Origin of the sequence: Streptomyces sp. NBC_00289, from assembly GCF_041435115.1 — a bacterium.
In the GTDB taxonomy this organism is placed as follows: Bacteria; Actinomycetota; Actinomycetes; order Streptomycetales; family Streptomycetaceae; genus Streptomyces.
The window spans coordinates 4713833-5175205 of record NZ_CP108046.1 but is presented as its reverse complement, the minus strand read 5'-3'; the positions used below and the strand labels follow the sequence as shown (position 1 = coordinate 5175205).

At 70.6% G+C, this 461373-nt stretch carries 418 protein-coding genes, 6 tRNA genes, 11 pseudogenes and 1 riboswitch (2 of these 436 only partly in view); of the genes and pseudogenes, 230 read left to right on the top strand and 205 right to left on the bottom strand.

Translation table 11 applies throughout. From position 1 onward, the window contains the following. From OG985_RS23455 to trxA, 5 genes are all read left to right on the top strand, one after another. Positions 1 to 772, top strand: partial view of a serine/threonine protein kinase gene (locus OG985_RS23455; RefSeq protein WP_371670299.1) — the 3' end only. The gene continues 947 nt to the left of window position 1, outside the view; the window shows 772 of its 1719 coding nt (coding positions 948–1719); its start codon lies off the left edge, out of view; the stop codon is at positions 770 to 772. A gap of 31 nt (positions 773 to 803) precedes the next feature. Next, positions 804 to 1529, top strand: a complete 726-nt coding sequence (gene sigM, locus OG985_RS23450) for an RNA polymerase sigma factor SigM (RefSeq protein WP_371670298.1) — start codon at positions 804 to 806, stop codon at positions 1527 to 1529. Beyond that, positions 1526 to 2446, top strand: coding sequence for an anti-sigma factor (locus OG985_RS23445; RefSeq protein WP_371670297.1), 921 nt, complete (start codon positions 1526 to 1528; stop codon positions 2444 to 2446). The genes sigM and OG985_RS23445 overlap by 4 nt, the downstream gene beginning before the upstream one ends. 168 nt (positions 2447 to 2614) lie before the next feature. Next, positions 2615 to 3583 (top strand): thioredoxin-disulfide reductase, encoded by a 969-nt coding sequence (trxB, locus tag OG985_RS23440; protein WP_371670296.1) that lies wholly within the window; start codon positions 2615 to 2617, stop codon positions 3581 to 3583. Positions 3584 to 3625: 42 nt separating this feature from the next. After that, entirely contained in the window at positions 3626 to 3958 is a 333-nt protein-coding gene (gene trxA, locus OG985_RS23435; RefSeq protein ID WP_007383275.1) for a thioredoxin, read from the top strand. A gap of 119 nt (positions 3959 to 4077) precedes the next feature. On the opposite strand, the gene OG985_RS23430 is transcribed toward trxA, so the two are convergent. From OG985_RS23430 to rpmH, 9 genes are all read right to left on the bottom strand, one after another. Then, positions 4078 to 4695, bottom strand: coding sequence for a GNAT family N-acetyltransferase (locus OG985_RS23430; RefSeq protein WP_371670295.1), 618 nt, complete (start codon positions 4693 to 4695; stop codon positions 4078 to 4080). A 312-nt stretch (positions 4696 to 5007) separates the two neighbouring features. Further along, positions 5008 to 6111, bottom strand: coding sequence for a ParB/RepB/Spo0J family partition protein (locus tag OG985_RS23425; protein ID WP_371670294.1), 1104 nt, complete (start codon positions 6109 to 6111; stop codon positions 5008 to 5010). Next, on the bottom strand, positions 6108 to 7184 hold the full coding sequence (locus tag OG985_RS23420) for an AAA family ATPase (protein WP_371674472.1): 1077 nt from the start codon (positions 7182 to 7184) through the stop codon (positions 6108 to 6110). Before OG985_RS23420 ends, OG985_RS23425 begins: the two co-directional genes overlap by 4 nt. Positions 7185 to 7526: 342 nt before the next feature. Further along, positions 7527 to 8249 carry a 16S rRNA (guanine(527)-N(7))-methyltransferase RsmG gene (gene rsmG / locus OG985_RS23415; RefSeq protein ID WP_371670293.1) on the bottom strand — a complete coding sequence of 241 codons (723 nt, stop codon included), beginning with the start codon at positions 8247 to 8249 and terminating at the stop codon, positions 7527 to 7529. A gap of 125 nt (positions 8250 to 8374) precedes the next feature. Next, entirely contained in the window at positions 8375 to 8890 is a 516-nt protein-coding gene (locus OG985_RS23410; protein WP_371670292.1) for a protein jag, read from the bottom strand. A 15-nt stretch (positions 8891 to 8905) separates the two neighbouring features. Beyond that, positions 8906 to 10180, bottom strand: a complete 1275-nt coding sequence (gene yidC / locus OG985_RS23405) for a membrane protein insertase YidC (RefSeq protein WP_371670291.1) — start codon at positions 10178 to 10180, stop codon at positions 8906 to 8908. 3 nt (positions 10181 to 10183) lie between these two features. Then, positions 10184 to 10537 (bottom strand): membrane protein insertion efficiency factor YidD, encoded by a 354-nt coding sequence (yidD, locus tag OG985_RS23400; RefSeq protein ID WP_371670290.1) that lies wholly within the window; start codon positions 10535 to 10537, stop codon positions 10184 to 10186. Continuing rightward, the gene (gene rnpA, locus OG985_RS23395; RefSeq protein WP_371670289.1) at positions 10534 to 10905 is read right to left on the bottom strand and encodes a ribonuclease P protein component; all 372 of its coding nucleotides are present in this window, start codon (positions 10903 to 10905) and stop codon (positions 10534 to 10536) included. Before rnpA ends, yidD begins: the two co-directional genes overlap by 4 nt. 21 nt (positions 10906 to 10926) lie before the next feature. Further along, positions 10927 to 11064 (bottom strand): 50S ribosomal protein L34, encoded by a 138-nt coding sequence (gene rpmH, locus OG985_RS23390; RefSeq protein ID WP_338897196.1) that lies wholly within the window; start codon positions 11062 to 11064, stop codon positions 10927 to 10929. A gap of 374 nt (positions 11065 to 11438) precedes the next feature. On the opposite strand from rpmH, the gene dnaA reads away from it, so the two are divergent. The 10 genes from dnaA (at position 11439) to OG985_RS23340 (ending at position 25292) form a co-directional block, all read left to right on the top strand. Further along, positions 11439 to 13436, top strand: a complete 1998-nt coding sequence (gene dnaA / locus OG985_RS23385) for a chromosomal replication initiator protein DnaA (protein ID WP_371670288.1) — start codon at positions 11439 to 11441, stop codon at positions 13434 to 13436. 856 nt (positions 13437 to 14292) lie between these two features. After that, on the top strand, positions 14293 to 15423 hold the full coding sequence (gene dnaN, locus OG985_RS23380; RefSeq protein ID WP_371674471.1) for a DNA polymerase III subunit beta: 1131 nt from the start codon (positions 14293 to 14295) through the stop codon (positions 15421 to 15423). A 140-nt stretch (positions 15424 to 15563) separates the two neighbouring features. Beyond that, positions 15564 to 16439: a phosphogluconate dehydrogenase (NAD(+)-dependent, decarboxylating) gene (gnd, locus tag OG985_RS23375; protein WP_371670287.1), complete on the top strand. Its 876-nt coding sequence runs from the start codon at positions 15564 to 15566 to the stop codon at positions 16437 to 16439. A 52-nt stretch (positions 16440 to 16491) separates the two neighbouring features. Continuing rightward, on the top strand, positions 16492 to 17613 hold the full coding sequence (gene recF / locus OG985_RS23370) for a DNA replication/repair protein RecF (protein ID WP_371670286.1): 1122 nt from the start codon (positions 16492 to 16494) through the stop codon (positions 17611 to 17613). After that, positions 17610 to 18143: a DUF721 domain-containing protein gene (locus OG985_RS23365; RefSeq protein ID WP_371670285.1), complete on the top strand. Its 534-nt coding sequence runs from the start codon at positions 17610 to 17612 to the stop codon at positions 18141 to 18143. The genes recF and OG985_RS23365 overlap by 4 nt, the downstream gene beginning before the upstream one ends. 363 nt (positions 18144 to 18506) lie before the next feature. Beyond that, positions 18507 to 20591 carry a DNA topoisomerase (ATP-hydrolyzing) subunit B gene (gyrB, locus tag OG985_RS23360; RefSeq protein WP_371670284.1) on the top strand — a complete coding sequence of 695 codons (2085 nt, stop codon included), beginning with the start codon at positions 18507 to 18509 and terminating at the stop codon, positions 20589 to 20591. Positions 20592 to 20633: 42 nt separating this feature from the next. Beyond that, positions 20634 to 23225, top strand: a complete 2592-nt coding sequence (gene gyrA, locus OG985_RS23355) for a DNA gyrase subunit A (protein ID WP_371670283.1) — start codon at positions 20634 to 20636, stop codon at positions 23223 to 23225. Positions 23226 to 23243: 18 nt separating this feature from the next. Beyond that, positions 23244 to 24023: a DUF3566 domain-containing protein gene (locus tag OG985_RS23350; protein ID WP_371670282.1), complete on the top strand. Its 780-nt coding sequence runs from the start codon at positions 23244 to 23246 to the stop codon at positions 24021 to 24023. 124 nt (positions 24024 to 24147) lie between these two features. Continuing rightward, positions 24148 to 24224, top strand: a tRNA-Ile gene (locus OG985_RS23345). Between the two features lie 270 nt (positions 24225 to 24494). After that, positions 24495 to 25292: a maleylpyruvate isomerase N-terminal domain-containing protein gene (locus OG985_RS23340; protein ID WP_371670281.1), complete on the top strand. Its 798-nt coding sequence runs from the start codon at positions 24495 to 24497 to the stop codon at positions 25290 to 25292. A 560-nt stretch (positions 25293 to 25852) separates the two neighbouring features. Here OG985_RS23340 and OG985_RS23335 read toward each other — a convergent pair. After that, positions 25853 to 26221 (bottom strand): DUF6344 domain-containing protein, encoded by a 369-nt coding sequence (locus OG985_RS23335; RefSeq protein ID WP_371670280.1) that lies wholly within the window; start codon positions 26219 to 26221, stop codon positions 25853 to 25855. Between the two features lie 337 nt (positions 26222 to 26558). Here OG985_RS23335 and OG985_RS23330 point away from each other — a divergent pair, with 337 nt between their 5' ends. Together OG985_RS23330 and OG985_RS23325 are read left to right on the top strand one after the other, a co-directional pair. Continuing rightward, entirely contained in the window at positions 26559 to 26687 is a 129-nt protein-coding gene (locus OG985_RS23330; RefSeq protein ID WP_003999697.1) for a DLW-39 family protein, read from the top strand. Between the two features lie 301 nt (positions 26688 to 26988). After that, positions 26989 to 28278, top strand: a complete 1290-nt coding sequence (locus OG985_RS23325; protein ID WP_371670279.1) for a hypothetical protein — start codon at positions 26989 to 26991, stop codon at positions 28276 to 28278. Between the two features lie 143 nt (positions 28279 to 28421). Here the strand turns inward: OG985_RS23325 and OG985_RS23320 are convergent, their stop codons facing one another. Next, positions 28422 to 30095: a serine/threonine-protein kinase gene (locus tag OG985_RS23320; RefSeq protein WP_371670278.1), complete on the bottom strand. Its 1674-nt coding sequence runs from the start codon at positions 30093 to 30095 to the stop codon at positions 28422 to 28424. A gap of 188 nt (positions 30096 to 30283) precedes the next feature. Then, positions 30284 to 30832, bottom strand: coding sequence for a helix-turn-helix domain-containing protein (locus tag OG985_RS23315; RefSeq protein WP_371670277.1), 549 nt, complete (start codon positions 30830 to 30832; stop codon positions 30284 to 30286). Positions 30833 to 31013: 181 nt separating this feature from the next. Between OG985_RS23315 and OG985_RS23310 the strand changes: the two genes are divergently transcribed. Then, a tRNA-Ala gene (locus OG985_RS23310) sits at positions 31014 to 31086 on the top strand. Positions 31087 to 31524: 438 nt separating this feature from the next. On the opposite strand, the gene OG985_RS23305 is transcribed toward OG985_RS23310, so the two are convergent. Continuing rightward, on the bottom strand, positions 31525 to 32226 hold the full coding sequence (locus tag OG985_RS23305; protein WP_371670276.1) for a DUF5324 family protein: 702 nt from the start codon (positions 32224 to 32226) through the stop codon (positions 31525 to 31527). Between the two features lie 358 nt (positions 32227 to 32584). Between OG985_RS23305 and OG985_RS23300 the strand changes: the two genes are divergently transcribed. Both OG985_RS23300 and OG985_RS23295 read left to right on the top strand, forming a co-directional pair. Then, positions 32585 to 33118, top strand: coding sequence for a peptidylprolyl isomerase (locus OG985_RS23300; RefSeq protein ID WP_371670275.1), 534 nt, complete (start codon positions 32585 to 32587; stop codon positions 33116 to 33118). A 118-nt stretch (positions 33119 to 33236) separates the two neighbouring features. Beyond that, entirely contained in the window at positions 33237 to 34142 is a 906-nt protein-coding gene (locus OG985_RS23295; RefSeq protein ID WP_371670274.1) for a rhomboid family intramembrane serine protease, read from the top strand. Positions 34143 to 34400: 258 nt separating this feature from the next. Here the strand turns inward: OG985_RS23295 and crgA are convergent, their stop codons facing one another. Then, complete coding sequence (gene crgA / locus OG985_RS23290) at positions 34401 to 34655, bottom strand: cell division protein CrgA (protein ID WP_356031708.1); 255 nt, start codon at positions 34653 to 34655, stop codon at positions 34401 to 34403. Positions 34656 to 34797: 142 nt separating this feature from the next. Between crgA and OG985_RS23285 the strand changes: the two genes are divergently transcribed. Genes OG985_RS23285 through OG985_RS23260 form a run of 6 tightly spaced genes read left to right on the top strand, consistent with a single transcriptional unit; the run spans position 34798 to position 38958 of the window. Further along, a complete protein-coding gene (locus OG985_RS23285; RefSeq protein ID WP_371670273.1) occupies positions 34798 to 35577 on the top strand; it encodes a DUF881 domain-containing protein in 780 nt (259 codons plus the stop codon). A gap of 28 nt (positions 35578 to 35605) precedes the next feature. Next, on the top strand, positions 35606 to 36319 hold the full coding sequence (locus tag OG985_RS23280; protein WP_371670272.1) for a class E sortase: 714 nt from the start codon (positions 35606 to 35608) through the stop codon (positions 36317 to 36319). Positions 36320 to 36335: 16 nt separating this feature from the next. Next, entirely contained in the window at positions 36336 to 36533 is a 198-nt protein-coding gene (locus OG985_RS23275) for a hypothetical protein (RefSeq protein ID WP_371674722.1), read from the top strand. Continuing rightward, complete coding sequence (locus OG985_RS23270) at positions 36530 to 37168, top strand: aminodeoxychorismate/anthranilate synthase component II (protein WP_371670271.1); 639 nt, start codon at positions 36530 to 36532, stop codon at positions 37166 to 37168. The genes OG985_RS23275 and OG985_RS23270 overlap by 4 nt, the downstream gene beginning before the upstream one ends. Next, positions 37165 to 38202 (top strand): class E sortase, encoded by a 1038-nt coding sequence (locus OG985_RS23265; RefSeq protein ID WP_371670270.1) that lies wholly within the window; start codon positions 37165 to 37167, stop codon positions 38200 to 38202. Before OG985_RS23270 ends, OG985_RS23265 begins: the two co-directional genes overlap by 4 nt. 6 nt (positions 38203 to 38208) lie before the next feature. After that, on the top strand, positions 38209 to 38958 hold the full coding sequence (locus OG985_RS23260; RefSeq protein WP_371670269.1) for a class E sortase: 750 nt from the start codon (positions 38209 to 38211) through the stop codon (positions 38956 to 38958). Positions 38959 to 39045: 87 nt separating this feature from the next. On the opposite strand, the gene OG985_RS23255 is transcribed toward OG985_RS23260, so the two are convergent. The 7 genes from OG985_RS23255 to OG985_RS23225 all read right to left on the bottom strand — a co-directional run bounded on the left by OG985_RS23255 (position 39046) and on the right by OG985_RS23225 (position 48350). Then, entirely contained in the window at positions 39046 to 40068 is a 1023-nt protein-coding gene (locus tag OG985_RS23255) for a restriction endonuclease (protein WP_371670268.1), read from the bottom strand. A 128-nt stretch (positions 40069 to 40196) separates the two neighbouring features. Then, positions 40197 to 42212, bottom strand: coding sequence for a Stk1 family PASTA domain-containing Ser/Thr kinase (gene pknB / locus OG985_RS23250; RefSeq protein ID WP_371670267.1), 2016 nt, complete (start codon positions 42210 to 42212; stop codon positions 40197 to 40199). 169 nt (positions 42213 to 42381) lie between these two features. Beyond that, entirely contained in the window at positions 42382 to 43848 is a 1467-nt protein-coding gene (locus OG985_RS23245) for a peptidoglycan D,D-transpeptidase FtsI family protein (protein ID WP_371670266.1), read from the bottom strand. Continuing rightward, entirely contained in the window at positions 43845 to 45290 is a 1446-nt protein-coding gene (locus OG985_RS23240; RefSeq protein ID WP_371670265.1) for an FtsW/RodA/SpoVE family cell cycle protein, read from the bottom strand. The genes OG985_RS23245 and OG985_RS23240 overlap by 4 nt, the downstream gene beginning before the upstream one ends. Before the next feature lie 27 nt (positions 45291 to 45317). Further along, the gene (locus OG985_RS23235) at positions 45318 to 46847 is read right to left on the bottom strand and encodes a Stp1/IreP family PP2C-type Ser/Thr phosphatase (RefSeq protein ID WP_371670264.1); all 1530 of its coding nucleotides are present in this window, start codon (positions 46845 to 46847) and stop codon (positions 45318 to 45320) included. A gap of 128 nt (positions 46848 to 46975) precedes the next feature. Next, a complete protein-coding gene (locus OG985_RS23230; RefSeq protein WP_371670263.1) occupies positions 46976 to 47494 on the bottom strand; it encodes an FHA domain-containing protein in 519 nt (172 codons plus the stop codon). A 10-nt stretch (positions 47495 to 47504) separates the two neighbouring features. Next, positions 47505 to 48350 (bottom strand): FhaA domain-containing protein, encoded by an 846-nt coding sequence (locus tag OG985_RS23225; RefSeq protein ID WP_371670262.1) that lies wholly within the window; start codon positions 48348 to 48350, stop codon positions 47505 to 47507. A gap of 494 nt (positions 48351 to 48844) precedes the next feature. Between OG985_RS23225 and OG985_RS23220 the strand changes: the two genes are divergently transcribed. From OG985_RS23220 to OG985_RS23205, 4 genes are all read left to right on the top strand, one after another. Continuing rightward, positions 48845 to 48928 (top strand) — tRNA-Leu (locus OG985_RS23220). Between the two features lie 222 nt (positions 48929 to 49150). Then, positions 49151 to 50608: a DUF2252 domain-containing protein gene (locus tag OG985_RS23215; RefSeq protein WP_371670261.1), complete on the top strand. Its 1458-nt coding sequence runs from the start codon at positions 49151 to 49153 to the stop codon at positions 50606 to 50608. Between the two features lie 271 nt (positions 50609 to 50879). Next, on the top strand, positions 50880 to 51722 hold the full coding sequence (locus tag OG985_RS23210; RefSeq protein ID WP_371670260.1) for a J domain-containing protein: 843 nt from the start codon (positions 50880 to 50882) through the stop codon (positions 51720 to 51722). A gap of 140 nt (positions 51723 to 51862) precedes the next feature. Further along, positions 51863 to 52192, top strand: coding sequence for a rhodanese-like domain-containing protein (locus tag OG985_RS23205; RefSeq protein ID WP_371674470.1), 330 nt, complete (start codon positions 51863 to 51865; stop codon positions 52190 to 52192). Between the two features lie 86 nt (positions 52193 to 52278). On the opposite strand, the gene OG985_RS23200 is transcribed toward OG985_RS23205, so the two are convergent. The 6 genes from OG985_RS23200 to paaA form a co-directional block, all read right to left on the bottom strand. Beyond that, positions 52279 to 53502, bottom strand: a complete 1224-nt coding sequence (locus OG985_RS23200; protein ID WP_371670259.1) for an acyl-CoA dehydrogenase family protein — start codon at positions 53500 to 53502, stop codon at positions 52279 to 52281. A 293-nt stretch (positions 53503 to 53795) separates the two neighbouring features. After that, positions 53796 to 54860, bottom strand: coding sequence for a 2Fe-2S iron-sulfur cluster-binding protein (locus OG985_RS23195; RefSeq protein WP_371670258.1), 1065 nt, complete (start codon positions 54858 to 54860; stop codon positions 53796 to 53798). Then, a complete protein-coding gene (gene paaD / locus OG985_RS23190) occupies positions 54860 to 55387 on the bottom strand; it encodes a 1,2-phenylacetyl-CoA epoxidase subunit PaaD (RefSeq protein ID WP_371670257.1) in 528 nt (175 codons plus the stop codon). Before paaD ends, OG985_RS23195 begins: the two co-directional genes overlap by 1 nt. Further along, positions 55381 to 56109 carry a 1,2-phenylacetyl-CoA epoxidase subunit PaaC gene (gene paaC, locus OG985_RS23185; protein ID WP_371670256.1) on the bottom strand — a complete coding sequence of 243 codons (729 nt, stop codon included), beginning with the start codon at positions 56107 to 56109 and terminating at the stop codon, positions 55381 to 55383. Before paaC ends, paaD begins: the two co-directional genes overlap by 7 nt. Continuing rightward, a complete protein-coding gene (gene paaB / locus OG985_RS23180; RefSeq protein WP_319337667.1) occupies positions 56106 to 56393 on the bottom strand; it encodes a 1,2-phenylacetyl-CoA epoxidase subunit PaaB in 288 nt (95 codons plus the stop codon). The genes paaC and paaB overlap by 4 nt, the downstream gene beginning before the upstream one ends. Beyond that, on the bottom strand, positions 56390 to 57415 hold the full coding sequence (paaA, locus tag OG985_RS23175) for a 1,2-phenylacetyl-CoA epoxidase subunit PaaA (RefSeq protein WP_371670255.1): 1026 nt from the start codon (positions 57413 to 57415) through the stop codon (positions 56390 to 56392). The genes paaB and paaA overlap by 4 nt, the downstream gene beginning before the upstream one ends. 316 nt (positions 57416 to 57731) lie before the next feature. Between paaA and OG985_RS23170 the strand changes: the two genes are divergently transcribed. The 3 genes from OG985_RS23170 to OG985_RS23160 are packed head-to-tail and all read left to right on the top strand — an operon-like array spanning position 57732 to position 60681. After that, positions 57732 to 58619: a DUF5819 family protein gene (locus OG985_RS23170; RefSeq protein ID WP_371670254.1), complete on the top strand. Its 888-nt coding sequence runs from the start codon at positions 57732 to 57734 to the stop codon at positions 58617 to 58619. Beyond that, positions 58616 to 59833, top strand: coding sequence for an HTTM domain-containing protein (locus tag OG985_RS23165; protein ID WP_371670253.1), 1218 nt, complete (start codon positions 58616 to 58618; stop codon positions 59831 to 59833). Before OG985_RS23170 ends, OG985_RS23165 begins: the two co-directional genes overlap by 4 nt. Beyond that, positions 59830 to 60681, top strand: coding sequence for a TrmH family RNA methyltransferase (locus tag OG985_RS23160; protein ID WP_371670252.1), 852 nt, complete (start codon positions 59830 to 59832; stop codon positions 60679 to 60681). The genes OG985_RS23165 and OG985_RS23160 overlap by 4 nt, the downstream gene beginning before the upstream one ends. 15 nt (positions 60682 to 60696) lie before the next feature. On the opposite strand, the gene paaN is transcribed toward OG985_RS23160, so the two are convergent. Continuing rightward, positions 60697 to 62388, bottom strand: coding sequence for a phenylacetic acid degradation protein PaaN (gene paaN / locus OG985_RS23155; RefSeq protein ID WP_371670251.1), 1692 nt, complete (start codon positions 62386 to 62388; stop codon positions 60697 to 60699). A 148-nt stretch (positions 62389 to 62536) separates the two neighbouring features. Here paaN and OG985_RS23150 point away from each other — a divergent pair, with 148 nt between their 5' ends. Beyond that, positions 62537 to 64054: a 3-hydroxyacyl-CoA dehydrogenase gene (locus tag OG985_RS23150; protein WP_371670250.1), complete on the top strand. Its 1518-nt coding sequence runs from the start codon at positions 62537 to 62539 to the stop codon at positions 64052 to 64054. Next, positions 64051 to 64641, top strand: a complete 591-nt coding sequence (locus OG985_RS23145; protein WP_371670249.1) for a TetR/AcrR family transcriptional regulator — start codon at positions 64051 to 64053, stop codon at positions 64639 to 64641. The genes OG985_RS23150 and OG985_RS23145 overlap by 4 nt, the downstream gene beginning before the upstream one ends. Positions 64642 to 64655: 14 nt before the next feature. Here the strand turns inward: OG985_RS23145 and OG985_RS23140 are convergent, their stop codons facing one another. Continuing rightward, on the bottom strand, positions 64656 to 65156 hold the full coding sequence (locus OG985_RS23140; RefSeq protein WP_371670248.1) for an Lrp/AsnC family transcriptional regulator: 501 nt from the start codon (positions 65154 to 65156) through the stop codon (positions 64656 to 64658). Between the two features lie 174 nt (positions 65157 to 65330). On the opposite strand from OG985_RS23140, the gene pdhA (OG985_RS23135) reads away from it, so the two are divergent. From pdhA (OG985_RS23135) to OG985_RS23110, 6 genes are all read left to right on the top strand, one after another. Continuing rightward, positions 65331 to 66464, top strand: coding sequence for a pyruvate dehydrogenase (acetyl-transferring) E1 component subunit alpha (gene pdhA, locus OG985_RS23135; protein ID WP_371670247.1), 1134 nt, complete (start codon positions 65331 to 65333; stop codon positions 66462 to 66464). After that, positions 66464 to 67468 carry an alpha-ketoacid dehydrogenase subunit beta gene (locus OG985_RS23130; RefSeq protein WP_371670246.1) on the top strand — a complete coding sequence of 335 codons (1005 nt, stop codon included), beginning with the start codon at positions 66464 to 66466 and terminating at the stop codon, positions 67466 to 67468. Before pdhA (OG985_RS23135) ends, OG985_RS23130 begins: the two co-directional genes overlap by 1 nt. Further along, the gene (locus OG985_RS23125; protein WP_371670245.1) at positions 67468 to 68988 is read left to right on the top strand and encodes a dihydrolipoamide acetyltransferase family protein; all 1521 of its coding nucleotides are present in this window, start codon (positions 67468 to 67470) and stop codon (positions 68986 to 68988) included. Before OG985_RS23130 ends, OG985_RS23125 begins: the two co-directional genes overlap by 1 nt. Before the next feature lie 177 nt (positions 68989 to 69165). Then, on the top strand, positions 69166 to 70092 hold the full coding sequence (locus tag OG985_RS23120) for an NTP transferase domain-containing protein (protein ID WP_371674469.1): 927 nt from the start codon (positions 69166 to 69168) through the stop codon (positions 70090 to 70092). Further along, the gene (locus tag OG985_RS23115; RefSeq protein ID WP_371670244.1) at positions 70089 to 71549 is read left to right on the top strand and encodes a molybdopterin molybdotransferase MoeA; all 1461 of its coding nucleotides are present in this window, start codon (positions 70089 to 70091) and stop codon (positions 71547 to 71549) included. The genes OG985_RS23120 and OG985_RS23115 overlap by 4 nt, the downstream gene beginning before the upstream one ends. Further along, complete coding sequence (locus tag OG985_RS23110; RefSeq protein WP_371670243.1) at positions 71546 to 72643, top strand: TrkA family potassium uptake protein; 1098 nt, start codon at positions 71546 to 71548, stop codon at positions 72641 to 72643. The genes OG985_RS23115 and OG985_RS23110 overlap by 4 nt, the downstream gene beginning before the upstream one ends. A 15-nt stretch (positions 72644 to 72658) precedes the next feature. Here the strand turns inward: OG985_RS23110 and OG985_RS23105 are convergent, their stop codons facing one another. Next, positions 72659 to 73507 carry an ABC transporter permease gene (locus tag OG985_RS23105; protein WP_371670242.1) on the bottom strand — a complete coding sequence of 283 codons (849 nt, stop codon included), beginning with the start codon at positions 73505 to 73507 and terminating at the stop codon, positions 72659 to 72661. Then, a complete protein-coding gene (locus OG985_RS23100) occupies positions 73504 to 74580 on the bottom strand; it encodes an ATP-binding cassette domain-containing protein (protein ID WP_371670241.1) in 1077 nt (358 codons plus the stop codon). The genes OG985_RS23105 and OG985_RS23100 overlap by 4 nt, the downstream gene beginning before the upstream one ends. Before the next feature lie 194 nt (positions 74581 to 74774). Here OG985_RS23100 and OG985_RS23095 point away from each other — a divergent pair, with 194 nt between their 5' ends. Together OG985_RS23095 and OG985_RS23090 are read left to right on the top strand one after the other, a co-directional pair. After that, positions 74775 to 75755, top strand: a complete 981-nt coding sequence (locus OG985_RS23095; RefSeq protein WP_371670240.1) for an NAD(P)H-quinone oxidoreductase — start codon at positions 74775 to 74777, stop codon at positions 75753 to 75755. A 22-nt stretch (positions 75756 to 75777) separates the two neighbouring features. Then, positions 75778 to 75990, top strand: coding sequence for a DUF1720 domain-containing protein (locus OG985_RS23090; protein ID WP_371674468.1), 213 nt, complete (start codon positions 75778 to 75780; stop codon positions 75988 to 75990). A gap of 109 nt (positions 75991 to 76099) precedes the next feature. Here the strand turns inward: OG985_RS23090 and OG985_RS23085 are convergent, their stop codons facing one another. Then, positions 76100 to 76852, bottom strand: coding sequence for a hypothetical protein (locus tag OG985_RS23085; protein WP_371670239.1), 753 nt, complete (start codon positions 76850 to 76852; stop codon positions 76100 to 76102). Positions 76853 to 76987: 135 nt separating this feature from the next. Between OG985_RS23085 and OG985_RS23080 the strand changes: the two genes are divergently transcribed. After that, positions 76988 to 77527, top strand: a complete 540-nt coding sequence (locus tag OG985_RS23080) for a bacterial proteasome activator family protein (RefSeq protein WP_371670238.1) — start codon at positions 76988 to 76990, stop codon at positions 77525 to 77527. Between the two features lie 173 nt (positions 77528 to 77700). Here OG985_RS23080 and OG985_RS23075 read toward each other — a convergent pair whose 3' ends face one another. Beyond that, entirely contained in the window at positions 77701 to 79350 is a 1650-nt protein-coding gene (locus tag OG985_RS23075; protein ID WP_371670237.1) for a protein kinase, read from the bottom strand. A gap of 333 nt (positions 79351 to 79683) precedes the next feature. Here OG985_RS23075 and OG985_RS23070 point away from each other — a divergent pair, with 333 nt between their 5' ends. Next, the gene (locus OG985_RS23070; RefSeq protein ID WP_371670236.1) at positions 79684 to 81264 is read left to right on the top strand and encodes a protein kinase; all 1581 of its coding nucleotides are present in this window, start codon (positions 79684 to 79686) and stop codon (positions 81262 to 81264) included. 117 nt (positions 81265 to 81381) lie between these two features. Here the strand turns inward: OG985_RS23070 and OG985_RS23065 are convergent, their stop codons facing one another. Beyond that, positions 81382 to 82413 carry a phosphotransferase gene (locus tag OG985_RS23065; protein WP_371670235.1) on the bottom strand — a complete coding sequence of 344 codons (1032 nt, stop codon included), beginning with the start codon at positions 82411 to 82413 and terminating at the stop codon, positions 81382 to 81384. Between the two features lie 522 nt (positions 82414 to 82935). On the opposite strand from OG985_RS23065, the gene pdhA (OG985_RS23060) reads away from it, so the two are divergent. From pdhA (OG985_RS23060) to OG985_RS23050, 3 genes are read left to right on the top strand one after another with little or no spacing between them, the layout of a single operon-like run. Continuing rightward, positions 82936 to 84117, top strand: a complete 1182-nt coding sequence (gene pdhA / locus OG985_RS23060; protein ID WP_371670234.1) for a pyruvate dehydrogenase (acetyl-transferring) E1 component subunit alpha — start codon at positions 82936 to 82938, stop codon at positions 84115 to 84117. Between the two features lies 1 nt (position 84118). Then, positions 84119 to 85108: an alpha-ketoacid dehydrogenase subunit beta gene (locus OG985_RS23055; RefSeq protein ID WP_371670233.1), complete on the top strand. Its 990-nt coding sequence runs from the start codon at positions 84119 to 84121 to the stop codon at positions 85106 to 85108. A gap of 10 nt (positions 85109 to 85118) precedes the next feature. Beyond that, entirely contained in the window at positions 85119 to 86501 is a 1383-nt protein-coding gene (locus OG985_RS23050; RefSeq protein ID WP_371670232.1) for a dihydrolipoamide acetyltransferase family protein, read from the top strand. 96 nt (positions 86502 to 86597) lie between these two features. Here the strand turns inward: OG985_RS23050 and OG985_RS23045 are convergent, their stop codons facing one another. Next, positions 86598 to 87617: a Bro-N domain-containing protein gene (locus OG985_RS23045; RefSeq protein ID WP_371670231.1), complete on the bottom strand. Its 1020-nt coding sequence runs from the start codon at positions 87615 to 87617 to the stop codon at positions 86598 to 86600. A 177-nt stretch (positions 87618 to 87794) separates the two neighbouring features. After that, complete coding sequence (locus tag OG985_RS23040) at positions 87795 to 88697, bottom strand: D-alanyl-D-alanine carboxypeptidase family protein (RefSeq protein ID WP_371670230.1); 903 nt, start codon at positions 88695 to 88697, stop codon at positions 87795 to 87797. A gap of 210 nt (positions 88698 to 88907) precedes the next feature. On the opposite strand from OG985_RS23040, the gene OG985_RS23035 reads away from it, so the two are divergent. Both OG985_RS23035 and OG985_RS23030 read left to right on the top strand, forming a co-directional pair. Continuing rightward, entirely contained in the window at positions 88908 to 89573 is a 666-nt protein-coding gene (locus OG985_RS23035; RefSeq protein ID WP_371670229.1) for a GntR family transcriptional regulator, read from the top strand. Next, a complete protein-coding gene (locus tag OG985_RS23030; RefSeq protein WP_371670228.1) occupies positions 89570 to 90886 on the top strand; it encodes a nitrate/nitrite transporter in 1317 nt (438 codons plus the stop codon). The genes OG985_RS23035 and OG985_RS23030 overlap by 4 nt, the downstream gene beginning before the upstream one ends. Before the next feature lie 151 nt (positions 90887 to 91037). Here the strand turns inward: OG985_RS23030 and OG985_RS23025 are convergent, their stop codons facing one another. Further along, entirely contained in the window at positions 91038 to 91862 is an 825-nt protein-coding gene (locus OG985_RS23025) for a maleylpyruvate isomerase family mycothiol-dependent enzyme (protein WP_371670227.1), read from the bottom strand. A 181-nt stretch (positions 91863 to 92043) separates the two neighbouring features. Here OG985_RS23025 and OG985_RS23020 point away from each other — a divergent pair, with 181 nt between their 5' ends. After that, complete coding sequence (locus tag OG985_RS23020; RefSeq protein ID WP_371670226.1) at positions 92044 to 92901, top strand: carbon-nitrogen family hydrolase; 858 nt, start codon at positions 92044 to 92046, stop codon at positions 92899 to 92901. A 40-nt stretch (positions 92902 to 92941) separates the two neighbouring features. Here OG985_RS23020 and OG985_RS23015 read toward each other — a convergent pair whose 3' ends face one another. Further along, on the bottom strand, positions 92942 to 93439 hold the full coding sequence (locus OG985_RS23015; protein WP_371670225.1) for an LURP-one-related/scramblase family protein: 498 nt from the start codon (positions 93437 to 93439) through the stop codon (positions 92942 to 92944). A 164-nt stretch (positions 93440 to 93603) separates the two neighbouring features. Between OG985_RS23015 and OG985_RS23010 the strand changes: the two genes are divergently transcribed. Further along, complete coding sequence (locus tag OG985_RS23010; protein ID WP_371670224.1) at positions 93604 to 95439, top strand: NHL domain-containing thioredoxin family protein; 1836 nt, start codon at positions 93604 to 93606, stop codon at positions 95437 to 95439. A 12-nt stretch (positions 95440 to 95451) separates the two neighbouring features. On the opposite strand, the gene OG985_RS23005 is transcribed toward OG985_RS23010, so the two are convergent. From OG985_RS23005 to OG985_RS22995, 3 genes are all read right to left on the bottom strand, one after another. Next, entirely contained in the window at positions 95452 to 95703 is a 252-nt protein-coding gene (locus OG985_RS23005) for a DUF6458 family protein (RefSeq protein WP_371670223.1), read from the bottom strand. An 87-nt stretch (positions 95704 to 95790) separates the two neighbouring features. Beyond that, positions 95791 to 97086 (bottom strand): M18 family aminopeptidase, encoded by a 1296-nt coding sequence (locus OG985_RS23000; RefSeq protein ID WP_371670222.1) that lies wholly within the window; start codon positions 97084 to 97086, stop codon positions 95791 to 95793. 109 nt (positions 97087 to 97195) lie between these two features. Beyond that, positions 97196 to 99022, bottom strand: a complete 1827-nt coding sequence (locus OG985_RS22995) for an acyl-CoA dehydrogenase (RefSeq protein ID WP_371670221.1) — start codon at positions 99020 to 99022, stop codon at positions 97196 to 97198. 165 nt (positions 99023 to 99187) lie between these two features. Here OG985_RS22995 and OG985_RS22990 point away from each other — a divergent pair, with 165 nt between their 5' ends. Both OG985_RS22990 and OG985_RS22985 read left to right on the top strand, forming a co-directional pair. After that, positions 99188 to 99661 carry an SseB family protein gene (locus OG985_RS22990; RefSeq protein WP_371670220.1) on the top strand — a complete coding sequence of 158 codons (474 nt, stop codon included), beginning with the start codon at positions 99188 to 99190 and terminating at the stop codon, positions 99659 to 99661. 355 nt (positions 99662 to 100016) lie between these two features. Beyond that, positions 100017 to 100988 carry a pirin family protein gene (locus tag OG985_RS22985; RefSeq protein ID WP_371670219.1) on the top strand — a complete coding sequence of 324 codons (972 nt, stop codon included), beginning with the start codon at positions 100017 to 100019 and terminating at the stop codon, positions 100986 to 100988. 184 nt (positions 100989 to 101172) lie between these two features. Here OG985_RS22985 and OG985_RS22980 read toward each other — a convergent pair whose 3' ends face one another. Continuing rightward, the gene (locus OG985_RS22980; RefSeq protein ID WP_371670218.1) at positions 101173 to 103338 is read right to left on the bottom strand and encodes a SpoIIE family protein phosphatase; all 2166 of its coding nucleotides are present in this window, start codon (positions 103336 to 103338) and stop codon (positions 101173 to 101175) included. A gap of 173 nt (positions 103339 to 103511) precedes the next feature. On the opposite strand from OG985_RS22980, the gene aspS reads away from it, so the two are divergent. The 3 genes from aspS to OG985_RS22965 all read left to right on the top strand — a co-directional run bounded on the left by aspS (position 103512) and on the right by OG985_RS22965 (position 106995). Continuing rightward, the gene (gene aspS / locus OG985_RS22975) at positions 103512 to 105275 is read left to right on the top strand and encodes an aspartate--tRNA ligase (protein ID WP_371670217.1); all 1764 of its coding nucleotides are present in this window, start codon (positions 103512 to 103514) and stop codon (positions 105273 to 105275) included. A 155-nt stretch (positions 105276 to 105430) separates the two neighbouring features. Next, a complete protein-coding gene (locus OG985_RS22970) occupies positions 105431 to 106387 on the top strand; it encodes an intradiol ring-cleavage dioxygenase (RefSeq protein WP_371670216.1) in 957 nt (318 codons plus the stop codon). 209 nt (positions 106388 to 106596) lie between these two features. Next, on the top strand, positions 106597 to 106995 hold the full coding sequence (locus OG985_RS22965) for a hypothetical protein (protein WP_371670215.1): 399 nt from the start codon (positions 106597 to 106599) through the stop codon (positions 106993 to 106995). A gap of 49 nt (positions 106996 to 107044) precedes the next feature. Here OG985_RS22965 and OG985_RS22960 read toward each other — a convergent pair whose 3' ends face one another. Beyond that, entirely contained in the window at positions 107045 to 108547 is a 1503-nt protein-coding gene (locus OG985_RS22960) for a polysaccharide pyruvyl transferase family protein (protein WP_371670214.1), read from the bottom strand. A gap of 319 nt (positions 108548 to 108866) precedes the next feature. Between OG985_RS22960 and OG985_RS22955 the strand changes: the two genes are divergently transcribed. From OG985_RS22955 to OG985_RS22940, 4 genes and pseudogenes are all read left to right on the top strand, one after another. Then, positions 108867 to 110216 carry a polysaccharide lyase family 1 protein gene (locus tag OG985_RS22955; protein ID WP_371670213.1) on the top strand — a complete coding sequence of 450 codons (1350 nt, stop codon included), beginning with the start codon at positions 108867 to 108869 and terminating at the stop codon, positions 110214 to 110216. A gap of 140 nt (positions 110217 to 110356) precedes the next feature. Then, positions 110357 to 111625, top strand: coding sequence for an IS256 family transposase (locus OG985_RS22950; protein WP_331718661.1), 1269 nt, complete (start codon positions 110357 to 110359; stop codon positions 111623 to 111625). Between the two features lie 644 nt (positions 111626 to 112269). Further along, positions 112270 to 112446: pseudogene (locus OG985_RS22945) on the top strand (transcriptional regulator); the annotation flags it as partial. Further along, on the top strand, positions 112443 to 112652 hold the full coding sequence (locus tag OG985_RS22940) for a DUF397 domain-containing protein (protein WP_371670212.1): 210 nt from the start codon (positions 112443 to 112445) through the stop codon (positions 112650 to 112652). The pseudogene OG985_RS22945 and the gene OG985_RS22940, both read left to right, overlap by 4 nt. A gap of 76 nt (positions 112653 to 112728) precedes the next feature. On the opposite strand, the gene metG is transcribed toward OG985_RS22940, so the two are convergent. From metG to OG985_RS22920, 4 genes are all read right to left on the bottom strand, one after another. Further along, positions 112729 to 114345 (bottom strand): methionine--tRNA ligase, encoded by a 1617-nt coding sequence (metG, locus tag OG985_RS22935; protein WP_371670211.1) that lies wholly within the window; start codon positions 114343 to 114345, stop codon positions 112729 to 112731. Positions 114346 to 114444: 99 nt separating this feature from the next. Next, entirely contained in the window at positions 114445 to 116160 is a 1716-nt protein-coding gene (locus OG985_RS22930; protein WP_371670210.1) for a VWA domain-containing protein, read from the bottom strand. Between the two features lie 244 nt (positions 116161 to 116404). After that, a complete protein-coding gene (locus OG985_RS22925) occupies positions 116405 to 117403 on the bottom strand; it encodes an endonuclease/exonuclease/phosphatase family protein (protein ID WP_371670209.1) in 999 nt (332 codons plus the stop codon). A gap of 42 nt (positions 117404 to 117445) precedes the next feature. Continuing rightward, positions 117446 to 118405: a hypothetical protein gene (locus OG985_RS22920; RefSeq protein ID WP_371670208.1), complete on the bottom strand. Its 960-nt coding sequence runs from the start codon at positions 118403 to 118405 to the stop codon at positions 117446 to 117448. A 179-nt stretch (positions 118406 to 118584) separates the two neighbouring features. Here OG985_RS22920 and OG985_RS22915 point away from each other — a divergent pair, with 179 nt between their 5' ends. Further along, positions 118585 to 119139, top strand: coding sequence for an SH3 domain-containing protein (locus OG985_RS22915; protein ID WP_371670207.1), 555 nt, complete (start codon positions 118585 to 118587; stop codon positions 119137 to 119139). A gap of 191 nt (positions 119140 to 119330) precedes the next feature. Here OG985_RS22915 and OG985_RS22910 read toward each other — a convergent pair whose 3' ends face one another. Beyond that, complete coding sequence (locus OG985_RS22910; RefSeq protein WP_371670206.1) at positions 119331 to 119780, bottom strand: hypothetical protein; 450 nt, start codon at positions 119778 to 119780, stop codon at positions 119331 to 119333. A 322-nt stretch (positions 119781 to 120102) separates the two neighbouring features. On the opposite strand from OG985_RS22910, the gene OG985_RS22905 reads away from it, so the two are divergent. After that, positions 120103 to 121494 (top strand): hypothetical protein, encoded by a 1392-nt coding sequence (locus OG985_RS22905; protein WP_371670205.1) that lies wholly within the window; start codon positions 120103 to 120105, stop codon positions 121492 to 121494. A gap of 100 nt (positions 121495 to 121594) precedes the next feature. On the opposite strand, the gene OG985_RS22900 is transcribed toward OG985_RS22905, so the two are convergent. Beyond that, positions 121595 to 121807 carry a hypothetical protein gene (locus OG985_RS22900; RefSeq protein WP_371670204.1) on the bottom strand — a complete coding sequence of 71 codons (213 nt, stop codon included), beginning with the start codon at positions 121805 to 121807 and terminating at the stop codon, positions 121595 to 121597. A gap of 156 nt (positions 121808 to 121963) precedes the next feature. On the opposite strand from OG985_RS22900, the gene OG985_RS22895 reads away from it, so the two are divergent. From OG985_RS22895 to OG985_RS22885, 3 genes are all read left to right on the top strand, one after another. After that, the gene (locus tag OG985_RS22895; protein ID WP_371670203.1) at positions 121964 to 123307 is read left to right on the top strand and encodes a tetratricopeptide repeat protein; all 1344 of its coding nucleotides are present in this window, start codon (positions 121964 to 121966) and stop codon (positions 123305 to 123307) included. A gap of 388 nt (positions 123308 to 123695) precedes the next feature. Then, a complete protein-coding gene (locus OG985_RS22890; RefSeq protein ID WP_371670202.1) occupies positions 123696 to 124526 on the top strand; it encodes a GAF and ANTAR domain-containing protein in 831 nt (276 codons plus the stop codon). Positions 124527 to 124613: 87 nt separating this feature from the next. Next, positions 124614 to 125351 carry a GAF and ANTAR domain-containing protein gene (locus OG985_RS22885; RefSeq protein WP_371670201.1) on the top strand — a complete coding sequence of 246 codons (738 nt, stop codon included), beginning with the start codon at positions 124614 to 124616 and terminating at the stop codon, positions 125349 to 125351. A gap of 68 nt (positions 125352 to 125419) precedes the next feature. Here OG985_RS22885 and OG985_RS22880 read toward each other — a convergent pair whose 3' ends face one another. After that, the gene (locus OG985_RS22880; RefSeq protein WP_371670200.1) at positions 125420 to 126202 is read right to left on the bottom strand and encodes a hypothetical protein; all 783 of its coding nucleotides are present in this window, start codon (positions 126200 to 126202) and stop codon (positions 125420 to 125422) included. A gap of 354 nt (positions 126203 to 126556) precedes the next feature. Between OG985_RS22880 and OG985_RS22875 the strand changes: the two genes are divergently transcribed. Further along, entirely contained in the window at positions 126557 to 127519 is a 963-nt protein-coding gene (locus OG985_RS22875) for a nucleoside hydrolase (RefSeq protein ID WP_371670199.1), read from the top strand. A 75-nt stretch (positions 127520 to 127594) separates the two neighbouring features. Here the strand turns inward: OG985_RS22875 and OG985_RS22870 are convergent, their stop codons facing one another. Continuing rightward, entirely contained in the window at positions 127595 to 128689 is a 1095-nt protein-coding gene (locus OG985_RS22870) for a HoxN/HupN/NixA family nickel/cobalt transporter (protein ID WP_371670198.1), read from the bottom strand. A gap of 27 nt (positions 128690 to 128716) precedes the next feature. After that, a riboswitch (cobalamin riboswitch) is annotated at positions 128717 to 128923 on the bottom strand. A gap of 79 nt (positions 128924 to 129002) precedes the next feature. On the opposite strand from OG985_RS22870, the gene OG985_RS22865 reads away from it, so the two are divergent. Beyond that, on the top strand, positions 129003 to 129362 hold the full coding sequence (locus OG985_RS22865) for an ArsR/SmtB family transcription factor (RefSeq protein WP_371670197.1): 360 nt from the start codon (positions 129003 to 129005) through the stop codon (positions 129360 to 129362). A gap of 52 nt (positions 129363 to 129414) precedes the next feature. Here OG985_RS22865 and OG985_RS22860 read toward each other — a convergent pair whose 3' ends face one another. After that, a complete protein-coding gene (locus tag OG985_RS22860; protein ID WP_371670196.1) occupies positions 129415 to 130335 on the bottom strand; it encodes an LAETG motif-containing sortase-dependent surface protein in 921 nt (306 codons plus the stop codon). A 365-nt stretch (positions 130336 to 130700) separates the two neighbouring features. Between OG985_RS22860 and OG985_RS22855 the strand changes: the two genes are divergently transcribed. Next, a complete protein-coding gene (locus OG985_RS22855; RefSeq protein WP_371670195.1) occupies positions 130701 to 132362 on the top strand; it encodes a glycoside hydrolase family 13 protein in 1662 nt (553 codons plus the stop codon). Between the two features lie 32 nt (positions 132363 to 132394). Here the strand turns inward: OG985_RS22855 and OG985_RS22850 are convergent, their stop codons facing one another. Beyond that, positions 132395 to 133087, bottom strand: coding sequence for a DUF4142 domain-containing protein (locus OG985_RS22850; RefSeq protein WP_371674467.1), 693 nt, complete (start codon positions 133085 to 133087; stop codon positions 132395 to 132397). 292 nt (positions 133088 to 133379) lie between these two features. Here OG985_RS22850 and OG985_RS22845 point away from each other — a divergent pair, with 292 nt between their 5' ends. Further along, positions 133380 to 134072, top strand: a complete 693-nt coding sequence (locus OG985_RS22845) for a DUF6445 family protein (RefSeq protein ID WP_371670194.1) — start codon at positions 133380 to 133382, stop codon at positions 134070 to 134072. A gap of 15 nt (positions 134073 to 134087) precedes the next feature. Here OG985_RS22845 and OG985_RS22840 read toward each other — a convergent pair whose 3' ends face one another. After that, entirely contained in the window at positions 134088 to 135212 is a 1125-nt protein-coding gene (locus OG985_RS22840) for a M24 family metallopeptidase (RefSeq protein ID WP_371670193.1), read from the bottom strand. 175 nt (positions 135213 to 135387) lie between these two features. Then, positions 135388 to 135924, bottom strand: coding sequence for an FxLYD domain-containing protein (locus OG985_RS22835; protein ID WP_371670192.1), 537 nt, complete (start codon positions 135922 to 135924; stop codon positions 135388 to 135390). Between the two features lie 254 nt (positions 135925 to 136178). Between OG985_RS22835 and OG985_RS22830 the strand changes: the two genes are divergently transcribed. Next, positions 136179 to 136685 (top strand): hypothetical protein, encoded by a 507-nt coding sequence (locus OG985_RS22830; protein WP_371670191.1) that lies wholly within the window; start codon positions 136179 to 136181, stop codon positions 136683 to 136685. A 71-nt stretch (positions 136686 to 136756) separates the two neighbouring features. Here OG985_RS22830 and OG985_RS22825 read toward each other — a convergent pair whose 3' ends face one another. After that, a complete protein-coding gene (locus OG985_RS22825) occupies positions 136757 to 137128 on the bottom strand; it encodes a DUF6479 family protein (RefSeq protein ID WP_371670190.1) in 372 nt (123 codons plus the stop codon). A 398-nt stretch (positions 137129 to 137526) separates the two neighbouring features. Here OG985_RS22825 and OG985_RS22820 point away from each other — a divergent pair, with 398 nt between their 5' ends. Both OG985_RS22820 and OG985_RS22815 read left to right on the top strand, forming a co-directional pair. Beyond that, a complete protein-coding gene (locus tag OG985_RS22820; protein WP_046247661.1) occupies positions 137527 to 137730 on the top strand; it encodes a cold-shock protein in 204 nt (67 codons plus the stop codon). A gap of 173 nt (positions 137731 to 137903) precedes the next feature. Beyond that, positions 137904 to 138191: an SCO5918 family protein gene (locus OG985_RS22815; RefSeq protein WP_371670189.1), complete on the top strand. Its 288-nt coding sequence runs from the start codon at positions 137904 to 137906 to the stop codon at positions 138189 to 138191. A 25-nt stretch (positions 138192 to 138216) separates the two neighbouring features. Here OG985_RS22815 and OG985_RS22810 read toward each other — a convergent pair whose 3' ends face one another. The 3 genes from OG985_RS22810 to OG985_RS22800 form a co-directional block, all read right to left on the bottom strand. Continuing rightward, on the bottom strand, positions 138217 to 140154 hold the full coding sequence (locus OG985_RS22810) for a YncE family protein (protein WP_371670188.1): 1938 nt from the start codon (positions 140152 to 140154) through the stop codon (positions 138217 to 138219). Between the two features lie 234 nt (positions 140155 to 140388). Further along, on the bottom strand, positions 140389 to 141048 hold the full coding sequence (locus tag OG985_RS22805) for a response regulator (protein ID WP_371670187.1): 660 nt from the start codon (positions 141046 to 141048) through the stop codon (positions 140389 to 140391). Continuing rightward, complete coding sequence (locus tag OG985_RS22800) at positions 141036 to 142427, bottom strand: sensor histidine kinase (RefSeq protein WP_371670186.1); 1392 nt, start codon at positions 142425 to 142427, stop codon at positions 141036 to 141038. The genes OG985_RS22805 and OG985_RS22800 overlap by 13 nt, the downstream gene beginning before the upstream one ends. A 226-nt stretch (positions 142428 to 142653) precedes the next feature. Between OG985_RS22800 and OG985_RS22795 the strand changes: the two genes are divergently transcribed. From OG985_RS22795 to OG985_RS22785, 3 genes are read left to right on the top strand one after another with little or no spacing between them, the layout of a single operon-like run. Further along, complete coding sequence (locus tag OG985_RS22795; protein ID WP_371670185.1) at positions 142654 to 142824, top strand: hypothetical protein; 171 nt, start codon at positions 142654 to 142656, stop codon at positions 142822 to 142824. Continuing rightward, the gene (locus OG985_RS22790) at positions 142821 to 143576 is read left to right on the top strand and encodes an ABC transporter ATP-binding protein (RefSeq protein WP_371670184.1); all 756 of its coding nucleotides are present in this window, start codon (positions 142821 to 142823) and stop codon (positions 143574 to 143576) included. Before OG985_RS22795 ends, OG985_RS22790 begins: the two co-directional genes overlap by 4 nt. Positions 143577 to 143582: 6 nt before the next feature. Continuing rightward, the gene (locus OG985_RS22785; RefSeq protein WP_371670183.1) at positions 143583 to 146123 is read left to right on the top strand and encodes an FtsX-like permease family protein; all 2541 of its coding nucleotides are present in this window, start codon (positions 143583 to 143585) and stop codon (positions 146121 to 146123) included. Positions 146124 to 146685: 562 nt separating this feature from the next. On the opposite strand, the gene OG985_RS22780 is transcribed toward OG985_RS22785, so the two are convergent. From OG985_RS22780 to OG985_RS22720, 13 genes are all read right to left on the bottom strand, one after another. Beyond that, positions 146686 to 148170: an MFS transporter gene (locus OG985_RS22780; RefSeq protein ID WP_371670182.1), complete on the bottom strand. Its 1485-nt coding sequence runs from the start codon at positions 148168 to 148170 to the stop codon at positions 146686 to 146688. Between the two features lie 114 nt (positions 148171 to 148284). Continuing rightward, positions 148285 to 148473: a hypothetical protein gene (locus tag OG985_RS22775; RefSeq protein WP_371670181.1), complete on the bottom strand. Its 189-nt coding sequence runs from the start codon at positions 148471 to 148473 to the stop codon at positions 148285 to 148287. A gap of 190 nt (positions 148474 to 148663) precedes the next feature. Continuing rightward, on the bottom strand, positions 148664 to 149059 hold the full coding sequence (locus OG985_RS22770; protein ID WP_371670180.1) for a luciferase family protein: 396 nt from the start codon (positions 149057 to 149059) through the stop codon (positions 148664 to 148666). A gap of 173 nt (positions 149060 to 149232) precedes the next feature. Then, positions 149233 to 149622 (bottom strand): hypothetical protein, encoded by a 390-nt coding sequence (locus tag OG985_RS22765; RefSeq protein ID WP_371670179.1) that lies wholly within the window; start codon positions 149620 to 149622, stop codon positions 149233 to 149235. A gap of 94 nt (positions 149623 to 149716) precedes the next feature. Further along, positions 149717 to 151237 (bottom strand): DEAD/DEAH box helicase, encoded by a 1521-nt coding sequence (locus OG985_RS22760; RefSeq protein ID WP_371670178.1) that lies wholly within the window; start codon positions 151235 to 151237, stop codon positions 149717 to 149719. A 323-nt stretch (positions 151238 to 151560) separates the two neighbouring features. After that, a complete protein-coding gene (locus tag OG985_RS22755) occupies positions 151561 to 151764 on the bottom strand; it encodes a cold-shock protein (RefSeq protein ID WP_010985872.1) in 204 nt (67 codons plus the stop codon). 319 nt (positions 151765 to 152083) lie between these two features. Next, complete coding sequence (locus OG985_RS22750) at positions 152084 to 152410, bottom strand: MerR family transcriptional regulator (protein ID WP_371670177.1); 327 nt, start codon at positions 152408 to 152410, stop codon at positions 152084 to 152086. A 484-nt stretch (positions 152411 to 152894) separates the two neighbouring features. Next, positions 152895 to 153368, bottom strand: coding sequence for a DUF5990 family protein (locus OG985_RS22745; protein ID WP_371670176.1), 474 nt, complete (start codon positions 153366 to 153368; stop codon positions 152895 to 152897). A gap of 86 nt (positions 153369 to 153454) precedes the next feature. Continuing rightward, positions 153455 to 153805 (bottom strand): MerR family transcriptional regulator, encoded by a 351-nt coding sequence (locus tag OG985_RS22740; RefSeq protein ID WP_371670175.1) that lies wholly within the window; start codon positions 153803 to 153805, stop codon positions 153455 to 153457. A gap of 194 nt (positions 153806 to 153999) precedes the next feature. Continuing rightward, positions 154000 to 154317 (bottom strand): SCO5918 family protein, encoded by a 318-nt coding sequence (locus tag OG985_RS22735; protein WP_371670174.1) that lies wholly within the window; start codon positions 154315 to 154317, stop codon positions 154000 to 154002. Between the two features lie 48 nt (positions 154318 to 154365). Further along, positions 154366 to 154713, bottom strand: coding sequence for a hypothetical protein (locus tag OG985_RS22730; RefSeq protein ID WP_371670173.1), 348 nt, complete (start codon positions 154711 to 154713; stop codon positions 154366 to 154368). Positions 154714 to 154756: 43 nt separating this feature from the next. Beyond that, entirely contained in the window at positions 154757 to 156328 is a 1572-nt protein-coding gene (locus OG985_RS22725) for a DEAD/DEAH box helicase (protein WP_371670172.1), read from the bottom strand. A 253-nt stretch (positions 156329 to 156581) separates the two neighbouring features. Further along, a complete protein-coding gene (locus OG985_RS22720; protein ID WP_045556499.1) occupies positions 156582 to 156785 on the bottom strand; it encodes a cold-shock protein in 204 nt (67 codons plus the stop codon). A 619-nt stretch (positions 156786 to 157404) separates the two neighbouring features. Here OG985_RS22720 and OG985_RS22715 point away from each other — a divergent pair. Further along, positions 157405 to 159900 (top strand): SpoIIE family protein phosphatase, encoded by a 2496-nt coding sequence (locus OG985_RS22715; protein WP_371670171.1) that lies wholly within the window; start codon positions 157405 to 157407, stop codon positions 159898 to 159900. Between the two features lie 36 nt (positions 159901 to 159936). Here the strand turns inward: OG985_RS22715 and OG985_RS22710 are convergent, their stop codons facing one another. Further along, complete coding sequence (locus tag OG985_RS22710) at positions 159937 to 160602, bottom strand: TetR/AcrR family transcriptional regulator (protein ID WP_371670170.1); 666 nt, start codon at positions 160600 to 160602, stop codon at positions 159937 to 159939. Between the two features lie 146 nt (positions 160603 to 160748). Between OG985_RS22710 and OG985_RS22705 the strand changes: the two genes are divergently transcribed. After that, the gene (locus tag OG985_RS22705) at positions 160749 to 161780 is read left to right on the top strand and encodes a medium chain dehydrogenase/reductase family protein (protein WP_371670169.1); all 1032 of its coding nucleotides are present in this window, start codon (positions 160749 to 160751) and stop codon (positions 161778 to 161780) included. A gap of 100 nt (positions 161781 to 161880) precedes the next feature. On the opposite strand, the gene OG985_RS22700 is transcribed toward OG985_RS22705, so the two are convergent. Both OG985_RS22700 and OG985_RS22695 read right to left on the bottom strand, forming a co-directional pair. Next, positions 161881 to 162318 carry an SRPBCC domain-containing protein gene (locus OG985_RS22700; protein ID WP_371670168.1) on the bottom strand — a complete coding sequence of 146 codons (438 nt, stop codon included), beginning with the start codon at positions 162316 to 162318 and terminating at the stop codon, positions 161881 to 161883. Then, complete coding sequence (locus OG985_RS22695) at positions 162315 to 162647, bottom strand: ArsR/SmtB family transcription factor (RefSeq protein WP_371670167.1); 333 nt, start codon at positions 162645 to 162647, stop codon at positions 162315 to 162317. Before OG985_RS22695 ends, OG985_RS22700 begins: the two co-directional genes overlap by 4 nt. A gap of 173 nt (positions 162648 to 162820) precedes the next feature. Between OG985_RS22695 and OG985_RS22690 the strand changes: the two genes are divergently transcribed. The 3 genes from OG985_RS22690 (at position 162821) to OG985_RS22680 (ending at position 167377) form a co-directional block, all read left to right on the top strand. Further along, the gene (locus tag OG985_RS22690) at positions 162821 to 163243 is read left to right on the top strand and encodes an SRPBCC domain-containing protein (protein WP_371670166.1); all 423 of its coding nucleotides are present in this window, start codon (positions 162821 to 162823) and stop codon (positions 163241 to 163243) included. Between the two features lie 496 nt (positions 163244 to 163739). Then, positions 163740 to 164357: a TIGR03086 family metal-binding protein gene (locus tag OG985_RS22685; protein ID WP_371670165.1), complete on the top strand. Its 618-nt coding sequence runs from the start codon at positions 163740 to 163742 to the stop codon at positions 164355 to 164357. Between the two features lie 470 nt (positions 164358 to 164827). Beyond that, positions 164828 to 167377: a PQQ-binding-like beta-propeller repeat protein gene (locus tag OG985_RS22680; protein WP_371670164.1), complete on the top strand. Its 2550-nt coding sequence runs from the start codon at positions 164828 to 164830 to the stop codon at positions 167375 to 167377. Positions 167378 to 167507: 130 nt separating this feature from the next. On the opposite strand, the gene OG985_RS22675 is transcribed toward OG985_RS22680, so the two are convergent. Further along, positions 167508 to 167726, bottom strand: coding sequence for an FG-GAP repeat domain-containing protein (locus tag OG985_RS22675; RefSeq protein WP_371670163.1), 219 nt, complete (start codon positions 167724 to 167726; stop codon positions 167508 to 167510). A gap of 354 nt (positions 167727 to 168080) precedes the next feature. Between OG985_RS22675 and OG985_RS22670 the strand changes: the two genes are divergently transcribed. Continuing rightward, positions 168081 to 169415 (top strand): phosphatase PAP2 family protein, encoded by a 1335-nt coding sequence (locus tag OG985_RS22670; RefSeq protein ID WP_371674466.1) that lies wholly within the window; start codon positions 168081 to 168083, stop codon positions 169413 to 169415. Between the two features lie 107 nt (positions 169416 to 169522). Here OG985_RS22670 and OG985_RS22665 read toward each other — a convergent pair whose 3' ends face one another. Further along, entirely contained in the window at positions 169523 to 170908 is a 1386-nt protein-coding gene (locus OG985_RS22665; protein WP_371674465.1) for a hypothetical protein, read from the bottom strand. A gap of 473 nt (positions 170909 to 171381) precedes the next feature. Between OG985_RS22665 and OG985_RS22660 the strand changes: the two genes are divergently transcribed. Then, positions 171382 to 172608 carry a hypothetical protein gene (locus OG985_RS22660; RefSeq protein ID WP_371670162.1) on the top strand — a complete coding sequence of 409 codons (1227 nt, stop codon included), beginning with the start codon at positions 171382 to 171384 and terminating at the stop codon, positions 172606 to 172608. 66 nt (positions 172609 to 172674) lie between these two features. Then, positions 172675 to 173463, top strand: coding sequence for a calcium-binding protein (locus tag OG985_RS22655; protein ID WP_371670161.1), 789 nt, complete (start codon positions 172675 to 172677; stop codon positions 173461 to 173463). 151 nt (positions 173464 to 173614) lie between these two features. Here OG985_RS22655 and OG985_RS22650 read toward each other — a convergent pair whose 3' ends face one another. Beyond that, a complete protein-coding gene (locus OG985_RS22650) occupies positions 173615 to 173971 on the bottom strand; it encodes a carboxymuconolactone decarboxylase (protein WP_371670160.1) in 357 nt (118 codons plus the stop codon). 129 nt (positions 173972 to 174100) lie between these two features. Here OG985_RS22650 and OG985_RS22645 point away from each other — a divergent pair. After that, a pseudogene (locus OG985_RS22645) lies at positions 174101 to 174304 on the top strand (DDE-type integrase/transposase/recombinase); the annotation flags it as partial. A 154-nt stretch (positions 174305 to 174458) separates the two neighbouring features. Here the strand turns inward: OG985_RS22645 and OG985_RS22640 are convergent. The 4 genes and pseudogenes from OG985_RS22640 to OG985_RS22625 all read right to left on the bottom strand — a co-directional run. Next, positions 174459 to 174740, bottom strand: a complete 282-nt coding sequence (locus OG985_RS22640; RefSeq protein ID WP_371670159.1) for a hypothetical protein — start codon at positions 174738 to 174740, stop codon at positions 174459 to 174461. 583 nt (positions 174741 to 175323) lie between these two features. Then, complete coding sequence (locus tag OG985_RS22635) at positions 175324 to 176727, bottom strand: VanZ family protein (protein ID WP_371670158.1); 1404 nt, start codon at positions 176725 to 176727, stop codon at positions 175324 to 175326. A gap of 86 nt (positions 176728 to 176813) precedes the next feature. Further along, positions 176814 to 177164 carry a hypothetical protein gene (locus OG985_RS22630; RefSeq protein ID WP_371670157.1) on the bottom strand — a complete coding sequence of 117 codons (351 nt, stop codon included), beginning with the start codon at positions 177162 to 177164 and terminating at the stop codon, positions 176814 to 176816. A gap of 964 nt (positions 177165 to 178128) precedes the next feature. Next, a pseudogene (locus tag OG985_RS22625) lies at positions 178129 to 178470 on the bottom strand (hypothetical protein); the annotation flags it as partial. A 57-nt stretch (positions 178471 to 178527) separates the two neighbouring features. Between OG985_RS22625 and OG985_RS22620 the strand changes: the two are divergent. Beyond that, positions 178528 to 178653, top strand: coding sequence for a hypothetical protein (locus OG985_RS22620; RefSeq protein WP_371670156.1), 126 nt, complete (start codon positions 178528 to 178530; stop codon positions 178651 to 178653). Between the two features lie 90 nt (positions 178654 to 178743). Here the strand turns inward: OG985_RS22620 and OG985_RS22615 are convergent. Further along, positions 178744 to 178817: transfer RNA gene (locus tag OG985_RS22615), tRNA-Gly, on the bottom strand. A gap of 540 nt (positions 178818 to 179357) precedes the next feature. Here OG985_RS22615 and dcd point away from each other — a divergent pair. The 3 genes from dcd (at position 179358) to OG985_RS22600 (ending at position 181066) form a co-directional block, all read left to right on the top strand. Then, the gene (dcd, locus tag OG985_RS22610; protein ID WP_371670155.1) at positions 179358 to 179933 is read left to right on the top strand and encodes a dCTP deaminase; all 576 of its coding nucleotides are present in this window, start codon (positions 179358 to 179360) and stop codon (positions 179931 to 179933) included. Between the two features lie 2 nt (positions 179934 to 179935). After that, positions 179936 to 180445, top strand: coding sequence for a phosphoribosyltransferase (locus OG985_RS22605; RefSeq protein ID WP_371670154.1), 510 nt, complete (start codon positions 179936 to 179938; stop codon positions 180443 to 180445). A gap of 132 nt (positions 180446 to 180577) precedes the next feature. After that, entirely contained in the window at positions 180578 to 181066 is a 489-nt protein-coding gene (locus OG985_RS22600; protein WP_371670153.1) for a hypothetical protein, read from the top strand. A 104-nt stretch (positions 181067 to 181170) separates the two neighbouring features. On the opposite strand, the gene OG985_RS22595 is transcribed toward OG985_RS22600, so the two are convergent. From OG985_RS22595 to OG985_RS22565, 7 genes are all read right to left on the bottom strand, one after another. Beyond that, positions 181171 to 182208, bottom strand: a complete 1038-nt coding sequence (locus OG985_RS22595) for a Yip1 family protein (protein WP_371670152.1) — start codon at positions 182206 to 182208, stop codon at positions 181171 to 181173. A gap of 237 nt (positions 182209 to 182445) precedes the next feature. Next, positions 182446 to 183624 (bottom strand): IS4 family transposase, encoded by a 1179-nt coding sequence (locus tag OG985_RS22590; protein ID WP_371669879.1) that lies wholly within the window; start codon positions 183622 to 183624, stop codon positions 182446 to 182448. Positions 183625 to 183776: 152 nt separating this feature from the next. After that, positions 183777 to 185228 carry an FG-GAP-like repeat-containing protein gene (locus OG985_RS22585; RefSeq protein ID WP_371670151.1) on the bottom strand — a complete coding sequence of 484 codons (1452 nt, stop codon included), beginning with the start codon at positions 185226 to 185228 and terminating at the stop codon, positions 183777 to 183779. Between the two features lie 75 nt (positions 185229 to 185303). Continuing rightward, positions 185304 to 186809: a VCBS repeat-containing protein gene (locus OG985_RS22580; protein ID WP_371670150.1), complete on the bottom strand. Its 1506-nt coding sequence runs from the start codon at positions 186807 to 186809 to the stop codon at positions 185304 to 185306. Positions 186810 to 187024: 215 nt separating this feature from the next. Further along, positions 187025 to 188470 carry a hypothetical protein gene (locus tag OG985_RS22575; protein ID WP_371670149.1) on the bottom strand — a complete coding sequence of 482 codons (1446 nt, stop codon included), beginning with the start codon at positions 188468 to 188470 and terminating at the stop codon, positions 187025 to 187027. Next, positions 188467 to 189903, bottom strand: a complete 1437-nt coding sequence (locus OG985_RS22570) for an FG-GAP-like repeat-containing protein (RefSeq protein ID WP_371670148.1) — start codon at positions 189901 to 189903, stop codon at positions 188467 to 188469. Before OG985_RS22570 ends, OG985_RS22575 begins: the two co-directional genes overlap by 4 nt. A 299-nt stretch (positions 189904 to 190202) precedes the next feature. Beyond that, positions 190203 to 192494 (bottom strand): heterodisulfide reductase-related iron-sulfur binding cluster, encoded by a 2292-nt coding sequence (locus OG985_RS22565; RefSeq protein ID WP_371670147.1) that lies wholly within the window; start codon positions 192492 to 192494, stop codon positions 190203 to 190205. Between the two features lie 217 nt (positions 192495 to 192711). On the opposite strand from OG985_RS22565, the gene OG985_RS22560 reads away from it, so the two are divergent. The 6 genes from OG985_RS22560 (at position 192712) to OG985_RS22535 (ending at position 199451) form a co-directional block, all read left to right on the top strand. Continuing rightward, positions 192712 to 193761, top strand: coding sequence for an MraY family glycosyltransferase (locus tag OG985_RS22560; protein WP_371670146.1), 1050 nt, complete (start codon positions 192712 to 192714; stop codon positions 193759 to 193761). Between the two features lie 96 nt (positions 193762 to 193857). After that, positions 193858 to 195708: a molecular chaperone DnaK gene (gene dnaK, locus OG985_RS22555; RefSeq protein WP_371670145.1), complete on the top strand. Its 1851-nt coding sequence runs from the start codon at positions 193858 to 193860 to the stop codon at positions 195706 to 195708. Continuing rightward, positions 195705 to 196358, top strand: coding sequence for a nucleotide exchange factor GrpE (grpE, locus tag OG985_RS22550; RefSeq protein ID WP_371670144.1), 654 nt, complete (start codon positions 195705 to 195707; stop codon positions 196356 to 196358). Before dnaK ends, grpE begins: the two co-directional genes overlap by 4 nt. Before the next feature lie 33 nt (positions 196359 to 196391). Then, the gene (gene dnaJ / locus OG985_RS22545; RefSeq protein ID WP_371670143.1) at positions 196392 to 197579 is read left to right on the top strand and encodes a molecular chaperone DnaJ; all 1188 of its coding nucleotides are present in this window, start codon (positions 196392 to 196394) and stop codon (positions 197577 to 197579) included. A gap of 6 nt (positions 197580 to 197585) precedes the next feature. Further along, positions 197586 to 198038 (top strand): heat shock protein transcriptional repressor HspR, encoded by a 453-nt coding sequence (locus OG985_RS22540; protein WP_356037588.1) that lies wholly within the window; start codon positions 197586 to 197588, stop codon positions 198036 to 198038. A 306-nt stretch (positions 198039 to 198344) separates the two neighbouring features. After that, positions 198345 to 199451: a sugar ABC transporter substrate-binding protein gene (locus tag OG985_RS22535; RefSeq protein ID WP_371674464.1), complete on the top strand. Its 1107-nt coding sequence runs from the start codon at positions 198345 to 198347 to the stop codon at positions 199449 to 199451. A gap of 129 nt (positions 199452 to 199580) precedes the next feature. On the opposite strand, the gene OG985_RS22530 is transcribed toward OG985_RS22535, so the two are convergent. From OG985_RS22530 to OG985_RS22520, 3 genes are read right to left on the bottom strand one after another with little or no spacing between them, the layout of a single operon-like run. Next, positions 199581 to 200447 (bottom strand): transglutaminase domain-containing protein, encoded by an 867-nt coding sequence (locus OG985_RS22530; RefSeq protein WP_371670142.1) that lies wholly within the window; start codon positions 200445 to 200447, stop codon positions 199581 to 199583. Between the two features lie 2 nt (positions 200448 to 200449). Next, positions 200450 to 201382, bottom strand: a complete 933-nt coding sequence (locus OG985_RS22525) for an alpha-E domain-containing protein (protein ID WP_371670141.1) — start codon at positions 201380 to 201382, stop codon at positions 200450 to 200452. Continuing rightward, a complete protein-coding gene (locus OG985_RS22520; RefSeq protein WP_371670140.1) occupies positions 201379 to 202923 on the bottom strand; it encodes a circularly permuted type 2 ATP-grasp protein in 1545 nt (514 codons plus the stop codon). Before OG985_RS22520 ends, OG985_RS22525 begins: the two co-directional genes overlap by 4 nt. Before the next feature lie 368 nt (positions 202924 to 203291). Here OG985_RS22520 and OG985_RS22515 point away from each other — a divergent pair, with 368 nt between their 5' ends. Next, a complete protein-coding gene (locus OG985_RS22515; protein WP_371670139.1) occupies positions 203292 to 204329 on the top strand; it encodes a LuxR C-terminal-related transcriptional regulator in 1038 nt (345 codons plus the stop codon). On the opposite strand, the gene OG985_RS22510 is transcribed toward OG985_RS22515, so the two are convergent. After that, positions 204292 to 205278, bottom strand: coding sequence for a LuxR C-terminal-related transcriptional regulator (locus tag OG985_RS22510; protein ID WP_371670138.1), 987 nt, complete (start codon positions 205276 to 205278; stop codon positions 204292 to 204294). The two genes, OG985_RS22515 and OG985_RS22510, sit on opposite strands and share 38 nt — an antisense overlap. Before the next feature lie 48 nt (positions 205279 to 205326). Next, complete coding sequence (locus OG985_RS22505) at positions 205327 to 206310, bottom strand: helix-turn-helix transcriptional regulator (protein WP_371670137.1); 984 nt, start codon at positions 206308 to 206310, stop codon at positions 205327 to 205329. A gap of 344 nt (positions 206311 to 206654) precedes the next feature. Between OG985_RS22505 and OG985_RS22500 the strand changes: the two genes are divergently transcribed. Continuing rightward, on the top strand, positions 206655 to 206990 hold the full coding sequence (locus tag OG985_RS22500; RefSeq protein ID WP_356037578.1) for a hypothetical protein: 336 nt from the start codon (positions 206655 to 206657) through the stop codon (positions 206988 to 206990). A 174-nt stretch (positions 206991 to 207164) separates the two neighbouring features. On the opposite strand, the gene OG985_RS22495 is transcribed toward OG985_RS22500, so the two are convergent. Next, the gene (locus tag OG985_RS22495; protein ID WP_371670136.1) at positions 207165 to 207578 is read right to left on the bottom strand and encodes a pyridoxamine 5'-phosphate oxidase family protein; all 414 of its coding nucleotides are present in this window, start codon (positions 207576 to 207578) and stop codon (positions 207165 to 207167) included. 141 nt (positions 207579 to 207719) lie between these two features. Between OG985_RS22495 and clpB the strand changes: the two genes are divergently transcribed. Next, entirely contained in the window at positions 207720 to 210317 is a 2598-nt protein-coding gene (gene clpB, locus OG985_RS22490) for an ATP-dependent chaperone ClpB (RefSeq protein ID WP_371670135.1), read from the top strand. A gap of 169 nt (positions 210318 to 210486) precedes the next feature. Beyond that, positions 210487 to 211017, top strand: coding sequence for a YbjN domain-containing protein (locus OG985_RS22485; protein WP_371670134.1), 531 nt, complete (start codon positions 210487 to 210489; stop codon positions 211015 to 211017). Between the two features lie 35 nt (positions 211018 to 211052). Here the strand turns inward: OG985_RS22485 and OG985_RS22480 are convergent, their stop codons facing one another. Beyond that, entirely contained in the window at positions 211053 to 212243 is a 1191-nt protein-coding gene (locus OG985_RS22480) for a hypothetical protein (RefSeq protein ID WP_371670133.1), read from the bottom strand. A 136-nt stretch (positions 212244 to 212379) separates the two neighbouring features. Then, positions 212380 to 212925 (bottom strand): ATP-binding protein, encoded by a 546-nt coding sequence (locus OG985_RS22475; protein WP_371670132.1) that lies wholly within the window; start codon positions 212923 to 212925, stop codon positions 212380 to 212382. Between the two features lie 176 nt (positions 212926 to 213101). Here OG985_RS22475 and OG985_RS22470 point away from each other — a divergent pair, with 176 nt between their 5' ends. Both OG985_RS22470 and OG985_RS22465 read left to right on the top strand, forming a co-directional pair. Continuing rightward, positions 213102 to 214019 (top strand): Scr1 family TA system antitoxin-like transcriptional regulator, encoded by a 918-nt coding sequence (locus OG985_RS22470; RefSeq protein WP_371674463.1) that lies wholly within the window; start codon positions 213102 to 213104, stop codon positions 214017 to 214019. Next, on the top strand, positions 213973 to 214113 hold the full coding sequence (locus OG985_RS22465; RefSeq protein ID WP_371670131.1) for a DUF397 domain-containing protein: 141 nt from the start codon (positions 213973 to 213975) through the stop codon (positions 214111 to 214113). The genes OG985_RS22470 and OG985_RS22465 overlap by 47 nt, the downstream gene beginning before the upstream one ends. Before the next feature lie 216 nt (positions 214114 to 214329). Here OG985_RS22465 and OG985_RS22460 read toward each other — a convergent pair whose 3' ends face one another. Continuing rightward, positions 214330 to 215523 carry a pyridoxal phosphate-dependent aminotransferase gene (locus tag OG985_RS22460; protein ID WP_371670130.1) on the bottom strand — a complete coding sequence of 398 codons (1194 nt, stop codon included), beginning with the start codon at positions 215521 to 215523 and terminating at the stop codon, positions 214330 to 214332. Between the two features lie 129 nt (positions 215524 to 215652). On the opposite strand from OG985_RS22460, the gene OG985_RS22455 reads away from it, so the two are divergent. The 19 genes from OG985_RS22455 (at position 215653) to OG985_RS22365 (ending at position 236059) form a co-directional block, all read left to right on the top strand. Further along, the gene (locus OG985_RS22455; protein ID WP_371670129.1) at positions 215653 to 215958 is read left to right on the top strand and encodes a hypothetical protein; all 306 of its coding nucleotides are present in this window, start codon (positions 215653 to 215655) and stop codon (positions 215956 to 215958) included. Between the two features lie 406 nt (positions 215959 to 216364). Continuing rightward, positions 216365 to 216919, top strand: a complete 555-nt coding sequence (locus OG985_RS22450) for a DUF2617 family protein (protein ID WP_371670128.1) — start codon at positions 216365 to 216367, stop codon at positions 216917 to 216919. Positions 216920 to 217018: 99 nt separating this feature from the next. Further along, positions 217019 to 218656, top strand: a complete 1638-nt coding sequence (locus OG985_RS22445) for a polyamine aminopropyltransferase (protein WP_371670127.1) — start codon at positions 217019 to 217021, stop codon at positions 218654 to 218656. Between the two features lie 126 nt (positions 218657 to 218782). Continuing rightward, on the top strand, positions 218783 to 219586 hold the full coding sequence (locus tag OG985_RS22440; protein WP_371670126.1) for an SRPBCC domain-containing protein: 804 nt from the start codon (positions 218783 to 218785) through the stop codon (positions 219584 to 219586). Positions 219587 to 219770: 184 nt separating this feature from the next. Further along, on the top strand, positions 219771 to 220568 hold the full coding sequence (locus tag OG985_RS22435; protein ID WP_371670125.1) for an aldose 1-epimerase: 798 nt from the start codon (positions 219771 to 219773) through the stop codon (positions 220566 to 220568). Between the two features lie 10 nt (positions 220569 to 220578). Then, positions 220579 to 221127 (top strand): orotate phosphoribosyltransferase, encoded by a 549-nt coding sequence (pyrE, locus tag OG985_RS22430; RefSeq protein ID WP_371670124.1) that lies wholly within the window; start codon positions 220579 to 220581, stop codon positions 221125 to 221127. A gap of 149 nt (positions 221128 to 221276) precedes the next feature. Next, positions 221277 to 222308, top strand: a complete 1032-nt coding sequence (fbaA, locus tag OG985_RS22425) for a class II fructose-bisphosphate aldolase (RefSeq protein ID WP_371670123.1) — start codon at positions 221277 to 221279, stop codon at positions 222306 to 222308. A 159-nt stretch (positions 222309 to 222467) separates the two neighbouring features. Beyond that, entirely contained in the window at positions 222468 to 223934 is a 1467-nt protein-coding gene (locus OG985_RS22420) for an MFS transporter (RefSeq protein ID WP_371670122.1), read from the top strand. A gap of 69 nt (positions 223935 to 224003) precedes the next feature. Next, positions 224004 to 224417, top strand: coding sequence for a DUF3151 domain-containing protein (locus OG985_RS22415; RefSeq protein WP_371670121.1), 414 nt, complete (start codon positions 224004 to 224006; stop codon positions 224415 to 224417). Positions 224418 to 224577: 160 nt separating this feature from the next. Next, on the top strand, positions 224578 to 225423 hold the full coding sequence (locus OG985_RS22410; protein ID WP_371670120.1) for a tryptophan 2,3-dioxygenase family protein: 846 nt from the start codon (positions 224578 to 224580) through the stop codon (positions 225421 to 225423). After that, entirely contained in the window at positions 225416 to 226648 is a 1233-nt protein-coding gene (gene kynU, locus OG985_RS22405) for a kynureninase (protein ID WP_371670119.1), read from the top strand. The genes OG985_RS22410 and kynU overlap by 8 nt, the downstream gene beginning before the upstream one ends. Before the next feature lie 157 nt (positions 226649 to 226805). Next, the gene (locus OG985_RS22400; RefSeq protein WP_371670118.1) at positions 226806 to 227687 is read left to right on the top strand and encodes an alpha/beta hydrolase; all 882 of its coding nucleotides are present in this window, start codon (positions 226806 to 226808) and stop codon (positions 227685 to 227687) included. A 422-nt stretch (positions 227688 to 228109) separates the two neighbouring features. Beyond that, complete coding sequence (locus tag OG985_RS22395; protein ID WP_371674462.1) at positions 228110 to 229138, top strand: alpha/beta hydrolase; 1029 nt, start codon at positions 228110 to 228112, stop codon at positions 229136 to 229138. Between the two features lie 145 nt (positions 229139 to 229283). Next, complete coding sequence (locus OG985_RS22390) at positions 229284 to 230465, top strand: acyltransferase (protein ID WP_371674461.1); 1182 nt, start codon at positions 229284 to 229286, stop codon at positions 230463 to 230465. 43 nt (positions 230466 to 230508) lie between these two features. Further along, positions 230509 to 231936, top strand: a complete 1428-nt coding sequence (locus OG985_RS22385) for a sensor histidine kinase (protein WP_371674460.1) — start codon at positions 230509 to 230511, stop codon at positions 231934 to 231936. Continuing rightward, positions 231933 to 232607, top strand: a complete 675-nt coding sequence (locus OG985_RS22380; RefSeq protein ID WP_371670117.1) for a response regulator — start codon at positions 231933 to 231935, stop codon at positions 232605 to 232607. The genes OG985_RS22385 and OG985_RS22380 overlap by 4 nt, the downstream gene beginning before the upstream one ends. Positions 232608 to 232781: 174 nt before the next feature. Next, positions 232782 to 234131, top strand: coding sequence for a sensor histidine kinase (locus OG985_RS22375; RefSeq protein WP_371670116.1), 1350 nt, complete (start codon positions 232782 to 232784; stop codon positions 234129 to 234131). Then, positions 234128 to 234793, top strand: a complete 666-nt coding sequence (locus OG985_RS22370) for a response regulator (protein WP_371670115.1) — start codon at positions 234128 to 234130, stop codon at positions 234791 to 234793. Before OG985_RS22375 ends, OG985_RS22370 begins: the two co-directional genes overlap by 4 nt. A 48-nt stretch (positions 234794 to 234841) precedes the next feature. Next, complete coding sequence (locus OG985_RS22365) at positions 234842 to 236059, top strand: cytochrome P450 (protein ID WP_371670114.1); 1218 nt, start codon at positions 234842 to 234844, stop codon at positions 236057 to 236059. Here the strand turns inward: OG985_RS22365 and OG985_RS22360 are convergent. Together OG985_RS22360 and OG985_RS22355 are read right to left on the bottom strand one after the other, a co-directional pair. After that, complete coding sequence (locus OG985_RS22360; RefSeq protein WP_371670113.1) at positions 236043 to 236267, bottom strand: hypothetical protein; 225 nt, start codon at positions 236265 to 236267, stop codon at positions 236043 to 236045. The genes OG985_RS22365 and OG985_RS22360 overlap by 17 nt on opposite strands. A gap of 223 nt (positions 236268 to 236490) precedes the next feature. After that, positions 236491 to 238000, bottom strand: a pseudogene (locus OG985_RS22355) (APC family permease). Positions 238001 to 238205: 205 nt separating this feature from the next. On the opposite strand from OG985_RS22355, the gene OG985_RS22350 reads away from it, so the two are divergent. Both OG985_RS22350 and eutC read left to right on the top strand, forming a co-directional pair. Continuing rightward, complete coding sequence (locus OG985_RS22350) at positions 238206 to 239600, top strand: ethanolamine ammonia-lyase subunit EutB (RefSeq protein WP_371670112.1); 1395 nt, start codon at positions 238206 to 238208, stop codon at positions 239598 to 239600. Next, complete coding sequence (eutC, locus tag OG985_RS22345; protein WP_371670111.1) at positions 239597 to 240373, top strand: ethanolamine ammonia-lyase subunit EutC; 777 nt, start codon at positions 239597 to 239599, stop codon at positions 240371 to 240373. The genes OG985_RS22350 and eutC overlap by 4 nt, the downstream gene beginning before the upstream one ends. A gap of 230 nt (positions 240374 to 240603) precedes the next feature. On the opposite strand, the gene OG985_RS22340 is transcribed toward eutC, so the two are convergent. Next, complete coding sequence (locus OG985_RS22340) at positions 240604 to 241479, bottom strand: diacylglycerol kinase (protein WP_371670110.1); 876 nt, start codon at positions 241477 to 241479, stop codon at positions 240604 to 240606. Between the two features lie 187 nt (positions 241480 to 241666). Here OG985_RS22340 and OG985_RS22335 point away from each other — a divergent pair, with 187 nt between their 5' ends. Continuing rightward, positions 241667 to 242950 carry an adenylosuccinate synthase gene (locus OG985_RS22335; protein ID WP_371670109.1) on the top strand — a complete coding sequence of 428 codons (1284 nt, stop codon included), beginning with the start codon at positions 241667 to 241669 and terminating at the stop codon, positions 242948 to 242950. Between the two features lie 61 nt (positions 242951 to 243011). Here the strand turns inward: OG985_RS22335 and OG985_RS22330 are convergent, their stop codons facing one another. Genes OG985_RS22330 through OG985_RS22310 form a run of 5 tightly spaced genes read right to left on the bottom strand, consistent with a single transcriptional unit; the run spans position 243012 to position 249805 of the window. Next, entirely contained in the window at positions 243012 to 244751 is a 1740-nt protein-coding gene (locus OG985_RS22330) for an RICIN domain-containing protein (RefSeq protein ID WP_371670108.1), read from the bottom strand. A 41-nt stretch (positions 244752 to 244792) separates the two neighbouring features. Continuing rightward, a complete protein-coding gene (locus OG985_RS22325) occupies positions 244793 to 245554 on the bottom strand; it encodes a carbohydrate ABC transporter permease (RefSeq protein WP_371674459.1) in 762 nt (253 codons plus the stop codon). 56 nt (positions 245555 to 245610) lie between these two features. Next, entirely contained in the window at positions 245611 to 246579 is a 969-nt protein-coding gene (locus tag OG985_RS22320; RefSeq protein WP_371670107.1) for a carbohydrate ABC transporter permease, read from the bottom strand. A 10-nt stretch (positions 246580 to 246589) separates the two neighbouring features. After that, entirely contained in the window at positions 246590 to 247837 is a 1248-nt protein-coding gene (locus OG985_RS22315; protein WP_371670106.1) for an extracellular solute-binding protein, read from the bottom strand. A gap of 42 nt (positions 247838 to 247879) precedes the next feature. Then, positions 247880 to 249805: a glycoside hydrolase family 127 protein gene (locus OG985_RS22310; protein WP_371670105.1), complete on the bottom strand. Its 1926-nt coding sequence runs from the start codon at positions 249803 to 249805 to the stop codon at positions 247880 to 247882. A gap of 183 nt (positions 249806 to 249988) precedes the next feature. Between OG985_RS22310 and OG985_RS22305 the strand changes: the two genes are divergently transcribed. The 4 genes and pseudogenes from OG985_RS22305 (at position 249989) to OG985_RS22290 (ending at position 253170) form a co-directional block, all read left to right on the top strand. Beyond that, positions 249989 to 251026: a LacI family DNA-binding transcriptional regulator gene (locus tag OG985_RS22305; protein WP_371670104.1), complete on the top strand. Its 1038-nt coding sequence runs from the start codon at positions 249989 to 249991 to the stop codon at positions 251024 to 251026. 92 nt (positions 251027 to 251118) lie between these two features. Then, a pseudogene (locus tag OG985_RS22300) lies at positions 251119 to 251407 on the top strand (5'-nucleotidase C-terminal domain-containing protein); the annotation flags it as partial. A gap of 100 nt (positions 251408 to 251507) precedes the next feature. Next, positions 251508 to 252356: pseudogene (locus tag OG985_RS22295) on the top strand (sigma-70 family RNA polymerase sigma factor); the annotation flags it as partial. A 523-nt stretch (positions 252357 to 252879) separates the two neighbouring features. Beyond that, on the top strand, positions 252880 to 253170 hold the full coding sequence (locus OG985_RS22290) for a hypothetical protein (RefSeq protein WP_371670103.1): 291 nt from the start codon (positions 252880 to 252882) through the stop codon (positions 253168 to 253170). Between the two features lie 3 nt (positions 253171 to 253173). Here the strand turns inward: OG985_RS22290 and OG985_RS22285 are convergent, their stop codons facing one another. The 3 genes from OG985_RS22285 to OG985_RS22275 all read right to left on the bottom strand — a co-directional run bounded on the left by OG985_RS22285 (position 253174) and on the right by OG985_RS22275 (position 256129). Continuing rightward, a complete protein-coding gene (locus OG985_RS22285; protein WP_371670102.1) occupies positions 253174 to 253824 on the bottom strand; it encodes a hypothetical protein in 651 nt (216 codons plus the stop codon). Between the two features lie 144 nt (positions 253825 to 253968). After that, a complete protein-coding gene (locus tag OG985_RS22280) occupies positions 253969 to 254670 on the bottom strand; it encodes a GntR family transcriptional regulator (RefSeq protein ID WP_371670101.1) in 702 nt (233 codons plus the stop codon). 103 nt (positions 254671 to 254773) lie between these two features. Next, positions 254774 to 256129 (bottom strand): aspartate aminotransferase family protein, encoded by a 1356-nt coding sequence (locus OG985_RS22275; RefSeq protein WP_371670100.1) that lies wholly within the window; start codon positions 256127 to 256129, stop codon positions 254774 to 254776. Between the two features lie 218 nt (positions 256130 to 256347). Between OG985_RS22275 and OG985_RS22270 the strand changes: the two genes are divergently transcribed. The 3 genes from OG985_RS22270 (at position 256348) to OG985_RS22260 (ending at position 259484) form a co-directional block, all read left to right on the top strand. Beyond that, positions 256348 to 256971 carry a DJ-1/PfpI family protein gene (locus tag OG985_RS22270; RefSeq protein ID WP_371670099.1) on the top strand — a complete coding sequence of 208 codons (624 nt, stop codon included), beginning with the start codon at positions 256348 to 256350 and terminating at the stop codon, positions 256969 to 256971. Further along, the gene (locus OG985_RS22265) at positions 256968 to 257447 is read left to right on the top strand and encodes a MarR family winged helix-turn-helix transcriptional regulator (protein WP_371670098.1); all 480 of its coding nucleotides are present in this window, start codon (positions 256968 to 256970) and stop codon (positions 257445 to 257447) included. Before OG985_RS22270 ends, OG985_RS22265 begins: the two co-directional genes overlap by 4 nt. A gap of 78 nt (positions 257448 to 257525) precedes the next feature. Beyond that, positions 257526 to 259484, top strand: a complete 1959-nt coding sequence (locus tag OG985_RS22260; protein ID WP_371670097.1) for a serine/threonine-protein kinase — start codon at positions 257526 to 257528, stop codon at positions 259482 to 259484. 140 nt (positions 259485 to 259624) lie between these two features. On the opposite strand, the gene OG985_RS22255 is transcribed toward OG985_RS22260, so the two are convergent. Further along, positions 259625 to 260374 (bottom strand): SLATT domain-containing protein, encoded by a 750-nt coding sequence (locus OG985_RS22255; protein WP_371670096.1) that lies wholly within the window; start codon positions 260372 to 260374, stop codon positions 259625 to 259627. A gap of 306 nt (positions 260375 to 260680) precedes the next feature. Here OG985_RS22255 and OG985_RS22250 point away from each other — a divergent pair, with 306 nt between their 5' ends. From OG985_RS22250 to OG985_RS22235, 4 genes are all read left to right on the top strand, one after another. Then, on the top strand, positions 260681 to 261022 hold the full coding sequence (locus OG985_RS22250; protein WP_371670095.1) for a YbaB/EbfC family nucleoid-associated protein: 342 nt from the start codon (positions 260681 to 260683) through the stop codon (positions 261020 to 261022). 60 nt (positions 261023 to 261082) lie between these two features. After that, the gene (gene recR, locus OG985_RS22245) at positions 261083 to 261682 is read left to right on the top strand and encodes a recombination mediator RecR (protein WP_371670094.1); all 600 of its coding nucleotides are present in this window, start codon (positions 261083 to 261085) and stop codon (positions 261680 to 261682) included. After that, a complete protein-coding gene (locus OG985_RS22240) occupies positions 261675 to 262334 on the top strand; it encodes a DUF5063 domain-containing protein (protein WP_371670093.1) in 660 nt (219 codons plus the stop codon). The genes recR and OG985_RS22240 overlap by 8 nt, the downstream gene beginning before the upstream one ends. A gap of 238 nt (positions 262335 to 262572) precedes the next feature. Further along, on the top strand, positions 262573 to 263085 hold the full coding sequence (locus OG985_RS22235; RefSeq protein ID WP_371670092.1) for an SgcJ/EcaC family oxidoreductase: 513 nt from the start codon (positions 262573 to 262575) through the stop codon (positions 263083 to 263085). A 22-nt stretch (positions 263086 to 263107) separates the two neighbouring features. On the opposite strand, the gene OG985_RS22230 is transcribed toward OG985_RS22235, so the two are convergent. Together OG985_RS22230 and OG985_RS22225 are read right to left on the bottom strand one after the other, a co-directional pair. Next, positions 263108 to 264409, bottom strand: a complete 1302-nt coding sequence (locus tag OG985_RS22230) for an ATP-binding protein (RefSeq protein ID WP_371670091.1) — start codon at positions 264407 to 264409, stop codon at positions 263108 to 263110. After that, a complete protein-coding gene (locus OG985_RS22225; protein ID WP_371670090.1) occupies positions 264406 to 265107 on the bottom strand; it encodes a response regulator transcription factor in 702 nt (233 codons plus the stop codon). The genes OG985_RS22230 and OG985_RS22225 overlap by 4 nt, the downstream gene beginning before the upstream one ends. A gap of 269 nt (positions 265108 to 265376) precedes the next feature. On the opposite strand from OG985_RS22225, the gene OG985_RS22220 reads away from it, so the two are divergent. The 4 genes from OG985_RS22220 (at position 265377) to OG985_RS22205 (ending at position 270048) form a co-directional block, all read left to right on the top strand. Further along, a complete protein-coding gene (locus OG985_RS22220) occupies positions 265377 to 266651 on the top strand; it encodes an aspartate kinase (RefSeq protein ID WP_371670089.1) in 1275 nt (424 codons plus the stop codon). Next, positions 266651 to 267721 (top strand): aspartate-semialdehyde dehydrogenase, encoded by a 1071-nt coding sequence (locus tag OG985_RS22215; protein ID WP_371670088.1) that lies wholly within the window; start codon positions 266651 to 266653, stop codon positions 267719 to 267721. Before OG985_RS22220 ends, OG985_RS22215 begins: the two co-directional genes overlap by 1 nt. A 573-nt stretch (positions 267722 to 268294) precedes the next feature. Then, on the top strand, positions 268295 to 268891 hold the full coding sequence (locus OG985_RS22210) for a SigE family RNA polymerase sigma factor (RefSeq protein ID WP_371670087.1): 597 nt from the start codon (positions 268295 to 268297) through the stop codon (positions 268889 to 268891). Then, a complete protein-coding gene (locus OG985_RS22205) occupies positions 268888 to 270048 on the top strand; it encodes a hypothetical protein (RefSeq protein ID WP_371670086.1) in 1161 nt (386 codons plus the stop codon). The genes OG985_RS22210 and OG985_RS22205 overlap by 4 nt, the downstream gene beginning before the upstream one ends. Positions 270049 to 270233: 185 nt before the next feature. Here OG985_RS22205 and OG985_RS22200 read toward each other — a convergent pair whose 3' ends face one another. Then, positions 270234 to 271037: an SURF1 family protein gene (locus OG985_RS22200; protein WP_371670085.1), complete on the bottom strand. Its 804-nt coding sequence runs from the start codon at positions 271035 to 271037 to the stop codon at positions 270234 to 270236. Positions 271038 to 271191: 154 nt separating this feature from the next. On the opposite strand from OG985_RS22200, the gene OG985_RS22195 reads away from it, so the two are divergent. Further along, entirely contained in the window at positions 271192 to 273045 is a 1854-nt protein-coding gene (locus OG985_RS22195) for a prolyl oligopeptidase family serine peptidase (protein ID WP_371670084.1), read from the top strand. Positions 273046 to 273332: 287 nt separating this feature from the next. Here OG985_RS22195 and OG985_RS22190 read toward each other — a convergent pair whose 3' ends face one another. Further along, on the bottom strand, positions 273333 to 275444 hold the full coding sequence (locus OG985_RS22190) for an NAD-binding protein (protein ID WP_371670083.1): 2112 nt from the start codon (positions 275442 to 275444) through the stop codon (positions 273333 to 273335). 216 nt (positions 275445 to 275660) lie between these two features. Here OG985_RS22190 and OG985_RS22185 point away from each other — a divergent pair, with 216 nt between their 5' ends. Next, the gene (locus tag OG985_RS22185; protein WP_371670082.1) at positions 275661 to 276752 is read left to right on the top strand and encodes a permease; all 1092 of its coding nucleotides are present in this window, start codon (positions 275661 to 275663) and stop codon (positions 276750 to 276752) included. Beyond that, complete coding sequence (locus OG985_RS22180) at positions 276749 to 277507, top strand: TIGR03943 family protein (protein ID WP_371670081.1); 759 nt, start codon at positions 276749 to 276751, stop codon at positions 277505 to 277507. Before OG985_RS22185 ends, OG985_RS22180 begins: the two co-directional genes overlap by 4 nt. A 1818-nt stretch (positions 277508 to 279325) precedes the next feature. Here the strand turns inward: OG985_RS22180 and OG985_RS22175 are convergent. Together OG985_RS22175 and OG985_RS22170 are read right to left on the bottom strand one after the other, a co-directional pair. Further along, entirely contained in the window at positions 279326 to 280747 is a 1422-nt protein-coding gene (locus tag OG985_RS22175) for a hypothetical protein (protein ID WP_371670080.1), read from the bottom strand. A 9-nt stretch (positions 280748 to 280756) separates the two neighbouring features. Further along, on the bottom strand, positions 280757 to 281581 hold the full coding sequence (locus OG985_RS22170; protein WP_371670079.1) for a serine/threonine-protein kinase: 825 nt from the start codon (positions 281579 to 281581) through the stop codon (positions 280757 to 280759). 435 nt (positions 281582 to 282016) lie between these two features. On the opposite strand from OG985_RS22170, the pseudogene OG985_RS22165 reads away from it, so the two are divergent. Next, a pseudogene (locus OG985_RS22165) lies at positions 282017 to 282142 on the top strand (tyrosine-type recombinase/integrase); the annotation flags it as partial. A gap of 168 nt (positions 282143 to 282310) precedes the next feature. Here OG985_RS22165 and OG985_RS22160 read toward each other — a convergent pair. From OG985_RS22160 to OG985_RS22150, 3 genes are all read right to left on the bottom strand, one after another. Beyond that, positions 282311 to 282664, bottom strand: coding sequence for a signal peptidase I (locus OG985_RS22160; protein WP_371670078.1), 354 nt, complete (start codon positions 282662 to 282664; stop codon positions 282311 to 282313). Positions 282665 to 282667: 3 nt separating this feature from the next. Next, complete coding sequence (locus tag OG985_RS22155) at positions 282668 to 284242, bottom strand: hypothetical protein (protein WP_371670077.1); 1575 nt, start codon at positions 284240 to 284242, stop codon at positions 282668 to 282670. A 127-nt stretch (positions 284243 to 284369) separates the two neighbouring features. Beyond that, on the bottom strand, positions 284370 to 284735 hold the full coding sequence (locus tag OG985_RS22150; protein ID WP_371670076.1) for a GntR family transcriptional regulator: 366 nt from the start codon (positions 284733 to 284735) through the stop codon (positions 284370 to 284372). Positions 284736 to 285404: 669 nt separating this feature from the next. Between OG985_RS22150 and OG985_RS22145 the strand changes: the two genes are divergently transcribed. The 13 genes from OG985_RS22145 to OG985_RS22085 all read left to right on the top strand — a co-directional run bounded on the left by OG985_RS22145 (position 285405) and on the right by OG985_RS22085 (position 297393). Continuing rightward, on the top strand, positions 285405 to 285716 hold the full coding sequence (locus OG985_RS22145; protein ID WP_371670075.1) for a hypothetical protein: 312 nt from the start codon (positions 285405 to 285407) through the stop codon (positions 285714 to 285716). Continuing rightward, positions 285713 to 286042 carry a hypothetical protein gene (locus OG985_RS22140; RefSeq protein WP_371670074.1) on the top strand — a complete coding sequence of 110 codons (330 nt, stop codon included), beginning with the start codon at positions 285713 to 285715 and terminating at the stop codon, positions 286040 to 286042. Before OG985_RS22145 ends, OG985_RS22140 begins: the two co-directional genes overlap by 4 nt. Then, positions 286039 to 286962 (top strand): DUF2637 domain-containing protein, encoded by a 924-nt coding sequence (locus OG985_RS22135; protein WP_371670073.1) that lies wholly within the window; start codon positions 286039 to 286041, stop codon positions 286960 to 286962. The genes OG985_RS22140 and OG985_RS22135 overlap by 4 nt, the downstream gene beginning before the upstream one ends. Next, positions 286962 to 287345, top strand: coding sequence for an RRQRL motif-containing zinc-binding protein (locus OG985_RS22130; RefSeq protein ID WP_371670072.1), 384 nt, complete (start codon positions 286962 to 286964; stop codon positions 287343 to 287345). Before OG985_RS22135 ends, OG985_RS22130 begins: the two co-directional genes overlap by 1 nt. A gap of 26 nt (positions 287346 to 287371) precedes the next feature. Continuing rightward, positions 287372 to 287614 (top strand): hypothetical protein, encoded by a 243-nt coding sequence (locus tag OG985_RS22125; protein ID WP_371670071.1) that lies wholly within the window; start codon positions 287372 to 287374, stop codon positions 287612 to 287614. A gap of 90 nt (positions 287615 to 287704) precedes the next feature. Then, positions 287705 to 289297: a hypothetical protein gene (locus OG985_RS22120; RefSeq protein WP_371670070.1), complete on the top strand. Its 1593-nt coding sequence runs from the start codon at positions 287705 to 287707 to the stop codon at positions 289295 to 289297. A 1-nt stretch (position 289298) separates the two neighbouring features. Beyond that, positions 289299 to 291407: a hypothetical protein gene (locus OG985_RS22115; RefSeq protein ID WP_371670069.1), complete on the top strand. Its 2109-nt coding sequence runs from the start codon at positions 289299 to 289301 to the stop codon at positions 291405 to 291407. A gap of 231 nt (positions 291408 to 291638) precedes the next feature. Beyond that, entirely contained in the window at positions 291639 to 291950 is a 312-nt protein-coding gene (locus OG985_RS22110) for a hypothetical protein (RefSeq protein WP_371670068.1), read from the top strand. 89 nt (positions 291951 to 292039) lie between these two features. Next, positions 292040 to 292768, top strand: coding sequence for a DNA methylase (locus tag OG985_RS22105; RefSeq protein ID WP_371670067.1), 729 nt, complete (start codon positions 292040 to 292042; stop codon positions 292766 to 292768). Beyond that, positions 292765 to 293688: a bifunctional DNA primase/polymerase gene (locus tag OG985_RS22100; protein ID WP_371670066.1), complete on the top strand. Its 924-nt coding sequence runs from the start codon at positions 292765 to 292767 to the stop codon at positions 293686 to 293688. The genes OG985_RS22105 and OG985_RS22100 overlap by 4 nt, the downstream gene beginning before the upstream one ends. Beyond that, positions 293685 to 294107, top strand: coding sequence for a hypothetical protein (locus OG985_RS22095; protein WP_371670065.1), 423 nt, complete (start codon positions 293685 to 293687; stop codon positions 294105 to 294107). The genes OG985_RS22100 and OG985_RS22095 overlap by 4 nt, the downstream gene beginning before the upstream one ends. After that, positions 294104 to 295351 (top strand): DUF3631 domain-containing protein, encoded by a 1248-nt coding sequence (locus OG985_RS22090; protein WP_371670064.1) that lies wholly within the window; start codon positions 294104 to 294106, stop codon positions 295349 to 295351. Before OG985_RS22095 ends, OG985_RS22090 begins: the two co-directional genes overlap by 4 nt. A gap of 530 nt (positions 295352 to 295881) precedes the next feature. Further along, positions 295882 to 297393, top strand: coding sequence for a LacI family DNA-binding transcriptional regulator (locus OG985_RS22085; RefSeq protein WP_371670063.1), 1512 nt, complete (start codon positions 295882 to 295884; stop codon positions 297391 to 297393). Between the two features lie 115 nt (positions 297394 to 297508). Here OG985_RS22085 and OG985_RS22080 read toward each other — a convergent pair. The 3 genes from OG985_RS22080 to OG985_RS22070 form a co-directional block, all read right to left on the bottom strand. Beyond that, positions 297509 to 297582: transfer RNA gene (locus OG985_RS22080), tRNA-Pro, on the bottom strand. A 34-nt stretch (positions 297583 to 297616) separates the two neighbouring features. Then, positions 297617 to 298402 (bottom strand): Pr6Pr family membrane protein, encoded by a 786-nt coding sequence (locus OG985_RS22075; protein WP_371670062.1) that lies wholly within the window; start codon positions 298400 to 298402, stop codon positions 297617 to 297619. A gap of 278 nt (positions 298403 to 298680) precedes the next feature. Then, the gene (locus OG985_RS22070; RefSeq protein ID WP_371670061.1) at positions 298681 to 299610 is read right to left on the bottom strand and encodes a metallophosphoesterase; all 930 of its coding nucleotides are present in this window, start codon (positions 299608 to 299610) and stop codon (positions 298681 to 298683) included. Positions 299611 to 299703: 93 nt separating this feature from the next. Here OG985_RS22070 and OG985_RS22065 point away from each other — a divergent pair, with 93 nt between their 5' ends. Then, positions 299704 to 300168 (top strand): GatB/YqeY domain-containing protein, encoded by a 465-nt coding sequence (locus tag OG985_RS22065; protein ID WP_371670060.1) that lies wholly within the window; start codon positions 299704 to 299706, stop codon positions 300166 to 300168. Positions 300169 to 300366: 198 nt separating this feature from the next. Here OG985_RS22065 and OG985_RS22060 read toward each other — a convergent pair whose 3' ends face one another. Beyond that, positions 300367 to 302631, bottom strand: coding sequence for a transglycosylase domain-containing protein (locus OG985_RS22060; RefSeq protein WP_371670059.1), 2265 nt, complete (start codon positions 302629 to 302631; stop codon positions 300367 to 300369). A 408-nt stretch (positions 302632 to 303039) separates the two neighbouring features. On the opposite strand from OG985_RS22060, the gene wblA reads away from it, so the two are divergent. Then, positions 303040 to 303378 (top strand): transcriptional regulator WblA, encoded by a 339-nt coding sequence (gene wblA, locus OG985_RS22055; protein ID WP_067033339.1) that lies wholly within the window; start codon positions 303040 to 303042, stop codon positions 303376 to 303378. A gap of 21 nt (positions 303379 to 303399) precedes the next feature. Here the strand turns inward: wblA and OG985_RS22050 are convergent, their stop codons facing one another. After that, positions 303400 to 304782: an ArsA-related P-loop ATPase gene (locus OG985_RS22050; RefSeq protein ID WP_371670058.1), complete on the bottom strand. Its 1383-nt coding sequence runs from the start codon at positions 304780 to 304782 to the stop codon at positions 303400 to 303402. Between the two features lie 226 nt (positions 304783 to 305008). Then, a complete protein-coding gene (locus OG985_RS22045; RefSeq protein WP_371670057.1) occupies positions 305009 to 305986 on the bottom strand; it encodes an ArsA-related P-loop ATPase in 978 nt (325 codons plus the stop codon). Between the two features lie 106 nt (positions 305987 to 306092). On the opposite strand from OG985_RS22045, the gene OG985_RS22040 reads away from it, so the two are divergent. The 4 genes from OG985_RS22040 to OG985_RS22025 all read left to right on the top strand — a co-directional run bounded on the left by OG985_RS22040 (position 306093) and on the right by OG985_RS22025 (position 308479). Further along, positions 306093 to 306251 carry a DUF4177 domain-containing protein gene (locus OG985_RS22040; protein ID WP_003967454.1) on the top strand — a complete coding sequence of 53 codons (159 nt, stop codon included), beginning with the start codon at positions 306093 to 306095 and terminating at the stop codon, positions 306249 to 306251. Further along, positions 306248 to 306715, top strand: a complete 468-nt coding sequence (locus tag OG985_RS22035; RefSeq protein ID WP_371670056.1) for a RidA family protein — start codon at positions 306248 to 306250, stop codon at positions 306713 to 306715. The genes OG985_RS22040 and OG985_RS22035 overlap by 4 nt, the downstream gene beginning before the upstream one ends. Before the next feature lie 67 nt (positions 306716 to 306782). After that, on the top strand, positions 306783 to 307652 hold the full coding sequence (locus tag OG985_RS22030; RefSeq protein WP_371670055.1) for an NUDIX hydrolase: 870 nt from the start codon (positions 306783 to 306785) through the stop codon (positions 307650 to 307652). After that, complete coding sequence (locus OG985_RS22025) at positions 307649 to 308479, top strand: MBL fold metallo-hydrolase (protein ID WP_371670054.1); 831 nt, start codon at positions 307649 to 307651, stop codon at positions 308477 to 308479. The genes OG985_RS22030 and OG985_RS22025 overlap by 4 nt, the downstream gene beginning before the upstream one ends. Positions 308480 to 308498: 19 nt before the next feature. Here the strand turns inward: OG985_RS22025 and OG985_RS22020 are convergent, their stop codons facing one another. Further along, positions 308499 to 309329 (bottom strand): nucleotidyltransferase, encoded by an 831-nt coding sequence (locus OG985_RS22020; RefSeq protein ID WP_371670053.1) that lies wholly within the window; start codon positions 309327 to 309329, stop codon positions 308499 to 308501. Between the two features lie 226 nt (positions 309330 to 309555). Then, positions 309556 to 310230, bottom strand: a complete 675-nt coding sequence (locus OG985_RS22015) for a Crp/Fnr family transcriptional regulator (protein WP_356037411.1) — start codon at positions 310228 to 310230, stop codon at positions 309556 to 309558. 334 nt (positions 310231 to 310564) lie between these two features. Between OG985_RS22015 and nth the strand changes: the two genes are divergently transcribed. The 3 genes from nth (at position 310565) to OG985_RS22000 (ending at position 313622) form a co-directional block, all read left to right on the top strand. Then, the gene (nth, locus tag OG985_RS22010; protein ID WP_371670052.1) at positions 310565 to 311554 is read left to right on the top strand and encodes an endonuclease III; all 990 of its coding nucleotides are present in this window, start codon (positions 310565 to 310567) and stop codon (positions 311552 to 311554) included. Positions 311555 to 311606: 52 nt separating this feature from the next. After that, positions 311607 to 312302, top strand: a complete 696-nt coding sequence (locus OG985_RS22005) for a CoA pyrophosphatase (RefSeq protein ID WP_371674458.1) — start codon at positions 311607 to 311609, stop codon at positions 312300 to 312302. A 120-nt stretch (positions 312303 to 312422) separates the two neighbouring features. Next, positions 312423 to 313622: a MarP family serine protease gene (locus OG985_RS22000; protein WP_371670051.1), complete on the top strand. Its 1200-nt coding sequence runs from the start codon at positions 312423 to 312425 to the stop codon at positions 313620 to 313622. Positions 313623 to 313633: 11 nt separating this feature from the next. Here OG985_RS22000 and OG985_RS21995 read toward each other — a convergent pair whose 3' ends face one another. The 6 genes from OG985_RS21995 to OG985_RS21970 all read right to left on the bottom strand — a co-directional run bounded on the left by OG985_RS21995 (position 313634) and on the right by OG985_RS21970 (position 321961). Further along, positions 313634 to 313816, bottom strand: coding sequence for a hypothetical protein (locus OG985_RS21995; protein WP_371670050.1), 183 nt, complete (start codon positions 313814 to 313816; stop codon positions 313634 to 313636). Positions 313817 to 313945: 129 nt separating this feature from the next. Continuing rightward, entirely contained in the window at positions 313946 to 314896 is a 951-nt protein-coding gene (locus OG985_RS21990; RefSeq protein WP_371670049.1) for an alpha/beta fold hydrolase, read from the bottom strand. Then, positions 314893 to 315381, bottom strand: coding sequence for a phage holin family protein (locus OG985_RS21985; RefSeq protein ID WP_371670048.1), 489 nt, complete (start codon positions 315379 to 315381; stop codon positions 314893 to 314895). The genes OG985_RS21990 and OG985_RS21985 overlap by 4 nt, the downstream gene beginning before the upstream one ends. Positions 315382 to 315459: 78 nt before the next feature. Next, complete coding sequence (gene nhaA, locus OG985_RS21980; RefSeq protein ID WP_371670047.1) at positions 315460 to 316935, bottom strand: Na+/H+ antiporter NhaA; 1476 nt, start codon at positions 316933 to 316935, stop codon at positions 315460 to 315462. A gap of 204 nt (positions 316936 to 317139) precedes the next feature. Then, entirely contained in the window at positions 317140 to 319098 is a 1959-nt protein-coding gene (gene acs / locus OG985_RS21975) for an acetate--CoA ligase (protein ID WP_371670046.1), read from the bottom strand. Positions 319099 to 319411: 313 nt separating this feature from the next. Further along, a complete protein-coding gene (locus tag OG985_RS21970) occupies positions 319412 to 321961 on the bottom strand; it encodes a bifunctional SulP family inorganic anion transporter/carbonic anhydrase (RefSeq protein WP_371670045.1) in 2550 nt (849 codons plus the stop codon). A 340-nt stretch (positions 321962 to 322301) separates the two neighbouring features. On the opposite strand from OG985_RS21970, the gene OG985_RS21965 reads away from it, so the two are divergent. Beyond that, entirely contained in the window at positions 322302 to 323573 is a 1272-nt protein-coding gene (locus OG985_RS21965) for a hypothetical protein (RefSeq protein WP_371670044.1), read from the top strand. 76 nt (positions 323574 to 323649) lie between these two features. On the opposite strand, the gene OG985_RS21960 is transcribed toward OG985_RS21965, so the two are convergent. Next, complete coding sequence (locus OG985_RS21960; RefSeq protein ID WP_371670043.1) at positions 323650 to 324630, bottom strand: ATP-binding protein; 981 nt, start codon at positions 324628 to 324630, stop codon at positions 323650 to 323652. A 107-nt stretch (positions 324631 to 324737) separates the two neighbouring features. Here OG985_RS21960 and OG985_RS21955 point away from each other — a divergent pair, with 107 nt between their 5' ends. Then, on the top strand, positions 324738 to 325562 hold the full coding sequence (locus tag OG985_RS21955) for an oxidoreductase (protein WP_371670042.1): 825 nt from the start codon (positions 324738 to 324740) through the stop codon (positions 325560 to 325562). 468 nt (positions 325563 to 326030) lie between these two features. Here the strand turns inward: OG985_RS21955 and OG985_RS21950 are convergent, their stop codons facing one another. Beyond that, positions 326031 to 326876 carry an HAD family hydrolase gene (locus tag OG985_RS21950; RefSeq protein ID WP_371670041.1) on the bottom strand — a complete coding sequence of 282 codons (846 nt, stop codon included), beginning with the start codon at positions 326874 to 326876 and terminating at the stop codon, positions 326031 to 326033. Between the two features lie 569 nt (positions 326877 to 327445). Here OG985_RS21950 and ssd point away from each other — a divergent pair. Together ssd and OG985_RS21940 are read left to right on the top strand one after the other, a co-directional pair. Continuing rightward, a complete protein-coding gene (gene ssd, locus OG985_RS21945; RefSeq protein WP_371670040.1) occupies positions 327446 to 328549 on the top strand; it encodes a septum site-determining protein Ssd in 1104 nt (367 codons plus the stop codon). Continuing rightward, positions 328546 to 329223: pseudogene (locus OG985_RS21940) on the top strand (ATPase, T2SS/T4P/T4SS family); the annotation flags it as partial. The gene ssd and the pseudogene OG985_RS21940, both read left to right, overlap by 4 nt. A 364-nt stretch (positions 329224 to 329587) precedes the next feature. Here OG985_RS21940 and OG985_RS21935 read toward each other — a convergent pair. Further along, entirely contained in the window at positions 329588 to 329785 is a 198-nt protein-coding gene (locus OG985_RS21935) for a hypothetical protein (RefSeq protein ID WP_371670039.1), read from the bottom strand. Between the two features lie 158 nt (positions 329786 to 329943). Here OG985_RS21935 and OG985_RS21930 point away from each other — a divergent pair, with 158 nt between their 5' ends. Next, positions 329944 to 330177, top strand: a complete 234-nt coding sequence (locus OG985_RS21930) for a GntR family transcriptional regulator (RefSeq protein ID WP_371670038.1) — start codon at positions 329944 to 329946, stop codon at positions 330175 to 330177. 46 nt (positions 330178 to 330223) lie between these two features. Here the strand turns inward: OG985_RS21930 and OG985_RS21925 are convergent, their stop codons facing one another. From OG985_RS21925 to OG985_RS21895, 7 genes are all read right to left on the bottom strand, one after another. After that, complete coding sequence (locus OG985_RS21925) at positions 330224 to 331183, bottom strand: hypothetical protein (RefSeq protein WP_371670037.1); 960 nt, start codon at positions 331181 to 331183, stop codon at positions 330224 to 330226. A gap of 9 nt (positions 331184 to 331192) precedes the next feature. Beyond that, entirely contained in the window at positions 331193 to 331561 is a 369-nt protein-coding gene (locus tag OG985_RS21920; RefSeq protein WP_371670036.1) for a hypothetical protein, read from the bottom strand. Further along, positions 331551 to 332018: a hypothetical protein gene (locus tag OG985_RS21915; RefSeq protein ID WP_371670035.1), complete on the bottom strand. Its 468-nt coding sequence runs from the start codon at positions 332016 to 332018 to the stop codon at positions 331551 to 331553. The genes OG985_RS21920 and OG985_RS21915 overlap by 11 nt, the downstream gene beginning before the upstream one ends. Beyond that, entirely contained in the window at positions 331982 to 332209 is a 228-nt protein-coding gene (locus tag OG985_RS21910) for a holin (RefSeq protein WP_371670034.1), read from the bottom strand. The genes OG985_RS21915 and OG985_RS21910 overlap by 37 nt, the downstream gene beginning before the upstream one ends. 20 nt (positions 332210 to 332229) lie before the next feature. Then, a complete protein-coding gene (locus OG985_RS21905; protein ID WP_371670033.1) occupies positions 332230 to 333111 on the bottom strand; it encodes an endolysin in 882 nt (293 codons plus the stop codon). Between the two features lie 62 nt (positions 333112 to 333173). Further along, positions 333174 to 333671, bottom strand: a complete 498-nt coding sequence (locus OG985_RS21900; protein ID WP_371670032.1) for a hypothetical protein — start codon at positions 333669 to 333671, stop codon at positions 333174 to 333176. Further along, positions 333668 to 334102, bottom strand: coding sequence for a hypothetical protein (locus OG985_RS21895; protein WP_371670031.1), 435 nt, complete (start codon positions 334100 to 334102; stop codon positions 333668 to 333670). The genes OG985_RS21900 and OG985_RS21895 overlap by 4 nt, the downstream gene beginning before the upstream one ends. 61 nt (positions 334103 to 334163) lie before the next feature. Between OG985_RS21895 and OG985_RS21890 the strand changes: the two are divergent. After that, positions 334164 to 334406, top strand: a pseudogene (locus OG985_RS21890) (HNH endonuclease); the annotation flags it as partial. A gap of 18 nt (positions 334407 to 334424) precedes the next feature. On the opposite strand, the gene OG985_RS21885 reads toward OG985_RS21890, so the two are convergent. Next, entirely contained in the window at positions 334425 to 337160 is a 2736-nt protein-coding gene (locus tag OG985_RS21885; RefSeq protein ID WP_371670030.1) for a LamG-like jellyroll fold domain-containing protein, read from the bottom strand. 2985 nt (positions 337161 to 340145) lie between these two features. On the opposite strand from OG985_RS21885, the gene OG985_RS21880 reads away from it, so the two are divergent. Next, entirely contained in the window at positions 340146 to 340463 is a 318-nt protein-coding gene (locus tag OG985_RS21880) for a hypothetical protein (RefSeq protein WP_371674457.1), read from the top strand. A gap of 22 nt (positions 340464 to 340485) precedes the next feature. On the opposite strand, the gene OG985_RS21875 is transcribed toward OG985_RS21880, so the two are convergent. The 35 genes from OG985_RS21875 to OG985_RS21705 form a co-directional block, all read right to left on the bottom strand. Then, positions 340486 to 340935: a hypothetical protein gene (locus tag OG985_RS21875; protein WP_371670029.1), complete on the bottom strand. Its 450-nt coding sequence runs from the start codon at positions 340933 to 340935 to the stop codon at positions 340486 to 340488. A 10-nt stretch (positions 340936 to 340945) separates the two neighbouring features. Continuing rightward, positions 340946 to 341452 (bottom strand): hypothetical protein, encoded by a 507-nt coding sequence (locus OG985_RS21870; protein WP_371670028.1) that lies wholly within the window; start codon positions 341450 to 341452, stop codon positions 340946 to 340948. An 8-nt stretch (positions 341453 to 341460) separates the two neighbouring features. Beyond that, entirely contained in the window at positions 341461 to 342447 is a 987-nt protein-coding gene (locus tag OG985_RS21865) for a phage tail tube protein (protein WP_371670027.1), read from the bottom strand. 3 nt (positions 342448 to 342450) lie between these two features. Further along, complete coding sequence (locus OG985_RS21860; RefSeq protein ID WP_371670026.1) at positions 342451 to 342654, bottom strand: hypothetical protein; 204 nt, start codon at positions 342652 to 342654, stop codon at positions 342451 to 342453. 24 nt (positions 342655 to 342678) lie between these two features. Further along, a complete protein-coding gene (locus tag OG985_RS21855) occupies positions 342679 to 343143 on the bottom strand; it encodes a hypothetical protein (protein WP_371670025.1) in 465 nt (154 codons plus the stop codon). Next, on the bottom strand, positions 343143 to 343700 hold the full coding sequence (locus OG985_RS21850; protein ID WP_371670024.1) for a head-tail connector protein: 558 nt from the start codon (positions 343698 to 343700) through the stop codon (positions 343143 to 343145). Before OG985_RS21850 ends, OG985_RS21855 begins: the two co-directional genes overlap by 1 nt. Positions 343701 to 343707: 7 nt before the next feature. Continuing rightward, positions 343708 to 343965 carry a hypothetical protein gene (locus OG985_RS21845; protein WP_371670023.1) on the bottom strand — a complete coding sequence of 86 codons (258 nt, stop codon included), beginning with the start codon at positions 343963 to 343965 and terminating at the stop codon, positions 343708 to 343710. A gap of 58 nt (positions 343966 to 344023) precedes the next feature. Then, positions 344024 to 345445 (bottom strand): phage major capsid protein, encoded by a 1422-nt coding sequence (locus OG985_RS21840; RefSeq protein ID WP_371670022.1) that lies wholly within the window; start codon positions 345443 to 345445, stop codon positions 344024 to 344026. Positions 345446 to 345589: 144 nt separating this feature from the next. Then, positions 345590 to 346261: an HK97 family phage prohead protease gene (locus OG985_RS21835; protein WP_371670021.1), complete on the bottom strand. Its 672-nt coding sequence runs from the start codon at positions 346259 to 346261 to the stop codon at positions 345590 to 345592. A 13-nt stretch (positions 346262 to 346274) separates the two neighbouring features. Next, entirely contained in the window at positions 346275 to 347309 is a 1035-nt protein-coding gene (locus OG985_RS21830) for a phage portal protein (protein WP_371674456.1), read from the bottom strand. Positions 347310 to 347449: 140 nt separating this feature from the next. Beyond that, a complete protein-coding gene (locus tag OG985_RS21825; RefSeq protein WP_371670020.1) occupies positions 347450 to 347875 on the bottom strand; it encodes a hypothetical protein in 426 nt (141 codons plus the stop codon). A gap of 23 nt (positions 347876 to 347898) precedes the next feature. Beyond that, the gene (locus OG985_RS21820) at positions 347899 to 348156 is read right to left on the bottom strand and encodes a hypothetical protein (RefSeq protein ID WP_371670019.1); all 258 of its coding nucleotides are present in this window, start codon (positions 348154 to 348156) and stop codon (positions 347899 to 347901) included. 2 nt (positions 348157 to 348158) lie between these two features. Then, entirely contained in the window at positions 348159 to 348377 is a 219-nt protein-coding gene (locus OG985_RS21815; protein ID WP_371674455.1) for an HNH endonuclease, read from the bottom strand. A 262-nt stretch (positions 348378 to 348639) separates the two neighbouring features. Beyond that, positions 348640 to 348840 (bottom strand): hypothetical protein, encoded by a 201-nt coding sequence (locus OG985_RS21810; RefSeq protein ID WP_371670018.1) that lies wholly within the window; start codon positions 348838 to 348840, stop codon positions 348640 to 348642. A gap of 188 nt (positions 348841 to 349028) precedes the next feature. Next, complete coding sequence (locus OG985_RS21805; protein ID WP_371670017.1) at positions 349029 to 351119, bottom strand: cell division protein FtsK; 2091 nt, start codon at positions 351117 to 351119, stop codon at positions 349029 to 349031. Between the two features lie 86 nt (positions 351120 to 351205). Next, the gene (locus OG985_RS21800) at positions 351206 to 351376 is read right to left on the bottom strand and encodes a DUF6257 family protein (protein WP_371670016.1); all 171 of its coding nucleotides are present in this window, start codon (positions 351374 to 351376) and stop codon (positions 351206 to 351208) included. After that, positions 351369 to 351584 (bottom strand): hypothetical protein, encoded by a 216-nt coding sequence (locus OG985_RS21795; RefSeq protein ID WP_371670015.1) that lies wholly within the window; start codon positions 351582 to 351584, stop codon positions 351369 to 351371. Before OG985_RS21795 ends, OG985_RS21800 begins: the two co-directional genes overlap by 8 nt. A gap of 13 nt (positions 351585 to 351597) precedes the next feature. After that, positions 351598 to 351780, bottom strand: coding sequence for a hypothetical protein (locus OG985_RS21790; protein WP_371670014.1), 183 nt, complete (start codon positions 351778 to 351780; stop codon positions 351598 to 351600). 198 nt (positions 351781 to 351978) lie between these two features. Next, a complete protein-coding gene (locus tag OG985_RS21785) occupies positions 351979 to 352149 on the bottom strand; it encodes a pRL2-8 (RefSeq protein ID WP_371670013.1) in 171 nt (56 codons plus the stop codon). A gap of 2 nt (positions 352150 to 352151) precedes the next feature. Beyond that, the gene (locus tag OG985_RS21780; RefSeq protein WP_371670012.1) at positions 352152 to 352640 is read right to left on the bottom strand and encodes a hypothetical protein; all 489 of its coding nucleotides are present in this window, start codon (positions 352638 to 352640) and stop codon (positions 352152 to 352154) included. Next, entirely contained in the window at positions 352637 to 353497 is an 861-nt protein-coding gene (locus OG985_RS21775; RefSeq protein ID WP_371670011.1) for a hypothetical protein, read from the bottom strand. The genes OG985_RS21780 and OG985_RS21775 overlap by 4 nt, the downstream gene beginning before the upstream one ends. Next, positions 353494 to 353856: a hypothetical protein gene (locus OG985_RS21770; RefSeq protein ID WP_371670010.1), complete on the bottom strand. Its 363-nt coding sequence runs from the start codon at positions 353854 to 353856 to the stop codon at positions 353494 to 353496. Before OG985_RS21770 ends, OG985_RS21775 begins: the two co-directional genes overlap by 4 nt. Beyond that, complete coding sequence (locus OG985_RS21765) at positions 353853 to 354071, bottom strand: hypothetical protein (RefSeq protein ID WP_371670009.1); 219 nt, start codon at positions 354069 to 354071, stop codon at positions 353853 to 353855. Before OG985_RS21765 ends, OG985_RS21770 begins: the two co-directional genes overlap by 4 nt. Further along, positions 354068 to 354334, bottom strand: a complete 267-nt coding sequence (locus OG985_RS21760; protein ID WP_371670008.1) for a hypothetical protein — start codon at positions 354332 to 354334, stop codon at positions 354068 to 354070. The genes OG985_RS21765 and OG985_RS21760 overlap by 4 nt, the downstream gene beginning before the upstream one ends. After that, entirely contained in the window at positions 354331 to 354483 is a 153-nt protein-coding gene (locus OG985_RS21755; RefSeq protein WP_371670007.1) for a hypothetical protein, read from the bottom strand. Before OG985_RS21755 ends, OG985_RS21760 begins: the two co-directional genes overlap by 4 nt. Before the next feature lie 103 nt (positions 354484 to 354586). Further along, complete coding sequence (locus tag OG985_RS21750; RefSeq protein ID WP_371670006.1) at positions 354587 to 354826, bottom strand: hypothetical protein; 240 nt, start codon at positions 354824 to 354826, stop codon at positions 354587 to 354589. 41 nt (positions 354827 to 354867) lie between these two features. After that, positions 354868 to 355497 carry a hypothetical protein gene (locus tag OG985_RS21745; protein WP_371670005.1) on the bottom strand — a complete coding sequence of 210 codons (630 nt, stop codon included), beginning with the start codon at positions 355495 to 355497 and terminating at the stop codon, positions 354868 to 354870. Then, complete coding sequence (locus OG985_RS21740) at positions 355494 to 355694, bottom strand: hypothetical protein (protein ID WP_371670004.1); 201 nt, start codon at positions 355692 to 355694, stop codon at positions 355494 to 355496. Before OG985_RS21740 ends, OG985_RS21745 begins: the two co-directional genes overlap by 4 nt. Before the next feature lie 73 nt (positions 355695 to 355767). Continuing rightward, positions 355768 to 357405, bottom strand: a complete 1638-nt coding sequence (locus tag OG985_RS21735; protein WP_371670003.1) for a DEAD/DEAH box helicase — start codon at positions 357403 to 357405, stop codon at positions 355768 to 355770. Between the two features lie 369 nt (positions 357406 to 357774). Further along, a complete protein-coding gene (locus tag OG985_RS21730) occupies positions 357775 to 360441 on the bottom strand; it encodes a bifunctional DNA primase/polymerase (protein ID WP_371670002.1) in 2667 nt (888 codons plus the stop codon). Further along, positions 360438 to 360614 carry a hypothetical protein gene (locus OG985_RS21725; RefSeq protein ID WP_371670001.1) on the bottom strand — a complete coding sequence of 59 codons (177 nt, stop codon included), beginning with the start codon at positions 360612 to 360614 and terminating at the stop codon, positions 360438 to 360440. The genes OG985_RS21730 and OG985_RS21725 overlap by 4 nt, the downstream gene beginning before the upstream one ends. Continuing rightward, complete coding sequence (locus OG985_RS21720; protein ID WP_371670000.1) at positions 360611 to 360922, bottom strand: hypothetical protein; 312 nt, start codon at positions 360920 to 360922, stop codon at positions 360611 to 360613. Before OG985_RS21720 ends, OG985_RS21725 begins: the two co-directional genes overlap by 4 nt. Further along, entirely contained in the window at positions 360919 to 361149 is a 231-nt protein-coding gene (locus OG985_RS21715) for a hypothetical protein (RefSeq protein WP_371669999.1), read from the bottom strand. Before OG985_RS21715 ends, OG985_RS21720 begins: the two co-directional genes overlap by 4 nt. Further along, positions 361146 to 361784, bottom strand: coding sequence for a hypothetical protein (locus OG985_RS21710; protein WP_371669998.1), 639 nt, complete (start codon positions 361782 to 361784; stop codon positions 361146 to 361148). Before OG985_RS21710 ends, OG985_RS21715 begins: the two co-directional genes overlap by 4 nt. A gap of 68 nt (positions 361785 to 361852) precedes the next feature. Then, positions 361853 to 362113, bottom strand: coding sequence for an integrase (locus OG985_RS21705; protein WP_371669997.1), 261 nt, complete (start codon positions 362111 to 362113; stop codon positions 361853 to 361855). 238 nt (positions 362114 to 362351) lie between these two features. On the opposite strand from OG985_RS21705, the gene OG985_RS21700 reads away from it, so the two are divergent. Further along, positions 362352 to 363101, top strand: coding sequence for a helix-turn-helix domain-containing protein (locus tag OG985_RS21700; RefSeq protein WP_371669996.1), 750 nt, complete (start codon positions 362352 to 362354; stop codon positions 363099 to 363101). Positions 363102 to 363128: 27 nt separating this feature from the next. On the opposite strand, the gene OG985_RS21695 is transcribed toward OG985_RS21700, so the two are convergent. Further along, the gene (locus tag OG985_RS21695) at positions 363129 to 364637 is read right to left on the bottom strand and encodes a recombinase family protein (RefSeq protein ID WP_371669995.1); all 1509 of its coding nucleotides are present in this window, start codon (positions 364635 to 364637) and stop codon (positions 363129 to 363131) included. Between OG985_RS21695 and OG985_RS21690 the strand changes: the two are divergent. The 6 genes and pseudogenes from OG985_RS21690 to OG985_RS21665 form a co-directional block, all read left to right on the top strand. After that, a pseudogene (locus tag OG985_RS21690) lies at positions 364576 to 365307 on the top strand (ATPase, T2SS/T4P/T4SS family); the annotation flags it as partial. The gene OG985_RS21695 and the pseudogene OG985_RS21690 sit on opposite strands and share 62 nt — an antisense overlap. 51 nt (positions 365308 to 365358) lie before the next feature. Then, the gene (locus tag OG985_RS21685; RefSeq protein ID WP_371669994.1) at positions 365359 to 366249 is read left to right on the top strand and encodes a type II secretion system F family protein; all 891 of its coding nucleotides are present in this window, start codon (positions 365359 to 365361) and stop codon (positions 366247 to 366249) included. After that, complete coding sequence (locus OG985_RS21680; RefSeq protein WP_371669993.1) at positions 366246 to 367034, top strand: type II secretion system F family protein; 789 nt, start codon at positions 366246 to 366248, stop codon at positions 367032 to 367034. Before OG985_RS21685 ends, OG985_RS21680 begins: the two co-directional genes overlap by 4 nt. 115 nt (positions 367035 to 367149) lie before the next feature. Continuing rightward, entirely contained in the window at positions 367150 to 367359 is a 210-nt protein-coding gene (locus OG985_RS21675; RefSeq protein WP_371669992.1) for a DUF4244 domain-containing protein, read from the top strand. Continuing rightward, a complete protein-coding gene (locus tag OG985_RS21670; protein ID WP_371669991.1) occupies positions 367346 to 367717 on the top strand; it encodes a TadE family type IV pilus minor pilin in 372 nt (123 codons plus the stop codon). The genes OG985_RS21675 and OG985_RS21670 overlap by 14 nt, the downstream gene beginning before the upstream one ends. Positions 367718 to 368031: 314 nt before the next feature. Beyond that, positions 368032 to 368373 (top strand): annotated as a pseudogene (locus tag OG985_RS21665) (Rv3654c family TadE-like protein); the annotation flags it as partial. 244 nt (positions 368374 to 368617) lie between these two features. On the opposite strand, the gene OG985_RS21660 reads toward OG985_RS21665, so the two are convergent. Continuing rightward, positions 368618 to 371041, bottom strand: a complete 2424-nt coding sequence (locus tag OG985_RS21660) for a DEAD/DEAH box helicase (protein ID WP_371669990.1) — start codon at positions 371039 to 371041, stop codon at positions 368618 to 368620. Positions 371042 to 371201: 160 nt separating this feature from the next. Between OG985_RS21660 and bldG the strand changes: the two genes are divergently transcribed. From bldG to OG985_RS21630, 6 genes are all read left to right on the top strand, one after another. Further along, positions 371202 to 371543 (top strand): anti-sigma factor antagonist BldG, encoded by a 342-nt coding sequence (bldG, locus tag OG985_RS21655; protein WP_356037354.1) that lies wholly within the window; start codon positions 371202 to 371204, stop codon positions 371541 to 371543. A 114-nt stretch (positions 371544 to 371657) separates the two neighbouring features. Continuing rightward, entirely contained in the window at positions 371658 to 372095 is a 438-nt protein-coding gene (locus OG985_RS21650) for an ATP-binding protein (protein WP_371669989.1), read from the top strand. 304 nt (positions 372096 to 372399) lie between these two features. Continuing rightward, entirely contained in the window at positions 372400 to 374805 is a 2406-nt protein-coding gene (locus OG985_RS21645; protein ID WP_371669988.1) for a sodium-translocating pyrophosphatase, read from the top strand. Between the two features lie 194 nt (positions 374806 to 374999). Next, positions 375000 to 375593 (top strand): small secreted protein, encoded by a 594-nt coding sequence (locus tag OG985_RS21640; RefSeq protein ID WP_371669987.1) that lies wholly within the window; start codon positions 375000 to 375002, stop codon positions 375591 to 375593. A 72-nt stretch (positions 375594 to 375665) separates the two neighbouring features. Further along, positions 375666 to 377201: a methyltransferase gene (locus OG985_RS21635; RefSeq protein WP_371669986.1), complete on the top strand. Its 1536-nt coding sequence runs from the start codon at positions 375666 to 375668 to the stop codon at positions 377199 to 377201. A 303-nt stretch (positions 377202 to 377504) separates the two neighbouring features. After that, on the top strand, positions 377505 to 377708 hold the full coding sequence (locus tag OG985_RS21630; protein ID WP_371669985.1) for a hypothetical protein: 204 nt from the start codon (positions 377505 to 377507) through the stop codon (positions 377706 to 377708). Here the strand turns inward: OG985_RS21630 and OG985_RS21625 are convergent. Then, positions 377699 to 379906, bottom strand: a complete 2208-nt coding sequence (locus OG985_RS21625) for a putative transposase (RefSeq protein WP_371669984.1) — start codon at positions 379904 to 379906, stop codon at positions 377699 to 377701. The genes OG985_RS21630 and OG985_RS21625 overlap by 10 nt on opposite strands. A 413-nt stretch (positions 379907 to 380319) precedes the next feature. On the opposite strand from OG985_RS21625, the gene topA reads away from it, so the two are divergent. From topA to OG985_RS21570, 11 genes are all read left to right on the top strand, one after another. Beyond that, entirely contained in the window at positions 380320 to 383148 is a 2829-nt protein-coding gene (topA, locus tag OG985_RS21620) for a type I DNA topoisomerase (RefSeq protein WP_371669983.1), read from the top strand. A gap of 275 nt (positions 383149 to 383423) precedes the next feature. Then, positions 383424 to 386705: a dTMP kinase gene (gene tmk / locus OG985_RS21615; protein ID WP_371669982.1), complete on the top strand. Its 3282-nt coding sequence runs from the start codon at positions 383424 to 383426 to the stop codon at positions 386703 to 386705. 315 nt (positions 386706 to 387020) lie between these two features. Continuing rightward, complete coding sequence (locus OG985_RS21610; RefSeq protein ID WP_371669981.1) at positions 387021 to 388226, top strand: DNA polymerase III subunit delta'; 1206 nt, start codon at positions 387021 to 387023, stop codon at positions 388224 to 388226. A 159-nt stretch (positions 388227 to 388385) separates the two neighbouring features. After that, the gene (locus OG985_RS21605) at positions 388386 to 389996 is read left to right on the top strand and encodes an alpha/beta hydrolase (protein WP_371669980.1); all 1611 of its coding nucleotides are present in this window, start codon (positions 388386 to 388388) and stop codon (positions 389994 to 389996) included. Positions 389997 to 390229: 233 nt separating this feature from the next. Beyond that, positions 390230 to 390303, top strand: a tRNA-Thr gene (locus OG985_RS21600). 349 nt (positions 390304 to 390652) lie between these two features. After that, a complete protein-coding gene (locus OG985_RS21595) occupies positions 390653 to 391063 on the top strand; it encodes a hypothetical protein (RefSeq protein WP_371669979.1) in 411 nt (136 codons plus the stop codon). 75 nt (positions 391064 to 391138) lie between these two features. Then, a complete protein-coding gene (locus OG985_RS21590; RefSeq protein WP_371669978.1) occupies positions 391139 to 391813 on the top strand; it encodes an ABC transporter ATP-binding protein in 675 nt (224 codons plus the stop codon). Next, positions 391810 to 394104, top strand: coding sequence for an ABC transporter permease (locus OG985_RS21585; RefSeq protein ID WP_371669977.1), 2295 nt, complete (start codon positions 391810 to 391812; stop codon positions 394102 to 394104). The genes OG985_RS21590 and OG985_RS21585 overlap by 4 nt, the downstream gene beginning before the upstream one ends. Before the next feature lie 688 nt (positions 394105 to 394792). Continuing rightward, on the top strand, positions 394793 to 396382 hold the full coding sequence (locus OG985_RS21580; RefSeq protein ID WP_371669976.1) for a serine/threonine-protein kinase: 1590 nt from the start codon (positions 394793 to 394795) through the stop codon (positions 396380 to 396382). Positions 396383 to 396579: 197 nt separating this feature from the next. Further along, complete coding sequence (locus OG985_RS21575) at positions 396580 to 397848, top strand: hypothetical protein (protein WP_371669975.1); 1269 nt, start codon at positions 396580 to 396582, stop codon at positions 397846 to 397848. 499 nt (positions 397849 to 398347) lie between these two features. Beyond that, complete coding sequence (locus OG985_RS21570) at positions 398348 to 401773, top strand: BTAD domain-containing putative transcriptional regulator (protein WP_371669974.1); 3426 nt, start codon at positions 398348 to 398350, stop codon at positions 401771 to 401773. Positions 401774 to 401945: 172 nt separating this feature from the next. Here OG985_RS21570 and OG985_RS21565 read toward each other — a convergent pair whose 3' ends face one another. Further along, positions 401946 to 403682 carry a bifunctional 3'-5' exonuclease/DNA polymerase gene (locus OG985_RS21565; protein WP_371669973.1) on the bottom strand — a complete coding sequence of 579 codons (1737 nt, stop codon included), beginning with the start codon at positions 403680 to 403682 and terminating at the stop codon, positions 401946 to 401948. A gap of 131 nt (positions 403683 to 403813) precedes the next feature. Further along, positions 403814 to 404560 (bottom strand): Clp protease N-terminal domain-containing protein, encoded by a 747-nt coding sequence (locus OG985_RS21560; protein WP_371669972.1) that lies wholly within the window; start codon positions 404558 to 404560, stop codon positions 403814 to 403816. 100 nt (positions 404561 to 404660) lie between these two features. Here OG985_RS21560 and OG985_RS21555 point away from each other — a divergent pair, with 100 nt between their 5' ends. Then, positions 404661 to 405884 carry a DUF2786 domain-containing protein gene (locus tag OG985_RS21555; RefSeq protein WP_371669971.1) on the top strand — a complete coding sequence of 408 codons (1224 nt, stop codon included), beginning with the start codon at positions 404661 to 404663 and terminating at the stop codon, positions 405882 to 405884. Between the two features lie 59 nt (positions 405885 to 405943). On the opposite strand, the gene OG985_RS21550 is transcribed toward OG985_RS21555, so the two are convergent. Together OG985_RS21550 and OG985_RS21545 are read right to left on the bottom strand one after the other, a co-directional pair. Beyond that, entirely contained in the window at positions 405944 to 406489 is a 546-nt protein-coding gene (locus OG985_RS21550) for a DUF4232 domain-containing protein (RefSeq protein WP_371669970.1), read from the bottom strand. Positions 406490 to 406745: 256 nt separating this feature from the next. Continuing rightward, positions 406746 to 407291 (bottom strand): hypothetical protein, encoded by a 546-nt coding sequence (locus tag OG985_RS21545; protein ID WP_371669969.1) that lies wholly within the window; start codon positions 407289 to 407291, stop codon positions 406746 to 406748. Between the two features lie 533 nt (positions 407292 to 407824). Here OG985_RS21545 and OG985_RS21540 point away from each other — a divergent pair. Next, entirely contained in the window at positions 407825 to 408103 is a 279-nt protein-coding gene (locus OG985_RS21540) for a DUF397 domain-containing protein (RefSeq protein ID WP_371669968.1), read from the top strand. 92 nt (positions 408104 to 408195) lie between these two features. Here OG985_RS21540 and OG985_RS21535 read toward each other — a convergent pair whose 3' ends face one another. Next, a complete protein-coding gene (locus tag OG985_RS21535) occupies positions 408196 to 408681 on the bottom strand; it encodes an ATP-binding protein (RefSeq protein WP_371669967.1) in 486 nt (161 codons plus the stop codon). A gap of 363 nt (positions 408682 to 409044) precedes the next feature. Between OG985_RS21535 and OG985_RS21530 the strand changes: the two genes are divergently transcribed. The 6 genes from OG985_RS21530 to OG985_RS21505 all read left to right on the top strand — a co-directional run bounded on the left by OG985_RS21530 (position 409045) and on the right by OG985_RS21505 (position 414796). Further along, positions 409045 to 409869, top strand: a complete 825-nt coding sequence (locus OG985_RS21530) for a helix-turn-helix domain-containing protein (RefSeq protein ID WP_371674454.1) — start codon at positions 409045 to 409047, stop codon at positions 409867 to 409869. A 119-nt stretch (positions 409870 to 409988) separates the two neighbouring features. Next, complete coding sequence (locus OG985_RS21525; RefSeq protein ID WP_371669966.1) at positions 409989 to 411452, top strand: aldehyde dehydrogenase family protein; 1464 nt, start codon at positions 409989 to 409991, stop codon at positions 411450 to 411452. A 118-nt stretch (positions 411453 to 411570) separates the two neighbouring features. Further along, a complete protein-coding gene (locus OG985_RS21520) occupies positions 411571 to 412110 on the top strand; it encodes a DinB family protein (RefSeq protein ID WP_371669965.1) in 540 nt (179 codons plus the stop codon). Between the two features lie 87 nt (positions 412111 to 412197). After that, a complete protein-coding gene (locus OG985_RS21515) occupies positions 412198 to 412839 on the top strand; it encodes a PadR family transcriptional regulator (protein WP_371669964.1) in 642 nt (213 codons plus the stop codon). A 137-nt stretch (positions 412840 to 412976) separates the two neighbouring features. Continuing rightward, positions 412977 to 414038 carry an ATP-binding cassette domain-containing protein gene (locus tag OG985_RS21510; RefSeq protein WP_371669963.1) on the top strand — a complete coding sequence of 354 codons (1062 nt, stop codon included), beginning with the start codon at positions 412977 to 412979 and terminating at the stop codon, positions 414036 to 414038. Further along, positions 414035 to 414796: an ABC transporter permease gene (locus OG985_RS21505; protein ID WP_371669962.1), complete on the top strand. Its 762-nt coding sequence runs from the start codon at positions 414035 to 414037 to the stop codon at positions 414794 to 414796. Before OG985_RS21510 ends, OG985_RS21505 begins: the two co-directional genes overlap by 4 nt. Before the next feature lie 223 nt (positions 414797 to 415019). Here OG985_RS21505 and OG985_RS21500 read toward each other — a convergent pair whose 3' ends face one another. Both OG985_RS21500 and OG985_RS21495 read right to left on the bottom strand, forming a co-directional pair. Beyond that, the gene (locus OG985_RS21500; protein WP_371669961.1) at positions 415020 to 416432 is read right to left on the bottom strand and encodes a glutamate decarboxylase; all 1413 of its coding nucleotides are present in this window, start codon (positions 416430 to 416432) and stop codon (positions 415020 to 415022) included. Between the two features lie 200 nt (positions 416433 to 416632). Further along, entirely contained in the window at positions 416633 to 417916 is a 1284-nt protein-coding gene (locus OG985_RS21495; RefSeq protein ID WP_371669960.1) for an ion channel protein, read from the bottom strand. Between the two features lie 108 nt (positions 417917 to 418024). Between OG985_RS21495 and OG985_RS21490 the strand changes: the two genes are divergently transcribed. Further along, on the top strand, positions 418025 to 418789 hold the full coding sequence (locus OG985_RS21490; protein ID WP_371669959.1) for a MerR family transcriptional regulator: 765 nt from the start codon (positions 418025 to 418027) through the stop codon (positions 418787 to 418789). 19 nt (positions 418790 to 418808) lie between these two features. Here the strand turns inward: OG985_RS21490 and OG985_RS21485 are convergent, their stop codons facing one another. Continuing rightward, the gene (locus tag OG985_RS21485) at positions 418809 to 419174 is read right to left on the bottom strand and encodes a YbjQ family protein (protein WP_371669958.1); all 366 of its coding nucleotides are present in this window, start codon (positions 419172 to 419174) and stop codon (positions 418809 to 418811) included. 141 nt (positions 419175 to 419315) lie between these two features. Here OG985_RS21485 and OG985_RS21480 point away from each other — a divergent pair, with 141 nt between their 5' ends. After that, positions 419316 to 420332 (top strand): VTT domain-containing protein, encoded by a 1017-nt coding sequence (locus OG985_RS21480; protein WP_371669957.1) that lies wholly within the window; start codon positions 419316 to 419318, stop codon positions 420330 to 420332. Between the two features lie 118 nt (positions 420333 to 420450). On the opposite strand, the gene OG985_RS21475 is transcribed toward OG985_RS21480, so the two are convergent. Together OG985_RS21475 and OG985_RS21470 are read right to left on the bottom strand one after the other, a co-directional pair. Further along, complete coding sequence (locus OG985_RS21475; RefSeq protein WP_371669956.1) at positions 420451 to 422139, bottom strand: threonine/serine exporter ThrE family protein; 1689 nt, start codon at positions 422137 to 422139, stop codon at positions 420451 to 420453. 102 nt (positions 422140 to 422241) lie between these two features. After that, positions 422242 to 422733, bottom strand: coding sequence for an inorganic diphosphatase (locus OG985_RS21470; protein ID WP_006375593.1), 492 nt, complete (start codon positions 422731 to 422733; stop codon positions 422242 to 422244). A 124-nt stretch (positions 422734 to 422857) separates the two neighbouring features. Here OG985_RS21470 and dacB point away from each other — a divergent pair, with 124 nt between their 5' ends. The 6 genes from dacB (at position 422858) to folE (ending at position 430528) form a co-directional block, all read left to right on the top strand. Beyond that, on the top strand, positions 422858 to 424435 hold the full coding sequence (gene dacB / locus OG985_RS21465; RefSeq protein WP_371674453.1) for a D-alanyl-D-alanine carboxypeptidase/D-alanyl-D-alanine-endopeptidase: 1578 nt from the start codon (positions 422858 to 422860) through the stop codon (positions 424433 to 424435). A gap of 87 nt (positions 424436 to 424522) precedes the next feature. Further along, on the top strand, positions 424523 to 425656 hold the full coding sequence (locus OG985_RS21460; protein WP_371669955.1) for a zinc-dependent metalloprotease: 1134 nt from the start codon (positions 424523 to 424525) through the stop codon (positions 425654 to 425656). Positions 425657 to 425847: 191 nt separating this feature from the next. Next, positions 425848 to 426870, top strand: coding sequence for a tRNA lysidine(34) synthetase TilS (tilS, locus tag OG985_RS21455; RefSeq protein ID WP_371669954.1), 1023 nt, complete (start codon positions 425848 to 425850; stop codon positions 426868 to 426870). Positions 426871 to 427006: 136 nt separating this feature from the next. Further along, entirely contained in the window at positions 427007 to 427567 is a 561-nt protein-coding gene (gene hpt, locus OG985_RS21450; RefSeq protein WP_371674452.1) for a hypoxanthine phosphoribosyltransferase, read from the top strand. A gap of 195 nt (positions 427568 to 427762) precedes the next feature. Continuing rightward, the gene (gene ftsH, locus OG985_RS21445) at positions 427763 to 429802 is read left to right on the top strand and encodes an ATP-dependent zinc metalloprotease FtsH (protein WP_371669953.1); all 2040 of its coding nucleotides are present in this window, start codon (positions 427763 to 427765) and stop codon (positions 429800 to 429802) included. A 120-nt stretch (positions 429803 to 429922) separates the two neighbouring features. After that, positions 429923 to 430528 carry a GTP cyclohydrolase I FolE gene (folE, locus tag OG985_RS21440; protein ID WP_371669952.1) on the top strand — a complete coding sequence of 202 codons (606 nt, stop codon included), beginning with the start codon at positions 429923 to 429925 and terminating at the stop codon, positions 430526 to 430528. Between the two features lie 12 nt (positions 430529 to 430540). On the opposite strand, the gene OG985_RS21435 is transcribed toward folE, so the two are convergent. The 6 genes from OG985_RS21435 to OG985_RS21410 all read right to left on the bottom strand — a co-directional run bounded on the left by OG985_RS21435 (position 430541) and on the right by OG985_RS21410 (position 435832). After that, the gene (locus tag OG985_RS21435) at positions 430541 to 431029 is read right to left on the bottom strand and encodes a DUF3180 domain-containing protein (protein ID WP_371669951.1); all 489 of its coding nucleotides are present in this window, start codon (positions 431027 to 431029) and stop codon (positions 430541 to 430543) included. 103 nt (positions 431030 to 431132) lie between these two features. Beyond that, positions 431133 to 431741 carry a 2-amino-4-hydroxy-6-hydroxymethyldihydropteridine diphosphokinase gene (gene folK, locus OG985_RS21430; RefSeq protein WP_371669950.1) on the bottom strand — a complete coding sequence of 203 codons (609 nt, stop codon included), beginning with the start codon at positions 431739 to 431741 and terminating at the stop codon, positions 431133 to 431135. Then, positions 431738 to 432097, bottom strand: a complete 360-nt coding sequence (gene folB / locus OG985_RS21425) for a dihydroneopterin aldolase (protein WP_371669949.1) — start codon at positions 432095 to 432097, stop codon at positions 431738 to 431740. Before folB ends, folK begins: the two co-directional genes overlap by 4 nt. Before the next feature lie 275 nt (positions 432098 to 432372). Further along, the gene (locus tag OG985_RS21420; RefSeq protein ID WP_371669948.1) at positions 432373 to 432879 is read right to left on the bottom strand and encodes a nuclear transport factor 2 family protein; all 507 of its coding nucleotides are present in this window, start codon (positions 432877 to 432879) and stop codon (positions 432373 to 432375) included. Then, the gene (gene folP, locus OG985_RS21415; RefSeq protein WP_371669947.1) at positions 432876 to 433781 is read right to left on the bottom strand and encodes a dihydropteroate synthase; all 906 of its coding nucleotides are present in this window, start codon (positions 433779 to 433781) and stop codon (positions 432876 to 432878) included. The genes OG985_RS21420 and folP overlap by 4 nt, the downstream gene beginning before the upstream one ends. Before the next feature lie 239 nt (positions 433782 to 434020). Then, complete coding sequence (locus OG985_RS21410) at positions 434021 to 435832, bottom strand: phosphatidylglycerol lysyltransferase domain-containing protein (RefSeq protein ID WP_371669946.1); 1812 nt, start codon at positions 435830 to 435832, stop codon at positions 434021 to 434023. A gap of 103 nt (positions 435833 to 435935) precedes the next feature. On the opposite strand from OG985_RS21410, the gene OG985_RS21405 reads away from it, so the two are divergent. From OG985_RS21405 to OG985_RS21390, 4 genes are all read left to right on the top strand, one after another. Next, on the top strand, positions 435936 to 436478 hold the full coding sequence (locus tag OG985_RS21405; RefSeq protein ID WP_371666607.1) for a winged helix-turn-helix domain-containing protein: 543 nt from the start codon (positions 435936 to 435938) through the stop codon (positions 436476 to 436478). Further along, entirely contained in the window at positions 436403 to 437005 is a 603-nt protein-coding gene (locus OG985_RS21400) for a transposase (RefSeq protein ID WP_371666606.1), read from the top strand. Before OG985_RS21405 ends, OG985_RS21400 begins: the two co-directional genes overlap by 76 nt. A gap of 206 nt (positions 437006 to 437211) precedes the next feature. After that, positions 437212 to 438339 carry an alpha/beta hydrolase gene (locus tag OG985_RS21395; protein ID WP_371669945.1) on the top strand — a complete coding sequence of 376 codons (1128 nt, stop codon included), beginning with the start codon at positions 437212 to 437214 and terminating at the stop codon, positions 438337 to 438339. Between the two features lie 121 nt (positions 438340 to 438460). Continuing rightward, a complete protein-coding gene (locus tag OG985_RS21390; protein ID WP_371669944.1) occupies positions 438461 to 439945 on the top strand; it encodes a hypothetical protein in 1485 nt (494 codons plus the stop codon). A gap of 178 nt (positions 439946 to 440123) precedes the next feature. Here OG985_RS21390 and OG985_RS21385 read toward each other — a convergent pair whose 3' ends face one another. Together OG985_RS21385 and OG985_RS21380 are read right to left on the bottom strand one after the other, a co-directional pair. Next, positions 440124 to 441458, bottom strand: coding sequence for a PH domain-containing protein (locus OG985_RS21385; protein ID WP_371669943.1), 1335 nt, complete (start codon positions 441456 to 441458; stop codon positions 440124 to 440126). Then, complete coding sequence (locus tag OG985_RS21380; protein ID WP_371669942.1) at positions 441455 to 441976, bottom strand: PH domain-containing protein; 522 nt, start codon at positions 441974 to 441976, stop codon at positions 441455 to 441457. The genes OG985_RS21385 and OG985_RS21380 overlap by 4 nt, the downstream gene beginning before the upstream one ends. Positions 441977 to 442007: 31 nt before the next feature. Here OG985_RS21380 and OG985_RS21375 point away from each other — a divergent pair, with 31 nt between their 5' ends. Then, positions 442008 to 443159: an NADH-quinone oxidoreductase subunit D gene (locus tag OG985_RS21375; protein WP_371669941.1), complete on the top strand. Its 1152-nt coding sequence runs from the start codon at positions 442008 to 442010 to the stop codon at positions 443157 to 443159. A gap of 53 nt (positions 443160 to 443212) precedes the next feature. Here the strand turns inward: OG985_RS21375 and OG985_RS21370 are convergent, their stop codons facing one another. Then, a complete protein-coding gene (locus OG985_RS21370) occupies positions 443213 to 444229 on the bottom strand; it encodes an SAM-dependent methyltransferase (RefSeq protein ID WP_371669940.1) in 1017 nt (338 codons plus the stop codon). Positions 444230 to 444347: 118 nt separating this feature from the next. Between OG985_RS21370 and OG985_RS21365 the strand changes: the two genes are divergently transcribed. From OG985_RS21365 to OG985_RS21355, 3 genes are all read left to right on the top strand, one after another. Further along, entirely contained in the window at positions 444348 to 445550 is a 1203-nt protein-coding gene (locus OG985_RS21365; RefSeq protein ID WP_371669939.1) for a sensor histidine kinase, read from the top strand. Between the two features lie 115 nt (positions 445551 to 445665). Further along, complete coding sequence (locus OG985_RS21360; RefSeq protein ID WP_371669938.1) at positions 445666 to 446337, top strand: response regulator; 672 nt, start codon at positions 445666 to 445668, stop codon at positions 446335 to 446337. 49 nt (positions 446338 to 446386) lie between these two features. Continuing rightward, positions 446387 to 447019 carry an AAA family ATPase gene (locus OG985_RS21355; RefSeq protein WP_371669937.1) on the top strand — a complete coding sequence of 211 codons (633 nt, stop codon included), beginning with the start codon at positions 446387 to 446389 and terminating at the stop codon, positions 447017 to 447019. A gap of 47 nt (positions 447020 to 447066) precedes the next feature. Here the strand turns inward: OG985_RS21355 and OG985_RS21350 are convergent, their stop codons facing one another. Beyond that, the gene (locus OG985_RS21350; protein ID WP_371669936.1) at positions 447067 to 448173 is read right to left on the bottom strand and encodes a DUF5937 family protein; all 1107 of its coding nucleotides are present in this window, start codon (positions 448171 to 448173) and stop codon (positions 447067 to 447069) included. Between the two features lie 273 nt (positions 448174 to 448446). Further along, on the bottom strand, positions 448447 to 449676 hold the full coding sequence (locus OG985_RS21345) for a low specificity L-threonine aldolase (protein ID WP_371669935.1): 1230 nt from the start codon (positions 449674 to 449676) through the stop codon (positions 448447 to 448449). Positions 449677 to 449860: 184 nt separating this feature from the next. On the opposite strand from OG985_RS21345, the gene OG985_RS21340 reads away from it, so the two are divergent. From OG985_RS21340 to OG985_RS21295, 10 genes are all read left to right on the top strand, one after another. Then, on the top strand, positions 449861 to 450805 hold the full coding sequence (locus tag OG985_RS21340) for a Rossmann-like and DUF2520 domain-containing protein (RefSeq protein WP_371669934.1): 945 nt from the start codon (positions 449861 to 449863) through the stop codon (positions 450803 to 450805). After that, positions 450802 to 451794 (top strand): pantoate--beta-alanine ligase, encoded by a 993-nt coding sequence (gene panC, locus OG985_RS21335; RefSeq protein ID WP_371669933.1) that lies wholly within the window; start codon positions 450802 to 450804, stop codon positions 451792 to 451794. The genes OG985_RS21340 and panC overlap by 4 nt, the downstream gene beginning before the upstream one ends. Beyond that, the gene (locus OG985_RS21330; protein WP_371669932.1) at positions 451791 to 453515 is read left to right on the top strand and encodes an L-aspartate oxidase; all 1725 of its coding nucleotides are present in this window, start codon (positions 451791 to 451793) and stop codon (positions 453513 to 453515) included. The genes panC and OG985_RS21330 overlap by 4 nt, the downstream gene beginning before the upstream one ends. Before the next feature lie 5 nt (positions 453516 to 453520). Next, entirely contained in the window at positions 453521 to 454498 is a 978-nt protein-coding gene (gene nadC, locus OG985_RS21325) for a carboxylating nicotinate-nucleotide diphosphorylase (RefSeq protein ID WP_371669931.1), read from the top strand. A 4-nt stretch (positions 454499 to 454502) separates the two neighbouring features. Next, complete coding sequence (locus OG985_RS21320; RefSeq protein ID WP_371669930.1) at positions 454503 to 455300, top strand: type III pantothenate kinase; 798 nt, start codon at positions 454503 to 454505, stop codon at positions 455298 to 455300. Between the two features lie 136 nt (positions 455301 to 455436). Further along, a complete protein-coding gene (locus OG985_RS21315; protein WP_371674451.1) occupies positions 455437 to 456096 on the top strand; it encodes a hypothetical protein in 660 nt (219 codons plus the stop codon). 76 nt (positions 456097 to 456172) lie between these two features. Next, on the top strand, positions 456173 to 456352 hold the full coding sequence (locus OG985_RS21310) for a hypothetical protein (protein WP_356045328.1): 180 nt from the start codon (positions 456173 to 456175) through the stop codon (positions 456350 to 456352). A 149-nt stretch (positions 456353 to 456501) separates the two neighbouring features. Then, a complete protein-coding gene (locus tag OG985_RS21305; RefSeq protein ID WP_371669929.1) occupies positions 456502 to 456945 on the top strand; it encodes a BlaI/MecI/CopY family transcriptional regulator in 444 nt (147 codons plus the stop codon). A 9-nt stretch (positions 456946 to 456954) separates the two neighbouring features. Further along, entirely contained in the window at positions 456955 to 457488 is a 534-nt protein-coding gene (locus OG985_RS21300; RefSeq protein ID WP_371669928.1) for an amino-acid N-acetyltransferase, read from the top strand. A 267-nt stretch (positions 457489 to 457755) separates the two neighbouring features. After that, the gene (locus OG985_RS21295; protein WP_371669927.1) at positions 457756 to 458091 is read left to right on the top strand and encodes an Lsr2 family protein; all 336 of its coding nucleotides are present in this window, start codon (positions 457756 to 457758) and stop codon (positions 458089 to 458091) included. Here the strand turns inward: OG985_RS21295 and OG985_RS21290 are convergent. Next, positions 458070 to 458705 carry an SCO3374 family protein gene (locus tag OG985_RS21290; protein ID WP_371669926.1) on the bottom strand — a complete coding sequence of 212 codons (636 nt, stop codon included), beginning with the start codon at positions 458703 to 458705 and terminating at the stop codon, positions 458070 to 458072. The genes OG985_RS21295 and OG985_RS21290 overlap by 22 nt on opposite strands. A 430-nt stretch (positions 458706 to 459135) precedes the next feature. Here OG985_RS21290 and OG985_RS21285 point away from each other — a divergent pair, with 430 nt between their 5' ends. Then, on the top strand, positions 459136 to 461373 hold the 5' portion of the coding sequence (locus tag OG985_RS21285; RefSeq protein WP_371669925.1) for an ATP-dependent Clp protease ATP-binding subunit. Its footprint extends 291 nt past the window's final position; 2238 of the gene's 2529 nt are visible here — the first part of the coding sequence; its start codon is at positions 459136 to 459138; the stop codon falls past the right edge of the window.

The window sequence follows — 461373 nt, the reverse complement described above, 5'->3', positions numbered from 1 at the left end:
GCCGGAGCCGGCGTTCACCGCCCCGCCGGAGTACCAGCGCACGACGTACCAGCAGGGCACGTACGGCCGTCCCGCCCCGCATCCACGCGTCACACAGCCGGTACCGACGCCGCCGGCCCCGCTGCAGAGCCGTACCGGAAAGGCCCTCAAGTGGGCCGTGTCCGCCTTGCTCATCGCCGCACTGGGCCTCGGCAGCTGGCAGTTGGCGGACGCTCTCATGGACCGGGGCAACCAGTCCGAGGACACGAACGAGACGCAGACCGACGACGGCAACGACAAGAACAGCGACAAGGCCAAGCCGGTCCACACGCTCGGCATCAAGGGAGCACAGGAGTACGTCGCGAGCGGCTCTGCCCAGGCGGCCGGCGACGTCGACAAGACGTACGACGACGACAGTTCGACGTACTGGCGCACCAAGCGCTTCATCCAGGGCCCGGAGCTGGCCCCCTACAAGCCGGGCGTGGGCATCGTCTACGACCTCGGCTCGGCCCAGAAGATCTCAGCCGCGTCGATAGGGCTTCGATACGGCGGCGACCACACGACGATCGTCCTGTACGCCACGGACTCGCTGTCCCCCTCCACAGGGGTCGACGGGATGAAGAAGATCGGAACCGCCACCGGCACCGGCACCTCTTTGAACGTGAAGGCGTCGAAGTCGCTCAAGACTCAGTACGTGTTGTTGTGGGTCACCGCTGTGCCGAACGCCCCCAGCGACGGTTACAGCAGTGCCGGTTACAAGCAGGCGATCACCGATCTGAAGTTCACCGGCTGAGGGCTCACCGCACACCAGGGGAGGGGGTTCGATGGCAGATGGCACCGCATACGGCGACGCAAGCGATCAGGACCTCCTGGCCCGCCATGTAGGAGGCGACCCCGACGCCTTCGGGGAGCTGGTCAGGCGTCATCGCGACCGGCTCTGGGCCGTGGCCCTGCGCACTCTCGGGGACCGCGAGGAGGCCGCTGACGCGGTGCAGGACGCCCTGGTCTCCGCCTACCGGGCCGCCCACACCTTCCGCGGCCAGTCGGCCGTCACGACCTGGCTGCACCGCATCACGGTGAACGCCTGCCTCGACCGCGCCCGTAAGGCCGCCTCCCGCAAGACGTCTCCGGTCGACGACACCGAGCGACTGGAACAGCTGCTGGAACCGCACGAGGCGGCGTCTGTGCCGGCCGAGCGGAACGATCTTCACCGGCAGCTCATTGAGGCGCTCGGCACCCTTCCGCCGGACCAGCGAGCCGCCCTCGTTCTCGTGGACATGCAGGGCTACCCGGTAGCCGAGGCCGCACGCATCCTCGATGTGCCCACGGGGACGGTGAAGAGCCGGTGTGCACGCGGCAGAGCCAGACTCCTTCCCCTGCTCACCCATCTGCGGCCGGAAAATCCGGGTGAAGGCAAGGAACCGTCCGCAGGACGGAACCGGGCGCAGGGGACATCCGTCCCACCCGCAGCGGGACCGCGTCGAGCGGGACCGCCGGACGCAGGGCCAAGCGATTCGACTGCTGTGAAGGGCGGAGGTGGGCGAGCGTGACATCCACGACGGATACGGCCGGGCACCCGGACGTCGCGGAGATCTCCGACCTCACCGAAGGCCTGCTCCCACCGTCCCGAACCGCGGATGTACGGCAGCACGTGGACGAGTGTGAACTCTGCGCCGACGTTCTCGCGTCGCTGGAGGAGATCCGGGGACTGCTCGGGACACTGCCGGGTCCGCCCCGTATGCCGGCCGAAGTCGCAGGGCGGATCGACGCCGCCCTCGCCGCGGAGGCCCTGCTGCACGCAACAGCGCCCGAGGCGGTGGACACACCGGCGGCCGTCACACCTTCCCGTTCCGTGTCCGACGCAGATGACAGCCCGCCTGTTTCACGTGAAACATCGCCGCCGGCCGACCGACCCACAGGCCACGCTCGCACCTCGACATCTGGTCCAGGCCGCAAGCGGACGCGGGGCGGGCGCCGTAGGGCAGTCGTCCTGGGCGCTGTCTTCACGGCGGCCGCTCTGGGACTCGGCTCCCTTCTTCTGTCGTCACTGAACGACGGCGAACCGTCGACTCCTGAGGCGCGCGGACAGCAATCCGCCCTGGACACCTTCTCCCAGGGGAAGCTGGAGAGTCAGGTCGCCGGCCTCCTCGCCAAGAGCGTCGGCACATCGAGCGGCTCCCGTGCTCCGCAGAGCCTGGGCATGGAAGGCAATGACGTCACCGACTCCCCCAGGGTTCTCAAACAGCCCGCGGTTCCCGGGTGCGTCCAGAAGGGCATCGGGCGGAACGACACGGCCCTCGCGACCGAGGACGGGACCTACCAGGGCAAGCACGCAGTCCTCGTGGTGCTGCCCGACCCCTCCGACGCCACCCGGGTCACGGCCTACATCGTGGATGCGACGTGCGTGGATCATCCCTCGTCCGCCACCGCCAAGGTTCTCCTGAAGCAGTCCTACACGCGCACCTGAGCGCGAACGCTTCGTCTCCGCCCTTCGTGGTATCCCGTACGGTGGCGGGTCTCCGTGTGCCCCGACACAGCGGGAATGCACGCCCCTTAGGATCCGTTGGGTCGGATGAGAGTTCCGAAGGGGCTCCCACCGGATCTACGACGTAGTCCAGAGACGAGGAATCAGGCCGTGAGCGACGTCCGTAACGTGATCATCATCGGCTCCGGGCCCGCCGGCTACACGGCGGCGCTCTACACCGCGCGCGCGTCGCTGAAGCCGCTGGTGTTCGAGGGCGCCGTGACCGCGGGTGGTGCACTGATGAACACCACCGAGGTGGAGAACTTCCCCGGCTTCCAGGACGGCATCATGGGCCCCGAGCTCATGGACAACATGCGCGCTCAGGCCGAGCGTTTCGGCGCCGAGCTCATCCCTGACGATGTCGTCGACGTCGACCTGACCGGTGAGATCAAGACCGTCACCGACACCGCGGGCACGGTCCACAAGGCCAAAGCCGTCATCGTCACGACCGGTTCCCAGCACCGCAAGCTCGGTCTCCCGAACGAGGACGCCCTCTCCGGCCGTGGCGTCTCGTGGTGCGCCACCTGTGATGGCTTCTTCTTCAGGGAGCAGGACATCGCTGTGATCGGCGGCGGTGACACCGCGATGGAGGAGGCGACCTTCCTCTCGCGCTTCGCCAAGTCCGTGACGATCGTCCACCGCCGGGACACCCTGCGCGCCTCCAAGGCGATGCAGGACCGTGCCTTCGCCGACCCGAAGATCAAGTTCGTCTGGGACAGCGAGGTCGCCGCGGTCCAGGGCGAGCAGAAGCTTGCGGGCCTGACGCTACGCAACCTCAAGACCGGCGAGCTCTCGGAGCTTCCGGTGACCGGCCTGTTCATCGCGATCGGCCACGACCCGCGCACCGAGCTCTTCAAGGGCCAGCTGGAGCTGGACGAGGAGGGCTACCTCAAGGTGGAGGCGCCCTCGACGCGGACGAATCTCACCGGTGTCTTCGGCGCAGGTGACGTCGTCGACCACACCTACCGGCAGGCGATCACCGCTGCCGGCACCGGCTGCTCCGCCGCCCTCGACGCAGAGCGTTTCCTCGCCGCCCTCGCGGACGAGGAGAAGGCCGAGCCCGAGAAGACCGCAGTCTGACCCCCATCCGCCCCACCGCACGAACAAGTTAAGGAGCCCGCCGTGGCCGGCACCCTGAAGAATGTGACTGACGACTCCTTCGAGCAGGACGTCCTGAAGAGCGACAAGCCCGTCCTGGTGGACTTCTGGGCCGCCTGGTGTGGTCCGTGCCGTCAGATCGCTCCGTCTCTCGAGGCGATCGCCGCCGAGTACGGCGACAAGATCGAGATCGTCAAGCTCAACATTGACGAAAACCCGGGTACGGCCGCCAAGTACGGCGTCATGTCCATCCCGACCCTGAACGTCTACCAGGGTGGCGAGGTCGCCAAGACCATCGTCGGTGCGAAGCCGAAGGCCGCGATCGTTCGCGACCTCGAGGACTTCATCGCTGAGTGACGTTTCACGTGAAACGCGAATGGGCCGACCCTTGGGGGGTCGGCCCATTCGCTTTGGAGTGAACAGAGGCGTTGACGGCCAGGGGGACACGAGGCCGGTCTGAGAGGGCTGCGTGCCGATCAGAGGGGACGGAGGGCCGGTTCCTTCTGCACGGCTCCCAGAAGCCGGTCCAGCGCCATCTCCACGTCTTCCTTCCAGGAGAGCGTGGAGCGGAGTTCCAGCCTCAGTCGCGGGTACGTCGGATGGGTCCGGACCGTCTTGAAGCCCACCGCCAGGAGATGATCGGCGGGCAGAACACAGGCCGGCTCTTTCCAGCGCGCATCACCGAAGGCTTCGATCGCCTTGAAGTCCCGTCGCAGGAGATCCTTCGCGACCGTCTGGACCATTACCCGGCCCAGTCCCTGTCCCTGGTAGCCCGGCATGATGAACGAGGTCATCAGCTGCACCGCGTCGGGTGAGACGGGACTCGTGGGGAACGCCGTCGACCTGGGGACGTACGCGGGCGGGGCGTACAGGACGTAGCCCACCGGTACGTCGTCGACGTACACGACCCGGCCGCACGAGCCCCAGTCCAACAGGACGGCGGAGATCCAGGACTCCTTCTCCAGAGCGGATGTGCCCGCCTTTACCGCGGCCTCACCGCTGACGGGATCCAGCTCCCAGAAGACACATGCGCGACAGCGCTTGGGAAGGTCCGGAAGGTTGTCCAGCGTGAGCGGTACGAGTCGGCGCCCCATGAAGGCTGTTCCTCGCTTCCTTCGCCCGCCGCGCCGCGGGCGGCCGTCAGAGCGTTGCGTTCCCTGAGCAGGCTGCCGACGAATCCGCCGACCGCGCCCAGCCCCAGTCCCGCGCTCACCAGTCCGGTGCGACTCACCGTTCGCATGGCCCCTGTCTCCCCTCAGAGGTGCTGCCGAGTGGATGTGCCCTACCCAAACGCATCGTATCCACGATGCGATTGCCTCGATACCGCCTCAACGCAAAGAACGGGCCGTGTTCCGGTGCACACCGGACACGACCCGCTCTGTCGTCCACCGAACGGTGACCGGGGCTCAGTCCTCGGCCTCCTCAGAGTCGCCGTCCAACAGGCTCCTCTGCAGCACCGGTCCCTCGCCGGGGGCGAGGGAACTCAGGATCCGTTCGAGGTCCTCCATGGAGGCGAACTCGACGGTGATCTTGCCCTTTCTCTGCCCCAGATCGACCTTCACCCTCGTCTCGAAACGATCCGACAGACGGGTGGCCAGGTCGGTCAGTGCCGGCGAGACCAGGGCCCCGGCCCGCGGCCCCTTGGAACGCTGAGCCGACTGCGGCCGCGACCCCATGAGGGTCACGATCTCCTCCACGGCACGCACCGAGAGCCCCTCGGCCACGATCCGGTGCGCCAGCCTGTCCTGCTCCTCCGAGTCGTCGACGGACAGCAAGGCCCGCGCATGGCCGGCGGAGAGGACACCCGCGGCCACCCTCCGCTGAACCGACAGCGAGAGCTTCAACAGACGCAGGGTGTTGGAGACCTGCGGGCGGGAACGGCCGATGCGGTCCGCCAGCTGGTCGTGCGTGCAGTTGAAGTCCTTCAGCAGCTGGTCGTAGGCCGCGGCCTCTTCCAGCGGGTTCAGCTGAGCGCGGTGCAGGTTCTCCAGCAGCGCGTCCAGAAGCAGCTTCTCGTCCTCCGTGGCGCGGACGATCGCCGGAATCGCGTCGAGTCCCGCTTCGCGGCAGGCCCGCCAACGCCGCTCGCCCATGATGAGCTCGTACCGGGCGGGACCGATCTGCCGTACGACGACGGGCTGGAGGAGACCGACCTCCTGGATGGAGGTGACGAGTTCCTGCAGCGCGTCCTCGTCGAACACCTCACGAGGCTGCCGCGGGTTCGGCGTGATGGAGTCGAGGGGAAGCTCCGCAAAGTGTGCCCCGACGGGGGGAGGGGGCGTCTCCGCGGCATCGCCCGCCGACGGCTCCTCGATCTCATGGGAAACAGGTGGCAGGGTGGCCACCTTTGCCGCGGCCACTCCTCGCTCGGCCGTCAACACCGGGACAGCCGACGGGGACGCGGATACGGAGCCCCCTACAGCCGTGGCCGGAGCCAGCGTCTTCTCCGTCGGGGCAGCAGGGATCAGTGCACCGAGGCCACGGCCCAAACCCCTCCGTCGCTCACTCACTGGATGCCCTCCACCATGCTCGGGTCGTTCTGTGCGCCAATGTGGGCGTGCGTCGCTTCGTAGCCGACGCCGACCCCCCTCAGCGCGATTTCTCGTGCCGCCTCAAGGTACGACAGGGCGCCGCTCGATCCGGGATCGTAGGTCAGCACCGTCTGGCCATAGCTCGGCGCCTCGGAGATACGGACGGAGCGGGGAATGCTCGTCCGTAGCACCTCTTCACCGAAGTGGGTGCGCACCTCGTCCGCGACCTGAGACGCAAGGCGCGTTCGGCCGTCGTACATGGTGAGCAGGATCGTCGACACATGCAGGGCGGGGTTGAGGTGTCCCCGCACCAGGTCGACGTTGCGCAGCAGCTGCCCGAGGCCCTCCAGCGCGTAGTACTCGCACTGGATCGGGATGAGGACTTCCTGTCCGGCCACCAGCGCGTTGACGGTCAGCAGACCGAGCGAAGGCGGGCAGTCGATGAGGATGTAGTCCAGCGGCTGCTCGTAGGCCTGGATGGCCCGCTCCAGCCGGCTCTCCCTAGCCACCAGAGACACCAGCTCGATCTCCGCACCGGCGAGATCGATGGTGGCGGGGGCGCAGAAGAGCCCTTCGACATCGGGGACCGGCTGCACGACTTCAGCGAGCGGCCTGCTGTCGACCAGGACGTCGTAGATGGACGGGACTTCGGCGTGGTGGTCGATGCCCAGCGCAGTGGACGCGTTGCCCTGCGGGTCGAGGTCAATCACCAGGACACGGCTGCCGTGCAGAGCCAGCGAAGCGGCAAGGTTGACGGTCGTCGTCGTCTTGCCGACTCCGCCCTTCTGGTTGGCAACCACCATGACCCGGGTCTGGTCGGGCCGCGGCAGCCCTTCACCGGCGCGGCCTAGTGCCTCGACCGCCAGTTGGGCAGCACGACCGATCGGAGTGTCGTCCATCGGGGGCGGCGTTTCACGTGAAACATCGTCCCCCAACGTCGACTCGGTACGGGGACCGGGGACCGGATCGGTCATCGGTCCCGCGATGTTGGCGTCGGACCGCAAGGATTCACTCTCCTCGACTTCAGGCTCGCAATGAACAGAGCCTCCCATGCCTTCGGGGTCGTGAACCAGTGAGGCCTGTTGTTCTGTGGAGAAATCCACCTCTGTGGACAACTCCGTGCCCCCTGAGGGGGACGAAGGATCGTCGGAAACCGGGCCCTTTCCAAGAGAACCAAGAGGCTTGCGGTCGCGGGGTTCGGCCGCGCGACCCCGGCTGATGATGCCGTGCAGCAGTGAGCGACGTTTCACGTGAAACACGATGCACAGCAGCAGTCGCCGAACTGCCGCGACACTCCGGCATGCGTAGGTTTGACAGCTTGTGTGGAGTACGTCTCGTCGTCAGGACGGATCAGTGACGTCGACGCAAGTGTCCTTCATCACTGACCACGACCATCACTGACCACGACGCCGACGTGCCCGACCGGTACGAGCGGCCTTGGCCCGCTTGGCGGCAAAGCGCACACCTCCGGGGCTCTCGCCGACCTCGACCCGCACCACGGTGGACAGGGGATCCACCACACCCTCACCTACATGGAGCACAGAGGTCGTCACGGCGCCGAGCTTGCTGAGAGCGGTGGCCGAGCTCTTCAGCTCCTCCTCCGCGGTGCCGCCCTTGAGGGCGAGCATCTCGCCGTAGGGACGCAACAGGGGAATCCCCCAGGCTGCCAGCCGGTCCAGTGGAGCCACGGCTCGCGCCGTCACCACATGGACAGGGTTCAGCTTGCCCATGACCTCCTCGGCACGTCCGCGAATGACCGTCACGTGGTGCAGGCCCAGCAGCTCCACGACCTCGGTGAGGAAGGTCGTACGCCGCAGCAGGGGCTCCAGCAACGTGATCTTCAGGTCCTCGCGGACGAGGGCCAACGGAATGCCGGGCAGGCCGGCGCCCGACCCGACATCGCACACCGTCACGCCCTCCGGAACGACCTCCGAGAGCACAGCGCAGTTCAGCAGGTGCCGCTCCCACAGACGGGGAACTTCACGCGGGCCGATCAGACCACGCTGCACTCCCGCCTCAGCGAGCAGCTCCGCGTATCGCACCGCATCCGCGAAGCGATCACCGAACACCTCACGCGCCTGCTCGGGCGCGGGGGGAAGCTCCGCTGCCTCCGTCACGGGGACCGTCCTTCCGTACTGCGTCGGCGCACCAGGCGCCCACGCCAGAACCACCAGAACTATCAGGCTGACAAAGTTCGGCCCCGCCTGCGCAACAGACGGGGCCGGGGAAGCGTACGGACCGATCAGGCGGGAAGCACAACGACGAAGCGCTGCGGCTCCTCGCCCTCGGACTCGCTGCGCAGACCAGCGGCCTTGACCGCGTCGTGCACGACCTTGCGCTCGAACGGCGTCATCGGATTCAGCTTCACGGACTCACCGGTGTTCCTGACCTCGGCCGCCGCCTTGGCGCCCAGTTCGGAGAGCTCCGCTCGCTTCTTCGCCCGGTAGCCGGCGATGTCCAGCATCAGCCGGCTGCGGTCCCCGGTCTCCCGGTGCACGGCCAGGCGCGTGAGCTCCTGGAGCGCTTCCAGCACCTCGCCGTCACGTCCGACCAGCTTCTGCAGGTCTCGGCCGTTCGCGTCGCTGATGATCGAGACAGCGGCACGGTCGGCTTCGACGTCCATGTCGATGTCGCCGTCGAGGTCGGCGATGTCCAGCAGACCCTCGAGGTAGTCCGCCGCGATCTCACCCTCCTGCTCCAGGCGGGAAAGGGTGTCTACACCCTCGACAGCGGCGGAGGTGGTGGTGCCTTCCGTCACGGGATGGACTCCTTCTTACTTCTTGGACGGGGACTTGGGCCGCTGCGGGCCCTTGCGCTGTCCGGACTGGGCCTTGCTGCGGGTTCCGGCGCCGGGCTTCGACTCAGCCTTCTTGGCCACACCGGCCGGCTTGGCGTCCTCCGGCTCGGACTTGGTCAGCGACGTCTTCGGCTCGGAGTCGTCGGCCGCCTTCGAGCTGCCGCCCTGGCGCTGGGACTTGCTCTGCCGCTTCGGCTGCTGGCGCCTGGGGGTGGCGACGGTGGTCGGCGTACCGTCCTCGTTCTGCGTGAGGACCGTGCTCTCGCCCTTCACCACGGTGCCGTCGGGCTGGGCCGCGAGGCCCGCCTTGCTGAGGCCGTTGATGAACTTGCGCTCGTGCTCGTTGCGGTCGCGACCCTTGACGACGATGGCCTTGACGATGGCGCGTTCACGACGGTTACGCGTCTTGCCGTGGTTCGTCACGTGCTTGTACAGGCGCTCCAGGTTCGCGGCCTGCGCCTTGGAACCGGGGGTCGGGTTGTTGTGGATCACGTACATCTGCTGGCCCATGGTCCACACGTTGGTGGTCATCCAGTAGACGAGGACACCGACCGGGAAGTTGATGCCGAAGACGGCGAACATGACGGGGAAGACGTACATCAGCATCTTCTGCTGCTGCATGAACGGCGTCTTCACCGTGGTGTCGACGTTCTTCGTCATCAGCTGGCGCTGCGTGTAGAACTGCGACGCCGACATCAGGACGATCATGATCGCGGTGACGACCCGGACGTCCGTGATCGTGGCGCCGAGCGCCTCGACCTTGGCGGAACTGTCGGTGAACTTGGCGGCCAGCGGAGCGCCGAAGATGTGCGCCTTCTGCGCACTCGTCAGCAGACTCTGGTTGATCACGCCGATGGTGTCACCGGACGCGATGCCGTTGAGCACGTGGTACAGAGCGAAGAAGAACGGAGACTGCGCCAGGATGGGAAGGCACGAGGAGAGCGGGTTGGTGCCCGTCTCCTTGTACAGCTTCATCATCTCTTCGGACTGGCGCTGCTTGTCGTTCTTGTAGCGCTCCTGGATCTTCTTCATCTCGGGCTGCAGCGTCTGCATCGCCCGAGTCGCCTTGATCTGCTTCACGAACAGCGGGATCAGGCAGATACGGATCAGAATCACCAGGGACACGATCGACAGGCCCCAGGCCCAACCGGTGTCAGGGCCGAAGATCGACCCGTACACCGTGTGGAACTGGACGATGACCCAGGAGACAGGTGTCGTGATGAAGCTGAAAAGACTGGCAATCGTGTCCACTAATCATGCTCCTTGGGCATGGGACGGAGTCTCTGCGGCCGGGCTCGAGGGGTTCAGCCCCTCGGTGGCCGGTTCGGCGGCGGAGGACCCGCCCTTGCGTGCGCGCCACGCGTCACGCAGCATTTCGTGCCACCGCGGGCGCTTGCGCGGCGGAACATGGTCCACACCGCCCGGCGACCACGGATTGCACCGCAGGATGCGCCAGGCGGTGAGTGCCGTTCCCTTGATCGCACCATGCCGGTCAATGGCCTGGAAGCCGTAGTGGGAACACGACGGGTAGTACTTGCACACCGGCCCGAGCAACGGGCTGATGGTCCACTGGTACAGCTTGATCAGCGCCAGCAGCGGGTACTTCATCGCGCGCCCCCTCCCAGCAGCCGCTCCAGGGCGGCATCCAGGTCTTGGGCCAGTTGTGCATGATCGGCGTCGCCCGCACCGGGCAGCGCTCGTACGACTACCAGGCTACCGGGGGGCAGCAGGGCGACCCGGTCGCGCATCAGATGACGAAGCCTGCGCTTCACCTTGTTGCGCACGACCGCACCGCCCACGGCCTTGCTGACGACGAAACCCGCACGCGTCGGGGGAGCGCTCTCCCCAGGCGCGTGCGGGTCCGTGGCACCGCTACGAAGATGGACGACGAGAGACGGGCGTCCAGCCCGACGACCCCGTCGTACCGCGGTCGCGAATTCTTCGCGCCGCCTCAGCCGATGCTCGGTAGGCAGCACGACGTCATGACCTGATCGAGATCAGGCGGACAGGCTGGCGCGACCCTTGGTGCGGCGGTTCGCCAGAATCGCGCGACCGGCACGGGTGCGCATCCGCAGGCGGAAGCCGTGGGTCTTGGCGCGACGACGGTTGTTCGGCTGGAAGGTGCGCTTGCTCACTCGGGGGCTCCAGAAATCAATCGGTGGTGGCGGGGTGCCGTCCTGGCTGTCACCGTGCGCCCACGAGTAGCTCGTATCACGCCCGAGTGCACCGCTTCCCGATCACCTGAAGCGATCTGTGCCCATCGGAGGCAGGCGGCAGCAGCCATCGACAACTCGACCTGGTTACGGTACGCGGGGCTACGCCATCCGGTCAAACCAACGGTCACCGGGAGACACTATCCACAGCCTGGGGACAACAACTTGAACCGTACCCGTCGCCCTGACTACCGTGACTGGACTCCGATTCGTTCCTTAGTCCCTCACCCACCCGATTTACATCCCGACTCGTCCCCGAATCACACCTTCGAGGGACCCGTGAGAGAGCGTGCCCTGTGGCTGACGTGCCTGCCGATCTTGCCGCAGTGTGGCCACGAGTACTGGAACAGCTCCTCGGTGAGAGCCGCGGACTGGGGGTCGAAGGCAAGGACGAACACTGGATCCGGCGCTGCCAGCCGCTCGCCCTGGTCGCGGACACCGCCCTGCTCGCCGTACCGAACGAGTTCGCGAAGGGCGTGCTCGAAGGCCGGCTGGCCCCGATCGTCAGCGAGACCCTGAGCCGCGAGTGCGGCCGCCCGATCCGCATCGCCATCACCGTCGACGACTCCGCGGGCGAGCTCCCGTCCCCGCCGACACCGCCGGCCCGCTCCAGGTACGAGGAGCCGGAACTCCCGTCCGCCCAGGGCCGCGACACGTACGAGGGCTACGGCCGCCACCGCGCAGACGACCGCGCGCCGGGCCGCAACGAACAGCACCCCGGCACCCCGAGCGACCAGTTGCCCCACACACGCCAGGACCAGCTCCCCACCGCCCGCCCCGCCTACCCCTCGGAGTACCAGCGCCCCGAGCCCGGTTCCTGGCCGCGCCCGGCCCAGGACGAGTACAGCTGGCAGCAGCAGCGCCTGGGCTTCCCCGACCGGGACCCGTACGCCTCCCCGTCCCAGGACACCTACGGGGGCTCCGGACAGGACGCGTACGGAGCCCCCGGCCCGGACTCGTACAACTCGCCGTCGCCGGACTACCGGCCGCAGCCGATGGAACGCCCGCCGTACGACAACCAGCGCCCCGACTACGACCAGCAGCGTTCCGACTACGAACAGCAGCGGCCGGAGTACGACCAGCAACGCCCCGACTACGGCCAGCGCTCCGACTACGACCAGCGCGCTCCCCGGAGGGACCGGCCCGATTCGTCCGGCTCCGGGCACGTCCACCGCGGCGGCCCGGTCGGTTCCTCGGCCTCCAGCGGCGCGCCCGGTCCGTTGGCCGCGAAGCCCGCACCAGCCACCGGCCCGGGCGAGCCGACCGCGCGCCTGAACCCCAAGTACCTCTTCGACACGTTCGTCATCGGCGCCTCCAACCGCTTCGCCCACGCGGCCGCGGTCGCCGTCGCCGAGGCGCCGGCCAAGGCGTACAACCCCCTCTTCATTTACGGGGAGTCGGGGCTCGGCAAGACGCACCTGCTGCACGCGATCGGGCACTACGCGCGCAGCCTCTACCCCGGCACCCGCGTGCGGTACGTGAGCTCGGAGGAGTTCACCAACGAGTTCATCAACTCCATCCGCGACGGCAAGGGCGACAGCTTCCGCAAGCGCTACCGCGAGATGGACATCCTGCTCGTCGACGACATCCAGTTCCTCGCGGACAAGGAGTCGACGCAGGAGGAGTTCTTCCACACCTTCAACACGCTGCACAACGCCAACAAGCAGATCGTGCTGTCCTCCGACCGGCCGCCCAAACAGCTGGTCACCCTCGAGGACAGGCTGCGGAACCGTTTCGAGTGGGGCCTGATCACCGACGTCCAGCCGCCCGAGCTGGAGACGCGCATCGCGATCCTGCGCAAGAAGGCGGTGCAGGAGCAGCTCAACGCCCCGCCGGAGGTCCTGGAGTTCATCGCGTCCCGGATCTCGCGCAACATCCGCGAACTGGAGGGGGCGCTGATCCGGGTGACGGCGTTCGCGTCGCTCAACCGGCAGCCGGTGGACCTGGGTCTGACGGAGATCGTTCTCAAGGACCTCATCCCCGGCGGCGAGGACTCGGCCCCGGAGATCACCTCGACGGCCATCATGGGCGCCACCGCCGACTACTTCGGGCTGACCGTCGAGGACCTGTGCGGCACCTCACGCGGCCGCGCCCTGGTGACGGCCCGCCAGATCGCCATGTACCTGTGCCGTGAGCTGACGGACCTCTCCCTGCCGAAGATCGGCGCGCTGTTCGGTGGCCGGGACCACACCACGGTCATGCACGCCGACCGCAAGATCCGCAATCTGATGGCCGAACGACGCTCCATCTACAACCAGGTCACCGAGCTCACGAACCGCATCAAGAACGGCTGAGGGCCGCCGAACACGTCGCCGAGGGCGCTGCCGGGAGGAGATCCCGGCGGCGCCCTCCGTCGTGTGCGGCCGTCCGGTGTTCGAATACGGGCGGGGTTACGGCCTTCCTCCACAGATTCGGCGACTTTCTCCCGTCCACATCCTGGGGACCGCGAAGTTGTCCAGAACGTGTCCACAGGGCCGCCGGCCGAGAACCCGTCGCGCCAGGTCAGGTGGCTGTGGATTCGTGGACGAAGGATCTCCACAGACTGTGGACAACGTGGTGATCCACAACCTGTGCATCCAGTTGTCCACGGGAAACCCACAGGCTGAGGGCGGTTGTCCCCAGCGATCTCGGGCTTCTCCACAGCGTTGTCCACTGTTCGGCAACCCGAAGCGCCTCCTCACCGTGTCGAGTGAAAGGCGTCACACGAAGGTGCCGGGTTGCCCTGTGGGAAAGACGGGAAAAGCTGGGGACGACGCTGGGGAGAACTCGCCCCGCTCTGTGCACGGAGTGTGCAGAACTTTTCGTTCTCCACAGAGACCCATGGTTGTCCACCGCCTCCGCCCACAGGACCAGTGGACAAAATTTGCCGCCTGACCTGCGCAAACGAGGTTATCCACGGTATCCACAGCCCCTACTACTACTCCCAACTAGAGAGAGTGAGAAAGTCGCTTCGAAGGGGGTCCTGTGCACAACTCGCTGTCCGGCTCCCGGCTGCCCCTCGTCACGACTTGACCCCGAGAGGCACCTACTGTCAGTGCGGTGCGTCAGACTGTTCCCGGTGTCCTTCCCACCGCAGGGACCGACGACACCGAGACAGACGACGAAGCCAGGCAGGGCGAGAAGCGCCGGCAACAGCAGGAGGCGGCAACAGTGAAGATCCGGGTGGAACGCGACGTACTCGCGGAGGCAGTGGCCTGGGCGGCCCGCAGCCTCCCGGCCCGTCCGCCGGCGCCTGTCCTCGCCGGCCTTCTGCTGAAGGCCGAGGGCGGCCAGCTGAGCCTGTCCAGCTTCGACTACGAGGTCTCGGCACGCGTGTCGGTGGAGACGGAGGTCGACGAGGAGGGCACCGTGCTCGTCTCCGGCCGTCTGCTCGCGGACATCTGCCGTGCCCTTCCCAACCGCCCGGTGGAGATTTCCACAGACGGTGTACGGGCGACGGTGGTCTGTGGCTCCTCGCGGTTCACACTCCACACCCTGCCTGTGGAGGAGTACCCGGCCCTGCCGCAGATGCCGACCGCCACGGGCACCGTGCCCGGCGAGGTCTTCGCGTCCGCGGCCGCCCAGGTGGCCATCGCCGCCGGCCGTGACGACACGCTGCCCGTGCTCACCGGCGTGCGCATCGAGATCGAGGGCGACACCGTCACGCTCGCCTCCACCGACCGCTACCGCTTCGCCGTCCGCGAGTTCCTGTGGAAGCCGGAGGACCCCGACGCGTCCGCGGTGGCCCTGGTGCCCGCCAAGACGCTCCTGGACACCGCCAAGGCCCTCACGAGCGGCGACAGCGTGATCCTGGCCCTGTCCGGCTCGGGCGCGGGCGAGGGCCTGATCGGCTTCGAGGGTGCGGGCCGCCGTACCACCACGCGCCTGCTCGAAGGCGATCTCCCGAAGTACCGCTCGCTGTTCCCGACGGAGTTCAACTCCATCGCCGTCATCGAGACCGCCCCCTTCGTGGAGGCCGTCAAGCGCGTGGCCCTGGTCGCCGAGCGCAACACCCCGGTGCGGCTGAGCTTCGAGCAGGGCGTGCTGATCCTGGAAGCCGGTTCCAGCGACGACGCACAGGCTGTGGAAAGGGTCGACGCGCAGCTGGAGGGTGACGACGTCTCGATCGCGTTCAATCCGACGTTCCTGCTGGACGGCCTGAGCGCCATCGACTCCCCGGTGGCCCAGCTGTCGTTCACGACGTCCACGAAGCCCGCCCTGCTGAGTGGCAAGCCTGCGCTGGACGCCGAGGCGGACGAGGCCTACAAGTACCTGATCATGCCGGTCCGCCTCAGCGGCTGACCGGCTTCCGTCAGAGAACCCGCAGGTCGGGGCGTGCGTATGAGCGCGTATGCCCACAGATGTGCGCGAGCGTCCGGGTTTAGGCTCGGACGTAGGTACGAAAGTGCCGTCACGCCACGTCGCAAACCTAAGGAACACTGATGGAGCTCGGTCTCGTCGGCCTCGGCAAGATGGGCGGCAACATGCGCGAGCGGATTCGCCGCGCAGGTCACACCGTCATCGGATACGACCGCAACCCGGACCTCGCCGACGTCCACAGCCTGGAAGAGCTTGTGGGCAAGCTGCCCGGCCCGCGCGTCGTGTGGGTCATGGTGCCTGCCGGTGCCGCGACCCAGTCGACCATCGACGAGCTCGCGGAGCTGCTGGAGCCCGGAGACGTCGTCGTGGACGGCGGGAACTCCCGCTGGACGGACGACGAGAAGCACGCCGAGGAGCTGGCCGCCAAGGGCATCGGCTTCGTCGACTGCGGGGTCTCCGGCGGCGTCTGGGGCCTGCAGAACGGCTATGCGCTCATGTACGGCGGTGACGCGGAGAACGTCGCCAAGGTGCAGCCCGTCTTCGACGCGCTCAAGCCGGAGGGCGACTCCGGCGCGGTGCACGCGGGCCGGGTCGGCGCCGGCCACTTCGCGAAGATGGTCCACAACGGCATCGAGTACGCGATGATGCAGGCCTACGCCGAGGGCTGGGAGCTCCTGGAGAAGGTCGACTCCGTGACCGACGTCCGGGAGGTGTTCCGCTCCTGGCAGGAGGGCACCGTCATCCGGTCCTGGCTGCTGGACCTCGCGGTCAACGCCCTGGACGGGGACGAGCACCTGGAGGGGCTCCGGGGCTACGCCCAGGACTCCGGCGAGGGACGCTGGACCGTGGAGGCCGCGATAGACAACGCGGTGCCGCTGCCGGCGATCACCGCCTCGCTGTTCGCGCGGTTCTCCTCCCGGCAGGAGGACTCGCCCCAGATGAAGATGATCGCCGCGCTGCGCAACCAGTTCGGCGGCCACGCGGTCGAGAAGAAGTAGTCCACAGGGCCGCCCGGCGGTCCACAACCCTGGGGGAGGTCGGCGAACGACCATGCACGTCACGCATCTGTCGCTGGCCGACTTCCGCTCCTACGCCCGGGTCGAGGTCCCGCTCGACCCGGGCGTCACCGCCTTCGTCGGCCCGAACGGGCAGGGCAAGACGAACCTGGTCGAGGCCGTCGGTTATCTCGCCACCCTCGGCAGCCACCGGGTCTCCTCCGACGCCCCACTGGTCCGCATGGGCGCCGACCGCGCGGTCGTCCGGGCCCAGGTCCGGCAGGGCGAACGGCAGCAGCTGGTCGAGCTGGAGCTCAACCCGGGCAAGGCCAACCGGGCCCGCATCAACAGATCCTCGCAGGTCAGACCGCGGGACGTGCTGGGGATCGTACGGACTGTCCTGTTCGCGCCGGAGGACCTCGCGCTGGTCAAGGGTGACCCCGGTGAGCGGCGTCGTTTCCTCGACGAGCTGATCACCGCGCGTTCGCCGCGCATGGCCGGTGTCCGGTCCGACTACGACCGGGTTCTCAGGCAGCGCAACACGCTGCTCAAGACGGCGGCGCTGGCCCGTCGGCACGGCGGCCGTTCCATGGACCTTTCCACGCTCGACGTGTGGGACCAGCATCTCGCGCGCGTGGGCGCCGAACTGCTCGCCCAGCGTCTCGACCTGATCGCCGCTGTCCAGCCGTTGGCCGACAAGGCGTACGAGCAGCTGGCGCCGGGCGGGGGCCCGGTCGCTCTGGAGTACAAGCCGTCCGCGCCGGGCGAGGCGCACACGCGCGACGACCTCTACGGGCAGCTGATGGCCGCGCTCGCGGACGCCCGCAAGCAGGAGATCGAGCGGGGCGTCACCCTGGTGGGCCCGCACCGGGACGAACTGTTGCTCAAGCTGGGTCAGTTGCCCGCGAAGGGGTACGCGTCGCACGGCGAGTCCTGGTCCTACGCGCTGGCGCTGCGGCTGGCGTCGTACGACCTGTTGCGGGCGGAGGGCAATGAGCCGGTGCTCGTTCTCGACGACGTGTTCGCCGAACTGGACACCCGTCGCCGGGAGCGTCTGGCGGAGCTGGTCGCCCCTGGTGAGCAGGTCCTGGTGACGGCCGCGGTCGACGACGACGTACCGCATGTGCTGGCCGGGGCGCGGTTCGCCGTGTCCGGCGGAACGGTGGAGCGCGTATGAGCGAGGACGAGGCGGCCCCGAAGAAGAGCCCGGAGCCCTCCGGTGTGGATCTCGCGCGCGTGGCGCTGCGGGCGGCGAAGGAGCAGGCACGCGCGCGTGGGGACGCGGCGCAGCAGAAGAGGCAGGCGCGGCGCGGGGGCCTGCGTTCCGGCGCGCGCGCTGACGGGCGCGATCCGATGGCGCTGGGCTCCGCGATCAACCGTCTGATCACGGAGCGCGGCTGGGAGGCGCCGGCCGCGGTGGGCGGTGTGATGGGGCGCTGGCCGCAGATCGTCGGCGAGGACCTGGCCAAGCACTGCGAGCCGGAGAAGTACGACGAGGAGGAGCGCGTCCTGATCGTGCGCTGCGACTCCACCGCGTGGGCGACGAACCTGCGCCTGCTCGCCCCGCAGCTTGTCGCGCGGCTGAACGAGGACCTCGGGCACGGTGCGGTGAAGCTGATCAAGGTGCTCGGTCCGGTCGGCCCCACCCGCCGCTACGGCCCTCTGCGTGCCCCCGGCAGCACCGGTCCCGGCGACACCTACGGGTGAGGTACGTCACGTCCGGACGCTGACCGTGGCGCTGCCGGCGGCCCCGGAGCGCAACCGCACGCGGTTGCGAATCCCGACGTGACTCCCAAGTAGCCAAGGGTTGACGCCCGGAAGCGCTGAGTGGCTCCGTGAGCCTCTTTGAGCCCCGCTCCGTATATGGGGACCCGGCGGAGACCGGTTAAGGGCGGCACATGGGGACTCAGGTACCGGCAAACCCCCATCACTGTCGGCGCTACCGGTAGACTGGAAGCCAATCCCGCCCCGAACGTGGGGACCGCCCGGGAAAAGCTGAGCAACGCTGATCAAGGCTTACCAACGCAACATGCCGCAGCCGCTCCGGCAACCCGCCGACGAGCCTGGCTGGTGCTGTGCCAGAAAGGGCGCTTCGTGGCCGATTCCGGCAACCCCAACGAGAACATCCCGTCCACCGACGCCGGCGTGAACACCGAGGCCAACACCTCGAACGGCGAGGTCACCGCCTCGTACGACGCCAGCGCCATCACCGTCCTCGAGGGTCTGGACGCGGTCCGCAAGCGACCCGGTATGTACATCGGCTCGACCGGTGAGCGCGGGCTTCACCACCTTGTGTACGAGGTGGTCGACAACTCCGTCGACGAGGCGCTGGCCGGCCACGCGGACACCATCGACGTGACGATCCTCGCCGACGGCGGCGTGCGCGTGATCGACAACGGCCGCGGTATCCCGGTGGGCATCGTCCCCTCCGAGGGCAAGCCGGCCGTCGAGGTCGTACTGACCGTGCTGCACGCGGGCGGCAAGTTCGGCGGTGGCGGGTACGCCGTCTCCGGCGGTCTGCACGGCGTGGGTGTCTCCGTCGTGAACGCGCTGTCCACCAAGGTGGCCGTCGAGGTCAGGACGGACGGCCACCGCTGGACGCAGGACTACAAGCTGGGCGTTCCCACGGCCCCGCTCGTCCAGAACGAGGCCACCGAGGAGACCGGCACCTCGGTCACCTTTTGGGCCGACGGCGACATCTTCGAGACCACCGACTACTCCTTCGAGACGCTCTCGCGGCGCTTCCAGGAGATGGCGTTCCTCAACAAGGGTTTGACGATCAAACTCACTGACGAGCGCGAGTCGGCGAAGGCCACGGCGGGGGCCGACGAGGCGGGTGCGGACGAGAAGGCCGAGGTCAAGACCGTCACGTACCACTACGAGGGCGGCATCGTCGACTTCGTGAAGTACCTCAACTCCCGCAAGGGAGACGTCGTCCACGAGACCGTGATCGACATCGAGGCCGAGGACCGGGAGCGCATGCTCTCCCTCGAGGTCGCGATGCAGTGGAACAGCGGCTACACCGAGGGCGTGTACTCCTTCGCCAACACCATCCACACCCACGAGGGCGGCACCCACGAAGAGGGCTTCCGCGCGGCGCTCACCGGTCTCATCAACCGCTACGCGCGCGACAAGAAGCTGCTGCGCGAGAAGGACGACAACCTCACGGGTGACGACATCCGCGAGGGTCTGACGGCGATCATCTCGATCAAGCTGGGCGAGCCGCAGTTCGAGGGCCAGACGAAGACCAAGCTGGGCAACACCGAGGCGAAGACCTTCGTCCAGAAGGTCGTCCACGAGCACATCAGCGACTGGCTGGACCGCAACCCGAACGAGGCCGCGGACATCATCCGCAAGTCGATCCAGGCGGCCACCGCGCGCGTGGCGGCCCGCAAGGCGCGTGACCTCACCCGCCGCAAGGGCCTGCTGGAGTCGGCGTCGCTGCCGGGCAAGCTCTCCGACTGCCAGTCCAACGACCCCACCAAGTGCGAGATCTTCATCGTCGAGGGTGACTCCGCCGGCGGTTCGGCCAAGTCCGGCCGCAACCCGCAGTACCAGGCGATCCTCCCGATCCGAGGGAAGATCCTCAACGTCGAGAAGTCGCGGATCGACAAGATCCTGCAGAACCAGGAGATCCAGGCGCTGATCTCGGCGTTCGGCACCGGGGTCCACGAGGACTTCGACATCGAGAAGCTCCGCTATCACAAGATCATCCTGATGGCGGACGCCGACGTCGACGGCCAGCACATCAACACCCTGCTGCTGACCTTCCTGTTCCGCTTCATGCGGCCGCTGGTCGAGGCCGGACACGTGTTCCTGTCGCGTCCGCCGCTGTACAAGATCAAGTGGGGCCGGGACGACTTCGAGTACGCGTACTCGGACCGTGAGCGCGACGCCCTGACCGAGCTCGGTCGCCAGGCGGGCAAGCGCGTTCGCGAGGACTCGATCCAGCGCTTCAAGGGTCTCGGTGAGATGAACGCCGAGGAACTGCGCATCACGACCATGGACCAGGAGCACCGCGTGCTCGGCCAGGTCACCCTCGACGACGCCGCCCAGGCCGACGACCTGTTCTCGGTCCTCATGGGCGAGGACGTCGAGGCGCGCCGCGCGTTCATCCAGCGCAACGCCAAGGACGTCCGGTTCCTCGACATCTGAGTCGGTCTCAGCTGACCGCACCAGAAAGGATCTTCACCAGCAATGGCCGACGAGAACACTCCCAGCACGCCTGAAGAAGGCGAGATCACTCTGCGCATCGAGCCCGTCGGGCTCGAGACGGAGATGCAGCGCTCGTACCTCGACTACGCGATGTCCGTCATCGTGTCGCGCGCGCTGCCCGACGTGCGGGACGGTCTCAAGCCCGTCCACCGCCGCGTCCTGTACGCCATGTACGACGGCGGCTACCGGCCCGAGAAGGGCTTCTACAAGTGCGCCCGCGTCGTCGGCGACGTCATGGGCAACTACCACCCGCACGGCGACTCCTCGATCTACGACGCGCTGGTACGTCTCGCGCAGCCGTGGTCGATGCGGATGCCGCTGGTGGACTCCAACGGCAACTTCGGCTCTCCCGGCAACGACCCGGCCGCCGCCATGCGGTACACCGAGTGCAAGCTGATGCCGCAGTCCATGGAGATGGTCCGCGACATCGACGAGGAGACCGTCGACTTCACGGACAACTACGACGGCCGCTCCCAGGAGCCGACCGTCCTGCCGGCCCGCTTCCCGAACCTGCTGATCAACGGCTCGGCGGGCATCGCGGTCGGCATGGCCACCAACATCCCGCCGCACAACCTGCGCGAGGTCGCGGCCGGCGCCCAGTGGTGCCTCGAGAACCCCGAAGCCTCCCACGAGGAGTTGCTCGACGCCCTGATCGAGCGCATCAAGGGCCCCGACTTCCCGAGCGGTGCCCTGGTGGTGGGCCGTAAGGGCATCGAGGAGGCGTACCGCACGGGCCGTGGCTCCATCACGATGCGCGCGGTCGTCGAGGTCGAGGAGATCCAGAACCGCCAGTGCCTGGTGGTCACCGAACTCCCCTACCAGGTCAACCCCGACAACCTGGCGCAGAAGATCGCCGACCTGGTGAAGGACGGCAAGGTCGGCGGCATCGCCGACGTCCGCGACGAGACGTCGTCCCGTACCGGCCAGCGCCTGGTCATCGTCCTGAAGCGGGACGCGGTCGCCAAGGTCGTCCTGAACAACCTCTACAAGCACACCGACCTGCAGACGAACTTCGGCGCCAACATGCTGGCGCTCGTCGACGGCGTGCCGCGCACCCTCTCCCTGGACGCGTTCATCCGCCACTGGGTGACGCACCAGATCGAGGTCATCGTCCGCCGTACGAAGTTCCGGCTGCGCAAGGCCGAGGAGCGCGCGCACATCCTGCGCGGCCTCCTGAAGGCCCTGGACGCCATCGACGAGGTCATCGCGCTGATCCGGCGCAGTGACACCGTCGAGATCGCGCGCGAGGGCCTGATGGGCCTCCTGGAGATCGACGAGATCCAGGCCAACGCCATCCTCGAGATGCAGCTGCGCCGACTGGCCGCCCTGGAGCGCCAGAAGATCATCCAGGAGCACGACGAGCTCCAAGCCAAGATCCGCGAGTACAACGCGATCCTGGCGTCGCCGGTGCGTCAGCGCGGCATCATCAGCGAGGAACTCGCCGCGATCGTCGAGAAGTTCGGCGACGACCGCCGCTCCAAGCTGGTGCCCTTCGACGGCGACATGTCCATGGAGGACCTGATCGCCGAAGAGGACATCGTCGTCACCATCACGCGCGGTGGCTACATCAAGCGCACCAAGACGGAGGACTACCGCTCGCAGAAGCGGGGCGGCAAGGGTGTACGCGGTACGAAGCTGAAGCAGGACGACATCGTCGACCACTTCTTCGTGACGACGACGCACAACTGGCTGCTGTTCTTCACCAACAAGGGCCGCGTCTACCGTGCCAAGGCGTACGAGCTGCCGGACGCCGGCCGGGACGCGCGCGGCCAGCACGTCGCGAACCTGCTGGCCTTCCAGCCGGACGAGGCGATCGCCGAGATCCTCGCGATCCGCGACTACGAGGCCGTGCCGTACCTGGTTCTGGCCACCAAGGGCGGTCTGGTCAAGAAAACGCCTCTGAAGGATTACGATTCGCCGCGTTCCGGTGGCGTCATCGCGATCAATCTCCGCGAGACGGAGGACGGTTCCGACGACGAACTGATCGGAGCCGAACTCGTTTCGGCAGATGACGATCTGCTGCTGATCAGCAAGAAGGCCCAGTCGATCAGGTTCACCGCCACGGACGAAACTCTGCGCCCCATGGGCCGTGCCACCTCGGGCGTCAAGGGCATGAGTTTCCGTGAGGGCGACGAGCTCCTCTCGATGAATGTTGTTCGACCCGGTACGTTCGTGTTCACTGCCACAGACGGTGGGTACGCGAAGCGGACCGCCGTCGACGAGTACCGCGTCCAGGGTCGCGGCGGCCTCGGCATCAAGGCCGCCAAGATCGTCGAGGATCGTGGGTCTCTCGTCGGCGCGCTGGTGGTCGAGGAGACCGACGAGATCCTCGCCATCACGCTGTCGGGCGGTGTGATTCGTACGCGAGTCAACGAGATCAGGGAGACGGGCCGTGACACCATGGGCGTCCAACTGATCCACCTGGGCAAGCGCGATGCCGTGGTCGGTATCGCTCGTAACGCCGAGGCGGGGCGCGAGGCGGAGGAGGTCGAGGGCGACGACGCCGTCGACGAGACCGCCGAGGGTGCCACGACCATCGGCACGGACGAGGGCGAGGAGCCCTCGACCGAGTAGCACGAGGAGAGAGTCAGCGTGAGCGGAGCCACGGGCGCCGGATCGACCGGTACGAACACGGACGGCGGCGGCCGTGGCTCCGCCGCGAACGCGACAGATCCGCACACGACCAACCTGCAGGCGATCAAGCCACCGGCGACCGACTCGCGCTCGCCCGACACGCGTGATTCCCAGGGGGGAACTGTGACGGACACCCGAGGTCCGCAGGCCCAGCAGTACACCGCCGGCGCGGGCCAGACCGCGGCCCAGGCCGCTCCGGGCGTCCAGCCCCAGCCGCCGGCCTCGGCCCCGAAGGCTCCCTCCCCGCTGCCGGGTGAACGCCAGCCGCAGCAGCCCACAGGGCCCTACCACCCGCCGCAGGCCTACCAGGGCGAGGGCCCGGCAGGCGCCGTACGCCGTCCGCGAACCGGCGCGCGGACCGTGCCCCGCACCCGCAAAGCCCGCCTGCGGGTGGCCAAGGCCGACCCCTGGTCGGTGATGAAGGTCAGCTTCCTGCTCTCCATCGCACTGGGCATCTGCACGATCGTCGCGGCCGCCGTGCTGTGGATGGTCATGGACGCCATGGGTGTCTTCTCGACCGTCGGCGGCACGATCTCCGAGGCGACCGGCTCCAACGAGTCGAACGGCTTCGACCTGCAGTCCTTCCTGTCGCTGCCCAACGTCCTGATCTTCACGACGATCATCGCGGTCATCGACGTCGTCCTGGCGACGGCGCTGGCGACGCTCGGCGCGTTCATCTACAACCTGTCCGCGGGCTTCGTCGGCGGCGTCGAGCTCACCCTCGCCGAGGACGAGTGACATTGACTTCGGCGGTCGTTCCAAACCTCCGCCGAAGGCCCTGTCACAACCGATTTTGGGACTGCCCATGTCGTGCGCTAATCTTCAGGAGTCAGCGCGCGGGACACACACCGCAGAGCGCGGCGGGGCTATAGCTCAGTTGGTTAGAGCGCATCCCTGATAAGGATGAGGCCACAGGTTCAAATCCTGTTAGCCCCACCAGCGAGAAGACCCCCAGGCGATCATGCCCGGGGGTCTTTTGACATCTCCGGCTGACATCAGCCGATGATGTGATCTTCCAGCAGTTCGGTGACCATCTCGGTCGCATCGCGTTGGTCGGAGCCGACCAGGTGCGTGTAGGCGTCCATGGTCATGCTGATCTGGCTGTGCCGGAGGATCGTCTGAGCGGGCGCCCGGCCCGTGCCGCGCGCTCGCCGCCGCGGCTGTGAAAATCACTGTCCGGTTGTCGGAACACGGTGATAGAGAGTCCCTGTGACAACGACACTCGCGTTCCCCGTTCTGTTGCGACTGATCGACGAACGGTCGACCGCCTTCCGCGCCGCGGTCGCCTCCGCGCCCAGCCTCGACGTACAGGTGCCGACCTGCCCCGAGTGGACGCTGCTCGATCTGGCGCAGCACATCGGTGAGGGGCGCCGCGACTGGGCCGCCACCGTCGCCGCGGGGCCTGCTCCGGCCAAGTCCGCAGCGGAGGGCGCCCCGGCTGCGCCTCGCGAGCGCGAGGCCCTGCCGGCCTGGTTGGCGGAGTCCACGGAGCAACTGCTGGACGCACTGCGGAAGGCCGGCCCGGATCGCGGTTGCTGGACGTGGTGGGGTGCGTCCCAGTCGCCGCAGACCTGTGGCGCCGTCGCCCGGCACCAGCTCCAGCAGATGGCGGTGCACACCTACGACGCCCAGGTCACTGTGGGTGCCCCGGAGCCGCTGCCGGATGAGGTGGCGCTCGACGGTGTCGAGGAGTTCCTGTTCACCTGCGTCGCAACGACGAGTGCCTGGCCGCACAAGCCCACTGCCTTCGACTTCCACGCCACCGAGGGCCACTCCTGGCGCCTCACGGTCGACGGCGACGGCGCACGCTCCACCCGTATCCCCGCGCCCGGCGCGACGCCTGTCGTCGCTGCCGAGGAGGGCCCGAACGCGGCTGGCGTCTCCGTTCGCGGCACGGCCAGTGAGCTGGTTCTCTTCGTGTACGACCGTATCCCGGCGGACTCCCTGCAGGTCGAGGGAGACGCAGGTTTGTTCGACCTGCTCCGCGCGTGGGAGCCGGAGGAGTAGGGCGGGTGCTGTAGGGCGGCGAAGTAAGCCTGGATGAGGCCACAGGTTCAAATCCTGTTGGCCCCACCAGCGAAAGACCTCCGGTCCTTGAGGACCGGGGTCTTTGTCATGTGCGACCGCCTTGTGGCAACGGCCGGGGCCGTGCAGGGCGGGGCGTCTGCGGGGAATCAGCCCACAGGGCACCGGGACCGGCCGGCTTGAGGTGGCTCGTTGCGGTGCGTCCGAACCTCGGGAGTGAGCGTCCCCGGACCGGTGCGGCGGTCACAGCACAAGACCCCCGGCCGATGTGGCCGGGGGTCTTCGTCGTTTCCTTCTCAGGTCTTCATCGAGAGCGTTGTACGCAAGTTCGCCGTTCCGTCATGGACGTGAGAGAAGGGGCCTGTGGTGGGTGGGAGGCGCGGTGTGGATGCCGCGGCCGTATCCCGCTCGGTGCGTGCCTTCTTGGAGCAGCCTTCTGGCAGGGCCTACTGGGTGGTGACTGCTCAGCGGTCGCTCAGGACGGTGCAGGAGCGGTGCAGCGGCAGTACCGAGGCGGTGCGGAGGGGCGGTGCGGAGGCTGTTCAGCGTTGGAGAGGTGCGGTGGGCTCGTCCGGTGCGTCGGGGGAGGCGCAGAGGGTGCCGGGTGTGGCGGCGGTTTCCGCGTCCGCGTCCGCCGACGGGCGGTGGCGGCAGCTGGGGGACTTGCCGTGCGCCTCGGCATGGATGCGCTGTTTCATCGTGGGGGGCAGGGACCTGGCGAAGGACCAGGCCCATGGGGCCGTCGCCGGTGTCGTCGCCTGGGCGGTCGCGGCGCGTTCCGTGTTGCGCGCGGCCTCGGGCTGCGGTACAGCCGCTGCGGCGGTCGTCGTGACGAGTCCGAGCGCCGTGAACAGCGCGAGGAAGGCGGTGACGATGGCGGTCCACAGCTTCATGACCTTGTTCTGGGCCATGGTCCCTCACTTTCGGGTCGGGCGATTTGCGTACTTTCCTCATGATGTGTATGAGGGCCGCGAAGTGGTGGACCGACGGCCGTGGCGCGTCGATCTTCGGATGAACACCACCCGTATGGCCCCAAAGGGTGCTGAAAGGGAAAAAACGGGATGAGATCGCACGTAATCACCGCCCGTGGGGATGTGATCACCCTCTGATCGGAGGGGCGCGATCCGCTTCTATCGCGGTGCCGGGGGCGGCAGTTGGGGGGCCCAGGCAGGTCACCGATCGGTATCGGTCGGTGTGTATAGTCGGGCGCCAGAGGTCCCCTACGTCAAGGAAAGACGAGGTCGCACGGTGAAGAAGCTTCTCCTGGTCGCACTGGCCGCCATCGGCGGGCTCCTCGTGTACCGCCAGATCCAGGCGGATCGCGCCGAGCAGGATCTGTGGACGGAGGCGACTGACTCCGTGCCCACGGGTTCGTGAGCATCGACAACCGAATCTGAACAGACCCCGGCCGTCTTAACGGTCGGGGTTTTGCGTTGCCGGAGCCCGCCTGTGCGGGGATGGAGACGCGGCCAGGATGTCAGGCGGTCGAGGCATGGGGCCTTCGGGCCGGGTGTTTCGGACGCTCGTGCGGATTGCGCGGATGACGCCCGGCCCGGCGGGGCAGGATGGGTCACGGTCGCGCGGTCCGGGCGACGACGAGGGGTGGCGCATGATGGGGCGGCGTACGACGTGGTGGCGCGCGAGGCCGGCGTGCGGGCGTCTGCCGGCGTACGCCCGCATGACCGCCCACGCGCGCGTGACCGTCGTAGCCGTCACACTGTGCGCGGCAGTGGCGATGCTGCCCGGGGCGCCCGCGGCAGCGGCCGACACTCCCAGCCCCGGCTCCGCCCCCTACGCCTTCGCCGACGACGGCCAGTCCGTCGACGGCAGCGCGAGCACCACGGACGCCGAACGCCTGAAGCCCGGAACGTCGTACAAGAGCACCGTCCCGAGCACCGGCAAGGTCTACTACCGCCTCGAACTCGACGCCAGGTCGAACGCCTACGTCTCCGCCACCGCCGTCCCCGGAACGGACACGACGGTCACCGCGGGCGACGGCATCCGCGTGTCGGTCCAGGACGCCAACGGCAACTCCTGCTCCTTCGACAGCGCCACCATCGGCGCGAGTCGCAGCCCGCACCCCGTCACCGCCGTCGGCACGCGCGAGGCCAAGCCGACGCGGGTCCTGTGCCAGGCCGGCGGCACGTACTACCTGGTCGTCGAGCGCATCGTCGGCACGAGCTCCTCGCCGGACACCTGGGACCTCGAACTCTCCCCCGTGCTGGAGCCACGCCTGCGGCAGACCGGTGCGACAAGCGCTCCCGAGGCCTGGAACTCGGCTTCGGCGGAGCCGATCCAGGGTGAGGCGGAGCGATGCCGGGGCGGCTTGGGCTTCGCCTCGGCCACGCCGCTGAAGCAGGGGGTGTGGCGTGACGACATCCGCCCCGGACAGACCCTCTTCTACAAGGTGCCGCTCGGCTGGGGGCGGCAGCTGTACGCCGCCGCCGAGCTGGGCAACTCCAGCGGTGGCAGCGGCTTCGTGCCCGGCGCCCTCAACCTGTCGCTCCACAACCCTGTGCGCAGCGAGATCGAGTACACCGGCGTCACCTACGACGGCAGCCAGAAGTCGGCCACCCTCGAGCCGCTCCCGCCGGTCGCGTACCCCAATCGCTATGCCGTGGCCAAACGCGTGAGCACCACGCGGTTCGCCGGCTCGTACTACCTCGTCGTGAACCTGGCCGCGCAGGTCGCCGACCGGTTCGGCGACGGACCCGTCGGGCTGACCCTGCGCCTGCGGGTGAAAGGCGAAGCGGGGAGCGGTCCCGACTACGCGGAGCCGTCCGAACCGGAAGGGATCTTCGGCGGCTCGGGACCGGACGGGCAGGCGGCTTCCCCGGGCGGAGCCGCCGCGGACGGGAACGCCACGATGAGACTTGTCGCCGCCGGTGGCATCGGGGCGGGCACCGTGCTGCTCGTGGCGCTCGGCGCGTGGACGGCGCTGGCACGACGGAGAGCCGACGGGCGGTAGAGGGCCGGAGCGGTCAAGACGGCGCACGGTAGGCGCCGACGAGCGCGCCGCCCGGCTCGGAGGACCGCAGCGGTCACGCGGACCCAGGGCGAGGCTTCGCCGTTGCCGGACAGGGTGAGCCGTGGCGCTGCCCGGACCCTGCCTCAGACGCGGGCCAGGGCCCAGAAACCCACGGCGTAGCAGGCCAGCGCGAGCAGCAGCAGGGGGACCGCGATCTTGGCGGGCGGTCCGGGACGGGGCGCTACGCGGCGGGCCCGGCGGCCGGCGCGGTGGCGCGGCTGCGCATGTCCTTGCGTGAAAGGCGGAACCTTCGGGACCTGAGCGGTGTACGAAGCAGTAGAGGCGTCACCGCGTCGGTCGGGTGCCGGTGCCGGCACCAGAGGACGTGGAGCGTGAGGCGGAGGGGAGGGCAGCACATGCGTGGGGTCGTCGGGGGAGACGTAGCCGAAGTGGTGCTCAGCGCCCTCGTGCTGTGCGGGGGTCTGCGGCTGTGCCTGGGCCTGTGCCTGTGGGATTGCGTGAGGCGTCTGTGCGGCGGACCCAAGAGGAGAGGAGACGGTCGCCTGAGGAGGCGGCAGATGAAAACTGCCGGTGTCCGACATGGTGACCGGCTGAGCGGGAGTGGCCGACTCCGCGTGGGCGTCCCCCGCCGGGGGCACGGCAGGGGCATGGGCGGGCGGTGTAGGCGTCGGGGTCTCGTCCGGCGCGGACTGCGGACCGGCATTCCGACGAGGATCCTGCGATACGACACCTGCGCCCGAGCCGGACGATACGGAACCCGTGCCCGAGCCGGACCGGGCGGAACCGGTGCGCGCGTCGGGCGGTGCGAAGCCGGTGCCGGGCCCGGGCATCGCCGTGCCGGTGTTCTCATCTGTACCGTGCCCGGCACCATCGGCACCACCCGCACCCGGCCCCACCCTCACCCCGCTCGCAGGCCTGAGCGGCCCGTTCGAGCCGAACCCTGCGGGAAGCGGGCCGAGTTGGTCGAAGATCTCGATCAGCTCGTCGTCCGGGCCGGTCTCGGGCAGGAGCTCGACCGCCGAGGCGAGCGCTTTGCGCGCTCCTGTGGCGGTGCGGAACCGCGCCTGGGGATCCGGCTGCAGCAGCGACGCCACAACCTGCCACAGCGGCTCGGGAATGCCCTTGGGCGCGCTCGGAGTCCCGTGCGTCGCGAAGTACTGGATGATCGCCTTGGCGTCGGGCTTGGCCCCCTCCAGCAGATACAGGGCCACCAGTCCCACCGCGAACAGGTCGGCAGGGAAGTCCGGTTCCGCGCCCATCATCTGCTCGGGCGCCAGGTATCCCGGCGTGCCCACCACGAGGTTGGTCTCCGTCAGGCGGGGCTCGCCCAGCCGCATCGCGATGCCGAAGTCGGACAGCCGCAGCCGCGGCCGGCCCGTACCGGTGGCTTCCAGCAACACGTTGGCGGGCTTGATGTCACGGTGCACGACACCTTCCGCGTGCACCGCGCCTAGCCCCGCAAGGAGTTGGTCGAGCAGCGTGCACACGAAGGCCGGGGGGAGGGGACCGTAGTCCCCGATCAGGTGGACCAGCGAACCGCCACCGACCAGATCCATGGTGAACAGGACCTTGTCGTCGTCGGCGGCCCAGCTGGCGGGCGCGAGAACATGGGGGTGATCGATCCGCAGCGCCTGCTCACGAACGAAACGCAACAGCGAGTGGGCGTCGCTCTGTTGGAGAACCTTGGCCGCCACATAGCGGCGGCGCCGGTGGTCCCAGGCGCGCCATACGGCGCCGACTCCGCCACGTCCGATCGGGTCGGCCAGTTCGTACCGGCCGGCAAAGACCTCACCCATGAATGTGCGCCGCCCCTCCCCCTTCGGTTACCCCCCTTGCTTCCCCCCGGACGAGCGATACGACCCTCCACGCGCCACATCTCGTGTGAGACACACCCCCGCGTGTCCCGCACGACGACGGACATCCCGCGTGCCGCCGTTGACGTCGGCCCGGCCGCCGAACCCCCTTCGGCGACCGGGCCGCCGGCTCAGTTCTGGTGGGACTGGTAGTGCGCGACCGCGTCGGAGGTGCGACCCGCTCCGTACACCCGGAGGAACTCTGCCAGTTCCGGGTGGGCCGGGGCGAGGGTGTCCGCCGCCTCGATGATGTCTCCCGCCGCCGCCACCGACCGCAGCAGCGACTGGATCTCACGGACCACCCGCTTGACCGTGGGAGCTCCCGAACTGCTCGTCGTCTGCGTCGTGTTGCTCAGCACCGAGCCCCCCTGGGACTTCTTGATCTCCTCCATGCGTTCGGTCGCCTCGGCCGCGCTCACGCTGCCGTCCGCGACCTGCCCCGCGAGGTCCTGAAGCAACTGCACCCGCTGCACCACGGCGGGATTGCCGATCTTCGCCCGCTGACCGCTCATCAGCTGCGAGAGCATCGGTGCGGACAGTCCCAGCACCCCCGCGAGACGAGCCTGGTTGAGCCCAAGATCGTCTATGAGCTTACGGAAGAGCGCCCCCAGTGGCTCCCCATACCAGTTCCGCTGCAGTTCCCGCGCTCTTGCGGTCGCTTCCTGCTGTGCGGCGTCCATTGCGTCTCCCCATCGCTTCCCCAAGTACTGTGGTTCGCTGTAGCGAACCACGCCGAGCATCTTACGGAGAGTGGTCGTTCACCGGGACCCCCAATCTTTTTGCGAGATACCCGGGGTGACCCGGTACTCTGGACTGCGGCGCCCGACGGTAAGCGGTTCTCCGGTCGGACGCTCCACTTACGGGGCCTTAGCTCAGTTGGTAGAGCGCTGTCTTTGCATGGCAGATGTCAGGGGTTCGACTCCCCTAGGCTCCACACCTCGGACCGGCCGGACGCTCACACGGGCTTCCGGCCGGTTTTGCGTTCCCGTCCTCCGCGAGTGACGTGCGTCACGCGGCGTGCGGGAGGAGCGGCCGGATTCGTTGCAACAATTTGCGCAAACATCCGGCGAAAGCAGACGTGGCGGACCGGCGGCGCGGGCGGTCTCCGAGGAAACCGCGGAATCGACGCGGCGAACAGACCCCACGTGAGCTGGACCGAATTAAGCCGGGTGATCGGAAAGTCGCACAGCGTCACGAAGACTCCTGTGCGACCGACACGATCACGGCGTTGCAAACGTCACCGCGGAGAACAGCCGTAAACGCGGGCTCCCGCACCGCCCGATCACCCAGCGCCGGTTCCACGTGAAACATCGCTGTGGGGCAGGAGATGTGAAATCTCCTGCCCCACAGCGATGTTGACGAAGCCCCGGTGTCAGGGGCGGTCGTCGCGGTCCGCCGACTCCTCCTCCGCCTGCTTCGCCTGCACCTCGGGATCAAGGACGGACTGACCACTGCCGTCCACCGAAGCCAGTCGGTTCCCCTCGGGCACCTCCGTCGCGGCAGGCGGCTCCACCAGCCAGTCGGGGTTGGCCTGCTTGTCCCACCACTTCCAGGCGGCGAAAGCACCGCCCGCGACAATGCCCAGAACCGCGAGGCGCTTCGCGAGACGGCCGGTCCTGGCCCGCCGCTCGTGCTTACGGACCAGCTTCTGGATCTCCTTGGGCGAGACCTGGCCGCGCAAGGCGACCAGCGCGGCGGCGGATCGCGCGGTGGCCTCGTCCTTCACAGGCCCGGCCGCGGCCACCGCCTGCTCGATCCTCGGCCGGGAGTAGTCGGCGGCCTGCCGGGCGGCCCTACGGGTTCGGACGGCGGCTTCGTGGGCGGCCTGGTCGACCTTCGGCGGCACATGCGTACGAGCCTGCTCCAGACGTGGCACGACATGAGCGTCGAGCTGGACGCGGGCCTGCTCGGCGGCCTGCGACACCCTCGGCGCAAGCCGTACACGAGCCTCGTTCGCGTAGTGCGAGGCCCTGTCCTTGGCCGTGTCGGCGTAGGGCGCCACCACTTCCGCGGCGTGCAGCACGCTCTCCTTCGCCGAGCCGGTCGCGGCGCGCACGCTGTCGATGCGGGTCACGGGTTCCTCCTCCTCGGTGGCGTATGGTATTTCGACTTTCCACGCTTCTACGGATCATGCCTGTCGATGAACTCTTGGGCATGTGAGGGCGGGCATCCGGGTCACTCGGGATGACACCGGACCATCCCCGATCAAGAACTGCCCAAGAGTCGATCATGTGAAATAGCGGATGAATACGGGGCAACGGGAGCTTGTCGTCGACAATGCCACGGATCCCCGCCCCGCGCGCCCGGCCCGGCGCTACTCGGCCGGTTTTCTGACAGACAACTCCCCTCATGCCACGGATCCGGCGCGGGGGCCTCCCCACCCGAACCGTGCAAGGATCGGTCGGGCACAGGAAGACAACGGAAGGCAGATCGTGGCAGAGCAGCTTTACGCCACCCTGAAGACGAACCACGGCGACATCGAAGTCCGGCTCCTGCCGAACCACGCCCCCAAGACGGTCCGGAACTTCGTAGAACTCGCCCAGGGTGAGCGCGAGTGGACCCACCCGGCCACCGGTACGAAGTCCACCGACAGGCTCTACGACGGCACGGTCTTCCACCGGGTCATCAGCGGCTTCATGATCCAGGGCGGAGACCCGCTGGGCACCGGCATCGGCGGACCCGGCTACGAGTTCGAGGACGAGTTCCACCCCGACCTCTCCTTCAACAAGCCCTACCTGCTCGCCATGGCCAACGCCGGCCCGGGCACCAACGGCTCGCAGTTCTTCATCACCGTCTCCCCCACGGCATGGCTGAACCGCAAGCACACCATCTTCGGCGAGGTCACCGGCCCCGCCGGCCAGAAGGTCGTGGACGCCATCGCCGCCCTCCCCACCAGCCGCCCCAACGACCGGCCCGTCAAGGACGTCGTCCTCGAGTCGGTGCTCATCGAGACCCGCCAGACCTGACACCACGGTTCCCGAGGCCGAATCCCCGCCGACCCACGTCCGAAGGGAACCATTCGCCCCGCTCGTCCGTAAGGATGGGCGGGGCGAGGCACGTGTGTACGACGACTTAGGGGATCTCATGGACCAGGCGCCAGGCAGCCCACAGGGCCCCGAGGACCACAGCGCCCAGCCCGCCCGGTCACCCGGCTGCTACCGCCACCCCGACCGCGAGACCGGCATCCGCTGCACCCGCTGCGAGCGCCCCATCTGCCCCGAGTGCATGGTCAACGCCTCGGTCGGCTTCCAGTGCCCCGACTGCGTCCGCGGCGCCTCCGGCGGCGGGCCCGCTCCCACCGCGGCCCGGCCCCGAACCATCGCCGGCGGCACCGTCACCGCGGACCCCCGCCTCGTCACCAAGATCCTCCTCGGAATCAACGTCGCGGTCTTCATCGCGTTGAAGGCCAGCCCCTCACTCCGGGACCACCTGGTCCTCGTCGGCACCTGGCCACCGGCGCCCTTCACTCCCACACAGGGAGTCGCCGAGGGCGAGTGGTACCGCCTGGTGACCTCGATGTTCAGCCACGAGGCCTACTGGCACCTCGCCTTCAACATGCTCAGCCTCTGGTGGCTCGGCGGCCCCCTCGAAGCGGCCCTCGGCCGCGCCCGCTATCTCACGCTGTACCTCGTCTCGGGCCTGGCCGGCAGCGCCCTGACCTACCTCCTGGCCTCCCCGATCCAGGCCTCGCTCGGCGCCTCCGGGGCGATCTTCGGGCTGTTCGGCGCCACGGCCGTCCTGGTACGCCGGCTCAACTACGACATGCGGCCGATCATCGCCCTGCTGGTGATCAACCTGGTCATCACCTTCGGCTGGAGCAGCATCGCGTGGGAGGCCCACATCGGTGGTCTCGTCGCGGGCGTCGTGACCGGCTACGCCATGGTCCACGCCCCGCGCGAACGACGGACGCTGACTCAGTACGGCACCTGCGCCCTCGTCCTTGTCGTGGTCGTGGGCATGACCGTTCTGAGGACCGCACAGCTGACCTGAGCAGGCGTTTTCCACAGCGGGTGGCGGATCTTGTGCATAGTGTGCGGGAACAGGTGTGCCCCCTGCCGCGGACCCGCGTTTCCGCAGGTCAGGCAGGGGGCGAACAAGCTTTCGGTTGCCGGTCAGTCAGTCACACCGGCGTCAACACCCGAGAGGTTATCCACAGATCGTCGTTCTTTTTCCCCACCGTGTGGACAGCGGCTGTGGATAACTCCGTGGATAGCCGTGGGCAGAGGTATGTTCACCGCCCCGTGGCCCTTACTTCCACTGGGTCGAGACGCCGAATCCGGCGGCGATGAAGCCGAAGCCCACCACAATGTTCCAGTTGTCCAGCTTGTCGATGGGCAGCGAACCGTCGGTGACATAGAAGACGACGATCCAGGCCAGTCCGAGAAGGAACATGGCCAGCATCACGGGCGCCACCCATGCGCGGCTGTTCAGCTTGATGGCGGTCGCCTGCTTGGCAGGCGGCGGCGTGTAGTCGGCCTTCTTGCGGATACGTGACTTCGGCACGAGGGTCTCTCCTGTCGATGCGCTGCGTGGCCGCGCAGGGAACTGGCGTGGGCTCCGGGGCAGCGTACAAGGGGACACTGAGTGCTCCCCCGGGCGTCCGTTAGCGTAGTGCTTCCGCGCCGCCGAAGGAGATAAGGGTACGTTGAGCAATTCTGCCGACTCTCCCGGGACGGAGGCCAGCCCTGCCCGTGTGCGCCGATTCCGGCCGGTTCGGGTGCTCACAGTGGGCGTCTTCGCTCTCGCGGGACTCATTTTCTTCACCAGTTTCAACACGGCCAAGGGCACCAATATCCGCACGGACGCGTCCTTGCTCAAGCTTTCCGACCTCATCCAGGAGCGCAGTCGCAAGAACGGTGAGCTCGGCGACTCCAACGCGTCGGTCCGCAACGACATCGAATCCCTTGCCGAGCGGGACGACGGCAGTACGAAGGCCGAGGACGCCAAACTCGCGGCCCTGGAGAAGAACACGGGCACGCAGAAGCTCAAGGGCGAGGCCATCACGGTCACGCTCAACGACGCTCCGCCGGACGCCACCGCCAAGCTCCCCGGCTATCCCGAACCGCAGCCCGACTACCTGGTCATCCACCAGCAGGATCTGCAGGCGGTGGTGAACGCCCTGTGGCAGGGGGGCGCCGAGGGCATCAAGGTGATGGACCAGCGGCTCATCTCCACGAGTGCCGTGCGCTGTGTGGGCAACACGCTGATCCTCCAGGGCCGCGTCTACTCGCCGCCGTACAAGATCACGGCGGTCGGTGATCCGGAGAAGCTGCAGAAGGCGCTCGCGGAGGCGCCGGCGATCCAGAACTACATGGTGTACGTCAACGTCTACGGGCTCGGCTGGAAAGTCGACGAGGACGGGGCGGTGACTCTGCCCGGCTACTCGGGCACAGTGGATCTGCAGTACGCCAAACCCGTCGAGTAGGTCGTGCGAGCCCGCTGGGGAGCTGCCGGTGCGCGTTGTGGTCAGGACCGTCAGTGAACTGTGCATCACCGTCGGCACCCTGATCGTGCTGTTCGTGGTGTACGTGCTGTTCTGGACCGGTGTACGGGCCGACGGGGCCATGGACCACCAGATCGACGTCCTGCAGGACCAGTGGGCCAGGAACAGCGTGCAGCCGACGGCGTCCGCGTCCGGCGGGAGTGCAGGCTCTGGTTCCGGCGCGGCGGCCGCTCCGGCGAAGCCCGTGCCCTACTCGTACGGCAAGCCTTTCGCGATCATGTACATACCGCGGCTTGGTTTCACGTGGAACAAGCCCGTGCTCGAGGGCACCGGTACGGGGGTCCTGAAGAAGGGGCTCGGCCACTACGCGCGTACCGCGCGACTGGGCCAGGAGGGCAACTTCGCGGTGGCCGGTCACCGGCGTACGTACGGGGATCCGTTCAAGGACTTTCCGAGGCTGCGGCGGGGGGACGCGGTGGTGCTGACGGACGGGTCGACGTGGTTCACCTACCGTATCGACGAGGGGCCTTACAAAACCGTGCCCACGGACGTCGAGGTGATCGACGCTGTGCCACGTAAGTCGGGGTATACGCGTCCGGGCCGGTATCTGACGCTGACCACGTGCGATCCGGAGTGGGGGCACAGTCACCGGCTGATCGTGTGGGCGCATCTGGACTCCACGCAGCCTGTGGAGGCCGGGAAACCACGGGCTCTGCGCCGTTAGTCTGGTGCGGTACGGCGTGAGTCTGGTGCCGTGGTACGACGGAAGGGACGGCATGTACGGCTGGATCTGGCGGCATCTGCCGGGGAACGCGTGGGCGAAGGCGTTCCTCTCCCTGGTGTTGGTGCTGGCCGTGGTCTACGCCTTGTTCCAGTACGTCTTTCCGTGGGCTGAACCGCTGCTTCCCTTCAACGATGTGACGGTGGACAACCAGTGAGTGCGCGGATTCTCGTCGTCGACAACTACGACAGCTTCGTCTTCAACCTGGTCCAGTACCTGTACCAGCTGGGCGCCGAGTGCGAGGTGCTGCGCAACGACGAGGTGTCGACGGCGCATGCTCAGGACGGTTTCGACGGTGTGCTGCTGTCGCCGGGGCCGGGTACGCCGGAGGAGGCCGGGGTCTGCGTCGAGATGGTGCGGCACTGTGCGGCGACCGGGGTGCCGGTGTTCGGCGTGTGCCTGGGGATGCAGTCGATGCAGGTGGCGTACGGGGGTGTGGTGGACCGGGCGCCCGAGCTGCTGCACGGGAAGACCTCGCCGGTCGAGCACGAGGGCCGGGGCGTCTTCGCGGGTCTGCCCTCGCCGTTCACGGCGACGCGCTACCACTCGCTCGCCGCGGAGCCGGCGACGGTTCCGGCCGAGCTGGAGGTCACGGCCCGGACGCACGACGGCATCATCATGGGCTTGCGGCACCGTGAACTGCTCGTCGAGGGCGTGCAGTTCCATCCCGAGTCGGTGCTGACCGAGCACGGGCACCGGATGCTGGCCAACTGGCTGGTGGAGTGCGGTGACCAGGGTGCCGTGGCGAGGTCGGCGGGGCTTGCCCCGGTGGTGGGCAGGGCCACGGCGTGACCGCGTTGCGCCCCGAGCGCGAGGACTCGTACGGCGGTGCGTCGTACGAGTCGTACGGCGGTGAGGCGTACGGCGGGGCGCCGTACCAAGCACCGATCGACGAGGAGACGGTGGCGCTGCGGTTGCCGGAGCCGCCGGCGCGCATGGCCGGCGGCCACAGGGCCGCTTCTGGCGCCTCGCCCGCCTCTCCTGCCACAGGAACCCTGGCTGGTGGCCGTGCGGCCCGCAGAAAGGCCGCCAGGCGCCGCGGTGGGCGTCATGGGGGTGTGCCGGAGAACCTGTCAGCGGACGCGGGGGAGGAAGGGCGCTCCGGGTCGCCGATGTCGCGGGTGGAGGCGCGGCGGCAGGCGCGGGCGCGGAAGCCCGGTGCGGCGGTGGTCGCGAGCCGGGCGATCGGTGAGGTGTTCATCACCACCGGTGTGCTGATGCTGTTGTTCGTCACCTACCAGCTGTGGTGGACGAACGTGCGGGCGCACGCGCAGGCGGACAAGGAGACGAGCAGTCTCCAGAACGACTGGGCGAGCGGCAAGGGGGCCCCGGGGGTCTTCCAGCCGGGCCAGGGCTTCGCCATCCTGCACATTCCGAAGCTGGATGTGGTGGTGCCGATCGCCGAGGGTGTCAGCAACAAGAAGGTGCTGGACCGGGGGATGGTCGGCCATTACGGCGAGGGTGCGCTGAAGACGGCGATGCCGGATGCGAAGACGGGGAATTTCTCCCTCGCGGGTCACCGCAACACGCATGGTGAGCCGTTCAGGTACATCAACAAGCTCAAGGCGGGCGACGCGATCGTCGTGGAGACGCAGGACGAGTACTTCGTCTACAAGATGGCGTCGATGCTGCCGGTGACGGCTCCGAGCAACACGAGCGTCATCGAGCCCGTCCCCAAGGGGTCCGGCTTCACCGTGCCCGGTCGCTACATCACGCTCACGACGTGTACGCCGGAGTTCACGAGCAAGTACCGGTTGATCGTCTGGGGCAAGATGGTCGAGGAACGGCCGCGCAGCAAGGGCAAGCCGGACGAGCTCGTCGAGTAGGGGCGGATGAACGTGGCAGCGACCACCGGCGACACCGAGCAGCACGAAGACCGGGCCGAGGTGCGGGCACCGCGCCCTCGTGGCGCCGGCCGGGTCGCCCTGGCGGTCAGTGTCTTCGGTGAACTCCTCATCACGGCGGGCCTGGTGCTGGGTCTGTTCGTCGTCTACTCGCTGTGGTGGACGAACGTCGTCGCGGACCGCAAGGCGGACCGGCAGGGCGACAAGGTCCGCGACACCTGGGCCCAGGTCCGCGGGCCCGGTGCGTTGAACACCAGGAACGGCATCGGTTTCCTGCACGTGCCGACGATGGGGAGCGGCGAGGTGCTGGTCGAGAAGGGCACGTCGACGAAGATCCTCAACAACGGTGTCGCCGGCTACTACACCGATCCCGTCAAGGCCGTGCTGCCGACCACCGGAAAGAAGGGCAACTTCAGCCTCGCCGCCCACCGTGACGGCCACGGCGCGAAGTTCCACAACATCGACAAGGTGCGCGAGGGCGACCCGATCGTCTTCGAGACGAAGGACGAGTGGTACGTCTACAAGGTCTACGAGGTCCTTCCCGAGACGTCGAAGTACAACGTCAAGGTTCTCGGTGCGGTCCCCCGGGAGTCCGGCAGGAAGAAGGCCGGCCACTACATCACGCTGACGACGTGCACGCCGGTGTTCACCTCCCGGTACCGGTACGTGGTGTGGGGGGAGCTGGTGCGGGTGGAGAAGGTGGACGATCATCGGACGCCACCGAAGGAACTGGGCTGACCGACCTCCTTGGGGGTGGCCGGTCGCTAGCATGGTGGAGGCCCGAAGCCGCAACGTCCTTTTGCGGCTTCGGGCCTCTTCTGTGGGTTACCGGAGGGCTTTGAGATGTACCCCGGCGCTCCATGCCTCCGACTCGTCGCGGTTCACGGTGACGACCCCGCTCAGATCGGCGATCGCCTGTGCTTCGTGGCTGAAGGTGCAGGTGGCGACGAACAGGGCGATGTCCACGCGGTGGACGGCGCGGGCGGCGCCGGCGAACTTCTGCATGTCGGCGCTGGGGACGGACGAGCGGCCGGTGCGGTTCTTGCACTGGACGCCGACGGTACGTCCGTCGGCCGTGCGGGCCGTGACGTCGATGCCCCGGTCGGTGCGGGCCTGCCGTACGACGACGTTCGTGCAGCCGTCGCGGCGTAGCAGTTCGGCGACGTGGTGCTCGAAGGCCTGCCAGGTCATGGCGCTGATGGTGGCCCTGAGCTGGTCCCTGGGGGCCTCTTCTTCCAGGCTTCTGACGCGCTGGTGGTGCCAGCAGAGCTTGCGTTCGACGTTCTCGATGTCCTGGCGGAGTTCGATGAGCTCGCGGCGTTGTTCGCCGGAGGAGGCGATGAGGGTGTTGAACAGGGGGACGACGGTTTTGCCGAGGATGTTGGTGATGCGTTCGTCGATATGGTCGTCGAGGGCGACAGGGGCCTTGCGGGCGGGGTTTTCCACAGGCTGTGTGCGGGCCGCGTACTCCGCGTTCAGGAGGTAGACACGCACCTGACGTGCGACTTCGCTGTCCCGGAGCAGCATGGCGACGTTGAGGACGGCACGGCGGGGGAAGAGTGCGAGGGATGCTGTGTGCGACTGCATCCCACTGAGCTCCTTGAAGGAGCTCAGTTGTGTACCTGCCAAGACCCGGTAGCCGCTGGCTTCCAGTTCGGCGCGGTGGTCAAGGACGAGGGAGCGGATGGTCTTGACGCCCACCTGGAAGTAGGTGGCCACCATTGCCGTCGTCACATGCAGCCCGTCCGGTAGCAGTGACAGTGTCTTGACTCGGTCGAGGACGTCCGTACGGTCCAGGACGCCGCAGCGCAGGGTCTTCGATTCCAGCAGAGCCGTTTCGGTTGTCATGGCCTGTTCAACGAGTCATCCCATATGAAGACACGAACAGGAGCGCGAGAGGCGAACACGGCTGAGCCCCGGTTCCTGCGAACAGGGACCGGGGCTCTCGGCGTGTGGCGTCGTGCCGTCGGGGGAGGTCAGTCCTCCGTGCGGAACGCTGTGCCGGTGACGCCTCCGAAGAAGTTGGTGCCGCCGTCGTTTCCGCCGTTGTTGCCGTTGTTCTGGCCGCCCACCGTCACGAGGTCGACGGAGCTGCCCTGGTCGACCTGGGTGCCCTGGGCCGGGTTGGACGTGAAGACGACGGAGTTGTCGTCCTGGGAGCCCGTGATGTTGCCGACCTTGAGGCCCGCCTGCTGGATGAGGTTCTTGGCGTCCTTGAGGGTCTGGCCCTGGATGTTGGGGACCGCGACCTGCTGTTGCTGTTTCGCCTTGCCGATCTGGATGGTGACCGTGGAGTTCTTGTCGGCCTGGGTGCCGGCCTGCGGTGAGGTCGCGATGACCTTGCCGACCTGGTTCTGGTCGTCGGTCTCGACCTCGGTGCAGGTGCCGGCGAGGTCGTTGTCCGACATCTGTGCCTTGGCGTCGTCACAGGACTGGCCGATGACGTCCGGGACGGTTGCCTTCTCCGCGGCCTTGGCGATGGTGAGGGTGATCGTGGATCCCTTCTCCACCTCCTTGCCCTTGATCGGGTCCTGGTCGAGCACGGTGTCCGGGTCGTCCGTGGACTCCCGCGCCACCGTCTTGATCTTGAACTGGTAGTCGTCACCCTCGAGTTGCGAGGTGGCGTCGTCCACGTCCAGACCGATCACGCTCGGCACGGTGACCTTGGGTGCCCCGGTCGACACGACCAGGTTCACGGTCGTGTTCTTCTTGACCTTGGTGCCCTCGGTCGGGTCCGACGAGCAGATCTTGCCCTTGCTCTGGTTCTCACAGGGCTTCTGGGAGACCGTCCCGACCTCGAGATCGCTGTTGGTCAGCAACTTCGTGGCGGCGGACTTGCTCTGGCCGACGATGGGAGGCACGGCCACCGTGTCGTTGCTCACTCCCTCGGCGCCGAAGATCCACTTGCCGATGAGGATCGCGCCGACGAGCACTAGGACGCCGGCCACGACCAGCAGGATGGTCGAGGTGTTCGACTTCTTCTGGCGGCGCCGGTCGGGGCGGTCGTCGTAGCCGTAGCCGCCGTCGTCCGGGTTCATCGGCGGCAGCATTGACGTGGCGCCGGCGTCCGTGGAGCGCAGGGCCGTCGTGGGCTGGTCGTCCGGGTAGCCGCCGTAGCCCACGGAGCCCATCGCCGCCGTGGCCGCGACCGGCTGACCGTCGAGGCAGGCCTCGATGTCGATGCGCATCTCGTCGGCCGACTGGTAGCGGTAGTTGGGGTCCTTGGTGAGGGCCTTGAGGACGATCGCGTCCATCTCGGGCGTGATCTCGGCGTCGAAGACGCTCGGCGGCTGCGGCTCCTCGCGCACGTGCTGGTACGCGACCGCGACCGGGGAGTCGCCGACGAACGGCGGCCGCACCGTCAGCAGCTCGTAGAGCAGACAGCCGGTGGAGTACAGGTCGGACCGGGCGTCGACCTGTTCGCCCTTCGCCTGCTCCGGCGAGAGGTACTGGGCGGTGCCGATCACCGCGGACGTCTGCGTCATCGTCATGCCGGAGTCGCCCATGGCGCGGGCGATGCCGAAGTCCATGACCTTGACCTGGCCGTTGCGCGTCAGCATGACGTTCGCCGGCTTGATGTCGCGGTGGACGATGCCCGCTCTGTGGGAGTACTCCAGGGCCTGGAGGATGCCGATGGTCATCTCCAGGGTCCGCTCCGGCAGCAGCTTGCGGCCGCTGTGGAGGAGTTCCCGGAGCGTGGAGCCGTCGACGTACTCCATGACGATGTACGGGATCGAGACCCCGTCGATGTAGTCCTCGCCCGTGTCGTAGACCGCGACGATCGCGGGATGGTTGAGCGAGGCGGCCGACTGGGCCTCCCGGCGGAACCGGGCCTGGAAGGACGGGTCGCGCGCGAGGTCCGCGCGCAGCGTCTTCACCGCCACGGTACGGCCGAGGCGGGTGTCATGAGCGAGGTAGACCTCAGCCATGCCACCGCGGCCGAGCACATGGCCCAGTTCGTACCGGCCGCCGAGGCGACGCGGCTCTTCCATAGTTCCCTACCAGCCCTCTCCGTCGGTCCCGGCCAGCACGTGTGTGCGGCCGGAGGCTGCCGTCCGGGCATACCGTACCCGGATCGGTCTGTGTGACCTGGCCAAGCCCGTCACCCGATACAGGACCGGTATCGCAACGTGCACCGATGTGAGGGGGACGTGATCGGGGTCACTGCTTGCTGTTGATGACCGCCTCCATCACGCTCTTCGCGATCGGCGCCGCGAGGCCACCGCCGGAGATGTCGTCGCGGTTGGCGTTGTCGTCCTCGACGACCACGGCCACGGCGACCGGCGAGCTGTTGTCGCTGAGCTTGGCGTAGGAGAGGAACCAGGCGTACGGCTTCTCGCTGTTGTCGACGCCGTGCTGGGCGGTACCGGTCTTGCCGCCCACGGTGACGCCGTCGATCTGCGCCGCGGTTCCGGTGCCTTCCTTGACGACCGTCTCCATCATCGACTGCAGGATCTGGGCGTTCTTGGACGACAGGGGCCTGCTGAGCTCCTGCGGGTCGGTCTGCTCGAGGGTGTCGAGGTTGGGCGCCTGGAGCTTGTCGACCATGTAGGGCTTCATCAGCTTGCCGTCGTTGGCGACGGCGGAGGCGACCATGGCCATCTGCAGCGGGGTCGCGGCGGTGTTGTACTGGCCGATCGAGGACAGCGCGGTCTGCGACGGGTTCATGTCGTCGGAGAAGACCGAGGCGTTGGTGCGGACCGGCGTGAACTGCTCGGAGGTGAAGCCGAACTTCTTGGCTTCGTCCAGCATCTTCTCGTTGCCGAGGTCGGCGCCGACCTTGCCGAAGACGGTGTTGCAGGAGTACCGCAGCGCGACCCGCAGGGTGGCGTTCTTGCAGGGGATGCTGCCCTCGTTCTTCAGCTCGGTGGTGGTGCCGGTCATGACCCAGGGCAGCGGCGAGTCCGTCTTCTGGTCGGCGGAGGTGTAGAGGCCGTCCTCCAGGGCCGCGGCCGCGGTGACCACCTTGAAGGTGGAGCCGGGCGGGTAGGTCTCGCGCAGCGCCCGGTTGAGCATCGGGTCGTCGGGGTTGTTCTTCTTCAGGAGCTTGTTCCAGGCCTCCCCGTCGTTGGACCCGGCGATTGTCGAGGGGTCGTACGACGGGTAGGAGGCCAGGGCCAGGATCGCGCCGGTGGAGGGGTCGATGGCGGCGACGGCGCCCTTGCCGCGCTTGGAGAGGCCCTCGTAGGCGGCTTTCTGGGCGGCCGTGTTGAGGGTGGTGACGACGTTGCCGCCCTCCTTCGGCTTGCCCGTGATCATGTCGAGGGTGTTGCGGAAGAACAGCCGGTCGTCGGTGCCGGTGAGGATGCCGTCCTCGATGTTCTCGATCTGGTTGGTGCCGTAGGCCTGCGAGGCGAATCCGGTGACGGGCGCCCACATGGCGCCGTCCTTGTAGGTGCGCTTGTACTCGAAGTCGCCGCTGGAGGACTTCGTGGAGCCGGTGATGGACTTGCCGTCGACGATGATGTCGCCGCGTGGGGTGGCGTACTGCTCGATGGCCACCCGTCGGTTGTTGGTGTCCGTGCGCAGTTCGTCGGCCTTGACGTACTGGAGCCAGTTGTCGCGCAGCAGCAGCGTGAGGACGAGGAGGGCGCAGAAGATCGCGATCCGGCGCAGGGGCTTGTTCATGACGGGCGGACCACCTGGGTCATCTCGGCGTCGGGGCTGGGGGCGGGGGCCGGTGCCGGGCGGCGCGCGGTGTCGCTGATGCGCAGCAGGATGCCGATGAGGGCCCAGTTGGCGATGACGGAGGAGCCTCCGTACGCCAGGAACGGCATCGTCATACCGGTCAGCGGGATCAGGCCCATGACGCCGCCGGCGACCACGAAGACCTGGAGGGCGAAGGCGCCGGACAGGCCGATGGCGAGCAGTTTGCCGAAGGGGTCGCGGGCGGCGAGGGCGGTGCGTACGCCGCGTTCCACGATCAGGGCGTAGATCAGCAGCAGTGCCATGACGCCGGCCAGGCCGAGTTCCTCGCCGAAGGTGGCGAGGATGAAGTCGGAGTTGGCGGCGAAGCGGATGAGCTCGGAGTGTCCCTGGCCCCAGCCGGTGCCGAGGGTGCCGCCGGAGCCGAAGGCCCACAGGGCCTGCATGGCCTGCTCGGAGTGGAGGCCGGTGGCGCCCGGAGTACGGCTCAAGGTGTACTCGCGCATGGGGTCGAGCCAGGCTTGAACACGCTGCTGGACGTGCGACTCGAAGGACGCCACGCCGACCGCGCCCGCCGCGGACATCAGCAGACCGAAGACGATCCAGCTGGTCCGCTCGGTGGCGACGTACAGCATGATGATGAACATTCCGAAGAACAGCAGCGAGGTGCCGAGGTCGGTCTCGAAGACCAGGATCAGGATCGAGATGAACCAGACGACCAGGATCGGTCCGAGGTCGCGGCCGCGCGGCAGGTACAGGCCCATGAAGCGGCGGCTGGCGAGCGCGAGGGCGTCGCGTTTCACCATGAGGTAGCCGGCGAAGAAGATCGCGAGGACGATCTTCGCGAACTCTCCGGGCTGGATGGTGAAGCTGCCGACCTTGATCCAGATCTTGGCGCCGAAGACGTTCAGGCCGAGACCGGGGACCAGGGGCAGCAGGAGCAGGATGATGGCGCCGACCATGGAGATGTAGGTGTAGCGCTGCAGGACGCGGTGGTCCTTGAGGAAGACCAGCACGACGACGAACAGCGCGATGCCCATGGCGGTGTAGAGCAGCTGGTTGGTCGCCTTGCCGCCGGACACGTTGATCTGCTGGAGCAGCTTGGACTGGTCGAGCCGCCAGATGGCGACGAGTCCGAGTCCGTTCAGCAGGGTGGCGAGCGGCAGCAGCAGCGGATCCGCGTAGGGCGCGAACTTCCGTACGACGAGGTGGCCGACGCCGGCCAGGAGGCCGAGGCCGAGGCCGTAGCTGAGCAGGCCGGCCGGTACCTCGTCGTTGATGGCCAGTCCCACGTTGGCGTACGCGAAGACCGGGATGACGACCGCGAACACCAGGAGCGCGAGCTCGGTGTTGCGTCGGCTCGGGGTGCCGATCGAGCCGATGGTCGACGTGTGGTGCGTCGGTGTGTTGGTAGTACTGCTCATCGTGTGACAGGGCCTCTCACGGCTTGGCTACTGCTTGTCGCACAGCGAGACGACCTTCTGCTCCTGGTCGGAGAGGCTGGGGCCGGGGCTGGGAGTGGGCGCGGTCGTGGTCGGGGACGGTGAGGCCGTTCCCGACGCGTTCGGGCTCGGCGACGCCTTGGACGTGAGGGAGGTGCTGGTGGTTCCCGTGGTGTGACCGGTCTTGCCCGTGCTGGTCTTCGAGCTGTTCGCGGCGTCGGCGCGTTCGGCCTGCTTCTGGCATGCCGAGGCCTGCACGGCCAGTTCGGAGATCTTCGAGCGGGCGTCCGGCAGACCGCCCTCGGCGATCGTCGCCTTGACCTGCTTCTGCTGGTAGGGCGGCAGGTACTTGAGTTCGATCTCGGGGTGGTCCTTCTCCACCTTCGACAACGACACCCAGGCGAGGTCCTGGCTGATGCCCCGGTACAGCGCGACGTGCTCGCCGTTGACGCCGACGTAGTACTGCGTCTGTGTCCAGCGGTAGCCGCCGTAGAGCCCGCCGCCGACGAGGGCGAGGGCGAGCACCGTGTAGAAGGATCTCTTCAGCCACCTGCGGCCCTTGCGGGGCTTGACGAAGTCGTCGTCGGTGTAGTCGTCGAAGCCGCCGGTCTGGATGTAGCCGGTGGTGTCGCCGGAGCCGGGCGGGCCGAACTCGCCTCCCCCGCCCTGTCCGGGAACCTGGCGGCCGAGGCCGGAGGCGCGGCCGGCGGGGGTCTGCATGATGCCGTTGTCGTGCTGCTGGGCGGCCTGGTTCTCGGCGACCGCGCCGACGACGACCGGGGTGTCGGAGAGCTGCCCGGCGAGGGTGTCTCCGGTGTCGAGGTCGAGGACGTCGGCGACGATGACCGTGATGTTGTCGGGGCCGCCGCCGCGCAGGGCGAGCTGGATCAGCTCCTGCACGGTCTCCTGTGGGCCCTGGTAGCTGGCGAGGGTGTCCTCGAGGGTCTGGTGGGACACGACGCCGGACAGGCCGTCGGAGCAGATGAGGTAGCGGTCGCCGGCGCGGACCTCGCGGATGGAGAGGTCGGGTTCGACGTGCTCGCCGCTGCCCAGCGCGCGCATCAGCAGGGAGCGCTGCGGGTGGGTGGTGGCTTCCTCTTCGGTGATCCGGCCCTCGTCGACCAGGCGCTGTACCCAGGTGTGGTCCTGGGTGATCTGGGTGAGGACGCCGTCGCGCAGCAGGTAGGCGCGCGAGTCGCCGACGTGCACGAGGCCGAGGCGCTGGCCGGTCCACAGCAGGGCGGTGAGCGTGGTGCCCATGCCTTCGAGCTGCGGGTCGTCCTCGACCATCGAGCGCAGTTGGTCGTTGGCGCGCTGGACGGCGGTGCCGAGCGAGGTGAGGAGGTCGGAGCCGGGGACGTCGTCGTCGAGGGCGACGATGGTCGAGATGGCCTCGGAGGAGGCGACCTCGCCGGCTGCGGCGCCGCCCATGCCGTCGGCGATGGCGAGCAGGCGGGGACCGGCGTATCCGGAGTCCTCGTTGCCCTCTCGGATCATGCCTTTGTGCGATCCGGCGGCGAAGCGCAGTGACAGACTCATGCGCACCTCGCCCGTCGGCTCCGGGTACATCCGCACGGTGCCCACCCTCCGGTCGGGAGCGCGCCGGGGTCCGGGGTGCCGGCCTCCGCGGCGTGCTCGCTCCGCTCGCACTCATTCATGACGTAGTACTACTTCCGCAGCTCGATGACGGTCTTGCCGATGCGGATCGGCGCGCCCGGCGCGATCGGCGTGGGGGTCGTCAGCCGCGTTCGGTCGAGGTACGTGCCGTTGGTGGAGCCCAGGTCCTCGACGATCCACTGGCCGTCGCGGTCCGGGTAGATCCTGGCATGGCGGCTGGACGCGTAGTCGTCGTCCAGCACGATGGTGCTGTCGTGCGCCCGGCCCAGGCTGATGGTCTGGCCCTGGAGCGCGACGGTGGTACCGGTGAGGGTGCCTTCCGTCACGACCAGTTTGGTGGGCGCGTTGCGGCGCTGGCGGCCGCCGGCGGCCTGCTGGCGCTGCTGCGGAGGTGCCGCTTGTTGTCGGGCGGCCTGTTGCTGCGGCCGGCCGGCTTCCCGTCGCGACCCGCGCTGAGTGACGCGCGTTCCGAACAGGTCGCTGCGGATGACCTGCACGGCCACGATCACGAACAGCCACAGAACGGCCAGGAAACCCAGCCGCATGACCGTGAGGGTCAGCTCTGACATTGCCCCCGCTTCACCCTTCGGCTTGCCGGTAAATGATGGTGGTACTGCCCACGACGATCCGCGAGCCGTCGCGGAGCGTAGCGCGGGTGGTGTGCTGCCCGTCCACCACGATGCCGTTGGTGGACCCGAGATCCTGGATCGTCGAGGGCGTTCCGGTCCGGATCTCACAGTGCCGGCGTGAGACGCCGGGGTCGTCGATCCGCACGTCTGCTTCGGTGCTGCGGCCCAGCACCAGCGTTGCGCGGGAGATCTGATGGCGGTTGCCGTTGATCTCGACCCAGTGGCGGGTGCGTCCGCCTGCCGGGGACGCGGCCGCCGGCCGCTGGCTGTGGGGGGCGGCGCCGGGGCGGCCGCCTGGGGGTGGCGCGGCCGGCATGGGCGGAGCGCCGGCGGGAGCGGCGGCCGGCGGGTAGCCGTAGCCGCCGGGCCGGCCGGGGGCCGGGCTCGCCGGGGCGGGCCCGGGGGCGCCCTGCTGGTTGCTGGAGGAGGCGAGTGTACGGCTGCGGACCCGGTACAGGCCGGTGTCGAGGTCGTCGGCCTTCTCCAGGTGGACCTTGATGGGTCCCATGAAGGTGTAGCGCTGCTGCTTGGCGTAGTCGCGCACCATGCCGGCGAGCTCGTCGCCGAGCTGGCCGGAGTAGGGGCTGAGCCGCTCGAAGTCGGGCGTGCTCAGCTCGACGATGAAGTCGTTGGGTACGACGGTCCGGTCGCGGTTCCAGATGGTCGCGTTGTTGTCGCACTCCCGCTGGAGCGCTCCCGCGATCTCCACCGGCTGCACCTCGGACTTGAACACTTTGGCGAAGGTGCCGTTGACCAGACCTTCGAGACGCTGCTCGAACTTCTTCAGGACTCCCATGGGGCACCTCCTCCGTAGCTGCTGACGTCCTGCATCCCGCTGAGCGGGCCCTGCCCTGCCTTGTACTGCCGATACTGCTTACTGATCGTATCCACGCGCCGGTAAATCGGCTGGTTCCCCCTGTCGGCGCGGTCGACAGGTGTCGACGCCTGACGACGTTCCCGCCGGAGCCCACCTTCGAACTCCTCCGGGCCTCGGTCCTGCCAAGGATCGTAGAGGCGGCCGCAGACCAGTGTCCCGCACCTGACTGTGGACCCTGCCCTGCTCCTGGGGAGACGAGCGGTACCGGTACGAGGTTGATACGTGAACCGGTCGACGTTGATACGTGGCCGGAGGTTCGGCGGGTCGGTGGTGCGGGGGCGGTCGGTGACGAAGGCGCTGGTGGGCGGCTGCCCCGCGGTAAGTGATGTGAACCCACCCCTGCCAGCGTGCTAATGTTCTGGCTGTCGGAAGGCGCCGCGCCGAGCAGGCCGGAGCCGGAAAACACACCCAATGCGCGGGTGGCGGAATAGGCAGACGCGCTGGATTCAGGTTCCAGTGCCCGAAAGGGCGTGGGGGTTCAACTCCCCCCTCGCGCACAGCTGAAAGCCCCGCAGGTCTCGGACCTGCGGGGCTTTCGCATTGCCCTGTGTTCGTGCTTTCGGGGCCCCGTGAACCGCCGGTCCACTGCTCTGGGCGTCCCGGGACGGCCCGGGATGGTGACCGGGATTACCTGGTGAGGACAATCACATGGGCTTTCGTGGAGTTGTCCACAGGGTCTGACGCGTTTCGGTCACCGGCTGTACGGTCGGCACGAGTTGATGTTCGTGCGTGCGGGGGAGGCGGTCGGCGTGACCCAGGTCGGTGCGGGAGTGGCTGCGCAGGAGTCGGCGCCCCCTCGGCTTCCCCGGGTGCGGGGCTTCGCCGAGTGGCCCGCGGGCGGGTCGCCCAAGGACGAGGGCAAGGCGCTGCGTCAGCAGGTCCCGCGCGGTGCGCACGCCACGTTCGAGCCGGACGGCTCCCGGCCCGACGCGGTGAGCGCGGTCGAGGAGTCCAGCCGCGGCCGGCTCCCCGAACTCACACCGCTCCGGATCGGGCGGATGGCGGCCACGCCCTTCGCCTTCCTGCGCGGCGCGGCGGGCCTGATGGCCTACGACCTCGCGCGCACCCCCGTGACGAGGATCCGCGCGCAGATCTGCGGTGACGCGCACGCGGCGAACTTCGGCCTGTACGGCGATGCGCGCGGTGGCCTGGTCATCGACCTCAACGACTTCGACGAGACGGTCCACGGCCCCTGGGAGTGGGATCTCAAGCGGCTCGCCGCCTCGCTCGTGCTCGCGGGGCGTGCGGCGGGCGCGGACGAGGACACCTGCCGCAAGGCGGCGCACGACGCGGCGGGTGCCTACCGCCGCACCATGCGACTGCTCGCCAAGCTCCCGGTCCTCGACGCGTGGAACGCCATCGCGGACGAGGAACTCGTCTCCCACACCGACGCCCACGACCTGCTCGGCACGCTGGAACGGGTGTCGGAGAAGGCCCGGGCCAACACCAGCGGGCGCTTCGCGGCGAAGTCGACGGAACCGGCCGAGGACGGCGGACGCCGCTTCGTCGACGCCCAGCCGGTCCTGCGGCGCGTTCCGGACGCGGAGGCCGCGGCGGTCGCCTCGTCCCTGGCGGAGTACCTGACGACGCTCTCCGAGGACCGCCTGCCCCTGCTGGCCCGGCACGCGGTGCACGACGTCGCGTTCCGGGTCGTCGGCACGGGCAGCGTCGGCACCCGGTCGTACGTCGTGCTCCTCCTGGACCACCGGGACGAGCCCCTCGTCCTTCAGGTCAAGGAGGCCCGCCCCTCCGCGCTGCTGCCGCATCTGGCGAGCGCGGGGTTCGAGACGCCCCAGGTGGCGCACGAGGGCCGCCGGGTCGTCCTCGGGCAGAAACGCATGCAGGTCGTGAGCGACATCCTGCTGGGCTGGACGACGGTCGACCAACGCCCCTTCCAGGTACGGCAGTTCCGCAACCGCAAGGGCAGCGTCGACCCCGCCGCCCTGGCCGCCGACCAGCTGGACGACTACGGCCGGATGACCGGCGCCCTGCTGGCCCGCGCCCACTCCCACAGCGCCGACCCGCGCCGGATCGCGGGCTACTGCGGCAAGAGCGAGGAGCTCGACGAGGCGATCGCCGCCTTCGCCGTCTCCTACGCCGACCGCACCGAGGCCGACCACGCGGACCTCGTGGCCGCGGTGCGCGCGGGGCGGATCGCGGCGGAGACGGGCGTGTGAGGGGCGTGTGAGGGGCGGACACGGGGGACTGAGGGGCGAGCCTGCCGGAGTGGGAGACGGGCGGCAGGAGGCATCCGCCGGTGGCAGACGGGTGCGGGCCGGTGGCTGCCGGAGTGGGCCGGGGATTGAGTCGGCTCGAGGGCGGGCCTGAGTTCCACCGCCCGCCGGGCACCTCCCACCCGGGGGCAGTGGAGGGGCACGGTCTGCAGCGTCGGGCGCGGTCGCGGGCCTGACCGGTCGTGCCGGGCCGGGCGTGGCCTACGCTGGGCGGGTGACGAGCCCGGAAACTGAGCAGGGTGGTGCCGCCGGTGAGACGCCGGTGAAGCCACAGGACGGTGCGCCCCGGCCCGAGGAGCGGCTGGAGCGTGCCGTGCGGGCCGCCGAGCAGGCGCTGATCGAGTACGAGATCGCGGTGGAGACGTTCCGTATCGAGGTCGAGAACTTCTCGCGCCTGCACCACCAGCGGCTCGGCCCCATGTACTCCCGTCTCGACGAGCTGGACGCGCAGCTCGCCGAGGCCCGGGCCGCCCGCACCGGCGACCCCGAGGACCTGCGCAAGGCCGACGAGGCGCGTGCCCGGGTGATGCCGATGCCCGGCGTCGAGGAACTGTTCCACGGCTGGATGGACGGGGACGGGCTGTTCCCGGAGGCGGCCGCGATGCTCACGGACCAGCCGGTCCGTCCCCCGCAGCGGGTGCGCCCCAGCGACGAGGCCCGCAAGCTCTACCGTGAGCTGGCCCGCAAGGCCCACCCCGACCTGGCGCAGGACGAGTCCGAGCAGGCCCGGCGCGAGGAGTTCATCACCCGGGTCAACGCCGCCTACGCCCGTGGCGACGAGGCGCTGCTCAAGGAGCTGGCCGAGGAGTGGGCGGCGGGCCCCGTGCCCGTGGAGCCGCCACCGACCCCCGCCGAGGAGCTCTACGCCCGCCTCGAGTGGCTCGCCCAGCGCAAGGAACTGCTTTCCGTGGTCGCGCGGGAGCTGGAGGAGAGCGCGATCGGCGGGATGCTGCGGCTGGCACCGGACGACCCCGACCGCCTGCTGGAGGAGATCGCCGAGCAGCTGCTCGCCCAGGTCTCCGAGCGTGAGGCGGAACTGGCGTCGATGTCCGAGTAGGCGGGGCGCCGCGCGTAGGCGGCCTCCGGGTGCCAGGCGGTGGCTGGGGGCAGGGGTCCAGGTTCATGGGGTTGCCCGGGTGGCCCGGTCGGGGCGTGGGTGCGTCCGGTAGCGTCGGGGACATGAGTTTCGGAGCTGGTGTGCCCACGGTCGAGGTCCCGGACCTCAAGGACGGCGACTTCCTGCTGGACGTCCGCGAGGGCGACGAGTGGCGGGCGGGTCATGCCGAGGGAGCCCTGCACATCCCCATCAGCGAGTTCGTCGCCAGGTACGGCGAGCTGACCGAGGCGGCCCCGCAGGACGGGACGGTCCACGTGATCTGCCGTTCCGGCGGTCGTTCGGCTCAGGTCGCGATGTACCTGGTCCAGCAGGGTGTGAATGCCGTGAACGTCGACGGTGGCATGCAGGTGTGGGCGGCCGCGGGCCGCCCCGTCGTGACGGACGAGGGGCAGCCGGGGTTCGTCCTCTAGGCCCGGGCCCTTCCGCCACGGCTCCGGGAAGCGGTCGGTCCGGCGATTCCGTCCCGCGGGTCGGGCTCGCGGTCCGTGGTCGCCGCTCAGGCCAGGGGGTGCGCCGCCAGCAGGTCCCCCAGGGCCTCCTCGTGGGCCGCCGCCGGGCCGAGTGACAGCTCCAGGTGCTTGGCCCAGGCGTGGTACCGGTGCAGGGAGTAGTCGACGTCGGCGCCGAAGCCGCCGTGCAGATGCTGAGCGGTCTGCACGATCCGCCGGACGCCCTCCGAGGCCCATATCTTGGCGACCGCGACGTCCCCCGAGGCCGGGAGTGCGCCCTGCGCCCCCGAACCGATCCGCCACGCGGCCTGCCACAGCGTGGCCTCCATCGCGCGCAGGTCGATGTAGCGGTCGGCGGCCTGCACGGCCACGGCCTGGAAGGTGGCCACCGGGAACCCGAACTGTTCGCGCTTGCTGGTGTAGTCGCCGGTCATCCGCAGTACCTGCCGGCCGAGGCCGAGCGCCAGCGCGCACGTGCCGGTGGTCAGCAGCTCGCGCAGCCACTCCCAGGCGCCCTCGGCGTCGATGACGTCACGCGCCGCGATCCGCACCGACTCCAGGCGCAGTTCACCGAGCCGCTCGCCGGTGGTGGAGATCTGTTCGGCGACCGTGACCCCCTCGTGGAGGCGCGGTACCAGGGCGAGCACGGTCCGGTAGGCGTCCGTGCGGGCGGGTACGACGACGAAGTCGGCGTTGTGCGCCCACGGCACCGCCGTCTGTACACCGTCCAGGATCCATCCGGCGGCCTCGCCGGACCGGTGGCCCGCCCCGTCCCCGTCGCGCCTTTCCCCGTCCCGCCGGTCCACGTCTTGTCGGTCCACGTCCTGCCGGTCGCCGTCTGGCCGTGCGGTGACGGCGAGTTCGGCCGGATCGTGGCCGGTGCGGCCGCTCGAGGCGACGGTCAGCACCACCTCTCCGCGGCCCGCCCGGGCCAGTAGATCGGATTTCAACTCGGCGCCTCCGTAGGTCTGGACGGCCGCCGCGGCCGCGCTGCTCTCCAGCAGCGGGACCCGCGCCAGCACCTTCGCGGACTCGCGCAGCACCAGGCACAGCGCCACGGCGTCCAGGCCCGCACCGCCGTACTCGGCGTCCAGCAGCAGGCTCAGCAGGTCCGCCTCGGCGAGCCTGGCCCACAGGGCGAGGTCGAAGTCGTCCGCGACGGCGCCCGGGGTGAGGGCGGGGCTGGGCACCGCGTCCGGTGCGACCCCCGCGAACACCCCCCGGGCCGCCTCGGCCGCCGCCTGCTGCTCCTCGCTGAAGGTGAAATCCACGATCCCTGCCCTCCCACGCGCACACCGGCCGTAGGCCTACGACCTACGGCCGCCCACGGCCACCGGCGACCGGCCAGGCCGTCGCGACCCGACGCCGGTCTCTCCTCATCTGACGGGGCGTCAAGATAGAACAGGTTCTAGAAGAAGGGAACGGGCGGAACAGGCCGAGGCGCCTCGCCCTTGCTGGGCAGGGCGTGCGGGCTGGGGTGTCCGTGCGGGCAGGGCGTGTGCGCTGGGGTGTCCGCAGGGGTTGGGGCGTCCGACCGGGCCCGGGTTCCGGTGGGCGAGGGCCCTCAGCGGTCGAAGTCCAGCTCCACCTTCTCCGTCACCGGATGCGACTGGCACGCCAGGACGTATCCCGCTTCCGTCTCCTCCGTCTCCAGGGCGAAGTTGCGGTCCATGCGCACCTCGCCGGTGACCAGGAAGGCCCGGCAGGTTCCGCACACGCCGCCCTTGCAGGCGTAGGGCGCGTCGGGGCGGTTGCGCAGCACCGTCTCCAGGAGGGACTCGCCGTCCTGGACAGGCCAGCTCCCGCCGCGTCCGTCGAGCCTGGCGGTCACCGTGCTGTGCGCGGGGGCCGGCCGGGCCGGTGCGGTGGCGGTGCCCGCGTCCACGTGGAAGATCTCCTCGTGGATGCGCGACCGTGGCACCCGCAGTCCGCGCAGGGCCTGTTCGGCCCCCTGCACGAGTCCGTACGGTCCGCACAAAAACCATCCCGCCACGTGCTCGACCGGAAGCAGCGCCGGCAGCAGTTCGATCAGCCGCTCGCGGTCCAGGCGCCCGGACGGGAGCCCCGCCTGCTGTTCCTCCCGGGAGAGCACGGTCACCAGCTGCAGCCGCTGCGGGTACCGGTCCTTGAGGTCGGCCACCTCTTCCAGGAACATCGTCGAGGCGGACGTCCGGTCGCCGCGTATCAGGCAGAACCGGGCCGCCGGCTCACGCGCCAGCAGTGTCGAGACGATCGACAGCACCGGCGTGATGCCGCTGCCGCCGACCACCGCGGCGTACAGGCCGGGCGCCGGCTCCAGCGTGAAGCGGCCGGCCGGAGTCATCACCTCCAGCTCGTCGCCGATGTTGATCTCCTTGAGCGCGTACGTCGAGAAGGCGCCGCCCTCGACCAGCCGCACCCCGACCCGCAGGGTGCGCGGACCTTCGCCGTCCGGTGCCGGGGCCTGGGAGCAGATCGAGTACGTGCGCCTCGTCTCGGTGCCGTCGACGGTGCGCCGCAGGGCCAGGTGCTGGCCGGGCGCGTGCCGGAACTCCTCGCGCAGTTCCGGTGGCACCGTGAGGGTGAGGGCCACGGAGTCGTCGGTGAGCCGGTCGACCGCGACCACGGGGAGCGGGTGGAAGCGGGCCATCACAACTCCTTGAAGTGGTCGAACGGCTCCCGGCACGACAGGCACCGGCGCAGCGCCTTGCATGCGGTGGAGGAGAAGCGGCTGAGCAGCTCGGTGTCGGCGGATCCGCAGTGCGGGCAGCAGACCGGCTCCGGCTCGGCGGCGGCCGTGCGGGTCGGTCCCAGCCGCAGGGCGACCGGTTCGGACGCCTGGTGCCGGCGCGGCGGTGCGATGCCGAACTCGCGGAGTTTGCGCCGCCCTTCGGGCGAGATGTCGTCGGTCGACCAGGCGGGTGCGAGCACTGTGCGCACGGTGACCTCGCGCACGCCGTGGTCGTGCAGCACCCGCTCGATGTCCAGGGACATGGCCTCCACGGCCGGGCAGCCGGTGTACGTGGGGGTCAGCTCGACCTCGACCGAGTCCGCGCCCCGGACGTGCACGGCACGCACCACACCCAGCTCGTGGAGGGTGAGCACCGGCAGTTCGGGGTCGGGCACCGAACCGGCGATCTCCAGGAGTTCCGCCTCGAGCGGAGTGAGCGTCACCATGACGCCCCCGGGTGGCTGCGGTGCAGGTGCTGCATCTCGGCGAGCATCCGCCCGAAGGACTCGGTGTGCAGGCCCTCGCGGCCGGCGCCGGCCGCCCAGGCCCCGGACCGCGGCCCGTCGGGAACGGTCAGGGTGGCCTGCCGCAGCACGTCCCCGACGGAGGTGAGCCAGGCCGCTTCCAGCCGCTCCCTGTCGATGTCGAGCCCGTCGACGGGCCGGAACAGCTCGCCGGTGAACCGCCACAGTGCCGTGCAGGCCCGCTGCATCCGCTCGTGGCTGGCCTCGGTGCCGTCGCCGAGTCGCAGGGTCCACTGCTCGGCGTGGTCGCGGTGGTAGGCGACCTCCTTGACGGCCTTCGCGGCGAGCGGGGCCAAGGGGCCGTCCGCTGCCGCCAGTTCGGCGTACAGGAGGTGCTGGTAGGTGGAGAAGTAGAGCTGGCGGGCGATGGTGTGGGCGAAGTCGCCGTTCGGCTGCTCGACCAGCTGGAGGTTGCGGAAGGAGCGTTCCTCGCGCAGATAGGCCAGTTCGTCCTCGTCGCCGGCCATCGACAGCAGCAGTCTGGCCTGTCCCAGCAGGTCCAGCGCGATGTTGGCGAGGGCGACTTCCTCCTCGAGGACGGGTGCGTGGCCCGCCCACTCTCCCAGGCGGTGCGACAGCACCAGCGCGTCGTCGCCCAGGGCGAGGGCGGCCGCGGTGGGAACGGCGGGAACCGTGGTGGTCACAGGTGCTTCACGCCTTCCGGGATCTCGTAGAACGTCGGGTGCCGGTAGGGCTTGTCGGCGGCCGGTTCGAAGAACGGGTCCTTCTCGTCCGGGGAGGACGCCGTGACCGCCGACGACGGAACGACCCAGATCGAGACGCCCTCGCCGCGCCGGGTGTACAGATCACGGGCGTTGCGCAGGGCGAACTCCGCGTCCGGCGCGTGCAGGCTGCCGGCGTGGGTGTGGGAGAGGCCGCGGCGCGACCGCACGAAGACCTCCCACAGGGGCCAGTCGGTGTTCGTCATGCTCGCGTTGCTCCCGTCTCGGCGGTGTGCTTGGCCGCGTAGGCGGCGGCCGCCTCCCGTACCCAGGCGCCCTCGTCGTGGGCGCGCCTGCGCTGGCTGATCCGCTCGTCGTTGCACGGGCCGTTGCCCTTGAGGACGTCCCAGAACTCCGTCCAGTCGATCGGGCCGAAGTCGTGGTGCCCCCGCTCCTCGTTCCACTTCAGCTCGGGGTCCGGCAGGGCGAGGCCCAGTGACTCGGCCTGGGGGACACAGATGTCGACGAAGCGCTGGCGCAGCTCGTCGTTGGAGTGCCGCTTGATCTTCCAGGCCATCGACTGCTCAGAGTGTCCGGACTCCTCGTCGGGCGGGCCGAACATCATCAGGGACGGCCACCACCAGCGGTCCACCGCGTCCTGTGCCATCGCGTGCTGCTCGGGGGTGCCGCGGCTGAGGGCCAGCAGGAGTTCGTATCCCTGGCGCTGGTGGAAGGACTCCTCCTTGCAGATGCGGACCATCGCGCGTGCGTACGGGCCGTAGGAGCAGCGGCACAGGGGGACCTGGTTGGTGATCGCGGCGCCGTCCACCAGCCAGCCGATCGCTCCGACGTCCGCCCAGGTCAGGGTCGGGTAGTTGAAGATCGAGGAGTACTTCTGGCGGCCGGTGTGGAGTTTGTCGAGGAGTTCGTCGCGGCCGGTGCCGAGGGTCTCGGCCGCGCTGTACAGGTACAGGCCGTGGCCTGCCTCGTCCTGGACCTTGGCCATCAGGATCGCCTTGCGGCGCAGTGAGGGCGCGCGGGTGATCCAGTTGGCCTCCGGCTGCATGCCGATGATCTCGGAGTGGGCGTGCTGCGCCATCTGGCGAACCAGCGTCGCCCGGTAGGCGTCGGGCATCCAGTCGCGCGGCTCGATGCGCTCGTCGGCGGCCACCGCGGCGTCGAAGGCGCGCGCGAACGCTTCGCTGTCGGCCGCGTCGCCCCGCGGGCCGTACGCCTGTGGGTCGGCCGCCGGTGTGCGGGCCGTCTGGTGCGCGGCTGCTGTCGCCATGGGGTCCCCTCGACCTGGTCTCCGCCGGAATACGCTCCCGACCGATCGTTCGGTTCGTGCGATTCCATGGTGTGACGGCCGCCGTAAGGTGTCAACCGCTGTGGATAACCTGCGGGCGGCACCTGTGGACAACCGAGTGGCGACGCAGGGTGGCGATGGTCACGGCGGGACGGTCACTGCCGGCAGGGGCTGTGCCCGGCGGGCGGGCCTGAGTACCGTTCCGTCCGAGCGCCGTGGGAGCGGTGGGACCTGTGTGGGCGGCGGTGCGGTGCGGCCGGGCGGCCGGATATCGGACCGGAATCGGAAACGGGGCGGAATGGACGCGTACGACGGAGTTTCGAACGCCCCGCACGAGCCGACGGAGCCGCAGGTGCCGAGGGAGTCGCACACGTCGGCGGAGCCGCACACGGCGGCGGAACCGCACATGCCGCCGGAACCGCACATGCCGCCGGAACCGCGCGCGGCGGCGGGAGCGGACGCGCCAACGGCTCCGGCCGCACCGACGGAGCCCGCCGCACCGGCCGACCCCCCGCCCCCGGGCCCGTACGACGAGGCCCGTACCGGTGTCGCGGCGCTGTCCCTCCGCTACCAGATCGCCGCGGCGCTGACCCTCGCGGTCGTCGCGGTCACCGTCTGTGCGCACGTCGGCATGGTCTTCCTGCACATCGCGCCGTCGAACACGCTCACGAAGCAGCACGGCAAGGCGGTCTACGACTGGATCAACCCGGAGTTCGAGCAGAACTGGATGCTGTTCGCCCCGAACCCCCTTCAGCAGAACATCGCGGTCCAGGTCCGCGCCCAGGTCCGTACCGCGGAGGGCGGGACGCGGACGACCGGCTGGTACGACCTGTCCGCCCAGGACGGCCGGGACATCGACGGCAACCTGCTGCCGAGCCACACCCAGCAGAACGAGTTGCGCCGGGCCTGGGACTTCTTCGTCGCCACGCACGACAGCCAGAACCGTGCCACGAGCGTGCGCGGCTCATTGTCGGAGACGTATCTGCGCCGCATCCTGGTGCTGCGCCTGGGCCGCCAGGAGGCGGCCGGGCCGGGTGGTGCCGTCGAGCGCGTCCAGGCCCGCTCCCGCACCACCAACGTGCGTCCGCCGAAGTGGAGCCGGGAGCAGGTCCCGGGCAACTCGGTGTACCGCGAGCTGTCCTGGTGGTCGGTCCCGGCCGGCGAGGCCACCGGAGGCGTCCGGTGAACCGGCTCGCCCTGTCGGTCTCCCGTGGCATCGCCCGGGTCACCGAGTCGGCCCTCGGCCCGTACCAGACGGCCGTGATCCGTATCGGCTTCAGCACGACCTGGCTGCTGTTCCTGCTGCGCGAGTTCCCCCACCGCGAGGAGCTGTACGGCCCCGACGGCCCGTGGAGCTGGGGCCTGGCCGAGCAGCTGATCGCGAACAACGGCGCTTTCACGGTGCTGATCTGGTCGGACTCGCGGGTCTGGTTCGAGCTGGTCTACGCACTCGCCGTCCTGTCGGGCGTCCTGCTGCTGCTGGGCTGGCGCACGCGCGCGACGAGCGTGCTCTTCATGACCGGCGTCCTCTCGCTGCAGAACCGCAGCGTCTTCATGGGGGACGGCGGCGACAACGTCCTGCACCTGATGTGCATCTATCTGGTGTTCACGCGTTGCGCCCAGGTCTGGTCGCTGGACGCGCGGCGGGCACGGCGCGCGTCGCAGGCACGCGCGCGTGGCGAGTGGGTCGGGGACCGGGTCGGTCCGGCTCTGTGGGGTCTGCTCGGGTCGGCACTGGTCACGGCGACCGTCGCGGGATGGCTCTTCGACGGCGACGTGTTCGTCCCGGTGCTGCTGTGGACCGTGTGGCTCGCGGCGGCCGTGTGGTGGGTGGTCGGGCGCCGGGCGCGGACCGCGCAGCCCAGGATCCTGCTGGACGTGGTCGCCAACATCGTCCACAACGGCGCCCTGCTCGTGATCATGGCCGAGGCCTGTCTGATCTACGCGACGGCGGGCTGGTACAAGATCCAGGGATCGCGCTGGCAGGACGGCACCGCCGTCTACTACCCGCTGCACCTCGACTACTTCTCACCCTGGCCCGCCCTCGCCGACCTGCTGTCGTCCAGCGGCACGATGGTCATGCTCGTGACCTACGGGACCGTCCTCGTGCAGGTCGCCTTCCCGTTCACGCTGTTCAACCGGCGGGTCAAGAACGTCCTGCTGGCCGCCATGATCACGGAGCACGCCGTGATCGCCGTGGTCCTCGGGCTGCCGTTCTTCTCGCTGGCGATGATCGCGGCCGACGCGGTCTTCCTGCCGACGCCTTTCCTGCGCCGACTGGGCGACCGGGCCGCCCGCGCGCGTGCGCGGCTTGCGGCGCGCGGAAGCCGTACGACGCTGCCCGGGCCGCGCCGCGCCCAGGAGAGCGCCGAGGACGCGCACGTAGGCTTCACGGCATGACCGAACCCGCCTCCGAACCCGCCTCCGGCCCCGGCTCCGCCCCCGGTCCCGGCCCCGGCCCCGGCCCCGTGAGTGTCTGGCACCGGCTCGCCGGCGACTGTGTGCTGCTCGACGGCTTCCACGCCCTCAAGCACGCGGTGCGTTTCGGTGCCGAGGTCCCGGTGGGGGTCACCAGTGACCGGGCGGCCGCGCTCGCCCTCGCCGACGAGCTGGCTCCGGACGTGCGGGACACGCTGGACAGGCTGCTGACCGAGGTGCCCGAGGCGACGTACGCCTCCCTCGTGCCGCGGCCGCACCCCACCGCGGTGGCCGCCCTGGCCGTGCGCCCCGCGCGCGAGGCCAACCTGGAGAGGCTGGCGCACCTCCCTCGCGAGGCGCCCGTCGTGGTCCTCGACCAGCCGCGCAACCTGGGCAACGCGGGGGCGGTGATCCGGCTGGCGGCCGGCTTCGGGGCGACCGGTGTCGTCACCACCGGCACGCTCGATCCCTGGCACCCCACCGTGGTGCGCGGCGGTGCCGGGCTGCACTTCGCGACCGCTGTGGAGCGCCTGACCGTCGGCGAACTGCCGCCCGGGCCGGTGTTCGCCCTCGACCCGGAGGGCGAGGACATCCGCGGGCTGAAGCTGCCGGACGACGCGCTGCTCGCCTTCGGCTCGGAGCGCAGTGGACTCTCCGCCGGCCTGCGCGCGCGTGCCGACCATCTGGTGTCGCTGCCGATGCGCCCCCAGGTCTCCAGTTACAACCTCGCGACCAGTGTGGCCATGACGCTGTACCACTGGAGCGCCACCGGGGGCGCATCCAGGGTCCAGAACCTGTCGTTCGGATCAAGCCCCGCGAGCCCGGCCTGATCCGAACCACAGACCCTAGGCCTCCTGGCGCACCTCGACCACGCGGAAGCGGTTGGCCACGAAGGCGCCGTCGCACAGGGCCGCGTTGGCGGCCGGGTTGCCGCCCGAGCCGTGGAAGTCGGAGAAGGCGGCCGTCTGGTTGACGTACACCCCGCCGGTGAGGTTCAGCGAGAGCTGGGCGGCCTCCTCCAGGCAGACCTCCCGCACCTCCTGCTCGACCTCCTCGTCGGTGGTGTAGGCGCCGACGGTCATCGCGCCCTTCTCGCGGACGGTCCGCCGCAGCAGTGCGACCGCGTCCGCCGCCGAGTCGACCGCGACGGCGAAGGACACCGGCCCGAAGCACTCGCTCATGTAGGCGGCCTCGTCGTCCGGCTTGGCTCCGTCGAGCTTGACGATCACGGGCGTACGGACCACCGCGTCCGGGAAGTCCGGGTTGCTGATCTCCCGGGAGGCGAGGGCGACTTCACCGAGGCCGGCCGCCGCGTCCAGGCGGGCCTTGACGTCCGGGTTGACGATGGCGCCGAGCAGGGCGTTGGCGCGCGCGTCGTCGCCGAGGAGGCCGTCGACCGAGCGGGCGAGGTCGGCGACGACCTCGTCGAACGACTTGGGGCCCTCGTCGGTGCGGATGCCGTCCCGGGGGATGAGCAGGTTCTGCGGCGTGGTGCACATCTGACCGCTGTACAGCGAGAGCGAGAAGGCCAGGTTGGAGAGCATCCCCTTGTAGTCGCCGGCCGACTGCACGAGGACCGTGTTGACGCCGGCCTTCTCCGTGTAGACCTGCGCCTGACGGGCGTTGGCCTCCAGCCAGTCGCCGAACGCCGTCGAGCCGGTGTAGTCGATGACCTTGATCTCGGGGCGGGTGGCCAGCGTCTTGGCGATGCCCTCACCGGCCCGTTCGGTGGCCAGGGCCACCAGGTTGGGGTCGAAGCCGGCCTCACCGAGCACCTGGCGCGCGACCTGCACGGTGAGCGCGAGCGGCAGCACCGCGCGCGGGTGGGGCTTGACCAGGACCGCGTTGCCGGTCGCCAGGGAGGCGAACAGTCCCGGGTAGCCGTTCCACGTCGGGAAGGTGTTGCAGCCGATGACCAGCGCGATCCCGCGCGGGACCGGCGTGAACTGCTTGCTGAGGGCGAGCGGGTCGCGCTTGCCCTGGGGCTTGGTCCACTCCGCCGTGTCGGGTGTGCGGACCTGCTCCACGTACGCGTACGCCACCGCCTCCAGGCCGCGGTCCTGCGCGTGCGGGCCGCCTGCCTGGAAGGCCATCATGAAGGCCTGTCCGCTGGTGTGCATGACCGCGTGCGCGAACTCGTGCGTCCGGTCGCTGATCCGCTTCAGGATCTCCAGACACACCACCGCGCGCGTCTCCGCGCCCGCGTCCCGCCACGCGCGCTGCCCGGCCTTCATCGCGGGCAGCAGCACGTCGATGTCCGCGTGCGGGTAGCTCACACCGAGTTCGAGGCCGTACGGGGAGACCTCACCGCCGGTCCAGTCGTCCGTACCGGGCTGGTCCAGGTCGAGGCGGGTGCCCAGCAGGGCGTCGAAGGCGGCCTTGCCCGCCGCCGCGTCCAGGCTGCCGTTCTCGCCGTAGGCCTTGGGGTGCTCGGGGTGCGGGGACCAGTACGCGCGCGTGCGGATCGCTTCCAGTGCCTGGTCCAGGGTGGGCCGGTGCTGGGAGATCAGCTGGTGCGCGGTGAGTTCGGCGGCCATCAGGGACCAACTCCTCGTTTCACGAACTCTTCCTTGAGCTCATGACCTGGGCGGAAACAGCCGGACAGAGTTAGAGTAACCGAACGATCGGTCGGGACAAGGGGGACCGCCGCATCTGTGGAAATCCCCGTGCGGGAGGATCGCGCACATGACAGGACTCGACCTCAGCAGCCCCGTGGCCGTCGTCGGTACCGGCACCATGGGCCAGGGCATCGCCCAGGTGGCGCTGGTCGCGGGCCATCGGGTACGGCTGTACGACACCGTCCCCGGGCGGGCCGAGGAAGCGGCCGCGGCGATCGGCGCCCGTCTCGACCGGCTCGTCGAGAAGGAGCGGCTCGCCGCCTCGGACCGGGACGCCGCACGTGCCCGGCTGCTGCCCGCCCACCACCTCGCCGACCTCGCCGACTGCGCACTGGTCGTCGAAGCCGTACTGGAGCGGCTGGACGTCAAGCAGGAGCTGTTCAGGGCGGTCGAGGACGTCGTCGACGAGGACTGCCTGCTCGCCACCAACACCTCCTCCCTGTCGGTGACGGCGATCGGCGGCGCCCTGCGCAACCCCGGCCGCCTCGTGGGCCTGCACTTCTTCAACCCCGCTCCGCTGCTGCCGCTCGTCGAGGTGGTCTCCGGGTTCGCCACCGACGTCACCTCGGCCACGCGCGCGTACGAGATGGCCCGCGCCTGGGGCAAGACTCCCGTCGCCTGCGCCGACACCCCCGGCTTCATCGTCAACCGCATCGCGCGGCCCTTCTACGCCGAGGCCTTCGCGGTGTACGAGGCCCAGGGCGCCGATCCGGCCACCATCGACGCGGTGCTGCGCGAGTCCGGCGGCTTTCGGATGGGAGCCTTCGAGCTGACCGACCTCATCGGGCAGGACGTCAACGAGTCCGTCACGCACTCCGTGTGGCGGTCCTTCTTCCAGGACGTCCGGTTCACGCCGTCGCTCGCCCAGCAGCGTCTCGTCGAGTCGGGCCGGCTCGGCCGCAAGACCGGACAGGGCTGGTACGACTACCAGGACGGCGCCGAGCGTTCGGAGCCGCACACCGCGGAGGACGCGCGTCCGCCCGCCTACGTCGTCGCCGAAGGCGACCTCGGCCCCGCCTCCGAACTCCTCGCGCTGATCGGCGAGGCGGGCATCCCGGTGCGCGCGGAGGACGAGGACCACGGCACGCGGCTGGTCCTGCCCAGTGGCGGCCAGCTGGCGCTGGCCGACGGCCAGACCTCCGTGGAGTTCCGCGACGTCGTCTACTTCGACCTGGCGCTCGACTACCGCAAGGCCACCCGTGTCGCCCTGTCCGCCTCCCAGGACACCGCCCCGCAGACCCTCGCCGAGGCCGTCGGCCTGTTCCAGGCACTCGGCAAGAAGGTCAGCGTCATCGGTGACGTGCCGGGCATGATCGTCGCCCGCACGGTCGCCCGGATCGTCGACCTGGCGCACGACGCCGTCGCCAAGGGCGTGGCCACCGAGGAGGACGTCGACACCGCGATGCGCCAGGGCGTGAACTACCCGCTCGGTCCCTTCGAGTGGAGCCGCAGGCTCGGCAAGGAATGGGCGTACGACCTCCTGGACGACCTGCACCTGCGCGACCCCTCGGGCCGCTACGCGCCGTCCCTCGCCCTCTACCGCCACCGGTACGCCAGCGACAAGCGGGAAGGCAGCAGCTCATGACCACCGCCAAGCGCGACACGTACACCCCGGAGACGCTCCTGTCCGTCGCCGTGCAGGTCTTCATCGAGCGCGGCTACGACGGCACCTCCATGGAGCACCTCTCCAAGGCGGCCGGCATCTCCAAGTCCTCGATCTACCACCACGTGGCGGGCAAGGAGGAACTGCTGCGCCGCGCAGTGAGCCGGGCCCTCGACGGGCTCTTCGGGATCCTCGACGAGGAGCACGCGCGCGAGGGCCGTGCCGTCGAGCGCCTGGAATACGTCGTACGGCGCATGGTCGAGGTGCTGATGGCGGAACTGCCGTACGTGACACTGCTGCTGCGGGTGCGCGGCAACACGGACACCGAACGGTGGGCGCTGGAGCGGCGCCGCGACTTCGACCACCGGGTCGCCGCGCTGCTGCGGGCGGCCGCCGCCGACGGGGACGTGCGCGGTGACGTGGAGGTGCGACTCGCCACCCGGCTCGTCTTCGGGATGATCAACTCGATCGTCGAGTGGTACCGGCCCGACACGAGGGGCGCGGCCGAACGCGAAGTGGCCGACGCGGTGGCCCGGCTGGTGTTCTCCGGACTGCGCCGACAGTCCTGACGGCCGCCGGCCCCTCAGCCCTGCGGCTCCAGGTCCTCCTCCTCGAAGACCAGCAGCGTGCGCGTGCTCAGCACCTCGGGCATCGCCTGGAGACGGGTGAGGACCAGTTCGCGCAGCGCCCTGTTGTCGGGCGTGTGCACCAGGAGCAGCACGTCGAAGTCACCGCCGACCAGCGCGATGTGGGAGGCGCCCGGCAGCTGTCTGAGCTGCTCGCGGACGGTGCGCCAGGAGTTCTGGACGATCTTCAGGGTGATGTACGCCGACGTGCCGTGACCCGCGCGCTCGTGGTCGACGCGGGCACCGAAGCCGCGGATCACCCCGTCCTCGACGAGGCGGTTGATGCGTGCGTAGGCGTTGGCGCGCGAGACGTGCACCCGTTCGGCGACCGACCGTATCGACGCGCGGCCGTCCGCCTGGAGCATCTGCAGGATGTCCTGGTCGATGGCGTCCAGCGGTCGCGGGGGTGGCGGCGCGGTGCCGCTGTCCGCACCTTCGGCCATTTGTTCAGGTGCCATGTCCCCCCGCCTCCCTACCATGGACGTACTGCGTCTATCTGAGGTTGTGGAGAACCGTTTGTCCACAGCCTGGAGGTGCCCGTAGCCAAAATGTGCCGACGACCGAACAATCGGTAGGTGAGGCGCATCACAACCGTGACGCGTCTGAAGCCGCTCCCACGAGGAGGTGCCGTCATGACGGTCATGGAGCAGCGGGGCGCTTACCGGCCCGCGCCGCCGCCCGCCTGGCAGCCCCGCACCGACCCCGCGCCGCTGCTGCCCGACGCGGAGCCGTACCGCGTCCTCGGCACGGAGGCGGCGGCCACGGCCGATCCGGCCCTGCTGCGCCGGCTGCACGCCGAGCTGGTGCGCGGCCGCCGGTACAACACCCAGGCGACAGCCCTCACCAAGCAGGGCAGGCTCGCGGTGTACCCCTCCAGCACCGGCCAGGAGGCCTGTGAGGTCGCCGCCGCGCTCGTCCTGGAGGAACGCGACTGGCTGTTCCCCAGCTACCGCGACACGCTCGCCGCCGTCGCCCGCGGCCTCGACCCCGTCCAGGCGCTCACCCTTCTGCGCGGCGACTGGCACACCGGCTACGACCCGCGCGAACACCGTGTCGCCCCGCTCTGCACCCCCCTCGCCACGCAGCTCCCGCACGCCGTCGGCCTCGCCCACGCCGCCCGCCTCAAGGGCGACGACGTGGTCGCGCTGGCCATGGTCGGCGACGGCGGCACCAGTGAGGGCGACTTCCACGAGGCACTGAACTTCGCCGCCGTCTGGCAGGCCCCGGTCGTCTTCCTGGTCCAGAACAACGGCTTCGCGATCTCCGTCCCGCTCGCCAAGCAGACCGCGGCCCCGTCCCTGGCCCACAAGGCCGTCGGTTACGGCATGCCCGGCCGCCTGGTCGACGGCAACGACGCGGCCGCCGTGCACGAGGTGCTCGCCGACGCCGTACGGCACGCGCGCGCGGGAGGCGGCCCCACCCTGGTCGAGGCCATCACGTACCGCGTCGACGCCCACACCAACGCCGACGACGCGACGCGCTACCGCGGTGACAGCGAGGTGGCCGCATGGCGTGAGCACGACCCGATCGCCCTGCTGGAGCACGAGCTGACCGAACGCGGCCTCATCGACGAGGACGGCCTCCGCGCCGCCCGCGACGCCGCCGAGACCATGGCCGCCGACCTGCGCGAACGCATGAACCAGGACCCGGTCCTCGACCCCATGGACCTGTTCGCCCACGTGTACGCCGAGCCCACACCCCAACTCCGCGAGCAGCAGGCCCAGCTGCGCGCGGAGCTCGAGGCGGAACAGGAAGGGGCGCGCTGATGACCACCGTCGCCCTCAAGCCGGCCACCATGGCGCAGGCCCTCACGCGCGCGATGCGCGACGCGATGGCCGCCGACCCGACCGTGCACGTCATGGGCGAGGACGTCGGCGCCCTCGGCGGTGTCTTCCGGGTCACCGACGGGCTCGTGAAGGAGTTCGGCGAGGACCGCTGCACGGACACCCCGCTGGCCGAGGCCGGCATCCTCGGCACGGCCGTCGGCATGGCGATGTACGGGCTCAGGCCGGTCGTGGAGATGCAGTTCGACGCCTTCGCCTACCCGGCGTTCGAGCAGCTGATCTCGCACGTGTCCCGGATGCGCAACCGCACGCGTGGGGCGATGCCCCTGCCGCTCACCATCCGCGTGCCCTACGGCGGCGGCATCGGCGGGGTCGAGCACCACAGCGACTCGTCCGAGGCGTACTACATGGCGGCTCCGGGCCTCCATGTCGTCACACCTGCCACCGTCGCCGACGCCTACGGGCTGCTGCGCGCCGCCATCGCCTCCGACGACCCGGTCGTCTTCCTGGAGCCCAAGCGCCTGTACTGGTCGAAGGACTCCTGGAACCCCGAGGAGCCGCAGGCCGTTGAACCGATAGGCCGCGCGGTGGTGCGTCGCCCGGGCCGGAGCGCCACGCTCATCACGTACGGGCCGTCCGTGCCCGTCTGCCTCGAAGCCGCCGAGGCGGCGCGGGAGGAGGGCTGGGACCTCGAAGTCGTCGACCTGCGCTCCCTGGTGCCGTTCGACGACGAGACGGTCTGCGCTTCCGTCCGGCGGACCGGGCGCGCGGTCGTGGTGCACGAGTCGGGCGGGTTCGGCGGCCCGGGCGGGGAGATCGTGGCCCGTGTCACCGAGCGCTGCTTCCATCACCTGGAGGCGCCGGTGCTGCGAGTGGCCGGGTTCGACATTCCCTACCCGCCGCCGATGCTGGAGCGTCACCACCTGCCCGGTGTGGACCGCATCCTGGACGCGGTGGGGCGTCTGCAGTGGGAGGCCGAGAGCTGATGGCGCACGCTTCCGACATGCACAGCCTGGAGTTCAGGCTGCCGGACCTCGGAGAGGGACTCACCGAGGCCGAAATCGTCCGCTGGCTGGTCGAGGTCGGCGACCTCGTCGCCGTGGACCAGCCGGTCGTCGAGGTCGAGACGGCCAAGGCGATGGTCGAGGTGCCCTGCCCCTACGGCGGTGTCGTCACCGCCCGCTTCGGCGAGGAGGGCACGGAACTGCCCGTCGGGGCACCGCTGATCACCGTGGCGGTGGGCGCACCGGCCGCCGACGGCCCGGCCGGGGGCTCGGGCAACGTGCTGGTGGGATACGGCACCTCCGAGGCACCCGCGCGCAGGCGCCGGGTCCGTCCGGAGCCGACGGCACCCGCGGCACCCTCCGCACCCGCGTCGTCGTGGGCGGCGAACGGAAACGCCGGCCCGTCCGAGACGAGGGTCTCCGCGACGGGTGGCCCGGTGGCCGACGCCACGGCGACCGGTGTCCCCGGGGCGGCAGTCCACACGACTTCGCCGGGGCCCGTGCCGGTGATCTCACCCCTGGTGCGCAGGCTCGCGCGTGAGAACGGCCTGGACCTGAGGGAACTGACGGGCTCCGGGCCCGACGGCCTGATCCTGCGGGCGGATGTGGAGCACGCGCTCCGCGCGGCCGCCGGGCGAGGCCGGTCGGCGGAGCCCTCCACGACCCCCCTCACCTCCGCCACATCCCACGCGCCCGTGGCCGAGCCGTCGGCCGCACCCCACGCGTCCGGGCAGCCCGCACCGGCCGCAGCCGCCCTCGGCGGCCCCGGTGCCGGTGTCGGTAGCGGCGGCCACACGAGCTCCGGCTCCGGCAACGCCACTCGTATCCCCCTCAAGGGTGTCCGTGGTGCCGTCGCCGACAAGCTCTCCCGCAGCCGCCGTGAGATCCCGGACGCGACCTGCTGGGTCGACGCCGACGCCACGGAACTCATGCGGGCACGCACCGCGATGAACGCGGCGGGCGGACCGAAGATCCCCCTCATCGCCCTGCTGGCCCGCGTCTGCACCGCCGCCCTCAACCGTTTCCCCGAGCTCAACTCGACGGTCGACATGGAGGCCCGGGAGGTCGTCCGGTTCGACGCCGTGCATCTCGGGTTCGCCGCACAGACGGAGCGGGGGCTCGTCGTCCCCGTCGTCAGGGACGCGCACGCCCGGCACGCCGAGTCGCTCGGCGCGGAGTTCGTCCGGCTGACCGAGGCGGCCCGGGCGGGGAAGCTGACGCCGGCGGAACTCACCGGCGGCACCTTCACGTTGAACAACTACGGCGTGTTCGGGGTCGACGGTTCCACGCCGATCATCAACCACCCGGAGGCGGCCATGCTCGGCGTCGGCCGGATAGTTCCCAAGCCATGGGTGCACGAGGGTGAGCTGGCGGTCCGGCAGGTCGTCCAGCTCTCGCTCACCTTCGACCACCGGGTGTGCGACGGCGGTACGGCGGGCGGTTTCCTGCGGTACGTGGCGGACTGCGTGGAACAGCCGGCGGTGCTGCTGCGCACCCTGTGATCACGGCGGCGCCCGCACGTTCCCTGTGATCAGGCCGGGACGCATACTCGGGGGGTGACCGCGTACGAGCTCCCCGACGCCCTCGGCACCGACGCTCCCGGCACCGACGCTCCCGGCAACCACGCAACCGAGGCGCCGGGCCTCGAGGTGCCGGGCGCCGACGCACCGGACACCGAGGTGCACGATGCCGTCGTGCTCGCAGGTGGTGCCGCCCGGCGGCTCGGCGGCGCGGACAAGCCCGGTGTGCGCGTGGGCGGTCGCGCACTGCTCGACCGTGTCCTGGCCGCCTGCGCCGGGGCACGGACCACCACCGTCGTCGCCGATCCCCGGCCGACCGCGCGCCCGGTGACCTGGGCCCGCGAGGACCCGCCCGGCGGCGGCCCGCTGGCCGCGCTCGCCGCGGGGCTGCGGCACACCACGGCGGAGCAGGTCGTCGTGGTCTCCGCCGACCTTCCGTTCCTCGCCGAACCGACCGTACGACGCCTGCTGGCCGCGCTTCGGGCGAGCGGCGCCGAGGGCGTGCTGCTCACCGATGCCGACGGCCGCGACCAGCCCCTCGTGGCCGTCTACCGCACACACGCGCTGCGCCGGGAGCTGGCCGCGCTCGCCGGTACCGCGCCCAGCGGCTCCACCGGCGGCTCCACCGCGGGCGACGGCCTCAGCGGGCTGCCCCTGCGCCGGCTGACCGCGAGGCTCGACCTCACCCGCGTCCAGGACCCCGTCGCGTCCTTCGACTGCGACACCTGGGACGACATCGCCACTGCCAGGGCACGCATCAGGGAGCATGGGCACGTGTTGGATGAATGGATTTCCGCAGTCAAGGACGAGCTGGGCATCGATCTCGACGTCGACACCGGCGTGTTGCTCGATCTGGCCCGCGACGCCGCCCACGGTGTGGCGAGGCCCGCGGCCCCGCTGACCACCTTCCTCGTCGGCTACGCGGCCGCGCGGGCCGGAGGAGGGCCGGAGGCGGTGGCCGAGGCGTCCCGCAGGGCCGCGGCCCTCGCCCTTCGCTGGGCGGACGAGGCCACCGAGGCCAAAGCCGACGCGGCCCCCGACGCCACGCCCGAGGCGACGCCCGACGCCGGCCCGGATGCCGGATGACCGCCCGCGGCACCCGGGCCGACGGGAACGCGGGGAGTCTCGAAGCCGACGACCTCGATGTCGAGGAGGCGCTCGCCCTCGTGAAGGAAGACAACGGCCGTGCCGCCGCCGACAACGGCCGCACACCCGGTGACCACGTGCCCGCGCCCACGTCCGCGCCGCAAGGCGGCCCCCGCGGTGCCTCGCGCGCCTCCCACCAGCGGGACAGCCACCTCACAGCTGCCCAGGACCAGGAACACGCCCACAAGGCCACCCCCTGGCCCCAGGCCCGAGCCGTCGCCGCACGTGCCGCCGCCCGTTCCGGCACCCGTGGCACCCACCGCGCCCCCGTCTCCGTGGCCCTCGACGGAGCCCTCGGGCTCACCCTGGCCGCTCCCCTGACCGCGCTCACCGACCTGCCCTCCTTCGACACCTCCGCGATGGACGGCTGGGCGGTGGCCGGCCCCGGACCCTGGGACGTACGCGACGAGGGCGTCCTGGCCGGACACGCCGAGCCGGCGCCCCTGACCGACGGCGAGGCCGTCCGCATCGCCACCGGTGCCCGTATCCCCCTCGACACCACCGCCGTGCTCCGCAGCGAACACGGCCGCGCCGACGAGAGGGGCCGGCTGCACGCGACCCGCGAACTCGAGCACGGCCAGGACATCCGCCCGCGCGGACAGGAGTGCCGCAGCGGCGACGTGCTGCTTCCCGTCGGCGCCCTCGTGACGCCGGCCGTGCTGGGTCTGGCCGCCGCCGCCGGATACGACACCCTCACCGCGATCCCCCGCCCCCGGGTCGACGTCCTCATCCTCGGCGACGAGCTGCTCACCGAGGGCCTGCCGCACGACGGTCTGATCCGGGACGCCCTCGGCCCGCTGCTGCCCCCCTGGCTGCGCGCGCTCGGCGCCGAGGTCACCGCCGTCCGGCGGCTCGGCGACGACGCCAAGGCGCTGCACAAGGCGATCACGTCATCCCGGGCCGACCTGATCGTCACCACCGGCGGTACCGCCTCCGGCCCCGTCGACCATGTCCACCCCACCCTGAGTCGCATCGGCGCCGAACTCCTCGTGGACGGCGTCAAGGTGCGCCCCGGGCACCCCATGCTGCTGGCCCGCACCAAGGAGGACCAGCACCTCGTCGGCCTGCCCGGCAACCCCTTGGCGGCGGTCTCCGGGCTGCTCACCCTGGCGGAGCCACTGCTGCGGGCGCTCGCGGCACGCCCCGCCCCGGAGCCGTACACCCTGCCCCTCCAGGACGCGGTGCACGGGCATCCGTACGACACCCGGCTCATCCCCGTCGTACTGCGCGGCGACCGGGCCGCACCGCTGCACTACAACGGTCCGGCCATGCTTCGTGGCATCGCCGCGGCCGATGCCCTTGCCGTCGTACCACCGGGCGGGGCGCGGGCCGGGCAGGAGACCGAACTCCTCGACCTGCCCTGGGCCGCCGCGGGCATCGGGGTGTGTTTCACGTGAAACTTTCGGGCCAGGACGCGATCGCCCGCGAAGCGGACGAACATATCGTGACCCATCGGGTGAAACTGCCAAGGAAAGTGGTGGAGCACCCGTTCGGGCAGGTCGCCAAGCGGCTGTCCCTGGCGCTGATCCTGCTGGTCGCGACCGCGCTGATCGTCTATGCGGACCATGACGGGTACAAGGACAGCTCGGACGGCTCGGTCGATCTCCTCGACGCCTTCTACTACGCGACGGTCACCCTTTCGACGACCGGATACGGCGACGTCACTCCGGTCAGCGATGCTGCCCGGCTGACCAACATCTTCGTCATCACGCCCCTGCGGGTGCTGTTCCTGATCGTTCTCGTCGGCACCACCCTTGAGGTCCTCACGGAACGCACCCGGGAGGAATGGCGGCTCAACCGCTGGAGGTCCACCTTGCGCGACCACACCGTCGTCGTCGGCTTCGGCACGAAAGGGCGCTCCGCGATCCAGACCGTCTGTGCGACGGGCCTGAAGAACGAGCAGGTCGTGGTGGTCGATCCCAGCGCCAAGGCGATCGACCTGGCGTCCGCCGAAGGCTATGCGGGCGTGGTCGGGGACGCTACGCGCAGCGAGGTTCTCAAGCGGGCCGAGGCGCACCGGGCGCGGCAGATCATCATCGCGACCCAGCGCGACGACACCGCGGTCCTCGTGACGCTGACGGCCCGGCAGCTCAACCGCGGCGCGAAGATCGTGGCCGCGGTGCGCGAGGAGGAGAATGCCCCGCTGCTGAAGCAGTCGGGCGCCGACGCGGTCATCACCAGCGCCAGCGCGGCCGGACGGCTGCTCGGTCTGTCCGTGCTCAGCCCCGCGGCCGGCATGGTGATGGAGGACCTCATCCAGCAGGGCAGCGGGCTGGACATCGTCGAACGGCCGGTCATAAAGGCCGAGGTGGGCAGGAAGCCGCGGGAGACTGAGGACCTGGTGGTGAGCGTCGTACGCGGACACCGGGTGCTCGGTTACGACGATCCGGCCATCGGGACGCTGCAGTTGACGGACCGGCTCATCACGATCGTGCGGGCGTCGCCGGGCTCGCAGATCGCGCCCGACGTCCGCCCGCTACGCAAGGACTGACTGCGGGACTGACGCCTACTTGCGGTTGTACAGCCGCATCGTGACCGGCCCGAAGACCAGCACGAACAGGGCCGTCCACCCCAGCGACCAGGCGAGTTCGTCGACCGGCCAGTCACCGGCCATCAACCCGCGGACCGCTGACGAGAGGTGGGTGATCGGGCTGTTGTTGACGAACGCCTGGAGCCAGCCCGGCATGGTCTTCGGGTCGACGAAGACGTTGGACAGGAAGGTGAGGGGGAAGATCACCATCATGCTGACGCCCATCACCGACTTCTCGGTGCGCAGCAGCAGCCCGAACATCGTCCAGATCCACGAGAACGCGAACGAGAAGACGATCAGCAGCGCGATGCCGGCGAGCACGCCGAGGACCCCGCCGTCCGGCCGGTAGCCGAGGACGATGCCGACGGTGAGCATCACGACGGACGCGATCGCATAGCGCAGGGCGTCGCCGAGCAGATAGCCGACCATGGTCGACGGCCGCCAGATGGGCAGGCTGCGGAACCGGTCGAAGACGCCCTTCTCGATGTCCGCGTTGACCGAGACGCCGGTGTACATCGTGATCATCACGACCGACATCACGAGGATTCCCGGCAACAGGAACTGGATGTACTCGCGCGGGGAGCCGGCCAGGGCACCCCCGAACAGGTACGTGTACATCAGCACCATCATGATCGGGAACGCGGTGACGTCGAAGAGCTGCTCCGGTACGTGCTTGATCTTGAGGATCGCCCGCCAGCCGAAGGTCAGCGACGCCGACAGGGCGCTCGGCCGTGGCGGCCGCGGCCCGGTCACCAGCAGCGCGGCCAGCGATTCGGCGCTGACGGGGGCGAGTTCCCTGGCGTCCGTGGTCGTCACGGTACTCATGCCGTCACCTCGTCCTTCGAGTTCGTGGAGGCCGTGGAGCCCGCCGAGTCGTCGGAGGCCCCGGTGCCGTCGCCGGCGCCGGAGCCCTTGGGGCCGTCCGGGGTCTGGGTGTCATGGCCGGTCAGGGCGAGGAAGACCTCGTCCAGGCTCGGCTGGCCCAGTGAGAAGTTGTCGACGGTGATCCCGGCGCGGACGAGTTCGCCGAGGGCCCGGGCGGCCTGTTCGGCGGCCGTGTCACTCGCCGCCGTACCGACGCGGGCCGTGAGGGCGACCGGGTCGGGCTCCGGCTGCACCTGCGCGTCAAGGGTCCGACGCAGCACCTCGGCCGCCAGGGGGCGTTGCTCCGCGTCCCGCAGCCGCAGGTGTACGGTCCCGGCGCCGACGGAGGCCTTCAGCTCGCCCTTGGTCCCCTCCGCGATCACCTTGCCGCGGTCGATGACGGCGATGCGTGAGGCCAGTTGATCGGCCTCGTCGAGGTACTGCGTGGTCAGCAGGACGGTCGTGCCCTGGGCGACCACCGCGCGCACGATGTCCCAGACCTGGTTGCGGCTGCGCGGGTCGAGCCCCGTCGTCGGCTCGTCGAGGAAGAGAAGATCGGGGGTGTTGAGGATGGACGCGGCGATGTCGATACGGCGCCGCATGCCGCCCGAGTAGTTCTTGACCTGCTTTCCGGCAGCGTCCGTGAGTCCGAACGCCTCCAGGAGCTGCCCCGACCGCTCCCGCGCGGGCTTCTTGCCGTGGCCCAGGAGCCGGGCCAGCAGAACGAGGTTCTCGGTGCCGGTGAGGTCCTCGTCGACGGACGCGTACTGGCCGGTGAGGCTGACCCGGCCGCGGACCTCGTCCGCCTCGCGCACGGCGTCATGACCGAAGACATGAGCCTCACCGCCGTCGGGCCGCAGCAGCGTGGCGAGCATCTTCACGGTGGTGGTCTTGCCCGCGCCGTTCGGCCCGAGGACGCCGTAGACCGTGCCGGTGGGCACGGCCAGGTCGACGCCGTCCACGGCCCGCGTCTCGCCGAACGTCTTCACCAGGCCGGCGGTCTCGATGGCCAGGCCGGGCGTGTGCTGGCTCATGGTGGGAGTCCTTCCGCGTACATGGGTGACGTATGGGGAGACTTTTGCCGTCGCGCGAACTCATCGGTCGCGCGCATGGATTTCCGGCGACTGCGGCACGGGACGGCCCCGGCGCGGGCGTGGTCCCGGCGAGGCCCGCGACTCGGCCGGGCGGGGACGGGGTCCGGCCGGGACCGAGGAGTAGCGTCCCCTTCATGTATGCGATCACGATTCCCGAACCTGGCGGACCCGAGGCGCTGGTGTGGGCGGAGGTCCCGGACCCCGTGCCCGGCGAGGGCGAGGTGCTGGTCGAGGTGGTGGCCGGCGCCGTGAACCGGGCCGACATCCTCCAGCGGCAGGGCTTCTACGACCCCCCGCCCGGCGCGTCTCCCTATCCTGGCCTCGAGTGCTCCGGGCGGATCGCCGCGCTCGGCCCCGGCGTCTCCGGCTGGTCGGTCGGCGACGAGGTGTGCGCCCTGCTCTCCGGCGGCGGCTACGCCGAGAAGGTCGTCGTCCCGGCCGGCCAGTTGCTGCCCGTGCCCAAGGGCGTCGACCTCCGGCAGGCCGCGGCGCTGCCCGAGGTGACCTGCACGGTGTGGTCCAACGTTTTCATGATCGCGCACCTCCGTCCGGCCGAGACGCTGCTCGTGCACGGCGGATCCAGCGGCATCGGCACGATGGCGATCCAGCTCGCGAAGGCGGTCGGCGCCAGGATCGCCGTGACGGCGGGGGCGCGGGAGAAGCTGGACCGCTGCGCCGAGCTGGGCGCCGAGATCCTCGTCAACTACCGGGAACAGGACTTCGTCGCCGAGGTCAAAAAGGCCACGGACGGGGCGGGCGCCGACGTCATTCTCGACAACATGGGCGCGAAGTACCTGGACCGCAACGTCCAGACGCTCGCCGTCAACGGCCGGCTCGCCATCATCGGCATGCAGGGCGGTGCCAAGGCCGAGCTGAACATCGCCACGCTGCTGGGCAAGCGGGCCGCGGTCAGCGCGACCTCGCTGCGAGCCCGCCCGCTCGGCGAGAAGGCGGCCATCGTGGCGGCCGTACGGGAGCACGTCTGGCCGCTGATCGAGGCCGGCCACGTACGTCCGGTCGTCGACCGGGAGATCCCGATGAGCGACGCGGCCGAGGCACACCGGGTCGTGGAGGAGAGCGGGCACATCGGCAAGGTCCTGCTGGTGAAGCCCTAGAGGCGGCGGGGCCGGACACGGCCTGCCGGCCACAGGGCGCGGGCCTGGGTTCCGGCCGCAAGCCGCAGGCCACGGGCCTGGGCTCCGGCCGCAAGCCGCAAGCCGCAAGCCGCAGGCCACAGGTCGCGGGCCCGGGCTCCGGCCGCAGGCCACAGGTCGCGGGCCCGGGCTCCGGCCGCAGGCCACAGGTCGCGGGCCCGGGCTCCGGCCGCAGGCCACAGGTCGTAGGCCATAAGCGCAGGCCACAGGCGCGAGTCACAGGCCACCGGCGCGAGCCACACGCCACCGGCCCCAGCCACACGCCACCGGCCCCGGCCACAGGCCCCGACCGCAAGCCACAGCTCCTATCCGCGGCGCAGGCGCAGACCGAGGAAGGCGAGTCCGAGGCCGAGTCCGACCAGGATCAGCCCGCTGCCCAGGGGGAGGATCGGGAGCGTGGACTCGGTGGAGCGCCCGGTCTGCGCCGCGTTCTGCCGTACGGCCTCGGTCGGGGACGCGGCGGGCACCTCGGCGGTCTGCCGTGACGGCTCGGCCTCGGCGGTGGCGTCGTCGTCCGCGTCGGTGTCCGCCGTCTCCGCGTCCTCGGCGGCGTCGCCCTCGTCCGCGCCCAGGACGTCCTCGTCCTCGTTCCCCTCGCCGGTCGGCACCGGCTCCTCCGGCCGCCCGGGCCGTTGCCGTCCCTCGCCCGCCCGGCTCCCGGCCCGCGTCGGTTCGCCGGCGGACGCCGACTCGGAAGGCGAGGGTGAGGTTGCGCGGGACACGGCATGGGAGGACGTGGCTGACGGACCGGCGGCAGGCCATGAACCGGGCCGGTGCGGGAACGTGGCGCCGTCCGACGACGCGGTACGACGCGAGGACCGGGCACCGGAACCGGCACCGGCGCGGTGCGAGGACTCGTCGTCGTACGAGGAGCCGGCCGCGTACGACTGCTCGGCACGGTACGGCGAGTCGGCACCGTACGACAGCGCGCTCCCGTAGACGGGTACGACGACGACGCCCGCCGCCAGCACGATCAGCAGTCCTGTCGAGCGAAGCCCCGGCAACCGCCAGGTGTGCGGTCCGCGCGGCCTCTCGGGTTTCCGCAGCCATGAAGTCACGGGACAAGCCTCACATCGGCGGACTGTTCCGGCATTCCGGGTTCCGCTGACAGGTCGATGCGGCCACATGCGGTGGATCACGCTTCGAGGGGGGCACCACGCTGATGGGGTGTACGGGTGCGAGAGAATGGCGGCATGGAGATGCCGAGGAACGAAAGGTCGCCGGAGAACCCTCAGATCCTGGTCGTGGGCCAGGACGGTATGGCGCTCGGCGGCACCGGAGACGAGGACTCCCGCGAGGTCCCGGTGACGGAGATGGTGGAACAGCCCGCGAAGGTCATGAGGATCGGCAGCATGATCAAGCAGCTCCTGGAGGAGGTGCGCGCGGCTCCTCTGGACGAGGCGAGCAGAGTCCGGCTCAAGGAGATCCATTCCAGCTCGGTGAAGGAGCTGGAGGACGGTCTGGCTCCCGAGCTCGTCGAGGAGCTGGAGCGGCTGTCACTGCCGTTCACGCACGACGCGACGCCGAGTGACGCGGAACTGCGTATCGCGCAGGCCCAGTTGGTCGGCTGGCTGGAGGGGCTCTTCCACGGGATCCAGACCACCCTGTTCGCCCAGCAGATGGCCGCGCGTGCCCAGCTGGAGCAGATGCGCCGCGCCCTGCCGCCCGGCGTCGCTCACGAGGGGGGCGACGACCCGCGGACGGGTGGCCGCTCGGGTGGCCCGTACCTGTAGGCCGGGTACACCGCGGGACGTCACCGACTCACCCGACCCGGGAGCGGACCGCTCACCAAGGACCGCTCACCGACCGACCCGATCGACCCGACCGGAACAACAGGCGGCCCGGCAGTTGACGCTGCCGGGCCCTTCTCATCGACTCCCGTCGACCTCGTCGACGGTCACCGCCCTCAGGCCGGATCCCCCGTGGAGATGTCGAACTGGATCTCCGGCGGGTTGTCCGGGTCGAAGTCCGTGCCCGCCTGCGGGGACTGGCGCATGACGGTGTCCTCGCCGTACGTGTTCTCGTCCACCGGATGCTTGTCGTAGTTCCACCCGGCGGCCTGGAGGCAGGCGAGGACCGAGGTCCAGTTCTTGAACCCGAAGTCCGGCATCTTCACCTTGTCGGGGTCGTTGTACGACTCCTGCGGCTCGGTGCACTCGGTCTTGTCGATCGTCCTGTCCAGGTCCGGCCCGCGGTGACCGGACACCGCCGACGCCGACGTGGACGCGCCGGCGCTGGTGCTGCCGCCACCGCCCGCGTTGTCGTCGCCGCCGTCACCGCCGTTGAGCATCAGGGCGGCGATCAGTCCGCCGACCGCGACCAGGGACACGACGATCGAGCCGATGACCACCGGCTTGTTGCTCTTGCCGCCGGCGGGTGAGGCGGTCGTGACGGGCTGGGGCGTCAGGTTGTACGGCGGCGGGGTCGATCCGGCCTGCTGATGCGGCGCGTAGGAGCCGGGGCCGGGCGTCTGGTAGGCCCCCTGCTGGGGATAGCCGTACGCCGGGGCCGGCGTCGAGGGCGCCGGGGTGCCGTACGGGTTCATCGGCTGGTACGGCGTCTGCACGTTGCCCGGCGGGGCCGGGACCGTCTGGTCGACCGGCGGGAAGACGGCGGAGCCGACACCGGCGCCGCTCGGGGTGGGGGTGCCCGGCACGATGTTCGGCGCGGCCGGCTGGAGGGACGCGGCCACCCGCAGGCACTCGTCGCGCATGGACTCGGCGCTCGGGAACCGCTCGTTGGGGTTCTTCTTGAGGGCGCGGGCGACCAGGGCGTCCACCGCCGGCGGCAGCGAACGGTTGACCGAGGAGGGCGCGACCGGCTCCTCCTGCACATGCGCGTACGCGATGGCCAGCGGTGAGTCCGCGTCGAACGGCAACCGCCCGGTGACCAGCTGGAACAGCATGATGCCGACCGAGTAGAGGTCGGAGCGGGCGTCCACGCCCCGGCCCAGCGCCTGCTCCGGCGACAGGTACTGCGGGGTGCCGACGACCATGCCGGTCTGCGTCATGGAGGTGACGCCGGACTGCATGGCGCGGGCGATGCCGAAGTCCATCACCTTGACGACCCCGCGCTTGGTCATCATCACGTTGCCCGGCTTGATGTCCCGGTGGACCAGGCCCATCTCGTGGCTGATCTCCAGCGCGGCGAGCACGTCGGCGGTGATCTTCAGCGCCTTGTCGGCGGGCATCGCGCCGTGCCGCCGTACGTCCTCGTCGAGCACCGAGCCGAGCGGACGGCCCTCGACGTACTCCATGACGATGTACGGCATGGTCGCGCCGCCGAGGTCGTCCTCGCCGGTGTCGAAGACCGAGACGATGTTGGTGTGGGTGAGCTTGGCCACGGCCTGGGCCTCGCGGCGGAAGCGCTCGCGGAAGGCCTGCTCGCGGCCCAGCTCGGTGTGCAGCGTCTTGACCGCGACCTGCCGGTCGAGCACGGCGTCGTACGCGAGGTGCACCGAGGCCATACCGCCCTCGCCGAGCAAGTCGCGCAGCTGATAGCGGCCACCGGCGAGTGCCCGCCCCGCATACCGGCCCTGTGCGCCGTCCTGGCTCATGTCCCGTGTCCCCCGTAGCCCTCAGACGCCGTCACTGATCGTTGATCGAAAGGGTGATTCCCGGCCAAGTCTGCCGGAGGGCACTGACACGTCAAGCTCGGTGCCCGATCCGTGACCGTACGCGAAAGAAGCGTCGCGGAAGCGTTACAGGTGCCCTACGGCCGGTACACACGATTTGCACGGCGAGACGCACTACGGGTTTGATGGCCGGTCCGTCGCGGACGGGTCGCCGGGCTCTTCCCGGATCGGAGGCTTGCGCGGAGGCTGTAGCGTGGCCGACGGAGACCGTAACAACACCGCGCGCACCGCGGGCAGAAACGACGGCGAGGACTGATGGCACAGCAGCAGCGCGCTCAGGGCCCGTCCGACCCCGAGGCGACTGGCGGCGGGATGTCGGATGCGCCGGAGCTGTGGGGTAACGGCGGACTGGTCGGTGACGGCAGGTACCGGCTGACCCGCAGACTCGGCCGGGGCGGCATGGCCGAGGTCTTCGCGGCCGAGGACGTGCGGCTCGGGCGCACCGTGGCGGTCAAGCTGTTGCGCGCGGATCTCGCCGAGGACCCCGTCTCCAAGGCCCGCTTCACGCGCGAGGCCCAGTCGGTGGCCGGCCTCAACCACCACTCGATCGTCGCCGTGTACGACTCCGGCGAGGACTTCGTGGGCGGCCAGTCGGTGCCGTATATCGTGATGGAGATCGTCGAGGGCCGCACCATCCGCGACCTGCTGCTCAACGCCGAGGCGCCCGGTCCCGAGCAGGCCCTGATCATCGTCTCGGGTGTGCTGGAGGCGCTCGCCTACTCGCACCAGCACGGCATCGTGCACCGCGACATCAAGCCGGCGAACGTCATCATCACCGACAACGGCGCCGTCAAGGTGATGGACTTCGGCATCGCCCGCGCCCTGCACGGCGCGTCCACCACGATGACGCAGACCGGCATGGTCATGGGCACCCCGCAGTACCTCTCCCCGGAGCAGGCGCTCGGCAAGGCCGTCGACCACCGCTCCGACCTGTACGCGACCGGCTGCCTTCTCTACGAACTTCTCGCGCTGCGCCCGCCGTTCACCGGCGAGACCCCGCTGTCGGTGGTCTACCAGCACGTCCAGGACATTCCGGTGCCCCCGTCCGAGACCTCGGACGGCGCGTGCCCGCCGGAGCTCGACGGCATGGTCATGCGCTCCCTCGCCAAGGAGCCGGACGACCGCTTCCAGACCGCGGAGGAGATGCGCGGGCTGGTCCAGTACGCCCTGCAGATGCTGTACGACCAGGGTGGCCACACCGGCACCTGGAACACCGGCCCGGTGGGGGCGCACGACGGCCGGAGCGCGCCGGCGGCGGGCTTCGCGAGCACCACCGTGCTGCCGCACTCCGGTGACTCCTCCGGCACCACGCAGATCCCGCAGCCGATCCTGCCCTCCGGCTACGGCGGCGGGGACGAGGGCGGCTTCGAGGGACACGGCAACCGGGGCAGCGGCCGCGGCAAGCTGTGGATCCTCGCGGTTCTCGCGGTCGTCGCCATCGCCGCGGGTGTCGCCCTGGCGCTGAACAACGGCGGCGGAGGTGGCGGCGGCGCGGACACGACCCCGTCGCCGACGACCTCGCGGTCCGCGACGGACAACAAGGACTCGGAGACGCCGACCGACGAGCCGACCGACGAGCCGACGGACACGTCCACCGACGACAGTTCGGGGACGGGCTCCGGCTCGAACTGGACGCCTTCGTACACGCCGTCGTACACCCCCTCCGAGAGCTACAGCAGCGAGCCGAGCGACGAGCCGTCGGACCCGGAGACGAGCGCGGAGCCGACGGAGGAGACCAGCGCGCCGGAGACCGACCCGCCCGTGACGAGCGACCCGACGGACGGTGGCGGCGAAGAGGGCGACGGCGGTACGACGTCCGGGAGCGGCGATCTCTGACAGGCGACGGCCGGTCTGACCCGCACCGGCCGACCGCTCTTCTCGCGGGCGCGGCCGTGACGGGCTCCCCGTGCCCGCGCACCGGGCTCCACGCGCGCGTGGAGCCCTCCGGGGTGCTCACTCGGCGAAGGCGTCGCACACCGCGTCGTACTCCCGTGTCCACCACACGGCGAGCGCCGAGGCCGCCGGGAACTGCGAATCCGCGCGGGTGTCGCCGCGCTCGTAGTGCCAGCGCAGTATCCAGAAGTCGTTGAGGCGTTCCCACCACACGCGGCGCACCGCCGCCGTGAGCTCCGAGGGCGTGGCCCCGGCCGCGCGCCGGTACGCGCGCGCGTACGCCCGCACCTTCGGCAGGTCGAGGGCACCGGCGGGGCGGACGAAGAAGATCGCGGCGGCGCGTACGGCCTCCTCCGCGCGGGGCTGCACGCCGAGCCGGTCCCAGTCGACGATCGCGGCGGGCGCGTCCCCCTTGTAGAGCAGGTTGAACGGGTGGAAGTCCCCGTGCACCCAGCCCACCGAGGCGCCTCGCGGGGGCCGCCGGTCGGCGTGCTTCTCCAGGAGCGCCCGCCGTTCCAGCAGGCGATGACGGGCCAGTTCGTCGAAGGAGTCGGCGGGGTGGTGCCGGCGGACGTGGCCGAGCAGGTCGTCGATGAGGGTGACGGTGTCGGCGGGGTCGGGGCTGTCGGCCGGCTCGGCGCGCGCCCGCGCGTGCGCCGGCATCACCCGCTCCAGGCTCGCGTGCACCACACCCAGCAGGGCGCCCAGCCGTCCGCACTGCCCGCCCGTGAGCTGACCGCCGTGGCGGTGCCGGCCGTCGATCCACGGATGCAGCGCGTAGGCGTGGCCGCCGATGACGGCCACCGTGCGTCCGTCGCGGCCGGTCAGCGGCGGGGCGACCGGGACCCCGAGGTCGGCCAGGCGCTGGGTGGCCCGGTGCTGGCGGGCGATCGCGGTCGGATCGGCGGTCTCCGGGTCGAAGTGGTGCTTCAGGAAGTAGCGGCCGCGGGTCGTGCGGAGCCGGTAGCCGCGGTTGAGCAGTCCCTGGTCGACCGGCTCGCAGGCGACGGCGGAACCGGCGGCGTACTGGCTGAGGAGGGCGCCCAACGGGGGCGCGTGAGGTACGAGGGGTGGTACACAAGAGCGCGGCACGCGCCAGATGCTAGGGCACCAGATGAGCCTGTGAGCTGGGGGTTGTCGCACACAGTCGCCGATAGTCGCATTCGGTCACAGAATCGATCAGGTGATCGCACGGGGCGTGCCCGAAGTGGGCGGCGGCAGGGCTCACGCCACTCCGGGGAGAATTGCCCCGGTTCACACCTTTACTCCGGAATGACGCTCTTCTCCCTGATCAAAAGCCGCGCCCGGGCAGACTCTTCCCGTGAACTGGGTCACCGGGATAACGTGCCGTTGTTCCGGCCCCCTGCAAGGCTGTGACCAGGAATTGTTCCCGATTTTGCGATTTACTTGGAAATCCAAGCAAAAACGCAGGTCAGGAGGGGTTTCACAGAAATGTGAAGCACTGGGTAACGTGCCTTTTGCAGGATGCTCGCCGGGGCACCTGTCACGCCTGTTCCCCAACGAGCCGCACCCACCCTGTGCGTCCCTGGGGCTACGGGTGAGCCGCACTGGCGCCCGGCGAACCCGGGTAGCCGGACCGACGGAGGAGCACACGTGACCGTGGAGAGCACTGCCGCGCGCACATCGCGACGCAGCGCCAGTACCAAGAGCACGGCCGGCAAGCGCACGACCGCGAAGAAGCCACCGGGCGCCGAGCCCGAGCTCGTGCAACTGCTGACGCCTGAAGGCAAGCGCGTCAAGAACGCCGCGTACGACGCGTACGTCGCCGACATCACCCCGGACGACCTGCGCGGTCTGTACCGGGACATGGTGCTCACCCGCCGCTTCGACGCCGAGGCCACCTCCCTGCAGCGTCAGGGCGAGCTGGGCCTGTGGGCGTCGCTGCTCGGCCAGGAGGCCGCCCAGATCGGCTCCGGCCGGGCCCTGCGCGACGACGACTACGTCTTCCCGACCTACCGCGAGCACGGCGTCGCCTGGTGCCGCGGAGTCGACCCGACCAACCTGCTCGGCATGTTCCGCGGCGTGAACAACGGCGGCTGGGACCCGAACGGCAACAACTTCCACCTCTACACGATCGTCATCGGTGCGCAGACCCTGCACGCCACCGGCTACGCCATGGGCGTGGCCAAGGACGGCGCGGACAGCGCGGTGATCGCCTACTTCGGTGACGGCGCCTCCAGCCAGGGTGACGTCGCCGAATCGTTCACCTTCTCCGCGGTCTACAACGCCCCGGTGGTGTTCTTCTGCCAGAACAACCAGTGGGCGATCTCCGAGCCGACCGAGCGGCAGACCCGCGTCCCGCTCTACCAGCGGGCCCAGGGCTACGGCTTCCCGGGCGTGCGCGTGGACGGCAACGACGTGCTGGCCTGCCTCGCGGTGACGAAGTGGGCGCTGGAGCGCGCCCGCCGCGGTGAGGGCCCGACCCTGGTCGAGGCGTACACCTACCGCATGGGCGCCCACACCACCTCCGACGACCCGACCAAGTACCGGGCCGACGAGGAGCGCGAGGCCTGGGAGGCGAAGGACCCGATCCTGCGCCTGCGCGCTCACCTGGAAGCCGCAAACCACGCGGACGAGGGATTCTTCGCGGAACTCGAGACCGAGAGCGAGGCGTTGGGCAGGCGAGTGCGCGAAGCGGTCCGCGCCATGCCGGACCCGGACCGTTTCGCCATCTTCGAGAACGTGTACGCGGACGGGCACGCGCTCGTCGACGAGGAGCGAGCCCAGTTCGCCGCCTACCAGGCGTCGTTCGCGGACGAAGAGGGGGGCAACTGACATGGCGCCGGTGACATCCAGCAACATGGCCGTGGCCAAGGCGATCAACGAGTCGCTGCGCCGCGCCCTGGACGCGGACCCCAAGGTCCTGATCATGGGCGAGGACGTCGGCAAGCTCGGCGGCGTCTTCCGCGTGACGGACGGCCTGCAGAAGGACTTCGGCGAGAGCCGGGTCATCGACACCCCGCTCGCCGAGTCGGGCATCGTCGGCACCGCGATCGGCCTGGCGCTCCGAGGCTACCGCCCGGTCGTCGAAATCCAGTTCGACGGGTTCGTCTTCCCGGCGTACGACCAGATCGTCACCCAGCTGGCGAAGATGCACGCGCGTTCCCTGGGCAAGATCAAGCTCCCCGTCGTCGTCCGCATCCCCTACGGTGGCGGCATCGGCGCGGTGGAGCACCACTCGGAGTCCCCCGAGTCGCTCTTCGCGCACGTCTCGGGCCTGAAGGTCGTCTCCCCGTCGAACGCGGCGGACGCGTACTGGATGATGCAGCAGGCCATCCAGAGCGACGACCCGGTGATCTTCTTCGAGCCCAAGCGGCGCTACTGGGACAAGGCCGAGGTCAACACCGAGGCGATCCCGGGCCCTCTGCACAAGGCCCGCGTCGTCCGCGAGGGCGGCGACCTCACCCTCGCCGCCTACGGCCCGATGGTGAAGACCTGCCTGGAGGTCGCCGACGCGGCGGCCGAGGAGGGCAAGTCGCTGGAGGTCCTGGACCTGCGCTCGATCTCCCCGCTCGACTTCGACACCATCCAGACCTCGGTCGAGAAGACCCGCCGCCTGGTCGTCGTCCACGAGGCCCCGGTGTTCTTCGGCTCCGGCGCGGAGATCGCCGCCCGGATCACCGAGCGCTGCTTCTACCACCTGGAGGCCCCGGTGCTGAGGGTCGGCGGCTACCACGCCCCGTACCCGCCGGCGCGCCTGGAGGAGGAGTACCTGCCGGGTCTGGACCGGGTGCTCGACACCGTCGACCGCGCCCTGGCGTACTGAGGAGAGGGTCGTGACGACGATGACTGACGCGTCCGTACGCGAGTTCAAGATGCCCGACGTGGGCGAGGGGCTCACCGAGGCCGAGATCCTCAAGTGGTACGTCAAACCCGGCGACACCGTCACCGACGGCCAGGTCGTCTGCGAGGTCGAGACGGCCAAGGCGGCGGTGGAACTCCCCATCCCGTACGACGGTGTGGTCCGCGACCTCCACTTCGCCGAGGGCACCACGGTGGACGTGGGCACGCCGATCATCGCGGTGGCCGTCGCCGGCAGGGGCGCCGCTCCCGTCGCGGAACCGGCCCCGGCGCCCGCCGCGGAGCAGCCGCAGGAGCCCGAGCCGCAGGGCCGCCAGCCGGTCCTGGTGGGCTACGGAGTCGCCGCTTCCTCGACCAAGCGCCGTCCCCGCAAGGGCCCCGAGATCCCGGTCCAGGAGGCGTCGGCGGCCGTCCAGTCGGAGCTCAACGGCCACGGGACGACGGCGGTGCGGTCCCGGCCGCTGGCCAAGCCGCCGGTGCGCAAGCTGGCCAAGGACCTCGGCGTCGACCTGGCGTCGGTGGTGCCCTCCGGCCCGGACGGCGTCATCACCCGCGAGGACGTCCACGCCGCGGCGGCGGCTCCGGCGCCGGCCCTCGCGCCCGTCGTGGCCCCGGCACCCGTCGCGCCGCAGGCGCCGGTCGTCACCTACGACACGGCCCGTGAGACCCGCGTCCCGATCAAGGGCGTCCGCAAGGCGACGGCGACGGCGATGGTCGGTTCGGCGTTCACCGCGCCGCACGTCACGGAGTTCGTGACGGTCGACGTGACCCGCACGCTGAAGCTGGTCGAGGAGCTCAAGCAGGACAAGGAGATGCAGGGCCTGCGGATCAATCCGCTGCTGCTGATCGCCAAGGCCCTGCTGGTCGCGATCAAGCGTCATCCCGACGTCAACGCGTCCTGGGACGAGGCCGCCCAGGAGATCGTGCTCAAGCACTACGTCAACCTGGGCATCGCGGCCGCCACCCCTCGCGGCCTGATCGTCCCGAACATCAAGGACGCCCAGACCAAGACGCTGCCGCAGCTGGCGCAGTCCCTGGGCGAGTTGGTGTCGACGGCGCGCGAGGGCAGGACGTCGCCCGCCGACATGCAGGGCGGCACCGTGACGATCACCAACGTCGGCGTCTTCGGCGTCGACACCGGCACGCCGATCCTCAACCCCGGCGAGGCCGCGATCCTCGCGGTGGGCGCCATCAAGCTCCAACCGTGGGTCCACAAGGGCAAGGTGAAGCCCCGCCAGGTGACGACCCTGGCCCTGTCCTTCGACCACCGCCTGGTGGACGGAGAACTCGGCTCCAAGGTCCTCGCCGACGTGGCAGCGATCCTGGAACAACCCAAACGACTGATCACGTGGGCGTGACGGCTCGCGAGGCGATAGGTTGAACGCTGAAGGGACGGCCGCAACTTCGTTTTGCGGCCGCCCCTTCATCTCTTCACCCGGCCAAACCGGTCGAGTTCAGGACCGGTTGAGTACGTAGACCGGAGCCCCCTCCTCGCTGCCGCCCCGGGAGTGGATGCAGGCGTGCTTGCGCAGCAGCCGCAGGCACTCGTTGACACGGTGCACCGTCAGTCCGGTGCGAGCGGCGATCGATTCGAGCGGCTCCCGCAGCTCTCCCCGCTCGACCAGGACCGGGGCGATGACCACGGCCACCGTCCACACGTCTTCCGTGACGGAGAGCCGCTCACGCCAGTCGGCCAGGACGGACTCCGTGGTCGGGAGCGGGGCGAAGGCCGCGGTGGGCGCCGGACGGTCCAGCGCCAGGACGTCCAGCCGGTTCGCGATGCGTTCCATGGCCTGGGCGATGGCCTGCTGCGCGGTGAGCGTCGCGCGCTGCATCCCCACCAGGTCCCGCTGCATGCCCACCATGTCCCGCTGCATCTCCGCCATCTCGTGCTGCATGGCGAGCATGTCCCGTTGCACGGTGAGTGACTCGTGCTGGGCGACCGCGAGTTGTTCGTCCGCAAGCAGGTTGCGCTCCTCCAGCCGGACGATGGCCTCGGCCACCTGTTCCGGCATGGCGTACGCGATGGGGGCACCCGGGCCGACGGGCTGCACCTCGGCTTCTTCGAGGGTGTAGGAACCCTCTCGCTGGACGGTCTCGATCACCTCGGCGGCCCACTGCTTGAAGGGGGCGCAGGCGGGCTTGGTGCAAGCGTTGACCAGGAGGATGAGACCTTGGAGAGAGATGACATTCAGGTCTCGGCGCCACTCTCTACCTGCGGGAATGCTGAGACCGTAACCTCCAGTTAGGGTCTCGAGAATGTCTCGTTGGTCTTCCGGGACATGGTCGGAGAGTGCTTTCTGCGGGTTGCTGTGGCCCAATCGCTTGCAGACATCCACGGCCGGAAACCAGTGGTTTCCGTCCGGCATGGTGAGCCGTCGGACCCGGTCCCCCGTCGCCGCGTAGACGAAGTCGCTGACGTCGATCGCCTCGTGCCGTTCGCCCGTGTCGGGCTTCTTGCTGGGTTCGTTCATGTGAACCACCTCCGCAGCGGAACGTAGGGCGGAGGAAATCGAATATGCCAGCCAGGGCAATGATGTTCACCATTGCGAGGTAATGGCGTCGATTCGGCTTGCGAGCCGGTCCCCGGGTGCGGCAAAGGGGCCTGCCGCGTGCACCGCGGCAGGCCCCTTTTTTTCAGTTATCGGGTGTCAGCCGAGCCTGGCGAAGCCGTAGGTGAGGAGCTTCTTCGCGTCCGACTCGCGCGCGGCGATCGACGTGGAGGCGAGCACCGTGCCGATGACCGTCTTGCCGTTGCGGGTCGCGGCGAACACCAGGCAGTACTTGGCCTCGGGACCGGAGCCGGTCTTGACGCCGATCGTGCCGCTGTAGCTGCTGAGCAGCCCGTTCGTGTTGGTCCACGTGCCCATCGTGCGGGTGCTGCCCGTCTTGGTGATGGTCTTCGCGGTGTACGACTTCGTCTTCACGATCGTGCGGAACGTGGAGGTCTTCATCGCGTTACTGGCGAGCTTGGTGAGGTCCTTCGCCGTCGAGTAGTTGGCACCGTTGCCAATGCCGTCGAACGAGTCGAAGTGCGTGCTCGTCAGACCGAGCTGCTGGGCCTTGGTGTTCATCTTGCCGATGAACGACTTCACCCGCGCGGCCCGCGTCGAGCCCGTGCCGTACTTGTCGGCCAGGGCGTACGCGGCGTCGCAGCCGGACGGCAGCATCAGCCCGTACAGCAGCTGACGGACGGTGACCTTGTCACCGACGATCAGGTGGGCCTGGGAGGCGTTGTTGGCGACCACGTAGTCGCTGTACGCCTTCTGGATGGTGACCTTGGAGTCCAGGTTCAGGTTCGACTGTGCGAGCACGAGCTTCGCCGTCATGATCTTCGTGGTGGAACCCGTGGACATCTTGGTGTTGGCGCCCTTGGTGTACAGCGATGTGCCGTTGGCGTTGTTCATCACGTAGCCGGTCTTGGCCGCGATCGTGGGCGCAGTGACGGCCTGCGCGGGTGCCGCGGTGAGAGCTCCCGTCGCGAGCATCGCGCCGGTCGTGACGGCGACGGCTGCGGCTCGGCGAAGGCGGACGCCCTGAATGCCGTTTATCAAGTCAGATACCCCGAATACGTTGAATGCCCCTGAGGTGCGGCCGAGTTGAGGTGGCGCAGAAGGTGGGGCCGCATGTGTCTGACACGTAAGTAGCACAGAAGGTTGTGCGCCCGCTGACGCGGCTCCGGGTTTTTTGCCGGCGGCTGGAGAAACGGTCCGTATCGTGGACGGCCCGCAGTCATGCGTACGTGTTGTATCTAAGATGTGTACATGCAGTCCTCCGCCCCTCCCGCCCCCGTCAAACAGCCTCCCGCCGCCGACCGCGTCTACGGCCACGTCAAGCAGGGCGTCCTGGACCGCCGCTACGAGGGCGGGACCCTGCTCACCGAAGGTGAACTCGCCGACGCCGTAGGGGTGTCCCGCACACCCGTGCGAGAGGCGCTGCTGCGACTGGAGGCCGAGGGGCTGATCCGGCTCTACCCGAAGAAGGGCGCACTGGTCCTGCCCGTCTCCGCGCAGGAGATCGCGGACGTGGTGGAGACCCGCCTGCTGGTCGAGGAGCACGCCGCGCGGAAGGCCGTACCGGCGCCCGCCGGGCTCATCGAGCGGCTCGAGGAACTGCTCGCCCGGCAGAAGGAGCAGGCCGCGGCCGGTGACCTGGCCGCGGCCGCCGTCACCGACCGCTGCTTCCACGCCGAGATCGTCCGCAGCGGAGGCAACGAGATCCTCTCCCGCCTCTACGACCAGCTCCGCGACCGGCAGTTGCGGATGGGCGTCGCCGTGCTGCACTCCCACCCCGACCGGATCGCCAAGACGCTCACCGAGCACGAGGAGATCCTCCAGGCGCTGCGTTCCGGGGACGCGGAGGCCGCCGTCGGCGTCGTCCACCGGCACGTCGGCTGGTTCTCCCACCTGGCGCGGGGAGAGGTGCGATGAGCAGCTCATCGTCCGTCTCGCTGCCGGGTGATCCGCCGGGCGGCCGGCGCGCGATGGTCGTCTGGGGCATCGGCGTCAGCGTCTACTTCGTCGCCGTCATCTTCCGTACGTCCCTGGGAGTGGCGGGCCTCGACGCGGCCGAGCGTTTCCACGTCAACGCGTCCGCGCTGTCGACGTTCTCGATCCTGCAACTGCTCGTCTACGCGGGCATGCAGATCCCCGTGGGCCTGCTGGTGGACCGGCTCGGCACGAAGAAGGTGCTGGCCATCGGCGTGGTGCTGTTCACGGCGGGTCAGCTGGGCTTCGCGTTCTCACCGTCGTACGGCACCGCCCTGGCCTCGCGCGCGCTGCTGGGCTGCGGAGACGCGATGACGTTCATCAGCGTGCTGCGGCTGGGAACCCGCTGGTTCCCGGCCCGGCGCGGGCCGATGGTCGCGCAGTTCGCGGGGCTGGTCGGCATGGCCGGCAATCTGGTCTCCACGCTGGTGCTGGCCCGGCTGCTGCACGGCATCGGGTGGACGGCGGCGTTCGCGGGCAGCGCGCTCGCCGGGGTCGTGGTCCTCGTCCTGCTCCTGCTGTTCCTCAAGGACCACCCCGAGGGCCACGAACCGGAGCCGTTCCCCCACCAGGGAGCCGCGTACGTCCGCCGGCAGATCGCCGCGTCCTGGCGGGAGCCGGGGACACGGCTCGGACTGTGGGTGCACTTCACGACCCAGTTCCCGGCGATGGTGTTCCTGCTGCTCTGGGGCCTGCCCTTCCTGGTCGAGGCGCAGGGACTGTCCCGCGCCACGGCCGGGGAACTGCTCACCCTGGTCGTCCTGTCGAACATGGCGGTCGGACTGGTCTACGGCCAGATCATCGCCCGGCACCACGCGGCCCGGCTGCCGCTCGCCCTCGGGACCGTGGCGGCGACAGCGCTGCTGTGGGCCGTGACGCTGGCGTATCCGGTGGTGTCCGCCGCCGAGCAGGTGCCCATGTGGCTGCTGATCGTGCTGTGCGCGGTGCTCGGTGCCTGTGGGCCCGCCTCGATGATCGGCTTCGACTTCGCGCGGCCGGCGAATCCGCCGGAGCGTCAGGGGACTGCCTCGGGAATCACCAACATGGGTGGTTTCGTGGCCTCCATGACCACCCTGTTCGCCGTCGGAGTGCTGCTGGACGCGACGGGCGGCGACTACACGGTCGCGTTCTCCGCGGTGTTCGTGCTCCAGGCGGTCGGCATCAGCCAGATCCTGCGCCTGCGGAAGCGGGCCGCCCGACGGGAGCGGGAACGGCTGGTGGCCAGCCGGGTGGAGACGGTGCACGTACCGGCGTGACGGGGGCGGCACCGCCGAGGCCGGAACCGGACCGGCCTCGGCTTACCGAAGCGCGCGCCCCCCAACCCGCCCGCCAACCCGCCCCCCAACAGGTCGACGACCCGCCCCCACAGGTCGACGAAACCCGCAGGGGCACCCCCGCCGTGGCCGGCTAGTGGGTCACCGTGAAGTTGGCCAGGATCGCTTCCACCAGGGCGGGTTCTCCGTCCGCCTTCAGTCGGTCCGCCACTCCCTCCGGCGTGACGCGGCCGCAGGCGAGGCGGACGTAGGTCTCCCAGGGGAGGGTGAAGACGGCGGCCGGGCCGAGGGCCGGAGCCGTCTCCAGGGTGCCGCGGCCCTGGATGTCGACGCGGACCGTGCGCAGGAACTCGACCGGCCCGTGCACGTCGAAGATGATCGCCGAGCTGCGGGGAGCACCCGCGTCCTCCGCGATGACGCGCGGGAGTTGGGCGAGCAGCACGTCACGGGCGACGTGTGCGCCGGGGGAGTCGAGATTGCCCGGGCGCCCGAGAGCGGCGCGCAGGTCCTGCTCGTGCACCCACACGTTGAACGCGTGGGTGCGCATGGACTCCTCGAGGGTCAGCTCCGTGCCCAGCGGGCCCCGCACCTTCGTACCGGGATCCCGCGAGTCGTTGCGCAGCTGCCGGTTGCGGCGAATGACCGTGTACTCCAGCTCGGAGGTCATCTCCGGTGCCGTGTGGTGGCGGCGGACGTCGACCTGCATCTCCGTGTAGCGCTGGTGATCGTTGGTGACGTGGAACAGGTCGCGCGGCAGCGTGTGGATGGGGCGCGGATCACCCAGCATCTCGCAGTCCAGGCCGATGACATGGGAGACGACGTCCCGGACCGACCAGCTGGGGCACGGGGTGCGCTGGTTCCACTCACCCTCCGCGAGCGGCTGCACCAGCTCGGATATCGCTTCGATGGAGTGGGTCCAGGCGTCGGCGTAGGGCTGGAGGGTGGGATGCAGACTCACGGAACGGGACCCCTCGGCGGTCGGTACACGGGTGGTGGTGGCGGCGTTGCCAGCGGGAGACGGCTGCTGTCGGCGGGTGTCTTGAAACGCTAAGTTACGCTGCTCTGAGGCACCCCGGCAGTGCTTTCGTGTGACGATCGTAGGCCCGTGTGAACGACTCGAATGCCAGGACGGTGGTAGTGTGCGCGCCTCTCTGATCCAGATCGCCGTCGACGAGGCCGAACCGGTCGCCGCGCGGCGGCAGCGGGTGGCCTCCCTGGTACGGGATCAGGCCGGGGCCGACCTCGTCGTCCTGCCGGAACTGTGGACGACCGGCGCCTTCGCGTACGAGGACTTCGGGCGCGAGGCCGAGCCGCTCGAGGGGCCGACCTACGAGGCGATGGCGAAGGCGGCGAGCGACGCGGGCGTCTGGCTGCACGCGGGCTCGATCCCGGAACGCGCGGTGTCCGACAGGGACGGCTCCGACGACGACGGGTCCGGAAGCGGTGCGACCGGAAGCGGTAACTCCGCCGGCGGCGCGCCCGCGGGTGAGGGCACGCTCTACAACACGTCTCTCGTCTTCTCCCCCTCCGGTGAACTGGCCGCCTCCTACCGCAAGATCCACCGCTTCGGCTTCGACAAGGGCGAGGCCGTGCTGATGGGCGCGGGGCGGGACCTGGTGACGGTGCGGCTGCCCGAGACCACGCTCGGCCTGGCCACCTGTTACGACCTCCGCTTCCCCGAGCTCTTCCGCGGCCTCGTCGACGCCGGTGCCGAGACCCTGGTCGTCCCGGCGGGCTGGCCGGAGCGCCGCCGGTCGCACTGGACGCTGCTGGCCCAGGCGCGGGCGGTGGAGAACCAGGCGTTCGTGCTCGCGTGTGGAACGGCCGGGACGCACACCGGAGTTCCGCAGGCCGGTCACTCGATCGTGGTGGATCCGTGGGGCGAGGTGCTGGCGCAGGCCGGGTCCGGGGAGCAGGTGCTCACGGTGGACTTCGACCCCGGGAAGGTCGCGAAGACCCGCGAGCAGTTCCCGGCGCTGAAGGACCGGGTGCTCTGAGCGCCCGCCCGCGTCCCCGGCCTCACGGGTCACTACCTCTCTAGTCCTCCCCCCGCTCCTTCTCCGCCAGGTGGATCACGCACACGGCCACCGCGATCAGCAGCGCCGGGTCCGCGTCCTCCCGTACGACGTCGACGCCGTACGTCTCCAGGACGTGCAGCCACCGACGGGAGATCACCGCGAGCAGCTCACCGTCGTACTCGACGGCGAACTCGCGGTCGAGGATCTTGCCGCTGACGTCCAGCTCGGTGCTGCCGTCCGCGAGGGACACCCGGTAGTGGTTGCGCAGCAGCGACAGCCGCTTGCGCCGGATCGTGGCGAGCGGCTCGCCGTCCCGCTCGATCACCATGGTGTCGCGCAGGGCGAGCATCTTCTGGTGGATGTCGATCAGGACGCGCCCGTGGGTGTCCTTCAACTCGAAGGTGTCCCGCAGCCGCATCGCCTTGCCGTCGACGAGGAACACCTTGTTGCCGTGCAGGTCCTCGATCCAGTAGTCGTCACCGAAGCCGAGGAGCCGGTCGCGTACGAGGAATCTCATACCGTCACCGCTTCCCCACCCACCGTCACGAAACCCCATCGGTAGGCCGACGGGCTGAGTCGGCCGCGCGGCGCGACCACGCCCCGGCGACCGCGCCCGTCCACGCCGGCGCCTCCGCCGCACGCCCCGACGTGATTGTCAGTGCCCGGTGGCACGCTTGATCCATGACCGAATCGTCCCGGCCCTCCACTCCCCGCCGTGCCCGCGTCCGCGCCCCCGAGCTGACCGGCAGGGGCGGCTGGATCAACACGGGTGGCCGGGATCTGAAGCTGGCCGACTTCCGAGGCCGCCTGTTGGTCCTGGACTTCTGGACCTTCTGCTGCGTCAACTGCCTGCACGTCCTCGACGAACTCCGTGAGCTGGAGGAGAAGCACCGGGACACCGTGGTGGTCGTCGGGGTGCACTCACCGAAGTTCGTCCACGAGGCCGAGCACCGGGCGGTCGTCGACGCCGTGGAGCGGTACGGCGTCGGGCATCCCGTCCTCGACGACCCGGAGCTCGGGACCTGGAAGCAGTACGCGGTCCGTGCCTGGCCGACCCTTGTCGTGGTCGACCCGGAGGGGTACGTGGTCGCGCAGCACTCCGGCGAGGGGCATGTGCACGCCATCGAGCGGCTCGTGACGGAGCTGGCGGCCGAGCACGAGGCGAAGGGGACGCTGCGGCGTGGCGACGGCCCGTATGTGGCGCCGGAGCCCGAACCGACGGCGCTGCGCTTCCCCGGCAAGGCCCTGCTCCTGCCGGACGGGCACTTCCTGGTCAGTGACACGACCCGGCACCAGCTCGTGGAGCTGGACGCGGACGCCGAGACCGTCGTACGGCGTATCGGGTCCGGCGAGCGCGGCTTCGCGGACGGTACGGCGGAGTCGGCGGCCTTCAACGAGCCGCAGGGCCTTGCCCTCCTCGGCGAGGAGGGCGGCCCGGTCGTCGTCGCCGACACCGTCAACCACGCTCTGCGTCACCTCGACCTCGCCACCGGGGAGGTCACCACCCTCGCGGGCACCGGGAGGCAGTGGCGGCGGGGATCATCCACGTCCGGCCCGGCGCGGGAGGTCGACCTGTCCTCCCCGTGGGACGTGGCGGTCTTCGGCGGGCGCGTGTGGATCGCGATGGCCGGCGTGCACCAGCTGTGGGCGTACGACCCGAAGGACGCGACGGTCGCCGTCACGGCCGGCACCACCGACGAGGGGCTCGTCGACGGGCCCGGTGCCGAGGCCTGGTTCGCGCAGCCCTCCGGACTGGCGGCCACCGCCGACCGGCTGTGGTTGGCCGACTCGGAGACCTCGGCCCTGCGCTGGGTGGACCTCGACGGTGTCGTGCACACCGCCGTCGGCTCGGGCCTGTTCGACTTCGGGCATCGCGACGGTGCCGCCGGACAGGCCCTGTTGCAGCATCCGCTGGGTGTCACCGCGCTGCCCGACGGCTCGGTCGCCGTCAGCGACACCTACAACCACGCCCTGCGCCGCTACGACCCTACGACCGGCGAGGTCACCACGCTCGCGACGGACCTGAGGGAGCCGAGCGGCGCGGTGCTGGTGGGCGGCGAGCTGGTGGTCGTCGAGTCGGCCCGGCACCGGCTGACGCGGATACGTCTGCCGGAGGAGGCCGTGAAGGTGCCGTCGGTGGCCTGTCGCACACGGCGCGCCGCCACCGAAGTCGCGCAGGGGAAGGTCGGGTTGGAGGTGGTTTTCCGGGTCCCGGCAGGTCGGAAACTCGACACCGATCAGGGTCCCGCGACCCGTCTCCTGGTCTCCGCCACCCCGCCCGGGCTGCTGCTGTCGGGGGAGGGCGCGGGCACCGGACTCTTCCGCACCCTTCGCCTCGACCCGGAGGTCGGGGAGGGTGTCCTGCACATCTCGGCGACGGCCGCCTCCTGCGACGACGACCCCGCCGGCCAACACCCCGCCTGCCATGTCCACCAGCAGGACTGGGGCGTGCCCGTCCGCCTCACGCGGGAGGGGACGGACCGCCTGTCCCTGGTCCTGGCCGGCCTGGACGACTGAGCGGGCGGGGGATCAGACTCCGTATCCGTCGCTGTAGCCGTCACGCGGGCGGTGCCGGTCCTCTTCGACGACCGTCGTCGTGGGCGGCGGCACCATGACCCGCCTGCGCCGGGCGATGCTGCTGAACGTCGAGACGCCGATCAGTCCCACGATCATGAGGATGATGCCGACGAGGTCGAGGTTGACCCCCTTCATGTCCCAGTCGGTCGCGAACGTGAGAATGGCTCCCGCGGCTATGAGGATGATGCATCCGCCGAGGCCCATGGCTGTCGCCTCCCTGTCCGGACCGGTCGCTCCGGCCCGGACTTGCGGGTACCCCGGCTGTCAACCCCCATGCCGAGGAAGGTCGTTCTATCCCTCCAGAAACGCCACGAGCGCGTTCGCCAGCAGGTGGGGGTCGTCGGCGCCGCACAACTCCCGCGCGCTGTGCATCGACAGGATGGCCACGCCGATGTCCACGGTCTTGATGCCGTGCCGGGCCGCGGTGATCGGGCCGATCGTCGTGCCGCAGGGCATGGAGTTGTTGGAGACGAAGGACTGGAAGGGCACGTCCGCCTTCTCGCAGGCGGCGGCGAACACCGCCCGGCCCGAACCGTCGGTCGCGTAGCGGTTGTTGACGTTGACCTTGAGGATGGGGCCGCCGTTGACCCGCGGGTGGTGGGTCGGGTCGTGCCGTTCCGCGTAGTTGGGGTGCACGGCGTGGCCGGTGTCGGAGGAGAGACAGACGGTGCCGGCGAAGGCTCTCGCCCGGTCCTCGTAGGACCCGCCGCGCGCGAACACCGAACGCTCCAGCACACCGCCGAGCAGCGGCCCGTCCGCGCCCGTGTCCGACTGCGAACCGTTCTCCTCGTGGTCGAAGGCGGCCAGCACCGGGATGTACGACAGCCCGGAGTCCGCGGCCGCGACGGCGCTCAGCGCGGCCACGCCGGCCTGTACGGACAGCAGGTTGTCCATGCGCGGCCCGGCGACCAGCTCCGCGTCGCGGCCCAGGTAGGCGGGCCGTTCCACGGAGTGGACCATCAGGTCCCAGCCGGTGACCTGGCCCGCCGCGAGTCCGCTCTCCTCCTCCAGGAAGGAGATCAGGTCGCCGTCGCGCACCGGGCCGAGCCCCCACACGGGCTGGAGGTGCCGCTGCTTGTCCAGCTTGAGGCCCTCGGCGGTCACCGACCGGTCCAGGTGGATGGCGAGTTGCGGCACGCGCAGCAGCGGCCGGTCCACGTTCACCAGCCGGGTCGCACCGTCCCGGAGGGTCAGCCGGCCCGCCAGGCCCAGGTCGCGGTCGAGCCACGAGTTCAGCAGCGGACCGCCGTAGATCTCCACGGCGATCTGGCGCCAGCCGTGCGCCCCGGTGTCCGGCAGCGGTTTGACCCGCAGGTTGGGCGAGTCCGTGTGCGCGCCGACGATCCGGAACGGCGTGTGCGGGTCGGCGCCCTCGGGGACGTACCAGGCCACGATCGCACCGCCGCGCAGCACGTACTTGCCGCCGGTCGACCCGTCCCACGCGTCCGTCTCCAGGACCTGCCGGAAGCCTGCCTTCTCCAGCCGCTCGGCGGCGTTCGCCACCGCGTGGTAGGGCGTCGGGCTGGCCGCCAGATAGGACATGAGGTCATCGGTGAGGCCGCGGTCGAAGCGGGAGGGTGCGCTCATGGGGTTCACCTTAACGACGTACCAGGGCCCGCTCCCGGTGACGGGGAGCGGGCCCTGGTAAGGACGGTGTGGAGTTCCGCGAGGCTGTACGGGGTTGTACTGCTGCGTCCTAGAACGCGTCCTCGTCGAGCTCCATCAGGTCGAGTTCGACGCCCTCGGCGACCTTGCGGGCCAGGGTCACGCCGGGCAGGACGTTGGCCGCGAAGAACTTCGCCGCCGCGATCTTGCCGGTGTAGAAGGGCCTGTCCTTCGCGGTGGCCGTCTCCAGCTTCTCGGCGGCGATCGCGGCACCCTTGAGGAGCAGGTAGCCGACGACCACGTCGCCGGAGGCGAGCAGTAGGCGGGTGGTGTTGAGGCCCACCTTGTAGATGTTCTTGACGTCCTGCTCGGTCGAGGCGAGGTCCGTCAGCATCAGACCGACGATGGCCTCCAGCTCGACGGCGGCCTTGGCGAGGTGCTCGCGGGCGCCCGACAGGCCCTCGCCGCCGGTGCCCAGCGCCAGGAACTTCTTGATGTCCTCGGCGAGGGAGTTCAGCGCGGCGCCCTGGTTGCGGACGATCTTCCGGAAGAAGAAGTCCTGGCCCTGGATCGCGGTCGTGCCCTCGTACAGGGTGTCGATCTTGGCGTCGCGGATGTACTGCTCGATCGGGTACTCCTGCAGGAAGCCGGAGCCGCCGAAGGTCTGGAGCGACTGGGCGAGCTGCTCGTAGCCCTTCTCGGAGCCGTAGCCCTTGACGATGGGCAGGAGCAGGTCGTTGAGGGCGTGCTCGGCGGAGGTGTCCTCGCCGTTCGCCTCCTTGACCGCGATCGTGTCCTGGACCGACGCGGTGTAGAGGACGAGCGCGCGCATGCCCTCCGCGTACGCCTTCTGCGTGATCAGCGAGCGGCGGACGTCCGGGTGGTGGGTGACGGTGACCTTGGGCGCGGCCTTGTCCATGAAGTTCGCCAGGTCCGGACCCTGGACGCGCTCCTTGGCGTACTCCAGCGCGTTGAGGTAGCCGGTCGACAGGGTGGAGATGGCCTTCGTGCCGACCATCATCCGGGCGAACTCGATGATCCGGAACATCTGGCGGATGCCGTCGTGCTTGTCGCCGATCAGCCAGCCCTTGGCGGGGTGGCGGTCGCCGAAGGTCATCTCGCAGGTGTTGGACGCCTTGAGACCCATCTTGTGCTCGACGTTGGTGGCGTAGACGCCGTTGCGCTCGCCCAGCTCGCCGGTCTCGACGTCGAAGAGGTACTTCGGGACGAGGAAGAGGGACAGGCCCTTGGTGCCGGGGCCGGCACCCTCGGGGCGGGCGAGGACGTAGTGGAGGATGTTCTCCTCCATGTCGTGCTCACCGGAGGTGATGAAGCGCTTGACGCCCTCGATGTGCCAGGAGCCGTCCTCCTGCTGGACCGCCTTGGTGCGGCCGGCGCCGACGTCCGAGCCCGCGTCGGGCTCGGTGAGCACCATGGTGGAGCCCCAGGTGCGCTCCACGGCGAGCTTCGCGATCCTCTTCTGGACCTCGTTGCCCTCGTCGAAGAGGATCCCGGCGAACGCCGGACCGGAGGAGTACATCCACACGGCCGGGTTGGCGCCGAGGATGAGCTCCGCGTACGACCAGATCAGGGACGGGGGAGCGGTCGTGCCGCCGATCTCCTCGGGCAGGCCCAGGCGCCAGTACTCGGAGTCCATGAAGGCCTTGTAGCTCTTCTTGAAGGACGCCGGGACGGGGGCGGTGTTCGTCTCCGGGTCGAAGACCGGCGGGTTGCGGTCGGCGTCCGTGAAGGATTCCGCCAGCTCGTTCTCCGAGAGGCGGGTCAGCTCCTCGAGGATGCTCTTCGCGGTCTCGGTGTCCATCTCCTCGAACGGGCCGGTGCCGTACAGCTTGTCGCGCCCGAGGACCTCGAAGAGGTTGAACTCGATGTCGCGGAGATTCGACTTGTAGTGCCCCATGGCGACGGCTCCGTAGCGAGATCGGCGAGGCGGTGGATCCTCGCGCCTGGTTCTTCGTTCACATGGTTCTGGTTTACGTACCAACGAGTAGCTACGATGATGCTACCCGTCGGTAATAAGAAGCAACCCCGATTCGGTCATCTGTGAGCCGTTACTCTTTCGGGCATGTACGGCTACGACCAGAACGTCGGTGCTCAGCAGCAGTACGCCCCGCCGCAGCAGCCCATGCCCGGGGGCGCCGGAGGCTATGGGCAGCAGCCGCCGCTCTACCCCGAGCCGTCCCCGCCCTCGCTCGCGGACGCGGTGCGCGCCTTCACCACCGGCCAGGTGACCGCGGAGGACTTCCAGCAGGTCTTCGCGACCTCGAAGGTCTACTGCCCGCGCGGTGACAACCCCGGCTTCCTCGCCCTGCACAACACCCAGCAGCCGGTGATCCCGATGTTCACCTCGCTCAAGGAGCTGCGGCGGTACGCGGGCAAGGAGTCCAAGTACTTCGTGATCACCGGCGCCGAGGTGATCGACCTGCTCCCGACCGGCTACGGCTTCGTCCTGGACATGGAGGGCGAGCACCGCATGGTGTTCGACGCGAAGGCCGTGGAGCAGATGGTCGAGTTCGCGATGCGCCGGATGTACGGCTGAGCCGTCACCGCGGCAGGCGCAGGACCAGTCCGTCGAGGACGACGTCCAGGGCGTCGGCGAACGTCTCCTCCCGCAGGGAAACAACAGCGCCGCGAGGCGCTCGGAGAAACTCATGAGATCGGGGCCGAGGTAGGCGAGCCCCGCCGAGGGGGATGCGGAGGCTCGGACTCCGGTGGACGGCGCGCCGGAAGCCGTCGCCCGACCCCCGTCCGGTCCTCTTGGATGAAGGCCGACGCCCTGGTGAAGGGCGTCGGCCTTCTGTCGCCTCCGGAGGGAATGCGCTCCGGGCTTTCTCTGTTGGGGGTAGCAGAAAGTTCAACGCTCAACTAAACTCGGAGCACAAGGAGGTACCGACATGCCTGCAGTGACCGTCGAGAACCCGCTGACGCTGCCCCGCGTCGCCGTGTCCACCGACGCCGTGGCCCGTCCCGTGCTCACCGTCACGACCGCACCGAGCGGTTTCGAGGGTGAGGGCTTCCCGGTGCGCCGAGCGTTCGCCGGGATCAACTACCGCCACCTGGACCCGTTCATCATGATGGACCAGATGGGCGAGGTGGAGTACGCCCCGGGTGAGCCGAAGGGAACGCCCTGGCACCCGCACCGCGGCTTCGAGACCGTGACGTACATCATCGACGGGATCTTCGACCACCAGGACTCGCAGGGCGGTGGCGGCACCATCACCAATGGCGACACCCAGTGGATGACCGCGGGCTCGGGCCTCCTCCACATCGAGGCGCCGCCGGAGTCGCTGGTCATGTCCGGTGGTCTCTTCCACGGTCTGCAGCTGTGGGTGAACCTGCCGGCCAAGGACAAGATGATGGCACCGAGGTACCAGGACATCCGGGGCGGAAACGTTCAGCTGCTCACCACCCCCGACGGCGGCGCGCTGCTGCGCGTCATCGCGGGTGAGCTGGACGGTCACGAGGGTCCGGGTGTCACCCACACCCCGATCACGATGATCCACGCGACCGTGGCGCCGGGTGCGGAACTCACGCTGCCGTGGCGGGAGGACTTCAACGGGCTGGCGTACGTCCTGGCCGGGCGCGGTGCGGTCGGCGCGGAGCGGCGTCCCGTCCACAAGGGCCAGACGGCGGTCTTCGGCGCCGGTTCCTCACTGACCGTCCGCGCGGACGAGCAGCAGGACTCGAACACACCGGACCTGGAGGTCGTCCTGCTGGGCGGCCGGCCGATCCGCGAGCCGATGGCGCACTACGGTCCGTTCGTCATGAACACCCGTGACGAACTGCAGCAGGCGTTCGAGGACTTCCAGAAGGGCCGCCTGGGCACCATCCCGGCAGTCCACGGAATGACCGAGAACGGGATGTAGCAGTCCGCCGGCGCTCTCGACCCGCTGGAATGCCGAGAGTGTGCTTCTGGAGCACGCTCTCGGCACCGGCGAAGTCGATCGCGTGGGCCATGTTCCGCGGCGCACGTGCAACGTGCCCACGGATCAAGGAGGTTCACTCCCCAGTGGGCGGAAGGCATGCCCAGGGTGGGTCACCGCGGTCGCGTCACGTGTTGTCGGCGTCCGCCTCGTAGAGCTCGAACCAGATGCTCTTGCCCTCGCCCCGCGGGTCGACGCCCCACACGTCCGCGAGCATCTCGATGAGGACCAGTCCGCGGCCCGAGGACGCCAGCTCGCCCGGGCGGCGCTTGTGGGGGAGGTCGTCGCTGGGGTCGGTGACCTCGACGTGCATCCGGCGGGTGCCGGGCTCTCCCCTGACCTCGGCCAGCAGCAGCGCGTCCGCGTCGGTGTGCACGAGGACGTTGGTGAGCAGCTCGGACAGCAGCAGGACCGCCGAGTCCACCTGGTCCGGCGAGGTCCAGTCGTGCAGCAGTTCCCGCAGTTGATGCCGGGCCACCGCGATCCGCTCGGGTTCCGCCTGGGCGACCGTCAGCATCGTGCGCCGGACGGGGTGCCGTAGGGCGCCGCCCCGGCCCCGGGCGATGTCGTCGCCGGCGCGGTCCGCCTGCCGGTGCAGCAGCAGGACGGCTATGTCGTCCTCGCGCCGGTCGGCCAGCGGGCCGGTGGTGTGGTGCGAGGAGGGCCCGTGCACGCCCTGCACCAGGGCGTCGGCGAGCTCTTCCAGGTCGCCCTGGTGCGCCGCCTCGAGGATCGCGCGGATGCGTTTCCAGCCGGTCTCCAGGTCGTGGCCGCCGGTCTCGATCAGGCCGTCCGTGCAGAGCAGCATGGTCTCGCCGGGTTCCAGGACGAGCCGGGTGGTGGGGTAGTCGGCGTCCGGGTCGATGCCGAGGGGGAGGCCGCCCGCTGTGGGCCGCGTCAGCACCGTGCCGTCCGCCATGCGTATCGCGGGGTCCGGGTGGCCGGCGCGGGCGATCTCCAGGATTCCGGTGCCGGGGTCGACCTCGACGTACAGACAGGTCGCGAAGCGCAGGTCGGTGCTCTCCGGGTCCTCGTACGTCATCCCGTGCAGGAAGCGGGCGGCGCGGGAGAGGACCGCGTCGGGGCGGTGGCCCTCCGAGGCGTACGCCCTGAGCGCTATGCGGAGCTGGCCCATGAGTCCGGCCGCCCGGACGTCGTGGCCCTGGACGTCACCGATGACCAGCGCGAAGCGGCCCGCTCCGGACTCCGTGCGGGAGGTGCCTCCGGGCAGCGGGATCATGTCGTACCAGTCGCCGCCGACCTGGAGGCCGCCGCCGGTGGGGACATAGCGGGCGGCGACGCTCATGCCCGGTATCTGTGGTCCCAGTGTGGGCAGCATGGAGCGTTGCAGGCCATCCGTGAGCTCCCGCTCCGACTCGGCGACCCCCGCCCGGGACAGTGCCTGGGCGAGCATGCGGGCCACCGTCGTCAGGACGGAGCGCTCGTCGGGGGTGAAGACGACCGGGTGGGCGAAGGCCGCCATCCAGGCGCCCATCGTGCGTCCGGCCACGGTCAGCGGCAGGAAGGCCCAGGACTGACGGCCGAAGTAGCGCGCGAGCGGCCAGGTGACCGGATAGCGGCCCTTGTAATGCTCGGGGGAGGACAGGTAGACGGCCCTGCCGGTGCGGACGACCTCGGCGGCCGGGTAGTCCGTCTCCAGGCTCATGTGCGAGAACGGGTCCTCGTCGCCGGGCTGCTGTCCGTGGTGGCCGATGATCGTCAGGCGGTCGCCCGTCACGCCGAAGACCGCGAGGCCGTCCGGTGAGAAACCCGGCATCGACAGGCCCGCGGCCACCCGCAGCACCTCCTCCGTGGACCGCGCCTCGGCCAGCGCCCGGCCCGCGTCCAGCAGGAACGCCTCCCGGGAGCGCCGCCAGTCGCCGGTGACGGCCGTGCGGCCCGAAGGGGTGCCGGGGGGCGGCTCGGTGACCTCCTGGAGGGTTCCGGTCAGCTGGAACGACTTCCGCTGGGGGTCGTAGGACGGTTTGGAACGGCTGCGTACGGTACGGATCACCCGGCCCCGCTCGTCCATGATCCGGATGCGGACCTCGGCGAGAGTGCCCTCGGCGACGGCGAGCTGCACGACTCCGGTGATCTCGTTCCAGTCGACGGGGTGGAGGCAGGCCCGCGCCTGGGCCTCCGTGAGGGTCGCCGGGCCGCCGGACAGTCCGAGCAGCCGTGCCGCCTCGGAATCCACCGTGACCTGCCCGTCCGCCGTGTCCCAGTGCCAGACGCCGGTCGCGAGGGCGGCTAGGACATCCCCCACGGCGGGCAGGGGTTCACCAGTGCGCATTGCCCCACTTTATGAAGAGGAGCTCGAAGAATGCCACTGATGGAGTACGGCAACTGAGTGGGTGATCTTGAAACGGCCCGGGAAATGGTGGGGAGGCGATCTTTGGGTGCCCGGTACGCTGGGGGTGTTTCACGTGAAACAGTCCCCGATCCGCAAAGACTGGATGAACGACGATGCATCGGTACAGGTCCCACACCTGCGGCGAGCTCCGCGCCTCTGACGTCGGCACCGACGTCCGGCTGAGCGGCTGGCTGCACAATCGGCGCGACCTGGGCGGCATCCTCTTCATCGATCTGCGCGACCACTACGGCATCACGCAGCTCGTCGCCCGCCCCGGCACTCCCGCCTACGAGGCCCTCGACAAGGTCACCAAGGAGTCGACGGTCCGCGTCGACGGCAAGGTCGTCTCCCGGGGCACGGACAACGTGAACCCGGACCTGCCCACCGGTGAGATCGAGGTCGAGGTCGGCGAGGTCGAGCTGCTCGGCGCCGCCCAGCCGCTGCCCTTCACGATCAACACCGAGGACGGGGTCAACGAGGAGCGGCGCCTCGAGTACCGCTTCCTGGACCTGCGCCGCGAGCGCATGCACCGCAACATCATGCTGCGTACGGCGGTCATCTCGGCGATCCGGCACAAGATGACGGCGCTGGGCTTCAACGAGATGGCGACCCCGATCCTGTCCGCGACCTCCCCCGAGGGCGCCCGCGACTTCGTCGTCCCGTCCCGGCTGCACCCGGGCAAGTTCTACGCCCTCCCGCAGGCCCCGCAGCAGTTCAAGCAGCTGTTGATGATCTCGGGCTTCGACCGCTACTTCCAGATCGCGCCCTGTTTCCGTGACGAGGACGCCCGCGCGGACCGCTCGCCGGGCGAGTTCTACCAGCTCGACGTCGAGATGAGCTTCGTCGAGCAGGAGGACGTCTTCCAGCCGATCGAGAAGCTCATGACGGAGCTGTTCGAGGAGTTCGGCGGCGGGCGGCACGTCACCTCCCCCTTCCCGCGGATCCCGTTCCGCGAGGCGATGCTGAAGTACGGCTCCGACAAGCCGGACCTGCGGGCCCAGCTGGAGCTGGTGGACATCACCGACGTCTTCGAGGGCTCGGAGTTCAAGGCCTTCGCGGGCAAGCACGTGCGTGCGCTGTCGGTGCCGGACGTCTCGGCGCAGCCCCGCAAGTTCTTCGACCAGCTCGGTGACTTCGCGGTCTCCCAGGGCGCCAAGGGTCTCGCCTGGGTGCGCGTCGCCGAGGACGGGTCGCTGACCGGTCCGATCGCGAAGTTCCTCACCGAGGCGAACGTCGCCGAGCTCACCAAGCGGCTCTCCCTGGCCCCCGGCCACGCGGTCTTCTTCGGCGCGGGCGAGTTCGACGAGGTCTCCAAGATCATGGGCGCGGTGCGGGTGGAAGCCGCGAAGCGCGCGGGCCAGTTCGAGGAGAACGTCTTCCGCTTCTGCTGGATCGTCGACTTCCCGATGTACGAGAAGGACGAGGAGACCGGCGGGATCGACTTCTCGCACAACCCCTTCTCGATGCCGCAGGGCGGCCTGGAGGCCCTGGAGACCCAGGACCCGCTGGACATCCTCGGCTGGCAGTACGACATCGTCTGCAACGGCGTCGAGCTGTCCTCCGGCGCGATCCGGAACCACGAGCCCGACATCATGCTCAAGGCCTTCGAGATCGCGGGCTACGACCGTGAGACCGTCGAGGAGAAGTTCGCCGGCATGCTGCGCGCCTTCCGCTTCGGCGCCCCGCCGCACGGCGGCATCGCTCCGGGCGTCGACCGCATCGTGATGCTGCTCGCCGACGAGCCCAACATCCGCGAGACCATCTCCTTCCCGCTCAACGGCAACGCCCAGGACCTGATGATGGGCGCGCCGACGGAGCTGGAGGAGACCCGCCTGCGCGAGCTGCACCTCTCGGTGCGGAAGCCGCAGCCGAAGTAGCACGAACGGCACGAAGCAGCGCGACCGGCCAGAGTGGCGCGAACAGAAGGAGTGGCTCGGAACCGGCGTCGGTTCCGAGCCACTTTCGCGTTCCAGGGCAGCTGACAGCTCTTTCCCATATTCCTGACAGGTTTCCTGCCTAGCGTCCCGGCCTCATGACGGACTACCAGGAAGCACACAGAGCACGGGAATTAACCCGCCGCACGGTCGTGGTCGCCGGTGCGGGCGGCATCGCGGCGGCGGGCCTCGTCGGCGGCGCGCTGACGACGACCGCCTTCGCGGGAGACGGCGCGGACACGTCGGCGGAGGACGGCGCCGGCGTCTGCTACCGCCTCACCTCGGAAACCGTCGAGGGCCCCTACTACATCGACGCGGACAAACTCCGCCGGGACATCACCGAGGACCGCGAGGGCATCCCGCTCCTGCTCGGCCTCAAGGTGATCGACTCCGAGACCTGCCGGCCGATCCGGGACGCGGCCGTCGACATCTGGCACTGCGACGCGGTGGGTGTCTACTCCGGATACGAGAACCAGGGCAACGGCGGCGGTGGTGGCGGCCCCGCCCCCACGGGCGAGCCCCCGACCGGCACACCCACGGGCGAGCCCCCGACCGGCGGCCCGGGTGGCGGTGGCGGCGGCCACCAGGAGCCGACGGACGACACGCGCTACCTGCGCGGCACCTGGCGCACCGACCGGCACGGTCACGTCACCTTCCGCACCGTCTTCCCCGGCTGGTACCGGGGCCGTTGTGTGCACATCCACGTCAAGGTGCACGTGGACGGCGAGTGGACCGACGCCGGCTACGAGGGTGGCCACGCCTGCCACACGGGGCAGTTCTTCTTCGACGAGGAGTCCGTCCTCGCCTCCGCGGAAGTGGAGCCGTACGCGAGCAACGCCGCCGAGCGCACGACCCTGTCCGAGGACACGATCTACGACCAGAGCGGGACCCCGGGCGGCCTGCTCAAGCTGCGCTACGACCGGCGGGACATCGCCAGGGGCGTACGCGGGTCCCTCACCGTCGGCGTCGACCCGGACGCGACGCAGGACGGCCAGGGCGCACCGCCACAGCCGAGCACGTCGGCGTCGGCATCGGCATCGGCGGAAGCAAGTTGATGCGCTGACGACCCTGCGACATACGCCGTGGGAGTGTGCCCTCTCCCCCGAAAGCGGCACATTTCCACGGCCCGTCACCCCCTCTTGGGCACCTCACCGGCGACGCACAGGAATCCCGGGGGGAGAGCACAGCGACCCGTCGTCTCATGGGGAGCACGGGGTCGCGGGACCGCAGCCCGCCCCGGCATCGTCATGCAGGGGAGGAAACCATGGGATTCATGCTCGTGCTCGCCGTACTGATCATCGTCGGAGCGGTGTTCGCGGTCGTCGCCCAGCGACGGTCCCGGCGGACCCGCCCCCCGTCCGGCCTGGATGCGGAGGTCGAGGCGAACCGGTGGCTCGTACGGCTGGGCGGCGGCCTGGTCCCGCCCGACGTCCGGGCCTGGGCGGCCGCGGACGAGAACGCGGCCCGTGCCCTGACGGCGGCGGCGGAGTGCCATCGTGAGGCCCGGGCGCAGCTGGCAGCGGCCCGTACGGCGGCGGAGTACGACCGGGTGACCCGCACGGCGAGGGAAGGCCTACGGCACCTGGGCACCGCCCGCACGGCGTTGGAGCCCGGCTCGGACGCCGAGGCGTCCGGGTGCCGGCACCTGGTGGAGCACGGCTGAGCCGGGTTGCCCGCAGGACGGAGGAGCGGGGCGCCGCACGTTCGGGCGGTCAGCCCGTGCTGTCGTCGCCCGCCGGCCTCCGGGTGCGGCGGCGCAGAGCCGGGCCGATGCGGATCAGGGCGCGGCGCTCGATGCCGGTGACACGGCGCTCGACGGCGGCGAGCTGCTTGCGCGTGGCTTCCAGCTCCGCCCGCATGGCGTCGAGTTGACGTGCCTGGGCGGTAGCGAGCTTCTCCGCGGTGCGGAGCCTGACGCGCAGCTCCTTGGTCGACCTGACCCGCTTCTGCGCCTGGAGCTGGAGCTTGGCGTCGGTCGTCGTGATCCGCTCGCGCAGCCGGCTCAGGCGGTAGCGCATCTGTCCGTCGTCCGAGCCGTCCCAGACCGGCATGGACGGGGGCAGGTCCAGGGCGGAGATTCGGGCGTCGAAGGCGGCGCCGCCGTCGCCGTGGGTGTAGGTGTTCTGCAGGCCGTTGCGGTCCAGGAACGCGGTGATCCGCTCGAACCGCGCGCCGTGGCCCTTGATCATCACCGAGAAGTCGGCGTCGTCGTACAGGTCACGCGGGTCGGTGTCGGCGGGCAGTTCGGTGAGCGGGCGGTGCGGGATGTCGAAGTACCGGCACAGCTCCAGGGTGCGTGAGTCGTGGGTGAGGACGACGCTCGGGGTGCCTGCCAGCAGAGCGGCCACGTTGCCGTGGATACGGGTGCCGTAGGCGAAGTCGTAGCCGCGCAGTTCGTCGATCCAGGTCGCCGGGTCCAGCGGCATGCGCACCTTGTTCTCGCGCAGCAGGGTGTGGCTCAGCTGGAGCGGGAAGGGGTCCTCGTGTCCCGACTCGATGCTGGTGTCGCCCCACAGCAGCAGTTCCGCGTCGACGGTGTTCTGCGCGTAGTAGGTGAGGTGCGGGTAGCGCTCCCAGGCGTGCCGGGCCATGCCCGAGATGTCGCCGACGGGGATCGCGTCCGGGGAGAGGTTGACGGCGATGCGGGAGTCGGCGGACAGTTCCGTCGCCCGGATCTCCGGGAACGTGGCGCCGTACAGGAACATCGACGGGCAGCCGATGATGTCGACGTCGTGGAAGCCGAGGCTCTTCAGGTAGCCGGCGGTGAGTTCGCCGCGCACGCCGATGGAGGCGGAGCGGTCGAGGACGGCGGACGCGAAGCGCCTGACCGAGGCGGCCATGGGCCTGAGCGACTCGGTGTCGTAGTCGGCGGTGGCCTGCGCGCCGACGCCGAAGACGACGACCGGGATGGTGAGCTGCTCGATCAGCGTGGTCAGCCGGTCCAGCGCGGCCTGGAATCCGGGCCGGAAGGCGTTGGCGAGCGGGACGACGAACACGTCGTACCGCTCGTTGATCTCGGCGGCGCGCTCGGGTGACGCGTCGGTGCGGATGCCGTTGGACGTCACCTCGGTGTCAGGTGTCGTCAGCATCTTGTGGGCGGAGTCGCTGAAGAGAAGATTGCCGGTGTTCGTCCCGATCAGGTCCTGGTGGATGAACTCCGTGGGACGGGCGACCCGGAAGGGGCTCTTCCCGGAGCGGATCAGGATGCGCTTCACGACATTCCCTGGGTGTGGACGGACTCGTGGCGTACAAGCGTGCTGCGCTTGTACGTGCGAGTGAACGGAGTGGCTAAACACTATAGGCAGGTAAATGCAGAGTGAAGAGAGTGACAGAAGACGGTCCGGGCGCTTGACGGGAGGGATGTCGGCGTCACGAGCAAGGCGGCCTCGACCGCCCGCGACCGGTCACGGCCCCCGGCGCGGGACTACTTCGTGGGGACGCGTGGAGAAAATATGTTCAGGGGGACGGCAACTCTTCACGGGGTGGCGACCACTGACAGGGCGTAAGTCCGCTCCTCCCCCGTAAGGATCCCCCGTGGCAGCTCCTTCCCACCGCCGGTCCCTCCGCTCGCGCCGCGTCCTCGTCGTCTCCGCCGCCGTCGTGGCCGCGGGTGTCGGCGCCGGTGTCGTCGTGATGAACGCGAACGCCGGGCCCGTCGACCTGTACCACCAGACGCTCGCCGCCAAGGACGGCTGGGCCTCCTCCGGCACGGGCACCACCGGTGGCACCAAGGCCGACGCCGCGCACACCTTCACCGTGTCCACCCGCGCCCAGCTGGTGAAGGCGCTGGGGTCGGCCTCCGACACCACGCCCCGGATCATCAAGGTCAAGGGCACGATCGAGGCCAACACCGACGACGCGGGCAAGAAGCTGACCTGCGCCGACTACGCGTCGGGCACCGGCTACTCGCTCTCCGCCTACCTGAAGGCGTACGACCCCTCCTCCTACGGCACCTCGAAGCTGCCCTCCGGCACCCAGGAGAAGGCCCGCGCCGCTGCCCAGACCAAGCAGGCGAAGAACATCGTCTTCAAGGTGCCGGCCAACACCAGCGTCGTCGGTGTGCCGGGCACCAAGGCCGGGATCTCCGGCGGCATGCTCCAGGTGCAGAACGTGGACAACGTCATCGTCCGCAACCTCGCCTTCTCCGCCACCGAGGACTGCTTCCCGCAGTGGGACCCGACCGACGGCGACGACGGCAACTGGAACTCCAACTACGACTCCGTCACCCTGCGCGGCGCGACCCACGTCTGGGCCGACCACAACACGTTCACGGACGCGCCCCACCTCGACAGCGCCAACCCCAAGTACTACGGCCGCGAGTACCAGATCCACGACGGCTCCCTGGACATCACCAAGAGCTCGGACCTGGTGACCGTCTCGCGCAACCAGTTCACCAACCACGACAAGACGATGCTGATCGGCAGCAGCGACAGCGAGCCCGCCGGCAAGCTGCGCGTCTCCCTCCACCACAACATCTGGAAGGGCATCGTCCAGCGCGCCCCGCTGGCCCGGGTCGGCCAGGTGCACATCTACAACAACTACTACGACGTCACGACCCTCAACGGCTACGCGACGCAGTACAGCATCAACTCGCGCGCCAAGGCCCAGGTCGTCGCCGAGAACAACTACTGGAAGCTGCCTTCAGGCGGCAAGGTCGCCAAGCTCCTCAGCGGCGATGGAACCGGCTCGGTCAAGGGCACCGGCAACCTCGTCAACGGCACGGCCACCGACCTCGTCGCCGCGTACAACGCGGCCGCGTCGAAGAAGCTGAAGACGACGGTCAACTGGACCCCGACCCTCACGGCAGGCCTGGAGACCTCGGCGAAGAACCTGCCGATGACCCTGGCGATGGCCACGGGCGCGGGCGCCCTGACGGCGTCCTGAGGGAGTGTCATGAATCAGGTGTGGATCTCCCCGAAGGAGTGAGCCTGATGAGTACGACGACTGGTCACCTGATCGAGACCGTGGAGGGCGTGTCGCTTGCCGAGGTCGGCGGTGGCGTCGAGGGTGCCGACGTGAAGTCGATGCCGGTGTCGCAGAATGGTCTGTCCAGTGAGCTGCTGGAGGAGCTGGCCGCGCTCGCGGCCGAGAAGGTCCGCGGAGAGGGACTGCGGCTGATGGGCGAGGGCGGCCTGCTGCCCGAGCTCGCTCAGCACCTGATGCAGTCCGCGCTGGAAGCAGAGATGGACCAGCACCTGGCCGACGGGGTCGGCCGCGTCGGCGGGCGCGGGTCGCGCTCGGGCGGCAACACCCGCAACGGCTACCGGAGCAAGAAGGTGATGACGGAGGTCGGCGCCGTCACGGTGCAGATCCCGCGAGACCGTCTGGGCACCTTCCAGCCCCGGCTGCTGCCCAAGTACGCCCGCCGCACTGGTGCGTTGGACGACCTGGTGATCTCGCTGACCGCAAAGGGCCTGACCTCCGGCGAGATCGTCTCCCATCTCGCCCAGACGTACGGGATGACGACAACGAAGGAGACCATCTCCACGATCACCGACAAGGCCCTGGAATCGATGGCGGAATGGCGCACCCGCCCGCTCGACGCGGTCTACCCGGTCGTCTTCATCGATGCCGTGCACGTCAAGATCCGAGACGGTCATGTCGCCAACCGGCCCATCTACGTGGCCATCGCGGTCACCGCCGACGGCTACCGCGAGATCCTCGGCCTGTGGGCCGGCGACGGCGGCGAGGGCGCCAAGTACTGGCAGACGGTGCTCACCGAGATCAAGAACAGAGGCGTCCGTGATGTGCTGATGCTGGTCTGCGACGGGCTCAGCGCCCTGCCCGACGCGGTGAACGCCGTCTGGCCCCGGACTGTGGTGCAGACTTGCGTGGTTCATCTCCTGCGCGCGAGTCTGCGGTATGCCTCACGCCGCGACTGGGCCGACGTCGCACGCGACCTCAAGCCCGTCTACACCGCTGTCAACGAGGACGAGGCCCGGGCACGGCTGACCGACTTCGACGACAAGTGGGGCAAGCGCTATCCGTCGATCGCCGGGACCTGGGAGCGGGCCTGGAGCGAATTCGTGCCCTTCCTCGGTCTGCCCGACGCGATCCGGCAGGTCGTCTACACCACGAACGCGATCGAGTCCCTCAACGCCCGCTACCGGCGCGCGGCCCAGGCCTGCGGACACTTCCCCAACGAGACCGCCGCCTTGAAACGCCTCTACCTCGCCACCCTCGCACTCGACCCCACCGGCCGCGGCCGCCAGCGCTGGAACAACCGCTGGAAAAGCGCTTTGAACGAGTTCGACGTTCTCTTCGACGGCCGCCTTACCGCCGGACGAGTGTAGGCCGACCAGCCCACCGAAAAACCTGTAGGCCAAACAGACGAACCACACCTGAATCCTGATAGACCCCGTCCTGACCCACCCGGAGCGGCCGGCGGCCCGGTGCCATCCTTCCCCGGGCCGTCGGCGGTGTCGGCCCTCGCCCGTGCTGCGGGGGCACGCTAGGGTTTTGGGTGTCCATCGGGAAGGGTCTGACTTCCTTGGTGGTCAGGCCCTCGCAACGGGATTGCAGTCCCTGCGAGGGCCGTCGTATGTCCGGGGTTGTGCTGTGTCGCGCTGAGCGTAGAACAGGCAATCGGTGCCGAATCCAGCTGAGTTGGTGATGTTCACTCGCGCGAGTGAGCGTCTCCCGTGGGCGGGAGGGGTGGGGCTTGGTGAGGTTTCTTTCCCTCTCGTGTTTCTTGGAGGAGGGCGCCCGAGCCACCGGAGCACACGTTTCCGAACTTCGGTGAGAGGTCGAGTTCGGCCCACACGGTCTTGCGGGGGACGGGCCCGAGTTCGACGCCCCAGCGATCGGCGAGCGCCTCGACGAGGAGGAGACCGCGCCCGGATTCGGCATCGGGGGTCGGTGGTCGGCGGTGCGGGAGGTCGTCACCGCGTGTGTCCGTCACCTCGATGCGTGCCGTCCATGCCCGGGTGGGATCGGGCTGAAGTTCCCGGACGGTACGGCCGTGGGACGTAGTGACGGTGCGTTCAACGGACGACCGACTGCTGAGGCCAGGGACTTGCGCATCCTTGAACTGCGGTATGGCACCATCCGGGCGCAGGCTCTCCCGCCGAGAGAGTCGCTCGCCTTCGTCGAACAACTGCTGGGAGAGACATGATCCGCAAGGCCTCCACCGAGGACGCCTCTGAACTGGACTGGTTCAAGAGCAGCTACAGCAGCGGCACGGACGGCAACTCCTGCGTTGAGATCGCCACGACTCCCGGCACCGTCCACGTCCGCGACTCCAAGAACGTCGCGGGTCCCCGTCTCGCGCTCGCCCCCGGCGCTTGGGCGCACTTCGTGACGTACGCCTCGGAAGGCTGACTCCGCAACGGCAACCCAGGGGCACGGACACGCCATCCGGTGTGCCCGTGCCCCTGCGTCTCGCGGTGAGGCGCCGTTACGCGGTCGGCTTCTCCTCCAGGCGGGGGAAGAGGACCGCTCCCTTGGTCACCGTGGAGCCGGCCGGGAGGGTGCCCCAGTCGGCCGCGCTCTGGATGCGCTGGTCCGCGAGGGCGCCCAGCGTCGCCTCCGCGCCCAGCGAGTCCCACAGCTTCTGGGACGTGTCCGGCATCACCGGGTTGAGGAGGACGGCCACCCCGCGCAGGGACTCCGCGGCCGTGTAGAGGATCGTGGCCAGGCGGGCCCTGCCCTCCGGGCTGTCGTCCTTGGCCACCTTCCACGGCTCCTGCTCCGTGATGTAGCCGTTGACCTGCTTGACGAAGTCGAAGACGGCCAGGATGCCGCCCTGGAAGTCGAGCTCCTCGCCGATCTTCCGGTCCGCCACGGCGACCGCCGTGGCCAGGCCGTCGTGCAGCGCCTTCTCCGCGTCGCCGTCGGCGGTGGACGCCGGCAGGGCGCCGTCGAAGTACTTGCCGACCATGGCGGCCACCCGGGAGGCGAGGTTGCCGTAGTCGTTCGCCAGCTCGCTCGTGTAGCGGGCGGAGAAGTCCTCCCACGAGAAGGAGCCGTCCTGGCCGAAGGCGATGGCCCGCAGGAAGTACCAGCGGTACGCGTCCACGCCGAAGTGCGAGGTCAGGTCCTGCGGCTTGATGCCCGTCAGGTTCGACTTCGACATCTTCTCGCCGCCGACCATCAGCCAGCCGTTCGCGGCGACCTTCCCCGGCAGCGGCAGGCCCTGCGCCATCAGCATCGCGGGCCAGATCACCGCGTGGAAGCGCAGGATGTCCTTGCCGACCAGGTGGACGTCCGCCGGGAAGGTCTCTTCGAACTTCTGCTGGTTCTCGTTGTAGCCGACCGCCGTGGCGTAGTTCAGCAGCGCGTCGACCCACACGTAGATCACGTGCTTCTGGTCCCACGGGATGGGGATGCCCCAGTCGAAGGTCGAGCGGGAGATCGACAGGTCCTGGAGCCCCTGGCGGACGAAGTTCAGGACCTCGTTGCGCGCGGACTCGGGCTGGATGAAGCCGGGGTTCGCCTCGTAGTGGGCGAGGAGCTTGTCGCCGTACTCGCTCAGCTTGAAGAAGTAGTTCTCCTCGCTGAGGATCTCCACCGGGGCCTTGTGGATCGGGCAGAGCTTCTGCCCGGCGAACGGGCCCTCGCCGTCGAGCAGCTCGCCCGGCAGTTTGTACTCCTCGCAGCCCACGCAGTACGGGCCCTCGTAGCCGCCCTTGTAGATCTCGTCCTTGTCGTACAGGTCCTGCACGAACTCCTGGACGCGGTCCGTGTGCCGCTGCTGCGTGGTGCGGATGAAGTCGTCGTTCGCGATCTCCAGGTGCTCCCAGAGGGGGCGCCAGGACTCGTCGACGAGCTTGTCGGCCCACTGCTGCGGGCTGACACCGTTCGCCTCCGCGGTGCGCATGATCTTCTGACCGTGCTCGTCCGTGCCGGTGAGGTACCACACCTTCTCGCCGCGCTGACGGTGCCAGCGGGTGAGCACGTCGCCTGCGACGGTCGTGTAGGCGTGGCCCAGGTGAGGAGCGTCGTTGACGTAGTAAATGGGGGTGGTGACGTAGTACGCCTTTCCACCCTGCTTCTCGGATCCAGTGGCCGCCATGGTCGAAATCCTACTGGCCCCGCGAAGGTCGACTCACCTGCGTTTCGGGGGGTGGACCGGCCCGGCCACCCCCCGAAGCGCTCTCCTCACGCGTGGGCGTTACGGCCGCCAGGCCGCCAGTACGCCCTCGTACAGCTCCGTGTCCGTGAGCTCGAGCGGGGTCGGGCCCGCGTGGAAGAAGGACGTGTTGTCCGTCTTCAGCTTGCGGAGGTAGTCGAAGGCCTTGTTGTCGTGCTCGCCGAAGGCCACGAAGGAGAAGAAGACCGAGGGGTGCTTCTTCGCCGCCTCCGTGAGGGACTGCGTCGCCGGGGTCTTGGCGTCCGGGGCGCCGTCCGTCTGGAAGACCACCAGGGCGGGGGCGGCGGGGTCGCCCGACTTCTGGTGGTGGGCGAGCACCTCCTCCACGGCCGCGTGGTAGCTCGTACGGCCCATGCGGCCGAGGGAGGCGTGCAGCTCGTCGATCTTGTTCTCGTGGTCGGCGGGAGTGAGGTCGGCGGTGCCGTCCAGTTCCGTGGAGAAGAAGACGACGTGGACGGTGGCCGGAGCCTCGGGGTCGAGGTGGGCGGCGAGGGCGAGGGTCTGGTCGGCCAGCGCCTGGGCGGAGCCGTCCTTGTAGTACGCGCGCATGCTCGCCGAGCGGTCGAGTACGAGGTAGACCTTGGCCTTGGTGCCGGTGAGGTCGGTCTTCGCGAGGGTTGCCGCGGCGGCGTTGTAGGCGGTGGTCAGGCCCTGCGGGATGTCGGTGGCGCCGGTGACGTCGGCTGCCTTGGGGGTGGCGTCGGCCTCGGCTTCGCCTTCGGCCGAGTCGTTCCCACCCGCACCACCCGTGCTGCTTTCGTCGTCGGCCGCGAGTGGCCCCTGTGGGGCGTCCTCGCCGTCGGCGGCGACCGGGTCGGTCGACTCCGCCTCGGCCGTCTCCGTGACCTCAGCCGCCGCGGCGTCGATCGGCTCCGCCGTGGCGGGCTTCTCCGGGGCCACCGGCTCCGCGGCAGCCGGCGCCTCGGCGACCGGCTCGGCGACCGGCTCGGGCACCGCTGCGGCTTCGGCCTGCGGCTCGGGTGTGGCTTCGGCCACCGGCTCAGCGGCGACCTCCGGTTCGGCGACCGGCTCCGGTGCGACCTCGGCCGTCGGTTCGGCGGAAGGCTCGCTCTCCTCGACGGCTGCGGCTGCGGCTTCCGCTTCGGCCTGCGGCTCCGCCGCGACCTCAGCCACCGGCTCAGCGGCCGGCTCGGGCTCGATCACCGGCTCCGGCGCGACCTCAGCGTCCGGCTTCGGCGCGACTACAGCAGCCGCCTCCGCCTCGGGCTCGATCACCGGCTCCGGCGCGACTTCAGCAGCAGCCTCCGCCTCGGGCTCGGTGGCCGGCGCGGCCTCGGGCTCGGTGGCCGGCGCGGCCTCGGGCTCGGTGGCCGGCGCGGCCTCGGGCTCGGTGGCCGGCGCCGCCTCGGTGGCCGGCTCCGTCGCCGGGGCCTGCGCCTCCGGCACGGCTGCCGGTTCCGGCGCGGGCTGTGTCTTCTTCTGCTCGGTCGTCGTTTCCGTCGAGGTGGACGGCTTCGGGACCGCCACGTTGTCGAAGGCCGCCGAGACGAGGTCGTGCTCGTCGTCGTCCATGGCGGACGAGCGGGGCTCCGGCACCGTCGGGGTCACCGTGGCGCGGGGCTCGGCCACCGTCGCCGTGGGTGTGGGTTCGGGGGACGGGGAGGGGACCGTCGGCTGCGGTGCCGGCGAAGGAGTGCGTTCCGCACCCTCTGCTTCGGCGGCACGCCCCTTGCGTGACCTGCCGAACGCGTTCCGCAGGAGAGTGAGAATGCCCATGTGCGCAACCCTTCGATGAGTTGAAGCCCGTCAATCCCTGGCCAGGACGGACACGTAAGGTTAGCGGCCCCGATCGGTGATCTTCGGCAGGGGCAAGATGTGACGGTCGGGCCATGTCAATGGCGGTGCGCCACCCGACAGTTCACCCTCCGTGCGAGGTCGCCGCGTTCCCGTACATACCTGCTCCTGTCGTCACGTTCTTACCAAGGGAACGTCACGGGACAGTAAAGCGGCGTCATGGTGGTCACTCCTCCTGGTGAAGGGTGAGGTCCACGACGAGTGCGCGGTGGTCGGTGTGGGCGAGGCCGAGAAAGCGGGCGTCCCGCGCGGCGAAGTGCCGCGAGACGAGGACGTGGTCGATCTGCGCGCCGAGCGTGGGCGCGGTCCGGGCCGGCCAGCTGGGGACGCGGTCGGCCCCGGACAGCCGGGCGGCGTCGCGCAGACCGGTGTCGAGGATGCGGCGGAAGACGGCGTGGTCCTGGGAGGCGTTGAAGTCGCCGGCCAGGACGGTGGGGGTCGTGTCGTCGGCGGCGGCGAAGTCGCGCAGTTCACCGAGTTCGCGGCGCCACAGGCCGAGCTGGCCCGGCAACGGGGGCATGGGGTGCGCGAGTTGCAGCCGTACGGCATGGCCCCGCACGTCCGCGACCGCTCCGGGCATGCCCATGGTGCCGGGCACACCCGCGGCGGCCCGCAGCGGGAAGCGGCTGAGGACGACGGAGCCCTCGGAGCCGCCGCCCTCGACGGCCCGCCGGTGCGGGTAGTCCTTGCCGAGGGCCCGCCTCAGCCGCGCGTCGCAGGTGTTCTCGCACTCCTCGACGAACACCAGGTCGGGCTTCTCCCGGTGGACGGCGGCGACGAGGGCGCCGGTCCCGTGCCCGAACTCGACGTTCGAGGTCAGCACCCGCAGTTCGGCGACGGCGGGCCCGGACGGCTCGTCGGCTTTGCCGTACGGCTCGATGAACCAGGCGAGCAGACATAGCAGGACGATCCCCCACACCATCCCGGTCCACCAGCGGGCGAGCAGCCCGAACAGCAGCCCGAAACCGGTGGGGACGAGCAGCCAGGGCAGGAAGGCGAGCAGTTGCGGCACGGGCGTGATGCCGTCGGTGTCGGCGGCCCGGCAGCCGACGACGACACTCACCCCGGCGAACAGCAGCGCGGCGCACCACGCCCCGAGCCGCCGTCCGGACCGCCGCCCGCGCGGGTCGTCGGGGAGCGTCCGTCCGGCCGTCGCAGTGTCCACGTCCCGGCCCTCCGCTCACGGATCGGATGACCGCATCCTCCCTCAGAGACGGGGTGGCGGGGCGGAAGGTTGCGGGGAGAGGGCCGCGGCAGCCGGGGCCGAGGGGAGGGAGGCGGCCGGCCGCGGACGTCGTACGAGGTGTCCGTACCGGCCGGTGACCCAGGCGCCCAGCGCCACGGTCAGGCCGAGGGCGACCAGCAGCCAGGACACCGTGCGCAGGGTGGCGGTGAGGGCGTCGTAGACGGCGCCCGCGGCCGGCTGGTGGGCCGCGTCGGGCAGGTCGGCGAGGGTGAGACGGCGGCCGACGGAGACGGCCAGGGCGAGCAGGCCGCCGCCCAGGGCGGTGCCCAGCGCGGTGGCCGTGACCGCGCGGCGGCGGCAGGTCGCGACGGCGATCCCGGCGACGGCGAGGACGGCGGCGGCGAGCGGCAGCCAGAAACCGGCGACGTCGAGCACGTGGTATCCCTTCCGGAGCCGGGCCAGGTCCCTGGCCGGGAGCACCGCGACCGCGGTGTGCTCGACCGGGATGCGGGCGGCCAACGGCATGTGTTCGTAGGCGAGTCGGGCCTTGACCTGGGCGGTGACGGGAGCGAGGTCGACGGTCACCGCGTGGTCGCCGGCGCCCTCGTCCTCGTCCCGCAGGGCGCGCAGCACGGCGTCGTGGAGGGCTCGGTTGGCCGCGTCCCACGCCGTGCGGAAGGCCTCGGTCCGGGTGAAGGAGTGCACCGCGTCGTGCACGAACGGGCGCACGGTGTGGCGCATCGGCCGTATGTCCAGGCGGTCGTCGACCTGCTGCATGATGCCGGCGCCCACGGTGTCCGCGACGGCCTCGCGCACGTCCGGGTCGGCGGCGAGCGGCGCCATCGTGGTGACGTACCGGCTCGTGTCGGTGAGCCCGTACGCCGCCCAGGCCGCCAGTGCGCCGAACGGCAGCAACAGGCAGGACAGGGCGATCAGTACGGCCGACAGGGCGTTCCGGAGGCGTACGGGTCGAGGGGCCACGTTGCCAGGCAACGGCCGCGGAGCGGCCGGCGCGAGCGGGGGGACTGCATTTGGGCGCACCCGTCGAGCCGAACGGGCGGCCGTGGCGACAACCCCTGCCGGAACTGGGCATTCCGCTCTCCGGTGGAGGGTTCACTCGAACGGGTGTTACCTGGTTCTGGGGAGAAGGAGGCCGATCTATGCGCACCACTGTGACCCTGCGGGCCGTGGCCGCGGGCCTGCTCGCCGGCGGCACCCTGGTCGCCGCCGCTGCGGGCACCTCCGCGTCCGCCGCGACTGTGCCGACGTACGCCGAAGGAAACGGTGACGGCAAATCCGGCAGCCCGATCTGGGGCACCGTCGTCTCCGGCACCGCGCTCAACGTCAGGGCGGAGCCCACGAGTCACTCGACCGCCGTCGACCGGCTCGCACCCGGAAGTCAGGACCGCGTCCAGTGCAAGGTGCGCGGACAGAGGGTCAACGGCAACCCCTACTGGTACTGGCTCGTCGGCTCCGAGGGCTGGGCGAGCGCCGCGTTCGTGGACACCGACGGCAGGCGGGTGCCCACCTGTTCGGACCCGTGTCCGCAGTGGAGGGACGGCGAGTGGTCCAACGCCGACTGGAACGACCCCGACTGGAGTGAGCCCTGGGCCGTCTCGGGCTCCCTCTCCTGGACCTTCTCGGGTTCGTTCGACTTCCAGGTGACGTCCGGATCCTCGTCGGACGGCTGGGGCCCGCTCCCCGTCGTCTGGTGAGTGGAGGGATGAGGGAAGTGTGGGCCCCGGCCAACCCGCCGGGGCCCACACGCCGTTTCCTCACGAGTCGTTGCCTCACGAGTCGGGCGAGCGCCGGGTCGATCCGCTGGTCGACCCGGCGCTCGCCAGGACCGTCATCGCCCCGACCGTCATGGCCCGACCGTCATGGCCCGATCGTCATGGCCCGACCGTCATCGGATGCGGTTGCCCGCCGCGTCCTCGCGCGTGTAGTAGCGGTAGAAGAACACGCCGAAGACGCCCGCGGTGACCGCGATACCCAGGGCGGCGGACCGCAGCACGCTGTCGCCGGACTGGCTGTACAGGAAGCCCACGGACGCTCCGGCGAAGGCGGACTTCGTCAGCGAGTGCAGTTCGCGCTTGAGCAGCGGGGCGAACGCTGCCACCGCGAGGCAGAGCACGATGAACACGATCGCCGTGACGAAGCCGAACAGGATGTTCCAGCCGGTGACGGGACCGCCGCCGCGCCGGTTGGCCGCCGCCCAGTAGCCGTAGACGAGTCCGAGGACGACGGGGATGCCGACCTGCGCCATCCGATGGACCCGCTCGTCGAAGATGTCGGGTGTGCGGATCGGACGGACCTGCCTGGTCGTCCCACGGGACCTGGGTGCCGCATGAGCCATGAGAGCACTCCTCTCTCCTCGCCCCCGCTTCCAGAGCACACCTGGCGACAGGCCCTGGCAAGTCGGCGGACACCGTGATTCCGCCCGGGTGCGGACGGCCCGCGCCCGTGCTTCGCTGGGGATCACGGGTTCGTACGCCCCGACGCCGGCGACGGTGTCACCGGTACGGTCGGAACCCGCCCCGCCACCGGCCCGTGAGCGGTCCCGGGGCGGCGAGGATCAGGCCGCCGGGAGCGGGCCTTCTCGGTCCGGACACCCCCCTTTGCAGCCGCACCGGTTACGGTGCTGCCATACGTGATCGACGGGGGATGGGGAGGGACCGATGCCCGGGACCGTGCTGCTGCTCGCCGCCTCACCGGTGGGCAAGGGGTGTCTGGTGGACGCGGCGTCCGTGCTCCCCGTCCTCGCGGCGGTCCCGCCCGCCGTGCTGTCCGGCACCGACACCGCGAACGTCGTCGAGCTCGCCGACCCCCTGGAACCGCAGGCCGTGCTGACCCGGCTGCGGGCGGCCGCGGCGGCCCCCGGCCCGCTCACCGTCTTCGTCACCGGTCAGCTCCAGCTCGACCGCCGCCAGCGTCTCCCTCACCTGGCGCTGGCCCGCACGACACCGGCCTCGGTCCGCTACACCGCGCTGCCCTGGCACTGGATCCGGGAGGAACTGCGGCTGCGTGCCCCGGGTACGACGACCCTGTTCGTCGATCTGCGCGCGGACCCGGAGACCTGGGAATGGCTACGCGCGAACCCGCTCGACTCGGGCCGCAACAACGCGGTCTACGGGCGGATCGGGCCGCCGCCCGCCCGGCGCACGGTGGCTGTCCCGTCGTACATGAAGGCGGTCGCGACGATCCTGCGCAGCGGGCACCGGCCGCCGCCGGAACAGCTGCACCAGCACGCGTCGGCGCGGCTGGGCGCCGAGGGCTACGCGGACCTGGTGCTGACGGCGCCCGACGCGGCCGGCCGCACGGCCGCACCGCCCCCGTACCGGCCGGGAACAACCCGCCCACCGACGCAGGACGGGCCGGCGCACGCCGATCCGTACGGGGTGGTCTCTGCTGGGGTCGGCGATCTGCCCGCGGTGGTCTCGACCGGGGTCGGCGATCCGCACCGGGTCGTGACGGCCGGGGTCGGGGATCCGTACGCGGTGGTCTCTGCTGGGGTCGGCGATCTGCCCGCGGTGGTCTCGACCGGGGTCGGCGATCCGCACCGGGTCGTGACGGCCGGGGTCGGGGATCCGTACGCGGTGGTCTCTGCCGGGGTCGGGGATCCGAGCGCGGTGGTCCCCGCCGGGGTCGGCGATCCGCACGCGGCCATCTCCGCCGCGGTCGCCGCGGACCGTCACGCCGACGCCGACGCCCTCGCCGCGTATCACGAGCAGGCCGCCGCCCACGCCCACGGCCCCGCCTCCGAGGAGGCCCTGCACTGGACCGAGGTGCGCGCGGATCTGGCGATGTTCGCCGGGGACTCCGTGCGCAGTTGCCGTACCTGGCTGGCGGTGGCCACCGCGCGGCTCTCCGCGGGGCAGCCGGCGGACGCTGCCGGCGTGGAGACGTCCGTGGACCGGGCCCACCACCAGTGGGGGCAGATCGGCGACCCGGTGCGAGCCCGCGAACTCGGTCCCGCACTGGCCGAGTTGCGCTCCCGGGTGCCGGGCCGCAGGCAGGGCGCGCTGGACCACGTGCGGCGCCAGTTGCGGCAACTGCAGACCCAGGGCTGATCAGTTCACGAGATACGCCGGCGCCCCCGACACCAGCGTCCGCACCCCCGGCGCCACCGTCGACACCGTGGCGCCGCGCCATGACGACGATGGCGTCACCTCACCGGCGGGTCCCGGAGGAGACTTCGGTGTGACCGGGCAGGGCGTCGCCGATCCGCTCGACTGTTCCGACCCGCGGCTGCGGGTGGGTCCGGGCCGCGTCCGCCGCTCTCGCCGGGCCCGCGTTCGCCGCCAGTACCAGGGCCACGACGGCCACCACGGCGGCGGCGGCACCCCTCCTGTAGCGCGTGGTGGTGCTGGGGCGTTCGAGCACGGCGACCTCACAGCATCGGCATCGGGAACGGCGACGGCATCGAAAACGTCAATGGCAACGTCAATGACAGCGACAGTGTGTTAAGCACGTTTAATACGCCGTTTAACCTAGGGGCTTTCGAACCCGAACGGCAAGACCCACAGGGGGAGTTGGCCCATGCCCGACCGAGACGAACCGGGGACCATCGGGCGCCGGGTGCAGCAGTTGCGGGTCGAGCGCGGGCTGACACAGAGGCAGTTGGCCGAGCCCGCCTACACGCCGGCGTACATCTCCACCCTGGAGTCCGGGCGGGTGCGGCCCTCCGACGAGGCGCTGCGGCATCTGGCCGAGCGGCTCGGGGTGGCGTTCGAGGAGCTGACCACCGGCCGGCCCGCCCACCTCGTGACCGGACTGAGGCTGCGGCTGACGGAGGCGCAGCGCACGCTCGCCGTCGGAGAGGCGGAGGCGGCGGCGGAGCAGTACGCCGCGCTGCTCGGTGAGGCGCAGACGCACGGGATCGTCGAGGTGCAGGCCGCCGCGCTGCTCGGGCTCGGCGAGTGCGGGCTCGACACCGGGGAGCTGGACGCCGGGCGCGCGTACTTCGAGCGGGCCGAGCGGGTCCTCGCCGACGCTCCGCTGCCCGCCCGCGTCCCGGCCCTGCGCGGACGCGCCGTCTCCCACTACCTGGCCGGTGAACTGCGGTACGCCGTCTACCTGTTGGAGTCCACCCTCGACGAACTCAACCGTGGCGGCCTGCACGATCCGGACGCGCTGCTCCTCCTCTACGCCAGCGTCATCGGGCCCTACATGGACATGGGCGCCCACGCCCGGGCCGCCCAGGCGGCCGAGTTCGCCCTCGCTCTCGCCCCGCAGTCCGGCGACCCGGCGCTCGTTGCCCGGATGCACCGGTCCGTGGCCCGCACCCTGCTCGCCGAGGGCCGCCTCGCCGAGGCCGACGTCTCGCTGGCCAAGGCGGCCGAGCTGTACCGGCAGCTCCAGATCCGGACCGAGCTCGCCAACTGCCACTGGATGCGCGGGTACGTGTACGCGCAGAACGGCGAACTCGAGCGGGCCGAGAGCGAGATGCGCGAGGCCCTCACCATGCTGTCCGCCAAGCGGACCTCCCTCTACTCCAGCCAGGTCGCCGTGGAACTGGCCGACGTGCTGCGCCGGCGCGGCAGGTCCGAGGAGGCCGCCGAACTGCTGCGGCAGGTGCTCAGCGACTTCAGTCCCGAGCGCGGCGCCCTGCACTCCGCCGCCGCGCACCGCCTCCTCGGCATCATCGCCGAGGACGCCCGGGACACGGAGGCCGCCGAGGAGCACTACGTACGGGCACTGAGCCTGCTCGAGCGGGCGGGCGCCGCCGGTGACCTGGCCGACCTGTGCCGGCTGCTGGGCGACCTGCTGCGCCGGACCGGCCGGGTGGAGGCGGCGCTGGACGCCTACCGGACGGGACTCGGACACCGTACGGCCCCCGGCACGACCACCCTCGGCCCCGCACCCGCACAGCCGCCTCTGTGACCGGACCGGGGCGGCGCACAGCCGCCCCGGCCGTCGTCCCCGGGAACCCACCGGCGGGCCGAGACACACGTGCATCACCACGACCGACGGACCGACGGACCGACGGACCGACGGACCGACAGACCGACGGACCGTGCCACCCCGGGGCCGGCTCGGCACCGAAGCCGCCTGGCCGCCGGCCCCGGGTAGACACAGCCGGGTCCCGGTGGCCCCGGGTCCCGGTGGACACGGCCAGGTCCCGGCCCAGGCCGGCGCGGGTTTCGCCGGACGGGGGCGGGGTAGACGGAGTGGGCCCCTGAGCCGGCCCGCCACGAGTCGTCACCCACGCTCGGGTGAGACCACTCCGAGAGCTCATGGACGATAATGGCCGCGCTGATCGAAGGAGGCGGTGGCCGTGCGGCCCAGGGACGACCGCTACGGTTCCCCCGGCGACGACTCCGGTCCGCATGGCGCGTCGGGCGGTGACACTCCCCGGCTGCCCGTCCCGGACGGCGCGGACGGCGCGGAGAAGCGGGAACGCCTGCGGGCCGCCGACGTCATCGCCGAAGGAGTACGGGGCGCCAGCCCCGCGGAGATGCCGGGCCGGCTGTGCACGGTGGCGGTGAAACTGCTGCCGGTGGTGGGCGCCAGCATCTCGCTGCGCGCCGACGGCATGCCCATCCAGCTGAGCGCGAGCGACGACCAGGCCGCCCACCTCTCGGAGGTCCAGGCCACCCTCGGTGACGGGCCCTGCGTGTACGCCGCCTCGATCGGCGCCCCCGTCCTCGCCTCCGACCTGACCATCGGCCGGGACGCCCGCCGCTGGCCGGTCTTCGCCCAGCAGGCGACCGCCGTCGGAGTGCAGGCGGTGTACTCGATCCCGCTCGGCAACGACGCGGTGTGCGTCGGCACGCTCGACCTCTACCGGGCCACGACCGGCACGCTCACCAACCCCGAACTGCGCACCGCGCTCCTGGTGTCGAGCGTCATGACGATGGCCCTGATGGCGCTCCCCCAGGAAGCGGACAATGAGGCCGAGGGAGAGGCGGCCTGGTTGAGCGGCCTGGCCACCGATCACGACGAGGTCTACCAGGCCGTAGGAATGATCATGGTGCAGTCGGGCATCGGCGCGGACGAGGCGCTGGCGCTCCTGCGCGCCCACGCCTTCGCACACAACCGGACCGCCCTCGAGCTGGCACACGATGTGGTCTCGCACAGGAAGAGGTTCGACCGTGACTAGGTACGCTCCGGCCGGACGAGAAGCGACCGGACGGCAGGCGACCGGACGCCAGGCCGACGTGCTTCCGGGCCGTGTGAGGAGGCTCGGATGAACCGGGAAGTGCGGCTCACCCGCGCGTTCGTGGATCTGGCGGACACGCTGGGCGCGTACTTCGACCCGCTCGACCTGTTCGCCCGGCTCAGCGACCACTGTGTGGGCCTGCTGGCGGTCGACGCCGTGGGCGTGGTGATGGCCGACGCGCGGGGTGAGCTGCGCACGATGGCCGCCTCCGCCGACGACCTGGGCCGGCTGGACGTGCTCCAGGTGCGGCGGGACGAGGGGCCGTCCGTCGACTGCTTCCGTACCGGTGAGCCCGTCACCGCCGACGACCTGCGGACCGGCGACCGCTGGCCCGAGTACACCGCGCACGCCCTGGAGGCCGGCTACCTCTCCGTGCACGCCCTGCCGCTGCGGCTCGACGGGACGGCGATCGGCGCGGTGGCTCTCGCCAACCGGCGCTGCGACGCCCTGCCGGACGGTGACATCGCCGTGGCGCAGGGCATGAGCGACATCGTCGCGCTGACCCTGACCCACTGGCCCGCCGAGTCCAGACGCCCGCAGGACCTGCTGACGTCCCTCCAGGCGGCGGTCTCGGCGAAGGCGACCGTCGAACTCGCCAAGGGGCTGCTCGCGGAGTACGCGGGCGTCTCCCTCGCCGAGGCACTGGAGATGCTGCGCCGCCACGCGGAGAGGGAACGGACCACCCTCACGTCGATCGCCCGCGCCCTGGCCGAACGCACACTGGTGCCGGATGACCTCCTGCAGGAGGCGACGAAGCGCTCCTGAGCCGCGGGCGGCGGACACGGACGCGGTCAGGGTGGCCCGAGCCGAGAAGCCCGGAGGGTCCGCTCGGCTCAGACCTCCAGTCGTGCCTGTCTGCGGACCTCCGTCAGGCGCTGGGTGCCCAGCTGTACGACCGCTGCCGTGACCTCCTGCGACACGGTGCCGAGGCCCCCGTTGGTGAGGACGATCGCGTCGTCGCCGACGCGGACGGCGGCCAGGTCCAGGGTGAGCGCGGTGGGCTCGCCGTCGGCGTTCTCGCCGGCCAGCGTGATCCGCAGGCCCTCCCGGGCGTCCCCGACCGGCGGCAGCGCCGCCTCGGTCACCTGCCCGCCCTGTACGGCACCCCCGGCGGTCGCGGCCGTGAACCGGCCGCACTTCTGCGGCAGCGACCGCAGCCAGGCCAGGGTGCGGTCCACGTCCGCCGGGTCGTGGGCGATGACCTGGTAGCGCAGCTGGGCCTCGTCCATGCCGTCGTCGAGACCGGCGACCGCGCGGATCGGGTTGCGCGGGCCGAACAGATCCTCGGTGTAGACCGCCTCGAGCAGCCGCCCGCAGTCGGGGTTGTCGGCCGTCGCCTTGAGCAGGGTGTCCCGCCAGGTCGCGGCGCCCTGTGTCGGAGTCCAGGGCTCCCCCAGGTCGGCCGGAGTGATCAGCGCGGCCTCCGCCTGGGCCGAGGTGAGCGCGGTGCCAGGGCTGGGGGAGGGTGAGGCGGCGGGGGCGGACCGGCCGGTCGTGGCGGAGGCGCGGGGCGCAGTCCGGTCGGGGCCGCCCGGCGAACAGGCGGTGAGACTCGGCGCTCCGGCGAGGCAGAGCGCCGAGGCGCACACGAGGAGGCGGGCCGGGGGACGGGTCATCGAGGGGCCTCCTGCGCGCGGCCAAGATCCAGTACGTGCTCCCACAGCACCACCACGCCGATCACCCCACCAGCGAGACGGTCCGTCCGGGTTACCACCGCCACCCCGGACAGCCGAAAGACGACCCTCGCGCGTGCGCCGCCGTGCTGTCGGTGCCGCCCTCGCGTCGGTGCGGGCCTCGCGTCGGTGCGGGCCTCGCGTCGGTGCCGCCCTCGGGCCCGCACCGGCCTCCCGCCCGCACCGCCTCGCGCGCCCCCCGCCGTGCCCATGGGTGGCCGGGAACCGCAGCAGGCTGCGTAGGGTCGGTTCCGTAGTACCCCGTGCCGAGTCGGTCGTAGGAACAGGAGCTCCAGCGTGAACGGTCAGCCCATCCCGGTGATCATCGACTGTGACACCGGTGTCGACGACGCCCTCGCCCTGCTGTTCGCCGTCCGCCACCCCGGCCTTGACCTGCGCGCGATCACCTGCGTGGCCGGGAACACGGACGTGGACGGGGTCGTCCGCAACACCCTGACCGTGCTGGAGCAGGCCGGAGCGCCCGGCATCCCGGTCGCGCGAGGTGCCGAGCGGCCGCTGATCGAGCCCGTGCGGACGGCCCGGCACGTGCACGGGCAGGACGGGATGGGCGACCTCGGGCTGCCCGCGCCGACCCGCGTTCCGGTCGACGTGGACGCGGTGACGCTGCTGCGCCGCGAGATCCTCGCCTCCCCGCGCCCGGTGACCCTCATCCCGACGGCACCGCTGACGAACATTGCGCTGCTCCTGCGCACGCACCCGGAGGTGGTGCGCAACATCGAGCGGATCGTGTTCATGGGCGGCGCGGTGGCGACCGGGAACGCCACGCCGGTCGCCGAGTTCAACGTGTGGCACGACCCGGAGGCGGCGGCCGTCCTGCTCACCGCGGGCGTGCCGATCACCATGTACGGCCTCGACGTGTTCAAGCAGGTCCTGGTCCCGGCCGCGGACGTGGAGCGGCTGCGCGCGAGCGGGGACCCCCGTCTGCGGCTGGCCGGTGAACTGCTCGCCCACCGCGACCCGGCCACCTCCGGCGACCCCACCCCCACGGGCGGCCTCGGTGACGCGGGCGCGGTCTGCGCGGTCGTCGACCCGGAGGGGCTGACCACCGAACGCCTGCCGGTCGAGGTGTCCCTGGCCCCGGGCCCGACCCGCGGCCAGACCGTCGTCGACCGCCGCCCGCGCCCCGGCGAGTCCGAGATCCACGAGGGCGTACGGGAACAGGCCCTGGTGGACGTCGGCCTGGGCGTGGACGCGGAGCGGTACGTGAAGCTGTGGCTGACGACGGTCGAGGGCGTCTGAGGAAGCCGCTGGAAGGCTGTCGCGGCGGAGAGCCGGCGGAGAACCGGGGAGACCCGGGGAGTCCCGGCAGCTGTCCTAGCGACTGTCCGCCGGCCGCACCGCCCAGCGCTGTTCCACCTTGGCGACCTTCCAGTACGTCACCGCCGCCGCCCACACCACCACGAACAGGCCGACGATGACGTAGCCGACGTTGTCCAGGTCGAGGCCGGCGACCCAGCCGCTGAGGTCGTCGCTCAGGTCGAGCTTCTCGTGCAGGACGCCGACCAGTTCGATGGTGCCGATGAAGAAGGCGACGGCGATGGACAGCCCGGTGATGGTGAGGTTGTAGAAGACCTTGCGGACGGGGTTGGAGAAGGCCCACTGGTAGGCGAAGTTCATGAAGGTGCCGTCGAGGGTGTCGAACAGGCTCATGCCGGCGGCGAACAGCAGCGGCAGGCACAGGATCGCGTACCAGGGCAGCCCGGCCGCCGCGCCCGAGCCGGCCATCACCATCAGCGTGACCTCGGTGGCGGTGTCGAAGCCGAGGCCGAAGAGGAAGCCGAGCGGGTACATCTGGCCGGGGCGGCTGATGGACCGGGTGAGCCGGCCCAGGATCCGGTTCATGAACCCCCGGGAGTCCAGGTGCTGTTCGAGCTCCCGCTCGTCGTAGGTGCCCGCGCGCATCGCCTTGAAGACCTTCAGGATGCCGAGCAGGGCGACCAGGTTGAGGGCGGCGATGAGGTAGAGGAACGTCCCCGAGATCGTCGTACCCATGAAGCCGAGGGTCTGGTGGGTGCGCGAGCCCTCGTTCATGACAAGGCCGGCCAGTCGGGTGCCGCCGGCGATCAGCGCGGCGAGCAGGACCACCACGCTGGAGTGGCCGAGCGCGAACCAGAAGCCCACCGAGACCGGCCGTTTGCCGTCGGCCATCAGCTTGCGGGTGGTGTTGTCGATGGCGGCGATGTGGTCGGCGTCGAAGGCGTGCCGCATGCCCAGCGTGTAGGCGGTGACGCCGAGTCCGACGCCGAAGGCCCTGGTGCCGACCTCGTAGTGCTCGGGGACGACGAGCAGGAAGAGGATGCCGAAGGCGACGACGTGCAGGGCGGCGACGGCCGCCAGCAGGCCGGCGGTCTTGACGGTGTCCTCCCGGCGCCACGTGAAGGACGCCGGGGCGGGTTCGGGCAGGGTCATGCGGTCACGCTCCAGCACCTCGTGGATCACTTCGTGAGATGCCGTGGCCGGTCTCCTGGCTTACGGGTCGTACGCCGCCGGCCCGCCTTCCCGGTCACCCTGCGGCGACCAGTGGCTGTCCCTCGCGGGACGGTGGGCCGGAAACTCCCCGATCACAGTGGCGAGGGCCGCTCCGGCATGGACCCCTGAGGGGTCGTCACCGGCTTCCCGAGCACCACGGCCCGACCACCGTAGGGCGGCGGGCGGTCCACTGCATAGCTGCGCACCTGCGCAGGTATGGAAGATCACACAGTGCGCCTGCGAGGATGGCGGTATGCATCTCGTCCCGGCCGACCGCGCGGACCGGCGCACCATCGACGGTCACCGCGTGTGTGACGCCGTCGCCGCCATCGGCGACCCCGCGCATGTCCGCACCTGGGCCGACCGCTTCGCCCTGCTCGGCGAGCCCCGGCGGCTGGCCCTGCTGCTGGCCCTGCACCGCACCGGACCGCTGGCCGTGTCCGACCTGGCGATCGCGACCGGGACGAACGACCCCGCCGTCTCGCAGGCGCTCAGGCTGCTGCGGGCGGCCGGGGTCGTCGAGGGGGAGAGGGAGGGACGGGTGGTGCGCTACAGGCTGGTCGACGAAACCGTCGCCGCCCTGCTCGAGCCTCTCGGTCCTTCCGACGGGTGAGGCTCGGCCCCCGGTGTGTGTTCCAGGGGGCGGAGGCCGCCCCCTGGAAGGGTCACGCGCGCGTGCTCCGGCGCCGGCGGGTGGCCACCACGAGGCCCGCGCCGCCGGCCAGCAGCACCGCCGCCCCGATCGCGATCGGCCCCGTGCTGCCGTTCGCGCCGGTCTCGGCGAGGTCGTCACCGCCGCCGTTCGGCGTGGTGGCCGGCGCGGTGGTGGACTCGGAGGCGGCCGGAGTCGGGGTCCCGGTCTCGGTCGACGGCGTCTCGCTCGCCGGCGGCGTGGACTCCTCCGCCGGCTGGGAGGGCTCGGAGGACTCCGGGGCCGTCGGGGTGGACGGCGTCTCGGGCGGAGCCGTCGTGCAGTCCTTCGTGCCGCCGTTCCAGGCCGCGATCAGCTTGTCCTTGATGACCGGGCGGTCCGGGCCCTTGGGCAGGTCGCCGTGCTCGAAGCCGTCCTTCGCGTCGAGCTTGCCGTCGAACCTGACCGCACCCCGGTAGAGGTCGATCTGCGCGTAGCAGCCCGCGTCCGGCACGGCGATGTCCAGGGACTCGGTCTGGCCCGGCTTGACCGTCACGGTGTCGAAGTCGACGAAGACCTGCTCGCCGGAGGTGCGGAAGCTGGACCCGTGGGCGAGGTAGGAGGCCAGGGAGGCGGTGCAGGTGGTGGCGTCGCCGGCGGTGCGGACCTTGACGTGGACCTTGCCGTCGTCGGTGGGCCGCAGGTTCTGGTCGTCCACCTTCACCGAGTCGTAGAAGTCGGTGCCGTCGAGCGAGAACTGGCAGCGGTCGGTCTCCGTGACCGTGCCCGCCCCCGATCCGGGCTGGTAGCCGTCGGCGGACTTCCAGCCGTCGCCGCCGGGCGTACCGGTGGCGAAGGCGCCGGAGGCGGCGGCGACGGAGGCGGTACAGAGGGCGAGCGTCGCGACGCCCGTCCCCAGCAGGCGGCGCACGGTGACACGTCTCGCTATGGACATGCGTATCCCATCTTGGCGTGTGCGGGGGGTGAGTAACCCGAAGAAACACTGGGCCCATTGGTCACATGCGCCACAGCGTGCGCACATCGTGGATCTCCTGGCTCAGGGCTGTCAACCTGCGGCGATACAAAGGTGGTTGAGCCAGTCATTACAATTCCCCCACACAGGGAATACCTCCCTCCGGACCGCGCGGAGACAGGCTGGATGTTCACTTTTCCGGCCAAGTGGACAGGGTTCTCCTTACCGCCCACAAAGCACCCGCCCGCACAGCACCGCCCACAAAGCACCCGCCCGCGCAGCACCCGCCCACAAAGCAGGCACCCGCTCGCAACGCACCCGCCCGTACACACCGCGGAGGAGCACGCGTGACCGTTCGCACCACGCCCGACCTCTCCAGCAAGGACCCCGACTGGTGGCGGCAGGCCGTCGTCTACCAGGTCTACCCCCGCAGCTTCGCCGACGCCGACGGCGACGGGCTCGGCGACATCCGCGGTGTCACCGGGCGCCTGAGCCACCTCGCCGCGCTCGGCGTCGACGCCCTGTGGCTCAGCCCCTTCTACCCCTCGGAACTCGCCGACGGCGGCTACGACGTCGCCGACCACCGCGACGTCGACCCGCGCCTGGGCACCCTCGACGACTTCGACGCCATGGCGACCGAGGCCCACCGGCTGGGCCTGAAGGTGATCGTCGACCTGGTGCCGAACCACACCTCGCACCAGCACGTCTGGTTCCAGGAGGCCCTGCGGGCCGGACCCGGCTCCGCCGCCCGCGACCGCTACGTCTTCCGCGACGGCCGCGGCACCCACGGCGCACTGCCGCCCACCGACTGGCAGTCCGTGTTCGGCGGCAGCGCCTGGCGACGAGTGCCGGACGGCCAGTGGTACCTGCATCTGTTCGCACCCCAGCAGCCCGACCTGAACTGGGACAACGAGGAGATCCGCGCCGACTTCCGGACCACCCTGCGCTTCTGGTCCGACCGCGGGGTCGACGGCTTCCGCGTCGACGTCGCGCACGGCCTGGCCAAGGACCTGAGCGAGCCGCTGCGCGACCTCGGCGCCACGGAGGTCAGCGGCGAGGCGACGCTCGCCGGCCTCCCGCCCGGCTCCCACCCCTTCTACGACCGCGACGAGGTCCACGAGATCTACCGCGACTGGCGCGCCGTCCTCGACGACTACCACCCGCCCCGCACCGCGGTCGCCGAGGCGTGGGTGCAGGGGGCCCGGCGCGCGCTGTACGCCCGGCCGGACGAACTCGGCCAGGCCTTCAACTTCGAGTACCTCCAAACCCCCTGGGACGCGACCGAACTGCGCCAGGTGATCACCGACTCCCTGGACACGGCCGCGATGGCCGGAGCGTCGGCCACCTGGGTCCTGTCCAACCACGACGTCGTACGGCACGCCTCCCGCCTCCTGCTCCCGCCGGGCACCGACGACAACGCCTGGCTGCTGTCCGGCGGCCACGCCCCCGCCGTCGACCCGGTGGCGGGCCTGCGCCGGGCCCGGGCGGCCACGCTGCTGATGCTGGCGCTGCCGGGATCGTCGTACGTCTACCAGGGCGAGGAACTCGGTCTGCCCGAGGTCGCCGACCTGCCCGTCGAGGTTCTCCAGGACCCCGTCTGGGAGCAGACGGGCCGGGTCCGCAAGGGACGCGACGGATGCCGGGTCCCGCTGCCGTGGACGAGGACCGGACCGTCGTACGGCTTCGGGGCGGGCGCGGCCTGGCTGCCGCAGCCGGAGAGCTTCGCGTCGTACGCCGTCGAGGCGCAGGACGGGGTCGAGGGCTCGACCCTGGAGCTCTACCGCACGGCCCTGCGGCTGCGCCGCAAGCTGCTCCAGGGCGAGGGGCTGGCCTGGGCGGACGACGCTTTGCCCGGGGTCCTGCACTTCGCCCGGCACGAGGGCTGGCGCTGTGTCACCAACCTGTCGGACGAGCCGGTCGCGGTGCCGGCCGGGGAGGTGCTGCTGACCAGCGGGCCGCTGGAGGGCGGTCTGCTGGGACCGGACACGACCGTGTGGCTCGGCGGGTAGGGCGGGCGAGGGGCCGCCCGGGCCCCCCGCTGTCACGAGGTCGGCAGTGGCTTCGGCGTCTCGGTGCTGTTGGGCGGCGGGGTCAGGACGACCTCCGGCTGGCCGGCCGGCGGGGCCGGCGGGGTCAGGTCCGACTTGGGCAGCTTCGGCGGGGTGGTCTGGGTGAAGAGGGACTGGTCGAAGTTGACCAGTCCGGTCTTCTCCATGACCGTGATGTGGTCGAGGACGGTCACGTTGGCCTGGTCGGCCAGGGCCCGCACCAGGGAGTTCTTGGTGGTGGAGCGGACCTTCGCGACCGTGTTGAAGATCGAGCCGTGCGTGATGCGCAGGATGTTGGCGAAGTCGATGTCGAACTGCTTGCCGGTGTCCGCGCTCAGCTGCGACACGAAGCCCTGCTGCTGCGGGCTCGCCACGTTGGGCAGCGTGATGTTGAGCATGGGCGCGATCTTGCGGCAGGTGGCGTCCAGGCCGGCGTGCCCGTCGACAAGGTGCTGGCTCGCCGTGAGGACCCCCTTGGTGGTCCCCTTCTGCAGGCCGATCTGCCCCACCGGGTACTCCCACAGCCCGGCCGCGCGCACCTTGACCACGAAGTCGCGGTCCGACTCCGTCAGCGGCCCCCACTGCGTCTGGGCGATGATCCGGTCCGGTGAACTGGAGACGGTACTGAGACCCAGCATCGAGGGATAAGCCAGCGCGGCCAGGGTCAGACCGAGGGCCCCGCCCACGAAGATCGTTCCCGTCGCGTTCCGCGAAAAGCGCACCATGCCTCCTGCCCCGTGGCGGTCCCGCCGGTGGGCGGGTCGGACACAGGGAAGTACGAGGGGGGCGACCGCGGAAACCTTTTGATTTGGTAAAGAGTGAGGCGGGGGCTGTGACGAGGGCCTCATCCGGGCGTGCGGGCCGGTCCGGCACGAGCGGTCAAAGCGCGCATAAGTCGCTCAGTGGACAGGCAAGTTGACGGAACGTTGACCGCGCTGCGGGAGAGTCGAGACGATCTCCCGCCCTACATTCGGCCGCATGCCCCCACAGCTCCCCAGAGTCCCCACGGCTCTTCCCATCCTCCCCGTCCTTCCTTACCGGAAGCCCACCAAGGGGCGGGACTACTGGGTCCTGGACGACGTCCTGCCCGACCCGGACGCCGTCCGGGAGCGCTGTCTCGCCAAGGACGACTGGATCGAGGGCCACCCGGACAAGCCGGAGGCCTGGCCGGGGCTGCGGGCCATGCCCGGTCTCGACGCGGCCGAACTCGGGTGCGTGGAGCGGCTGGTGCGGCAGGCGACCGGGGCCGGGAAGCTGTGGGTGCAGCGGGCGCCCGGCGGCGGAACGCTCAACCACAACTGCGTACAGGTCGTGGGCGAGGGCGAGAGCGAGCCCCGGCCGCACACCGACTCACGGGCCCTGTGCCGGTACGCGGCCGTTCTCTACCTCAACCCGGGCGTGCCCAGGGACTGCGGCACGAGTTTCCACCGGCAGTCCCTGCCGGGCGGACGGCTCGGCGGCAACGTCGTGCAGGCCCCGCACAACAACCTCGTCGAGGCGCTGGGCACCCGGTACGTCGCCGCCGACGCCTTCGAGGAGGACGTACGCGTGCCGCACCGGTACAACCGGCTGCTCCTCTACAGCGCCAACCTCGTGCACAGCGCGACCGGTTACTTCGGATCCACACTGGAGGAGAAGCGGATGACGGCGGTCTTCTTCTGGATGGCGTGAGGAACGGACGCGGGCTCAGGACACGATCGCCAGCTCGTGGGGGGTCGTGTTGAGCCGGCGCCCGGCGTCCTCGGTGCACGTCACGATGTCCTCGATACGCACCCCGAAGCGGTCCGGCAGGTAGATGCCGGGTTCGATGGAGAAGCACATGCCGGGCACCAGGGGCTGCTCCTCGCCCTCGACCAGGTACGGCGGTTCGCGGGTGGTGACGCCGATGCCGTGGCCGGTGCGGTGCGCGAACCGCTCGCCGTAACCGGCGTTCTCGATCACCGTGCGGGCCACCCGGTGGATCTCCTGGCAGGGCACACCGGGTCGTACGGCCTCGAAGGCCGCCTGCTGCGCGGCCCGCACGATGTCGTGGACCTGCCGCTCCTCCTCCGTCGGCTCGCCGACGTGGACCGTGCGGGTGGTGTCGGAGCCGTAGCCGTCGCGCAGGCCGCCGAAGTCCAGGACCACCATGTCGCCGGCCTCGATGGTGCGTTCGCCCGCCTCGTGGTGCGGATCGGCGGCGTTGGGGCCGGAGCCCACCAGGGTGAAGTCGACCTGGCTGTGGCCGTGTTCGCGCAGCAGCCGGGCCAGGTCGGCGGCCACGTCGGCCTCCCGGCGCCCGGCGAACCGTACGGAGAGGATCTCCGCGTACGCCGCGTCGGCCGCCGCGCCCGCCGCCGCCAGCCGCGCCACCTCGTGCTCGTCCTTGACCGCGCGCAGCATCGGCAGCACCACGGTCAGCGGCCGGTAGGTGGTCAGCGGCAGCGCCTCCTGGAGCCCCAGCAGGTGCACTGCCCAGGTCGAGTCGCAGACGCCGTAGTGGCCGTGCGGGCGCAGCAGTCCGGCCGCGGCGGCGTACGGGTCCTGGCCGTCCTGCCAGACGAAGGTGCGCAGGGCACCCGCCCCGGGCGCGGCCTCGGCGTCCGGTCGCTCCGCCGCCGGTACCAGCAGACGGGGGTCGGAGTCCGCGGTGAGCACCAGCAGGGTCAGGCGGCCGGTGATCGCCGCGGGCCGGTAGCCGCACAGCCGGACCAGGTCGGGGCCGGGAGTGACGAGCAGGCCCGCGAGCCCGGCGAGGGCCGCCTCCCGGGCGGCCCGGCTCATCCGGGCCGCGTAGTCCGCCTCGGTGAAGACCACCGGTGTCTCGCTCATCGCTCCGCCTCGTCGCCTGGAAGTCGCGTGGCCTGGAAGTCGCGTGGCCCGGGGGCCGCGCGGCCTCGGGGTCGCGCGGTCGCGAGGTCATGCCGCCGGGGAGTCGCGTCGCCCCGGAGCCGCGCGGCCCGGGGGGCATCCGGTCCGGGTGCCGCGTCGGCGGCGGCGGACCGGATCAGTACCGCACCGCCCGGCCCACCTTCGTCTTCACCTCGTCCTGGGCCTCCTCGGACAGCTCGCGGTTGCTGCGGGCGGAGGCCTTGCCGGACCCGCCGGCCGGCACGTCGGAGATGGTGACGACGACCACGTCGAGCAGCTTGCCGTTCCGGTCGGTGAAGTCGACCTGCACGGCGAAGGACTTCGCCGAATCCGCGGTGTTCTCCGCGGTGACCTCGACCGTCGTCCGTCCGTCGGAGTCGGTGTCCGGGCTGCCGAGCGTGACGGAGCCCTTCGCGTCGACCCCGCCCTTGATGTCGTCGAAGGTGCGGCCCGCCTCGGCCGTCGCCGACGCGTACGCCTCCGCGGCCCGCGAGGCCAGCGAGGACGCGGCGGCCGTCACCTCCGCGCCCGCCGAGCGGGCCGCCGAGGCGGCCTTGCTGACCGCGTCCGACGGGCTGTCGTCACCTGAGCAGCCGGCCAGCGCGGCGGCCACGATCGCCACGGCCGCCGTCAGCGCTCCGGCCGTCGTCCGGCGCGCACGATAACCGGCCATGTCGCCTCCAGAAACTTCGTCCGGGTCCGTCCCGGTGGGGTCCGCCCCTCGGCCGGTGTCCGTACCGGGCCGGGGTGGGAGGGGGTGTCTTCCGTTCCAGTGAAGATCGGCGGGGCCGGAGCCGCATGCCGGGCGTCACCCGTTCGGCGCAGCTCCCGTGGTGGCGGCACCGGTTCGGCCGGATCGTCGGAGGACCGACGACATGGGCGGACGGCGTACGAGACCCACCGCCCCGGAAGATATGGGGTACGGCCATGACCCAGCAGCCGCACGCGAAGCCGCCGACCGGCCAGGGGCAGACCTCCTCGGCCTGGGCCGAGGGGCACCAGCCGGCCGGCTCGGCACCCGAGGCGGGCAGCCGGGGCACGTCGCACGCGGGCTCCGCCTGGGCCGCCGGCGGCGCCGTCTTCGCCGGTGTCCTGATGCTGATGAACGGCATCCTGGCGATATTCCAGGGCATCTCCGCGCTCGCCAAGGACGACGTGTACACCCGCATCGGTGACTACGTCTACAAGATCAACTTGACCGGCTGGGGCTGGATCCTGCTGGTCCTGGGCGTGCTGGCCGTGGTGGCCGGTGCCGGCATCCTCAGGGGCGTCGCCTGGGCCCGCGTCACCGGTATCTTCCTGGCCTCGCTGAGCATGCTGGCGCAGTTCCTGTTCCTGCCGTACGCGCCGATCTGGTCGCTCGTCATGATCGCCATCGACTTCTTCGTGATCTGGGCGCTGGCGACCTACCGGCCGGCGGACAGCCGGGTCTGAGACACCCGAAGCGGGGCTGCCCCCGTCCGGTACGGACGGTGTGGCAGCCCCCGCGTCGTCTTCCGGGCCGGCTATGTGTGTCCCAGGCCACCGCTGCCGAAGGATCCGCTGGATCCCGGCAGCCAGCGTTGTCTCTGCTGGTCCTCTCCTCGTCTGGTCCCCGAGTGGCGGAGCTGGTACGGCATGAGCCGTTCCGTCTCGTCCGCGGCGACCGGGACCTCCTCGGCCTCCCGCATCTCCCGCATCTCGCGGACGGCACCGGTCGTGGGCAGCTGGGGCTGCTCCTCCGGCCGGGGTCTCGGGGACTCCTCGTCCCCGAGCTTGACGCCCAAGAGCACCGCCCAGACCAGGCCACCGGCGATGATCAGGCCACCTACGAAGGCGGCGAGCACGTTCAGTACGTCACCAGACGCGGCCGCCAGTTCAAACGTCGCCGTACTCATAGTCCGATTATCACCCGCTTGGCCGTAATGGCGACTCCTCGTCGGGTTTCGTCAGGGTGGCGGCCACCCGGGTGAAGCCTGGCCCCCCGTGAGATGGCCTCGCCCTGCCCCCGGTGCTCTCGACCTTCGGCTGTGTCACGGCCGGGACCTGCGGCGTCCCGGGGAGATCCGGCCGGGGCCGGGAGGGAAAATCTCATGTCTCTGGAGCAGGAATTCAGTCGGGGCCGGTGAGTTATTTTTCCACATATCCTTTCCGTGCTTTTCGGGTGCTAGGCTTGGGTCCTAGTTGCAGTTTTGGTTGCCATTTTGCTGACGGTTTTTCCCTGGCAGGTGATCATCACGGCGATGAGTGGGGTTCACGCGGTGTGAGCTCCCAGCACTGCCTCAGGAGTTATGACATGGCCACCGGTACTGTGAAGTGGTTCAACGCGGAAAAGGGCTTCGGCTTCATCGAGCAGGAGGGCGGCGGTCCCGACGTCTTCGCCCACTACTCGAACATCGCCACCCAGGGCTTCCGTGAGCTGCAGGAAGGCCAGAAGGTGACCTTCGATGTCACGCAGGGCCAGAAGGGCCCGCAGGCGGAGAACATCGTCCCCGCCTGATCTGCGCTCACACGGCGTAACACAGGGGCCCGCACCTTGGGTGCGGGCCCCTGGCTGTTTTCCGGATTAATTCAGCTTTCTACTTCTCCCTCTCGGCGCGGCTTGCGCCCGCGCTTCATCCGCGCTTCCCCCGCGCTTCCTTTCCCGTTCCGCTCGACCCTTGGTGAGGCACCGTGCGCTGCGTGATTGCCCGTTACCCCTTCGACCTGGTCAAGAGCGAGGTGGAGGCGTCGATGGCAGGCATCGCGCCGGAGCCCGTCACAGGCCCCTGCGTCGTCATCGGACGCCGCCTGTATCCGGTCAAGCAGGTGGGCGAGGTGATCACCCGTCAGGACCGCCGCGACTTCAGTGCCGCCGAAGTGAGCCGGGCGCTGATCAGCCTCGGCTTCACCTGCCACGAGACGCCCCCGCAGTCCGCGCCCGCCGCCGGCCCGCTGTCCGGGCCGACGACGAGCGACTGACGCGTCGAACCGCGCGTCCCGCGGGTCAGTTGGAGAAGTACAGGTACTTCCAGGAGCCGTACGTCGTCGAGTTCACGGTGTCACCGGAGGAACCGTTGACGTACACCGAGCGCATCCGCGCCTTGATGCCGGCCTCGTCCGGAGCCCCCAGGCGCACGGCCGACTTGCCGTTCGTACCGAGCGCGAAGTACTCCGAGTCGGCCGAGTACCACGAACCGTTGTAGTAGACCTGCAGGTCGAACCGCTGCTGGCGGCCCGGGTAGTAGGTCATGCTCGTGGTGAGCAGCGGGTCGGTGCTCTTGTGGAACCAGTAGTACGTGTGCGAGCCGATCCGGCCCGTCTTGTAGTGCTTGGAGACGGCCGTGGAGACCCTGACCCTGGCGTACGCCGTGGCCTTCGCCGACTTCGGCGCGTAGCGGGCGTCACCCTTGAAGACGGCGGTGACGGTCGTGTCGCGGGTCATGTCCACGGTGGCCGAGAGGTTGCCGTGGGAGTTGACCTTGCCGGTCTTGATCAGCTTCTTGGGCTTGTCGCCGCCGAAGGGGTCGGCCCAGATCTCGACCGTGCGGTTGCTGTACGTGGTGCCGAGGTGCGCCGTGAACGAGACGTCGGTCCCGTACTTGTAGATGTTGCCGTTCTTGTTCACGGACAGGGCCGTCGCGGCGCGCGAGACCGCGACCTTGTCCGAGGCGCTCGCCGAGGAGTGCTCGGCGTCGCCCGCGTAGCTGACCTTGTACGTGACCGTGCCGCCGGCCGGCGGGGTGTCGGTGAAGGAGTACGTGCCGTCCGCCTTCACCGTGACGGCGGGCAGCGCCTTGCCGTCCGGACTGGCCAGGTCGGTGCGGGTGACCTGGAGCTTCACACCGGTGGGCAGCGGCACCGTCGCCGACAGCTTGCCCTTGACGGTGAGCTTCTTGGCGCGCGGGGCGGACGACGGGGCGTTGACCGTGAGCGTCGGGGCGTTCAGCGTCGGGCCGGTGAGGGCCTTGACCACGTAGCCGCTGCCCGAGGGGACCAGCGCGAAGATCCGCGAGGAGTCCGGCGCCCAGGCCACATCGCCGGTGCCGGCGCTGCTGGTGGTGTAGGTGCGCACCGGCTGCGTGGCGTTCGGCTTGTAGACGGCCACCTTGGAGCCGCTGATCTGGGCGATCAGGCCGTTCGCGGCGATGTCGGCGCGCTGCCCGGACGGGTAGGAGCCGGCCGCCTTGAACGTACCGTCCGCGTAGGCGTCCCGGTCCTTGCCGTTGACCAGGACCTGCGAGGCGCCGGGCACCAGGTCGATGTCCCCGATGCCGCTGTTCAGCGAGTAGTCGCCCTGGTACCAGGCGACCTCCTGCGGGGTGGCGCCGGACACGTCGAGGACGGCCATCGAGTCCGTGGAGATGCCGGTCTCGCCGACGGCCAGCACGCCCGGCTGGTTCGGGTCGGTGTCGAGGAGCGCCTGGCCCCAGACCCTGTTCGAGTACTGCGCGAGCGCCACCGGGTCGGTCTCGCCCGCCGGGTCCACGGTCGGGTCGACCGAGCCCAGGTTGCCGTCCCACTGGTCGCCATAGGAGAACCAGAGCTTGCCGCCGGCGAAGGCGACGTACCGCGGGCCGGTGTTGGTGGAGACGGTGTAGCGGGTCTTGACGTCGAGGGTGGCCGCGTCGAGGGCCACGATCTCGTGCAGGTCGGGCACGGCCGCGTACAGCGTCGCGCCGTCCTCGGACAGCGCCAGGTCGGAGACCTGGCCGATGCCGCTCACCGAGTCGACGAGGGAGCCGGAGTAGTTCGCGGCCACGATCCTGCCCGCCGAGCTGTCGCCGACGAAGACCCGCTGCAGGGCCCCGTCCGCGACGATGCCGCCCGGCGAGGTGACGGTCGCCGAGGCGGCCGAGGCCGTGCCGGCCGCGACGACGCTCAGCGCCGCCGAGCTGAAGAGAACCGCGAGCGCCGTCGCGGTAGAGATGCTGCGCGTACGCACAGTTGCTGTTACCCCCACAAGGAAACCGGTGGGACACCGGTAGTTGAGAGCGCCGCGCAACACCCGGACGGGACCGCGGAGAGCGGTGACACCCGGGGCGCGGCTGCTATGCGCAGCGTATGGCATGCCTGTGACAGATGAGGAGGGGGTTTCTGTCGAGACCTGTGGGACGAGCTGGTCGAACCTGCGCGGGCTCTTTCGTGACGGTCCGCCCGTAGCGCGTCCCCCGTCCGCTCACGCCGGTCGGCGGACGTCCTCCAGGTACCGCAGGACGGCGGCGACGCGGCGGTCCACCCGGTCGGTGGGAGCCAGGTCCAGCTTGGCGAAGATGCTGCGGATGTGCTTGTGGACGGCGCCCTCGGTGACGACGAGCCGTTCCGCGACGGCCGTGTTGCCCAGCCCCTCGGCCATCAGGGCGAGCACCTCCCGCTCGCGCGGGCTGAGCCGGTCCAGCCGGGTGTCCTGACGGGAGCGGGTGAAGAGCTGCGCGACCACCTCGGGATCGATCGCGGTGCCCCCGGCCGCCACCCGCCGCAGCGCGTCGAGGAACTCCTCCACCCGCCCGACCCGCTCCTTGAGGAGATAGCCCAGACCGGCCACACCGCCGGTGAGCAGTTCCGTGGCGAAGGTCTGCTCGACGTAGGCGGACAGCACGAGCACCGCGAGGCCGGGCTGCCGGCGCCGGGCCTCGACGGCCGCCACGATCCCCTCGTCGGTGTGGGTGGGGGGCATCCGTACGTCGAGGATGGCGATGTCGGGCGCGTGCGCGTCGATGGCGTCCAGCACGCCGCCGGCGGTGCCCGCGGTCGCCACCACGTCGAGGGACTCGGCGCGCAGCAGCAGCGCCAGCCCCTCCCGCAGCAGCGGGTCGTCCTCCGCGATCACGATCCGCATGGCAGGTCCACCTCGAGGGTTGTCGGGCCGCCGGCCGGGCTGGCCAGGGTGAGAGTGCCGTCGTGTGCCGCGATGCGGCGCCGGATGCCGGTGAGCCCGGAGCCGCCGTCCTCGTCGGCGCCGCCGCGGCCGTCGTCGGTGACGCGCAGATGCAGCCGGCCGCCGTGCCCGCGGGCGGTGACGGTGGCGTGCCCGGCGCCGCTGTGCCTGGCGATGTTGGTCAGGGCCTCGGCGACCACGAAGTAGGCGGTCGCCTCGACGGAGGCGGCACAGCGGACGGGCACGTCGACGTCGATCCGGCAGGGCACCGCGCACTGGGCGGCCAGTCCGGACAGCGCGCCGGTCAGGCCCCGGTCGGCCAGCACCGGAGGGAGGATGCCGCGGGCCACCGTCCGCAGTTCGGCCAGGGCCTGTTCGGCTGCCGACTGGGCGCGTTCGAGGAGTTCGTCGGCGCCGGCCGGGTCGCGGGCGACCATGCGGCGGGCGGCGCCGAGCAGCACGGTGACGGTCACGAGCCGGTTCTGCGTGCCATCGTGCAGGGAGCGCTCGATGCGGCGCAGTTCGGTGGCGTGGGCGTCCAGGGCGGCGGCGCGGGTGGCGGTGAGTTCGGCGACCCGCAGGGACAGGTCCGTCTCCGGGCCGGCCGCGAGGAGCCGGCGTCCGGGCCGCGCCTGGAGCCCGGCCAGGCCGGGGGTGAGCCCGAGGATGATGGCGATCCAGCCCACGCCGAGGAGGACCACGGCGAGGGCGTCGGGCCAGGAGTGCGCGGACCCGATACCGAGCGACGTGCTCGTCGTGTTGTCGGGCACGATGCGCCACCACAGCGGGAAGGTGCTGTCGCGTACGGCGGCGAGCGGCAGCAGGACGCCGAACAGCCCGAGGACCAGCCCGACTGTGGCGTGCCGCACCAGCCAGCGCAGTTCGCGCCGGGTGACGGGGTCGGCGAGGGCGGGCCGCAGCCGCGTGGGCGGGGGCTTCGGGGCCGGCACCTCGGGGCCGTGGCGGCCCAGCCGTTCGCGTTCCCGGCCGGCCAGGGCGTTCAGGGCGCGCAGCACGGGGGGCGCCATGAGCAGGCCCACGCCCACCGGGCAGGTCAGGGCGGTGACGGCCGTCAGGAGCAGGACGCCCAGTGCCTGGGTCGCGGTGCCGAGCCCGCCGACGAGCTGTCCGAGCGCGGCGGACGCGTCGGCGAGGGCGCGCGCGAGGGCGTCCCGTGGACCGACGCGGCGGTCGGCACGGTCCTCGGGGCCGTGCTCGGGATCGTTGTCCGGGTCGTACCCGGGATCGTTCTCGGGGTCTTCCTCAGGGTGGGCGTAGCGGTCGGCGTCGCGGCCGACGACGCGCCCGGACGCAAGCTCATGCCGTCGCCGGATGGCCATGCCTGCTCCCTCCCCTCTCCCCCGACTCTGTCCTGATCGCTCCCGAACGACCTTATGGGGCCCGGCACTTCACGTCAGTCGTGGGGCCGGAAAGTACAGCCTGCTGTACCTCGGACCGGGCGGTTGGCGGGATCGGCCCGGAGGGGGTCCGGTCCATAGCGTCGGTGACGACGGACGGCGGCGTCGGGAACGCCGGCCGACGAGGAACCGAGCAGAGGAGATCCCCATGACGGACCCGGTACGCACACTGCTGTGGACGCTGCTGGTGGTCAGCGTGGTCGCCAACACGGTGGCGTCGTACGCCGGCGCCGGTACGGCCGTACACCTGGCCATCGGCGCGACGACGGCGGCCTGCGTGGCCGTCCTCGCCGTTCGTGGACTCCAGGGCCGGCGATGAGGGCGGCGACGCGCGCCGCGAGCACCGCACGGCGGGCGCCCGCCATCGCGCTGGCGGAGGTCGGCAAGGAGTACCCGGGAGGCGTGCGCGCCCTCGACTCCGTGTCACTGACCGTGGAACCCGGCACGTTCCTCGCCGTGATGGGCCCGTCGGGATCCGGCAAGAGCACGCTGATGCACTGTGCCGCCGGGCTGGACTCCCCGACCTCGGGCAGCGTCCGTATCGACGGCCGCGAGATCGCCGGCCTGAACGAGACCCGCCGTACCGAACTGCGCCGGGAGCGGGTCGGGTTCGTGTTCCAGGCCTACAACCTCATCCCGTCGCTCAGCATCGCGGACAACATCACGCTGCCCCTGCGGCTGGCGGGCCGGGCCCCGGACCGGGACTGGGTGGACATGTTGGTCGAACGGGTCGGCCTGGCCGACCGGCTCACCCACCGCCCGGCCGAACTGTCCGGCGGCCAGCAGCAACGGGCCGCGATCGTGCGGGCGTTGGCCGCCCTTCCGGCCGTCGTGTTCGCCGACGAGCCGACCGGCGCGCTGGATCTGCGCAGCGCCCACGACGTACTGGACCTGCTGCGCGAGCTCGTGGACGACCTGGGCCAGACGGTCGTGATGGTCACCCACGACCCGGCGGCCGCGGCCCGCGCCCACGAGGTGCTGGTGATGGCCGACGGCCGGGTCGTCGAGTCACTGGACGCCCCGACGGCTCCCCGACTGGCCGACCGGCTGGTCATGTTGGGGGAGAGGTAGAAGACGATGCTGCGTCTCGCGATACGTATGGCCGGGCACCGCCTGACCGCACTGCTGGCCGTGGCCTGCGCGATGCTCGGCGGCGCGGCCCTGATCACCGGCACCGGAGTGCTGGCCGAGTCCGGCCTGCGCTCCCACCTGCCCGCCGGCCGGCTCGCCGGCGCGGACGTGGTGGTCGTGGCCGACCAGGAGTTCCGTCCGGGAGGCGGCGACCTTCCGGTCGCACTGCCGGAGCGGCGCCGGGTCCCGGCCCGCCTGACCGCCGAACTGGCCGCGTTGCCCGGGGTCACCGGGGCGGTCGGCGACCTCGGCTTCCCCGCCGCTCTCGTCGACACCCGGGGCCGGCCCGTCCCGGCGGTCCGGGATCCCGCGACGGCGGGCCACGGCTGGTCGTCGTCGCGGCTGTCGGCCGTCGCGCACGTCGAGGGCCGCCCGCCGGACGGTCCCGGCGAGGTGGCCGTCGACCGCGCTGTCGCCGCCGCGGCCGGGCTCCGGCCCGGCGACCGGGTCAGGATGGTGGCCGCCGGCCGGCCCGTCGCCGGATACCGGGTCTCCGCGGTGGTCGACGCGCCGGACGCGGGCTTCCTCTTCGCCGACCCGACGGCCCTACGCCTGTCCGGTCGCGGCAGCGGAGCCGCCGCCGTCGACCTGATCGGCCTGCGTACGGCACCCGGCGCGCAGGAGCGGGTCGCCGCCGAGGTCCGTACGAGACTGAAGGGCACCGGCCTGCTGACGGTCACCGGCGGCGGGCGCGGCAACGCGGTCGCACCCGGCGCGGCCGCGTCCCGCTCGCTGCTGCTCCTGCTGTCCGGTTCGCTCGGCGGGATCGTCCTGCTGATCACCGGGTTCGTCATGGCCGGCGCGATGGCGGTGTCGATCGGCGGGCAGCGCCGCGACCTGGCGCTGATGCGGGCGGTCGGCGCGACCCCGCGACAGATCCGCCGGCTGGCCGCGGCCCAGTCCACCGCGGTCGCTGCCGTGGCCGTGGTCCCCGGTGTGGGGCTCGGCTATCTGCTGGCCGGTCAGTTCCGCCGGCTGCTGAGCGACCGCGGTGTCATCCCCGCCGAACTCCCGCTGACCGTCAGCCCGTTCCCGGCCCTCGCGACGGTCGTCCTGTTGGCGGTGGTCGTGCAGCTCTCGGCCCGCGGGGCGGCCTGGCGCACCTCGCGAATGCCCGCCACGGAGGCGGTCGCCGAGTCGCGCAGCGAACCCCGCGGCCCGTCGAGGGTCCGCACCCGCGTGGGCCTGCTGGTGATCGCCGCGGCGACCACCCTGTCGGCGACACCGGTCTTCTCCCGCACGGTCATCGGCGCGACGGCCACCTCCATCGCGGGCATCCTCGGTGCGATCGGCCTGGCCCTGGCCGGGCCGGCACTCGTGCGGGGCGTCGGCTCGCTGGCGGTCCGGCGCACCGGGGCCGCCACGTCGGCCCCGACCTGGCTGGCGATGTCCAACGTCCGCGCCTACGCCCTGCGCAACGCGGGCATCGTCAGCGCCCTGGCCATGGCGGTCGTGTTCGTCCTGACGTACACCCTCACCCAGACCACGGTGCTGGCCGCCACCGCGCGGGACACCCGGACCGGCACCCTCGCCCAGCAGCGGCTCACCGCACCGGGCCTGGGCGGACTGCCCGCCGGCACGCTCTCCGCCGTACGGCACACACCCGGCGTACGGGCGGCGGCCCCGGTCGGCTCCACCACCGTGATCTGGCGCTACGAGCTGTTCGGCGACCCACAGACAGAGGCGGACACGGCGATGATCCTGACGCCGGCCGCGGCGGACGTCCTCGACCTGGACGTCCGGAAGGGCAGCCTCCGTCGCCTCACCGGGCACACCATCGCCGTCAGCAGCGAGGTCGCCCGGACCCGCGGGGCGCAACCGGGCCGGCACGTGAGCCTCGTCCTGGGCGACGGGACGAAGACCGACGCCGAAGTGGTCGCCGTCTACGGCCGCGGTCTCGGCTTCGGCGCCGTGGTCCTGTCCGGCGACCTCGCGGCCGGACACACCACGACGACGCTCGACCAGTCCGTCCTGATCCGCACCGACGGCACGGCCACGGCCGAGCGCGACCTCACCGCCCTCGCGGCCTCCCGGCCCGGCCTGGAACTCGGCAGCACCGAAGCACCCTCCGCCGACGGCCTGGAGGACGCCCCGCCGGAGCTGTGGATCAACCTGGCCGCCATCGTGATCCTGCTGGTCTATCTCCTGCTCAGCATCGCGAACAAGCTCGTGGCCGTCACCGCACAGCGCCGCACCGAGATGGCGGCGCTGCGTCTGAACGGCACCACACCGCGCCAGATCCGGGCCATGATGCGCCGGGAGGCCGCGGTCACGGCCGCCACCGCCCTCACCACGGGCCTGCTCCTGTCCGCGATCCCGCTGACCCTCCTGGGCCAGTCCTTCCTCGGCCGCCCCTGGCCCGCGGGCCCCGTCTGGCTCCTCCCGGCCCTCGCCGCCACGATCACGGCCACCGCCTTCCTCACCACGGAACTCCCCACCCGCAGCGCCCTGCGGATGCCGGCCGCGGATGTGGTCCGCGGACAGTGACGCCGGTACGGGACGGCGTTCCGTTCGAGGCGCCGGTGGCCGGCTCCGGGGGAGGGCGGCGAGCACCGGCCGAGGGTGGTGGCCAGCTCCAGGGGAGGGTGGCGAGCACCGACCGACGGTGATGGCCAGCTCCAGGGGAGGGCGGCGAGCACCGACCGACGTACGGTGTCACGCGGTCGGCGTCGGCGGGACGACCGTGGGTCCGCGTCACCGTCGGCCCGCTCACTACGGCGGCCGTCGGGCGGCGACCGTGTCCGACGACGGCAACGGCGGCCGGGAACCGCGCGGTTCGCGGGTCCCGGCCGCCGTTCTGGGCTGCCCCGGCCTAACCTGCATCCGGCCCCGAAGGTGAAGCGCGCGTGCAGCTCGGTGCACAGGAGCGTGGACGCGACGGTGATCAGCGCGTTCGCCACCGCGCGGGGCATCACCCCGGCCAGCGCCGCCACCGCACCGCTGGAGAGGACTCCGACACGGGCGCGCGAAACGACGGACGGCCGCCGCCCCGCGGGTGCGGGACGACGGCCGTGTGGGGCGCGTGGGACGAAGAGGGGGCGGCCGCGGGTCAGGCCTTGGCGTCGGCGGCGGCCTGCGCTGTGGGGGCGGGGTCGGTGGAGGGCGCGACCGCACTCGGCGCGGGCCGCTTGGGGATGAGGGTGGCGATGGCGAAGGCGAGGAGGGCCGCTCCGGCGCCGATGGCCATGACGGTCTTGAAGCCGTTCTCCGCCGGCAGGGCAAAGCCGCCGAAGTCGGTGGTCATCTGGGCGAGGATGACGCCGGCGAGGGCGCTGGCGAAGGAGGTGCCGAGCGAGCGCATCAGGGTGTTGAGGCTGTTCGCGGCGCCGGTCTGGGTCGGGTCGACGGCGCCCATGATGAGGGCGGGCAGGGCGCCGTAGGTGAAGCCGACGCCGGCGCCGATGACGCAGGAGACCAGGACGAGGTGCCAGACCTCACTCATCAGGACGAGGCTCACGCCGTAGCCCGCGGCCACGATCAGGGCGCCGATCATCAGCGTGACCTTGGGGCCCTTGGCCTTGGTGACTCCGGCGGACACGGCGGACATCGCCATCATCACGAGGCCCTGCGGCGCCAGCACCAGGCCGACGGTCATCATCGACTTGCCGAGGCCGTAGCCGGTCTGGGTGGGCAGCTGGAGCAGCTGCGGCAGGACCAGGGACATCGCGAACATCGAGAAGCCGAGGGCGACGGAGGCGAGGTTGGTGAACAGGACCTGCTTCTTCGCGGTGGTGCGCAGGTCGACCAGGGGTTGCTTGGCGCGCAGCTCGTAGAAGCCCCAGGACAGCAGGATCACGACGGCCGCGGCACCGAGACCGAGGGTGGTGGCGCTGGTCCAGCCCCAGTCGCCGCCCTTGGAGACGGCGAGCAGCAGGGAGACCAGACCGGCCGACAGTCCGAGCGAGCCGACCAGGTCGAAGCGGCCACCGGCCCGCACCTTGGACTCCGGCACGATCAGTACGACCAGGACGAGGGCGAGGGTGCCGAGGGCGGCGGAGACCCAGAACAGCAGGTGCCAGTCGAAGTTGTCGGCGATGAAGGCGGCCGAGGGCAGGCCGAGGGCGCCACCGACACCTAGCGAGGCGCTCATCAGGGCGGTGGAGCCGGCCAGCCGCTCGGCGGGCAGGACGTCACGCATGATGCTGATGCCGAGCGGGACGACCGCGGCGGCCAGGCCCTGCAGCGCACGGCCGATGATCATCGGGACCAGCGAGTCCGACAGGGCGCAGACCACCGATCCGGACACCAGCAGCACGATGCTGACCAGCAGCATGCGTCGTTTGCCGAACATGTCGCCGAGCCGCCCGACGACCGGGGTGGCCACGGAGGCCGCGAGCAGGGTGGCGGTGACCGCCCAGGCGGTGTCGGACGCGGGGGCGTCGAGGAGTCTGGGCAGCTCGGGGACGATCGGGATGACCAGCGTCTGCATGAGGGAGACGACGATTCCGGCCAGGGCCAGCACCGCCACCACGGCGTTCGACCTGGGCGGGGCGGGCGTGGCCGCCTCGGCGGGTCGGGCAAGGGCGTCGGACATGACAGGGACCTCCGTCAGTGCATGTGGCTTTGCTTGACTTACTCAAGCATAAACAGAATTGATTGAGTTAAGCAAGCAGATCCCCGCGGAGGCGGCCGCCACCGACGCTCCGGGTCACTGCTGCTCCTGACGGGCGCGCCCCTGGAGGAGGCCGACGCCCGCACCTACGGCGACGACACCCATGCCGGCACTGGTCACGAGTCCCTGAGCGCCGTCGACGGCGAAGGGGGCGACCGCGGCGACGGCGAGGTTGAACAGGAAGAGGAACCACAGAACGGGCTTGGAGGAGAGCAGCGTCTTCATGGCGGGAGCCTTTCGGGAAGAACCGTGGACTTCCCCGACGGGGAGCCGTTGACCTGGTGAGATCAACGATCCCGTGCCCGCTCCGCCGTCACGAGGGAGTGCTCTCCCGAAGCGGAGGTGTAGCCCGCTACACCCCGGGAGCGGCTACGGCGCCTCCGAAGGTGCCTGCTCTCCGCGCGCCCCGCCGTCCTCAGCGGTCGTCGACGCGGCCGCGCGGCACCACCGTGACGCGACGGAAGTTGCACGAGGCGAGGAGCGGGCTCGCGGCCGGTACCTCGGCCAGATGGGCCTTGAGGGCGACACTGACCAGGCTCATCAGCAGGTCGACGTCACCGTCGCAGTCGAGGTGGACGGTGATCCAGCGGGACCCCGGCACCAGGTGTACGGCGGTCGACCCGCGTAGATCGTCGCGGAACCGCTCGATGGCCGGCACGGTGAGGTGCAGGTCGACGTCCCGCCCGGAGTGGAAGTGGACGATCTCGTGGCGGACGGAGCGAAGGGCGCGCCCGGTGCCACAGCTGGGCAGGCCCGCGCTGAGGTCGGGCCAGACTTCCAGTCGGTCCATGGCGCGTTCGGCCAGAGTCATGGCCCCATGGTCACCCGCTCACCGTCCGGCAACCAGAGGTTGAGCGAAATTTAACCGCGGCGTGAAGCGCACCGGTTCGGCGACCGGCACAGGGCCCGCCTGGAACGGGACGGCGCCCCTTGTTCACCAGGTCGGCCGCCACCCCGTACGGGTAGGGCGGCGGCCGGTCCGGTTCACTGGTCCGAGTAGCTGATGTCCCCGACGGTCCAGGCGTTGACGTCGTCCAGCGCGACGCGGTACATGCCGCCGGTGTCGGGAATGCCGAAGTTGCCCTGGAGGATCCGGGCGACGTGGAAGTGGAGGTGCGTGGGCCGGGCACGGCGCCCCGGTGGCTCGCCGCCGGCTTCCGGGCCCGGGTCCGGAGCGGTGAACACGGCGGCGAAGGGGGCCAGTTGCTCGGAGTCCCGCAACACCTCGGCCACCCGCTGCTTCCACATGGCTTCCGGGGCCAGCCGTCCGGTGATGACGGCTCCGGGGATCACCACGGTGAGGGACATCCGACTGTTCTGCTCCGACTCCACCCTCGCGGCGATGTCGACGAGCAGGTCATCAGGGTGCGACATGGATGAAGAGCCTACTCCAGTGAGGCGCCGGCGCAGGCGACGGGGCGGACGGCCGGGCCGGCCGCCCCGGAACACCGGGACGGCCGGGGCCGGTTCAGCGACTGCCCGCCTGCGGGGTGGAGCGACGGCGGCCCTGGCCGCCGGGCCGGCCGCGCCGGCTGCCGGAGGCGGAGCCGGTGCGCTTGGGGCGTTCGGCCGCCACCGGCGGGGTGACGACGACGGGCACGCCCGAGGGCGCCTGCGCACCGGTGATGCGGTTCAGCTCGGACTCGCCGGCGCGGACCCGGGTGGTCTGCGGGGTGATGCCGGCGTCGGCCATCAGCCGGGTCATCTCGCGCCGCTGGTGCGGCAGGACCAGCGTGACGACGGTGCCGGCCTCCCCGGCCCGGGCGGTACGGCCGCCGCGGTGCAGGTAGTCCTTGTGGTCCGCGGGCGGGTCGACGTTGACGACCAGGTCGAGGTTGTCGACGTGGATGCCGCGGGCGGCGACGTTGGTGGCCACCAGCGCCGTGACGTGGCCGTCCTTGAACTGGGCGAGTGTCCGGGTGCGTTGGGACTGGGACTTGCCGCCGTGCAGGGCGGCGGCCCGCACACCGACGGCCAGGAGCTTCTTGGCCAGCCGGTCCGCCGCGTGCTTGGTGTCCAGGAACATGATCACGCGGCCGTCGCGGGCGGCGATCTCCGTCGCGGTGGCGTGCTTGTCGGCGTCCTCCACGTGCAGCACGTGGTGCTCCATCGTGGTGACGGCGCCCGCGGCCGGGTCCACCGAGTGGACCACGGGGTCGTGCAGGTAGCGGCGCACCAGCAGGTCGACGTTGCGGTCCAGGGTGGCGGAGAACAGCATCCGCTGCCCGTCGGGGCGCACCTGGTCGAGCAGGGCGGTGACCTGCGGCATGAAGCCCATGTCGGCCATCTGGTCGGCCTCGTCGAGGACGGTGATCGCGACGCGGTCCAGACGGCAGTCCTCGCGGTCGATGAGGTCCTTCAGTCGGCCCGGAGTGGCGACGACGACCTCGGCGCCGCCCCGCAGGGCGCTCGCCTGGCGGCCGAGCGACATACCGCCGACCACCGTGGTGAGCCGCAGGCGCAGCGCGCGGGCGTACGGGGTGAGGGCGTCGGTGACCTGCTGGGCCAGTTCCCGGGTGGGTACGAGGACGAGCGCCAGGGGCTGCCGGGGCTCGGCCCGCTGCCCTTCGGTACGGGCCAGCATGGCCAGCCCGAAGGCGAGCGTCTTGCCGGAACCGGTGCGCCCGCGGCCGAGCACGTCACGGCCGGCCAGGGAGTTCGGCAGGGTCGCGGCCTGGATCGGGAACGGGGAGACCACGCCTTCGGCGCCGAGCGCGGTCAGCAGCCGCTCCGGCATGTCGAGTTCGGCGAACGCCTCGACGGGCGGCAGGCCCGGAGTGACGCTCACCGGCAGGGCGAACTCCCCGCCGGGGGCGCTGCCACGGCCTCCGCGGCCGCCCCGGCCACCGGCGTTCGACGAGGCGGAGGCGCCCTGTCGGCCCGTGGGCTGCGAGCGGAAGCGGCCCCGCCGGGTGGCGCCGGTCGAGCCCTGGTCCGCGCGGGAGCGGGACGAGGAGGAGTTGTTGTTCGTGCGAGCTGCGCGGTTCATAAGGAACCTTCCTCGATGCGGCACGTATCGAGGAATTCCTTCGAGCGCTGACGAGCCGCATGAGGATTCACAAGACTGAGCCGAAGTAAAAACGAAATGAAGCCGGTCCGTGAGAGCTGGACCGGTGCGCCCTGACAGGGGCGCCGTACTTCGTGCCGCGCGGAACGCGGCGCGGTGTCCGGGCGCTGGAGCCGGGCGGTTTTTCCATTCGTCCGCGAAACCCCGCCGGGACCCGTGGATCTCGTACGGCGGGACACGGAAAAGACAATGCCTGGGGCCCGCACCCTAGAGTGCGGGCCCCAGCCACGTAGTACGCGTCAGCGTCAGGCGGGAACGATGTTCTCGGCCTGCGGGCCCTTCTGGCCCTGCGTGACGTCGAAGTTCACCTTCTGGCCCTCCTGAAGCTCGCGGAAGCCGGAGGTGGCGATGTTCGAGTAGTGGGCGAACACGTCAGCGCCGCCGCCGTCCTGCTCGATGAAGCCGAAGCCCTTTTCCGCGTTGAACCACTTCACGGTGCCAGATGCCATATTGAATCTCCCTTGGGGCAGTACCCGGAGTCCGCACCTTGCAGACCCGGAGTCGCAGTGGCGATTTACCCCGCCCGAAGCTTTTAAAGCCCCGGGAAACGAAAAGAGTGCTCGTCGACGGAAGGTCGGAAGAGCACTCAAAGTCTCTGGTAACCAAAACTGCAACTCTTATCACGGTAGCACAGGTCGGGGCGCGGGGTTCGTGGGCCCCGACCGCCCCTTCGCGATTCCTCACGGCACTGTACGTAATTCTGTGTCAGCCGCAGCAGGTTTCCGGCTCCGTCGACCGTACAAGATCGGCGCGCGGCTCGGTGTCGGCTCAGTGCTGGGCGTCCTTCTGCCGGCGCATCTGCTCGTTGAGACGCAGCGCTTCCTCGAGCTGGTCCTCGAGGATGATGATGCGGCAGGCAGCCTCGATCGGGGTGCCCTCGTCGACCAGTTCGCGCGCCCGGGCGGCGATCCGCAGCTGGTAACGGGAGTAGCGGCGGTGGCCTCCGTCCGAGCGGAGCGGGGTGATGAGTTTGGCTTCGCCGATGGAGCGCAGGAACGCGGGGGTCGTGCCGAGGATGGCGGCGGCCCGCCCCATGGTGTACGCGGGGTAGTCGTCGTCGTCCAGGCTGTCTGCGGCGGGTGAGTCAGCGGGCATAGCACCTTCGTTTCAGGGACGCATCGAGGGGCCCGGGTGCCGTTCGGCACCCGGGCCCCGAGGGGTTCAACACCATCTACCGGCTTTTTGTTGCGCCGGATCTCTGATTCCGCGTCGGCGCCCGAAAGGGGCGGGGATGCGGGGATCGCGAATGCTTGACCGGGGACCACCTTCCGTTCTGGGGCCTGCGGTACCCGGGCCGGTTCTGCGCTGCCCGGGCGATCCTGATGGCGTTCGCTCCACCTTTCCTCGGATGAGCTGTCGTACTGCTCGCGGCCTTCGCGGCCGGTGCTGCGGGCACTGCCGCGAGGCAGTCCGTGTCTGCCTCGCATACTCGATTTCTCGGTTACGAGAGAAACTCTACGACCATCGCCGCCGCAATGTCTACTGCTGCCACGATAGATTTTTGGTGTCTGTAGGTGGAGGAACCTGCTGCGAACGGTGACGCCCGCTGCGGCCGTGGGATGCGGGGGAGTTCGCCGGATCAGGCACCTTCGAAGGGCGCGGCGGTCCAGGTGACGTGCGGGGGCTCGACGCGTGCGCACAGGGGCCCGCCGCGCGCGTCGGTCAGGCCGAGGCGCCCGACGAGCAGGCCCTCGCGTGCGGCGGCGGCGAGTACGGCGGCGGGGACGGCGTCGAGCATGAGCTTGGCGCGGCGGAACATCGAGAAGACGCCGGACTCGTCGACCGTGCCCCACGACAGGTAGACGAACCGGCGGCCGAGCCGGTCCTGTACGTAGGGGCCCTTCACGTCGGTGCCGGTGGGCGAGGCACTGGTGGTGCAGTCCAGGGTCCAGGTGGCGGACTCGGCGTCGCCGGGCTGGGGATCGAGGAGTTCGGCCGGCCGGTCGCGGCGCTGCACGGCGACGTGGACGTTGCGGTAGGCGGGGGTGTTGCCGTCGGCAGGGGCCGGGAAGGCGCTGCCGGGCAGGTCGGAGGCCTCGATGCGGATACGCATACGGCCATCATCCGCTGCCGCGGCGCGCCTTCCCAGGGGCGGGCGGCGCGGCGGAGCCGGAGCCCGCCGGCCCGTCGTGCCTCCGCTCAGCCGGACCCGGGACCCCGACCGTCCGCCGTCTCGTTCGCGGCCCGGCGGTACTCGGCGTTGATGCGCTGGGCTTCCTGGAGCTGGTCCTCGAGGATGACGATCCGGCAGGCGGCCTCGGTCGGGGTGCCCTGGTCCACGAGTTCGCGGGCGCGGGCGGCGATCCGGAGCTGGTAACGGGAGTACCGGCGGTGGCCGCCCTCCGAGCGGAGCGGAGTGATCAGCCGGGCCTCGCCGATGGCCCGGAGGAAGCCGGGCGTGGTGCCGAGCATCTCGGCGGCCCGGCCCATCGTGTACGCGGGGTAGTCGTCGTCGTCCAGCCGACCGCTGAGCGGACTGTCTGCTGTCATGTCACCTCGTTGTGCAACGCGTCGAGGGGCCCCGATGCCGATCGGCACCACGGCCCCGGGGGAATTCAACACCATCGGGCGACCCCGCCGTCGGGCCGGTGGTGCGGAAAGCGCTGCCGTACGACGAGGTGAGGGCCCCGGCGACGTGTGTCGCCGGGGCCCTCACTGTGCTGCACTCGCGGTGTGGCTCGTCCTCACACGTCCGCGGTGGCGCTGCTGCCGAGCAGTTGCGACGCGGTCTGGAGCGGAGTGAGGACACTCGCGGGCGGCGCGGCCTCGGGGTGGTCGTGGCAGGTGAAGCCGAGACGGGCCATGGCCCGGGTGACCTCGCCGCTGGAGAAGTCACGGCGATCCTGACGGGTGATGACCTCGCCCACCTGCTTGACGGGGTAGCGGCGGCGGCCGATGGTCACGGACTCGCCCGTGACGGGCTCGGGCGTGACGCCCTTCATCGAGGCCAGCACTCCGTCCTTGGTCAGGTCGAACGGGTACCGGGCGATGACACAGCGCATGTTGCCTCACAAGGAGAAGGGGTAACGGGGCCGGCCGGGTGGGACGGATCAGCAGGGGAGAGGGAGAACACCCGGGGCGCGGCCATTCTCGCTGACGGCGACGGCCCGGGCACCCAGCGAGGCGAATGATCCCCCGAGGACGTCCCGCAGACGCACCCGGTCCGTGTACCTGGAGCTGTCGCGGATCTCGGTGAGCTGGGCCAGGCTGACCGACCCCGTGCACTGGTCGTCCGCGTCGATGAGGAGCAGGTGCTCGACGCGGGCGCTCGCCATGACGGAGGCGGCGACCTCGACGGTCATGTCGTCACTGACCCGCGGACCGGACCCGCCCAGGTCGTCGATCGCGGTCGGGTGAGCGGGAACCGCCCGGAGTCGCTGCGTCTGAACCGGTGTCAAGGTGCCTCCTACCGAGATGGATGAGCCGCGGGCCCAGGGGTTTTCACGCCGCCGGGTCGACTGCGGACCGCTGCGGCGCCCTGCCGCGCGACGCCGCGCCGGCGGACCCGCCCTGACCGGTACGGCCACCACGGCGGCTCCGGGACGACGAGGACGACGAGGACCGGGAGGAGGTCGAGGAGGACGGGCCGCGGCGGGGGCGCGCCGGGGCCGGCGCGGTGATGACGACCGGGATGCCGGACGGGGCCTGGGCACCCGTGATGCGGCTCAGTTCCGCCTCACCCGAACGGACGGGCGTGATCTGCGGGGTGATGCCGGCGTCGGCCATCAGCCGGCTCATCCCGCGGCGCTGCCCGGGGGTCACCAGGGTGACGACGCTGCCGGATTCGCCCGCACGGGCCGTACGGCCGCCGCGGTGCAGGTAGTCCTTGTGGTCGGTGGGGGGATCCACGTTGACGACCAGGTCGAGGTTGTCGACGTGGATGCCGCGGGCCGCGACGTTGGTCGCCACCAGGACCGTCACGTGTCCGCTCTTGAACTGGGCGAGGGTCCGGGTGCGCTGCGGCTGGGACTTGCCGCCGTGCAGGGCGGCGGCGCGGACGCCACTGCCGAGCAGGTCCTTGGTCAGCCGGTCCACCGCGTGCTTGGTGTCCAGGAACATGATCACGCGGCCGTCGCGGGCGGCGATCTCGGTGGTCGTCCGGTGCTTGTCCGTGTCGTGCACCTGGAGGACGTGGTGCTCCATCGTGGTGACGGCGCCCGCGGACGGGTCGACGGAGTGGACCACCGGGTCGGTCAGGTAGCGACGGACCAGCAGGTCGACGTTGCGGTCCAGGGTGGCGGAGAACAGCATCCGCTGCCCACCGGGGCGCACCTGGTCGAGCAGGGCGGTGACCTGCGGCATGAAGCCCATGTCGGCCATCTGGTCGGCCTCGTCCAGGACGGTGATGTCGACGTCGTTCAGCCGGCAGTCACCCCGGTCGATGAGGTCCTTGAGCCGGCCGGGAGTGGCGACGACGACCTCGGCGCCGGTACGCAGCGCACCGGCCTGCTTCCCGATCGACATGCCGCCGACCACGGTCGCCAGCCGCAGCCGCACCGAGCGGGCGTACGGCGTGAGCGCGTCGGTGACCTGCTGGGCGAGCTCGCGGGTGGGGACCAGGACGAGGGCGAGCGGCTGCCGTGCCTCGGCGCGCCGGCCGGCCGTGCGGGCCAGCAGCGCGAGACCGAAGGCGAGGGTCTTGCCCGAACCGGTGCGCCCGCGGCCGAGCACGTCACGGCCGGCCAGGGAGTTCGGCAGGGTCGCCGACTGGATCGGGAACGGTACGGTCACGCCCTCGTGGCCGAGCGCCGCGAGCAGTTGTGCGGGCATGTCGAGGTCGGCGAACGACTCGGCTGCGGGCAGCCCGGGAGTCATCGTCTTCGGCAGCGCGAACTCGCCCTGCACGGTCTGCCGGCCCCCGTAGCCGCCGGAGCGACGCGGGGCACCGGAGCGGCCGGCGCCGCCCGCTCCGAACCGGCTGCCGCTGCGGCCGGAGCCGGAGCCGCTCCTGCCGTAGGCCGAGCCTCCGGTGCGGTTGCGGGTGGAGCGTTCGTTCGTCCGTTCGCGATTCATGCGGAACCTTCCTTGATATGGCACGTATCAAGGAATTCCCGCGGCGGCGAAAAGCGGCAGAAGGAATAGCGAGAACGAGCCAAGATGATGGGTCCGGGGCGGATGTCCACCCGGACCGGGCCGGTTCGGGGAATTCAGAACCGGGGGAAAAGATATGTGCGAATGAATTCGCAAGGCGTTCGGCGCCCCGAACGCAGCGAACTGGGGCCCGCACCCCTAGGTGCGGGCCCCAGCTGCGAAGTGTGCGTCAGCGTCAGGCGGGAACGATGTTCTCGGCCGTCGGGCCCTTCTGGCCCTGCGCGATGTCGAACGTGACCTTCTGGCCCTCCAGCAGCTCACGGAAGCCCTGGGCGGCGATGTTGGAGTAGTGGGCGAAGACGTCGGGGCCGCCGCCGTCCTGCTCGATGAAGCCGAAGCCCTTTTCCGCGTTGAACCACTTCACGGTACCAGCAGCCATTTTAATTCTCCTTCGGGACGGTGCTCGGAGTTCGCCGTGTGCGGACTCCGGTCGCCGTGATGATCACCCCGTCGGAAAACCTTCAGGCAAGACCACAACTGCAACTGACACCGACAGTAGCATGCCGTGATCGGCCGGCCGCGGCAAATAATTCCGCTCCGCCGGTCGAATGAGGAATATTCCCCGCGCGCCACGCCGAATTCTCACTTCCCGGCCACAGATATTGCCGAGCCCGGACCGCAGCGTTGCTGTGGTCCGGGCTCCGCCGCAGCGCTGTGACCCCTGTCGATGGCCCCACACCTCCTCGGCGTCGCCGCCGGCGGACAGGCTGCCGGTCCGTGTGCCGGGACCGGCCACCGAGAGGAACGCCACATCCGCCGCACGCCCTGGGGCGTGGGGGACGCGGTGGGGGACGTGCGGTGTGAAGACGATCGTGGAGGTGGTGGCGCCCGGTCCGGATCCGGGCATTCGGTGCGAGATCTCATCGACCTACGGAATAATGTGAAATCGGGATGAACGCCATGTCTCACGACGCTCCCGGGCGGTGGTGGCGGCATGTGCCCTGAGCAGCGAGGGCCTCAACGCGATGGAGAACCCGACGAGAGCGAGATGAGTGACCATGGAGCAGCGTCCCCTCGGCGACCAGGGAGCGCGTCGCGTCCAGGACGTCGTCGGAGAGGCGCTCACCGCGCGGGTCGGCGTGGACGACCAGGGCACCGTGACCGGCTGGAACGAGGGGGCTCAGCGGCTGCTCGGATACACGTCCGCGCAGGTCGTGGGCCGTCCGGCGGCCGCACTGCTCGCCGAGCGGCGCGCCGCGTCGGACCTGCCGTCTCTCGCTCGGCTGCCCAGATGGCACGGAGCACTCGCTCTACGGCACCGGGACGGCCACCGCGTCGAAGCCACCGTGCTGGCCCACCACAGGATGCCGGCCGACGGAAGGGCCGCGTGGCTGCTGCTCTCCCCGCTGACCGGGCAGGAACCGCTGCCGGCCGACGAGGACCTGGTGAGCCGGAGCTTCCGGCAGTCCCCGACCTGCGCGCAGGCCCTGTACGACACCAGGCTCCGGCTGCGGCGGGCCAACCAGGCGATGGAGCTGTCCGTGGCCCTCACCGAGCGCGACATGCTCGGGCTGCGCGTGGGGGAGATCGTCGACAACGAGGCGGGCAAACTGGCCGAGGAGGACATGCTGCGGGTGCTGGAGACCGGTGAGCCGCACTACCGCGAGAACTATCTGCGCGCGGCCGGCGAGAACCGCGAGCACGCCTGGTCGGTCGTCGTGGCACCGTTGCGGGACGGGGACGGCAGGATCCAGGGTGTCTCCCTCACGGCGCACGACATCACGGAGCAGCACTGGGCGCGCAAACGCCTCCAGTTGATCGCCGAGGTCGGCAGGCGCATCGGCAGCACCCTCGACGTGCCGAGGACGGCGCAGGAGATGACGGACGTGGCCGTACCGGAGTTCGCCGACTTCGCCACCGTCGACCTGCTGCCCGACCTGGACGACGAGGGCGCCTCCCACGACGTGGACGCGGTGGCGGAGGCGCCCGGGCAGTTCGTGCGGGCGCTGGCGGCGGGAGCCTCCGTCCCGCTGCGGCGCATCGCCCACCAGTCCGTGCTCGCGGGCATCCCCGAGGCGGCCGTCGAACTCGGCGACGTGGAGGAGTATCCCGACGGTTCCCCGCTGGTCGCGAGCCTGCGGTCGGGGCGTGCGGTGCTGCACCAGGTCGACGACCCCGCGATCGTCCGATGGCTTGCCGAAAGGCCGCTGAGGGCTGCCCGTGTCCGGGAGTTCGGCTTCCACTCGGTGATGGCGGTGCCGCTGGCGGCGCGCGGAACCACCCTGGGCGTCGCCGTCTTCATCCGTCACCGGCACCCCGACCCGTTCCAGCAGGACGATCTCGTACTGGCCGAGGAACTCGCGTCCCGGGCGGCGATCTGTATCGACAACGCCCGGCGCTACACCCGCGAACGTGCCACGGCGGTCACCCTGCAGCGCAGCCTGCTGCCGCAGGGGCTGCCCGAGCAGTCCGCGGTGGAGGTCGCGTCCCGCTACCTTCCCGCGGGTGCCCAGGCCGGTGTGGGCGGAGACTGGTTCGACGTGATCCCGCTCTCCGGAGCCAGGGTGGCGCTGGTCGTCGGCGACGTCGTCGGCCACGGCATCCACGCCTCCGCGACGATGGGGCGGCTGCGCACCGCCGTACGCACCCTCGCCGACATCGATCTGCCGCCCGACGAACTGCTCACCCACCTCGACGACATGGTCGGCCGTCTGGCCACCGAGACGGAGGGCACCGACGGGACGGCCGGGAACGCGGAGACCGCGGGAGATGTCGGCGCGACCTGCCTGTACGCCGTGTACGACCCCGTTTCCCGCCGCTGCACCCTCGCCCGGGCCGGCCATCCCCTGCCGGTCGTGGTGAGCCCCGACGGTTCCGTGGAACTGCTGGAGCTTCCGGCGGGGCCGCCGCTCGGCCTGGGCGGTCTTCCCTTCGAGTCGGCGGAGATCGAACTGCGGGAGGGCAGTCTGCTCGCCCTCTACACCGACGGCCTGATCCAGGCCCGTGACAAGGACGTCGACGAGGGCGTCTCCCGCCTGTGCCGGTCCCTCGCCCGGCCCACCGCGCCGCTGGACGTGCTGTGCGACGCGGCGCTCGCCGCCACGCTGCCCGGGCGGCCCGTCGACGACGTCGCCCTGCTCGTCGCCCGCACCCGGGCGCTCGACGCCGACCGGGTCGCCGCCTGGACGATCGCTCCCGACCCGGCCGCCGTCGCCGTGGCCCGCAAGAACGCCGTCGCCCGGCTGGAGGAATGGGGGCTCAACGAGGCCGCCTTCGTCACCGAACTGATCGTCAGCGAACTGGTCACCAACGCCATCCGGCACGCCCGGCCGCCGATCCAACTACGCCTCATCCACGACAGGAGCCTCATCTGCGAGGTCTCCGACGCCAGCAACACGGCACCCCACATGCGCCGCGCCCGCACCTTCGACGAGGGGGGCCGGGGGCTGCTCCTGGTGGCCCAGCTGACCCAGCGGTGGGGCACCCGCCCCACCGCCGAGGGCAAGACGATCTGGACGGAACAGAGCCTCGACGGCCCGCCCGACCGGTTCTGACCCCGCCGTCGCCACGCGAGGTCGGGGGTGGAGCGGTCAGTTGGCCGGTGGGCCGGTCAGTGCGTCCAGTTCGGCGGCGAAGAGCTGGGCCGGGTCGAAGCCCATCCCGGTGAAGTGGCCCGCGAGTTCCAGTGACAGGACGCCGTGCAGCCGGGTCCAGAAGCTCAGGGCCCGGCTCAGGGCCGCGGACGGGGCGGGGTGGTCGTCCGCCCACTGCCGGTGGCCTTCGAGGTGTGCGTCGAACGGTGTCACCGGGCCGTCCGCCCCGACCGACGGCAGTGCGGTGCAGGCGTCGAGGAGGGCCGCCATGATCTCGGACGCGATCGTGGTGACGTCGTCGGGCGCGTGGTAGCCGGGGACGGGGGTGCCGTAGACGAGGAAGTAGCGGTGCGGGTCGTCCAGGGCCCAGCCGCGCAGGGCGTGGGCCAGTGCCGTCACGTCGGGGCCGGAGGCGGAAGCGGCGCGAAAGGTGTCGGCGAGGCTTCGGTAGGCGTCCCTGATGAGTTCGGTGATCAGTTCGTCGCGGCCGGCGAAGTACCTGTAGAGCGCGGGCCCGCTCATGCCCATCTGTCGGGCGATGGCGTTCAGGGAGAGCGCCGAGGCCCCCGCGGTGGCGATCTGCTCCCACGCGCGCTCCTTGACCTCGGTGCGGACCTGGGCGCGGTAGCGCTCGCGCGGGGTCGTCGTGCCCGTCTCCGGCATGGCCTGCCACCTTCCGTCGTCCTGCGGCTGAACCCTAGAGCTTCAAGATTTAGTTAGAGGCTATCACGAAAGATATTGACAGTCCGGACGGCGAGGCGTTAGAACTTATAACGAACGCAAGCAGCGGTAACCCCATGGAGGTCGTCATGAACGCCGAAGGACTCGTCGAGGTCGTCCTGCCGGGCAAGGTCGAGCCGGACGGGCTGGAGATCCGGCACGGAGCCGTCCCCGCCGCCGGCCCCGGACAGGTCGTGATCCGGATGGAGGCGACCGGCGTCTCCTTCGCCGAGCAGCAGATGCGCCGCGGCCGCTACTACGACCAGCCCCCGTTCCCCTTCGTACCGGGCTACGACCTGGTCGGCACGGTCCTGTCGACCGGCGAGGGCGTCGAGCCGGGCCTGGCCGGCACCCGGGTGGCCGCCCTGGTCAAGACCGGCGGCTGGGCCAGCCACGTGCTCGTCGACGCGGCCGACGTGGTGGCCGTACCCGACGGCGTCGGCGCGGCGGAGGCGGAGACCCTGGTCGTCAACGGCATCACCGCCTGGCAGATGCTGCACCGCAAGGCCCGGGTCCGCGCCGGGCAGACCGTCCTGGTGCACGGCGCCAACGGCGGGGTCGGCTCGGTCCTGGTCCAGCTCGCCCTCGCCGCGGGCGCGAAGGTCATCGGTACGGCATCCCCCCGTCACCACGACGCCCTGCGGGAGCGGGGCGTCACCCCCGTCGACTACCGCGCCGGGAACGTCGCCGCGCGGGTCCGCGAGCTCACCCCCGGGGGGGTGGACGCCGTCTTCGACCACGTCGGCGGCCCGGGCCTGGTCGACTCCTGGCGCCTCCTCGCACCCGGCGGCACCCTCGTCTCGTACGGCAGCGCGTCCACCCGGGACGACGAGGGCTCCAAGCAGTGGCCCGTCCTCAAGCTGCTCGGCCGGGTGTGGCTGTGGAACGCGCTGCCCAACCGCCGTAGCGCCTACTTCTTCAACGTCTGGGCCGGGCGCGCCCTGGCCAGGAACCGCTTCCGGGCCCGGCTGCGCGCCGACCTCACCCAGGTCTTCGCCGCCCTCCAACGCGGCGACGTCACCGCCCAGATCGCCACCCGACTGCCGCTCGTCCGCGCCGGGGACGCCCTGCGGCTGGCGGAGTCGGGCACGGTGGCAGGCAAGATCGTCCTGCATCCGTAGGGGGACCTGGTCCCGGGTTTCTCCTCCTCCCGATCACGCGGACGAGGGGAACACCATGTCCCGCGACCGGCTTCCACGCGCCGGGGAAGCCCGCGGTGGCTCACATCCAGACGTCGGGCCCCGGGTCGCCGCCCGCCGCGACGGTCGCGAGCCGGTCCACGTAGTGAGTCCAGCCCTCCTCGTGCGCGGCGCACGCCTCCGGCGAGGGCAGGCCACGGTGGACCAGGCGCAGCAAAGTGCCGTCGGGGACCGGTTCGAGGGTGATCTCGACCGTGGTCGAGCCGGGCGGTACGGGCATCGCGCCCCCGACCCAGCCCCAGGTGAAGACGAGCCGCTTGGGCGGATCGATCTCGACGAAGCGGCCCTCGGCGATGTTCTCGCCGTTGACGGTCGTCCGGTAGGCGCCGCCGGGCGAGAAGTCGAACGCGCCGTCCCTGCCCATCCAGGACAGCCACTTGGCGCGGTCGGTGAAGAAGGAGAACACCGTTTCGGGGCGGGCGGCGATGAGCCGCTCCACGGTGGCCAGGTTCGCGTTCAACGGTTCGCCCCTTCGGATTCCTCGGGCCGTTCGGCCCGCTCGGCCGCTTCCGCCAGCTCCGCCAGTGTGTCGAGCCTGGTGGCCCACATGGACTGCAGATAGTCGGCCAGGGGGCCCATGGCCTCACGGTCGGCCTGGTAGAAGCGCTTCTTGCCGTCCTGGCGCAGCGTGACGAGGCCGGCGTCCCTGAGCACCTTGAGGTGCTGGGAGACCGCCCCGAACGTGACGTCGAACCGCTCGGCGATCTCTCCCGCGGACAGCTCCGACTCCCAGACCAGGCGCAGAATCTCGCGCCTTCTGGGTTCCGCGACCGCCCGTACAGCATCCATGAAGCTCATTTTAGCCCTGGCTACAGTTTGCCATCGCGGCGAAGTCATTTTAGTCTGGGCTAAAGCGAGTGAGGGTTGGGCTCGATCGCCCGGTCGTGCCGGGTCGAGCTCGATCGACCGGATCGACCGGATCGACCGGATCGACCGGATCGACCGACGAAGGAGCGCACGTCATGGCGGACATCGCGATGCAACTGCACATCGGGGCCGACGCGGACACCGTGTACGCGGCGATCTCCACGGCCGAGGGCATCCACGCCTGGTTCACCACGACCGCCACCGCCGACCAGGAGGTGGGCGGACTGCACGCACTGCGGTTCCCGGGCGTGGACGAGTCGTGGCGGCTGCGGGTCACGGAGGCGGAGCCCGGCAAGCGACTCGTCCTGACGGGAGAGAACGGCCCCTGGACCGACACCCGGCAGACCTACGAACTTCTGACTCCGCCCGAGGGTGGCGTCACGCTGCGCTTCACGCACAGCGGCTTCCCCGCCGTCGACGACGCCTACCGGGACTTCACCTTCGGCTGGGCGACGAAGTTCGTACAGCTCAAGGCCTACGCGGAGACGGGCGAGCCCGCACCCTTCTTCACCGGCTGAACGGCTGAACGGCTGAACGGCTGGCCGGCTGGCCGGCGGACCGGCGGACCGGCTGAACGGCGGGCCGGCCGACCGGCTGACCGGCTGAACGGCGGACCGGCTGGCCGGCTGACCGGGCGCCACCGACGCGACTGACCGCCGCCGAGCGGGCGACCCCCGCCGACCGACCGCTGACACCTCGCACGGACCGACGGCCCCACGCACCGCTGACACCTCGCACGGACCGACGGCCCCACGCACCGCTGACACCTCGCACGGACCGACGGCCCCACGCACCGCTGACACCTCGCACGGACCGACGGCCCCACGCACCGCTGACACCTCGCACGGACCGACGGCCCCACGCACCGCTGACACGGACCGACGGCCCCACGCGAACCCCGCCGACTCACCGACGTATCCGAGTATCCGAAGGGGAAAACTCATGAGCACATCCATGAACGCACCAGCACCAGCACCAGCGCCAGCACCCGCACCCGGACCCGGACCCACACCTGTGGACTCGGAGCGTGACGAGCACGGCGAGCACGGCGAGCACGGTGCGCCCAGCGCGTACGACACCCTGTACCCCGCCATCCGGAAATGCGCCGACGCCGTGGCGGCCACGGTCTCCGCCATCCGGTCCGAGCAGCTCGGCGGGCGCACCCCGTGCGAGAAGTTCACGGTCGCCGAGCTCCTCGAACACCTGGGAGGCACCCTGTCGGCCTCCGCACGGGCCGCCCGTAAGGAATCGGGGTCCGGCGGGGATGCCGCGCCGGCGATGTCACCGGCGGACGTCGCCGAGGCCGCCGAGCGGGCCGCGGTGGCCTGGGCCGATCCGGCGGCCTACGAGGGGGTCACGGAGTTCGGTCCGGGAGAGATGCCCGCCGCGTTCGCGGCGACCGTCACGCTGGAGGAACTCGCCGTGCACGGCTGGGATCTGGCCCGTGCCACCGGTCGGCCCTTCGCCCTGGGTGAGCAGACCGCGCGGGCCGCGCTCGGCGCGGTCGAGCAGATCGCCGAGCACGCCCGGGCCACCGGTGGCTTCGGCCCGCCCGTGCCCGTGTCCGTCGATGCCCCCGCCTTCCACCGTGCGCTCGGAGCCAGTGGGCGCAACCCCGAGTGGAGCGGCTGACCGACGGTTGCGCCCGGTACACGTTCGCCCCGGACCCGGCAGGCACGCCCGCCCGCATCGGAGTCCGGGGCGACGCCGGCCGCTTCTGTCGTCTGGCCCGGGGTGACTTCTCGTGACGACTCGGGAAGTTACCTGACGATCCGTCAACTCCGCCTGAAAGAGGGAAAAGTGGAGAAAAGCTCAGGTTGAGGTAACTGTAAATAGCTCACAGAAAGTGCCACTCACCGACCACTTCAGCCTCTACTGTGCTCTCAGACCCTGACAGGGCGATCCTGCCCCGCCATGCACTCCACCCATGACCAGGGCCGCATCCCGGATGCCGGACGGGCGTTCTGGAAGAGCCGGCCGTGGCCTCGGGACGAGCGGGGCGGTGGGGGAGGGACCGCAGGGAGTCGCCTGGACAACCGGTCGCCCTTGGCCCCGGCGGGCCGATTCGCACCCGTCATCACCGAGGACAGGCAGCTGAGGTCATGGAACCACTGGGCCCGGATGATCCCGAGAAGTTTGGTCCCTACCGACTCGTGGCGCGGCTCGGCGCAGGCGGAATGGGGCGCGTGTACCTGGCCACGTCCCCGCGTGGGCGCGTCGTCGCGGTCAAGGCCATCCGCCCCGAGATGACGGGGGACAGGAAGTTCCACATCCGCTTCCGTCGCGAGGTGGAGGCCGCGAGCGTGGTCACCAGCAGGTACACGGCACCGGTGGTGGACGCCGAGCCGGATGGCACCACGCCCTGGCTGGCCACCACCTACATACCCGGCCCGACACTGGCGGAGGCGGTCGCCGAGCACGGACCGCTCCCCGTGGAGTCGGCGCTCGCACTGGGCGCCGGCGTCGCCGAGGCGCTGATGGCCGTCCACGCGGCGGGACTGGTGCACCGCGACCTGAAGCCGTCCAACGTGCTGCTCGCCGCGGACGGTCCGCGGGTCATCGACTTCGGCATCGTCCGGGCGAGCGACGGTTACGACCTGACGCACTCCGGGATGCTGTTCGGCTCCTTCGAGTACATGTGCCCCGAGCACGCCACCGGTGATCCGATCGGACCGGAGGGGGACGTCTTCTCCCTCGGCTCGGTGCTCGCGTTCGCCGCGACCGGACGCGCGCCGTTCAACGGCTCCTCGGTGGCCGCGCTCCTCTACCAGGTGGCGCACGGCACACCCGACCTCAGGGACGTGCCCGAGCCGCTGGACAAGATCATCAGTCTCTGTCTCGCGAGGGATCCGGACCTGCGGATCACCGCCGAACGGCTGGCCGCCGCCTGCGCGCCCAGCGGCGCGGAACAGGTTCTCGGAGACGGCTGGCTCCCGGCCCCGGTGACCGCGTCGATCGCCCGCCGCGCGGCGGCCGTGAGAGACCTCGACGACGCGTCGTGGACCGGAACCCGCGTGGTCCCGGCCCCCGTCGGCCCGGTTCCCGCTGCCCCGGCCCCCTCTGTCCCACAGCCCGCCGCCCCGGGGCCCGATGCCCAGGCGTCCCACGCCCAGGCGTACGCCGCGCGGCTCCCCGCCCACCCGGCCCCCGTTGCCCAGGTCTCGGCGGCCGCGGACGGCTCACTGCCGGGCGTTGCGGATGGTGCGGGTGCCGCCGGCGCTCCGGTCGCCGCGGATACCGCGGGCGCCGCGCATGCCATGGGCCAGGACCTGACGACCTCCGCGATGACGACGGCGATGACGACGGCGACGACGGAGGCGGCGCGTCCGGCACCCGATGCCGGAACGCACGGCCCCGGGGACGTGGTCGGCGCCCCGGCGGGGGCCGGGTCACGGACCCTCACCGAGCCCGCGGAGCCGACTCACCCCACCTCCCCCGGACACCGGAACCCGTCCCCCACCCCCCGGCAGCACCGCGCCCCGTCCTGGCCGGGTGTCTCCCGGCGCGCGATCCTCGCCGCGTCGCTGGGCACGGCGGTCGTCGTCGGTGGCGGCGGCGCCGTACTGATCACGCGGAGGAAGGACGGGGGACAAGCCGGGCAGCCGCTCGGTCCGGCTCCGAAGCCGGACTGGACCTTCCGCAGCGATCCGTTGCTCCAGGCGCCGGCCGTCTTCGCCAACGGGACGGCCCTGGTGAAGACCCGCCCCGGCAACCTGGTCTGCCTCGACCTCAAGGACGGAACGCGCCCCAAGTGGCTCTACCGGGGCATCAGTCAGTCCCCGACCCCGGCGCTGCTGGCGTACGGCGCCGTTGTCGCGCTCGGCTCGGGATCGACGGTGATCGGTGTCGACCCGGCCGACGGCACCGAGCGGTTCACACTGGACTTCGGACCGGACTTCCGGTTCGACACGCTGCTCGGCGGCTACACCGACCGTGCCGTCTCCATCGTCGGCCTCCGGCTCCAGCGCCAGTCCGACGAGGAGGGGGTCGCGACGTCCACGGAGACGGTTTTCGGCGTCGACCTGCAGGCCCGTCGGACGGCCATCATCCCGATCGGCGCGGAGGACGTCGGGATCACGCTGCGGCCGGTCATCGTCTCCGGGGCGTTCGTCTACGCCGACGGCCTGCGCAACGTGACGGTCCGCAACACCGACGACAGCTCCGTACGGTGGAAGTATCCCGTCGGCTACGACCTCCGGCCGGGCCTGGCGGTGCTCGGCGGGACGGTGTTCGCCATCGGCCGTGAACTCATCGCGCTGGACCTCGCCACCGGCAGGCTCCGCTGGCGGGTGAAGGCCGAACACGGCCAGTTCGCCTCCCTCGGCGCCGCCGGCGACACGGTGTACGTCACCGGTACGGATCCCTACGGCGTGTGCGCCTTCGACGCCGAAACCGGCTCCCGGCGCTGGTTCTGCCCGACGCCCCGCCTCAACGTGGACAACCCGGTCGCCACGGGCCCCCACGCGATCTACGTCCCGGCCTTCGAGAACCGAGCCGGCTTCTACGCGATCGACACCGCCCGGGGCCGCATCCTGTGGAACTTCACCGACGGCCGGGAAACCGGCGTGAACAACTGGCAACTCGCCTGCGACGGAGCGGGACACCTGGTGGCCCAGCACTTCGACCGCGCCTACAGCCTGCCGACATCCTGAAGCGGCCTGCCCGGCGCCCGACCCGATGACCGCCGGCCCGCCCGTTCACCGAGCGGCGAACGGCCGGGCCTGGACGGGACGGGGCCCCGGGCCCGGCAGCGCGAGCGATGGGGTGATGTCCCCTGTCCGGCTACATCACGGCCCTGTACCCCTGCCATCCCGTCGCGATCCTCGTGCGTCCGCCGAACGATCCCTTGCCGTCTCCGCTGTTGCGGTACACGTTTCCGGCGGTGTCGCGCGAGACGAGGTCGGTCCGGCCGTCGCCGGTGATGTCACCGGCCGCGACGACCGCGTCGTAGGAGGCGCCCCAGTTCGAGAACACCCTCACGCGGGCTAACAGCATGTTCATGACCGCTCGCTGCGGGCGTCCTGCCCCGGTCGTCAGCGGTGGTGGGTCACTGGCACGAGACCGTCGAGCGCGGGACCGTCGAGCGCAGGACCGTCGAGCGCGGAAGCGGCCGGTTCTCGAGCCGCGAGCGACAACCGAAACCCACTTGCACCGCTCCTATAGCATGTGCGAACTCCCGATGAACGCCCCCATCGCCCGTCCTGCACCGGAAAACCATGTCATCCAGCGCTATGACCGACCTCAATTCAACCCATAGATAACAAATCGGCCAAATAATTGATACCTATAGCAGCGCGGGTGTTTTCGCGAATAGACCGCAGAACAGCGTTTTCCGTGTGGCGTCGACCGCGGACGATGCTGTGGGCCGCGACCGGCGTGGCGGCACTCGGGTTCCTCATCACGCTGGAGATCGCCGCGCGTCGCTACGGCCTGCCGGGACCGATCACCTGCCAGGTGCAGGAGCTGATACTCCCGCCGAAATCCGGCTTCATGCTGTACGCCGGACTGGCGTTGACGATGGTCGTGCTGAGCCGGCGGCAGCGGTTCGCCGCTGCCGGTGCCGCGATCGGCATCGACCTCGCCTTCCTGCTGGTGCGGTGGGCGGTCGGTGCCCGGCTGACCGACGGCCACCCCTTCGGCAACGGCGCTCTGTGGGTGATGCTGGGCTGTGCGGTCATCGCCGTCACGCGCCGCACCGGCCGGGAACGGGTCCTGCTGCTGAAGGGCGTCGGACTGGGCCTGCTGCTGGTGGCAGGCCGTAAGACGGGCGACACCTGGCTGTTGATCACGTCGAAGACCCGCCCGACGGTGCTCGACCAGTACGTGGCGACCGCCGACCACGCGCTGGGCAGTCCGTCGTGGCTGGTGGGCCGGGTCCTCACGGCAACCGGCCCGCTCGGTGCCCATGCCCTCAACTACGTATACGCCCAGCTCGCGGTGGCCGCGGTGGTCGTCGCGCTGTACCAGCTGCGTCACGTGGCGGTCGAGCGCCGCTTCCCGGGTCACCATCTGGTGCGCACCTTCATGGTGATCGGCCTCCTCGGGCCGGCCATCTACATGATCTTCCCGGTGGTCGGTCCGGTCTTCGCCTACGGCACCGGCAACGCGCACTGGGCGTCGGCGCACCTGTGGCCGGAAACGCCGCCCAGCGCGCCGTGGGCGGTGGCCGACCTGTGGCCTGACACACCGACGCCGGTCGGCGTTCCGCACCACATGCCGTTCGACCGGCTCACCCCACGCAACTGCATGCCCAGCCTGCACACGGCGTGGGCCACCGCGATCTTCATTCATTCCCGGAAGGGCCCAAGAATTCTGCGGTTCGCGGGCACGTTCTGGCTGATCGCCACCCTCGTCGCCACGCTGGGATTCGGCTATCACTACGGCGCGGATCTCATTGCCGGAGTGGTGTTCACGGTCACGATCGAGGCCGCCCTGCGCTCGCTCGACCGCGGTTGGGACCGATCAGGAATCCAACTCGTCGCTTACGGCGCGACCGTCTTCACCGCGCTCCTGCTGTCCTATCGCTATCTGCCGATGGAAATGGCCGAACACCCCCTGGTGTTCGGACCACTTCTCCTTCTGATGATGACCTCGGTGATCCACGGCTATGTACGGACCACCACGCAGTGGGAACCGAAGCCCGCGCCGGCGCTGCAACCGGAACCGGAACCGCAACCCGAAACAGCGTGAATCGTCGGCCGGGTCGCGGCCCGGAGGTCGGTTCAGGTGGTCGGTGCGAGCGCTCGTTGCGGGGTCCGGTTCACGGAGTCCGGTTCACGAAATTCAGTTCACGGAATTCAGTTCACGGTGAAGAAGTAGTCGTAGGGCGCCAGTCGGATGCCGGAGCGGGTCGTCGCGTAGACCGTGAGGTCGTGGAAGCCGTCGGACTGCGGGGTCCAGTCGAGGCTCGCGGTGTGGTCGGCGCCCGCGGCGACGGTGACCTCCGGGTCCCCGTTGAAGGAGTACGTGTAGCTCACGACGCCCTTCACCTTCGGCGTGAACGTGAAGCTGCCCGGGACGCCGACGCCGCCGCTCGAACCGTTCTCCGGGTAGGCGTCCGAAGCGACGGTGGGAGTGGTGTCGTAGCCGATGCCCCACGACGCCGAGTCGCTGACCCAGCCGTTCGCGCTTTCGCTGGTCACACGGAGATGCTCACCGTAGATGCCGTCCAGCGCGAGCTTCACCTCCGCCGTGCCGTCGGCCGCCGCCGTGACGTCGAAGGCCTTGTCGCTCTGACCGCCGATGGTCTGCACGGAGTAGCTGACGACCGGGCTCGTCGACTGGAGCGCCGCGTCGGGCCGGAGTGTGAAGGTGGCCGGTTCGCCGAACTCGGGCGAGGCGACGGCCGGGGTGACGGTGGGCGCGGTGGAGCCGACGCGGAACGTGTAGCTGGTGATCGCCGACCCGTTGAAGGCCCGGTCCAGGCTCCGCACCCACAGGGTCATCACGCCGGCGCCGGTCGGCGGGACCAGGCTGAGCGTGGCCGAACCGCCGGGGGCGTCGGCGCGCGTGAAGTACCGCGCGTCCGCGTACGGGTCGACGGGCTGCGGAACGCCGTGGTCACCGATGCTCGTGCCGATGACCGGGAGGTCCTGCTGCCAGGAGAACTCGAACCCGGTGACGTCGTCGACGCCGTTGGCGCCCAACGTGAACCTGACCGGCTCGCCGCCCTGGTTCCAGTCGTCCGGCGGGTAGTTCGGTGAGGAAAGGGTGGGCGCGTTCGCCGGGCGGGTGTTGTCGATCGTGACGTGACAGGGAGCCGACCAGTCCGAGGCCGCGCCCCCGGCCACCGTCTGCGCCCGCCACGCGTAGGTCTGTCCGTCGGCGAGCGCCTCGGCGGGCAGGGTGCCCGGGGCCTCGGACCCTGGGAAGACACGGTCGCGGGTGACCGTCGTCGTGTGCGTCGGATCGGCGACCGGCCAGACCTGGTACCGCACGGTGACCGGGGAGTTGCCGGAGGAGTCGGTGGTTCCGGGGATGCCCTCGACGACAAGGCCCTCGCGGGCCCCGAGGTACGTGGGCCGGTCCGCGTCGGTCGAGCAGTTCCGGTAGCCGTTGAACAACTGGGTGGGTGTGGTCGGCGTCGCCGCCGCCGCGCTCGCGGGTGACGCGGCGGCGGCCAGTGCCAGGCCGAGAGTTCCCAGAGAAGCGAGGACGGCGCGCGATCTCGCGCCGAAGGACATGGTCAAGTGATCCCTCCCGTGGTGATGCCCGTTCACCGGTGCCGGGCAGGGCGCCGGTGAACGGGCGGCGAGGGGATCGTACGGGGCGCCGGGTGTCAACGCGTGTGAATTAAAGGGCAGTTGGGTGAACAGGCGAGCCCTTGCCGACCGGACATCGGGGCCTGCCACCGAGGGGCCGGCGGGCGGCGTCGAGCGCCCCGCTCACACTGACCCGCCCTGCCCCGGCTGGTGGTCCGGTTCCTGACGAGGCAATCCTCGATTCCCTCGGTCCGCACCGCGCTGTGACGTTTCGGCATGCAGGTGCGCTGCATACTCCGAGCCGGTCTTTGTGACGGCTGTGACTGAACCATGGATATGTGAAACGGGGGATGAGGGTGGCACCGCGTGCACCACGTCATCGGCGTTCGTTGAAGCGTCGTTTCCTTGCGGGGGCTTCTGTCGCTGCGGCGGCCGGGCTTGCGGTCACCGCGACGATGGCCATCAACGCCGAGGCGGCGTGGACATCGGCATGGAACGTGTCGGCGTCCGGCTGGTTCGCCGCCGACTCGCCCCAGGTCTCCGTCGACCGCCAGGGCGACGCCCTGCTGGCCTGGACGGCCGGCGACCTGTCGACGACGTACTCCTACCAGCGGGTCCAGACCAGGGTGAAGTTCGCGAGCGGCACCACGGGAGCGATCCGCACCCTGTCGCCGGACGGCGCCGCGGTGTCCTGGCCGGAGATCGCCTCCGACGACACCGGGGACTCGGCGGTGGTCTGGCAACAGGACAGCGAGGTCGTGGGCCGGCGGGTCGCGGCCTCCGGCAGCCTCGTCGGACCGCTCCAGAAGTTTTCCACGTCGGCGCCCGCGACCACCCCGGTCGTCGCCGTGACCCCGGGCGGCACCGCGATGGCGGCGTGGACGGAGACCCGCGAGGGAAGCTGGTACGCGGTCGCCCGCCGCCTCAAGCTCGACGGCACGCTCGGCGCGCCCATCACCCTCGGCTCGGGCTCGGCCGAGAAGCCGGCCATCGGCGTCGACCGGAACGGCCAGTTCGTCGTCGCCTGGGCGCGGGCCTCGGACGTCGTGGCCAAGCGGATCACCTCGACGTCCGTCTCCTCGACGAAGGTGCTCACCTCGCCGATCGCGTCGTACGGCGGTTTCGGCATGGTGCGGGTCGGCGTCGACCGGGACGGCGACGCGGTCATCAGCTACCACTCCGGCGGCGGCGCCGTCTCGCAGGTCTGGGCCTCTCGCTGGAGCCGCACCGGCACCCTGGCGGCCCCGCTGCGCATCTCGGCCGCCACGGACAACGTGGGCTTCCACCATGCCCTCGCGACGGACCTCGACGGCGACTCGATGATCGTGTGGACCCGCTACAACAACGGCAAGCTCGAGTTGCTCGGCCGTCGGCTGTCCGCGGGCGGCACCCGTGGCAGCGTCACCGTCCTCGGTCTCGGCGACCGGCCCGACCTGGCCCTCGACGACGACGGCGACGGCATGCTGGTGTTCCACACGGTCGTTCCCAAGTCGACGCCTCCGTACAGCTACACGAAGACCAGCGCCCGACTGATCAGCCGCTCCGGGACGTTCGGCACCACCAGGACATTGACGTCGGATGGCCGCGTGCCCCAGGTCGACGCCCGCCCGAGCTCCCGGTTCACGGTGATCTGGCAGCAGGAGACCTTCCCGTACACGATCAAGTCCGTCACCGGTCCCTGAGCGGCGTCAACTGCCCCGCCGTGCCACGCCCGGCGGTTCCTACTCATCGCTCCGTGAAGGAGATACATGCGCAAGCGCGCTGCCCTTGCCCTGCTCACCGCCGTCACCGGACTGGCCGGCCTCGCCGTACCCGGTGCCTACGCGGACGAGACCGTGGGCGACATCCAGATCAGCGGCGTCGCCGTCAACGGTGGCAAGAACATCGTGGTCGACACGGCCGATAAAACGGTCACGGTCTCGGTGACGGCCACCGACCCGTCGGGCATCTGGGATGCGGATTTCTACCTGTGGCAAGGCCCGGACGGCACCGACCCGTACTACAGCGCCGACGGCTACATCCTGCCCAACGAGAACACCACCCCGGCGGACTGCGTCGCCTCCAGCAGCACGACGTCCACCTGCTCGAAGACCTTCACCTTCGAACCGGATTGGTGGCTCACGAACGCCGATGCCGGCACATGGAAGGTCGGTGTCCAGGTGTCGGCCAACGACGACAGCTGGGCCGAGCGGTGGACCTACACCACCACCCGCCTTCAGCGGCACTCCAAGCTGACCGCCAACGCGGGTCCTGAGCCGATCGCCAAGGGCAAGACGCTCACCGTCACCGGCAAGCTCACCCGGGCCAACTGGGACACCCTCGACTACCGCGGCTACGCGAATCAGCCGGTCAAGCTCCAGTTCCGCAAGGCCGGCAGCACGACCTACACCACCATCAAGACCGTGAACGCCTCCAGCACCGGCAACCTGACGACCACCGCCCCCGCGTCCGAAGACGGCTACTGGCGCTGGAACTTCGCAGGCACCTCCACCACGCCGCCCGTCAACGCGGCCGGCGACTTCGTGGACGTGCAATAACCGAACGCCGCTCACGACAGCCCACACGCGCACGGTGCCCTCGCTCCCCTGGAGGGGAGCAAGGGCACCCTCAGCTCTGGCTCAGCCACGCTTTTCGTGGAGTCGCGCAGAGCAAGAATCCCTTGTCGCTCAGGAGCGCACGGGCAGCGCTCTATGAAGCGCTACGGCTCTCGGCTTCGGCCCGGGCCATTGCTACGGCTTCGCTCTCGACCAGGGCGAGCGCGACACCGAACGCCTCCGCGATGTGGCCTGCGGCCGACATCACGCGTGCTGTTCCCACGACGGGTGCGATGGCGACCAGCAGATCCTGCAACTGCTCGATCGTGAAGTCGGACTTCATCGCAGGGTCGATGTGGGCCAGGTAGGAGATTGCCGGCGCGTCCATGGCCACGAGTGCGGCAATGCGGGCCTGGATGAGCGAGCGCTTGTCCAGGTGGCAGTGCTCGATGGAGTCGATGGTCATGGCGGCGAGCGTGTCGAGTACGGGAGTCTCAGATGCGGTGGCCATGGTGGACAGCCTTTCAGTGCTGTAGGGAGCCGAGGCGCCCCGCTGAACGCGGGAATCCCCCTCGAGGCCCGGCGATGTCAAGCGTAAGCACCGCCAGGTGGCGGCGCTCGTCGAGCCGCCGGCGCGGTGAACGAGCTGTGGCTGACTGACATCACCGAACACCTCACCAATGAAGGCGAGTTGTGTCTTCGCGCGGTCAAGGACGCATTCTCCGGCGGGATCGTCGGCAACTCCATCTCCAGCCGGATGCGGGCACGGCTCGCGGTGAATGCGCTGAACGACGCGGTCGCCCGCCGAGGTGACGTCGCCGGCGGCGTCGTCCACCGACGACGCCGCGCCGACGGGCCCAGGTACCGATGATCACGTTGTCGCCGGTCGGACGAACCCTGGTCCCGTTCCCCCTGGGAATCCCGCACTCACCTGCAAGAGACGTCACTCCACCGACACCGGGCCGGGAGACCCGGTGGGCGGAGTGGCTTCGGCGGGCCTAGCGGGCGGGAGATCCGCTGTGGGCGTCGGACGTGGACTGCCACGCCTGCATGCCCGCTCGGGACGCCTCCTTGGCCTGCCGCCACTTCATGGCTGCCTGCTGGGTCGGGGGCACGTCCATGTCGCGGATCATGCGCCGGCCTGCTGCGAACACGGCGGAGGCCGCGACAGTCATGCCGACGCAGGCCACCACGGCACCGGCCGCGGTGAGCGCCGCACCGGTCGTGACGAGCCGAGTGTCGATCTCTGTCGTCCGCTGGGACTGGTGGTGATGGTTCATGACTCCACCATCCGACGGGGGGAACCAGATCGCATCTTCGCGGGCTGCCTGTCGGAGCTCGGCGGAGCCTGCTCGACGGGCCCCTACCGACTCCCGCTCTGACCGAGCGAGCCCTCAGGAAGACCCGGTTCCCCACCGGGGTGGGGCTCGGCCCAACAGCTCCCCCTCTGTCAGAGCGGGCCGCGGTTCGCGGGTCTCGTTCACCCACCCCACAGGCTCACGCTCACGCCCACGCCCACGCCCACGCCCACGGCGACGGCGACGGCGACGGACGGTGGACCGGCCACGACAGGGACGGTTTCGCCGGCGGAGGACGCGGCATTCCCTACCGGGCGGAGCGCCGAGATGGGGGACCATGGGAGCGTCGAGCTTATCGACGGACGGGACATCCGGGTGACGGCGGACGCGGCAGGCGCCGCCGACGCGACACGCTCGTTAATTGTCATTGCGGCCGTAGCTGCACGCGAAGGAGTACCCGAGCCATCCAGTGCGGGGGCTCTATTGCATCGCTCGGCATCCAGCTCGGGAGGGGTGGGATGCTCCCGTTCGGCCTCGGGCTGGGGCGGAACTTGTTGACGCCGGGTCAGCTGGTCTTGAGAAGGTGCCCGCCGCTGTCGTATACCTGGCCGGTGACGGCGTTCACGCGGTACATGTCAACCGCTGCCGCCTCCTGCGAAGCATCGCTCTCTCCGTTGCTGGGCCACGCCACGTTCACAAGCCAATTCGGCTGCCAATTGCCGTCTTGCTCGACCGCCTTTACGGTGACTGCTTTGCTGTGCCATTCTGCGCCAGTGTTTCCATTGTCTCGAAGTTGTGCCGCTACCGCCTTGTTTACTGCCTTTTCGGCCTGCCCGGCGTCAAGTTTGGCTTTGGGAATCTCTGCCCGGGTCGGGCCAAGGGTGACGTCAATCTGAGATACACGCCCGGCCCTGTCTACCTGGACGTCCAACATCCTGGGCATCAGAACGCTGTTGTGAGTCCACCTCCAGGCTGTGATCCAGCCGAGTTCGGCCTTTACCCCCACGGGGACCGTTTCTGTCATGGTCGCGCCTATCGCCCACGGATACCTTCGCTGGGCGTACGACTTCGTGACTCGAGAGGCTGCTGCATCGCTAGACGGGGCTTTCGCGCCTTCCACCGGGTATCCCATGGCGGTAGGCCGGTCGCTGTTCTCCAGCTGTACGTTCAGGTGCTTCCTGTCCGGCCAGGAAAGGCTCCCCGTGCCGAAGGCTTCAGAGTGTCCGTCTTCATGGCTGTGCAGGTTGAAGATGATGTTGGTGCATGACGAGTCCCCACACGGCTGCTCGTACAGCTGCCCGATCTTGTAACGGTCGCCGAATGCCTCTTTCACGGCGGCCTCAACGGCCTGCTTCTGCTCGGAGTCTGCGTCGGCGAGGCTGCTGCCGTCAACGTTCGTGAAGTCGAGCATCGGGCGCGCTAGTCCCGATCCCAGGAGGATCAGTGTCGTGAAGGCAATCAACGTCCCCTTTATGCCCGCCTGCCAGGCGAGCGAGTGGCGGATCGTGAGCACAATCGCAACGAGGGCGAGGCCCATCAAACCTCCGATGATGTTCATCTCGGCGTCTGAGCTATCGCATACGCGTCCTAGGCCATTGACGGTGGCCTGAGTGAACTCGATGGCCAGGGGCAGCGCGATGACGCCGAATAGGGCAGGTAGCGGGCGACGGATGGCCAAGAGGGCGCATGCGCCAACGGGGACCATCATGGCAAGGTTCCACAACCCTTGCGTGGTGTGAAAGGGCTCGGCGAATTCATGGCTAAGGACGCATGCGCCGCTGGCCGAGTCGGCGCCCATAAACGTGACACCGAGGACGCCGGTGAGAACAAAGGCGAGTCCGGACCACCATGCGCCGTGAGGGTTCCTCCGTTTATGGGCGAGCGTCCACGCTGCGCCGCCGCAAATGAGGCCGATCAATGTGCACACGGCCAGATAGCCGATGTGGTGCTGGAAGATCGCGGAAAACACGGCGCGGTTCCTTGCGTGGTCAGGTCAAGGCGAGCGGGACTGAGGACAGAGCCCCGCCCTGACGGGCGGGGCCATGGGGCTCTGGTTCAGCAGTGCGAGGTAGGCGTCTGGTACGTGCTGCCGGCGCTCATCAGGCCGATTATGTTCGAGCAATAGGCGCTGGCCCCCAGCGACCACGTGTTGCGCTTCGTCTGGCCCGAGCTGATGGAGACGGCGCTGGCGTAGTGGCTGGTCCCCGAGCGCGAGTAACCAAGCTTGATGGAGATGGTAGATCCGCTCTTCTTGTAGTACTCGGTGCCGACGTTGCCGCTCGAACTCTGGTGGACGGCCAGGATGCCGTTGTCCAGCGAGGTGCACCGTTCCATGGGCTCGTTGGTGGCGGTGTAGCCAGAGCTGTCACAGTAGGTGACGGCCGAGGCGGTCGGCGCGCTGACCATGACAGATCCTGCTGCGATAGCAAGGGCGGTGAGAGTGGCGTTGGCAACTCTGCGGCGCATGGATGGGGTCCCCTTAAGGTGTAATGCACATGCCAACCTCCCCGGCGCGCGGAGAAGTGGTGTTAGGTGGAAGGTGTTGTGATCACCTGATCACGCGCTGCCTGTCTAGTGAAGATCACTTGACTGTTTCATGGGCATCCTCTGAGCTTCCCCTGAGGTTTGATCCACTAGCCGCGTTACGGTTATGGAGCGAGAACGGGCAACTGGCGGACCTGCAAAGCAGCAGTCCCGGCCCTAGACGCTGGGCGAGTGGCTCGCCTACTGGCTGGAGCACATTGTCGCTCCGGAACGCGAGCACAACACGTACTCCAAGTACGAGTCCAACGTGAAGCTCCACCTCCGTGCCTCATCTCGGGAAGGATCCGCTACTCGAGCTCACCCCGGCACAGATCCGCGCCTTCATGGCCGCGCTGCGCGGGAGAAGGTCGGCGCCTTCGCCCGCTTCGAGGTCCTCCGCGTCCTCCGTAACGCGCTCAACCCGGCCATGCCCGAGGGGCTGGTCACATGCAACGTCGCCCTGTTGCTCGACATGACCAAGGCGCCCAAAGACAAGGCCCAGCTCCCATCCCGTCCGCCATGGGCCGCGTCTGCTTGGCTTTGCCTGGGTCGGCGTGGACGGGATGGGAGCTCCATAACGGGCCTGCAGTGGGGAACGGCGCCCCCTCCATCCCGGTGCCGGCCGATCCCCCCCGCCGGAGGCATTGTCTTGACCGCAGGCGCTCTATACGGTGATCGACGCATGGCCACCGGCCCTATCCACATGTGGGCGCGCGTCGGCGGCGGCAGCGCCGAGCGGGCCGGAGGCAGGAGCGCGGGCGCAGCCAGAGCCGGGAAGCGCGTCCGGCGGAGCGGAGCCGGGTGCTTTGAACCAGTAGAGAGAGTTGTAACTCAGTCGGTCGCATGGGGCTGGAAGTTCGATGCCCCGCCGGTGTGCGACCGGTAGGAAGATGACTGGGCGAACTGTCCATGTGATGCGTGTGCCGGCCTGGTCGACGGTGACTGCGCAGGGTTCCGCTCGGAGTAGTGCTCGCCTGGTGTCGCTGTGCCCTTCGTGCAGCCACTCCCACGCCTGCTCTGAGGCTGCGGTGTCGAGTGCTGGGCTGATCGTGCGCAGTGCGATGACTGTCCAGCGGTCTGCCTGCGCGGGCGAGTAGGCGTCGAAAGAGGCGTGTAGTGCGGGAGGTTGGGCGGTGTCGAGGTTCTGGGTTCAGCACTCGCACCAGTAGCCGCGGGGGAGTCCGTTCACGTGCTGCCTCTCGACGGGTCGGCGACAAGCACATAGCGGGTGTTCTCGCCGTAGAGCGTGACTCGCCGTACGCAGATCGCCGAGCCCCACCCGGGCCCCGGCGGCACCTACGCCCGCCTCGAGCGGGCGAAGCACCACCCGGCCGACCGGGCGCACCAGGACGAGAAGCCCACCGGTAGTTAGCCGGACTCCTGTGGTGCGGTTGTCGTGCGCCAGCCGCCCACCAGTCTGGACAACAAAGAACCCCCGGGTCATCGACCTGGGGGTTTCGCATGGAGCGGGTGACGAGAATCGAACTCGCGCTCTCAGCTTGGGAAGCTGATGTTCTACCATTAAACTACACCCGCGTAAGACGCCGGTCGGTGCCGGTGTCGGAACGCGTGGTCACTTTACCCCATGCCTGGCCCCTGGCGCTGAAGCCCTGGGGCCAGGGTGCGTTCCAGGGGGGTGACGGGGCTGCGGGGGGCCGGAGTTGGGGCGTACGGTGGAGATGTGGGGCGGGGTCCGGGTGGGCCGGGGTGCCGCCTGCAGGGTCCTCCTGTTGATCCCGTAATGTGGCTTTTGTCGTCAGGGCAACTAGCCAGATGCGGCTCTTGGGGAAGGGACTCTTGGACTTGATGGAGCGCACCGTCGTCCGTTGTGCCGATGGGCACGTGTTCAGTACCGCTTCGTTCCCGATGCAGCAGGCCGAGCGGCTCGGCCCCGGTCGGCTCCTGCGGTGTCCACGGTGTGCCCGGCTCCGCAGTGTGGTGCCGGTGACCTTGGCAGTGGTGAGGAGCGGGCAGAGGCCGTAGGGAGCGGTGGGCAGCAGGCTCTCGGCCGAGTAGTGCGGGCGCGCGGGTCCGACCGATGGTGGTCGGCCCGCGCGCCTTGCGTATCCTCGGGGCGTGCTTCTCTCAGACAAGGACATCCGGGCCGAGATCGACGCCGGGCGGGTGCGGATCGATCCCTTCGACGATTCCATGGTGCAGCCGTCGAGTATCGACGTGCGCCTCGACCGCTACTTCCGGGTGTTCGAGAACCACCGGTACCCCCACATCGATCCCTCCGTCGAGCAGGCCGATCTGACGCGGCTCGTGGAGCCGGAGGGGGACGAGCCGTTCATCCTGCATCCCGGGGAGTTCGTGCTCGCCTCCACCTACGAGCTCATCACCCTCCCCGACGATCTCGCTTCGCGGCTCGAGGGCAAGAGTTCCCTCGGCCGGCTCGGCCTTGTCACCCACTCCACCGCCGGGTTCATCGACCCCGGGTTCTCCGGGCATGTCACGCTCGAGCTGTCGAACGTCGCCACCCTGCCGATCAAGCTCTGGCCGGGCATGAAGATCGGGCAGCTGTGCATGTTCCGGCTCAGCTCGCCGGCCGAGTTCCCCTACGGCAGTGAGCGGTACGGATCGCGGTACCAGGGGCAGCGGGGGCCCACCGCCTCCCGGTCGTTCCTCAACTTCCACCGGACGCAGGTGTGAGCGTGGGCGACGGGCGCGAGAACCTCACCTACGAGCGGTTCGGCGTCGCCGTTCGCGAGCTGGCGCAGACCATCGCCGACGACGGGTACGAGCCGGACATCGTGCTGAGCATCGCCCGCGGCGGGGTGTTCGTCGCCGGCGGGCTCGCCTATGCCCTGGACTGCAAGAACATCCACCTGGTGAACGTCGAGTTCTACACCGGCGTGGGTACGACGCTCGAGATGCCCGTCATGCTCGCGCCCGTGCCGGACACGGTCGACTTCTCCGACAAGAAGGTCCTCATCACCGACGACGTCGCCGACACCGGCAAGACGCTCAAGCTGGTGCGCGACTTCTGCCTCGACGCGGTCGCCGAGGTCCGCAGCGCCGTCGTCTACGAGAAGTCGCAGTCGCTCGTGAAATGCGAGTACGTGTGGAAGCGGACCGACGCCTGGATCAACTTCCCGTGGAGTGTGCTACCCCCGGTGCGCAAGCCCGGCGCGCCGATCACGCCGTCCAGCGAGGCTCTCTGAGCAACCGCCGTCGCAGGGGCTTGTCTCCGTGTTCGCCGTCGTCGGCGAAGTGTCGAGCGGACGCGCGCCGTTAGCGGGTGGTCCTCATCTGGGTAGCACTCCCCGGTGGACTGGATATCTCCCGTGGGGACCTTGGCCGGAGCTGTGGTGGGTGTGGGCTCCGCGCTGATCGCCGAACGTCTCCGCTGGCGCCGTGACCAGGAGAAAGAAGGGGCCCAGACGCGTCGGGTCGTGTACTCCGACTTCCTCATGGCACTGAGCCGGGGACACTCCGACATGCGTACCGTCGTCCTTCGCTCCGATCAGCCGACCGGCGACCGGCTCTACGGGGATCTCCATCAGGCTCTCGACGGCTCGGGCATCTGGCGCCTGCGGCAGAGCCTGTCGCTCACCGCTTCGGCGGAGATCATCCAGCTGGCCGTGCGGGCCTGCGACGCGTTGACCGCGATGCGGGACCGGCTCGTCGAAGATCCCGACATCAGGGCAGACGCCTACCTCCTGTGCCGGGCCGACCTGTGGCGGGAGAACGCGCAACTCCGTGAAGCCATGCGAAAGGACCTGGGGATGGGTGGTCCACCGGATCCCGAGGTCGGGCAGTACCGGTATCCCGCCGCTCCGTGATCCCCGTCCGGCGTTCCGGGCGGGTTCTCGACGCCTGACGGGGGACGGTGAGGGCTCCCGGTGATGTGCGCCGGGAGCCCGTTGTGTCGTACGTCGTGGTGCTGTCAGAGCGTGCCGAGTTTCACGATCGACAGCAGGGCGATCAGCTGGATAGACGACGCGCCCAGTGCCTTCGGCCAGGGAAGGTCGTGGGAGCGGGCGACCATGAGGGTCAGCAGGGCGCCGGCCGCGACCCAGGTGGCCCAGCCCAGGGCCTGGACGAAGGTCGCCTCGCCGCCGAAGAACATGGCGAAGACGAGGCGGGGCGCGTCGGTCAGGGACATGATCAGCATGGACAGGCCGACCGTGGGCTGCCAGGCGCCGTCGCCGCCGAGCTGGCGGGCCAGGGTGTGGGTGACGACGCCCAGGACGAAGGCGCTCAGCACCATCGCCACGGCCGTCGTCAGGACGATCGGGACCGCGTTCGACAGGGTGGCGTTTATCGCGTCCTCGCGGGCGCCGTCGAAGCCGAAGACGGCGAGCAGGCCGTAGAGGAAGGTGACGATGAGGGCCGGGCCCCACATCGTGTAGTCGCGCATCTGGAGGAAGGTCTGGTTGGGGGCGGTCGCGATGCCCCTCAGCAGTTCCTTCCAGTGCAGGCGGGGGCCGATCGGGCCGGCCGGGGCCGTGCCCGCGCGGTAGGTTCCGCCCTGGACGTAGGGATCTTCGCCGACCGAGAACGCCTGGGTGTGGCCCGGGTTGTTGGCGGCGTACGGGTCCGGGCCGCCCTGCTGGTACGGGGTGCCGTCGCCGAAGTACTCCGGCTCGTCGCCGTAGCCGCCGCCCTGACCGCCGTGCCCGTTGCCGCCCTGCGGCCACTGTCCGCCGCCGCCGCCGTACTGCTGCTGCGGCGGGTACGGCTGCGGCGCCTGCGGGTAGCCGTACGACGGGCCCGCTCCCGGTCCGGGGCCCTGTCTCGGTCCCGGTCCCTGGGGGGCCTGCTGCCCGTACGGAGGTTGTTGCGGTCGCGTTTGCGGAGTGCCGTTGTTCCGGCCGCCGCGTCCGATCCTGAATCCAGCCACGCTCTCGAACGTACCTGGTCCCGGAGAGTCACGGGCCGGGCCCGGCCATCCGGACCCGGCTTTGCTGCCGACCTGTGACATCCCTTAAGGGCAATGCCGTTGCATTACGGGTCTGGGTCGGGTGGCCGGGCTCGTTTGATGCGGATGGCTTGGGTGCCGGTGTGGGTGGGTTGGGGCCAGGTTTGATGTTCAGTCCGCTTGAGCCAGTAGTTGGACATCTTGCGCTTAACGACGCGGGGCTGGCTGCGGAGCCGTCTGGCGGGCAGAAGTCTTTCCAGCAGGTCTTCTTGGAGTACCTGCAGTGCTCGGACCAGGAGCTCAGGGGGAAAAACCGCCCGGCGTGACGGTCACACTGCGCCGGGCGGAACGCAGAGTTTCGGTGAAAGAGATCCGGTCCGGGTCGAGTTGACGGGTGGCTGCGGTTCTCAGCATGAGTTCCCGCAGTGCGTGATGGACCAGGAGGTGAGCCCAGATCTGTTGGAGGACACCGTCTGGTGTCTTGCTGCTGAGGACCACCCTCGCACCGCGTTGAAAGGTCTTGATCTCGGCGAAGACGGACTCAATCTCCCAGCGCTCCCGATAGAGAGCGGCCAGCTGCCGGGCTGGGTAGCGGCGGGCGTCCAACAGCGTCGTGACCAGGCGATAGTTGCTTGCCGCAGCGTCCTCGCTGGTGCCTTTGAGTTGGTAGGCCAGCACGCGGACGTGCACCGGGTCCCGTTTTGCCGGGTCGGTGGTGGCGTGGATGTTGGAGAGCCACGATCCGTCACGCAATAGCTTGTTCACGGGCAGGACGCGGTTGGCCGGCACCCGCCAGAGCAGGTCGGCGCCGCTGTCGGTAAAGGCTCGCCACAGCGGGACGCCGAGAAATTCGCGGTCGGCCAGGACCAGCTGGCCCGCAGTGCAGGATCGGGGCAGACGGCCGACGAGGGTGACTTCACCGGTCCGGCAGCCGGCGAGTTCCGCATCGAGCACCGCATGGCTGCCCGCTTCCACCAGCGCCGCCATCCGCACCTGGACGAACGCACTGCGCTTTGCTCCGCGGCCGCTGCCGGGACGCCCGAACGCGGCCTCGTTGGCTTCCGTGTCGGCGACGTCCCAGCAGGTCCCGTCGACGGCCAACACCCGCAGACCCCGCCAGAACGCGCCCGGTGTCGACTCGTCGGCCATCGGCTTCGCGGTCGCCGCGAACAGCACCTGCAGCGGTTCAAAACCGAGCCGTTGCCGTGCTCTGAATAGCGAAGACTTCGCCGGAACATGCCAGTCGCCCAACAGTCCCAGCCCTCGCAGACCCGCGACCAGATGCCTCATGACCTCGAGATAAGGCGCAGGCGAAAACAGCGCCAGCCCCAGGACGAAATACACCACCAACCGCGCAGGAAGCAGCCGTCTCCGTTGCTCTGCCCGACCACACGCGGCCACCACCCGGTCCACCAACCCCGGCGGATACACCCACGTCAGCAGACCAAGACCCGATAAGTCCGACGCGCTCGAAGCCACCCCAACCACCCCCAGGCCCCACTCCCAAGCAGCCTACGCCCACGCCAAAAGCAACGGCATTGCCCTTAAGGGGTGTGAGGGCCGATTCCCGGAGGTCTGTCGGGGGACCGCCGTACGGGTTACGCGCGGTCCCCCGAGAAGTCCGGGCGGGGTCAGTCGGAGGCGAGCCCGTTGCCGAAGTAGGACAGGCCCGAGGGGCCGCCCAGGGTCGTGCCGCTGAAGGACTTGGCGCCGGTGGCCGTGATGCCGCCGGCCGAGCCGCGCAGGGACCACACCGCGCCCGCGCCGCCGTTCTCACCACGGGCGCCGACGGTCAGTTCGTCGCGGCCGTCGCGGCTGTTGTCGGCGAGGAGGACGGTGTCGCCGAAGTAGTCACGCGACTCGGCGCCGCCGGGGACGCCGGAGGTGTCCTGCGAGAAGGACTTGGCACCGCTGCCGGTCAGGCCGGAGGCGGAGCCGCGCAGGACGACGACCGATCCGGCGTGCGTCCTGGAGCCCAGGGATTCCTGGGGGACGCCGACCGCGATGTCGGCGTATCCGTCGCCGTTGGTGTCGCCCGCGTCGAGGCTCCAGCCGAACGCGTCGCCCTTCTCGGCGCTGCCGGGCACGCCTGCCGTGTCCTGGGTGATGCGGACCGGGGTGCGGGTGCTCAGGCCGCCGGCGGCGCCGTAGGTGACGGTGATCGCGCCACCGGTACCGCCGTTCGGCTCGGTGGCGGACTTCTCCATGAAGTTGCCGGTGACGATGTCGCCGTGGCCGTCCTTGTCGACGTCGGCGATGGCCGCGTCGTAGCCGCCCGCGAGCTTCTTGCCCGCGACCGGACCGGTGGCCGAGCCGGTGTACAGGACGCTGCGGGTGCGGTAGTCGCCGGTGCTGGTCTCCTCCTGGCCCATGACCAGCAGGTCCGTCCTGCCGTCGCCGTTGACCTCGCCGGTGACGAGCTTGTCGGCGTTGACGCCGGTCTGCTCGTAGGTGTCGATGCCGATGCGCGAGGCGGCCGTGACGGACGTGCCGTTGCGGGTGAACGGGCCGCGGAAGATGTTCAGTTCGGGCGAGGCCAGGTTGACGGCGGCCAGGTCGAGGTGACCGTCGCCGTCGAAGTCGCCGGTCGCGACGTCCCAGCCGAGTTCGTTGCGGTTCGCGGGGAGGGGGGCGGTGAGGTTGGACGCTTTCCACGTGGTGCCGGCGTCGTTGCCCCACAGGACGGTGATCACGCCCGACTCGCCGTCCGAGCCGGTCTGTTCGCCGTGCACGCCGACGATCACGTCCGTGTTGAGGTCGCCGTCCAGGTCGCCGGTGGTCAGGCGGTCGCCGAAGTAGTCGGACGTCTCCGGGGTGCCCGGTACGCCCGGCGTGGCCTGGCTGATGATCTGGCGCCGGTCGGTTCGCAGACCGCTCGGGGAGCCGTAGACCACGGCGACGTAGCCCGCGCCGGACTTGCCGCCGACCTTCGCGGTGGGCGCGGCGATGACGAGGTCCAGGTAGTTGTCGCCGTTGAAGTCGCCCCGGTACCCGGCGGGTTCGGCGGAGGCGGTGCCGGCGGGCAGGGCGGTGAGCAGGCCCGTGGTGAGGGCGGCGGCCGCCAGGAGGACGCGTTTGCGCATGCGGGATCCGATCCGGGAAGAGGCGGGGTCAGGGCCGGGGAGGAGGACGACGGTCCCCGGCCGGTGGACGGCGGCTCAGTCGGCGAAGTTGGCGCCGAAGTACGGCGAGCCCGTCGTCACGACGTCCGTCCACTGCGGGGCCACGGACTCGGAGCCGGTCGCGGTGATCTTCGTGCCGTTGGAGGGCAGGTAGGTGACCAGGCCGTTGCCCGCGTTCTCGGCGGAGCCCACGAGGAGGTCGGCCCTGCCGTCGCCGGTGACGTCGTCGAGCTTGACGTCGATGCCGAACATGTCGTCGTCCTCGCCGGTGCCGGGCACGCCGGCGGTGTCCTGGGAGAAGGACTGGGCGCCGGACGTGGTGTCCAGGCCGCTCGCCGAGCCGTAGAGGACCGTGACGGCGCCGGTGTTGGCGTCGGTGCCGATGTTCTCGCCGGCGACGCCGATCGCGAGGTCGAGGAACCCGTCGCCGTCGACGTCGCCGAGGTCCAGCTCGTAGCCGAAGAAGTCGTTGCCCTCGGCGGTGCCGGGGACGCCCGCGGTGTCCTGGGTGATGCCGGTGGAGGCGCCGGTGAGCGGGCCGCCGTCGGAGCCCTTGGTCACCCAGACCTTGCCGCCCTTCCCGGAGTCGGGGACCGGGGTTCCGTCCTGCGTGGTGGTGTTCCAGTAGGCGCCGCTGACGATGTCGCCGTAGCCGTCGGCGTCGATGTCGCCGATCGCGGTGATCACGCCGGGCTTGAGGGGCTCGGCCCCGGCGGTGTTCAGGCCGCTCGCGGAGCCGGGGATGTAGTAGTTGCGGTTCCAGCCGTAGTCGCTGGCGGTCTCGTAGCCGTCGACCACGAGGTCCGTCTCCTGGCCGCCGTTGATGTTGCCGGCGGTCAGGTTGAGGGGGCCGCCCGCGTCGGTGCCCATGATCGGGGGCTTGACGGTGTAGGTGCCGCCGGGCGTGCCGGTCGGGCCGAAGCCGCCCTTGAGGACGTGGACGGTCGCGGTGTTGCTGCCGACGGCCAGGTCGGCCTTGCCGTCGCCGTCGAAGTCGCCGGCGGCGAGGTTCTTGCCCCAGAAGTCGTGCGCGGAGCCCGCCGGGTCGGCGACGACGGAGCCGCCGTGCAGGCCGGCGGCGGAGCCCCAGAGGATCATGACGAGCCCGGCGTCCTTGTCGGTGCCGGAGTCCTCGCCCGGGGCGCTGACGGCGAGGTCGTCGTAGCCGTCGCCGTTGAAGTCGGCGTACGCGGAGTCCGAGCCGAACGAGTCGCCCGCTTCGGCGGCGCCGGGGATGCCGGAGGAGTTCTGGCTGAAGGTGGAGCTGGGGGTGTCGCCCGACAGGTCGCCGGAGAGGTCGCCGTCCGACACCCCGTCCTTGGTGCCGTACAGGGCGACGATCTGGCCGGCGCCCTTCTTGGCGTTCACGTAGGCGCCGGAGGCGGAGAAGGCGACGTCGCCGATGCCGTCCTTGTTGAAGTCGGCCTGCGGTACGGAGGTGGAGTCCGCGGCGGTCGCGGTCGTGGCCGAGAACGTGAGCAGACCGCCCGTCAGCGCGGCTGCGGCGGCCGTCGCGAGGGTGATGCGCAGATGCGTGTGCATGCGGGTTCTCCTGCGGCGCGGGATGCCTGGCGGGGCATCCGAGTCGATGGGGTGCGGCCGCCTCGCGTACGCCGGGACGGGGCCGGGAGTTGTCCGTGGTTCGTCCGTGGGTTCACGAGGCGGTCGACGATCAGGAGACCTCCGTCGGCGGGTAAGGGTTGTACGTGAGTACGACGAACGTGCGAGCCGCTTCGGCCCGCGCCGGTGTCGCGGGATCAGCCGCCCAGCGTTTTTCCGTAGGCCGGGCTGCCGGTGGTCGAGATGCCCGTCGTCGACGGGCCGAAGTCCGTGACGCCCGACGTGGCGGGGCCGGTGGTGGTGCCGCGCAGGGACCGGACCGAGCCGTCGCCCGCGTTCTCGCCGGGTGCGGCGACGCTGAGGTCGGCACGCCGGTCGCCCGAGTGGTCCAGCAGGGCGGTGCGGCCGCCGAAGCGGTCGGACTTCTCGTCGGCGCCGGGCACGCCCGCGGTGTTCTGGGTGTAGGTCCTGGCGCCCTGGGTGGTCAGGCCGGTCGCCGAGCCGTACAGGACGGTGACCGAGCCGGTCGCCGTCGCGGTGCCCGTCGACTCGCCCGGGGCGCCGATCGCGAGGTCGGCGTAACCGTCGCCGTTGATGTCGCCGACGGAGACGGCGGAGCCGAAGGCGTCGCCGGTCTCGGCGGCGCCGGGGACGCCCGGGGTGTCCTGGGTGACGGTGACCGGGGCGCGGGTGGCGTCGAGGCCGTCCGGGCCGCCGTAGCGCACCGATACCTTGCCGCCCTTCGCGCCCGCGGGGTCGGCGGAGGGCTCGCGGTGGTTGCCGACCACGATGTCCGCGTAGCCGTCGCGGTCGATGTCGCCGACGGCGGAGACGTAACCGCCGGGCAGGTCCCGCAGCCAGTCGACGAAGTTGCCGATGCTGCCGTCCACCAGGGTGGTGACCGCGTCGTCGGTGCCCTCCTCGCGCCCGTGCACGACCAGGCCGGCGAACCCGCGGCCCGTGACGTCCCCGGCGGAGAGGTACTCGATGCCGTACGACGTCGAGTACGGGTGGGAGAGGTACGCGAAGGAGCCGCCGCTGCCGCCGCCGAAGTCACCGGTCCTGGTGAAGGGGCCGGAGACGAAGTTCAGGCCGAACCGCCCGCTCGAGCCGATCGCGACCTCGGGCAGTCCGTCGCCGGTGAAGTCGCCGGCGGCCAGCGCCTTGCCGTAGCGGTCGTTCTCGCGCTGGTTGTGGTTGACCAGGGTGCGGGCGCCGGACAGGCCGGACTTCGCGCCCCAGACGATCAGCACGGTGCCGTCGTTGGTGTCGCCGTCGACGTCCTCGCCGGGGGTGCCGACGAGGAGTTCGGCGTAGCCGTCACGGTCGAGGTCGGCGGAGGCGACGGACGAGCCGAAGGCGTCGTCGGTCTCGGCGGCGCCGGGTATGCCGGCCGAGTTCTGGGTGATCAGCTTGTACGTCGAGGGCTTGAGGCCGGCCGAGCCGCCGTACACGACGGACACGGCACCCGCCCTCGCCCTGCCGCCGACGGTGGCCCCGGGGGCGCCGACGGCCAGGTCGGCCCGGCCGTCGCCGTTGAAGTCCCAAGTGGCGGCGGCGGTGGCGGCGTTCGCGGCCGGGGCGGAGAGGGCGAGCGGGGTGAGGGAGGCCGCGAGCAGGACGGCGAGTCCGCGGTACGTCACTGGCCGATCACCCAGCCGAAGTCGGCGCCGCCCTTGAGGGTGAGGTCGCGGGCGCTCAGGAACTTGGCGCCGGTGGTGGTCAGGCCGGTGGAGGTGCCGCGCAGCACGGTGACCGCGCCGTAGCCGTTCTCGTAGCCGGCGCCGGTGACGAGCTCGGCCTTGCCGTTCTTGTCGAGGTCGACCAGCCGGATCGAGATGCCGAAGCCGTCGCCGGTCTCGCTGCTGCCGGGCACGCCCGCGGTGTTCTGCGTGTACGACGTGGCGCCCGAGCCCTTCAGCCCGGAGGCAGAGCCGAACAGGATCGTCACCGAACCGGAGTCCTTCGCCGTGCCGTTGTCCTCGCCGAAGGCGCCCACCGCGACGTCGGCGAACGTGTCGCCGTTGACGTCGCCGACGGCCACCGCCGAACCGAACAGGTCGTCGGTCTCGCCCGCGCCGGGCACGCCCGCGGTGTCCTGGTGGATGACGGTCGGCTTCTGCTCCGGGTCGGGGCCGTCCGGGCCGCCGTACCAGACGCTGATCTGGCCGCCCTTGTGGCCGGTGGGCTTGTCGCCGCGCGGGTCCTCGTGGTCGCCGAGGACGAGGTCGCCGTAGCCGTCGCCGTTGATGTCGCCGACCGCGCCCTGGTGACCGTCGGCGTTCGGCAGGTCGGTGAGGGCGTAGTCCGACTCGGGGTGGGACTCGTCCCCGGGGTCGTAACCGAGGTAGCCGATGACGCCGCCGTGGTCGCCGCTGACGGTGTACGGGTACACGCGCTCGGCCGCGCCGTCGCCGGTCAGGTCGCCCGCGATCACTTCGTACGTCGTGCCGACCTCGTACACGCCGGTCCGGTTCACGGGCGTGCCGGTGCGGGTGAAGGGGCCCCGGTAGACCCCGGTGTAGCTCTGGCCGGTGACCGTGACGTCCGTCTTGCCGTCGCCGTTGAAGTCGCCGGTGGCGATGGCGGAGGAGTAGCCGCCCCACTCGCTGAGCTCGGCCGACGACTGCGGCAGGGACGAGCCGCCCGTCAGGCCGGATCTGCCGCCCCAGATGATGGTGGCGGTGCCGATCCCGTCGCGGTCGCCGACGCTCTCGTTCGGCGCGCCGACGACCAGGTCCGCGTAGCCGTCGGCGTCCAGGTCGCCGGCGGCGAGGCTGCCGCCGAAGCGGTCGCCGTCCTCGGCGGCGCCCGGGACACCGGTGGAGTTCTGGGTGATCACGGTCTTCTTGGCGGCCGAGACGCCGGAGGCCGACCCGTACAGGACGACGACGGCACCGGCGTTGCGTACGGAGCCGACGTTCGCGCTGATCGCGCCGATGGCGACGTCGCGGTAGCCGTCACCGTTGAAGTCCCCGGGCAGGCCCGAGGGCGCAGCGGTGGCCGTGGTGGCGGGCAGGGCGGTGAGCAGGCCGGTGGTGAGAGTGGCGACTGTCAGGAGGGTGCGCTTGCGCAAGACGGACTCCAGGAAGGACACCGGGCCCGTGCGGGTGCGGGCTCGGCGGATGCGATGGGGAATGCGGAGCGGGCTCGGGGCGGGGGCGGGTGGCTCAGCCGTCCCCGGTTGCTCGGCGGGGCCGACGATCAAGAGACCTGCGGCGCAGGGTAAGGGTTGTACAAGAGTTCGGTGAATTCCGGACCGCCGGGCCGCCACACGAATTCCGTCACCGGCGGCGGCGTCCTCGTTGTCCGGGCGCACGGCGACGCCCCCATGTCCGGGCGGGACATGGGGGCGTCGGGGGTGCTGCGCCGGGACTACTTGACCGGCTGCGGCTCCGGCTCGTTCTCCGAGTCGACCGAGCCCGCCGGGGGCTCGTCGTCGGCCGGGGTCCGCACCGACTCCAGGAGCAGCTGGGCGACGTCGACGACCTGGATGGACTCCTTGGCCTTGCCGTCGTTCTTCTTGCCGTTGACCGAGTCGGTCAGCATGACCAGGCAGAACGGGCAGGCCGTCGAGACGATGTCCGGGTTGAGGGAGAGGGCCTCGTCGACACGCTCGTTGTTGATGCGCTTGCCGATCCGCTCCTCCATCCACATGCGGGCACCGCCGGCGCCGCAGCAGAAGCCGCGTTCCTTGTGGCGGTGCATCTCCTCGTTGCGGAGGCCCGGGACGCTCGCGATGATCTCGCGCGGGGGCGTGTAGATCTTGTTGTGGCGGCCCAGGTAGCAGGGGTCGTGGTACGTGATGATGCCCTCGACCGGGGTGACCGGGACCAGCTTGCCCTCGTCCACCAGGTGCTGGAGCAGCTGGGTGTGGTGGATGACCTCGTAGTCGCCGCCGAGCTGCGGGTACTCGTTGCCGATGGTGTTGAGGCAGTGGGGGCAGGTGGCGACGATCTTCTTCGCCGACTTCGGCTTCCTCGTCGACTCGTCCACCTCGCCCTCCTCGTCGAGGGACTCGCCGAACGCCATGTTCAGCGCGGCCACGTTCTCCATGCCGAGCTCCTGGAACAGGGGCTCGTTGCCGAGGCGGCGGGCGGAGTCGCCGGTGCACTTCTCGTCGCCGCCCATGATCGCGAACTTGACGCCCGCGATGTGGAGGAGTTCGGCGAAGGCCTTCGTGGTCTTCTTGGCGCGGTCCTCGAGGGCGCCGGCGCAGCCGACCCAGTAGAGGTACTCGACCTCGGTGAGGTCCTCGATGTCACGGCCGACGACCGGGATCTCGAAGTCGACCTCCTTGGTCCACTCCAGGCGCTGCTTCTTCGCCAGGCCCCAGGGGTTGCCCTTCTTCTCCAGGTTCTTGAGCATCGTGCCCGCCTCGGACGGGAACGAGGACTCGATCATCACCTGGTAGCGGCGCATGTCGACGATGTGGTCGACGTGCTCGATGTCGACCGGGCACTGCTCGACACAGGCGCCGCAGGTGGTGCAGGACCACAGGACGTCCGGGTCGATGACGCCGTTCTCCTCGGCGGTGCCGATGAGGGGCCGCTCGGCCTCCGCGAGCGCGGCGGCGGGCACGTCCTTGAGCTGTTCCTCGGACGCCTTCTCCTCACCCTCCATCGACTTGCCGCCACCCGCGAGCAGGTACGGCGCCTTGGCGTGCGCGTGGTCGCGCAGCGACATGATGAGGAGCTTCGGGGACAGCGGCTTGCCCGTGTTCCAGGCGGGGCACTGCGACTGGCAACGCCCGCACTCGGTGCAGGTGGAGAAGTCCAGCAGGCCCTTCCAGGAGAACTGCTCGACCTGGGAGACGCCGAAGACGTCGTCGTCACCGGGGTCGGTGAAGTCGATCGGCTCGCCGCCCGAGGTCATCGGCTGGAGGCCGCCGAGGGCGGTCCCGCCGGTGGCCTCGCGCTTGAACCAGATGTTCGGGAAGGCCAGGAAGCGGTGCCAGGCGACGCCCATGTTCGTGTTGAGCGAGACCGTGATCATCCAGATCATGGTGGTGCCCAGCTTGATCATGGCGGCCAGGTAGACCAGGTTCTGCAGCGTCGCGACGCTCAGTCCCTTGAAGGCCAGGACCAGCGGGTACGAGGCGAAGTACGCGGCCTCGAAGTGGTCCACGTGGTGCAATGCGCCCTCGAGGCCGCGCAGCACGTAGATCGCCAGGCCGATGGTGAGGATGACGTACTCGACGAAGTACGCCTGGCCCATCTTCGAGCCCGCGAACCGTGACTTGCGGTCGGGCCGCGAGGGCAGGTTCAGCAGGCGGATGACCATCAGCGTGAGGATGCCGAGGGTGGTCATCGCGGCGATGAACTCGATGTACAGCTCGTACGGCAGGAAGCCGCCGATCACCGGGAGCGTCCAGTCGGCCTGGAAGAGCTGGCCGTACGCGGTGATGATGGTCGGCGGCAGCGTCAGGAAGCCGATCGCCACGAACCAGTGGGCGAAGCCGACGATGCCCCACCGGTTCATCCGGGTGTGGCCGAGGAACTCCCGCACCAGCGTGACGCTGCGCGAGTAGGGGTTGTCGGTCCTGCTTCCGGCGGGCACGGGCTGGCCGAGCTTGAAGTACCGGACGAACTGGCCGACGGCGCGTGCGAGCAGTGCCACGCCGACCACGGTCAGGACCAGCGACACGATGATCGCGGCGAGTTGCATTTCGGGGGCTCCTCGGGCCTGCGAGGCGTTCTTCGAGCGAGATTACTAAGCGGTAACTTATGCGGTTCTCTGAGACTACCCGCATCCTGCGCCGCACTGTAGTCAGCCGTGCGGTGATCTGTGCTACTGAGGGCTGCCTCAGTAACTGTGGCGCTGCGGCGCGCGGATCCCGGGGTCAATTCACCACATATCATCACATTCGGATTAGCTTGGTTTCGTGCTCTACGGGATCGCCGCCGCCACCACCGCCCTGCTGCTCGCCGCCGTGCTCGCCGCGCTGCTGCGGGTCCCCGCCCTGCGTCTCGGCGCGGTCGACCGCCGGCGGCAGCGGCCGGTTCCGCTGTTCGGCGGTGTGGCCGTGGTGCTCGCCACCTGCCTGGTGGCGGCGGCCGGGAACTGGACGGGGGTCGCGCCGCTCCTCGGCACGGGCCGGCTTCTCGTCGCGGGCGCGGCCGTCGCCGCCCTCGGACTGGTCGCCGACATGCGGCGGGTCAAGGCCCGGTTCCTGTTCGGCGGCACGGTCGTGGCCGCGGCCTGTGTGGTGCCCTACGACGAGACCGGGCTGCCCGCCGGACTGCTGGCGGTGGGCTGGATCGTCTTCGTGGCCGCCGGCTTCAGGGCGCTCGACCACGCCGACGCGCTGGCCGGCACCGTAGGAGTGGTCACCGCCTTCGGGGTGGGCGCGTGTGCCGCCGCCGAGGTGATGGACGGGCTCGCCGTGTTGCTGAGCGTGCTGGCCGCCGCGCTGACCGGGTTCCTGATGCACAACTGGCATCCCGCCCGGATCGCCCTCGGGGCCTGTGGGTCCCTGTTCGTCGGCTTCGTGCTGGCCTCGGCGGCCGTGCTCACCCGCTCCGGGTACGAACTCGCCTCCAGCGGGGGAGTGTTGTTCGCGCTGACCGCCGCCGGGAGCGCCGACGTCGTGCTCGTCCTGCTGTCCCGGCGGCTGGCCGGCCGGCCCCTGCTGCGCAGCGGCCCCGACCATCTCGCCCACCGGCTGCGGCGGCTCGGGCTCACCCCGCAGGGCACGACGATCCTGCTCGGTGTCGGCTCGTTCTCCGGGGTACTCGTCGGAGTGCTCCAGCACCTCGGCTGGGTCGCGGAGTCGGGGGCGTTCTGGGTGGCGGGCGGGGCCCTGGTCGTCGTCCTCCCGCTGCTGAGGATCAAGGTGTACGGGGCTCGTCGGCAGCCGGATCACCCGCCGCGGCCATCCACTCGTACCGCATCAGTGCAGGTCAACGGGCAGTTGCGTGTAAGGAGCGGATAAGAGTTGAGCCTCTTCGACTCAGCTCTGTTGACCGAGCGGGAACGGTGATGCACACTTGAGCCTGTTCCACTCAAGTCATTGCTGGAGGAATCAACCATGGCACGTGCGGTCGGCATCGACCTGGGCACGACTAACTCCGTCGTCAGCGTTCTGGAGGGCGGCGAGCCCACCGTCATCACCAACGCCGAGGGTGCCAGGACCACGCCGTCCGTCGTCGCCTTCGCGAAGAACGGCGAAGTGCTTGTCGGCGAGGTCGCCAAGCGTCAGGCGGTCACCAACGTGGACCGGACCATTCGGTCCGTGAAGCGTCACATGGGCACCGACTGGAAGATCGAGCTCGACGGCAAGAGCTTCAACCCGCAGCAGATGAGCGCCTTCATCCTGCAGAAGCTGAAGCGCGACGCGGAGGCCTACCTCGGCGAGAAGGTCGCGGACGCGGTCATCACCGTCCCGGCCTACTTCAACGACTCCGAGCGCCAGGCGACGAAGGAAGCCGGCGAGATCGCCGGTCTCAACGTCCTTCGCATCGTCAACGAGCCCACCGCGGCCGCGCTCGCCTACGGCCTCGACAAGGACGACCAGACGATCCTCGTCTTCGACCTCGGTGGCGGCACCTTCGACGTGTCCCTGCTGGAGATCGGCGACGGCGTCGTCGAGGTGAAGGCCACCAACGGCGACAACCACCTCGGTGGTGACGACTGGGACCAGCGGGTCGTCGACTACCTGGTGCAGCAGTTCAAGTCCGGTCACGGCGTGGACCTCGCCAAGGACAAGATGGCCCTCCAGCGCCTCCGCGAGGCCGCCGAGAAGGCCAAGATCGAGCTGTCCTCGTCCACCGAGACCTCGATCAACCTGCCCTACATCACGGCGTCCGCCGAGGGCCCGCTGCACCTGGACGAGAAGCTCACCAGGGCCCAGTTCCAGCAGCTGACGGCCGACCTGCTGGAGCGCTGCAAGACGCCGTTCCACAACGTCATCAAGGACGCCGGCATCCAGCTGTCCGAGATCGACCACGTCGTTCTCGTCGGTGGCTCCACCCGTATGCCCGCCGTCGCCGAGCTCGTCAAGGAGCTGACCGGTGGCAACGAGGCCAACAAGGGCGTGAACCCGGACGAGGTCGTCGCCATCGGCGCCGCCCTGCAGGCCGGTGTCCTCAAGGGTGAGGTCAAGGACGTCCTGCTGCTCGACGTCACCCCGCTGTCGCTTGGTATCGAGACCAAGGGCGGCATCATGACGAAGCTCATCGAGCGGAACACGACGATCCCGACCAAGCGGTCCGAGATCTTCACCACCGCCGAGGACAACCAGCCCTCCGTGCAGATCCAGGTCTACCAGGGCGAGCGCGAGATCGCGGCGTACAACAAGAAGCTCGGGATGTTCGAGCTGACCGGTCTGCCGCCGGCCCCGCGCGGTGTCCCGCAGATCGAGGTCGCCTTCGACATCGACGCCAACGGCATCATGCACGTGACCGCGAAGGACCTGGGCACGGGCAAGGAGCAGAAGATGACCGTCACCGGTGGCTCCTCGCTGCCGAAGGACGAGGTCGACCGGATGCGCCAGGAGGCCGAGAAGTACGCGGAGGAGGACCACGCCCGCCGCGAGGCCGCCGAGACCCGCAACCAGGGCGAGCAGCTCGTCTACCAGACGGAGAAGTTCCTCAAGGACAACGAGGACAAGGTCCCGGGCGAGGTCAAGACCGAGGTCGAGGCCGCCGTCGAGGAGCTGAAGGCCGCGCTCAAGGGCGAGGACACCGCCGAGATCCGCACGGCCACCGAGAAGGTCGCCGCGGTCTCCCAGAAGGTGGGCCAGGCCATGTACGCGGACGCCCAGGCCGCTCAGGGTGGTGCGGGTGGCGCCGACGCCTCGGGCGCCGAGGCCCCGAAGGCCGACGACGACGTCGTCGACGCCGAGATCGTGGACGACGAGCGCAAGGACGGTGCCGCGTGACGGAGGAGACCCCGGGCTTCGAGGAGAAGCCCGACGTCCCTTCCGGCGCCACCTCTGACGACGCCGAGCCCGCGGCCGCCCCCAAGGAGGGGGCGGCCCCGGCCGGGGACTCATCAGCAGCACAGATCGCCGGCCTGACGGCCCAGCTGGACCAGGCGCGGAAAGCACTCGACGAGCGCACCGCCGACCTCCAGCGGCTCCAGGCCGAGTTCCAGAACTACCGCCGCCGGGTCGAACGGGACCGGGTCACGGTCAAGGAGATCGCCATCGCGAGCCTCCTGACCGAACTCCTGCCGGTGCTCGACGACATCGGCCGCGCGCGGGAACACGGCGAACTCGTCGGCGGGTTCAAGTCCGTCGCCGAGTCGCTGGAGACCGTCGCGGCCAAGATGGGACTTCAGCAGTTCGGCAAGGAGGGCGAGCCCTTCGACCCGACCATCCACGAAGCCCTGATGCACAGTTACGCACCGGACGTCACCGAGACGACGTGCGTGGCGATTCTTCAGCCCGGGTACCGGTTCGGCGAACGCACCATCCGCCCCGCGCGGGTGGCCGTGGCCGAACCCCAGCCCGGAGCGCAGGCCGGCAAGGCCGAAGAGGCGACCGAGGCGGCCGACGACAAGGAGAGCGGTGGCCCGGACGAGGGCTGAGCTTGAAGCGATGAGAAAGGAGGGGCGTCGGGGATGAGCACCAAGGACTTCATCGAGAAGGACTACTACAAGGTCCTCGGCGTCCCCAAGGACGCCACCGAGGCCGAGATCAAGAAGGCGTACCGGAAGCTCGCCCGCGAGTTCCACCCGGACGCCAACAAGGGCAACGTCAGGGCCGAGGAGCGCTTCAAGGAGATCTCCGAGGCGAACGACATCCTCGGCGACCCCAAGAAGCGCAAGGAGTACGACGAGGCCCGCGCCCTCTTCGGCAACGGCGGTTTCCGTCCGGGGCCGGGCGCGGGCGGCGGCTCCTTCAACTTCGACCTGGGCGACCTCTTCGGAGGCGGCGCCCAGGGCGGCGGGGCCCAGGGCGGAGCCGGCGGCTTCGGCGGCGGACTCGGAGACGTCTTCGGGGGCCTGTTCAACCGCGGCGGCACCGGCACCACCCGGACCAACCCCCGGCGCGGCCAGGACATCGAGTCCGAGGTCACCCTCAGCTTCACCGAGGCGATCGAGGGCGCGACGGTCCCGCTGCGCATGTCGAGTCAGCAGCCCTGCAAGGCCTGTTCCGGCACCGGCGACAAGAACGGCAACCCGCGGGTCTGCCCGACCTGCGTCGGCACCGGCCAGGTCGCCCGGGGCTCCGGCGGCGGTTTCTCGCTGACGGACCCCTGCCCGGACTGCAAGGGCCGCGGCCTGATGGCGGAGAACCCCTGCGAGGTCTGCCACGGCAGCGGGCGCGCCAAGTCGTCCCGGACCATGCAGGTCCGCATCCCGGCGGGGGTGAGCGACAACCAGCGCATCCGCCTCCGCGGCAAGGGCGCGCCCGGCGAGCGCGGCGGCCCGGCCGGCGACCTGTACGTCGTCGTGCACGTCGACACGCACCCGGTCTTCGGCCGCAGGGAGGACAACCTGACCGTCACCGTCCCGGTGACGTTCACGGAGGCGGCCCTCGGCGGCGAGGTCAGGGTGCCCACCCTGGGCGGGCCGCCGGTCACGCTGAAGCTGCCGCCGGGCACGCCCAACGGCCGCACCATGCGCGCACGTGGCAAGGGCGCGGTCCGCAAGGACGGCACGCGCGGCGACCTGTTGGTCACCGTGGAGGTGAGTGTTCCGACGGATCTGTCGGGGAAGGCTCGTGACGCGCTGGAGGCGTATCGCGAGGCGACCGCGGGTGAGGACCCGCGGGCGGAGCTGTTCCAGGCCGCGAAGGGAGCTTGATGCGAGATGGACGGTCGTCGACGCAACCCGTATGAACTGACCGAGGAAACCCCGGTCTACGTCATCTCGGTGGCGGCCCAGCTCTCCGGCCTGCACCCTCAGACACTGCGCCAGTACGACCGTCTGGGCCTGGTCTCCCCCGACCGCACCGCCGGCCGGGGCCGCCGCTACTCGGCCCGCGACATCGAACTGCTCCGTCAGGTGCAGCAGTTGTCCCAGGACGAGGGCGTCAACCTGGCCGGCATCAAGCGGATCATCGAGCTGGAGAACCAGGTCGCCGCCCTCCAGTCCCGGGTGGCGGAGATGGAAGCCGCCCTGGACGGCGCGGCGGCCGCGATGCAGCAGCGCGAGGCCGCGGTGCACGCCTCCTACCGGCGGGACCTGGTCCCGTATCAGGAGGTCCAGCAGACCAGCGCGCTGGTGGTGTGGAGACCCAAGCGACAGCAGCCGTCGGACTGACCCGTCCGCAGGCACGCACGCGTGAAGGGGCCCGGGGAGCACTCCCCGGGCCCCTTCACGTGCGGCGCGAGACCGGTGCCCGTTCGTTGTACGGATCGCCGACGCCCGTTGCCGCGGCGAGGTGTAGAGTCCGTGAAACTGTTCGGAGGCGAATCCCTCACGTCTTCACATGCAAAGCGGAGTGTGGCGTTGCCATCTCGTTAAGTAGTTTCGCTTGACGCTGGGGGGCGCGTCCGCGTTGGCTTTTGAGTCATCTGGGTCGCAATTTGCGTCCACGTCCGGAAGGCACCAGAAGTGAGCACCCCCATGCGCCGTATCGCCATATCCGTGGCCGCGTCCACAATGACCCTTTCGCTGGCCGCGTGCGGCGCCCTGGGGGTTTCGGGGGACAGCGCGGACGCGAGCCCGACCAAGGGCAACGACGTCACCGTGGGTGTCCTGATGCCGGAGAAGACGAACACGCGGTACGCCGAGTTCGACTACCCGATCATCAAGGCGAAGGTCGCCGCCCTCACCAAGAAGCAGGGCCGGACCGTGTACGCCAACGCCGGTGCCGACGCGGACACGCAGGCGGGCCAGCTGCAGCAGATGGTCGACGACAAGGTCGACGTCATCCTGCTCGACGCCGTCGACGCGCATCTCATCGCGGACGGGGTGCAGAAGGCGAAGGACGCGGGTATCCCGGTCATCGCCTACGACCGGCTGGCCGAGGGGCCGATCGACGCGTACGTGTCCTTCGACAACGAGCTCGTCGGTGAGGTGCAGGGCCGGTCCGTGATCGAGGCGCTGGGCACGCAGGCCGACACCTCGGACAAGGTCGTCATGATGAACGGCTCGCCGACCGACCCCAACGCCAAGCAGTTCAAGACCGGCGCGCTCTCCGAACTGGAGGGCAAGGTGACGATCTCCGACTCCTTCGACACCGACAAGTGGAGCCCCGAGGCCGCCCAGTCGAACATGACCGAGGCGATCGACAAGATCGGCAAGGACAACATCGCCGCCGTCTACTCCGCCAACGACGCGATGGCCGGCGGCATCATCAAGGCGCTGGAGGCCGCGGGCGTCAGCAAGCTGCCCCCGATCACCGGCCAGGACGCGGAACTCGCGGCGGTGCAGCGCATCGTCGGCGGCCAGCAGTACATGAGCGTCTACAAGCCGTACCCCGGTGAGGCCGAGGCCGCCGCGGAGATGGCCGTGGCCAAGGTCCAGGGCAAGGACATCCAGTTCGACGCCCTGGCCCGGGACAGCGTCGACAGCCCCACGAACAAGGCCATCCCCGCGCAGCTCGTGCCCGTGGTCGCCCTGACCAAGGACAACATCAAGAGCACCGTCGTCGCGGACGGCATCTACAAGGTGTCCGACATCTGCACCAGCAAGTACAAGAGCGCCTGCGCCGCGATCGGCCTGAACTAGGGCCTCTCGTTCGGATCGTTCGGATCGTTCGGATCAGGCGGGCTCGCGAGCCCTGGCACCGCTCCCTGATCCGCCCTGATCCGAACGAACGACCCCGGCCGCGCCGCCGCGCCGGGTGCGTCACCGCGGTCATGCCACCCGGGTGAACTCCACCGTGACCTCCGGTGGGCCGCCGGCCACTCCGCGGTAGACGCCCTTGTGCGGGGTGACGTCGTCGTAGTCGCGGCCGCGTCCGACCACGACGTGGGACTCGTCGGCCCGGGTCCGGTTGGTGGGGTCGTAGCCGCACCAGTCGCCCGCCCAGTACTCGACCCACGCGTGGCTCTGCCCGGCGACCGGCCGGTGCAGTTCCGCCTCGCGCTCGGGGTGGAGGTAGCCGGAGACATAGCGGGTCGGCAGGCCGAGGCCCCGCAGCAGCGCGATGGTGACGTGGGCGATGTCCTGGCAGACGCCCGCGCCCAGCTCCCACGCCTCCGCGGCGGAGGTGGTCACGCCGGTGGTGCCGGGCAGGTAGGACACCCGGTCGGCGACCAGCGCGGAGACGGCGACCGCGGTCTCGTGCGGGTCGAGCCCCGCGACCGCGTCCCGGGCTGTCTCGACGAGCCCCGCGGGCACCGTCGTCCGCGTGGTGGCGTCGGCGAACTCCGACAGGCGGGAGTTCGCGGTGCGTTCGGCCACCGCCGCCCAGCCGGGCGGTTCGGGGAGCGGGCCCGGCGGGTGGGTCTCGACCAGGCTGGAGGCCGTGATGGTGAGGTCGGCGTGCGGGTCCATCAGGTCGAAGCCGGTGACCTGGGTGCCCCAGTAGTCCCAGTACGACCAGGTGGTGGCCGTCGGGCTGACGGTGACCCGGGCGTCCAGGGTGGTCTGGCCGGGCAGCGTCAGCGGGGTCATGCGGACCTCGTTGTGCGAGGAGACGGCCGCCTGCGCGTACGCGACGCGGGTGAGGTGCCGGATCCGGAGGCGCCGGGTGGCCTGCGTCATCGTCTGCGTGGTCATGCTCACGCTCCTTCCGAGGCCCACTCGACGGGCCCCTGGTTCGGGTAGAACCGCTCCGCCACCGCCTCCGCCGACGCGATGCAGGCGGTCTGGAGGTCCATGAGCAGGATGGGGAGCTGCTCTTCCAGGGCGTGCGTGTCCAGGTACTCGAGCCGGGTGCGCAGCCGGCCGATGGGGCGGCGCGCCGGGTCCTGCCGCGGGCGGCCCAGGGCGGTGAGGCACTCCTCGGCGGTGGTCAGCGCGTGCAGCGCGGAGCGCGGGAAGTCCCGGTCCAGGAGCAGGAACTCGGCCACGCGCGGGGTGTCGCCGAAGCCGCCGTACACGCGCGCGTACGCCTCGTCGGCGCCGCTCGCGCTGAGCAGGGTCGGCCAGTCGGGCGCGTGGGCGGCATCCAGCACCCGCACGGACAGCAGCCGTACGGTCATGTCCACCCGTTCCAGGCTGCGGCCCAGGACGACGAAACGCCAGCTGTCGTCGCGGCTCATCGTGGAGTCGGCGAGGCCGAAGAACAGGGCCGCGCGGCGCCGGACGAGTTCCAGGTAGCCGTAGGGGCCGGTGCGGCGGGCCGCGAGGCGCTGGTCGGCCAGCGCGTGCCAGGTGGAGTTGAGGCACTCCCACATCTCCGAGGACACCGCCTCGCGGGCGCTTCTCGCGTTCAGCCGGGCGGCGCCCAGCGCGCCCTCGATGGAGCAGGTGGAGCGGGCGTCGAAGGCGAGCTGGTCCAGGACCTGCTGCATGTCGACGCGGGTACCGCCCGCGTCGACGCCGAGGATCGCGTACAGCGACCGGCAGGCCGCGTCCTCGTCGCGCCAGGGGTCCTCCAGCATGCGGTGGAGGTACGCGTCGAGGATGCGCCCGGTGGCGTCCGCCCGCTCGACGTAGCGGCCGGTCCAGGTCAGCGCCTCGGCTATGCGGGAGAGGATCACGTCGTTCACTGCTGCTGCGCCCCTTCCTGTACGACGGTGGGGATGCCGTCGGGTCCCAGCTGGCGGGGGGCGACCTCGGGCAGGGAGCCGGCGCTCACCGGAGCGGGCTGCCGGGCCGGTCCGTCGGCCAGCACCCAGGTGTCCTTGGAGCCGCCGCCCTGGCTGGAGTTGACGATCAGGTTGCCCTCCTGGAGGGCGACCCGGGTCAGTCCGCCGGGCAGGACCCAGACGTCGTTGCCGTCGTTGACGGCGAAGGGGCGCAGGTCGATGTGGCGGGGTGCCATGCGTTCGCCCGCGAGGGTGGGGGAGGTGGACAGGGCGACGGGACGCTGGGCGATGAAGCCGCGCGGGTCGGCGGCGACGGCTTCGCGGGTGCGGTCGAGGGTCTCCCGGTCGGCCTTGGGGCCGATGACGATGCCCTGGCCGCCGGCGCCGTCGACCGGCTTGATGACGAGCTGGTCGATCTGGTCGAGCACGGCGTCCAACTGGCCGGGCTCGTCGGGCCGGTAGGACTCCACGTTGGGGAGCACCGGTTCCTCGCCGAGGTAGTACCGGATCAGGTCCGGGACGTAGGTGTACAGGAGCTTGTCGTCGGCGATCCCGTTGCCGACGGCGTTTGCGAGTGTGACGTTGCCCGCCATGGCCGCGCCGAGAATGCCGGGGCAGCCGATCACCGAGTCGGGGCGGAACTGGAGCGGGTCGAGGAAGTCGTCGTCCAGGCGCCGGTATACGACGTGCACGGGCACCTCGCCGCGCGTGGTCCGCATCCACACCCGGTTGCCCCGGCACACGAGGTCGTGCCCCTCGACCAGCTGTACGCCCATCAGCCGGGCCAGCAGGGCGTGTTCGAAGTAGGCGGCGTTGCTGGGACCGGGTGTCAGGACGACCACCCGGGGATCTCCGGCGCCGTCGGGCGCGGCCGCCCGCAGCGCGCCGAGCAGCCGGTGGGCGTACCCGTCGACGGGCACCACGTGCTGTTCGGCGAAGAGCGAGGGGAAGATCCGGGTCATGGCCCGGCGGTTCTCGATGACGTACGACACCCCGCTGGGGACCCGCACGTTGTCCTCGAGCACCCGGAAGTCGCCGGCTTCGTCCCGGACGAGGTCGATGCCGGCGACGTGGATGCGTACACCGCCCGGCGGTTCGATCCCGTGGGCCGCCCGGTGGAAGTGCGGCGAGTTGAGGAGCAGCCGCCAGGGCACGACACCGTCCTCGAAGGCGCGGGCCGGCCCGTAGGCGTCGGCGAGATACGCCTCCAGGGCCCTGACCCGCTGGGCCACCCCGCGTTGTATGAGATCCCATTCGAGGGCGTCCAGAATCCGGGGGACGAGGTCGAGCGGCCAGGGCCGCTCCTCGCCCGCGAAGGCGTAGGTCACGCCCCGGTCGGTGAACGCCCTGGCCATCTGGTCGGCCCGGAAGCGCAGTTCGCTCGGTTCGATCGGTTGCAGTGCCGCCAGCACCGGCTCGTAGGCGGTCCTGACCTCACCCGGCCGCTCGAACATCTCGTCCCACGCGTCGGCCAACGCGTACGCGTCAAATATGTCCGCCATGAGGGGACGTTAGAGGCGGTACGTAACGTGACGATCACTCCGGCATTTCCGGCGGCGCACGCGCGGAACGGCGCACTCCGGGCGTTCGGGGCTCCGAACGGACAGCGGGTGGGGCGCCGCGGACGGACGGCGGGTGGGGCGTCCACCCGCGGCGGATGCCGGCCGCCGGGGAAGCGGGTGTCCGCCCGGCCCCGGGGCCGACGGCGCCCACCACCGCAGCTTGTTGCAACCGGCCCGGCGGGGGCCCGGGGATAGCGGGAGAAATCGGTGGTTTCTCCTGCCCGTACCGGGGGGAGCCGTGTTGCGGAGCGGGTCCGGTCCGCGCATAGTGGCGCTGCGGAAGACCGGAACCGGGGGTGGGATGGGCGATGGCCGGGCACGGGACGGACGAGCATCCACACGGTGCTGACCGACTGTGCGAGACCGGGGATCGCGTGTATTCCCGGGCCGTACGGCGGGGCCGCGTGCCGCGCCGGGACGCGGAACCGGTGCCCTGTCTGCTGGAACTGGCGCTGCTGCACCCGGACCCCGACGACATGGACTGGCTGGTCCCCACCTCCCCGCAGGAGGTCATGACGCGGCTGCTGCGCGGGGTGTACGACGAGGTCAGCGCGAGCCAGCGGATGGTGGGCTCGGCGGTGGCGGCCGTCGAGTGGTACGCCGGCCTCGGCCCGCGGCCCCGCGCCGCCGGCGCGGAGGGCTCGGCGATCCGTGTCCTGGACGGCCTCGCCCGCATCCAGGCGGCGATGGACGAGGCGACGGAGGCCTGTACGACGGAGGTCCTCACCGTGCAGCCGGGCGGCATCCGTCCCGAGCACGAACTCACCGAGGGCCTGCACCGCGCGCTGGCGCTGCGCGGCCGGGGTGTGCGCATGCGCGACCTGTACACCCACGTCGCCCGGCACGGCCAGGGCCTGATCAACTACCTGGAGCTGATGGGTGGTTCGGTGCAGGCCCGCACCCTCGACGAGGTGATCGACCGGCTGATCCTCTTCGACGGGAAGGTGGCCTTCATCCCCGCGAACGCCGACCGCACCCTCGCCCTGGAGCTGCGCCACCCGGCCCTGGTCCAGTACCTGGTGACGGTCTTCGAGCGGCTGTGGCGCCTGGCGATCCCGCTGACCGCCCCGCTGCCCGACACCGGGATCGAGGGCATCTCCCACCGCGAGCAGTCCATCGCCGCGCTCCTCGCGGAGGGCCACCAGGACGCCGTGATCGCGGAACGCCTCGGCATAAGCGTGCGCACCTGCCGTGCCCACATCGCGAGGCTGTCGGAGACCCTGGGCGCGGCCAGCCGTACCCAACTGGGCGTCCGGATCGCCCAGGTCGGCCTGGACGGACCGTCAGGTCCCGCCGACGTCGCCTCCCTCACTCTTCCCGATCAAGGATCCCGGACCGTCCGATGAGGTAGCCGAGCTGCGCCCGGCTCTCGCTGCCCAGCGTCGCCGCGAGTTTGGCGATGTGGACGCGGGCGGTGCGGACGTTCATCCCGAGGCGGTCCGCGATGACGGCGTCGGTGTGGCCCTCGACCAGGAGGGCGGCGATCGCGCGCTGGCGGTGGGTGACGCCGTTGCGGGAGGGCTGCGGGGCCGCCTCCGGGTGCATGGGGTCGGCCAGCCGCCACAGGCGGTCGAAGGTGGTGGCGAAGTAGTCCACCAGGGCCGGGTGACGGACCTCCAGGGCGAGCGAGCGGTCCTTGCTGCCGGGAACGAAGGCGACGGCACGGTCGACGACGAGCAGACGCTCGGTCACCTCGTCCAGGGTGCGGGCCTCGACGTCGCCGCGCAGCTGTTCGTAGCGGGCCACGACGGAGGGCGCGTAGCGCAGTGTGTGCTGGTAGAGCGTGCGGATGCGGCCGCCGCGGTCCAGCAGGTCCTGGTCGCGGTCCAGCGCCTCGGCGTGGCGCTCGGGGCGCGCCCGGGTGTGGCTGGTGTGCGGGTGGATGGCCAGGAGTTCGGCGGAGGCGTCGGCCATGGCGTGGGCGATGGCGAGGTTGATCCGGTCGAATCCGCTCAACACGCTGATCGCCGGGGTGGCGTCGCCCGGGGTGCGGCGGACGCCGATCCGCAGCAGCGGTTCGAAGGCCTCGGCCAGCCGCTGTTCGCGCCGCCGTTCGTCGGCGATGCGTTCCTCCGAGGCGCGCAGCAGCCGGTGCAGGGCCACCACGGGGGAGGCGGGCTCCAGCGTGTCGAGGTCGGTGACGGCCGGGTGCAGCAGGCCGAGGTCGACGAGGCAGGGGGCCGCCTCGGCGTCGGCGCCGTGGACGTGGCCCTCGCGCAGGGCACGCTCGTACAGCTCCGTCCCTGCGGCGCACAGGGCTTCCGGACCGTGCTCCGGGTGCGGCGCCGGGGTCACTTCTGGGTCTCCTCTCGTCGGGCACCCTCCCGGGCGGGCCCGCACCGGTCAGTGGCCGCGGTCCAGGATCCCCGACTGGGCTATGAGAAAGCCGAGCTGCGCCCGGCTTCCGCTGCCCAGGGCGGCCGCGAGTTTGGCGATGTGGGCCCGGCAGGTGCGCACGTTCATGCCGAGCCGGCGGGCGATGGCCTCGTCGACATGCCCTTCGACCAGGAGCTTGGCGATCGACCGCTGGACGCCGCTGATCCCGTCCGTGGGGGGAGCGTACGGGGTCTCCTCGAGGAGCGGGACCGCGCGGGCCCAGAGCTGTTCGAAGACCTTGGCCAGGTAGTCCACAAGGCCCGGGTGGCGCAGTTCCAGAGCGACCGCGCTGTCGTCCGCGGCCGGGATGAAGGCGACGGTACGGTCGAAGATCATCAGTCGTTCGATGAGCTCCTCGAGGGTTCGTATCTCCACGTTGCCCTTGGCCATCAGCTCGGCGTACGCCAGGGTTCCCTGGCTGTGCCGGGCGGTGTGCTGGTACAGCGTCCGCATGGTGATGCCGCGCGCGATGACGGCGCGCCCCCGCTCCAGCGCCTCGGTCAGCGAGTGCTCACTGCGGCCGCCCCCCGGCTGGACCGTCAGGATCTCCGACCGGCAGTCGGTGAGGGCGAGCTCGATCGCCGAGTTGATCCGGTTGATGCCCTCGAGCACGGTGATGGCGTGCGTGGTGGGCAGATCCTGGGCACTGATGGCCATGAACGGCTCGAAGGAGTCGGTCAGCTGCACCGCGAGGCTCCTGCGCTCCTGGATCTCCCGTTCCAGGGGGTGCAGTCGCTGCGCCAGCGCCGCCGCCGGCGGAACCGGGCGCAGCCAGTTGGCGTCGTCGGGATCGGGGTGGAGCAGCGCGAAGTCCATCAGACAGGGAGCCGGCTCGACCTCCGTACGGGCGATACGTCCGAAGCGCAGAGCGCTGGCGTAAAGCCGCCTGCCGTCGGCACACAACTCGGTGTCGGTATGAGGATGTGTCCGGTATGGGTTGTTTGATGGCAAAGCTCCACCCCCCAGGGTCCTGAACGTGCAGGAACATGATGCATCGACCCTGTGGTGTTCGCCTGACTGAATGAGCCATCGTCTTGGTGACGGCGGGGGAGAGTAGCCACGGAAGTGAGGACGTAGCCGACTATGTGCAAGAGAATGGTTCGCTCGGTGCTCGCTGTCGCCTTCTCCGCTGGGTTGGTGTTCGGTGCGTACGGTGCCCTGGACCTCTCCTGGAGCAGTGAACCGGCCACCCAGCCAGACTCCACCGGTGAGGCCGTTGCACCTCCGGACCTCTCTTGGAGCAGCGTTCAGGCGGGGGACCTGTCGTGGAGCATCGTCCCGAAGGACACGGCGGCATGACCACCCCACCCGACGACCGCTCCTTCCGGCGCGAGATGGCCACGGCCTATCGCTCGGGCTGGCACTTCATCGACCTGGTCACCGCGATCCCCCACGCCGGTGACTCGTTGATGGTGACGGTCTTCGGCGAGCCGGTGGTCGTGACCCGCGACGAGGACGAGGACCTGCGGGCATACCGGTGTCTGCGGCGGCCTCGGGGGGCGCCGCAGCCGGTACGGTGCGCCATCCGGTACGGAATGATCTTTGTGAACCTGGACCAGCGGGACCATCAGCTGGTGGAGCCGGACGTGCCGGACCTGCCGACCATCTCAGCCACCCCCCGCAGTGCCTGACGCGATTCCCCCGTCGTAACAGATCGCGCAGGTACTTCCCCCCGCAGCGGCGTCACCGTGACCTGAACACGGTGACGCCGCTGCAGTTTCCGGTGCTTTTTCCGGGTATCAGCCCTATCGGGTCGTGGCTGAAAACGATCAGTCGTGGCGGTGGTCACTCTCCGCGCACGGCACTCATCCACGCCCCATCGCCCGTGTCAGTTCGATCTCGATCACCACACGGGTCGGATTCGGTCCGGGCGTCCGGCCGTACCGCTCGGCGTACCGCCGCTCCGCCTCCGCGACCCGCTCCCGGTCGGTGCGGACGTACGCGCGGCCCTCCAGGGTGGCCCAGCGGCGCCCGTCCACCTGGCAGACGGCGACCCTGGCCCCCGCATCCCCGGCCGCCAGCACGTTGCCCACCTTGGTGCTGGACTTGTCGGCGATCACCCGAGCCAATCGCCGGCCGGGATCGTATGTCACTCCGACCGGTACGACGTGCGGGCTGCCGTCCGCGCGGGCGGTCGTCAGCGTGCACAGGTGCCGTTCCTGCCAGAAGCCGAGATACGACGTGTCGGGGGCGGCGGGGTCTTGCGGGTACTTGGCCATGAGCGGGAACTTATACGCAGGACCTTGAGTGGATTAGACTCAACTTTGTGTACGTTGACTGAGTCAGCACTGGAAAATGTGGAAGACGTGGACAACGTGTCCGACGTGGTCGACAGCTGACGCCAGGAGGAGAGAGCGAACGTGGACGCCGAGCTGACCAACCGGAGCCGGGACGCGATCAACGCGGCCAGCGGCCGTGCCGTGTCCGAGGGCAACCCGGACCTCACCCCTGCCCACCTGCTCCTCGCACTGCTCCAGGGCGAGGACAACGAGAACATCGTCGACCTCCTCGCCGCGGTCGACGCCGACCAGGCCGCCGTACGGGCGGGCGCGGAGAAGATCCTCGCCGGGCTGCCCAGCGTGACCGGTTCCACGGTCGCGCCGCCGCAGCCCAACCGGGAGCTGCTCGCCGTCATCGCCAACGCGAGCGAGCGGGCCAAGGACCTCGGCGACGAGTACCTCTCCACCGAGCACATGCTGATCGGCATCGCCGCCAAGGGCGGCGCGGCCGGCGACGTACTCTCCCAGCAGGGGGCCAGTGCGAAGAAGCTGCTGGACGCGTTCCAGAAGACCAGGGGAGGGCGCCGGGTGACCACACCCGACCCGGAGGGCCAGTACAAGGCACTCGAGAAGTTCGGTACCGACTTCACCGCCGCCGCGCGCGAGGGCAAGCTCGACCCGGTCATCGGCCGGGACCAGGAGATCCGCCGGGTCGTGCAGGTGCTGTCCCGCCGCACCAAGAACAACCCGGTCCTGATCGGTGAGCCGGGCGTCGGCAAGACCGCCGTCGTCGAGGGGCTCGCCCAGCGGATCGTGAAGGGGGACGTGCCCGAGTCGCTCAAGAACAAGCGCCTTGTGGCCCTCGACCTCGGCGCGATGGTTGCTGGTGCGAAGTACCGCGGTGAATTCGAGGAGCGGCTGAAGACCGTCCTCGCGGAGATCAAGGACTCCGACGGCCAGATCGTCACCTTCATCGACGAACTGCACACGGTCGTCGGCGCGGGCGCGGGCGGCGACTCGGCCATGGACGCCGGGAACATGCTCAAGCCCATGCTGGCCCGCGGCGAGCTGCGTATGGTCGGCGCGACCACCCTCGACGAGTACCGCGAGCGGATCGAGAAGGACCCCGCCCTGGAGCGGCGCTTCCAGCAGGTGCTGGTCGCCGAGCCCACCGTCGAGGACACCATCGCGATCCTGCGTGGACTCAAGGGCCGCTACGAGGCCCACCACAAGGTGCAGATCGCGGACAGCGCGCTGGTCGCGGCCGCCACGCTCTCCGACCGGTACATCACCTCCCGCTTCCTGCCCGACAAGGCCATCGACCTCGTCGACGAGGCCGCCTCCCGGCTCCGGATGGAGATCGACTCCTCGCCCGTCGAGATCGACGAACTCCAGCGCGGTGTCGACCGGCTGAAGATGGAGGAGCTGGCGATCGGCAAGGAGACCGACCCGGCCTCGCGGGAGCGGCTGGAGAAACTGCGCCGCGATCTCGCGGACAAGGAGGAGGAGCTGCGCGGCCTGACCGCCCGCTGGGAGAAGGAGAAGCAGTCCCTCAACCGGGTCGGTGAGCTGAAGGAGAAGCTCGACGAGCTGCGGGGCCAGGCCGAACGGGCCCAGCGCGACGGCGACTTCGACACCGCCTCCAAGCTGCTCTACGGCGAGATCCCCACCCTGGAAAGGGACCTGGAGGCCGCCTCCGAGGCCGAGGAGGAGGTGTCCAAGGACACCATGGTCAAGGAGGAGGTCGGCTCCGACGACATCGCGGACGTCGTCGCCGCCTGGACCGGCATCCCGGCCGGCCGCCTCCTGGAGGGCGAGACCCAGAAACTCCTGCGCATGGAGGAGGAGTTGGGCCGGCGCCTGATCGGGCAGTCGGAGGCCGTGCGGGCGGTGTCCGACGCGGTGCGGCGCACCCGGGCCGGCATCTCCGACCCGGACCGCCCGACCGGCTCGTTCCTCTTCCTCGGTCCGACGGGCGTGGGCAAGACCGAACTCGCCAAGGCGCTCGCCGACTTCCTCTTCGACGACGAGCGGGCCATGATCCGCGTCGACATGTCGGAGTACGGCGAGAAGCACAGCGTGGCCCGTCTGGTCGGCGCCCCGCCCGGCTACGTCGGCTACGAGGAGGGCGGCCAGCTCACCGAGGCGGTGCGCAGGCGGCCGTACAGCGTCGTGCTGCTCGACGAGGTGGAGAAGGCCCACCCCGAGGTCTTCGACGTGCTCCTGCAGGTGCTGGACGACGGGCGCCTGACGGATGGTCAGGGACGCACCGTCGACTTCCGCAACACGATCCTGGTGCTCACCTCGAACCTGGGCAGTCAGTTCCTGGTCGACCCGATCACCAGCGAGGCGGAGAAGAAGGAGCAGGTCCTGGAGGTGGTCCGGGCCTCCTTCAAGCCGGAGTTCCTCAACCGGCTCGACGACCTGGTCGTCTTCTCGGCCCTGAACAAGGACGAGCTGAGCCGTATCGCCCGGCTCCAGATCGACCGCCTCGCCAAGCGGCTGGCCGAACGGCGTCTGACGCTGGAGGTCACCGACGAGGCGCTCGCCTGGCTCGCCGACGAGGGCAACGACCCGGCCTACGGCGCCCGCCCCCTGCGCCGCCTCGTGCAGACCGCGATCGGTGACCGTCTCGCGAAGGAGATCCTGGCCGGCGAGGTCAAGGACGGCGACACGGTCCGGGTGGACGCCTTCGGCGACGGACTGATCGTGGGACCCGCCACGGGCAAGACGCTGTAGCCCGCGAAGACGTTTCCGAGCGCGGCCCCGGGGGGCACTCCGCCGGGGCCGCGCCCGGCGCGTCGGCGGATGAGGTTGCCGCTCACGGGTGAAGAGAGAGAGGGTGGGAGGTGTACGTCTGGTCTCAGAGACGGCCGGACGAGCCAGACGACCGCAGGAGTTTCCAGGTATGTCCATTGACCCGTCCTCGATTCCGAACTTCGGGGGCCAGCCCGAGCCCGAGCCCCAAGGGCCGGCGGGCCCCGTCGTCCCGGATCAGGACCTTGTGAAGCAACTCCTCGACCAGATGGAGCTGAAGTACGTCGTCGACGACGAGGGTGACCTCGCGGCGCCGTGGGAGGAGTTCCGTACGTACTTCATGTTCCGCGGCGAGGGGGACCAGCAGGTCTTCTCGGTGCGGACCTTCTATGACCGGCCGCACCAGATCGACGCCAAGCACCAGCTGCTCGAGTCCATCGACGACTGGAACCGGCGGACGCTGTGGCCGAAGGTCTACAGCCACACGCACGACGACGGCACCGTCCGCCTGATCGGCGAGGCCCAGATGCTGATCGGCACGGGCGTGAGCCTGGAGCACTTCGTCTCCTCGACGGTCAGCTGGGTGCGGGCCGCCATCGAGTTCGACAAGTGGCTCGTCGAGCAGCTCGGCCTCGAGCAGGAGGTCAACGACGCCGACAAGCCCGAGGACGACGAGGAGTAGGTTCCTCCTCCCGGTCCGCCACAGGGTCCGGTCCGCTACAGGGGTGTGTGGGCGATGACCACCAGATACGCCCCGTAAGCGAACGAGAGCCCGGCCAGGGCGCCGACCACCACGGTCGCGTGCCAGGGCCGGGCTCTCGCCGTCCGCACCAGCGCCCGCGCCGGCGGCAGCAGCAGCGGGAAGGCGGGGAGCAGGAAACGGGGCTTCGACTCGAAGAATCCCGAGCCGCCGAGCGCGACCAGCAGCAGCACACCGCTGTACACCAGCAGCGGCAGCGGGGCACGGTCGGCGAGCAGCAGGGCGTAGAGCACCACGGACACCGCGACGATCACCATCGTCATGGGGAAGACGAAACGGTCCCCGTGCAGCAGCAGGTGACGGACGAACCGCAGCGAGCCGTGCCCGAAGTCGAAGCGCGAACCCCAGCGCCGCTGCACCGCGAAGTAGCCGCCGAGCAGGTCGCCCTCGCGGTGTCCGACCCACAGCACGTACGCCACCCAGCCGAGCGGCGCGAGCGCGGCGCCCGTCCACAGGCTGTGGGAAACCTCGCCCGCCTTCCCGCGGCCTCGCCACAGCTCGTGCGCCGCCGCCGCGAGCACCGCCACCGCGACCGCGAACCCGTTGGGCCGGGCGAGCCCCGCCGCCGCGGCCAGCGCGCCCGCCCACAGCCAGCGCCCGTCCAGCACCGCCCACAGCGCCCAGGCGGCGAACGCGGTGAGTACCGGTTCCGTGTACGCCATCGACAGCACCACCGAGTGCGGCAGCAGGCCCCACAGCAGGACGAGCGCGGTGGCCACCGCCCGCCCGTGCAGCCGCGCCCCCAGGGCGTACATCCCGCAGGCGGCCGCCGCCGCCGCGAGCCAGGACACCACCAGGCCGGCCGCGCCCCCGCCCAGCGGGCTCACCGCGGTGACGGCCCGGACCAGCGCCGGGTACAGCGGGAAGAACGCCAGGTCGCTGTGGACGACACCCGGCTGAAAGTGCAGGGTGCGCCCGTACCCGTGGGCCGCGATCCCCAGGTACCACAGGGAGTCCCAGGACCGCCCGAGCAGCGCGAGCGGCTGCCTGCCGGTGGCCCAGGCGGTCGCGGCGAGCACGACGGCACCGGAGAGCCGGGCGGCCACGAACAGCCCGAGAGCGGCCGCCAGGGCCCGCCAGGAGCGGACACGCGTCCCGGCGTCCCGCTCGGCCACGGCGGAGGACGTGAGGGTACTGGCATGGGTCACACCCGCACATTGCAGGGGAAAAGGTACGTTCGCGAACACGGTGCGGCCGAGTGGGTACGGATTCACCCCGCCCGGCGTGGCGGCGTGACACCGGGTCCCGCCGGGGCGGGAGCCTTCGGCCGGCGCGCGTCGGGAGTCAGGGACGCGAAGCCGGCGCTCCCGCCGAGGGGCCGGATGCCGGCGACGACGTACGTGCCGGCGGACCGGAACACGCGGCACCACTTTCGCGCCTGTCGACGACGGGCACCTCCGCCCACACCGTCTTGCCCACGGGTCGCCGAGGCGCCGACCCCCAGCGCACGGCCAGGGCGTCCACCAGGAGCAGGCCCCGGCCGGACTCGCCCTCCGGGTGCGCGGCGAGCGGGGCCACGGGTGGCCACGTCGCGGAGGCGGTGTCGGCGACCTCGACGCGCACGAGGCCCGCGGTCGCGTCGAGAACCAGTCGGAGACCGAAGTCGCGTCCGGGGACCCGGCCGTGCCGCACGGCGTTCGCGGCGAGCTCGCCCACGACCAGGGCGACCGCGTACGACGCGTCCGACGCCGACGGGTGGCCCCACTCCTCCATACGCCGGACGGCGAGACGTCGGGCGAGCTGCGCGCCTCGCGGCGAGGAGGTGAACTGCTCGGCGAATGAGGGAAGTTCACACGGCTCGTCGCCCGCGGTGGTCGTTCCTGTCAGCACGGCTTGTCCGCCCTTGTCTGTCGAGCCGAGGTATCCCGCGACGTACACGAGTCGTCACGTTCCGTGCTCAAGAGTCGTCCGATCGCCCTACGCTCGACAGGTGACACAGCCTTACTTTTCCTCCCGTAAGGAACGGAAGTGACGCTTTGGCCAATGGAATTGACCCCAGTGCGTCGATGGCGGCGCTGTTCGGCACGCGGGTGCGCAGGCTCCGTACCGCGGCCGGCCTGACCCAGGCCGAACTCGGCGACAGAACCCACGTGGTGAGCACGCGGATCACGCAGATCGAGCGGGCGTCCGGGGCGAAGCCGACCCTGGAGCTGGCGCGGGCGCTGGACGCGGTCCTCGGCGCGGACGACCTGCTGGTCGAGCTGTGGCCGTACGTGTACCGGGAGGCGTTTCCGGACTGGTCGCGGAAGTTCATGGAGTACTCGGAGCGGGCGGTGGCCATCCGGCAGTACGCGGCCCATCTGGTGCCGGGTCTGTTGCAGACGGAGGACTATGCGCGCGCGGTGCTGAGTGTTGGTCGAACACTCGGCAGCGAAGAGCAGTTGGAAGAGCGGGTCGCCCTTCGCATGGGACGACAGGAACGTCTCGGCACGCCCGATCGCCCGGAGTTGTGGGTGGTCCTCGACGAGGCGGTCCTCAGGCGTCCGGTCGGCGGCCAGGTGGTGATGCAGGAGCAGTTGACGCGACTGCTGGGGACCACGGCGGAACCTCACGTCACCGTGCAAGTACTGCCGTTCGACCAGGGTGAGCACGATGTCATGGGCGGCTCGCTCACGATGCTCACCATGCCGGACGGCTCGGAGATCGCATACACGGAGGGCGCGCACTACGGCCAACTCATCGAGGATCCGGACCAGGTCAGGAGTTTCGCGCTGACCTACGATCGGCTGCGGGCGGCGGCTCTGCCCCCGCTCATGTCACTCGACATGATCCGATCCGTGATGGAGGACAACCACCGTGGAGCGAAGGTCCCGTCCCGAACTGAACGGCGCCGCCTGGCGCAAGAGCAGCTACAGCAATCAGGAGGGGGGCGACTGCGTGGAGGTGGCCGACGGATTCCGAGAGGCCGTCGTCCCGGTCCGTGACAGCAAGGCCCCGCACGGTCCGGCGCTGTGCTTCGAGGCCGCCTCCTGGGCGGCGTTCATAGGCGAGTTGAAGGCCGGACCCCACCGCCCCTGAGCCGGCCGGGCCCCGGCCACCGTCCGCGTACCGGGCTCACCGGGCCCTTGTCCGCGAGGGCCCGGCGGGCCGTTGACCTCCTGAAAGAACCAGGGGAAAGAACTACCCCGCCCACCCACCCTCCCCGGCCGCGAAGCCCGCGTCACCCGTCCGAGTGACCGGCTTGGGTAACGGCAGGCAACGAGGAATGCGACGACCGGCTCTACGGGGCGGCGGTCATCGCGCGAACGTCTTGCGGAGCCGTTCCGCCGCGTCCATCAGCATCTCGGTGCGTTTGCAGAACGCGAACCGTACGAACGGTGCGCCCTCCTCGCGGTGGTCGTAGAAGACCGCGTTCGGGATGGCGACCACGCCGGCCCGTTCCGGCAGGGCGCGGCAGAAGGCGAAGCCGTCCGTTTCGCCGAGGGGGCGGATGTCGGTGGTGATGAAGTACGTGCCCGAGGGCCGGAACACCTTGAAGCCCGCCTCCGTGAGGCCGGTCGACAGCAGGTCCCGCTTGACCCGCATGTCCTCGCGGAACGCCTCGAAGTACGTGTCCGGGAGGGCCAGCGCTTCCGCCACCGCGTACTGGAACGGGCCGGACGACACGTACGTCAGGAACTGCTTCGCCGAGCGCACCGCCGTCACCAGCGCGGGAGCCGCCGTCACCCAGCCGACCTTCCAGCCGGTGAAGGAGAAGGTCTTGCCGGCCGAGCCGATCGAGACCGTGCGCTCACGCATCCCCGGCAGCGTGGCCAGCGGCACGTGCTCGGCCTCGTCGAAGACCAGGTGCTCGTACACCTCGTCCGTGATCACCAGCAGGTCGCGCTCGACGGCCAGCTCGGCGATCGCGGTGAGCTCCTCGCGGGTCAGGACCGTGCCGGTCGGGTTGTGCGGCGTGTTGACGAGCAGCAGCCGGGTGCGGTCGGTGACCGCGTCGCGCAGCTCGTCGAGGTCGAGCCGGAAGCTGCCCTCGTGCGGACGCAGGGTGACGGGCACCCGGGTGCCGCCCGCCATGGCGATACAGGCCGCGTACGAGTCGTAGTACGGCTCCAGGGCGACGACCTCGTCGCCGGGCTCCAGCAGGGCCAGCAGGGCGGCGGCGATGGCCTCCGTGGCGCCCGCGGTGACGAGCACCTCGCTGTCGGGGTCGTACGACAGCCCGTAGCGCCGCTGCTGGTGCGCGGCGATGGCGGTGCGCAGCTCGGGGACGCCCGGACCCGGCGGGTACTGGTTGCCGTGGCCCTCGCGCAACGCCCGGACGGCCGCCTCACGGATCTCCTCGGGGCCGTCCGTGTCCGGAAAGCCCTGCCCGAGGTTGATCGACCCGGTCCGCAGGGCCAGGGCGGACATCTCGGCGAAGATCGTCGTCCCGAACTCGGCGAGCCGGCGGTTGAGCAGGGGGCGTGCGCTGGAGGTCATGCCGGTCATCCTCCGCCCAAGCTCTGGAGTTCCTCAACTCTGCTTTGGCCCGGGGGACGGAAGGGCATCTCCCCGGCACGCACCAAGCGAGGCGCCCACGGGGGGTCGTCTCGGGGACATCGGAAGGAGGGTGACGCCATGGTCTTCGGCATCATCCTGGCGGTGATCGCGGTTCTGTTCTTCGGGGCCCTCGTGAACGTCGCACGCGGCAGCCGGCGCAGCCGTCGGGTCCACGGCCGGCGTGCCGGGTCGTACGGCGCGGCGGGCGGCGGCAGCTGGTGGGCCGGCGGGGGAGACAGCGGGTCCTCGGGCGGCTCCGGAGGGCACTCCGGTGGTCACTCCGGCGGGCATTCGTGCGGCGGCGGGTCGTCGTGCGGAGGCGGCTCGTCCTGCGGCGGCGGGTCGTCGTGCGGGGGCGGCGGCGGATGCGGTGGAGGCAGCTGACACGGGGCAGCCGAGCTCCGCACAGGGGGAACCGCATCCGTGCGGCGGGGGCCCGTTCGGGGGTGGGCCCCCGCCGCGTTTCGCCGGGTGTCCGCCGGGGTTCACCCCCTGCGGGCGCCCGGCGCCGTGGCGCACGATCGGCCGCCCCGGCGTACGCCGAGGTTGAACAGTTGAGCTGTGGAGCCCTCTGAGGGATGGAAACCCCACGAAGTTGGGTAAAAACCCTGTGGCAGCCCCACAGTTCATGATTCCCTCTAAACCACCACCGCAGCCCCTCGGACGTTCAGCGGACACCTCTTCTGACTTCCTGACTTCCCGACTGGGCTGACCGGGCCGATACCCCGATGTCGCCCGGGGTGCGCCGGACCCACACTCCCTGTTCTTTGCGTGCTTGCGGAGCCGACCCATGCTCACGACCCTCAACACCTCCTACACCGACACGCGCGCGGCTGACCTCGCCTGGGCTTTGGGACGCGAGCCGCTGCCCGCCCTCGCCTCGCTCGACCTCGAACTGGACGGCTCAAAGCTTCAGTTGAGACTCCTCGGCGCGTCCCACCAGGTCCTCCTGGAGGAGGAGCGCGGAAGTTGCTCGGAGACGGTGGCGTGCATCGCCGGCAGCAGCACCCCGCTCCCGCTGGGTGTCGCCAAGCGGGTGGGCGACTGGGAATACGAGTTCGCCGCCCGAGTGGAAATGCTGTCCCCGGGCTCGTTCGCGGGCCGCGCCCAGGAGTTGCTGGCCCTGGTCTCTGACCACCCCCACGGGCTCGCCGGCGTCTTCCCGGGCAGCCCCCACGCCTTCACGGCACTGCTCGCCCAACGGTACGAGGGACAGGTGCACTGGCGGACCTGGCACGCGTATCCGCAGGACGGGCAGTTGGTGGCGACCCGGACCCGGGTGGGCGTGCCGACGGCCCGGCCCGGCCGCCCGCAGCGGGCGTGCCTCAGCCCGTCCGAGGTCTGAGGGCCATCCGAAGGGACCAAACGCGCAGCGCGCAACCGTCCGCCAGTTCCACACGTGTGGGTGACGAAGCGTGCTGCGGGTGTGACGTAACGTCGCAGCGTGATCGAACCGCACGCGCCCGCCCCGCCCGGCACCCCGCCGCCCTGGGCAGGCCCCGCGCGGCTGCCCGTCCGGCCGGGCACGGGCCGGTTCCTCGTCCTCACCTGCGTCTTCCTCTGTGCGGCCTGCGGACTCGTGTACGAACTGGAACTCGTCGCGCTCGCCTCGTACTTGATCGGCGACTCGGTCACCCAGACATCCGTCGTCCTGTCCGTCATGGTCTTCGCGATGGGCATCGGCTCGCTCGCCGCCAAACGGCTGCGCTGGCGGGCGGCGGCCGGCTTCGGCGCGATCGAGGCGGCCCTCGCGCTCATCGGCGGCTGCAGCGCGATGACGCTGTACGCCGTCTTCGCCTGGACCGGCGACTGGGGCGGCCTGTGGGGCAGCGGCCCCCGTTGCCTCCTGGTCGCCTTCTCCCTCGCCATCGGCCTGCTGATCGGCGCCGAGGTCCCGCTGCTGATGGAACTCATCCAGCGGATCCGGCGACAGGACGCCGGCGGCGCGGTGGCCGACCTGTTCGCGGCGGACTACGTCGGCGCCCTGGTCGGCGGCCTCGCCTTCCCCTTCCTGCTGCTGCCCCGGCTGGGCCAGCTGACCGGCACGCTGCTCACCGGCGCGGTCAACGTCGTCGCCGGCGGCGCCCTCGTCCTCGGCCTGTTCCGGCGCGACCTGAGCCACCGCACCCGCTGGACGCTGCTGGCCGTCAACGTCACCGTGCTCGCCGTCCTGGCCACGGCGGCGGCACTCGTCGACGACTTCGAACGGGCCGCCCGGCAGGCCGTCTACGGCCGGGACGTACGGGTCGCGGTGCAGACCGACGTCCAGGAGATCGTCCTCACCGGCGGCACCCCCGGCCGCCCCCTCGGCCTCTTCCTCGACGGCCGGCTCCGGGTCAGCGGCCGCGACGAGCACCGCTACCACGAGGCACTGGTCCAGCCCGCGATGAACGGCCCGCACGCGCGCGTGCTCGTCCTCGGCGGGGGTGACGGCCTGGCCGTCCGCGAGGTGCTGCGGCATCCGGGCGTACGACGGGTCGACGTGGTCGAACGGGACGCGACGGTCGTACGGCTGGCGCGCCAGGACCCGGCGCTGTCCGCCCTCAACGGCCACGTGTACGGCGACCCGCGCGTGCACGTCAGCACGGCGGACGCCTTCGGCTGGCTGCGCGGGGCGCCGTCGGCCGCGTACGACGTGGTGATCTCGGACCTGCCCGATCCGGGCATCACGGCGAGTACGAAGCTGTACTCGCAGGAGTTCTACGGCCTGGCCCGGCGGGTGCTCGCGGCCGACGGCCGCCTGGTCGTGCACGCCGGTCCGGTCTCCTCCCGCGCCCACGCCTTCTGGACGGTGGACACGACGATCCGGGCGGCCGGTCTCCGTACGGCCCCCTACTGCGTGGGCGGCCGCGACTCCGGCTTCGCCGCCGGCCCCGACCGCTCCGCCGGCGCGAGCCGCGCCCCCCACGACTGGGGCTTCGTCCTCGCCGCCCCCCACACCCGCCCACCCCTGACGCTCGCCCCCCACGGCCCCCACCCCACCACCCTGACCCGGACCTCCCTCCGCGCGGCGGCCCGCACGGCAGCGCACCGCAGGATGACCGGCCTGCGGGTTTCGACGTTGGTGCATCCGCGGTACTGAGCGGAGGCTGCCGGGGAGCACGGCGGTCCCGGGTCCCTGGTGGTGGGCCCGGCGGAGACACCGGCGCGTGGGCTATTTCGGTCAACGCGGGTGCGGGGCGGCGGCCACTGGGTAGGCTCGGCCGACATGGAGCATGAGGTGTTCGTTCCGGTTGTGTCCGAGCGGCTCAGGGAGGCGCTGGCCGATCCCGCGCGGGTGGCGCGGGCGGTCCCCGGCCTCCAGCAGGACGCCGGCGCCGAGCCCGTCAGCGGCCGGCTGAAAGTGCGCGTCGGCAGCCACTCCATCACCTACCGGGGTACCGCACGCGTGTCCGGCCAGGACGACGGTTCGTACGCCGTCGAGGGCGACGCCACCGAGGCGCGCGGCAGCGGATCGGTCAAACTCACGCTGACGCTCCGCCTCCGCGACGCGGACGGCGGCTCGGTGCTCGCCTTCGAGGCGGTCGCCGCCGCGGACGGACGCGTGACGGAACTGCCGTCAGAGGCGGTCGGCTCGGCCGTCGTCCGGCTGCTGAACCGTTTCGCTGAGAACCTGGGCGCGACGACGGAGGGACAACGGCCCGAGCCCGAACCGTCCGAACCGTCCGAGCAGTCCGAGGGGGCGCGGGAACAGACGCCCGAACCGGTGGCGGAGCAGGACCCCGAGCCCGAGCCGGAGCCGCTGGACGCGCACGTCAGCGAGGGCGTCGTGGCCGGGCCGGCCGACGACTTCGAGGAGCCGGCGGCCGCCGAGGCGGCGCACGCGCGGCGGACGATGATCGGGCGCAGTGCCGAGGAGGTGGACCACGCCCCGCCGCGCGGCCGCTACGCCCCCGTGCCCGCCCCACAGTCGATCACCCCCGGATCCGCCCTGCGCTGGGCGGCACCCGCTGCGGCGGTGGTTCTCGCCTCGGCGATCGTGGCGGGACGGGTGCTACGCAGGCGGCGCTGACCGGTGGTCGTGCTGCCTGGTGCGGTCACCTCCGCGCGGCGGCGCCCGCGGCGGCGGTGGTTCGCGCCTCGGCGATCGTGGCCGGGCGGGTCCAGCGCAGGCGGCGCTGCCCCCCAGTCGCGCCGCCCCGCGCGCTCACCCCGCCCCCGCCACGCCCTCTTGATCGGCCCAGTAGGGTCGTCCCGTGAGTAACGAAGACATCACGCTGACCGCGGGCGACGCGGAAGTGACCGTGCAGCCGGGCAACGGCGGCCGGATCGGAGGGCTCCGCGTCGGCGGCGTCGAACTCCTGCGGCAGGGCGAGCGTTTCGGCTGTTTCCCGATGGTCCCCTGGTGCGGCCGGACCCGCGACGGACGGTTCCGGGACGGCGCGGTCACGCGCCAGTTGCCGCTCAACTCCCCGCCGCACGCCATTCACGGCACCGCTCGCGACGGCGCCTGGCGCACCGCCCGCGTCTCGGCCGACGAGGCGGTCATCACGTACGACCTCGTCGATCCCTGGCCCCACCCCGGGCGGGTCACCCAGGTCGTCGCCCTCACCGAGAACTCCCTGACGCTCGGCATGGCCGTGGAGACGTACGGGTCCTCCTTCCCGGCGCAGATCGGCTGGCACCCGTGGTTCAACCGCACTCTCGGTGACGGGCAGGCCGAAGGCGCCCGGCTCGACTTCACGCCCGCCTGGCAGGAGGAGCGCGGCGCCGACCACCTCCCCACCGGCAACCGCGTCGACCCGAAACCCGGCCCCTGGGACGACTGCTTCGGCATGCCCAACGGCGTCGACGTGACGGTCACCTGGCCCGGGCAGCTGGAGCTGAGGGTGGCCAGCCGCGAGCAGTGGGTCGTGGTGTACGACGAGCAGGAGGCCGCCGTGTGCGTGGAGCCGCAGACCGGCCCGCCGAACGGCCTGAACACGCTCCCGCGCCTGGTCACACCGATCGATCCGCTGGAAGCCGGCACCACGTGGACCTGGCGCCGCCTCTAAGCTGACGGGCATGACTGACGTGCGTGGAGAGCTGCTGCAGCAGATCAAGGACAAGGCCGTGGTGCACGGCAAGGTGACCCTGTCATCGGGTCTGGAGGCGGACTACTACGTCGACCTGCGCCGCATCACGCTCGACGGCGAAGCCGCTCCGCTGGTCGGGCAGGTGCTCCTCGACCTGACCGCCGACCTGGAGTTCGACGCGGTCGGCGGGCTGACCATGGGGGCCGACCCGGTGGCCGCCGCCATGCTGCACGCCGCCTCCGCGCGCGGCCGGAAGCTGGACGCCTTCGTCGTCCGCAAGGCGGCCAAGGCGCACGGACTGCAGCGGCGCGTCGAGGGCCCGGAGATCAGCGGCCGCCGGGTGCTGGTCGTCGAGGACACCTCCACCACCGGCGGGTCGCCGCTCGCCGCCGTCGAGGCCGTGCGCGAGGCGGGTGCCGAGGTCGTGGGCGTGGCGACCATCGTCGACCGGGCGACCGGGGCCGCCGAGAAGATCGAGGAGGGCGCCGGGGTTCCGTACCTCTTCGCGTACTCCAAGGACGAGCTGGGCCTCGACTGAGCGGTCCGGGGTTATCCACAGGTTGGACACCAGGGCGGGACCATCCGGTCAGGTCTGGAAGGATGGGGCCGACGATGACGTCACCCCCAAGGTCTAGGTCAGGGCCGTAGGACAAAGAACGCCAACCCGCACATCCAAGGAGCGGACAGATGCCCATCGCAACCCCCGAGGTCTACAACGAGATGCTCGACCGGGCGAAGGCAGGCAGGTTCGCCTACCCGGCCATCAACGTGACCTCGACCCAGACCCTGCACGCTGCGCTGCGCGGCTTCGCGGAGGCGGAGAGCGACGGCATCGTCCAGATCTCCACGGGTGGTGCGGAGTTCCTCGGCGGCCAGTACAGCAAGGACATGGTCACCGGTGCCGTGGCGCTGGCCGAGTTCGCGCACATCGTCGCCGAGAAGTACCCGGTGACGGTCGCCCTGCACACCGACCACTGCCCGAAGGACAAGCTCGACGGGTACGTGCGACCGCTGCTCGCCATCTCCGAGGAGCGCGTCAAGGCCGGCGGCAATCCGCTGTTCCAGTCCCACATGTGGGACGGCTCGGCCGAGACCCTCGCCGACAACCTCGCCATCGCGCAGGAACTGCTGGAGCGCGCCCGCGCCGCCAAGATCATCCTCGAGGTCGAGATCACCCCGACCGGCGGCGAGGAGGACGGCGTCTCCCACGAGATCAACGACTCGCTGTACACGACGGTCGACGACGCCGTGCGTACGGTCGAGGCGCTCGGGCTCGGCGAGAAGGGCCGCTACCTGCTGGCCGCGTCCTTCGGCAACGTCCACGGTGTGTACAAGCCGGGCAACGTCGTGCTGCGCCCCGACCTCCTCAAGGAGCTGAACGAGGGCGTGGCCGCGAAGTACGGCAAGCCGGCCGGCTCCCAGCCGTTCGACTTCGTCTTCCACGGCGGCTCCGGCTCCTCCGCGGAGGAGATCGCCACCGCGCTGGAGAACGGCGTCGTCAAGATGAACATCGACACGGACACGCAGTACGCCTTCACGCGTCCCGTCGCCGACCACGTCTTCAGGAACTACGACGGTGTCCTGAAGGTCGACGGCGAGGTCGGCTCCAAGAAGACCTACGACCCCCGCACCTGGGGCAAGCTGGCCGAGGCGGGCATGGCCGCCCGGGTCGTCGAGGCGACGCAGCACCTGCGCTCCGCCGGCACGAAGATCAAGTAACCGGAGATCAAGCAACCGAAGATCGGGCCACCGAAGATCGTATAACTTCGGACCAGGGGACCCGGGTTCAGGGGACCCGAGGCCGGACAACCGGCCGAGCGATCAGCGGCTTTCGGCGAGCCCGGTGCCACGGCACCGGGCTCGTTGTATACCTGGGTGATGCCCGACGTACGGCTGGCCTCCCCGCAGGGCAAGTGGATTCTCCTGACCACCGTGCTCGGCTCCAGCATGGCGACGCTGGACTCGACCGTCATCAACGTCGCCCTGCCCCGCATCGGACGTGACTTCGACGCGAGCCTGGCCGCCCTGCAGTGGACGGTCAACGCGTACATGCTCACGCTGGCCGGGCTGATCCTCCTCGGCGGCTCCCTCGGTGACCGCTACGGCCGGCGCAGGGTCTTCGTGATCGGCGTCGTCTGGTTCGCCGTCGCCTCCCTCCTCTGCGGGCTCGCCCCGAACGCCGGCGTCCTCGTCGCCGCCCGCGCCCTGCAGGGGATCGGCGGCGCCCTTCTCACCCCGGGCTCGCTCGCCCTCATCCAGGCGTCCTTCCACCACGACGACCGGAGCCGGGCCGTGGGCATGTGGTCCGGGTTCGGCGGCATCGGCGCGGCGGTCGGCCCGTTCCTCGGCGGCTGGCTGGTGGACGGCCCCGGCTGGCGCTGGGTGTTCCTGCTGAACGTTCCGCTGGCCCTGGCGTGCGCCCCCATCGCGCTGCGGCACGTCCCCGAGTCCGGCGACGGCCGGAAGCACGGACGCTTCGACGTGCTCGGCGCGGCACTCGGTGCCCTGGCGCTCGCCCTGGTGACGTACGCGCTGATCGAGGCCCGGAGCGGCTCCCTCGTCGTCGTGCTCGCCACGGTGGCGGGGGTGGCCGCGGGCGTCGCCTTCGTCCAGGTCGAGAAGCGCAGCGCCGACCCGATGATGCCGCTGGACATCTTCGCGTCGCGCCAGTTCACGGCCGTCAACCTGGTGACGCTGTGCGTGTACGCGGCCTTCGGCGGCTTCTTCTTCCTCACCGCGCTCCAGCTCCAGGTCGTGGCCGGCTACTCGGCGCTCCAGGCCGGTACCGCACTGCTGCCGACGACCGTGATGATGCTGCTGTTCTCGGCCCGCTCGGGCGAGCTGGCCCAGCGGATCGGCCCGCGGATCCCGCTCACCGTCGGCCCGCTCCTGTGTGCCGCCGCCATGCTGCTGATGCTGCGGGTGGGGCCGGACGCCTCGTACCTCACCGACGTGCTGCCGGCCCTGCTGGTCATGGGCGCCGGCCTGGTCTCCCTGGTCGCGCCGCTGACCGCCACCGTCCTGGCCTCGGTGGAGACCGCTCGGGCCGGCCTGGCAAGCGGCATCAACAACGCGGCGGCCCGCGCGGCCGGCCTGATCGCGGTCGCCGCGCTGCCGCTCGTCGCCGGGATGGGCGAGGAGTCGTACCGGTCGCCGACGGCCTTCGACGCCGCGTTCGGCCGGGCGATGGTGGTGTGCGCGGGAGTGCTGGTGGTGGGGTCGGCACTCGCCTTCGCGACCGTCCGGCGGCCCCCGCCGGACTGCCGGCTCCCCGAGTGCCGCACGCACGGATGGGTCACCACCCCGCCGCTGGAGGGGGAGCGGGCGCGGAAGCGGATCGGTTAGCGGACCGACGGCGAGGGTGCGTGGGCCGGGCATGGAGATGGTGGGCCGGGCATGGAGGAGACTTGACCCATGTCCATTCACGAGAACCTTCTCGGGGGGCCGCCCCCGACCCAGCTCCCCGACGACCCGGAGCCGCGCGAGCTGCTCGCGGCCGGCACCCCGCCCGCCGACGTCGCCGCCAAGTACCCCACCTCCTCCCTGGCCTGGGCCCAGCTCGCCGACGACGCGTTCGAGCGGGCGAGCGTGGTGGAGTCGTACGCCTATGCCCGAACGGGATACCACCGCGGCCTGGACGCCCTGCGCCGCAACGGCTGGAAGGGGCACGGCCCGGTGCCCTGGGAGCACGAGCCGAACCGTGGCTTCCTGCGGGCCCTGCACGCCCTGGCCCGCGCCGCGCAGTCGATCGGCGAGCAGGAGGAGTACGAGCGCTGCTCGCAGTTCCTGAAGGACTCCTCGCCGGCGGCGGCCCAGACGCTGGGCTAGTCCCTCCTCGGCAGCGTGAGGCCCGCCCGGTGCAGGTGTGACCGGGCGGGCCTTGCACTTTCGGGGGACGATTGCGGAGGATGCCGGTGGGGACCGGGGCCCCCGTGTCGACAACGGCAGGGGCGGACCGCTACCCGGAGTACAGGTACAGGAGACAGCGATGTCCCACCAGGCTCAGCCCCACGAGGCTTCGGAGCCCGAGACCCCGCATCTCGACTTCGCAGGCACGACGCCGTACGAGGACTACGTCAAGGCGGACGTGCTCACCCACCTCCAGCACACCCTCTCCGACGATCCCGGAGAGATGGTCTTCCTGGTCACGACCCAGGTCATGGAGCTGTGGTTCACGGTGATCGTCCACGAGTGGGAGACCGCGGCGCAGGCGCTGCGGGAGGACCGGGTGCCGGTCGCGATCGACGCGCTGAAGCGGTCCGTACGGGAGCTGGAGGCGCTGAACGCCTCCTGGAAGCCGCTCGGACAACTCACGCCGGCCCAGTTCAACTCCTACCGCTCCGCCCTCGGCGAGGGCTCCGGCTTCCAGTCGGCGATGTACCGGCGTATGGAGTTCCTGCTCGGCGACAAGTCCGCGTCCATGCTGGTCCCGCACCGCGGCGCGCCCCGCGTCCACGCGGAGCTGGAGAAGGCCCTGCACGAGCCGAGCCTCTACGACGAGGTGCTGGCGCTGCTCGCCCGGCGCGGGCACCCGGTCCCGCAGGACGTGCTCTCGCGTGACGTCGCACGGCGCCACGAGCCCTCGGAGCAGGTCGAGGCGGTGTGGACGGCCGTCTACTCGGGAGCCGCGGACGACGAGGTCGCCCGGCTGGGCGAGGCGCTGACCGACGTCGCCGAGCTGGTGTGGCGCTGGCGCAACGACCACCTGGTCGCCACCCGCCGCGCGATGGGCGCGAAGGCCGGCACGGGCGGCTCCGCCGGAGTGGCCTGGCTGGAGAAGCGCGCGCGGAAGAACGTCTTCCCGGAGCTGTGGACGGCGCGGTCCCATGTCTGAGCCGACCGAAGCGACCGAAGCGGCCGAAGCGACAGAAGCGGCCGTCAGGGCGGAGAAGCTGGACGCGGGCGACGAACTGGCCGACCTGCGCGCGCGGTTCGTCCTCGACGACGTCGTCTACCTGGACGGCAACTCACTCGGCGCACTGCCCGTCTCGGTACCCGGACACCTCGACGACGTCGTACGCCGGCAGTGGGGTTCGCTCCGCATCCGGTCCTGGGACGAGAGCGGCTGGTGGACGGCGCCCGAGCGGATCGGCGACCGGATCGCTCCGCTGGTCGGCGCGGCGGCCGGGCAGATCGTGGTGGGCGACTCGACAAGTGTCAACGTCTTCAAGGCACTTGTCGGGGCGGTGCGGCTCGCGCGGCTCACCGACAGCGGCCGGGACGAGATCGTCGTCGACGCGACGACGTTCCCCACGGACGGGTACATGGCCGAGTCGGCCGCCCGGATGACCGGCTGCACACTGCGTCCGGTCACACCGGCGCGGGTGCGGGGGGCGCTGGGCGGGCGTACGGCCGCGGTTCTGCTGAACCACGTCGACTACCGCACGGGCCGGCTCCACGACCTCCCCTCGCTGACCTCCGCCGTGCACGCGGCGGGCGCGGTCGCCGTCTGGGACCTGTGCCACAGCGCGGGCGCCCTGCCGGTGGGGCTCGACGAACACGGCGTCGACCTTGCCGTCGGCTGCACCTACAAGTACCTGAACGGCGGGCCGGGTTCGCCCGCCTACCTGTACGTACGGCGTGAGCTCCAGGATCGCTTCGACTCCCCGCTGCCCGGCTGGAACTCCCACGCCGAGCCCTTCGGCATGCGCCCCGACTACGAACCGGCGGCGGGCGCGCCGCGCGGCCGGGTGGGCACCCCGGACATCCTGTCCATGCTCGCCCTGGAGGCCGCCCTCGACGTCTGGGACGGCGTCACGATCGAGGCGGTTCGCGCCAAGTCGCTGAACCTGACGGACTTCTTCCTGGAGTGCGTCGGGCAGTACGTCGCCGAGGGGCGGGTGGAGTCCCTGACGCCGGCCGCTCACGAGGAACGGGGCAGCCAGGTCGCGTTGCGGTGCGAGGACGCGGGAGAGGTGATGCGGCGGCTCATCGAGCGGGGCGTGGTCGGCGACTTCCGCCGGCCCGACGTCCTGCGGTTCGGATTCACACCGCTGTACGTCGGATTCGGTGACGTGGAGCGGGCGGCCAGGGTGCTGGGGGAGGTGCTGGCGGGCTGAGGCCCGGGCGGGGGCGTCGGGGGCCCGGTGATCGCTCGGCACTCACCGAGCGTGACATCCGCGTGTCGGCGCACGTCACCGGGCTGATACCGTCCCCGCCAACGGCCGAATTCTCTCCTGGTCCGTCAAATCCGTTACGCCTTTGAGAGGTTGGAGCATGCCGGACGACGCTCGTGCCGCCGCCGCGGCCGCTGAGGAGGAGTCGGCCTTCTCGCACCCCGCCGTCGATCCCGACGTCACCGCCGCGTACGGCGACCACCCCGATCAGGTGATCGACTTCTACGCCCCGCGTGGCGAGGCAGGGCCGGGCACGCTCGCCACCCCGATCGTCGTCCTGCTGCACGGCGGTGCCTGGCGCGCCCCCTACGACCGCCGGCACATCACCCCGTTCGCGGGCTTCCTGACCCGCCGGGGCTTCGCCGTCGCCAACGTCGAGTACCGGCGCGGGCCGGCCGATCCGGCGCAGGGCCCCTCCGTCGCGGGCCGCTGGCCGGACACCTTCGACGACGTGGCCGCCGCGCTGGACGCGCTGCCCGCGCTCGTGCGTGAGCTGCTCCCGCAGACCGACCCGCGCCGCATGGTGATCACCGGCCACTCGGCGGGCGGTCACCTGGCCCTGTGGGCGGCGGCCCGGCATGTGCTCCCACCGGACGCCCCCTGGCGCACCGACCGTCCGGCCCCGCTGCGCGGAGTGGTCGCGCTCGCCCCCATCGCCGACTTCGAGGTCGCCGGGAAGCTGGACGTCTGCGGCGGCGCCGCGCACCAACTGCTGGGAAACGACGAAGAGTTCGCTGTGCGACGCCCTTACGCGGACCCCTCCCTGCTGCTCCCCACGGGCATCGCGACCACCCTGGTACAGGGCCGCGCCGACGTGGTGGTCCCGGAGGCGGTCGCCGAGGCGTACGCGGACGCGGCGGCGAAGGCCGGCGAGGTCGTCGGCCTGACGCTGCTGGAGGACGTCGGCCACTTCCCCCTCATCGACCCGGCCGCGGACGCCTGCGCGGTGGTGGTGGAGGAGATCGCACAACTGGCCTGGTGAGCCGCCTCGGTGCGCCGTCTGTGCGGCCGCCTCTGTCATACCCGTAGTACCTGAGAGCTACAGCGAAGGTGAGCTCCCTGGCGGGACGCGGGTGACGACCCGTGATCCGTAACTTCCCCACTGTGGACGCCCGATGACCGGGCGGACGGGGAGGGAAGAGGACCATGGGGTTCGCTACGGGGGAGACCGCGGGCAGCGGGATGACCGCCGGGGTCGCGGGGGCCGCTACGGGGGCGGGCGGGTCTGCGGGGGCTGCGGGGGCACGCCGGGGTGCGGGGAACGGTGCGGCGGCGGTGGTGGGCTCGTTTGCGGGCGTCGGCTCGTTCGCGGGATCAGGCGCGGGATCAGGCGCGGGTGCGGGCGCGGGTGTCGGTCGTACGGCGGCGGGTGCGTTCGTGGTCGCGGACAACGACCGTACGACGGTGGTCGCGAGTGCTGCCGACGGCGGTGCGACGGGGGGTCGGCGGTCGGGGGAACGGCCGCGCGGGCGGCGTCGCGCGGGCCGTTGGCGCCGTGCGTTGCTCGCCGCTCTCGTCACCGGCGCCGTCGTGGCGCCGCTCTCCGCCGCCGCCCGCCCGGAGATCCCCGCCCCCGCTCCGGCGGTCCTCGCGCCGCTGACGGCGGGCACGCTGGGCGCGGCCTACGCGGCCAACCGTGCCAACGCCGCGCAGGCGTCCCGCATGGCCGCCGCGCACGGCGACACCGGCCGCGCGGCGGCGGAGCGCTCCATGGCCGGTCCGTCGCGCCGTTTCCTCGCCTTCGACGGGCGTGGCCCCGGCCTGGCGACCGAGGTCTTCGGTGACCTGGCCCGTGCCGACCGCGTCGCCGTCCTGGTCCCGGGCTCCGATACGAGCCTCGACACGTACGGCCGCTTCCGCGCCGGAGCCGTCGCCCTGCAACGGCAGCTCACCGGCCGGGCCCCGGCCGGCACCCGCACCGCCGTCGTGGCCTGGCTCGGCTACCGGACGCCCGGCACGATCAGCGCGACGGTCCTCACGACGGGTCGCGCCGAGCAGGCGGCCCCTCAACTGCGCGCGTTCATCGAGCGGTTGCACATCATCGCGGGCCGGAGGGCCCAGGTCGCGCTGCTGTGTCACTCGTACGGATCGGTCGTCTGCGGCCGCGCCGCCTCCGGCCTGGCCGTCGATGACATCGCCCTCATCGGCAGTCCCGGCACCGGCGTCGACTCCGCCGCGGCGCTGCACACGCCGGCCCGCATCTGGGCGGCCCGCGGCGCCGCCGACTGGGTGGCCGACGTACCGCACGTCAGAACCGACCTTCTCGGCGCCACCGTCGGCTTCGGCAGGGACCCGGTGTCACCGGCCTTCGGCGCGCGCGTCTTCGCGGCAGGCGACGGCGGCCACAGCGACTACTTCACCCCGGGCTCGGCCTCGCTCACCAACCTGACCCGGATCGTCCTCGGCGAGACCTCGGAGGTGGCCCGTGCGTGAGACGAACCGGCACACCGTGGGAAAGGCGACTCCGCGGAAAATCCGGCGGGATGCCCGGCAGCACGCCCGGCCAGGCGCTCGGCCCAGCGGGGGGCACGGCGAGGGGCAGGGCACGTGGCAGGCCCTACGGCAGGCCGCCCACCGGATCGACGTGGCCACCCCCGTGGAGCGGGACCGTGCCGTCGACGCCCTGCGCGCGTTCGCGATCCTCGGCGTGGTCCTCGGGCACTGGCTGGTGACCGCCCTGGTCGCGGACGGCGGGACGCTGCGCACCGCGAGCCCCTTGCAGCACATGCCCTGGCTGGCCCCGATCTCCTGGGTGTTCCAGCCCCTCGCCGTGTTCTTCCTGGTCGGCGGTCATGTGGCGACCCGCGGTCATGCCTCGGCGCGGAGCCGCGGCACCGCCTACCGGCACTGGCTCGCGGCCCGGCTGTCCCGACTGTTCAGACCGGTGGCGGCCGTTGCGACGCTGTGGACGGTGGCGGCGGTGGCCCTGCTGCTCGCGGGCGCCGAGTTCGAGACGGTCCGCGCACTGGTGAAGCTCGCCCTGTCCCCGATGTGGTTCCTCGTGGTCTTCGCCGCGCTGACGGCCGCCACTCCGCTGCTGGCCCGGCTCAACCCGCTGTGGCCGCTCGCCGTCGTCCTCCATGTGGATCTCCTGCGCTTCGGCCTCGGCGGCCCGTCCTGGCTCGGCTGGGTCAACGTGGCGGCGGGCTGGCTGATGCCCTACACCCTCGGCGCGGCCTGGACCCGCGGTGAGCTGGACCGCCGCCGGGCGGCCTGGACCCTGCTGGTGGGCGGGGCCGCGGCGACCGCGGCACTGGTCGCCTGGGCCGGCTATCCGGCGTCCATGGTCGGCGTCCCGGGTGCCGCGGTCTCCAACCTCAACCCGCCGACGCTGGCCGCCGTCACCTTCGGTCTGGCCCAGTGCGGCCTCGCCCTGCTGCTGCGCGACCGGCTGCGTCACGCCATGCGCCGCCCGTCGGCCTGGGCTGTGGTGGCGTTCGTCAACCTCTCCGCGATGACGATCTTCCTCTGGCACCAGACGGCCCTCATGGCGACCACGGCCACCGGTCTCCTCGCCGGTCACCTCCCGGGCCTGCACACCCGCCCCGACGACCTCACCTGGGTCGCGGCCCGACTGGCCTGGCTCCCGGTCTTCGTCCTGGCTCTCGCGGTGTGCTGGACGGCCTTCCGCCACCACGAGCAGGGCGGGCACCGGCGCGCCGCCCGACCAGGACCGCGCGGGAGCCGAAGCCGTTCGCGGGTGGTCCGGGTGCAGCGTGCCCCCGGAGGAGAGAGGTCACCGGGAGCGCGTCGTGTCTAGGGTGGGCGGCGTGACGGAACCGGGGGGCCGACGCGGCCGAAGCATGGTCGTGAGCGGTGTTCGGCGCTGTCTGTCGACGCTGCGCGACGACCTCTGGACCGTTCGGGCGGATCCGTTGCCCGTGTCCCTGTGGCTGCGCTGGCTGCCGCACGGCCTGTTGTGCCTGACCGCGTTCGGAGTCGCGCTCGGCGGTGCGGCGCAGCTGGACGACGGCGGAGGGCTGGGTTCCGGGACGGCGTTGCTGATCGCCGGCGCCCAGGGCGGCTCGGTGGTCCTCGCCCTGTGGCGGCCGATCCCGGCATGGTGGCTGTCGACGGCGGCCGCGGTGGTGGGCGCCGTGGCGGTGCACGGCCGGCTGGGCGCCGTGCACGGGGAGACCTTCCCCTGGCCGTGGACCGCGGCCGGCATCGTCGCGCACCTGTTCGTGCTGCTGCTGGTCGCCCTGCGGGTGCGCACCCGTGTCTCCGTCGAGGTGCTCGCCCTGACCGCGCTGGTCACCTATGTCCTGGAGGGTGTGTGGGGCGCGGGGGACTACGACCCCACCGGGGTGATCGCGGTGTGTCTGTCCGCCGTGGTCGTGGTGCTCGGCATCGCCCTGCACGGCCGCCGCGAGGCCCGCACCCGGCTGGTCGAGCAGGAGACCATCACGGCGGAGGAGCGGGCCCGGCGCACCCTGCTGGAGGAGCGCAGCCGGATCGCGCGCGAGCTGCACGACGTGGTCGCGCACCACATGTCGGTGATCTCCATCCAGGCCCAGGTCGCCCCTCACCTCACCGAGAACCCCTCCGAGGAGCTGAAGGAGAACCTCGCCGGTATCCGGCAGAACGCGGTGGAGGCGCTCGCGGAGCTGCGCAGGGTCCTCGGGGTGCTGCGCTCGGAGAACCCCGACGACCCGTACGGGCTCGGCGGACCCGGCACCGGAGCGGCCCCGGACGCCCCGCAGCCCACCCTCGACCGTCTCGACGCCCTGATCGAGAACACCCGTGCCGCCGGACTGACGGTCACCACGGGCATCGAGGGGGACGCGCCGTCGTACCCGCCCGGCCTCGAGCTGTCCGCGTACCGGATCATCCAGGAGGCCCTGAGCAACGCCCTGCGGCACGCGCCTGGTTCCACCGTCCGCGTCGACATCCACCACTTCCCGCGCGGGCTGTACCTGAGCGTCATCAACTCCCGTCCGCAGTACCCCGTTCCGCGCTCCCCCGGTGCCGGGCACGGCCTGCTCGGCATGCGCGAGCGGGCGGCGATGCTGGGCGGCCATGTCACCGCGAACGAGACCCTGCACGGCGGCTTCGCGATCTCCGCGTACCTCCCCCGGGACGGCAACGCCGACACCGAGCCCGAGACCCCGGACGTGCCGGGCACGCCGGCTGTTTCCCGTACTTCCGACACCTCGTACACCTCCGCCGCCTCCGTCGACTTCGTCGATCCCGACGCCTCGGCCGGACCCCTGACAGGAGAGACCTCATGACGAGCGGCACCATCCGCGTACTCATCGCCGACGACCAGCAGATGGTCCGGCAGGGCTTCACCGTGCTGCTCAACACCAAGCCGGACATCGAGGTGATCGGTCAGGCGGTCGACGGGATGGACGCCGTCGTCAAGGTCGCCGAACTCACCCCGGACGTCGTTCTCATGGACATCCGCATGCCGGAGCTCGGCGGCATCGAGGCAACCCGCCGTATCACCGGCGAGCGGCCCGACATCAAGGTGCTGGTGCTCACCACCTTCGACCTCGACGAGTACGTGTACGAGGCGCTGCGCGCCGGCGCGTCCGGGTTCCTGCTGAAGGACGCGTCCGCGGACCAACTGGCCGAGGCGGTACGGGTGGTGGCGGCCGGCGACGCCCTGCTCGCGCCGGGCATCACCCGCCGTCTGATCGCCGAGTTCTCCCGTCTGGACGGCAGGCCCCGCTCCCCGCTCAAGGAACGCGTGGGCGATCTGACCGAACGCGAGACGGAGGTGCTCGCCCTGATCGCGCAGGGACTGTCGAACGCGGAGATCGCCGAGCGACTCGTCGTGGCCGAGCAGACCGTGAAGACCCATGTGGGCCGCATCCTGGTGAAGCTGGGCCTGCGGGACCGCACGCAGGCGGCGGTGTTCGCGTACGAGTCGGGGCTGGTGCGTCCGGCCGGGTACTGAGCCCGCCGCCCGGCAGGACCTTGATCCCCTCCCCCGGCAGGACTTTGGTCCCCGCCCCCCGGCAAGACCTTGATCCCCGCCCCCTGGCAGGACCCGTAGTACCTGAGAGGGACGTCGAAGGACCCTTCTCACTGGTGACGACCGCGACCCCGGACCGCGCCTACCGTTCTGTATGTGACCGAGACGACCCAGATGCAGACCCCGCAGCCGGGGGACGGGAGCAGGCCGCGCAGTCCGGAGTTCCGGCTGGCCGCGGATGCCCTGCGCGGACTGCGACAGGACCTGTTCCACCACGCCTTCGCCTACGACCCGCTTCCGCCCCTGCGCGCCGACGGTCCGCTGACCAAGCGGCTGTCCCCGCGTATCCGCCAGTACGCCGTCTGGCTCCCGCACGCCGTGGTGGCGGCGGCCGGACTCCTCTCGGCGGCGATCGCCGACACCGCGGTCGATGGATCCGGCGACTTCGTCGGTTTCCTGAGTGCCCTGCTCGCGCTCTGCCCGGTGCTGCTGACGCTGCTCCGGCCCATCGGCGCCTTCTGGCTCTCCTTCGCCGCCGTCCCGGTGACCGCGGTGTTCTGCGACAGCTGGGACGACTGGCCGTTCCCGACCGGCAGCTTCGTCTGCCACCTGATCGTGCTGACGGTCGTGGCACTGCGGACGCGGCCCCGGGTGGCGGCCTGGATGTGGGCCCTGACCGCCGCCTACGGCATCACGGCCGAGATCTTCTTCGGCGCGGGGTACTACGCCTCGAACACCGCGCCGTTGCTGGTGATCTCCGCGTTCGTGCTGCTCGCCGTCACCGTCCGGCACATACGCCGGGACGCGGAGCAGGAGGTGACCGCCCAGCAGTCGGTGACCGAGCACGAGCGGTCCCGGCGCACACTCCTGGAGGAACGCACCACCATCGCCCGCGAGCTGCACGACGTGGTCGCCCACCACATGTCCGTCGTCGCCATCCAGGCGGAGGCCGCCCCCTACCGGGTGGAGAACCCGCCGCCGGAGCTGGAGCGCGCCTTCGTCACCATCCGGGAGAACGCGGTGGCGGCCCTGACCGAGCTGCGCCGGGTCCTGGGCGTCGTCCGCGCCGAGGACTACGAGGCGCCGGACGCCCCGCAGCCCACCCTCGCGGATCTGGACGCGCTGCTCGCCAATGTGCGGGACGCGGGGCTGGACGTGGAGAAGGTGGTCACCGGGGCGGTGCGCGAGCTGCCGCAGGGCGTGGAGCTGTCGGCGTACCGCATCGTGCAGGAGGCCCTCAGCAACTCGCTGCGGCACGCGCCCGGCGCCGGTGCCCGGGTCGAGATCGGCTACGTCCTCGGCGGTCTGGGCCTGCGCATAGTCAACGGCCCGCTGCCCGAGCTGTCGCTGGTGAAGCCCTCGCCCGGAGCGGGGCACGGCATCACCGGCATGCGGGAGCGGGTCTCCATGCTGAACGGCGAGATGACGGCGGGCCCTGCGGCCGACGGGGGCTACGAGGTGGCGGTGTTCCTGCCCGTCGCGAGTGTGAGCGAAGGTGACGCATGACGATCCGCGTACTGATCGCGGACGACCAGATGATGGTGCGCGAGGGCTTCTCGGTCCTGTTGAACGCGATGCCGGACATCGAGGTCGTGGGCGAGGCGGTGAACGGGCGGGAGGCGGTCGACCGCGTCCGTGACCTCACGCCGGACGTGGTGCTGATGGACATCCGCATGCCGGAGCTGAACGGCATCGAGGCGACCCGGGAGATCGTCGCCGCGGACGGCGCGGCGAAGGTGCTGGTGCTCACTACCTTCGATCTCGACGAGTACGTCTACCAGGCGCTGCGGGCGGGAGCCTCCGGCTTCCTCCTCAAGGACGCCTCGGCACGCCAGCTCGCCGAAGGGGTGCGGGTGGTGGCGTCCGGCGAGGCGCTCCTCGCGCCGTCCGTGACCAGGCGGCTGATCACGGAGTTCTCGAAACTGGCCGGCACCCCGCGCCTCATGCCGTCCGCGCAGGCCGCGTACGGCGATCTGACCGACCGGGAGACGGAGGTGCTGGTACTGATCGCGCAGGGCCTGTCGAACGCGGAGATCGCCGGGCGGCTGGTGGTCGCCGAGTCGACGATCAAGACGCATGTCAGCCGCATCCTGGTGAAACTGGGCCTGCGGGACCGGACGCAGGCGGCGGTGTTCGCGTACGAGGCGAGGCTGGTCACGCCCGGCTGAGGCGGACGTCCCTGGTCACGGAGGTGGGCCGCCGGGTAGCGTCCGTCCATGGCAGCTGCTGACGACCTCGCGTTCGACCCCTGGGACCCGGCGTTTCTCGCCGACCCGTACCCCGCCTACGCCGACCTGCGTGCCCGGGGCCGTGTGCGGTACTACGAGCCCACGCGCCAGTGGCTGGTGCCGCACCACGCGGACGTCTCGGCGCTGCTGCGCGACCGCCGCCTGGGCCGCGCCTACCGGCACCGTTTCACGCACGAGGAATTCGGGCGTACGGCGCCGCCGGCGGAGCACGAGCCGTTCCATGTGCTCAACGACCACGGAATGCTCGACCTGGAGCCGCCGGACCACACCCGCATCCGGCGCCTGGTGTCGAAGGCGTTCACCCCGCGCACGGTGGAGCGGCTGCGGCCGTATGTGCACGGGCTGGCGGGGGAGTTGGTGGACGCGCTGGTCGAGGCGGGCGGGGGCGATCTGCTGACGGACGTGGCGGAGCCGCTGCCGGTGGCGGTGATCGCCGAGATGCTCGGCATCCCCGAGTCCGACCGGGCTCCACTCAGGCCCTGGTCGGCCGACATCTGCGGGATGTACGAGCTGAACCCGTCGGAGGAGGTGGCGGACCGGGCGGTGCGCGCGTCGGTCGAGTTCTCGGACTACCTGCGGGAGCTGATCGCCGAGCGCCGCAAGGAACCCGGCGACGATCTGATCTCGGGCCTGATCGCCGCGCACGACGAGGGCGACCGGCTGACCGAGCAGGAGATGATCTCGACCTGTGTGCTCCTGCTGAACGCGGGTCACGAGGCCACGGTGAACGCCACGGTCAACGGCTGGTGGGCCCTGTTCCGCAACCCGGACCAGCTGGCGGCCCTGCGCGCCGACCACTCCCTCGTGCCGTCCGCGGTCGAGGAGCTGATGCGCTACGACACCCCGTTGCAGCTCTTCGAGCGCTGGGTCCTGGACGACATCGAGGTCGACGGCACGGTGATCCCCCGGGGAGCGGAGATCGCGATGCTCTTCGGCGCCGCCAACCACGACCCGGAGGTCTTCGCCGACCCCGGACGGCTGGACCTGGCCCGCCCGGAGAACCCGCACATCTCCTTCAGCGCGGGCATCCACTACTGCATCGGGGCGCCGCTCGCCCGGATCGAACTGGCCGCCTCGATGCGGGCGTTGCTGGAGAAGGCCCCGACGCTCGACCTGGCGGCGGAGCCGAAGCGGAAGCCGAACTTCGTGATCCGGGGACTGGAGGGGCTCAGCGTCGGAGTCTGATGCGGTGCGCGAGGGCCCACAGTCCCAGGGCGAGGGCCGTCCCGCCGAGGATCGCGAGCGGCAGTTCCGCGTAGAGAACGCTCCAGTCGGGACCCTGCTCGAAACGCCGGATACGCCCTTGGACCCCGACACACCACAGCGCGAGCCCCGCCCCGGCACCGACGGCCGCGATCAGGCATCCTCCGGCGGCCTGCGCACGTTGTCCCACGCCCGAAACGGACGCACCCGTCCGGCCGACAGTTCCCGCATCTGTCGGCCCGCCGGAACTTCCCGCGTCCGTCGGCCCGCCGGGACTCCCCATGTGGCCACCGGAACTCCCCGCGTCCGCCGGACCGTCGTCTCCTGGCGGCGTGCCCCCGCCTGAGAAGGCCTTGGGCCGGGAGTCACTCCCGGCCCAAGGCCTTCTGGGTGCTCCGGCCGCGGAGCAGCGATCAGCGCTCCTTCGTTTCCTCCAGCACCGTCCGCCCGAGCAGGGCGTACCGCTGCGGTGCGCGGCGCTTCAGGTACTGCGCGTATCCGACGCCCGCCACCGCGATCAGCGCCACCAGCCACGGTGTCGCCCTCAGCACCAGCGAACCCGACTCCGAACCGGCCGCCACACCCATGTTGGACACCAGCAGGACGACCACCGCGAGCATCGCCACGCCGCCGACGAGCGGGGCGGTGAAGGTCCGGAACCAGTGCCGGCTCTCGGGGTGGTGGGAGCGGAAGTAGGCCAGCACCGCGAACGAGCACACGGCCTGGACGACCAGGATCGCCATGGTGCCGAGGATGGCGAGAAGGACGTACGTGCCCGTGTACGGGTCCTTGCCCGCGATCCAGAACGCGGCGATCAGCACGCCGCTCACCACCGTCTGGACCAGTCCCGCGATGTGCGGGGAGCCGTGCCTGTCGTGGGTGCGGCCGATGGTCCGCTGCAGGGACGGCAGGACGCCCTCGCGGCCCAGCGCGTACATGTAGCGGGCGGCGCAGTTGTGGAAGGCCATGCCGCAGGCGAGCGAGCCGGTGATCATCAGCCACTGCATGACGTCGACGGCCCAGTGGCCGACGTAGCGCTCGGTGGGGTTGAAGCATCGCGAGCGGGTTGGCGGAGGAGGCGGCCTTCACGGCCTCGGCCTCGCCGTTGCCGGTGATGGCCATCCAGGAGACGAGGACGTAGAAGACACCGACGCCCAGGACGCTGACCATTGTCGCCTTGGGGATGATCTTCTTCGGGTCGCGGGACTCCTCGCCGTACATCGCGGTCGACTCGAAGCCGACCCAGGACCAGAAGGCGAAGAAGAGACCGAGGCCGGCGGAGGTGCCCTTGAAGGCGTTGACCGGGTTGACCGGGCCGAAGGTGAAGCCGTCCGGTCCGCCGCCGTGCAGCGCTACCGAGATCGCCATGGCCGCGAGGACGGTCACCTCGGTGGCCAGCAGCACCACGAGCAGCTTCTCCGCGACCGAGACGCCGAACCAGGTGCCGGCCGCGTTGACCGCGAGCATGACGATCGCGAAGGTCCACCACGGTATGTCGAGGCCCGTCTGGTCCTTGAGCGTGGTGGTGGCGAAGGTCGAGAAGATGCCGATGAGTGCCGGTTCGAAGACGACGTACGCGAAGGTGGCGAGCAGTCCCGAGGCCAGGCCGACGGTGCGGCCGAGGCCGTAGGAGATGAAGCCGTAGAAGGCGCCGGTGGATGTGATGTGCTTCGCCATCGACGTGAAGCCGACGGAAAAGATTGCCAGGACGACCATTGCCACGAGGTAGCTCGCGGGGGCGCCGATGCCGTTGCCTGACGACACCATGAAGGGCACATTGCCTGTCATGGCGGTGATCGGCGCGGCGGTCGCGACGGCCATGAAGACCACCCCGAGCAGGCCCACGGCGTTGGGCTTGAGCCGGTGGACGGGTGCGGTGTCGCTGGCCTCCGCCTGCGGGGCGGCGCCCTCCTGTACTGCCATCGGGTGGCCCCTTCCTGGTGTGTCCCGAGCGCTCGCGCGCACTGCTGATGGACCGGAACTCTCTAGGCCGAATGAGTCGGTCAAGGGTGTCGACAGGTTAAATATCTGTCAACCAGACCTTTGGAATCCGGGGGCGTGGAACGGCTCGGTTAACTCTCCGGCCGACCGTGGACCCGACCCCCGGCCCCCTCGTACGGTCGCCGACATGAGCACGTACACCTCCACCCTCGGCGGCCACCGCTACCGCTTCGACTCCCTCGCGCGCCTGCTCGCCGCCGCGAGCCCCGAGCGCTCCGGCGACCGGCTGGCCGGGCTCGCCGCCGCCTCGGCGCGGGAGCGCGTCGCGGCCCGGTGGGCGTTGGCGGAGGTGCCGCTCGCGGAGTTTCTCGCCGAGCCGGTGATCCCGTACGAGAGCGACGACGTGACCCGGCTGATCGTCGACACCCACGACGCGGCGGCCTTCGCGCCGGTGGCCGCGCTGACGGTCGGCGCGTTCCGGGAGTGGCTGCTGTCGGAGGCGGCCGACGCGTCGGCGCTGGCCGCGCTCGCCCCGGGGCTGACGCCCGAGATGGTGGCCGCGGTGTCCAAGCTGATGGGCAACGCGGACCTGGTGGCCGTGGCGCGCAGGGTGCGGGTGGTGACGGCGTTCCGCTCGACCATCGGCCTGCCGGGCCGCCTGGCCACCCGCCTCCAGCCCAACCACCCCACCGACGACCCGGCCGGAGTGGCCGCCGCCCTGCTGGACGGTCTGCTGCTGGGCTCCGGCGACGCGGTGATCGGCATCAACCCGGCGACCGACAGTCCGAGGGCGGTACGGGACCTGCTGGAGCTGCTCGACGGGGTGATCCGGCGGTACGCGATCCCGACCCAGTCCTGCGTGCTGTGCCATGTCACGACGAGCGTGGACCTGATGGAGCGCGGCGCCCCGGTCGACCTGGTCTTCCAGTCCGTCGCGGGCACACAGGCGGCGAACGCGTCGTTCGGGGTCACGCTGTCGATGCTGGACGAGGCGCACGAGGCGGCCCGCGCGCTGAACCGGGGCACGGTCGGCGACAACGTCATGTACTTCGAGACGGGCCAGGGCAGCGCGTTGTCGGCGAACGCGCACCACGGGGTGGACCAGCAGACGGTGGAGACGAGGGCGTACGCGGTCGCGCGCCGGTACGACCCGCTGCTGGTGAACACGGTGGTGGGCTTCATCGGCCCGGAGTACCTGTACGACGGCCGTCAGATCCTGCGGGCCGCCCTGGAGGACCACTTCTGCGGCAAGCTGCTCGGCCTGCCGATGGGTCTGGACATCTGCTACACCAACCACGCCGACGCCGATGACGACGACATCGCGACCATGCTGACGATGCTGGGCGTCGCCGGGGCCTCGTTCGTGATCTGCACTCCGGGCGGCGACGACATCATGCTGAACTACCAGTCGGCCTCGTACCACGACGCGTTGTATGTGCGGGAGGTGCTGGGACTGCGCCCGGCCCCGGAGTTCGAGGCATGGCTGGGGTCGATCGGGCTGCTGGGTGAGGGCGGAGCGATCAGGGACGTGTCGGGTACGGCGCATCCGCTCACCGCCATCGGAAGGGAGCTGGCGGCATGACGGACCGGCAAGTGGCTCAGGGCACCGGCGATGTGGCGCTCTGGTCGGCCCTGCGCCGGCACACCCAGGCCCGTATCGGACTGGGACGGGCCGGCTCCGGACTGCCGACCGGCCACCGCCTGGAACTCCAGGCCGCGCACGCGGCCGCCCGGGACGCGGTGCACTCGCCCTTCGACCCGGACACGGTCGCGGCGGCGCTGACCGGCATGCCGACCGTACGGGTCCGCAGCGCCGCTCCCGACCGGCTCACCTATCTCCAGCGGCCGGACCTGGGCCGGTGTCTCGACGCCACGGACCGCGCGCACCTCCCGTCCGAGGGGTGGGACGTGGTGTTCGTGGTCGCGGACGGGCTGTCCAGCCGGGCGGTGCACGAGCACGCGGCGGCGATGGTCCGGGAGACCGCCTCGCGCCTGCCGGCCCACTGGCGGGTGGCCCCCGTCGTCCTGGCCGAACAGGCCCGCGTGGCCCTCGGCGACGACATCGCGTTCACGATGGGCGCGGCCATGGTGGTGGTCCTCGTCGGCGAACGCCCCGGGATGTCGGCGGCGGACTCGCTGGGCGCCTACCTCACCCACCGGCCGGAGCCGGGGGTGACGACGGACGCCGACCGCAACTGCCTGTCCAACATCCGGCCGCCACGGGGACTGGCCTACGAGACGGCGGCGGGCAGGCTCGCGGTCCTGATGGAGCGGGCGCGGGAGCTGGGGGCGACGGGAGTCGCCCTGAAGGACGAGTCGGACGCCCTCCCGGCCGGAGCGACTCAGTCCCTGTAGGGCTTGAGCTCGCCTGTGTCGAGCTCGACGCCGACCGGGTCGGGGAGCGTGGCCCTGCCGTCGACCTTCACCGTGTGAAGGTCGGCGGTATCCGACCTCCGCGTTCCGGCCGGTGGTCACCAGGCCCGGTGATCACCGGGCCAAGCAGGTCCAATCGCCGTTCGGCCTCGTCCAGGACCGCCCGGGCCGCCGCGACCGCGCCCGCCAGGCCGGTGAAAACCGGGCCTCCGTCACGGCAGGGTCAGTCCCCAGGCGGCCTTCCGCACGGTCCAGGTCCGGGTCCGGACCGGCCCGGACACCGCCGCGTCCGCCCGGTAGCGGAAGTCCGCTCCCGACACCGTCACCCGCCGTCCCTCCGCGAACAGCGGTGTGGCCTCGGCGCCCACCGACACCGGGCGGACCTCGACCGCGGCCAGTCCCGGCTCGCCCGGTGCGACCGACAGGCCGTCTATCGGCTGGCCCAGGTCGACCAGCGTGACCCCGTCGACCTCCACGCGCAGGCGGGAGGGGCCGGGGGCGGCCGCCGGAGAGGGGGAGCGGGCCGGGCGCGCCGTCACCAGGGTCCGTACGAGGGACTGGCACGTGCGTACCCAGAGGTGGCCGGAGCCGAAGGCCGCACCGGACAGCGCGCCCGGCGCCTCCGTGTCCTCCTCGTCCTCCGGGCCCCACACCAGGGGCGGAATCCGCAGCGCCCCCAGCACCACCCCGTCGCTCTCGTCGACCATCAGGTCCAGTCGCCGTTCGGCCCCCTCCAGGACGGCCCGGGCCGCCGCGACCGCGCCCGTGGGCACGCCCAGGGAGCGGGCCAGGGACAGCACACCGCCGACCGGAACCAGCGACAGCGCACATCCGGCCAGTTCCCGCTGCCGGTGCAGCAGGGACACCGCACGCACCAGAGCCCGGTCGTCGCCGATCACGACGGGCCTGCGCGAACCTCTTCGCTGGAGTACCCGGGCGAATTCCTCGGGCCCCTCCGGAAGGCACACTTTGGTCGCCGCACCCGCGCTGAGCACGTCTTTCGCGATCCGTACAGACTCGCCGTCCGTCCTTCGGGCGACCGGGTCGATGACCACCAGCAGCTGGTCGGAAGTCGCCACCTCGGTCATGCCTCGCTTCCTCGGGTAGCATCTTTGTGCAAGAGCCCCTTGCGCTATTGCGCCAGGGGCTTCGTCTATTCCGGGGCATCCGGTCCGACGGGTCGCGACCAACGAAGGTCGCCGGTGTACGAGGCACGAGCAGTGCCGCGTACGCCCCTGGCCTTGGACATGCCCCGCCCGGAAGGGGTGTACGCGCGTGCCCGCACTTGTGCTGCTCGGTGCTCAGTGGGGTGACGAAGGCAAGGGAAAGGCGACCGACCTGCTCGGCGGGTCGGTGGACTACGTGGTGCGTTACCAGGGCGGTAACAACGCCGGCCACACAGTAGTCGTGGGCGATCAGAAGTATGCCCTCCACCTCCTCCCTTCCGGAATCCTGTCCCCGGGGTGTACCCCGGTCATCGGCAACGGCGTCGTCGTCGACCCGTCGGTCCTGTTCTCCGAGCTGAACGGGCTGAACGAGCGTGGCGTCGACACGTCCAAGCTCCTGATCAGCGGAAACGCTCACATCATCACGCCGTACAACGTCACTGTCGACAAGGTGACGGAACGCTTCCTCGGAAAGCGCAAGATCGGCACCACCGGGCGCGGGATCGGGCCGACCTACGCGGACAAGATCAACCGCGTCGGTATCCGCGTGCAGGACCTGTACGACGAGTCGATCCTGACCCAGAAGGTCGAGGCGGCTCTCGACGTCAAGAACCAGATCCTCACCAAGCTCTACAACCGGCGGGCGATCTCCGTCGATCAGGTGGTCGAGGAGCTGCTGACCTACGCCGACCGGCTCGCCCCGTACGTCGCCGACACCGTCCTGGTCCTCAACCAGGCGCTCGAGGACGACAAGGTGGTCCTCTTCGAGGGCGGCCAGGGCACCCTGCTGGACATCGACCACGGGACGTACCCGTTCGTCACCTCCAGCAACCCGACCGCGGGCGGTGCCTGCACCGGCGCCGGAGTCGGTCCGACGAAGATCAGCCGGGTCATCGGCATCCTGAAGGCGTACACGACCCGGGTCGGTTCCGGGCCCTTCCCGACGGAGCTGTTCGACGCGGACGGCGACGCGCTGCGCCGCATCGGCGGCGAGCGGGGCGTGACCACCGGCCGTGACCGCCGCTGCGGCTGGTTCGACGCGGTGATCGCGCGGTACGCGACCCGGGTCAACGGCCTGACGGACTTCTTCCTCACCAAGCTGGACGTCCTGACCGGCTGGGAGCAGATCCCGGTCTGCGTGGCCTACGAGATCGACGGCAAGCGGGTGGAGGAACTGCCGTACTCGCAGTCCGACTTCCACCACGCGAAGCCGGTCTACGAGAACCTGCCCGGCTGGTCGGAGGACATCACCAAGGCCAAGACCTTCGCCGACCTGCCGAAGAACGCGCAGGACTACGTGAAGGCGCTGGAGGAGATGTCGGGCGCGCCGATCTCCGCGATCGGCGTCGGCCCGGGCCGGACCGAGACGATCGAGATCAACTCGTTCATCTAGCTCCGGACCTGCCTGTGCCCCTGGCCGCCGACATCGGCCAGGGGCACAGGTGCCTGTCGCCTCAGCGCGAGGTCAGCCTCCACAGGTGGTCCGCGGTGCCGTTGTCGCTCCACTGGAGGACCTGGGCGCCGGACGAGGTGCTCATGGCGTTCACGCCCAGCAGCCGGCCGCTGTTGTAGTTGGCGATCTTGTAGTAGCCGTCGCGGGCCGGGAGGAGCTGCCACAGGTGGTCGGCGGTGCCGTTGTCGCCCCAGATCAGGGCGGCTCCGCCGTCGGCGGTGCTCATGGCGTCGATGCCGAGCAGCAGGCCGCTCTTCTGGTTGACGATCCTGTACAGGCCCGAACCGGCGGCCGTCAGGGTCCAGTTCTGGTCGGTGCCGGTGGTGGACGTCGCCTGGACCACCGAGGTGCCCTGCGCGGTGCCCGCGTTGAGGGTGTCGAGGGCCAGACCGCTGTTCTTGTTGGTGATCTGGTAGCGGCCGGCGAGCGAGGTGTTGGTGCCGCTCGGGGTGATCACCAGGTGGTAGCCGTCGGCGGCGTTCATGGTGACGGGCACGGTGAGGGAGCCACCGCTGACGGTGTAGTCGGCGTCGGAGACGGTGATCGGGCCGGGCGACGCGGTCGTGCGGCCGGTGCCGGGGGAGTACTCCAGCTTCACGTGGACCGTGCTGCCGAAGGCCGACAGGGACGACAGACCGTTCACGGTCACCGCGCAGGAGCCGGTGCAGCCGCCCGCGACCACGCTGATCTGGGTGCCGGCGCTGTTGCGGGAGGCGATGCCGTCGATACCCGTCTGGGCGGGTGGCGTGGTGACCAGCATGTTCCCGGTCATGTCGCCGTACCACCTGTACGTCCAGTACGAGCCGTTGGGCGACCCGCCGGTGTCGGTGAGGGTGTCGCCGAGGGTGCCGTAGTGGTTCCAGAAGGCGAGTTCGGCGTCCCGGACTCCCGTCCGCTCGAACTTGGCGGCGTAACCGATCAGGGCACCGGAGTTGCCCATCTCGTCGGGGGTGCCGTACTCCTCGATCGCGATCGGGCGGGGACTGATGCCGAGGCTCGACTCCAGGGAGCGGTAAGCGGAGACGTGCGCGGCGATGTTCGCGCTGCCCTGGAGTTCGTGCCAGGCGATGACGTCGGGGACCGTGCCGCTCGCCTTGGCGTCGGTGAGGAACGAGCTCATCCAGGACTGGTTCCAGGCGGAGTGGCTCGGGCCCTGGACCGGGGTCGAGGTGTCATGGGCGCGGACCTCGTTGAACGTACGCGCCCACCCCGCGTTGAAGGCGCCCGCGTTGGCGGTGTCCCAGGTCCAGTCGGGTTCGTTCCACAGTTCGTACGCGCTGATGTTGCTCGCGCCGGACGACCGCACGGACGTGACCTGCTTGTCGACCGCGGACAGCCAGTCGCTCCAGCCGACCCACTTGTAGGGGAAGTTCGGGTACCAGTCGGGCATCCGCACCACCACCTTGGCGCCCGCGCGGGCCGCCTTCGGCGCCACGACGAGTGCGTCTCCCGCGGGCCGTGGTTCGCCGTTGGGCAGTTGGGAGCCGCCCGGCGCCATCTGCACGAAGGTGTTCGGCTTGAGCGGGGTGACCAGGCTGTCGGCGGGCGTGCTGTTGTCGGCGAGGCCGTAGAGGCTGCCGGTCGCCACGTGGGTGACCGGGCGCAGGATCTGGTTCGCGTTGACGACCAGGGTGGTGGCGGAGGTGGGTACCGCCTCGGCCGGGGCTCCGGTGGCGAGGGCGGCGGTGGCGGCCAGGGCGGCGACGCCGAGGACGCTGGTCAGCTTTCTTGTGCGGCTCATGACAGGGGTTCTCCTCGAAGGAGGGAATGGGAAGGGGGTCGTCAGTCCTTCACCGCGCCGGCGGTCACACCCGCGGCCACGTAACGCTGGGCGAGTACCAGCAGGACCGTCGCGGGGACGGAGGCGACGACGGCGGTGGCCATGATCGCGTTCCACTCCTGGTTGTTGTTGCCGATGTACTTGTAGATGCCGAGGGTGATCGGCCTCAGGTCGCCGCCGCCGTCGAGGGTGTTGGCGAAGACGAAGTCGGACCAGGCCCACAGGAAGCCGAAGAGCGACACGGTGACGACGGCGTTGCGGCTCACCGGCAGGACGACCGACCAGAAGGTGCGGAAGGTGCCGGCGCCGTCGATGCGGGAGGCGGCGATGAGCTCGCCGGGGATGCCCGACATGAACGCGGTGAAGATCATGACGCCGAAGGGAACGGCGATGGTGGAGTCGGCGACGATCAGCCCCCACCAGGAGTTGAGCAGACCGAGGTCGAGGAAGATGCCGTAGAAGCCCATCGCCATGACGATGCCGGGGATCATCTGGGCGACCAGCAGGACCAGGCCGAGGGCGCCGCCGCCGAGCGGGCGGAGCTTCGCCAGCGCGTAGCCGGCCGGGGCGGCGAGGACGAGGGTGAGGGCGACCGTGCCGAGGCCGATCAGGAGACTGGTGCCGAGGTACGGCAGCTGGTCGTCGAGAACGGCCCGGTAGCCCTCGAAGGTGGGGTGGAGGGGAAACAGGTCGGGCGGGGTCTTGCGCATGTCCTGCTGCGGGGTGAGGGACACGTTCAGCATCCAGTACACCGGGAACAGCATCAGCGCGGTGAGGGCGACCCCGATGACCGTGTGGCGGCGGGAGGACGTACGGCGTTTCACGCTTCCTGCCTCCTCTGGACGCGGATGTACAGCAGGCCGAAGACGAGGGCGATGAGGATGAGGATGTCGCCGACCGCCGCCCCCGGCCCGAACTTGGGCAGCAACGTGCCGAAGCCGAGCTGGTACGACCAGGTCGCCAGGGTGGACGAGGCGTCGCCCGGGCCGCCCTTGGTCATGATCCAGATCAGGTCGAACACCTTGAGGGTGTAGACGAGGCCGAGCAGCAGGGTGATCGCCGACACCGGGCGCAGCAGCGGGAAGGTGATCCGGCGGAACTGCTGCCAGGCGCTCGCCCCGTCCAGGGCGGCCGCCTCGTAGAGCTCGCCGGGGATGTTCTGCAGGCCGCTGTGGAGGATGACGAGGTTGAACGGGATGCCGATCCAGATGTTGGCGACGATCACCGAGGTGAGCGCCCAGTCCGGCGAGGTGAGCCAGCCGACCGCGTCGACGCCGAAGAAGTGCAGGAAGTAGTTCACGACGCCCGACTCGCTGTTGAACATCCACGACCACGTCGACGCCGACACGATGAGGGGCAGCAGCCAGGGGATCAGGAACAGTGCGCGCAGGGTCGGGGCCAGCCGGAAGTGCCGGTTGAAGAAGACGGCGAGAGCGAGCCCGACGGCGTACTGGAAGGCGATCGACACGAAGGTGAAGATCATGGTGTGGCGCATCGCCGGGCCGAACGTCGGGTCGTCCAGGACCTTCTGGAAGTTGGCCCAGCCGGAGAACGGCGCGTCCCCCGCCACGAACGACCGGACGGTGTAGTCGCGCAGGCTCAGGTCGAGGTTGCGGTAGAGCGGATAGACGTAGAACGCGGCGAGGTAGGCCAGCAGTGGCGCGACGAAGGCGAGGGCGGTCAGGCGGGCTCTGCGCCGGTGCCGGCGCCGTAGCGGCAGGGTGTCGGTGACGTCCGCCTCCCGCACGGCCGGGGCCCGCCGCGGGCGGTCGACTCGGGCCAGGGTCATGGCGGCGGTCCTAGCCCTTCTCGGCGCTCGACTGGGCCGTGTCCAGGGCGGCCTGCGGGCTCTTGCCGCCGGACAGGGCCGACTGGACGGCCGTCCACAGGGGCTGGGAGATGGTGGGGTACTTCGAGCCCAGGCCACCGCTGGTACGGCCGCGGGCCGCGGCGACCGCGCGCACCCACGGCTCGAGCTTCGGGTTGGCCTTCACCTGCTCGGACTGCACGGCGGCCGTCGGGGCGATGTACGCCAGCGTGGTGTCCGTGGCCAGCAGGTTCGTATCGTTGGTCAGACACTCGACGATCTTCTTGGTGACGTCGTAGCGCGCGCTGTCCTTCTGCACGGGCACGGTGACGAACTCGCCGCCCGTCGGCACCGGCGCCGAACCGCCCTTCTGGCCGGGGATGTTGACGACTCCGTAGTCGAAGCCGGCCTTGTCGGCGTTGCCGAGCTGCCAGGTGCCGTTCTCACCGAACGCGTAGTCGCCGGTGGCGAACTCCTGCCAGCTGGTGGTCTGGGTGTTCTGCAGAACGTCCTTGGGGGCCAGCCCGTCGTCCACCCACTGCTTCCACAGCGAGAGGGCGGCGACTCCCTTGTCCGAGTCGAGCTCGGTCAGGTCCCCGCCCGCACCCCAGAACCACGGCAGGAACTGGAAGCTGCCCTCCTCCGTGTTGATCGCGGAGAACGTGATGCCCTTCTTGCCGGCGTCCTTCACCTTCCGCAGGGCGGCGGTCAGGGAGGTCCAGTCCTTGATGGACGCAGGGTCGACGCCGGCCGCCGTCAGGACCTTCTTGTTGTAGTAGAGGGCGAGCGTGTTGGCGCCGATCGGGACGCCGTAGGAGGCGTCGTCGATGGTGCCCGCGCCGATGATGTTCTTCTGGATGGCCTTGGTGTCGAGGCCGAGGTCGCTCGTCTTGTTGAGGATGCCCGCCTCCACGAGCGTGGAGACGACCGGGTTGTCCACCAGCATCACGTCGGGCGCGTTGCCCTGCTGGGCCGCCAGCAGCGCCTTGTTGCCGAGGTCGGTGGTGTCGTAGGCGGTGCGCTTGACGGTGACCCCGGCCTTCGTCCCGCACTCGCCGACGAGCTTGCCCCACGGGGAGGAGGCGTCGAACTGCGGGTACGGGTCCCAGAAGGTGTACGTCCCGCCGGACGCGTCGGAGGAGCCCGAGCCTTCGTCGGAGCCGCCTCCGCAGGCGGTGAGGGAGGCGAGCGTGCCGACGGCGGCGAGTGCGGCGAGGAGTGTGCGGCTGGTGGGTATCACGGGGTGACCTCGTTGTCGTAGAGCTCTTGGGGCGGGAGGTTTTCAGGAGGTGGGCAGCCAGACGCGCATGCCGCCGTCCTCGCGGTTGGCCCAGGCGTAGTAGGGGACGGCGGTCAACTCGACCGGCTCGCCCTCCTGTCGGGGGTGTCGGGGCGACTGGTCGGCGGGGGCGTACGGCCACCAGCCCGGGTCCGGGAGGTGCCGCCGCCGGCCCGCCGCCACGACCGTGGTGACGCCGCCGAGCAGGTCGGGGCGGTGCTTCACGGCGAGCGGCCGGGTGGTGTCGACGACGACGTCGTCCAGTCCGCCGCCGGGGTGGTCGACCCCTTCCAGGCAGTACACGAGCGGCCCGCGTTCGATCGCGACGCAGCCGCGTACGGCGTCCACGCGCGGGTCGGCGGCGGTGAGCCGCGGCTCCAGCGTGAGTTCCAGGACGACCCGGTCGCCGGGGGCCCAGGTCCGCTCCAGCCGCAGCCAGCCGTCGGCCGCGGGAGCGTCGTACGTACGGTCCCCGCAGCGCACACGGAACTCGCGGCACCACTCGGGGATGCGCAGGGACAGCGTCCAGGGGCGGTCGGCGGGGGTCTCCTCGACGGTGAGGGCGACGGTGCCGTGCCAGGGGTAGTCGGTCTCGGCGCGGACCACCGCCAGGTCGCTGCGGTAGCGGCCGGCCACATACTGGTGGATCTGGAGACCGTCGTCGTCACCGCTGGCCAGGTAGTGCTCCAGGCTCGCGAGGAGGCGCATCACGTTGGGCGGGCAGCACGCGCAGCGGAACCAGCGGGTGCGGCGGGCCGACTGGTCGCCGCCGGGGTCGGTGTGTCCGTCGCGGACCTGGAGCGGGTTGACGTACAGCCAGCGCTCGCCGTCGAGGGAGACACCGGCCAGGAAGCCGTTGTAGAGGGTGCGTTCGATGAGGTCGGAGTAGCGGGCCTCGCCGGTGAGCAGGGCCATCCGCCAGCTCCACTGGACGGAGGCGATGGCGGCGCAGGTCTCGCAGTAGGCGCGCTCGTTGGGGAGTTCGTACGGGTCGCCGAAGTCCTCCTCGTCGTGGTGGGCGCCGAGCCCGCCGGTGAGGTGGGTCTTGGTGGTGGTCATGGCCTGCCACAACCGTTCGGCGGCGGCACGGAGCCCCGGGTCGCCGGTCTCGGTGGCGAGGTCGGCGGCGGCGGCCAGCAGATAGAGCTGCCGTACGGCGTGGCCCTCGACGTTCGTCGCCTCGCGCAGCGGGACGCGGTCCTGGCAGTAGGCCTCGCCGCCGAGCAGACCGTGGCCGTGGCGGTCGACGAAGTAGGCGGCGAGGTCGAGATAGCGGCGCTCGCCGGTCTCCCGGTACAGCTCGACCAGGGCGGTCTCGACCTCCGGGTGGCCGTCGATGCCGTCGATGGGCTTGCCGCTGCCGGGCGGGCCGAAGACGGAGTCGACCTGGTCGGCGAACCGGCGGGCCACATCGAGGAGTTCGGTGCGGCCGGTGACCCGGTGGTGGGCGACGGCGGCCTGGATCAGATGGCCCGCGCAGTACAGCTCGTGGCCCCAGCGCAGGTCCTGGTAGCGCTCACCGCCCTTGACCAGCTGGAACCAGGTGTTGAGGTAGCCGTCGGGCTGCTGGGCGTCGGCGACCAGGGCGGTGATCCGGTCGACGTGGGCCTCGAGATCCCCGGACGGCTCCTGGGCGAGCTGCCAGGCCGCCGCCTCCAGCCACTTGTAGACGTCCGTGTCGACGAAGGGGTACCCGCCTCGGAACTCGCCCTCGGCGGTGCCGGCCGCGAGCCGCAGGTTGTGCAGGTTGCCGGCCGACTCCAGCAGGCCGGGGCCCTGCGGGACGGAGGTGTGGGCGTTGACCTCGCGCCGGGTGTGCCAGAAGCCCGCGTCGAGTCCGACGGTGGCCGGGCGCAGCACGGCACGGGCGTCCGGGCCGAGGCGGACGGGACCCGTGGGGGAGGGCGGGACGGAGGGGGTGCGGGGCATGGCTCTCCGAGGGTCGGGAGACGCGGTTGAGCAATCGTTTTCCTGACGAGAAAGATGAGGGCAGGCGACAATCGTGGTCAAGAGTCGCGGCAAGTGTTTTTTCAGCTTGCCCACGGGGTGGCAGGCGACTGCGGTGCCTGTCAGGATGGTGGGCGCCGTTCTCGCCAAGGAAAAGGTTTGCTCGTGACCTCTGCTGCTGGTGCTCCAGGCTCTCCCCCCGTCGGCCGGGCCAAGCTCGCCGACGTCGCCGCGCTGGCGGGCGTCAGCGTGGGCACGGCGTCGAAGGCGCTGAGCGGCGCCGGCCGGATGCGCCCGGAAACCCGCCAGCGGGTCCTGGACGCCGTGGCCGAACTCGGGTTCCGGCCCAACCAGCACGCCCAGAGCCTGCACACCGGCCGCAGCTGGACGGTCGGCCTGATGACGACGGACGGCATCGGCCGGTTCAGCACCCCCGTCCTGCTCGGCGCCGAGGACGCGCTCGGCGCCGGCAAGATCTCGGTGCTGCTGTGCGACACCCGCGGTGACGCGATCCGGGAGCAGCACCATCTGCGCAACCTCATCGACCGCCGGGTCGACGGCATCATCGTCACCGGCCGCCGTACCGACCCGCGCCCGCCGCTGACCGGCATCAGCGGCCTCGAGTCGATCCCCGTGGTCTACGCCCTGTCGCCCTCGACCGACCCGGCCGACACCTCCGTCGTCTCCGACGACCGGGGCGGCGCCCGCCTCGCCGTCGAGCACCTCCTGTCCGCCGGCCGCACCCGGATCGCGCACGTCACCGGCCCGGAGCACCACGCGGCCGCCCGCGACCGCGCCCGACACGGGCTCGAACACCTGTCGGACGCCGGGCTGGACCTGTCCACCGGCCGGGTCCACTTCGGCGAGTGGAGCGAGGCGTGGGGCCGCCGCGCCGCCGACGCGGTGCTGCGCACGGCCCCGGACACGGACGCCTTCTTCTGCGGAAACGACCAGATAGCGCGGGGGATCGCGGACGCGCTGCGCGAGCGGGGCGTGAACGTGCCCGGTGACATCGCGGTCGTCGGCTACGACAACTGGGACACCATGGCCGTGGCCTCCCGGCCGCCGCTCACCACGATCGACATGAACCTCGCGGAGATCGGCCGCATCGCTGCGCTGCGGCTGCTGGAGGCGATCGACGAGGGACTCGCCCCAGGGGTGCACACGGTGCCGTGCCGGCTGGTGGTACGGGAGTCGACGTGAGGGCCGGACGGCCGGTCCCGCACGGGCGCCCACCGCCTCTTTCCCCTTGTTGACCGGGAGATTCGAAGTACGTCAACACGGCCGTCGGCACCGGCGTCTCGTACGACATCGACAATCGCGCGGCCCAAGAGGTCGAGGATCAAGAACCTCACCTACGACGGCACCGCCGCCGCCGACGACCAGGTCGTTGCCGTCAACAACCACCGCGCCAACGGCGGCTCCGGCCACCCGCACGTCGCCGCCGCCGACATCGCCTACAGCTCGACGAACGAGATCCGCCGGTTGATGATCGACTACGTGACGACGAAGGGCACACTGAACCCCGCGGACTTCGCGACCACCAACTGGAAGCTGACGCGGGGCGGGACGGCGGTGTTCTAGGGTTCCGGCGGAATCCGCGCGCGCAACGCGCGGCGGTCTCACGCGAGTTGCCGTGAACGCTTCGGGGGAAGGGATGGGCGTCGTGTCCGATCGGGAGCGGATGGCGGAGCTGTTCGAGGAGCACCGGGGCCGGCTGCGGGCCGTCGCCCACCGGATGCTCGGCTCGCTCGGCGAGGCCGACGACGCACTCCAGGACGCCTGGCTGCGGGTCGACCGCGCGGACACGGCCGAGGTGCGCAATCCGGGCGGCTGGCTGACCACGGTGGTCGCGCGCGTGTGCCTGAACATGCTGCGCTCGCGCGAGCACCGCCGCGAGGAGGAACTGGAGGGGGAACGGCTTCCGGCGACCGCGCACGAACGGGTCGTGGACCCCGAGGAGGAGGCGCTGCTCGCCGACTCGGTGGGTCTCGCCCTGCTCGTCGTCCTCGACACGCTCTCGCCCGCCGAGCGGCTCGCGTTCGTGCTGCACGACATGTTCGACGTGCCGTTCGACGAGATCGCCCCGATGCTCGACAAGACCCCGGCGGCGGCGCGGCAGCTCGCCAGCCGTGCCCGCAGGCGGGTCAGGGGCGTTCCGGCCCCCGCTGCCGACCTGCCCCGCCGGCGCCGGGTCGTCGACGCGTACCTCGCCGCGACGCGCGGCGGCGACTTCGACGCGCTGGTCGCCCTGCTCCACCCCGACGTCGTCCTGCGCGCCGACCGCGCTGTCGTCCCGACCCCCGAGCCCGTTCTCGTGCGGGGCGCCCACCCGGTGGCCAGGGGCGCGATGGCGTCCATGGGCCGCGCCCGGTTCGCGGACGTCGTCCTGGTCGACGGCGGGGTGGGTGTGGCGATGCTGGAGGAGGGCCGCCTGCGCGTCCTGCTCCGCTTCACCTTCGAGAACGGGCAGATCACCGCGATCGACGTCATGGCCGAGCCGGAGCGGCTGCGGAAGTCCGAGGTGAGGATCCTCGAGGCGGAGGACGCGGGGGGCGCGGGGGACGCGGGGGGCGCGGGAGGCGCGACGGACGGCGAGCAGGTCGCGGAGGCGGCGGACGGCGAGCGGGTCGCGGACGGCGAGGCTGCCGAGCACGGCGAGGACGGCGAGGACGGCCGGGGTGCCGAGGACTCGCGGTAGCCGGGGCGGGGGGACCGGGTGGGCTGCGTCGTCGGGTGGCCGGGGCGGCGAGGGCGTGCGGTCGCCGGGGCCGGGTGGGCCGGCTGGGCCGCGTCGCCGGGTGGCCGGGGCGTCCGCGTCGCCGCGTACCCGGTGCGCGCCTATCCGGTCCACGCCCACCAGGGGGCGTGGACCGGGTGCGCCCCACAAGGTGCCCACGGACGGGGAGTTGCGGCCCGGCAGGACGGCGGGCACAGCCCGTACGTCCCGTCGGCGGCCGCTGCCCGCTACGTCTGCCAGCCAGGGAGAAATGCCGCATACTGCCCTATTCTGAGAGCACACACCCGCGTGCGTCTGCCAGAAGAAGGTGAACGAGATGCGCGTACTGCTCAAGGCATCGATGGACACGGAGAAGGCGAACGAGGCCATCCGCAACGGCACCCTGGGGAAGCTGATCGAGGAGACGGCGGAACAGATCAAGCCCGAAGCGGCCTACTTCACCACCGACAACGGCGCCCGCACCGCCTTCCTCGTGTTCGACCTGGACGACAGTTCCCTGTTGCCGTCGATCAGTGAGCCGCTCTTCCAGAACCTCGGCGCCAAGATCACCTACGCCCCCGTGATGAACATGGAGGACGTGCAGAAGGGCCTGTCCCGGCTGCGCTGACCCTCAGCTGAAGATGATCATCGACCCCTGTGCCAGGCTCCGCGTCGCCGCCGCGTGCAGGCCCAGCCAGACGTGCCGCTCACGGGCGAAGGGGCTGGGGTCGTACGGTGCGGCGACGGCCGGCTCCTCCAACTCCGTGGGGGCCGGCGGCGGCTGCGGCGCGGCCGGGGGGTTCGCCGGGTCGATGCCGATGACCGGAGCCACCACCTCGAGTTCCCGCAGCAGGGTCTGCGAGGAGCCCAGCGGACCGCCCCCGGCCAGCAGGTCGTCGTTGGACAGCGGGTGCGGAAAGTCGACCGGGACGTACGCGCCCGCGTGGTCGTAGTGCCAGACCAGGTGGGACTGCTGGGCCGTCGTCTCGAACATCTCCAGCAACTGCTCGTAGTCACCGCCGAGTTCGTCCACCGGTGTCACCGGCAGCCCGCACACCTGGAGCAGGTAGGCGCGGCGCAGGAAGTGCAGCGCGTCGTAGTCGAAGCCGGCCACCGGGGCGACCTCGCCGGACAGCCCCGGCATGTACTGGTACACGGGGACCGGCGGGAGCCCGGCTTCGGCGAGCACCTTGTTGTACTGCGCGAGTTCGTCGGCGAAGGGGTTGTCGGGGGTGTGGCACAACACGTCCACGAGCGGCACCAGCCACAGGTCACAGGCCAAAGAGAGCTCCTCGGATACTCGCAGCGCACGGTGATCGGCACACGGTCGTCGTCGTGCGGTCGTCGCACGGTGGTCAGGGAAGGGTAGTCGGTGCGGCTCGCCTCGGCTGCCCTCGTGCAGGTCCCATACCCGGGCCCGCCCCGGTCATCCGGCGGCGAGGCGTTCGATCAGGGCGAGGGAGTGCGCGGTGTACGCGGTGAGCATCGAACGGGCGCCGTCGAGATCGCGCAGCGCGAGCGCGTCCACCAGTTCGCTGTGACCGGACCACAGCTCCCCGCGCAGGTCGCTCAGCCGGCGCAGGTGCTGCACCGTGCACACCCAGCCCTGCACCCGCAGCCGGTGCAGGAAGTCGACGAGGTACTGGTTGCCGAAGAGGCTGCTCAGCTCGCGCCAGAAGCGCAGGTCGTAGCCGATCAGGACGGTGAGGTCACCGGCGGTGGCCGCCCGCTGCGACTCCTCGCCGCGTCGGCGTACGCCCGCGATGGCGGCGGCGGTGCGGGGGTCGTCCTGCCACTGGAAGGCGCCGTGCCCGGCCGCCAGGGCGGCGAACATCCCGTCGGTGACCAGGCTCCGGGCCTCGAGCATGCCCCGGAAGTCGGCGACGGAGTACTCGTGGACGCGGAAACCGCGGTGCTGGTCGGCGTCGAGCAGCCCCTGGGCGGACAGGTCGACGAGCGCCTCGCGCACCGGGGTCGCGGACACCCCGTACTGCTCGGCGATCTCCTTGACCGTGAACTCCTGGCCCGGTTGCAGCCGCCCCGACAGCACCTCGTCGCGGAGCGCGTCGGCGATCTGCTGTCGCAGGGTGCTGCGCGTCACGGCGCCGTTGCCGCTGCTGCCGGGCATGGTCGGGGGGTCACCTCGTCGCGTTGGGGTGGCGTGCACGTATATGTCTACGAGCACGCCACCTTACGCGTTCGATTTTTCCGGCGGCGGTGTGGCGACGGGCCTAGTCCGTGTACTCGTCCGCCACGGAAAGCGCCACGTCCAGTGCCGCCAGGCCCTCCTTCAGTTCCGCCTCGCTCACGTTGCACGGCGGCACGACATGCGTCCGGTTCATGTTCACGAACGGCCAGATTCCCTGCTTCTTGGCGGCGGCACCGAAGGCGGCCATCGCCGCGTTCGCCTCGCCCGCCGCGTTGTACGCGACCAGCGGCTCCCGCGTCTCCTTGTCCTTCACCAGCTCCAGTGCCCAGAACATGCCGACGCCCCGCACCTCGCCGACGCTCGGGTGCCGCTCCGCCAGCGCCCGCAGCTCCGGCTCCACGACCTGCGCGCCGAGCCGCGCCGCGTTCTCCACGACGCCCTCCTCGGCCATCACGTTGATCGTCGCGACGGCCGCCGCGCAGGCCAGCGGGTGCCCGGAGTACGTCAGCCCACCCGGGTACGGCCGCTTCCCGAAGGTCTCCGCGACGGCCCCGGAGATGGCGACACCGCCGAGCGGCACATATCCGGAGTTGACGCCCTTCGCGAAGGTCATCAGGTCCGGTACGACGTCGAACAGGTCCGCCGCGAACCACTCGCCGGTCCGGCCGAACCCGGCCATGACCTCGTCGAGGATGAAGACGATGCCGTACTTGTCGCAGATCTCACGGACCCCGGCCAGGTAGCCCGGCGGCGGCACCATGATCCCGGCGGTGCCGGGGATGGTCTCCAGGACGATCGCCGCGATCGTCGCCGGCCCCTCGAAGGTGATCGTCGTCTCCAGGTGTTCCAGCGCCCGCGCGCACTCCTGCTCCTCGGTCTCCGCGTAGAAGCGGGAGCGGTACAGGAAGGGCGCCCAGAAGTGCACGACCCCGGCCGCGGCACCGTCGGAGGCCCAGCGCCGCGGGTCCCCGGTGAGGTTGATCGCCTGCTGTGTGCCGCCGTGGTACGAGCGGTACGCCGACAGCGCCTTCGGCCGCCCGGTGTGCAGCCGGGCCATCCGCACCGCGTGCTCCACCGCGTCCGCGCCGCCGTTGGTGAAGAAGATCTTGTCCAGGTCGCCGGGCGTCCGCTCGGCGATCAGCCGGGCCGCCTCGGACCGTGCCTCGACGGCGAAGGCGGGCGCGAACGTGGACAGGGTGGCGGCCTGCTCCTGGATCGCGGCGACGACCTTCGGGTGCTGGTAGCCGATGTTCGTGTAGACGAGCCCGCTGGTGAAGTCGAGGTACCGCTTGCCGTCGTAGTCCCAGAAGTACGACCCCTCCGCGCCGGCGACGGCGAGCGGGTCGATGAGGTCCTGCGCGGACCAGGAGTGGAAGACGTGCGCGCGGTCCGCGGCCTTCACGGCCGCGCCGGCCTGGGGGTTGGGCTGAGGGGTCATGCGGCGAGCGTAAATGTCCGCGATACGGAAGCGGTATCGGCGTCCTGTCTGTGGACCGCGGCTTTCCGCGACAGGTTGTCGCGCGTCGGCGCGGGCGGAACGCTCTATTGACAGCAAGCTGTCGAAGTGACAGCGTGTTGTCATATGCGATATCGCTTCGAGGAGTCCGAGGAGTTCGGAGGCGTTCCGAGCAATTTCGGGGAGCCGGAGGAGGAGCCATGAACAGCAGGAGCAGCAACAGCCGCAAGCCCGTTCACCTCGCCGTGTACGACACGTTCGCCGACTGGGAGACGGGCCACGCGACGGCGTACCTCGCGCGGGCCGGCCACGCGGTGCGGACGGTGGGTGCGTCGACCGACCCGGTGTCCAGCATCGGCGGGCTGAGCGTCCGGCCCGACCTGGCCCTGGACGACGTACGGCCCGAGGACGCGTCCCTGCTGATCCTGCCGGGCGCGGACCTGTGGGACACGTCCGACGACCTCGCGCCCTTCGCCCGCACGGCCCGCGCCTTCCTGGACGCCGGCGTCCCGGTCGCCGCGATCTGCGGTGCCACCGCCGGACTGGCCCGCGAGGGCCTGCTGGACGACCGCGACCACACCAGCGCGGTCTCCTTGTACCTGGCGGCGACGGGCTACGCGGGCGGCGGCCGGTACGTCGAGGCGGACGCCGTCACCGACCGGGGCCTCGTCACCGCCGGCCCCACCGAGCCCGTCGCCTTCGCCCGCGAGATCTTCCGCCTCCTCGGGGTGTACGAGGGTGAGGTCCTCGACGCCTGGTACCGGCTGTTCCACGACTCCGACCCGCAGGCGTACGCGGTGCTCGCGAAGGCCGGCGCCGCGTGAGCCACGAGCGTCAGGACCTGCTCAGCCGCGGGGCGCTCGGCGTCTTCCGGCTCAACGGTCAGTTCCTCGCCGTGGCGGAGGAACTGGCGGTGCCCGCGGGACTCACCGCCGCCTGGTGGCAGGTGCTCGGCGCGGTGCTGGGCGAACCGCTGCCCGTGTCCGGCATCGCCCGCGCCATGGGCATCACACGGCAGAGCGTCCAGCGGATCGCCGACCTGCTGGTGGACCGCGGTCTCGCCGAGTACCGGCCCAACCCCGCCCACCGCCGCGCCAAGCTCCTCGCCCCCACCGCGCGGGGCCGCGCGGCCGTCGAGCGGATCGGCCCGGGCCACGCCGCCCTCGCCGACCGGCTGGCCGAGGAGCTCGGGGACGCCGACCTCGCCGAGGCCGTGGCCGTACTGGAGCGGCTGTCGAAGGCACTGGAACAGATCTCCACGGGTGCGGACGAGACGGCGACGGCTGTTACGGAACCGTAGACAGCGGGCCGCCGGCCCCGCCGTATGCCCGCACTATCGTGGGGCTGTTCCACGGGCACGTTTCGGGGAGGGCCTGCGATGGAGAAGCTGGGGGCCGGGGATCCGCTGCGGATCGGGGCGTACCGGCTGCTGGCGCGGCTGGGCGCGGGCGGCATGGGGCACGTGTACCTCGCCCGGTCGGAGCGAGGCCGTACGGTCGCCGTCAAGCTGGTGCGGCCGGAGCTGGCCGCGCAGGAGGAGTTCCGGGCCCGCTTCCGGCACGAGGTCGAGGCCGCGCGTCAGGTCGGCGGCCACTGGACCGCGCCGGTGCTGGACGCGGACACCGAGGCCGCGGTGCCCTGGGTCGCCACCGGGTACGTCGCCGGGCCGAGCCTCCAGCAGGTCGTCGGGCAGGACCACGGGGCGCTGCCGGAGCGGTCGGTACGCATCCTGGCGGCCGGGCTCGCGCACGCGCTGGGGGACATCCACGCCGCCGGGATAGTGCACCGGGACCTGAAGCCGTCCAACGTGCTCGTCACCATCGACGGCCCGCGAGTGATCGACTTCGGCATCGCGCGGGCGCTGGAGACCGTGACGGAGGCCGGTCTGACCCGGACCGGCGCGCTCGTCGGCTCACCCGGTTTCATGGCGCCCGAGCAGGTGCGGGGCGACCGGATCACGCCCGCGTGCGACGTCTTCTGCCTCGGCTCGGTCCTCGCGTACGCCGCCACCGGCCGCCTGCCGTTCGGCGCCGCCCACAGCGGGGCGCACGCCCTGATGTTCCGCATCGCCCAGGAGGAGCCCGATCTCACGGGCGTGCCCGAGGGCATCGCCGACCTCGTCCGCGAGTGCCTGCGCAAGGACCCCGCCACCCGGCCGACCCTGGCCCGCATCCTGGAGCGAACGGGCGCCGAGGACACCGTCTCCGGCGGCCGGTCCCGCGACCCGTGGCTGCCGGGCGCGCTGGTGGCCCAACTCGGCCGGCACGCCGTACGGTTGCTGGACACGGAGGACCCGGAGGGGGCGGACGACACCGACGGTCCCGCCACCACCGCGGGGGCGGCGGCTCCCCAGGCGTCCCCCGAGCACGCTCCGACGGCGGACAGCTCCTCCACCGACGACCCGCCCGCCGAGCCGGTCCCCGCGCCGCGGCAACCGGGCGACAGCACCTCGTCCGACCACCTCCCCACCCTGGTCGCCGGACAGAGCGGCCAGGTACCACCCCCGCGCCCCGGCCCCCGGCCGGTCGGCGCCCCCGTCACCGGCGCCCCGCCCGACCCGGCGTACGGCTATCCGCACCAGCACCCTCAGCACCCCCAGCACCTTTCTGACTCCGCCTACGGCCACCCGCAGCAGCCCGCCGAGCCCTGGCCCCACCAGGTCTACGTCGGCCTGAGCCCCACCCCGCCGTACGGTCCGCTCCTCGACGCACCGGGCGCCCCGCCCTTCGGGCCCCCGCCCGTCGTCCCGCCCGAGCCACCGCGGCGCAGCGGCCGCTCCACGACGGCGCTCGTCGCGGTCGCCCTGATCGTCGCGCTCGGCGCCGGCGGCTCGGTCTACGCCCTGCTGCACGACGGCGACGACCCGGGCGGCTCCACGACCACCCCGACCCCGACCGCCAGCGCACCCCCGACGACCCCGGGCCCGACCACGCCCGAACCGTCCCCGACGGCCTCGGAGCCGACCACCTCGGCCCCGGCGGACGGCGACGTCCCGGCCCTGTACCTGGGTACCTGGACGGCGTCCATCGACAACGCCACCGGACACAGCACCCGCGAACTGACCCTCCAACAGGGCGAGGTGGGCGACACGGTGCTCTCCCTGGTGGCCGAGGGCCCCGCCGGCACCGGCACCTACCACTGCGTGTTCCGGGCCACCCTGTCCCAGGCGCCGTCCGGCGACGCCCCGTTGGTGATCGGCCCGTCCACCGTGGAGTCCGGCGAGCCGCGCTCCTCGTGCACCCCGGGCGCGGCCAGCGAGATCACCCTGCTGTCGGACGGCACCCTCCAGCGCGTGAACACGGACAGCGGCGACAAGCTGACGTACACCAGGCGGTGACGCGGCCACGGTCTGGGGCCAGGCGGTGAACCAGGCCGGCACGTCCCTCCCGGTGCCCTGCGGTGGCCCCACGCTCCCGCCTCGGGGCAGTGGCGGGCGGCGGCACGGCGGATGGCTGAGCGACGGACCTCAGGTCCGGCTCACCGCGGTTCCGGCGGCCGCTGCCTCGGCATGTTCGGCCGGGTGGGCGCGGATCCCGGCATCGGGAACCGTCCGTTGACGGTCCCCGGGTCCTGCCGTCCGCCGGACGTCACCGCCGACTGGATGCCCATCGGCGCCGCCCCTGTCCGGAACTCGACCATCCAGTCCGCCGTCTCCGCCCGCACCAGCTCGGTCACGTCCTCCGAGAACCTCCGCAGCACCGCCAGGCACCGCTCGGCGGCGTCGCCCGCCGTGCCGTCCGTGGGACCCAGCACCTCGCGCACGCTCTCCGACGCCCAGTCGAACTGGAGCACCTGAAGCCTGCGCTGCACGGCCTGAGCGGTGGCCACGTCCCTTATCCACCCGGACGTGAACCCGAAGAACCGGTCTCCGGCCACACACGCCACCCCGAGCAGCATGGCCAGATATCCCCAGGCCGTGACGCCGCCGACGACCCCGGTCAGGTCGAGCAGGGGCAGCGCGGCCCCGGCCACGGCACCCCCCGCCGCGCCCGCCCGCAGCACCCGCGCGCTCCGCCGCTTCCCCACCCGGTCCGCGAGATACCAGGCCGCCGTCTCCAGCGCCCCGCACTCCACCCACCGGTACAGCTCGTCCAGCCGCTCGGCCGGCTCGCCCCAGTCGCCGAGCGGGAACGCCCGCCCCATCAGGTCGCCCGGCCGCGGCCCCGCCGCGCCCTCGCCCCGCCCGTCCTGAGGCGGACCCTCGGGCCGCATCTCCGGCTGCCCCACCCGGCACTCCCTACTGATCACCGATCACGACCGACACCGATCACGACCGCCACTGGCCACGACACTGATCGCAACCGATCACGTTGCGTGACGCCTGATGCTGATGCGCCGGATCCTTCCTACCGCCCAATGGGTGGCGAAGACGTCGGTTTCATCGCTTTTCCGCCCGGAAGAGGGCCTTGATCAGGTATAGGACTCGAGATCGACTCACTCGAAAGAGTGCTGGGGCGACGGCTGCGCAGACCACGTAGGCTCGATCCAGGCGGGAAACCCGCCCGGACAGCCGTACGAGAACAGGAGCTGATCGTGATCCCCGGTGGTGGCCAGCCCAACATGCAGCAGCTGCTCCAGCAGGCTCAGAAGATGCAGCAGGACCTGGCGAACGCGCAGGAGGAACTGGCGCGGACCGAGGTCGACGGGCAGGCGGGAGGCGGCCTGGTGCGGGCCACCGTCACCGGTGCCGGAGAACTCCGCGCCCTGAAGATCGACCCGAAGGCGGTGGACCCGGAGGACACCGACACCCTCGCCGACCTGATCGTCGCGGCCGTACAGGCGGCCAACGAGAACGCGCAGACCCTCCAGCAGCAGAAGCTGGGCCCGCTCGCCCAGGGTCTCGGCGGCGGCGGTATTCCGGGACTGCCTTTCTAACAGGGCCCTCGGCCAACTACCGTACGTACTGCAAGGAACCCCCAGGAAGGACGGCAGTCCGTGTACGAAGGCGTGGTTCAGGACCTCATCGACGAACTGGGGCGGCTGCCCGGCGTCGGTCCCAAGAGCGCGCAGCGGATCGCCTTCCACATCCTGCAGGCGGAGCCGACGGACGTACGCCGGCTGGCGCAGACCCTGCTCGAGGTGAAGGCGAAGGTCCGCTTCTGCGCGACCTGCGGCAACGTCGCGCAGGAGGAGCTGTGCAACATCTGCCGCGACAGCCGCCGCGACCCCTCGGTGATCTGCGTGGTGGAGGAGCCGAAGGACGTGGTCGCCGTCGAGCGCACCCGTGAGTTCCGCGGCCGGTATCACGTGCTGGGCGGAGCGATCAGCCCGATCGAGGGTGTCGGCCCCGACGACCTGCGCATCAGGGAGCTGCTGGCCCGCCTCGCGGACGGCGCGGTCACGGAGCTGATCCTCGCCACCGACCCGAACCTCGAGGGTGAGGCGACGGCCACGTACCTCGCCCGCATGATCAAGCCCATGGGCCTCAAGGTCACCCGCCTGGCCAGCGGCCTCCCGGTGGGCGGAGACCTGGAATACGCGGACGAGGTGACCCTCGGGCGCGCCTTCGAGGGGAGACGACTCCTAGATGTCTGACGCCACGCTGCACGTGACCAGCCAGAACCCCGACGACTTCGTGGTCCAGATCGCGGACCAGGTCGAGAGCTTCCTGGTGGCCGTCTCGGAGGTCGCGAAGGGCGACGAGCCGGACTCGGCGGTCCCCTTCCTCCTCCTGGAGGTCTCCCAGCTCCTCCTGGCCGGCGGCCGTCTCGGCGCGCACGAGGACATCGTGCCGGACGAGCGGTACGAGCCCGACCCGGGTCCCGAGGCCGACGTGGACGAGATCCGCGAGAACCTGGCCCGCCTGCTGGAGCCCATCGACGTCTACTCCGAGGTCTTCGACCCGTACGAGCCCCGCAAGGCCCCCGTGCCGGCCCGGATCTCCGACGACCTCGCGGACGTCATGGCCGACCTCCGCCACGGCATGGCCCACTACCGTTCGGGCCGTACCGTCGAGGCGCTGTGGTGGTGGCAGTTCTCCTACTTCTCCAACTGGGGCTCGACTGCCTCGGCGACCCTGCGGGCGCTGCAGTCCGTGGTCGCCCACGTCCGCCTGAACCAGCCCCTGGAGGAGCTGGACGGACTGGACACCGACCAGGACATCATCGACGACGCCCTGGAGGCGGAAGCGGGCAAGGTGATGGCGGAGGAGATCGCGGGCCCGCTCGGGCTCCGTACGGTGCGGTAGACCCGCGTCGGATCCGTCGGCATGGGCATCGTCTCGCTCGGTGCCGGCGTCAGCGTCGTCCGGGACCGTACGCCCGCGGTGACAGTGCGGTGACCGTACGTGAGTTGGGGGCGTCCTGGACGTCCGCTGTACGTCGGTTGTACGGGCCCTGACCAGGGCGAGGGGAGTCTGGAGTCACTCCACACCGCGGAGAACGCGGACGGAGTGAGACCACCTCCCCCACCGCACTGGAGAAGTGATGACCCGTCGGTCCATAACCAAGCGCGCAGCCGTCGTCACCGCCACCGCCCTCGTCGCCGTCGGCTCCCTCGCCGTCGGTGTCAGCTCGGCCGGTTCCGAGTCCGCCCCGAGGTCCGTACCGAAGACCACCAAGGCGCGGATCGCCGGCCTGTTCGACGGCTGGAACGCCGCTCTGCGGACGGGTGACGCGGAGACGGTCGCGGACCGGTACGCCGACGACGCGGTCCTGCTGCCCACGGTCTCCAACAGGGTCCGCACCGACCATGGCGGGATCGTCGACTACTTCGAGCACTTCCTGGTGAACAAGCCGGCCGGCAGGAAGATCCAGACGGTCGTCAACGTCCTCGACGGCAACTCCGCGATCGACACGGGCGTCTACGAGTTCACCCTGACCGACCCGGACACGGGCGCGAAGCGTCTCGTCAAGGCCCGCTACACGTACGAGTACGAGAAGCGCGGCGGCGAGTGGCTGATCGTCAACCACCACTCCTCGGCGATGCCCGAGGGCTGATCCCGGCCGGTGTCCCGCCGGTTCAGCCGCCGGCCCGCTGTGCCGCCGCCCGCAGGCGGATCTCCACGCACAGCCCGGTCCGGCCGCCGGGCGCGTCCCGCAGGGCGACGGATCCGCCGTCGTCCGACAGCAGTTGTCTGACCACGGCGAGGCCCAGGCCCGAGCCGGAGCGCCCGGTCAGGCCCTGGCCGCGCCAGAAGCGGTCGAAGGCGCGGGACTTCTCGGCGTCGGACATGCCGGGCCCCTCGTCCAGCAGGGACAGCACCACCTCGTCGCCCCTGGTCTCGATCCGGACCGTGATGGTGCCGCCGTCCGGCGACACCTCCAGGGCGTTGGAGAGCACGTTGTCCAGGACCTGGTCCAGATGACCGGGACTGGCCAGCACGAGCGGCCGGCCGTCGGCGTCACTCCCCCCGAGCGCGATGGTGACACCGCGCTCGTCGGCGGCCGGCCTCCACACCGACAGACGTTCCCGCACGATGTCCGCGAGGGGCAGCGGCTCCGCGGCGGTCACCTTCGCCTCGGCCCGCGCCAGCACCAGCAGCCCGTTGACCAGCCGGCTCATCCGGACCACCTCGGCGGTCGCCTGCTCCACGTCCTCCCGTACGACGTCGTCGTCGACCCCGTCCGCGATGTTGTCCAGTGAGAGCCGCAACGCCGTGAGCGGGGTGCGGAGTTGGTGGGAGGCGTCCGCGACGAAGATGCGCTGGGAGGCGATCAGGGTGTCGAGGCGTTCGCCCGCCTGGTTGAGGGTGCGCGCCAGGGTCTGCGTCTCGTGCGGGCCCGTCACCGGTGAGCGCGCGGTCAGGTCTCCGTCGCTGAACCTGCTCGCCATGTCGTTGAGTTGGCGCAGCGGCCGGGTGAGCCGGCGGGCGACCACCGCGCCGATGCCGGCGGCCACGGCCAGGACACCGAACGCGAGGAACGCCCGGAAGCCCCAGATCCGCCACAGGCGCTTGGTCAGCTCCTTCGTCGGATACGTGATCCGGACCGCGCCCACGACCCGGCCGTCCCGCCTGGCCGGCGCGGTGACCTGGAGGGACTCGCCACCCCAGTGCGTCGACACGGTGGCCCCGGAGGCGGGCAGGACGTCGGCTCTGCCGGGTGTCTCGGCCGCGTACGCCTCGGTCATCCGGTCCAGCGCGGCCCGCGAGGCCGGGTCGCCGTGGCCCAGCAGCAGCGCCATCGTGGTGGCCTCGCGCCGCACCGACTGCTCGGTGTCCCCGCGCAGTTGGGCGGTGAGCGTGAACGCCACCGGCACGGTGAAGGCGGCCAGCGCGACGGCGACCAGCAGGACGTAACTGACGATCAGCTGCCGGATCATGGCGTCGGCCCGGCTCCCGGCGGGGGGTCGATCTCCAGACGGAACCCCACTCCCCGTACGGCGTCGATGGTGATCGCGCCGGCCAGTTTCCGGCGCAGCGCGGCCACATGCACGTCGAGTGTCTTCGTCGGCCCGAACCAGTTCGCGTCCCAGACCGCCTCCATGATCTGCTCGCGCGACATCAGCGCGCCGGGCTCCTCGGTGAGGAAGGCCAGCAGGTCGTACTCCTTGGGGGCCAGGGCCACCTCGTCGCCGTCCAGTCGGACGCGGGCCGCCCTGCGGTCGAGGGTCAGGCGGGCGCCGTAGCGGTCCGGGCCGTTGTCGGGGGCACCGGGAGACGTACGCGGCTGGACGCGCCGCATCACCGCCCGTATTCGTGCGATGACCTCGCGCACGCCGAACGGCTTGGACACGTAGTCGTCCGCGCCGAGCTCCAGGCCGACCACCCGGTCCGTCTCGTCGCTGCGCGCGCTGATCACGATGATCGGCACGTCACCGCGCCCGCGCAGCGCCTTGCAGACGTCGAGGCCGTCGGTGTCGGGCAGACCGAGGTCCAGGAGGACGACCTCGTACGGTTCGCGGTGGGCCAGCGCGGCCGCGCCGGTGGTGACCCAGTCGACCTCGAAGCCGTAGCGGTTCAGGCCGCGCCGCAGCGACTCGGCGACCGGCTCATCGTCTTCCACCAGGAGTACGCGCACAGGCGCACCCTAGTGCTTGAAACTTAATTCACAGCCGTCGCGCGGTCCCCTCCGCCGCCCGTTGTTCGATCACCGCGCCCCCGGGCCTGTGACCCGTGGCACTTTTCGAGTGGCGTCCCACCCCGCGGGCATGTTCTGTCCTGGTCCTTCGGGCGCCGGAGTCTCACCATGCGATACCGCGGAGGTGAAAACGGGGCGCTCGATAGACTGAGCCGACCGCAGTACATATGCGTATGTGCGGGAAGAGACGGACCAAGCGAGGAGCGCACGTGGGCCTTGTCGTGCAGAAGTACGGAGGCTCCTCCGTAGCCGATGCCGAGGGCATCAAGCGCGTCGCCAAGCGGATCGTGGAAGCGAAGAAGAACGGCCACCAGGTGGTCGTCGTCGTTTCCGCGATGGGCGACACGACGGACGAGCTGATCGATCTCGCCGAGCAGGTGTCGCCGATGCCCAGCGGCCGGGAGTTCGACATGCTGCTGACCGCGGGTGAGCGGATCTCCATGGCCCTGCTGGCGATGGCGATCAAGAACCTGGGCCACAGCGCCCAGTCGTTCACCGGCAGCCAGGCAGGCGTCATCACCGACTCGGTCCACAACAAAGCCCGGATCATCGACGTCACGCCGGGCCGGATCCGCACGGCGCTGGACGAGGGCAACATCGCCATCGTCGCCGGATTCCAGGGCGTCTCGCAGGACAAGAAGGACATCACCACACTGGGGCGCGGTGGGTCGGACACCACCGCCGTCGCGCTCGCCGCGGCGCTGGACGCCGAGGTCTGCGAGATCTACACCGACGTCGACGGCGTGTTCACCGCCGACCCGCGTGTGGTGAAGAAGGCGAAGAAGATCGACTGGATCGCCTTCGAGGACATGCTGGAGCTCGCCGCCTCCGGCTCCAAGGTGCTGCTCCACCGCTGTGTGGAGTACGCCCGCCGCTACAACATCCCGATCCACGTGCGCTCGTCCTTCAGCGGACTTCAGGGCACCTGGGTCAGCAACGAGCCGAAGCAAGGGGACCAGAAGGTGGAGCAGGCCATCATCTCCGGTGTCGCGCACGACACCTCCGAGGCCAAGGTCACGGTCGTCGGTGTCCCGGACAAGCCGGGCGAGGCCGCCGTCATCTTCCGCGCCATCGCCGATGCCGAGATCAACATCGACATGGTCGTGCAGAACGTGTCCGCCGCCTCCACCGGTCTGACGGACATCTCGTTCACCCTCCCCAAGACCGAGGGCCGCAAGGCCATCGACGCGCTGGAGAAGGCGAAGGAGAAGATCGGCTTCGACTCCTTGCGCTACGACGACCAGATCGGCAAGATCTCGCTGGTCGGCGCCGGCATGAAGACCAACCCGGGCGTCACGGCCGGCTTCTTCGAGGCGCTCAGCGAGGCCGGGGTCAACATCGAGCTGATCTCGACGTCCGAGATCCGTATCTCCGTGGTCACCCGCGCCGACGACGTGAACGAGGCCGTGCGCGCCGTGCACACCGCCTTCGGGCTCGACTCCGACAGCGACGAGGCCGTCGTCTACGGGGGCACGGGCCGCTGATGTCCCCGTCAGGACCGCGGAGCGGGCGACCGACGCTCGCGGTCGTGGGAGCGACCGGAGCCGTCGGCACGGTCATGCGCCAGATCCTGTCCCAGCACGCGGACATCTGGGGCGAGATCCGACTGATCGCCTCACCGCGCTCGGCCGGCCGCAAGCTGGCCGTGCGCGGTGAACAGGTCGAGGTCGTGGCCCTCACCGAGGGGGCCTTGGACGGGGTCGACGTCGCCATGTTCGACGTACCCGACGAGGTCGCCCTCCGGTGGGCGCCGGTCGCCGCCGCCAAGGGCGCGGTGGTCGTGGACAATTCGGGCGCCTTCCGGATGGAGTCGGACGTGCCCCTGGTCGTCCCCGAGGTCAACCCGCACGCGGCGCGGCAGCGCCCGCGCGGGATCATCGCCAACCCCAACTGCACGACCCTCTCCATGATCGTGGCCCTCGGCGCGCTGCACGCCGAGTTCGGGCTGCGTGAACTGGTCGTCTCCTCCTACCAGGCGGTCAGCGGCGCGGGCCGGGCCGGCGTCGAGACGCTGCGGCAGCAGCTCGCCCTGGTCGCCGGCACGGAGCTCGGGACCCACCCCGGTGACGTACGGCGGGCCGTGGGGGACAACACCGGGCCCTTCCCGGAGCCGGTCGCCCTCAACGTCGTACCGTGGGCCGGATCGCTGCGCGAGGACGGCTGGTCGTCGGAGGAGATGAAGGTGCGGGACGAGACCCGCAAGATCCTCGGACTGGCCAGGCTGCCGGTCGCGGTGACCTGTGTGCGCGTGCCGGTGATCACCACGCATTCGCTGACCGTGCACGCCCGCTTCGAGGGCGAGGTCACCGTCGGCAAGGCGCGGGAGATCCTGGCCACGGCTCCCGGTGTCGTCCTGTTCGACAACCCGGCCGCCGGGGAGTTCCCCACGCCCGCCGACGTGGTGGGCACCGACCCGACCTGGGTGGGCCGGGTACGACGGGCGCTCGACGACCCCACCGCCCTGGAACTCTTCGTTTGCGGCGACAACCTGCGCAAGGGGGCCGCTCTCAACACCGCGCAGATCGCGGAACTGGTCGCGGCCGAGCTGTCGTGAGGGGCGACGCGTGTGGGGCGCGTGACGGTCTGTGATGTGGGCCGACGCACTTGTTGCGGAAACGTGTTACCGCCGGAAATCTCCTGGCCGGAAGCCGGTCGGTTTGTAGGATCCTTGTGAAGCGGTGATCCGGGTTGGTCCGGACCACTTGCTCCGGGCCGCCTTGACGTCAGAGGATTTGCCTCCCCGCTCTCCGCAACCGTGCGAAGGGCGGGGAGCGTCTTTGCGGACGTCCTTCAGTGGGCGCGGGGATGCTTCAAGGAGCGTGGGGACGCTCCGGCCATTCAGGACACAGGGGAAGAGCGGGTAGGGCATGAGGGCGTTTCACGCACTGTCGGTCGTGCTGCCTGAAGCGAGACGAGCGGCCGTGTCATGCACCGGACGACCAGCCACGCCGTGGAGCACGCGGCGGCCCGGACGGTACGGCGAACCGTTCGGCGCAAACGTGACGCGCCGCGCGTACAACCCTGACGGGGGTAAACGTGTCCAACTGGCGTGGCAGAGGTTCTCGATTTCAGTGCGGCGACGCGCGGCACGGCCCTACGGCCGCCCCGCCCCTCCCTCCGACCCCGGATGCCCGGTGCGCCCGGCGGCATGCCGGTGATCGCGCCCATGCCCGCAGCGCGGCCGACCCGCATACCGAATCAGCGCGACGGCGCCGAGGACATCGCGGCGGCCGGCACCACCGTCGACCATCTCACCGAGACCTACCGCGCGCACTACCGCTCGCTGCTGGGACTCGCCGCCCTCCTTCTCGACGACACCGCCTCCTGCGAGGACGTCGTCCAGGAGGCCTTCATCCGGGTCCACTCGGCCCGCAAGCGCGTCCGTGACCCCGAGAAGACGCTCGCCTACCTGCGTCAGACGGTCGTCAACCTGTCCCGCTCCGCCCTGCGCCGCCGCATCCTCGGCCTGAAGCTGCTCTCCAAGCCGATGCCCGACATGGCCAGTGCCGAGGAGGGCGCGTACGACCAGCTGGAGCGCGACTCCCTGATCAAGGCGATGAAGGGTCTCCAGCGCCGTCAGCGCGAGGTCCTGGTCCTGCGCTACTTCGCCGACATGACGGAGGCACAGGTCGCCGAGACGCTCGGGGTGTCGCTTGGCTCGGTCAAGGCGTACGGCTCCCGTGGCATAGCGGCCCTCCGGGTCGCCATGGAGGCGTCGGCATGAGCGAGCACGACGACGGACAGCGTCGCCCCCACGACCCCCACGAGCCCTACGAGTGGCGCGAGCCGGGCACCGAAGGCGACGAGCATCAGCCGAAGCAATCGCACGCTGGGAACAAAACCGTGAACCACAGCCTGGACGAACAGAGCCCCGAAGGGCTCGACTCGGACGAGCTGGTACTGCGCCGGATGCTGCACCGGGCGGTCCTGGAGGTCGAGCCGCGCGACGGCACGCTGGACCACCTGAGGCGGGCGGTTCCCGCACGGCGGGCCCGCAAGCGGCAGGCACTGGTCGGCATGGCGGCCGCCGCCCTCTTCGTCGGCACCGCCGTCCCGGCCCTCCTCCACGTCTCCAACTCCACCGGCGCCGACGTCGACCCGTCCGTCGCCGGCCAGGCCTCGCAGGCCCAGGGCGGCGCCGGACAGGGCAAGGACCCGGACGGCGGCGAGAGCAGCGCCGGCAGCTCCTCCGACAAGGCCCAGGACAAGACCGACACCGGCAAGAAGGACCAGGACAAGGGCAAGGGCACCGGCACCGGTACCGGCTCCAGCAGCGGCTCCGGCACCCCGGCGACCGCCGCGGCGTCCACCCCGGCCTGCACCTCCCTCCAGCTCGGCTCCGCCACCGCGAGCTCGGACGTCCCCGACGCCGCCGGCACGGTCTACGGCACCTTCCGCGTCCTCAACGTCTCGACCACCGCCTGCACGGTCACCGGCCCCGGCACCCTGGGCACCAGCCCGCAGGGCGCGGCCGACGCCACCAAGATCAGCGCGGTCCGCCATGTCTCCGGGGACGTGGCGGCCGGCCTGCCCGACCCGTCCCTCGAGGTCTCCTCGCTCCTCCTCCAGCCCGGCTCCGCCTACGAGGTGAAGTTCGCCTGGGTCCCCTCGGAGACCTGCCCCGCCGACACCGGCGACAGCGGCGGCGAGACCGGCGCCTCGCCCGACCCGACGCCCACCGACGACACCGGCGCCTCCGGCGGCACCACCACCGGCACCGACAGTGGTGTCTCCAGCCAGCTCTTCACGGCGGACGGCACGGTCGACGGCAGCGTGACGGTGACGAACACGGCGGACGGCGGCGGACCGACGGCTTCCACGACGGTCTCCGACGCGTGCGCGGGGACGGTCTACTGGACGGGCGTACTGACGGCTTCGTGAGAGGCGGGACGGCTTCCGGCCGGGGGGTTGCTGCCGACCGGCCGGGTGACGGGGGCTGGGTGAGGAACGGTTTCGTGCCGGGTGGTCTGACGGACGGTTTCGTGCCGGGCGGCCTGAAGGACGGGTTCGTGTCGGGTGGCCTGACGGACGGTTTCTGCAGGAGGTCGGTCCGGACGGGACCGTCCTCACACTCCGGACGGGCTGCTCTCGCGCTCCCCGGCGGTGGTCTCCTCCGGCACCAGCCCCAACTCCGCGTCCCGCGCGAACTCCACCTCGCGCCGCAGCAGCCGGAACCACATGAACACCACGAACCCCGCGAAGACGAACCACTCCCCGGTGTACCCGAGGTTCTGGAAGGCCTTCAGGTCCAGCCCCGAGTCCGAGGGCGCCTTCGCCGGCACCGCCTTCATCCCCGAGTCCGCGTGCTCCAGCGTGACCCAGGCGTCATAGACGTCGTACGGCACGAGGTTGACCAGCGAGGCCGCGCTGATCACGCCGGTCTGACCGGCCGGCAGTCCACCCTGGGCGCTGACCCCGTCGTCCCCCGGCGTCTCGGACGCCTGAAGCGCACCGGTCACGGTGACCTCCCCGCGCGGCGCTGCCGGTGCCTCCGCCGCGTCGGCGGTGCCGGGCAGCCAGCCCCGGACGACAGGCAACGCCTTGCCGTCGTTGGTGCGCAGCAGGGTCAGGACGTAGAAGCCGGCGGCGTCGTCCAGTTCCCGGCCGGGCACGAGCAACTGCGTGTCGTAGTGTCCGGTCGCGGTGACCGGCTTGCCGGAGGTGACCTGGTCGACCGGCAGCAGTTCCTTCAGCGGGCGGGCGGCCTCCCGGCCGGCGGACGCCGCCTGCGCGTCGGCGCTGCGATGGTCCTGGACCCGCGCCTCGAACCGGCTGAGCTGCCACGACCCCATGAAGACGCAGAAGGGGATGGCGAGCAGCACGAAGACGTTGATCCCCCACCAGCGAGGCGTCAGCAGAAACCGGTACACGTCGTCCACGGTACGGGGCTCGTGCGAAGAGCCGGGCCGCGGGGTACCGGTGCGGGCGCCGGGTGAGGGACGGGGTTTTCCACAGGGCGGTGGGTTTTCCACAGGGTGGGGACCTGGCCGTCTCATTGTCCGCCGGGGCGGGCAGTATGGGGCCATGACTGAGAGCAACGGGTCCGATGCGCGGGTTCGGCAGGCGGAGCAGGCAGAGATGGCACAGCGGGCTCGGGGCGGGGAGACACCGGACTGGGAGAAGCGCTTCCGGGCGCCCAGGGTCTCGCTGCCCGACTGGGCGGAGGACGCACCGGACCGCGCCCTGTTCGTGTCGAACGCGACGGGGACGTACGAGCTGTACGCCTGGGACAGAGCCACGGGCGCACAACGCCAGGTCACCGACCGGCCGAACGGCACGACCGACGGCGTGCTGTCCCCGGACGGCGAGTGGATCTGGTGGTTCGACGACAAGGACGGCGACGAGTTCGGCGTCTGGCGCCGCCAGCCCTTCACCGGGGGGCCGGACGAACCGGCGACGCCGGGCCTGGAGGCTTCGTACCCGGCCGGCCTGGCCCTCGCCCGGGACGGCCGCACGGCGGTCGTGGGCCGCTCGACCGACGAGGACGGTACGACCATCCACCGCGCCCGCACCGGCGAGGACCCGGTGGAGATCTACCGCCACCGCGAGTCGGCGGGCGTCGGCGACGTCTCCCACGACGGCTCGCTGATCGCGATCGAGCACACGGAGCACGGCGATGCCATGCACTCGGCGCTGCGCGTCCTGCGTCCCGACGGCACACCGGTCGCCGAACTCGACGACACCAGGGGCGGCAGCGAGGAACTGGGCCTGGACGTGCTCGGCTTCGCGCCGGTCGAGGGGGACAGCCGGCTGCTGATCGGGCATCAGCGGCGCGGCCGCTGGGAGCCCCTGGTGTGGGACGTCGCCACGGGGGAGGAGACGGACCTCGGTCTGGACCTGCCGGGCGACGTCGGAGCCGAGTGGTACCCGGACGGCACCGGCCTGCTGGTCGTCCACAGCTTCGAGGCCCGCAGCGAACTGTTCCGCTACGACCTGGCGACCGGTGCGCGGGAACGGGTCCCCACCCCGGCCGGCTCGGTCTCCGGGGCGACGGCACGCCCCGACGGCAGCGTGGAGTACCTGTGGTCGTCCGCCGCCGAGCCGTCGGCGGTCCGCTCGACGACGGGCGGAGTCGTCTTGGACCCGCCCGGCCTGAAGTCGCCGGGCTCGGTCCCGGTGGAGGACGTCTGGGTGGAGGGCCCGGGCGGCCGTATCCACGCCCTGGTCCAGAAGCCGGCCGGCGTGAGCGGCCCCCTCCCCACCGTCTTCGACATCCACGGCGGCCCCACCTGGCACGACAGCGACTCCTTCGCGGCCGGCCCGGCGGCCTGGGTCGACCACGGGTACGCGGTGGTGCGCGTCAACTACCGCGGCTCCACGGGCTACGGCCGCGCCTGGACGGACGCGCTCAAGTACCGGGTGGGCCTGATCGAGCTCGAGGACATCGCGGCGGTGCGGGACTGGGCGATCGGCTCCGGCCTCGCCGACCCCTCCCGCCTGATCCTCACCGGCGGTTCCTGGGGCGGCTACCTCACCCTGCTCGGCCTCGGCACCCAGCCGGACGCGTGGACCCTGGGCATCGCGGCGGTCCCGGTCGCCGACTACGTCACGGCGTACCACGACGAGATGGAAGCCCTGAAGGCCATGGACCGCACCCTCCTCGGCGGCACCCCGGAGGAGGTCCCCGACCGCTTCGCGGCCTCCTCCCCGCTGACGTACGTCGACCAGGTCAAGGCCCCGGTGTACATCTCGGCGGGCGTCAACGACCCACGCTGCCCGATCCGCCAGGTCGACAACTACGTCCAACGCCTGGAGGCCCGGGGCGCGACCCACGAGGTCTACCGCTACGACGCGGGCCACGGCTCACTGGTGGTGGACGAACGAATCAAACAGGTCAAACTGGAACTCGACTTCGCCACCCGCCACTTGTTCACCTGACAACCGCCGAAGCATTCAGCCCCTCCGGCGTTTGAGGAGCGGGGTACAGAGGCGGAGCCCCTGAGGACGGGGCGGGACGGGACGGGTGGGTGGGGTGCGGGGGCGAAGAAAATCGGCCCCCGCACACCACCCGTCCCGCGACCCGCACCCGGGAGTCGCATGCGAGTCGCATGCACACCCGCGAGTCCCACCCGCCCCGCGACCGCCGCCCGGGAGTCGCATGCGAGTCGCATCCGCACCCGCGAGCGCCGCCCGCCCCCGCGAGTCAAACCCGCACCCGCAGACCCCTACACCCCCGCCCGCTCCCGCCGCCCCCGTCTCCCCAACAACTCCGCCAGCCCCCGCCGGGTAGCCGCCAACACCACCCGGTCCTCCCCCCGCAGGACATACGTGTCGGGCAGATCCCACACCAGCCCGGACCCCCCGGACTGCCCGAAGCGCCCGGACCGCTCAGACCACCCGTACCGCCCGGACCGCTCGGACGACCCGGACCGCCCACCCGCCCCGGCCTCCCGCCCGCCCTCGTACGCCTCCTCGGTGGCCGGCTCCTCCCGCCGCCCCCCGGAGACAGCCGTGTCCAGCGCCAACACCCGGTAGGCGCCCGCCTGGAACGCCTCCCCGACCGTCTTCCCCTCCAGCTGCGGATGCCCGGCCACATCCACGGCCGCGAACAACAGCACCCGCCGCTCCACGGGGATCGCCCCCAGGATCTGCCGCCCCATCATCGCCCCGGCGAACGCGGGAGCGGCGAGATGGGACACACTCCGGCTGCGCGTGGAGGCGTTCGGATGCGCGGCCCGAAGGGTGCGGTACACGGCGGTCGCGAAGTCGTCGTCGTACAGCCGCAGCACCACCCGCAGATCGGGCTGCACGGACCGCGCGTACAGCACCGCCTCCAGATTCGTGGTGTCCGCGCTGGTCACCGCGAGCAGGGCGTCCGCCCGATGGATCTTGGCGGCCTCCAGGACCCCTTCCTGAGTGACGTCCCCGAGCACGACCGGAACCCGCAGCCGCCGCGCCGTCGCCAGCCCGCGTGCCTCGGGGTCGGACTCGACGCACACCACCGGAATGTGCAGCTCACGCAGCCGAGTCAGGACCCGCGTGCCGATCTTGCCGAGCCCGAGCAGCACGACGTGCCCGCCGAGTCCGCGCGGCGGCTTCCGCAGCCCGGACGCGGTCCGGAAGGTGCCGAGCGCCTCCAGCACCGCGGCCAGCAGCACCGGCAGCATCAGCAACCCGACCAGCCCGGAGAGCAGTTGGAGGATCTGCCGGCCGAGCGACTCCCCGAGGGCGGGGTCGTCGATGGCGAACAGATCGAGCAGCGTCAGGTAGAACGCCCTCAGCGGATGGATTCCGGTCACCACCCACAACGCGACGGCGAGCGCGACCACGCACGCCACCAGACCCGCAAGGGACCACCGAAGCCGCCGCGAGAACAGCGAGGCGAACGCCGGCACGACCCCGCTCCCCGAGGGCAGCGAGGGCCCCGAGTAGGAGACCTGCTCCAGGACGACGCTCCCGCGCCCGACGGCGTCCCGCACCGTCGCCGCGTCGGGCAGCAGCAGCGGCCCCTGCTCCTCCCGGCTCCGGGAACCGTGCGCGCCGGACGGTTCATCGCCGGCCGCGGACAGCAGAGCCAGTGTGCCGAGACCCGGATCGGCCACCTCGCCGGGCGCGGGCGCAGGCCGTTCCACGGCCCGCAGCAGCAGGCCGTCCGTCTGTACGACCTTGCTGGTACCGGCGAGCGCGGTCGCGGCCAGCGCGGGTGCCGCGGTGTCGGCGTCGGACAGCACGGTCGTCGAGGGATCGCCGTCCTCGAACCCGGAGCCGGCCTCGGGGCGTCGCGTGTCCGCGCCCTCGTCGTCCGTGGCCAACGCGGCGGCCTGATCGAGCAGTTCCTCGATGTGCTGCCCCAGCCGGCGGTTGTAGAGCCGCAGCACGAGCCGCAGCCGGGGGTTGAGCCGGCGGGCGGTGAGGGCGGCACGGATGTTGGTCTCGTCGTCGTCGTACACGAGCGCGAGCGCGGCGGCGCTCTCGACGCCGGCCTCGGCGAGCACCGCCTCGGCAGGCTCGACGGCCTCCACGACGCGCTGGCCCCCGGCAACCTCACCGCTCACCCGCCCGGCACCACCACCGCCGCTCGCGGCGCTGGAGTGGCCGGAAACCCCGCCCGTGGCGCCACCGGGGCCGGTGCCGCCGGTGGCGCCGTTGCCGGTCCGGCCCACGGCCGCGTTCACCACGCGGTCGAGCAGCGCCGACCCCGTCCGGGCCCGCCCGACCACGGGTGGTCGTACACCGCGGTCGGAGGGCGGTACGACGAGCGTGACCTGTTCGCCGTACACACCGCGCAGTTCGGCCGCGAGCCGGTGCGCGAGGCCGTCGTCGCCGCACACCACCATGTGCGCCGGCGCATCACCGGGCTGACTTTGATTCGGAACGCTCCCCACGAGGAAAGAGACTGCCCTACCGTGACGGGTGGTTCCAGGAACAGGGTGCGTAAGCCTGGTGCAAAGCCTGGTCAAAGCCGGGCGTTCCGCTGAACGACCGTGCCCCGGCCGCCGTACGGCAGGGGAGGGAAACCAGCGCCCTTCCGCTCCACCGGAGGTACCTCACCCGTGGCCATCACCAGACCAGCTCCGACGGGTCCGGAAAAAGCGGAACCGGACAAACCGCAAAGCGCCCCCCAGCCGGCACACAACGGCCCCGTGGACGCGAAGCCGGACACGACACCGGACTCGAAGCCGCACCCCACCCCGAAGCCGGACACGAAGTCCCCCCTCATCCTGGTCATGCTGCTGCTCGGGGCCGTACTCCTGCAGGGCCCGGTCCGGCGGGCGCTCGGCGCGCCGGTGATGCAGAGCTGGATGACGGTCTTCGTGGCGGTGATCGTCCAGGCGCTGCCGTTCCTCGTGCTGGGGGTGCTGCTGTCGGCGGCCATCGCGGTGTTCGTACCGCCGTCGTTCTTCGCCCGTGCCCTGCCCAGCAGGCCCGCGCTCGCCGTTCCGGTCGCGGGCCTCGCGGGCGTGGTGCTGCCGGGCTGCGAGTGCGCGTCCGTGCCCGTGGCCGGAGCGCTCGTCCGGCGGGGCGTCACCCCGGCCGCGGCGCTGGCGTTCCTGCTGTCGGCGCCCGCGATCAACCCGATCGTGCTGACCGCGACGGCCGTCGCGTTCCCGCGCAACCCGGAGATGGTCCTCGCGCGGCTGGTCGCGAGCCTGCTGGTGGCGTGCGCGATGGGCTGGCTGTGGCTGCGCGTCGGCCGCGCCGACTGGCTGCGCCCGCCGGCCCGGACGTCGTACGAGGGTCAGGGCAAGGGTGCGGCGTTCTGGGGCTCCGTGCGGCACGACGTGATGCACGCGGGCGGCTTCCTGGTGGTCGGCGCGATGGCGGCGGCGACCCTCAAGGCCGTGGTGCCCGCGGAGTGGCTGCGCACGGCGGCGGGCAACCCGGTCGTGTCGGTGCTGGCCCTCGCGATCCTCGCCGTCCTGCTGTCGATCTGCTCGGAGGCGGACGCGTTCGTGGCGGCGTCGCTGTCGCAGTTCTCGCTCACCGCGCGGCTGGCGTTCCTGGTCGTCGGCCCGATGATCGACCTGAAGCTCTTCGCGATGCAGGCCGGTACGTTCGGCCGCGGCTTCGCCCTGCGCTTCGCGCCCGCCACCTTCGGCCTCGCCATCCTGGTGTCTGTCCTGACCGGGGCGGTGCTGCTGTGAACCGGCAGGCGCAGGCGGCGGTCCTGTTCCTGATGGGTGCGGCCCTCCTGCACGCCGGCTTCACCGACCTCTACCTGCGCTACGTCAAGGCGGGGCTGCGCCCGATGCTGCTGGCGTCCGGCGCGATCCTGATCGCGGCGGCGCTGGCGACGGCGTGGTACGAGTGGCGACAAGAGAGAGCAAGGAAGAAGGACGCCGCAGAACAACCCGAGCGCGACGCCCACGACCACGAGGAGGGCCACCGCGAACCTCGGATCTCCTGGCTCCTGGTCCTCCCCCTCTTCGCGCTCATCCTGGTGGCCCCGCCGGCCCTCGGCTCGTACAGCGCCATGCGCACCGGTACGGCCCTGCAGCAGTCGTACGGCTACCCACCCCTGCCCGCCGCCACCGACAAGCCCCTGCACCTCAGCCTCGTCGACTACGCGAGCCGCGCCGCCTACGACCACGGCCGCACACTCCGCGGCCGACAGCTCAGCGTCACCGGCTTCGTCGCCCTGGACAAGAGCGGCGCCCCCTACCTGATCCGCATGGCCCTCAACTGCTGCGCGGCGGACGCCCAGCCGGTGAAGATCGGCCTGACCGGCCACATCCCCCCGGTCCTCCAGCCGGACACCTGGCTGCAGATCACCGGCACCTACACGCCCCGCCAGACCAAGGACCCGGTCAACAACGGCAGAATCCCCTACCTCCAGATCACCGAAGCGACCCCGATCCCGACCCCGAAGGACCCGTACGACGAGACGTGGAACACCTGAGAGACAGCGGGGACCGCATCAGCCGCTCGGGCGGAGCCCCTCGTGGGACCGGCTCCGCGACGACACACGACGGCTTCCGCGCACACCACTACAGGCCAGCACTGCCGAGCGGCGCCCCTCCACATCGGAGCCCAAGCGCCCCGCCCGAGGCGCGGAGGCACCAGCAACGCCAGAGGGCCCCTACCGATTAGGTAAGGGCCCTCTGAACTGCGATTCAACTGTCGGGGTGGCGGGATTTGAACCCACGACCTCTTCGTCCCGAATAATGTGCGGGAAGATCACTGACCAGGGTTGTTGGATGTATGCGCAGGTCAGGGCCTCGGTGTGCGTTGGTCAGCGTAGGTGACGCGCGGCCTGATTTTCTTGATCCACTCCCCGTTCACTCCCCGGGGCTTGGCCCTCGATACACGGTTGCGACGCTCGATTGAAGTGCCTCGTCAATTTGAGGGTGCGCTTGGTCAGTTCGGGATGCATCTCGCAGGCCTGGTGTCCGACCTGATCGACCGTCCCAGCTACAGAGCGGTTCCCCAGCTTCTGCCCCACTGCATGTAGCGCGCCGCCGGCGCGGCCAGCCGGAACGGAGACAAGGAGGCAGCGCCGCAGAGTCGACGCGTGCCCGCTCAATGCGCCGGCCTTCATGGAGGAGAGCAGGTATACCGCGCTGGGAGAGCACGACGATTCTCAAGAGCGTCGCTGAACCCGCATCCATAGCCCCTGTGACCTCCTCTGACTTCTCTCCGGCGGCCCGGAACTGTCTCTCTGGCCCACAGGGCCGGTACGGCAAGGGGCAGGAGCACCACAACCACACCATGCGGCTGCGCCTCGGCAGAACTGAGGCGACGGTTGACTTCCTACGTACAGGGGAAGCGGGGGTGAACAACCGTCCGCGGCGAGCACGGCACAGCCCACCGCGCGCCACAATGTGGTCGCCGGCTTCGACCATGCTGAAAGTTTGAAATTCCCTACCGCCAAGGAAACGATTCGGATACAAATACAATCGCCCTGCGCGCATATAGCAGCGGAAGCCCAATAAGTCTATACTGGTACCGAGTGTCCCAACTTGAAGGAGCATGAGCATGCGGAGAAATAAATTTGCACGCGAAGCCGACATGCTCGCACCAATTGTTGAACAAACGGCCAATTTACTGCCGGGGCGTCAAATTGAGACACTTTTCGAAGTGCAGACTACCGCTGGCATCCCAGACATCGTTTGTATCGAGTTTGACAGGTTGGCACTAAACCGAAGGTCGGAAAATTCTCAGCACTTCGTAGTTGACTTCGCCGACATGTGTACCCTGCGCGCTCTAAATTCATTTAACGAGGAAACAGTATCCGCAGCCACCCTCGCGGCACACGTGCCCTTGAGTGCTGGCTATATCTCCTCGGCTGTTTTGCCGAGACTGGCAGAAAACGGTCACGTCAACAAGGAGTCCCGTGGCCGCTGGCGAGCCATCTCGAAATTTGAAAGCTTGGCTACATATATCTGCACAATGGAAGTTAAGATTCGCGACTGGCGTAGCGGATATAGTCAGACATTGCGCCATAGGGCATCGGCGGATGAATCTTGGCTCGTGTTGGACTCCACCAATTCAGCGCCAGCATCGGCCCATCACGCGTGGTTCACGCAGGCAGAAATTGGTTTGGCAACTGTACACCCCACTGACGGTGTAGAGCGCACTGTAGATCCTCCCGTTAAGAAACGTAGCCGCGTAATTAACGTATACCGCGAACTGCTAGCAGAAAGAGCCGCCCACCTCTATTCCTTGGGTAAGGTGAGCGGCTCAATCGGGCTTGTGTTCGGCGAAGATCTAACAACTACTACAGGGCCTGACCCCAGACGGGCAAGTGTCGTGGGACGTCGTCCGAACCGAGAGGTAGCCCACTCGACCACCTCCTAGCGACAGCCACAATACGACGGACCGCCGCATGGCGCCCGCCCCTCTCAGAGTCCTCATGAACCCTTGCCGTCAAAGCACCCATCGAAAAAATATGGTGAAGTGCGGCAAGGGGGTGAGACCATGGCTGGCTGTCGAAAAGAGCAGGACAGTAGACGCAGTCACAGTTGATGTAGCCAGCCGCATGCTGGAAGACGTCGTGGGCGCTACGGTCCACTGTGTGCAGCATTTGCTTCTCAAAGTACCTCTGAGCCTGCTGCCGGCCGGGCTGACTTCTCCGAAAAGCATGCTCCGTAAATGCCTGTTCGGAACCGCTAACACCCAACCCAAAGCCTGTGGCGCCGTGAGCAAGAGCGAACCAGCCGGTTAGTCCCGTCTGCGGAAGTAGCAGCGATCGCCCTTCATCTACGCAGAGGTTGGCGAGTCGCCTAATTCCCATGAGTAGATCAGCATCGACCGTGGGAGCAAATGCTTTCGATGCACCCCACTGGATTCGAATATGCAGAACGTCGAACTGGTCTTGGTCCAGAATCTCGTCCAGCAGTCGATTACGAAGAGCTCCGCTGGCAAGCCACCGAGACGGTACGGTGAGGTTGAGGGCCACCCGCTCCCCTCGTTCTGTCAGCGCCAGCGCTTCGTCCGCTTGTTGGAAGGCTGCATCGAGCGAATTCTGCGGATCATCCGGATTGAGCGCACGGCCAGGCGTCAACAAAAGGTTGGCACCAACGGCTCGCTGTGCATTCAGTACCTGGCGCAACCAATCGGGCTCTTCAGGCGATGCGAGATATGGAGAATACTCTAGCGCGCGCTTCCCGATTGGGCTGGGAGGCAGACGAAGAATCTTGTCATCGAGGCGATAACACTGTGGGTCAGCAATGCGGAGTGCCGCCACAGACGCCTGCTGAAAGAAGGAAGAAATCTTGGCTGCTTTAGCGGATGGCAGGTTAGCGACGGCCCCCAGTGTTAGCGAACGACCTTTCTTGTGATGCAGGTCGCCCATCACTACGGGAAGGAAATTCGCGTGACGAGCTCCGTGATGCACAAGGTAGACCGGACGATCACCGGCCAAAGCGTCATCTCGGCTAGCAACCGCGGGAGCGGTAGAGATCTCACTTACGGTAGACCCTGCTGGCAATGCCGACACCACGCTTCCCGCGTCAGCTCCACCAACAGCCAAGTACCCGTCTCCGTCATCGAGCGGAACATACGCTTCTTCGGCGGCTAGCCATGCATTAGCTGCCTGGCCTTGCAGTTGCTCCTCGTCCACTACCTCGGTCAGGCTGTCTTCGTCCTCCAGCCATTCCAAGTCGTCCCCAGGCATCGAGTCTGGCTCTTCATGGGCCATGCTTCCCCCTCATTCCGCCTTGAGCCGCATGAGATTACTGGCGCTGCTTCCGCGTTCATGTTCCACGACAGACGTCAGTCTTTCCAGCACTTCCTTAACCGTATTCGGGCAGCCGGCAGGAAGAGTCTCCGGGCCACCCTCAAGTTTTGCGTAGGCGTCACTGATGGAGTATTTTTCGGCTGGCAAATAAAAAGGGTGCCGCCCCGTGATCATTTGCCGCACAGAAACTCCTACGGCCCACAAATCGGCAGCCTTGCGAGCCCGTCGCCCTTCAAGCTGCTCGGGAGCCATATACGGCATAGTGCCGATGTGGCCGGGATATACCGTGATTGTGCTTGCATCCATCTGCTTGGCCAGCCCCAGGTCCAGCAATACAGGTTGATCCCACTGACCGCCGCGTAGAGCTATATTGGCTGGCTTGATATCCCGGTGAATCGTTGCTGCCTTGTGGAGGGCCTGAACACCGAGAAGCAACCCTCTCAGGAAACCAAGTATTGATTCCTTTGGCACAAGACTTCCTGCGTTTAGTCGACGCTCGACATCGCCGCCATCGATGTACTCGAAACGCAAGGCCGGCCGTTGCTCTCCACCGAGTCGGAGTTCTTCCAGCCCTCGAAAGTTAACCACGTATGGAGAGTTTACGCGCGAGAGCCCCTCAACTTCCCGCTCTAGTCGAGTCCGAGGATATCCGTCAGTGCAGATAATTTTTACGGCTTCGCTGCCAACCTGCCATGTATCACCAAACGCGCCGGACCCTAGGAAGGTAACTGGAGCGCCTAGACGGTCAGCAACCTCGTCGGCACTGAAACGCGGAGTGGCAATTGGCTGAGTCAAAGACGTCTCGCTTCACGACTTGCCTACTGGGAGTTTTCTAACACAGGAGCGACAACTGGTTCCCTACAATCATCCAGCTTCGACCACTCGCCGCAAGGGGTTGCAACAAAATCGCCAACCATCACCCGAAAACGTGAGGAACAAACCTTTACATATCACCTGAATGAGACACGGCACGTGCACTCGCCGGGCTGAGTGCGGCCCCGATGTGAGCAGGACGGAACCGCGGTACGGCGGGGCGTGGTTGCCCCTTTTTGGTCATGCTGAAATGGGGTGTGGCTCCAAGATGAGTTCCGGAGGGCAGGTTGATGACACGTGAGGACAGCCGTTCGCATCTCCCGCATTGGCCCGGCTGTTGGAACTGCACCGCAGGAGAAGGACCGGGAGCGTCTGAGGGCCGCGCGAGCGGCGCGAGACCGGTTTCGTCTTCACGTCAAAGTCCGGGACGGCCGGCCGCACAGTGCCCGGCATACCGCCGCCACGATCTTGCTCATCCTTGGAGTCCCGGAACGGGTGGTGATGCAGATTATGGGGTGGTCGTCCACGGCGATGGCGGCCCGGAGGGTTCCGCAGGGTCGCGTTGAGACTGTTGATGAGACTGCAACCGTCGAAGGGCCCCGCTGCGAACAGCGGGGCCCTTCGACATCGTGCCCGGTGAGGCACTGGCGGCGGACACAGAGTCGGACTCGTGAGGGGTTGCCCACAACACGCTCTTGTATGGAGTACGTGTCAGGCGATGGACGGCCAGCGCACGGTCACAACTACAGAGTCTTCTTCTGCCTGCCACGAGTGATCGATCCCTGGCCCCCACACCACATAGTCGCCTTGCTCCTCCAGCGTGACGCTACCTGGGCCGAGGTCTAGCCGGAACTTGCCACTGACGAGGAGGAGCAGGGTGGTGCGCTGATCATCGGCTACCCACTCCGGCCGTTGCTGGCCGGCCGGGTGGATACCCCACTTCACTTCCAGCGCCCCCGTCTGGCGCACCGCGCTTTCGGCGGGATCGATGAAATGCCCCAGAAGCCAACCGCGGTGCTGGTCGGCATCGACGTTCGCATTGCCCGTATACCAGTTGTCAGCCATGACCTACGACTCCAGTTCGATGGAAGGCATCCGAACACGCTGCCCGCCAATCCTGGCAAGCCGTCGGCACCCTTGGGTAAATGCGAAGAAACCTTCGTTACTCCAGCGCGGGTCGAGCGCAAGCGACTCTAGCCGCGCAGTATCTAGACTGGAGTATCGGTGCAGCCCGCTCGATTCCCAGTTCGCTCTGACTTGCCCCCCGTATTTGACCCACCACTCTTCGTCATCGATAACGATCAGGCTCGCGAACTCGTAGTTGCCGCTCACGAGGTTGATCCCCACGGCTGTGGACTCCATCCGCCACGCATCGCTGCCTTGCCGGTCCATGAGCCAATGCATTGGGTCGGACAGGAGACTGGGGTGCATCGGATCGGCATGGAGCTGCTCGCCGACAGTCGAGTCGACATCGGTCCGTCCGAAAAGCTCCTCCTCCATCTCGCGCTCGACTGTTGCTGAGAAGCGAGCATCCTCACCGTAGTCAGCCATCGGTCCGTGGAACGCTTTGGGAATTACTGCCAGGCGTCGGTTTGCGTTGAGTACGCTGCCGGACCGCTCTTGAATCAGGAGTAGGTAGTCGGGGGCGTGGCCGCGTCCACGTGGCCGCGCGATCGCGGTCAGGGCTAACGCTCCGCCTGCGCAAACGCGTCCGGAGAAGTCCAAGACTGCTGTCACATCAGGTAGCAGTTCGTCTCGTATTGGCATCGTTGGTCGTCGGTCTGATTCTTCGGCGATCGACCGCATAAGCTCACTCTCCAAGAGATTGAGCGTGAGTGCGAATTCTACAAAATCGATGACGCCTACACCGCCAGAGATAATCCCAGGCCGAATATCTAAAGAAGTTAGGGTATAAATCTCAGAGTTGACGATCTGACTGCCCTTTTCAATAGATTCGGCCAAGCTTCGCGCTGCTTCTTCCGCCACGCTGCGGCTAAGTCTCATTCCTTGCCGCATGTCGGGCCGAAACTGAAAGCTGTCCTGTCCGTCGCCCACTGGCTGTGCCAGGTCCAACCATGAATCCTGCGTCAGGACGGTTGTCGCAAGCACGTGACCGGCTACCTGCGCCTTGTATGGACGCCATTGGCTGAACCCCGCCTGGTAATAGCGCCGTGCCGCCGCAGCAGCCTGTTCCCTAGTCACCTGTGCGAGTCGCTGAGCCTGCGCTTCCATGGCGCGCGGGTCTAACGCGGCGAGTTCTTCCGTGACCCGCTCTCGTGCGCTTTTGGGTGCCCACGCAAATCTCGATTCGAGCCAGGATAAGGCGGCCGCGATGTGAGGGTCCGTTGCCAAACGCAGTTGCGCAGGCGTCTGGCGACGTGTGGTGACTTGTTCACTTGAGTCTTGTTGACGAATCCCGACTAGCAACGCAAATCGCGCCTTCACGTCAGCCGCCGCATGAAAGAGCAGTGTGTCTAAGGCGCGCTGAATCTCCGCCGTTGGGGCCAACTGTGGGTTAGCGCTCCACGCGGCGACTGTCCTTACAGATGTCCCGAGACGGCCAGCGAATCCTTCGTTTGTTTCGCGAAACGCCTTTTTCAGTGCGCTTGCGTTTTGGCCGGTCCACGTGTCAACGACGTCCAACTAATCCCCCTGCGGTCAGTGGTCTGCACTCCGGCTGCACTCTGACTGCACTCTCGCTTCATGTTGATTTACCGAGACATGCGATTGACTCTTCTCATGAAGAAGCGGAAACCCAAACGGTCGAAGTTCAGGGACTTTTGTCCTGACTCTCACCACTTTCAAGGCGGCTGAGGCGCCCTTTTACGTCTTCGAGCTCTGTGCGCAACGAAGCAATCTGCTCCGCCAGATCTTCGGGCTCGTTTGCTCCGGCCGTTGTGTTCTCCCCTATTGGGAGAACAAAAGTCCCTTTGCCGCTTACGGAAACGATCAACTTTTCCTGCTGAAGCGCTTTCACGGCATCGTGCACCGTAACCTGCGCGGTCTCGTAGTGCTTAGCCAAAGACCGGAGTGAAGGAAAGCTATTTTGCTCAAACTCGCCAGCTCGAATTCGCTGTCGCAAGTCTTCTGCGATCTGAAGGTGCAGCGGACTGGGGGCATCTCTACTGATCGGCACATAGCCACCGTACCAAGGTCACCCAGTCCGCACTAGGGCGCATCAGTCGGTGGGCTTGACTGGCCATCAGTTGAGTGTCATTGTGAAGCGCATCAGGGCGCACTAGTGCACACTGATGTCGAGAGGCGTGCACCGAGGAAGCGTCCGTTTGAAAACTGAAAAGTGATCGTGCGGGGCTGACGCGAGTCGGCGGTCGCGGTAGGTGCCTAGGGCGAGGGTCCGGGGGCAAACCGCCGTGATGGACACCGTCTCTCCCTACGCGCCTGGCAGCGCCACCTGGTCTTTGGGTGTGGGGAAGTACAGCGGGGCTCCAACGCACGTGGCGGCAAGAGTGAGACCGCCCCCGTGACGACCGGGTGATGTCGTCGGCGGCTCGCCACCCTGCACCGATTCGTGCAGGCCGCCCTGCTGGCGTCAGAGCAGTGACGATGACGCACCCGATTCACCGGCTCGGGGCCGGCCCGCCCACAGCAAGGGCGGGTCAGCAAAGCCGCCTTTCTGAGCACCAGTGCTCACGGTCCCCGACACCGGCGTCCACCGCGGCGCCCCGGTGTCGGGAAGCCGTGGCCGCTCGTGCAGTACGAGAGGTCACTTTCAACGGCGCGCGCCCCGGAGCTGCAACTCCGGGGCACTGTTCGGGCCGTTCCACCGACTAAGGAGACACGACCCATGAAGTGCATCGTTGCTGGTCATGAAGCTGTTACCGCGACAGAGTTCGCGGAGCTGGCGTTCGGTATCGATCAGGAGCTGTTCACCGGCCTGGCCGCGGAGTCCGATAGTGATCGGGCGGCGCGGCTGGACGTGGCCCGCGAGGTCCTCGCGGAGCTGCGCGAGGTGGATCCCGGGGCCGCCGCATACGCGGAGTTCCTGCTGCGGACCAGCCCGCTCACGAACGTGCGGGCCGCCGGCTGCCGGACGCGCCGGAGGTCGACGCGCCGGCCGCTGCGCAGCCACGCCGACGTCACGGCGGTGGCGGCATGAGGGACGACGTGACGCTCAACGATCTGACGGCTCCGCTGCGGGCCCTGCGCCTGCTGGCCACGGACTTCGGACACCTTCCCGCTCCGTGCGTGAGCGTGTCGCCCATCTATCCCGACCGCCTGGAGCTCTCGCTCCACTTCGGCCTGCCCACCTTCGAGGCGTGGCGTGAGGCGCTGCGGATCGATCCGGAGGCGGTCACCTACCGCGAGCACAGCGACGGCCGGACCCGCGTCCTGCGCACGATCACGACCTACGCGGGTGCCGAGCTGGAGCTGATCGGCTACGGCGACATCAGCGCCCCGCTACCGGTCGGGGGTACGGCATGAACCGCAAGGGCAAGATCCTGCTGGTCGTTGCCCTGGTCGTAGTGGTCGGGATGGCGTTCCGGGTGTCGTGGAACGCGCTGCGGGACGTGGCCTGCGCGATCGGCGCGGACCACACCGCGGCCACCCTGTACCCGTTCGTGGTCGACGGCCTGATGGCGCTGGCGCTCATCGCGACGCTGGTCCTGACCAACGAGAAGGACAAGCGGACCGCGCTGCGGGTGCTGGCCACCTATACGCTCGCCTCGCTGGTCCTCAACTACGTGCACGGCCTGGTCCCCGAGCTGCATGGCGCATCGGTCGACTGGGGCCGGCTGGCCGACTGGGACAGCGCGAACTACGTGCTCGTACTGCTGGCCACCTCGCTCCCGGTCGGCTCCATCTACTTCGGCTCGGACCTGGTCGCCAAGGTGCTCCACCACCGCCCAGCATCCGCGAACGAGCTGGCGGGCGGGCAGCGTGCGGATGAGCCCGCACACCTGCCGCACGCCGACGCGCTGTCCACCGAGGCGGGCCCGCTCGACGCGCCCGCCGATCCTCAGCCGTCCGCGGCTCCGGTTGCGTCGGGCCTGGTCGGGGAGAGTGAGGGCAGCGTGCGGGGGGAGGTTCCGCACGGCCCGCACGCGGTCCGCACACCGGAACCGAATGCGGAGGAAGAGGCAGCCCGTCAGGCTCAGTTCGAGGAAGCGGAACTGGAGCGGATGCGGCAGGACGCGCGCCGTACGTACGCCGAATCCGCACAGGCGGAGCGCCCGCTGTCCGCCCGTGCGCTGGGTGAGGCGTACGGCATGAGCGAGTCGTGGGCACGCAAGCAGATCCTCGCCGTGCGCGACGCTGACGACAGCGAGCGGCCGCACCTGGTGGCCGTGAACGGCGGTGAGCAGCCTTCCAACCTGGCGCTCGCTAGCGGGGGCAGGCACTGATGCCCAGCGCGTTCGCCGACTGCTTCGACCCGGCCGGCGCCCGTTACGGAGTGCCTACCTACCCCTTCCGGCTGGCCCCGGAGGGGCTTGCCACCCGCCGCCAACTCCGCGCCCGCGGACTGCGACCGGGCGGGCAGCCGATCGCCGCGCAGGTGATGCGCATCCGCCGACGCTCGGGTGGCCACCAGGTCGCCTACCTCTACCGCCTCGACCTCGCCAAGCCCGTGCGTCCCATGACCTCACGCAAGTGGGGCGCGCTCGCGCTGGCGATGCTGGCCCGCCGCACCTGCCCCCGCTGCCAACTGGACGTCGGCTACTGCATCCCGACCTCCTACGGCATCTGCGGCCTGTGCATCGCCGCCGAAGAACAGCACGCCGCCTGACCCCTCTTCGACGTCCGGGAGGACTCGTGAGCACCACGCCGCAGCCCACCGCACCCGCCGCCCCGCCAGCCGAGGACACGCATTTCTTCGTCCTGACCCTGGAGAAGCCGGGCCGGTTTTCGATGACGCAGGAAGGCACCTGCACCCCGCCGCCCGGCAGCAGCCGACGGGACATGTACCGGCTGATCTACCAGTCCGTCACCGCTCAGGACCCGAATCTGTCCGGTGCCTCGGTGGGCTTCTTCTCGATGGAGCCCAACCGGCTCTGACCCGCCCGAACACCACTTGCCGGGCCCGACCGTCCACCTTGCCAAGCGACACGGTCGGGCCCTTTGACTCCCCAAAGGAGTGCTCTCAGCATGACGGACCTCACGACCGAGCCGGTAGCCCTTGATGCTGCGGCGGTCACACCACCGCCCCCGCCGGAACCGCCAGCCAGCACAGCGCAGCACGTGAAGGAGGTCGACCACACCCCCGGCGGCTGGCCGATCGTCCCGCTCGCCTTGACCGGCACGAACAGCACCGTCGGCATGGTCGCCGCCGCATCATTGGCGGGCGGACCCATCGCCGCCATGATCGCCGCGACCGGGGCCGTGGTCATCGGCACCGTCGCGGCTGCCCGCTCCCGCACCCCCAGCAAACGCCGTGACACCCGACGCGCCGCGGCCCAAACCGCTGGACGTGCCGCGGCACGGAGCGCGGGCCTGCACCGCGGCGGCGCGAGCAGGACCGGAGCCGGGGGTCGCTCGCACGGTTCCCGCTCCGGCCGCGGCGGCGCGGGCTCCGGCCGGCTGCCGGGCCAGCACCGCCGTAACGCAGGCCCGACCGCCCGGCACGCCAGCACCGCCACCGGCGCCAAGACTCACGGCAAGGCCGGTCACGGCGCGTCCAAGCACGCGGCCGGCGCCGCGGGTAAAGCGGCGAGCCGGGTCGGGCAGGTCAAGGCACTGCGCGCCGCCCAGCAGGCTGCGGCCGGCCCGCGCGGTAGTCAGCGGGCGCAGACCACCGCGGCTCGCCGCGCGGTCGCGGATGCCCGCCGCAACGCCAAAGCAGCCGGCAGCGGTGCGGGCCTGACCGCCCGTGCCGGACACAAGTCCGGTGTGGCCGGGCGGATGCTCGCAGGCGCCGCCCGCAAGGCCCGCGCGGGGCGGGATGCGGCGATCAGCAAGAACCGTGCGCGTCGGGACCGGAAGGCCGGCGTCACGGTCGACGCGCAGCGCGGCGCGGTCCGCAAGGCACCCGCCCGCAAGGCGGCCCGGCAGGCGTTGCGCAGGTCGGCGGCCCGCTTCCAGGGCCGGCGCCTGCTCGCCGCGCTGCTCGCGCTGCCGCTGGGTCTGCTCGGGCTGATCACCAGCCCGATCGGCCGCAAGTTGAACCTGCCCTGGCTCATCCACCCCGGCCGGCGCCTGTACCGGCGGATCGGCGGGGCGGCCCGCGAGCAGCGCACCCTCCGCGACGACGCGATCCGCGAGGAGCTGCACGACAAGGAGACGGCAGCGGATGCCGAGGCCGCCACCGACGGCAGCAGCGGCATCGCCGGTGACGTGAAGCGCCCCGCCGAACGAGTCCCGACCAGCACGAACACCTCTGTGAGTGAAGGAGAGAACGTGTCCGGCTTCCAGTTCGAAGAGGCCGCTTCCGAGATGGAGCAGGCCGCCAACGCCTACGACCCCGACAACGCCATGGAGATCCTCGCCATGGTCGAGGGACTGCCCGCCGCCCTCACCTCGGTGGCGAACGTGATGAAGATCCTCGCGGAACGCTCCGACTCGGAGTTTCCGCTGGAAAAGGAGGTCGCGGACGCCTTCAACGACATCTTCGGCGCCCTGATGAGCGCCGTCGCCGTCGCGGAGGACATGGGCCCACTGTTCCGGCAGGTCCACGCGCAGGACATCGCCCGACACGAAGACCCCCGCAACGGCCCCGAGGCAGAGAAGGGCTGGAACGTCTGAGATGACCACCACCACCGCCAAACAGCAGGGCAGTGGCCCGGTGCTGGACTGGAGTGCCGGTCACGGACCCGTGACCGGCGCCCTGTCCGCCACCACCGGAGCCTTCGCCGTCGCCACCACCGGCGCCGCAACCTCCATGCCCCCCGGCTGGGCACTCGCCGTCGGCGCCGCGGGCGCCCTGGGACACACCGTCGCCGGCCTGCGGGTGCGCAACGCCGGCCGCACCCTCGCCACCCGCGCCGCGTCCTGGCTGGTCGGTGCCGGCTGGACCACGTGGGCCATGACCCACGGGCCGCTCACCTGGGCCGCCCTCGGCTCCCTGGCCACCATCGGCGTCGGCATCGGCGCCACCGCCCGCTCCGTCGCCCTCTACGAAGAAGCCCGCGAAGAAGAAGCCATCGCCGCGGAGCAGCGGGTGATCGCGCGGGAGTTGTCGGCGGAGCGGCGGGCGATCGCCGCGGAGTGGATCGAACGCATTCAGCGGATCTGCCACATCACCGTGCGCGTCCTCGGAGTGGAGAAGTGGGAGACGGGGGCCGGCTACTCCCTAGATCTCGAACCGCAGGGCGGCATCACCTACGACCGCATCGCCCAGCACTCCGTAGCCCTGTCGGCGGATGCGAAGCTGCCGCACGGCTGCACCGCCACCGCCGGGCCCGGCATCCATCAGGGCCGCACCATCCTGGACGTGACCACCGTCAACGTCCTTGCAGACGACTGCCCCTACCCCACCGACTACGGGCCCTTGTCCGTGCTCACCGGGATTCCGTGGGGGCTGCGCACCAACGGAGAGTTGGTGCCCGCCTACCTGCGCGAGCAGTGCGCCCTGGTCGTGGGCCCGACCGGGTCGGGCAAGACGAACATGGTCCACACGATCCTCGCCGGCTTCGCCCGCGCCGAGGACGTCCTCACCTGGGTGATCGACCTCAACGCAGGATCAGCCGGCCTGCCCTGGGTGCTGCCCGCCCTGAACGGGGAGCTGGAGCAGGGAAATGGCAAGCCGGTCCGGCCCGGTATCGACTGGCTCGCCGGCACCTACGAGGAAGCCCTCACCATGCTCGATGCGGCCCTCGCGATCGGGCTGCACCGCAAGAAGGCGTACCAGGACGTGCTGTCCAGGGCGAACACCGATCTGCTGCCGATCAGCGCGAAGATTCCGCAGATCATGCTGGTCATCGATGAGGGCGCGGAGATCCTGGTCAGCACCGACCGGCAGATGAAGGAACTCGCCAAGAAGATCCTGGAAGTCATCCGCATGCTGCGCGCCATGGGCCTGCGCACCGTCCTGACCGCCCTCGGAGCCACCGGCAGCGTGCTCGGGAATTTGATGATCCGCCGTGAGGGCAAGGTGCGCGTCGCCCTCACCGGCGGAGAGACCGAGGGCATGGACCTGGGCAAGATGTTCCCCGGCCGGCGCGGACTGCGCGTCGACCAAGCCCCCTACCAGGGCGCAGGGTTCATGGGCACCCCGGAGTCACCGGCCGCGCTGTTCAAGGCGTGGCGCATCCTCCCCAACCAGATCCGGGAGATCACCGCCGCGACCTCCGAACGGCATCCGCGGTTGGACGACGTGTCCGCCAAAGCGGCCGGGCCCGCCTACGCGCGCCGCTGGGACGCCGACCGCACCGCATGGATGCGCGACCTCACCCCCGACACCAGCGCTGGCAGCGAGTCGTCCGCGGACGGGTCGGGGCTGAACCTGTCCGCCCTGCGCCCCGAGGGGCCGGAGGCTTCGCAGGAAGACGAGATGCTGCGCCGCTTCCGGGCGGAGATCGACGCCCAGTTCGGCACCGCACCAGAACCGACCGCGACGGCAGCCGAACCTCCCGCGCCGGGCGGGCTGAACCTGTCCGCACTCAACCGGGAGCCCGAGCAGGACAGTCCCGCCCAGCGGGCCGCGCTCGCCCTGCTGCGCGCCTCCGGAACCGAGGGCACCGGAGCCTCCGCGATCGCCCGCGCGCTCACCGATGAGTACGGCACCACCCGGCAGACGGTCGTTCGCTGGCTCCAGGACTGGTCCAAGGACGGCACCGCCGTCCGCGTCGGGGAGGGCACCAAAGCCCGCTACGTCCACCGCGACAACGCCCCCCAAACGCCTCCCGAGAGCTGACCTTGTCGCTTGTCGCCCCTACCCGAAGAGAAGCCGTGCAGCGGGCCTGTGGGGCGCGGATACGGCTTGTGACCTGGGAGGCGACAAGCGACAAGACAAGCGACAAGACAAGACAAGCGACAAGCCGCACGACAAGGAAGACGACAAGCAACGCGACAAGCAAACCCACCCGCCACACGGGCCCGCACCACCTTCGGTGCGGGCCCGCGGCACACCCCGAGGGAGCCCGCCATGGACCCCAATCACCCGCCCGGGATCATCGCCCCGCACATACCCGTCGACGTCTGGAACCGCGCGCAGGCCACCGGTCAGCCGGTCGTCATCGTGGCCCCGGCGACCAACGAGAACGCCATCACGCTGCGTCGGATCGTCGTCCCGTTCGCGATCGCCGGGGCTGCCGTCCTCGGCGGTTGGGGACTGGTCGCTGCCCTGTGCTTCCTGCTCGACGCCGCGGCCCACACCTTCACCGTCATCGCCGGCGCCGCCGGACCCATCGGCGTCGGCGGCATCACCCTCAAACTCGCCCGCAACAAGGGCGCCTAGCTACGCCAAGGGCGGCCCCCGCATCTCGCCAAAGAACTGGGGCCGCCCTTGTCCACCTGCCACGAACTGACCTGTGGAGGTCTCCCAGCATGACCCATCGACCCGACCTCGGGCGACTGCTCGCTCTGCTCGAACCTGTCCGCGTGCTCGACGCGTACTGCTGCATCGGCGGCGCCGCCAAGGGCTACCGGCGCGCGTTCGGCAACTGCCACATCACCGGCGTCGACCACGAGACGCAGCCGGACTACTGCGGTGACGCCTTCCACCAGGCGGACGCGATCGAGTACATCCGCGCCCACGGCCACGAATACGACTTCATCCACGCCTCGCCCCCCTGCCAGGGCGAGGGCGCACCGACCAAGGGCACCAACAAGGCGCGCAACGCTGCGATCGGCCGCATCTACCCCCGCCTCATCGCGCCGACCAGGTCCGCACTGGAGGCCACGGGCCGGCCGTACGTGATGGAGAACGTGCCCGGCTCCGAGGTCCGCAAAGACATTCGCCTGTGCGGGGAACAGTTCGGCCTCGGGGTGCTGATGCACCGCTACTTCGAACTCGGAGGCTGGAGCACCACGCAACCGGCCCACCCCCGTCACCGCGGCTACCGCCACGGCGAATACCGCGAGGGCCCCTACGTCGCCGCCTACGGCAAGGGTGGCGGTAAGGCCACCGTGGACGAGATCCGCGCCGCCAAGGGCATCGACTGGTCCACCCACCACCTCCGCCTGCGCGAAGCACTCCCGCCCGCGTACACCGCATGGATCGGCCGCGCGTTCCTCGCCGCCGTGCCCGTACTCGAGATGGAGGCCGCGGCGTGAGCACGCTGCCGGGCACGGACCAGATCGGGTTGAGACTCCTGGCGCGTGCGACGCAGGCCGCCCAACGCGGTTGGCACGTCATCCCCTTACGGCCCCACGACAAACGGCCCGCCGGCCACGCGGAGCGATACTGCCTCGCTACCGGACGCTGCGCGGACGGGCACAAGACACCCGAGCAGCGCGCCACCAGGGACAAAGACCTGCTCGTTGCGGCGTGGACGCAACAGCCCTACAACCTCGGCATCGCCACCGGTCCGTCCGGGCTGTTGGTAGTCGACCTGGACACGCTCAAGCCACAAGATCCGAAAGGAACGCCTGACGGCGCGACTTCCTTTGCAGCGCTCTGCGAGCGCGCCGGGCAGGAAGCACCCGCTACCTACCGGGTGCGGACCGCACGCGGCGGCGAGCATCTGTACTTCACCCAACCTCCCGGCGCCGCGCTGCACTCCACTGCCGGACGGCTCGCAAAGAAGATCGACACCCGGGGATGGGGCGGATACGTCGTCGCCCCCGGCAGCACCACCCCAGACGGCGCCTACGAGGTTTTAGACGACCGTGAGCCCGTCGTGCTGCCGGACTGGCTGCACGACGCGCTCAAGCCCCGTCCCCGGCCGGTCCATGGCAGCACGGTCGCCGTGACGACCCGTGCGAGCGGGTACGCCGCGGCGGCACTGCGGGGCGAGGTCGGCAACGTGGCCACCGCCGCGGACGGCACCCGCAACGCTGTTTTGCTGCGGGCCGCACGCGCTCTGGGGCGGCTGATCGCGTCCGGCGACCTGGACCGCGGGGAGGTTCAGGAGGCTCTTAGTAGGGCGGCAGCGGGCAACGCGACACAGTCCCAGCGCTACTACGACGACGTCATCACCCGTGGTCTGGACTGGTCCATCGCTCACAACACGCCTGGTGGGAGGGCCGCATGACCAGCCCCCCACCTACTAAGAGCCTCAACGGCCCCCGCCCGGCGTCAGCCGCTCCACAGACTGTGGACACGTCGGCCGCAGGCGAGCCGAAAGGCGCCGCCCGCAAGGGCGTCCCCACTGCTGTTCGTCCTGAGAAGTTCCGCAGCGACCAGGCCCGCCACACCACCCCCGACCCGGCCCCGGAGCGGCCCGGCATCCGCATCTACGCCCCACCGCTCTACCGCCACCACTGGGACGGGGCCCGCTGGTCCACACGCCCCGGCGACAGTCCGAACGCCGCCTACGCATGCGCGTGCGGACAGACCGGCACCGCCACCGGAGCCCCGAACGTGGCCGCGCTCGCGGACGACTACGCGGCTCACAAGTCCGTCTGCACGGGAGAGTCCGTGACCTTGCCCGAAAGGAGGGCCGCCGCATGACCGAGATCATCGACGGGGCCGCGCTGCTGGACGAGGTGGAAGCCTTCCACCGCCGCTTCAACGTCTTCCCCACCGAACACGCCTACGTCGCCGTCACCCTGTGGGACGCACACGCCCACCTGATGGACGCGCTCGATGGAACAGCCCGGATCGCCTTCCTCAGCCCCGAACCGGGCTCGGGGAAGTCACGGGCACTGGAGATCATCGAGACCCTCACGCCACGCTCCGCGACCACCGTCAACGCCTCCGCCAACGCCCTGTTCCGGCTCGTCTCCGCAGATGAGGGCACCCCGACTCTCCTGTTTGACGAGATCGACACCGTGTTCGGGCCCAAAGCGGGCGGGAACGAGGAAGTCCGCGGGTTCCTCAACTCCGGCTACCGGCGCGGGGCCAAGTCCCTGCGCTGCATCGGCGACGGATCTGACCAGAAGGCCGCCTTCCTGCCTTCGTTCTGCGCGGTCGCCATGGCGGGACTCGGCTCGCTGCCGGACACGATCCTGACCAGGTCGGTCATCATCCGCATGCGCAAGAAGGCACCCAACGAGAAGTGCGAGCCCTACCGGCGCCGCGTCCACGAGAAGCAAGGCCACATCCTGCGAGACCGGCTCGCGGACTGGGCCACCCCCCTGCACGACCAGATCGCCAACGCCTGGCCGGACATGCCCGAGGGCGTCACGGACCGGCCGGCCGACGTCTGGGAGCCGCTGCTGGCGGTGGCGGACGCTGCCGGCGGGCACTGGCCCGAGCGAGCACGCGCCGCCTGCATCGCGCTCATCAAGGCCGCAGCGCAGGGCGGTGAGGCATCCCTCGGGGTGCGCCTGCTGACGGACCTGCGCGACAAGGTCTACTGCGGTGCCGACCGCATGCCGACCGCGGCCATCCTCGAAGTCCTTCTAGGGCTCGATGACGCGCCGTGGGCCGACATGAGCGAGGACGGGCAGAGCATCAAGCCCCTCACCGCGCGCACCCTCTCCAGGCTGCTGAGCCAGTACGTGCGACCCGACAACACCCCCATCAAGCCCCGCGGCATCCGGGTGGGCAGCGGCACCCCGAAGGGCTACTACGCGGAGGACCTCTCCGACGCCTGGGCCCGCTACTGCCCCCCTCCCCCCGGAGAATCCGCAACATCCGCAACGTCCGCAACATCGCAGGTCAACGGGGGTGAATCTGTGGCGGATGCCCCTTCTGAGAGCCGCCACATGTCCGCGGAAACCGACACACGCCAACTCCGCATCGCCGGCTGACCAGCCATACCCGCAGGTCCCGCCGCGCCGCCCCGCGCGGCGGGACCTATCCGCAACAGAAACGGCATCCGCCACAGATTCAAGCCGCTGACCAGCAATGTTGCGGCGTGGCGGATGTTGCGGATCCCCAGAAGGCCAAGACGAGGAGTCACGAAGGTGTCGAAGGAGAGTGGACTTCCCCCGAGCTATTCGGCTGCGGAGGTAGCGACATCACTGGGGTGCTCGGAGTGGTGGGTGAAGGAACAAGTCCGCCGACGGCGCATCCCTTTCCTGAGGAGCGGTGGCGGTTACCGCTTCACCAGCGATCACGTCCGAGAGATCTTCCACATCCTTGAGGAACGGCCCAACCCGGCAAACGCCACCGAGGTCGACACAGCACCCCGGCGCCGCGCCACAACGCAGAAGGCAGGGCCAGTGGTGAGTCTCAGTGCACGCCGCCCGCGTCGCACACGGAACGCCGCGTAAAGAAGAGCCGATCATGAGGGGTGGAGGCCGCGGCCTCCACCCCTCGCTTGTTGCGAGAGGTGACCATGGGCTACGGCGAGAAGCGCGTCGACTACTACCGAGGCCGATACTGGATTGCACCCGGTGTGCTCCGCACCGTCGTAGACGCCAACGGTGTCACGCTCCGATTCGCCACCAAGCGCGAGGCCGCGAAGGCAGCGAACGATGCGGAGGCCAAGGTCCGAGAGGTTGGCTATCGCGACCCGAAAGCCGGGAAGGAAACCTTCGGCCAGTACGTGAACCGCTGGTACGCGGCGCAGGAGTTGGCCGCTTCTACTATGCAGAACTACAAGCGGCACATCGAGGAGCACCTCCTCCCGGCCTTCGAGGACAAGGCCATCGCCGACATCCAGCCCACGGACGTCGGTGCCTGGGAGAAGAAGGAGCGGAAGCTCTACGCCCCGTCCAGTGTGAAGACCTGGCACGGTACCTTGCACCTCATCCTCGCCGATGCCATGGATGAAGGACTTTGCGACTCCAACCCGGCAACCAAGCGGCGCGGCCGAGGTAAGCGCGCCGGCCGCTCCCGGAACCGCGGCCCCGAGAAGGTAGTGACCGACGCTCTCGGGATCCTGCTGACAGCCGAGCGGGCTGCGCTGCTGTCTGGCCGTGACGACGAATTCGTAGCCGTAATGCTGAAGGGCTACACGGGCATGCGATGGGGCGAAGTCGTCGGCCTGGAACGCAAGTTCGTGCGCCCCACCTCGGTGCGGGTGGAGTGGCAGCTCTACGAACTCGACTCGGGGAAGTTCGAGCGCTGCCCGCCCAAGGACGACTCTTACCGGACCATCGACACGCCGAAGTGGCTGTCTGGGTTGGTGGCAAGCCATATCGCCCGGACCGAGTCGGCACCCTGCCCGTGCCACGAACAGACTTACGTGTTCCGTGGCCACGGTCCCGCCAACGGGGCTGTCCGCCACGTAGGAGCAAAGCTGGTCGATGTCGCCCGCCGTGCCGATGTCTCCGCGGCAACGGTCTCGAACGTGCTGAACCGGCCGGGCACGGTCGCGGAACAGACCCGGATCAGGGTGGAGACAGCCATCGCGGAACTCGGCTACGTCCGTGCCGGCCAGTCGGGAGAGACGGCTGCGCACTGGCGTCGCACTGGCTTCGCCACCTGGCTGTTCCATCCGGCCGTCACGGGGTGGTATCCGAAGAAGGCCCCGCAGGAGGCGCGCCCCGTACCGGTGATGGCGCACCCGTGGCCAGGGTTGCCAGCGCGGGGCCGGAATGCCTCGGGCCGCGCCGACGCATGTTGGCTGCCGATCGCGCGAGGTCTCACTCCGCACGGGCTGAGGCACTCCCACAAGACAGTCATGGAGGAACTCGGGATCCCACCCAAACTCATGGATGAACGCATGGGACACGAGGACGGCTCAGTGCAAGCCCGCTACTCGCACATCACGGCGCGGATGAGAAACCGGCTCATGGAGGAACTGACCGAGCAGTGGGAGGAAGCGTTGGCGGCACGGTCTGCCATGCACCCGCGGTCACCGGTGCGCGCGCTCGATGTGCTGCTGAGAGCGCGGCAGGCGTGACATCCGGGGAGTCGATTTCCTTGATCCACTCCCCGCTCACTCCCCAGGGACCCTATGGAACGAGTCAGGACCACATCCCAAAAACGGTATGTGGTCCTGACCTGGTACTTCACTGTCGGGGTGGCGGGATTTGAACCCACGACCTCTTCGTCCCGAACGAAGCGCGCTGCCAAGCTGCGCTACACCCCGATTGTCGCTGCTCGTCGCGGCGACGTCGTTTACTTTAGCCCACCGGTGGCTGGAGACGAAATCCGGTTTTCCCGCGGTGGCGGGTGGGGTTCGGGCGGACGTGGTCGAGGGCTACGAGGAGGAGGGCGAGGGCGTAGAAGGAGAGCCCGAGGAGGAGCGCGTTGGCCAGGACGCTCTTGTAGCCGTGGTGGTCGACGTCCAGGAACGGGTAGAGGTAACGGCCGTTGGTGCCGGGCAGGATCAGCTCGCCGCGGACGAGGGAGAACGCCAGGTAGGCCATGGGGTAGACCAGCCACGTCGAGGCCTGGCGCAGGTGCAGGCGGCCGGGGGCGGTCAGGAGCAGCCAGTCCAGTACCGCCGCGATCGGGATCACCGTATGGAGGATCTGGTTGGCGATCGCCTGCCGGCCCGCCGGCTCCGTGGTGCCGCCGATCAGGGAGAACGGGCTCGCAGCATCTGCCAGGAGCAGGTGGTAGACCAGGCCGGTGATCGCGATGTAGAGCAGCGTGGCGCCGGTCACGAGTGACGGCAGGGGGCGGCGGGCCGTCCAGGCTCGGCGGGCCGAAAAGAGGAAGACCAGGGCCAGAAGAATGTTGCTCTGGATCGCGAAGTGGCTCAGGACCCGCACGGGGCTGCCCAACAGCAGGTCGATCGTCACGCCGGCGGCCGCCGTCAGGGCGACCACCAGGCGGTAGACGGCGACCAGGGGACGGCGGACGGGCGCCACCACGGCCGAGGCGGGGACGGATGACGGCAGCAGTGCGGGCATGCCCGGGAGCGCGGGAAGGTCCGGGATGTCCCTGGGTATCGGGGCGGTCATGCCATCAACGCTAAGCAAGACCGGCAAAAGGGGCGATACGGGCGGGCTGAGCGGGTTACCCCTGGCAGGCCTCCACTGACCCGTCCGCGCCCCGTGCCCCCGCGCCCCGAGGCGCCCTCCGTGCCCGAGGTGCCCTCTGCCCTCCGCGCCCCGAGGTGCCCTCCGCGCCCCGAGGTGCCCTCTGCCCTCCGCACCCCGAGGTGCCCTCCGCGCCCGAAGGCGCCCCCCGTGCCCGAAACGCCCCCCGGCGCCTCTCTAGCTCCCCCCAGCCCCTCTGCTCACTGCTCCCGGCTCACCAGCGTCAGCAGCGTCGCCTCCGGGGGGCATGCGAACCGGACCGGTGTGTACCTGCTCGTTCCGCAGCCCGCCGACACGTGCAGGTACGCCGTGCGGTCCTCCGCCGTGTGCGTCGAGAGGCCCTTGACGCGGTCCGGGTCCAGGTCGCAGTTGGTGACCAGGGCGCCGTAGAAGGGGATGCACAACTGGCCGCCGTGCGTGTGGCCGGCCAGGATCAGGGGATAGTCGTCCGCCGTGAAGGCGTCCAGCACCCGCAGGTACGGGGCGTGCACCACGCCCATCGAGAAGTCGGCCGAGTCCGACGGGCCGCCGGCCACCCGCTGGTACCGGTCCCGCTTGATGTGCGGGTCGTCCAGGCCGGTCAGCTCCAGCGACATGCCCTCGATCTTCAGCGTCCCCCGTGTGTTCGTCAGGTTCAGCCAGCCGGCGCCGTCGAAGCCTTCGCGCAGGTCCTCCCACGGGTTGTGGAGGACGTTGACTGCCGGCGCGTTTCCGTTGAGGCCGTGGCTTCCGCTGGCCCGCTCCAGCAGGTAGCGGGCGGGGTTGCGCATCTTGGGGCCGTAGTAGTCGTTGGAGCCGAAGACGTACGCCCCCGGGAACTCCATCAGGGGGCCCAGTGCGTCCAGGACCTCCGGGACGCCCTCCGGGTCGGACAGGTTGTCGCCCGTGTTGATCACGAAGTCGGGACGCAGCCCGGCCAGCGAGCGCAGCCAGCGCTGCTTCTTGCGCTGGCCGCCCACCATGTGGATGTCGGAGACCTGCAGCACGCGCAGGGGACGCATGCCGGCGGGGAGGACGGGCACCGTCACTCGCCGGAGGCGGAAGGAGCGGACCTCGAAGCCCGCCGCGTAGACCAGCCCGGCGGCGCCAGCCGCCGCGATTCCCAGGGGTACTCCGTATCGCGCGCGCATGCGCCCATCGTGTCAGACCCTTTCGGTGCCTCGTGCCCACCGTCCGTGAAATGCACGGGCGTAGGGCGCTCGACACCTGCGACAATCAAACCCATGACCACGCTCAAGTCGAAGCTGCAGGCAGACCTCAACGCCGCGATCAAGGAGCGCGACGAGCTCCGCTCCTCGACGCTCCGGCTGACCCTCGCCGCGATCACGAAGGAGGAGGTCGCGGGCAAGGAGAAGCGCGTGCTCTCCGACGACGAGGTCCTCAAGGTGATCACCAAGGAGGCGAAGAAGCGTCGCGAGGCCGCGGACGCCTTTGCTCAGGGTGGTCGTCCCGAGTCGGCCGAGCGGGAGAAGGCGGAGGGCCAGCTGCTCGCCGCGTACCTGCCCCAGCAGCTCAGCGACGAGGAGCTGAACCGGATCGTCGGCCAGGCCGTCGAGGAGGCGAAGGCTGCCGGGGCCGAGGGCCCGCGGGCCATGGGCGCGGTCATGAAGATCGTGAACCCGAAGGTCGCCGGTCAGGCCGAGGGCGGCCGCGTCGCCGCGGTGGTCAAGAAGCTCCTGGCCGGCTGACCCGAGGACGACAAGGGCGCCTTTTCCGTCGTACGACGGGAAAGGCGCCCTTCGTCTTTACCTTGCTCGGACCGGCGGAACGGCCAGACCAGCGGCTGAGGGAACGGCGGAACGGCGCACCAAGCTGCTAGCCGTTAGCCGCTAGCAGACCAGCGGAGCCGCAGGCCGGGTAGGCGAACGAACCCCGGGCCCGCCGCCTCAGCCGCGCCCCCCGTTCCCGTTCCCCCCGTTGCCCTGCCCCTGGAAGAAGTTGTCCGGGATGGAGATGGTCGGGTTCGGGAAGGTGTCGCCGTTGGTGCCACCGTTGTTGTCGCCGTTGTTCCCGTCCCCGTTGCCGTTTCCGTTCCCGTCGTCGCTGTCGTCGTCGTCCTTGTCCTTGTCCTTGTCCTTCTGCGGGTCCGGGATGTTGACGAGGTTGAAGGACTCGGCGTTCTTGCCCGAGAGGGCGCCGGCCATGGCGTCCTTCCAGATCGGGCCCGGGACCTGACCGCCGTAGACGAGTTCGTGGTAGACGCCGCCGATGTTGATCTGCCTCATCTGGACCTTCTGGGTGGCACTGCCGACCCAGACGGCGCCCGACATGTTCGGGGTGTAGCCGACGAACCAGGCGTTCTTGCGCTCGTCCGTCGTACCGGTCTTGCCGGCGCTCTCGCGGTCGGTGAGGCCGGCCTGCTGACCCGTACCGGAGTCGATCACTCCGCGCAGCAGGGTGTTGACGGTGTCCGCGGTCTTCTCACTCATCGCCCGCGAGCACGTCGACTTCGGCACCTCGAGCGACTTCTGCTCGTCGGCGAGCTTCTGCGTGATCGACTCGATGGCGATCGGCGTGCAGTACATACCGCGGGAGGCGAAGGCGGCGTACGCGCTCGCCATCGTCAGCGGTGACAGGCCCACCGAGCCGAGCGCGATGGCGGGCCGCTCCGGCAGCTTGGTGCCGTTGCCCTGCCTGACCTGCAACTTGTCGGTCATGTTGACCACGGGGCACAGGCCGATGTCGGAGATCATCTGCACGAAGTAGGTGTTGACCGACTTGGCCATCGCCTCCTTCAGCGGGTACGGCCCGACCTCCGACTCGCTCTCGTTCGAGACCTTCTGCGCGCCCTGGTTGGTCCACGGCTTGTTCTCGCAGGTCTGTACGGGGCTCGGGTACTCCATCTCGTACGGCGACGAGTACTGCTGCGTGGCCGGCCGGCCCTGCTCCAGCGCGGCCGCGGCCACGAAGGGCTTGAACGTCGAACCCGTCGGGAAGCCGAAGTTGGAGCCGCCCATGGCCGCGTCGACCGAGTAGTTGTACTCGGTCTCGTTCTTGCCGTAGCCGTACGGCTTCGACTGGCCCATTCCGACGATCTTGCCGGTGCCCGGCTCCACCAGGGTGGCGGCGGCGGCGACCGAGTCGGACTTGTAGACGTGGTCCTTGAGCGAGGCCTGCACCGATTCCTGCGCCTGCGGGTCCAGGGTCGTACGGATCGTCAGGCCGCCCCGGTTCCAGACCTTGGCGCGGGCTTCCTTGGTCTTGCCGAAGACCGGGTCGCTGAGGAAGACCTTCTCGACGTACTTGCAGAAGAAACTGGCGCCGTTGACGGCCGTGATGCAGCCGTTCTTGGGCTGGCTGACCTTGAGGCCGAGCGGGGCCTTCTTGGCCCTGTCGGCGTCCGCCCGGGAGACGTCGCCGACCTCGGCCATCCGGTCCAGGACGGTGTTGCGCCGCTTGGTCGCCTCGGCCTCGTCGTTGACCGGGTCGTAGCGGCTCGGGGACTGCACGATGCCGGCGAGCAGCGCCGACTCCTGCAGGTTCAGGTCCTTGGCGTGCTTGGAGAAGTAGCGCTCGGCGGCGGCCTCGACTCCGTAGGCCTGCTCGCCGAAGAACGTGATGTTCAGGTAGTTCTCGAGGATCTTCTTCTTGCCCAGTTCCTCTTCGACCTGGATCGCGTACTTCAGTTCCTTGATCTTGCGGCCGAGGGTCTGCTGGGTGGCCTGGGCGACCTTCGTCGGGTCGTCGCCGGCCTCCTCCACGAAGACGTTCTTGACCAACTGCTGGGTGAGCGTGGACGCGCCCTGGGACACCCCGCCGCTCTGCGCGTTCTTGTTGAGGGCGCGCAGGACGCCCTTCAGGTCGATCGCGCCGTGCTGGTAGAAGCGCGCGTCCTCGATCGCGACGATCGCCTTCTGTATGAACGGCGACATGTCCTTGAGCCCCACCACCGTGCGGTCGCGTGAGTAGACCGTGGCGATCTGGTGGCCCTTGCTGTCGAGGATCGTGGTCCGCTGGCTCAGTGGCGGGCTCTTCAGATTGGCCGGGATCTCGTCGAAGCCCTCGACCGACCCCTTGGCCGCGAGGCCCAGTGCGCCGGCCGCGGGCAACGCGATGCCGGCCATCACGGCTCCCGCGAGCACACTGACACCGAGGAACTTGGCGGCCTGCTGCGTGGTGGACAGACCACCGCCCGAGCGCTTCTTTGGCATGGGGGCAGCCTACGTTCTCATTCGCCGGACACGCGTATATGCCTTGGCCTAAGCTGCTCTCAACTGTCACAGCAGTAGGTCCACGTATCAATACGTCCGGCGACCCCGAATCGTTCCGGAAGTTCCCCAACTTTTTTGGGGGTGGCGTGTCCGAATCCGCCTCGTGTGTCACCTGGCGCCCGTTGTGACTCAACATAACTATCCCGGTTTGTCGGGAAGGTCACGTATGTCGCCAGCTCACTCCCCCGGGTGATCTGCCGCTTACCCATAGTCCGTTCGGGCCATTCAAGATTGGGCCCGAAGGGGGTGTTGCGCTGTGCCCGCCTTCCGTAACGTCCTCAACTGGCGGCGGTGAATATGCCGCTGCCGCCGTGGGGGAGCCTCGATTCGGGAGAGGACGGCGCCGGTATGGGCTGGGTAACCGACTGGAGTGCGCAGGCGGCCTGCCGCACTACCGATCCAGATGAACTGTTCGTGCAAGGAGCAGCGCAGAACAGGGCCAAGGCAGTGTGCACCGGATGTCCGGTACGCACCGAATGCCTGGCTGATGCGCTCGACAACCGCGTCGAGTTCGGCGTGTGGGGAGGCATGACGGAGCGGGAGCGCCGCGCACTGCTGCGCAGGCGGCCCACTGTGACTTCGTGGCGCCGACTCCTTGAGACCGCGCGAACGGAATACGAGCGGGGGGCCGGCATCCTGCCCCTCGACGACGACGAGGTGTACGAGAACTACGCGGCGGTCAGCTGAGGGGGCGGGCGCCCCCTCGGTTCAGCTTCCGGCGGGCTCGGGCAGCTCCGGCCGCCCGGCCGCGAGCCGGTCGCCGATGTCCCGCAGTCCCGCGAGGTCGTGCACATCGCCGGGCAGCGCGGCCACTTCGGCCACGGCCACCTCGGGGTGGAGCGCGCTGAAGCGGTCACGTGTGCGCTGCTCGCGGGAGAGCAGCCGCATGCGCTCGGCATGCAGCCTCAGCAGGCCTGCGGTGAGCTGGGCGGGGGAGCCTGGATCGGGTGCTGGATCGGGCGTTGGACCGGGCGACGGCTCGGGTGCCCGATCGGGTGCGGGCGGTTCTGAACTGCCGTACGTGTCGGGAGAGTTACGAAGTCCAGCTTTCCCGCCGTCCTGATCCACAATGCCGGGCTCTTCAAGATTTTCCGCAGCGGCGGGTTCGACGAGGTCAAGGGTCTCCGCGGCGGCCAGCGCCCGCTCGGCCGACAGTTGGGCGGCCTCGCTGCCGTGCACCCGGTTGAGTACCAGACCGGCGAACGGCATGTCCTCGGCGGCCAGCCGCTGCACGAAGTACGCCGCCTCGCGCAGCGCGTCCCGCTCAGGCGCCGCGACGACCAGAAACGCCGTCCCCGGCGCCTGAAGCAGCTTGTACGTGGCGTCCGCGCGTGTGCGGAACCCGCCGAAGGTGGTGTCCATCGCGGCCACGAACGTCTGGACGTCCTTGAGGAGCTGCCCGCCGAGCAGTTTGCCGAGGGTGCCGGTCATCATCGACATCCCGACGTTCAGGAACTTCATCCCGGCTCGCCCCCCCAGCTTCGCCGGGGCCGTCAGCAGCCGGATCAGCCGCCCGTCCAGGAAGGATCCGAGCCGCTTCGGGGCGTCCAGGAAGTCCAGCGCCGAGCGGGACGGCGGCGTGTCCACGACGATCAGGTCCCACTCGTCCCGGGCGCGCAACTGCCCCAGCTTCTCCATCGCCATGTACTCCTGCGTGCCGGCGAACCCCGCGGAGAGCGACTGGTAGAAGGGGTTGTTCAGGATCGTGGCGGCCCGCTCAGGGTCGGCGTGCGCCTCGACGATCTCGTCGAAGGTCCGCTTCATGTCGAGCATCATGGCGTGCAGTTCGCCGGTCGCGGAGTCGTCGAGGCCCTTCACCCGGCGGGGCACGTTGTCCAGCGAGTCGATGCCCATCGACTGGGCGAGCCGACGGGCCGGGTCGATGGTGAGGACCACCACCTTGCGGCCCCGCTCGGCGGCGCGCAGCCCCAGCGCCGCCGCGGTGGTGGTCTTGCCGACCCCGCCCGAGCCGCAGCACACGACGATGCGGGTCTTCGGGTCGTCGATCAGCGGATCGAGGTCGAGCACGCGCGCGGGGGAGAGGCGGCGGGCCGCGGGGTCGTGCGCGCGGGCCGGTTCCGGACGGCTCATGACATCCCCTGCTTCCGATGCTTCCGACTCGTGCTGCGGTTCATGACGGGCGGCGTCGACTTGCGGCGCCCTGGCGTCGACCGGAGGTGCCGTGCGCGACGGTTCCCGCCCGCGACGCGCGTGCCGGGTCCGGTCCGCGTCGCGGGCCGTGGTCCGGGACACGCGGCCCGGCCCGCGGCCGCTGTTCCGGCGCGGGCCGGTTCCTGCCTCCGACAGGTGAACGAGCTCATGCCAGGCCCTGGTTCCGCAGCTCGCCGGCCAGTTCGTACAGGCCGGCCAGGTCCATGCCCTCGGTGAGCAGCGGCAGTTCGTTGAGCGGCAGGCCCAGTTCGCCGAGGACGGCCCGCTGCTCGTGTTCGAGCTCGTACCGCTCGGCGTACTCCTCGGCCTGCCGGAGGAGCGGGGCCACCAGTTTCTCGGCGTGCCCGCCCCGCCGCGCCCCGCCCAGCCCGGCGGCGGACAGCGACTTGGCGACGGCGGTGCGCGGCACACTCCGTACGAGTTCCAGATCGGTGGCGTCCAACACCTGTGGCCGCACCATGTTCACGATGACCCGCCCGACCGGCAGCCGCGCGGAGCGCAGCTCGGCGATCCCGTCCACGGTCTCCTGGACGGGCATCTCCTCGAGGAGTGTCACCAGGTGGACGGCCGTCTGCGGCGACTTCAGCACGCGCATCACGGCCTGCGCCTGATTGTGTATCGGCCCGATCTTCGCGAGCCCGGCGACCTCGTCGTTGACGTTGAGGAAGCGGGTGATGCGCCCGGTGGGCGGCGCGTCCATGATGACGTAGTCGTAGGTGAAACGTCCTGCCTTGTCTTTTCTGCGGACCGCCTCGCACGCCTTGCCCGTGAGGAGTACGTCTCTGATCCCGGGCGCGACGGTGGTGGCGAAGTCGATCGCGCCGAGTTTCTTCAGGGCCCGTCCGGCGCTTCCCAGCTTGTAGAACATCTGGAGGTAGTCCAGAAGGGCCAGTTCGGCGTCTATGGCGAGGGCGTACACCTCCCCGCCCCCGGGAGCGACGGCGATCTTCCGCTCCTCATAAGGCAGCGCCTCCGCTTCGAAGAGCTGCGCGATGCCCTGCCGACCCTCGACCTCGACGAGAAGCGTCCGCTTCCCCTCGGTGGCCAGGGCCAGCGCGAGGGCGGCGGCGACCGTCGTCTTTCCGGTCCCGCCCTTGCCGCTGACGACCTGGAGCCTGCTCACGTCTTCGAGCCTAACCAGTCCGCGTCCGTGCTACGCGGGAGGCTGTGGACAACGTGGCTGTGGTCGGCCGTCCTGGCGGCCCTGGGCAGCGGCTAAAGTCGGCCGCATGACCAAGTGGGAATACGCAACCGTGCCGCTGCTCGTCCATGCCACGAAGCAGATTCTGGACACCTGGGGCGAGGACGGCTGGGAGCTCGTCCAGGTCGTGCCCGGGCCGAACAACCCCGAGCAGCTCGTGGCCTACCTGAAGCGGGAGAAGGCGTGAGCGCGGTCGAGGCGAAGCTGGCCGAAATCGGCCTGACCCTGCCGACGGTCGTGCCGCCGCTCGCCGCTTACCAGCCGGCCGTCCAGTCGGGCGTGTACGTGTACACGTCCGGCCAGCTGCCGATGGTCGAGGGCAAGCTCCCGGTCACCGGCAAGGTGGGCGCGGAGGTCACAGCGGAGGAGGCCAAGGAGCTCGCGCGTAGGTGCGCGCTGAACGCCCTGGCCGCCGTCAAGTCGGTGACCGGCGACCTGGACCGCATCGCGCGCGTGGTGAAGGTCGTCGGCTTCGTCGCCTCGGCTGCGGACTTCACGGGCCAGCCGGGCGTGGTGAACGGTGCGAGCGAGCTGCTGGGCGAGGTCCTCGGCGACAAGGGCGTGCACGCCCGGAGCGCCGTGGGTGTGGCCGTGCTGCCGCTGGACGCGCCGGTGGAGGTCGAGATCCAGGTGGAGCTGACCGGGGTCTGATCGCCTGCCCAGGGGAGGATCACAGCCGCCTCTCGAACATCAGCGCGCCACGGGATAGCCTCCGACCATGGCGAACGGTCAGTGGTATCCGCAGGAGTGGCCCGATCGCATCCGCGCGCTGACGAACGGAACCCTCACGCCGGTCACCCCGAAGCGTGCGGCCACCGTCATGCTCCTCAAGGACACCGACGGCGGCCCGGCCGTCCACATGCTGCGCAGACGCGCCTCCATGGCCTTCGCCGGAGGCGCGTACGCGTATCCCGGCGGCGGCGTCGACCCGCGCGACGACGACCACCACGTCCGCTGGGCGGGTCCCGCGCGCGCGTGGTGGGCGGACCGGCTCGGCGTCGACGAGACCGCGGCCCAGGCGATCGTCTGCGCGGCCGTCCGGGAGACGTACGAGGAGGCGGGCGTCCTGCTCGCCGGTCCGACCGCCGAATCCGTGGTCGGCGACACCACTGGCGAGGACTGGGAGGCTGACCGCGCGGCGCTGGTCGCCCGCGATCTCTCCTTCGCCGAGTTCCTCGACCGGCGCGGGCTGGTCCTGCGCTCGGACCTGCTCGGCGCCTGGACCCGATGGATCACCCCCGAGTTCGAGGCCCGCCGCTACGACACCTGGTTCTTCGTGGCCGCCCTCCCCGAGGGACAGCGCACCCGCAACGCCTCCACGGAGGCCGACCGCACGGTGTGGATCCGGCCGCAGGACGCGGCAGCCGGGTACGACAAGGGCGAGCTGCTGATGCTGCCGCCCACCATCGCGACCCTGCGCCGCCTGCTCCCGTACGCCACGGCCGCCGAGGCGCTCGCCGCGGCCCCCGAGCGGGATCTGACCCCGGTCCTGGCGCGGGCCCGCCTGGAGGACGGCGAGATCGTGCTGTCCTGGCCGGGCCACGACGAGTTCACCAAGCACATCCCGACCGGTGGAGCCCCCGCATGACGGACGCAGCAGCCCTGCCTGGCCGGCCGCGGGACGGAGTCCTGTCGGGGCCCGCCACCCCGCGCGCCGTCAACGTCCTCGCGCCCAACGCCTCGCCGATGACCCTGGACGGGACGAACACCTGGATCCTCTCCGAGCCCGGCTCCGAGCTGGCGGTCGTGGTGGACCCGGGCCCGCTGGACGAGGGGCACCTGGCCAACGTCGTCGACACGGCCGAGAAGGCGGGCAAGCGCGTCGCCCTGACGCTGCTGACGCACGGCCACCCGGACCACGCCGAGGGCGCCGTACGTTTCGCCGGACTGACCGGTACGAAGGTGCGGGCGCTCGACCCGGCGCTGCGGCTGGGCGACGAGGGGCTGGGCGCCGGGGACGCGGTCGGGGTCGGCGGCCTGGAACTGAGGGTTGTGCCGACCCCGGGCCACACCGCGGACTCCCTCTCCTTCCACATCCCGGCCGACCGGGCGATCCTGACCGGTGACACCGTCCTCGGCCGCGGTACGACGCTCGTGGCGCACCCGGACGGCCGCCTCGGCGACTATCTGGACACGCTGCGACGCCTGCGCTCCCTGACCGTCGACGACGGCGTCCACACGGTGCTGCCCGGCCACGGCCCGGTCCTGGAGGACGCGCAGGGCGCCGTCGAGTTCTACCTGGCCCACCGCGCCCACCGGCTCGCGCAGATCGAGACGGCGGTGGAGAACGGCCACCGGACGCCGTCCGAGGTCGTCGCGCACGTGTACGCGGACGTGGACCGCTCCCTGTGGCCGGCAGCGGAGCTGTCGGTGCGGGCACAGCTGGAGTACCTGGAAGAGCACGGGCTCATCTGACCGGGGGCTCGGCCCGGGGTCAGTCGGGGCGCGGTGCCTTGACGCCGTGCACGTGTGCGTACTCCTCGGCGAGCCAGGGGCCCAGATCGTCGACGTAGGACGCGAGGACGGCACGGTCGCCGGTGGGCTGGTACCCGAGGACGGCGGCCGCCCGCAGCTGTGCGGCGCGCAGGGGGTAGTAGGTGCCGAAGGCCGCGGCCATCTCCGTCAGGTCACTGGTCCAGCCGTTCCAGCGGGGCATCACGAGCGTGAACCCGGTACGGACGAGGTGCCGTGACATGAAACGGACGAGCCGACGCCGGGCCTCTTCCGGGTCGGCACCGTGCTCGGCCGCGGCGATCCGCTCGCGCCAGCGGGGCAAGAACAGTGCGAGGTCCCCGTTGGTCTCCCGGGCGAGCAGTGAGTCGGGCCGATAGCGCGGCAGCTGCTGGGCGAGGTCCTCGCCCAGCAGCGGAGTGCACAGACAGGCCACGAACCAGCCCAGGTCGTACGTCTCCGCCTCGCTCAGCAATCGTGCCTGGCTGAACAGCAGAGTGCCGACACCGTCGATCTGCGGGAACACCCTGTCGAGGGCCTCGCACAGGGCCCGGGCGTCCTCCCGGTCCGGGTCGGCCGGCTCCGCGCGCAGAGCGAGCAGCAGGTCCAGGTCGCTGCGCCCCACGCGCGCGGTGCCCCGTGGGATCGAGCCGTAGACGTACGCGCTGTGCAGCCGTGTCCCGAAGACGTCGAGGAGTCGCTCCCGCGCGGAGGCGACCACGGGCCGGAAGGCGTGCGGCACACGCGCGTGTGCTCCCTCACGCTCGATGTACCCCTGCGCGTCCAGCCCTCTGCACCGCGACGTCTCGGTCATGAGCGCACTGTGCCCGGACGGAGGCCTCGGGGCAGCTCATTTACGGCCGGGGCGGCGGCGGAGCAGCATGTACGGCCCCGGGCAGTTCCGGTGCTGGACAGTCCGGGTGCGCCCGACGGTCAGAGGGGCGCTGGGCAGTGTCACGCCGTGCGTGCGCCGCGGTGCCGTACGGCCACATGGGGTGCCGGCGGCCGGCACCCCATACGGCGACGCATGCCGGACGCGGTCAGCGGGACCGCTTCGCCAGCCGCTCCACGTCCAGCAGGATCACGGCTCGCGCCTCGAGGCGGAGCCAGCCGCGTTGGGCGAAGTCGGCCAGCGCCTTGTTCACGGTCTCGCGGGACGCGCCGACCAGCTGGGCCAGCTCCTCCTGCGTGAGGTCGTGGACGACGTGGATGCCCTCCTCCGACTGCACGCCGAAGCGGCGGGACAGGTCGAGGAGCGCGCGTGCCACGCGGCCCGGGACGTCCGAGAACACCAGGTCGGACATGGCGTCGTTGGTCTTGCGCAGTCGGCGGGCGACGGCGCGCAGCAGGGCTGTGGCCACCTCGGGGCGGGCGTTCAGCCAGGGCTGGAGGTCGCCGTGGCCGAGGGCGAGGAGCTTGACCTCGGTCAGCGCGGTGGCGGTCGCCGTGCGCGGGCCGGGGTCGAAGAGCGACAGCTCGCCGATCAGCTCGCCCGGACCGACCACGGCCAGCATGTTCTCGCGGCCGTCGGGGGACGTGCGGTGAAGCTTCACCTTGCCCTCGGTGACGACATAGAGCCGGTCACCGGGGTCGCCTTCGTGGAACAGCGAGTCTCCGCGGGCGAGGGTCACCTCACTCATGGAGGCGCGGAGCTCCGCGGCCTGCTCGTCGTCGAGAGCAGCGAAGAGCGGGTTGCGCCGCAGAACGTCGTCCACGAGTTCTCTCCTTGTCGACCTGCTCAGGGGATCTTGCTCCCCCGCTACCAGGGGACCGTGTTCCCCATTTTGCCGGACGGTCCAAACAGTGTGATCTGTCACAAGGATGCCGCACACGTGTCCCGAGGTAAGCGGCAGGGGTCCAATTGGGGGCCGATCTTCGGGGTCCGGGGCGGATGTCAGTGACGGGCTTTAGGCTGGCCGGGTGTCCAAATCGCCGGTGGGAGCACAGACCGAAGGGGCTGAACGGGTGGTTGTACGTCGCGATTCCGCTGTGGGCGAACAGGCCCCCGGTGGTGACGGGAAAACGGCAAAAGCAACAAAGAAGGCGCCGGTGACTCCGAAGAACCAGGCGACGACGTCCCCCGGGGAGGCCACGGCGGCTCCGGGAAAGGCCGCGGCCAGAAAGGCCGCGGTCGGCAAGAAGAAGGCCGCCCCGGCAAAGAAGGCCGCCCCGGCGAAGCGCGCCGCCGCCGGCGCCACCACCGGGGCCGGCGATGAGGCGCCCGCCGAGTCCCAGGCCCGGGCGGCCCTCCGCAAGCCCCCGAAGGACGAGTCGCGCACGTCCCTGGTCCGTCGCGCCCGCCGTATCAACCGCGAGCTCGCCGAGGTGTACCCGTACGCCCACCCGGAGCTGGACTTCGAGAACCCCTTCCAGCTGATCGTCGCCACGGTGCTGTCCGCGCAGACCACCGACCTGCGGGTCAACCAGACGACGCCCGGACTCTTCGCCAGGTACCCCACCCCCGAGGACCTGGCGGCGGCCAACCCGGAGGAGGTCGAGGAGATCCTCCGGCCGACCGGGTTCTTCCGGGCCAAGACCCGGTCCGTCATAGGGCTGTCCAAGGCCCTGGTGGAGGAGTTCGGCGGCGAGGTGCCCGGCCGGCTCGAGGACCTCGTCAAGCTGCCCGGCGTCGGCCGCAAGACCGCGTTCGTCGTGCTCGGCAACGCCTTCGGGCGTCCCGGCGTCACCGTGGACACCCACTTCCAGCGGCTGGTGCGGCGGTGGCGGTGGACCGAGGAGACCGAACCCGACAAGATCGAGGCCGCCGTCGGCGCGCTCTTCCCCAAGAGCGAGTGGACGATGCTCTCCCACCACGTGATCTTCCACGGCCGCCGCATCTGCCACGCCCGCAAACCCGCCTGCGGCGCCTGTCCCATCGCCCCGCTCTGCCCCGCGTTCGGTGAGGGCGAGACGGACCCGGAGAAGGCGAAGAAGCTGCTCAAGTACGAGAAGGGCGGCTTCCCGGGCCAGCGCCTCAAGCCCCCGCAGGCGTACCTCGACGCCGGCGGCAGGCCCGCCCCGCCGCTGGGGGCGGGATGACGGAACGATCTCTGGGGGGCCGGGCGTTGAGCAGGAGAGAACGGGGGTGGAGATGACGCGAGCGAGCCATACCCAGGGCGGCCCGGTGACACTCAGCAAGGAGGGCCTGCCCGCCTGGCTGGACCCGGTGGCGCACGCCGCCGAGACGGTGAAGCCGGTCCAGCTGAGCCGCTTCCTGCCCCCGGAGGACGGTGCGGGGCGCCAGTCCGCCGTGCTCATCCTGTTCGGCGAGGGCGAGCGCGGCCCCGAGCTGCTGCTCATGGAGCGGGCCACCTCCCTGCGCTCCCACGCCGGCCAGCCCTCCTTCCCCGGCGGTGCCCTCGACCCGGAGGACGGCGACCCGAAGGCCGACGGAGCGCTGCGGGCGGCCCTACGCGAGGCCGAGGAGGAGACCGGGCTCGATCCGAGCGGCGTCCAGCTCTTCGGGGTGCTGCCCACGCTGTACATCCCGGTCAGCGGCTTCGTCGTCACGCCCGTGCTCGGCTGGTGGCGCGAGCCCAGCCCGGTCTCGGTCGTCGACCCGAACGAAACCGCCCGCGTCTTCACGGTCCCCGTGGCCGATCTCACGGACCCCGCCAACCGCGCCACCACCGTCCACCCCAGCGGTCACCGAGGTCCGGCATTCCTGGTCGAATCCGCCCTTGTGTGGGGCTTCACGGCCGGCGTCATCGACCGCCTGCTGCACTACGCGGGCTGGGAGCGCCCCTGGGACCGTGAGAAGCAGGTCCCGCTCGACTGGCGGTCATGACAGGCTGTCTGCCGTGCTCTGTCTTCCCGGGGGATGTTGTGTCCGAGTGCCGCTTCGCGGCGGGCCGGCCCCTCGGCCGACCTGAGGTGACCGCGAAGTGATGAGGCGAGGCTCGAACCGGTGAACGTGCTCGACATCCTTTTGCTGGTCGCCGCCGTGTGGTTCGCGATCGTCGGCTACCGCCAGGGCTTCGTCGTCGGCATCCTGTCGGTGATCGGTTTCCTGGGTGGCGGCCTCGTCGCCGTCTACCTGCTGCCTGTCGTCTGGGACGCCCTGACCGACAACGCGGAGGTCAGCACGACCGCCGCCGTCATCGCGGTGGTCGTCGTCATCGTCTGCGCCTCGGTCGGCCAGGCCCTGACCACCCATCTCGGCAACAAGCTGCGCCGCCACATCAGTTGGTCCCCGGCCCGCGCCCTCGACGCGACCGGCGGCTCCCTCGTGAACGTCGTCGCGATGCTCCTGGTGGCCTGGCTGATCGGCTCCGCGCTCGCGGGCACCACCCTGCCGACGCTCGGCAAGGAGGTCCGCAACTCCAAGGTGCTGACCGGGGTTGCCCGGGCACTGCCCGACCAGGCCGACACCTGGTTCGCGGACTTCTCCTCCGTCCTCGCGCAGAACGGCTTCCCGCAGGTCTTCAGCCCGTTCGCGAACGAACCGATCACCGACGTCCAGCCGCCCGACCCGGCCCTCGCCAACAGCGCGGTGGCCGCCCGGGCGCAGCGTTCGATCGTCAAGGTCATGGGCACCGCCCAGAGCTGCGGCAAGGTTCTGGAGGGAACCGGCTTCGTCTTCGGCCAGCGCCGTGTGATGACCAACGCGCACGTCGTGGGCGGCGTCGACGAGCCCACCGTCCAGATAGGCGGCGAGGGCAGGAAGTACGACGCCACGGTCGTCCTCTACGACTGGCGGCGCGACATCGCCGTACTCGACGTACCTGATCTGAGCGCGCCCGTCCTGCGGTTCGCGTCGGAGGACGCGGCCGGCAACGACAGCGCGATCGTGGCGGGCTTCCCGGAGAACGGGTCGTACGACGTCCGTGCCGCGCGCGTGCGCGGGCGCATCACGGCCAGCGGCCCGGACATCTACCGCCGCAGCACCGTGCGCCGCGACGTGTACTCGCTGTACGCGACCGTCCGTCAGGGCAACTCCGGCGGCCCGCTGCTCACCCCGCAGGGCAAGGTGTACGGCGTGGTGTTCGCGAAGTCGCGGGACGACGCCGACACGGGATACGCCCTGACCGCCGACGAGATCCAGCAGGACATCGTCAAGGGACGCACGGCCAACCAGCAGGTGGACAGCGACAGCTGCGCGCTGTGAGCCCGACCGGGTCAGCCTCGAGGATGCCGCAGGCGTACCGAGACCCAGCGGGCCCGGCGGCGCAGAATGCGCGGAATTCCTACGCGGAGGTCCGTGCCCGGAAGTTGCGGGACACCGCCTCGCTGGTGGGAGCTCAGGCCACCGCCCGAGCGCCGATTGCGTGCCGCGTCACTGTAGTCGTGCGTCCAGCCCATACCCCGACGTCTGCCCCCGCCCCAAGGTCGATAACCGCCCCCGGGACGCCCAATCGGCCTATGCGCCGGGCAATTGGCCGTTCGTAGGACAGGTGTTCCCGTCCCCGGATACCGGGCGCGTCGACCCGGTCACCGATCGGGTTCGGGGTCCTTCAGCCAGTTGACGAGTTCCGTGGAGAACGCCACCGGGTCCTCCTCGTGCGGGAAGTGTCCGAGCCCGTCGAACAGCCGCCAGCGGTACGGCGCTTCGACGTACTCGCCGGAGCCGGCCGCGCTCCTGGTGCGCATCACGGGATCGAGCGAGCCGTGCAGGTGGAGGGTCGGCACGCGCACCGGCCGCTTCATCCGGCGATTGAACTGAATGCCGTCCGGACGCGCCATCGACCGCACCATCCAGCGGTACGGCTCGATCGAGCAGTGCGCCGTCGAGGGGATGCACATCGCGCGCCGGTACGTCTCCACCGCCTCGTCGTCCGGCAGGCCCGGCCCCGACCAGTCCCGCAGCAGCCGGGACACCAACGCGCCGTCGTCGGCGAGGAGCTGCCGCTCCGGGATCCAGGGCCGCTGGAAGCCCCAGATGTAGGAACCCGCGGTCGTCTGCTTGACGTCCGAGAGCATCGCCGAGCGCCAGCGCCGGGGATGCGGCATGGACGAGACCGCGAGCCGCCGTACCAGCTTGGGACGCATCACGGCCGCCGTCCACGCCAGATATCCGCCCAGGTCGTGGCCGACCAGCGCGGCGTCGGGCTCCCCCAGGGAGCGGATCACGCCGGTGACGTCGAGCGCGAGGTTGGCCGGGTCGTAGCCCCGTGGGGTGCGGTCGCTGCCGCCGACGCCCCGTAGGTCCATGGCGACGGCCCGGAACCCGGCGTCGGCCAGCGCCACCAGCTGGTGCCGCCAGGCCCACCAGAACTGCGGGAAGCCGTGCAGCAGCATCACCAGCGGCCCGTCGCCGAGTTCGGCGATGTGGAAACGGGCGCCGTTGGCTGCGACATCCCGGTGGGTGACCTGGTGCCCGCCGGGAAGGTCGAGTCGTACGACCGAGGCAGGTTGCGCCCAGGGGGCGGCGGGATCCGTCATGACGTCGAGCGTGCCACAGCCTCGATGGCCTCCGGGGCCCGGTCCCGCGGCAGCTCCTGCCGCGGGTGCGGCTTGGCGTTCTGCAGAACGCCCGCCGACTCCTTCATCGAGGCGGCGACCTTCTGCGCGCCCTGACCCTTCTTGGCCTTCTTCGCGAAGACGACACCGATCAGCGCGAGGACGCCCGCGACGAGCACGTTCGCCGCGAAGGACAGCAGGAAGCAGACCGCGAGGTTCCAGTCGCTCCAGGTCCGGATGCCGTACGCCAGGGCGAAGTTCAGCATCGGCAGGGAGAACACCAGGACCGCGCCGGCCAGCGAGAACGCGCCGCCGCTCGTCGCGCCCCGCTTGACGTCCTGTTTGAGTTGCGCCTTGGCCAGCGCGATCTCGTCGTGCACCAGCGCTGACATCTCGGTCGTCGCCGAGGCGAACAGCTGGCCGATGCTGCGTTCGGCGCCGACCGGGCTGCCGTCGGGTGCGCTCATCGCGGTCTCCCTCATCTGCCTGACTTCTGCGTGACTTCTGTGGCTGCGGACGGTGTTCTTTTGTACCGTCCCGTCAGATCATGCCGGACGGTTGCCGTCCTCGCCCGCCCCGCCCGTCACTTCGGCAAGCCCGTGGCGCGCGGCGGCCTCCCGTTCCGCGGCCCTGAGCTCCGCGATCCGGCGGTGCTCGGCGGCCTTGCGTTCGTGGATGTCGGCCATCCGCAGGTGGTACGCGGGGTCGTGCTCCTCGTAGATGTCCGGGATGCCGTCGAGGTCCTCGTCGCGTTCCTCGTCCTCGCACAGCCTGCGGTACTTCGCGTTCCGTATCTTCAGCACGACGCTCGCCAGAACGGCCGCGATGAGTGAGCCGACCAGGACGGCGGCCTTGACCTCACTTGTCAGTACGGCGTCGCCGTCGAAGGCGAGCTCGCCGATGAGCAGGGAGACGGTGAACCCGATGCCGGCCAGGGTCGCCACCGCGAAGACGTCCGCCCATTCGAGGTCGTCGCTGAGCGAGGCCCGGGTGAAACGGGCCGTCAGCCAGGTCCCGCCGAAGATGCCGAGCGTCTTGCCGACGACGAGCCCGAGGACCACGCCGAGCGTCTCCGGCCTGCCGAACACGTCGCCCAGCGCGCCGCCGGAGATCGACACGCCCGCACTGAACAGCGCGAACAGCGGCACGGCCAGGCCCGCCGACAGGGGACGCACCAGGTGCTCGATGTGCTCGCCGGGGGAGTGCGCCTCCCTCTCCGGCCCGCTGGGGCCCTCGACCTCGCGGGTGGTGCAGCGCAGCATCAGGCCCATGGCCACGCCGGCGATGGTGGCGTGGATGCCGCTGTTGTACATCAGCCCCCAGACGACGAGGGCGAGCGGCACGTACACGTACCAGCCGTGCACGCCCTTGCGCAGCAGCAGCCAGAACACGACGAGACCGGCGACGGCACCGCCGAGCGCGGCGAAGTCGATGGTGTCGGTGAAGAACACCGCGATGATCAGGATCGCGAAGAGGTCGTCGACGACGGCGAGCGTCAGCAGGAAGGCGCGCAGGGCGCTGGGCAGGGACGTCCCGATGACGGCGAGCACGGCCAGCGCGAAGGCGATGTCCGTGGCGGTGGGCACCGCCCAGCCCGCCGTCGAGCCGCCGCCGGGGAGGTTGGTGAGGGTGTAGACGAGCGCCGGTACGGCCATGCCGCACAGCGCCGCCACCACGGGCAGTGCGGCGGCCCTCGGGTCACGCAGGTCGCCGGCTACCAGCTCGCGCTTGAGCTCGATACCGGCGACGAAGAAGAAGATCGCGAGGAGCCCGTCGGCGGCCCAGTGCGCCACCGACAGATCCAGGCCGAGGGCTGCGGGGCCGAAGTGGAAGTGGCTGACGCTCGCATAGCTCTCCTGCAGTGCGGGAACGTTCGCCCAGGTCAGCGCCGCGATCGTGGCGATGAGCAGCAGTACGCCGCCGACTGTCTCGGTGCGCAGCGCGTCCGCCACGAAGTTCCGCTCGGGCAGGGACAGCCGTCCGAGGACACTGCGGGGAGGAGAGGAGCGAGGGGCGGCCACGGGGAGACCTCCAGTCGGTGGGCAGGACGGATCACATGCCGACCAGACTTCCCGGCGCACCTTTACTGCTGTTGCTTTGTTTAGTTTACCTAACGTGCGCTGCGAGGGCCCGGGAGGAACCCGGCAATTCTCTCATCAGTCCTGGCCCCGGGCACGGAGAGGGCACCCGGCGCACGTGTCGCCGGGTGCCCTCGACGGTCGTACTCAGTCCTCGCTGGACGCCGCCGGCAGCTTCGTCTGGATGAGGTCCATGACCGTGGAGTCGGTCAGGGTGGTGACGTCGCCGAGTTCGCGGTTCTCCGCCACGTCGCGCAGCAGCCGCCGCATGATCTTGCCGGAGCGGGTCTTCGGCAGCTCGGCCACCGGCAGGATGCGCTTCGGCTTGGCGATCGGGCCGAGGGTGGCACCGACGTGGTTGCGCAGGTCCGCGACGAGCCCCTCGTCCTCGGCGTTCGCCGTGCCCCGCAGGATGACGAAGGCCACGATGGCCTGCCCGGTCGTCTCGTCCGCCGCGCCGACGACGGCCGCCTCGGCGACCGACGGGTGCGAGACGAGCGCCGACTCGACCTCCGTGGTGGAGATGTTGTGGCCCGACACCAGCATCACGTCGTCGACGCGCCCGAGGAGCCAGATGTCACCGTCGTCGTCCTTCTTCGCCCCGTCGCCGGCGAAGTACCTGCCCTCGAAGCGCGACCAGTACGTGTCGAGGAACCGCTGGTCGTCGCCCCAGATGGTGCGCAGCATCGACGGCCACGGCTCGGTCAGCACCAGATAGCCGCCACCACCGTTCGCTACCTCGTTCGCCTCGTCGTCCACGACGGTGGCGGAGATGCCCGGCAGCGGCGTCTGCGCGGAGCCGGGCTTGGTCTCGGTCACGCCCGGCAGCGGCGAGATCATCATCGCGCCCGTCTCGGTCTGCCACCAGGTGTCCACGATGGGGGTCCGGTCCGCCCCGATGTTTTTGCGGTACCAGATCCAGGCCTCGGGGTTGATCGGTTCACCGACGGAGCCGAGGACCCGGAGCGAGGAGAGGTCGAACTTCGCGGGGATGTCGTCGCCCCACTTCATGAACGTACGAATGGCCGTGGGCGCCGTGTACAGGATGGTCACGCCGTACTTCTGCACGATCTCCCAGAAGCGGCCCTGGTGCGGGGTGTCCGGGGTGCCCTCGTACATGACCTGGGTCGCGCCGTTGGCCAGCGGCCCGTACACGATGTAGGAGTGACCGGTCACCCAGCCGACGTCGGCCGTGCACCAGTACACGTCGGTCTCCGGCTTGAGGTCGAAGACGGCGTGGTGCGTGTACGCCGTCTGCGTGAGGTAGCCGCCGGAGGTGTGCAGGATGCCCTTCGGCTTCCCCGTGGTGCCGGACGTGTAGAGGATGAACAGCGGGTGCTCCGCCTCGAACGCCTCCGGTGTGTGCTCGGCGGACTGCCGCTCGACGATCTCGTGCCACCACACGTCCCGCTCGTCGTTCCAGGCGACCTCCTGGCCGGTACGGCGGACCACGAGCACGTGCTCGACGCTGTCCACGCGCGCGACCGCGTCGTCGACGGCCGGCTTGAGCGCGGACGGCTTGCCGCGCCGCCAGCCGCCGTCGGAGGTGATGACGACCCGCGCGTCGGCGTCCTGGATCCGGGTCGCGAGCGCGTCCGCCGAGAAGCCGCCGAAGACGACGGAGTGCGCCGCTCCGATCCGGGCGCAGGCGAGCATGGCGACAGCCGTCTCGGGGATCATCGGCATGTAGACGGCGACCCGGTCGCCCTTCTGCACGCCGAGCTCGAGCAGGGCGTTGGCGGCCTTCGACACCTCGTCCTTGAGCTCGGCGTAGGTGATGGCACGGCTGTCGCCGGGCTCGCCCTCGAAGTGGATGGCGACCCGGTCGCCGTGTCCCGCCTCCACGTGCCGGTCGACGCAGTTGTACGCGACATTGAGCTCGCCGTCCTTGAACCACTTGGCGAACGGCGGGTTCGACCAGTCCAGCGTCTCGGCCGGCTCCTTGGCCCAGGTCAGCCGACGGGCCTGCGCGGCCCAGAAACCGAGCCTGTCAGCCTTGGCCTGCTCATACGCCTCCGCCGTGACGTTGGCGTTCGCCGCCAGGTCGGCGGGGGGTGCGAACCTGCGCTCTTCCTTGAGCAGGTTGGCCAGGCTTTCGTTGCTCACGGCATCTGCCTTTCCCGGGGTGTCCGTTGTGTCCCAGGCCACAGCTCATCAGACCGGGGGGTCCGATGACAAGGGTCGACCGACAATTGGTTTAGACCTCTGTGCGGGATGGTTTCCGTGGCCGGAGTCATCCGTTCCCACGGACGCCGATCAGCCGGAGTTCATCCCTCGGTACGCCTTTCCGTCACATCCTTCCCGGCCCGGCCGCCGATCGGGGCGCGAGGCACCCCCTCACTCCTCGGGCGGCCGGCCCAGGGCCACAGGAACGGTCCCGTGACCCCGGACGCGGTCCCGGGACCGGACGAGGGATTTCTCACGCGGGCAGGTCGGCCGACCGGACGTGGTCGAACAGCTCACCGTCGTCCGCCCCGACGAGCAGGTAGGCCTGTGCCTCGCCCACGTGGAAGTACATCCCGTGAAGCTCCAACTCCCCCTCGCGCAGGGCCCTGTCCACCGACTCGTGGCCACGCAGGTGCTCCAACTGCTGGACCACGTTGGTCAGGCAGAGTTGCTCGACGGCGTCGGCGGGCGCCCGTCCGGCGATCCCGGCCCACGGCCGGCTCTCGTCGGCCATGCGCTCCAGACTGGGCAACCCGTGTCGCAGCCACCGCTTGAGCGGTGTCTGGGCACCGCCCGGCTCGGAGCTGAGCAGGGCCTGTATGGCCCCGCACCCGGAGTGCCCGCACACCGTGATGGAGCGCACCTTCAGCACGTCCACCGCGTACTCGATGGCCGCTCCTACCGAGTCGTCCCCGCTCTCCTGGCCGGGCAGCGGGACGAGGTTGCCCACGTTGCGCACCACGAAGAGGTCGCCGGGACCACTGGAGGTGATCATCGAGGTGACCAGCCGCGAGTCGGCACAGGTGAGGAAGAGCTGAGTCGGCCGCTGCCCCTCGCGCGCCAGCCGCGCCAGCTCGTCCCTGACCAGGGGGGCGGTGTTGCGGTGGAACGCACTGATGCCTCGCGCCAGTTCGTGCCCACTGGATCCGCGGCCTGCTCCGGAGCCGGCGTTGGACCTGGCCTTGACGTCGCCGTCGGAACTGGTGCCCGAGCCGACTCCCGCGCCCGACACGACCCCCGTGCCCGACGCGACTGCGGATCCGCCCGGTCCGCTTGTTCCGGACTGGTCGGTCCCGCCGTCCCCGTCGGGACCCTTTGCGGCTGCTCCGTCCAGGTGCCCGCCCGGTGCGGGTGCGAGCTGGGGAAGCTCGCACTGGTGGTTGCGCCAGGGGGTCCAGGGGCGGCAACGGCAGCCCGCCATCGGGATCACGCCGACCGGAGCGAGATCGGGAGGTAGGGGGACCGGGGGCTCGGCGTTGCGGGTCGCGGCGCGGCAGCCGGTCAGCTCGACGGAGCCGCTCCGCGCGATGTGCGTGTTCTGCCAGTCGTGCAAAGCCTCGTACGCCGCGTGGTCCATGAACGATCCGTCCAACTCGACGACCGCATGGGTCCCCTGGGGGACGAGGTGCAGGGTCCGGCTGAGCCGCGGAACCGCGAGAAACGTCAACTGCCCCCGTACGTGTACGTAATGGGCTCCTTCCTTCTCCTCGTGGGTGATCCGGGTGTGGGCGAGGCGGTTCAGGGCGACGGAGACGGCGACGGCGATCCCCAGCGCGACGCCCTCCAGGACGCCGAGGACCACCACGCCGAGTGTGGTGACGACGTAGACGAGTACTTCTCGGTGGCGGGTCACCGTACGGATGTGGTGCAGGGACACCATCTGGATGCCGACGGCCATCACCAGGGCGGCGAGCGAGGCGAGCGGGATGAACTCCAGGATCGGGACCATCAGCAGTGCGGCGACTACTACGAGAACGCCGTGCAGCATCGTGGAGTTCCGACTCACGGCACCCGCGTTCACGTTCGCCGAACTGCGGACGGCGACCCCCGCGACCGGGAGGCCGCCGAGTGTGCCGGAGACGATGTTGGCGGCGCCCTGTCCGAACAGTTCGCGGTTCAGGTCGGACCGGCCGACCCGGGCGGGCAGACCCGGACGCCCCGTCACCAACTTGTCCACGGCGACCGCCCCGAGCAGTGACTGCACGCTGCACACCAGCGTGGTGGTGAGTACGGCGGCGACGAGGCCGAGCAGCGGACCCTCGGGGAGTCCGGCCAGGGCGTGGCTGCTCCAGGAGGGCAGATCGACCTTGGGCAGGGTCAGCCCGGCGAGTGAGACGGCCAGCGTCGCCCCGGCGACCGCCACGAGCGCGGCCGGAACTCTGCGCAGCAGACGCCCTGCCCGCCCCGGAATCCGCGGCCAGAGCAGCAACAGGGTGAGGGTCAGCACACTCGCCGAGACGGCGGCAGGCTGCAGGTTGGCCAGTTGGTGAGGCAGCGAGCGCAGGTTGTCGAGGACGGAGCTCTGCGGAGTGCCGCCGAGAACGATGTGCAGTTGGGCGACGGCGATGGTGACGCCGATGCCCGCGAGCATTCCGTGCACGATGGCGGGGCTGACGGCGAGGGCGGTGCGGGCCACGCGCAGGCAGCCGAGGCCGATCTGGGCGAATCCGGCGAGCACGGTGATGGCGCACGTCGTACGCCATCCGTAGTGGTGGATGAGGTCGGCCGTGACGACCGTGAGGCCGGCGGCGGGGCCGCTGACCTGGAGCGGGGCGCCGCCGAGCCATCCGGCGACCAGCCCTCCGACGGCGGCCGCCACGAGGCCGGCCTGAAGGGGCGCGCCCGTGGCAAGGGCGATGCCGAGAGACAGCGGTAGGGCGATCAGGAAGACCGCGATCGAGGCCGAGAGGTCGGCGCCCGCTACACGGAAGCGGCGGGGCGGGGCCGGTGGCGGGCTGTGGGCTTGGTGGGCGCGCTCGGTCCGACTCGAGTCGGCGGCGCGGGTGGGGACGCAGGCTGACATGGTTCCCGTCTCCTCCGGGGCAGCGCGGTCGCGGATCAGGTGGTCCCCCGTCGACGACGGGGGGTCGGGTCGCGGCCGTGGGGTCACGGCGTGCAGCGGCGGGATGATTCAACGCTCAGTAAATGGATCGTAATTCAGAGTAAAGGGCTGGCATAGACTTTCTGTGCAAATGGGTTAATAAGTCACCCAGAGGGGTGATGCGGCCATTTCATCGGCTTGTCGTACTAATTCCTTCTCGGTCGCGTGCGACCTTGGCGGCGCTGCGGCCCGTCCCGGCAGGCAGCACCAGAAAACGCCCTCACCGGCGTTGGCCTGAGAGAAGGAAGAAGGTGGGCGGAACATGGCCACCACCCAGAGGTTCGCCGCGGGCGCCGCTCTAGCCGCGGTCTGTGCGGCGTCGCTCGCCGGCTGTGCGATCGGCTCCGACGGTTCCAGAGCAGGGGCTTCCGGCCCGCAGAAGGCGAAGCCGGCCCCGGCACCGAAGAACGTGCTGCGCCTGATCGGCGACGGCTCCACCGCGTACACCGGAGCGCAGCCCCACCTGCCCAGAGCCGAGCGCCTCAAGCCCGGTCAGCGGCCACCCCAGTTCGTGGTCTTCTCCTGGGACGGCGCCGGCGAGGACAGCCAGCGGCTCTTCTCCCACTTCCGCAAGGTCGCCAGGGCGAACGACGCGACCATGACCTACTTCCTCAGCGGCGTGTACATGTTGCCGGAGGACAAGCGCGACCTCTACCGGCCGCCGCAGCACTCCCCGGGCCGCTCCGACATCGGCTTCAACGACGAGCGGGGCATCTCCGACACGGTGAAGCAGCTGCGCCTGGCATGGCTCGAGGGCAACGAGATCGGCACCCACTTCAACGGCCACTTCTGCGGCAAGAACGGCGGAGTGGGCGAGTGGTCGGTGGACGACTGGAAGGACGAGATCTCCCAGGCGAAGCAGTTCGTGAAGTCCTGGAAGACCAACACCGGCATGAAGAAGGCGGCCCCACTGCCCTTCGACTACGACAAGGAACTCGTCGGCGCCCGGACCCCCTGCCTCGAAGGCCAGAAGAACTTCATGACCGCCGCTCGCGAACTGGGCTTCCGCTATGACACCAGCGGCGTCAACGAGCAGCTCTGGCCGACGAAGAAGAGTGGCCTGTGGGACCTGTCCATGCAGCTCGTGCCCTTCCCCGGGCACTCCTACCAGCAGCTCACCATGGACTACAACTTCATGGTCAACCAGTCCGGCACCACGACCCAGGGCGACCCCGGTAAGTACGACTTCTGGGGTGACCAGATGCGCGACGGCCTGCTCAAGGGCTTCGACCGGGCCTACGACGGCAACCGGGCGCCCCTGGTCATCGGCAACCACTTCGAGTCCTGGAACGGCGGCACCTACATGCGTGCCGTCGAGGAGGTCGTCGAGCGGGTGTGCACCAAGGCGGAGGTGCGGTGCCTGTCCTTCCGGCAGCTCGCCGACTGGCTGGATGCCCAGGACCCGCAGGTGATCCGGAAGTTGGGCACCCTCAAGGTCGGCGAGGCCCCGAAGCAGGGCTGGGCATCCTTCCTGACGGGCCACCCCGCCCCGGCCCCGAAGGGCGTGCCCGGGGCGCCGGCGGTCAAGCGGTAGGCCGTCCGGAGTACGCGTGAGGCGTCATACGTAGGCGTCTGTCCGGTCCGCCGTCCGGTGTTCGGCCGGATCGGTGTCAGGCGTTCGCTGTCACTCCCTCGCCGAGTACGAATCCGGGGTCGATCTGCGCCGCCAGGTCGATCCCGGTACGCGCGTTGCCCCAGGACTGGGCGTTCCTCAGGTGGAAGTGCACCGTCTGCCGTGTGTAGCGCTCCCAGTCGCGCAGCTCGTACGTCGCGTCGACGGCCGTGTGCAGCAGGCGCAGGGCGCGGCGGTTGGCGTCCTCCAGGAGGTCGAACCGGGGCGGCCGGCCCTTCTCCAGGGCACGCACCCAGTCCGAGTGCCCGACCGTCGCGAGCAGGTCGTCCCCGACCTCGGCGCGGAGGAAGTCGAGGTCGTCCTGGCCCTGCACCTTGTTGCCGACGACCTTCAGGACAACGCCGAAGTCGCGGGCGTACTCCTTGTACTGGCGATAGACGGAGACCCCCTTACGAGTCGGTTCGGCGACGAGGAACGTGATGTCGAAGCGGGTGAACATGCCGGAGGCGAAGGAGTCGGAGCCCGCCGTCATGTCGACGACGACGTACTCGCCGGGGCCGTCGACGAGGTGGTTCAGGCAGAGCTCCACCGCGCCGGTCTTGGAGTGGTAGCAGGCCACTCCCAGATCGGCCTCGGTGAACGGGCCGGTGACCATCAAACGGACGGCGCCGCCGTCGAGTTCCACCGGCCGGGCGCAGGCGTCGTAGACCGGATTGTTCTCGCACACCCGCAGCAGCCGTGAGCCCTCGCCGGGCGGAGTCGTCTTGATCATCACCTCGGCGGAGGCGATCCGTGGGTTGGAGCCGCGCAGGTGGTCCTTGATCAGCGGCAGTCGCTCGCCCATCGCGGGCAGCGCGGCGGCGGCCGCCTCGTCCAGGCCGAGGGCGGGGCCCAAGTGCTGGTTGATGTCGGCGTCGACCGCGATGACCGGGGCGCCGGACGCCGCGAGGTGGCGGATGAACAGGGAGGACAGGGTGGTCTTGCCGCTGCCGCCCTTCCCGACGAAAGCAATTTTCATGTTCACCAAGGGTAGTCGAGCGATAGCTTTGTGTGGCAGGCGGGCGTGAAGAAGACCACTCCATCGTGGGGAGAGCGGAGCCCCTCGGGGTGCGTAGGGTCGTACTCATGAGTACGACAGGCGCGACCGCCGATCCGCTCGCGGCCCTGGGTTCGCTGCCCGGGGTGGCCGAGTCCGTGGAGTCCATGCGCAAGGCCGTGGACCGGGTCTACGGGCACCGGGTCATGCGGCGCCGCAGCAACGAGATCACCGCTGAGGCGGCCCTGCGTGGTTCCCGCGGCTCGGCCGCGCTGTCCGGCGCCGACTGGGCCCTGGAAGAGGTACGTCGGCGTACCGACTTCAGTGGTGACGACGAGGCGCGTGTGGTGGGCGCGTCGCTCCGGCTGAGTGCCGAGGCGGGGCAGCTGCTCTCGATCTGGCGCCAGTCACCCCTGCGCGTGCTGGCCCGGCTGCATCTGGTCGCGGCCGCGGGCAAGAACGACGAGGTCGGCCGCCCGCGCCAGGACGGCGAGCCGGTGGACGAGCCGCTGATCGAGCTGCCGCTGCCGGGCGCGGCCGAGGTGTCGGGCCGTCTCGAAGGGCTCTCCGAGCTGATCATCGCGGGCGGTTCGGCCCCGGCCCTGGTGACGGCCGCGGTCGTGCACGGCGAACTTCTCGCGCTGCGCCCCTTCACTTCCCACAACGGCCTGGTCGCGCGCGCGGCCGAGCGGATCGTCCTGGTCGGTAGTGGTCTCGACCCCAAGTCCGTCTGCCCGGCGGAGGTCGGCCACGCCGAACTGGGCCGCGCGGCCTACCTGGCGGCGCTCGAAGGTTATGTCTCCGGCACTCCCGAGGGCATGGCCGCCTGGATCGGCCACTGCGGCCGGGCGGCGGAGTTGGGGGCGCGCGAGTCGACCGCGGTGTGCGAGGCGCTGCAGCGCGGCGCGGCATAACGAGGAAAGGCCCCAGCGAAGGGGGCCCACAAGGGTTGCGGCGGTACGAGGACTCGTACCGCCGCTGGCATGTTCACCGGGTTACCAAGCGTCCTCTGTGTGTCGCCCATCAGGTCGGGACTTTGCCCGTCACCTGGTGCGGCTGGCCCGTAATCGACGGGTCGACGTCGCGTGGGTGCTCAGTGTTCATGCGCGGTCCGTGGGGCCGGAATGCGTTATTGAAGGTGATCCTCTCGGATGTCCTTGGTCTCGCGGGCCGTTAATCCCTTTGTACTCCTGGTCCAGGGCAAGCGGAACCCCTGGCTGCACATCTTTACTTTTAGGTCTAAACGATTCAAAAACGGACTGGTTGAATTCCGTGTGATCGCCGCACGGGCGCTCAGGTCGTCGACAGAGTCGTGGACCGGCGGTGGGCTCAGTCGGGTCGCCGTGCTGAAGGCGCGTCAGCCGACCGTGCTGGAGGGGCCGTCAGGCAATCACGGCCCGGCGTCGGCTGGCGTACCAGACAAGACCGGCCGTGGCGGCCGCGGCGCCTATGGCCGCGGCCGCCACGAGCGCCGGACGGGGCGGCACGGAGAACGCGGGGAACCGCTGCTTGAGCCGCACCGGTCGGTGGAAGTCCAGGATCGGCCACCCGCGCGCGAGTGCCTCCCGGCGCAGCGCGCGGTCCGGGTTCACGGCGTGCGGGTGGCCGACCGACTTCAGCATCGGCAGGTCGGTGGCCGAGTCGCTGTAGGCGAAGCAGCGCTCCAGGTCGTACCCCTCCGACTGGGCGAGTTCCCTGACCGCCTCCGCCTTCGTGGGCCCGTAGGCGTAGTACTCCACCTCTCCGGTGAAGCAGCCGTCGTCTCCCACGACCATGCGGGTCGCCACCACACGGTCCGCGCCGAGCAGTTCGCCGATCGGCTCGACCACCTCGGCCCCCGAGGTGGACACGATCACGACGTCACGGCCGGCGGTGTGGTGCTCCTCGATGAGGGAGGCGGCCTCGTCGTAGATGATCGGGTCGATGATGTCGTGCAGCGTCTCGGCGACGATCTCCTTGACCTGCTGGACGTTCCATCCTCGGCACAGCGCTGACAGGTACTTGCGCATGCGCTCGATCTGGTCGTGGTCGGCGCCGCCCGCGAGGAAGACGAACTGGGCATATGCGGTGCGCAAGGCGGCTCTGCGGTTGATCAGGCCGCCTTGGTAGAAGGACTTGCTGAAGGTGAGCGTGCTCGACTTCGCAATGACCGTCTTGTCCAGGTCAAAGAAGGCCGCTGTGCGGGGCAAGGAGTGGTTTTCCACGCCCCGAGCATAGGCGCAGCCCATTCGGCGTAAGGTAGGCGCGTTGGTTTGCCTGAGAAGCCTCTCGGGTACACCATGGAAGTCACGGATCGTTCGCGACCGTGCTAACGCGGTCCGACTCCTCCCCCCCGAGTCGGCCGTGAAGGCGACCCCCGCTCTCCCCCCCGGCGGGGGTCGTCGCATGTCCGGATGGGTTTCTCCCTTTCTGTGCGCGGCCGCGATGCCGCTGTGAGGCGGCCGAGGTCGCCCCCTTCGCATGCCCGCGATTCATCACCGTGTGTAGTCGGTGCGCTGCTCTGTGGAAGTCGCGCAGCAACCGGTGCGGGCGTCACCGGTATGGGTGACGGCGATATTCACAGGCGTCGAGTTGTCCACAGTTATCGACCAAGATCCACTCGATTTCCCGGATGGCTGCACCGTGATTGCAGCGCTTCCCGCCGGTGCCGACTTCACGACCGGTTCCGGTTAGGCGGAGGCGTTTGGCCGGTTCGTATCGGCCGTTCATAGGGAGGCCGCTTGCCGGTTCTTCACACGTTTGGGAATCGCGTGGCCGCAGGGGCTGCGCGAGAGATGCAGCGAAGGGGGACCAGACCGTGGCCGGAACCGTCACACACGATCCGACACCCGCCGCCGGAGGGCGGGCGGGCGCACCGCTGATCGTCACCGAGGACGCCGAACTGCTCGACGACCTGCTGCGCCTGTGCGCGGCGGCCGGCGCCACACCCGAGGTACATCACGGAGTGCCCGAGCGCAGGGGCCGCTGGGAGGCCGCGCCGCTCGTCCTGGTCGGCGACGACGCCGCACGGCGGGTGCGGGGAGCCGCGCGCAGACGCGGGGTGGTGCTGGTCGGCCGTGACCAGGACGACTCGGGCGTCTGGCGGAGGGCCGTCGAGATCGGCGCCGACCATGTCCTGATGCTGCCCGACGGCGAGCAGTGGCTGGTCGACCGCATCGCCGACGTGGCCGAGGGGGTGGGTCGGCCCGCCCTCACCGTCGGCGTCATCGGCGGCCGGGGCGGGGCGGGAGCATCCACGTTGGCCTGTGCGCTCGCCGTCACCTCGGCGCGCGAAGGACTGCGCACCCTCCTCGTCGACGCCGATCCGCTGGGCGGCGGACTCGACGTGCTCCTCGGCGGGGAGACGGCTGAAGGACTGCGCTGGCCCGCGTTCGCCGCCTCCCGGGGGAGGGTCGGTGGGGGCGCGCTGGAGGAGTCGCTGCCGCGGCTGCACTCGCTGCGGGTGCTCAGCTGGGACCGTGGCGACTGCGTGGCCGTCCCGCCGCAGGCCGTCCGGGCGGTGCTCGCCGCCGCGAGGCGACGTGGAGGCGCGGTCGTCGTCGACCTTCCCCGCCGCGTCGACGACGGGGTCGCCGAGATCCTCGCCCAGCTCGACCTCGGAATCCTCGTGGTCCCCGCCGAACTGCGGTCCGTCGCGGCGGCCGGTCGCGTCGCCTCAGCCGTCGGAATGGTCCTGCGCGACCTGCGGCTGGCGGTGCGCGGGCCGTACGCGCCCGGACTCGACGACCGGGAGGTGGCCCGGCTTCTGGGGCTGCCCCTGGCGGGAGAGGTGCCCGTCGAGTCCGCGCTGCTGCGGCCGGACGGGGGCAGGACACCGCCCGGGGCGGCCGCCCGCGGCCCACTCGCGCGCTTCTGCCGGGAGTTCTGGGAGCGGGCGCTGCTGGAAGCGGGTGCGGTATGAGTACGGTCTCCGGGCTCGAGTGGCCGGGACGCCGGGGTGGGGCCGCGTCCGATTCGGCGGCCGGCCGGGACACGCCCTCGAGCACCTCCTCCGGGCTTCTGGACGGGGTGCGGCAGTGGCTGGCCGAGAGCGGGGCCGAGCCGACACCGGCGCGGGTGGCTCAGGCTCTGCGGGAGCAGGGACGGGTGCTCGGGGACGCCGAAGTCCTCGGCGCCGCCGAACAGTTGCGCTCCGAGCTGGTGGGCAGTGGCCCCCTGGAACCGTTGCTCGCGGACCCGTCGGTGACGGACGTGCTGGTGTCCGCCCCCGACCGGGTCTGGGTCGACCGGGGAGGTGGTCTGGAGCTGTCCGCCGTGTCCTTCCCGGACGCGGCGGCCGTACGACGCCTCGCGCAGCGCCTGGCCGCCGTGGCCGGCCGCCGGCTGGACGACGCACGGCCCTGGGCGGATGCCCGGCTGCCCGACGGGACCCGGCTGCACGCGGTGCTGCCACCGGTCGCCGTCGGCTGCACCTGCCTGTCGCTGCGGGTCGTACGGCCGCGTGCGTTCACCCTCGACGAGCTGGTGGCCGCGGGCACGGTGCCGCCGGGTGGGGACCGGGTGCTGCGGGCGCTGGTCGAGGCGCGGCTGTCCTTCCTCGTCAGCGGTGGGACCGGGAGCGGCAACCCCAATATGCCGCTACGACACCTCTAAAAGGATCTTGCTCCGAGACTCTCGCGGAGGCCCGTAATACCCCCTCTGACCTGCATGTTTGTACGCGCCATCGGCGGACGCTGCTCGAACCTTCGAATCGAAGGAGGCACGGAAAAGGCCCCGGTCGTGACGCGCTACGACCGGGGCCCCGTCTCGCCCGACCCCCTACATGCTCACGGGGTGCGGGGGCGGGCGGTCCTGTGACAGCGGCAGCTGCAGCGGATGGTGAGGATGGGTACCTCCCAGGCCGGGGCGCCCTGCCGTCGGATGACGCGCGGCCCGGAGCACAGGGCGTGCTCGCTCAGCTGGCATTCGGCCGTCTTTTCGTCGGCCTTCTCTGCCGTGCTCACGGCTGGTCGGCGAGCGGGACCAGGCGGAACTGCTCGCGGCACGGCGCGCAGGCGAAGACGGTCCGGCCCGGACCGGATCCCTGCTCGATGGCGTGGATGAGGCGCACGCCCTCGGCGTAGCCCGCGTGCCACGAGCAGTAGCCGTAGGCGGTGGGGGTGTTCTCGATACCAGGGGCTTGCGTAGGCTCTGCCATGTCGACTCCAACCAGTCGTCCACGCCCCCGGCCGGTCGCACGGCGCGGGGGTCTGCTGTGTGTGAGCCACCGTAGGCAGCCTGTACACACCTGTCCATGCCTACCTATGGATGTGCATCTCTATGCCCCGATAAGCCCGAATATCTACAGTCGGACGGGTGATCGACTTTGACCCGACGCGGCCCAAGTGGGAGCAGATCGCCGACGTGCTGCGCGCTCGCATCGCCAGCGGCGAACTCCCGCCCCGCGCCCTCGTCTCAGAGGTGCAGCTCGAAGCGGAGTTCGACGTCGCCCGCGGGACCGTGCGAAAGGCCACGGCCGCGCTGCGCGAGGAGGGCCTGCTCACCACCACGCCCGGCATGGGCAGCTTCGTCTCCGACCCCCGACCATGACAAAGCGGCCCCGCCCTCCCGGAGGAGAGCGGGGCCGCGTCGTGCGTCAGGCAGGCTGGGCGTAGATGTTCTCCAGCCGCAGCCGCCACGGATACGTGGGGTGTGCGTAGACCCGGTTGCCGGATCCCGTCCCCAATCCCTGATGCGCGAGCGCGATCGTCACGCTGCCGGAGCCGTCGATGTGCGCGGGGCCTGCGGTGAACATTTCCGACGATGAGTTCCTGCTCAGGGTCGTGAGGGGATACATCGCCGGGTTGCCCTCGGATGGTGGTGAGGACGACTCCGAGGTCGCGTACTCGGCGATCGATCCGCCGGAGTCGAGCAGCACCCAGTCGAGGTAGTGCGAGCCGAGGTAGAGAAAGTTGGGGCACACCAGGATCCGGTCACCCGCGCTCGCCGCGATCGAGCACTTCAGCTGGGTGCCGGCCGAGGTCTGCACGACCGCCCACGATGCAGCCTCCGGGAGGCCGGAGAGATCATCGTTCGTGATCCGCACGCGCGCCGTCCGGGGCTGCGCCGCCCCGCCTCCACTCGACGGCGTCTGCCACGATGCGGCGCTGCTCGAACTCGCGGTCAGCACCTTCCCTGCCGACGCCGTGCCGGTGACCGTGACCCCTGCCAGTACCGAGGCCGGGTCGACGAGGGTGGTGTACGTGCCGGCCACGGGGTCGGGCACCAGGACGTCGGCGAGGACGACGGCCGGTGAAGCCTTGGGCAGCGAGATGTACCTGACCCAGCCCGGCGCGTTGCTGAGGACGGCCTCGACTCGGTACGTCCACGCGGTCGGGGACATGCCCGTCGCGTCCGTGGCCACCAGAGTCTTGGTGAACTCGCCGTTGACCAGCGGCGCTTCGACGGTGCCGCCGGCGATGGTGTCCTGTCCGGCGATCGTCACCAGGTCGGGGCCTGTGAACAGGAGGGTTCCCGTCATCGCCGTGCCGTCGGGCAGAGTCAGCGGCTCGCCCGCCGATACGGTCACCGTCTCCACGCCTGCGGGCAGCGGCATCGCGTCTCCTCAGTTGTTGATGTCGTGCAGGAACGGGCGCACTTCGTCGGGCACGGGCTGCGGCGGCGGGGGCGGTTCGAGCTGGGCCTGCCGCATGTAGGCCACGAGGGAGCGCGCCCATCCGGCGAGGTATCGGAGTGCGGCGTCCTGGGTGGTGATGCGGGTCCGGTCGTGTTCGGCCTGCTGCCGGTCCTGCTCTGCCTCGCGTTCCAGGCGGGCGATGTGCTCGCCGAGCTTGTCGGTGACGGCGGTGAAGTCGTCCCGCCGTGCCGCACGACGGGGTTGCCTGCGCCCGACGACGGCGGTGATGACGCCGCCGAGCGCGGTCACCACGGCGACGGCCAGGGCGCTGAACGCGGTCACCATTTCAGTGCTCAACGGTGGTCTCCGATCTGCTGGGGGTGGGCTCCCTCCAGCCGATGGCCACCAGGCACACCCCTCCGAACGCGGCCCAGATGATGGCCGCTACCCAGCCGCGCGGGTATTCGCCGAGCGGCCACCATGAAACGAGGTACGACCCGGACCAGGCCGCGGTGATGGCCCAGACGGCACAGAAGCCGGGCCAGTCGACCCGAGGCCTCAGCCACGCGCAGACGAGGGCGGTGATCCCGGCTGCGACCCACAGTCCCGCCCACGCCCGGAGTGGCATCAGGTGCAGCAGCAGGCACAGGCCGCGCTGATCCGGCTGCGGCGTGACCAGCTGCGCACACCCGTACAGGGTCGTGATGGTGCCCTTGAGGGTGAGCAATGCTCCGCGGCGGCCCAGCTGCTGCCGGAGCCGCCGGACCGCCGCACGCATCAGACGTCCGAGCGCGGTGTGTGCGGCGCCGCCCATCCGGCGATCCACGACGCGGCGGCCGGGACGAGGGCGAGGACGAACGGTTCCAGCGCGTCGGGCATGCCGGAGATGAGGGACGGGTCGTCGGTGAGGGCGCCGAGGATCGCGAGGCCGGCGAGGCTCGCCACGTAGGCGAGCGCCGAGGACGCCTTGACCTTCTTCTCGATCGGGGCAGAGGGAGATGCCATGGGGGATCGTTCCTTCCGGGTCAGTCGGTGACGGTGAAGCCGTGCCGGGCGGCGAGCAGCCGCAGAGAGGACTTGCCGGGGATGCCGTCGGCGGCGTCGCCGGTGTAGCCGCCGCCGGCCGGGGAACGCTGCCAGCGGGCGTAGGCGGTGACGGTCTTCGTTCCGAAGGAGCCGTCCACGTACTGCGAGGGCAGCAGGCCCTCGGCCTTGAGCGCCTTCTCGACGATCAGCACTGCGGCCTTATGCGAGGTGTGGCCCTGGGCGGCGGCCGGGTCGTGGCGGGCCGCGTACACGACGTGGGCCAGCGACACTTTCGGCGTGGCCGTCGCCGGGAACGCAGGCCAGGACAGCGGGTCGTCGTGGCTGTTCTCGGGGACGCCCTTGTGCGGGTACCAGCCGGACTTCGTCTCCCACGTCTGCTCGCTGCGCGTGCAGTTCTCGGGCCGGCCGTTGGGCCAGGCGTCGGCCACACCCCAGGACTTCACCCAGGCGTGCAGGTCCGCCCACCCCTTCTGCGGGGTGTCGGTGAGCTTCGGGTAGACGCTCTTCCCGACCCGGCAGTACGGGAAGAACAGTGCCTCGATCTGCAGGACGACCCGCCCGGCCCGGTTGGTGCGGGTGCCGCCCGCCGTGTCCACGAGGGACTTGGACCGGGAGGTCGCCGGGACGAACTGGGTGATCCGGCCGGTGAACGGGTCCCACAGGATGTGAGGGGCGACGCCCTTGCCGCCGCCTGCGAAGTACGAGCGCAGGTTCTCGTAGGGGACCAGGTCGGCGGGCTTCGCGGCGGTGGCATTGCGGTCCCACGTGATGTGGGCGATCGCCTTGGCCGGGCCGCCGTCGGTGGCGGCGTGGTCGCCTATGTCGAGCCGGGTCGCGCCCGGCATCCACAGGTCAGGCATGGGTGCTCCAGAAATGACGAGAGCCCCGGCCAACGGCGCGGGGCGAGCGGGACGGGGAAAGATCAGGAGGCGGCTTCGTATAGGAACGTCAGCCGGACCTGTGCGGTGGAAGCGAGGGTTTCGGGGCTGGTCGCGGTGAGGAAGTCGGTGCGGGTGTTCGTGGCGGAGATCGGCAGGAACGCGCCGCAGTTGCTGGCCGCGCTGGAGATGACGATCTCTCCGCACCAGCGGGCGGTGCCGAGCAGCTGCGCGGTGCCGACCTGGGCGATGCCGGAGCTGGCGGCCGCGACGGGCAGCGACCAGTTGTAGTTGCCGGTGCCGTAGGTCGTCGTCGTCCCGCAGGTCATGTGGATCTCGCAGATGACCAGGCGGCCGATCTTCAGGTAGCGGCCGAGCATGGTGCCGTTGTTCAGGACGGGCGCGGTGCCCGTACTCGACCAGGCCGGCGTGTACGTCGTCCACGCGCTGAAGATCGAGTTGAACTGATCGCGGATCTCCTGGTTCATGATCGCGGCGGAGACGACCTCGCCGACGACCCAGGTACGCGGTGCGAACGTCATGCCTTCTCACCCATCGGTCCGGGGTCCGGTGCGGGCGGGGCCGGCCGGTCAGGGTTGTTGGGGTCCAACTCGTTCCACCAGTTCCGCATGCCCGGCTTCAGCGCGAGCAGCGAGGCCTCGATGGCGGCCGGGTCTGCGGGGAACACCAGCGCGCACCAGCCCCACTGGCATTCCGTACAGGCAAAGCGCGGGTCGGTGGGCGAGACGATCGCGGCGGACCCGCAGGACGTGCAGTCCGCCAGCCAGCGGTTTTGGTTGATGCGTGCGAAGTAGACCTCGTCGACGGTGTCGACGGGCGGGATCAGGCGGCGGCCGGTCCGGTACTCCATCCACCGCCACACCAGCTCGGCGGCGGGCACGCCAACCCAGGAGTCCGGCTCACGCGGTGGCGGCGTGTAGTACGTCTCGGCGCGCACGACGGCGATGGGCATGCAGGGGTCCAATCTCCCGAAACGTCCTCGGGATAATTACTCGTCTCGGTAAACTGGATGAATGAAGCACACCCGTGAGTCGGTCATGTTGAAGGTCAACCAGACGGAAGTCTGCTGGTCATGGAACGGGAGCCACACCGCCGAGGGCCGACCGCAGGTCCACTACGACAGCCGACCCTGGTACGTGTACCGCCTGCTCTACACGTGGTTCGTCGGGCCGATACCGGAGGGCATGACGCTCGACCACACCTGCGACAACGGGCGCTGCGTGAACCCGGCGCACTGCACTCCTGCCACGAGCAGCGACAACGTCCGCCGCGGCCTAGCCGTCCGCTACGCGGGACGCACGGCCTGTCCGGCGGGCCACCCGCGCGAGGCGTTCGGCAAGCGGGACTCTCGTGGGAAGTGGTGGTGCACTGAGTGCAACCGGATCAAGCTCAGGGCGCGGTACGTCCCGCATCCGAAGCCGGAGAGCCCGACGTGTCCGGCGGGCCACCCGCGTGCCGAGTACGGCAAGAAGTACGGCAGCAGCGGCTGGCAGTGCCGTGAGTGTGGTCGACTGCGAGCCCAGGAACGCCGACGTCAGCGCGAGAGCTGACAGCGACTCGGCATACGCCAACCTCGTCGTGGAGTCGAGGACGGAGTACGTGCTGTCACCGAGAACCCAGACCGAGTCGTTGTTCGTGGCGCTGGTGTGGAACTGGATGACGTGCGACTTCTCTTTGATCGTCTCGGTGTAGCCCTCGACGGTGACGCGGGCTGTCGACGCCGGCGCCTGCGACGGCATCGAGGTGACGGAGAAGTACGAACTGATGTCGGCGTCGAGGATGTCGAGGTAGTTGGCCATCGTGTACGCCTCGATCGCCACCTCGCGCAGCTCGGGCTCCGGGTCCGCATAGCGCGACACCCGCCAGTTCGCGGCGTCCAGCACCGAGTTGTCGGAGGTCTTGAGGATGGACAGGGCGCCCGCGTCGTAGAGCCCGTTGTCGGCGATGCTCGTCGGTGAGGTCACCCGCTGGGTCGCGCCGCCCGGCCGCGAAGCCTCAATCGAGTTGGTCAGCTTCTGGTCGTCGTCGGACAGCTCGACGTTGCCCGTCTCCGTGTCGGCGTAGGCGATCGTGAACACTTCGCCTGCCGGGTCTGGGTTGTAGCGGACGTCGCGGGATTGGTAGGCCAGCCCGTAGTAGTCGCGCTCCGCATACAGCCGGCCGGACTCGGTCGACTCGACCTCCCGCATGCGGGCAACGACGGTGGAGCCGGCCGGGCCCTGCGAGGCGATCGGGTCGTGCGTCGAGCCGAGGATGGTCACAGAGTCCACGCCGGCGTAGCGGGCCAGGCGCTGCATCCGCACGTCGGCGTCCTCGCCCGCGTACCCGGTCATGCCCGCCGTGTAGTGGTCGGCGACGATCGAGCCCATGCTGATGGTGAGTGTCGAGTAGATGGCGACGTGCCCGATCGATCCCGACCACAAGCGGCTGTTGCGGTAGCCGCCGACGTGCAGCATCCGCTCGCCCCACCGCCGGGGGACGGCGAGCGAGTTGTCGACCATGACGCCGTCGAGGTAGATCTCGCCCTCGCGCTGGTCGTACACGACGTGGTGCCAGTTCCCGTCGGCGAGGGTTGTGGGGCCGCCGACGGTTTCCGTGGTCATCGTGGGGGTGTTGCCGGAGGTCCACTCGATCTGTAGTCCGCCGGTCGGGGCGATGGACAGCAGGTGCTGGTCGACAAGGTCGGGGGTGTGCACGCCGAGGATGCACCGGCCCGTGGTCGTCGTCTTGAACCAGGCTTCGAAGCACAGGTACGCCTGCATGGGCGGGTCCTCGAAGGCGGGGCCGAGGTCCACGCTGAGCCATTTGCCGGCGGTCGCCGACGACGGCGTGAACACCGGGGCCTGCTCGCCCGTCTCGACCGGGCCGTCCGCGCTGCCCAGGGTGAGGGTGCCGCCCGCCCCGGACTGGGTGATGGCCAGCGAGGGAGCGCCGTTGCCGCCGATGTCGCCGGCGGTGGTGGAGGCGCTGTCCTCGGTGAGCGGGTAGTACACCATCGGTGTCTGCTCGATGATCTCCTGCGCGAGCATCGAGCGCAGGGCGGGCTGCCGGTTGAGGCGCTTGAAGAGATCCGTCGCCGTGATCTTGACGTGGGATACGAGGCCTTCCCAGTCGACGGGGAACTCGTTGACCAGGCCGTGGAAGCGCGGGCGCATGGTGGCGCCGACCAGATCCCACTCGACGTAGCCGGCCGTGCCGCCGGTGCGGGTGGTGGGGAAATCCGCGGCGTGGGTCTGGCTGGTGACCCAGGCGGGGGTGGCGATGGATCGGCGTGCCGTCCAGCTGTAGCCGTCGCTGCTGGTCATCCAGTACACCAGGCCGCCCACCTGCCACACGCGCAGCCAGGCGTGATCGAACGGGTCGTAGGTGAGGTTGAGCGGGGCGCCGTCGGCGAAGCCGACCTGGGACTGGGCGCTGATGACGCCGGTGAGGGCGTCGTAGCGCCAGCCGATCCGGGTGCCGGCCGTGGTGCTCGTGACCCACATCGAGGCGGCCGCGTTGCTGGACCCGTTCACCGCGGGGACGGCGCACAGCTTCGCGGTCAGCGTGCTGCCCACCAGCGTCCATTGCCGGGCGCTGGTGAAATTGGTGTCCACGCCTGGCGTCATCGGGATGCGCAGGCGGCCCTCGCTGGTCTCGGTGGCGCCCCCGACGTTCGTGGGCCACAGCGTCGAGTTGACCGTGCCGTCGTCGAAATCATCGCCGAGCATGGCCAGCGGGTAGGGCGCCGATCCGGTGAGGGTCGGCATGATCCCCTGACTGATCCTCACCGGCGTGTTGCGGCGCACGTTGTACGGCGACGCCGAGTTGCCCGGGGTCAGGTAGCCGTCCTGGTTTTCCAGGCGCATCGTCGCCGATCCGGGCTGCGTCTCGGACAGCTCGTCGGCCGCGCCCCGGGTAATGGTGACGCCTGCCTTGAGGACGTCGACACGTCGGCTGACGTCAACCCACGGGATGGTCTCGGGCGCGGTCACCAGGCCGCCGAATCCCATCTCGACCAGCAATGGCATGCGATGCCCCTTCTCTTCAGTTGTGCGATCGGTCTACGCGAGGCCCAGTTCGGCCAGGCCGTGGTGGCGCTTCAGAGAGAGCAGGCCGGTCCGGATCTCCGACCACACCGCCTCGGCATCCGCGCCCGGCCGCACCTCGACGTGCAGTTGAATCACCGTCGCCCCGCCACCACCGGCCGCGACGGCGGGCCGGCCGATGACGGGCTGCGTCGCGGCGACCCGGCCTGACACCGTGCCGAGGGCCCGGTCGAGGACGGGCAGGCCGTCGACCAGGCCGCGGGCCAGGCCCTGCGTCGAGTAGGCGCCGAGGCGGGCCATGACCGTGGACGGGCTCTTGATCCCCAGCGCTCTGCGCAGGGCTTTCTGCATGCCCTTGGCGATGTCGGTCATGAGCTTCTCGATCGACTTCTGCTGCGACTGCAGACCAGCGAGGAAGCCCTTGCTGGCGTTCTTGCCGCTGTCGTACAGCCGGTCGGCGCCCACCTTGCCGAGTCGGCCGCTGGCGTCGTTGACCCGGCCCTGCAGCTTGTTGATCGAGGAGAAAGTTCCCTTGTCCGCGCCGACCAGGGCGCTCGCGTAGGCGAAACCCGCGTCCGGGCCCATGTTGAGGATCTGCTTCAGCAGGGTCTTGGACAGGCCCTTCTTCGCGAGGATCTCGATGTACCGGGTGAACTGCTTGACCTGCGACAGCTTGCCCGCGAGGCCCGCCCTGATGCCGCCCGCGGTGACCTCACCCTCGCCCATGCCCAGGTTGGACAGGGACGCGGACTCCTTCGCCCCGTGCGTGACGTCGGCGGCGAACGCCTTCGCCTCGGCGATCCGGGAGGCGACGGCGTCCCGCTTCTTCGCCGCCTTCAGCAGTCGGTCCGTGTGATGGTCGACGTACTTGAGGAGACTGGACTCCTTCCGCCCGGAGAACGCGGTACGGATGTCCGTCGCCAGATCCTTGGCCGTCGCCTTGATCTTGTCGCGGGAACCGGTGAGTCCGATGATCAGGCCCTTGCCGACGTCCTTGGCGAGCGCCTTCATCTTCTTCGACGGGGAGGCGATCTCCAGCTCGGTCTTCACGCCGGCCGTCACCGCGGCCGCCATCGACCGGGCAGCCGCGCCGACTCCGGCCGCCGAGCCGGACATGCCGGAGATCAGGCCCTGGCCCACAGCCGCGCCCGCGCCCGCCATGCCCTGGCCGGAGCCAAGGGTGTCCTGGTTGATGGCCTCGATGATCGGCCGGTACTTCGACGTCGACTTGGCGTTGATCATGTACTCGCCGTTCGAGGCCATGATCGGGATGCTGTCCGAGGTGCCCGTGCCCGCACCCCGGATTGGGCCGCCGCCGGGGAATCCGATCGGGCCGCCGGTCGCCATCCGGCCGGCGGACACCGCGGCGATGCTGCGGCCCTTGTACTGGACGAACGCGGTGATGGTCACCGACCGGGACTGGATGCTGGCCAGTGCGCCCTTGGCCTGGGCGACCTTGTTCTGCAGGTCGGCGATGGTCGCCCGCAGTGCGGCCTGCTTGGACGGCGGCACCGTCTTCAGCTTCGCCTTGGCCGCCTCGATCTGCGACTGCCAGTTGTTGATGTCCAGCTTCAGCTTCCCGGCGGCCAGCCGCTGCTGGGTGCTCGAGGCGAAGTCGTTGGCCTTCCGCTCCGCCACGTTGAGGGCGCCGATGTAGACGGTGGCGAACTGGTCGAACGCCTTGCTCGCCGCCTTGACCTTGCCGCCGATGCCGGGCAGCCAGCCGAACGCGGCCTCCGCCCCGTGCAGCATCACGGACATCGCGGCAAGGACACCCGTGGACATGATGCGGAAGGCCTTGATCACAGGCGGGGCCATCTGGATCGCGGCCGACACCATCAGGATGGAGCCGTTGGCGAAGACCCGGCTCGCCTCCATGATGGCGCCCTTGTTGTTGTTGATCCATCCGTTGAGGCGCTGCAGCGGTCCGGCCGTCTTGTTGACTGTGTCGCCCACCGGGGCGAACGCGCCGATGATCGCCAGGCCGGTGTCTGCCATCGTCGGGCCGACGATGGCGGCCAGGTCCCGGATGGACTGCAGCCCCCAGGTGAGATCCCGGAAGACGGGGCTCAGCGCTTTCAGTCCGCCCGCCAGGCCGTCCATGGCGCCGGCCGCCATGTCGCCCAGGATGCGGAACGTCTCGCCGAAGACGGGGCCCAGGGTGCGGCCCATCTCGCCGGACAGCCGTCCCAGCGCGGGCAGGATCGAGTTGATGGAGGCGAACAGGCCGTCGAGCATTTTGGCCGCGCCGCCGATGCCGGGCTCAAGTCCCTGGAACAGGCCGGGCAGTCCCTTGGTGAGCAGGCCGCCGATGCCGTCCGAGAACGCCTTGAGCGTCGGGCCGGACGCGGCGCCGAAGTCGAGCAGGCTGCGGATGAACGGGCCCATCGCCGACGTCATGTCGCGGATGAAGCCGGTGCCCAGCTGCAGGTTCTTCTGCAGCGAGTCCTGGAAGCCGGAGTCCTTCATCATCCGGCCGACGCCCTCGGCGGCATCGCCGAACGCGCTGCCCATCTCGACCATGGACTTGCCGAGGATCTTGACCACGGGACCGGCGGCCTTCACCGCCGCGGTGAAGCCGGGCAGCATCGCCTTCTGGATCTCCTTGCCGACCCCGCCGAACTCCTTCTTCAGCGAGACGAGCGCCTTGGTGAACTCCCGGGCGGGCGGCGACATTGTCTTGAGCTGCTTGGCGAACTCCTTCTTGTCGCCCGCCACAGCCATGGCTTCGCTGACTCCGGCGAAACCGAGCTTGAGCGTGCCCATGGCCAGCCCCGCCCCGGCCGCCATGGGCACCAGGGCGCCGAGCGCGGGCAGCAGCGACAGGCCGGCCACTGCTGCGACGCCCATCATGGCGCCGCCCAGGCCGCCGCCTGAACCCCCGAGGCTTGAGGACGCGTTGCCGCTGGCGGAGCTCACGTCGCCGAGGCGGCGCGTCAGGTCGGGCATGCCTCCGGCCATCGCGCGCTGGGCGTCGGCCACGGACAGGAAGCGGCCGCGCAGGTCGCGCAGCCGTCCGTCGGCGCCCCGGGTGAAGCCGTGCACCGCCCGGCTGTTGGCGTCCATGTCGTCGTTGAGGCGACGGTGCAGGCGGGCGGATGCGTCCCCTGCATGGTTGAGGACAGGGGACAGCTGGTCGTCGCCGTCGAGGACGAACCGCAGACGCTGGCTCATCCCTCACCTCCTCGAAGCTGGGCCTGTTGGTGGTTGTCGATCCAGGCGGCGAGCAGCTCGAACCGTTCCTCGGTGAGGGAGTCGACGTCGTCCGGGGTGAGGTGGAGGTAGAACGCGAACAGCGGCAGATAGGTCAGGACTCGGTCGGAGAAGCTGGGCTCAGCTCCGTTTCGGGCTCCGGGTCTTTTGGGGCCGTGGCGTCGGCGATGGCGGTGTCGGCGTCCGCGCGGTCGAATGCGGAATCACGCAGCTCGTCGAAGGCGGAGGCCAGATCGTCGGGCTCGCTGCCGTACTTGGCGAGGATGCGCTGGACGTAGGCGCGGACCTCGCGCGCGTCCAGGCGCACCTTCAGCTCGTCCTCGAACGGGTCGAAGTCGGCGTACCGCAGGGCGGCGTGGGTCCGCCTCTTGACGGCCCAGCCGACGGTGCGCAGGGCGTTGACGTCGCCCTCACTCATCGCCTCCTGGATCGCGTCCCAGCGGCTGTCCGCGGTGCGCTCGATGAGCTGGATCTCGGAGGCGCGCATCCGGCCGGCGTCGAGGTTCTCCGGCTCGGCGCCCTCGGGCGAGTAGATGATGATCACGGGGTTGCTCCTATTCGAGGCGGCGCCGCACGTCGTCGAGGACGCGGGCCACCTCACGCTCCATACGGGGGGTGTGCTGGCGGACGGTGCTGTCCCACCACGGGGGCTGCGCCCACTGGGTCGCCCACCGGCGCCGGTTGCCGAACACCGGGTGGCGGATGCGGCCGGAGTTGATGACCTTCGGCATGTTCTTCAGGTCGGGCGGCAGACGCCCTTTGTCGATCCACACGGTCGCGCCCGGACTGCTGCCGGTGCGGACGCTGATCCGGATGGAGTCGGCGATCGTTGCGCGCAGCGGGCGGGTGGTCGGCGAGCGGCCGCCAGGCCTGCCCCGGCGGCCCTCGCTGCGGATGTCCAGGCCGCGCATCGTGGACTGCAGATCGGTCTTCAGCGGCTCAGCGGCGCGGCGGATACGGCGCTGCATGCTCGAGCGGATGTTCTCGCCACCGGCGGCCCGCAGACGCCGCTGCAATTCCAGCAGGCTGCCGGTGTTGAGGATCCGCACATCCCGTGTCACGGCTCACCTCACAGCGTGGAGTCCGTGGAGATGTATTCGATCTTCGGCTGATTGGTGCCGTCGAACAGGGCGGTGAACTGGAGCGTCGGCTTCACGACTCCGAAGCCGTCCACGGTCGGCGGCGCCTCGTCGAACTTCACCGCGGGCAGCGTGATGCGGAACGTCTCGAAGTACGTGGACGCGATGAGCGGGCCCACGAACTCCCACACCAGGGACGTCGCCGCATCGGATGTGTGCAGGTCATCGAGCGTGGTGTCGACGTAGTCCATCTCGATCGTCCCGGTGATCTTCACCTGGTCGTTGGAGATGGGCTCCTTCTTCAGCCCGGCCTGGCCCGCGTAGAAGCGGTCGACGGCCATGGGCCGCTCGATCTTGACCGAGACCTTGCGGACACCGTCGCGCGCCGTCTCCGTCCCGAAGCTGCCCGTCTTGACGGCCATCTGCGAGAAGTTGAACGGCGACATGTTCGAGTACGACGCGGCCGCCAGCGTCTGAGCCTCGTCGCAGTCCTTCGCGTCAATCTCGAACGAGGCCGTGAGCATCTGCCCGACCTCGCAGGAGAACTCACCGCTGGTGATCTTGCAGCCGATGAACGTCTTGTCGGTCACCGTGCCCGTCGTCAGCGGCACGCCCTTCTGGATCGTCAGGCTCTTGCCCGCCGTGTCCGCGAGGGTGTGCGTCTGCAGGTAGGCCGTAGTCACCGCCTGCTGCACCGGGGTGACCGACGTGCCCATCAGGGTCTGAAGCCAAGGCCCCATCCCCTTGTTGACGACCTCCATGTCGATCGACCCGGAGGCCTCCCGCTGCGTGACCACACGCCGCGCCGACAGGGCGAGCAGCCGCCCGGCCGCGATGCCGGCGGACTGGGCGGTCGTCTTCTTGAGGACGATGCCCTCCTTCGTGAACTCCACGAACTTGGCCGGCGCCACGAACGTGCCGTAGGCCGACTCGACGCTGACGCCGAGCTGGGCGCCGAGCCCGGATCCGATCGCCATGAATCAGCCCTCGTCCTTCTGCAGCGTCTTGGCCGCGGTCTTCTTCTTCGCGCCGGGTTCCTCGATGGGCTCCCAGTTCGTGGTCTGGCAGACGTAGCCCTCGAACCGCTCGTCGGGCACCTCGACGACCTCGTCCGGCTGGACCTCGCGGTCGCCGAGTTCGGGCACGGTCACCGGCTCCGGCCCCAGGTAGCGCACACGCGCCATGGCAGAACTCCCTTGTGGTGTGGATCAGATACGGGCGCGGCAGGCGACCGCGAAGGCGACGCGGACGAGGGCGCCCTCGTCGGCGGACTGGGACAGGTCGCCGGTCGTGAGCTCCGCCCACAGGACCGTGCCGTTCAGCGTGGGCGCCTCGGGTGCCTCGTTCGTGGCACGCAGCGCCTGCTCGACCTCGCCGATCAGGGCGAAGGCGTCAGCGCGGCGGAAGGACATGTCCTTGTCGCCGCCCCGTGATTCGGCGTAGCAGTTGATGACGAACTGCTCGTCGCGGGTACGGGCGCCCGCTCCGTTGAAGGACTGTTCCAGTGCGACGGCCTGCTCGGCGTCGGGCTGCCATCCGATGTGGATGCGCCGCCGCTGGGTCAGGTTCACTGCGCTGGGGCCGTCCACGATGGCCACGTCCTCCAGGGCGGGCCTGGCCCGCAGGATCGCCAACAGCGCATCGACGGCCGCGGGCACACGGGAGGTCAGCACTACGCCACCCCCGGCGGAACCTTGTACGGCTCCAGCAGCTGCAGGACCCGGTTGGGGATCGCGTAACCCCAGCCGGGCACCGGCTCGGTCACGCTGTAGTCGTCGCCGCCGCCGACCCCGGACAGGCCGCGCGACGCCCCGTACTGGGTGCGCCACAGGTGCTGCAGCAGGATGCGGGCGGCGAGGTTGATGGTGGGCGGCACACTGCCCCGGCCGGCCTGGTACACGGCCCGCCACGGCCCGCCGTAGAAGTTGCCGCCGTCCGCGCGGCGGACTACCCCGGAGTCGGGGTCGACGTAGACGTCCTCGACGGCGACGGCCGTACCGCCCATCTGCAGCGGTGTCAGCGAGGTCAGGGACGCCACCGGCGCCTGGGTGAGCGCCAGTGCAGGCCCGCGGGAGTTGACCGTCTCGGTGACGGTGCGGATCTCCACGGGGCCCACGTGCCGCTCGATCGTGGCCGTGAGCGCGTTGACGTACACCTGTAGCTCGAGGTCGTCGGTGCTCGTGTCGATGTCGAGCTGCGCCTTGGCTTCGGCCAGTGTCAGCAGCGCCACGGCGGCCTCAGCTCTTGCTGCTGCCGCGTGCGGTGCGCCGCGGCTTCGACTCGGCAGCGGTCTCTGTCGGGCCGGCCGCCTCGGGCTCGGCGCCCCAGCGCTCCAGCTCCGCGTCCACGGCCGCCACCCGGTCTTCGCGGCCGTAGGCGACGTATGCGGTCCGCTCGCGCCGCAGCGACGCGATGTACGCCTCGTCGGCGGTGGGCACCTCGGAGGCGACGGTCTCGCCAGTGCGCACGTTGGTGGCTGTTTCCTTCTCGGGCATGTCTGCCTCCCTGCGGGCCCGGGCCGGGCAGCATCAGCCGTCCGGCCCGGGGCGCCTGTCAGAACGTCGGGGTGATCAGGCCGGTGCCGGAGATCACGGAGATGGACTTCGGGTAGCGGGAGGCGTGCAGGGCCGCGTAGTTGTAGAACCGCAGCAGGACCGACAGCTGGTCGGCCTTCGTCTCGCGGAACGCCTCAGCCTGCGGGGTGCCCTCGAAGAAGATGACGTCCGTCGAGCGCAGGATGATGATGCGGTCCTCGTTCGTGCCCGCCCCGAGGTTGATCGGGATGTTCGGGTCGACGTAGACCGGCAGCCCCTGCAGCGTGCCGACGAACCCTTCGGACGCGACGGCCCCCATGGCAGCCAGGACGTTCTGCGGCATGTTCGCCGACGGCACGACCAGCGGCCGGCCAGCGGTGTCGACCGCCGCGGTGAACCACGCCCACCGGCGGGGCGCCATGAAGATCTTGTCGGCGGGCAGGAACCGCCCGGTGTGGATCTGCTGGATGCCGTCCGCGACCTTCGGGTACAGCTCGGCGGTCGTGGGCGTCGCGTCGGTGTACGTCACCGCGTTGAGGCCGGACACGTTGAGCAGACCGACCTTGTTGGTGGCGTTGTTGTTGATGACGAACGCGTCGGCCTTGACCGCGTAGTCCGCCGCCAGGTCGGCGAGCAGGATCTGGTCCATGTTGAGCGGGGACTGGTCCAGCAGCTGCTGGGCGACGACCTGCTTGCCCGCGATGGTGGCGACGTTCGCGGTCACCGAGTTGGTGGTCGCGTCCGTGTCCTGCACCGCGGTGTTCTGCGTGGTCTGCTCCGCCGTGGCGGTACCGGTGGCGACGCGCGGCAGGCTGATGGAGTCGGTGCCCGGGGGCAGCGCCATCGGGCGGACCTGGTCGGCGATGACGCGGCCGCCTCGGGCCAGCTCGACGTAGTCGTTGATCATCCACAGCGGCGGGACGAACTCCCCGCCCGCGCCGTCCGTCGTGGTGAGGGCGCGGGCCTCCATGCCCTGGAGGGCCTCTTCGGCGCCGCGGTGGATCCGCTCCAGGCGGTCGGTCACCTCGCGGTCGTTGCGCGACAGGCGCTGGATGGACGACGTGTCGCCCTTCATCTGCGCGCGGAACAGGTCGCGGAAGTAGGAGGTCTGACCGCCCTTGCGGTAGGTCTCCGGCTCCGAGACGACAGTGACGCGCTCACGGCGCTCGCCGGCCTGCCGCTGCTCGGCGAGGATCGAGGCGGCACGCTGCTCCCGCTTCTCGTCCTCCTCCAGGTCCTTGATCCGGGCGTCGAGGTCCTCGATCTCGCCGTCCTTCGAACGCAGCTCGGAACGCTTCGCGTCGAACGCGGACTGCTCGTCCGCGGAAAGCTTCTCCCGGCCGGCCGTCTCGGCACTCTTGACGATGCCGTCGATGTCGGTCTTCAGCGCGGCCCGGGCTTCGAGCGCGGCTGTCATCTGCTTGCGCAGGTAGGCGAGCATGGCTCGCTCCCTTCATGGGGTGGAATGGGTCGCGCCCGCGTGCCGTTCGGGTGGTGGCCCAGGTGGTGGCGCCGCGTGCGGGCATGCCGCAGGGCGCTCCGGCGTGGACTCCGGCGCGTCAGGTGGTGCAGGCGTCAGGGGTGGCTACAGGCCGAGAAGAACGGCCTGCGCCTGGTACAGCGACATGGTGGCCGGCTCCGCCCCGGCGGGCTGGAACCGGCGGTGCAGGCGCTCGTACAGCGCCCGCGCGTCCGTCTCGTCGAGACGGTCGAAGTCGGCGGCGCGCACGGCGCCGACCGAGGTAGCCGGGTTGGCTCCGAAGTTGACGACGGACACGTCGCCGCGGTGCAGGTCCACTTCGAGGATGTCGCGCTGGTCGTAGTCCGGGGACCACTGCTGGCGGGTGACCCGGAACGCGAACGACATCTCGTCGACGCTGCCCTCCTCGAGGGCCGCGAGCATGTCGCCCACATCGGAGCGCTTCGTGGAGACGTCGGCTTCCATGTGCAGGCCGGTCGCGTCCTCCGACAGGCGAAGGCTGCCGGCCTTCGTATAGGCCATGGCGAGGCCGCCGTGGTTCAGCAGCAGCTGCACCTGCGGGTTCTCGGCGAGGGTCTTGCCGAAGGCGCCCGTGCGGACGACCTCGCTGTACGGACCCAGCCAGTCCCACATCTCGAACGGCTCCTCGGTGACCGAGGCGTACCCCTCGACCGTCGACACGTTGCTGGCGCCCGCCTTGGCGCGCACCTCGAGCTGCACGGGGAACGCGCGCCGCTCGGTCCCGGACCGCTTGGCGCGATCACTCTTGACGCTCACAGCGCCCCTCCTGTCAGTCGATCTGCACCTTCGGTGCGGGAGCCGCATTCGGTTCGTCGCCCCACTTCACGGGCGTCTGGTCCTCGACGTCGCGCACCTCGTTCGGCGTCGTCCACCGGTTCTGCAGCGCGAGGGCGTGCGCGCGGAACCTGGTCAGCAGGTCGGTGCGGGCCAGCGCCTTGCGGTTGAGCTTCACGTACTGCCCGGCGGGCAGCATCGAGGTGAACATGCGCTCTGTGCGCACCAGCCACCGGTCGAGGGCGTAGGTCAGCAGGTCGAGCGAACGCTGCTCGACGTTGGCGTAGGTCATCGAGCCGCCGCTCTCATAGCCGAGGATCTCCGGCATGCCCGGCCCGTAGATCCGCGCGCACTCGGCGGACGTGTACTTCTGCGTCTCCAGGAACTGGGACTCCTCCGGGTTCACGGAGATCGGCTGGTACTTCCAGCCCTGGCCCAGCACCAGTGGCTCACGCGATCCGCGCAGCGCGGCCAGGAACCGGTCCTTCGCCACGGACGCCTGCTTCGCGTCCAGGGCCTGCTCGTTGGTCAGCAGCCCGGACGGGGCGCCGCCCTCCTCGAAGAACTGCTGTCCGAACCGGGCAGCCGCCAGACCCTGCGCGATCGTCGTCGCGTGGTGCGCGACCGGCGACAGACCGAGCAGTCGGCCGGGAATCGAGTAGGCCCGCTGGTGCCACATGTCCGCCGGCTCGTCGACCATCTCGCCGCCCACCCGCCAACGGGGCAGACCATCCTTCACGTCGCGCCAGCCCTGCACCTCGTCCGGGTGGTACAGCACCACCTGCGTCGGGTTGCCGAGCCGGTCCCGGTCAGCGGTCCGGCCGTAGGTGTTGCCCCGCAGCAGCAGCGACATCATGTACTGGTAGATCCAGTCGGCCAGGCCGTAGCCGTCGCCCGCCGGGTCCTCCAGCACCTTCGGTAGCGGCAGCTCCCGCCGCGACGCCCCTGTGCCCTCGTAGACGTCCAGGGGCAGCGTCGCCACCAGGGAGGACACCAGGTCCGTCGCCGCCCACACCGCGACCTTCTGCAGGCTCGACTCGGTGCGCGACAGGTTGATGCTGGCGAACGTGGACCCCGTCGAGGACGGCCGCGGGATGGGAGGCTCCCGCCCCTCCCGCTAAAGAATGGGCCGGCCCGGCAAGGTGATCTTGAGTCGACCGCTCGCGCGCGCTACCAGCGCCGTGACGCCTGGGGCATTGCGGAGGGTGATCGGGGCGGGTGCTTCTTGTACCAGCGCTCTGCGACCGCGGCCATGCCTGGCTGACGCATGTCTCTGATGCGCTGCATGACGATCTCTCGGCCTGGGTCAACCGTGATCAGCTTGGCCTTGAGCCGCTTGTAGTTGGCCAGGTCGCGCGGGCTCGGCATGGTGTTGATCAGGTAGACGTCGACGGTGTCGAGGTGGTGCTCGGCCTCGCGGATGGCGGCGAAGCGGACGCGGTGGACGACCTTCTCCAGCGTCCTGCCGTGGCGGTGGTGGTCGGCGCCCGGCCCGGCGAGGGCGAGGGCGAGCAGGTCGAAGTCGATGACGATGTCGGTGGCCTTGGCGTGCGCACGGATCCAGCTGGACTTGCCAGCGCCGGGCGGGCCGCTCACGACGTACAGCACGGCAGGCCGGGTTACTCGGTGTCGGCGGCTGGTGGTGTCCAGCCCAGCTTGATGAGGAGCTGACGGGTGTCCTTGGGGATGGTCACGTCTGCCACGGTTGTTACGTCGGCCATCTGGATGAACATCCGCGGTTCAAGGGTGAGGAGCGGGCGCCGGCCGTGGCTGGCCTGGAGAGTGAGGCGGCCGACGCTGTACCTGATGTCGTCGCCATCGAGGTCGATGCGGCCCAGGCCGTCAACGAGGTCCAGTTTTAGGGCGTGCCCGGTCATGGTCACCACCTCCGTGATGCTCGTTGTGGCGCGACCTGGGGCGTGGCCATCGCGCGGTTGCCCTTGCTGCTGTTGCACCGCCTGTGTGCTGGGCGGGCGTTGGCGGGGTCAAGGAGGTCGCCGCCGCGGCTGAGTGGCACGAGGTGGTCGAGGGTCCAGGACATTGGGTGTCGCGGGTCGAGGCGGGGGTCGATGTTGTGGCCGCAGAGCCAGCACGGCATGCCGAGGGCTCTCACGGTCGCGCAGAGCCTGCGGTAGGGGCGCCCGTTGCGGGGGTTGCCGGCCACGGGCGCCTCCTCCGTGAGGTCCGCCGCCCGGGTGCGGCCCGTGTTCCGCGGGGCCTCGCCAGCCCCTGTCCGGGCGGCGGACGCTGGCACGACGAAGCCCCAGCCGGGGGGATTGGCTGGGGCTTCGTCGTGTGTTTGTGGTGCCGGTTGAGGGCACAGTTGTACGCCGAGATCGTTACACGCGTCTGACCTGCGGTCAAGCGGCGGCGCGTGCCTGTCGTTTCGCGGTGAGGGCGGCAACGTCTGTGGCGGCGTACCAGGGTTGCCGGGCGGTGCCGCCAGCGCGCTGGAGCTGGCCGCGGTGGACGAGCTGGCGGACGCCTCCGAGGGTGACGCCGAGGGCGCTGGCGGTCTGGTGGGCGGTGAGGTGGCCGGGCCGGATGTTCTGCGACTCCATGCCGTCCATGATGCCGCCTGGGCGGGGTACAGGAGGGGTGATCCAGACCCCCTCTATCCCCACTACGTCCCTGGTCACGGGCCGCTACAGGGGGGTCTACGACTGTAGAGGCCCCCCTCTAGATCCACTCCCTGGGTAGGGGTGGCCAAGAGGGGGTCTCGTAGCGGGGCTTGTAGAGCCCTCCCCCTCTACCGGGCGTTGAGGAGGTCGGCCGGCATGGCGGCTTCGAGGTCCTCGCGGCGCCATCCGGCGAGGTTCTTGCCGCCGATGTTGACCTGCCTGGTGGTGCGCTTCACTCCGGCGTCGTCGAGTTCCTTGGCGAGGCGTTCGGCGTCCCAGTCGCCGTAGTCCTCGTCAAGGTTCTCCAGGCGGGCGAGGAGGTCCACGGTGTGCATCTTGGGGCTGTGCCGCATGACGGACAGGCAGTCGGACAGGACGGGGCTGATGGTGATGCCGGAGGCTTCGGCGATGGCGCTGGGGTCGTTGGCCGCGTCTCCGGTGAGGGTCCCGGCCTGCTCGCGCAGGGCACGGCCCTTGGAGCACATGGCGTTGAACCCGGCGGTCTCCAGCATGTCGGCCTTCACGGTGACGAAGGAGGCCGGGCCGGTGACGAGGACGCCGACGCCCTTGTGCTCCTCGGACAGGACGGACGCGTCCGCTCCCTGGGCGGCCTTGCCCTTGCCGAGGACCATGTCGGAGGACGTCTGGTCGGTGACCTGCGTCGAGTAGCGGATGGTGATGATCTCGCGGAGCTTGGTCGGCACGGACTTCGCGTCGGGGCGCTGCGAGGCGTAGTTGGAGATGAACCCGGCGGCCGGGCCGCGGCGGGCGATGCGGGCCATGTCGTTGATGATCTCCTCGCGCTCCTGGTCGTCGACGGCGAGGAACGCCTCTTGCAGCTCGTCGACGGTGAACAGGATGAACGGCATGTTGTATCGCTTGACGATCTCGGGGGTGAGCTTGCCCTCGGGGCAGATCGAGGTAGGCAGGCCGCGCAGGATGGAGAAGCGGCGCTCCATCTCGGCGAGCAGCTCCTTGAGCAGGGCCTTGAACGCCTCGATGGCGTCCTCTTCGGCGCCGAGGACCAGGCGGTGGGCGACCTGCCGCGTCTGGATCCAGTCCTGGCCGCCCTTGAAGTCGCACACGTAGTGCCTGACGTAGGGGTCGAGGAGGCCGGCGGCCGTGAGGAGGCGCTGAGAGAACGTCTTGCCTCGCCGGGGCAGGCCGCCGAAGAACATTGACTGCCAGACGATGGGCAGGGTGACGCGGTTGCCGCGGGCGTCCTGGCCGAAGGGGATCGGGTCCCAGATGGAGAAGGTGTCCATGCCCTCCAGGGGTGAGGTGGTGGGCGGGGCGAGGTAGGGGTCATCGTCGGCGACCCACATCGAGACGCGGCCTGCGTTGCCGCCGTGAGCTGCACGGACGCGGCTCATGATGACCTGGATCTCGTCGACGCCGAGTTCGGCAGCGATGGCGGTGCGCTTGGCGAGGACGTCGGACGCGGTCTTCCCGCCGCCGCGCGGCAGGTCGAAGACGACGGCCCAGCCGTTGCCGTCGCGGAGCGGACCCATGACGCAGTTGACCTTGGGTCCGTCGTCGTCGCCCTTGCCCTGCTTGAGCAGGCCGGTGGCGCGCAGGGCGTCGTTGAGCTGCTGGGAGTCCATGGCGATGCGCAGGGGCGGGGTGCCGTGGTCGAGGATCTGCGCCTCGTCGGACCAGCCGATGGCGGACAGGCCGCCACACATCATGCAGCCGGCGGCGAGCTGGAGGCCGAGGGAGGCGTAGTTGAGCGCGACGGCCGCGGCGGAGGCGAGGCCGAGGGCTGTGCCCCACCGCCAGCGGCGGGCAACGGTGCGCTCTCGGTGCGCGAGGACGGCCTGTGCGGCGAGGACGGTGTCCTCGGGCTTGGCCATGGACTGGGCGCGCAGGGCCTTGATGGCGCGTGAGTGGTCCTGGGCGGAGAGGACGGGCCATAGGCGGCGTCCGCCACGGAACGCACCGCGGGCGGAGTAGCCGGCGACCTTGACGGCGTACTTGGGGCTGCGGAGGGAGTGGTAGCGGGTGTGCCACCAGGTGACCTTCATGAACGCGCCGCTGTTGGCGCGGACGGACGCCCAGTTGCGCGCCCACGCGGGGAGGATCGGCGCGTCCGGGACGGTCAGCCAGTCGGCGAGCGGGTTGTTAGGACGGTCTACGGCCTCGACTTCCTCGACGGCGTCCTGTGCGTCCTCGGCGTCCTCGGGGGCGTCCTGTAGCGGCTTGATCAGGATGTCGGTCATGCTGCTCTCTCCGGTCGTTCTGTTGGGCGGTCCGGGGCCCGGGGACGGCGACTGCTTGGCGGTAGGACGCCGTCCCCGGGGCGTGGCTACTTCTTCTTGGCGTTGGCCTCGCGCTTGCGGGCCCGCTCGTAGATGGCCTCGACCTTCCGGTCCAGGGCGGGCTGGCTCTCGATGCCGGCCGCAGCCCGGCGGACGCCTCGGGCCTCGAGGCGCACGATCGCCAACTTCTCCCCGAACGTCAGCTTCGGCTCAGACATCGGCGTCCTCCGTCTCGGTCTCGGGCAGGGCGGCGGCGATCGCGACGTGGGTACGGGCGATGTCCGCCCACAGGGCGCCGGCCGCGGCGAGCGGGGCGGCCTGGTGGCGGCGCTCGCTGCTCTGTGCGGCGACCTCGGCGTCACGGGCGAGGGCGGCGGCCCGGGTGGTGGCGGCATCCGCCATGGTCAGGCGTTGCGTGCGGTCCATCTGTTTCTCCTGGTCAGTGGTGGTGGCGGGTGACTTTGCTGGTCGGCGGCGTGTGGCGCAGGGCCTCGACCTCGGCGGCGCTCCGGTCGCGGGCCGGCTGGGATGCACGCCTGCCGCAGGAGCACGACCAGTCGAAGAGGGCGGCCAGGCGCGGCAGGCGGGACTTCCACGGGGCGATGTTGATGACGTGATTCATGCGGGCACCTCTCTGGTCAGCGGTGACTGGCCTCGTGCTTACGGAGCGCCTTCTTGCACGCCGGGCACTTACGGGACGGCCCATTGCCCGCGGCCGGCGCCGGGATCACCTGACCGCAGACGGCCCGGGTGGCACCGACCTTGAGGGGCCCGCACGCCGGGCAGTGGAAGTGCGAGATCAGAACGGCGTCGAACATGGTCACCACCAGCGGGATTTCATCTTGGGCGCGATGTAGGGGCAGCCGTTTCGCATGTGGTCGACGCACTCCGGGCAGTCCTCGCGCGGGCCGAGCCTGCGGTGAATGGCCTTGTCGTAGGCGTGCTGCCAGCACTGCGGGCACTGGCCGGGCGGCGTCTGCTTGGCGGGCATGGTCACTTCCCCTTCTGGAAGTCGCGCCACATGCCGCGCAGGATCAGCAGGCAGCCGGTGGCGCAGCACGCTCCGATGGCGATGGCCACGGCGAACAGGGCGCCGACCAGGCCGACCGAGACGACCACCCCGCCGATGACGAGCCACTTCTTCGCGTCGAACTGGGAGGCGGGCGCGGCCTGGTGCTGGCAGGCCGGCGCCTTCTGCTGGTTCAGCAGCTGCTGCGCGGCGAGGATCGCGGCGATCTGCCGGGTCAGGTCCGTGTTGTCGGCGGCCTCGACGGCGGCGGCCTCCGCCTTGGCGAGCGGGTCGCTCATCGCGTCCCCCCCCCGGACACGGCGGGCGATGGCGGGACGGGCCAGGACGCCGAGGACGAAGACGAGGACGGCGGGCTGTCCGGCCAGTGCGGACACGGTGGCGGCGGTGAGCGGCAGCGCGGGCGGCCACAGCAGGAACGCGCCGAGCAGCGCGCCGAAGATGATCGCCTTCATGCCGGCACCACCGATCCGGAGATGATGGGCAGTTGGTCGGGGTGGAAGAGGTTGCGTCCGGAAGGCGTCTTGCTGTGGACGGTGAGGCGTCCTGCTGCGACCCAGGAGCGGACGGTGGACTGCTCGATGCCGTAGTGCTCGGCGACGTCAGCGGACGTCATGAGGGGCGGCTCGGGACGGGGCTCGTCGTCGGCGTCCTCGCCCGTCCTGGCTTCCAGCTCCCGCGTCCGGTCGGTGTCGTGGGCGTCCTGGCGTTCGAGGGTCACGGTGGGCCGGGGGCGGGCGACGAGCGGCAGCAGCTGGGTCCCGACGGGCACGAGGTCGAGGGTCGGGCGGACGGCCGGGACGGGTCGGGACGCGGTGGCGTCCTCGGTGTCCGGCGCGTCCTGGTGTGCGTCTGGCGGGGTGGCCGCGAGGTGCAGGAGGTGGCCGACGACGGCGGGCGGCACGAGACTGGTGACCGCGATCAGGACGGGCTGATCCGCGATGACGTGCCCGGTGGTGATCAGGTGGGAGACGACCTGGGCGGCCATCGCCAGGCCGAGGGCGAGGCAGGCGCCGATGATCGCGGACCAGCGGCCCCGGTCGCCGGCCTGCCGGGTGGAGGCGACGGCCGCCGCGATGCCGGCGTAGGCGGACAGGACGACCGGCATGCCGTAGGTGAAGGGGTCGTTCCATCCGGCGGTCTCGGCGAGGTGGTACTCGCCGGGCGCGCACATGAGGAGGGCGACACCGAGGACGACGGGGCGGCCGCCGGCGGTGAGGCCGCGGACCCACACCGGGGCGGCGGGGCGCCGGCCGGTGGCCTGGGTGGGACGCCGGAACCAGCGGGCGAGGATGCGGCGGATGCGCTTCATCGGCCACCGCCCAGGAGCGGGCTGAGCTGGTCGGCGAAGGCACGCATCTGGTCGGCGGCCGCGTCGAGGGCGGCGGCCAGGCCGTACAGGCCGGTCGGGTCGAGCGAGCCCGTGTAGCCGGACTCCTCGACGTAGGCGGACACTTCGCGGCCGGCCCGCTCGGACAGCGGGGACTGAGCGAGCATCAGGGCGAACAGGGGCTCGCCGTTGAAGGTGAGCCGGTGCTCCGGCCCGTAGTGGGTGAGGTCGGTGCGGTACTGGGGCCGCGGGTTGGGGTGGCCGGCGCACCAGGTGGGTTCGGGGAGGGTGACGTCGCCGTGGTCGTGGGTGGGCAGGGTGACGGTGCGGGGCGCGTTCACTGGCCTTCACCCCGTTCGGCTTCGAGCGCGGCGAGCAGGGCCCGCACCCGGCAGTCGAGGGCGACGGCTGCCCGCAGCATGTCGCTGCGGTCGTGGATGTTGAGGCTGGCGGTCTCGTCGAGGATGCGGCGGGAGACAGCGATCTCGACGGCGAGGGACTCCGGGGGCGGAGTGGTGTCGTGAGGCCCGTGCAGCGGGTCGTAGGCAATGCTCACTGGCCCTCACCCCGTTCGGCGCCAAGGGCGCGGAGCAGGAGGCGCAGGGCTTCGCGGAGGGACAGGACCTGGTCGCTGTCGAGCAGCTGCTGCGCGACGCTGACCGCGACGTCGAGGTCGGTCGGCTCGGGCTGCGAGTCGGGCCGGGCCGGGTGCTGGGTGGCGAAGGTGGCTCGGGCCAGCCGGCCGGCCGGGCTGGAGTAGTCGCGCTGGGCTGCACTGTGCAGCTCGGCGAGGTGGTCGCGGTTCGGGGTGAGGGTCACTGGGTCACCGCCTTGCGGATGACTCCGGTGACGCCGGCCTGGGTGACGCGCACGGTGATGGTGCGGCCGGGCAGGCGGCGGATGGTGCCCGCGGCGATCAGACGCCGGGCGGGTACAGGCACAGGGGTGCCCGTGGAATGATCGGTCATGCCGACTCCTGGGTTCATCAGGATGCTCGGTAGAGGGTCGGGCGGCGCGCGCGCCTCCTCGGTGCTCCAACACCGTGGAGAGCTGCTGTCCGGCCCTCGCTGTCTATTCGGTTGTGGTGGCGTCCTGCGTGGTCGCCTTCTTCTCGTCGCGCTTGAGCGCCTGGTCGACCGCCTGCCAGCTGCGGCCGAGGTCCCGGGCTACCGCGGCGACGGTGCCCAGGTCGGCTACGCCATCGCGCAGGGCTTGGGCTCGTCGTGAGGCGGACTCGGAGGCGAGGACGCGCAGCTGCTCCAACAGCCGTTCTTCCTCGACGATCCGCTCCCGCCAGGGCTTCGGATCCATCGGTGCAAGCGTATCCAACACTGGGGTTGGGTGCAAGGAGGTCACGCCAACTCCTTCGGCTGGTAGTGCAGGAGCAGCAGCAGATCCTGCTCGGTGCCGTACACGCAGTGGCACCAGTCGCACACGAGCTTCGTCTCGCCGGCGCGGTGACGGATCGTCGACCCGCACACCACCCCGGACACGTCGACCGCCACGCACTGCCCGACCGGGCGGCCACGGTCCGGCTTCGCCCCGACGATGGACAGGGCCGCACCCTCCACCTCCCGTACCTCCCGGGCCAGATCGCCGGCCGCCGGGTACGACGAGGCGATCCACTCCAGGCTCATGCCGAGCCAGCGAGAGGCAGCCAACACCCGGCGTTCCACGCTGCCCTCGACGGCGGGCTGCCCCCAGCCGCGCGCGGCCTGCACGTCGGACCGCCACGACTCCAGCACCAGGGCGATGCCCCCGTACCGGAGATCGAGGACGGCCTCGTCGACGGGCAGCCGCGAGCCGGGGTGGCCGCTGGCCACGCGCTCGCCGGCGCCGCGGACGGCCGGGGCGAGGAACGCGCCGAGCGCCTCGTACAGGCGGGGCATCCGGTGGAGGCGTTCCGCCAGGGCGAGCGTGTCCCCGGGGCACAGGTAGCCGTGCTCGAGGGCGCGCTCGCACAGGCCGCAGGCCGCGGTCACGCCCGGCTCCGGTGCTGCATCCGGTACAGGCGGAAGCTGCTGAGGAACTGCTCGCCCGCCGCGAGGCGTCGCACGCCGCGCGAGGCTGCCGCGCTGCGGCGTGCGGCCCGGGCGTCGAGCACGATGTGCGTGATGTTCATGCAGTGGGCGCCGAAGGCGATGCCGACGATGAGCATCTGGATCTCGTTCGGGGACATGGATTCCCTCCCTGTGGTCTCCTGCTGGGAGGCCGGGCCCCGATTGCCGCGGGCCCGGCCGACTGGGTGCGGGTCAGGCCGCGGATGCGGCGGCAGCAGTGATCTGGACGAGGATGGCGTTGAACTGATGCACGGCCTGTAGGTCGGAGACCTCACCGGCACTGCTGCCGTGAGGTACTGCGATCCCCTTCGCCCGGCAGAAGTTCAACTGCTTCACGCTGGCCGGCTTGTTGCGCCACGGCGCGGTACGAGCGGCGAGCCAACGGCTGCCCATCGTCCGAGCCTGGTTCTCCAGCCACGCCTTGGCCTCCGGCAGCGGCAGTGGTGCGTCGTGCTTCGGGCCCACCATGCCGTTGTCGTAGTCGAAGCGGCGCAGCCAGTAGGTCCGGTCGACCGGGTTACGGATCAGGAAGACGAAGGCCGCGTCCCCTACCGGGATGAACCACACCCCCGAGTCCGTCTTCAGCCACCGCAGGGCGGACCCGTGGAACAGGTCGACCTCCTCGACCTGGACGCGTGACAGGTCGAGGACCTGCTTCGCCTTCTCCTCGGCTGCGCGAACGGTCTCGCGCAACGTCTGATCTTCGTCGGTCATGACGACCTCACGGCTGGTGAGGTCGACGATGGAGGCAAGCTTGTGTCGGGTGGACGCGCCCATCACGTCGAGGATCAGGGCGTCCTTCTTGCCCTCCCACAGGCGCAGCCCCCGCCCGGCCATCTGGCAGTACAGGCCGGCGGACTTCGTCGGGCGGGCGATGACGACACAGGATGTCCATGGGGCGTCGAAGCCCTCAGTCAAGACCATGCAGTTCGTGAGGACTTGGACGGTCCCGGCCTTGTACCGGTCGAGGACGGCGGCGCGGTCGTCCTTGGGCATGTCGCCCCAGACGGCCGCCGCCGGGATCCCCGCGGCGGTGAAGGCCTCCGCCATGGACTGGGCGGTGTCGACGGTCGGGGTGAAGACCACGCCGGGCCGGTCGCCCGCGTGCTGCCGGTACGCCTCAGCCACGACCTTCGCCGCGCCGGAGTCGTCGAGCGCCTGGCCCAACTGTCCGTCGGCGAGGTCGCCGTTACGGGTCTTGACCTTGTCGAGGTCGAGGCCTTCGACGATGACGCGCTTGCCGCGGACGTCGCAGAGGTAGCCGTCCTCGATCATCTCCAGGATGTCGAGGGTGAAGACGACGTCTTCCCAGACTTCGCCCAGGCCGCCGTCCTGGCGGGTCATCGTGGCGGTGAAGCCGGCGACGGGGATACCGCGCCAGGCCCCGAAGTGTTCGAGAACGTCGAGGTAGGTCGAGGCTGCGGCGTGGTGGCATTCGTCGACGATGATCAGGCCGACGTCCTGGATCGCCTGGCGGCGACGCTCGACCGCGAGGGTCTGCACGCTGGCCACGATGACGTCCACGCCGTCGTGCTCGTCGCGCTCGGCTTTGACGATGCCGACGCGGAGCTGCGGGCACACGGCCCTGATCTTGCCGACGGCCTGCTGGATGAGTTCCTCGCGGTGGGCGATGACCAGGGCGCGCTGTCCGGCGTCCGCGAGGGCGGTGAGGCGGTCGAGGATGAGGTTCGCGAACACCACGGTCTTCCCGGCGCCGGTGGGAAGGACGACCGCGAGCCGGTCGTGAGCACCCTGCCAGCCGGTGGTGAGCGCCTTGATTGCGTCGACCTGGTACGGCCTCGGGGTGAAGGTCTCAGGCAGTGCGGACATGGCAGTCACCTCGGCTCGCGTTGTCCTGCGGGTTTGCAGGGAGTGCAGGGAGTCGCAGGGACCCGTGCAGGGAGTTGGAGTGGCGGGCGAAAACGCGTTGGCCGGGTGTTTTGCAGGGAGGCAGGGAGTTGCAGGGACTTTCCTCAAGTCCTTTGCGACAGGGAGAGATCCCAACGTGTTCATCACGCAGTGCGATACATGTGTGATGTGCGATGTGCATGTGATGCGCGTGTGCAGTAGGGAGGATGGGATTCCTCCCTGCAGGTCCCTGCGTCCCTGCCTTTCCGCTGATCAGAGGCGGCGCAGGGAGGCCCGCAGGTCCCTGCACGGATCCCTGCCAAGTCCCTGCACTCCCTGCAAAGAGGCTGGTCATGCCGCACCCCCGTGGGACTCGACGCGCCACAGGTTCTGGCACTTGTGTGCGTCCCAGACCTTGACCGGCTTGAAGGAGCCGACCTCGGGGGCCTTGAAGTAGCGGCCGTCCCGGCTTCTTAGCCATCCGCCCAGCCCCTGAGGCGTGGGCATTTCTCCGTTTCGTCCCCGAGGCATGTGCTCAGCCATCCGCGCGATGATCAGCCCGGTGGGAACAGGCTCGTTCCCCAGCTCCCGGTGCCACGCCGCGAGGAAGGCAGCCCACAGGAGCTCCTCCTCGTCCTGGCCGGCCTCGGAGTCGGCGAGCCAGTCGGGGACGCCGAGGTACGCGAGCAGGCCGGCGAGCATGCTGGCCCACTCCGAGTAGTCGCCCTTGCGCTTGCGGACGGTCTTCGCCCCGTCGGCTAGCCACGCGCGGACCATCGTGACGAGGGCCGCGACGACAGTGGACGCGTTCGTGCGGAGCCACGGGCGGAGGTCGCCGACCTTGTACCCATCCCTTTGGTCGGGGTCGGGGCAGTTCGGGTCGAGGCGCACCCACATGGCGCGACGCCCGTTGTCTCCGCCGGTACGGAGGCCGTTGCCCGTGATGATCCACACGCGGTCGTTGCGCATGGTCACGGACGCGGTGGAGCCGAGGACACGGTCGCCCCAGTGCTCCGCGGTCAACAGGCTCGACAGCACTGGGCTCTTGATGATGAACCCGTTGGGCAGGTTGTCGAGGACCACGACCGGCTGACCCGTGGTGTAGAGCTGCGTCGTGATGGACTTCCGCAGCTCGGTGTCGTTCTCCGGCCACGCGGTTTCCGCGATGCCGTAGCAGTACTTGAGGATGTCCTTCAGCAGGCTCTTGCCGCTGCCGGGAGCGGTCGCGGTGATGATGAACGCAGGCGTCGGGCCGTAGAAGTACGGCCGCAGGATCGGTGTGAGGAGCGCCCCCAGAAAGTGGGCGCGGTCGGAGTCGTCGACGAAAGGGAAGTCGGCGAGCATCTGGTTCAGGATGATGTCCTTGGCCCGCTCGACGGACTCAGCCGTGACCTGCGGTGCCAGCCTGCGCAGCGGGATCCGGGGGTGCAGGTAGAGGCCAGTGGCCCGGTCGTACCCCGGGGCCTGGATCAGGGTGCCGTCGGGCCGGACGACGGGTGAGGTGACGATTCCCCGCAGAGGGAGGAGCGGCCAGTCCCTCCGTCCCAGGATGGTGCTGCAGGTCTTGGGCATGACCAGTTCCCGGACTTCCTTGGTGCCCTCGGTGAACGGGTCCTTGACGACCTGGTAAGTGGTGACCTGGTCCGCGAGGTAGGCGCGCAGGTTGTCCGCGCCCAGCTGCTTGACGACCGGGTTGTTCTCGTCGTCCTCGTGGACCCAGCACGGGCCGGAGGACCGCTTGTACAGATCGGGAAGCCGTTCGCCGGCCATCAGGTCGAGCAGCCCGTCGATGGCGTCGGCCTCGTTGGTGATGTCCAGCTCGGGCTTGGTCACGACGATCCGGAGATCCGGTCCGCTGGCCGTCGTCTCCTGCTCGTCGGGCGCCGAGTCCGGGTCGATGGCCGAGGACCCGTCCGTGAAGTGCCCGCTGGTCCGGGGAGGCACCGACCGGAGCCGCTGACGCGGCGGTTCGGATCCGAAGTTCCGGTTGCGCAGCTCGGCGGCGGCGCGCTTGAAGTGCTCGGTGGTGGTGCCGCCCTGCGTCAGGTGGGTGTACGCGGCGAACTTGTCGTAGGGCGTCTCGGACTCGAACGTGGTCGAGGTGGTGAAGACGTACAGCCGGTCGCGGTCCGCGGCGTGGCCGGTCGTTGCCGAGATCCCCTGGTTCTTCCCCTTGCGCCGCCAGTACGTGGTGTTGCCGCGGGTGAAGATCGGATCGAACTCGTCGCCGATGATCTCGGGCCAGTCGGTCCGGTTCTCGAAGTCGTCGCCGGGCCGGACGTGTCCCGCGGGCAGCTCCCGCTTAGGGCGGGGAGCGGTCTTCGCCTTCTCGTCTGCGGGCATCGCGTCGTGCGCCCGGCACAGGGCGTACAGGGCGTCGAGCTCCTCCGGTTCGACGACGGTCATCGTGGTCGGCCCGCCGGCGAGCCGGACGTAGGGCTTCCCGCTCGGGTGCGTGGGCCCGTGCGACGGGGCGATGACGACGAAGCCGCCCTCGCCGCGCGTCTCGATCAGCACCCGGACGATCTTCGAGGTGGGCTTCTCCGCGAGACGCTGCCGTTCCTCCGGCGTGTACTCATCCTCACGGGCGAGGCGCCGCGCGAGTTTGGTGTTCCCCGCGGCGGGCCTGCCCTTGACGATGACCTTGTAGTGCACGCCGCCAGAAGGTGACTGATCGGCCCACCCGGTGGTGACTGCCTCCCACAGGTCGCCGAGCCCGCTGTTCTGCGCGAGCTCGGCGACCTCGTCGAGGACGCCTTCCTTCACGGCCAGGCCCTCGAACTCGATGAGCTCGATGTTCCCGGACACGGCGCCGGTTACGACGCCGATGCCGGTGTGGCGGCCGTTGTTGAACCACTGGTCGTGCTCTTCCGGCGTGGAGCGGGTGACCTTGTACGGGGTCCAGCTGCGCACGTCGGGAGACTTGCTGCCGTCGGCCTTGACGGGAAGGGGGCACAGGCCGGCGTCGTACAGCTCGCGAGCGGAAGCCCGGAGGTCAGGGGTCTGTGCGTCGTTCAACGTGACTCTCCGGTGCAGCGGGCGCGGTGGTCGTTACGGATGACGGCGACGAAGGCGCGCACGTCTTCGGTGCCGAAGACGGGTCCCTCTCGCGGCTCCGTGCAGCCTGGCCGGTGGCACTCGTACCGGGCGCGGACGTTGTCGAGGTCGACGATGAGGTTCGCCGTGATCACTGGAACCCCCCGGCGGCGATGATCGCGGTGAGGAACTGCATGGCCTCGTGCTTGTGGCCTTCGCACAGGACGATCCGCTGGGGCTGCTCGGTCGGGTCGGCGCTGTAGACGACCAGGACGAGGGCTGCACCGTTGGGGCAGCCCGCGCAGAACCGCGGGTCGTGGGCCTTGGCGAGGACGTCGCAGTCGCACCACGTGCACGCACCGGCGGCGGGCAGGATGACGACCGTCGGGGTCCCGCCGGCCGCGAGGTCCCGACCGGTGGCCAAGGCCTGGTCGGACAGGAACGTGTCGAGCGGTGTGTTCATGCCGCCGTCCTCCGCGCCTCGGGCTGGTGGAACGCGGTGCGGATGATCGCCCGCTGTTCGTCCGTGAGGGGCGGGGCCGCATCAACGATCGCGTCGATGCGCGCCCAGTAAGCGGCGTTGCGGGCGGGGTCTGGGTCACGGACGGGGCGGTCGGCGCGGGCCGGGCGGCCGGGGGTGCCCACGAGCTGCACACCCCCGGCCGACTCGGTCGAGGTCGCGGCCGTCATCCGCGAGCCTCGGTGATCCGCTTGATCCGGAGGTCCTCGGCCGCCCGGTCGGCCGCCGCGATCTCCGGATCCCCCTCGAAGTCGTCCTCGGCGATCTCGTCGGCCAGGTCGACTACAGCCTCCAGCTGGGAGGCGAAGCCGCGCATCGCCGCGAGCACCTCGCGGGCTTTGGCCGGGGTGACGCTGCCGGTGGTGAGCCCGTAGCTGACCCACACCTCGGTCTTCCGGCCGTAGGCCCGCGACCGGTAGTCGGATACGACTACCTCGGCGGCGAGGAACGGCGTCTCGCCGTTCTCAGCGGGGGTGCGCTGATCGTCGATGTCCCGCAGGTCCGTCTCGACCCGAGTGGTCCTCCACCCGCCGAGCCCCTCGTCCATGACGAGAGTGGACTGTTCGGGCGTAAGGGTCTGCGGCTTCCGCAGCTCGGTGATCATGGCCTCGGCGAACTCTGCGGCCCGCTCTGCGGTGTAGAGGTGTGGGACGGCGGTCTGCATGGCCTGCGCGACCGCGTGGGGCAGGGCGGCGGTGACTCTGTCGGTGCTTGCGTCGAGGATGCGGTGCACCATCTCGTCGCTGCCGCTGATGGTCGTTCTGGTCGACGGCGTCTTTGCTGTCGAGGGCTGTACCGTTGCCATTTGAGACGTCTCTTTCCGGCGGCGGCGCTGATGGGGTGGCTAGACCCCGGGTGCCGCCGTCTTGCTAGTTAGCGCTGGTGGTGAGGGTCGTTCTCGCAAGGCGGCGTCGGGTGGCTAGACCCGGCGCCGCTCTCGTTGGGATCGATGTCGAGCGCGCGAAGCAATGCGGCTCGACTGACCCGGTAGGTGCGCCCCACACGAATGACGTGGCAGGGATATTCGCCCTTCTTGGCCAGGCTGAATCCCTTGGTACGCCCCAAGAGGAACGCCCGATTGGACGTCTCCAGGTCGACCATGACGGGCAGATTCAGCAACTCATTGAGCTGCATCCCCCGGGTCATGGGCCCTTCTAGCTCCTGCTGCGGAGGCGCTGTCATCGCCTCGCCCTCCCGATCTTGTGCCGCCCTGTGCCGCTCCGTGCCCCTCAGTGTCAGTCTGTTGCAGACTGGAAAGGTGAGGTCATTCTGAGCTCGTGAGCTGACTGTACTCGCAGAGCGGGGGGTGTCAACCCGGAAATCGCCTGATACCTTCAGTCCATGACGAACTATGCCGAGGAGTCCTGACGTGATGCCTGATGACATGGACCGACTTGCAGCCGATCAGGAGGAGAGCGACAGCCTGATGATGCGGGCGGTGGCCGAGGTGTCGGAGAGGCGCGGAGTCGACTATGACCCGCCTCATCCCCTCGACGGGTTGGACACCGAGTCGCTCGCGAGCTTCAACCTCAAGCAGTTCCGAACAGCGTTGGGCGTGTCGCAACAGCAGATTGCCGACCGACTTGCGGAGCACCGTGCAGCTGGCCATCACGATGTGAGGCTGTCGCAAACCCAGATCGCGAAGATCGAGCGCGGCGAAAGGCCCTGGCGACTGAACGAGCTGGTCGCAATTGCCGTGGCCCTGGGTGTTGAGCTGGGTGAATTCCTCAAGGGCCAGCCGGCGACAGGCGATGCTGGCATGCAAGTGATGGCTGCCAAGCTGCGATACCAGAATGCCGAAGCGAACGAGGAAGACGCGCGAGAGGCGCTACGCGCCGCTGTACGTCGTACTCATGAGGCGGCGAATGCCCTGCTGAAGGTAGCGGCGAGGCACGAGATCATGGATCAGGAAGTGGTGAACATCCTGACTCATAGAGGGATGAGGCAGTACTGGGTTGAAGATGCAGAGAAGGAAGCGGAGCCCTCATCAAGCACCCTTGAAGAGCGCCAAAATTGGGCAGGGCAATTTATGGCCGAGGAGTGGCACAGGCTGGTCGAAGAGGAGACGGGCCACCCACCTACGGAGGAGGAGAACGGTCAATGGAAGGGGATGTCTAAGTAGTCAAGGAGCGACACGGCCGAGGGCCGCTCAGCGAGAGCCCCGCTTCCACTGGAAAACGACGGCCTCGTAGTCGAAGTACCCACCGTCCGGCATGCGGCCCGGGCGGGGCGTCTTCAGCGTCACCTCGACCAGTGCCCGCAGCACGTTGCGCTGCCGGTCCAGCCCCAGCGCCTTCCACGCCTTCCGCACATCCGGCGCCCCCACCAAGTCGACGAGCGGATCCCGCGTCGCCGCCCGGGCCAGCTGCTGCGTCACGCCCTCCAGCTGGCCGCGCGCCGTGTCCATGCCCTCAGTGAACGGCCCCAGCTCCAGCTGCCCCGCACCGAACAGGCCCGCCAGATCCGTCATGCGCCGGCGGATGACCTCACTCTCCGCCTGCAGGCCGGCCACATCCACCTCGTCCGGCCCGGGCAGCAACAGCTCGTGCGCGTCGTCGCGTGACAGCCGCTCGACGATCGTGTCCTCAACGTACTTGTCGACGACCTCAGCCCGCCGGCCGCCGCCGTGCCCGGTCGGGCAGCGGTAGCTGGGGAACCGGCGGCCCCCGGACTGCGTGACCGTCATCCCCGCGCCGCACTCCCCGCGGCCGCACACGTACAGGAGCGACCCCACCCACTTCGGCTGCGCACCACGGTTCACCGTGCGGCCCGGGTCGGACAGGATCGCGACGACGGCCCGGTACTTCGCCTCGTCGACGATCGCCTCCCACTTCCCGCGGCCGACCTCCTCGCCCCGGTAGACGGCGATGCCCGCGTTGCGCGGCCGCATCAGCATCTCCCGCATATCGCTGTGCGTGACCGGATTCCCGCGGCTCGTCGTCACGCCCTTGTCGGCGCACCACTTCACGAGGGACCGGATCGACCCGCCGGACAGGATCGTGTCTGTCCACAGGCGCAGCGCCTCGGCTTCCTCGGGCACGGCCTTCATCATGTCGAGCTCGGGCACCTCGCCCTCGTCGCCGGTCTTCCGGTCGACCCGCTTCTTCACCTCGCCGGTGGGCACGCCCCACCCGAACGGGCGGACCCCGCCCGCCCATTCGCCGGCCATGGCCTTCTGCTGCCGGGCCCGGGCCACGCGGTGCCCCTTGTGCTCGGACTCCTGGCGGGCGACGGCGCCGAGGATCCGCGCGGTCATCCGCCCGGACGGCGTGGCGAGGTCGATCGTCCCGGCCTGCACTGTGTGCGTGGCGATGCCGCGGCGGTCGGACAGCTCGATGTACTCCTCGAGTTCGACGATCGAGCGGGTGAGCCGGTCGGTGTGCCAGACGATGACGACGGTCGCCTTGCCCTCGTCGAGGGCGGCGAGCATCTGCCGGTAGGCCGGGCGCTTCTTCCCGGAGAACGCGGAGATGTCGTTGTCGACGTACACCTCGACGACGTCCCAGCCGTTACGTTCCGCGAGGGCCTCGCAGTCCTCGCGCTGCCGGTCGACGCCGAGGCCGGCGCCGGTGCGGTCCTGGCTGATGCGGGCGTAGATGACGGCGCGGGTCTTTCCACCTGCGGCAACGTCGACGGCGGAGCGGAGAGTTGGGCTCATACCTCCGAGTCTGCCGGACCAGAGGGGTCACTGTCTCAGGTTCGGGAAGACGACTCTGCTGAGCGCCCTGCTGGGGCTCGTCGGACCTGGTGAGCGAATCGTCCTCGCCGAGGACTCGGCGGAGCTTCGGCCCGACCATCCGCACGTCGTACGGCTGGAGAGCAGACCCGCCAACCAGGAGGGCGCGGGGCTCGTCACACTCCAGGACCTGGTGCGCCAGGCGCTGCGGATGCGACCGGACCGGCTGGTGGTGGGTGAGGTGCGAGGTCCCGAAGTGGTGCATCTGCTCGCCGCGTTGAACACCGGCCATGAGGGCGGCTGCGGAACCGTGCACGCGAACGCCGCGGCCGACGTGCCGACCCGGCTGGAGGCCCTGGGCACGGCCGCGGGGCTCGACCGGGCCGCACTGCACAGCCAGTTGGCGGCCGCGCTGTCGGTGGTCCTGCACCTGGCACGGGACCGGGCCGGCCTGCGACGCGTCGCCGAGGTGCATGTGCTGGAGCGGGACCCGTCGGGGCTGGTGCGGACAGTGCCGGCGCTGCGATGGGGCGAGGAGGCGTTCGCGTACGAGCGGGGGTGGGAGCGGCTGCGGGAGTTGCTCCGGAGCGGGGGCGGCGGTGCGGTGGGAGACGAGGGCCGTGCGTTGGGGCGGGAGTGCCGGGCGAGTTGAGGTGTGGGTGCAGGTGTGGGTGCGGCGAGGTGGAGAGGGACGGTGAACAGGATGGGTGAGGTGTCCATGGGAGAGGTGTCGCTGGGGCAGACGTCGCTGGGCGCTGCCGTGGTGTGTGCCGGGGCGGCGGTGTGGCTGCTGGGTGAGCGGCACTCCGGCTCGCGGCGCGTGCAGTTGCTGCTCGCGGGAGGCGGCGTGGTCGGGGCCGGGCCGCCTTCGTGGCACCGGTTGGCCGGTGGGCTGCGACGCCTGCGTGGGCGGCTGAGGGCCGAGTGGTGGGCACTGGCCGTCGGGCTCGTACTGGCGGTCCTGGGTGCATCGGTGCTGCCGGTCGTCGCCGGGGCGGCCGGGGTGCCACTGCTCCGGCGGGTGCGGCTGGCCGCTCAGGCGCGGCGAGGGCGGGAGCGTCGAGGGGACGCGGTGATCACACTCTGCGGAGCGCTCGCCGGGGAAGTGCGCGCCGGGCGACAACCGGGCGAGGCACTGCTGAGTGCCGTGCACGACTCCGGAGGCCTCGGTGAGGCACAGGCCGCGGTGCTGGCGGCGGCACGGTTCGGAGGCGATGTCCCGGGCGCACTCGCGGGAGCGGCCCGGCAGCCGGGCGCCGACGGGTTGTTGGGCCTGGCGGCCTGCTGGCGGGTGGCCGTGGACCAGGGCGCGGGCCTCGCGGCCGGACTGGATCGTCTCGAAGGGGCACTGCGTGCCGAACGGGACCAGCGGGCCGACCTGCGTGCCCAGTTGTCGGGCGCCCGTTCCACCGCGGTGATGCTCGCGGGGCTGCCGGCCCTGGGCCTGCTGCTCGGGGTCGCCCTCGGCGCTGATCCGCTGCATGTGCTGCTGCACACCGGACCCGGGCTGGGCTGTCTGCTGATCGGCGGCCTGCTGGAGGGCTTGGGGATGTGGTGGGCGATGCGGATCGTGCGGGGAGCGGAGGCGGTGTGAGCGCGGAGGTTGTCCACAGGCTGGGGGTGGCCTTGGGGGCGCTGCTGGTCCTCGGGTGGCTGATCCGGTGGCTGGAGGCGATGCGCCGTGACCGGCAGGTCCGGAGGCGGCTGGTGGACATGGCGGCGGTGGTGCAAGTGACACCCACCGCACCGCGGTTCGCGATGCGGGAAGAGGTCCGGCGGTGGTCGCCGATGGCAGCAGTGGTGTGCGCCGGGTGGGTTCTGGTCGGCGGGGTGGTGGGTGTGGTGGTGGGGCTGGCCGTCGCGGTCGGGCTGTGGCGATGGCGTGGCCGCCAGCGGACCGCCGACGCCGTGGCGGCGTTCGACGCCCGTGAGGCGGCACGGCAACTCCCGCTAGCCGCGGACCTTTTGGCGGCCTGCATCGTGGCGGGCGCCGGCCCGGTGATCGCGGCGCAGGCCGTCGGGGAGGCACTGGGCGGCCCGGTCGGGGAAGGGCTGGCACGCGGCGCGGCCGAGGTGCGGCTCGGCGGCGAACCGGGCGAGGCGTGGCGGAGGCTCGCCTCGATACCGGGGGCGGAGGCCCTGGCCCGGTTGCTGGCACGGGCCGGCGTGTCCGGACTTCCCGCGGCCGGGCCGGTCGCCCGGCTGGCCGCGGACGCCCGTGCCGACTGGGGGCGCACCGCGACGGCACGGGCTCGCCGGGCGGCCGTGATGGTCACCGCGCCGGTGGGGCTGTGCTTCCTGCCCGCGTTCATCACGATCGGCGTCCTGCCCGTGGTCATCGGACTCGCGGGCGGGGTGCTGGGAGGGGGTGGTGGATGACGGGCGCGGCACAACGGCCGGTCGCCGGGAACGAGCAGTGAGCGGTCGGCACTGAGCAGTCAGCAGTCATCGAGACAGAACAGAGCGAGCAGTACTGATCCCAACGGGGGTTGAGATGTGCAAGGCGGTTCGGGCGCGGATGCGTGCCGTGGTGTGCAGGGTGCGTACGGCGCGGAGGGATGCGGGAATGGTCACCTCCGAGTACGCGATGGGGATCGTCGCGGCGGTGGCGTTCGCCGTGATCCTCTACAAGGTGGTCACCAGCGGGGAGGTCACCGCGGAGTTGCAGGGCATCGTGAAACGGGCCCTCGATGCGGGGGCGTGAGCGCGGGACGGACAGCGGGTTCGTGACGGCGGAGTCGGCCGTGGTGCTGCCCGTACTCGTGATGTTCGCGATGGCGCTGGTGTGGGGGCTGCTCGTGATCGGTGCCCAAATCCAGTGCGTGGACGCGGCGCGGACGGGCGCCCGCGTTGCAGCCCGCCAGGACCCGACCGATGCGGTGGTCAGTGTGACCCGTGAGGTGGCGCCGCGCGGAGCGAAGGTCACGGTCAGCCGGGAGGGGGACCAGGTCCGCGTGGCGGTGGTGGCGAGACCGCCTGTGCTGCACGGCCTGCCCTTCGAGGTGAGGGAAGAAGCCGTGGCCTTGGCGGAGGAGACGGTGGAAGGGACGGAGGCGGGGTGATGCGAGGCGACCCTTCGAGCTGCGGGGGCGCTGCCGACCGGGGGCCAGGATCCGACGCGGGTACGTCGGCTTGGTGGGCAGGGGGGTCGGGGTTGGCCACGCGCTGGCGGCACGGTGTGGGCTGTCGGGTCGCTGCCGAGTGTGGGACAGGATCCGGCGCGGGTGTGTCGGTTCGGGGGGCAGGCGGGTCGGGGTTGGCCACAGGCCGCCGACACCGTGCGGGGTGCGGGGCCGCTGCCGGGCTGCGGTCCGTGCTTCGCCGTCGAGCGGGCGTCGGCGGTGGGTTCGCACCCGGCCGGGGACATGCGCTCGCTCTGCGTTCCGACCGGGGTTCCGCCACCGTCTGGAGTATCGGGGCGATCGGTGTGCTGTGCGTCGTGTTCGGCGTCGTACTCGCACTGGGGCAGGCCGTCGTGACCCGGCACCGGGCGGCGGGCGGGGCGGATCTCGCGGCGCTCGCGGCGGCGGACCACTGGGCGGAGGGCGGCACGGCCGCCTGCGCCCGGGCCGACAGGGTGACCGGAGCCCAGGGTGCGCGTCTCGTGCGGTGCGTGGTCGTGGGCGAGGTCTCCGATGTGACAGTGGCGTCGGGACAGGGACCGTTCGTGGCCGAGGTCAGGGCACGAGCGGGGCCTCCGGGGTCTGCGGGGCCTCCGGGGCTGGCCGGGCTTCCGGGGCTTCCGGGGCTTCCGGGGCCTGAGCACGCGGGCCTTGCCGGGTCCGGAGAGCTCGCGGGGTCTGCGGAGCTTGCGAGACCACCAGGGCTCGGGGGGCGTTCGGGACGTGCGAGGCCTCCGGGACTCGCGGGCCCCGGAGGGTCGATCCCACCGCCCGGCCCGTCTGGTGCCACAGGTCGGGCCCCGTCGGCGGATGCTGCGGATTCGGCGCCGGAGGCTGGCCTTACGGCGTCCGCTCCGCCACCGCCGGCCCGCCGTCCGCCTCCTCCGCGGGCTTCTCCTCCGGCGCCCCCCGCAGGAGCACCGTGAGCAGCCGTACCGCCCCCCGTTTGTGCAGTGGGTCGTTGCCGTTGCCGCACTTGGGGGACTGGATGCAGGAAGGGCAGCCGGCGTCGCACTCGCAGGACGCGATGGCCTGGCGGGTGGCCGTCAGCCAGGCGCGGGCCGTGTGGAAGGCCCGCTCCGCGAAGCCGGCGCCGCCGGGATGGCCGTCGTAGACGAAGACCGTCGGGAGGAGGGTGTCGGGGTGCAGGGGGATCGACACGCCGCCGATGTCCCAGCGGTCGCACGTGGCGAACAGGGGCAGCATGCCGATCGACGCGTGCTCGGCGGCGTGCAGGGCGCCACCGAGGATCTCGGGGTTGATCCGGGCCTCGTCCAGCTGGTCCTCGGTGACCGTCCACCACACGGCGCGGGTGCGGAGCGTTCGGGGCGGGAGATCGAGTTTCGTCTCGCCGAGCACTTCGCCGGTGATGAGACGCCGACGCAGGAAGGAGACCACTTGGTTGGTGACCTCGACGGAGCCGTAGCAGAGGCGGCCGCTGCCCCAGGGGATCTCGGTGTCCGTCTCCAGGACGGTGATCGACGTCGTGTCGCGGGCCACCGTCGAATACGACGGGCTCGCCTGCTCGACCAGGGCGACCGAGTCCTCCAGGTCGAGGGAGCGCACCAGGTACGTACGGCCCTGATGCAGGTGCACCGCGCCCTCGTGGACGGTCGTGTGGGCGGCGCCCTCGTCGACCGTGCCCAGCAGCCGGCCCGTGCCGGCCTCGACGATCCGGACCGGCTGTCCGCCCCCGCCGCGGATGTCGGTCAGGTCGGCGGCCCGTTCCCGGCGGGTCCAGTGCCAGGCCTTCGTCCGGCGGCGTAGCAGCTTCGCGGCCTCGAGCTGGGGGAGCAGCTCCACGCTGGCGGGGCCGAAGAGCTCCAGGTCCTCGTCCACCAGGGGCAGCTCCGCGGCCGCCGCGCACAGGTGGGGGGCGAGGACGTACGGGTTGTCGGGATCGAGGACCGTGGACTCCACGGGCTGGTCGAACAGGGCCTCGGGGTGATGGACGAGGAAGGTGTCCAGCGGATCGTCACGGGCGATCAGGACGGCGAGGGCACCCTGGCCGGACCGTCCCGCCCGGCCCGCCTGCTGCCACAGGGAGGCGCGCGTGCCCGGGTAGCCGGCGATCAGTACGGCGTCGAGGCCGGAGACGTCGATGCCGAGTTCGAGCGCGGTGGTGGCGGCGAGGCCCAGGAGTTCGCCGGAGTGCAGCGCTTGTTCCAGGGCGCGGCGTTCCTCGGGGAGGTAGCCGCCGCGGTACGCCGCGACACGCCGCGCGAGTGAACGGTCGATCTCGGCCAGCCGTTCCTGGGTGATCACCGAGATCAGCTCGGCGCCACGCCGGGAGCGTACGAAGGCGACCGTGCGGACGCCCTGGACGGCGAGGTCGGTCAGCAGGTCGGCGGTCTCGGCGGTGGCGGTGCGGCGGACCGGGGCTCCCTTCTCGCCCTGCATCTCGGTGAGCGGAGGCTCCCACAGGGCGAACACCAGTTCGCCGCGAGGTGAGGCGTCGTCGGCGACCTCCACCACCGGGAGCCCGGTGAGGCGGCGGGCGGCCACCGAGGGCTCCGCGGCGGTGGCGGAGGCCAGCAGGAAGACGGGAGAGGCGCCGTACCGGGCGCAGAGGCGGCGCAGGCGGCGCAGTACCTGGGCGACGTGGGAGCCGAAGACTCCGCGATAGGTGTGGCACTCGTCGATGACGACGTACTTCAGCGACTTCAGGAAGGAGGACCAGCGAGGGTGGGACGGAAGTATGCCGCGGTGCAGCATGTCGGGGTTGGTGAGGACGTAGTTGGCGTACTGGCGCACCCACTCCCGCTCCTCGAACGGAGTATCGCCGTCGTACACGGCGGGGCGTACCGAATTGCCCAGCGGTTGTGAAAGTTCCTTCACTGAGCGGCACTGATCTGCCGCGAGGGCCTTCGTGGGCGCCAGGTACAGGGCGGTGGCGCCGCGTCCGTTCGGGGCCTCGGAGCCGTCCAGGAGCGTCGAGAGGACCGGGACGAGATAGGCGAGCGACTTGCCGGACGCCGTGCCGGTCGCGACGACCACGGAGTCGCCGTCCAGGGCGTGCTCGGCGGCGCGTGCCTGGTGGGCCCAGGGGTGTTCGATGCCGCAGGCCTGCACCGCGGCGATGACCTCCGGGCGAATCCGATCAGGCCAGACGGCATGGCGGCCCGCACGTGGGGGCAAGTGCTCCGTATGAGTGATGCGCGAAGCCCGGCTCGGCCCCGTGGCGAGCCGGTCCAGGATCTCGCCCGGCGAGCGGCGGGACACGGGGTCCGCCGGGGATCGATCGGATCGGTGATTCTTGGCCATCGGCACCGAGTGTGTCACTGGCGTGACGGACAATGGGACCAAGGCGTCGTGCACGCCTGCCGTAAGTGATTGAATGCCATCGCGGCTGGCGAACCGTCCAGGGGGCTCTGCCGAGGTGTCCCAACGGGCGACCGCTCGATAGCAAGGTGCTGGAGGATCCGTGGACCTGTCCCTGTCGACCGAGACCATCGGCGATCGCACGATCGTCAGGGTCGGTGGCGAAATCGACGTATATACCGCGCCCAAGTTGCGCGAACAGCTGGTCGAGCTGGTGAACGACGGCAATTTCCACCTTGTCGTCGACATGGAGGGCGTGGACTTCCTCGACTCCACCGGGCTCGGCGTGCTGGTGGGAGGACTCAAGCGGGTGCGTGCCCACGAGGGCTCGTTGCGCCTGGTCTGCAACCAGGAGCGCATTCTCAAGATCTTCCGTATCACCGGCCTCACCAAGGTGTTCCCGATCCACACCTCGGTCGAGGAAGCGGTGGAAGCCACCGACTGACCACCGGCCCGGGCGGACACAGTCCCGCCCGGGCTGTCAGCAATGAGTGAGGGGGCCCGGGGCTTTCGACGGCCCGGTCTCCCGACAGCACGCCCGTAGTTGCGAGGGGGATGCATGGCCACCGTTGAACTCCGCTTCAGCGCGCTGCCCGAGCACGTCAGGACCGCCCGACTGGTGGCGGCAGCGGTGGCGCGCAGGGCCGGAGTGGACGAGGCCGTCCTCGACGAGGTCCGACTCGCCGTCGGTGAGGCGTGTTCTCGCGCCGTCGGGCTGCACCAGATCGGCGGGATCACCGCGCCGGTGATGGTGCTGCTGATCGAGGAGGAGAAGCAGTTCTCCATCGAGGTCGGCGACGAGGCGCCGCACGCGGTCCCCGGCGAGCGGGGCTCCGGCGTCGCGGACGGGGAGACCGACGCGGAAACCGAGGAGGACGAAATGGGCCTCGCGGTCATCAGCGGACTGGTCGACGACGTGGAGGTCTCCGCCGGCGAGCACGGCGGACTGATCCGTATGACGTGGCCGACCACACCACCGGTCGCGGTGCTTTCCTGACGTCGCCGACGCCACTCTCGTATCGCCAAGGGCCCTGCTGAGCAGGGCCCTTGGCGTTTTCCGTGCGGCCGCACCGCCCGGCGCCGGTGAATTCGTGAAGGAATTCACGATCAATCCCCCGATAATTCGATCAAGCGTCAATGCCTTCGGGGCGTTACTCCTTTTGGGCGTGATCGCGCGATGTCGATCATTTGCTGCGGGGCATGCGAAGGCTAATTCCGATTCCCGCGTACTGTTTTGATCAGGTTCCGCTACCTACAATCCGTCCACATCTTGAGCTCAGCCCAAGCGTCAAGGAGGACGAATGGCGGGGCTTTCTACCCCTCAGCAGTTCGATCACCCCACAACCTTCGCAGCCGCAGTACTGACCGACGGCAACCGCGTCATGGTGATGGTCATCGCCCTTGTGGCGCTGGCGGCGCTCGTGGTCGCGGGCATCCTGGTACGCCAGGTGCTCGCGGCGGGCGAGGGCACCGACAGCATGAAGAAGATCGCGACGGCGATCCAGGAAGGCGCGAACGCCTATCTGGCCCGGCAACTGCGCACGCTCGGCGTATTCGCCGTGGTCGTGTTCTTCCTGCTCATGCTGCTGCCCGCGGACGACTGGAATCAGCGCGCCGGACGCTCGGTGTTCTTCCTGATCGGCGCGGGATTCTCGGCAGCCACCGGCTATATCGGCATGTGGCTCGCCGTGCGCAGCAATGTGCGCGTCGCCGCCGCGGCGCGTGAAGCGACCCCGGCGGAGGGCGAGCCGGAGAAAGATCTCACCGCCGTCTCACACAAAGCAATGAAGATCGCTTTCCGTACGGGCGGCGTCGTCGGCATGTTCACGGTGGGGCTCGGTCTGCTGGGCGCCTCCTGTGTGGTGCTGGTGTACGCGGCCGACGCGCCGAAGGTGCTCGAGGGCTTTGGCCTCGGGGCCGCCCTGATCGCCATGTTCATGCGTGTCGGCGGCGGCATCTTCACCAAGGCCGCCGACGTCGGCGCCGACCTGGTCGGCAAGGTCGAGAAGGGCATTCCGGAGGACGACCCGCGCAACGCCGCGACCATCGCCGACAACGTGGGCGACAACGTCGGCGACTGCGCGGGCATGGCGGCCGACCTTTTCGAGTCGTACGCCGTGACCCTGGTCGCCGCGCTGATCCTCGGCAAGGCGGCCTTCGGCGACTCCGGGCTCGCGTTCCCGCTGCTCGTACCCGCGATCGGCGTGCTCACCGCCATGGTCGGCATCTTCGCCGTGGCGCCCAGGCGGTCCGACCGCAGTGGCATGACCGCGATCAACCGGGGATTCTTCATCTCCGCGGTGATCTCGCTCGTGCTGGTGGCCGTGGCCGTCTTCGTGTATCTGCCCGGCACGTACGCCGACCTCGACGGCGTCACCGACGCGGCGATCAAGGCCAAGGACGGCGATCCGCGGATCCTCGCGCTCATCGCCGTCGCGATCGGCATCGTGCTGGCCGCGTTGATCCAGCAACTGACGGGCTACTTCACCGAGACGACCCGCCGTCCGGTGCGGGACATCGGCAAGAGTTCGCTGACCGGCGCGGCCACCGTCGTCCTCGCCGGTATCTCCATCGGTCTGGAATCGGCCGTCTACACCGCCCTGTTGATCGGACTCGGTGTGTACGGGGCGTTCCTGCTCGGCGGTACGTCGATCATGCTGGCGCTGTTCGCCGTGGCTCTGGCCGGCACCGGCCTGCTCACCACGGTCGGCGTGATCGTCGCCATGGACACCTTCGGACCGGTCTCCGACAACGCCCAGGGCATCGCCGAGATGTCCGGGGACGTCGAGGGCGCCGGCGCGCAGGTGCTCACCAACCTGGACGCCGTCGGCAACACCACCAAGGCCATCACCAAGGGCATCGCCATCGCCACCGCGGTCCTCGCGGCGTCGGCGCTCTTCGGGTCGTACCGCGATGCGATCACGACCGGCGCACAGGACGTCGGCGAGAAACTCAGCGGACCGGGCGCGCCGATGACGCTGATGATGGACATCTCGCAGCCCAACAACCTCGTCGGTCTCATCGCCGGCGCGGCGGTCGTGTTCCTCTTCTCGGGGCTCGCGATCAACGCCGTGGCGCGGTCGGCGGGTTCCGTGGTCTACGAGGTGCGGCGGCAGTTCCGTGAGAAGCCCGGGATCATGGACTACAGCGAGACGCCGGAGTACGGCAAGGTCGTCGACATCTGCACCAGGGACGCCCTGCGCGAGCTCGCCACGCCCGGCCTGCTCGCCGTTCTGGCGCCCATCTTCATCGGGTTCACGCTCGGTGTCGGCGCGCTGGGCTCGTTCCTGGCGGGCGCGATCGGCACCGGCACGCTGATGGCCGTGTTCCTGGCCAACTCCGGCGGTGCGTGGGACAACGCGAAGAAACTCGTGGAGGACGGCCACCACGGCGGCAAGGGCAGCGAGGCCCATGCCGCGACGGTGATCGGTGACACGGTCGGCGACCCCTTCAAGGACACCGCCGGTCCCGCGATCAACCCGCTGCTGAAGGTGATGAACCTGGTGGCGCTGCTGATCGCACCGGCGGTCATCAAGTTCAGCTACGGCGACGACAAGAGCATCGGAGTGCGGATCATGGTTTCCGTCCTCGCGTTCCTGGTGATCGCGGGCGCCGTCTACGTCTCCAAACGGCGCGGGATCGCCGTGGGGGAGGAGGACAAGGCCGAGCGGGTGTCCAACTCGGCTGGTACCGCGGTGGTTTCGTAGGCCGTCTTACGACGCTCTGCTCAAGGGGCGGGCGGACGGCGCGTGCTGACGCGTCGCCCGCCCGCCTCGTGCGTGCGTACGCCCTCGCCGTGAGCCTTCTCTCGCTTGGTGCAAATGGTGTGAATAATGGTCTTAGTGGATGTTCGACTCGCGGATGTAGCCCACATGGCGTGTATGTTCCGGGGCCGAGAGCCATGGAAGGGACCAATCCGGTGAACAAGAAGCTCGCGGCCGCACTGTCCGGCGGTGCGGTACTGGTACTGGCGTTGTCGTCATGCAGTAGCGGCGACGACAACAACGACAAGCTGGATGCCTGGGCCAAGCAGGTCTGCGACGCGGTGCAGCCGCAGGCCAAGAAGATCGAGGCCGCCAATGCCGCGATCCAGAAGGAGACCTCGGACAACAGCACGCCGGAAGCGGTGCGGAAGACCGACGCCGAGGCGTTCCAGGCCATGTCCGACGCCTACAAGGCGATCGGCACCGCCGTGAACAAGGCCGGGGCGCCGAACGTCGACAACGGCGCCAAGAAGCAGCAGAACGCCGTCACGGAGCTCAACGGCATCGCGTTGTCGTACGCCGGCCTCAGGAAGCAGGTCGACGCGCTCAACATCAAGGACCAGGCGAAGTTCGCCGACGGCCTCAAGGACATCGCCACCGAACTGGACAAGCTGAGCCAGAGCGGCAACGACGCGCTGAAGACGCTGGAAGAGGGCGACGTCGGCAAGGCGATGGCCGAGCAGGACAGCTGCAAGGCGGCCGCCGCCTCGACGCCCGCCACAGCGAGCTGAGGTCCGCCGGCGGCGAGTCGAAGTCCCGCGGCGGGGCAGCGGTGTCCGCGTCCCGCGGGTCACAATGGGGGCGTGAGTAACTCCGGCCTGCCCGCTCTGTCCGCCCTCCCGGCCACCGACCGCGCCGACGTCACCGTCCGGCTGCGGGACGCCCTGCTCGGGGCCTCCTTCACCGCCGACGGTCTGCTCGAGCTGCTCGGCGCCCCCGCGTACGCGGCACTCGCACGCAGTGAGACGGTGCCCGCCCTCCGGGCCACCCGGGGCGACACGCCGCTGGAGACGCTCGTACGGCTGTTCCTGTTGCAGCAACCCGTGCTCCACGCACGCGTGGCGGACGTTCTGCCCGTCGCCGAGTGCGTCGAGGCAGGCTGGCTGGTGCGCGTCGGCGCGGGCGCCGAGGACGCCGTCGCCGCGACGGTGGACGTACGGCCGTACGGCGGTCCCGACGGCGAGGACTGGTTCATCGTGTCCGACCTGGGGTGCGCGGTCGGCGGCGCGGGCGGCATCGGCAGCCGCGAGGAGGGGGTCGTCCTCGGGGTCGGCGGCGCCTCCACGACCCTCGCGGGCATCACGGTCCGTACGCCCGTCTCCGCCGCCCTCGATCTCGGCACGGGGTCCGGCATCCAGGCGCTGCACGCGGCACACCACGCCACCCGCGTGACGGCGACCGACCTCAACCCGCGCGCGCTGCACATCACCGCGCTGACGCTGGCCCTGTCCGGCGCCCCGGCCGCCGAGCTGCGCGAGGGGTCACTGTTCGAGCCGGTCCGGGACGACGAGACGTACGACCTCATCGTGTCGAACCCGCCGTTCGTGATCTCGCCGGGTGCGCGGCTCACCTACCGCGACGGCGGTATGGGCGGGGACGATCTGTGCCGCACGCTCGTTCAGCAGGCGGGGGATCGACTGCGTGAAGGCGGGTTCGCGCAGTTCCTCGCCAACTGGCAGCACGTGGAGGGGGAGGACTGGCAGGACAGGCTGAGGTCCTGGGTGCCGCGCGGGTGCGACGCCTGGATCGTGCAGCGTGAGGTGCAGGACGTCACGCAGTACGCCGAGCTGTGGCTCAGGGACGCCGGCGACCACCGGGCCGACCCGGTCGAGTACCAGGCGCGGTACGACGCGTGGCTGGACGAGTTCGAGGCACGCAAGGTGCGGGGCGTGGGCTTCGGCTGGATCACGCTGCGCAGGACGGACGCCGCCGTGCCCTCGGTCACCGTGGAGGAGTGGCCGCACCCGGTCGAACAACCGCTCGGCGACACCGTCCGGGCGCACTTCGACCGCCTCGACCACCTTCGGGAGCACGACGACGCGGCCCTGCTCGCGGGGCACTTCAGGCTCGCCCCGGAGATCGTGCAGGAGCAGGTCGGACTGCCCGGGGCCGAGGACCCCGAGCACGTGGTGCTGCGCCAGAACCGCGGCATGCGGCGGGCCACCAAGGTCGACACGGTCGGCGCGGGCTTCGCCGGCGTCTGCGACGGCACACTGAGCGCTGGCCGCATCCTGGACGCCATCGCCCAGCTGGTCGGCGAGGACCCGGTGCTCCTGCGCGACCGCACGCCCGCGCAGATCCGGCTGCTGGTGGAACAGGGATTCATCGAGCCGGTCTGAGCGGGGGAGCACCGGGGCAGCCCACCCCGCACGGCGAGAGCGGCACGGAGCGCGGCGGGGACGCGCGCGCGGTTTCCACCTGCACGTCAAAAAAGACAAAAGAAGACGACCGGAAAATTACCCGTGCCGGCTCGGTGCGGCGCCCGCCGGACGTCGAGGAGAGGGACGAACCGGGCAGCGGCCGGGGGAGTCCACGGCCCCGGCAGCTCCGCGTTCACCTCGGGTTCGCCTGCCCGCCGCCCGTGCGTGTCAGCCTCCACGGGCTGAGCACACCCGGACGGGAGAAAAGAGGCACGGGCGGCCATGGAAAGCGGACCGGCGATCTTCGCAGGAGTGGTGTTCGCCCTGTTCGGGGGCGGACTGCTGGTGTGGATCGCGGCGCGCGTGCGGCACCGCGAACCCGTCGCCCATGGTGTGAGCCCTGTCGCATCGGCGACGGTCGCGACGCTTGCCGCGGTGATCGCGCTGGCCCCAGACCTCCGGAATCGGGTTCTTGATCACTGTTGAGTCGGGGTGAGGTGGTAGGTGATCGGGCGGGGGTCGCCGGGGAGGTGGGGTGGGGTCTGGTTGATTTCGTCGATCAGCAGGGTCAGGGCGTGGGTCAGGCGGGGGCTGCCGGGTGGGTCGAGGGTGACGGTGATCTTCTTCGGCTGGTAGTCGAGGGTGCCGTGGAGGTGGAAGAGGCTGCGGGTCAGGGTCCGGTACTCGTTGTTGTCGCGCAGGTAGTTGTTGAGGCGGTCGGCGAGCCAGAGTTCGGTGTTGTAGGCCAGCATCCGCAGCACCATCTGGAGGGTGCGCCGCCCGGTCGCGGGCAGGGCACGCTGCCGGCCGGGGTGGAGCTGGTTGGCGGGGATCTTGACCGAGATCTGCTTCAGCTCGGTCTTGGCGGTGGTCAGGGCCTTTTTGGCCTCGTCCACGTCGGTGCGGGCGGCGGGGATCTGCTGGTTGATCTTCGCGACGGGGCGGAGCGGGGACTCGATGAGGCGGGCCAGGCGGCGTTCGGCGGCGGCGAGGTCCTTTTCCCGGTCGCGGACGGTCTGCAGGGCGGCGGCGCGGGCGGGGTTGTCGACCGGTGTGGTGTCATCGGTTTCGGTCATGCGGTAGTCGCACAGCCAGTCGATGCCGTGCAGGCGGGCCAGGTCCTTGATGGCGTTCTCGATCCGCCAGCGCGAGCGCAGCCAGGCAAGCAGCGACGCGGCGCCCGCGGTCATGTCACTGGTCAGCACCTGCAGTCGCAGCACCCCGTCCTCGAACAGGGAAAGCTGCCGGCACACTCCGTAGCCGTCGAACTCCACCAGCTCATCCGCCAGATACACCACCTCGCCCGATCCGGCTTCGGCTTCGGCTCCGGCTTCGGCTCCGGCTCCGGCTCCGGCTCCGGCTCCGGCTCCGGCTCCGGCTCCGGCTCCGGCTCCGGCTCCGGCTCCGGCTCCGGCTCCGGCTCCGGCTCCGGCTCCGGCTCCGGCTCCGGGGGAAGGGTAGGGGTGGGCGGTGGGCTTGATGAGGGAGATCTTCAGTTTGCCGCGCCGGTAGGTGATCCAGTCGGTCTCGAAGGACCGGCAGACGTTGAACACGCTCGCGTAGGCGCCGCCGCGGTCGAAGCCGAGCATCAGTTTCGCCGCGGGGCCGGTGATGGCCCGCAGTTGTTCCAGTGCCTCGGGCAGGGTCCGGGTCAGCCCCGAGGGCTCGCCGGTGAGGAACGCCACCGCGCGGCCCCGGTAGTCGGTGACGAGCGTGTCACCGTGGCCCTTCTGGGCCTGCTTGCGTTTGTTGTTCCAGCCCCGGCCCACCGGGCGGGCCCCGGCATAGGGCACGAAGTGATCGTCCACGTAGTACACGCCCAGCGCGGGCGCGTCCACGGCCAGCATCGCCGCGGCCAGCTGCCGCTGCACCGCCAGGGGATCGCACGCATCGGCGATCGCCGCCAGCTGCGGGCGCAGCGTGCGCAACTCCGGGAGGCGGGCCAGGCCCGCCAGCGCGCCGGCCTCCCGCCGGTCCAGCAGTTTCGCCCCTTCGAGCGAGGAGATCCCCAGCCCGAACGCCAACGTCACCGCGCACAACAACGCGGCGTCATCAGCCTCGCGCGACGAGGTCGTCCGCAACGAGGCGAAGGTATCCGGCACTCCGGAGCGGGCCAGGAACGCATGCCCCAGCATCGCCCCTGCATACCGCGAGCGGACCTGCCCAGCCCGCACACCCTCCAGCTCTGGAGCAGCGTCCCCGGCCGGCCCGGGCTGCTCCGCTCCCTCGGCAGGCAGCTGGAGTTCAGGTTGTGGCGCTATCGCGCCATGCCTGGCGAGCAGCAGGCTGATCTGGGAGCGGTGGATGCCCAACCGCGCCGCGATCTGTTCCTGAGACCATCCCTGACCGGCCCACCGCCGGGCCTGCTCCACTTGACGCGGAGACAGCTTCGGGCGCCGCCCCATCGGCTTGACCAGGCCGGCCGAGCCATCCCGGCGGGCCCGCCCGCGAAGCATCGACACGTACTGCGGGGTCAACCCGAAGGCGGTGGCCGCTTCCTGAACCGCGACGCCCGCATCAGTGACGGCCACCACCGCGAGATTACGCATCCCGCGATCCGCCGCGTCATACACGAACAACACCGACACACCGCGGCTGACCAGGCACTTCCCATCGACCTCAACCCGGCGCAGCACAGAGGGTTCCGGCATCCCCGGAAGCTCCAGCACGATGGTCTCGGTCACCAGGAGACCCTATCCATTCGCCAGCCATCTCAACAACTTTCACACAATCAGCACCGCAGAAAGCACGCAGGTCAGCGAGGTTATCCACAGGTCACTACCGGAGGTCTGGGCCCTCGGCACATGGTGCTTCACGCACCTCTGAGGAACGCGGCGAAGCCGTCGGCCGGGCTGTGACCTGGCCGCGAACGCGGTGAAGGGGAGGTCGCCCTCCGGACAGCCCCGAAAGGACCGGTGGGCACTCCGGGCGGCAGGAATGGCGGTAGTCGGGTTACCGTTCGAGTGGCCGTTGCGGGCTTTTCCCGTTTGACACGGGGGCGGGATGTACCGTCACACTCCGCAGCGTCACCATGACCCGACCCCGGGACGAAGGTCCCCTGGGAAGGCCCCAGCCTCGACCGGAGAGAAGAGCGAAGTTGTCCCCGACCAGCGAGACCGCACAGGGCGGCCGCCGACTCGTCATCGTCGAGTCGCCCGCCAAGGCGAAGACGATCAAGGGCTATCTCGGCCCCGGATACGTCGTCGAAGCGAGCGTCGGGCACATCCGCGACCTCCCCAACGGCGCGGCGGAGGTGCCGGAGCAGTACACCGGCGAGGTGCGCCGCCTCGGCGTGGACGTCGACAACGACTTCCAGCCGATCTACGTGATCAACGCCGACAAGAAGGCACAGGTCAAGAAGCTCAAGGACCTGCTGCGCGACTCCGACGAACTCTTCCTCGCGACCGATGAGGACCGCGAGGGCGAGGCCATCGCGTGGCACCTCCTGGAGGTGCTGAAGCCCAAGGTCCCGGTCAAGCGCATGGTGTTCCACGAGATCACCAAGGACGCGATCCGCGCGGCCGTCGCCAATCCGCGCGACCTCAACCAGCGCATGGTCGACGCCCAGGAGACCCGCCGCATCCTCGACCGTCTCTACGGCTACGAGGTCTCGCCGGTCCTGTGGAAGAAGGTCATGCCGCGCCTGTCGGCCGGCCGCGTCCAGTCGGTCGCCACACGACTCGTGGTGGAGCGGGAACGCGAGCGCATCGCGTTTCGTTCTGCTGAGTACTGGGACCTGACGGGCACCTTCGCGACCGGCCGCGTGGGAGATTCGTCGGACCCGTCGTCGCTGGTCGCCCGCCTCCAGGCCGTCGACGGCAGGCGGGTCGCGCAGGGCCGCGACTTCGACTCCCTGGGACAACTCAAGAGCGCGAACATCCTCCACCTCGACGAGGCGAACGTCCGCGCCCTGGCGGCCGCCCTGGAGAACACGCGGTTCGCCGTCCGCTCCGTCGAGTCGAAGCCGTACCGCCGCTCGCCGTACGCCCCGTTCCGTACGACGACGCTGCAGCAGGAGGCCAGCCGCAAGCTCGGTTTCGGCGCGAAGGCGACCATGCAGGTCGCCCAGAAGCTGTACGAGAACGGCTACATCACGTACATGCGTACGGACTCCACGACGCTGAGCGAGACCGCCGTCAGGGCGGCCCGCGCCCAGGTCACGCAGCTGTACGGCGCCGACTACCTGCCGGCCCAGCCGCGCACGTACGCCGGGAAGGTCAAGAACGCGCAGGAGGCGCACGAGGCGATCCGGCCTTCGGGTGATCGTTTCCGCACTCCGGCCGAGACGGGTCTGACCGGCGACCAGTTCAAGCTCTACGAGCTGATCTGGAAGCGGACCGTCGCCTCCCAGATGAAGGACGCGACCGGGAACTCCGTCACCGTGAAGATCGGTGGCAGGGCCGCCGACGGCCGCGACGTCGAGTTCAGCGCGTCGGGCAAGACGATCACCTTCCACGGCTTCCTGAAGGCGTACGTCGAGGGCGCCGACGACCCGAACGCCGAGCTCGACGACCGTGAGCGTCGCCTGCCCCAGGTCGCCGAGGGCGACGCGCTGACGGCCGAGGAGATCACGGTCGACGGGCACGCCACCAAGCCCCCGGCCCGCTACACCGAGGCCAGCCTCGTCAAGGAGCTCGAAGAGCGCGAGATCGGCCGCCCGTCGACGTACGCGTCGATCATCGGCACGATCCTCGACCGCGGCTACGTCTTCAAGAAGGGCACGGCACTCGTCCCGTCCTTCCTGTCCTTCGCCGTGGTCAACCTCCTGGAGAAGCACTTCGGCAGGCTCGTCGACTACGACTTCACCGCCCGCATGGAGGACGACCTCGACCGCATCGCCCGCGGTGAGGCGCAGGCCGTGCCGTGGCTGAAGCGGTTCTACTTCGGCTTCGGCGAGGGCTCCGGTGCGGGCGGCGCCGCGGACGCCGGCAACGGCGACGGGGACCACCTCGGCGGACTCAAGGAGCTCGTGACCGACCTGGGCGCGATCGACGCGCGCGAGGTGTCGTCGTTCCCCGTGGGCAACGACATCGTGCTGCGGGTCGGACGCTACGGGCCGTACATCGAGCGCGGCGAGAAGGACTCCGAGAACCACCAGCGTGCCGACGTGCCCGAGGACCTTCCCCCGGACGAACTGGGCGTCGAGCTCGCGGAGGAGCTGCTCGCCAAGCCGAGCGGTGACTTCGAGCTCGGTGCCGACCCGTCGACGGGTCACCAGATCATCGCCAGGGACGGCCGCTACGGCCCGTACGTCACCGAGGTGCTCCCCGAGGGCACCCCGAAGACCGGCAAGAACGCCGTCAAGCCGCGTACGGCCTCGCTGTTCAAGTCGATGTCCCTGGACACGGTGACGATCGAGGACGCGCTCAGGCTGATGTCGCTGCCGCGTGTCGTCGGCAAGGACGCCGAGGGCGTGGAGATCACCGCGCAGAACGGGCGCTACGGGCCGTACCTGAAGAAGGGCACGGACTCGCGCTCGCTGCAGACCGAGGACCAGCTCTTCACGATCACCCTCGAAGAGGCGCTGGAAATCTACTCCCAGCCCAAGCAGCGTGGCCGCGCCGCCGCCAAGCCGCCGCTGAAGGAACTGGGCGAGGACCCGGTCAGCGCGAAGCCGGTCGTCGTCAAGGACGGTCGCTTCGGGCCGTACGTCACCGACGGGGAGACCAACGCGACCCTGCGCTCCGGCGACAGTGTCGAGGACATCACCCCGGAGCGCGGCTTCGAGCTGCTCGCCGAGAAGCGGGCGAAGACGCCCGCCAAGAAGACGGCCAAGAAGGCGCCCGCGAAGAAGGCTCCGGCCAAGAAGGCGACGGCCGCAAAGAAGACCGCGGCCAAGACGACGACCGCGAAGAAGACGGCGGCCAAGAAGACGACGGCGGCAGCCAAGAAGGCGACGGCTGCGAAGACGGCGTCCGAGGACTGAGCCCGAGGGCGCGGTCCGGAGGCCGAGCCTCAGCCTTCGGGCCCGCCCGGAGGCCGGGCCCGAAGGTCTCCCCGGAGCCCGGGCCGACGGCACTGCGGTCGATGGCACCGCGGTTGACGGCACCGCGGTCGACGGCACGGGATCGGCGCGGGTTCGTCGTGGATTCTTCACGTCGGCTTCGCGAAAGGAACGCCCCGGCATCACTTTGGTGTCGGGGCGTGCGCACGCGTGGACGCGCGCCCCGTGCTGTCAGTTGGTCCCGATAGGCTGAAAGCATGACGCGAGGCGAGCAGCCAACGGCCCACCACCCGGCCCCCGACGACGCCCTTGTCGCGGACTCCCGCGAGCGCGCCGTTCGCGCCCTGCTGCGCCGGCCGCAGTTGAAACGGCTGTGGAGTGCGCAACTCGTGGGAGGTGTCGGCGACACCCTCGCCCTCCTGGTGCTGGTCGTTCTCGCCCTCCAGGCGGCGATCGCCGAGGGCTCGTTCGGCGGCGGGTACCGCGGTGTGGCGTTCGCGGTGGCGACCGTGTTCGGGGTGCGCATCCTGGCGACGCTGCTCTTCGGGGCCGTCCTCCTCGGCCCGCTCACCTCGCTCACCTCACACGAGGGCCCGCTCGACCGCCGCTGGACCATGGTCGGCGCGGACGGTCTGCGGGCCGCGGTGCTCATCGTGGCGCCGCTGTGGATCGACTGGATGCCCGACGACGCGCTGGCCATGATCCTGGTCACCGCGTTCGTCACCGGTGTCGCCGAGCGCTTCTGGACGGTGTGCCGCGAGAGCGCTGCGCCCGCGCTGCTGCCCGCCCCGCCCCCGGAGGGCGCGACGGTACGACCGCTGCCGGACCACCTGGACGCCCTGCGCAGGCTGTCGCTGCGTACGAGCTTCGTCGCCATTCCCCTCGCGGCCGCCGCGCTGGTCGTCGCCTCGCTCGTCAACAACCTGCTGGGCGCCGGGATCGACTGGTTCGCCCAGCACCAGGCAGCCCTCGCCTCCTACGTGGCGGCCGGACTGTTCGCCGCGTCCCTGTCGGTGCTGACCTACCTCGAACTCCCCGACACCCGTACGCCACGCGCGCGTTCACCCCTCGAGGGACTGCGGCGCCCCAGGACGGGCGCGGGCGTCGACAAGGGCCGCACCGGCGCGATCCCGCTGCTGGTGCTCGCCTGCGCCGCCGTCGCCGGGTCGGTGGCTGCCGCGGTCGCGGTGTTCGTGCTGCACGCCAAGGACCTGGGCGGCGGGCCGGTGACGTACGGCCTGCTGGTGTTCGCGCTGACCGGTGGAGTCGTCGTCGGCATCCGCACGGCGCCCTCCGTGCTGCCGACCCTGTCGCGGCGCCGGCTGCTGTCCCTGGCCATCGCCTTCACCGGTGTCGCCCTGCTGGCCGCCGGGCTCGTCCCGGACGTCACCAGCGTGCTGCTGATCGTCGCGCTGGCCGGAGCCGGCGCGGGCGTCGCCGCCAACACCGGGCACACGCTGCTGGACCAGGAGGCCGAGGAGTACCGCCGGCCCCGTACGACCGAGCACCTGCACGCGGTCGTACGGGTCTCGGTGGCCCTGGGCGCGCTGCTGGCGCCCGTGGTGGCCGCCGCCGTCGGGCCGCACCGGCTGGAGAGCGGCAAGTTCGTCTTCGCGCACGGTGGCGCTGCGTTCACGCTGATGCTGGTCGGCGCGCTGCTGCTGCCGGTGGCCGCGCTGGTGCTGGCCAAGATCGACGACCGGTCCGGCGTGCCGCTGCGGCACGACCTGCGGGACGCGCTGCTCGGCGGCGACGACCCCGTGCAGGAGCCGACGACCGCCGGTTTCTTCATCGCCCTGGAGGGCGGTGACGGCGCCGGGAAGTCCACCCAGGCCGAGGCGCTCGCCGAGTGGATCAGGGCCAAGGGCCACGAGGTCGTCGTGACGCGCGAGCCGGGGGCGACGCCGGTCGGCAAGCGGCTGCGCTCGATCCTGCTGGACGTGTCGAGCGCGGGCCTCTCGCACCGGGCGGAGGCACTGCTGTACGCGGCCGACCGCGCGGAGCACGTCGACACGGTGGTGCGGCCCGCGCTGGAGCGTGGCGCGGTGGTCGTCTCGGACCGTTACATCGACTCCTCCGTGGCGTACCAGGGGGCTGGGCGTGACCTGTCCCCGACCGAGATCGCGCGCATCAACAGGTGGGCGACGGACGGACTGGTACCGCACCTGACCGTCCTTCTCGACGTCTCGCCGGAGATCGCGCGCGAGCGGTTCACCGAGGCGCCGGACCGGCTGGAGTCGGAGCCGGCCGAGTTCCACGCGCGCGTGCGGTCCGGATTCCTCACGCTGGCCGCGTCCGACCCGGGGCGCTACCTGGTCGTCGACGCCGGCCAGGAGCCCGAGGCCGTCACCACGGTCGTCCGGCACCGGCTCGACCAGATGCTGCCGCTGTCCGAGGCCGAGGTGAAGGCCCAGGAGGAGGCGCGCAAGGCCGCCGAGGAGGAGGCCCGGCGCAAGGCCGAGGAAGAGGCCGCCCGCAAGGCCGAGGAGGAGCGCCTGGAGCGTGAGCGCCAGGAGCAGCTCGAGCGGCTGCGCGCCGAGGAGGAGGAGCGCAAGCGGCGCGAGCTGGAGGAGGCGCAGCGGCGCGAGGCCGAACGGCAGGCGGAGGAGGCCCGGGTGCGGGCCGAGGAAGCGCGCCGTCGGGCGGACGAGGAGCGCGCGCGACTGCTCGCCGAGGAGAAGGCACGGGCCGAGGAGGAGGCCCGGCGCCGGGCCGAGGAGGAGCGGCGGCGCAAGCAGGCCGAGGAAGAGGCGCGGCTGCGGGCCGAGGCCGAGGAACGGCGCTTGGAGAAGCAGCGCAAGGCCGAGGAGGCCCTGCTGCGCGCCGAGGAGGCGCGCCGGCTGGCCGAGCAGGCCACGGCCGCGGCCAAGGCGGGCCCGCGGCCGCCCGCGGCCGTCCCGTCGGACGCGGCGACGGTGCCGACGCCGCTGGTGGCGCCGACGAACGCGTCGGGCGGGCCGGTGGACGAGACGGCCGTGTTGCCCCCCGTGCGCGACGAGCAGGCCGACAGCCCGTCCTCCGGGACGGCTTCCGGGGGAGCCTCCCGGGTGCCGGACGCGGAGGTGACGGCCGAACTGCCGCAGCCGCCGGTGGCGCCCGGTGCGGCGGACGAGACGGCCGTACTGCCGCCGGTGCCGCCCCGCGCGGACGACGAGACGGCCGTACTGCGTCCCGTGAAGCCGGGCGACGCGGACGAGACGGCGGTGCTGCCGCCGGTCCCGCCGGGTGCCGCCGACGAGACGGCGGTACTGCCCCCGGTTCGTGGGGACGGTCCGGACGACCGGGTTCCGCCCGGGTTCTTCCGGGACGAGACGACGGGAGTACGGCCGGACGGGACCGAGGGCCGTACGCGCGAGCTGCCCCAGGTCGACGCGGACGGGACGCCGCAGCGGCGGGCGCGGTCCGACTGGGCCGAGGAGACGCCGCTGGACGACCTGCCCACCCTGGCGGACGAGCTGCTCGGACCGCGCGAGGACGACGAGGACCAGGGTGACCAGCGGGGTCGGGGCCGAGGGCGGGGACGAGGGCGTCGGGACTGAGCGCCTGGGCGTCGTCTCCCAGGTGGTGACTCTCGCGGCTCCGGGGCATTCGACCGCTCACGGCGGCCGCGAGCGGGGCCGGACGGGTGCCGGGGCCGGACGTGCGCAGCTTCCAAGCCGGCTCATGGCGGGCGCGAGCCGGGCCGTTCGTGAGCCGGGGGCCGGACGTGCGAAGCCTCCGGGCCGTCGTGCCTCGGCTTCCACGCCGTCGCCGGGGCGGAAGGCGAGGCGGGCAGGCCGTCGGACCGCGTTGTCAGTGGCACCACGCACAATGGATCCCGCACCGCGAATCATGACGAAAGGGCGGGGTGAGGCATGACCGTCTGGGACGACCTGGTGGGCCAGGAGAACGTGAGCGAGCAACTCGGCGCCGCCGCCCGGGATGCCGACGCCCTGGTCACCGCGATCGCCACGGCCGCGCCGCCGCCCGAGGCGTCGAAGATGACGCACGCCTGGCTGTTCACCGGCCCGCCCGGCGCCGGGCGGAACCAGACGGCGCATGCTTTCGCCGCCGCGCTGCAGTGCGTCAGCCCCGACCGCGCTCTCGGCGGAATCCCCGGCTGCGGCTTCTGCGACGGCTGTCATACGGCGCTGATCGGCACTCACGCCGACGTCACCACCGTCGCCGCCGTCGGCAGCCAGATCCTCGCCGACGACATGCGCGACACCGTCCGCAAGTCGTTCACCTCGCCGGCGAACGGCCGGTGGCAGGTCATCCTCGTCGAGGACGCCGAGCGGCTGAACGAGAAGTCGGCCAACGCCGTCCTCAAGGCCGTCGAGGAACCGGCGCCCCGCACGGTCTGGATGCTGTGCGCCCCCTCCATCGAGGACGTTCTGCCGACCATCCGCTCCCGCTGCCGCCACCTGAACCTCTCGACGCCGTCGGTGGACGCCGTCGCCGACATGCTCGTCCGCCGGGAGGGCATCGAGCCGGCCGCAGCCATGGCCGCCGCCCGCGCCACCCAGGGGCACGTCGACCGGGCCCGCCGTCTGGCCACCGACCCGGCCGCCCGCGAGCGCCGGGCCACCGTGCTGAAGCTGCCCCTGCGCGTCGACGACGTCGGCGGCTGCCTCAGGGCGGCCCAGGAACTCGTCGACGCGGCCGCGGAGGACGCCAGGCAACTCGCCGAGGAGCGGGACGGCAAGGAGACCGACGAGCTCAAGGCGGCGATGGGAGCGGTCCAGGGTGGCCGGATGCCGCGCGGCACGGCGGGCGTGATGAAGGACCTGGAGGACAAGCAGAAGCGCCGCAGGACCCGTACCCAACGGGACAGCCTCGACGTCGCCCTGACCGACCTCACCGGCTTCTACCGCGACGTCCTCGCCCTCCAGTTCGGCTCCCGGGTGGCGATCGCCAACGCCGACGCCGAGGACGCCCTGGAGCGGCTGGCCCGCAACACCTCACCGGAGTCCACCCTCCGTCGTATCGAAGCGATCGCCGCCTGCCGAGACGCCCTCGACCGCAACGTGGCCCCGCTGCTCGCGGTGGAGGCGATGACGATGGCGCTGAGAGCGGGCTGACCGCAGACCGCCTGGCCGGCGCCAGACCGCCCGGCCGGAGCCCGCCGGTCGGCACCCGCTGGTCAGCGGCTTTAGGTCCGCAGGTTGACGAGGTAACTCGTACGAGGCAGAGTGCGCACGCACGGCATCCGTCCTGTCGCACAGCGTTACGCTCGCTGGATGCACATCAGGCGAAACGTCCGCCAGTCCCGTTCCCGTCAGCGCGTCCCCGCCCGCACCGCCCGTGCCGGCGGCGTCCTGCTCGCCGCCGCCGCGCTGCTCGTCTCCGCCTGCTCCACCGGCAGTTCGACGAGCTCCGCAAGCTCCGGGGCGGGGGCGGCGCTGGCCGCGCTCCCGCAGGCGACACCGTCCACGCTTGCGGCGTACTACGGCCAGAAACCGGGCTGGCGCAGCTGCGGAGTCCCCGGTTTCGAGTGCGCCACCATCAAGGCGCCGCTCGACTACGCAGACCCGTCCGCCGGTGACGTACGGCTCGCCGTGGCCCGCAAGAAGGCCACGGGGCCGGGTAAGCGGCTCGGCTCACTGCTGGTGAACCCGGGCGGGCCCGGCGGCTCGGCGATCGGCTACCTGCAGGCGTACGCCGGGATCGGCTACCCGGCGGACGTCCGCGCACGGTACGACATGGTCGCCGTCGATCCGCGCGGAGTCGCCCGCAGCGAGCCCGTCGAGTGCCTGGGCGGACGGGACATGGACACGTACACACAGACGGACGCCACGCCCGACGACGCGAAGGAGACCACCCGGCTCGTCGACGCGTACCGGAAGTTCGCCGAGGGCTGCGGTGCGGACGCGCCGAAGCTGCTGCGCCACGTGTCCACCGTCGAGACGGCCCGCGACATGGACATCGTGCGGGCGGCACTGGGCGACCCGAAGCTGAACTATGTGGGGGCGTCGTACGGGACGTTCCTCGGGGCGACGTACGCGGGCCTCTTCCCCGGCCGTGTCGGACGGATGGTCCTGGACGGCGCGATGGACCCGGCGCTTCCCGCCCGGCGGCTGAACCTCGATCAGACGGCGGGCTTCGAGACGGCGTTCCAGTCGTTCGCGAAGGACTGTGTGCAGCAGACGGACTGCCCCCTGGGCTCGAAGGGCACGAAGCCCGCCGAGGTCGGCAAGCACCTCAAGGCGTTCTTCGAGAAGCTGGACGCGCACCCGATTCCCACCGGCGACGCGGACGGCCGCAAGCTCGGCGAGGCCCTGGCCACCACCGGCGTGATCGCGGCGATGTACGACGAGGGGTCCTGGGCCCAACTGCGCGAGGCGCTGACCTCGGCCATGAAGCACAACGACGGTGCGGGCCTGCTCGTCCTGTCCGACAGCTACTACGAGCGTGACGCCGAAGGCCGCTACACGAATCTGATGTTCGCCAACGCCGCCGTGAACTGCCTCGACCTCCCGGCCGCCTTCTCCACCCCCCACCAGGTACGCGGCGCGCTCCCGGCCTTCGAGAAGGCGTCCCCCGTCTTCGGCGAAGGCCTCGCCTGGGCCTCCCTGAACTGCGCCTACTGGCCGGTGCGAGCCACGGGTGAGCCGCACCGCATCGAGGCGAAGGGCGCGGCGCCCATCGTCGTGGTCGGCACCACCCGGGACCCGGCGACCCCCTACCGCTGGGCTCAGTCCCTCTCCCGCCAGCTCTCCTCGGCCCGCCTCCTCACCTACGAGGGCGACGGCCACACCGCCTACGGCCGCGGCAGCACATGCATCGACTCGACGATCAACACCTACCTGCTCCGCGGCACCCCACCTGCGGAGCGCAAGCGCTGCTCATAGCGCTCGCCGGTGGGAGGCTCGACTCGCAACGGCTCCCGCGTCGGGAGACCACAGCCCGCGGCGGCTCCTACGAGGAGAAACCCCAGCTCATCGCGGGTCCGGCGAGGCCAATTCCCTGTCCGCCGCAGCCGCGGTCGGCCCCGGAAACCCCACCCTCGGGGCCGGTACGGAGCACCCTTGGAAACTGTGTAGACTTACCGACGTTGCTGACCGCACCATGGTGCGGTCAGCGCGCCGCCTTAGCTCAGATGGCCAGAGCAACGCACTCGTAATGCGTAGGTCTCGGGTTCGAATCCCGAAGGCGGCTCTGTGGAAGCCTCAGGACTCACTCGCCGTGACCTGGGGCTTTTGCTTTTGGTGGATGCGGCGGCGACTGCGCACGCAGGGCGTCTTGCTGTTTGCGATCTCGATTCCGGTCTCACGGGGGCCATGGAGAGCGGGAGCGGTTGTTCCCGAGTCTGCTCACTCGCGAGCCCACCAGCAGGCGCTTTCCGTGGTGCGGAGTGTCATGAACGGGTAAAGATCCTTTTCGGAAAACCGGCCAGACCGGGACAGTCCCGATTAATTCAATCTTCACCTTTCTTTGCTCCTGTTACTTTCACCGGCGGCCCTGGAAGCACCACGACCACCAGGGTGAACAAAAAACGGGAGAACACATGCGCAAGTTGGCAGTCGGCGTGCTCGCCGGCGGGATCTTCGCCCTGAGCGCCGGGACCGCGATGGCGGTCTCGTGGCACACCATTCCGACGCTCACCACGGGGGGCGCATCCTTCACGGGTGGCCAGTACGCGTTCTGGCCCTCGGGGCAGAACCACGGCGCCTTCGAGTGGAAGGGCAAGCTCAACGACACCGACAACGGTGACGGACACAACGTCTACATGCAGGTGCGGGTCGAGGGTTACGACTGGAGCCGCTACAACGGCAAGCAGAGGAGCTCCGTCCCCCTCGATCAGCTGAACTGGGACGGCGCCGCCCTGCACACCGACGACGCGTACATACGCGTCTGCCGTGACAAGGGCTCGCTGAACCCCGACAACTGCTCACCGACCAAGCATTACCAGAGGTAGTCGGGCACTCCGGCAAGATCGCGGGCCCAGGGTGTCCCCCTGGGCCCGCACGCTTCTTTGGGGGAAGCCAACAGCATGTCAGAAATACTTGTCGCCACGGGAGTTGACCTCTCCTACGGCAATCAGCCGGCCGTCCGTGACGCCCACCTGTCGGTCTCCCCCGGGGAGGTCGTGGCGATCACCGGGCAGAGTGGCTCCGGCAAGTCCTCGCTGCTCTACTGTCTCGCCGGCGTCCTGCCCGCCACCCGCGGGCACGTGCGGTTCGAACGGCGGACACTCGGCGACCTCTCCGACGACGAGATCAGCACGCTCCGCCGGGAACGCTTCGGATTCGTCTTCCAGTACGGCGAGTTGCTGCCGGAACTCACGGTCGAGGAGAACACCGCCCTGCCCCTCCGGCTGGCGGGGCAGCGCAAGGGACCCGCCCTCGCGGCCGCCGGCGAGGTGCTCGAACGGCTCGGACTCGGCGAACTGCGTGAGCGCCGCCCCGGACAGGTGTCCGGCGGACAGAGCCAGCGCGTCGCGGTCGCGCGTTCCCTGGTGCACCGGCCCGCGATCGTCTTCGCGGACGAGCCGACCGGATCGCTCGACAGCGCCAACGCCTCGGCCGTACTCAAGGAGTTCCTCGACCTGGCGCGGTCGCAGGGTACGGCCGTCATCCTGGTGACACACGACCCCGCCGTCGCCGCACAGGCCGATACCCACTACACGATGGCTGACGGAGTCCTGAGTGCACGGGGTGCGGTGTGAGGGAATTCCTGCTCGGTCTGCGCCTGCTGTTCGGCGCGGGGCGCGGCAACCGCATCCGCTTCTTCCTGATGGCCGTCGGCGGTTCCATCGGGGTGTGCTGCCTCGCCCTCGTTCTCACCATCCCGGCGATCCTCGAAGCCCACGACGACCGCGCCGCGGCCCGGCAGCCCGTGACCTCCGCCAAGGGGCCGGCGGAAGGCACCCTCGTCCTGCAGCGCAACGACGCCTACGGCTCCAAGTCGTTCACCCGGGTGTTCGTCGCCCGGGGAACCGAGGGAACCCGGTCCGCTCCACCCGGGCTGAGTGAACTGCCGTCCTCGGGCGAGGTGTTCGTGTCCCCGCAGGTGCACGAGCTGCTGCGTCGGGCACCCGCCGTCAAGGGACTGCTGCCGGGCCGCGAGGCGGGCGTGATCCGCCCGGCCGGGCTCGCGCATCCCGATGAGCTCTACGCCTACGTCGGAACCGATCGTGCCCGGATCGCCGATGAGGGGCGGACCCTGAAGGGGTTCGGCTACAGCTACGCCCCGTTCCCGGCCGTCGAGCCGTCCACTCTCACCGATGTCAGGTTCGCTCTGGCCACGTTGGTCCTGCTGCCCCTGGGGATCTTCCTGTCGGTCTGCGCCCGTCTCTCCGCCGCCAGCCGGATGCGCCGCCTGGCGGCACTGCGGCTGCTGGGCCTGAGCATCAAGGGCACCCAGCGCGTGAACGCCGCCGAGACCGTCGTCGCGGCCCTGCTCGGCACAGTTCTGGGGCTCGGCGAGTACTGGCTGCTCAACCAGGTGATGTCACATGCCGGGCTGCCCGGACTGAGGTGGTATCCGGGGGACGGCGCCCTGTCCGCGAGCACCGTCGCCGTCTGTCTGATCGGCTGCCCGGCCCTCGCCTGGTTCGTCGGCCGCAAGAGCGCGAGGGACGCGAGCGCCAACCCACTGGCGGTACGGCGTACGGCGGTACCCCGACCGCCTTCCAAGTGGGGCGCTCTTCTGCTGGTCACCGGCCTGGGCATCGTGTGCGGCTACTGCCTCACGGGCCTGATGGGGCGCCCCGCCTCGAGTGTCGGCCTGAACGCGCTTCTCGTGGTCGCCGGAGTCGTACTGACCGGCCTCGGCCTCGTGCTGACGCTGCCCCTGCTCTCGTACGTTCTGGCCGGCCGACTGGCGAGGTCCACCCAGTCCCTGACACTCAACCTGGCCATGCGGCGCAACGAGGCGGAGCCGGGTAGCACGATGCGGGTGGTCACCGGCCTCGTACTGCTCGTCTACGCGGCCTCGCTCGCCCAGGGCGTTCTCATCCAACTGGAGCAGGTCACCCGCCCCTCAGGGCCTGTACAGGACTACTCCCTTCCGCTGTCACGACTCGGCACTCAGCAGCAGCGGGAACTCGCCGACGTGTCCGGCGTACGCACGCACGCCGTCATGATGAACTCCTGGGTCGATCTCAACGCGGATCAGTCCGCGGCGTCCGTCGCGTCCTCGGCCACGGCCCTGGTGGCCACCTGCGCTCAGCTGGACCGTATGACCCGGCGCGCCGAGGGCTGTGTGGACGGCCGGGTGATGCGGCTGGTCGACCCCAACTCAAGCCTGGGGTCCGACCTGAAACCCGGAACGTCGTTCAGCTTCCGGTTCCGCTTCGACGGGGGCAAGGACAAGAAGCTGAACGTCACCCTCCCCTCCGAGCGGATCGTCTACCGCGGGTACTCCGCCTCCGCGGTCGGCAACGCCGTACTCCTCGTGCCCCCCTCCGCTCTGCCCGACGCAGCGACCCCACGCGACGCGGAGCTCCTGCTCACGAGCAGTTCGGAACCCGGCCACGTCCGCGGTGTCCTCGACGGCATCGCCGCCGTCGTTCCGATCGCCGAGATCGAGCTCGTCGGGCTGAACGTCCAGGGCCTCGAGCAGATCTCCGTGGTCGAAACCCTCCTGGCCCTGGGCATGATCATGGGTATGGTCATCGGGGTGGCCGCCTTCCTCGTGTCCGTCACCGACCGGGCCGTCGAGCGCCGCGCGCAGGTCACCGCCGTCACGCTGATCGGCGCACGGGCGAGGACCATGAGGGCCGTACAGTGCGCCCAGGTCGTGCTGCCACTGGGCATCGGCCTGATCCTGGCCCTGGTCACGGGCAAACTCGCCGAGTCCAGCTACCTGATCACCGGCGGTGGCACGAACCGCTGGGACCTGGCCGGCGTCCCCCTGCTGACATTCGCCGCGGCGGGCGTGGTGGCGGCTGCCGCAGTGGGCTCACTGCCACTGGTGGGTCGCCGTATCGACCCGGAACTGATCCGCCGGGACTGACGGGCGGTCCCGCACGATCCGACCCGACACGGCCGGGTCGGCGCCGTGGCGAGGGTCAGCCGGGAGCATCGGATGCGCGATCGGCCGTCAGTGGATCCCCGACCCGGCGGGCCCGTTGCCCGAGTCTGTGCGACGGTGCCCCGGTCCCGCCCGTCACGCGGATCGGGGTCGGTGTTCTTCCTGCCGGGTCGTTGAACCGGCCCTGCCGCTCCTGCCGGTTGCGGATGCCGGGGCCCGGCCGTCGTGCCGCCCGTAGCGTGGTCGTACGTGCTTGACGAAGGGTTCCGGTATGGCCGATGAGCGCGTCCGTCCCGAGCTGATCCGCGATGAGGGTGCCTGGCTGTCTGTCGTCGGCCGAGTCATGTGAGTCGCGCGTGCAGGCTGCGGTGGTTGCCGCGCGTCGCTTGTCTCCACGGTGCGATGTCGGTTCCTCGTTCGTCCCGCCGCAGTGCTCGGCCCGGCGGCGTCGTCAAAAGCCTGTCGCCGCACCGAAGTTGACGACAAGCGGTCTCTATGTGCTCCGCTATGCTCAGCCCCGTTCGAACGGACCACGGACCACGGACCACGGACCACGGAGCACGGACCACGGACAGCGGTCGACGGACCACGGACGGCGGTCGACGGACCACGGTCGACGGTCGGGGGCGGCGGGCGGCCAGGCCGCCGGTAAGGAAAAGTGAGAGAGCGCGTGATATCCGAAGACGGCGATCACCAGGCGGCGACTCGTTCGGAGCGTGGCTCGGGACGACTGGTCGCCGGGCGGTATCTGCTCCACGACATGCTCGGCCGGGGCGGGATGGGCACGGTCTGGCGCGCGCACGACCAGTTGCTGGACCGGCCGGTCGCCGCCAAGGAACTGCACATCCCCACCGACGGCGACACGGAGCACCGGGTACGGGTGCGTCGTGCCGTCCGTGAGGCTCGCGCGGTCGCCCGGGTACCGCACCCCCACGTGGTCGGCGTCCACGACCTGGTCGAGTCCGAGGACCGGCTGTGGATCGTCATGGAACTCGTCGAGGGGCCCTCGCTGGCCCACCGGATCGCCGAGACGGGACCGCTCACACCGCAGCACACCGCCGCCCTGGGCCTGCAACTGCTCGACGCGCTGGAGGCCGTGCACGCGGCCGGCACCCTGCACCGTGACGTCAAACCGGCCAACGTCCTGCTGCGGCCCGGCGGCGACGCCGTCCTCACCGACTTCGGCATCGCGGCTCTGGACGACGGCGAGTTCCTGACGACCACCGGCGAACTGATCGGTTCTCTGGAGTACATGGCGCCCGAGCGGGTCATGGGCTCGGAGGCCGGCCCGGCCTCCGACCTGTGGTCACTGGGCGCGTCCCTCGCCACGGTCTGCGGCGGACGGTCCCCCTTCCGCCGGACGGGAGCGCCCGCGACGCTGCACGCGGTGGCGTACGAGGAACCCGTCCTGTCGGAGCTGCTCGGCTCGCTGCACCCGGTCGTCGAGGCGCTGCTGCGCAAGTCCCCGGAGGAGCGCCCCTCGGCGGCCGCCGTGCGCGACGCGCTGCGGCGCGTCGCGTCGGGTGACACGGACGCCGGGCCGCTGCCCGAAGCGACCGTGCACGCGTTGCGGCCGTCGACCCGGTCGACCCGGTCGGCCCTGTCTGCCGCGTCGGCCCCGTTGGCCGACGCGGACACGGTGACCCGTGGTCAGGGAGGGATCGTCCGGGCCGGGCACACCGTGCCGACGGCACGGCACACCACCTCGCTCAGGCCCTCGCCCGGGCAGCCGTCCCGCTCGGCGTGGCCGAAGCGGCTGTTGTGGGCTCTGGCCGGTACGGCGGTGCTCGCGGCCGGAGTTGTGGGCGGCCTCTTCCTCAACGGAACGCTGGCGTCCGATGACGCCCCGAAGACGACGACCACCCGTCAGGTCGTCCAGTCGGCGACCGGCTGGCAGCCGGTGACCGGAGTGTCCGTCCGGCGTGGAGACCGGGTCACCGTCCGGTTCGTCTCGGGACAGTGGACGGCCGACTACCGGAACATGCCGATGACCGGACCGGCCGGATACGACACGGAGACGAACAAGCGGCTGGACGGAGCGAAGAACTGCAAGGTCAGGGCCGCCTCCCCGTTCGGAACCCTGCTGGCACGCCTCAAGGGCAAGCAGAACTTCCCGGCCCACGCCGTCGGACGCGAGCTGACCTTCCAGGCGGCCGGGAACGGCACTCTCCAACTGGGGATGAACGACATCGCCGGATCCTGCTCCCAGGACAACAAGGGCACCATGACGGTGCGGGTGAGCGTGACCCGGGAAGGCTGAGCACCGAGGGACGGTGCTCGTCCAACTGTCCGCAGCATGAACGTCGTTCGCGGCCTTCACGACCTCCACGTCCTCCGCGTCGTCGGGCAAGTCCGCGTGCGGTCGTGATCCGTATGTGATCAGCGCGCCGTAATCTCCGCCTGATCAGGGATCGCGGAGAACGCGACCAGGACGGTGCGGGGGACGGGGGACATGAGATGACGTATCGGCGCGCGGCGTTGCCGGCCGTGGTCGGAGGGGTGCTGGTCACGGCGCTTCTGTGGTGGGCGGGGGCGAGTGCGCACGTGCTGCACCTGCCGGGTGCGATCGACACGTTCGGCGCGCAGGCCGCCGCCGACCTCGAGCGCTGGCTCGCCCCTTGGTCGTACGACCCTCCGGCCTCGTTCCAGTTCGGCGGCGGGGTGTCCGGCGGGGCCGGGGAGACGGCAGGGAGCGACACCGACCAGTACCTCGCGCTCTACCACACCGCTATGCAGATACGCTTCGGCGCCGTCTTCGCCCTCTTCGTGCCCGGGGCGTTGCTGCTGGTCCGGAGGCTGCCGCCGGTGCACGGCCGGATGCCGGCCGCGCTGCTCGCGGTGTGGGCCTGGGGCCTGGTCGCCGGAACCCTGGCGGTGACGGTCTCCGCACCGTGGCTGATCGCCGCGCGGGGGCACGGCAGTTACCGCTTCCTGCCCCAGCTGGCGAGTGTGATCTCGACGGGCCGGCAGGTCGTCGTGGTGGCCGCGCTGGTGGCGGCGGTCGGGACGGTGCTCACGGCGCGGGTCACCGCGAAGGACGCCGGCCCGCTGCCGCGGCGGCACGTACCGGCGGGCGCAGCCCGACTGGCCGCCTCCGCCGGGACCGCGGTCATCGCGCTGTCGCTGGTCGTCCTGTCGTACCAGTCTGTCGCCGCCGACATCCAGACGGCCTTCACGGGGAGCGGGCTGTTCGCCGAACCGGGCGATCTGCTGCGCCAGTGGCTGTTGCTCGGCGCCTGGACGGGCCCGGCCGGCACACCCCTCGGCGACTGGCTTCTGTACCGCACCGCCGACGTACTGCTGCTCGCCGTGGTGTGGTGGGCACTGCGGTGGCTGCCCGGGCGGCTCACTCGGGTCACCGTTCCGGCGCTGGCGGTCTGCGCGGTCTGCGCGACCGTCCTGGGGCTGCTGGCCGGGCAGTTGCTGCGGATGGCGACGGACGGGACGGGCCTGCGCTGGGGGCTGACGTACCTGTCCGCCAGTCTCGGCGACGGCGTCCCGGCCGCCCTGACCTTCGGCCTGGCCGCGGGAGTCACGGCCGCCGTGACACTGCGGCTGACCGGAGGACGTGCGGAAACCGATGACGCCGAAGACGCCGGTGACGGTGACCGTGGCGGCCGTGACGGTGACGGTGGCGGTGGTGGTCGCGGCGGTGGCGGTGACGGCCCGGATGCCAGCACAGGTGCCCATGCCGACGCCGCTGTCCAGAAGCCTTCCGCGCCCTGAACGCACGAGCGTGGCGGACCGTGTGGCGGCTCACGCGACTGGGACGGCCACCCGTCATCTGACACGGGCCGGCGAACGACAGGACGAGGGTCCCGGTCGGTCACCTCTCCGACCAGGACCCTCTCGCGTCCCCGGACCCAGCCGCGACGGCGACACTCCCCCGAGTTGCGCGTCGTACGCGCGCGCCGTCGGGCCAGATCCGATGTTGTGATCACATCAGGTCGCGCCAACGAATCGCTAACATATGGCCAACGGTTCTTCTTTTCGGCGTTTGTCGGGTGGCGAGAAGCCGCTGGTCGTTGCGGCCGGACAGCCAGTGGACGGGCGTAATACCGGCCGAGGCCGCCGTCGGGAGGTTGGCGGGAAAGTGCCGCGCTGGGGCGGGAACCCGCCACGGGTGCGGGAACGTCGGGAAGAGGGGGACGCGGAAACGGTGGGAAGCCACCGCGGAGGGCGAACGCGGTCGGACGCGGCGCGCGGAAGGGCAGTGGACTGCGTGATGCGGTGCGAGCTGCGGTTCGGACTGCTGGGACCGCCGATTCTGTACGACGTCCAGGGCGGTCCCCAGGGAAGCGATGGCCCCCATGGACCCCAGGGAACCGGCGGCCTCCAGGGAACCGGCGGCCCTCATGACGGCGGCAATCAGGCCCGCGCAGCCCACAGCGCCCACGGCGTCACCGGAGCCGAAGTCAGGAGCGTCACCAGCCCCAAGGTGCGGGCGCTGCTCGCGGCCCTGTTGCTCGATGCCGGCCGTGTCGTCTCCGTCGACTCCCTCAAGGACGCGCTGTGGGCCGGTGCTCCGCCTCCGTCCGCCCGGGCCTCGCTGCACAACCACGTGACACGGCTGCGGCGGTTGCTCGACGACCCCGAGCGGCTGCGGGCCGTACCGCCCGGCTACCTGTTGCGGGTCGAACCGGGAGAGCTGGACGTCCACGTCTTCGATCGGCACGTCGCCGCGGCGCGAGGCGCGCATGCCGCGCGCAACTGGGAACGCGTGGTGCGCGAGTGCGCGGCGGCGCTCGCGCTGTGGCGGGGCACCCCGTTGAGCGGTCTGCCGTCCGAGTTCGGCGGGTACGCCTTCGTGCAGCGCCTGAAGGAGGCGCGACTGCTCGTCCTCGAGTGGCGGTACGACGCCGAGCTGGCCGCCCCCGGCCCGCGCCTCGCGGATCCCGCCCGACTCTCGACCCTCGTACCGGAGTTGGCGGCCCTCACCGCCGAGCATCCACTGCGGGAGGCGTACCACCGTCAGTTGATGCTCGCCCTGCACCGCACCGGCCGACAGGCCGAGGCCCTCGCCGTCCACCGTGACCTGCGCACCCGCTTCGTCGAGGAACTCGGCATCGAGCCGGGCCCGACGGTGCGGGAGGCACACATGGAGGTGCTCCGGGGCATCGCGGACGCGGCAGGCTCAGGGGGCGTAACAGGTGTGGCAGGCGCAGCGGATGTGCCGATGGCCGCAGGCACCGCAGGCACCGTGGACGCCGTGGACGCCGCCGAATTCACCGGCACCCCCGAGCCCGACAGCAGCACAGGCAGCACTGCAGGCAACAGCGGTGACCCGAACGCCGTCACCACCCCGGACGGTGACCCGACCGAAGCGTCCGACCACCTGGCCAACCTGGCACACCTGCCGCCGACGCCCACCCACACCTCCACGCCTACGCGCGAAGACAACGCCCCTACCGGCATGGCCACCACCCCCGTCGCCCCCGCGGACACCTCCTCCCCTTCCCCCGCCTCCACCCCGCCGTCGCCGCGCCCCGCTCAACTACCGCCGCCCGTAGGGCACTTCACCGGCCGTACGGCCGTACTCGACGGTCTGCGGCGCGCACTCGCTCCCCGCGGTCATCCGTCCGTCGCCGTCATCAGCGGGATGGCCGGCGTCGGCAAGAGCGCGCTGGCGCTGCACGTGGCACACGGGCTGCGGGAACGTTTCTCTGACGGCCAGCTCTACGTCAACCTGCACGGCGCCACCCCGGGCATGGCCCCCCTCACGCCCGCTCAGGCGCTCACCGCGCTGCTCCGCGACCTCGGCACCGGACCCCGCCGTATCCCCGAACATCCGGACGCGGCGGCCGCCCTGCTGCGGTCGCTGCTCGCGCCGACCCGGACGCTGATGGTGCTGGACGACGCCGCGAACGCCGCCCAGGTACGGCCGTTGCTGCCGGCCGGCGCCGGATGCGCGGTGATCGTCACCAGCCGTTCGCCGCTGACGGCACTCGACGGGGCCCGCCGCTTTCCCCTCGCCCCGCTGAGCGACGAGGACAGCGCGGCGCTGTTGCGGGCGGTCTCCGGCCGGGACGCCCTCGACGCGGCCCACCCGCTCGTCGAGCTCACCGGCCGTCTCCCGCTCGCCCTGCGGATCGTGGCCGCCCGGCTGGCCGCGCGCCGCGCCCTCACCGCGGACGCGCTGGCCGGGCAACTGGCCGCCAGCGAAAGCCGGTTGCACCATCTGGAGTACGACGACCTCAGCGTCCGGCGCTCTCTCGCCGTCGCCCATGACGCGCTCGCCGCCTCGGACCGCCGGGCCGACCGCGACGCGGCCCTCGCCCTGCGCCGCATCGGCGGCCTCGACCTCCCGGTGTACGGCGCTCCCCTCCTCGCCCGCCTGACCGGTACCGGCGAGGCACGCGCCGAGGCCGCCCTCGACCGGCTCGTCGACGTGGCCCTCCTGGAGGAGACGGCGTACGGCCGCTACGCACCCCACGACCTGGTCCGCGACTTCGCCCGCGAACTGGCCGGAACCGATCCCGACGGCGACCGGGCCGACGAGGACGCCTGGAGTCGGGACCCCGCTCAGGACGCCCTCGCCTGGTACGCCGCCGTCGCCGAACGCACCCTCACCGCGATCGTCGAGCCGGGCCCCGACCAGGACGACCGCCGCAGGCCCACCTCGGCGCAGCTGCCCGAACACGCGGTGCACGTCGCCGCCGCCCGGCCCTTCGGCAGTCCCCGAGAGGCCTTCGGCTGGGGTGACCTGGAGCTGGCGAACATCGTGGCGCTCGTGGAGCGGTACGTCGAAGCCCCGGACGCCCGTACGGCGGCCCGCGTCTCGACCCTGCTGCGGCTGCTCCTGCCGTACGTCCAGCGCAGCGGGCGCGTCGCCGAGATGGAGGTGCTCGGCCGGGCCGCCCTCGGGGTGGCGCGGCGGCTCGGTGACGAGGCGGCCGAAGCGTACGCGCTGGGTGATCTCGCGGGCGTGCACTTCCTGACCGGCCGGCAGAGCGAGGCCCTCACCCTCAACGACGGGGCGCTGGCGATCTGGCGGCGACTCGGAGCGGTCTCCCGGATGCGCCGCTGCCTCAACAACCGCGGGCTGCTGCTCGAAGGGCTCGGCCGTTACGCCGAGTCCGAGCAGGCGCTGCGTCAAAGCCTGGAGTACTCGCGGCAGTTGGACGATCCGCACGGTGAGGCCGTGACCTACAGCCACCTCGGCAACCTGTACGAGCACACCGATCCGCGGGCCGCCATCGGTCAGCACCGGCGCTCCCTCGCCATCGGCGACGAGATCGGCAACGTCATCGTGCAGCACTCCGCGCACTGCAACATCGGCTACGCCCACCTCAGCCTCGGCGAACCCGCCGCCGCCCTGCCCCACTTCGAGCAGAGCCTGCGCATCCTCGACGGCCACGGCGACTGGCACGGCGAGTCCCAGACCCGGCTCGGCCTGGTGCGCGCGCTGCGCCTGCTCGGCCGTGCCGGGCGGGCCGGTGGCGAGTGCGTGGAACTGCTGCGCCGGGCCGACGCCCGCGCCGACCGCTACATGGGCGGTCTCGGCCGCCACCAGTACGGCCTTCTGCTGCGGGAGTCGGGGCGGGAGGAGGAGGCGTACGAGGAGTGGCGGACCGCACTCGACGCGCTGGACGGGACGGACGAGAAAGCGGTGGCGGCGGAGCTGCGGGAGCTGCTCGCGGACGGCGGCTGACCGCCCGGCGCCCACCAGGCGAGGCCAAGAGCACGCCCGCTCGGAGAGACCAGGGCTCGCCCGCCAGGGGTGGGGAAGGCTCGCCCGCTCGGCGTGTGGTGTCAGTGGTACCGCGTGGTACCGCGTGGTGCCAGTAGTGCCAGTAGTGCCTGTGGTGCCGGGCGGATCCTCCTCACTTCGCGTCCGCATAACACTCCACCACCGCCGTGGTGAACGGGAACCGCACCGGTGTCTCGCCGAACGTCAGGCGTCCGGCGAGGTCGGCCGCCTCCCGGATCGCCGCCACGACGGCTTCGGCCTCCTCCTCGGGACAGTGCACGATCACCTCGTCGTGCTGGAAGAACACCAGTTCGGCCGCCATCGCCGCGCAGGACTGCCGCAGCGCGGCGAGCAGCAGCAGCGCCCAGTCGGCGGCGCTGCCCTGGACGACGAAGTTGCGGGCGAAGCGGCCGCGGGCCCGGGCGTTGCTGGAGGCGTACCCGGGTGTCCAGTCCTGTCCGCCGGGCTGCCCCTCGGGCCCGCTCCCGGCCCAGGTCCCGGCCTTTCCCCCTGCCTCGGTCTCGTCCTCGGAGTCGGGGATGCCCGCCTCCTCCGCCGCGTCGCCCGCGCCCGCCGCCGGTGGGCAGGTCCGCCCGAGCCAGGTCCGTACGAGTCGGCCCTCCTCGCCCGCGCGGGCGGCGTCGTCGACGTACGCCACCGCCTTGGGGAAGCGGCGGCGGAGGGCGGCGAGGTTCTTGAGGCCGTCGCCGGAGGTCTGGCCGTAGACCGCGCCGAGCACGGCGAGCTTGGCCTGGGCGCGGTCGCCGGAGAAGGCGCGGTCGGAGACGGACTGGTAGAGGTCGCTCGACCGGCCGGCCACCTCCATCAGGCCGGGGTCGCGGGAGATGGCGGCGAGTACCCGCGGCTCCATCTGGTCGGCGTCGGCGACCACGAGCCGCCAGCCGGGGTCGGCGACGACGGCCCGCCGGATCACCTTGGGGATCTGGAGGGCGCCCCCGCCGTTGGTGACCCAGCGGCCGGTGACCGTGCCACCGGCGAGGAACTCGGGCCGGAACCGGCCGTCGCGCACCCAGTCCTGAAGCCAGGACCAGCCGTGGGCGACCCAGATGCGGTACAGCTTCTTGTACTCGACCAGAGGCTGCACCGCGGGGTGGTCGAGGGACTCGATCTCCCAGCGCCGCGTCGATCTGATCCTGATCCCCGCCTGCGCGAACGCCCTGATGACGTCGGCGGGCAGATCGGGCCTGACCCGGCGGCCGAAGGCGGCGGACACCTCGTCGGCGAGCTCGGCCAGGCGACGGGGCTCGCCACCGCCCGTGTACCGCTCGCCGAGCATGTCGTGCAGCAGCTGACGGTGCACGTCGGCGCTCCACGGCAGTCCGGACCGGTTCATCTCGGCGGCGACCAGCATCCCCGCCGACTCGGCGGCCGTCAGGAGCCGCATGCGCTCCGGGTGGGCTGCCCGGTCGTGCCTGTGCTGCTGGTCGGCGTACACCTCGGCGAGGTCGGTCAGCGGCAGGGGCACCGTCTGCGGCTCGAAGAGCGAGGACTGCGAGCCGGGCTCGGCGGCCCGCTGCGGCGGATCGGGCGGTACGGGACCGCCGCGCAGCCGGGCCAGGGCGGCGGCGGCCGAGCGGGGTTCGCCGGACCGGCCCTCGTGACCGAGCAGAAGCGTCTCCGCGTCCTCGATGTCGTAGCACCGCTCCACTCGCACCCCCGCGGCGAGCAGGCGCGGGTAGACCTCGGGCGTCGAGCGCCACACCCAGCGTGTGACCTCCGGCCGCCCGCGTACGGCCGCGGCGAGGTCCGCCTCCCGCAGGACGGGCCCGGCGGGCAGCCCTTCCGGACCGAGGGGGGCGATCTCCACACCGCCGTCCTCGGCCGGGGCGAGCACCCATCGGTCGACCATGCTGCGAGTGTGCCACCAGCCTCTGACAACGCCCTCGACCCTGTTCAGCGGGGGTGGACGCGGGACCGGACGGAGGCCTGGGCGCGAGCCCGGGCGGGGCGCGGACCGGGTGTCCGGCTCAGTTGTCCGGCTCAGTTGTCCGGCTCAGTCCTGGCCCCGCGCTCCTGGGCGAACGCGGCGAGTGCCTCGGCGATGTGGTGTTCCGCCGTCGGCTTGGTGAGGCCGAGGTCCGACAGGACTCCCTCGCCGTGCTCGAACTCCAGCAGGGCCAGCAGGATGTGTTCGGTGCCGACGTAGTTGTGGCCCAGGCGGAGGGCCTCACGGAAGGTGAGCTCCAGAACCTTCTTCGCGTCGGAGCCGTAGGGGACGAGTTCCGGGACCTCCTCCGCCGCGGGCGGCAGTGCCGCGGAGGCGGCCTGACGTACGGAGTCGAGGAGGATGCCCTGCCCGGTGATGGCCTTCGCGGCCAGCCCTTCCGGTTCGGCCAGCAGACCGAGCACCAGGTGCTCGGGGCGGCCCTCGGCGTTGCGGGCGGCGATGGCCTCGTTGTGGGCGGCCATCACCACGTTGCGGGCGCGCGGGGTGTACCGGCCGAAGCCCTGGTTGGGGTCGAGGTCGGTCGACTCCTTCGGCACGAACCGCTTCTGCGCGGCCTGCCGGGTGACTCCCATGCTCTTCCCGATGTCGGTCCAGGACGCGCCCGAGCGGCGGGCCTGGTCCACGAAGTGACCGATCAGGTGGTCGGCCACGTCTCCGAGGTGTTCCGCAGCGATCACCGCGTCCTCGAGCTGGTCGAGGGCGTGCGGGTGAACGTTCTTGATGGCCGCGATGAGGTCGTCGAGGCGTACGGAGGACGTGATGGTCGGCTTCGTCGTCATGTGTCAACCGTAGGTTGACAGGGTAGGACTGTCAACCCTGGGTTGACATGCTCGGCGGCCGCCTTTCGGAAGCGGGGAACGACGGTGAGACGATCGCCGGGTGAGTACGACCAGCACCGTCGAACGCGCCTTCCGGGCCGCGCTCTACGCCGACACCGACACCGCCCTCGACACGGGCGCCTCGCTGCTCGCCGCCGACCCCGGTGCGGACGCCGAACTCGGCCGACGGGGCGAGGAGTTCGTGGCGACGGCCTGGCGGCGCGGCTGGCAGCCCGCCGACCTCGTGCGGTTCGTCCGACGAGAACTGGACGAAGTACACGTACGCCTGGTCGCGGCGCTGATCACGACCGAGTCTTCGCACGACCACCCGCACGCCCGCGCGCACACTCGCCCTCACCACGGGCGGCCGACCGACCCGCCGAACCACCCCCGCGGCCCCCGTTGGGCCGCGCAGCTCGCCCACATCGCCCGCCTCGCGCAGTCGGAGGAGTCCGGTTCCGCGACAGCGCAAGGCACCCGGCGCCCCCAACACCCCGACCGCTTCACGCACGCCACCACCGTGCTGGAGCTGTACCGCCTGCTGCTGAGCCTGCCGGCGCTGGAGCCACTCGAGCCGCTGGAGCCGTCGGCCGGGCCGCGGCGGGAGCGGCGGCCCGAGTCGCGCATGCTCTCCCGCATCCGCGCCCTGCTCGCCAAGGCGGAGGCCACGGGCTACCCGGAGGAGGCGGAGGCGCTCAGCGCGAAGGCACAGGAGCTGATGGCCCGGCACAGTGTCGACGAGGCGCTGCTCGCCGCCCAGGCGCCTGCCGGGGACGCGCCCAGCGCCTGCCGCGTCGGGGTCGAGGCGCCGTACGAGCAGGCCAAGGCGATTCTGCTGGACGCCGTCGCCACCGCGAACCACTGCCGCGCGGTGTGGAACGAGGCCCTCGGTTTCTCCACCGTCGTCGGTTTCGAAGCCGACCTGGAGGCGGTCGAACTCCTCTACACCTCGCTGCTCGTGCAGGCGCAGACCGCGATGACGAAGGCGGAGGCCGCCCAGCGCGCGGGCGGCCGGAAGCGGACCAAGTCCTTCCGGCAGTCCTTCCTCGCGGCCTACGCCCACCGCGTCGGCACCCGGCTCGCCGCGGCCGCCGAGACCCAGGTGGCCCAGGACCTGCTGCCGGTCCTCGCCACTCGCGACATAGCCGTCAACGACCGCCTGGACCACCTCTTCCCGCAGACGACCACGACCCGCCTGCGCGGTGTCAGCGACGAGGCCGGCTGGACGGAAGGCGCCGAAGCGGCCGACCGGGCACAGGTCAGGTCCCGCCGACCGCTCCACTGAACCGAGCGACGCCGAGCCCGGCCGGGCCGATCCTCAGCCGAGCCGGGCCCTCCAGCTACTCAGTCGCCGGCCTGCTGAAAGGCGCTCACCGACGCGTCCGGCTCGCCCTTCGCACCCTTCAGCGCCACATCGCCGTACGACCACGCGAAGCTGTGGGTGGCCGTGGCGCCCGGCAGGCTGAACGTCCCCGTCTGCACGGCGAGGCTCTTCTCCCCGCCCGCCTCGCCCCGTACGTAGGTGAGGGTGAAGGACACCGCGGCGTCCTTGGCGAGGGTCAGCTTCTGGACCTTGGCGGCCTGGTCCGGCGCGACGGCGGCCGAGGTCGAGCCCGCGTGCAGGGTGACGGCGGGAAGGCCATTCAGGGTGCAGGCGGCGCCGCGGTTGGTCAGCGTCACCGGGACGTTGCCGGTGTCTCCGGCGGCGGGGGCCGCGTTGGCAGGGCCGACCTGCACCGCGACCCCGTCGATCGCGCAGGCCGAGCCGCCCTGGCCCGCGGGTTTGCTGTCCTGGGTCGCGGCCGAGTCGTCCGCGCTGTCACCGCCGTTGCAGGCGGTCAGGAGCAGGGCCGCGGCCAGAGCGGTCACGGTGATGGGGATGGCGCGCATGTGGGTCCTCTGGGGGCGGGACGTCGGTACGTCGGTGATGGCGTGCATGGATCATCACGCACGAACCCTCACGTCGGTTGCCCGCCCCGTCGAACCTCAGCCGAAAGAGCCCCACCGAAGCCCCGGCCGCAAGGCCGGCCCCTACCGAAACCCCATCGAACGCTCGGCTCCGGCCCACCGGGCTCCGAACCGCCGGGCTCCGAACGCTCGCCTCCGAACCGCCCCGCTCCGAACCCCCGTCGCCCACGTCGCGTCCCTACGACCCCGAACCAGCCGTAGGCAGCCCCGACGGCAGTGTGCCGCCTTCCGCCTTGGTGTACGTCTCCGTGCCGAGGCCGTTCTCCCAGGTGACCTTCAGCGACGCCTTGCCGACGGAGTCGACCATCCCCGTGCCCCGGTCCTTGTTGCCGTCCGTGCACTTGAGGCGGATCATCCGCATGCCCGCCTCCTCCTTCGCGGTGCCGCTGCACACGGACCCGCCGGTCGTGAAGAGGCCGGCCTGCGTGCCGGTGATCACCAGTGCCACGGCCTTGCCGTCGGTCGTCGCCAGCCAGCTGCCCTCGAGCTTGCCGGCGGACGACGCGGACGCCGAGCCGCCGGACGTGCCGTCCGTCTCGGTGCTCGCGCCGGCGGAGGCACTGGGAACGGTGGAGGAGGTGTCGTCGGAGTCGCCGTCGCTGTCGCCGCTGCACGCCGTCAGCGTCAGCGCGCCCGCCAGCGCCACGGCCGCCGCGGCGATCCGCAGCCGCCGACGCGAGACCGTCGCCGAAGTGGCCGTAGTCGCCGTGTTCGCCGTCGTCACTGGAGCTCCCAAGCTGTAGCCGGTCGAGGCCGTCCGCAGTGGTCCTGCCTGCGGGCCGGTCGGCCCGGTTGGCCGAAACGATGCAGCAAGCTACCAGGCCGGTCTGTAGGGGGCGTCTACCAGGACGACGTGCGGACTCCCGGCGGATACCCGGGTCCGCCTGCGCACGCGGGCCGACCCGGGGCGGCCCGAAGGCGCGGAAGCAGCCACGGGGCGGCAGCCGCTGACGCCGTCGTCGCGCCATTCACCGGACCATCACGTGCACGTTGGAACAGGAAGGCCCCGGTATGCGTCTGTCTCTAGTACACGAAGGATTCTGTGGGTTCCGGGACGGACGCGGGAGCGGACACTGGGACCGACCTCGGTGGACCGGGCGCCAGAGCTGTGAACGGGCTCCAGAGCTGTAACCGCGGGAACACCGCGCGTGCACGTGCATCTGCCCATGCATCTGCACGTGAACAGGGCTATGATCCGAAACAGTTGACCACTGCATCAATGGCCACATCAGCCAGTGCACCACCGGGGAGCGACCTGTGGACCACGACGTTGACGGCGTGTACGGGGGGTACGACGTGTTCGACGTGCACAACGGTATGGCGGCCACACACCTGGACGGGGTGGCCTGGCAGAAGAGTCGGCACAGCAACTCGCAGGGTTCCTGCGTGGAGTTCGCCCGACTGCCCGGCGGAGATGTGGCCGTACGCAACTCGCGCTTTCCCGACGGGCCGGCGCTCGTCTACACGCGCGCCGAGATCGAGGCGATGCTCCTGGGCATCAAGGACGGCGAGTTCGACCACCTGATCGCGGGCTGATCCGGGCCCGAGTCGGGGACAACCGAGGGCAATCGGCGCATCGCGCTGAGTAACGCGCGTAGAACCGCGGCGTCAGAAGGCGCCGCGGTTCGTCATTCCGCGATCTGCGGCTGGAGCCGGAACAGCGCCCAGACGACCTTGCCGCCCAGTGTGCCGGCGAGCGGGTGCCAGCCCCAGCTGTCGGCGAAGGAGTCGACGAGGAACAGGCCGCGACCGGACTCCGCCGAGAAGTCGTCCTCCGCCTCACGCGCGATCGGGCTGTCGTGGCTGGGATCCCGCACCGCGCACACCAGTCGTTCCGTCCAGCGCATCAGGTGCAGCCGCACGGGCGGGTTCTGCTCGGGTACGCGCGGGGTGTTGGCGGGCAGCGCGTGCCGCAGGGCGTTGGTGACCAGTTCGGAGACCACGAGACAGACGTCGTCGAAGCGGTCGCCCATGTCCCACTGGTCGAGCGTTCTGCGGGTGAACTGCCGTGCCTCGCGCACCGCTTCGTAGCGGGCGGGCAGAGCGCAGGAGGCGGCGCTGGACACGGCCGCGGGATCCAGCGGCGGAAGGCCCTGCCGTAACGGCTCGAGCATGGTCGATCCATTCGTCCCCATGCGAGGCACTCCCGGGGTTCGCGGTCGTTGCGATGCAGCGGTTGCGCGAGACCATGGTTTCGGATGCGTACAGCAGATGCAAGGGCAGATGCACGTGCACGCGACCGAATTGGGCCCTCCCGTACCGCTTGTTGGCCATTTTTTCCGCCATATTCTCGCCCTGCGGTGGTCACTTCTTCGCAGATCCTGTTCCGGTCCTGTGCGGAATCCTTGACTTATTTCCATCTCTGTAATCGGACGAGTACTGCTCGGAGTGTTTTAGTGGCAGACTTCGGCCCCTGAAGACGGTTGGGGAGGCTGGCGAACGTGAGCGCGGGAGAGCCCGGATCGGTGGTGCGGCGGATGCTGCTCGGCTCGCAACTCAGGCGGCTGCGTGAGGCGCGCGGTATCACGCGTGAGGCGGCGGGTTACTCGATCCGCGCCTCGGAGTCGAAGATCAGCCGGATGGAGCTGGGCCGGGTGAGCTTCAAGACAAGGGATGTCGAGGACCTGCTGACGTTGTACGGCATCACGGACGAGGCGGAGCGCCTGTCACTCCTCTCCCTCGCCAAGGAGGCCAACGTCGCGGGCTGGTGGCACAGTTACTCGGACGTGCTGCCCAGCTGGTTCCCCACCTACGTGGGTCTGGAGGGCGCCGCCTCCCTCATCCGCGCCTACGAGGTGCAGTTCGTGCACGGGCTGCTGCAGACCGAGGCGTACGCCCGCGCGGTCGTGCGGCGCGGCATGAAGGGCGCGAGCGAGGCGGACGTACAACGGCGCGTCGCGCTGCGTCTGGAGCGGCAGAAGTACCTGCTGTCCGACAACGGCCCCGAGTTCCACGTCATCCTGGACGAGGCCGCCCTGCGCCGGCCTTACGGCGACCGCGAGGTGATGCGCGGTCAGCTCCAGCACCTGATCGAGATCTCCGCGCGGCCCAACGTGCGGCTCCAGGTCATGCCGTTCGGCTTCGGCGGCCACTCCGGCGAGTCCGGGGCGTTCACGCTCCTCAGCTTCCCGGAGTCCGACCTCTCGGACGTCGTGTACCTGGAGCAACTCACCAGCGCGCTGTACCTGGACAAGCACGAGGACGTCGCCCAGTACGAGAAGGCGCTGAAGGAGCTCCAGCAGGACAGCCCGGGTCCGGACGAGAGCCGGGACCTGCTCCGGGGCCTGATCCAGCTGTCCTAGGGTTTCCCCTCGGACCGCCCGGGACTGCCCCCAAGTGTCCGCCAACTCCCCTGAAACACACGTACGATGACGTGTGATCAGATCGTGACGTCGATCGCAGCAGGGGATTGAGGGATCACATGTCGTCGACCTACTTCACCGACTTGGCTCAGCAGTACATCGACGGTGAGTGGCGCCCGGGCACAGGCTCCTGGGACATCATCGACTTCAATCCGTACGACGGCGAGAAGCTGGCGTCGATCACCATAGCCACGGTGGACGAGGTCGACGACGCGTACCAGGCGGCCGCCCGCGCCCAGAAGAAGTGGGCCGCGACGAACGCCTACGCGCGCCGCGCGGTCTTCGAGAAGGCCCTCAGGGTGATCGAGGAGCGCGAGGGGGAGATCTCCGACGCGATCGTCGCCGAGCTCGGCGGCACCCGGCTGAAGGCCGCCTTCGAGCTGCACCTCGCCAAGGAGTTCCTGCGCGAGGCGGTCCACCTGGCGCTGCGTCCCGAGGGCCGGATCATCCCCTCGCCGACCGACGGCAAGGAGAACCGCGTCTACCGCGTCCCGGTCGGCGTCGTCGGTGTGATCAGCCCCTTCAACTTCCCGTTCCTGCTGTCGATCAAGTCCGTGGCGCCGGCGCTGGCTCTCGGCAACGGCGTGGTGCTGAAGCCGCACCAGAACACCCCGATCGTCGGCGGCTCCCTGGTCGCGAAGATCTTCGAGGAAGCCGGTCTGCCCGGCGGTCTGCTGAACGTCGTCATCACCGACATCGCGGAGATCGGCGACGCCTTCATCGAGCACCCGCTCGCGAAGGTCATCTCCTTCACCGGTTCCGACAAGGTCGGCCGTCACGTCGCCACCGTCTGCGCCTCGCACTTCAAGCGCTCGGTCCTCGAACTCGGCGGCAACAGCGCCCTGGTGGTCCTCGAGGACGCCGACATCGACTACGCCGTCGACGCGGCCGTCTTCAGCCGGTACGTCCACCAGGGTCAGGTCTGCATGGCCGCGAACCGCGTCCTGGTCGACCGCTCGGTCGCGGACGAGTTCACCGAGAAGTTCGTCGCCAAGGTCAAGACCCTCAAGGTCGGTGACCCGGCGGATCCCGAGACCGTCATCGGCCCGCTGATCAACTCCTCGCAGGCGGACGCCGTCTCGGCCGCCGTCGAGCAGGCGATCGCCGAAGGCGCCACGGCGCTGCTGCACGGCTCGACCACGGACACCCTGGTCGAGCCCTCCGTCCTCACCGGCCTGCCCGCCGACTCCGCACTGCTTCGGCAGGAGCTCTTCGGCCCGGTCGCCTTCCTCATCCCGTTCGACGGCGAGGAGGAGGCCGTACGCCTCGTCAACGACACCCCCTACGGCCTGAGCGGCGCCGTCCACACCGCCGACATCGAGCGTGGCGTGACCTTCGCCAAGCAGATCGACACGGGCATGTTCCACGTCAACGACGGCACCGTCCACGACGAGCCGATCGTCCCCTTCGGCGGCGAGAAGAGCTCCGGCATCGGCCGCCTGAACGGCGACACCATGCTGGACTCGTTCACCACGCTGAAGTGGATCTCGGTGCAGCACGGGCGCAGCGGCTTCCCGTTCTAGTTCTCCCTCTGTCTGAGACCGCGCGGGCCCTTGCGGACAGAAGCTGTCCGCAAGGGCCCGTAGCTTCGTCGGTGTCGGAGAGCGCGGCTCTTCCGAACCCGACGAAAGGCGGCAGGACATGGTCACTCACGTGCGCGCGGAGGCTCAGGGCGACGAGCGGGGAGCGCTGCTGTCGTTCCTGGCCGAGCAGCGGGGCGGCATCCGCCGGGCGCTGCTCGGGCTGACGCCGGAGCAGGCCGCCTCCCGCCCCAGCGCGAGCGAACTGTCCCTCGGCGGCCTGCTCAAGCACGTGGCGGAGGTCGAGCAGGGCTGGGTCGCGCGGGCCAAGGGCGAGCCGCCGGCCGTGAAGCGGGACGAGTCGAACTGGCACGAGTGCTTTCTCCTCGTGGCGGGCGAGAGTGTCGAGCAGCAGCTCGCGTACTGGGAGCGGGTCGCCGCCGAGACGGAGTCGTACGTCCGCTCGGTCCCCAGCCTCGACGACACCTTCCCGCTGCCGAACGACCCCTGGTTCCCGCCGGACGAGGCCGTCTCGGTGCGCTGGCTGGTGCTGCACCTGATCCGCGAGACGGCCCGGCACGCCGGCCACGCCGACATCGTCCGGGAGTCGCTGGACGGAAGGACCGCGTTCGAGCTGGTGGCCCAGGCGCAGGCCGGCTGAGTCCCGGGCGCGGGCCGGGTGAGGTCCGAGGGCAGATGGTGAGGTCGAGGTCAAGCCGGTCGAGCGCCGGGCCATAACCTGGACCGCATGTCAGCGATCCGTCTCCTCGTGCTCGGCGCGGTCCGTCAGCACGGGCGGGCCCACGGCTACCAGGTGCGCAACGACCTGGAGTACTGGGGCGCGCACGAGTGGTCCAACGCCAAGCCCGGCTCGATCTACCACGCGCTCAAGCAGATGGCGAAGCAGGGGCTGCTGCACGCGCACGAGATCGCGCCGTCCACCGCCGGCGGCCCGCCGCGCACGGAGTACGAGATCACCGACGCGGGCACCGAGGAGTACTTCACGCTGCTGCGTGAGGCGCTGACCTCGTACGACCAGAAGATGGACATCAAGTCGGCGGCCATCGGCTTCGTCGTCGACCTTCCGCGCGGCGAGGCGGTGACCCTGCTGAAGGAGCGCACCCGCCGCATCGACGACTGGCGCTCCGCCGTCACCGAGCACTACGTGCCCGAGGAAGGGCCCGAACAGCTCGGACACATCGGCGAGGTCATGAACCTGTGGATCCACACGGCCGACGCGGAAGGCGAGTGGACCCGGGGGCTGATCGCGCGGATCGAGGGCGGGGCGTACACCTTCGCGGGTGAGGGCGATCCCTTCGTCGGTGTGCTGGCCGAGGACCAGCAGAACCCGTACGCCACGGGGGAGTCGCATCCGGGAGACGCGCGCTGACCGTCGCTGAGGCGCGCCGGGCACGGCACGTCCGTCCAGGCTAATCAAGTTTGACCAATCCATCCAGGCGCGTTACCTTCGCCGAGTAGTCAAGTTTGATTAGCCGAATGTGATCGATCAGGGTGAGGGAGTGGCCAGTGGCCGAAGCGGCGATCACCGTCGAGGGTGCGGTCAAGGAGTACGGCGAGAAGAAGGCACTGGACCGGCTCGACCTCCGGGTCACCCGGGGCACGGTGCACGGGATGCTCGGGCCCAACGGCGCGGGCAAGACGACCCTGGTGCGGATCCTGTCCACGCTGTTGCGTCCCGACGCGGGCCGGATCGAGGTCGCCGGGCACGACGTGGTGAGCCGGGCCCAGGAGGTCCGCTTCCGCATCGGCCTGCTCGGCCAGCACGCGGCCCTGGACGAGGCGCTCGACGGGCGCCAGAACCTGGAGATGTTCGGCCGCCTCCACCATCTGGGCTCCCGCCACGCGCGCGTGCGTGCCGGTGAGCTCCTCGAGCGCTTCGGCCTGGCCGACACCGGCCGCAAGCCGGTCAGTGCCTACAGCGGCGGCATGCGGCGCCGCCTGGATCTCGCCGCGTCGCTGATCAGGGAACCGGAGGTGCTGTTCCTGGACGAACCGACGACCGGTCTCGACCCGCGCGGCCGCACCGAGGTGTGGGCCGCCGTCCGCTCCCTGGTCGGCGGCGGCACCACGGTCCTGCTCACCACTCAGTACCTGGAGGAGGCCGACCAGCTCGCCGACCGCATCTCGGTCGTCGACCGGGGCCGCGTCATCGCCGACGGCACGGCGGACGAACTCAAGGCGACGACGGGCGGCGACCGGATCGACGTGGTCCTGCGCGACGCGGGCCAACTGGGCGCGGCCGTCGCCCTGTTGCCCCTGGCGAAGGACGAGGTCTCGGTGGACCCCGACCGACGGCTGCTCAGCGCCCCGGTCACCGACCGCATGGCGGCACTCTCCGGTGTCGTACGGGCGCTGGAGGAGGCCGGTATCGAGGCGGCGGACGTCGCCCTGCGCCGCCCCACCCTGGACGAGGTCTTCCTGCACCTGACGGGACGCGACGACCGTACGCACGGCGGCCCCGCGGACGGCCGTACGACTCGAAGCGGCGCGGACGGCCGTACGACTCGAAGCCCGGACGGCCGCACGACTGAAGGTTCCGCCGACGACCGTACGAAGGAGACCGCGTGACCGGCTACGCGCTGACGGATTCCTGGACCATGACCCGGCGCGAACTCGCCCACTGGGCACGGCAGCCGGTGCGGGTCCTGGTCGCCCTGGTCTTCCCGGTGATGCTGCTGCTGATGTTCGGCTACCTGGTCGGCGGCGGCCGGGACGTGCGCGGCGACTACCTCGACTACCTGGTCCCGGGCATGCTCGCGCTCACCATGGCCTTCGGCCTGGAGGGGACGATGCTCGCCGTCACCCAGGACCTCGACAAGGGGGTGATCGACCGCTTCCGCTCGCTGCCGATGGCCAACGGGGCGGTTCTGGTGGGCCGTTCGGCCGCCGACATGCTTCAGTCCGCGGTGGGGCTGGGCATCCTCGTCGGCGTCGGACACGCGCTGGGCTGGCGCGTCCACGCCGGCCCGGCCGCGTTCCTGGCCGCCGTGGGCCTCCTGCTGCTCTTCCGTTTCGCCATGCTCTGGATCGGCATCCACCTGGCCCTGGTGGCCGGCAAACCGGAGTTGGTGCAGGCCGTGCAGATCCTGGTGTGGCCGGTCGGCTTCCTGTCCAACGCCTTCGCGGCCCCGGACTCCATGCCCGGCCTGCTGGGCACGGTGGTCGCCTGGAACCCGATGTCCCAGACAGCGACCGCCGTACGGCACCTGCTCGGCGGCCCCGGTGGGGAGCCGGGACACGTGTGGCCGGCCGTCATATGGCCGCTCGCCCTGCTGGCGCTCTTCTTCCCGCTGGCGGTACGGCGGTTCGGCCGCCTGAGCCGGTAGGGCGCCGGGGCTGGTCCGGCTGCCGTGGCCGGGCCGGGGGGTGGCCGCAGGGAGCGGACCGGACGGACGTCGTGGAGCAGGCCCGGTGCGGCAGCGTCCACCGGCCGCGGGAACCGCGCGGCCGGCCACGATCCACCCGCGGGCGGCGTGCACGACGCGTTCGCGGGTGGTGGCGCAGAGGCGGTCGCCGTGGCGTACCGGGCCGGGACGTCCGGCGGAGCGCTCAGTGATGGAACCCGGTCGCCGCCCCCCGGTCCCGCGTCACCGGACGCGACTGCCGGCGCAGTTCCGGAAGCAGTCGGCCCAGGTCCTCGACGAACAGTTCGGCCAGGTCGCTGGAGAAACCGTTGCGGCACACGACCCGAAGGACGGACAGGTCCTCCCGGTTGGGCGGGAAGGTGTACGCGGGCACCAGCCAGCCGTGCTCGCGCAGCCGCCGGGAGACGTCGAACACGTCGTACGCCTCCACGCCCGGCGCGGTCGTGAAGGCGAACACGGGCAGCTCGTCGCCCCGGGTCAGGAGCCGGAAGTCCCCGAGCGCCTCCACGTGTTCGGCGACGCTGCGGGCCACGTCCCGCGTGGTCTGCTGCACGGCCCGGAAGCCCTCACGACCCAGCCGCAGGAACGTGTAGTACTGCGCGACCACCTGGGCGCCGGGACGCGAGAAGTTCAGCGCGAACGTCGGCATGTCGCCGCCCAGATAGTTGACGCGGAACACGAGCTCCTCGGGCAGCGACTCCGTGTCCCGCCACAGCGCCCAGCCGACGCCCGGGTACACCAGCCCGTACTTGTGCCCCGAGGTGTTGATCGACGCCACGCGCGGGAGGCGGAAGTCCCAGACCAGGTCCTCGTCGAGGAAGGGCGCGACCATCGCGCCGGACGCGCCGTCGACGTGCACGGGAACGTCGAGGCCGGTCGTCTCCTGCAACCGGTCGAGCTCGGCGCACAGTTGCAGGATCGGCTCGTACGAACCGTCGAAGGTCGAGCCGAGAATGCCCACGACCCCGATGGTGTTCTCGTCGCACAGCGCCGCCGCGGCCTCCGGGTCGAGGTGGAACCGGTCGCCCTCCATGGGGACCTGGCGCGCCTCGACCTCCCAGAAGTTGCAGAACTTGTCCCAGCAGACCTGGACGTTGACGCCCATGACGAGGTTCGGGCGGGCGTCCCGTCCGGGATAGCGGTCGGCGTTGCGCTGCGCCCACCTGCGCTTGAGCGCCAGGCCCGCGAGCATGCAGGCCTCGCTCGACCCGGTCGTCGAACAGCCCACGGCCGCGGCCGGGTCGGGCGCGTTCCACAGGTCCGCGAGCATCGCCACGCAGCGCCGCTCCAGCTCGGCCGTGCGCGGGTACTCGTCCTTGTCGATCATGTTCTTGTCCCGGCACTCGCCCATCAGGACCCCGGCCTGCGGTTCCATCCAGGTGGTGACGAAGGTGGCGAGGTTGAGGCGGGAGTTGCCGTCGAGCATCAGCTCGTCGTGCACCAGCTGGTACGCCGTCGTGGGCGGCAGCGGCGCGTCCGGCAGCCGGTGCCGTGGTGGGGCCTCGGTCATACCGCCGACCGGATTGGCGTCACCGTAGAAGGGGTTGACGGACATCGGACGCTCGTCGGGCTTCTCGGGCCCCTGGTGAAGCGGCATGAAGGTGACTCCTCGACGGGTCGGACGGGTCGGACGAAGACGGACTGGTCGGACGAAGACGGACGGATCGGACGATGGCGAACGGGTCGGACGCGAACGGATCGGAGCGGACGGCGGTGTTCGGCGGTGGTCGACCGCCGCTGGCCGTCGCCGACCGTCGCCGACCGCGCCGACGCCGGCTGACGGAACCGGCGCGCGGATCAGCGGACCGCTGTCCCGTCCGCGTGCAACTGCATCTGGGGACGGCCGGTGACCAGCAGCCAGGCGGGCAGCGAGGCGATGCACAGCAGGGCGAGGATCGTCGGCGAGGCCACCAGGACGGCGGCCGTGAACAGGCTCACCCAGCCCAGCCTGGTGATGGCGAGGAGCGTGCCCAGCACCGCCGCGGAGACACCGACCGCCGGATGCACGGCGGGCACCAGGGCGTGGGCGCCCAGCCCGAGGGCCACGCCCACGAAGACGGACGGGAAGATCCGTCCGCCCCGGAAGCCGCAGGACGCGGCGATGAGCAGCGCGGCCAGCTTCACCACCGACATCGTGACGAACTGTCCGGCCGACCAGCCGTCGGGATCGCGCGCCAGCTCCGAGACCTCGTCCAGGCCCTTGAAGAGCGTCAGATGGCCACCCAGGGCCCCCAGCAGCCCCAGCACGACGCCGCCGACCGGAAGCGCCACCATCGGGTGCCGGAGAAGGGAGAAGAGGCGGTGGGTGTACGGGAAGGCGTACACGGCGCACATGCCGAGCACCGCCGCCACGGACGAGATCACCAGCGCGGCCAGCAGGTCGCTCCAGCCGGGCGTGCCGATCGGGGGCAGGTGCAGGTCGAAGGACGGCTCGGCCACCAGGCTGGTCGTCATGGCGCCCGCCGCGGCCGCGGCCAGCGGGGCGAAGACGGCGTCCCACAGCGCTCCTCTGACCTGTTGGCCGGCCAGCGCCTCGGAGAGCACCAGAGCCGCCGCCACCGGCGTGCCGAACAGCGAGCCGATCGTCGCCGCCTCGGCCAGCATCACCCACAGGGGCCCCGGCATCCGCGGAATCAGTCGATTGCCCAGCCAGAAGGCGAGTGCGACGTTCACCGCGATGGTCGGGTTCTCGGGGCCGAGACTCGGCCCGCCCGCGAGCATCAGGACGGTCGCCAGCGCCAGCCCCGGCAGCACGCCCGGCGGCAGCACGGGAGCGTCGAGTCCGGTGGTGGCCGGGTCGGGCCCGGCGTGTCCCGGCACCTTCCAGACCACCAGCCCGACCGCCAGGCCCGTGGCCGTGAGCACGACGAGCATCCAGAAGACGGAGTACCGGCCGATCCCCAGTGCGTCGGGCAGGTCCTGCCAGAGCACGTCCTGCAACTGCTCGCCCAGCGCGCTGACCGCGAGCAGCACCAGACTGGCTCCCACTCCCACGAGGAGCGCGGGGATGATCAGCAGCAGCAGAGTGCGTGCCGGAGTCGCCGGGGCTGCGGGTGCCGGCTGCGCGCTGTCCTGGGCCACGCGCTCACCATAAGCGGATCAAACGGACACAACATCTCGAGCGTGGGCGGCTTGCACCTCACGTGGCGTGAGGCCTCAGCGTGGAGTCGTACCGAGAAGGGAGCGGAAGTGAGCTACTCCGTGGGACAGGTGGCCGGCTTCGCCGGAGTCACGGTGCGCACGCTGCACCACTACGACGACATCGGCCTGCTCGCCCCGGGCGAGCGCAGCCACGCGGGCCACCGGCGCTACAACGACGCCGACCTCGACCGGCTGCAGCGGATCCTGTTCTACCGGGAACTCGGCTTCCCGCTCGAGGAGGTCGCCGAGCTGCTCGACGACGCGGACGCGGACCCGCGCGCGCACCTGCGCCGGCAGCACGAACTGCTGACCGCCCGGATCGAGAGACTGCGGAAGATGGCGGCGGCCGTGGAGCAGGCCATGGAGGCACGCAGGATGGGCATCAACCTCACGCCCGAGGAAAGGTTCGAGGTCTTCGGGGACAAGGACCCCGATCAGTACGCCGAGGAGGCCGAACAGCGCTGGGGCGGCACGGAGGTGTACGCCGAGTCGCGGCGCCGCGCCGCCCATTACACCAAGGAGGACTGGAAGCGCATGCGGTCCGAGGTCGAGGACTGGAGCGCGCGCTACGACGCGTTGATGGCCGCCGGTGAGCCGCCGACCGGCGAGGCGGCCATGGACCTGGCCGAGGAGCACCGGCTGCACATCAGCACGTGGTTCTACGAGTGCTCCCCCGAGTTCCACCAGGGCCTCGGCGGGATGTACGTCTCCGACGAGCGCTTCAAGGCGTTCTACGACTCCGTGCGGCCGGGTCTCGCGGAGCACCTCCGGGACGCGATCACGGCGAACGCGGTCCGCCGCACGGGCGCGTAGTCACCTGGCCCGGGGAGACTCACTCCCGGGCCAGGACCACCGCCGTGCCGTACGCGCACACCTCCGTGCCCACGTCGGCCGCCTCGGTCACGTCGAAGCGGAACATCAGCACGGCGTTGGCCCCACGCGTGCGTGCCTGCTCGACGAGACGCTCCATGGCCTGGTTGCGGGTCTGCACGAGCGTCTTGGTGAGGCCCTTGAGCTCACCGCCGACCATCGACTTCAGACCCGCGCCGATCTGGCTCCCCAGGTGGCGGGAGCGCACGGTCAGTCCGAAGACCTCGCCGATCACCTCCTGCACACGATGGCCGGGTACGTCGTTCGTGGTGACGACGAGCACGTCGGGCTGAGGGCCCTGACCGCCGCCGTAATCTTCGATGCCCATGGTTCACAGCTTTGTCCCAGTCGGCTCACAGTGCATCCCGGAGACACCGGTGGAACCTGGGGCGGACACACCGCGTTGATAGCTTTGATGGAGCCGCAACCGGCCGCCGTACCTCCCTCCACCCCTCAGGAGCCCGGAACCGTGACGACGCTTGCCCTCGGACCGAGCTGGCTGGACCCCAACACCCTGCTGGACAACTTCGGCATCTGGGGTCTGCTCCTCATCGTCTTCGCGGAGTCGGGCCTGCTCATCGGGTTCTTTCTGCCCGGTGACTCGCTCCTGTTCACCTGCGGTCTGCTGATCACGTCGAAGCAGCTGGACTTCCCGCTGTGGGCGGCGATCGGCCTCATCTGCGTCGCCGCGATCCTCGGCGACCAGGCGGGTTACATGTTCGGCAAGAAGGTCGGCCCCTCGCTGTTCAACCGACCCGACTCCCGGCTGTTCAAGCAGGAGAACGTGGTCAAGGCGCACGAGTTCTTCGAGAAGTACGGCCCGAAGTCCCTGGTCCTGGCCCGCTTCGTGCCGATCGTCCGCACCTTCACGCCGATCATCGCCGGCGTCAGCGGCATGAAGTACCGCTCGTTCCTCACCTTCAACGTCATCGGCGGCGTCCTGTGGGGTGCGGGTGTCACCCTGCTCGGCTCGTGGCTCGGCAAGATCGACTTCGTCAACAAGAACATCGAGGCGATCCTGATCCTGATCGTCCTCGTCTCGGTGGTCCCGATCGCCATCGAGTTCCTGCGCGCGCGCTCGAAGAACAGGAAGAACCCGCCGCAGGCCGCCCCCGCCCAGCAGCCCGAGTGGCAGCAGCAGGCCATGGACGACGCGACGACCCAGCTGCGCCGCATCCCGCCGACCGACCAGCCCCAGGAGCAGTACGGCCACCAGGGCGACCAGCAGGGCGACCACGGCCGACAGCAGTACGGCAACCAGGGCGACCACGGCCGACAGCAGTACGGCTACGACCAGGCCCCGCAGCACTACGACCAGGCCCCGCAGCACTACCCCCAGGGCTACCAGCAGCAGCCGGCCCCGCAGCACTACCCCCAGGGCTACCAGCAACAGCCGTACGGCTCCCAGCAGAGCCAGGACCAGAACCAGCAGAACCAGAACCAGAACCAGAACCAGCAGCCGTACCCGTACAACGAGGGCTACTGAAGCGCTCCGAAGGCGTGATCGGCCGCCACGGCCGGCGTTCGGCCTGGCGGCGCGGGAAACCGCCCGGTGAGCCACCCGCGGTCCGCCGCAGCCCTCCGGGTCGGCGGGCGTGAGCCCCTCAGAACCCTCGCGTCCGCTTGGCGGCCCGCCGCCCCGCGGTGGACGCGCCCGGCAGGCGCAGGAACAGGCGCGAGATCTCCGACCCGAGGTTCACCCCGATGGCGATGGCCATCGCCAGGGCCGCCGCCTTGGACAGCGACACCAGCCCCTTGTCGACCTCGTTCTGCGCGATCGCCAACAGCCCGAAGTAGGTCGCGGACCCCGGCAGCAGGGGCCCGATCGCGGCGGTGGTGTACGGCAGCGCGGACGCGAACCGGTACCGGGACAGCAGCTGCCCGAACAGTCCGACCAGACCCGCGGCGACGGCCGTGGAGGCGACCGGTGAGATGCCGCCGGTGTAGTGCATCGCGCCGTACACCGTCCAGGCGACGCCCCCGTTCAGCGTCACCGCCAGCACGGTGGACCGTTCCTGCTGCAACAGCACCGCGAAGGTCAGCGACAGCAGCATCGACGCGCCGATCTGCCACAGCGGCCGGTCGACGCTGCCCAGGGCCGCGTCCGGGTTGAGGTGGGCGCCCAGCTGGACACCGACGTAGAGCATCACCAGCACCCCGATGACGATGCCGACGAAGAAGTACATGACCTCCAGGAGCCGTGCGGCGGCCGTGATGTAGAAGCCGGTCAGGCCGTCCTGCACGCCCGCCACCAGCGCCCGCCCGGGCAGCAGCGCGAACAGCCCACCGGTGACCACCGCGGACGCCTTCACGTCGGCGTGGGCCAGCGTCAGCGCGATGCCGATCGCGGCCGGAGGCATCGCGGCCACCGTGAACTGGTAGAACTCCGGCAGCCCGCGCCCCGCGCACAGCCACGCCAGGCGGTCGCCGAGCATCGCGCCGAGCGCGGCAGCGACGAACACGACCAGATCACCGCCGACGAGTACGGAGGCCGCGCCCGCGAGCAGCCCGCTCGCCGCGGTCAGCACCCAGGTGGGGTACGGATGCCGGTTGCGGCGGATCTCCGCGAGTCGCCGGTAGGCCTCCTCCAGGGAGGTGTGGCTCTCCGGGTCGCTGAGGTCGTCCACCAGCTGGAAGACGGCCGCGAGGCGCGTGTAGTCGGTGACCCGGCGGCGCACGGTCCGCGACGCCGTCACCGGGTCCTCCACCAGGGACGGCTGGTAGGAGATCGACAGCAGGGTGAAGGTGACGGTCGGCTCGCAGCGGTCGAGGCCGTAGGACCGGCAGACCGCGAACATCGCCGCCTCGACGTCCTCCGCGCCCTCGCCGCCCGCCAGCAGCAACTCGCCGATTCGCAGGGTCAGGTCCAGCACACGCGGAACGGCCGGACCCTCCTCCTCGGCCTTCTGCACCGGCTCCGGCGCGGGCCGCTCGGCCACCGGCATCCGCAGCATCGTGCGCATCCGGTCCTGCCAGGGCAGGTCCTTGGTCAGACTGACCGTGGGCACGCCGCCCGGCGGCGTGAACGCGGGCGGGGCGTGCTTGGCGCTGTAGGTACGCGGCAGGCTGAAAGCCGACCCCTCGGCGTCGCCCGCGGGCGCCTGCGGGACGTCGAGGCCGTCGGGTAGGGCGAACTCGGAGGTCGTCTCCGACTCCGCGCCGGGCTTGGCCACGGCGAGCCCCCGCGGGATCGCGAACTCGGACGTCGTCTGCGACTCGCCGTCCGCCGCGGGAGCCGCGAACCCGCTCCTCGCCTCGTCCGACCGCGGCTTGCGGTCCTGAGCCTCCGTCACTCCGTAACGCTCCCTGTACGACACCTCTGCAGCCTCAGTATGCGCACAGATACGCGAACGGGCCGCACGCGCAGGCGTGCGGCCCGTTACACGACACGGGGCTCAGTGACCGCCCTGCTCCTTGAGGCGCTTGTACGACCGCTCGATCTCGGCCTCGGCGTCCGTGCGGCCCACCCAGTTGGCGCCCTCGACCGACTTGCCGGGCTCCAGGTCCTTGTAGACCTCGAAGAAGTGCTGGATCTCCAGGCGGTCGAACTCCGACACGTGGTGGATGTCGCGCAGGTGCTCCACCCGCGGGTCGTGCGCGGGCACGCACAGCAGCTTGTCGTCGCCGCCGGCCTCGTCCGTCATCCGGAACATGCCGATCGCGCGGCACTGGATGAGGCAGCCGGGGAAGGTCGGCTCGTCCAGGATGACCAGCGCGTCCAGCGGGTCGCCGTCCTCGCCGAGGGTGTTCTCGACGAAGCCGTAGTCGGCCGGGTAGCTGGTCGAGGTGAAGAGGCGACGGTCCAGGCGGATCCGACCGGTCTCGTGGTCCACCTCGTACTTGTTCCGCGAACCCTTCGGAATCTCGATCGTGACGTCGAACTCCACCGGTGGCTCCTCCATGATCAACACATAGTTCTGGTGGTTAAGTGTCCCTCACGCAGGTGTGTGATCGCGAAAGGGGCTGGTCGTCGTGCCAGAGCTGAGGTTTTGGCAGACCGCGAGACCGCACGTGGTGCGGGCCGCGAACGCCGTACGACCGCGTCTGGCACGGGCTACCGCAGCGGCGAAACCGCAGGTCACACGGATCTCACAGGCGACGAAACCGCGGGTCGCGCGGATCGTACGGGCCGCGGAACCGCAGGTCGCGCGGATCATGAGGCCGAAGACCTGGCAGTACACCGCCGGCGCCGCCACCGCCGGACTGGCACTGGCCGCCACGGTGGTGACCGCCGCCGGTCCCTGGGACTCCTCCGGTCAGCGTACGGCGGAGCGGGACTGGGCCGCCGCCCGGGAGGGTGTGGGTGGCGCAGATCACGGCGGTGATTCCGGCTCCGGTACGGCGGGCGGGCCGCGCCCCGCTCCCAGCGCCGTGTCCGTCCTCACCGGCCTCGGCGGCTCCGCCGGCACCGTCCGGCCGGCGCCCGACACGAAGGCCCTCACCGGCGTCCTGGCCCCCCTCCTCGGGGACCCGGCGCTCGGCACGCGCCAGGCCGCCGCGGTCGTGGACGTCACCAGCGGCAGGAGCCTCTACGGCACCGGCGCCCGCGCCACGCTCACCCCCGCCTCCACCACGAAGATCGCCACCGCCGTCGCCGCCCTGTCCGCCCTGGGTGCCGACCACCGCCTCACCACCCGCGCCGCCTTCGAACCCGACACCGGCGAACTCGTCCTCGTCGGCGCCGGCGACCCCACCCTCACGGCCCACCGCGACGCCGGGGGCTGGGCGAGCCTGCGCACCCTCGCCGACCGGACGGCCGCCGGCCTGAAGAAGCGCGGCGTACGCGAGGTGACGCTGTCGTACGACACCACCCTCTACGCGGGCTCCCCGCAGCACCCGATCGGAGTCAACGAGAACCTCGCCCCGGTCAGCGCCCTGATGGTCGACGAGGGCCGCACGGACGACTCCGCCAGTGGCCCGGTGCTTCGGGTGACGGACCCTGCCGCGGTCGCGGCCCGCACGTTCGCCGCCCTCCTGCGGACCGACGGCATCAGGACGACGGCCCCGGGACCCTCCAAGGCCACCGGCCGCGCCGAGCCCCTCGCGGCGGTCTCCTCGCCCCCGCTGTCGGCCCTCGTCGAACGCATGCTGACCAACAGCGACAACGACATCGCGGAGGCCCTCGCCCGGCACACGGCGGTGGCGGCGGGCGGCCGGGCCGACTTCGCCGGCGGCGCGGCCGCGGTCGGCGCCCGGCTGAAGAAGCTCGAACTGCCCCTGTCCGGCGCCGAGTTTCACGACGGCAGCGGGCTGGACCGCGACGACCGGCTCACCGCGAACCTGCTCACGGGACTGCTGGTCAAGGCGGCCGACCCGGCCCACCCCGAGCTCCGCGCGGTCCTCACCGGCCTCCCGGTGGCCGGCTTCACGGGCACGCTCAGCAGCCGCTACACGCAGGGCGCGGCCGGTGTCGTACGCGCCAAGACCGGCACCCTGACCGGCGTCAACACCCTGGCCGGAACGGTCGTCGACCAGGACGGCCACCTGCTGGCCTTCGCGTTCCTCGCCTCCGGCACGACGGATCCGGCCGCGGCCCAGTCGGCGCTGGACACGGCGGCGACGGCGCTGGCGGGATGCGGCTGCGGCTGACCCGGCCGGCGCACAGCGCCCGCGCGGTCGCCCGGCCGGCCCCTCGTCGCCCTGCCCCAAGCGGCGGCGCTCACGTACGGTTGACGCATGACGAGCATCGGTGGTGCCGCTTCTTCCGGGATGGTCGACTGGAATCTCGCGGTGGCGACCGCGACCCGGCTCGTGCGGCCGGGCCCCGAGGTCAGCCGCGAGGAGGCCCGGGCCGTCGTCGCGGAACTGCGCCGACACGCCAAGGCCGCGGAGGGACACGTCCGCGGTTTCACTCGTATGGGCACGGAGGACACCCACGACACCCCCGTCCTGGTGGTCGACCGCCCCGGCTGGGTCCGGGCCAACGTCGCCGGGTTCCGGGAGATCCTCAAGCCGCTGCTCGACAAGATGCAGGAGCGGCGCGGCAACACACCGGGCGGCGCGGTCCTCGGCACCCTCGGCGGCAAGGTCACCGGCGTCGAACTCGGCATGCTGCTGTCCTTCCTGGCCTCCCGGGTCCTCGGCCAGTACGAGACCTTCGCCCCCGACACCCGCGACCTGCCCGCAGGTCAGAACGGCGGCGGCCGACTCCTGCTCGTCGCCCCGAACATCGTGCACCTCGAGCGTGAACTCGACGTCCAGCCCCACGACTTCCGCCTGTGGGTGTGCCTGCACGAGGAGACGCACCGCACCCAGTTCACCGCCGTGCCCTGGCTGCGTGATCACCTCGAGGGCGAAATCCAGTCTTTCCTGGCGGAGACCGACGTCGACCCGATGACCGTGCTGGAGCGCATCCGGGACGCCGCCCAGTCCCTGGCCGGCGGCCGCCCCGAGAGCGAGGAGGACGACGGCGGACGGTCCCTCGTCGAGATCGTGCAGACCCCGGCCCAGCGCGAGATCCTCGGCCGCCTCACCGCCGTGATGTCCCTCCTGGAGGGACACGCCGACTTCGTGATGGACGGCGTCGGGCCCCAGGTCGTGCCGACCGTCGCCGAGATCCGCGAGAAGTTCCAGCAGCGTCGCGCCAAGGGCGCCTCCCGGCTGGACATGACCCTGCGCAGGCTGCTGGGACTGGACGCCAAACTCCGGCAGTACCGCGACGGCGAACGCTTCGTGCGCGCCGTCGTCGACCAGGTCGGCATGGACGGCTTCAACCGGGTCTGGACGTCCCCGAACACCCTGCCGACCAAGTCGGAGATCGCCGAACCGGCGGACTGGGTCGCCCGGGTGCACCGCAAGGCCGAGTCGTGAACCGGCGCCGGGGTCGTGAAACGAATCCGGCCGACGGCAGGCGAACGCCCCTTCAATCACCCGTCCGAGGGACCGTGAGGCACGGGTAGGCGTGCAATGCTCGGGGAACGCCCCGGCTCTGTCACCATCTACACACTCTGAGTGACCGGGCTCGGGCTCACCCCCCGACAATTTCATGAAGGGAACCGGACATGGGTCCCCATCCTGCGGTCGCGGCGATACGCCTGGCGGTCCGCCGCGTCCTCCACGACCTCCTCACCGACATCCCCACCTCCCCCGACACCCCGCACGAACGCCCCCCGGCGCCACTCGTGCTCGTGGCCTGCTCCGGCGGCGCCGACTCCATGGCCCTCGCCTCCGCTCTCGCGTTCGAGGCCCCCCGGCTCGGCATCCGCGCCGGCGGCATCACTGTCGACCACGGTCTGCAGCCGGGTTCCGACCTGCGTGCCGAGGAGGTCGTGCTGCGCCTTCGCGAACTCGGCCTCGAACCGGTCGAGTCCGTCGCCGTGACCGTCGGCCGCGCCGGCGGCCCCGAGGCAGCCGCCCGGGACGCCCGCTACGCCGCCCTCGACGCCGCCGCCGTCCGTCACGGGGCCGGCGCCGTCCTGCTCGGCCACACCCGCGACGATCAGGCCGAAACCGTCCTGCTCGGCCTCGCCCGCGGCTCCGGCACCCGCTCCCTGTCCGGCATGGCCGCGGTCTCGGGGGCCGACGGCCGTTACCGCCGCCCCTTCCTCCAACTCGACCGTCAGACCGCCCGCAAGGCCTGCATGGTCCAGTCCCTGCCCGTCTGGGACGACCCGCACAACGCGGACCCCGCGTACACGCGCTCGCGGCTGCGTCACGAGGGCCTGCCCGCCCTGGAGAAGGCGCTCGGGAAGGGAGTCGTGGAGGCTCTCGCCCGTACGGCCCAGCTCTCCCGCGACGACGCCGACGCCCTGGACACCTGGGCCGGCCAGGCCGAGGCCTCCGTCCGCGACGCCACCGGCCTGCTGGAGTGCGCCAAGCTGTACGCCCTGCCGCCCGCCGTGCGCCGCCGCATCCTGCGCCGCGCCGCCATCGAGGCGGGCGCGCCCGCCGGTTCTCTCTTCGCCCGGCACATCGAGGAAGTGGACCGGCTGATCACCGGCTGGCGAGGCCAGGGAGTGATCAATCTCCCGGGCAAGGTCGTCGCCCAGCGTCAGGGTGGCAGACTGGTGATTCGGCAAGGCTGAATCCGGACCCGCCACATCGGAACGTCACCACGGGTCGTGGGCGGTTCCAGCGGCCGGGCGAGTGCGCCGAAGGGATGTGCGTCCCTGAGGTGACCGGGCCCTCAACGGGCCATCAGACGTGGGACGACCGAAAGTGATGCGGGTGGACGCGAAAGACATGGGTGCCGACCTCAAAGAGGTGCTCATCACCAAGGAAGAGATCGACGCGAAGCTGGCCGAGCTGGCCGCGAAGATCGACGCGGAGTACGCGGGCAAGGACCTGCTCCTCGTCGGCGTGCTCAAGGGCGCGGTGATGGTGATGGCGGACCTCGCCCGAGCGCTGTCCACCCCCGTCACGATGGACTGGATGGCCGTGTCGTCCTACGGCGCGGGCACCCAGTCCTCCGGGGTCGTCAGGATCCTCAAGGACCTCGACACCGACATCAAGGGCAAGCACGTCCTGATCGTCGAGGACATCATCGACTCCGGGCTGACCCTGTCCTGGCTGATCTCCAACCTCGGCTCGCGCGAGCCCGCCTCCCTCAAGGTGTGCACGCTGCTGCGCAAGCCGGAGGCCGCCAAGGTCGCCATCGAGGTGGAGTGGGCCGGCTTCGACATCCCCAACGAGTTCGTCGTCGGCTACGGCCTCGACTACGCCGAGACGTACCGCAACCTCCCGTTCGTCGGTACGCTCGCGCCCCACGTCTACGGCGGCTGAACCCGAAGGGCGCAAAGCCCTGAGCCGCTCGTGGGGCGACCGGGAACCCCAGCGGGTCGCCCACCGTTGGAGCATGCAGACGCGTTCGTCAGCCGTCCCGTGCGGCTTCGGGCCACAATGCTGGGGTACCGTCAGAAGAACTGTCTTATCAAACTCACTATGGCAGGAGGGACGGGGCGACACCGCTCCGTATGGATGGACGTGAAGCGATACTTCCGTGGGCCGGTCATGTGGATCGTGCTGGCCGTCCTTGCCGTGGTCGTGTTGATGCAGGTCGTCGGCTCGTCCGGCGGCTACAAGACGGTGGACACCGGCCAGGTCGTCCAGGCGATCAATGACAACAAGGTCGAGTCAGCCAAAATCACCACTGGCGACGAGCAGACCGTCAAGGTCCAGCTCAAGGACGGCGTAAAGGTCAAGGGCAGCTCGAAGATCCAGGCGAGCTACATCGGCGACCAGGGCGTGACCATCGCCAACACGCTGCAGACCAAATTCCAGGACAAGCAGATCCCCGACGGCTACACGGTTTCGCCGACGAAGCAGAACGCTTTCGTCGGGATCCTGCTGTCCCTGCTCCCCTTCGTCCTCATCGTGGTCGTCTTCCTGTTCCTGATGAATCAGATGCAGGGTGGCGGCTCCCGGGTCATGAACTTCGGCAAGTCCAAGGCGAAGCTCATCACCAAGGACACCCCGAAGACGACGTTCTCCGACGTCGCGGGCTCGGACGAAGCGGTCGAGGAACTCCATGAGATCAAGGAGTTCCTCCAGGAACCGGCGAAGTTCCAGGCCGTCGGCGCCAAGATTCCCAAGGGCGTACTCCTGTACGGCCCTCCCGGCACCGGCAAGACGCTGCTGGCGCGTGCCGTCGCGGGCGAGGCCGGGGTTCCCTTCTACTCGATCTCCGGTTCCGACTTCGTCGAGATGTTCGTCGGTGTCGGTGCCTCCCGGGTCCGTGACCTGTTCGAGCAGGCCAAGACGAACGCCCCGGCGATCGTCTTCGTCGACGAGATCGACGCGGTCGGCCGCCATCGCGGCGCCGGCCTCGGCGGCGGTCACGACGAGCGCGAGCAGACCCTGAACCAGCTGCTCGTCGAGATGGACGGCTTCGACGTGAAGGGCGGTGTGATTCTCATCGCCGCCACGAACCGGCCCGACATCCTCGACCCGGCGCTGCTGCGCCCCGGCCGCTTCGACCGCCAGATCGCGGTCGACCGTCCGGACATGCTGGGCCGTCTGGAGATCCTCAAGGTCCACCAGAAGGGCAAGCCGGTCGCCTCCGACGTCGACCTGTCGGCGGTCGCCCGCCGTACACCGGGCTTCACGGGTGCCGACCTGGCGAACGTGCTGAACGAAGCGGCGCTCCTCACGGCGCGCAGCGACCGCAAGCTGATCGACAACCAGATGCTGGACGAGGCGATCGACCGTGTGGTCGCGGGCCCGCAGAAGCGGACCCGGATCATGTCGGACAAGGAGAAGAAGATCACCGCGTACCACGAGGGCGGTCACGCCCTGGTCGCGGCGGCGTCTCCGAACTCCGACCCGGTCCACAAGATCACGATCCTCTCCCGAGGCCGTGCTCTGGGCTACACGATGGTTCTGCCGGAGGAGGACAAGTACTCCACCACGCGCAACGAGATGCTGGACCAGCTCGCGTACATGCTGGGCGGCCGCGCCGCGGAGGAACTCGTCTTCCACGACCCCACCACGGGTGCCGCGAACGACATCGAGAAGGCCACGGCAACGGCCCGCGCGATGGTCACGCAGTACGGCATGACCGAGCGCCTCGGTGCCATCAAGTTCGGCGGCGACAACACCGAGCCCTTCCTGGGCCGGGAGATGTCGCACCCGCGTGACTACTCGGAAGAGGTGGCCGCGCTCGTCGACGAAGAGGTCAAGAAGCTCATCGAGACGGCGCACAACGAGGCCTGGGAGATCCTGGTCGAGAACCGCGACGTCCTCGACCAGCTGGTGCTTCAGCTGCTGGAGAAGGAGACGCTGAACAAGGAGCAGATCGCCGAGGTCTTCGCTCCGATCGTGAAGCGTCCGCCGCGGCCGGCCTGGACCGGCTCCTCCCGCCGTACGCCCTCCACCCGTCCGCCGGTGCTGTCCCCCAGGGAACTCGCACTGACGAACGGCGCCAATGGCGCCACGGCGGCGATCTCCACCGCGAAGTCCACCGCGGCGGAGCACGCCCCGGTGACGGAGCCGGCCCCGGAGGACCGCTCGGAGAGCTGACGCCTCACGGCACCGCGACCTCACCAGGTCCGGAATGGATGCCGCGCCCCCCTGGTTCTAGCCTGGGGGGCGCGGCATTTTCGATGCCAGCAGGCGAGACGCACAGGAACGAGGCACGAGATGACCGACCCCGTGGCGCTGGACGGCGACGGAATCATCGGCGAGTTCGACGAGAAGCGCGCCGAGAGCGCCGTACGCGAACTGCTGATCGCGGTGGGCGAGGACCCCGACCGTGAGGGGCTGCGGGAGACGCCTGGCCGGGTGGCGCGCGCGTACAAGGAGATATTCGCGGGGCTGTGGCAGAAGCCCGAGGACGTGCTGACGACGACGTTCGACCTGGGCCACGACGAGATGGTGCTGGTGAAGGACATCGAGGTCCTCAGCTCCTGCGAACACCATCTGGTGCCGTTCGTCGGGGTGGCCCACGTCGGGTACATCCCGTCCGCCGACGGCAAGATCACGGGGCTCTCGAAGCTGGCCCGGCTCGTGGATGTGTACGCCCGCCGGCCTCAGGTGCAGGAGCGGCTCACCACGCAGGTCGCGGACTCGCTCATGGAGATCCTGGAGCCGCGTGGTGTGATCGTCGTCGTCGAGTGCGAGCACATGTGCATGTCGATGCGGGGAGTCCGCAAGCCCGGCGCGAAGACCATCACCTCGGCGGTCCGTGGCCAGCTGCGTGACCCCGCCACCCGCAACGAGGCGATGAGCCTCATCATGGCCCGCTGACGCTCCGGCGGGTCACGCCGCCGACGCCGCTCCCGTGCTGTGGTCGTCGTCGTCCTCCGGGAGTTTGCAGACATGCTCCAGGAAGATGGCCGCCGCTATGACGCCGATGCCCGCCAGGACGGAGAAGCCGGCGTAGATGGCCTGGTCGCGGCGGGCGGGGATGTCGAGGGACTCCAGCAGGAAGACGCCCGTGCCGCCGTACATACCGGCGACGAGAGCGGCGACCAGGGCGCTGGCCTGACCGAAGACGACCGCGCGGGCCGCCATCAGCGGGTCGACGCCCTTGGCTCCGGGCCGCCGTTCGCGCTGCGCCTTGAGGCGGGCGCGGATCGAGAGCGCCGTGGCCAGCAGGACCACCGCGATCACCGCGAGGACGATGGGGGCGGCCAGCGGAACGCTGGGGAGGGTCCCGATCGAGTTCCAGAGGCGGGCGCCCGCCCAGGACAGGATTCCGGCCACGACGAAAACGCCGGCCAGCAGCCTGATGCGAAGCTCTCTCACGGTGTCCCTTCAGTTCCCCGGATCAGCCGGCCCGGTGGTCGTGGTGACCCATCGGGTCGTGCCGCCCCGTCGGGCCGTCCTGTGGTCGTCTCGACCTTAACGACTACTCGGGCAGCCGGAGTTCCAGGTCCTTGCGGGCATCCACGCCTTCGCTGGTGAGGGTGTCCAGGAGACCGGCGACCGGGCCGCGGCCGGGCAGTTGGGCCTCGGGTTCGACGTCGCGCCAGGGGGCGAGGACGAAGGCGCGTTCGTGGGCGCGCGGGTGGGGGAGCGTGAGGTGCGGGTCCTCGGAGACGACGTCGGCGTACGCCACGATGTCGACGTCCAGGGTGCGCGGGCCCCAGCGCTCGTCCCGTACCCGGTTGAAGGCCTCCTCCACGGCGTGCGCCCGCTCCAGCAGGGAGGACGGGGGCAGGGTGGTCTTCAGCAGCACGACCGCGTTGAAGTAGGAGGGCTGGCTGCCCGGCTCGACACCCCACGGCTCGGTCTCGTAGACCGGGGAGACCGCCTTGACGCGCACGCCCGGGGTGTCCTCGAGGGCGTCGACGGCCCCCTGGAGGGTTTCCAGGCGGTTGCCGAGGTTGGAGCCGAGGGAGAGCACGGCCCGCTGCGGGTTGTGGAGGGTGGTGTCGGCGGCGTCGACCTTCTCGACGACGGAGGCGGGCACCGGCTGAACGGTCGGGTCGCTGTGGCCCTCGGTGAACGCGGTCATACTCGGCTCCGGGTGATGGTGACGGTGACGTCGTCGAAGGGGACCGTGATCGGGGCGTCCGGTTTGTGGACGCGGACCTCGACCTCCTGGACCGCTTCGTGCTTCAGACAGGTCTGGGCGATGCGTTCGGCGAGTGTCTCGACGAGGTTGACGGGCTCGCCCTCGACGACGGCCACGACCTCCTCCGCCACGACGCCGTAGTGCACGGTCTTCGTCAGGTCGTCGTCGGCGGCGGCCGGCCGGGTGTCCAGGCCGAGGGCGAGGTCCACGATGAAGGTCTGGCCCTCCTCGCGTTCCTTGGGGAACACACCGTGGTGTCCACGGGCCTTGAGGCCGCGCAGCGCGACACGATCCACGCGAATCACTCCTGCAGTCGTCGGTGAGGGCCGGTTCGTACCGTGTGCGGGCGGCACACCGGCCTCAAGTGAATCTACCCGCGGGCACTGACAGGACCGGGCCACGAGGGCGCGCGTCCGAGCCGGGGCCAGGAACCCTCACGGTGCGTCTGCCCTGGAAACCCGGCGGCTCACGGGCTGGTAGCCGCCCCTACCCCCGTCTCGTGATTCCAACCACTTCTTGGTCCCGGCGGGCGATTCCCGGCGGTTCCCGGGCGCGCGGTGCACCTCCGCGCTCAGGCGGAGGGGGTGTCCTCGGCTTCGTCCTCGTCGCTCTCGGCCAGCACCGGTGAGGCGTGGTGCGACCAGATTTTCCAGCCGTCGGAGGTGCGGCGGAAGACGTTCGTGGCGACCACCAGCTGGCCCACGAGGGGGCCGAGTTCCTCGCCGCCCTCCGGGGCGGGGCCGCCGCTGAGGATGTTCTCCGTGCAGGTGACCAGGGCGGTGTCGCCGGTGACGGAGACATGCACGTCGGTGAGGAAGAACTGGATGTAGTCCGTGTTCGCCATGATCAACGCGTACGACCTGAGCACGTCGCCGCGGCCGGTGAGCACGGGCCAGCCGGGGTGCACGCAGGAGATCACGCCGACGTCCGCCGGATCGTGGTACTCCTCGTCCACTCCCAGGTCGGACGGGGTGAGCCAGAGCGTGGAGAGTTGTTCGAAGTCGCCCCGCTCCAGTGCCTCGTAGAAGGCGGTGTTGGCGAGTCCGACCTGTTCCACGTCGGTGTGGGGGGCGCTCACCGGGCTCCTTCACGGCCGGCCGCGCCCGGCGCGTTGTTCTCCGTGCGCGCTCCCTCGACGGCGCGCGCGACCCGTACCGCGTCCGCTGTCGCGCGCACCTCGTGCACACGCGCCGCCCACGCGCCCGCGTGCGCGGCGAGCGCGGACACGGCCGCCGTCGCCGCGTCGCGCTCGCGCGCGGGCGGCGGCGCACCCTCGGGGCCGGCCAGGACACGGCCGAGGAAGCGCTTGCGGGAGGCGGCGACGAGAACCGGGTGGCCCAAGGCGAGCAGGCGGTCGAGGTGGGCCAGCAGGACGAGGTCGTGCTCGGCGTCCTTGGAGAAGCCGAGGCCGGGGTCGACGACGACGCGGTCGGGGGTGACACCGCCGGCCAGGACGGCCTCCACGCGCGCGTGCAGTTCGTCGACGACCTCCCGGACGACGTCCTCATAGACGCCCCTGACGTTGCCGCCCTCCAGGAAGCCGCGCCAGTGCATGACGACGAACGGGGCGCCCGCCTCCGCCACCACCGGGATCATCGCGGGGTCGGCGAGGCCGCCGCTCACGTCGTTGACGAGGGCGGCACCGGCGGCGAGGGCCTGGGCGGCGACCGAGGCGCGCATGGTGTCGACGGACACCGTCACGCCCTCGGAGGCCAGCCCGCGGACGACCGGGACCACGCGCCTGAGCTCTTCGGCCTCGTCGACGCGGGTGGCGCCGGGGCGGGTGGACTCGCCGCCGACGTCGACCAGGTCGGCACCCTCGCCGACCAGGGCGAGGCCGTGTTTGACGGCGGCCGTCGTGTCGAACCAGCGGCCGCCGTCGGAGAAGGAGTCGGGGGTGACGTTCACGACTCCCATGACCGCGCAACGGTCCCATTCCGGTAGGCCCGCGACGTGCCCGCGTCCGCTCTGCTTGCTCATGCGTTCAGCCTATGGCCTCTCGTTTGGATCAGGCCGGACCGGGGAGCGGGGCCGGGCCTGATCCGAACGAGAGCCCATAGGCCTCGTACCGGGCCGGGCCCAGGGCCGGGGGCCGACGTCCGCCCGGCCGCGCACGGAGAAGTGCGCGGGCGGCGCGCACCCGGGGTCGGGCGCGGGGCGTGGGCCATTCGGGAGGGCGGAGGCCGTTCGGGACGAGGCCCGGTGCAGGCCTTCTCCCGTCACGCCGCGCGGACGTCGCGTTCCGCCGTGCCGTGGGTGCACACGCGCGGGGTGGCCGTACGGCGGCGCAGGAAGCGGGGCAGCGGGAGGGCGAGGTCGACGAAGCCCTCCGCCTGCATGGCGGCGAAGCCGATGCGGGGCAGGTCTCCCGAGGCGCGGTAGACGACGAAGCGGGGCTCCCAGCGGGGCTGGAACTTCGCGTTGAACTTGTACAGGGACTCGATCTGGAACCAGCGGGAGAGGAAGACCAGCAGTCCACGCCAGGCGCGCAGCACCGGGCCCGCGCCGATCTTCTCGCCGCGGGCGAGCGCCGCGCGGAACATCGCGAAGTTGAGCGACACGCGCGCGATGCCGAGCTTCGGCGCCGCCTGGAGGGCCGCCACGATGAGGAGTTCGTTCATGCCGGGGTCGGCAGCGCGGTCACGGCGCATCAGGTCCAGGGAGGCGCCGTCGGTGCCCCAGGGCACGAAGTGCAGGACGGCCTTGAGGTCGCCGTAGGGGCCCGGCCGCTCGTCCGCCTTGTGGGCGGTGGCGATCAGGCAGTCCCCGTCGGCCGGGTCGCCGATGCGGCCCAGCGCCATGGAGAAGCCGCGCTCGGTGTCGGTGCCGCGCCAGTCCTCGGCGGCGCGGCGGATCCGCTCCAGTTCGGCCTCGCCGAGGTCACGGACGCGTCGGACCCGGGTCTCGTAACCGGCCCGCTCGATGCGCTTGACCATCTGGCGTACGTTGCGCATCGCGCGGCCGGCGAGCGAGAAATCCGCGACGTCCACCACCGCCTCGTCGCCCAGTTCGAGGGCGTCCAGGCCCGTCTCGCGGGTCCAGACCTCGCCGCCGGTCTCGGAGCAGCCCATGACGGCGGGCGTCCAGGAGTGGGCCGTGGCCTCGTCCATGAAGCGTTCGATGGCGCCCGGCCACGCCTCGACGTCCCCGATCGGATCGCCGCTGGCGAGCATCACCCCGGACACGACCCGGTAGGTGACGGCCGCCTTGCCGCTGGGCGAGAAGACGACCGCCTTGTCGCGGCGCAGCGCGAAGTGGCCGAGCGAGTCGCGGCCGCCGTGCTTGTCCAGCAGGACCCGCAGCCTGGCCTCGTCGTCCTCCGTCAGCCGCGCGGCCGGGTGCTCGGGCCGGAACGCGAGGTAGATCGTGGTGACGGCGGTGAGCAGGCCGAGGGCGCCGAGGGAGAAGGCGACTGTCCACGAGGTGTTGCCCTGGTAGTCGACCGGGCCCTCGAAGCCGAACAGGCCGTACAGGACGTGCGTAATGCGATCGGCCAGGCTCGGGTCGCCGACCAGGCGATTCGGGTGGACGCTGACGATGACCAGTCCGAGAACGAGGGAACCGGCACCCATGAGGACGAAGTTGGCGAGCGCGCGCCACCGGCTGCGCGGATCGGGCAGCGCCGCGAACTGGTCGCGGTGGCGCAGCAGGGGCGCGAGCAGCGCGAGCGAGATGACCACGCCGAGCAGCGAGTGCCGGTACGTCAGCTGCGCCATCGCGCCCGCCGGCAGCAGGGCCACGGCGGCGCGCCACGCCCGGCGCTTGCGGCGCCGCAGTCCGTGGGCGAGCAGCAGCAACAACACACCGCTGCTGAGCGAGAGCGCGGCCGCGAACGGGCCGAGCGCGCCGGGCAGCACCTCGGCGACGGTGTGCATACGGCTGTGCCGGAAGCGCGGGAAGACGCCCGCGGCGATGTCCAGGAGACCGACCAGAGCGCAGGCCCTGGCGATGAGGACGGGAATCACCTCGGGGCGCGGGCCACGCAGCGCACGCTGGACCGAATGTGATCGTTTCGGAACCTCTACCGACATTTCCTCATCTGTCCTGACAGACATCGCAACCCACTAGAGATCTTTAAGGGTGTGGGTTACGTGGGGTCGTGACGGCTGTCGTAGGCCGCGCTATGCCGGAGGGATGAGGTATCCCGATGGCGGAGGGCTGACGGCTGAGGAGCGGGTTCGGCGTGAGCGGGTCCGGTTGGCGGCCGCTGATCTGATCGAGGCGGGGGCCAGTGACCGGGAGGTGGCCCGGCGGTTCAGGGTGACCCGGATGTCAGCGAACCGCTGGCGTCGGGGGTTGGCTTCGGGTGGTCGGCAGGCACTGGTCTCCAAGGGCCCGGGCGGTGCCCGCTGCAAGCTTGATGCGCGCCAACTGCGTGCGCTGGAAGCGGTGTTGGACGCTGGGCCGGCCGCCGCCGGCTGGAGCGACCAGTGCTGGACTCTGGCGAGGATCGCCGAGGTCGTGCGCCGACGGTTCGGCGTGGAGTACACCCTGGCCGGGATGGACCTGCTGCTGCACCGCATCGGCTGGAGCGTGCAGGTCCCCTCCCGCAAGGCCACCGAGCGCGACGAGGCGAAGGTCGCCGCCTGGAAGGACGAGCAGTGGCCCGTCATAAAAAGACGGCGGCGGACCTGGGCGCCTGGCTCTGCTTCGAGGACGAAGCTGGCCAGGGGCTGAGGCCGCCCAAAGGCCGAACCTGGGGCCGACGAGGCCACACGCCCGTCGTGCGCGTCACCGCGGCGGGCACCAAGCGCATCTCCATGGCGGCACTGATCTGCACCAAGTCCGGCCACCGGGCCCGGCTGATCTACCGCATTCATCTCGACCGCGGCCCCGCCAAAGGCCGGCGCAAGGGCTTCACCGAGACCGACTACGCTCGCCTGCTCGACGCCGCACACCAGCAACTCGGCGGCCCGATCGTCCTGGTCTGGGACAATCTGAACACGCACGTCAGCCGCACCATGCGGGAGCTGATCGACGCCCGATTATGGCTGACCGTTTACCAACTCCCCGCGTACGCGCCCGAGTTCAACCCGGTCGAGGGCGTGTGGTCGCACCTGAAGCGGTCCCTGGCCAACCTCACCAAACACAGCCTCGACCAGCTCACCACGCTGGTGAAGAACCGGCTCAAACGGATGCAGTACCGCCCTGGCCTCATCGACGGCCTCATCGCCAAGACCGGCCTCGACTTCCAACCGCCGTAACCTCGGCGATTGAAGATCTCTAGCTAGCGCGAGAGTTTTTGGATCCGGTGCCGATTCGGGCATCCGGCGACATTGCGCCCTCTAGGACGGTGTCTCGGGGAGAGAGGTTCACTCAGCTCCTCAAAGCCCTTTCAAAGGCAGAGGAAAGTCCCGGACAAGCTCTCGCGAAGAGGGTCCGGGCGGAAAGCGCAGGCGGGAAGCAGCCCATGGGTCTCACGAGCAACGCGGCACTGACGCTGGCGATCCTGTTCGCCGTTCTGCTGTTCGCCGGCACGGTGTGGCAGTGGCCGCGGCTGGCGCGCCGGAACTGGCGGGCCGTCAGCGGTCGCGTCGGCCTCCTCTTCGCCACCCAGCTGGCGCTGTTCGCGACGCTGGGACTGGCCGCCAACCAGGCCTTCGGGTTCTACGCCACCTGGGCGGACCTGTTCGGCCAGGAGGACGGTCAGGGTGTGGTCGTCGACCACGCGTCCGGTTCCGGTTCGGGCGGCCCGCTCCAGGTCGTGGACACCCGGCGGGTCAAGGAGCGGGGCGGCTCCCGGCCGGAGTCCGGCGGACAGGTGCAGCGCGTCGACATCGTGGGCCGGTCGACCCACATCGCCACACCGGCGTACGTGTACCTCCCACCGGAGTACTTCCAGCCGCGGTACCGCACGCGTACCTTCCCGGCGGCCGTCGTACTCACCGGATATCCGGGCACCGCCCAGGCGCTCGTGGACAAACTGCACTACCCGCGTACGGCCCTGGAGCTCGCCAAGAACGGGCGCGTGCAGCCGATGATCCTGGTGATGCTGCGGCCGACGGTGGCGCCGCCGCGGGACACGGAGTGCGTCGACGTGCCCGGCGGCCCGCAGACCGAGTCCTTCTTCGCCGAGGACCTGCCCGAGGCCGTGGTGGCCCACTACCGGGTGGGCAAGAAGCCGGGCAGCTGGGGCATCATCGGCGACTCCACGGGCGGCTACTGCGCACTCAAGCTCGCGATGCACCACCCCGGCGTGTACGCGGCCGGGGCCGGCCTGTCGCCGTACTACAAGGCACCGATCGACCCCACCACGGGCGACCTCTTCCAGGGCGACGAGGAAGTGCGCGACCGGTCGGACCTGTGGTGGTGCCTCAAGCACCTCCCCGCCCCGGACACCTCACTGCTCGTCAGCAGCAGCAGGATCGGCGAGTCCAACTACGAGGACACGCTCAGATTCATAGACCAGGTGAAGGCCACCGGACTCACGCGGATCTCCTCGATCATCCTCGACAGCGGCGGCCACAACTTCAACACCTGGAGGCGCGAGATTCCGGGGACACTGCAGTGGATCAGCGGGCGGTTGAGCGGCCGGTAAGAGGAACGCGCGGCGAATTCCGGGGCGGCCTGAATGCCCATGTCGGGTAAAGGCCGCGGGATAGTCGTGTTTTTACGGGGCGGGGCACCAAGGTTCGCCTACGCGCGGTAAGTTTCTGGCCATGCCACGTGGACGCCACCGCCATTCCCCGCCCCTGCACCGGCTCCTTCCTTTCTCGGCGATCGCCGGCGTGTCCCTCGTCTGCGCCCTCGGCCCCTGGTTGTTCACGGAGCCGTCGGCGCTTCGCGGGCTGGCCGCCGCCGCCGCGGTGACGGCGGTCGGCGGCGCGGTCGTCATGCGCCACTGGGACAGCCAGGCCGGCCGGCAGGTCGCCGACCTCACGCGCGCGCGGGCGAGCGACGAGTGGCGGCACGAGGAGCGCGTCGCCGAACTGGAGACCGACCTCGAGGAGTCGCGCGAACTGCGCGTCAAACTGGAGCAGCGGCTGCGGGCCAAGCGCGCGGAACTGGCCGGGCTGCGCAACGAGCACGCCGCGCTGCTGCGTCGGTACGCCACGGCGGAGACCGAGCGCGCGAGCGCCCTCGAGGGCCGTCGACTGCTCGAGATAGAGACGATCACTCCGGCGCGTGCGCTGCCGGCGGGGCCCGTGGCGGAGGCAGGACCGGAGGAGGACGCCGGGGCGGTGACCGCCGAGCCCTCGGCCGAGGCCGGCAGCAAGGAGACCGAGGCCGGTACGGAGGCCGAGGCCGGCACCGAGGACGAGACCGGTGCGGAAACCGCCGGTGCGGAGACCGGGACCGGTGCCCAGGCCGAGGCGGACGACGCGGACGAGGCCGCCGAGGAGAAGGCGGCGCCCGCGATCTTCTCCCCGGAGGGCTCCCGGCTGTTCCTGCGGGCGAAGGCGGCGCTGGGACAGCTCGACGCCGACGCCGACGCCGACGACAGCGCCGGTGACGTCGAGGATGACGGCGACGCCGAGGGTTCCGTGGCGGACGACTCCGCGCCGGACACCGACGTGGACTCCGATGCCGCGAACGCCGAATCCGGGACGAGTGAGTCCGCGAACGCCGACGGCGCACCCGACCCGGGTACCGGCCGCCACGCCAAGCACCGGCCCGACCCCGAGCCCCCCACCAAGGCCGGGGTGTCCGCGAAGGACGAACCGGTGACGACCGCTGTCGGCGGGGCCGAGGCGGGCGCCGTCGCTGGGGCCGAGGCGGAGGCCGCGCAGGAGGACGAGGCGCAGGGGAAGCCCGAGGCGGTCGACGAGCATGAGCGCGCGGCCGCCACCCACCCGGCCAGGAGCACGGCCCAGCCCGTCCAGCAGCGCTCCGGGCACTTCATCGCGCCGACCGCCGTGGCCGTCGCACCGACGACGCCCGCGCGGCGCCCGATGGTCGAGGGCGGGTTCGACTTCTTCGGCACGAAGCAGGAGACGCCGGGGGACACCCTGGAGTCCGTCCAGAACGAGGACCTCGCCGACGTGGTGGGCCAGGAGGCCCTGGCACTTCACAAGGCCGAGTCCGAGGCGGAGTTCAAGCCGGTGACCGACCAGGCGCGGGGTGTGGGCCAGGTGATCGACCTGACGGCCCACGACGAGACGGAGCAGATCGACATGGAGGGGCTGCGCAGCGCGGCGTCGTGACAAGCGCCCCACGCTCGCGCCGCGGCCCGGGAAGTACGTCGGGTGTCCGGCGTCGGCGCCGCGCCCGCGAGGTGAGTTGACCGTACGGCGTCGGCGCCGGCCGCGAGGCGAGCCGACCGTGCGGCGTCGGCGCCGCGGGCCGCGGCCCGCGAGCTGGGCAGACCGTCCGGCGTCCGCGTCAGGCCATCCAGCGGTCCGGCCGCGCCCCCCGCCGCCCCGTCCGCGACCGCTCCGCCTGCTCGCGCAGCAGGCCCTGCGCCTCGCGCGCGTCGCGGAGCCGGGCCGTCACCGTCTTGTTCGCTCCCGTGTCCACGTGGACGTCGGCGAGGCCGCGGGCGCGCTTCCAGGGGCCCTGCGTCAGCCGTACGCTCTGCACCTTCGCGTGCGGGACCAGCGCCAGGCTCCGCCGCAGCAGTCCGTGCCGCGCGACGAACACCGCGTCCGTGGCGGTGAATCCGTATCCCCGCCACCACACGGGCGTGCACCACCGGGCGCACCGGGGCGGCCGTGTCAGGGCGGCCCGCGGCGGGACGGTCACGCCGGGGAGCACACGCGCGACGACCGCTTCGGCGATCTCCCGCGGCGCGACCGGCACCAGTACGGAATTGGACGAACCGGCCACGTCGAGCTCGACCCGCACCCAGCCGCGCCGCCGCCACAGCAGTGGCTCCACGATGCGTACGGTCTGCACGCGTCCGGGCGGCACGGTCTCGTGGGTGCGGTCGAGGAGTCCGTGGTCGATCCGCAGTCCGTCGGGCGACTCGCCGACCGACCAGTCGTACTCCGCGACGAACCGCCCCACGCTGCTCGCGCCCGCCGCGCCGAGCAGCGGCAGACCGGTGGCGAGGACTGTCCACAGGCTGTGGGTGGCCAGCCACAGCAGCGGCGGTACGACGAGCGCGGCGGCCAGCGAGCCCCAGGTCGCGCCGGTCAGCAGCAGCGAGACGGCGAGGACGCCGGGCGGCACGTGCAGCAGCTGCCGGGACGGTGCCTCGCCGACCTCGTGCGCGGTCTCGGGGGCGAACCCGGCCGCCCGCGCCAGCAGTTCGGCGCGCAGCGCACGGGCCTCGTCCTCGCCCAGGAAGGCGAGTTCGTCCTTCTTGTCCGCGCCGACGACATCGAGTTTGAGTTTGGCGACGCCCGCGACCCGGGCGAGCAGCGGCTGGGTGACGTCGACCGCCTGAATGCGCTCCAGCCGGATGTGCGCGGTGCGCCGGAACAGCAGCCCGGTACGGATGCGCAGTTCCGAGTCCGTCACCGCGAAGTGGGTGAACCACCAGGTCAGAAAGCCGTAGAGGGCGGCGGCCGGTACGACCGTGGCGAGCGCGATCAGCAGTGTGGTGGTCGTCAGCCGGGTCAGCTGGCGCTGCGCCTGGTCGGGGTCGTGGACGGCCCATCCGGCGATCACCGCTATCGGCGCCCACGCCCGTCGGAGCGGGGTGACGGGGTGCAGCCGACGCTCGGTGACGGGCGGTTTCGCACGTATGTCGTCGTCCAGGCCCGGCGCGGTCACAGCCCCGCCGATCGGGCTTCGCCGAGCTCGGTGAGCCGGTCGCGCAGCCGTTCCGCCTCGGCCGGGTCGAGGCCGGGGATGGTCGCGTCGGTCGCCGCGGCGGCCGTGTGCAACTGCACGCTGGCCAGCCCGAAGTGCCGCTCGACGGGTCCGGAGGTGACCTCGACCAACTGCATCCGCCCGTACGGCACGACGGTCTCCTCGCGCCACAGCACACCCCGGCTGATCAGCAGGTCGTCGACCCGCTCGGCGTACCGCCAGGAGCGCCAGTTGCGGCCAAGGAGCACCCAGCCCCAGGCGATCAGCACGAGCGGCACCAGAGCGAAGGCGGCCCAGACGGGCCCGGCCGTCAGCCCCAGCAACAGCCCCAGGCCGACGGCGAGCAGCCCCAGCCACACCACCAGCAACAGCCGTCGCATCCGTAGCAGCCCCGGCGGCAGCCCGATCCATCCGGGCTCGTCCTCGGCCGCCCCCGCTGTACCCGCCGGCCCCGTGTCGTGCGGGCTCCCCGTCTCCATGACGTAAGCGTACGTAGGGGAGACTGTGTCCATGACTCCTACGACGGAGACGACGGTCGGCATCGGCGGCGCCGCGGAGAGCACCGACATGGTGCTCAACATCGGGCCCCAGCACCCGTCCACGCACGGTGTGCTGCGGCTGCGGCTCGTTCTGGACGGCGAGCGCATCATGCACGCGGAGCCGGTGATCGGCTACATGCACCGCGGCGCGGAGAAACTCTTCGAGGCCCGCGACTACCGGCAGATCATCATGCTGGCCAACCGCCACGACTGGCTCTCGGCCTTCTCCAACGAGCTGGGCGTGGTCCTCGCCGTGGAGCGCATGCTCGGGATGGAGGTCCCCACGCGCGCGGTGTGGACGCGCACGCTGCTCGCGGAGCTCAACCGGGTGCTGAACCACCTGATGTTCCTCGGCTCGTATCCGCTGGAACTGGGCGGGATCACCCCGGTCTTCTACGCGTTCCGGGAGCGCGAGACCCTCCAGAACGTCATGGAGGAGGTCTCCGGCGGCCGCATGCACTACATGTTCAACCGCGTCGGCGGCCTCAAGGAGGACCTCCCGGCCGGCTGGGCCACCCGCGCGCGTGCCGCCGTCGCCGAGGTCCGCTCGCGCATGGACGTGTACGACGACCTGGTGCTCGGCAACGAGATCTTCAGGGGGCGCACGCGGGGCGTGGGGGTGCTCACGCCGGCGGCCGTGCACGCGTACGGCGTGAGCGGGCCCATCGCGCGCGGCTCCGGCGTCGACTTCGACCTGCGCAGGGACGAGCCGTACCTCGCGTACGGGGAGCTGCAGGACACCCTCCAGGTCGTCACCCGGCAGGAGGGCGACTGCCTCGCACGCTTCGAGGTGCTCCTGCGGCAGACCCACAACGCCCTCGACCTCGCCGACGCCTGCCTCGACCGGCTGGCCGAGCTGCCGCCCGGGCCGATCAACCAGCGGCTCCCCAAGGTCCTCAAGGCGCCCGAGGGCCACACCTACGCGTGGACCGAGAACCCGCTCGGCATCAACGGCTACTACCTGGTCAGCAAGGGCGAGAAGACCCCGTACCGGCTGAAGCTGCGCTCGGCCTCGTACAACAACATCCAGGCGCTCGCGGAGCTGCTGCCGGGGACGCTGGTGGCGGACATGGTGGCGATCCTCGGCTCCCTGTTCTTCGTGGTCGGGGACATCGACAAGTAGGTCGGCGCGGCTGTGGATCGATCAGTCCGGCTGTGGATCAAGCTGTGGGGCCATCAGTCCGGCTGCAGGTCGGTCTCCGGCGGACCGAGCGGGTCCGGGATGCCGACCGGCTGGAGCAGCCAGCCGAAGTCGCCGAGTCCGCCCGCCGCGGTGAGCTCCGCGGCCTCACCGGCGCTCGCGAGGGCGCGGACGTAGGCGGCGGGCCGGGTGGAGGCGAGCGCGAGCGGGGGGCGTGCGCCAGTGACGCCCAGGGCGCGCAGGGCTTCGCGTTGCGGAAGCAGGCGTGCGCCGGGGAGCGCGCACGCGTCCAGCGCGACGTGCGCCGTGATGTCGCACGACCCGTCGGGCACGGGCGCCGTCTCACGGCCCTCGCGGAAGCCGGTGAGCGTTCCGAAGAGGGGGCGCGCGTCCACGGTGTGCCCGTAGTCGACGGCGACCGCGAGCCCCCGGCCCACGGACGCGACCGCGTCGGCCCAGGCCAGGTCCCTCGGCCCGCCGATCTCGGCCCGTAGCCCCTCCTCGGCCGGCAGCGGCCACCAGCGCGCGAGCCACTCCGCCTCCGCACCGGTGACCGGTTCCCCGAGCCGCTCGGTCCCGTCCGCCCGCACCAGCACCAGCCGGGGTACGCCCGCGGAGTCCACCTCCGCCACCTCGACCGGCACGTTGTCCAGCCATTCGTTCGCGAACAGCAGGCCCGTGATGTGCCGCGGCGGCCCGGTCAGCCACTCGATGCGGTGATCGAGGTCCGCGGGCCGGTCGGCGATCTCGACGGCGTACGCGCGCGTGCGGCCGGCCACACCGGCGGGGAGCGCGTCGAGGACGCCGGTGACCAGCTCCCCACGCCCGGCCGCCATGTCGACGAAGTCGAGCACCTCGGGCCCGCCCAGGGCCTCGTCCACCCGGCACAGCAGCCGCGCCACGGCCCCGGCGAACAGGGGCGAGGCGTGCACCGACGTACGGAAGTGCCCGGCCGGTCCCTCCGGCCTGCGATAGAAGCCGTCCGGCCCGTACAGCGCGGCCTCGGCCGCCGCCCGCCGCCCCCGCCACTCACCCGTCGCCTCTCCTGCCACGGGCCCAGGTTAGGCGTACAGGGGAGCGCTCCCTCCACCTTGCGGAGTACACGCGCCCGGTGCGGATCGGCCCTCCGGTTGACCCCTGCACGCATCTCGCTTCCCTACTCTGGGTTACGTGCAACGCCTTTATGACTTCCTCCGCAGGCACCCGGCATGGGTCGACGGCTTCTGGGCCGCCGTCCTGTTCGGGATCTCCGTCGTCAGCGGGGCAGCCCGTCACGAGGGCGCGGGCACGGAATCCCTCGCCGTCATCGTTCCGATCGCGCTGCTGCTGAGCGCGGTGGTCGCGTTCCGCCGGCGCATGCCGGAGAAGATGCTGCTGCTGGCCATAGCCCTCGGCGTGGCACAGCTCGCGCTGGACGCCGCGACGACGGCCGCCGACTTCGCCATGCTGGTGATCGTCTACACGGTGGCCGCGACCGGGGCCCGCTGGGCCTCACGGCTCGCGCTGACCGCGGGCCTGTGCGCCGCGCCCCTCGCGCAGCTGCGCTGGCCCAACGAGGACACCAGCGCCCTGGGCAACGTCGCGATAGTGATCTTCCAGACGGTGCCGTTCGCCCTGGCCTGGGTGCTCGGCGACTCGATCCGCACCCGCCGCGCCTACTTCGCGCAACTGGAGGAGCGGGCGGCCCGGCTCGAGAAGGAGCGCGAGGCTCAGGCGAAGGTCGCCGTCGCCGCCGAGCGCGCCCGCATCGCGCGCGAACTGCACGACGTCGTCGCGCACAACGTGTCGGTGATGGTGGTCCAGGCCGACGGCGCCGCCTACGTCCTCGATGCCGCGCCCGACCAGGCGAAGAAGGCCCTGGAGACCATCTCCTCCACCGGCCGCCAGGCCCTCGCCGAGATGCGCCGCCTGCTCGGCGTCCTGCGCACCGGCGAGCACCGCGAGGGCGGCGAGTACGTCCCGCAGCCCGACGTGGAGCAGATCGACGACCTCGTCCAGCAGTGCCGGGGGTCGGGCCTGCCCGTCGACTTCAAGATCGAGGGCACTCCGCGCCCGCTGCCCAGCGGCGTCGAGCTCACCGCGTACCGCATCGTGCAGGAGGCGCTGACCAACACGCGCAAGCACGGCGGGCCGAACGCGGGCGCGAGCGTGCGCCTGGTCTACTTCGACGACGGGCTGGGCCTGCTCGTCGAGGACGACGGCAAGGGCGCCCCGCACGAGCTGTACGAGGAGGGCGGCGCCGACGGCCGGGGCCACGGCCTGATCGGCATGCGCGAGCGTGTCGGCATGGTCGGCGGCACCCTGGACGCGGGACCTCGTCCGGGCGGAGGATTCCGGATCAGCGCCCTGCTCCCGCTCAAACCCGCGCACTGACGCCGTCGTACGCCGACTGTTGACACCTGTAACGGCCCGCCGGCGTCCGCCGCGCCCCACACCCGCCCTGCCCGCCCGTACCTGCCCCGGCCCGACGTGAACGGAAGAAGACCCGATGACGATCCGCGTGATGCTCGTCGACGACCAGGTGCTGCTGCGCACCGGGTTCCGGATGGTGCTCGACGCCCAGCCGGACATGGAGGTCGTCGCGGAGGCGGGCGACGGCGTCGAGGCCCTCCAGGTGCTGCGCGCGACCGCTGTCGACGTCGTCCTGATGGACGTGCGCATGCCGAAGCTCGACGGCGTGGAGACCACCCGGCGCATCTGCTCGGACCCCAACCCGCCGAAGGTGCTGATCCTGACCACCTTCGACCTCGACGAGTACGCCTTCTCGGGGCTGAAGGCCGGCGCCTCCGGCTTCATGCTCAAGGACGTGCCTCCCGGCGAGCTCCTCACCGCCATCCGGTCCGTGCACAGCGGCGACGCGGTCGTGGCACCGTCGACGACCCGACGCCTCCTCGACCGGTTCGCGCCCATGCTGCCCACCGCCGGAAAGCAGGACCGGCACGAGGGTCTCGAGCGGCTCACCGAGCGCGAGCGAGAGGTGATGGTGCTGGTCGCACAGGGCCTGTCCAACGGCGAGATCGCCGCCCGGCTGGTGCTGTCCGAGGCGACCGTCAAGACCCATGTGGGCCGCATCCTGACCAAGCTGGGACTGCGCGACCGGGTGCAGGTCGTGGTCCTGGCGTACGAGACGGGCCTGGTGCGGGCCGGCGGCCACGGCTGAACGCGGCAAACGCGACACGTGAGTGAGAGCCGTCCCCTAGGGTCTGCGCATGCTCCTGTGGATCAACGGCCCTCACGGGGGCGGCAAGACACAGACCGCACACGAGATCCTGCGGCGCCTGCCCGGCAGCGTCATCTGCGACCCCGAGCACGTCGGATTCGGCCTGCACCGCATGCTGCCGCCCGAACTGCGCGGTGACTTCCAGGACTTGGCGTCCTGGCGGCAGGGCGTGGTCGAGATCCTGCATCTCACTCTCACCGAGCACGACGGCGTGGTGATCGTCCCGATGACGGTCACCGACTCCGGCCACTTCGCCGAGACCGTCGGCCGACTGCGGGAACTCGGCCACGACGTACGGCACTTCACCCTCCTCGCGCAGCGCGAGACCGTCCTGAAGCGGCTGCGTGAGCGCGGCTTCGGGCGCCTCCTCCGGTACGTCGCCGGGAAGAACTCCGGCCTGCGCGCGGAGAGCTGGGCTGTACGGCGGCTCGACCACTGCCTGGAACGGCTGCGCGAGCCGGAGTTCGCCGAGCAGCTGTGGACGGACCACTCGACCGTGCCGAAGACCGCGGACCGGATCGCCGTCCTGGCCGGGCTGACGCTCGGGCCGAACAACGAGGGCGCGGTCCGGACACGGCTCAGGCAGGCGGGCGTGGGGTTGCGGCACATCAGGTTCGACTGACCGGCCGCCGGCCGCGCCCCCGGCCCCACGGGTCGGTACGACGGGCCCTAGCGCAGGATCCCCTCCAGGAAGTCGCTGCCCAGGCGGGCCACCACCGTCACGTCCAGCTGGTGCAGGACGTACCGCCCGCGCCTGCGTGTGGTGACCAGTCCCGCCTTCTTCAGGACGCTCAGGTGCCGGGATATCTCCGGCGCGGTCATGCCGTGCACCTGGGTCAGCTCGCTCGTGGTGAACGCGCTGCGGGCCAGGCTGCGGCACAGCCGCATCCGCACCGGGTGGGACAGGGCCGACAGGCGCAGGGTCAGCTGCTCGACGGAGGGCGGGGTGGCGAGCTCGGGCGAGCCCACCGGATAGTGCAGCACCGGCTGCCAGCCGTACCGGTGCAGGACCATCAGGTGCGGCCAGCCCAGGCTCGTCGGGATGAGCAGGAGCCCGCCGTCCTCCGTCGCCGTACGGCCGTCGCCGAGTTTGTCGACGGTGATCCGCGCGGCGCTCTCGTCGAGGGCGACCGCCGGGGACACCGCGGCCAGCGCCTCGGCCAGGCCCTTGCGCCTGAGGAGCTCCGACTTGTGACGGGCGTCCGCCGCGAGCTGGTGCCGCAGCCGGGCCCAGGTCTCCGCGAAGAAGGCCTCCTCGCAGTCCTCCAGGAACTGCCTGAGCCACGCCCTGATCCGTGGCGGGTCGGCCAGCAGCCGCTCGCTGAACCGCACCTGCTGCGGACCGCGCGCGGCGGCCAGCTCCAGCGCTCTCCGACGCAGCCCGGCGTCGGAGAGCGCGGCCGGACCGTGCGCGCTGTAGGGCAGGGCGCAGGTGAACTCCAGGGCCGTGTCCACGAACTGTTCGTCCGTGAGCTTGTCCAGCAGGTCCAGCTCCTCGGCGAGCGTGGCACCGGGCAGTGTGGCGCGGCCCGGGACGCCCGCGCACGCCAGGAAGAGGTCCGAGAACGTCGACCGCCACAGGAAGTCCGCCTCGCACATCCGGTCGGCCAGGTGCGGATCGAGCCGTGCGGTCACGCCCGTCGCCCAGCCCTGGAGCCCCGGATGGTGACCGGACTCGGACAGCGCGTGCAGCGCCATGCCGAGCTCGGCCAGAGGAGAGGGCACGACGGCGACCCGCTCCTGCCGCAACCCCGCGATGTCGATACGCACGCTCATGCCCTCATGGTGCACGCCACCACTGACAACGCGGCCCCGATTGACGACGACCGTCAACCGAGCCGACGAGGCCGCCGTGCGGGCACGAGCCGAGTCCCGCGCCCCCGGGCCGGGGACCACCGGCCTGCCGGACCACCGCCGGGCCCCCGGGCCGCCGCTACCCCGGCGCGGGAGCCGGCGGCCGCGAGCCGGGAGCCGCAGGTCGTGCGGACGGCCCCGTGGCCGTCCGAGGCCGGGATTCGCGCGCTGGTTCCCTGGCCGCCCTCGGCCGAGTCAGCCCTTGCCGTTCTCCTCGGCGAGCCGGGTGGCGAACTCCGCGGCAGCGGTCTTCACGTCGTCGGCCGTCCAGGCCAGGGCGGCCTCGCGGACGTAGACCTCCGTCGCGCACAGGCCCGGGCCCTTGCGGTCCCAGGCGTTGGCGAACAGCACGGTCCCCGTCTCCTCGGCCTGCCGGATGGCGGCCTCCGAGACCACGTCGACGTCGTACGGCAGCCAGACCTGGAAGTCGTACGTGTGCGGTACCTCGGGGTGCACGCGCGACCACGGCAGCCCGGCCGCCGCGAGGCCCTCGCGCAGCGCGGCGGCCACCACGCGCGCCTGGGCCACGTACTCGGGCAGCCGCGGCAGCTGCCGCTCCAGGCCGACGAGGGCCGACAGCGCGGTGGGGAACTGCTGGAACAGCGCGCCGCCGTAGCGGTGCCGCCAGGTCTTCGCCTCCTCGACGAGCGTCCTGGGTCCGGCCAGGGCCGCGCCGCCGAAGGCCTCGAGGGACTTGTAGAACGAGACGTACACGCTGTCCGCGAGGTCCGCGATCTCCTCCAGGGAGCGGCCGAAGTGGGCGGTGGTCTCCCACAGGCGCGCCCCGTCGAAGTGCACCACCGCGTCGCGTTCCCGTGCCGCCTCCACGACCTCGGTCAGCTCCTCCCAGGACGGCAGCACGAAGCCGGCGTCCCTGAGGGGCAGTTCCAGCATCAACGCCCCGAAGGGCTCCTCGAAGCCGCGCACCTCGTCGGCGGTCGGCTGCCGCGGCTCGCTCGTCACATGGACCGGGCGCAGGCCGCTGACCTGGCTGAACGCGTTGCGTTCGTACACCTCGGGGTGGGCCAGCGCGTGCAGGGCGACGGTCGGGTCGCCGGTGCGGCCGGCCCAGCAGCGCAGGGCCACCTGCTGGGCCATCGTTCCCGTGGGGAAGAACGCGGCGGCCTCCTTGCCGAGCAGCCCGGCGACCTTCTCCTCCAGGGCCTCGACGACGCCGTTGCCGTAGATGTCCGACGTCTCGTCCAGGTCGTACACGTCCGCCGCCGAGTCCAGCAGGGCCAGCCGGTCCCGGAGCGAGTCCAGGAGGCCCAGGCGCGCGAGCGCGCGCTCCGCGCCGCGGTAGGCCGCGATGCGCCGCTCCCGTCGCCGTAGAAGCCGTTCCTCTTCGGGATCACGCCCCGGCCGATGCTCGGCCTGGTCCTCGTCCTGATCCTGGTCCGGGTCCTGCCGTGCCGTATCGCTCATGCCCGGATCATGCCGTCCACCCGCCCCCGCGGGCACCCGTATTTCTCTTTGCCCGTCAGCCCGCGCGCGGTGCGCGGAAACCCACAGCCTGTGGACAACTCGACGCCCCTGGAACCAATCGCGTTAACATGACGAGAAATCGTCCGGTACCCAGAGCGGACTGGAACGGGAAGGCCGCCGTCGCGTGAGTACAGTCCACCAGCCAGACCCCAGGGACCGCCCCGCGCGGCTCACCGTCGGCGTCGTCGGCGCCGGCCGCGTGGGTCCCGCGCTGGCCGCCTCGCTCCAGCTCGCCGGGCACCGCCCGGTGGCCGTCTCGGGCGTCTCCGACGCCTCCAGGCGGCGCGCCGCGCAGTTGCTGCCCGACGTGCCGCTCGTGCCGCCGGCCGAGGTCCTCCAGCGTTCCGACCTGGTGCTCCTGACCGTTCCGGACGACGCGTTGCCCGGCCTCGTGGAGGGCCTCGCGGAGACCGGGGCCGTGCGGCCGGGCCAGCTGCTCGTCCACACCTCCGGGCGGTACGGCGCGAAAGTCCTCGCCCCCGCCCTGCGCGCCGGCGCGCTGCCGCTGGCCCTGCACCCGGCCATGACCTTCACCGGCACCGCCGTGGACGTCCAGCGCCTGGCCGGCTGCTCCTTCGGCGTCACCGCGCCCGACGAGCTGCGGCTGGCCGCCGAGGCCCTGGTCATCGAGATGGGCGGCGAACCCGAGTGGATCGCCGAGGAGAACCGTCCGCTCTACCACGCGGCGCTCGCGCTGGGCGCCAACCACCTGGTGACGCTGGTCGCCCAGTCCATGGAGCTGCTGCGCACGGCCGGTGTCGAGGCCCCCGACCGGATGCTCGGCCCGCTGCTCGGCGCCGCCCTCGACAACGCCCTGCGCTCCGGCGACGCGGCGCTGACCGGCCCCGTCGCGCGCGGGGACGCCGGCACGGTCGCCGCGCACGTCGCGGAGCTGCGCGAGCACGCCCCGCAGACCGTCGCCGGATACCTGGCGATGGCCCGCGCGACCGCCGACCGGGCGCTCGCCCACGGGCTGCTGAAACCGGAACTCGCCGAGGACCTCCTCGGGGTACTCGCCACGGGGGCCGGCGCCGCCGGAACCGACGGCGCCGAGGGAGACGCCCGATGACCACCACGCTGCTGCGCACCGCCGACGAACTGCACGCACGCGCGCGGGTGGGCCGGCGGGCCGTCGTGATGACCATGGGCGCACTGCACGAGGGCCACGCCACCCTGATCCGCACCGCGCGGGAGATCGCCGGACCGGACGGCGAGGTCGTCGTCACCGTCTTCGTGAACCCCCTTCAGTTCGGCGCGGGCGAGGACCTCGACCGCTATCCGCGCACCCTGGACGCCGATCTCAAGATCGCCGAAGCGGCGGGCGCGGACGCCGTGTTCGCCCCCTCCGTGGACGAGGTCTATCCGGGCGGCGAGCCCCAGGTCCGCATCACGGCCGGACCGATGGGCGAGCGCCTGGAGGGGGCCGCGCGGCCCGGGCACTTCGACGGCATGCTCACCGTCGTCGGCAAGCTGCTGCACCTCACGCGCCCCGACATCGCGCTGTACGGGCAGAAGGACGCCCAGCAGCTCGCCCTGATCCGCCGGATGGTCCGCGACCTGAACTTCGGCGTCGAGATCGTCGGCGTGCCCACGGTCCGGGAGGACGACGGCCTGGCCCTGTCCAGCCGCAACCGGTACCTCTCGCCCGAGGGGCGGCGCACCGCGCTCGCCCTGTCCCAGGCCCTGTTCGCCGGTGGCGACCGGCACGCCGCCCAGGAGGCGCTGCGCGCGCGGGCGCGCGAGGTGCCCGCCACGCACGCACGGGCCGAGGCGCTCAGTGCCCTCGGGGAGTCCCGCGCGGCGGCCGACGCGCACGCCGTGGCGCAGGCGTCCCCGGGCGGCCCGGCGGCCGTCCGCGCGGCCGCCCGCCTGGTCCTCGACGAGGCGGTCCGCCTCGACCCGCCGCTGGTCCTGGACTACCTGGCCCTCGTCGACCCGTCCGACTTCACCGAGGTCGAGGCCGACTTCACCGGCGAGGCCGTCCTCGCCGTCGCCGCCCGGGTCGGGACGACCCGGTTGATCGACAACATCCCCCTCACCTTCGGAGCCGCCTCGTGACCAGCACAGGCATACGACTGCACGCGCCGGCGCCCGGCTGGAACATCACCGCGGACGTGGTGGTCGTCGGCTCCGGCGTCGCCGGCCTCACCGCCGCCCTGCGCTGCGAGGCCGCCGGCCTGACGACGGTCGTCGTCACCAAGGCCCGCCTCGACGACGGTTCCACCCGCTGGGCCCAGGGCGGGATCGCCGCGGCCCTGGGCGACGGCGACACACCGGAACAGCACCTGGACGACACGCTGGTCGCGGGCGCCGGCCTGTGCGACGAGGACGCGGTACGGCTCCTGGTCACCGAGGGGCCCGACGCCGTACGCCGTCTCATCGAGACCGGCGCCCACTTCGACGAGTCCGCCGAGGGCCGGCTGGAGCTCACCCGCGAGGGCGGCCACCACCGGCGCCGCATCGCGCACGCGGGCGGCGACGCGACCGGAGCGGAGATCTCCCGCGCGCTGGTCGAGGCGGTCCGCGCGCGTGGACTGCGGACCATCGAGAACGCGCTGGTCCTGGACCTGCTCACGGACACGGACGGCCGGACCGCGGGCGTGAGCCTGCACGTCATGGGCGAGGGCCAGCACGACGGCGTGGGCGCCGTGCACGCGCCCGCCGTGGTCCTGGCGACCGGCGGCATGGGCCAGGTCTTCTCGGCCACCACCAACCCGTCGGTGTCCACCGGCGACGGTGTGGCGCTCGCCCTGCGCGCGGGCGCGGAGGTCTCCGACCTGGAGTTCGTGCAGTTCCACCCGACGGTGCTGTTCCTGGGCGCGGACGCGGAGGGCCAGCAGCCGCTGGTCTCCGAGGCGGTCCGCGGCGAGGGCGCCCACCTGGTCGACGGCGACGGCGTGCGCTTCATGGTCGGGCAGCACGAACTGGCCGAGCTGGCGCCCCGCGACATCGTCGCCAAGGGCATCATGCGCCGCATGCAGGAGCGGGACGCCGAGCACATGTTCCTCGACGCCCGGCACTTCGGCGCCGACATGTGGGAGCACCGCTTCCCGACGATCCTCGCCGCCTGCCGTACGCACGGCATCGACCCGGTCACCGAGCCCATACCGATCGCCCCGGCGGCCCACTACGCCTCCGGGGGCGTGCGCACCGACTCCCGGGGACGCACCACCGTCCCCGGCCTGTACGCGTGCGGGGAGGTCGCCTGCACCGGTGTGCACGGCGCGAACCGGCTCGCCTCCAACTCCCTCCTGGAAGGCCTGGTCTACGCCGAGCGCATCGCGGCGGACATCGCGGCCGGCCGGGCCGGGGGCGACCTGCGCGCGCGCGTGCCCGAGCCGGTGCCGCACCCCGGCAGGCCCGCGCACCCCCTGCTCGCGCCCGAGGCCCGGTTCGCGATCCAGCGGATCATGACGGACGGCGCCGGCGTCCTGCGCTCGGCCGCCTCCCTCGAGGCCGCCGCCGGCCGGCTCCAGCGACTGCACACCGACGCGCGCGAAGCCCTCGACGAGAACGGCAAGACGGCGGAGCCCGGCGTCGACACCTGGGAGGCCACCAACCTCCTGTGCGTGGCCCGCGTCCTGGTCGCCGCCGCGCAACAGCGCGAGGAGACCCGCGGCTGCCACTGGCGCGAGGACCGGCCCGACCGGGACGACGCGGCCTGGCGCCGCCACATCGTCGTACGGCTGAATCCGGACCGCACCCTCGCCGTACACACCACCGATGGCCCAGACTTCCCCCCGACCCGGCAGCACCAGCAGCCCCTTCAGGAGCAGTGACAGCAGTGAGCACCCCCGACCTTCCCCTCGCGTCGAACGGCGGCTGCGGCGACGGCTGTGCCTGCGGCGCGGACGCCGGCGAGGAATACCTGGAGTGCGGACTCGACCCCGCGCTCGCCCAGCTCCTGGCCGACGCAGGCCTCGACCCCGTGGAGGTCGAGGACATCGCCAACGTCGCCCTCCAGGAGGACCTCGCCCACGGGGTGGACGTGACGACGGTCGCGACCATCCCCGAGGACGCCGTCGCCACCGCCGACTTCACCGCGCGCGAGACGGGCGTCGTGGCCGGCCTCAGGGTGGCCGAAGCGGTGCTCTCCGTGGTCTGCACCGAGGAGCTCGAGGTCGAGCGGCACGTGGAGGACGGCGACCGCGTGGAGGCCGGGCAGCGGCTTCTGTCGGTCACCACGCGCACCCGTGACCTGCTGACCGCCGAACGCAGCGCGCTCAACCTCCTGTGCCGCCTGTCGGGCGTCGCGACCGCCACGCGCGCGTGGGCGGACGCCCTGGAGGGCACCCGCGCCCGGGTGCGGGACACCCGCAAGACGACGCCCGGTCTGCGTTCCCTGGAGAAGTACGCGGTCCGCTGCGGCGGCGGCGTCAACCACCGCATGTCGCTGTCGGACGCGGCCCTGGTCAAGGACAACCACGTGGTCGCCGCGGGCGGCGTCGCCCAGGCCTTCGAAGCCGTCCGGGAGGCCTTCCCGGACGTACCGATCGAGGTCGAGGTCGACACGCTGCACCAGCTGCGCGAGGTGGTGGACGCCGGGGCCGACCTGATCCTGCTGGACAACTTCACGCCGGGCGAGTGCGAGGAGGCGGTGGCCGTCGTGCACGGACGTGCCGCCCTGGAGGCCTCGGGCCGGCTCACCCTCGACAACGCCAAGGTGTACGCGGACACGGGCGTGGACTACCTGGCCGTCGGCGCCCTGACCCACTCCTCGCCGATCCTGGACATCGGCCTGGACCTGCGCGAGGCGGAGTAAGGCCATGCTCCTCACGATCGATGTGGGCAACACGCACACCGTCCTGGGACTGTTCGACGGCGAGGACATCGTCGAGCACTGGCGCATCTCCACCGACGCGCGCCGCACGGCCGACGAACTGGCCGTGCTGCTGCAGGGCCTCATGGGCATGCACCCGCTCCTGGGCGACGAGCTGGGCGACGGCATCGACGGGATCGCGATCTGCGCGACCGTGCCGTCCGTGCTGCACGAGCTGCGCGAGGTGACCCGCCGCTACTACGGCGACGTGCCCGCGGTCCTGGTCGAGCCGGGCGTGAAGACGGGCGTGCCGATCCTCACCGACAACCCGAAGGAGGTCGGCGCGGACCGGATCATCAACGCGGTCGCCGCCGTCGAGCTCTTCGGCGGCCCGGCGATCGTGGTCGACTTCGGCACGGCGACGACGTTCGACGCGGTCAGCGCGCGCGGGGAGTACGTCGGCGGGGTCATCGCCCCCGGTATCGAGATCTCGGTCGAGGCGCTCGGCGTCAAGGGCGCCCAGCTGCGGAAGATCGAGGTGGCGCGGCCGCGGAGCGTGATCGGCAAGAACACGGTCGAGGCGATGCAGTCGGGCATCATCTACGGCTTCGCGGGACAGGTGGACGGCGTCGTGCAGCGGATGGCACGGGAGCTGGCCCAGGACCCGGAGGAGGTGACGGTGATCGCCACGGGCGGGCTCGCGCCCATGGTCCTCGGGGAGTCCTCGGTCATCGACGAGCACGAACCGTGGCTGACGCTGGTGGGGCTGCGGCTGGTGTACGAACGGAACGTGGCGCGCATGTGAGTGGGGCGCGCGAACCGGCGACGGCACCCGCCCACCCGGGTGGCCCGCACCGCGCCACACCCACCCCCTATGTCGAGTTTGTCTGATTAGCGCGTACTGTCGCCGCATGCCCACGCCATACGGATCCCGCGGCGGCATGGCGTTCGGCGTGGAGGAGCTGCGTGTGCTCCGCCGCGCTCTCGCCCTCGCCCTTCAGCCCAGCCCCGCCTCGGCCGAGGACGTCCAGGACTGTCTCCGTCTCGCCGAGTCCCTCGACGAGGCGCTGCGGGAGGGTGCCCGGCTGCGGGCCTTCCTGGTGGCCGACCTCGCCCGGTACCGAGCCGCCCTGCCGGGCACCGCCGCCGGCTATCTCACGCTCCTCGACGAGGTCCTCGGTGCCGGGTACCGCCCGGAATCCGACGACCTCGCCGCACTGAGAGCCCTGCGCGGCAACCCCGCGGCGGCCGTCCTCCTGGACCGCTGCCAGGCGCTCGCCGAGCGGGACGTACGGGCCCGTCTCGCCCGTCGGGCCGTGCCCGCGGCCGTCGCTCTCACCCCGACCGTCCCCGCCTCCCGTACCCGCCTCCAGGCCCTTCCCGGCGGCCGTTCCAGCCTGCGGGCCGCCCCCGTCGGGGAGGCGGGCGGGCAGGACCCCGCAAGGCGGCCCGAGAAGAAACCCGCCGAGAGGCCGGCTCCGAAGCCCGCCCCCGAGGCCCCCCGGCCCGCCCGCCCCATCCCGACCCCGGGTGAGGTCTTCCCCCGCCGCAAGCCGGCGCCGCCGCCGGTGAACCCGCCGCACCAGCTCGCCGCGGTCTGAGGGCCCGCCTGTCCTTCGGGCCCGGTTCGCCCCACCCCGCCCCGCCCGACCCCCGGGCCGTGGCTACCCTGGACGCATGGACTACGTCTCCGCGCTCGTGCCTCCGGTCGTCATGGCCGTGTTCTTCATCGGCCTCATCAGGGTGATCGTGAAGACCCAGGGCGGGGCCAACAAGGCCAAGGAGGACGCGGCCGTCGACGCCGCCCTCGCGCGCGCGGAAGGCGCCCGCCAGGCCTCCGCGCCCACCGACGCCTGAGCCGTCCGCTTCGGCGGCCGGTCCACACCTCGCAGGGGCGTACGACTTCCGGGTCGTGCGCCCTTTTTGTCGTCTTTGCCGGTGAAAGTGCCTGTCCGGCACGCCAATACCCGAATCTCCTACTATTGTGCTGAACTGTGCCTCGCCCATTGGGAGAACTCGAAGACGCGGTCATGACGCGGGTGTGGAAGTGGAACCGCCCGGTGACCGTTCGGGAAGTCCTGGAAGACCTTCAGCGGGAGCGGTCCATCGCCTACACCACGGTGATGACCGTTTTGGACAATCTCCATCAGAAGGGCTGGGTGCGCCGTGAGGCGGAAGGCCGGGCCTATCGATATGAGGCGGTCTCCACACGGCCCGCCTACGCGGCCGCGCTGATGAACGACGCCTGGTCCCAGAGTGACAACCCCGCCGCCGCTCTCGTCGCGTTCTTCGGGATGATGAGCGAGGAACAGCGACATGCCCTGCGGGACGCCGTACGCATCGTCCAGGGACCGGAAACATCCGAAGCCGCCGCGGATACGGCACCCGATACCACGGCCGATACCCGTGACGAGAACCCCGGCTCGGCGCCGGAGGGCGGCGGGCGATAGCGTCCGCTCATGTCAGCAGAGCGTCCCGAAGTCACCTCGAAAGCCATCACCGTCAGGCGGGCCCGAACCAGCGATGTCCCGGCCGTGCGCCGTCTCCTTGACGCGTACGTCCGTGACCGCATCCTGCTCGACAAAGCCACGGTGACGCTTTACGAGGACATCCAGGAGTTCTGGGTCGCCGAACGGGACGACAACGCGGAGGTCGTCGGCTGCGGCGCTCTGCACGTGATGTGGGAAGACCTCGCGGAAGTCCGCACTCTCGCCGTGAAGGACGGTCTGAAGGGCGCCGGCGTCGGTCATCAGTTGCTGGAGAAGTTGCTCCACACCGCGCGCTGGCTCGGCGTTCGCCGCGTTTTCTGTCTGACCTTCGAAGTGGACTTCTTCGGCAAGCACGGCTTCGTCGAGATCGGCGAGACACCCGTTGACACCGATGTCTACGCGGAGCTGCTGCGTTCCTATGACGAAGGTGTTGCGGAGTTCCTCGGTCTCGAACGGGTGAAACCGAACACCTTGGGCAACAGCCGGATGCTTCTGCATCTGTGATCGCCAGGGATCCCCAAGCATCGCCAAGGATCCACAAGGATCGTCAAGACCTATTCCACCCCGGCCGGCCCTGCCCGGGTTCCCTATGTCCGAAACGCGCACGTTTCCGGACCGGAGCGGCCCTGTCGGCCTTCCCCAGGGGTTTGTGTTTTTCCAGCAAAAGCGGTTTGCTTTCCGACGTACTGCAGTACTGCATATAACAGGGGACGGCGAAACGGCGGACGCCGCGGGCCCCGGGCCCACAGGTTATGGATGAAAGGAAATCCGGTGGCACAGAAGGTTCAGGTCCTTCTTGTCGACGACCTCGACGGCGGCGAGGCGGACGAGACTGTCACGTTCGCACTGGACGGCAAGACTTACGAGATCGATCTCACGACCGCCAATGCGGACAAGCTGCGCGGCCTTCTCGACCCTTACGTGAAGGGCGGCCGTCGTACCGGGGGCCGTGCCGCGGGCGGACGCGGAAAGGCGCGCGTCGCTTCCGGCGGCAGCCAGGACACCGCGCAGATCCGCGCGTGGGCGAAGGAGAACGGCTACGAGGTCAACGACCGCGGCCGTGTTCCCGCGTCCATTCGCGAGGCCTACGAGAAGGCCAACGGCTGAGCGCACGCGCGCGTCAGCCGCAGTCGGTGGCAGTGCGTCGCCGCGGTGTGCACCACACGTACGAGATCGGGGGCGCCCCCACCGCCCCCCAAAGCCGACAGCGTCGGCAGCGAGGCCTCGACCTCGCGTCCCGGCTCGGGGGGCCGCAACCACGTGGCGGCCCCCTGCAGGACCTCCGCCCGGACCGGGGGAAGCGGCCGCTTACCGGCCCGCCCCGCCTCGCACGGAGCCGGTGCGTCCATGAGCCCGCCCTCGCCGGTCATCGCGAGATCCAGGGCCAGATCGCCCCACTCCAGCCACTCCAGCACCCCCGGCAGCTCCTCCGCGCTGCCCGCCGCCACCAGCAGCCGCATCCGGTCGCCCTGTACGGCCACCGGAGAGCCCGGGGCGAGGTGCCGCAGCGCCGCCCGGCCCGCCTCGGCCGGCACCTCCAGCACGTCGAAGCGCAGGCCCGCGCGCAGCCGCACCGGGGTCGCGGCGGTCTCCGGGCCGCCCGGGTCCGCGGGCACGGTCGGCCAGCCCAGTTCGTTCTCGTACCACCGGCGTACCTGATCGCCCGTGTCGAGAGGCCGGCGGGGGAGCGGGAGGGTGACCGGGGGCCGGATGCCGAACATGCCAAGCGCAACCGCCGGAAAGGCCCGGGAGTTACGCTGGGTGTTCGGTAAATCGCGCACAGTGCCGGGATCGGGGGCGTGCGGGGCTGTGGGACGGAGCGAGGTTGTTCGCCCATAGCGGAGCGAACCGGTGCGCGCGGCATGGAGTGTCCGTGCCGGCGGGTAAGACATCCCTAGTGGGAGGGGGCGACACGCAGATCGGGCCGTCTCACGTTCGCCATCGGCGTAGTGATGGCGGGGGTAACTGCCTGGCCTGCGGGAACATCGTCTCGCACGATCGGGTTGGAGCAGATGTCGGCGTTCGGGGTCAGGAGGCCAAGGACGGTGTCGGCAGTTGGAATGAGCGGTCCCCGCTTGCGGGACTAAGCTGCGGAAGGACAGGGAGGGGAGCGTCCCCTTACTGCCTGACCGCTCTGAGGAGCGATTAACGATGTTCGAGAGGTTCACCGACCGCGCGCGGCGGGTTGTCGTCCTGGCTCAGGAAGAAGCCCGGATGCTCAACCACAACTACATCGGCACCGAGCACATCCTCCTGGGCCTGATCCATGAGGGTGAGGGTGTCGCCGCCAAGGCCCTTGAGAGCCTCGGGATTTCGCTCGAGGCGGTCCGCCAGCAGGTGGAGGAGATCATCGGCCAGGGCCAGCAGGCCCCGTCCGGGCACATCCCCTTCACCCCCCGTGCCAAGAAGGTCCTGGAGCTGTCGCTCCGCGAGGCCCTTCAGCTGGGTCACAACTACATCGGCACGGAGCACATCCTGCTCGGCCTGATCCGCGAGGGCGAGGGCGTCGCCGCCCAGGTCCTGGTCAAGCTGGGCGCAGATCTCAACCGTGTGCGGCAGCAGGTGATCCAGCTGCTCTCCGGTTACCAGGGCAAGGAGACCGCCGGCGCCAGTGGCGGCCCTGCGGAGGGCACCCCCTCGACGTCCCTGGTCCTCGACCAGTTCGGCCGGAACCTCACCCAGGCCGCTCGTGAGTCCAAGCTCGACCCGGTCATCGGGCGCGAGAAGGAGATCGAGCGGGTCATGCAGGTGCTGTCCCGCCGTACCAAGAACAATCCGGTCCTGATCGGTGAGCCCGGCGTCGGCAAGACCGCCGTCGTCGAGGGCCTCGCCCAGGCCATCGTCAAGGGCGAGGTGCCCGAGACCCTCAAGGACAAGCACCTCTACACCCTCGACCTCGGCGCGCTGGTCGCCGGTTCCCGCTACCGCGGTGACTTCGAGGAGCGCCTGAAGAAGGTGCTCAAGGAGATCCGCACCCGCGGCGACATCATCCTGTTCATCGACGAGCTGCACACGCTGGTCGGTGCGGGTGCCGCGGAGGGCGCCATCGACGCCGCTTCGATCCTGAAGCCGATGCTGGCCCGCGGTGAGCTGCAGACCATCGGTGCGACCACGCTTGACGAGTACCGCAAGCACCTGGAGAAGGACGCGGCCCTCGAGCGCCGCTTCCAGCCGATCCAGGTCGCGGAGCCGTCGCTGCCGCACACGATCGAGATCCTCAAGGGTCTGCGCGACCGGTACGAGGCGCACCACCGCGTCTCCATCACCGACGAGGCGCTGGTCCAGGCCGCCACCCTGGCCGACCGGTACATCTCGGACCGCTTCCTGCCGGACAAGGCGATCGACCTGATCGACGAGGCCGGCTCCCGGATGCGCATCCGCCGGATGACCGCGCCGCCGGACCTGCGCGAGTTCGACGAGAAGATCGCCGGCGTCCGCCGCGACAAGGAGTCCGCGATCGACTCGCAGGACTTCGAGAAGGCCGCCTCCCTCCGCGACAAGGAGAAGCAGCTCCTGGCCGCCAAGGCCAAGCGGGAGAAGGAGTGGAAGGCCGGCGACATGGACGTCGTCGCCGAGGTCGACGGCGAGCTGATCGCCGAGGTCCTCGCGACGGCCACCGGCATCCCGGTCTTCAAGCTGACCGAGGAGGAGTCGAGCCGCCTGCTGCGCATGGAGGACGAGCTCCACAAGCGGGTCATCGGCCAGGTCGACGCCGTCAAGGCGCTGTCCAAGGCGATCCGTCGTACGCGTGCCGGTCTGAAGGACCCGAAGCGTCCCGGTGGCTCGTTCATCTTCGCCGGCCCGTCCGGTGTCGGTAAGACCGAGCTGTCCAAGGCGCTCGCCGAGTTCCTCTTCGGTGACGAGGACGCGCTGATCTCCCTCGACATGTCGGAGTTCAGCGAGAAGCACACGGTGTCGCGTCTCTTCGGTTCGCCCCCCGGATACGTGGGCTACGAAGAGGGCGGCCAGCTGACCGAGAAGGTCCGCCGCAAGCCGTTCTCCGTCGTCCTCTTCGACGAGGTCGAGAAGGCCCACCCGGACATCTTCAACTCGCTGCTGCAGATCCTGGAGGACGGTCGGCTGACCGACTCCCAGGGCCGGGTCGTGGACTTCAAGAACACGGTCATCATCATGACGACCAACCTCGGCACCCGGGACATCTCCAAGGGCTTCAACCTGGGCTTCGCGGCCTCGGGCGACAAGAAGTCCAACTACGAGCGCATGAAGAACAAGGTCTCGGACGAGCTCAAGCAGCACTTCCGCCCCGAGTTCCTCAACCGCGTCGACGACGTGGTCGTCTTCCCGCAGCTGACCCAGGCCGACATCCTGCGGATCGTCGACCTGATGATCGGCAAGGTGGACGAGCGCCTGAAGGACCGGGACATGGGC

Coding starts and splice junctions, on each gene's coding strand:
- OG985_RS22830 (WP_371670191.1), top strand. CDS start 136,179: ATGACCCAGCAGCCGCACGCGAAGCCGCCGACCGGCCAGGGGCAGACC.
- OG985_RS22040 (WP_003967454.1), top strand. CDS start 306,093: ATGACCAAGTGGGAATACGCAACCGTGCCGCTGCTCGTCCATGCCACG.
- OG985_RS21645 (WP_371669988.1), top strand. CDS start 372,400: ATGGCGGGGCTTTCTACCCCTCAGCAGTTCGATCACCCCACAACCTTC.
- OG985_RS22310 (WP_371670105.1), bottom strand. CDS start 249,805: ATGCCCCGCACCCCCTCCGTCCCGCCCTCCCCCACGGGTCCCGTCCGC.
- OG985_RS22715 (WP_371670171.1), top strand. CDS start 157,405: ATGGAGCAGCGTCCCCTCGGCGACCAGGGAGCGCGTCGCGTCCAGGAC.
- OG985_RS21695 (WP_371669995.1), bottom strand. CDS start 364,637: ATGAGCCCAACTCTCCGCTCCGCCGTCGACGTTGCCGCAGGTGGAAAG.
- OG985_RS22145 (WP_371670075.1), top strand. CDS start 285,405: ATGAAGTGCATCGTTGCTGGTCATGAAGCTGTTACCGCGACAGAGTTC.
- yidD (WP_371670290.1), bottom strand. CDS start 10,537: ATGAAGTACCCGCTGCTGGCGCTGATCAAGCTGTACCAGTGGACCATC.
- OG985_RS22630 (WP_371670157.1), bottom strand. CDS start 177,164: ATGGTCAGCGCGCCGACCGCCTCGGCCGTCACCTACTGTGACAGCTCT.
- OG985_RS23245 (WP_371670266.1), bottom strand. CDS start 43,848: ATGAACAAGCCCCTGCGCCGGATCGCGATCTTCTGCGCCCTCCTCGTC.
- OG985_RS21595 (WP_371669979.1), top strand. CDS start 390,653: ATGCGCAAGTTGGCAGTCGGCGTGCTCGCCGGCGGGATCTTCGCCCTG.
- OG985_RS22870 (WP_371670198.1), bottom strand. CDS start 128,689: ATGACCCTGCCCGAACCCGCCCCGGCGTCCTTCACGTGGCGCCGGGAG.
- OG985_RS22380 (WP_371670117.1), top strand. CDS start 231,933: ATGACGAGCGGCACCATCCGCGTACTCATCGCCGACGACCAGCAGATG.
- OG985_RS21950 (WP_371670041.1), bottom strand. CDS start 326,876: ATGGGCTGCGCCTATGCTCGGGGCGTGGAAAACCACTCCTTGCCCCGC.
- OG985_RS23215 (WP_371670261.1), top strand. CDS start 49,151: ATGTTCGTGCGTGCGGGGGAGGCGGTCGGCGTGACCCAGGTCGGTGCG.
- OG985_RS22915 (WP_371670207.1), top strand. CDS start 118,585: ATGCGCACCACTGTGACCCTGCGGGCCGTGGCCGCGGGCCTGCTCGCC.
- OG985_RS22535 (WP_371674464.1), top strand. CDS start 198,345: ATGCGCCGTATCGCCATATCCGTGGCCGCGTCCACAATGACCCTTTCG.
- OG985_RS22500 (WP_356037578.1), top strand. CDS start 206,655: ATGACCACCCCACCCGACGACCGCTCCTTCCGGCGCGAGATGGCCACG.
- paaN (WP_371670251.1), bottom strand. CDS start 62,388: ATGGCCGCCGAACTCACCGCGCACCAGCTGATCTCCCAGCACCGGCCC.
- OG985_RS23015 (WP_371670225.1), bottom strand. CDS start 93,439: ATGAGATTCCTCGTACGCGACCGGCTCCTCGGCTTCGGTGACGACTAC.
- tilS (WP_371669954.1), top strand. CDS start 425,848: ATGGGTCCCCATCCTGCGGTCGCGGCGATACGCCTGGCGGTCCGCCGC.
- OG985_RS21710 (WP_371669998.1), bottom strand. CDS start 361,784: ATGGCAACGGTACAGCCCTCGACAGCAAAGACGCCGTCGACCAGAACG.
- OG985_RS22195 (WP_371670084.1), top strand. CDS start 271,192: ATGACTGAGAGCAACGGGTCCGATGCGCGGGTTCGGCAGGCGGAGCAG.
- OG985_RS23315 (WP_371670277.1), bottom strand. CDS start 30,832: ATGGACGCCGCACAGCAGGAAGCGACCGCAAGAGCGCGGGAACTGCAG.
- OG985_RS22090 (WP_371670064.1), top strand. CDS start 294,104: ATGACCGAGATCATCGACGGGGCCGCGCTGCTGGACGAGGTGGAAGCC.
- OG985_RS22880 (WP_371670200.1), bottom strand. CDS start 126,202: ATGACCCGTCCCCCGGCCCGCCTCCTCGTGTGCGCCTCGGCGCTCTGC.
- OG985_RS22075 (WP_371670062.1), bottom strand. CDS start 298,402: ATGACCGCCCCGATACCCAGGGACATCCCGGACCTTCCCGCGCTCCCG.
- OG985_RS22330 (WP_371670108.1), bottom strand. CDS start 244,751: ATGAGCCGCACAAGAAAGCTGACCAGCGTCCTCGGCGTCGCCGCCCTG.
- OG985_RS21405 (WP_371666607.1), top strand. CDS start 435,936: ATGAGGTATCCCGATGGCGGAGGGCTGACGGCTGAGGAGCGGGTTCGG.
- OG985_RS21515 (WP_371669964.1), top strand. CDS start 412,198: ATGTCAGCGATCCGTCTCCTCGTGCTCGGCGCGGTCCGTCAGCACGGG.
- OG985_RS22980 (WP_371670218.1), bottom strand. CDS start 103,338: ATGCGCACTGGTGAACCCCTGCCCGCCGTGGGGGATGTCCTAGCCGCC.
- OG985_RS21705 (WP_371669997.1), bottom strand. CDS start 362,113: ATGCAGCTCAATGAGTTGCTGAATCTGCCCGTCATGGTCGACCTGGAG.
- OG985_RS21360 (WP_371669938.1), top strand. CDS start 445,666: ATGACGATCCGCGTGATGCTCGTCGACGACCAGGTGCTGCTGCGCACC.
- OG985_RS21550 (WP_371669970.1), bottom strand. CDS start 406,489: ATGCGCGCCATCCCCATCACCGTGACCGCTCTGGCCGCGGCCCTGCTC.
- OG985_RS21910 (WP_371670034.1), bottom strand. CDS start 332,209: ATGGCATCTCCCTCTGCCCCGATCGAGAAGAAGGTCAAGGCGTCCTCG.
- OG985_RS22020 (WP_371670053.1), bottom strand. CDS start 309,329: ATGACCGAGACGTCGCGGTGCAGAGGGCTGGACGCGCAGGGGTACATC.
- OG985_RS22120 (WP_371670070.1), top strand. CDS start 287,705: ATGACGGACCTCACGACCGAGCCGGTAGCCCTTGATGCTGCGGCGGTC.
- folP (WP_371669947.1), bottom strand. CDS start 433,781: ATGAGCAAGCAGAGCGGACGCGGGCACGTCGCGGGCCTACCGGAATGG.
- OG985_RS22970 (WP_371670216.1), top strand. CDS start 105,431: ATGACGGACTACCAGGAAGCACACAGAGCACGGGAATTAACCCGCCGC.
- OG985_RS22725 (WP_371670172.1), bottom strand. CDS start 156,328: ATGAATCGCGAACGGACGAACGAACGCTCCACCCGCAACCGCACCGGA.
- OG985_RS22580 (WP_371670150.1), bottom strand. CDS start 186,809: ATGCACACGCATCTGCGCATCACCCTCGCGACGGCCGCCGCAGCCGCG.
- OG985_RS22135 (WP_371670073.1), top strand. CDS start 286,039: ATGAACCGCAAGGGCAAGATCCTGCTGGTCGTTGCCCTGGTCGTAGTG.
- OG985_RS21965 (WP_371670044.1), top strand. CDS start 322,302: ATGGCCACCACCCAGAGGTTCGCCGCGGGCGCCGCTCTAGCCGCGGTC.
- OG985_RS22860 (WP_371670196.1), bottom strand. CDS start 130,335: ATGTCCATAGCGAGACGTGTCACCGTGCGCCGCCTGCTGGGGACGGGC.
- OG985_RS23010 (WP_371670224.1), top strand. CDS start 93,604: ATGACCGAATCGTCCCGGCCCTCCACTCCCCGCCGTGCCCGCGTCCGC.
- OG985_RS22410 (WP_371670120.1), top strand. CDS start 224,578: ATGTCCCACCAGGCTCAGCCCCACGAGGCTTCGGAGCCCGAGACCCCG.
- OG985_RS23145 (WP_371670249.1), top strand. CDS start 64,051: ATGACCACCGCCAAGCGCGACACGTACACCCCGGAGACGCTCCTGTCC.
- hpt (WP_371674452.1), top strand. CDS start 427,007: ATGCGGGTGGACGCGAAAGACATGGGTGCCGACCTCAAAGAGGTGCTC.
- dnaJ (WP_371670143.1), top strand. CDS start 196,392: ATGAGCACCAAGGACTTCATCGAGAAGGACTACTACAAGGTCCTCGGC.
- OG985_RS21720 (WP_371670000.1), bottom strand. CDS start 360,922: ATGAACACACCGCTCGACACGTTCCTGTCCGACCAGGCCTTGGCCACC.
- OG985_RS22680 (WP_371670164.1), top strand. CDS start 164,828: ATGGAACCACTGGGCCCGGATGATCCCGAGAAGTTTGGTCCCTACCGA.
- OG985_RS23055 (WP_371670233.1), top strand. CDS start 84,119: ATGGCGCCGGTGACATCCAGCAACATGGCCGTGGCCAAGGCGATCAAC.
- OG985_RS22675 (WP_371670163.1), bottom strand. CDS start 167,726: ATGAACATGCTGTTAGCCCGCGTGAGGGTGTTCTCGAACTGGGGCGCC.
- OG985_RS23115 (WP_371670244.1), top strand. CDS start 70,089: ATGACCGCCCGCGGCACCCGGGCCGACGGGAACGCGGGGAGTCTCGAA.
- OG985_RS22530 (WP_371670142.1), bottom strand. CDS start 200,447: ATGACCACGCAGACGATGACGCAGGCCACCCGGCGCCTCCGGATCCGG.
- OG985_RS22910 (WP_371670206.1), bottom strand. CDS start 119,780: ATGGCTCATGCGGCACCCAGGTCCCGTGGGACGACCAGGCAGGTCCGT.
- OG985_RS22825 (WP_371670190.1), bottom strand. CDS start 137,128: ATGAGTACGGCGACGTTTGAACTGGCGGCCGCGTCTGGTGACGTACTG.
- OG985_RS22385 (WP_371674460.1), top strand. CDS start 230,509: ATGGTCGTGAGCGGTGTTCGGCGCTGTCTGTCGACGCTGCGCGACGAC.
- OG985_RS21310 (WP_356045328.1), top strand. CDS start 456,173: ATGGACTACGTCTCCGCGCTCGTGCCTCCGGTCGTCATGGCCGTGTTC.
- OG985_RS21960 (WP_371670043.1), bottom strand. CDS start 324,630: ATGAAAATTGCTTTCGTCGGGAAGGGCGGCAGCGGCAAGACCACCCTG.
- OG985_RS21315 (WP_371674451.1), top strand. CDS start 455,437: ATGGCGTTCGGCGTGGAGGAGCTGCGTGTGCTCCGCCGCGCTCTCGCC.
- OG985_RS23260 (WP_371670269.1), top strand. CDS start 38,209: ATGAACGTGGCAGCGACCACCGGCGACACCGAGCAGCACGAAGACCGG.
- gyrA (WP_371670283.1), top strand. CDS start 20,634: ATGGCCGACGAGAACACTCCCAGCACGCCTGAAGAAGGCGAGATCACT.
- OG985_RS23235 (WP_371670264.1), bottom strand. CDS start 46,847: ATGAGTCTGTCACTGCGCTTCGCCGCCGGATCGCACAAAGGCATGATC.
- paaA (WP_371670255.1), bottom strand. CDS start 57,415: ATGGCGACAGCAGCCGCGCACCAGACGGCCCGCACACCGGCGGCCGAC.
- OG985_RS21905 (WP_371670033.1), bottom strand. CDS start 333,111: ATGCCTGACCTGTGGATGCCGGGCGCGACCCGGCTCGACATAGGCGAC.
- OG985_RS21320 (WP_371669930.1), top strand. CDS start 454,503: ATGCTCCTCACGATCGATGTGGGCAACACGCACACCGTCCTGGGACTG.
- OG985_RS21675 (WP_371669992.1), top strand. CDS start 367,150: ATGTGCAAGGCGGTTCGGGCGCGGATGCGTGCCGTGGTGTGCAGGGTG.
- ftsH (WP_371669953.1), top strand. CDS start 427,763: ATGGACGTGAAGCGATACTTCCGTGGGCCGGTCATGTGGATCGTGCTG.
- OG985_RS21410 (WP_371669946.1), bottom strand. CDS start 435,832: ATGTCGGTAGAGGTTCCGAAACGATCACATTCGGTCCAGCGTGCGCTG.
- pdhA (WP_371670247.1), top strand. CDS start 65,331: ATGACGGTCATGGAGCAGCGGGGCGCTTACCGGCCCGCGCCGCCGCCC.
- OG985_RS22110 (WP_371670068.1), top strand. CDS start 291,639: ATGGACCCCAATCACCCGCCCGGGATCATCGCCCCGCACATACCCGTC.
- OG985_RS21485 (WP_371669958.1), bottom strand. CDS start 419,174: ATGGGCATCGAAGATTACGGCGGCGGTCAGGGCCCTCAGCCCGACGTG.
- OG985_RS22585 (WP_371670151.1), bottom strand. CDS start 185,228: ATGCGCAAACGCGTCCTCCTGGCGGCCGCCGCCCTCACCACGGGCCTG.
- OG985_RS22350 (WP_371670112.1), top strand. CDS start 238,206: ATGAGCACGTACACCTCCACCCTCGGCGGCCACCGCTACCGCTTCGAC.
- OG985_RS22660 (WP_371670162.1), top strand. CDS start 171,382: ATGGCCATCAACGCCGAGGCGGCGTGGACATCGGCATGGAACGTGTCG.
- OG985_RS22270 (WP_371670099.1), top strand. CDS start 256,348: ATGAACAGCAGGAGCAGCAACAGCCGCAAGCCCGTTCACCTCGCCGTG.
- OG985_RS22820 (WP_046247661.1), top strand. CDS start 137,527: ATGGCCACCGGTACTGTGAAGTGGTTCAACGCGGAAAAGGGCTTCGGC.
- OG985_RS22905 (WP_371670205.1), top strand. CDS start 120,103: ATGCCCGGGACCGTGCTGCTGCTCGCCGCCTCACCGGTGGGCAAGGGG.
- OG985_RS21685 (WP_371669994.1), top strand. CDS start 365,359: ATGGGTGAGGTGTCCATGGGAGAGGTGTCGCTGGGGCAGACGTCGCTG.
- OG985_RS23080 (WP_371670238.1), top strand. CDS start 76,988: ATGGAGATGCCGAGGAACGAAAGGTCGCCGGAGAACCCTCAGATCCTG.
- OG985_RS22930 (WP_371670210.1), bottom strand. CDS start 116,160: ATGGGCATTCTCACTCTCCTGCGGAACGCGTTCGGCAGGTCACGCAAG.
- OG985_RS21605 (WP_371669980.1), top strand. CDS start 388,386: ATGCACATCAGGCGAAACGTCCGCCAGTCCCGTTCCCGTCAGCGCGTC.
- OG985_RS22470 (WP_371674463.1), top strand. CDS start 213,102: ATGGCGGCGCTGTTCGGCACGCGGGTGCGCAGGCTCCGTACCGCGGCC.
- OG985_RS23230 (WP_371670263.1), bottom strand. CDS start 47,494: ATGTCAGAGCTGACCCTCACGGTCATGCGGCTGGGTTTCCTGGCCGTT.
- OG985_RS22460 (WP_371670130.1), bottom strand. CDS start 215,523: ATGACCGGCATGACCTCCAGCGCACGCCCCCTGCTCAACCGCCGGCTC.
- OG985_RS21630 (WP_371669985.1), top strand. CDS start 377,505: ATGGAAAGCGGACCGGCGATCTTCGCAGGAGTGGTGTTCGCCCTGTTC.
- OG985_RS23070 (WP_371670236.1), top strand. CDS start 79,684: ATGGCACAGCAGCAGCGCGCTCAGGGCCCGTCCGACCCCGAGGCGACT.
- OG985_RS21860 (WP_371670026.1), bottom strand. CDS start 342,654: ATGGCGCGTGTGCGCTACCTGGGGCCGGAGCCGGTGACCGTGCCCGAA.
- OG985_RS21785 (WP_371670013.1), bottom strand. CDS start 352,149: ATGCCCGCCAAGCAGACGCCGCCCGGCCAGTGCCCGCAGTGCTGGCAG.
- OG985_RS21740 (WP_371670004.1), bottom strand. CDS start 355,694: ATGTCCCCGAACGAGATCCAGATGCTCATCGTCGGCATCGCCTTCGGC.
- OG985_RS22420 (WP_371670122.1), top strand. CDS start 222,468: ATGCCCGACGTACGGCTGGCCTCCCCGCAGGGCAAGTGGATTCTCCTG.
- OG985_RS23420 (WP_371674472.1), bottom strand. CDS start 7,184: ATGGGAGGCTCTGTTCATTGCGAGCCTGAAGTCGAGGAGAGTGAATCC.
- OG985_RS22515 (WP_371670139.1), top strand. CDS start 203,292: ATGGCCGGGCACGGGACGGACGAGCATCCACACGGTGCTGACCGACTG.
- OG985_RS22050 (WP_371670058.1), bottom strand. CDS start 304,782: ATGAGCCGTCCGGAACCGGCCCGCGCGCACGACCCCGCGGCCCGCCGC.
- OG985_RS21935 (WP_371670039.1), bottom strand. CDS start 329,785: ATGGCAGAGCCTACGCAAGCCCCTGGTATCGAGAACACCCCCACCGCC.
- OG985_RS23030 (WP_371670228.1), top strand. CDS start 89,570: ATGAGCAGCTCATCGTCCGTCTCGCTGCCGGGTGATCCGCCGGGCGGC.
- OG985_RS22205 (WP_371670086.1), top strand. CDS start 268,888: ATGAGCGAGCACGACGACGGACAGCGTCGCCCCCACGACCCCCACGAG.
- OG985_RS22140 (WP_371670074.1), top strand. CDS start 285,713: ATGAGGGACGACGTGACGCTCAACGATCTGACGGCTCCGCTGCGGGCC.
- OG985_RS22095 (WP_371670065.1), top strand. CDS start 293,685: ATGACCAGCCCCCCACCTACTAAGAGCCTCAACGGCCCCCGCCCGGCG.
- OG985_RS21350 (WP_371669936.1), bottom strand. CDS start 448,173: ATGAGCGTGCGTATCGACATCGCGGGGTTGCGGCAGGAGCGGGTCGCC.
- OG985_RS22765 (WP_371670179.1), bottom strand. CDS start 149,622: ATGTCGCACCCTGATGACCTGCTCGTCGACATCGCCGCGAGGGTGGAG.
- OG985_RS22790 (WP_371670184.1), top strand. CDS start 142,821: ATGAGGGCGGCGACGCGCGCCGCGAGCACCGCACGGCGGGCGCCCGCC.
- OG985_RS22990 (WP_371670220.1), top strand. CDS start 99,188: ATGTACGGCTACGACCAGAACGTCGGTGCTCAGCAGCAGTACGCCCCG.
- OG985_RS22370 (WP_371670115.1), top strand. CDS start 234,128: ATGACGATCCGCGTACTGATCGCGGACGACCAGATGATGGTGCGCGAG.
- OG985_RS21590 (WP_371669978.1), top strand. CDS start 391,139: ATGTCAGAAATACTTGTCGCCACGGGAGTTGACCTCTCCTACGGCAAT.
- metG (WP_371670211.1), bottom strand. CDS start 114,345: ATGGCGGCCACTGGATCCGAGAAGCAGGGTGGAAAGGCGTACTACGTC.
- OG985_RS22885 (WP_371670201.1), top strand. CDS start 124,614: ATGAACCGGGAAGTGCGGCTCACCCGCGCGTTCGTGGATCTGGCGGAC.
- OG985_RS22485 (WP_371670134.1), top strand. CDS start 210,487: ATGTCCATTGACCCGTCCTCGATTCCGAACTTCGGGGGCCAGCCCGAG.
- OG985_RS22780 (WP_371670182.1), bottom strand. CDS start 148,170: ATGTCCGACGCCCTTGCCCGACCCGCCGAGGCGGCCACGCCCGCCCCG.
- OG985_RS21380 (WP_371669942.1), bottom strand. CDS start 441,976: ATGGAGACGGGGAGCCCGCACGACACGGGGCCGGCGGGTACAGCGGGG.
- OG985_RS22805 (WP_371670187.1), bottom strand. CDS start 141,048: ATGCGGATCGTGATCGCGGAGGACGACCCGCTGCTGCGGGAGGGGCTG.
- OG985_RS23125 (WP_371670245.1), top strand. CDS start 67,468: ATGGCGCACGCTTCCGACATGCACAGCCTGGAGTTCAGGCTGCCGGAC.
- OG985_RS22130 (WP_371670072.1), top strand. CDS start 286,962: ATGCCCAGCGCGTTCGCCGACTGCTTCGACCCGGCCGGCGCCCGTTAC.
- OG985_RS21560 (WP_371669972.1), bottom strand. CDS start 404,560: ATGACGACGAAGCCGACCATCACGTCCTCCGTACGCCTCGACGACCTC.
- OG985_RS21995 (WP_371670050.1), bottom strand. CDS start 313,816: ATGGGCTGGACGCACGACTACAGTGACGCGGCACGCAATCGGCGCTCG.
- OG985_RS21700 (WP_371669996.1), top strand. CDS start 362,352: ATGCCTGATGACATGGACCGACTTGCAGCCGATCAGGAGGAGAGCGAC.
- OG985_RS21755 (WP_371670007.1), bottom strand. CDS start 354,483: ATGACCGATCATTCCACGGGCACCCCTGTGCCTGTACCCGCCCGGCGT.
- OG985_RS22240 (WP_371670093.1), top strand. CDS start 261,675: ATGTCTGACGCCACGCTGCACGTGACCAGCCAGAACCCCGACGACTTC.
- OG985_RS22835 (WP_371670192.1), bottom strand. CDS start 135,924: ATGGCCGGTTATCGTGCGCGCCGGACGACGGCCGGAGCGCTGACGGCG.
- OG985_RS22160 (WP_371670078.1), bottom strand. CDS start 282,664: ATGGCTGACAACTGGTATACGGGCAATGCGAACGTCGATGCCGACCAG.
- folE (WP_371669952.1), top strand. CDS start 429,923: ATGACCGACCCCGTGGCGCTGGACGGCGACGGAATCATCGGCGAGTTC.
- OG985_RS22325 (WP_371674459.1), bottom strand. CDS start 245,554: ATGCTGTTCCCGGTGTACTGGATGCTGAACGTGTCCCTCACCCCGCAG.
- OG985_RS21565 (WP_371669973.1), bottom strand. CDS start 403,682: ATGGTCGACCGATGGGTGCTCGCCCCGGCCGAGGACGGCGGTGTGGAG.
- OG985_RS23105 (WP_371670242.1), bottom strand. CDS start 73,507: ATGAGTACCGTGACGACCACGGACGCCAGGGAACTCGCCCCCGTCAGC.
- OG985_RS22940 (WP_371670212.1), top strand. CDS start 112,443: ATGATCCGCAAGGCCTCCACCGAGGACGCCTCTGAACTGGACTGGTTC.
- OG985_RS22745 (WP_371670176.1), bottom strand. CDS start 153,368: ATGCGTATCCGCATCGAGGCCTCCGACCTGCCCGGCAGCGCCTTCCCG.
- OG985_RS23325 (WP_371670279.1), top strand. CDS start 26,989: ATGACCGCCCACGCGCGCGTGACCGTCGTAGCCGTCACACTGTGCGCG.
- OG985_RS22720 (WP_045556499.1), bottom strand. CDS start 156,785: ATGGCTGCTGGTACCGTGAAGTGGTTCAACGCGGAAAAGGGCTTCGGC.
- OG985_RS22740 (WP_371670175.1), bottom strand. CDS start 153,805: ATGACAGCAGACAGTCCGCTCAGCGGTCGGCTGGACGACGACGACTAC.
- OG985_RS22800 (WP_371670186.1), bottom strand. CDS start 142,427: ATGGCCATCCGGCGACGGCATGAGCTTGCGTCCGGGCGCGTCGTCGGC.
- OG985_RS22115 (WP_371670069.1), top strand. CDS start 289,299: ATGACCACCACCACCGCCAAACAGCAGGGCAGTGGCCCGGTGCTGGAC.
- OG985_RS21525 (WP_371669966.1), top strand. CDS start 409,989: ATGTCGTCGACCTACTTCACCGACTTGGCTCAGCAGTACATCGACGGT.
- OG985_RS23295 (WP_371670274.1), top strand. CDS start 33,237: ATGGACCAGGCGCCAGGCAGCCCACAGGGCCCCGAGGACCACAGCGCC.
- OG985_RS22455 (WP_371670129.1), top strand. CDS start 215,653: ATGGTCTTCGGCATCATCCTGGCGGTGATCGCGGTTCTGTTCTTCGGG.
- OG985_RS21865 (WP_371670027.1), bottom strand. CDS start 342,447: ATGGCGATCGGATCCGGGCTCGGCGCCCAGCTCGGCGTCAGCGTCGAG.
- OG985_RS21900 (WP_371670032.1), bottom strand. CDS start 333,671: ATGACGTTCGCACCGCGTACCTGGGTCGTCGGCGAGGTCGTCTCCGCC.
- OG985_RS21390 (WP_371669944.1), top strand. CDS start 438,461: ATGCCACGTGGACGCCACCGCCATTCCCCGCCCCTGCACCGGCTCCTT.
- OG985_RS23170 (WP_371670254.1), top strand. CDS start 57,732: ATGGACGCGTACGACGGAGTTTCGAACGCCCCGCACGAGCCGACGGAG.
- OG985_RS21660 (WP_371669990.1), bottom strand. CDS start 371,041: ATGGCCAAGAATCACCGATCCGATCGATCCCCGGCGGACCCCGTGTCC.
- OG985_RS22065 (WP_371670060.1), top strand. CDS start 299,704: ATGACCACGCTCAAGTCGAAGCTGCAGGCAGACCTCAACGCCGCGATC.
- fbaA (WP_371670123.1), top strand. CDS start 221,277: ATGCCCATCGCAACCCCCGAGGTCTACAACGAGATGCTCGACCGGGCG.
- OG985_RS22795 (WP_371670185.1), top strand. CDS start 142,654: ATGACGGACCCGGTACGCACACTGCTGTGGACGCTGCTGGTGGTCAGC.
- OG985_RS21800 (WP_371670016.1), bottom strand. CDS start 351,376: ATGTCTGAGCCGAAGCTGACGTTCGGGGAGAAGTTGGCGATCGTGCGC.
- OG985_RS23320 (WP_371670278.1), bottom strand. CDS start 30,095: ATGGGTGAGGTCTTTGCCGGCCGGTACGAACTGGCCGACCCGATCGGA.
- OG985_RS22070 (WP_371670061.1), bottom strand. CDS start 299,610: ATGCGCGCGCGATACGGAGTACCCCTGGGAATCGCGGCGGCTGGCGCC.
- OG985_RS22060 (WP_371670059.1), bottom strand. CDS start 302,631: ATGCCAAAGAAGCGCTCGGGCGGTGGTCTGTCCACCACGCAGCAGGCC.
- OG985_RS21735 (WP_371670003.1), bottom strand. CDS start 357,405: ATGTCCGCACTGCCTGAGACCTTCACCCCGAGGCCGTACCAGGTCGAC.
- OG985_RS23005 (WP_371670223.1), bottom strand. CDS start 95,703: ATGGGCCTCGGCGGATGCATCATCCTCATAGCCGCGGGAGCCATTCTC.
- OG985_RS21990 (WP_371670049.1), bottom strand. CDS start 314,896: ATGACGGATCCCGCCGCCCCCTGGGCGCAACCTGCCTCGGTCGTACGA.
- paaB (WP_319337667.1), bottom strand. CDS start 56,393: ATGACGAACACCGACTGGCCCCTGTGGGAGGTCTTCGTGCGGTCGCGC.
- OG985_RS21970 (WP_371670045.1), bottom strand. CDS start 321,961: ATGTCAGCCTGCGTCCCCACCCGCGCCGCCGACTCGAGTCGGACCGAG.
- wblA (WP_067033339.1), top strand. CDS start 303,040: ATGGGCTGGGTAACCGACTGGAGTGCGCAGGCGGCCTGCCGCACTACC.
- sigM (WP_371670298.1), top strand. CDS start 804: ATGGCAGATGGCACCGCATACGGCGACGCAAGCGATCAGGACCTCCTG.
- OG985_RS23140 (WP_371670248.1), bottom strand. CDS start 65,156: ATGGCACCTGAACAAATGGCCGAAGGTGCGGACAGCGGCACCGCGCCG.
- OG985_RS21795 (WP_371670015.1), bottom strand. CDS start 351,584: ATGGACCGCACGCAACGCCTGACCATGGCGGATGCCGCCACCACCCGG.
- OG985_RS22105 (WP_371670067.1), top strand. CDS start 292,040: ATGACCCATCGACCCGACCTCGGGCGACTGCTCGCTCTGCTCGAACCT.
- OG985_RS23430 (WP_371670295.1), bottom strand. CDS start 4,695: ATGGGGCGCCGACTCGTACCGCTCACGCTGGACAACCTTCCGGACCTT.
- OG985_RS21955 (WP_371670042.1), top strand. CDS start 324,738: ATGAGTACGACAGGCGCGACCGCCGATCCGCTCGCGGCCCTGGGTTCG.
- OG985_RS21925 (WP_371670037.1), bottom strand. CDS start 331,183: ATGCCGCTGCCCGCAGGCGTGGAGACGGTGACCGTATCGGCGGGCGAG.
- OG985_RS22985 (WP_371670219.1), top strand. CDS start 100,017: ATGCCTGCAGTGACCGTCGAGAACCCGCTGACGCTGCCCCGCGTCGCC.
- OG985_RS22025 (WP_371670054.1), top strand. CDS start 307,649: ATGACGGACGCAGCAGCCCTGCCTGGCCGGCCGCGGGACGGAGTCCTG.
- OG985_RS22290 (WP_371670103.1), top strand. CDS start 252,880: ATGCGCGTACTGCTCAAGGCATCGATGGACACGGAGAAGGCGAACGAG.
- OG985_RS21640 (WP_371669987.1), top strand. CDS start 375,000: ATGGAAGGGACCAATCCGGTGAACAAGAAGCTCGCGGCCGCACTGTCC.
- OG985_RS22995 (WP_371670221.1), bottom strand. CDS start 99,022: ATGGGGCACTACAAGTCGAATCTCCGCGACATCGAGTTCAACCTCTTC.
- OG985_RS22565 (WP_371670147.1), bottom strand. CDS start 192,494: ATGCAACTCGCCGCGATCATCGTGTCGCTGGTCCTGACCGTGGTCGGC.
- OG985_RS21810 (WP_371670018.1), bottom strand. CDS start 348,840: ATGGAGTCGCAGAACATCCGGCCCGGCCACCTCACCGCCCACCAGACC.
- eutC (WP_371670111.1), top strand. CDS start 239,597: ATGACGGACCGGCAAGTGGCTCAGGGCACCGGCGATGTGGCGCTCTGG.
- OG985_RS22670 (WP_371674466.1), top strand. CDS start 168,081: ATGCTGTGGGCCGCGACCGGCGTGGCGGCACTCGGGTTCCTCATCACG.
- OG985_RS22235 (WP_371670092.1), top strand. CDS start 262,573: ATGACCCGTCGGTCCATAACCAAGCGCGCAGCCGTCGTCACCGCCACC.
- OG985_RS23255 (WP_371670268.1), bottom strand. CDS start 40,068: ATGACAACCGAAACGGCTCTGCTGGAATCGAAGACCCTGCGCTGCGGC.
- OG985_RS23100 (WP_371670241.1), bottom strand. CDS start 74,580: ATGAGCCAGCACACGCCCGGCCTGGCCATCGAGACCGCCGGCCTGGTG.
- OG985_RS21885 (WP_371670030.1), bottom strand. CDS start 337,160: ATGCCATTGCTGGTCGAGATGGGATTCGGCGGCCTGGTGACCGCGCCC.
- OG985_RS21345 (WP_371669935.1), bottom strand. CDS start 449,676: ATGAGCGATACGGCACGGCAGGACCCGGACCAGGATCAGGACGAGGAC.
- OG985_RS22690 (WP_371670166.1), top strand. CDS start 162,821: ATGGCGGACATCGCGATGCAACTGCACATCGGGGCCGACGCGGACACC.
- OG985_RS22705 (WP_371670169.1), top strand. CDS start 160,749: ATGAACGCCGAAGGACTCGTCGAGGTCGTCCTGCCGGGCAAGGTCGAG.
- OG985_RS22005 (WP_371674458.1), top strand. CDS start 311,607: ATGACGCGAGCGAGCCATACCCAGGGCGGCCCGGTGACACTCAGCAAG.
- OG985_RS22230 (WP_371670091.1), bottom strand. CDS start 264,409: ATGATCCGGCAGCTGATCGTCAGTTACGTCCTGCTGGTCGCCGTCGCG.
- OG985_RS21395 (WP_371669945.1), top strand. CDS start 437,212: ATGGGTCTCACGAGCAACGCGGCACTGACGCTGGCGATCCTGTTCGCC.
- OG985_RS22775 (WP_371670181.1), bottom strand. CDS start 148,473: ATGAAGACGCTGCTCTCCTCCAAGCCCGTTCTGTGGTTCCTCTTCCTG.
- OG985_RS22440 (WP_371670126.1), top strand. CDS start 218,783: ATGGAGCATGAGGTGTTCGTTCCGGTTGTGTCCGAGCGGCTCAGGGAG.
- OG985_RS21820 (WP_371670019.1), bottom strand. CDS start 348,156: ATGACCGGGCACGCCCTAAAACTGGACCTCGTTGACGGCCTGGGCCGC.
- OG985_RS22190 (WP_371670083.1), bottom strand. CDS start 275,444: ATGGTGGTGTGCGGCGACGACGGCCTCGCGCACCGGCTCGCGGCCGAA.
- OG985_RS21805 (WP_371670017.1), bottom strand. CDS start 351,119: ATGACCGACATCCTGATCAAGCCGCTACAGGACGCCCCCGAGGACGCC.
- OG985_RS21650 (WP_371669989.1), top strand. CDS start 371,658: ATGGCCACCGTTGAACTCCGCTTCAGCGCGCTGCCCGAGCACGTCAGG.
- OG985_RS22595 (WP_371670152.1), bottom strand. CDS start 182,208: ATGTCACAGGTCGGCAGCAAAGCCGGGTCCGGATGGCCGGGCCCGGCC.
- OG985_RS21535 (WP_371669967.1), bottom strand. CDS start 408,681: ATGCTCGAGCCGTTACGGCAGGGCCTTCCGCCGCTGGATCCCGCGGCC.
- OG985_RS22280 (WP_371670101.1), bottom strand. CDS start 254,670: ATGCCCGGCAGCAGCGGCAACGGCGCCGTGACGCGCAGCACCCTGCGA.
- OG985_RS23045 (WP_371670231.1), bottom strand. CDS start 87,617: ATGAACGAACCCAGCAAGAAGCCCGACACGGGCGAACGGCACGAGGCG.
- OG985_RS23075 (WP_371670237.1), bottom strand. CDS start 79,350: ATGAGCCAGGACGGCGCACAGGGCCGGTATGCGGGGCGGGCACTCGCC.
- OG985_RS22520 (WP_371670140.1), bottom strand. CDS start 202,923: ATGGCGGACATATTTGACGCGTACGCGTTGGCCGACGCGTGGGACGAG.
- OG985_RS22695 (WP_371670167.1), bottom strand. CDS start 162,647: ATGGATGCTGTACGGGCGGTCGCGGAACCCAGAAGGCGCGAGATTCTG.
- OG985_RS21715 (WP_371669999.1), bottom strand. CDS start 361,149: ATGACGGCCGCGACCTCGACCGAGTCGGCCGGGGGTGTGCAGCTCGTG.
- recF (WP_371670286.1), top strand. CDS start 16,492: ATGCACGTCACGCATCTGTCGCTGGCCGACTTCCGCTCCTACGCCCGG.
- OG985_RS21375 (WP_371669941.1), top strand. CDS start 442,008: ATGACTCCTACGACGGAGACGACGGTCGGCATCGGCGGCGCCGCGGAG.
- OG985_RS22215 (WP_371670088.1), top strand. CDS start 266,651: ATGTCCCCGTCAGGACCGCGGAGCGGGCGACCGACGCTCGCGGTCGTG.
- OG985_RS22965 (WP_371670215.1), top strand. CDS start 106,597: ATGGGATTCATGCTCGTGCTCGCCGTACTGATCATCGTCGGAGCGGTG.
- pyrE (WP_371670124.1), top strand. CDS start 220,579: ATGACTGACGTGCGTGGAGAGCTGCTGCAGCAGATCAAGGACAAGGCC.
- pknB (WP_371670267.1), bottom strand. CDS start 42,212: ATGGAAGAGCCGCGTCGCCTCGGCGGCCGGTACGAACTGGGCCATGTG.
- OG985_RS21575 (WP_371669975.1), top strand. CDS start 396,580: ATGACGTATCGGCGCGCGGCGTTGCCGGCCGTGGTCGGAGGGGTGCTG.
- OG985_RS21300 (WP_371669928.1), top strand. CDS start 456,955: ATGTCAGCAGAGCGTCCCGAAGTCACCTCGAAAGCCATCACCGTCAGG.
- OG985_RS21500 (WP_371669961.1), bottom strand. CDS start 416,432: ATGCCGCTTCACCAGGGGCCCGAGAAGCCCGACGAGCGTCCGATGTCC.
- OG985_RS22845 (WP_371670194.1), top strand. CDS start 133,380: ATGCCCCCACAGCTCCCCAGAGTCCCCACGGCTCTTCCCATCCTCCCC.
- OG985_RS23095 (WP_371670240.1), top strand. CDS start 74,775: ATGTATGCGATCACGATTCCCGAACCTGGCGGACCCGAGGCGCTGGTG.
- OG985_RS21895 (WP_371670031.1), bottom strand. CDS start 334,102: ATGCCCATCGCCGTCGTGCGCGCCGAGACGTACTACACGCCGCCACCG.
- OG985_RS22655 (WP_371670161.1), top strand. CDS start 172,675: ATGCGCAAGCGCGCTGCCCTTGCCCTGCTCACCGCCGTCACCGGACTG.
- dnaK (WP_371670145.1), top strand. CDS start 193,858: ATGGCACGTGCGGTCGGCATCGACCTGGGCACGACTAACTCCGTCGTC.
- OG985_RS22895 (WP_371670203.1), top strand. CDS start 121,964: ATGCCCGACCGAGACGAACCGGGGACCATCGGGCGCCGGGTGCAGCAG.
- OG985_RS22175 (WP_371670080.1), bottom strand. CDS start 280,747: ATGGCCCATGAAGAGCCAGACTCGATGCCTGGGGACGACTTGGAATGG.
- OG985_RS22260 (WP_371670097.1), top strand. CDS start 257,526: ATGGAGAAGCTGGGGGCCGGGGATCCGCTGCGGATCGGGGCGTACCGG.
- OG985_RS22320 (WP_371670107.1), bottom strand. CDS start 246,579: ATGACCCTGGCCCGAGTCGACCGCCCGCGGCGGGCCCCGGCCGTGCGG.
- OG985_RS22785 (WP_371670183.1), top strand. CDS start 143,583: ATGCTGCGTCTCGCGATACGTATGGCCGGGCACCGCCTGACCGCACTG.
- gnd (WP_371670287.1), top strand. CDS start 15,564: ATGGAGCTCGGTCTCGTCGGCCTCGGCAAGATGGGCGGCAACATGCGC.
- OG985_RS23365 (WP_371670285.1), top strand. CDS start 17,610: ATGAGCGAGGACGAGGCGGCCCCGAAGAAGAGCCCGGAGCCCTCCGGT.
- OG985_RS21780 (WP_371670012.1), bottom strand. CDS start 352,640: ATGAAGGCGATCATCTTCGGCGCGCTGCTCGGCGCGTTCCTGCTGTGG.
- OG985_RS21290 (WP_371669926.1), bottom strand. CDS start 458,705: ATGTTCGGCATCCGGCCCCCGGTCACCCTCCCGCTCCCCCGCCGGCCT.
- OG985_RS23130 (WP_371670246.1), top strand. CDS start 66,464: ATGACCACCGTCGCCCTCAAGCCGGCCACCATGGCGCAGGCCCTCACG.
- OG985_RS22640 (WP_371670159.1), bottom strand. CDS start 174,740: ATGAACCATCACCACCAGTCCCAGCGGACGACAGAGATCGACACTCGG.
- OG985_RS22275 (WP_371670100.1), bottom strand. CDS start 256,129: ATGACCCCTCAGCCCAACCCCCAGGCCGGCGCGGCCGTGAAGGCCGCG.
- OG985_RS21750 (WP_371670006.1), bottom strand. CDS start 354,826: ATGGATCCGAAGCCCTGGCGGGAGCGGATCGTCGAGGAAGAACGGCTG.
- OG985_RS21840 (WP_371670022.1), bottom strand. CDS start 345,445: ATGCTCGCCTACCTGCGCAAGCAGATGACAGCCGCGCTCGAAGCCCGG.
- OG985_RS23195 (WP_371670258.1), bottom strand. CDS start 54,860: ATGGCCCGCTTCCACCCGCTCCCCGTGGTCGCGGTCGACCGGCTCACC.
- OG985_RS22340 (WP_371670110.1), bottom strand. CDS start 241,479: ATGACCGAGGTGGCGACTTCCGACCAGCTGCTGGTGGTCATCGACCCG.
- kynU (WP_371670119.1), top strand. CDS start 225,416: ATGTCTGAGCCGACCGAAGCGACCGAAGCGGCCGAAGCGACAGAAGCG.
- OG985_RS22710 (WP_371670170.1), bottom strand. CDS start 160,602: ATGCCGGAGACGGGCACGACGACCCCGCGCGAGCGCTACCGCGCCCAG.
- OG985_RS21915 (WP_371670035.1), bottom strand. CDS start 332,018: ATGGGCGGCGCCGCACACACCGCGCTCGGACGTCTGATGCGTGCGGCG.
- OG985_RS22735 (WP_371670174.1), bottom strand. CDS start 154,317: ATGCGCTGTGTCATCGCCCGGTACCCGTTCGACCTGACCAAGGACGGA.
- OG985_RS22865 (WP_371670197.1), top strand. CDS start 129,003: ATGCATCTCGTCCCGGCCGACCGCGCGGACCGGCGCACCATCGACGGT.
- OG985_RS22495 (WP_371670136.1), bottom strand. CDS start 207,578: ATGGCCAAGTACCCGCAAGACCCCGCCGCCCCCGACACGTCGTATCTC.
- OG985_RS22210 (WP_371670087.1), top strand. CDS start 268,295: ATGCCCGGTGCGCCCGGCGGCATGCCGGTGATCGCGCCCATGCCCGCA.
- OG985_RS23240 (WP_371670265.1), bottom strand. CDS start 45,290: ATGAGCAGTACTACCAACACACCGACGCACCACACGTCGACCATCGGC.
- OG985_RS21775 (WP_371670011.1), bottom strand. CDS start 353,497: ATGAAGCGCATCCGCCGCATCCTCGCCCGCTGGTTCCGGCGTCCCACC.
- OG985_RS21460 (WP_371669955.1), top strand. CDS start 424,523: ATGACGAGCATCGGTGGTGCCGCTTCTTCCGGGATGGTCGACTGGAAT.
- OG985_RS22665 (WP_371674465.1), bottom strand. CDS start 170,908: ATGTCCTTCGGCGCGAGATCGCGCGCCGTCCTCGCTTCTCTGGGAACT.
- OG985_RS21610 (WP_371669981.1), top strand. CDS start 387,021: ATGACCGTCTGGGACGACCTGGTGGGCCAGGAGAACGTGAGCGAGCAA.
- OG985_RS23000 (WP_371670222.1), bottom strand. CDS start 97,086: ATGAGCGCACCCTCCCGCTTCGACCGCGGCCTCACCGATGACCTCATG.
- OG985_RS22450 (WP_371670128.1), top strand. CDS start 216,365: ATGCTCACGACCCTCAACACCTCCTACACCGACACGCGCGCGGCTGAC.
- OG985_RS22540 (WP_356037588.1), top strand. CDS start 197,586: ATGGACGGTCGTCGACGCAACCCGTATGAACTGACCGAGGAAACCCCG.
- OG985_RS21815 (WP_371674455.1), bottom strand. CDS start 348,377: ATGCCGTGCTGGCTCTGCGGCCACAACATCGACCCCCGCCTCGACCCG.
- OG985_RS22840 (WP_371670193.1), bottom strand. CDS start 135,212: ATGAGCGAGACACCGGTGGTCTTCACCGAGGCGGACTACGCGGCCCGG.
- OG985_RS22750 (WP_371670177.1), bottom strand. CDS start 152,410: ATGCCCGCTGACTCACCCGCCGCAGACAGCCTGGACGACGACGACTAC.
- OG985_RS21520 (WP_371669965.1), top strand. CDS start 411,571: ATGGTCACTCACGTGCGCGCGGAGGCTCAGGGCGACGAGCGGGGAGCG.
- OG985_RS22030 (WP_371670055.1), top strand. CDS start 306,783: ATGGCGAACGGTCAGTGGTATCCGCAGGAGTGGCCCGATCGCATCCGC.
- OG985_RS21845 (WP_371670023.1), bottom strand. CDS start 343,965: ATGCCCGAGAAGGAAACAGCCACCAACGTGCGCACTGGCGAGACCGTC.
- OG985_RS23160 (WP_371670252.1), top strand. CDS start 59,830: ATGACCGAACCCGCCTCCGAACCCGCCTCCGGCCCCGGCTCCGCCCCC.
- folK (WP_371669950.1), bottom strand. CDS start 431,741: ATGACCGCGTTCACCGAGGGCCACAGCGACCCGACCGTTCAGCCGGTG.
- OG985_RS21355 (WP_371669937.1), top strand. CDS start 446,387: ATGCTCCTGTGGATCAACGGCCCTCACGGGGGCGGCAAGACACAGACC.
- panC (WP_371669933.1), top strand. CDS start 450,802: ATGACCACCACGCTGCTGCGCACCGCCGACGAACTGCACGCACGCGCG.
- OG985_RS21570 (WP_371669974.1), top strand. CDS start 398,348: ATGCGGTGCGAGCTGCGGTTCGGACTGCTGGGACCGCCGATTCTGTAC.
- OG985_RS21670 (WP_371669991.1), top strand. CDS start 367,346: ATGCGGGGGCGTGAGCGCGGGACGGACAGCGGGTTCGTGACGGCGGAG.
- OG985_RS22950 (WP_331718661.1), top strand. CDS start 110,357: ATGCCGGTGTCGCAGAATGGTCTGTCCAGTGAGCTGCTGGAGGAGCTG.
- OG985_RS21790 (WP_371670014.1), bottom strand. CDS start 351,780: ATGAATCACGTCATCAACATCGCCCCGTGGAAGTCCCGCCTGCCGCGC.
- OG985_RS21985 (WP_371670048.1), bottom strand. CDS start 315,381: ATGAGCGCACCCGACGGCAGCCCGGTCGGCGCCGAACGCAGCATCGGC.
- OG985_RS23225 (WP_371670262.1), bottom strand. CDS start 48,350: ATGGGAGTCCTGAAGAAGTTCGAGCAGCGTCTCGAAGGTCTGGTCAAC.
- OG985_RS22415 (WP_371670121.1), top strand. CDS start 224,004: ATGTCCATTCACGAGAACCTTCTCGGGGGGCCGCCCCCGACCCAGCTC.
- OG985_RS23150 (WP_371670250.1), top strand. CDS start 62,537: ATGACAGGACTCGACCTCAGCAGCCCCGTGGCCGTCGTCGGTACCGGC.
- OG985_RS21530 (WP_371674454.1), top strand. CDS start 409,045: ATGCTGCTCGGCTCGCAACTCAGGCGGCTGCGTGAGGCGCGCGGTATC.
- paaD (WP_371670257.1), bottom strand. CDS start 55,387: ATGGTGACGCTCACTCCGCTCGAGGCGGAACTCCTGGAGATCGCCGGT.
- OG985_RS22770 (WP_371670180.1), bottom strand. CDS start 149,059: ATGACTCTGGCCGAACGCGCCATGGACCGACTGGAAGTCTGGCCCGAC.
- aspS (WP_371670217.1), top strand. CDS start 103,512: ATGCATCGGTACAGGTCCCACACCTGCGGCGAGCTCCGCGCCTCTGAC.
- tmk (WP_371669982.1), top strand. CDS start 383,424: ATGACGCGAGGCGAGCAGCCAACGGCCCACCACCCGGCCCCCGACGAC.
- OG985_RS23335 (WP_371670280.1), bottom strand. CDS start 26,221: ATGGCCCAGAACAAGGTCATGAAGCTGTGGACCGCCATCGTCACCGCC.
- OG985_RS22365 (WP_371670114.1), top strand. CDS start 234,842: ATGGCAGCTGCTGACGACCTCGCGTTCGACCCCTGGGACCCGGCGTTT.
- OG985_RS23035 (WP_371670229.1), top strand. CDS start 88,908: ATGCAGTCCTCCGCCCCTCCCGCCCCCGTCAAACAGCCTCCCGCCGCC.
- OG985_RS22755 (WP_010985872.1), bottom strand. CDS start 151,764: ATGGCATCTGGCACCGTGAAGTGGTTCAACGCGGAAAAGGGCTTCGGC.
- OG985_RS22650 (WP_371670160.1), bottom strand. CDS start 173,971: ATGGCCACCGCATCTGAGACTCCCGTACTCGACACGCTCGCCGCCATG.
- OG985_RS22760 (WP_371670178.1), bottom strand. CDS start 151,237: ATGAACCGCGCAGCTCGCACGAACAACAACTCCTCCTCGTCCCGCTCC.
- OG985_RS22085 (WP_371670063.1), top strand. CDS start 295,882: ATGGGCTACGGCGAGAAGCGCGTCGACTACTACCGAGGCCGATACTGG.
- OG985_RS22400 (WP_371670118.1), top strand. CDS start 226,806: ATGCCGGACGACGCTCGTGCCGCCGCCGCGGCCGCTGAGGAGGAGTCG.